The sequence below is a fragment of the Bacillus cereus group sp. BfR-BA-01310 genome (assembly GCF_022664325.1).
In the GTDB taxonomy this organism is placed as follows: Bacteria; Bacillota; Bacilli; order Bacillales; family Bacillaceae_G; genus Bacillus_A; species Bacillus_A paramycoides.
The window spans coordinates 170,161-586,832 of the sequence record NZ_JAKUHD010000002.1 but is presented as its reverse complement, the minus strand read 5'-3'; the positions used below and the strand labels follow the sequence as shown (position 1 = coordinate 586,832).

Here is a 416,672-nt window from a genome sequence, read left to right as displayed (position 1 = left end):
GCTCGACTTGCATGTATTAGGCACGCCGCCAGCGTTCATCCTGAGCCAGGATCAAACTCTCCAATAAAGTTAGTTTGTCTAGCATCTAAAAATAAAAATTGACGTTTCACGTTGTTTGTTTCGTTTAGTTTTCAAAGTTCAACATCGCGTTTCAGCGACTTTTATAATATATCATAGTATATTATTTTCGTCAACAAGTTTTTTTGATAATTTGTATCACTCATTTGCTGACTCTGCCTATTATATAGACTTTATTATTATTATGCAAGTATTATTATATAAAAAATAAGAGAGGGAAAATTCCCCTCTCTTATTCTTCAGAAGTAACCTCTTCGCCAGATTCTTCTTCTTCGTCTTTTTGTGCTTTTGCTACTGTCGCTACCTCTTGTTCACCCTCTAATCGAATTAGGCGAACACCTTGTGTATTACGTCCCATTTGAGAGATTTGATCAACCGGCATACGAATAATAATACCCGCTGCTGTTATTAACATAACGTCTTCTTCACCTGTTACAGACTTAACCGCTACTAATTTACCGTTTTTATCTGTAATATTACAAGTCTTCAGACCTTTACCACCACGACTTTGCAGGCGGTATTCATCAATTGGCGTACGCTTTCCATAACCATTTTTCGTTACAATTAGAACATTTACATCCTCTTCGACAATTTCCATACCTACGACTTGATCTTCATCACCTAATGTAATTGCTTTTACACCAGCCGCATTACGTCCCATAGAACGCACATCTTGCTCATTGAAACGAATTAACATACCGTTACTTGTTCCAACGATAATATCCTTATCGCCAGATGTTAAGCGTACAGAGATTACTTCATCCTCTTCACGAAGAGAAATTGCAATTAAACCATTCGTACGTATATTTGCAAATGATGAAAGTGGTGTTCTCTTAGAGATACCTTGTTTCGTTGTGAAGAATAAGAACTGATCGTCACCAAATTCACGAATCGGAATAATAGCGTTGATCCACTCACCTTTATCTACTCCTAATAGGTTAATAATAGGTAGCCCTTTCGCCGTACGACTATATTCTGGAATTTCATATCCTTTTGTACGGTATACTTTACCCTTGTTTGTGAAGAATAAAATATGATCATGGGTAGACGTTGTTAATAAATGTTCAACGAAGTCATCATCATTCGTACCCATTCCTTGTACACCACGTCCCCCACGGTTCTGTGTTTTGTACGTGGACGCTGGTAACCTTTTAATATAACCATTGTGAGTTAATGTAATTGCAATGTTTTGCTCTGGAATTAAATCTTCATCTTCGATAGATTCCATACCGCCGATTGTGATTTCAGTTCGTCTCTTGTCATTAAAACGTTCTTTTACTTCCGTTAATTCCTCACGAATGATCTCAAGAACCTTCTCTTCATCTGCTAAAATTGCTTTTAATTCTGCAATTAGCTTCATTAAGTCTTGATATTCTTGTTCGATTTTTTCACGTTCTAGTCCAGTTAAACGTTGCAGACGCATATCTAAAATCGCCTGTGCTTGTTTTTCACTTAAGCCGAAGCGTTCCATTAAACCTTGTTTTGCAATATCGGCTGTTTTTGAACTACGGATTAACGTAATAACTTCATCAAGATGATCTAAAGCAATTCGTAATCCCTCTAAAATATGAGCGCGCGCTTCCGCTTTCTCTAATTCATAAGCAGTACGTCTACGAATCACGACCTTCTGATGCTCTAAATAATGATATAAATTTTGTTTTAAATTCAGAACTTGTGGCTCTCCATTTACAAGAGACAACATATTAATACCGAAACTTGTTTGAAGTGCTGTGTGTTTATATAGATTATTTAATAGTACATTGGCATTTGCATCGCGACGTACTTCCATAACAATACGCATACCATTTCGATCCGATTCATCACGTAAATCTGTAATACCTTCAATTTTCTTATCACGAACTAATTCTGCAATTTTTTCAATTAAACGTGCCTTATTAACTTGATAAGGTAGCTCAGTTACAATAATAGATTGTTTACCGTTGGCTCTCTCTTCAATTTCAACTTTAGCACGAATTATAATAGAACCACGACCTGTCTCGTAAGCTCTTCGAATCCCACTTCTTCCTAAGATCAAACCTGCTGTTGGGAAATCTGGTCCTGGAATACATTCCATTAATTCAGCAATGGTAATTTCGGGATTATGACTTAATGCCAATACACCATCAATTACTTCCCCAAGTTGATGCGGTGGAATATTCGTTGCCATACCAACCGCAATACCTGTTGTACCATTTACTAATAAATTAGGGAAACGGGCTGGTAATACAATCGGTTCTCTCTCAGAACCATCATAGTTATCTTGATAGTCAATTGTATTTTTGGTAATATCTCGTATTAATTCCATAGAGATCTTAGACATTCTTGCTTCTGTATAACGCATTGCTGCCGCTGAATCTCCATCAACAGAACCGAAATTACCATGTCCGTCAACAAGCATATAACGTTGACTAAAATCTTGCGCCATACGTACCATTGTTTCATAAACAGCTGAATCACCGTGTGGATGATACTTACCGATTACTTCGCCGACAATACGCGCCGATTTCTTATATGCTTTGTCAGCTGTAATTCCTAAATCATTCATTGCGTATAAAACCCTGCGATGTACGGGTTTTAATCCATCACGAACATCTGGTAGTGCACGAGATACGATAACACTCATTGCGTAATCTAAAAATGAGGTACGCATTTCGTGACTAATATTAATTTCTCGAATTCGTGCTTGTTGTTGATTATCTGACATCAACGAGCACCTCCTCTTACATTTCCGTTACACATACATTGATTTATATGTAGAAGACAGGAATACTTAGATCCCTGTCATTACTTACTTAAATATCAAGGTTTTTCACGTATTTTGCATTTTCTTGGATAAAATTACGACGTGGTTCTACTTTATCACCCATTAAAATTTCAAATGTTTCGTCTGCCTCAATTGCATCTTGAAGAGAAACTTGAAGTAATGAACGTACTTCTGGGTCCATTGTCGTTTCCCATAACTGAGTTGGATTCATTTCCCCTAGACCTTTATAACGCTGAATTCCCGGTTTCGGATGAGCTGGTAGCTCCGCTAATATCTTTTCAAGCTCTCTATCATTGTAAGCATATTGAATTTTTTTACCTTGTTGTACTTTAAACAACGGTGGCTGTGCAATATATATATAACCATACTCAATGATTTGACGCATATAACGATAGAAGAACGTTAATAATAGGGTACGAATATGCGCACCATCCACGTCAGCATCTGTCATAATAATAACTTTATGATAACGAGCCTTCTCTATATCGAAGTCCCCACCAATATTTGTACCAATCGCTGTTATAATTGTACGCACTTCATCATTTGATAAAATCTTATCTAAGCGTGCCTTTTCAACATTAATAATTTTACCCTTCAGTGGTAAAATCGCTTGGAAATGACGATCGCGCCCTTGTTTCGCTGATCCCCCCGCAGAGTCGCCCTCTACGATATAAATTTCGCTAATTGCTGGATCTTTAGAAGAACAATCTGCCAACTTCCCTGGTAAACTTGAGACTTCTAGAGCACTCTTTCGGCGCGTTAATTCACGAGCTTTTTTAGCCGCTACACGTGCACGCGCTGCCATAGTCCCTTTATCTACAATTTTACGTGCAACATTGGGATTTTCCAGCAAGAACTTCTCAAACGCCTCTGAGAATACAGACTCTGTAATCGTTCTCGCTTCACTATTCCCAAGTTTCGTCTTTGTTTGTCCTTCAAATTGTGGATTTGGATGTTTAATTGACACGATTGCTGTTAAACCTTCACGAACATCTTCACCAGTTAAATTACTATCCGCATCTTTTAAAATGTTATTTTTACGACCATAATCGTTAATTACACGTGTTAGGGCAGTCTTAAAGCCTACCTCATGCGTACCGCCTTCATACGTATGAATATTATTTGTAAATGAGTAAATATGATTAGTATATCCTTCGTTATATTGAAGGGAAACCTCAACCTGAATTCCATCTTTTGAACCTTCAACATATACAGGTTCTTCATGAATCGGTTGCTTTGAACGATTTAAATGTTCAACATATGATTTAATTCCACCTTCATAATGGAATTCTTTCTTTTGCTTATGTTCACGCTTATCTTCAATTGTTAATTTAATATTACGATTTAAAAACGCTAGCTCACGCATACGGGTAGCTAATGTATCAAATTCGTATTCTGTCGTCTCTTGAAAAATTTCTGGATCTGGCTTAAATCGTGTTATTGTTCCTGTGCGGTCTGTTTCACCTATTACCTTTAAATCCGCAACCGGGATACCACGTTCATATTTTTGATAGTGAACTTTTCCATCTCGATGTACAAATACCTCTAATTCTGTTGATAAAGCATTTACAACAGATGCACCTACTCCGTGCAAACCACCGGAGACTTTATAACCGCCACCGCCAAATTTCCCTCCAGCATGAAGGACCGTCATAATAACCTCTACAGCAGGACGTCCCATTTTCTCTTGAATACCAACTGGGATACCACGACCATCATCTGTTACAACAATACTATTATCTTCTTCAATACTGACATTAATTTCATCACAATATCCGGCTAAAGCTTCGTCAATACTATTATCAACTATTTCCCATACGAGGTGATGAAGACCTTTTCCACTTGTAGAGCCGATATACATACCAGGACGCTTACGAACCGCTTCCAGTCCTTCTAACACCTGAATCTGACTTTCATCATATGCATTTTCCTGCATTTGCTTTTGTTCCATTGACACAAAGATCACCTACTTTTCCATTTAAACAGAAATTATTTTCTGTCTATTTCACAATCTACCGTGCCGTTCGTTACATGAATTGTTTTCGCTTCTTTCAATGTTTCGTGTTCAATTCCGTCGACACTCGTCGTTGTCACAAATGTTTGCACTTTTCCTTGAATTGTATTTAGCAGATGCGATTGACGATAATCATCTAATTCTGATAACACATCATCTAGTAAAAGGATTGGATATTCCTTAACCTCTGAGTATATCAATTCAATTTCAGCCAATTTTAGGGATAGTGCGGTTGTTCGTTGTTGCCCTTGTGAACCAAAGACTTGAACATTTTTACTATTAACGAAGAATTGTAAATCATCACGATGAGGACCGAGTAAAGTTGTACCACGAAAAATTTCACGTTGTTTCACAGTTTGAAAACTTTCATAGTATACTTCTTTTATTTTCGACAAATCCATTGATTCTGATACATCTACGCTTGGTTTATACACGATTTCTAGCTCCTCTAACCCCCTGCTAATTCCACGGTGAATTGGAGCAGCCCATTCTTGTAGTAAATGTAAAAACTCAAAACGTTTCCGCAAAATTTTCGCACCATGCTCGATAAGTTGAATTGTAAATACATCCAGCATCGTTTCCTCATTTTTACTATTTCCTTGCATCTTCTTAAGTAAATGATTTCGTTGCGTGAGTACCTTTTGATATTGGCTTAATTCATACAAATAGACAGGAGCTATTTGTCCAAGTTCCATATCCAAAAAGCGTCTTCGTACTTGAGGGCTTCCTTTTACAAGATTTAAATCTTCTGGGGCAAACATAACAACATTCATTTCACCAATGTACTGGCTTAATTTTTGTTGTTCTAACTGATTCAACTTTGCCTTTTTACCTTTTTTTGAAATATTTAATTCTAAAGATAAAGAACTATTTCGCTTTTGTAATCTACCTTTTATATTACCATAATCCTCATCCCAACGAATGAGTTCACGATCGTTCGAAGTTCTATGGGATTTCGCCATCGCCAGTACATATATAGCTTCCATTAGATTCGTTTTCCCTTGGGCATTTTCCCCAATAATTACATTGACTTTATCCTCAAAGGAAAGCTCTAAATGCTCATAATTGCGATAGTTTTTTAATTGTATTTCTGTAATAAACAAAGGGATCCCCCTTTATGCCTGAACTTGGAAAGTTCCGCTTCCCGGAATTTCAACAATATCATTTGCATATAACTTTCGGCCTCTTCTATTTTCAAGTTCTTGATTCACGTATACTTCATATTCTTGTAAGAACCATTTCACAGCGCCACCTGTATCAATTACATCAGCTAACTTTAAAAATTGTCCTAGTGTAATGTATTCTGTTGAAATCTTAATAAGTTTCATAAAATCGCTCACTTTCTGAAAGTGTTCATTCTTTCATTGTACTAAATAAACTAGCATTAGGAAAGTAATACCCTACAAATCAAATAAGGGTCACTAGTACCTTTAAACTAGCAACCCTTAATCCTTACTTAGTAAGTACGGACCGGTAAAATTAATTGGATAATGGAATTATCATTTACTGTACGAATTAAGAACGGTCTCATTGCCCCAGTAAAACTAACTTTAATTTCTGTACTATCTAAAGCTTTTAATGCGTCCATCATATATTTTGCACTAAAAGATATTTTTAATTCTTCTCCATCTACATTTTCACATTGAACCTCTTCTACTACTTTTCCGATTTCTGGCGAATTCGAAGAAATCTCTAGCATCTGTTGTTCTAACGTCGATAATTTAACAACGTTGTTACGACCATCTCTTGCTAATAGTGAAGCACGATCAATTGCTTGTAAAAACTCTTTTGTATTTACAAAAATATCAGTCTTACTCTCAGCTGGAATTAAACGTGTTGTATCTGGATAATTTCCTTCTAACAATCTCGAGAAGAATAATAAATGTTTTGTACGGAATAATACTTGATACTCCGTAATAACGATATCTACCATTTCTTCAGACTCATCTAGAATTTTACTTAATTCATTTAAGCTTTTACCAGGAATAACGACATTTGCTTGAAATTCATCGGCAATATCATGTCCTGCTATTTTCGCTTTACGAAGTGCTAGCCTGTGACTATCTGTTGCAATACAAGTTAATTCGCTGTTATATACTTTCCAGTTTACACCTGTCAAGATCGGCCTTGTTTCAGAACTTGAAACTGCAAATACAGTTTGACGAATCATGTGCTTTAATAAATCTGTTGGAATCTTAAATACATGATGTTCTTCGATTTGTGGTAATAACGGATATTCAGCAGAATCTAAACCATTTAGATTAAACTCTGATTTTCCAGATTTTATTTTTGTCATAAAATGATTTTCCACAGAAATTTCGACAATGTCTTTAGGTAATTTTTTTACGATCTCACTAAAATATTTTGCTTGTAAAACAATGCTTCCTGATTGTTCAATTTCTACAATTTCTTTTCCAGCATCTTCAACTGGGATAAATGACTCAATGGAAATATCTGCATCGCTGCCTGTTAAAGTAACCCCTTCTTCAGTTGCTACAACTTTAATCCCTGTAAGAATTGGAATGGTTGTACGGGAAGAAACAGCCTTCATTACATCTTGTACACTTCTTACAAGATAGTCTTTTTGTATTGTAAAACGCATAACGAAAAACCTCCGGTAAGTATAAGATTTTATTTATTTAATAAAGATAAAAAAGTAGTAGTAATAGTAATAGGGCTTGTGGATATGTGGATAACTCTGTTTAGAGATGTAAAAACAGTCTATCTACATGTGGATAGACTGTGCGTAAAACAAAGTAAGTTATTCACACTATTCAGCTACTACTACTTTAAAATATCATTAATTTCTTCAACGTGTTTTTGCAATTGAGTATCCGTTTTTAGTAGCTTCGAAATTTTCTCGTGAGCATGGATAACTGTTGTATGATCGCGACCACCAAATTCTTCACCTATTTTTGGTAAAGATGAGTCCGTAAGTTCACGTGATAAATACATCGCAATTTGGCGAGGGAATGCAACGGATTTTGTGCGTTTTTTCGCTTTAAAATCTTCTAATTTTACTTGATAGACACCCCCAACAGCCTTTTGAATATCAGAAATAGAAATAATCCTAGGTATAGAATTTGGAATAATATCTTTAAGTGCTTCGGCCGCTAAATCAGCATTCATATCTTTATTAATTAAAGATGAATAAGCTACAACTCGAATAAGTGCACCCTCTAGTTCACGAATGTTTGAGTCAATTTGATTTGCGATATAAAGCATAACTTCATTTGGTATATCAAGACCTTCTGCTTTTGCCTTTTTACGTAAAATTGCGATTCTAGTTTCTAAATCTGGTGGCGTAATATCTGTGATTAAACCCCATTCAAAGCGAGAACGAAGGCGATCTTCTAAAGTTGGGATCTCTTTTGGAGGTCTATCACTTGAAATTACAATTTGTTTACTTTCTTCATGTAATGCATTAAATGTATGGAAAAACTCTTCTTGTGTTTGTTCTTTTCCAGCAAGAAATTGAATATCATCTATCAATAAGACATCTACATTACGATATTTATTACGAAAATCGACAGCTTTATTATCACGAATTGAGTTAATGAATTCATTTGTAAATTTTTCAGATGATAAATATACAACTTTTGCATTTGGATTGTGTTCAATTACATAATGACCAATTGCGTGCATTAAATGCGTTTTTCCAAGTCCAACGCCCCCGTAAATAAAGAGTGGATTATAGGCTTTAGCCGGCGCTTCGGCTACAGCTAAAGAAGCAGCATGTGCAAAACGATTACCAGAGCCGATAACAAACGTATCAAATGTATATTTTGGATTTAACATGCTCTGTGGTAAATGGTTAGATTCATCATGTGCTGGATTTTGTTTAACAGAAGGGAGATCTATATCCTCTTCTGCTTGACTTTGGGGAATGATAAAGCGAATAGCTAGTTTTGCCCCTGTTAAATCATAAAGTGTTTCTGAAATTAGTTCTGAATAATGCGATTCTAGCCAGTCACGAGCAAATTCATTTGGAGCTGTAATAGTTAATACATCTTTTTTTAAGTTATGAGCAGTTGTTGATTTTAACCACGTTTCATAACTTGGCTTACTCACCTTTTTTTCTAATTCTTTTAAGGCGCTATTCCATAAATCAGAGATATTTTCCAAAGGTGTCCCTCCTTTACAAAGATGGTAAAAGAATGAGGTTGCGCAACAATTGTACAACCCACAAATATTTTAAATGCATATTTATACGAAACGTATTTTAAAATATAAAAACGTTGTTTGTATCCGAGATAGAGTTTTCGACAAAAAAACAAATGTGGACAACTATTTACCCACATGTGATTTAAACTATCCACATGTTATGCACAAATTGTGGATAAAATAATGATGTGGAAAACTTATTCAAAGTGAAAACACAACTATAATATCAAAAAAAAGTGGCTATAGCAATGAAATTAAGAAAGTTATCCACAAAATCAATACCTTGTGGAATAAACTTGTCCACAATACGATATACTGTGTAAAAGTGAAAAAAGGGTTTGTGGATATAAAAAAAGAGGAAATGCATTTATCCACAAGGGAATGTAGGGGTTGTGAAAAAGTGTGTGAATAGATTCAAAATGAATATTTGATGAAAATTTCGAGAACCATTGACATTTTCCTAGTTGATTTACTATAATTTATTAGACTGTCTTTAACAGATATTCCTCAGGGAGGTGTCATATAATGAAAAGAACTTACCAACCAAATAAACGTAAGCGCAGCAAAGTACATGGTTTCCGCAGCCGTATGAGCACAGCGAACGGACGTAAAGTGCTAGCAGCTCGTCGTCGTAAAGGAAGAAAAGTATTATCTGCGTAGACCACTGATCGTTCAGTGGTCTTTTTTTCTAATAATAATGAATTTCCACTGATGAAATACAGGAGTGTCAATTGATATGAAGAAAAAAAATCGTATAAAAAAGAATGATGAATTCCAGGCTGTTTTCCAAAAAGGACAGTCGAATGCTAATCGTCAGTTTGTTGTATACCAATTAGATAAAGAAAAACAGCCACACTTTCGCATTGGCCTTTCTGTTAGTAAGAAAATAGGAAATGCAGTAGTTCGTAATCGAATTAAGCGTATGATTCGCCAATCGATTATAGAATTAAAAGATGAGATAGATTCTGGAAAAGATTTTGTTATAATAGCAAGGAAGCCTTGTGCAGAGATGACATATGAAGAGTTAAAGAAAAGCTTAATTCATGTCTTTAAACGCTCTGGTATGAAAATAATAAAAAAGTAGCGTAAGGAAATGAATTACACTATATACATACCGAAACAAGGAGGAGCAGGCTTTGAAAAAGAAAATAGGTTTACTGGCCATGGTTGTTGCATTAATGGCAATTGCTACCGGTTGTAATCAAACGAATCAGCCGATTACATCAAAGAGCACTGGGATTTGGAATGAATACTTCGTATACCCGCTTTCTCAGTTGATCACGTATTTCGCGAAATTGTTGGGTGATAATTACGGTTTAGCGATCGTTATTACGACTCTTATTATTCGTTTTGCATTATTACCATTAATGATTAAGCAAACGAAGAGTACGAAAGCGATGCAGGCGTTACAACCAGAAATGGTGAGGTTAAAAGAGAAATATAGCTCGAAAGACCAAGCAACGCAGCAAAAATTACAACAAGAAATGATGCAGTTATATCAAAAAAATGGTGTAAATCCATTAGCAGGGTGTTTACCAATATTTGTTCAGATGCCTATTTTATTCGCTTTCTATCACGCGATTATGAGAACATCAGAAATTAGTAAGCATACATTCTTATGGTTTGATTTAGGGCACGCAGATCCGTACTACATCCTTCCGGTTGTTGCGGCTATTACGACATTTATTCAGCAAAAGCTTGCAATGGCAGGAACAGCTGGACAAAATCCGCAAATGGCAATGATGATTTGGCTTATGCCAATCATGATTTTAGTCTTTGCAATTAACTTCCCAGCAGCACTATCACTGTACTGGGTAGTTGGTAACATCTTTGGTATCGCTCAAATGTATATGATCAAAGGGCCTGAAATTAAGGCTAGTAAGGCAGGAGGATCAAGCAAGTGAGTATAATTACTGCTAAAGGACAAACAGTCGAGCTGGCAGTACAAGATGCTTTAAGACAACTAAATGCTTCGAAAGATCGAGTGGATATAAATATTATCGATGAGGGTAAGAGAGGATTCCTAGGTTTATTTGGGAATCGTCCTGCTGTAGTAGAAGTTGTATTGAAGAAGGATCCAATCCAAGAATGTGAAGAATATTTAAAAAATGTTATTCGCAATATGGATGTGGAAGTTGAGATTAGAAAAGTTGTAAAAGGGCGCGAAGTTGAATTTACAATTTCTGGTGAAAATGTAGGTGTTTTAATTGGAAAAAGAGGTAATACGCTGAATTCTTTACAATATTTAACAAAACTTGTTGCGAATCGTAATACAAAGGAATATATTGGTATCACACTAGATGCTGAAAACTATCGTAGTAAAAGGAAAAATACGTTAGAATCGCTTTCTTATCGATTAGCAAAACAAGTGGCGAGTACGAAAAAAAGAGTTGTATTAGAACCAATGCCTTCTTTTGAACGGAAAATTATTCATCAAGCATTATCTAATCATCAAAGTATCATTACAACTTCTGAAGGAAAAGAACCACATCGGCATGTTGTAATATCTTCCAAATGACCGGTTACTCAATTGAGTGCCGGTTTTTTTGAGGCAAAAATGATTGTGGATAACTAAAAAACACTAAACTTATCCACTGTGAATAAGTTTAGTGTTTTTTACATGAGGACATAATAAAATGAGTTATTATTCTTTTGTAGATAGGTTCGTTATGGTATCCTAATAATTTAGTGAAGGAAAAAATCATGTTGAAATAGAGATAAATAAGCAAGTGAGGTGAAAGGACATGGAATTTGATACAATTGCCGCGATTTCCACAGCGCTTGGGGAAGGTGCAATTGCCATTGTTCGAGTAAGTGGAGATGATGCGGTTGAGAAAGTGAATCGCATTTTTAAAGGGAAGGATTTAACAGAAGTTCCTTCTCACACTATTCATTATGGTCATATTGTTGATTTAGATACAAATCAAGTTATTGAAGAAGTTATGGTGTCCATTATGCGTGCACCAAGGACTTTTACACGTGAAAATATAGTAGAGATTAACTGTCATGGTGGACTTGTTTCGGTAAATAAAGTATTGCAGCTTATTTTAGCACAAGGAGTACGATTAGCTGAGCCTGGTGAATTTACAAAACGTGCTTTTTTAAATGGGCGTATTGATTTATCACAAGCAGAAGCTGTTATGGATTTAATTCGTGCAAAAACAGATCGTGCAATGAATGTAGCAATTAACCAAATGGAAGGACGATTATCTAAATTAATTGGTCGTCTGCGTCAAGAAATATTAGAAACACTAGCTCATGTTGAAGTAAATATAGATTACCCAGAATATGATGATGTAGAAGAGATGACGCATAATATTTTAATTGAGAAAGCTACACATGTCCGTGCTGAAATTGCAAAGATATTAGAAACGTCGAAGCAAGGGAAAATTTTACGTGAAGGTATCGCAACCGCAATTATCGGTAGACCTAACGTTGGAAAGTCATCGCTATTAAATAGTCTTGTTCAAGAGAAAAAAGCAATTGTAACTGATATTGCAGGAACAACTCGCGATGTTATTGAAGAGTACGTTAATGTGCGTGGTGTACCACTTAAACTTATAGATACAGCCGGTATTCGTGAGACGGAAGATGTCGTTGAACGAATTGGTGTAGAGCGTTCAAAAGAAATGATGAGCCAAGCTGATTTAGTTTTAGTTGTTGTCAACTATAGTGAGGTTTTAACAAATGAAGATGAAGATTTATTCCATGCCGTACAAGGAAAAGATTTCATTGTTATTGTGAATAAGACAGATTTACCGCAAGAAATTGATATGGAACGTGTTGCAGAGTTAGCTGCGGGGAATCGTGTTATTACAACATCCTTAATTGAGGAGCAAGGAATAGATGAGCTTGAAAAGGCTATTGCTGATTTATTCTTTGAAGGAGCAATTGATTCTGCAGATATGACATATGTTTCTAACGCAAGACATATTGGACTATTGACACAAGCAGGAAAAACAATTGGTGATGCAATTGAAGCGATAGAAAATGGTGTTCCAATTGATATGGTACAAATCGATTTAACAAGAACGTGGGAAATACTTGGTGAAATTACTGGTGATACCGTCCATGAAAGCTTAATTGACCAATTGTTCTCTCAATTTTGTTTAGGAAAATAATACAGAGATTATTTAGGAGGAATAAACAATGGGATACAATGCCGGTTCATACGATGTCATAGTAATCGGTGCAGGTCATGCAGGATGTGAAGCTGGTCTTGCGGCAGCACGAATGGGCTCAAAAACCTTAATGCTAACAATTAATTTAGATATGGTAGCGTTCATGCCATGTAACCCTTCTGTTGGTGGACCAGCAAAAGGGATTGTTGTTCGTGAAATTGATGCATTAGGCGGAGAAATGGGACGAAATATTGATAAAACGCATATTCAAATGCGTATGTTAAATACAGGTAAAGGACCAGCTGTACGTGCGCTTCGAGCACAAGCTGATAAATTCTCTTACCAGCATGAATTGAAGAAAACGATTGAAGAGACACCAAACTTAACGTTGTTCCAAGGAATGGTAGAGCGTTTAATTGTTGAAGATGGTGTATGTAAAGGGGTAATTACGCAAGCTGGTGCCGAATATACAGCAAAAACAGTTGTAATTACAACGGGAACATTTTTACGCGGTGAGATTATTATGGGGGATTTAAAATATTCAAGTGGTCCAAATAATCAGCAACCATCCATTACATTATCTGAACACTTAGAGGAGCTTGGTTTTGATCTTGTTAGATTTAAAACAGGTACACCTCCTCGTGTAAACAGTAATACAATTGATTACAGTAAAACAGAAATTCAACCAGGTGATGATAAACCACGTGCGTTCTCTTTTGAAACGACAAAATTTATTATGGATCAAATTCCTTGTTGGTTGACATATACGAGTACGGAAACACATCGTTTAATAGATGAAAATTTACATCGTTCAGCTATGTATTCTGGTATGATTAAAGGAACGGGACCTAGATACTGCCCTTCTATTGAAGATAAAGTAGTAAGATTTAATGATAAACCACGTCATCAAATTTTCTTAGAGCCAGAGGGACGCAACACACAAGAAGTATATGTACAAGGTTTATCCACAAGCTTACCAGAAGATGTACAGCGAGACATGCTTAGAACAATCCCAGGTCTGGAAAATGTTGAAATGATGCGTACAGGTTATGCCATTGAATATGATGCAATTGTGCCAACGCAATTATGGCCAACACTTGAAACGAAAAACATTAAAAATTTATATACAGCAGGACAAATTAATGGAACTTCTGGTTACGAAGAAGCGGCAGGACAAGGACTTATGGCTGGAATTAATGCAGCATGTCGTTCTTTAGGTAAAAAAGAAGTTATTTTAGGTCGTGCAGATGCATATATTGGTGTCTTAATTGATGACCTTGTAACAAAAGGTACAAATGAACCATACCGTTTATTAACATCTCGAGCAGAATATCGTTTATTATTACGCCACGATAATGCAGATCTTCGTCTAACTGAGATTGGTCGGGAAATTGGTTTAATTAAAGAAGATCGTTATGAGAGATTTACAAATAAAAAACTACAAATTGAACAGGAAAAGGAACGTTTAGAGAGTATTTTTATTAAACCGCGTCCTGAAGTTCAAGAATTAATTCGTAGTATTGGTGGAAGTGAATTGAAAGATGGGATACGCGCAAGTGATTTATTACGTCGCCCAGAGATGACATATGAGCATATCCATCTTTTAGTACCAAGTGAAGTAGAATTAAATGATGAGATTACAGAACAAGTTGAGATTCAGATTAAGTACGAAGGATATATCGAAAAATCTTTACAGCAAGTAGACCGTATGAAGAGAATGGAAAACAAAAAAATTCCTGTGGATATTGATTATGATGCGATTTCTGGAATTGCATCAGAAGCTAGACAGAAACTAAAAGATGTTCGTCCGCTTTCGATGGGGCAAGCTTCACGTATTTCTGGCGTAAATCCAGCTGATGTTTCCATTTTGCTTGTGTACATTGAACAAGGAAAAATTGCACGAGTATCGAACCAATAAATAGTAAGGAGATATTGCTAGATGAACATAGAACAATTTCAATCTATGCTAGAAGAGAAGGGGATTTCCCTCTCTTCTAGACAGTTAGAGCAGTTCAAAATCTACTTTGAAACGTTAGTAGAGTGGAATGAGAAAATGAATTTAACAGCTATTACGGAGAAAGAAGAAGTATACTTAAAACACTTTTTTGATTCTATTACAGCTGCTTTTTATTATGATTTTTCAAAACCATCCTCTATTTGTGATGTTGGTGCAGGAGCCGGATTCCCAAGCATTCCTTTGAAAATCTGTTTCCCACACTTAAAAGTAACAATTGTAGATTCATTGCAAAAACGTATTAATTTCTTAAATCACTTAGCACAAAAGCTAGAATTAAGTGATGTTGCATTTTGCCATGATCGCGCTGAAACATTTGGGAAAAAAGAAGGTGTACGTGAGTCATACGATATTGTAATGGCACGTGCAGTTGCGCGACTTTCTGTACTGAGTGAGCTATGTTTACCACTTGTAAAAGTAGGAGGAACATTCATTGCCATGAAAGGTGCAGCAGCGAACGAAGAAATTGAAAATGGCAAGTATGCTTTAGAGGTACTTGGCGGGGAATTAAAAGAAATGTCTACGTTCCAATTGCCGTTTGAAGAAAGTGAACGTAATATTTTATTAATCGAGAAAAAGCGCAAGACACCAAAGAAATATCCACGCAAACCGGGAACACCCAATAAATTACCTATTGAAAAATAAATCTTATTAGACGTAAGATTAAATTATATAAATGAAAACGTAAATGTTTCATGGGAAACATTTTATGTAAAACAGTCAATAGGCCTAAAAGGTGGTGGAATATGTATGAAAAATACGTTTTCTCGTTTATTTGGCTTTGGAGATAAAGAGAGCGAATTCGAATTACAAGACGAAAGCCATGAAGAAATAGATAAAAAGGTATTTGAAGAAATACAAGAAATACCGATAGTAAATATTACCCCTAACCGCTATCAACCGCGAACAGTTTTTGATGATGCACGTATTGAGGAGCTAGCTTTAACGATTCGTACACATGGGCTTATCCAGCCGATTGTTGTGAGACAATATGAGGATGATAAGTATGAGATTATTGCCGGGGAAAGACGTTTTCGTGCAGCAACAAAATTAGGGTGGGAAAAGGTTCCTGCAATAATAAAAAATTTAAATGATACTGAGACAGCTTCTGTGGCGTTAATTGAAAATTTGCAGCGTGAGGAATTAACAGCAATCGAGGAGGCTGTGGCATATCAAAAGCTGATTGAGTTACATAATTTAACACAAGAAGCATTGGCACAACGACTTGGAAAAGGGCAATCCACAATCGCAAATAAATTACGATTATTAAAGTTGCCCGAAGAAATAAAAAATGCATTATTAGAAAAGAGTATTACAGAACGGCATGCTCGCGCTCTTATTCCTTTGAAAAATGAGGAATTACAACTGAAGGTTTTACAAGAAATTGTGGAGAAGCAGTTGAATGTAAAGCAAACAGAAGAACGAATTGCGAAGTTACTAGAGGAAGTAAAACCAAAGCGCAAAGCGAAGCAAAAAGCAGTAAGTCGAGATGCGAGAATTGCTATGAATACAATTAGACAATCATTACAAATGGTTGCTAACAGTGGTTTGAATGTTAATTCTGCGGAAGAAGAATTTGATGAGTACTATCAAATTACAATTAAAATTCCGAAGAAAAAATAATTATGTGCTAGAGACCTTATCCTATTGGAAAGGTCTCTTTTACTATATTTTCTTGTTAAATGAAGAAGGAGTTTAGAAATAAATTTTGAAGTTTAATAAGGACGTAAAAGAAAAACTTTTATTTCATGTTACAATAAACGTAATTGTTTCTAGAATAAGAAAGAAAGGTTGAAAGTAGGTGACATCATGGGAAAAATCATTGCTATTGCTAATCAAAAAGGCGGTGTTGGAAAAACAACAACATCCGTTAATTTAGGAGCCGGATTGGCACAAGTAGGAAAAAAAGTCCTTCTTGTAGATATTGATGCTCAAGGAAACGCAACGACTGGTGTAGGAATTGAAAAATCTGAATTAGATCAATGTATCTATAATGTTCTTGTGGAAGATGCAGATGTTCAAGGTGTTATACGGAAAACCGCAACTGAAAACTTAGATGTTCTACCCGCTACAATTCAATTGGCTGGTGCCGAAATTGAATTGGTACCAACCATTTCCCGGGAAGTACGCTTGCAGAGAGCATTACAGCCAATTCGTGACGAATATGATTATATTATTATTGACTGTCCCCCATCATTAGGATTACTAACGATTAATGCGTTAACAGCAGCAGATTCTGTTATTATTCCTGTACAGTGTGAATATTACGCGCTGGAAGGGTTAAGTCAGCTATTAAATACAGTTCGACTTGTACAGAAGCATTTAAACAAAAATTTAGCAATTCAAGGTGTATTGCTAACGATGTTGGATGCTCGTACAAATTTAGGAATTCAAGTTATAGATGAAGTGAAAAAATACTTTAGGGATAAAGTGTATCGTTCAATTATTCCTCGCAATGTTCGCTTAAGTGAGGCACCAAGTCATGGAAAACCAATTATGCAGTATGACGCTAAATCAAGAGGGGCAGAAGTATATATAGATTTAGCAGAGGAAGTGATTGCAGGTGGCTAAGGGGTTAGGAAGAGGAATCAATGTGTTTTTTCCTGATTTAGATGTGAAAGAAGAAGAAACAATTCAGGAGATTGTAGTAACTGAATTAAGGCCGAATCCATATCAACCACGTAAACATTTCAATAAAGAAGCGATTCAGGAATTAGCGGCTTCTATTAAAGAACACGGCATATTGCAACCTTTAATTGCTCGAAAGAGTATTAAAGGATATGAAATTGTTGCAGGTGAAAGAAGATATCGTGCTGCTAAAGAGGCTGGACTTGAAAAAGTACCTGCTGTTGTAAGGCAATTAAATGAGCAGCAAATGATGGAATTTGCTTTGCTTGAAAACTTACAAAGAGAAGATTTAAATCCTATGGAAGAGGCAATGGCATATCAGATGTTAATGAATGAGCTAAATGTAACGCAAGAACAATTAGCCAAACGTCTTGGTAAAAGCAGGCCTTACATCGCCAATTATACCCGGTTATTAAGCCTCCCCTCATTCGTTCAAGATATGATTGCAAACGGTCAGCTTTCAATGGCTCATGGAAGAACTTTACTTACGATAAAAGATGAGGAACAGTTGAAAGCTCTATTAAAACGAATCGAAAAAGAAGGATTGAACGTTCGCCAATTAGAACAAATTGTCCAGGAGATTAATCAACGCGTTTCACGTGAAACAATACAAGTGAAAAAAGAAAGAAATATATTTTTTGTAGAACGCGAAACGTTTTTAAGAGAAAAGTTTGGTACAGATGTGAAGATTAAAGAAACGAAAAAAGAAAAAGGTAAAATCGAAATTGAATTTTTCAATAAAGAAGATTTAAATCGCATTTTAGAGCTACTATCAAAGGAAAATTAAAAAGCAAACCATCTTATTTACTTATAGATGGTTTGCTTTTTTTAATGCAGATAATTTTTGGTCAGTTTCTTTTATGCTTTGTGCAATTACATCAGCCATTTTCATAACTAAACTTAGTCTTGTATTTTGAAGTACGAAAAATTCCATGAAACCATTTAAATTTACGATGCCATGTATATGCAAATCACCAATGGCAGGTAATTTCTTATTCATCGCTGCTCCAGGTTTACTAGGCCCCTTTCCGGTAGTGATCGAACCGATACTTTGAGATTTTCCTAAACATGCATCAACAGCAATGATAAATGAAGCGGGATTATCTTTCTGTATATTCTGAATTCTTTCCTCTAAATTTAGCGCATGTATTGGTTCATCTAGTGTGCCAAACACTTGGAAGTTTTTTATTTCTGCTTGTGCTAGTTTAGTACCAACTAATGGGCCAAGCGCATCACCAGTGGAACGGTCTGTGCCTATACAAACGAGAATGAGTGGTATATTAGTCTTAATGGGAGTATGAGAAAGCAAGAAATTACTGATTATCTCAGAGGCTTCTAAGTCCTGATGCATAACATTTTGAGTTTCTTTTTCAAAAAAAGGTAAGCGAAAACTTCCAATATTCATGAAGCACCCATCCTTTTAATAAATTTTCACAATATGTTATAAAGTAAGTGAATGGAAAATTATAAGTGCATGTTTTTTGCAAACTGTGAATAAAAACGGAAATAATAGTACTAGTATATATATATTTGTTCCATTTTATACCTTAATAGAAGTAAACAAATGTAATTAAAGTCATAAATTTTTTTCAGAAATTAGAGGGACTTCTGATACAATAAGAAGGATAATTAAAAAGAAAGTTTAGCTAGAGAGGTAGAGGGACATGGATTTAGCGTTGAAGTGGTTTGAGTCCATTAATTGGACGAATATAGGTACGAAATCACTACAAATAGTCGTTATTTTAATACTTGGTGCAATCGTTGTGCGAGTTGCAAGGGCAATTGTACGAAATGCGTTTCGAATGGGAAGTCGTTCACCGATTCAAATCTCAGAACGTCGTACAGTTACGGTAGCGAAATTGCTTGAAAATATTGTGGCATATGTTGTTATGTTTATCATGTTAATAGCAATTTTAGGTGTATTTGAAATTAATGCATCAGGATTATTAGCCGGTGCCGGGGTAATTGGTTTAGCGGTCGGATTTGGTGCTCAAAGTTTAGTGAAAGATGTCATTACAGGATTATTTATCTTACTAGAAGATCAGTTTTCAGTAGGTGACTATGTAAGAATTGGTCAGTTTGAGGGAGTCGTTTTAGAAATTGGACTTCGTACAACGAAAGTAAAGAGTTGGACAGGTGAAATTCACATTTTACCAAATGGAAGTATCGTTCAAGTTACTAACTTCTCGGTGAGTAACAGTGTAGCATTTGTTGATGTATCTATTTCGTATGAGGCTGACATAGTAAAAGCAGAGCAAGTAATTGAAGAGTTATTAACAGAATTACCTGCAAAATACGAGGAAATGGTAACAACGCCTCAATTGTTAGGTGTACAAACATTAGCTGCGTCAGAAGTTGTATTACGTGTTATTGCTGAAGTAGAGCCCATGAAACATGCAGTTATTGCAAGAGCTCTTCGTAAAGAGATTAAAAACCGTCTAGATTTACATGGAATTGAAATTCCATATCCACGTATGGTTTTATATAATCGTGAAGAATTGGTTAGTGAAAAAGCAATTTAGTATGGAGAGGGGTTTGGAGAATGGAGCAAAAGCAATATAACTTGTACGATGTTGTGGAAATGAAGAAAGCCCATCCATGTGGTGAAAATCGCTGGAAGATTATTCGTATGGGAATGGATATCCGCATTAAGTGCGAGGGATGTGACCATTCGGTAATGATTCCTCGAAGAGAGTTTGACCGTAAGGTGAAAAAAATACTTGTGAAGCATGAAGAATAGTGAAAAAGCAACAGCTGCAGTAGACAGCCGTTGCTTTTTTTCATTTGGTGGAAACTTGTCATTTTTTTCGTTACTATCTATAATGATGAAAGATTGAGACATAGGAGTGAAAAATATGGGATTAACGGCTGGGATTGTTGGATTACCTAACGTAGGAAAGTCCACTTTATTTAATGCAATTACACAAGCAGGAGCAGAATCTGCGAACTATCCATTCTGTACAATTGATCCAAACGTAGGGATTGTAGAAGTACCAGATGAGCGTTTAAATAAATTAACGGAATTAGTAGAACCGAAAAAAACTGTTCCGACTGTATTCGAATTTACTGATATTGCAGGTATCGTAAAAGGTGCGAGTAAAGGTGAAGGATTAGGAAATAAATTCTTATCTCACATTCGTCAAGTAGATGCAATTTGCCAAGTTGTTCGTTGTTTTGAAGATGAAAATATTACGCACGTTTCAGGAAAAGTAGATCCAATTGACGATATTGAAACAATCAACTTAGAGCTAATCTTAGCAGATTTAGAATCTGTTGATAAACGTATCGAACGAGTTGCGAAGTTAGCAAGACAAAAAGATAAAGAAGCTGTATATGAGCATGAAATTTTAGTTCGTTTAAAAGAAGCTTTTGAAGAGGGAAAACCAGCTCGTACTGTTGAATTTACAGAAGAGCAAATGAAGATTGTTAAAGGCCTTCATTTGCTTACAACGAAAGAAATGCTATACGTAGCAAACGTAAGTGAAGATGATATTATGGATCCTTCTGAAAATAAATATGTACAAATGGTAAAAGAATTTGCAGCAAATGAAAATTCACAAGTAATTGTTGTATGTGCAAAAATTGAATCAGAAATTGCTGAGTTAGATGAGGAAGAGAAAAAAGTATTCCTTGAAGAACTAGGCATTGAAGAATCTGGTTTAGATCAATTAATTCGTGCTGCATATGACTTATTAGGACTTGCTACTTACTTCACAGCTGGTGTGCAAGAAGTACGTGCATGGACGTTTAAACAAGGTATGAAAGCACCACAATGTGCTGGTGTTATTCATACGGACTTTGAGCGTGGATTTATTCGTGCAGAAACAGTTTCTTATGATGATTTAATGACAAACGGTTCTATGACAGCTGCAAAAGAAGCTGGTAAAGTACGTCTAGAAGGAAAAGAGTATATCGTAAAAGACGGAGATGTTATGCACTTCCGCTTTAACGTGTAATAAAGATATTTCCTAGGAAAAATAAAGATATGAACTTGGCAAATATAGTATATGTTTGCCAAGTTTTTATTTAGCGGTTAGTTGATTCATCTAACTTACTATGATATAATCTAAACTCGTGAGTAATTACTATATAATTAATTGCTCCTTGCCCATTATGGGCCGTTTAGACCAAAAGGAGGTGAAAGTGTAATGAGAAAGTACGAAATTATGTACATCATTCGTCCTGGCGTTGAAGAAGAAGCTCAAAAAGCTTTAGTTGAACGTTTTGCAGGTGTTTTAACAAACAATGGTGCAGAAATCATTAACACAAAAGAGTGGGGTAAGCGTCGTTTAGCTTACGAAATCAACGACTTACGTGAAGGTTTCTACATGATCTTAAACGTGAACTCTAACGCAGAAGCGATTAACGAATTCGACCGTTTAGCTAAGATCAACGAAGACATCCTTCGTCATATCGTTGTTAAAGAAGAAGAAAAATAATTGATATATAAGGGAGAGTGGTTCGATTGATGAATCGTGTTATCCTCGTTGGTCGTTTAACTAAGGACCCTGACTTACGTTACACGCCCAATGGTGTTGCAGTAGCTACTTTTACGTTAGCTGTGAATCGCGCATTTGCGAATCAACAAGGTGAGCGTGAAGCTGACTTTATTAATTGTGTAATATGGCGTAAACAAGCAGAAAACGTGGCAAATTATTTGAAAAAAGGTAGCTTAGCAGGCGTAGATGGACGTCTTCAAACTCGTAATTACGATGGACAAGACGGCAAACGTGTATACGTAACAGAAGTTCTTGCGGAGAGCGTACAATTTTTAGAGCCGCGTAATGGCGGTGGGGAGCAACGTGGTTCATTTAATCAGCAACCATCAGGAGCTGGTTTCGGTAACCAAGGCTCTAACCCATTTGGTCAATCTAGTAATCCGGGCAACTCAGGTAACACTGGTAACTCTGGATTTACAAAGAATGACGATCCATTTTCAAATGTAGGTCAACCGATCGACATTTCCGACGACGATTTACCATTCTAAATGGTATAAATCTGTTAGTTTTAACAAAGAATGGAGGGGAATAGACATGGCAGGACGCAAAGGTGGACGTGCGAAACGTCGTAAGGTGTGTTTCTTCACATCTAACGGCATCACTCGCATCGATTATAAAGATGTTGATTTATTAAAACGTTTCGTTTCTGAGCGTGGTAAAATTTTACCTCGTCGTGTAACAGGAACAAGCGCAAAATACCAACGCAAACTTACAGTTGCAATTAAACGTGCTCGTCAAATGGCACTTTTACCATATGTTGGTGAATAATAGCGTATGAAATGCACAGTAGAGTCGAACTCTACTGTGCATTTTGCTATGCTTTTCTTTTTTGAAAGAGAGGTTAGATGATGAAAAGTACGAGATTTATTACTGAGGGTGCAGCATTATTAGCTATATATGCGATTTTATTGCTTATATCTATGTATGTTCCAATTTTAGGTGCAGTTGTAACGTTTGCACTGCCGTTACCATTTATATTATTAACAGTAAGACATAAACTATCTAATGTACTCGTGATTTTTGTAGCGGCACTTTTTATTACAGTTATTGTGAGTCAACCGATTAGTCTCATAAAGACGGTCATGTTTGGGTTAATAGGTGTTGTATTAGGATACATGTATAAAAAAGGAAAAAAACCAGTGGAGATATTGATAGCTGGAACACTTGCATATTTAATTGGTATTATGCTCATTTATGTTGGAAGTATAAAATTTTTCAACATAGATTTAATGAAGCAAATGCAAAATATGTTTAGTGAAAGTATGGCGCAAAGTGAAAAGATAGTAAGTGCTGCTGGTATGCCGATTAGTAAAGAACAAAAAGAGTTATTAGGACAATTTAATGATATGTTACAAACGCTATTTCCAAGTTTACTTGTAATGGTTTCATTATGTTTCTCGTGGATTACAGTTATGATATCAGGTAGTGTTTTGAGAAAATTAAAGTATGATATTACAGCTTGGCCTAAGTTTAAAGATATACAATTACCAAAGAGTATTGTTTGGTATTACGTCATATTTATTTTGCTATCAACTTTCATGAAAGTTGAACCAACATCATATTTACATATGGTATTTTCTAATCTATATGTAATCTTTGCTATGCTACTCGTATTCCAAGGATTAACATTTATCGCCTTTGTAGCGCATAGAAAAGGTTTTACGAAAGGGGTTCCTATTATTAGTTTTATTGTATGTATGTTTATTCCAATGCTGTTTCCTCTCGTGACAATCTTAGGTATAATTGATTTAGGGATTTCATTGCGTTCTAAAATGGAATGAAAAATGGAGGATAAAATAGTATTATTTATACTGTTTTAAGGTGTTTAATCTGTTTAACTAACTAGAAGTTGAGTTAGTTTTACTTTATAGGAGTTGTATACATGCCTGAATTTTATAAGAAACAGTGGTTTTTATATCCTGTTTACGTATTGGCATTTTTTGTGTTTGTGCTAATTTCGATTCTCTGTTATTTTCATTTAATTGTGGGAATGGCCGCCTTTTTTATTTTTTGTATCGTTCTTTTTTTAGTTATACGATTTGAACTTACCTTTCAAAGGAACTTTGAAAAACATACGACAGATATGATTACAAGGGTAAAAAAAGTAAGCAATGAAGCATTCAACCAAATGCCTATTGGTATTTTGTTATACAATAAGGACTATGGGATTGATTGGGCAAATCCTTATTTATCTTCATGTTTAGGGCAACATGCACTAGCTGGGTGGCATCTGTACGATGTATCAGAAACATTACTCCTTTTTATTAAGGGAGAGACTTCCGATGATATAGTATCTTTAAACAATCGAAAGTTTCGTGTGTTTGTAAGGAAAGAAGAAAAACTAATTTATTTTTTTGATGTAACTGAGCAAACAGAAATTGAAAAGATGTATGAGGATCAGCGTACTGTTTTAGCGGTTATTTATTTAGATAACTATGATGAGGTTACACAAGGGTTAGATGATCAATTACGCACGAATATAACAAGTCTTGTGACATCACGCCTAAATGAATGGGCTGTTAAGTATGGTGCGTATTTAAAACGTGCATCTTCAGAAAGATTCTTCGTTGTACTAAATGAAAGTATTTTGGCGCAAATGGAGAAAGGGAAATTTAGTATTTTGGATCAGGTGCGTGAAGAAACGTCAAAAAGGAATATACCACTTACATTAAGCGTTGGTGTTGGATCGGGTGATTTACCTTTATCGGAGCTTGGAGCGATGGCCCAATCTGGCTTAGACCTTGCGCTGGGCCGGGGTGGAGATCAAGTAGCTATTAAACAAGCAACGGGTAAAGTTAAATTTTACGGTGGTAAGACGAATCCGGTCGAAAAGCGTACTCGTGTACGTGCTAGAGTCATTTCGCACGCATTAAAGGATTTAGTATTAGAAAGTAGCAATGTCATTATAATGGGGCATAGGGCTCCTGATATGGATGCAATTGGTGCTGCAATTGGTATTTTAAAGGTAGCTCAATTAAATGAGCGCAAAGGATATATTGTATTGGACGAAAATGATTCCGATAAGGGAATCAAGCGATTAATGGATAAGGTGAAACAAAATGAAGAGTTATGGTCTCATTTTATTTCACCAGGGCAAGCGATGGAATTTGCGAATGATGATTCATTGCTTGTTGTTGTTGATACGCATAAGCCTTCAATGATGATGGAAGAAAAACTGCTACATAAAATTGAAAATGTAGTTGTTATTGATCACCATCGCCGGGGAGAAGAGTTTATTGAAGATCCATTACTTGTTTACATGGAACCATACGCTTCTTCAACGGCAGAACTTGTTACTGAATTACTTGAGTATCAGCCGAAAAATTTAAAAATGACAATGTTAGAAGCAACGGCATTGTTAGCGGGTATTATTGTTGATACGAAAAGTTTTACATTCCGTACTGGTGCTCGTACATTTGATGCGGCTTCTTATTTACGTTCGCACGGTGCAGACACGGTACTTGTACAAGAACTGTTAAAAGAAGATATGGGCCAGTATTTACGAGTTGCAAAAGCTATAAAAAATGCGTACATTTATAAAAATGGAATTGCGATTGCTAAAGTTGACGGTGATGAATATTATCACCAAGTACTTATTGCACAATCAGCAGACACGTTATTGACAATGACGGGTATTATTGCATCGTTTGTTATTGCGAAGCGTGGAGAAAATTTCATTGGAATTAGCGGTAGATCTTTAGGTGAAGTGAATGTACAGCTAATTATGGAGAATTTAGGCGGTGGCGGGCATTTAACGAATGCGGCCACACAGATGAAAAATGTTACGGTAGATGAAGCTGAGGAGAAGCTTCGATTTGTTATTGATGACTATTTACAGGGAGGCACACAATCATGAAAGTAATTTTTCTAAAAGACGTAAAAGGTAAAGGGAAAAAAGGAGAAGTAAAAAACGTACCAGATGGTTATGCAAATAACTTCTTACTAAAACAAGGGTTAGCTGCCGAAGCGACAAACAGCAGTATGAAAACTTTAGAAGCTCAAAAGCGTAAAGAGGAAAAAGACGCAGCAGCAGAGGTTGAGAATGCAAAAGAGTTGAAAGAAACTTTAGAGAAATTAACTGTAGAATTAAAGGCGAAATCTGGAGAAGGTGGCCGTTTATTTGGTTCTATTACAAGCAAACAAATCGTAGATGCAATGCAAAAATCACATAAAATTAAACTTGATAAACGTAAATTTGAAATGGACGATGCAATCCGTGCATTAGGCTATACAAATGTAACAGTGAAATTGCATCCGCAAGTAACAGCAACAGTAAAAGTTCATGTTATTGAACAATAAAAATAAATTAAGCAAGGAGGATTGCGTATGAGTGATGTACTTGCTGATCGTACCCCTCCGCATAATATAGAGGCTGAGCAGGCGGTTTTAGGGGCCATATTAATTGATCAAGATGCGTTAACGTCAGCATCAGAGCTATTGGTACCTGATTCATTCTATCGAACGAAACATCAAAAGATTTTTGAAGTTATGCTTGGATTGTCTGATAAGGGAGAACCGATTGACTTAGTAATGATGACATCAGCGATGGCTGATCAAGGATTACTAGAAGAGGTTGGTGGAGTTTCTTACTTAGCAGAGTTGGCAGAAGTTGTTCCAACTGCCGCTAACGTAGAATATTACGCACGCATCATTGCTGAAAAGGCGCTTTTACGTCGTTTAATTCGAACAGCGACTCATATTGTATCGGATGGATACGAGAGAGAAGATGACGTGGACGGCCTTTTAAATGAGGCTGAGAAAAAAATATTAGAAGTATCTCATCAAACGAACGCAAAAGCATTCCAAAATATTAAAGATGTTCTTGTAGATGCTTATGATAAAATTGAACTTTTGCATAATCAAAAAGGTGAAGTTACCGGGATACCAACTGGGTTTACCGAATTAGATAAGATGACAGCTGGTTTCCAACGAAATGATTTAATCATCGTGGCAGCACGTCCATCAGTAGGGAAAACGGCATTTTCATTAAATATCGCACAAAATGTAGCGACGAAAACTGATGAAAATGTAGCGATTTTTAGTTTGGAGATGGGTGCGGATCAGCTTGTTATGCGTATGCTTTGTGCGGAAGGAAATATTGATGCACAAAGACTTCGTACCGGTTCATTAACTTCTGATGATTGGGCGAAATTAACGATGGCAATGGGGAGTCTTTCAAATGCTGGTATATATATTGATGATACGCCAGGGATTAAAGTAAATGAGATTCGAGCAAAATGTCGTAGATTAAAGCAAGAACAAGGTCTTGGTATGATTTTGATTGATTACCTGCAGCTTATTCAAGGAAGTGGGAAATCAGGAGAAAACCGTCAGCAGGAAGTATCTGAGATTTCTCGTACACTAAAAGGGATTGCACGTGAATTGCAAGTACCTGTTATTGCCTTGTCGCAGTTGTCTCGTGGTGTAGAATCTCGTCAAGATAAACGCCCGATGATGTCTGATATTCGTGAATCAGGAAGTATCGAGCAGGATGCTGATATTGTAGCCTTCCTATATCGTGAAGATTACTATGATCGAGAAACGGAAAATAAAAATACCATTGAAATCATTATTGCAAAGCAACGTAACGGTCCAGTAGGCTCGGTAGAGCTTGCATTCGTTAAAGAGTTTAATAAGTTCGTTAACTTAGAACGTCGCTTTGATGATGGACATGCGCCGCCCGCATAAAGGCAGTATAAAAAAGAAACACATTTCTTATAATAAGATGTGTTTCTTTTTTTTTATATGAAAGATAGGGCTTTCATAAGATGAATATGTAATTCTTACGAACGAAAACGTTTTTCGATAAAAAAATGTTCGCTTTTTGGTTGACTTCTCTTTCTGTTTTGGTACAATTATATTGTTTGAAAAGTTCGTTTGAAAATTGCGGAGGTGCTTTAATAATGTCTTCAGTAGTAGTTGTAGGAACACAATGGGGCGATGAAGGAAAAGGTAAAATTACTGACTTTCTTTCTGAGCATGCGGAAGTAGTTGCAAGATATCAAGGTGGAAATAACGCAGGACACACAATTGTTTTCGGCGGAGTTAAATATAAATTACACTTAATTCCATCTGGTATTTTCTATAAAGAGAAAATTTGTGTAATCGGAAACGGCTTAGTAGTAGATCCAAAAGCATTACTTGAAGAATTAAAATACTTACACGATCGTGGTGTAAGTACTGACAATTTACGTGTTAGTAATCGTGCGCACGTTATTTTACCTTATCACCTAAAACAAGATGAGTTAGAAGAAGCAAGTAAAGGTGATAATAAGATCGGTACAACGAAAAAAGGTATCGGTCCTGCATATATGGATAAAGCTGCTCGTATTGGTATCCGTATGGCTGATCTTTTAGACCGTGAAGCATTTAAAGAGAAGCTTGAGCGCAATTTAGTAGAGAAAAATCGTTTATTTGAAAAAATGTACGATACAGAAGGTTTCAGTGTAGAAGAAATCTTTGAAGAGTACTTCGAATATGGACAACAAATCGCACAATATGTATGCGATACATCTGTTGTATTAAATGATGCACTAGATAACAATCACCGTGTATTATTTGAAGGTGCACAAGGTGTTATGCTTGATATTGACCACGGTACGTACCCATTCGTTACATCTTCTAACCCAATTGCTGGTGGTGTAACAGTTGGAACTGGAGTTGGTCCTGCGAAAGTTACGCGCGTTGTAGGTGTATGTAAAGCATATACAAGCCGTGTAGGTGATGGTCCGTTCCCTACTGAGCTTCATGATGAAATTGGTCATCAAATTCGTGAAGTTGGTCGTGAGTATGGAACAACAACTGGTCGTCCACGCCGCGTAGGTTGGTTCGATAGCGTTGTTGTAAGACATGCACGTCGTGTTAGTGGTTTAACAGATCTATCATTAAATTCTATCGACGTTCTAACAGGTATTCCAACTCTTAAAATTTGTGTTGCTTACAAATACAATGGCGAAGTTATCGATGAAGTTCCAGCAAACTTAAACATTTTAGCGAAATGTGAGCCTGTATACGAAGAGCTTCCAGGTTGGACAGAAGATATTACTGGTGTAAGATCATTAGACGAGCTTCCTGAAAATGCACGAAAATACGTAGAGCGTGTTTCTGAGTTAACAGGAATTCAATTATCTATGTTCTCAGTTGGACCGGATCGTAACCAAACAAATATCGTTCGTAACGTATACGAAGCTTAATTGATATTTTTTAGAAAAAACTCATGCCTGCATGAGTTTTTTCTTATCTTTTATAAAAAAATAAAAAAAGGTATTGCAAAAATAAAAGATAATATGTTATGATACATCTTGTCGTCACGAAAATATGACGTTGGTGAGTATGAGCCATTAGCTCAGTTGGTAGAGCATCTGACTTTTAATCAGAGGGTCGAAGGTTCGAATCCTTCATGGCTCACCATTTTATTTTTCGTGGCCCGTTGGTCAAGTGGTTAAGACACCGCCCTTTCACGGCGGTAACACGGGTTCGAATCCCGTACGGGTCATGTTTTTTTATGTTCATTTTTGGTCCCGTGGTGTAGTGGTTAACATGCCTGCCTGTCACGCAGGAGATCGCCGGTTCGACCCCGGTCGGGACCGCCACTTTTGTTTATACCACCATTAGTGGTTTTATATATAGTTTTGGCTCGGTAGCTCAGTCGGTAGAGCAGAGGACTGAAAATCCTCGTGTCGGCGGTTCGATTCCGTCCCGAGCCACTCTCAGGATATTAAGTGGGCCCACTTAATATCCTTTTTATTTATGTAATTTTACAAAATTGAGTAGTTATTTTAAAATAGAATGAGGAGCCTCTAGCAGTTGAAGCTAGAGGTTTTTCTATAGATCGTATAGGATTCCGTGTAAAAGTGGATCATACATGGGTCTATGAGAATAGAGGAGAAAATACTTAAACAAAGGGTACGGTCATATAGGGACATACTATATAAACGTCAGTGTGTTTAAGGATTATTGACCATATTTTTATAAGGAGGAAATAGACGATGATGGGAAAGAAAATTTTAGTAGTTGACGATGAAAAGCCGATTGCAGATATTTTAAAGTTTAACCTAGAAAAAGAAGGTTTTGAAATTGTAATGGCGCATGATGGTGATGAGGCAATTGAGAAGGCAAATGAAGAACAGCCAGATATGGTTTTATTAGATATTATGTTACCGGGAAAAGATGGCTTAGAGGTATGTCGTGAAATACGTAAAAGCTCAGAAATGCCAATTATTATGCTTACAGCAAAAGACTCTGAAATTGATAAAGTATTAGGGCTTGAGCTTGGAGCAGATGATTATGTAACGAAGCCATTTAGCACGAGGGAGTTGCTTGCGCGTGTGAAAGCGAATTTACGTCGCCATCAGCAGGGTGGTGCAGCAGAAAAAGAAGAAAATACTGAAATGGTTATTGGACCAATCGTTATTAATCCGAATGCTTATAGTGTGACAAAGCGTGAAGAAAGCATCGAACTTACACATCGCGAATTTGAATTACTACATTATTTAGCGAAGCATCTAGGACAAGTTATGACACGTGAACATTTATTGCAAACAGTTTGGGGTTATGATTATTTTGGAGATGTACGTACAGTGGATGTAACGGTACGTCGTTTACGTGAAAAAATTGAAGATAATCCAAGTCACCCTACTTTAATTGTAACTAGACGTGGGGTAGGGTATTACTTGCGTGACCCAGAGCAGGAATAGTATATGAAGAAAGTCGGTTTTTTTCAATCTATTCATTTAAAATTTGTGCTTATATATATGCTATTGATATTAATAGCGATGCAAGTTATTGGCGTATATTTCGTTAGGGAATTAGAAAAAAGCCTTGTAAAAGGTTTTCAAGATTCCTTAACGCAGCAAACAAACTTACTTTCTTATAACTTGAAGCAAGAGTTTGTAAAAGAGCGTCCTAAAACAGAATCAGTAGATAAGGCTATTAAGGAATCGATTCAAAAATTTGCATCAGACCGTAAGAAAGACATTCAAGAAGTAAGTGTAATTGACGCCAATAGAAAATTGATGGCAATTTCAGACGCGTCTAAGCAAAATAAGGTAGGAAGAATGTCAACAGATAGAGCTGTACAGCGGGTAATGGTACAAAAGAAACCAGAGTCAAAGATTGAGAAAGATGGACAGACAGGCCATCGAGTTCAAGTTATGATTACGCCTATTTTAAAAGAACCAGGCGGAGAGGTACTTGGCGTCATTCATATTGTTGCATCTATGGAAGATGTGTATAAACAAATGAAGGATATAAATCAAATTTTTGCAACGGGGACAGTAATTGCCTTATTAGTAACAGCTGTACTTGGAATTTTATTGGCTCAAACAATTACGAGACCAATTTCAGATATGCGAAGACAAGCAATTGAAATGGCGAAAGGAAATTATTCGCGAAAAGTAAAGGTGCATAGTCATGATGAAATTGGACAACTAGCATTATCTTTTAATAATTTATCTAAAAAATTACAACAAGCTCGTTCCTCAACAGAAAGTGAAAGACGAAAATTATCATCTGTTTTATCACATATGACAGATGGGGTAATCGCTACTGATCGAAAAGGGGATATTATTTTATTAAATGATCCTGCGGAAAAAATGTTAAATGTTTCGCGTGAAACAGCGCTAGATCAATCGGTATTAGAAGTGCTAGGGATACAAGAAGAATTTACACTGGATCATTTATATGAAGAACCCGATTCAGTTTTATTAGACTTTAGTACGAGAAATGAACCGTATATTTTACGTGCTAGTTTCTCTGTTATTCAAAAAGAAACAGGGAAGGCAAATGGTTTAATTGCTGTATTATATGATGTAACAGAGCAGGAGCGCATAGAACGAGAGCGCCGTGAGTTTGTTGCAAACGTATCTCATGAGTTAAGAACGCCGTTAACGACGATGCGTAGTTACTTAGAAGCGCTTACTGATGGAGCATGGCAAGATCCGAATATTGCACCACAATTTTTAACGGTTACACAAGAGGAAACAGAAAGAATGATCAGGCTTGTAAATGCATTGTTACAACTATCTAAACTAGATAGTACAGAACATCGTTTAATGAAGGAGTTTGTCGACTTTACTGACTTTTTTAACAATGTTATCGATCGCTTTGAAATGTCCAAAGAGCAAAATGTAAGTTTCAAACGATCTTTCTCTAAGAAATCTCGATTTATTGATATGGATTCGGACAAAATTACACAAGTTTTATATAACATTATTTCCAATGCATTAAAGTATTCACCAGAAGGTGGCACAGTAACATATCGCCTACGTGATCGCGGGGAGTTATTAGAAATTAGTGTGAGTGATCAAGGAATGGGAATTCCGAAAGAAAATGTAGAGAAAATCTTTGAACGTTTTTATCGTGTGGATAAAGCGCGTTCGAGACAGATGGGTGGTACAGGCCTTGGGTTAGCTATTGCGAAAGAGATGATTGAGGCACATGGCGGCTCGATTTGGGCGAAGAGTGAAGAAGGAAAAGGGACAACTATTTATTTCACATTGCCAATGGCGGCAGATGAAGAGGACGATTGGGAATGAGCATGGAAAACTTTAAAACGATAGTTCTAATTAATTTAGTTGTCATTAGCCTATTTCTTACTTTTAACTTATGGACATATGTTCCTGATTCTACTTCCATGCAAAACACAAAATTCGTTCAAGGTAACGAAGATATAAATCCAATAAAGATTTCGGAGATTGTTCGCCCATCTTCTGTCATTATTCATAAAGAGAAAAATCATTATGTGAGCGAAAATAAGGAAAATGTGGATTCAATTTATAAAATTCTTGAAAATGGAGAATTACATGATTTTAGGGAGATAACAGGGTCAGTTCCTAAAGGTGATTTTCTTTCTTATGTACACGGAGAAGAAAAAATTGAATTTGTTTTCCCTACAAATATCCCACTGGATACGATTAAAAGTATGTTTAATATTAAAGATAAAAACATAGAAAGTAACAGAAGTTTTAATCGTATTATAATTGACCCTTCTCGAAGCAAGGATCAAGAAATTAAAGTTAATTTTGTTTCCTATGATACTTCTCGTAAAATATATCAAGCGACATTGACTGGTGCTTACGTAAAGGATATTTTAAATGCTCAAAATCAACTTATAACAGTAGCAAGACCATATTTTGAATATCAAATAAATGATACAAAAAAACTTTTTTTACCAGATGGGATTACGGAATTAAGTAAGGTAGAGTATATTACATCTAAACTAGAAGTGGATACGTTTAAAAATGCTTTATTTAGTGATCCACGTTATTTAAGTCCTATTTCTGAGAAAACAAAGGAAACATTTACGGATGGTATCCGTTCTATGGAAATTGATAAGTCGAATGCAATGTTGAAATATAAAAACTCCGCTGTACATAGCGATAAAACTACAGATAATGCAATAATTTTACAAAAAAGTTTTGACTTTGTAAGTGGGCATAGTGGCACTTTAAAGTCTTATCGTTTTGATTACATTAGTAAGGGGAAAACTTCATTCCGTTTATATGAAGGCGGCTTGCCTGTATTTAATGCAGATGGAATCGCTGAATTAAAACAAGCGTGGGGTTCAGGTGAAGTCATGCAGTATGAAAGACCTCTTTATAATTTAAGTTTCAGTTTACCAAATAAACAACCAACAACTTCTCTTGCATCAGGTCATACGGTGATGACATCATTAGAAAATAATCCGGAAATTGACAAAAATTCAATTCAGGATGTTGGGATTGGTTATAAATTATCATTGGAACCTTCCATCAACGCAAGGAAAATGGGTATTTTACAGCCGATATGGTATGTAAAATATGATGAAGAAGGTAAGCAACAAATATTTGAGTGGAGTGAGGGGGGACTAAATGGATTGGGATCGAATTAAAACGATATTTATTGTGACCTTTTTTGTTTTAGACCTCTTTCTTATTTTTCAATTCATTCAAAAGCAAGGTAGTAATCAATTGGAGCTTGTGGCGGAAACAAAGATCGATCAACAATTAAAAGCTGAAAAAATTACTATGGGGAATTTTCCTAAAGAACCGAAAAAAGAGTCACTTATAATGGCGAAAAATAAGGTTTTCAAAGAAGAGGATGTGCAATCTTTAAAAAATCAAACGGCACACTTACAAGGCGAATATCAAATAGAGAGTAAATTAAAAGAGCCTTTTTTAAATACGAAATCATTGTCAAAAGATAAGTATAATGACTTTTTGAAAAATTATGTGCTAGATGGACAAAAATATGAGTTTGGAGCAATAAAGGACTCAAAAATTTACTTCTTTCAAAAGTATAAAGATAAACCAATTTTCTACAATGAGCGTGCGATGATCGTTGTGGATTTAAATGAAAAGAATGAGCTTGTTTCGTATACACAAACGATGTTAACGGATTTAAAGGAAATGGGCGAAAGTGAAAAAACGAAAGAGCAAGAAATCATTACTGCTCAAACGGCTTTAGTGAATTTATATTTAAAAAATAAAATTGCGGACAATACGCATGTGAAAGAGGCGCAGATCGGATATGCGACTCTTGCAGAGTCTTCTTCTAATATACAAGTGCTTGCCCCAACATGGAACTTAAAGACAGAGCAAAAAAAGGACTTTTTTGTGAATGCAATTGAAGGACAAGTCATGGAATTAGGCGAAAATCAAGTGCCTGAAGAATATAATGGAGTGAGAAAGAATGAGCATGCAGTTTAGTGTACTTGCAAGTGGAAGTACAGGGAATATGTTATATGTAGGAACGGATGAAAAAAAATTGCTCGTCGATGCAGGTTTAAGTGGTAAAGCTACAGAGGCTTTGTTTAAACAAGCTGAACTGAATATAAATGACATATCAGGTATTCTTGTAACACATGAGCATAGTGATCATATTAAAGGATTAGGTGTATTGGCACGTAAATATGATTTACCTGTTTATGCGAACGAGAAAACATGGAATGCGATGGAACACTTAATAGGCAATATCCCAACTGATCAAAAATTTATTTTCTCAGTTGGGGATGTGAAAACATTTGGCGATATTGAAGTTGAATCATTTGGTGTTTCTCATGATGCAGCAGAGCCGATGTTTTACGCTTTTCATAATAATAATAGAAAGTTAGCTCTTATTACAGATACTGGCTACGTAAGTGATCGTATGAAGGGTGTTATTAAGGGAGCGAATGCTTTCGTATTTGAAAGTAATCATGATGTTGAAATGCTTCGTATGGGACGATATCCATGGAGCATTAAACGACGTATATTAAGTGATGTAGGTCACGTTTGTAATGAGGACGCCGCATTGGCGATGGCGGATGTTATTACAGACGAGACAAAACATATTTATTTAGCACATTTAAGCTTAGATAATAACATGAAAGAATTAGCGCGTATGTCTGTATCACAAGTATTAGAAGAAAAAGGTTTTGGCGTTGGAGAATCTTTTGAAATACATGATACAGACCCGAAAATGCCTACGAAAATTCAATACGTATAATTCTTCATTTTAGTAAACAATAAAGGTGAATATAGTTGTTTTTAGGAAGATAGGTGAACAAATATGTCCTTTATTGATGAAGAAAAATATCGTATAAAACGTGCGGGTAAAAAGAAGCATAAAGGTATTGTAGTTTCTAGCATAGCGGGAACAATTGTAGGGGCTTCATTATTTGCATTTGGAGCCCCTTTATTTTCGAATCATGCAGGTACGCTTCCACAAGCTGAAGCAAGTGGGAAAAATATGGCTCAAGCTCAAGCTGGAAATGTTCCAGCTAAACAGATTAGCTTTGTAGATGCTGTTGATCGTGCGTCTGAAGCAGTTGTTGGTGTTATTAATATTCAGCGAGATGATTTTTCAGAGGCGGATTCAGAAGCGGGTACAGGCTCTGGTGTGATTTATAAGAGGACAGATGGACATGCTTACATCGTAACAAATAACCACGTTGTTGCGGGAGCGAATCGTATTGAAGTGAGCCTGAGTGACGGTAAGAAGGTTCAGGGTAAAGTATTAGGAACCGATGTAGTCACAGATTTAGCAGTACTAGAAATAGATGCGAAGTATGTGAAAAAAGTGATTGAAATTGGCGACTCTAATACTGTTCGTAGAGGAGAGCCGGTTATTGCGATTGGAAATCCACTAGGATTACAATTTTCCGGGACTGTCACACAAGGTATTATTTCGGCTAACGAGCGTATTGTTCCTGTAGATTTAAATCAAGATGGACATTACGATTGGCAAGTAGAAGTATTGCAAACAGATGCGGCAATTAATCCAGGTAATAGTGGTGGTGCACTTGTAAATGCAGCAGGACAATTAATTGGCATTAACTCAATGAAAATTGCAGCAAAAGAAGTAGAAGGAATTGGACTAGCTATTCCAATTACGAGAGCCGTCCCTGTTATGAATGAACTTGAGAAATACGGTAAAGTAAAAAGACCTTATGTTGGAATTGAACTAAGATCATTAAACGAGATTCCAAATTATTATTGGTCAAAAACGTTACATTTACCAGATAACGTAACGGAAGGGGTTTGCATTTTAGATGTGAAAAGTCCTTCGCCAGGTACGGATGCTGGCTTGCGAGAACATGACGTTATTGTGGCGGTAGATGGAAAACCGGTGCAAGATATTATTGGGTTCCGCACGGCCTTATATAATAAAAAAATTAACGATAAAATGACTCTTACGTTTTATCGTGGCACAAAACGAGCGACAACAACGGTGAAATTAGGCATTCAAAAGTATTAAAAACAGGAGGGCCTACCTCCTGTTTTCTATTGTAGAAAAGTGAGGTGAGGAATATGAATTTACCTTGTTGTTTAGAACACGTTGAATTAGCACTAGATATCATTGTAGATGAGTGTGAAGTTGCGCCAGTTATTAACAATGTGGATAACTCTGAAAAAGAGAAGAAAACATGTGAATTTTGTCAAAATGAGGCGACATATGTTGTATCGAACACAGATTCTCACACAATATGTGGGTAACATTTGTGGATATGTGGATAAGTTATGTGGATAACGTGTTTGTAAGGTGGGGAATAAATGTGAATATCTCGATTATTTCAATCGGAAAATTAAAAGAAAAATACTTGAAACAAGGTATAGCAGAATACTTAAAACGATTATCTTCTTATGCAAAAGTAGAAGTAATTGAATTACCAGATGAAAAGGCACCAGAAAATTTAAGTGAAGCAGAAATGTTAATTGTAAAAGAAAAAGAAGGTATACGTATACTGGATAAAATTTCTGATGATACGCATGTCATTGCGCTAGCTATAGAAGGAAAACAAAAATCATCAGAAGAGTTTGCAGCAAGTCTAGATCGTCTTGCAACATACGGAAAGAGTAAAGTAGCGTTTGTAATTGGTGGATCACTTGGACTTAGCTCAGAAGTAATGAAGCGTTCAAACGAATCTCTTTCTTTCTCAAAGATGACATTACCACATCAATTAATGCGTCTAGTATTGCTTGAGCAAGTATATAGGGCGTTTCGGATTAATCGCGGTGAACCGTATCATAAGTAAGTGAGGTATTCTATGTAAAACAAGGGTAAGAAAAGAATACAGGAGAAAATCGAAAATGGCAGGTTGGTCTTGATTTTCACTGATATTATCATGTTTATTTTATTATGCCTATAATTGGGGGCTATGTGAATGTTAAGTGATCAGGCGAGATATTCTAGGCTCGCGAATATAACAAAAATAATAAATACAAAATTAGAACTACGTGAAGTATTGCAGCGTGTAACAATGGCGATATCAGAGGAGATTGTTCAATGCAACGCTGTTGGAATTTATTTACCCCAGGAAGATGGAACATTTAGAGGGTTTGCAGGAAAACCAGAGACCATAAATGGCGTAACGCTCGATACTCAGGTAATTGATCCTGAAATAGACTTACTGGCAAAAGAAGTTATTGAAACCAAGAAAACCATCTATATCCCTGATACCTCAAAGGATCATCGGCCAGATCCGAGATCAGTTGATGCGTTCAAAATTAAGTCCGTATTAGTCCTGCCTATCTCATTTGGGCAAGAGTTATTTGGTCTGGTTTTTTTATTTGATTATGGAACTCCAATGAACTTAACAGATTCAGAAATTCAAAGTGTTGAAGCTTATGTAAATATGGCTGCGGTCGCAATTCAAAACGCAAATAATTTAACACAAAAGGAAAACCTTATCGCCGAGAAGCAGCTGTTACTAAATGTTACCCGTGATTTATCAATGTGTTCCTCGATACAGGAGAGTTTTGATAAATGTTTTTTTTACTTAGGACAGATTTTAGAGAGTAAAAACATGGCTGCCCACCTTTTAGACCCGCTAGACAAAACAACGATTAAAACGACGAAGTTAAGCAAGGACTGTGATTGGACAGAAGCGGATTGGATGGAGAAAAGCTATGAAGCCAAGATCCAAGAGGTTATTCAAACAAAAAATATAGATAGTAAGGGTCTACTGATGATTCCATTGGTTTCAATGGGGGAAGTATTAGGGATAATCGTCGTTGGCAAAGGGGGAAAAGCTCACAATTACGATAATTCCCAAATTCAACTGGCAAAATCTATCGTTGATGCCACAGCTCCTACGTTTTCAAACTTGTTATATATGGATCAACTTGAAAGCATGGTGGAAGAGCGAACGAGAGAACTAGCTGCTGCTAATGAGAAAGTTACAAGTGTGATTGAAAGTATTACGGATGGATTCTTTACTTTGAATAATAAATGGGAATTTACGTACGTAAATAAGCATCAATATTTTCCACAAAGAAAAACAGCAAAAGATGTATTAGGCAAGAATGTATGGGAGGTTTTCCTGAGTAGCGTCGACACAGTTATGTATAAGGAATTTCATCGTGCAATGTCAGAGCGAACTACAGTTCATTTCGAATTTCTTTCTACCCCTGATGAATATTGGCACGAAGTTATTGCATACCCGTATGATGATGGTATTTGTTGTATTTTTAAAAACATAACGGAAAAAAAGCAATATGAACAGGAATTGAAAAGGTTATCCAACATAGAGTTAATAGGGCAAATGGCAGCAGGTATTAGCCACGAGATTAGAAATCCAATGACAACAGTACGAGGATTTTTGCAGTTATTAAAAGAAGAGAACAGCTATGAGAACCATAATAAGTACTTTAATTTAATGATTGAAGAACTTGACCGTTCCAATTCTATTATTACTGAATTTCTCTCAATGGGTAATACAAGGAAATCAGATTTGCAGATGTTAGATTTAAATTCAATTATTCACGATATTATTCCTTTAATAAAGATTGATACGTATAATCAAAATAAATATATTCAAGTCGATACAAATGACATTCCGGAATTACTTTTAAACCGTAATGAGATACGACAATTATTACTAAACCTATACCGTAATGGCTTAGAAGCGATGAGCACAGAGAAAGTTCTAACCATTAGCACCTACAAGGAAGGTCAAAATTGTGCGGTGCTTGCAGTACAGGATCAAGGAAAAGGTATCAAGCCTGAAGTATTAGAGAAACTGGGTACTCCATTTTACACGACCAAAGATAATGGAACTGGATTGGGATTAGGTGTATGTTATGCTATTGCCGCCCGCCATAATGCAAAAATAGAAATTCAAACAGGATCGGAAGGCACTACCTTTTTTGTTAAATTTAATTATGAAAATAATAAAAAATAACCCTATTTAGATTAGTTACGGTGAACCGTATCATAAATAGTGAGTAGTAATCGGAAATTAATCATGCCTTGTGTATTAACATAAAGTATTATTGGCTGTATATTGAATAAAAAATATAATCAAGAAAAAAGCACTTATCTTTACAGGATAGAGTGCTTTTTTATACGCACTTTATGATTTTAGATGTAACTGCTACGTAATGAAAATGTACAATAAATATAGGGATATGCAAGTGTTTGGTAAAATCAAGTATACTCAATAGAGGAGAAAAGAAGTATTAGATGTATTTAGGGGGGCTTAACATATTTAAGAGAGATATGAAAAAAATATTGATATCATTACTAAAAAATCCATTAGTAATAATCGTATACTGGATTTTTTGTTATGAGTTAGCTTTATTATGTATGTATGGAAGAATCAATAATAATATTTATATTTGGTTATTATCTATAGCATTTTTAATACTTATCATTATATTTACTACAATTAAAGTTATAAAAAATAGGGAACGTGAATCGTCCAAATTATTAAATGTAAAGGGATGGAAATACATTTCCGTTATCATCCTTATCTTTATAACGTCTTTTTATGGGATGAAAATTTATAAAAGTGCAACGAATTATGGTGGTAAACTAGCATGGTTTATAGAAAGCGTAAAAAACGAAAGATCAGTTAAGCTTGAGCGTGATAATATATATAAGTATGGTGTAGAGGGTATTTTTGAAGATATAAATAAGAAATATACTTTGCCAAAGAAGTTATATATGTCGGATGATTTTACTTTGGAATTTAAATCAGATGGAACAGTTATATCATTTGATACTTTTCTTTATGGAAAAAATGCTGCTGGAAAAGAGGAAAGCTACTTAATATCTTATAATAAAAATAAATCAAAAGATATTTTTGTAGGATTAAATGGGTATGTTAACGCTGATTATAATGAAGATAAATTAGTAAAACCTTTAATTAAAACAGTTCAAGCTATTCCAGTTAAACAAACTGTCAGTAAGTGGAATGAAGATAAGTATGGGCTGGTTTATTATGGGAAAAGGAACTGGGGTTACAATGGAGAAGGAATTATTAATATTAATAAAGATGGGAAATTAGAGAAGCTTGAAGAAGCAAAATCCGAAATAATTGGATATACGGTATCTATATTTATCCCTGGAAAAGAGAAAGAGATAGTACCTGCTAGATATAATTTACTAGGTGCCCCAAATTGGAGTAAGGAAAGTAGTTCTAAAAAGAAAAAGAAGGATTTAACTAATAATAATGAGCAATTTTACTTTTCAAAAGAAGTGGGTTATAAACTAGATGTTACAGATAAAGCATTAGGGAGTACCTTTTATTCCCTAAGCAAGACAATTGATGGTGGGGAAACATGGGGAGTTATAAATGAGGACCCGTTCAATGAAGCGGTTGGTAGTGCATCAGGAATCATCTTTTTTAATGAAAAGCTCGGATTTTTAAGGGCAGCCAGACCCTCTGGCAATGAAGGGAGGCTATACCGTACAGATGATGGGGGTATAACTTTTAAAAAGGTGAGCTATACGAATCAGGAAGTGAAACTAGAAAGTGGACAGGTAATAAATCCGTTTGATTTTCCTAATCTGCCTTATGAGAAGGATGGAGTTTTTAACATGCTAGTAGGGCAAGGAGCAGATGGAGACTACAATGGTAATAGTAGTATACTTTATCAATCAAAAAATCAAGGTGAAACATGGGAGTATGTAAAAGAGGTTAAAGATAATTAATAGTGGGAAAGACCATTGGATAAAAATCACCGATGGTCTTTTAAACATTACTAGGTGGTATGTAGATTTCCTAAAATAAGTATGTTTCTATTTCCATAAAAATATGCTGTAATATGAAGAGGAAAAAGTATAAGTAGTTAGAGAAGTGAGGAATTAAAGGTGAAAAAGTTTAAGAAGTTTTACTTGGAGATTACGAGCGTATGTAATCTTGCGTGCAGCTTTTGTCCGCCGACGGAAAGGCAGAAGCAGTTCATTTCTGTGGAGGATTTTGCTAAAAGATTAGACCAAATTAAACCTCACACAGACTACATTTATTTGCACGTGAAGGGGGAGCCTTTGCTTCATCCAAAGATAGATCAATTGCTTGATCTAAGCCATGAAAAAGGGTTTAAAGTGAATATTACAACGAACGGAACGTTAATTAATAAGAGAAGGCATAGATTGTTAAATAAACCTGCATTAAGACAAATGAATTTTTCGCTGCACAGTTTTGATGGACACCCGGGATCGCAAGATAAAGAGGGCTATGTAAGGAGCATACTTTCTTTCATTAGAGAGGCGACAAGTCAATCGGATTTAATTGTTTCGTTAAGATTATGGAATTTAACTCAGGACAACAAAACGAATCTTGAAATTCAGCGGAATAGAGAGTTATTATCTATTATCGAAAAAGAATTTGATCTTTCTTATAAAATTGAAGAGAAGCTTACACCAGGAAAAGGTATAAAAATTGCGGAACGTGTATTTATTAATCAAGATTATGAATTCCAGTGGCCAGCATTACATGAAGAAGAGGATGATGGAAAAGGTTTCTGTCATGGCTTACGTAATCAGGCTGGAATTTTAGCGAACGGAACTGTTATTCCTTGTTGCTTAGATGGTGAGGGGATTATTAATCTTGGGAATATTAATAATGATTCATTCTCTAATATTATTGAGGGCGATAGAGCGAAAAATATTGTAGATGGATTTTCAAAAAGGGTTGCGGTAGAAGAATTATGTAGGAAATGCGGATACCGCAAAAGATTTGGAAAGTAGATATAGAATAAGCCCTCATAAAGCGAGGGCTTATTTTTATCCCGCAAAATCCCGATTGGTGTGGGCTAATAATCAGCGGGGGATGGACAAAACCCCACTGATTAAAGTTTCACTTTATTCCTGATAAGAACGTTCTAATTCATCAATTAATGAACCGACATAAGAAACAGCTTTACGGATTGCATCTGGCTTTGACATGTCTACTCCAGCGTGTTTCATTAATTCGAGTGGTGTCATTGTACCACCTGCACGAAGTACATTGAGCCAGCGATCAACAGCAGGCTGTCCCTCTTCCTTAATCATTTGGGCTACAGCGGTAGATGCAGTTAGGCCTGCTGAATATGTGTAAGAATATAAGCCCATATAATAGTGAGGTTGACGCATCCATGTTAAACTGGCGCCTTCATCAATTTCTACTGAATCTCCCCAGAATGTAGAAAGGACATTCGTTTTTATGTCAGTTAAAGTTGTAGCAGTAAGCGCTTGCCCTTCTTCTGCCAAGGAATATACTCTGCGTTGATATTCACCCTCAAGTAAATGAGTAACAAAGTTATGATAATATGTGCCGAGTAGTTGCAAAATGATCCATCTACGCATTCTCTTATCTTCATTTGTCGCGAGTAGATACTGTGCTAATAGTAATTCATTCATTGTTGAAGGTGCTTCCACAAAGTACATAGATGGACGTACGTTCATAATACGCTGGTTTTTATTTGCTAAATAAAAATGGCCAGCATGCCCAAATTCGTGAGCTAATGTGAAACATCCGCGCATCGTATTTTGCCATGTAATTAAAATATAAGGGTGAGAACCGTATGGGCTAGAGCAGAAGGCACCTGTTGATTTTCCAACGTTATCTGCAAGGTCTACCCATCTTTCTTTAAACCCCTTTTCGATAATAGCATTATATTCCTCTCCTAATACTTTTAAAGACTCTTGAATTAGTTTACCAGCTTCTTCGTATGTGATTGTCGGATTAAATTCAGGATCTAAAGGTGCGTGTAAGTCACAGAAAAGCATTTGATCAAGCCCTAATACTTTCTTTTTTAAATCTGCAAAACGGCGCATATGAGGCGCTAATTCGTTATAAATAATATCTAGTTGGTTGTTATACATTTCAAGTGGAACTTTTTGGGGCTCTAAAAGCATATGAGTAACGGATTCATATTTGCGTAAACGAGAAAGTGTCACTTGTTTTTTTACTTCAGTAGCATATGTTGTTGCAACTGTATTTTTATAGCGTTTCAATGTGGAAATAAATGATGAATATGCTTCTCTACGTATATATGCGCTTGGAGAAAATTCATATTTGCTTTCAAATAATGCAAATGATACAGGCAAATCATTTCCTTGTTCGTCCTGTATAGGAGTGAAATCCATATCCGCCAATTTAGTCATACCATAAATTTTGTAGGGGGAACTATGAACTTCGCCGAGTGCAGCAAGGGCCTCCTCTGTTTCAGGTGAGAGAGTATGCTGTCTCTTTTTGAGTACTTCTAATAATGATTTACGGAAAGGTTCGAGTTCTGTTTCCTCAGTTAAATATTTTTCAATCGTTCCTTCTCCAAATGAAAGAATTTCGTTATGAATAAAGGATCGTGCAGTATGCATTTTCGCTCCTAGAGCTGAAATTTTGGAAGAGTTCGCTTGAATAACTGGATCTGTACGATCAGTAGATTCTTTTAAATTTGCATATGTGCTGAGTTTTGTTAACTTCATTAAAAGCTCTTCTTCTAAAAGTAGGCAATTTAATAAAGTGGTGGGATTAGTATGTAATTGTCCTTTAAATGCATCGAGTCTTTTTATATCATTTTCTAATACATTTAATGCAGTGTGCCACTCATTATCAGACTTATACAAATCAGAAAGATCCCATATTAGTTCAGTAGGAACTTCTTCGCGAATAGGGCGTTTCTCAATTACATCTTTCATTTAATGTATCCCCCTTATTTTAAGTATTTAAAAACATGATACTAGAAAATTCAGTTAAATGAAAATATTTAACAGTTTTATACATAAAAAAAGGACAAGCATAAAAATGCTTGTCCTTCGAGTTAAATTTAAGAATTAATATACTTTGTCACCGTTGAAAATAGAGTTTTTCACGACAACATAATCTACAGTACGAATTGAGTCTAATTTTGTTCCACCAGCATAAGAGATAGAAGATTGAAGATCTTGTTCCATTTCGATTAAAGTGTCTTCTAAAGAACCTTTATGCTCAACGAACATTTTCTTACCTTCAACGTTTTTCTTCTCACCTTTTTGGAATTCAGAAGCTGAGCCGAAGTACTCTTTATAAAGTTTTCCATCCCTTTCAACTGTTTCCCCTGGAGACTCTTCATGACCAGCGAATAGAGAACCGATCATAACCATAGTCGCCCCAAATCGAATAGATTTAGCTACGTCGCCATGCGTACGAATACCGCCGTCAGCAATGATTGGCTTACTTGCAGCTTTTGCACACCAGCGAAGTGCAGCTAGCTGCCAACCACCAGTTCCAAAGCCTGTTTTAATTTTGGTAATACAAACTTTACCAGGTCCAATGCCAACTTTTGTCGCGTCAGCACCAGCGTTTTCTAATTCTCTTACCGCCTCTGGAGTTCCAACGTTTCCAGCGATAACGAAGCTTTCTGGTAAATGCTTTTTAATATGTTGAATCATGTTGATCACAGCATTAGAATGGCCGTGCGCGATATCGATTGTAATGTATTCAGGGGAAAGTTGCTCAGCAGCTAATTGTTGTACGAATTCATACTCGTCTTCTTTAACACCAACGCTGATTGAAGCAATTAATCCACGTGATTGCATATCTCTAATGAATGAGATTCGTTTCTCTGGTTGGAAACGATGCATAATGTAGAAGTAATTATTTTCAGCTAAATAAGTTGCGATTCTTTCATCAATAATCGTTTGCATATTTGCAGGTACGACAGGTAATTTAAATTTATGTTTTCCTAAAGTGACAGTTGTATCACATTCAGATCGGCTATTTACAATGCATTTTGCAGGAATTAATTGAATGTCTTCATAATCAAATACGTTTTCCATCATTTACACCCCTAAAATACGAATATTTCACTTAGTTTATTTAAAAATGTTCGTCCAAATGATAATTTACAGTATTTTTAGTAATAAGTCAAAGGTTTTAATATTTAATTTGAAAGATTAAAGTTTATTTAATAGTTATTGGATTTATATGGTTATAATGTATTTTAATATGTAATGATTTAATGTAGAATTATATATGGCAAATAACAGATAAATATATTGATTTAGGGGAGATTTTATGGGGCGTTTAGTATATATGGATTGGCTACGTGTAGTAGCGACAATTGCGGTCGTTACAATTCACGTTGCTGCTGGTTATGTTTCTATATTAGATTCAAATAACGTGTCGCGTTGGTTGGCTGGTAATTTTTACGATTCACTTTCGCGTGCTAGTGTTCCAATTTTTGTAATGATTAGTGGAGCCTTATTATTAAAGGGAACAAAGGATATTTCTATTGGGGAATTTTTAAAGAAACGTGCAAGTAAAGTGATCATACCTTTTATAGGTTGGAGTTCCATATTTTACATATACGGGGCGTGCGTAGGATATTTTCCTGCTTCTTTAAAGCAAGGGATAAAGTACTTTTTAACAAATAGTATCGGGTTACATCTGTGGTTCCTATACATGATTGTAGGAATATATTTAATCACACCTTTACTGAAAGTATTTGTGAAAAATGCTAAGAAGCGAGAGATAGAATATTTTTTAATTTTGTGGCTATATGCATCTGTTATAGTCAAACTAGTAAATTATTATTATCCTATCAACTTTAATATCGAACTATTTTACGTTACAAATTATGTAGGATATTTTCTACTTGGTTATTACTTATCGAACTATGATATTACGAAAAAATGGAGGAACATTTCTTATATTGGGGGACTTGTAGGATTTATTGGTACATTCTTTATTACATACCATTATACAGTCAAAGCTAATGGACAGCTGGATCAATATTGGTATGAATATTTTGCTCCAGGTGTTGTACTTATGGCAATTGGACTATTTGTATTTTTCAGATATACGTTCCAAAATTCAGACAGACAATTACCATTTTTATTGCGTGGCATAAACCAAGCAAGTCTTGGAATTTATATTCTTCACTTTTTCTTATTAAATAATTATCTATACATAGTCATTCCAAAGGTGAATGCACATGTACATGCAATATTGGCAATACCTATCAATGTAATTATTACACTTGTCCTTAGTATGGTAATAACTTTAGTATTGCAAAGAATACCGGTTGTAAAGAGACTAGTTCCGTAAAGATATTTCTTCTACAAAAATATATTGTTTAGGTGGGCAGACTTATTATTAAGGCTGCCCTTTATTATGTTGTTTCAAAAAAAAATATAAAGAATTATACTTAGAATAAGTTGGTACTTTAATGAACTATAAAAATTGGGTTAATATATTATTTTAGTATAATTGAACGTGGGATATAAAAAATATAATTATTAAATACATAATAAAAATGAGGTTATTACATGAGTAAAAAAAGCTTTGCAGATTATACATTAAGTAAAGAAATTGTAAGAGCACTTACTGGTTTAGGGTATGAGCATCCAACGGAAGTGCAAGCAGAGGTTATTCCAGTTGCCTTGCAAAAGAAGGATCTTGTTGTGAAGTCGCAGACTGGAAGTGGAAAAACCGCTTCATTCGGTATACCACTTTGTGAAATGGTGGAGTGGGAAGAGAATAAGCCACAAGCATTAGTATTAACACCAACGAGAGAACTTGCAGTGCAAGTAAAAGAAGATATTACGAATATAGGGCGCTTTAAAAGAATTAAGGCTGCCGCGGTTTATGGTAAATCTCCATTTGCACGCCAAAAATTAGAATTAAAGCAAAAGACACATATTGTAGTTGGGACTCCTGGCCGTGTGTTGGATCATATTGAAAAGGGTACTCTTTCTTTAGAGCGCCTGAAGTACTTGGTTATTGATGAAGCAGATGAAATGCTAAATATGGGTTTTATCGATCAAGTAGAGGCAATTATTGACGAATTACCTACGAAACGAATGACAATGCTATTTTCAGCAACACTCCCAGAAGATGTTGAAAAGTTATCTCGTACATATATGGATTCGCCAACTCATATTGAAATTAAGGCCGCTGGGATTACAACAGACAAAATTGAGCATACCCTTTTTGAGGTAAGAGAAGAGGAGAAACTTTCACTTCTTAAAGATGTAACAACGATTGAGAATCCAGATAGTTGTATTATTTTTTGTCGTACACAAGAAAACGTGGATCACGTATTTAGACAATTAAAACGTGTCAATTATCCTTGCGACAAAATACATGGCGGTATGGTACAAGAAGATCGTTTTGAAGTTATGGACGATTTTAGAAAAGGAAAGTTCCGTTATTTAGTAGCAACAGATGTAGCTGCGAGAGGGATTGATATTGATAATATTACACATGTTATTAATTATGATATCCCATTAGAAAAGGAAAGTTATGTACATCGTACAGGAAGAACGGGACGAGCTGGTAAGAACGGAAAAGCTATTACATTCATAACACCGTATGAAAATAGATTTTTAGAAGAAATTGAGGAGTACATCGGCTTTGAAATTCAAAGGGCGCATGCACCTTCAAAAGAAGAAGTTATGAAAGGGAAAGGTGTATTTGAGGAGAAAATACATGCTAAACCAATTATAAAGAAAGATAAAAATGCAGACCTAAATAAAGGGATTATGAAACTGTACTTTAATGGCGGGAAGAAAAAGAAAATTAGGGCGGTAGATTTCGTCGGTACAATTGCTAAAATTAAAGGTGTTACAGCTGAAGATATAGGTATCATTACAATACAAGACAATGTTTCTTACGTTGAAATATTAAATGGAAAAGGACCGCTTGTATTAAAGGTCATGAAAAATACAACGATTAAAGGGAAACAATTAAAGGTTCATGAAGCAATTAAGTAAACAAAAAACTATCCACTTTAATAGGTGGATAGTTTTTTTGTTTCATTCGAAAGAAGTGGACATATAAATAAACGAGCATAAGGATAGCAGGGGATTTTAGGGAAATTGGATATCCATATTCGCTCCAATGATGAACCGTTGACCTTGCACGTGAAATTTAAAAACAAAAGAGGGTGTCTGAGAAACTTCTTCATATAACTTATTACAAGTTCATTTTGAAATGTTAATAAGAGAACCGGAAGGTGGAAGTAAATCAAAAAGGAAAAGGGATAAATAGGAAAATGAAGAACTTTTATATATATGCAAGTCTGAATTTTTAGATGAAATAGAGTGGGGGAAGAAGGATGATTCAATTTCCAAAAGCAGATGCTGAGCAATTTTTTAGATCGTATCGTATTGGCAAGTTTACAGTGAGTGAAGATGAAAAAAGATTAATTTTCAGTACAAATTTAAATGGTCATTCTAATTTATGGGCGATGGATTTACCAAATTTATCTCCTTATCCGTTAACATATTGTAATCAATCAAGCAATTTTATGAAAGTGGATCCTTTAAATCGATTTATTTTAGCTGGATTTGATAAAGATGGTGATGAAAATTATCATATTTATGCATTAAAACCAGAGGGTGGAGAATTGCTTGAATTGATTCCAGCAGGAGAGAAAGAAAAGGATTATTATGTACATTTAACAGAAGATGGAGAACGATTATATTATGTTACGAGTAAAGATAACCCAAGATTCTTTAATTCTCGTTGTTATAATTTGCGTACAAAAGAAGATATTCTCCTTTGTACGGGCGTAGAGACACCTACATATTTAAGTGCAGTGAGTCCAAATGAATCAAGCTTTATTGTCTTAAAATCGTATGGAAATACATATAATGTAGGATATGTGAAAAAGGGAGAGGAACTTATTTGTATGGTACCCTCCAGCGAAAAAGAACATATTATAACTTCCATTTGCTATGTCGATGAAAATACGGTGATTTTTGTTACAAATTATGAAGAAGAGTTTTCTTATGTGGCTTCTTTTGATTTGGATAAACAGGAATTCAAACCAATATGTAAAATAGAGAATGAGGAAGTATCCACTATAAAATGGCATGAAGAAACGAAAACTGGTTATATCGTTACAGCAAAAGGTGTTGAAGATAGGTTATATAGATTTGTATGGGGTACAAAGGAATTAATGCTATTAGATACTCCAGTGGATACGATAAAACAAATGGATATTTCTAAATCTGGAAATTTATATTTATTAGGTGAAAGTGCAACGAAAACAGCAAACATTTATTATAAGGAAAATGAAAGTACAGAGTGGGAGATGTTGACAAAAAACTATGTTATTGGTCTACATGAATCTTCTTTTGTTGAACCGGATGTTATAACATATTCTTCATTTGATGGATTAAATATAGAGGCATTATTATTTCGAGCGAAGGAAGAGGTACAAAACGGATATACAATATTTTGGCCCCATGGTGGTCCACAATGGGCTGAGATAAAGGACTTTACTGCATTGTTTCAATATTTATTAAGACAAGGATATAATATTTTCGCACCAAACTTTAGAGGAAGTACGAGATATGGTTCAACATTTACGAAAATGATCGAGGGTGATTGGGGAGAGGCTCCACGCTTAGATTGTGTAGCAGGAATAGAGTGGTTGTTTGAACAAGGTATTTCAACTGCAGATAAATTATTTGTTATGGGTGGAAGTTATGGTGGGTATATGACCCTATTACTTTATGGGCGCCATTCAGAATATTTTCGGGCGGCCATTGATCTTTTTGGACCTAGTAGTTTATTTAGCTTTATTGACTCTATGCCAGAAGAATGGAAGCCAATTGCTGTTAGTTTTATTGGTGATGTTGAGAAAGATAAAGATAAGCTTATGAAAGATTCACCAATCACATATTTGAATCAAATGAAAAAGCCACTTCTTATCGTTCAGGGGGCAAATGACCCTCGGGTTGTAAAGACAGAATCGGATCAAATTTTTCAAGCATTGCAAGAAAAAGAAGTCGATGTAGAATACATTGTACTTGAAGATGAAGGGCATGGATTTTCAAAGAAAGAAAATGAGATATATGTATATCGTCGTATAACAGAATTTTTAGCAAAGCATAAATGAAGTAAATGGCACCCTTAGGGGGCCATTTATTTGTTTAAGATTCTTTTAAATCGTCAACAAGCTTCTCCGCTAAACGTCTATACATATTACTCATAGTCACGAAAGATGTTAGTAATAAAAACTTTTCTAGCCTTGGATCTTCTAAGGAAGAAACCTCGTTTACTTCCGTAACACGGTTAGTTACGTCGTGTTTAAAGTTTTCAACATTGGTTTCAGTTAGAGCAAGATAATCTTTATATAGAGTATCTAATTCGAATGTAGCGTCGTTTATTAAAGGTTCATTTATATTTTCTAAGGAACTTTTTATGTCGTTAATGGAGAGGGCTCCTTTTAATTGATAAATTAAGCTGATCAAAATCATATGCTCTTTTGAATACTTTTTATTTTTGATAGGGATGAACAATTTTCCTTTTGCGTAATTGTTAATCATTGTTTTTGTTAATACTTTTTCATCATCGGTTCTCGTTGTATCTGCATAAGTATTCTCAAATAGTTGGACAACTTGGTCTACATATAAGTCGACAGTTGGGATATCCTCAAGTTTAATATTCTTTTCTAAACGTAATGTTTCCAGTAATTTATTTATATTTTCCACGTAGAACCCCTCACTTTTATAACATGGTGGAACTTAATGTTTGATATATCTTTAAATATGGTATTACGAAACAAATGAATTGTAAATGTTGACCTATATGAATATTATGTATATAATTACATGTAGTTATCGAAACTACATGTAATTATATGAGGGGTGTTTATATGAATGCTTATGTAAGAGAACCGGTTAATGCATTTACCCACTTAGGGGGGGCTGTATTATCATTTATTGCATTATTAGCTATGCTTGTGAAAGTTTCTGTTAAGATGCCATCTTTTGCTGCAATTACAGCTATTATTTTGTTTGGTATCGGGATGATGGTCCTTTATACAGCGTCAGCTGTATATCATAGTGTTGTAGCGAGTGAACGTGTTGTTTATTTCTTTAGGAAGCTCGATCATTCGATGATTTTTATACTAATTGCAGGTACATATGCACCCTTTTGCTTAATTACATTACATTCCGCAAATGGCTTGCTATTATTTTGCTTAGTTTATGCAACTGCGATTTGCGGTATTGTTTTTAAAATGTTTTGGTTTAATTGTCCGAGATGGTTATCGACAGCAATTTATATTACGATGGGCTGGTTAATTGTTCTATTCTTTGCACCGTTAGCTGAGAATTTAAGCACAGGGGGTATCGTGTTCTTAGTGCTTGGGGGTATCTTTTATACAATTGGTGGGTTTATTTATGGTGCAAAGCCGAAATGGTTAGAATTTAAACATATGGGGCATCACGAAATTTTTCATATTTTTGTATTGCTAGGTAGTCTTGCCCATTTTCTAAGTGTATATTGTTACGTAATTTAATGAAAAAAAGCCACATTACCTCTATTATGTGGCTTTTTTGATTGCACAAGTGGAATCATTTATTATGCAAAATAATTATGGGATAAAATGTAATTTTATGTGTTCGCATAATAAACATATGGTAAGAAATATGTGATATACTTTGGGAAGCTTATAATGAATGAAATATGGAGGACTATAATTATGGCAATACTTGTAACAGGTGGAGCAGGATATATTGGTAGTCATACATGCGTGGAATTACTAAATAACGATTATGAAATTATAGTAGTAGACAACCTTTCGAATAGCTCAGTAGAGTCTATAAATCGAGTGAAAGAAATAACAGGAAAACAATTTAAGTTTTATAAAGAAGATATTTTAAATCGTGAGGCACTTGATACAATTTTTGAAGAAAATACAATTGAGGCTGTTATTCACTTTGCAGGTTTTAAAGCCGTAGGAGAATCAGTAGCAATTCCATTAACATACTATCATAACAACATTACAAGCACATTGGTGCTATGTGAAGTGATGCAGAAGCATAATGTGAAGAAGATGATTTTCAGCTCATCTGCAACGGTATATGGTATCCCAGAAACATCACCAATTACGGAGGAGTTTCCATTAAGTGCAACCAATCCATATGGTCAAACGAAATTAATGATTGAACAAATTATGCGTGATGTAGCATTTGCTGATACGGAATGGAGTATCGCATTACTTCGCTATTTCAACCCATTTGGTGCACATGAGAGTGGGCGTATTGGAGAAGATCCAAATGGAATTCCCAATAATTTAATGCCATATGTAACACAAGTAGCTGTAGGTAAGCTAAAGGAATTAAGTGTATTTGGAAATGATTATCCAACAAAGGATGGTACAGGCGTCCGTGATTATATTCACGTTGTAGACTTAGCAAATGGCCATGTAAAGGCACTCGAAAAAGTACTTGGTACTACTGGGATAGATGCATATAATCTCGGTACAGGTACTGGTTATAGTGTGTTAGAAATGGTTGAAGCATTTGAAAAGGTTTCAGGGAAGAAAGTTCCTTATAAAATTACGGAGCGTCGTCCTGGTGATGTAGCAGTATGCTTTGCCGATGCATCGAAAGCAAAGCGTGAACTAGGATGGGAAGCAACACGTGGATTAGAAGAGATGTGTGCAGATTCTTGGAGATGGCAATCAAATAACAAAAATGGCTATCTAGAAGTTTGATATACAGATAAAAAAATGACCTTTTTGCAGGAGCAAAAGGTCATTTTTTTATTTATTTTCCATTAAGTTTATTAGCAAATTTAGTAAAGAAAGTTCGTTGTTTCATAGGAGCATTTGACTGACAAAATGTGTAGTAATCAATATTTTTAATGTAAGCAAAGAGTCGATAAATAGCATATGAGAATGTAATAGAAGACCCAATTGCAAAACTAATACCGTAGCCGTTGAATCCAAATGGAAGTAGAAGAATACTTAATAACAGGTTTGCAAAAAAGAATAAAGCTGATGTTCGGAAGGCACCTTTACGATCCTCAAAGTATAAGAGTAGTAACGTAATAACGAGGACCATTCCATTTGCATAAGCACCTATTATAGTTAGTTGCAGAATAGAGTATTCAAGGGTCATTTTTCCTGATTGTGAACTAAATATCCATATTATAAAAATAATAAGTAAAGAAAAAATACCTTGATTACGAAGTATGCGCTCTATTTCTTGTTTAAGAACAAAATTCATCGAATCTTTTAATTGTAAAATTGTATTTAATGTCCCGCCATTGTTCACCGAACCGAAGAACCTTTTATATCTTTCATAAAATCTTGTTTCAATGGATACTACGAAGAAAATATAGGTCGGAATAATGCTTAAATACGCCCAGAAAACAGAAGTATTATAAACTTTATGATAAATAAATGTATTCTCAATGTTTCCTCGTCCTTCTCCGAATCAAATAACAAAGTTACATACCCAAATGCCAATGTTGTAAAATAGGCTTGACCAAAATGGTTCTGGATATTTATCTAAATAAGAAAGAAAGGTAAACTGTTCAGTAGCATCACTGTTTGGAAACATTCGTACAATGACTATACTTAACCATACTAATGTAATAAATGTCCCGATTGTAAATGAAATTAAGAGTAATAAGGCGGATCCATGCTCTAGTCCAAGTGTTGGATGCCAGTAAGCTATAAGCGCAATTCCAGATAGGGAAAAAATTGAACCAATTAAGAATGCAAGAGCGATTGACTGATAATTTTTAGCTGCTGTTAAATAAATGGACTGAATCCAAATAATATTTAAAGCTAAAAATAAAAATAGCATCACGATTTTATAATAAAAGGCTAGTGGAGTGACAAATGCAAAAACAAGCCATAAGGCGATAGCTAAAAAGAGCGTAATTTTCGTCATTCCTAAAAATGAAGCATTCTATTAATTTTCATAGAAATAAAAGAGAATAATTTAAAAATCATCCCAGGTCTTGTCTTGTTGTTAGAGTGCGTTTATAATCAAATAATCCTATTAACTTTTTGATAGGATTATTTCTTATTGAAAGCGCTTTTAATTCGTGGTATTAGGGGAATACTGTTACTTTCAAATACTGAAAAGCTGACTAGGATTAAACAAGAAATAATATTGCTGTATAGCAGTTATTAAAGGGAGTTTTATTTTACTTTTTAAGGTAGGAAGTCTGACTTATTGTGTAAAAAACTATGTATGTAGTTTTGAGTAAGAAGAAAGATAATAAATAATATGATTTTTTATATGGTGGGGAGGTTACAGTGTGAAAATATAAGATTTTCACACGAGTATATATGGGTTATGTAGGATTATTACTTTCAGGTGCAGCCTTATTTTTAAATAGCCTTGTCATACTAGGCAAAGCAGAGATGAAGAGTGCAGGTGTTTTTAATTTATTTGTGGGGGCATTACAAATTATCATTCCGTTTTATTTAATTATGATCTCTGATCAAAGTAATTGGACGGTATATTCATATGCAGCTACTTTTTTATTTGGTTTAACGTATTTATACGTAGGGGTTACCTTTATTACAGGGATGAGTAGTACTGGATTAGGATGGTTTTGCCTATGGGTAGTTATTATCGCTTTATTTTATATGGTCGTATCATTTGTTCAATTTCAAGATGTTCTTAATGCGCTAACATGGTTTATGTGGGCTTTACTTTGGTATTTATTCTTTGTACTAAATGTACAAAAGAAAAATATTAATCAATATCTTGGTAGAATAGCGTTTGTACAATCATGGGTAACACTTACACTCCCTTCTCTTTTTTATTTTATGGGAATATGGGGAGAGTCAGTAGTATATGAAATATCTGTCTATGTATCGGTAGTTTCAATTTTATATTTTTGCTATTGTATTTTTAAATACCGAGTGCGTTAATTTATAGCATGTAGGAAAGCATGGAATCTTTATAATGATTCCATGCTTTTTATATAGTAGCATTTATAATAGAGGTAGTATTTTACAATTTCTAAAATGGGGATGATGAAGATGAAAAAAGTGCTGGTTCTAGGAGGAACAAGGTTTTTTGGTAAGCGATTAGTAGAAGCGCTTTTGCAAGCTGGACATAATGTAACGATTGCTACGCGGGGAATTACCGAAGATTCCTTTGGGGATACGGTAAAAAGAATTGTAGTAGATAGAGAAGACGAAAAGTTATTGGAAGAGCGTTTAGAAGGTAAAAGCTATGATGTTGTATACGATAATTTATGCTATAGCTCGAATGCTGCGGAAATTATATGTAAAGTATTACGTGATAGGGTGAAAAAATATGTTATGACATCCTCAATGGCGGTCTATGAGCCTACATTAAACTTGCAAGAAGAAGATTTTAATCCGTATGAATATTCGATTACGTATGGAGATAGAGGGGATTTCACTTATAGTGAGGGGAAGAGATTAGCAGAAGCAGTGTTATTTCAACGGGCAACATTCCCTGTCGTTGCGGTACGCTTTCCCGTCGTTATTGGAGAAAATGATTATACGAAGAGATTACAGTTTTACGTTGAAAATGTTGTGAAACAAGAGTCTATTGTTGTGGATCATTTAGATGGAAAGTTGTCGTTCATACATGAAAAAGAAGCTGGAGAGTTTTTAGCATGGTGCGGAATGGAAAACATAGAAGGTCCAATTAACGCTTGCAGTAACGGAGTGATCTCTATGGGAGAAGTTATTCGTTTCATAGAAGAACATAGTGGGACAAAAGCTCTTATTCAAGAAGCAGGAGACAATATAGCACCTTATAATGAGGTGACTAATTGTACGTTACATAATAGAAAGGCTCGCGAATTAGGATTTCCGTTCCGAGAATTAAAATTAGAAATAAAAAATGTTTTACAGCATTATATAGATATACTGAAGTAATCATAAATCCCCCGGTGGCAATCCGGGGGATTCTGGAGGATTTCGACAATACTAGTTTAACATTACCAAATTTACCTTATGCGTATGACTAATTTTTTTGTGATTGAATTGCTTGCAAATACTTTTCATTTACTCGGTCCCAATTAACTGTATTCCACCAATTGGTGATAAATTCTGGGCGCCGATTTTGATATTTTAAATAATAGGCATGTTCCCATACATCGATGACGAGTAATGGGATCTTTCCTTCTTGCAAAGGTGTGTCTTGATTTGGCGTACTCATAACAGCGAGTTCTTCACCATCAAGAACAAGCCATCCATATCCGCTTCCAAAACGACTAATTGCAGCTTTAGAAAGTTGATCTTTTAGGTTGTCAAAGGTGTTGAAATAATAATCAATTACTTTTGAAACGTCCCCATTAGGATCGCCGCCACCTTTCGGACTCATCACCTCCCAAAAAAGGCTATGACAATAATGGCCACCGCCGTTATTTCTTACGGCTGTAGCAATCTCTTTTGGCAAGGTGTTTAAATTACATAGTAACTCTTCTAACGATTTATTATGTAATTCGGTATAGCCCCCCAAAGCAGCATTTAAATTGTTTACATATGTCGCATGATGCTTGCCATGATGAATGGCTAATGTGTCACCATCAATATATGGCTCTAGTTCATCATAATCATATGAAAGATTAGGCAATTGAAATGAAGACATGATATTACCTCCTTTCCACTCAAAAAGTTGGTCTTGGTAAAAATATTTTACCTAAGTCAAAAATACACTTGTTTATTCCGAAAGTCAACAACAATTCTAATAATTTTCTGAAAAATATTACGATAAAAGTAACACTTTTGATTTCGTTTGTGACTCTTATCCTTTTTGCTTATACTGTAAAGTAGTAGTGTCTTGTTGAGATAGAAGGAGATTGTTTATGAGTAAAACGAAACAATTAATAGAGGAAGCAAGTAATTTTATTAGGATTTGCTATAAAGAGCTTAATAAAGAGCAATTAATAGAAGAGCGTATGAAAGAAATTTTAATAGAGATAGAAAAGACCGGAACGTATGAGCATACATTTGAAGAACTTGTTCATGGATCACGAATGGCATGGCGCAATAGTAATAGATGTATCGGAAGACTATTTTGGAATAAGATGCACATATTAGATGCGCGTGAAGTAAATGATGAGGAAGGTGTATATAATGCATTAATTCATCATATTAAATATGCGACGAATGATGGAAAAGTTAAACCGACAATTACAATTTTTAAGCAATATCAAGGTGAAGAAAATAATATTCGGATTTATAATCATCAATTAATTCGATATGCAGGATATAAGACGGAAATGAGGGTAATTGGTGATTCTCACTCCGCTGCATTTACTGATTTATGTCAGGAGCTTGGTTGGCAAGGCGAAGGTACACATTTTGATGTATTACCACTTGTATTTTCTATTGATGGAAAAGAGCCTGTATATAAAGAAATCCCGAAAAAAGAAGTGAAAGAGGTACCAATTGAACATCCAGAGTACCCAATTTCATCTTTAGGAGTGAAATGGTATGGAGTACCGATGATTTCAGATATGCGTTTAGAGATTGGTGGTATTTCTTATACAGCAGCTCCATTTAATGGGTGGTATATGGGAACTGAGATTGGTGCTCGTAACTTAGCGGACCATGATCGTTATAATTTACTTCCGGCAGTTGCAGAGATGATGAATTTAGATACTTCGAGAAATAGTACGTTATGGAAAGATAAGGCACTGATTGAGTTGAATATTGCGGTGTTACATTCTTTTAAAAAACAAGGAGTTAGTATTGTAGATCACCATACTGCCGCACAACAATTTCAACAGTTTGAAAAGCAGGAAGCTGCTTGTGGCCGAGTTGTTACGGGAAATTGGGTATGGTTAATCCCGCCGCTATCACCTGCTACAACTCACATTTACCACAAACCGTACCCGAATGATGTTCTTACACCGAATTTCTTTCATAAATAAAGAAAAAGCATTGAACTAGAGTTGTTCAATGCTTCTTTGTCGTCCAATATCACACGGGACTTCAAAATATACCCATTATTCTTGACGATTCCATTGTTATTTTCCGATAATAACACTAACTAAATAAAAAAGGAATGAATCACAGATGCTAAATTTAGTACTTATGATGATTGAACGCGTCGGACTTATTGTTATTTTAGGATTTTTACTTTCTCATATTAAAACGTTCCGACGCCTTCTTCATAAACAGGACGGATATGTAGATAAGCTTAAGCTTATTTGTATTTTTTCGGTGTTTACAATTGTAAGCAATTACACAGGGATTGAAATAGCAGGAAATACTATTATGAATGAAAATTGGCTACAAGGTGTTTCTTCATCTAGCACGATTGCGAATACACGAATCATGGGGGTTGGAATTAGTGGCTTGTTAGGTGGGCCTATCGTTGGAATTGGAGTAGGGTCTATTGCTGGCGTTCATCGTTATATGCTTGGCGGAACGACAGCGGCAAGTTGTGCAATTTCATCAATTTTAGCAGGAATTATAACAGGTTATATTGGATACATTTTCAAAAAATATAATCGTACAATTACCCCTAAATTTTCAGCGGCTTTAAGTGTTTTTATCGTTTCTTTAGAAATGATTATGATTTTATTAATTGTAGAGGATGGAATCAGTATTGTGAAAACAATTGCGATCCCAATGATCCTTGTAAATAGTTTCGGAAGCTTTATTTTACTTTCTATGATACAGGCTATTTTGCGTCAAGAAGAGAATGCAAAAGCTCTGCAAACACATAAAGTATTACGAATTGCTGATAAAACGTTGCCATATTTTCGCCAAGGGTTAACCGAAGAATCTTGCAAGCATGTGGCACAAATTATTCACCGCTTTACGGGAACAGATGCGGTATCCTTAACAGATACAGAGAAAATCTTAGCTCATGTTGGATTAGCATCAGATCATCATATTCCTTCACACAGCTTAATCACAGGTTTATCAAAAGAAGTATTAAAAACAGGGAAAATAATGAAAGCGAAATCACGTGAGATTATTAATTGCCAACATGAAGGGTGTCCATTGCAAGCGGCAGTTGTCATTCCATTAACTTCACATGGAAATACGATAGGAACATTAAAACTTTATTTTAAAACCCCTAATCAATTAAGTCGTGTTGAAGAAGAATTAGCGGAAGGACTGGCGAAAATATTTTCCACACAGCTTGAGTTAGGTGAAGCTGAGTTACAAAGTAAGTTATTACAAGATGCTGAAATAAAGGCGCTGCAAGCACAAATTAATCCGCACTTTTTATTTAATGCGATTAATACAGTATCAGCTTTATGCCGAACAGATGTAGAGAAAGCGAGAAAATTATTGCTACAGCTTAGCGTCTATTTCCGTTGTAATTTGCAAGGGGCACGTCAATTACTTATTCCATTAGAACAAGAGTTAAATCATGTACATGCATATTTATCGTTAGAGCAAGCGAGATTTCCGAATAAGTATGAAGTAAAGATGTACATTGAAGAAGAATTAAAGACAACGTTAGTTCCACCATTTGTGCTTCAGTTATTAGTTGAAAATGCATTGCGCCATGCTTTTCCAAAAAAGCAATCAGTATGCCAAGTTGAGGTACACGTGTTTGAAAAAGAGGGGATGGTTCACTTTGAAGTGAAAGATAATGGGCAAGGAATTGAGAACGAACGTCTAGAGCAATTAGGAAAAATGGTAGTTCCATCAAAGAAAGGAACTGGAACAGCTTTATATAATATTAATGAGCGGCTTATCGGGTTATTTGGAAAAGAGACAATGCTTCAAATTGAAAGTGAATTGGAGCGAGGAACAAAGATCCTCTTTATAATTCCGAAAAAAGTAGGGGAGGAAAAAGCGAGTGTTAAAGGTATTAGTAGTTGATGATGAAATGTTAGCACGGGATGAATTGAAATATTTATTAGAGCGAACGAAAGAAGTGGAGATAGTTGGCGAGGCTGATTGTGTAGAGGATGCTTTAGAAGAATTAATGAAAAGCAAGCCAGACATAGTTTTTCTAGATATTCAACTATCTGATGATAACGGATTTGAGATCGCAAATATATTAAAGAAGATGAAAAATCCGCCTTCAATCGTGTTTGCAACTGCATATGATCAATATGCACTGCAAGCCTTTGAAGTAGATGCGTTAGATTACATTTTAAAGCCATTTGATGAAGAGCGTATCGTACAGACATTAAAGAAATATAAGAAACAAAAGCAAACAAAAATAGAAACAAAGCAAGATGCAAAGAGTATAGATGTAACGACCGAGATGCATAAATTAGCACTACCAATTGAGGAATCAATTGTACTTGTTAATATTGAAGATATTATTTACGTAGGACTTGTAGATGGGAAAGTAACTGTAAAAACAATGAAAGAAACATATGTAACACATGATACACTTGTGATTTTGGAAAAGAAATTATCGCAAACAATTTTTATGCGTGTTCATCGTAGTTTCATTGCTAATATTAATCATATTTCTGAGATACAGCCGTGGTTTAATTCGACTTATAACTTAATTATGAAAGAGGGGTCTAAAGTCCCAGTTAGCCGTACATATGCAAAAGAACTTAAAAAGCTGCTTCGCATTTAAGGAGCAGCTTTTGTATTTCACTCTATGATTTTTGTAACTGGTTGTATATATTTGACATTCCGTTATGTAAACGCTTACTTAGTTGTTTATATCCTATACAATAAAGGTACCAAATCGAAAGAGGTGGCCAAAATGAGCACAAAAAAAGTATATGGTTTTCTATCACAAATATTCGTTTTTTCAGCTATTATGTTAGTTTCTAATATTATCTCAACACATTTACCAATTCCAATGCCTTCATCAGTAATCGGGTTAGTCATTTTATTTAGTCTATTATGTTTAAAGGTTATTAAATTGGAGCAAGTTGAATCACTCGGAACAGCTTTAACAGGTATTATCGGATTTCTTTTCGTCCCATCAGGTATATCAGTTATTAACTCTCTTGGTGTAATGAGCCAATATTTTGTACAAATCATAACTGTAATCGTTGTCGCAACAATTATTTTACTTGCCGTAACAGGTTTATTTGCACAATTGATTTTAGGTAAAGATGACAAAGAAACAAAAGATACAAAAGAATTGAAAGTAGTAAATAAAGGACGCAAGCAAGGGAAAGTTGCGTAACTATTTTAGACCATTACATGGTTAGGAGGTAATGAACATGACAAGCACAATGACTCCATATTTCGGAATCGTCGTTTCATTAATTGCATACGGAATCGGAACACTTTTATTCAAGCACTCAAAAGGATTCTTCTTATTTACACCACTATTTGTAGCAATGGTATTAGGGATCGTCTTTTTAAAAGTAGGTAACTTTACTTTTGAGGAATACAATACTGGTGGGAAAATGATTAGTTTCTTCTTAGAGCCAGCAACAATTGCCTTTGCAATTCCGTTATATAAACAAGTTGATAAATTAAAAAAATATTGGTGGCAAATTTTATCGGCTATCGTGGTTGGATCTATTTGTTCAGTGGTTGTCGTGTTCATTGTCGCAAAAGCAATTGGCTTAGATACATCTGTAATGAATTCAATGTTACCACAGGCAGCAACAACAGCAATTGCATTACCAATATCTGAAAGTATTGGTGGTATTCCAGCAATTACATCGTTTGCAGTTATCTTTAACGCAGTTATCGTATACGCATTGGGAGCTTTATTCTTAAAAACATTTAGAGTGAAACACCCGATTGCTAAAGGGTTAGCACTTGGAACAGCAGGACATGCGTTAGGGGTTGCAGTAGGGATTGAAATGGGTGAAGTAGAAGCGGCTATGGCGAGTATCGCTGTGACAGTAGTTGGTGTTGTAACAGTGGTTGTCATTCCGATGTTCATGCCATTCATTGGGTAATAAAACTTACTTATAAAAATTATAAAAGCAAGCTATTTGTAGGACGGATTTCTACTGATAGCTTGCTTTTTATGTTACAGTAGTGGTAAGACCTATTTGTATTAGAATAAAAGTTTCCTTAAATCTTCATTAATACTATGCATAATGCATTTTGAAATAGGTCATTGTATTGTAAAATAAGAAGTAACATAATATAGGACATATTAATGAGCAATTATAGAAGAGATAAATTGCTTGTAATACTAATATTAAGGATTAATTATAAGTAGGATATAGAGAGAATATACTTATAAAAGTTTTACTTTATAGGACAGGAGAGAGTACTCGTCGATTATGCAAATAAAAAACCTGTTTCAAAGCAAAGGATTTCAGAGGTTACTCGTATTAGTGCTACTTGCTCTCATATTGTATGGGCTGCAAAGTATGTTAAATTTAATTTTAATTACGTTTATGTTGACGTATTTAATGGATCGATTTCAAAAGTTCATTTCTCGTAAATTAGATCATTTCATGCCAATTAACCGGAAAATTATTATAGCGTTTTTATATGTAACGTTAGTTGCCGGAATTGCCATTACTCTCTTTAAATATTTACCGGTATTAACAATACAAATTTCACAATTAATTTATCAATTTAATGTATTTTTAAGAAATCCGCCAGATAGTGAATTAATTAAATATGCAGTTAATGCTGTTAATCATATGGAGCTTTCTAAATATGTAGGGCAAGGCGTAGACATTTTGTATAAATCTATTACGAATGTTGGGAAATTTGGCCTTCAAGTTTTACTTTCTTTAATTTTAAGTTTATTTTTCTTACTTGAAAAGGCTCGTATTTTTGCCTTTACTGCGAAATTTAAAGAAAGCCGACTTGCAATTTTCTATACTGAGATTGAGTATTTCGGAAAGAAGTTTGCACGTTCATTCGGAAAAGTAATTGAAGCACAATTTTTGATTGCAATTGTTAACTGTATTTTATCTGTTATTGCATTATGGATATTAGGATTTCCACAATTGCTGGGTTTAGCTTTAATGATTTTCTTACTTGGTTTAATTCCAGTAGCAGGTGTTATCATTTCGTTATTCCCACTCTGTATGATTGCTTACAATATCGGCGGTATTATGTATGTCGTTTATATTATAGTTATTGTAACGGTAATTCATGCGCTTGAGAGCTATGTATTAAATCCGAAGTTTATGTCACAAAAAACAAACTTACCAATCTTCTACACATTTATGGTATTAATTTTCTCTGAACATTTTTTAGGTGTATGGGGACTAATTATCGGTATTCCAATCTTCATATTCTTATTAGATGTTTTAGATGTGACAAGTGATGAAAATGAGAAGGATTTTTCTAAAAAATAAAGTAAAGAAAAAGCATCGATATTCGATGCTTTTTCTTTTATAAAGTATGGTATCTTATGACATACTGTAAGAAGAATATACAATTGGGGTGAAATAATGGCTATAAATGAAAAGAGAGAGTTAGCTACATTTGCTGGTGGATGTTTCTGGTGCATGGTTTCGCCGTTTGAAGAGATGGAAGGAATTATACAGGTTGTTTCAGGTTATACAGGTGGCCATAAAGAGGATCCGACGTATAAAGAAGTGTGTTCGGAAACTACTGGACATTATGAAGCAGTACAAATTACATTTGATGCAAATAAAATGCCGTATGAAGAGTTGTTAAATATATATTGGAGACAAATTGACCCGACTGATATTGGAGGGCAATTCCACGACCGTGGGCAGTCTTACGAAACGGTGATTTTTTACCATAATGAAGAACAACATAGACGAGCGGAGGCTTCAAAAGAAGAGCTTGCGAAGAGTGGACGCTTTTCAAAGCCAATTGCTACAAAAATATTGCCAGCTGCTACATTTTATCCAGCTGAAGAATATCATCAAGGATATCATAAGAAAAATACATTCCGCTATGAATTATATCGCAAGGGCTCAGGGCGCGATGCTTTTATTAAAAAGCATTGGCCGAAGGACAATGCTCATTTAAAAGAAAGATTAAACGAGATGCAATTTTATGTGACCCAGGAAAATGGGACAGAACCACCATTTCAGAATGAGTATTGGAATTATAAAGAAGAGGGTTTATATGTAGATATTGTTTCTGGTGAACCATTGTTCACTTCTATAGATAAATTCGATAGCGGATGCGGATGGCCGAGTTTTACGAAACCGGTTATGTCAGCTAGTGTAAAAGAAAAAATGGATGTTAGTCATAATATGACGCGTACGGAAGTGAGAAGTAAAGAAGGAGATTCACATCTAGGGCATGTATTCCCAGATGGCCCAGGGCCAAATGGTCTTCGTTATTGTATTAATTCAGCGGCTCTTCGATTTATCCCAAAAGAGAAATTAGAAGAAAAGGGATATGGTGATTTCTTAATTCTGTTTGGCAATAAAAAATAACCTCGCAGTTAGCGAGGTTATTTTTTTATTTTGCTTTTTTCTTTTTAAATTTACTTAGTGCTTCATAAACGATTGGTACGATAAGAAGTGTTAATAACGTTGAACTTGTTAATCCACCAATTACGGTTACGCCAAGTCCTTTAGAAATTAAGCCGCTACCTTCAAATCCTAATGCAAGCGGAATAAGAGCCCCAATTGTTGCAATTGCAGTCATTAAGATAGGACGTAAGCGTGTTGCACCAGCTTCTAATAATGCCTCGCGTGTTGATAGACCGTCATTTTCTTTATGAATAACGCGGTCAATAAGTACGATTGCATTCGTTACAACGATACCAATTAACATAAGAGCCCCAATCATTGCGGATACACTTAATGTTTCGCCAGAGATTAATAGGGCAACAAGTGCACCAATGATTGTGAATGGTAGCGAGAATAAGATTGCAAATGGTGCAAGAGCACCGCCAAATGTAACGACAAGGACGAAGTATACAATGGCAATTGCAGCTAACATCGCTAATCCAAGTTGCTTAAATGATTCTTGAATGTCTTTTGTAACACCGCCCATAGAAACGTCTACACCAGAAGGAAGATCCATTTTATCCACTTCTTTTTGAACTGCAGCCGATGCTTTTGAAACGTCATCAGATGTTAATTTTGCACTTACTGCTGCATAAACACGGCCATCTCGACGTGTTACTGTGTTAGAAGTTTCACCTTCTTTTACAGTCATAACATCTTTAACAGCAACTTCATTACCGAGTGGTGTTGTAATTTTACGATTTGTTAAATCATCAATCGTTTCATAGTTTTGTTTTTCAGTTTCTACGTATACATTTATATCCTTATTATCTTTTTTAATTGTTGTAAGAACAGGGCGGTCGTGTTGATTAGAAAGTCCCATTCCAATTTGGGCAGCAGTTAGCCCCATTTTACTTAGCTTTTCTTGATCTGCGACTAAAGTGTATTCTGCATATGTTTTCGCAATACTAGAGTCTACGTCTTTTAAGTCTTTATTTTTCTTCATGATATTTTGAATATCTTTAACGACAGGCTTAATTTCTTCAGAGCTATCTCCATAAACGTATAGTTTAATTTCGTTACTACCGCCACTTGCTCCGAAATCTTGGTTTTTCCATTCGCCTTTTCCAGACATCTTTTGTAAATCTTTAACGACTTGTTCTTTCTCTTTTTCGAAGTTCTTCGTATCGTTATCATATTGAACGAAGAACATAGCTTGATTTGTTTTACCAGGGCTCATTGGGTTTTCGCCACCTAATGAGAATTGAATTGTTTTGACGTCTTTTTTATCTTGGAAGTGCTTTTCAGCTTTCGTTGCAATTTTTTCAACGTCTTCTAACGTTTGACCTGGCTCGGGGTTGTATGTTGCAATAATCATTTTTTCTTCTTCAGATGGTAAGAAGCTGACACCGATAATTGGTACCAATGCAAGGCTACCTACTAATAGAAGGACAGCGATACTTGATGTAATAATTTTATGATTTAACGCCCATCGAAGTATGCGCTTATATCCATTTGCTAATTTGCTTGGTTTTTCTTCATGATGCACTTCTTTTTCTCTCATGCTCTCTTTCTTGAATAAGGAGTGAGCTAGCATTGGTACGATTGTAACAGCCACCAATAAGGATGCTAATAAAGCAAAGACGATAGTTAAGGCGAATGGTAAGAACATTTCACCAATCATACCTTTTACGAGTCCAAGAGGTAAGAATACAGCAATTGTTACAATTGTAGAAGACATAATCGGGATAAACATTTCTTTCGTAGCTTCACGAATTAAATCTTTTCCGCGTAGTTTCTCTTCTGATAACGACATACGTCGGTAAATGTTTTCAATAACAACAATTGAATCATCGACAACGCGTCCGATAGCGACCGTCATTGCTCCAAGTGTCATAATGTTAAGTGTAATATCCATTTGTTTTATTACTAAGACTGCAATTAATAAAGAAAGTGGTATAGAAACGACAGAGATTAGTGTTGTTCGAATGTTTCTTAGGAACAACATAATAATAACAATCGCAAAGATAGCCCCGAAAATTGCTTTGCTAAGCATTGTTTCAACTGATTTTTCAATCGGTGCACCTTGGTCGAATGTTGAAATGATATCTAAGTCTTTATATTTTTTCTCAAGGTCTTTTACTTTATCTTTAACTGCATTTACAACATCAACTGTGTTCGCATCAGCGGCCTTCACAATTTGAATTCCAATGGCTTCTTTTCCATTTGTTCGAGAAATAGATTCTGCTTTTCCGACTTCTTTAATATCAGCAATTTCTTCTAATGTGACCGTTGGTATGCCGTTCATAGCGGCTGGATTCATTTGCGGCGTTTGTGCACCAGTTCCAGCATTTTGACTACCTTGGCTGCTCGGTGATGAAGGTACAGCTGGGATTTTTAGTTCTTTTAATGCTTTAATTGTTGTGATATTTCCATCTACAACAACTGATTTTTCCGTGTCTTTAAATGTATATAGGCCAAGTGGTAAAGATACGTCCGATCCTTTAATCACATTTTTTACAGTATCTTCACTTAAACCTAATTCTTTCATCTTATCTTGTTTGAAGACAAGCTGTACTTCGTCTACTTGTTGACCTGTGATTTGAACAGATGCGACACCATCAAGTCCTTTTAAACCTGGAACAACATTTTTTTCAACATTTTCAGTTAAGGTAGCTAAAGATTCATTTTTACTTGCTACGCTTAATGAAATAACTGGAAAGGCATTAAAGTTTACTCGAGAGACTTTCGGATCTTTCACACCTTCCGGCAGTTTCATATTTGCGAGTGCCTCTTTAACTTCTGTTTCGGCTTTTTCCATATTTTTATCAAAATCATATTCTATTTGAATAGAAGATGCATTTTGATAAGATGATGAGCTAACAACGTTTACGCCGCTTAAATTTTGCAGTTGCTCTTCCATCGGTTTTGACACTTTATCAGCTACTTCAGCTGGTGTAGCACCAGGATAAACCGTAGTTACTGTTACAATCGGTGTTGTAATATCAGGAATTGTCTCCAGCTTCATATTGAGTCCAGAATAAATACCTGCGATAGTAACAATAATGGTTAGTAGCCAAACTGCGAACTTATTTTTTAACGAGAAATTGATGATTTTGTTCATGTTTGCGCTCCCTTTTTATTGTATTGACCAATCGGTCAGTCTAATACACAATATAACTGACTGATTGGTCAGTAGTCAATGAAAAGAGATGGTATAATAAAGCTAAAATGTAAGGGGAGAGATTTTTTATTATTCCTTACTGAATTATTAGCTTTTATTAATTGAACTTCTAAATAGATAGTAGGCCTCAAAAATAACTTGTTTGTTCCGTTAAATTTTTGGGGAGGAGTCTTGCTGCTTGCTAATATAAGATTAAATTTACATAAGATGCGAAATTAAGTTTAGGAGAGAAAATATGAAAGAAAAAGAGCGCTTAATTATAGAGATGGCTATGAAGTTATTTGCGACTAAGGGTGTAAATGCAACGTCAGTACAAGAAATCGTCACCGCCTGTGGTATATCGAAAGGGGCTTTTTATTTGTATTTTAAATCGAAAGACGAGCTTTTATTAGCGACACTTCGATATTATTATGACAAAATCCAAAAGAAAATGCTGGATATTGAAAAAGAGTCTTTATTACCGCGTGAAAAATTTGCAAAACAATTGCATTGTCAGTTTAGTGATATACAGAAACATAAGGAATTTATTATTATGCATGCGAGAGAAAATGCTATTCCGTTTAATAAAGAAGTGGAAGAATTTATGATGCGGATGAAATTAGAATCTCATGCATTTTATCGGAATAGTCTATTGTCCATTTATGGTGAAAAGATTCTACCATATTTATTAGATTTGGTAATTATGGTGGAAGGGATATGCCATGGTTATTTACAGTTAATTATTTTAAATGAGCCAGAAATTGATTTTTCTTATGTTTCTTCATTTATTTTAAAAAGAATAGACCATTTAGTAGAAGGGCTTCTAGGCTCTTTGGAGGAACCTGTTTTAAATGAGGAAAAGATGGGGGAGTTTTTTTGTAGCTCAGAGCTTATTAAAGAACAGGTGAAAGAGCTTTTTTTGAAAGAAATTATTATGTTAAAGCGAACATTAGCAGATCAACTGGAAAATGATGAGGTTTTAGTCACTTTAGATGTTTTAGAATCAGAAATGAGAGTTCAAAATCCAAGGATTCCAGTTATTCGAGGGATGTTAGCGAATTTGGAAGCGTATAATGATTTGAAGGATTTTCGATTAAGATTAGCTCGATATTATAATATAGAGTTGAAATAATGAAATGTTAGTTTAATCTTTTTGTCTTATTGGCCTGAAGCTACTGAAAGCTTCGTTATTATAAAAAAATCCGTTCCTAAATGCTTTCTAGGAACGGATTTTATTTTACAATTATAATGAAATAATTTAAGGCTTATTTATTTTGTTCTGCCCACTCTTCAACATTCCAAGTTTTTGTGATCCAGCCTTCATAAAATTCTGGTTCGTGACATACAAGAAGGATTGTCCCTTTATATGCTTTCAGAGCTTTTTGAAGTTCTTCCTTTGCTGTAACATCAAGATGGTTTGTTGGCTCGTCGAATAATATCCAGTTACTTTCTTCACCCATTAGCTTACATAAACGAACTTTTGCTTGCTCGCCACCACTTAATTGACTTAGAGGGCGAGATATATGCTCATTTTTCAATCCACATTTCGCTAACATTGCACGGATTTGATGTTGGTCCATGCTAGGGAATGTGTTCCAAACGTCATCAATTGGTGTTATATTATCAGCTTTTACTTCTTGTTCGAAGTATGCAGGTTCTAAGAAGTCACCAAGACTCGTTTTACCGCTTAAAGGTTTAATTTTTCCTAAAATCGTTTTTAATAATGTTGATTTACCAACACCATTACATCCAACGATAGCGATTTTTTCACCGCGTTCAATTGTCATTGTTAGTTTTGGTAGTAATGGGTGTGTATATCCGATTTCTACATCTTCACCTTCAAAGACGAAACGGCTACTTGCACGACATTCTTTAAATGAGAATTCTGGCTTAATTGCTGTTTCAGGACGATCAATAAGCTCCATGCGATCAAGCTGTTTTTGACGACTCTTTGCACGACCTGTAGTTGAATAACGAGCCTTGTTCTTCGCAATGAAATCTTCTTGCTTTTTAATAAACTCACGTTGCTTTTCATAAGCGTTTATATGTTGGTTTTTATTGATTTCTGCTAGTTCTAGGAATTTTTCGTATGTCGCTGTATAGCGCGTCATTTTCGTAAATTCTAGATGGAAAATAACATCAACACATTTATTCATAAATTCTGTATCATGGGAAATTAATAAGAATGCATGCGGGTATTCTTTTAAATAATTCGTTAACCAATGAATGTGTTCAACGTCTAAATAGTTGGTAGGCTCATCGAGTAATAACACTTCTGGTTGCTCAAGTAAAAGTTTTGCAAGCAATACTTTTGTACGTTGTCCACCACTTAGTGCTGAAACATCACGATCTAAACCAATCGCATCAATTCCAAGACCTCGTGCTGCTTCTTCGATTTTCATATCTAGTAAATAGAAACCGCCTGCTTCGAGTGCATCTTGTATTTCTGCCATCTGCTCAAGAAGGTCCTCTAATTCTTCTGGTGTAGCAGTTCCCATTTTTTCTGTAACTTCATTTAACGCCTGTTCCTTTTTAAATAAAGGTAAAAATGCATCAGCTAATACGTCACGAATTGTACGACCAGGTGTTAAAACTGTATGCTGATCTAAGTAACCGTAATGTGTGCCTGGTGTCCACTCTACACGACCTTGGTCGTGAATAAGCTGTCCAGTAATAATATTCATAAATGTTGATTTACCAACACCATTTGCACCGACTAATCCAACGTGTTCACCTGCTAGTAATCGCATAGATACATCTTTAAATAATGTACGATCACCAAATGTATGTCCTAGTTTTTCGACTGTTAATAAGCTCATAGTATCCTCCGTCCAACTTGAAATAGTACCTTGAATCATGATACTAAATTCTTTCATATAATGCTATCATTTCAAAATGTATATTTTTTCAAGAATTATGTTGCATTAATTTTTTGAAAATATATAATATAATTGAACGGTGGTTAATTAAAGGTGTGAGGTATGGAATATGTCACCAAGGAAAGCGGTTAAGCAAGAACTAACGAGAGAAATGATTATAAATGTAGCAAGGGAATTATTTATAGCACAAGGATATCAACATACTTCAATGCGTAAAATTGCAACGGAACTTGGATATAGCCATGGTTCGATCTATTATCATTTTAAAAATAAAGCAGAGCTATTTTATGCAATGGTGGAACAAGATTTTCGGTTATTAAATAAAAAGTTAGATGAAATTTGTAATCAAAAATTACCGAGAGAAGAACAATTAAGGGCAGTTTTATTCGGTTTTATTGAATTCGGCCTAAGAAATCAGAGTCATTATGAAATCATGTTTTTAATTAAAGACGATGAGTTAAAAGAGTGCTTGGCGGATAGTCCAAATGTTAGTTATGAAAAGTTTGCAAGCGTTATCTTTTCTTTATGTGATTCAACAATAAATGCGATGATAATATGGTCTGTCTTTTTATCATTACATGGGTTTGTAGCGCATTATTGCGGAAGTGGTCAAACGTTTGAAGAACTACAAGGTTTGGCTAAGGTACATGTAGAGTTTATTTCAAAATCGCTTCTAATGTAAGTGATTTTCTTTTTAACATTAATTGAACAGTGGTTAATTAATTTTGGGGGGAGTTATAATGAAAAAAGCTTTAGTACTAGGGGCATCTGGGTCAATGGGATATGCCATCGTAAAAGAGTTATGCAAACGAGGAATTCATGTAGTGGCTTTTGCAAGGAATAAAGAGAAGTTAGATTTATTATTTTCTAATGAGATAGATGTGGAAGCTGTAGCGGGAGATGTATTTATACAAGAGGATATAATGAATGCCGCTAAAGGTGTTGATATTATATTTCATGCTGTTAATATTCCGTATTCGGAGTGGGAGAAACAGCAATCAAAGCTATTAACAAACGTATTAGAGGTAGCAAAATATTATGGTATCAAGTTAGGGATAGTTGATAATATTTATGCGTATGGAAAACAAGGACGAGAGCTTGTAAAAGAAAATGCTGAAAAGAGGCCGCATACAAAGAAAGGAAAAATTCGTTTGCAGCTTGAAGAGATGGCAAAACAAGCTACTGTAAAAATGTTTATTGCCCATTTCCCAGATTTTTATGGCCCAAATGCAGAAAGTACGCTTGTCCATCATACTTTAAAGGGCGTACTTGCAAATAAACTGTCTAGCTTTGTTGGAGATAAAAAGATTGCACGTGAATATATCTTCACACCAGATGGTGCAAAAGCGATGGTTGAATTGGCATTACGTGATGAGGCATACGGACAAAACTGGAATATACCAGGTTATGGTGTTATTACAGGAGAAGAGATGATTCAACATATACGAGAATTAACGGGATATACAAAACCAGTAATGACAGTAAAAAAAGGTATGATAAATTTCATTGGACTATTTGATAGGCAGATGAAGGAATTTGTGGAAATGCTATATTTGACAGAAAACCCAGTTGTATTAGGCGGAGAGAAATACGAGAAACATATTGGGGCTGTGCCTAGAACTTCTTATTATGAAGGATTAAAGAAAACTATTGTGCACATGAAAGAAAATTGCATATAAGTAAAAAAGGAAAGTTTCTATTCACAATTTGGAAGAGAAACTTGTCCTTTTTACTGTTTATCTACCTAGCTTTTTATTTAAAAAACCTAAAATCAATCCACGTATTTGTGGATCAATTGCAAGGCCGATAATGCCGTACAATATACCAGTAAGTATTAAAGCTACTAGTGGTGGTAAGTTAATTAACACTGTGTGATATAGAGCGTAACTGATTATAAATGCTAGTGTATTGAATATTATTCCTTTGAATAGTAATGTAAAGCCTTTACGAACGAATAAAGTAAATCCGATTAATAGTGTAATCTCGGTAAGGATAGCAGCTACAGCAGCTCCCATCATTCCAAAATGGCTACCTAATATGATGTAACTTATGATAGCGACAGCTAATCCAATCCCCATCGTTGTCGCGCGCTTCCATTGTTGGCCAGCTGTTGTTAAATTGTCAGCAAGTGGATAGTTGATAGATTGTAAAATGACCATAAAGGCTAAAATTGCAAGGGCATCACCAGCTGGTGCATATTCCTCACCTAATAAAGTTACAATCCAAAAACTTGGATCGGCGATAAATGGGATAGAAATTCCCATTCCTAAGAAAGACATAAGTTTTAATTCGAACTGAGATAGTTTTCTATGTTCATCAATATTCTTTTCATTTCCAAAAGCAAATAATTTTGGATAAAAGGCTGCTGCAATTACGCCGGGTATTTGATAAAGTACAGCAGGTATTTTGGAAGCAGCTCCAAAGAATCCAACTTGCTCATATGTTGAAACTTTTTGTAATATAATGGGACCTAACTGTGGCAAAAGCATAATGATAATGCCATTGATTGTGAAAATAAGTAATTGATCTAAAATGCCTTTATCCCAGCCCTTATGAATTGTTGTATAGCGGATTGTCATTATAAAGGCAATGACTCCTGTTACAAGGCTAGATATTCCGTACATGGCAGCGACCATCATAAGGGACCATTTAAATGACATCCCTAGCAGGAGAGCAGCTGCGGCTGTTACCCCTTGTAGCACAGAAATAATCGCTGTAAATTGCATACGTTCTGTTACTTGGAAATAAGCCATCCCAACACCTTGTAAAGTTGCTCCAAACATGGTTGGTAGTACGACCCAATATACCATTGCACGTAAGTAAGCATCAGTATAGAAGAACTGAGCAAAAATAGCGAAGAGCACGGAAATTACGACAGCTAATACTAAACGAATACGTAAATAACTACTAATTAGTACGCTAATGTTAGCGTTGTTTTTCGTTCCTTCACGCATAAACGTATGTGTCAAACCTGCATCTGTAAAATAACAAATAACAGCGGAAACTGCTAATGCAGTTGTAAACATCCCATACTCCTTTGGTGAAACATATCTTGCAAAGAGAATGGTGGCAATAGCAAGTACAAATCGAACAGTAATATTTCCTACAAAGAGGTAGGAGGCGTTTTTAAGGATTTTATTTGTTTTCATGGAAAAGGACCTTTCTATTCTTTAGGACGTACTTCGTCCTATTTGTAAATTTGCTTTGTTTACGGAAAGAATGTTTAGAAGCTTATTTTTTATTTAAGAAAATATAAACTTAATTCGTACAAACCAAAGCATTGCGTATAACTTCTTGCTTCGTTTTCCATTTTTCGAATAAATTTTGCGGCAATATTTATTTATATCGCTTTTGATTAGTTGAACTTGTGATTTATCTAATTTAGAGCTGCCTTTAATATATATACAAGCATTATTAATGACTGTATATGGGAATAGATAAGTTTCAAGGATTTCAATAATTTCTGTAGAATCATTCACAATTAAATCTTTTGACTTAGTATGAACCCAATCCTTCATTCGATTAAACACTTCTAATTCTTTTGTTGTTTTTAATTCATAATCTTTATACTTTGAAGAAAGATTTCCTTCTGATAAGATTCGATAATATGTTAAATATTCATCTACATAGCATACATTTGTAACGCTCATTAATTTAAATAGAAATTCTAAGTCTTCTCCCCAGCTACACCCTGGTGTGAAACGAATGTTATGATCCATCACGATAGACCTTTTGAAAATCCAAGTACTTGTTTGAGCAACAACTTGATGCGTTAAGAAAGCCTTTGTCATATCACCTTTAATAAAGTTTGTTGTGTGCTCAACTTTTTCTCCAGTCTCTTCGTAAAAGTTCATATAGCCACAATAACAAGCGTTCATGTTGTTTTTATGCATGCTCTCGATTTGTTTTTCTATTTTTGTTGTGTGCCATAAATCATCACTATCAAGAAAAGCAACATATTCTCCGCTAGCATTTTCAATTCCTGTATTACGAGCAACTGAAACGCCTTGATTTTCTTGTGGGACGTATTTTATTTGTCCTGGGTACTTTTGTACAAGATTTTTTACGATGGAAGGTGATTGATCTTTGCTTCCATCATCTACAATTACAATCTCAATGTTTTTATATGTTTGATCTAGTATTGATTGCATCGTTTCTTCAATATACTTTTCCGTGTTATACAGAGGTATGACAACGGAAACGAGTTGTTTTTGTTCCATCATAGAGTTTTTATCTCCTCAAATTTTTTATGTTTTGTACCATATATACAAGCCTTCTGAAAGGAAGAGGATTACAAGAACATCTGTATAAGTTTAACGCATATAAACTTTGTAAATCAACTTTCTATTGTGGTACCTCGATAATTAAAAAGAAATAATGTGAAATGATAAAAGCTCCTTAATTTTTCAAACGAGATTAAGGAGCTTTAATATATTAGTATTTAGTTAGGAAGTTATTCTTTATCTGTTATCTTTAACTTTTGTTTTAATAATGCATAATCTTGCGTTAATGTTACAAGTTGATGATGTAATTTGGAGATTTTTCTCGTCAGGTCAAAAATTAAGATAAAACAGAATAGTAGTCCAAATAAGAATAAAATGGATGGAGGATATTCTACTTTTAATAGTTTTCCAATCCAATTTATAATTTTATCCGTAGAACTTAAAATAGCCATTGCAATACAAACGAAAATCCATAAAATGGCATATTTTGTTTCTAAAGTCCCACGACGAATGGAATTAATAATTAAGAAGAATAGCAATAAAATAAAGATGAATGAAAAGGTAATTATATGCATTCATTATCAACCTTTCACGATTTTTTGCATCAATATAGCAAGACTTACTTTAACCATGTAATATGCAGATTTAAGGGGCGTGATGGAAGATTGTCCACCTTGTCGCTCTTGCATATTTACAGATATTTCATTAATGCGAAGTTTTTTCTTTTTTAAATGAATAAGGACTTCTGGTTCTGGATAATCTTTTGGATAATTGTGTGCAAAAATCTTAATTACTTCTCGATTGATAGCACGATACCCGGAAGTTGGATCCATAAATGTTTGTTTTGTTAGTAATTTCAATAGAGCAGTAAAGTAAAAAATACCGATTCTTCGGGAAATACTACCTTTATATGCTGTTTTTTCTGTAAAACGTGAACCTAGCACCATATCGCATTGATCCTCGGCAATAGGCTGTATAATTTTGTATAAATCATCAGGATTATGTTGTCCATCAGCATCGAACTGAATCGCAATATCATATCCGTTCTCATAAGCGTATTTATATCCAGTTTGTACAGCTGAACCAATACCTAGATTGTATGGTAAATTCACAAGATGAACAGGGAAATCTTTTACGATTTGAGCTGTTTTATCTTTTGATCCATCATTAATAACGCAAATGCTTAATTCTGTAAAATGCTGTTTTAGTTCTAATAATCTTGTTAATGTATCTGCAATTGCTTCTTCCTCGTTATACGCTGGAATAATAATTAACGTTTTTGGTATTGAAATTGGTACCTCAATAGACATTACCGCACCATCCCTTATATACTTAATCATATTATGGTTATTTTTAAACGAACATTATTTAATATACCATTAATAGTATAACAAAATAAAGGAAAAGCTGATGGGTTATTTTAGGAAGCGGGCATCGAATAAAAACGGTAAGAAGTAACACTTTATTATAATAAAAAATACATGCAAGGAAGAAAAAACCTGTGCATGTATAAGATAAAAGCCTAATGTTACATATTCCAAGGCTTACTTAAAGTTAATACTTCAGCCATTTCTTTACTTTTTAAGCGTCCTTTTTTTCGGTTTTCTGCGCGTTCTGAACCGGTTGTGTGTAACCAATGTTCTTCCTCTGTTTCGGGAAGTACTTGTGGTACGGATGAAGGTTTTCCATCTTTTAATGCGACAAATGTAATGAAGCAAGTCGCAGCAATTCTACGTTCGCCTGCTAATAAATTCTCTGCAATTACTTTTACGAAAACTTCCATTGAAGATTTTCCTGTATAACATACGAAAGCCTCATAACAAACAGAATCTGCTTGGTGAATTGGAGTTAAAAAATCAACGGAATCGATAGATGCTGTTACGCAATGTTTACGGCTATGTCTCGCAGCTGCAATTGAAGCGATACTATCAATTTCTGCTAATAATTTTCCTCCGAAAAGTGTTTGATGATTATTTAAATCATTAGGAAAAACACGTGTTGTTTTAATTGCTTTTGATTCTCGCATGAATTTCTTTTCCATATATTCAACCCCTATTTTCTCTTTTCAATCAGAGTGACATGTGTAAGTGGAGTACTCAATTATTAAAAAATACTAGATATTTAATGAAGTAAAGTGTTCCAAAAGAGGATTATCCCGCAAAAGCCCGATTGGTGTGGGCCAATAATTAGTGGGAGATGAATAAAACCCTTACTGATTAAGTTGCACTTTATTAAAACTTCTGTATTTGTATTCATGTAACTGAAAGAAAATTTATCGTATATAAAATGTAGTGTAAAAGAGGATTCGCTTACATTGCAAGTGAAAAAGTGATGACTATGTATTTGTCATAGAAATTCCCTATCAGCCGTGAGCCTATTCATGATAGAATCGTTTTGTTATGAATGGAAATAGAGGTGCAATGGATATATGAATCATATACAAACAAATTTTTCGTCTTTCTTCAGTAAAATAATGATTGGTGCGATGCTCGCGTTTTATGTTTATAGTTGTTGGGCAGCTTTCGAAACGAGTAAGCAGTTTTTTGGCGGAAGTACAACAAGTGTAACAATCGTATTGGCAGTTTTTATTATCCTCATTTTGTTAGTAGCATCGATCTTGCAATATCGTTTTACGGATAAACAATTTCTTGTTTTTCTTATAAGTGTATCTATAGTTGTGAGACTTAGCGTGGTTCTGTTTACAGACGTTCCAGTGATAGGTGATATGAAAGCTATGTATGAGTCTGCAAAGCAGCTTGCAATTGGTAATAACATAGGGGATGTAACTCAGTTACCTTTTATTATTTATGAATCAATCATTATTCGTATATTTGGTGATACGGTATTCGCCTTACAATTATTTAATATTGTATTTTGCACAGGAACTGCATTTTTCATTTATCGTATTGCATCAATGGTGTTTGGGGAAGAGTGTGGTCGTATTGCTTCTGTGTTTTACGCTTTATATATTCCAAATATATTTATGAGTTCTTTATTAACGGCGGAATCGCTCGCAATATTTTTATTTTATTGTGCTTGTTACATACTTCTATATAAAGGCTTAGATCATCCTTATATGTGGGGGATTTCAGCTATTGTATTTGCACTTAGTAATATGATTTTCCCGCTGGGGTTATTTTTACCTATTTTTATAGCTGTATATGTGCTGTTAATTGAATTATTTCAATCAGCAACGAAGCAAAAATTCCTATTAAAAATGATAGGAATACTTATTCTATTTTATAGTACTCATTTTGGCGTGAGTTATGGGATCAAGGCGATGGGAATGTCGCAGTATACGATTTCTAATGAGACGTATGTTCAATCTGTTTTAATTGGAAAAAGTGAAAATGGAGAAAAAACGTCTGGAAATCAAAGTGTAAAAGAGCACATTGATCAAAAGTTAAAAGAGATTGAAGTGGAAAGATTTAAGCTTTTAAAGCCGGTAATCAACCAGTTTTCAGATGAGGGAATAAACTCGATTCTTTTTAAATGTGAAAAACTTATATATATAGCGGTAACATTATTTATGGCTATAGCTTTATTACATTTTCTTATTAAAAAACAACAAAATGAAGGATATATGTTGTTTTTATTATTAATTGGCGGATACGTATCATTAAGGCTCTTTCAAGTAGATATGGCATATTATAATATTATTGTGCCAGCTTTGTTTATTTTACAAAGCTTTGGTGTTTATATAAGTTATTTTTATTGCCAAAAGATCTTTTTCAGAAAATAAAAGAATCCAGTTCGGATTCTTTTTTTTATAGATAGATTATTAGTCGCCTTATCGGTTTAGTTCTAGCTGTAAACTATCAGCTGTTATGGCTATTTTTGAGGAATCGTCTTGAATATTCTTCATTACCTGTGAAATAGTTTCTAACTCATTTTCAATTTTTTTATTTTGTTCTTTGGAGTTAGACATATCTTTTACGATTTCTTGGAAATATTGATCTGTCGCATGCATACTATCTGTCCCTTCAGATACGAGAGAGCTAATTTGTTCTACGGAAGAAGAGACGTGTATAATCTGTTCATTGGTTTTTTCAACGAGTTTTGTAACGTTGGATATTGATTCTTTCGTTTGCTCTGATAACTTTCGAATCTCCCCTGCCACAACTGAAAAACCTTTACCAAATTCGCCAGCGCGTGCAGACTCAATAGCGGCATTTAATGCGAGTAAATTTGTTTGCTCAGCGATTGATTTCACAATATCAATGATTTCGTTAATTTTGTTAGAAATATCAAGAAGTTCATGGGTATCTGTAATAATAGTTTCCATATTCGTTTGAATGCTTTCCATTCGTTTGTTTTGCAGATTTAATTGTTCCTTTCCTTTGTTGGCCTTTTTTTCTGATGTCGTAGCTAATGATGTACCTGCTTTTGCAATGCCCACGATATTTTCTGATTTAGATGTTAATTTTTGAATAGAAGAGCTTGTTTTTTCAGATACAGCTGCTAGTTCTGTTGCAATATGTGTAATCGTCATAGCAGTCAGTTCTTTTTCTTTTTCATACTCTTTTTGAATTCTTTCGTATTCAGATTCATAGGCTGCAATAACAAGTTCTTGTTCTAATGTAAATAATTTATTTATTACATTTATAGAATAAGAAAAATCTTCTATTGTCGAAAATTTTGTTTGTAAAATCTTCATGACAGAGCGAAATAATTCTTGATAAGCGGCAGTATACCATTTTCTATGTAAACCAATTTGTACATGCCTTTTTGCAATTCTAATACGTTGTTCAATAAAATCTTCATGCATATTTCCACTGAATAATTCTTTAATGTGTGCCTTTAAAGTTTGTTTTAATTTTGGAATAGAGCTGTAACGCTCAATAATAGTAATTAAATTAGGTTGTTTTGTGATATTGGTATAGAATTTTTCTGTGATCCAATCTATTTCCTCATAAATAAAAGGCTGTAGTACTTTTACAATTTGTAAATCTTCCTTTGAAATATGCAGCATATCCATTTGAGTTTTCAGTTCAGAATTAACGGGCACGTTAAATATTATTTGTTGGCCTTTACTTAATTCAATTATACTGGCGCTTGTTTTATTGTTATTTTTTTTAAAAACCCCAAGCATCATTCTTCCCCCCCCTGTTTGTAAAGCGTTTTCATTTTTTGGTTCATATATAATTATATATGTATATATGAAATTACTCTATAGTATGTAGAATTGTATATAAATTAAGAGAATTCTTTATAGAATTCTCTTAATGACCTTTATTAATCTTTGCATGTGTTTTAAAGAAAACTGGGAAATGTACATTATATATTACGGTGACGACACGAATAACGAATGTTATTAATAAACAAACATAGAAAGCTAACACGTGTGCCCCCAGTGCATGTGTGATTAGGAAGCTAACTGCTCCTAAAATAGAAGCGATTGCGTATATTTCTTTTCGGAATACATAAGGGATATCTTGAGCGCAAATGTCGCGTAAAATGCCGCCTCCAATACCTGTAATGACTCCCATTGAAACGACTAAGAACGAGGCGTCAACGTGATGTGACATTGCTGCATTTGCACCAATAGCTGTAAAAACACCTAAACCAACAGCATCAGAAAGCATAATAACGACTTGAAGTTTATTAATACGCTCAAAAAACATACATGTGAATAATGCTGATAGTACACTTACGAAAAAGTAAATGGGTTTTACAAATGCGACGGGAGGCAGGTTACCAATCATAATATCACGAATAATACCGCCGCCGAGCGCAGTAGCTACAGCTAAACAAAGGACACCAAATAAATCTAAATCTTTTTTCAAACCAACTAATGTACCAGAAATGGCAGCGGCGATAATGCCAAGAAACGTAAATATATCGATTAATAACATGGCCTTAATCCCTTTCTCTTAAAGATGTTCCAGAGAAAAAATATACACTAAAGTTTTGGAAATAACAATTACTTTTCGCTACATGTAGAAAAACGGATGAAATACATAAAGAAAGCGTTTGAAAATGTTTGGAAAGTAAATTAAAAAAGTGCTGAGAGATTAATTTTGTAGTTTTTTGCTGTGGCTTAGTTGGAGGGGGGGACAATAGAAAAAGAGTAGTTTTAAATTTGTATAAAATGATAAAAAAATATTTCTATATTGTCGAAAATAAGTGAATGGGTGTTAGATAGTTTTTATAGGGATAGGGAAGGATAGCTAAAGGAAAATATCCTCCACTACTAATAATGCTGGATTTGACTAGTTTCGGCATAAAAAATAGTTCTCAATTTAAATATGAGTTATGTTATAATTGCTAGGTGTTTTTTAAACGATAGAAAACTATGATTAAAAGATAATGTAAAGATTTTGTATGGAGGTCTTGGAATGTTAGCAAATCAAGCTAGGGTTAGATTTGAGCATTTTTTGCTCTTTTTTATTATTTTACAGCCTGTTTTAGATTTATTAACGTCTCTTAGCATCATTTTATTAAAGTCAAATGCCACTGTTGGAATTGTAGTAAGATTTCTTATTATGGCTGTTGGTGGTATTTACATTTTAATTCAGGCGAAAGAGAAGGAAAATAGGAAGTTTTTAATTTACCTTATATTATTAGCAGTAGTATTAGGAATAGGATTTATTAATAATGCACTAGTTAAGAATCCTATTGTACTGGGTGAAGAAGTTAAGTTTGTTGCGAAGGCATTATATATATATATTATGCTAGGGTCATACATTTTAGCTTTAAAATCATTGAAAAAGACAGTAAATATTAGTGATAAAGTCAGAAATAGCATTGTATATTCTACATTAATCATTAACGCTGTTATGGTTATTTCTATTTCAACATCTACAGACTTTGGTAGTTATGAATGGATGAAAGTTGGTTCCCGAGGGTGGTTCTATGCAGGTAATGAACTAGGATCAATCTTAGCTATCATTTTCCCTATTGTGGTACTATATTCTATTCAAAAAACAAAGAGCGTGAAACATGTTTTATATTGGATTCCATCGCTTTTAATGATTTACTCTTTAATTCAAGTTGGTACAAAAGTAGGAATGGGCTCAATTGGTGCTACGTTAGCAGCAGTAATTGGAATTATCGTACTACAATTACTATTCGATAGAAAAAATCCAAACAAGAAGTCTCTTGTACTTAATGCATTCATTGCTGTCGTCCTATTAGCTGGTGTTGCCGGAACGTTTAAAATGACACCATTAGCACAAAATATGGGCATTCATACTAACTATTTATCAGAACAAAATGTAGCGCAGCAAGGTCAAAAAGAAGAAGAAATTAAAGAGAAAATTAAAAAAGAAGAAAAACAACATAAAGTTGAAAAGCCAGAAGAAAAGGCAAAGATAGAAGCAGAAGTTAAGAAAGAGCTGGAGAAAGAGCAAAAGAAAGAAAATCAAGAAAATCTTATTTTCAGCGGACGTCAAGTATATGAAGAGAGACATAAGCAGTTCTTTAAAGAAGCGCCAATGTCACAAAAGCTATTAGGAATGGGTTATGCAGGTAACTTTAAGTATAATGAACAAAAGCAACCAGATCCGAAGTTAATTGAAATGGACTTCCATGATTGGTTTTATGATTTCGGAATTATTGGCTTTGCATTACTAATGATTCCATTTATTTATTACGGCTTAAGAATCCTACTAGCATTTATTACAAGATTTAAGGAAATATTTAATATAAAATATGGAATGATTTCAGTAAGCTTAGTATTAGCACTAGGCATTGCATATATTGCAGGACATATTTTGACAGCACCAGGAGTTGGTATTTACTTTGTAGTGGTGTTAGCTTATCTAATTGTCGATCTAGAAATTGAATGATAAAAATAAAAGCTAACTTCTGTTAGCTTTTATTTTTTAGTACAGTAAGATGAAGATAGATGGAAATGCAGCGAGGATTTAAAGGAGGAAAAAATATGAGGATATTGCATATGAATGCAGGAGCAGAAGATGGGGGAGGAAAAACACATATTATTTCACTTCTCGATCAGTTTCCAACCGGTGAAGTAGAATTAGCAGTATTTGAAGATGGAATTGTTGCGAAAGAAGCAAGAGAGCTAGGGATAAAAGTTCATGTGTTTTCACAAAAATCTCGCTATGATTTATCTATTTTAAAGAACATAAGTGACTTCATTAATAAAGAAAAATTTGATGTAGTTCATACACACGGTCCTAGGGCAAATTTTTATGTTTCACTAATGAAAAAGAAAATTGAGGCAAAATGGGTAACGACAATTCATAGTGATCCATTTCAAGACTTTACTAAACAAGGCTTAAAGGGTTGGATTTTTACTAAATTAAACTTAAAGGCTTTAAAAAATATAGATTTATTTTTTGTTGTAACGAATAGATTGAAAAAAAGCTTAGCGGCATTAGGCATTTCAAATGAAAAGATGCATGTTATTTATAACGGGATTGAATATGATAAGGAAAAAGCACAAGGTTATAATAAACAGGAAATGTTTAATATTGATGAAGATGTGTTTACTGCAATTCAAGTGGCGCGCTTGCATCCTGTTAAAGGACATGAAGTTTTATTCGATGCATTGAAGCAGACGAAAATGACGAAAATTAAAGTACTATTAGTTGGTGATGGTCCGTTAGAAAATGAGCTGAAGGCACTAGCTACTGAAAAAGGGATTAATGATAAAGTTGAGTTTTTAGGACATCGTCAAGATGTAAAACAATTATTTGCATCATCACATATAAATTTATTAACATCGCATAGTGAAGGGTTCCCATTAGTCCTATTAGAAGCGGCAAATCAACGTGTTCCATCTATCGTGACGAGAGCGGGAGAAATCGAACCGCTAATTGTAGATGAAACATATGGATGGATTGTACCAACCGGTAATGGTAAAGCATTAGCAGAGGCACTAGAGGAAGCTTATGACAAGTGGAAAACAGGAGAACTAGCTGTGATGGGAAAACATATTTACGAACACGCTACAATGAACTTCTCACTACACAAATTATATGAAGATACGAAAGAAACGTATAAGCAATTAATAGCGAAAAACTTTTAATAATAGAGAGGATAGTTAATTATGGCAGTACAAACAGTTGATATTCTAGGCGTTCCTTTCTCTACAATGACAATGGATGAAACGATTCAATATTTAAAGAAACAACTAGAATTAGAGCAAGCCCATACTTTTCAGGTGGTAACAGCAAATCCTGAAATTGTTATGTGCGCAAAAAAGGACGAAAAGTTCCATAAAACATTATTAAATACAGACTTAATTACACCTGATGGTATTGGGGTTGTAAAAGCAAGTGGTATGCTTGGCACACCATTAAAAGAGCGTGTAGCTGGATTTGATTTAATGAGCAATTTATTTGCAAAGTTATCAGAAGATAAGAAATCAGTATCTGTTTTCTTATTAGGTGCAAAACCACATGTTGTACAAGCTGCAGCTGATCATTTAACGAAGACATATTCGGCTGTATCTATTGTGGGTATACAAGATGGATATTTTAAACAAGAAGAAGAAGAGAATATTGTTTCACGTATTCAAGAGGCAAAACCAGACCTATTACTTGTTGCGCTTGGCTTCCCAAGACAAGAAAACTTTATCCAAAACAATAAGCATCGTTTAGAAACGAAAATGGCTGTTGGAGTAGGCGGTAGTTTAGATGTATGGGCAGGAGAGGTAAAACGTGCCCCAAAATGGATTCAAGCTATTCATTTAGAGTGGTTTTATAGATTATGTAGCAATCCAACACGTTGGCGCCGTCAGTTAGTATTAGCGGAATTTTTAAAAGAAGTAATGCGTTCAAAAAAGTAGCGGAACATCGCTACTTTTTTTATTTATTCATTTTTGATAAACATTTTATTTTTTGGGAATGATGAAGGAGAATTTTTTACGCGAAAGTATTTTACTTATACAATTCACACATGTAAAATTATGTGTAAAGACATCTGTGTAAGGAGGACCTCTTGTGGATAAGGTAAAAGAAATTTCAAAGCGAAAGCTACTTGGTATAGCGGGGCTTGGCTGGCTATTTGACGCAATGGACGTTGGAATGCTTTCGTTTGTAATTGTGGCATTACAAAAAGATTGGGGATTAAGTACTCAAGAGATGGGTTGGATAGGGAGTATTAACTCAATTGGTATGGCTGTAGGGGCGCTCGTTTTTGGGATACTATCAGATAAAATAGGACGGAAATCAGTCTTTATTATTACATTATTACTATTTTCTATCGGTAGTGGTTTAACAGCTTTAACGACGACACTCGCGATGTTTCTTGTTTTACGATTTTTAATTGGTATGGGACTTGGCGGAGAACTTCCAGTTGCATCTACTCTTGTATCGGAGAGTGTTGAAGCGCACGAACGTGGAAAGATAGTTGTACTATTAGAAAGTTTCTGGGCTGGTGGCTGGTTAATCGCAGCTCTTATCTCGTATTTTGTTATTCCTAAATATGGTTGGGAAGTTGCGATGGTATTAAGTGCAGTTCCAGCGTTATATGCTTTATATTTAAGATGGAATTTACCCGATTCCCCACGATTTGAAAAGGTTGAAAAAAGGCCATCTGTTATTGAAAATATAAAATCGGTTTGGTCTGGAGAATATCGTAAGGCAACAATTATGTTATGGATCCTTTGGTTTTGTGTTGTCTTTTCCTATTATGGCATGTTCCTTTGGTTACCTAGTGTAATGGTATTGAAAGGCTTTAGTTTAATAAAAAGTTTTCAGTACGTACTCATTATGACTTTAGCCCAACTTCCAGGATATTTTACAGCTGCATGGTTTATTGAACGCCTTGGTCGTAAATTTGTATTGGTTACGTATTTAATTGGTACAGCATGTAGTGCGTATGTGTTCGGGATCGCGGATTCATTAACAGCATTAATAGTAGCTGGTATGTTACTATCCTTCTTTAATTTAGGTGCGTGGGGTGCCTTATATGCTTATACACCTGAACAGTATCCAACGGTTATTCGCGGTACAGGTGCAGGAATGGCAGCAGCATTCGGGCGTATTGGCGGTATTCTTGGCCCATTATTAGTAGGTTATTTAGTTGCTTCACAAGCTTCGCTCTCGCTAATATTTACGATTTTTTGTGGATCAATTTTAATTGGAGCACTTGCTGTAGTTATACTTGGTCAAGAAACGAAACAGAGGGAATTAGCATAAAAGAAAAGGGAAACCAAGGTGGTTTCCTTTTTTCTGTTTTTTTAGATAAATAATGGTATAGTAAGAAAAAGGGATTGTTTCTTACTAAAGCGAATGTATACAACAGGACATATGGACAAAGGAATTAGGTGGTTGGATAAATGAAAATTTTAATTATCATGGAAGAGACAGAAGAGCGAAGAAAATTAGTTGAGAACTTTACTGGGAATATTCGAAATATAGAATGTTTTGAAGCGAAAACTGGAACAGAATCTTTGCTAATAATGAAAAAACATACACCTGATTTTGTTTTTTTGAATTCGCAATTAATAGATGGTACTGGTTTTGAATACTCGAGTTTATTACGAGAAGTAAATTGTTATACGAAATTTATTTTTATTGGTGAGAATATAGAAGAGGCAATTACAGCTTTTCGTTTTCAAGCGTTTTATTATTTATTGCGACCATTTCGTGAAGAAGATTTACAATTCATTTTATATAAAATGGGGAAAGAACAAGTTGAGAAGGCAAAGAGTCATTTGCGTAAACTACCGATAGAAGGCCATGAGGGGATTAGATATATTTTCCCAGAAGATATTGTATATGTAAGTAAAAATAAGGAAAATAAAACAGTTTCAATTTATACAACGAATAATCAGTATATTTCAACGTACACACTCCAGGAATTAGAAAATAAACTAAATGTATATGATTTTTTACGTGTACATAAAAGTTATTTAATTAACATGTCATATGTACAAGAGCTTAAACCTTATTATAATGGCACGTATAATTTGTATTTAGACAGGTATGATGAGCAACCGATTCCAGTAAGCCGCAATTATGTAAAACGACTTCGAAATAAAATTGAGCTATGACAAGTAATGAGAGAATTTTAACATAATAACCTAAAAATCCTTCATGATAGGGAGGATTTAAGTTAAATATTCAGAAAATTTAGTACAATCTCCTCTAAGAAGTAGTAATGGGGGGATTGTATGTGAAAACATTGAAATCAATTTTACTTTGGGGAGTTATTGCAGCACTAGGAGCATCTGCTTTTGGTGTAATAGCTTTATCACAAGGTGAGACAATTAATGCTGTATGGCTATTAGTTGCTGCTGTATCAGTGTATGCGATTGCTTATCGCTTTTATAGTAGATTTATAGCAAGGAAAGTTTTTGGCCTAGATAATAATAGGCAAACACCTGCTCATACGTTAAATGATGGGAAGGATTATGTTCCGACAAATAAATGGGTTTTATTCGGACATCACTTTGCAGCGATTGCTGGGGCAGGTCCTTTAGTAGGACCAATTTTGGCGGCGCAGATGGGATATTTACCTGGGACAATTTGGATTATTGTTGGGGTAGTTATCGCTGGAGCTGTACAAGATTTTGTAATTTTATTTGCTTCAATGAGACGTAATGGTAAATCATTAGGGGAAATGATTAAAGATGAGATTGGTCCTGTTACAGGGTTAATTGCAATGATTGGTATTTTAGGTATTATGATAATTTTATTAGCAGTATTAGCTTTAGTAGTTGTGAAGGCACTTGTTGGAAGCCCATGGGGAATGTTTACAATCGCAGCAACGATTCCAATTGCTATTTTAATGGGAGTTTACATGCGTTACATTAGACCAGGGCGAGTAGGGGAAGGATCAGTAATTGGTATTGTTCTACTAGTCCTATCTCTTATTGGAGGGCAGTATGTAGCGGAAAATCCAACGCTTGCAAGTATGTTTACTTTTAGTGGTGAAACAATTGCTATTATGCTTATTGTATATGGATTCATTGCATCGGCATTACCAGTTTGGATGCTCCTTGCACCACGTGATTATTTAAGTACATTTTTAAAAGTAGGAACGATTGTTGGATTAGCAATTGGTATTTTAATTGTAGCTCCAGATTTGAAGATGCCGGCAGTGTCTCAATTTATTGATGGAACAGGCCCTGTTTTCTCTGGGAATTTATTTCCGTTTTTATTTATTACAATAGCTTGCGGTGCTGTCTCCGGATTCCATGCTCTCGTTTCATCAGGTACGACGCCGAAAATGATTGAGCAAGAAGGGCATGCACAACCAATTGGTTATGGGGCAATGTTAATGGAATCATTTGTAGCAGCGATGGCTATGATTGCAGCTTGTGTATTAACACCAGGAACTTATTTTGCAATCAATAGTCCAGCAGCACTAATCGGAACAGATGTATCACAAGCGGCTCAAGTTATTTCTTCCTGGGGATTTGCTATTACACCGAATGAATTAAAAGAACTTGCTGTTAACGTCGGAGAACAGACTATTTTATCACGTACAGGTGGCGCACCAACATTAGCAATTGGTATGGCACATATATTTTCACAAGTAATAGGTGGAACGGCGATGATGGCATTTTGGTATCATTTTGCTATTCTTTTTGAAGCACTATTTATTTTAACAACGATTGATGCTGGAACACGTGTAGGTCGATTTATGATTCAAGATATTTTAGGCCATGTATATAAGCCGTTTGCGAAAACAGATTCTACATTAGCGAATGTGGTTGCTACAACGATATGCGTACTAGGCTGGGGGTACTTCTTATACCAAGGGGTAGTCGATCCTCTCGGTGGAATTAATACGCTATGGCCACTTTTCGGTATTGCAAATCAAATGTTAGCGGGGATTGCATTATTACTTGGAACGACAATTTTATTCAAAATGGGGAAAAAGGCATACGTTTGGGTAACGCTTATTCCGACTGTAGGATTACTGATTGTAACGATGACAGCTGGTTATCAAAAGTTATTTCATGAAAATCCTAAAATAGGGTTCCTATCCCATGCGAAAGTGTTCCAAGGAGCATTAGATGATGGGAAGGTATTAGCTCCAGCTAAAAACGTTGCACAAATGAAACAAATTATTTTTAATGACTATATTGATGCAACGCTTTGTGGGATTTTTATGATAGTTGTAATTGCTGTATTAATTTCTGCACTTCGAATTTGGATTCAAGTATTAAGAAATAAGCCAATGCCGTTAAAAGAGGCACCATATATTCCAAGAGATGAAAGTGAGTCGAGGAACTATGCTTAAAAGATTACGGAAGGTATGGGGAAAGAGAAAACAATTTATTAGTTTACTTGTCGGAGTTCCAAGTTATGAAACATATGTAAATCATATGAAAGTACATCATCCAGAAGAGAAAATTCTATGTCAAAAACAATTTTTTGCTGAGGCACAAGAAGCTAGATTTAATGCAAAAGGCGGAAAAATATCACGATGTTGTTAATGGAAGGGGCGAAATTTCGTCCCTTTTTTATTTTGTTGTTCCACGTGGAACAACAAAATAAAAAACTTTGGGAATTATAGGGATTTCGTAATACAATAAAATATAGAAGGGGATAGATGGAAAAGTAAAAGTAGGGAGATTATTTATGTTCAGAGATCTATTTGTAAATATGACAATTATTCTTTCCTTTATCTTTGTAGGTGGTCAGCTTTTAAGAGATAAGTCATTAAAAGAGGAATTCTCTTTTGGACAAAAATGTGTGGTCGGTATTTTTACTGGAATACTAAGTATATTATTGATGCATTTTGGTGTACATATTGAAGATATTATGTTGGATTTACGTTATTTAGCTGTTATTTTGGCAATTATAATTGGAGGTCCGATAGCCAGTAGTATAACAGTTACTATTATTTTAATCACTCGGCTATTTTTTACTGAGTACTCTTTAGCCTCTGAATTAGCTTGCTATACTATCGTGGCAATAGGGATTGGTATTATCTTCATTTGGCGGATGAAAGTTTCTGTATTCACAAAATGGGTATGGTTTAATGTGTACAGTTTGTCTATTTTAACAATACCACTTTCTATTTTATTTAAGGATATATCCGTAGTGGTATTATATTTAGTTTGTAGTATTGTTGCGGCATACATCACATTTGTAAGTGCAAGCTACGTATTGCAATCGAATGAATTATTTCAAACGATGAAGCAGTATGCAACGATGGACGCATTAACAGGTCTAGGAAATGTAAGACAATTTGATTTAGAGATGAATCGTCATATTGGTAACAAACATATGAAAAATGATTCACTTTGCTTATTACTTATTGATATTGATCACTTTAAGTATGTAAATGATACGTATGGTCATCCGGCTGGGGATGAGGTATTAAAACAAGTGGGGCATATTTTACTAGAGAATGCACCATTCTCAAACTTGGTTTTTCGAAAGGGTGGCGAGGAGTTTGCCCTGTTATTACCAAAAAAGGGGTTGGCATATGGAACTCGTATAGGGGAATAAATTCGTCTAGCTGTTGAAAGATATTCCTTCCAATTGTTAAGTGGGGAAGAAATTAAAATTACAGTTTCAGTTGGGGTTTCTGAGTATGAAAAATCACCCGAGCAATTTATTCAATTAGCTGATGACGCATTATACTATTCAAAAAGAAATGGTAGAAATAAGGTTAGTGCGGCATCATAAGGATGAGGGGAGAGAAGTTGGTTTCTCTCAAATACCCTTGTAAATGATTAAAACCCACAGGGAGAATAAATTTCCTGTGGGTTTTAATATACTTTTAAAGTTATTAATGGGTAGCTTTATTTAGACAAGTTCTTTCGGTGCAACGAATTTGCGGTAAGCACCGTGATGTGTTGGTCCTACATATTCGTTAATTTTGAATGAATGACGAATTGCAGCTGTGATGAATTCTTTTGCAGTTTTGACTGCTTCTTTCACAGTTTTTCCTTTTGCAAGCTCTGCTGTAATTGCAGCAGAATATGTACAACCTGCACCGTGTGTATTTGTCGTATCAATCTTTTCGGATTCTAGAAGATCGAATGTTTCGCCGTCATATAACACATCAATAGCAGTTTCTGTGCCTAATTTGCTACCACCTTTAATTAGTACGTATTTAGCACCTAAAGCATGGATTTTCTTTGCAGCTTCTTTCATGTCCTCAAGAGAATTAATTTTCACACCACTTAATTGATATGCTTCAAATAAGTTTGGAGTAACAACTAATGCTTTTGGAACAAGAACGTCACGTAAGCAGTCATTTGTTTCAGGATGTAACGCTTCATCTGCCCCTTTACATACCATAACAGGATCAACTACTACGTTTTTGAAATTGTGCTTTTCAATTGTTTTCGCAACCATTTCAATAATTTCTACCGATCCAAGCATACCTGTTTTTAAAGCATCTACGCCAACGCCTTCAATTGTTGTTTCTAATTGTGGTTTTAATGTAGAAGCTGGGATTGGGAATACGTTATGTGCCCAACCGTTATGTGGATCCATTGTTACGATTGTCGTAAGAGATGTCATTCCGTATACGCCAAGTTCTTGGAATGTTTTTAAATCGGCTTGTATACCAGCACCGCCACTTGTATCAGAACCAGCGATTGTAAGTGCTTTGTTTAATGTCATTAGGAAAGCCCCCTTAGGTGATATAATGAAAACTACGTTTTCACTATTATATCAATGTTACGAATAAGTACAAAGTGAAAAGTAGATGATTTATGTTAAGTACTATTTAAAATCTTGTATGTAGGAGACGAAGGATGTTTCAAGAGAATCGTACAAATGAATTAGTTATATTAAAAGAGATTGCAGAAACGTTGAATACCTCAAATGATACATATCACGTACTTCAGGCTGTGCTGGAAAAATTATTAAATGTAACTGGTTTAACAACAGGGTGGATTTTTCTTGCGGATGAAAACGGTAGATATACGAAGTTAATTGATTATCACTTACCGGAGGCACTGACATTCGAAAATAAACGACCGATGTGCGAAGGGAATTGTTGGTGCCTACACAGCTTTGTGGAAGGGAAATTAGAGCGAGCGGTTAATATTATTGAATGTAAGAGAATAAATAATGCAATTGAATACAACTGGGGAGATACAGAAGGGATTGTACATCATGCGACTGTACCGCTGAAAGCAGGTGAAGACGAATTTGGCGTATTAAATGTGGCTAGCCCAGGTAAAACACATTTTTCAGAAGAAGAATTAGTACTATTACAATCAGTTGCATTTCAAATTGGAACAGCTTTAAAGCGCACAAAATTGTATGAAAATGAAAAGAGAAGAGCTCATTATTATGTAAAGTTAGAACGCTTTATTCAAGCTTTAAGAGCGATTCATAGATTTAATACATTGCCTGAGGAAGTTGTAAAGCAAGTAGGGAGTTTATTTCTATGGGAGCAAGTCGTGTTCTTTATTAGAGAAGAAAATGAACTAACTGTGAGAGCTTCTTATAAGATGGGTGAACTACAAGATGATATGAAGGCGTCAGCACGGGAAGCATTGGAAAAAGAGGAGTCTGTCTTGCTGAAGCGTCAGGTTGGTAATATGGTACATCCTAATAGGGCAGTTATTGCTATTCCAATACATATTCAAAATCATATATTTGGCGTGCTAAGTGTAAGTTCTAATAATGGGGAATTTGATATAAATACGATAGATGTTGTACAAGCGTTAGCAAATCATATTTCATTAATAATAGAGAACTTAAGATTAAATGAGAAACGCCGTGAACTTGTACGAATGGAAGAACGTAATCGATTAGCTAGAGATTTACACGATTCTGTTTCGCAAAAGTTATTTTCATTAACCTTTATGACGAAAGGCGCTGAGGCGGTCTTAAAGGGGCAAAATGAAAAGGTAGATCAGTCTTTGTATGAGATGCGTGGATTAGCACAAGGTGCCTTAAAAGAAATGCGGACATTAATTTGGCAACTTCGTCCAGCGGGATTAGAGAAAGGATTATTACCAGCTTTAAAGCACTACGGTGAAAGTTTAGGATTAAAAATTCGGGAACAAGTTACAGGTGTGCGTGATTTGCCGCGTGTAGTAGAAGAAGCGCTATGGCGAATTGGACAAGAAGCTTTAAATAACGTAAGTAAGCATGCCAATGTAAGCGAAGCGACAATTTATTTCAAAGTGACGGAGAAGAATGTATCATTAGAAATAGTCGATCAAGGAAATGGATTTGTAGAAGAGGATGTAAAAGAGAAAAAATCGCTTGGTATGACTACGATGCATGAAAGAGTAGAATTAGTTGGTGGGACGATTAAAATTGCAAGCAGCAAAAAACGAACAAGTGTAAAAGTAAATGTACCATTATGACGTGAAAATGAGGGAAGTTTGTGAAAATAAAAGTATTGTTAGTTGATGATCATACAGTTGTTTTAAAAGGATTAGCATTTTTTCTAAGTACGCAGGAAGATTTTGAATTAGTTGGGGAAGCGAATAATGGAAAAGAGGCGTTAGTGAAAGTAGGCGAAACGAATCCAGATGTCGTATTAATGGATTTATATATGCCTGAGATGGATGGGATTGAGGCGACAGCTTGCATTAAAAAAGAATATCCAAATGTGAAAGTAATTGTATTAACTAGTTTTTCGGATCAAGCACATGTATTGCCAGCATTAAAAGCTGGGGCAAGTGGCTATATTTTAAAAGATGTAGAACCAGATCAGCTTGTTGAAGCTATTCGAAGTGCGTATAAAGGTAACATTCAATTACATCCCGATATAGCAAATGCTCTTCTCTCTCAAACATTACCTCAAGAAGAGAAAGAGGAAGAATCTTTCGTTCATGTAGATGTACTAACGGCAAGGGAAAATGAAGTATTGCAGCTATTAGCGAAAGGGATGAGTAATAAAGAAATCGCTTCGGTTTTAGTTATTACCGAAAAAACGGTTAAAGCTCATGTAAGTAGTATTTTGAGTAAGTTAAATTTATCCGATCGCACACAAGCAGCATTATATGCAGTGAAAAATGGAATTGTATAAGACTAAAGTCGTAAGACCTAGTTCGCCTTTAGAAGGTGGACTTTTTTTATGGAAAAATACGTCTATGTGAGGACGAAATTGTCTTGATATAAAGATAAAATGTATTTGTAAGCAACAACAATTACAAGGGAGTAACCCTTTTTCGTAAGTAATATATACAACGTAAGAGTGAGTAGTAGGAGGAGAAGAATCATGGCAACAGTTTTATTTGTAAAAGCAAACAACCGCCCAGCGGACCAAGCAGTTAGTGTGAAATTATATGAGGCATTTTTAGCAAGCTATAAAGAAGCACATCCAAATGATACAGTAGTAGAACTTGATTTATATAAAGAAGAATTACCATATGTAGGCGTAGACATGATTAATGGTACATTCAAAGCTGGTAAAGGATTTGATTTAACAGACGAAGAAGCAAAAGCAGTAGCAGTTGCTGATAAGTATTTAAATCAATTCTTAGAAGCTGATAAAGTAGTTTTCGGTTTCCCATTATGGAACTTAACGATTCCAGCCGTATTACACACGTATATTGATTATTTAAACCGTGCTGGTAAAACGTTTAAATATACACCAGAAGGTCCAGTTGGACTTATTGGAGATAAGAAAATTGCGTTATTAAATGCACGTGGCGGCGTATATTCTGAAGGACCAGCAGCTGAAGTAGAAATGGCTGTTAAATATGTAGCAAGCATGATGGGCTTCTTCGGTGCAACAAACATGGAAACAGTAGTTATTGAAGGACATAACCAATTCCCAGATAAAGCAGAAGAGATCATTACAACAGGTCTTGAAGAAGCAGCTAAAGTAGCAAGTAAATTTTAATTAAAATTATAATCGTCACTCGAAAAAACAGCATTAACATAAACGTTAATGCTGTTTTTCATGCTTTAAGTTCATTAGCAAGTTTTTCTAATTGAATTCGATCGTGTATGTAATAGGTGCGCCCTTCTTTTTTTAAATAATTTTGCTGGCAAAACTGGTTTAATACGTATAGAAGATGCCGGTAACTGACGTTTAAGTATTCTGAGGCCTCGGTATGTTTTTCGGTATAGCAATTATTTTGTTCCGTTAATAGAATAAACGCAGCTAATCGATTTTCGAACGGATAACTATAGTTTTTGGCGTAACTTTCTGTTCGGATAATTGTTTTTTCGCCAATAAATTTGCATAGTTTCTGTAAAAAGGTAGCATCTTGCAATAAAAGATGCTGACAATTTTTAAGAGGAAGGGCTAAGCAAATACAATCGTCGATTACCTCAACCGCCTTCGTAACGGATTCTACGTCAATTAATCCTAATTCCCCAATGAACGAAGGTGCTTGAATAAAGTTAATTAAGGAGACCCTCCCGTTTTTGTGACTCATATATATTTTCGCTTTCCCAGAAATTAAGTAATAAAGATAAGGGAAATCAGCACCTTCATTACATATCCTTTCTTTCTTTTGAAAGGAATGTAGTTCGGCATATGGTAAGACATCAAAAGAAAAAAGAGTGTGGAAGTTGTAAGTTTGCATGTAATGAGAGATTTCTTCGCTATTTTTGCTGATTTTCATGTTTTCACCTCATATTTAGTATGAGATATCTCCTATTATTTTTACAAGAAAGAATGATACGATTTATTTAAATTTGTTTTTGTAGAAAAGAGAGTGTGAAGGGCTTATGAAAAAATATAAAACATTGTTGTTTGATGTAGATGATACATTGTTAGATTTCCGGAAGGCGGAGAAAGTGGCATTACGTATGCTTTTTGAAGAGAAAGGGATTCCTCTAACTAGCGAGGTTGAAGCGCATTATAAAAAAATTAATAAAAGTCTTTGGGATGCTTTTGAAGAAGGCGAAATAAACCGTGATGAAGTCGTAAATACACGGTTTTCAATTTTGTTTAAAGAGTATGGTCAAGAAGTAGATGGGATATTATTTGAAAATAATTATCGTAGTTATTTAGAAGAAGGTAATCAACTTATACAAGGGGCCTTTGAATTTATACAAAATATTCAAAGTGAGTATGATTTATATATCGTGACGAATGGTGCTTCAAAAACACAAGATAAGCGTCTGCGTAATGCAGGAATACATTCAAAATTTAAAGATATTTTCGTTTCTGAAGATACGGGCTTCCAAAAGCCAATGAAAGAGTATTTTGATTATGTTTTTGAACGCATTCCTAATTTCGTTTCTGAAGAAGGACTTATTATTGGGGATTCGTTAAGTGCCGATATTAAAGGCGGATATTTGGCGGGAATCGATACTTGTTGGTTTAATCCAGAAAAGAAATCAAATGAAAATGGGATTGTGCCAACGTATGAGGTACATAATTTTGAAGAGTTATACGTACTATTAAAGAAGCTTGTGTAATATAAATAGGCAGTGGAGATTTTGTCCCCACTGCCTATTTATATTAGTTTGTAGCTTCATTATGTTTAGGAAGCGGAAATGCATTACCAATGGCCGCCGCCCCGAGCATTGGTAATAATAAATTGAGCGGGAAAAACATGAGTAATAGTAATGTTATAGCTATTGGTTTTCTTAATGCATAGCTTGAAATAGCTGTCGTTACGATGGCTACAGAAGCTATTGGATCTATAGGGGCAATAGAAGCTATAGCATATCCAATACTTGATCCAGCAAATATAATGGGGAAAATATGTCCGCCACGCCACCCCGTATTTAAACAAACGGCAGTAATGCATAATTTTAAAACTCCTGAAAGAAGTAATACCCAAAAAGATAAATGGCTCCATTCAACGACTAAATCTTTTAACTGATGTTCCCCTGAGAATAATGTATATGGGAGAACTGTTCCTACAATTCCTAATAAAATACCACCGATAATTCCAAGTGATAGTTTGTATTCTCGGAAAGGATGAATTACTTTCTCTAATGTAAACTCTAATTTGAAATAAAGGAAACCGACCATGGCACCGATACTTGCAAGTGGTAGAAAGGCGATCCATTCATTGAGAGAAAGAGAACCTTCTCCAAAATTAACAATAAAAGATCCACGATTATCTAACTTACTAAGCAATAAATAAACGGAAAATCCAGCAAAAGTGGTAGCTAAATATACGATTGCTTTTTTTCCCTTAGAAAACTCAGCAATTTGTTCACCCTCACCCTCATTCTCATTCGGAGCTAAATAACCGAATAATGGTGCATTGAAAATGACACTTAAAGTAGCACCAATTCCAACCTCTGTTAGTTCATTCATGCCCTTTAAAGCGAACTTAAAGCGATCCCCTACCCATGTGCAAAGTCCACCGATAATTCCAACAAGCGCTGCTTCCGGACCTAGACTAGCTCCAAATATTAAAACGATAATCGCGGTTAAAGTAGCTTTATGTACAAAACGGTATTCAATTCGCCCTGTTTTTTTATATTCAGCCATGACTTCCGGCATAAGACGTGGATATGTACCGAAGTATTTTTGTGTTAAACCAACGAGAATACCACCGATTATTGTTACACAAATGGTGTAATAAGGGGGAGAAGAAAATACTTTAGGTAAGTATCCCCAAATAAAGTGGATTCCGAAATTTATTGTAACTAAAAATAGCCAGACTGTAGCTCCTACTATAGAGCCTAGAAGAATGCCATATAGGACGAGTATATAGTTCATGTCCTTTTTATTTGTCATGTTATACCTCCGTTATGTAAGTTTTGATATAGAAAGGGTTAGATATGCTGGTATGAAATGAATTGAATATATATAGTATCTTTTTGAGAGGTCGGCTTATTCAATTTATACAATGCGATTTCATGAGAATTTGAAGTCTGCACGGTTAAAGTGCTTATTTAAGTGTATATAGTGATTCGAGTTTTTGAAAGGTATTTTTCATATGAACATGGAATATATTTCTTTTGTTATTTATATTAAATTTCCGACATTTAATTTAGAACATTCAGAAAAACCATTTGACATCAGGAAATTATTGCTATAAAATCAACGTTAATTGCATAGTCTTATCAAGAAAAGGTGGAGGGACAGGCCCGATGAAACCTTGGCAACAGCCGTATAACGGAATTGTGCCAAATCCTGCAGGTAATAATCCTGAGAGATAAGAAAGAGCCTTTAGAGCGTGTTTTCAAACTGCTCCTTTCTTGTTTTCAGGAAAGGGGCAGTTTTTTTATTTTTCATAAAAGAAAGGAGAACGAGAGATGGGAGAATCATGGGGGAAAGGAACTATTTGTGTGCAAGGTGGCTATACGCCAAAGAATGGTGAACCACGTGTTTTGCCACTTTATCAAAGTACAACGTATAAATACGATACTTCAGATGATTTAGCAGCGCTATTTAATTTGGAGGCAGAGGGATATATATATACGCGTATTGGAAATCCTACGCTAGCTGCATTTGAGCAGAAGTTATCAGATTTAGAGGGCGGTGTAGGGGCTGTTGCAACAGCTTCTGGGCAGGCAGCTATTATGCTCGCAGTTTTAAATATTTGTAGTAGCGGAGACCATTTACTTTGTTCTTCAACAGTTTACGGGGGGACATTTAATTTATTTGGAGTGAGTTTGCGTAAGCTTGGTATTGATGTTACGTTCTTTAATCCAAATTTAACGGCCGATGAAATTGCGGCACTTGCTAACGATAAGACGAAGCTCATTTATGCAGAATCATTAGGAAATCCAGCGATGAACGTTTTAAATTTCAAAGAATTTTCAGCAGCGGCAAAAGAATTAGAAGTACCTTTTATCGTTGATAATACATTAGCGACGCCTTATTTATGCCAAGCGTTTGAACATGGGGCAAATATTATCGTTCATTCTACGACGAAATATATTGATGGTCATGCGAGCTCATTAGGCGGCATTGTTATTGACGGAGGGAACTTTGATTGGACAAATGGAAAATATTCTGAGCTTGTTGAACCTGACCCGAGTTATCACGGCGTAAGTTATGTTCAAAATTTTGGAGCAGCAGCTTATATTGTGAAAGCACGCGTTCAATTATTAAGAGACTATGGAAACTGTATGAGCCCATTCAATGCATATATTAGCAATATTGGCTTGGAAACATTGCATTTACGAATGGAGCGTCATAGTGAAAATGCTCTCGCAGTTGCTAAGTGGCTTGCTAATCATGAACGTATTGAATGGGTGAATTATCCGGGATTAGATAGCAATGAAAATTATTCGTTAGCACAAAAGTATTTGAAAAAAGGTGCTAGTGGTGTTTTAACTTTCGGTATAAAAGGCGGATTAGAAGTGGCAAAAGAATTTATTGCAAGTGTGAAACTGGCAACTCTCGTAACGCATGTAGCTGATGCCAGAACTTGTGTAATACATCCCGCTAGTACGACACACAGACAATTAAGTGCAGAAGCTCAACGTTTAGCTGGTGTTACATCTGATTTAATTCGTTTATCGGTCGGTATAGAAGATGTTTCTGATATTATTGCAGATTTAGAAGCAGCGCTAGTCGGAGGCAAACAACATGCCGATCATAATTGATAAAGACTTACCAGCTCGTAAAGTATTACAAGAAGAAAATATTTTTGTAATGACGAAGGAGCGAGCAGAAACACAAGATATACGTGCTTTGAAAATTGCCATATTAAATTTAATGCCTACAAAGCAAGAAACAGAAGCACAATTACTTCGTTTAATTGGAAATACACCGTTACAATTAGATGTTCATTTATTACATATGGAATCACATCTATCTCGCAATGTAGCACAGGAACATTTAACGAGCTTTTATAAAACTTTCCGTGATATTGAAAACGAAAGATTTGATGGACTCATTATTACAGGAGCACCAGTTGAGACTCTTTCTTTTGAAGAAGTAGATTATTGGGAAGAGCTTGAACGTATTATGGAGTATTCAAAAACGAATGTAACATCTACGCTTCATATTTGCTGGGGAGCACAAGCTGGTTTGTATTATCACTATGGTGTTCCGAAATATCCTCTTGCTGAAAAGATGTTTGGTGTGTTTGAACATGAGGTTCGCGAGCAACATGTGAAATTGTTACAAGGGTTTGATGAATTGTTTTTTGCCCCGCATTCTCGTCATACAGAAGTACGAGAGAGTGATATTGAAAAGGTGAAAGAATTAACGTTATTAGCAAACTCTGAAGAAGCGGGTGTTCATCTTGTTATTGGGCCAGAGGGAAGGCAAGTTTTCGCACTCGGACATAGTGAATATAGCTGTGATACGTTAAAACAAGAATATGAACGAGATAGCCAAAAAGGGTTAAATATTGATGTGCCAAAAAATTATTTTAAACATAATAATCCAGATGAAAAGCCGCTTGTTAGGTGGAGGAGTCATGGGAATTTATTATTCTCTAATTGGTTGAATTATTACGTGTATCAAGAAACCCCTTATCTATTGTAAATAATGATTGTGTAACACGTGGTAGCGTTTTCTTGGTAAAGATTAACCTGGATTTTTCCGAATGTTCAAAATACATTGTTTTTCAGATGTTTTGTTTATATAATGGCATCTAAACACAATTTTTGAGGGGTGGACAGTATTATGAAAGAAATTCAAGTGGGGTTATTAGGTCTTGGGACAGTTGGTAGTGGTGTAGTTCGTATTATTGCAGATCATCAAGAACGACTTATACACCAAGTAGGTTGTCCAGTGAAAGTAACGAAAGTGTTGGTGCAAAATATTGAAAAAGAGAGAGAGGTTGAGGTACCTTCTACTCTATTAACACAAAATGCGAGTGAAATTTTAGATAATCCTAATATTGATGTTGTCATCGAAGTAATGGGTGGAATCGATGATGCAAAAGCATATATTTTACAAGCTTTAAATAGTGGGAAACACGTTGTGACTGCAAATAAAGATCTAATGGCGTTACACGGGGCAGAGTTGCTGGCGGTAGCAAAAGATAACAAGGCTGATTTGTTTTATGAAGCTAGTGTAGCTGGAGGTATTCCGATTTTAAGAAGCATCGTAGAGGGGCTTTCTTCAGATCTTATTACGAAAGTAATGGGAATTGTAAATGGAACGACAAATTTTATTTTGACGAAAATGTCAGACGAAGGGAGAGCATATAACGACGTGTTAAAAGAAGCCCAACAGCTTGGATTTGCAGAAGCAGATCCAACATCAGACGTAGAAGGTTTAGATGCAGCAAGAAAAATGACGATTTTGGCTACTCTCGGTTTCTCTACAAATGTAGAGCTTGGAGATGTGAAGGTAAAAGGAATTACTTCTATTACAGAAGAAGATATTGAATATAGTAAGAGCTTAGGATATACAATTAAATTAATTGGTCTTGCAAAGCGAGATGGCGAGAAATTAGAGGTTACAGTTGAGCCAACTTTACTTCCAAATACACATCCTCTTGCAGCAGTGCAAAATGAATATAATGCTGTCTATGTGTATGGTGAGGCAGTAGGAGAAACGATGTTTTATGGACCGGGAGCAGGAAGCTTACCGACAGCGACAGCTGTTGTTTCTGACCTAGTTGCTGTAATGCAAAATATTAGGTTAGGTGTAAACGGAAATAGTGCCGTATCCCCACAATATAAAAAAGTATTAAAAGAGCCAGATGAAATTGTTGTGAAAAAGTTTTTAAGACTTCATGTCAAAGACGAAATTGGTGTATTTGCAAAAATTACATCTTTGTTCTCTGAGCGCGGTGTTAGCTTTGAAAAGATTATTCAAATGCCACTTGAAGAGAAAGGGAAAGCCGAAATTGTAATTGTAACGCATCGTGCTTCTCTTGCAGATTACGATTACATTCTACATACATTGCAATCGTATGAAGAAATAGAGTGTGTGAAAGCAAACTATCGAATTGAAGGAGATGCTAAGTAGTATTTCCTATAAAAAAACGAAAAAACCTATTAAGCAGCTTGCTTAATAGGTTTTTTTCTATTTAAAATCTGCGTGCCAACTTGTATAAATGCTTGAATAATCCAACCTGTTGTAAAGGATAAGATAATTGTTCCGAAATAGATTGGTCCATCTAATAAGAAGCTTAATGTTAAAAATAAAAGAGCTAATGAAATTTCAGTTCTTCTGAATGTCCATTTTTTCTTCTCGGCAACAGTTAAAACGAAAGCCTCTTGAGGCGCAGCGCAAAGGTTTGTAGAGACGTAAAGACCGATTCCAGCTCCGACGAATAGATTTCCACAAATAAGTGTTATATATTTTGGAAGAGAGCGGATAAAGTCCATAATAGTTGTAATGGAACCAATCCAATCAACAAAAAGAGAAATAAGAATCATCGTTACAATCGTGCCGATTGTAATTTGTTTTTTATCCCAAAAGAGTACGATAAGTGTAAAAACAAAGTTAATCATGAAAATCCAAAAACCAATACTTACCCCGAAATTTTGATATAGTGCAATAAAGAAGGAATCATAAGGGCTAAGTCCAAAGGAAGTAATTGTCGTCATCATATTAATACCGATGGAGAGAATGAGTAAACCGCCAATGAAAAATATATATTCTAATTTGAATTGAAGCATATAGTGTGTATCCTTTCTAAACGTATTTGCTAGGAAAGGATATATTGTGGAAAGCTTACCAGGTCAAGTAAGAATTTTTACGAAAAGGGGAGAATGAGATGACTAATATAAGAAAGATCGCTGAACTTGCTGGGGTATCTGTTTCAACTGTTTCACGTGTACTTAATGATCATCCGTATGTAAATGAGCAGAAACGAAAAGAAATTTTAAAGATTATAGAAGAATTAAATTATACGCAAAATGTAAATGCTATTCATTTAGTGAAAGGGAAAACAAATGTAATTGGTGTTTTATTACCGCACGTAAATGATCAATATTATAGTGCTATTATTGAGGGTATATCAAAAGAAACCGCGAAGAACAATTATAATATGATGCTTTGCCAAACGAATTATAGTGAAGAAAAAGAGTTGGAAATTTTACATATGTTGAAAATGAAAAAACTTGATGGAGTAATTATATGTTCAAGAACAAATAGTAAGGACAAACTTGAAGAGTATACGAAATTTGGTCCGATTGTTATGTGTGAGGAAATAGATTCAAATTTTATTTCGAGTGTACATATTGATTACTATAAAGTGTTTTCACAAGGGATGAAAAGCTTAATAGACGCAGGGCATACGCGTATTGGATATTGTATTGGAAGAAGTAATAGCATTAATAGTCAAAGAAGAAAACAAGCGTATGAGGATTCACTTCAACAGATTGCTGTAACACCGTTAGAAGCCTGGAAGTTTAAAGGGTGTTTTACGGTGGAAGATGGGCGTGATGTAGTGCGAGAGTGGGCTCATATTCCTGTAAAACCGACGGCGTTTCTCGTATCTTGCAACCATATTGCTGCAGGTATGGTAACGGAGGCGAAAAAACAAGGAATTCGTATTCCAGGGGATATTACGATTATCGGATGTGATGATCAAGAGGTGGCAGATATATTAGGTATTACGACGATTTCACATTCCAGTAAAAACGTTGGTGTAAAAGCATTTGAACTATTATATGAAAAGATTAATGATGAAGAAATAGATGTGAAACATGTAGAGTTATTACCTAAATTGGTAGATAGGGAAACGACGGAATAGAGAAGGGGTGAAAATCGCTTTTCAAAAATTCGTTTGGTATAATTATGGACAATCTATGAGGGCTAAAAGGGGTTTTGATATGAGATCAAAATTAGTAAAAGTAATTCTGCTTATTACAATTGCGTCTTTCTGTTTATTTGCATACGGTTTTGTTTCAGGTGTGAATGATGTATTAAATCCGAAGGCTTCAAAATTAATTACGAAAACTGACGTAGTGGAGAAAGAAAAGAAGAAAAATGGAACGTTACAAATAGTTAGCTTAGGTGATTCGTTAACGCGCGGCGTTGGTGATAAAGAAGGAATTGGCTATATTGGACGAATGAAAGAAGATTTACAAAAAGATTATAAACAAAAAGTTGCACTAACCAACTTAGCAGTTAGTGGTGCGAAAATGCCTGATTTATTAAAACAAATTGAAAGCAGCGGCGCTCAATATTCAATTAAGCAAGCCGATGTAATTGTTTTAACAATTGGAGGAAATGATTTATTCCCAGGATGGGAATCGCTCGGAAAGATAGATTTAGAGACGTATCGTCCTGATACTGAAACGTTTCAAAATGAAGCAAAGAAAATTATAGAAGAAATTCGTAAATTAAATACAGATAGCCCTATTTTTTGGTTAGGTTTATACAATCCTTTTGAGGATGTAGAAGATTTAAAAGGGTCATCGAATATAGTTGTTGATTGGAATGCTTCTTTAGAGAAGTTAGCATTAAATGATAAAAATGTATATATTACACCTACATTCGATTTATTCCAAAATCGTGGAAAAGATTTATTATACTCCGATCATTTTCATCCGAATGAAGTAGGTTACACATATATGGCAGAGCGATTAATCCAAAATGTTGTAAGTAAATTAAAACTAGAACAAGGAGGGATAAAATGACGACGATACTTTCCGTACGAGACGTGAAGAAGGTAATTGGAAAGAAAACGCTGGTAGAAAACATTTCGTTTGATGTAAAGCAAGGGGAAGTTTTCGGCTTCTTAGGACCAAACGGAGCTGGAAAAACAACAACTATTCGAATGTTAGTCGGACTTATTAAAGCGACAGAAGGTACTATATCTGTTGGTGGTTATTCTATTAAGGAAAATTTCAGAGAAGCGATGCGTCAAATTGGAAGTATCGTTGAAAACCCAGAGCTTTATACATATTTAACTGGATGGGAAAACTTAAAGCAATTTGCGCGTATGCTTGGTGATATACCCGACGAACGTATTAGTGAAATTGCGAAAATGGTTCATTTAGACGAGCGTATTCACGATAAGGTAAAAACATATTCCCTCGGTATGAAGCAGCGTCTCGGAATTGCACAGGCGCTTCTTGGAAATCCGAAATTACTTATATTAGATGAACCGACGAACGGTTTAGATCCAGCTGGAATTAGAGAACTGCGAGAATTTATACATAAGCTTGTAAAAGAAGAGAACATGAGTGTATTTATTTCGAGTCACCTATTAAGTGAAGTACAAATGATATGCGACCGTGTCGCTATTATTCATAAAGGGAAAATGATAACAGTTGCACCTATAGAAGAATTGATCAAAACGGCGAGTGATCGTGTAGAGTGGGTTGTTACACCGATTTCCAAGGCGAAAGACATGCTAGATGCCGCTGAGGAAATAGGGGAAGTTAGTATAGAAGATGAGCGTTTACTATGTCGTATGGATGTTACGTCTATTAATTTTTGGAATAAGCGTTTTGTAGAAAACGGGATAGATGTACATAGCGTTAAAGAGCTCGTATTTACGTTAGAAGATTTATTTATTGAACTCACAAGGGGTGAGCAACATGCGTGAATTTGCGAATCTAGTTTTAAACGAATCAGAAAAGATTTACCGTAAGAAACGTATTTTCGTTGTCATGCTTATTTTAGCAATTTTGATTCCACTTTTTGTGTACGCCCAGTATCGTGAAATAGAAACAACGCAAAAAAGACTCGGCACAACTGATTGGAAAGTATCGTTGCAACAACAAATTGTTGATTCTCAGAACCGTTTGAACAACTCAAGGTTGCCAGAAGAATGGCGTGATTGGTTAAAGGTGAGGGTGGAACAGCAACAATATTATTTGGATCATGATATTAATCCGACTGCACCAGGAGCCCCGACATTTGTGAGGGCGTTTATTGAACAAGGAATAACGTTATTTATTCCATTGCTCGTTATGATTGTCGCAATTGATATCGTTTCAGGAGAACGAAGTGATGGTACGATGAAAATGCTTCTTACAAGGCCGATTCGGCGCTGGAAAATACTCCTTAGTAAATATGTGACGATGTTATTTTTCATTTCGCTCATCTTGCTTCTTGTCGGTGTGTTTGCTTACGCATTATCGGGGCTTGTATTTGGATACTCAGGATGGAATTTGCCTGTTTTAACAGGATTCGTTATTGATAAGGAGACATTAAATACGAATTTTGTACATCTTATCCCGCAGTGGCAATACATATTAATGGCGTACGGACTAGCTTGGTTTGTTGCTATTGTGGTAGGAACTATATCATTTATGGTTTCTGTGTTAATTCGAAATACACCAGCTGGTATGGGCGTTATGTTAGCTGCATTAATTGCTGGCGGAATTTTGAGTTCTTTTGCAACGTCTTGGGAAGGTGCGAAATATATTTTTAGTGTCAACTTATCGCTAACGGATTATTTATCAGGAAAACTGCCTGCATTACAAGGGTTATCAATGGGGTTTTCCTTAATGAATTTAACCGTATGGGCAGTAGTTTCCCTTATTATTTCTTTCGTAGTATTTACAAAACAAGATATGGTGAATTAATTGGATAGGAAGTGAAGGTATGAAAAATATTTTACAGAATGATTGGGGTTCATTACTGGCATCAGAATTTGAAAAGGAATATTATCAAACATTAGCCGGATTTTTGGAAGAAGAGTACAGTACGCATGTTATTTATCCAAAGATAGAAGACATTTTTAACGCTCTGCAGTATACAAGTTATGAAAATACAAAGGTTGTTATTTTAGGACAAGATCCGTATCACGGACCGAATCAAGCGCATGGTTTAAGCTTTTCTGTACAACCGGGTATAAAAACACCGCCATCGCTGTTAAATATGTATAAAGAACTGCGAGATGAATATGGCTATGAAATTCCGAATAATGGTTATTTAGTAAAGTGGGCAGAGCAAGGAGTATTATTATTAAATACTGTATTAACAGTTCGCCAAGGTGAGGCAAATTCTCATAAAGGGAAAGGATGGGAGCATTTCACAGATCGCGTGATTGAACTGCTAAATGAACGTGAAAAGCCAGTTATTTTCATATTGTGGGGACGCCATGCACAGGCGAAGAAAAAGTTAATTACGAATACGAATCATCATATTATTGAATCCGTACATCCAAGTCCATTATCAGCAAGACGTGGTTTCTTTGGAAGTAAGCCGTACTCTAAAGTAAATGAGATTTTATCTAATAGGGATGAAAAAGAAATCGATTGGCAAATTCCAAATATATAAACGCTAAAAAGGTAGCTAACAATTGTTAACTACCTTTTTACTATTACTGTTCATTTTTAAGTTTTGCATCTAGTACAAAAGTGCCGAATGGGATAACTGATGCAGCAAGTGCGCCAAGTGCCCATAAAATTGATTTACGGTGTACGATTGTTACTTGAATTACCGCAAAGATGAATAGTATGAATAAGACACCATGAGCCATACCTGTAATTTTAACAGCTGTTGCAAACCCCGCGAAATATTTTAACGGCATTGCTACAAATAATAGTAATAGGAAAGAAATCCCCTCAATTAAGCCGATTGCTCTTAATCGTCCGATTGGTGTAGATAACATGAAATAGCCTCCTTTAACGTATGCTTGTATATAGTAAATTTGTATTCTTTTTCAAAATGAAATAGTCTATTTTGTTCCATTATATACAAAAAGAAAGTTTACACTACGAGAATAGTGCAAAGTTCAAAATATAGTCACAAAAGCATGGCAATTTAAACAAAAACCTATTTGAAGTATTTGACTTCAAATAGGTTTTATGAATGAAAATATTATACAAGCGCTTCGCTTTTTAGTACGAATTTCTCTACAACTTTTGCAACGCCATCGTTCATATTTGTATCTGTAACATAGTTTGCAATTTCTTTAATATCATCTGGTGCATTGCCCATTGCAACGCCAAGACCAGCGAATTCAATCATCGCTTGGTCGTTATAGCTATCACCCATTGCGATTACTTCTTCGCGTTTAATGCCAAGTGTTTGGATTAGTTGGTTTAGGCTCGTTCCCTTCGTAACACCATGCTCAGTAAATTCTAAGAAGAATGGTTTTGAGCGCATAACGCTTAATTGACCTTCTAGTTGTTTTTGTAGTTTCTTTTCTACCTCAACAAGGCGTTCAGCCTCTTTATTCATTAATACTTTTACTACAGGTTCTTTGACTGCAGCCTTGAAATTATCAACTTCAATAATTGGCATACCAGTAATTTCGCCCTCAATTTCAGTATAAGGATTATTTTCTTCTGTTACGATATCATCGCCAATATAAGTATGAATCCAAACGTCTTCATCTTTACTAATTTCAAATAGGTTGTGAACGATTTCAGGAGATAGAGTACTACTAAAGATTTCTTCATTTGTTTTACAGTTAATAATTTTTGCGCCGTTAAAAGATAGAATAAAGCTACCGTATTCTTCTAAACGAAGCTCTTTCGCGACGTTGCGCATACCAAACGTTGGACGCCCAGAAGCAAGTACAACTTTAACTCCTTGCTCTTGTGCTGTCATTAAAGCCTCTTTCGTACGAGGTGAAATTGTATGGTCATCGCGTAATAAAGTATCATCTAAATCTAAAACAATCATTTTATAAGTCATATGGAAGATTCCTTTCTTTGTTTAAATAGAAATAAATTTTTATGAAGGTATTGGGGAATATATAGTAAGACATCGAACCTCTTCACATGAAATCAGGTGAAGTTCTGCATTGTTAGTATAAATTATCATGAGCGTGTTGCCCATGATAATTTATTATTATCGTAACAACTCTAAAGGTAGAGTGCAATAATGGAAGTTTTCCAATTTACGATAGTTGTTTTTCGTTAGAACGAGAAAATAGTATTTCCAGTAAGATAGCCATTACAGCTCCAAGAACAAGGCCATTACTCAAAAATGATGCTAAAAATGGTGGTAGTGTAGAAAAAGCTCCTGCTGGAACGAACATAACTCCGATTCCTGTAAAGATTGAAAGACCTGCTACTTTAAATAATTGTTCTTTATTTTGTACAGTGTCATATTCGCGAAAAGCGAGACCAATCATGCTTGCAAATACAGGATAAATTGCAGCATATCCAACTGCGACAGGGATTGCTGCAAAGAATGAAGTAATCTTTGGGAATATACTAACAAGAATAATAAAGCTTGACCCTAACATAAATGGGAGGCGTTTATAAATATTAGTCGTTGCGATAAACCCTGCTGATCCAGAAATGGCAACAGGACCAATGGCTGAAAATAGACCACCTAGTAATTGATTTATTCCTGTTATAATGCCAGCTTGTTTGAAGCGGTCTGAAGCGGCATCTTCTTCATACTTAGAAACAACCTTTTGTACAACGCGAATACTTGCTAACATATTTGTTAGAAGTAGTAGCGTGACGAAAACTACTGTAATTGCCATGTTCCATTCAATGCGGGGCATCCCGAAAACAAATAGCGATGGAAGACGAATTATATCTGTCACAGGTGTTACTGGATTAGATAATCCGAAGCACGCGAATAATATCCAGCCGCAGACGATACTGAGAAGAACGGAATATTGTCCAATAATAGGTAGCTTCATAATGAAAAAAGATAGTAAAATAACAATGAGTGAAAGAATAAATACCTTTGGCTGTACTTCTGTATGTTGTCCATCAAGGCCAAACATGCCTTTTAAGAAGGAGCCACTAAGTTGTGCGACAAGAAGGAATAAATACGTTCCAATTACTGTCGGTGTAAAGTAACGAACTAGTTTATCAATAAGTCCAAAAACACTAAGAATAATACAAATGATGCCACTTAATAGGAAAGCGTACTGAAGGACCTTAAGTGTTTCATTACTTGATCCAAATAATACGACACCTAAGCTTGCATAAAGGGAGAAAATTCCCCACCAAAGGCCTGCAGGGCCTTCTTGAATAGGAAGTTTGTGACCGAATATAGCCTGTAAGAGACCGGCAAAACCGAGAACAAATAATGTCCTTTGTACAAACGCGATAGCTTCAGCACCATCAAGACCGTAACTAGTTGCGACACTAATTGGTACAATAAGACTTCCAGCTAAAATAAATAGTGCCCATTGTAAGGCAGAAAGAAATAGCTTCATTAATATCAACCTCTTTCATAGATTCCGTTTCTAGTATATACGTATTTCATTTCCTCTGGCAAAGATTGTAGATAGAGAAAAGAGTTGAAACATAATATGAATGCACGTAAGCAATTATGGATAGCAGTTATATGTATGACCTTTGTTGTAATTCTAGGAACGCTAGGATTTATGACAATTGAAGAGATTAGCTTGTTTCAAGCATTTTGGATGACGATGATTACTGTATTAACTGTTGGATATGGTGATGCGGTTCCTGTGACACAGGCGGGAAAAGTTTTTGCGCTTCTTATTATACCTGTTGGTGTCGGTATCGTTACATATGCAATTGGGGTAGTAGCAGCTATGATTATTGAAGGAAATTTATTTCATGCAGTACGGAGGAAGAAGATGGATAAACAAATAGCACAGTTAGAAAATCATATTATAGTATGTGGTTGCGGAAGAGTAGGGCTTCAAGTTGTACATGAATTACAGGAAAAGAAAATCCCGTTTGTAGTTGTGGATAAAGATGGAAGTACATTCGAACAGGAAAAACTTTTATATGTACATGGAGATGCAACTGAAGATCACGTTTTACATAATGCTGGAATTTCAAAGGCAGCTGGTCTAGTTGCTATCGTAGCAAACGATGCTGAAAATGTATTTATTACATTAACGGCAAGAGGGCTCAATGATGCAATTAAAATAGTAGCAAGAGCTGAAAAACCAGAAACAGAAGAAAAATTACGGCGCGCTGGTGCAAATAAGGTTATTAATCCATCTAGTATGGCAGGAATTCATATAGCGAAAGGTATTGCGAATCCGTTAACAGTTCATTATATTGATACAGTATTGTATGGAGTGGAGCAATCATTTGTAATTGAAGAAATTCAAGTTGGTAAAGATTCTATCTTAGCCAATAAATCGTTACTAGAGAGTAATGTGAGAAATCAATTTGATGTAACGATTTTAGCGATTTTAAGAAATGGAGAAATTATCCACAATCCGACAGGGCAGGAAAAACTGCAAGAACATGATATGATAATAGTATTTGGTTCAGTTGAGAAACTGGGGCAATTTGAGAAAGAACTACAAAGTAAGAGGTGACAAGGAATGCAAGTATCTAGTGATAAGATTTTAAATAAAATGGCGAATGAAATTGCAAAGGCGAAAAGTAGTGAAGGACAGCAATCAAAAGAGCATTTATTAGTTGTACGTGCTTTATGTGATTTATTATTAGATGAACAAGTTGAGTCACATACGTATAGGGAACCACAAGTTCAATCACAAGTAATCGGATCTCAACCTATGACGACAGTTCAACCAGTTATGCCAGTTTCTGGAGAAAAAGTATATATAAAAGAAAATGATGCAAACGGTAATTCTTTATTTGATTTTTAAAAGTAAAATCGTTTGGCTTATATGTGAAAATTGCTTATGATAAAGGTAAAAAAGGGGAATTAAGATGAAAATTTTCTTTTTACTAGGTTGTATTGCAGCTGGGCTATCTGTTGCGTTGGGGGCCCTTGGAGCACATTTTTTAGAAAATAAAATTTCTGCAAAAATGTTAGAAGTGTGGAAAACGGGCGTTACATATCAAATGTTTCATGCAGGGGGATTATTCGTAGTTGCTTTATTAATGGACAAGATTCAATCGTCGCTTTTAAGCACTGCTGGTTGGCTCATGGTAGCCGGGATTATTATGTTCTCAGGCAGTCTTTATGCATTAAGTACGACAGGCATTAAGTTCTTTGGTCCAATTACACCGCTTGGTGGTGTAGCGTTTATTGTGGCGTGGATTTTAGTCGGAACTGCAGTTGTAAAAGGGTTATAAAAAACAAAAGCTGGCATTTGCCAGCTTTTTTTTATGACCTTGGAGCATAAGTTGCTTGTTGACCAGGTAAATACGCAATTTCTCCTGGGAATTCTACATAATCTAAGTAAATCATTAGTAGTAAATAGCGCTTTCCAGATTTTGGTTCACTAATAACGATATGATCACGGCCAGCTGCCTCGATAATCCCTGTATAAGATTGTGTACCAAGCGAACTACCACGTTCATAAGTCATTACAACTGTAGCTGGTTTACCCTTGTTTAAACGAAGGATATTTTCAATATACGATTGCTCTATTGGCAGCATACCTTGAGACACTGCATATTGAGCTTGAGCAGCTTGTTGTTGCATTGCTTGCTGTTGCTGTTGTTGCTGTTGTGGAGTCATTTGTTGCGGTTGCATATAAGTTCCAGATGGTTGATAAAAACCTGTTCCGTTGTATGGATTTTGTTGCTGTGCCATTTAAAAATCCCTCCTCATTTTCATTCCTTAATATACGCTAGGACAATCCTCACCAGATGGCTGGAAGAAGCAATGCTTTTTAAAGCGACCAGAATTTTGTTGGTTATACCAAGTTGGTGGACAAGGACCTTCAGGTCTAAAAAACCATAGGGCAAAATTGGCAGGCCAAAAACGTTGTCCTTGAATGGTTCGCCGCGCTAAGGCGATATCTTGTTCCCTTGCTCGTTGATAAAAGTACCCTTTTTGAGTTGCCTCAAAACCACCAGGATTTTGATAAACCATTTGGCGTAAATTACGTATTTTTTTAAAATCTAAACAATTTCCGCGGACACGATTTACCCCAACGTTTCCGACCATTAACATTCCTTGTTGCCCTTCTCCTTCGGCTTCAGCACGCATGAGTCTAGCTAATAACTTAACATCTTCTTCTGTATAAGCAATAACGCCCATTATGTGTCACCTCTCTTTTGGGAATGCATTGTAGAAAGAGGTTTATTTCTAGATGAAGTGTGGAACAATTACTAGTTCATACGTATGAGAAAAAGGACCTAGATATGACAACCAAACAAAGTTTTATATTTAGAGGGAAAAATAAAAAAGCTAGCGTGGGCTAGCTTTTTTTATCATTAAAATACTTTAGACCATAAGTTTGAGAAGAAATCACCAATTGAACGCATTGTTAAAACGAACCAATTTGCTTTTTCTACTTCTTCAGTCGTTTTTGCAGCAATTTTCATACTTTTATTTCCGTCTAAGAAACCGTATTTATCAGTTGATTCTAAAACGATTGAGCCTACTTTTGCATCTTTCTTAACAGGAGCAACTAAATGTCCATCTTCAGCAATTGATTTATCTGCTTCAGCTGAAATTTTGTAAGATGGTTTGCTACCTTTTGCAGTAACTACTGTCACTTCTTTTTCTGGTGCAACTGTTACGTAGTCTTCTTTTCCTTTTACTACAGAAATTTTGTTGTTTTTATCTATTTTTAATTTTTGTTTTTCGAAGTTATTAAATCCATATTCAATTAATGCGCGAGATTCTGTGAAACGTTCGTCCATTGATTTCGTTTTAATAATAACAGAAATAAGACGTAAATCACCGCGTTTTGCTGTAATGGTAAAACCATAGCCGGCTGTATCGGAACTTCCTGTTTTTAAACCATCTGATCCTTCGTAAGCAAAGGCAGCACCTGGTAACATCCAATTCCAATTTTCCATACGAATTGGTTTTGGATGATTATCTGGGAAGTTTCTAAATCTTTGTTTTGTATCCTCTAGCATTTCTGGATACTTTGTAATAATTGTTTTTGAAAGAATACCCATATCGCGAGCTGATAAAGAGTTTTCTCCATTCGGATCAGTTCCTTCAGGATGTTTTCCTTTTAAATCAGCATTATTTAATCCAGTAGCGTTTACAAATTTATATTTCTTTAACCCTAGTTTTTTCGCATGTTCATTTGCAAGACTTAAGAAGTTTTTCTCGCTTCCTGCAAGAATTTCCGCTAAAGCAATACTAGATCCATTTGCAGAAAAGATAACAATAGAATGATATAATTCTCTTACCGTATATTGGCGTCCTTTCTCAAAGGGAACGTTAGAGAATTCATTATTACGTGAGACTTCGTAAGCATAATCAGAGATGTTTACTTTCGTATCCCAAGTAATTTTACCTTCTTTAATCGCTTCTAAAACGGCATAAACAACAATTAATTTTGACATACTAGCAATAGCTAGTAATTCATCTGGATTTTGTTCATGCAGTATTTTTCCTGTATCTGCATCAAATAGAAGTGCAGCAGCTGCCTCTATATGTATTTTTTCTTCCGCATGGGATGTTGTTACTCCTAAGGAAGAAAATGACAATAAAAGCAATAGTAAAATAGACAAGATTTTCTTCATATACATTATCACCTTCGCATCGTTATTAGCATATAGCTCGTACCATTTTAGCATAAATTTGGATATTGGAAGGTTACAATTTTGCAAGAAATTCGAAAAAATGTCTATTTTTGTTGATAATTGATGAAAAAAGGGGATTTTCGGGAGAAATATATTAAATATGAAAAAAAGGAACGAATTTCGTTCCTTTTTCGATATTATACGTGTAAAAATTTCGCTACTTTTTCGTCTGGTAAAATGTTTCCGACAAAGAATGTACCAAATTCACCGTAGCGGGCACTTACTTCATCGAAGCGCATTTCATATATAAGTTTCTTAAATTGAAGAACATCGTCAGCGAATAATGTTACACCCCACTCAAAATCGTCGAATCCGACTGAGCCTGAAATAACTTGGCGTACTTTACCTGCGTACTGGCGACCGATTTTGCTATGACTGTACATAAGTTTCTTACGTTCTTCCATAGGAAGCATGTACCAGTTGTCATTACCTTGGCGACGCTTGTCCATTGGATAGAAACAAATGTGATTTGCTTTCGGTAACTCAGGATATAAGCGAGCTAAGATTTGTGGGTTTTGGTATGGATCTTCATCAGCTGGAAGGTAGTTACTTAGTTCAACAACAGATACGTAAGAATATGCAGGAACCATATATTCAGCTAATGTTGTTTTATTTAATTCTGTCTCAATTTCATTTAACTCTTCCATTGTTGGACGCAAGATCATAAGCATAATATCTGCTTTTTGACCAACAACCGTATACATTGCATGGCTACCTTTTTTTGCAGTAGCTACTTCGTTCCATTTTTCAACGACATTTAAAAATTCAGACACTGCTTGTCCGCGTTCGTCGCTAGATAATGTTTTCCATGCTGCCCAATCAATAGAACGTAAATCATGTAAACAATACCAGCCATCTAACGTTGTTGTTGCTTCACTCATTCTATTCACCTCAGTTAATGATATTTTACACGTTAACTATAGCATATATAGGTTTAAAATCATCTATATAAAGTTTCGGCGCATAAAATTGTCACATTTATATGTAATGAAAAACGGGAGAAAATAAGGCTTAAATAGGCTTTATTTCTAGGCTGAATTTTATGAAAATATAATCATTTTTATTTTATCTATTTTTTGGGGGCTATAAGTTTAAAATATAGATGAAAAGAAGTATTCTTAAAGGTAGAGTTTTTTAACATTTGTAGGAGGGTTTATTCGTGAGCAATTTATTTACAGCAGTAAAAGAAAAAGTTCAAGGAAAAGGCATTTCTATCGTACTTCCTGAAGGAACTGATGAAAGAATTTTAGGCGCTGCAGAGCGTTTAGCAAAAGAGGAACTAGTAAAACCAATTTTAGTTGGTAATAAAGAAGAAATTAGCGCGAAAGCTGCTAGCATGAACTTAACATTAGCAGGCGTTGATATTTACGATCCAGCTACATACGAAGAAATGGATGCAATGGTAGCATCTTTCGTTGAACGCCGTAAAGGTAAAGCAACAGAAGAAGACGCTCGCAAAATCCTTAAAGACGAAAACTACTTCGGTACAATGCTTGTATACATGGGCAAAGCACACGGTTTAGTAAGTGGTGCAGCTCATTCTACAGCTGATACAGTTCGTCCAGCACTTCAAATTATTAAAACAAAACCAGGCGTTACAAAAACTTCTGGCGTATTCATCATGGTACGTGAAGAAGAGAAATATGTATTCGCTGATTGCGCAATTAACATTGCACCAAACAGCCAAGATTTAGCTGAAATTGGTATCGAAAGTGCGAAAACTGCTGAACTATTCGGTATTGATCCACGCGTTGCTATGTTAAGCTTCTCTACAAAAGGTTCTGCGAAATCTCCAGAAACAGAAAAAGTTGTAGAAGCAACTCGCATTGCAAAAGAAATGGCTCCTGAATTAACTTTAGATGGAGAATTCCAATTCGATGCGGCATTCGTACCATCTGTAGCTGAGAAAAAAGCTCCAGGTTCTACAATTAAAGGTGATGCTAACGTATTCGTATTCCCAAGCTTAGAAGCTGGTAATATCGGTTACAAAATCGCTCAACGTTTAGGTAACTTCGAAGCAGTAGGACCAATCTTACAAGGTTTAAACATGCCTGTAAACGACCTATCTCGTGGATGTAACGAAGAAGAAGTGTACAAGTTAGCTTTAATTACAGCGGCTCAAGCACTTTAATTTTATAACGAATTGATATGAAAAATGACCATCCTATTTCGTGTATAACGGAATAGGATGGTCATTTTTGTTTTTTATTAAAGAATTAAGTAGTTTTAAATTATTAGGGGATATATATAATTTCAATAAGGGGAGGGAGCACGATGACAGTACATTATTTTATTGCTGCGGATAAAGAATTACCAGCAGTGAATGTAGGAGTGGGTGAAGGGGATAAAAATATAGAACCGTTTTTTATTAATTTATATGAAGAAGAGTTCGTAGAGATAGTTACATTAGAAACGAACTATGAGCCGATAAGAAAGCATTTTAATAAAATGTTTGTATACGAAATATATGGGTATTTATCTAGACCAGGCGGAAGTGTAAGGACATTATTTAATTACATAAATTGCAATTTAAACGATGGTGAAGAAATAGAAATCTATAGTTGTCTAGATGGAGAAGAAGCACACGAAAAGGATGATATGTTACAAATTACAATCGACTTGAAGAATCTTCAATTTGGTAAACATATTAAACTAAATAAGAAAAAATATATTGAGCAATTAGGGGATACATTTTTCTTAGAAGATAAACAATTTGTTGTGGTTAAGAAATAAAAGCATTTATATAAAAAATAGAAACCGCCGCTATTATAGCGACGGTTTCTATTTTTCTAAGCCAAGTGCCTTATTGTTACGATCAATAATACGTTGTAAATTCGTCTCGTATAAAGGAATTTCATCTAATGTTAGCTGAGATGGTGTTAACTTTGGAGCGAATTGCTGCAACGTTTTTAAAAGACGCATCATTAAATCTTGCACTGTAATTGTTTCGCCAAGTAATTCAGATAGGGAAGCCATCGTGCTCGGCACAATTTCAGGGTACGTAAATCGCGTTTCTTCTCCTTGAATTGCTACGTTGTAAAAATCACGAACGAGTGCGGCACGCTCAGAACCGCTTCCTGTAGCACATAGGTAAATTTGTACAGCAACGCCACCGCGAATACGGCGTTGTGAAATACCAGCAAATTTTTGATTACGAATACTTAAATCGTAGCTACCAGGGCAGTAAGAACCAACAATTTCTTTTGCCTCAATAGTAACGTCGTAATCTTTTAACATTTCCTTAATTAAATGCCACATCGTATCGTATCCAAGATCAATATCAATACCTTTTTCTGTTTCTTGGAATAGAAGTGATATGTTTAAAACGCCTTCATCAAGTACGACTGCAAGTCCACCAGAATTACGAACGATAACATTAAAGTCGTTTTGTTTTAAAAAGGAAATACCTTCTTCTAAATGTGGTAGGCGTGAATCTTGAATGCCTAGAACAATTGTATTGTGATGAACCCAAGAGCGCATTGTTGCAGCTGATTCGCCATTTCCAATACTTGTGCATAATGTGTCATCCATTGCGAATGACTGCAATGCATGGAATGTTGGTCCTAAACTAGACTGATCCACAATACGCCACTCTGGCTGAGATAAAATCGAACGGGAATTGCTCATTTAACTAACCCCTTATCTTTAAAATGACAATCTCTATTATAGCAAAAAAGAGGGAAGAAGGTTTTGGAAAGGAATCTTCTTAGCTAAGAATGATAAAGGGGGATTCTAAATTTGAAGAAGCACACATAGTTGAAGTGAAATAAAAAAGGATGCACATATGCATCCTTTTTATTCTGCGATTTTTTCTAAATTACCGTTTCGATCCATTCGGAAAGATGTTTGTGAGCGTTCCTCATCATCCATTACTGCCAATTTGCGAGCTCGGTTCATAATATTCATAAGTGTTTCGTAATCTTCTTGTACAGTATGAGATTGCTTTTCTAATTTTTCTAGTTTCTTTTCTAGTTCTTCATTTCGTAGCATTTGCGCTTTTATTTCTTGTTTCAATCTCGTATTCTCGTTTTCAAGAGCTGTTACTTTTATATTTGAAGATCCAACTGTTTGTAAAAAGTAAATAACATCTTGCATTGTTATTGAGCTTTTTGAAGCAGGAACAGTCGGTTCTTGATATGGGATAGTTTCTTTATATTGAACAGCTGTTTCGTATGGTACTAGTTCTTCATAATCATTTACCGCTTCTGAAGCTGGTGGTGTATAAAGTAAACGTTTTTTTGCTTGTTCACCGCTCGCAGCACGCATTTTATCTTTACGATGTTTTTTTGCTAGTTGAAGAGCTTGTTCATAGCTATAGCGAACAACAGCATTCCAGCGAAAACCACAAGCAGCTGATGTACGATTTAACTGATCTCCTACTTCTTCAAATGCATTTAATTGAGTACTTCCTTCTCGAACATGGCGAAGTACCGTTTCAGCAAGTAATAAATCGTCCTCGTCTGTCCAAGCATCTTGTCTCACTTTCATAGATTCAACTCCCTTTCTTTTTATGAACTTCCTATTTTTATAATGGGCAAAAAAACGAGCTTTTATACAAAGCTTTTAAAAATATGGTAGATTTCGATGAAGGGAAGAAATTTTGTCGTGAATGATGAAAGCACTTGTAGGAGAAAATATACATAATATGTAGCCTTACATAAGGGTAGAGCTATATGGGGAGACTTGCAACAAGCCTCAAAGAGCGGTAAAATACCATTTAGTGTTTATTTTTAAATGTACTTGTGAAAAGTTTAAAATAGAGGAAGTGTTATATAGTGGGAAACGAATTTCGTGTGTGCGATGATTGTCAGGCGACGAATGTTAGAACGTTAATTCCGAAGTTAAAAAAGGTAGATTCATGTGCAACGATTGAAGTTGGATGTCAATCATACTGCGGTCCTGGTCGTAAAAAATCATTTGCATTTGTAAATAATCGTCCAGTTGCAGCACCAACAGAAGATGAATTAATTGTAAAAATTGAAGCGAAGTTAAATAAGTAAGAAAAAGAAGAGTGAACAGATTACTCTTCTTTTTTTATGTTTATAAAACGAGATGGGATATTAAATGAGGATTTTGTATAGGTTCGTATTTCAAAATAATGGTTGACAGCCTTTTGGAGCGGTAGGTAGAATAGAAAGTATGATTCTGAGAATCATTATCAAGAAAGGGTCAATTCGCCTATTTTTTTTATTACTATTTGAGAATAAATTTCATTTCAATAAATATATGTGTTGGTTAGGATGGTTGAGGGATGGAAGCGAGCGCAAGGAGTATAGAGCAGCAAGAAGTGAATGTTAAAGAGATTAAGAGCAGACCGCTCATTGCTTCTATTATATTAATAGTGGGCACAATTTTGTTAGCTTTAAGTATGGCGGTTTCTATTTCATTTGGTGCAGCGGATATTAGTTTAAAGACTGTATGGCAAGCTGTGTTCCAGTTTGACGGTTCTATAACGCACCATAACGTAATTCAAGAATTACGCATGCCTAGAGCAATAGGGGGCGTAGTTGCAGGTGCCTTTTTAGCGGTATCAGGAGCAATTATGCAAGGCATGACACGAAATCCACTTGCATCACCATCGTTAATGGGAATTACAGATGGAGCTGTATTTGGAATTGCAATTATGTATGCATTTTTCCCTAATTCACCCTATTTAATGTTTGTTATCGCATCTTTTATTGGAGCTGCGTTTGGTGCGAGCATTGTATATGGTATTGGGTCTTCTTCACCAGGTGGATTAACGCCTGTAAAATTAGCCTTAGCTGGTGCGGCAATTAGTGCTTTATTAGGGGCAATTTCATCTGGAATTGCACTGTACTTCAACCTTGCCCAAGAGGTAAGTATGTGGAATGCAGGCGGTGTTGCCGGAGTGAAATGGCAAAGTATTAATATGTTAGTGCCGATTGGTCTAGTTTGTCTCATTATTGCAATTATGATGTCGAGATATATTACCATTTTAAGCTTTGGTGAAGAAATCGCGATTGGACTTGGTCAAAATACGACATTAATTAAATTTATCGGAACAGTACTTGTTCTTGTATTAACAGGTTCTGCAGTTTCTATGGCAGGATCGGTTGGATTCGTTGGACTTGTAATTCCGCATATGACTCGTTTCCTTGTAGGCTCAGACTATAGATGGGTTATCCCGTGTTCTGCGGTCTTAGGTGGATTGTTAATTGAATGTGCAGATATGTTATCTCGTATTATTAATCCACCATTTGAAACCCCAATTGGAGCAATTACAGCGCTAATTGGGGTTCCATTCTTCCTCTACTTAGCACGTAACGAAGGGAGAGGAAAAATGTGAGGACGAGTGTCTTAACAAAAAAGAATGTTTCAATTTTAACGATTTTAGTAGGATTAATCGTTGCTGTATTTTTAGTAAGCTTAAATACAGGAACATTTAAAATACCTCCAATGGATGTATTAAAGTCATTAGTTGGATTAGGTGCAGAAGATCAGTCTGTTATTTTATTTGAATTTCGTATGCCACGTATGGTTATTGCTATATTAGTTGGTTCTGCATTAGCTATGTCAGGTGCGATTTTGCAAGGGTTATCACGAAATCCACTCGCTGATCCAGGTATTATAGGTATTAACGCTGGAGCGGGATTAACAGTTGTTGTATTCGTCTACTTTTTCTTTGGAAAAGTTGGAACTGGTACACTTTTATCTGTATTTATCCTTCCATTCTTCGCGCTAGTTGGAGCGATATTAGCAGCGGTTATTATTTATTTACTTGCATGGAAAGATGGCGTTTCATCGACTCGATTAATACTTGTAGGTATCGCGGTTGCAGCGGGATTTGGTGCTGTTAGTTTAATTTTCTCTATGAAGATGACATCTAACGATTTCCGCTTTGCCACGATTTGGCTAGCGGGAAGTCTGTGGGGTACAGATTGGAAATTCGTACTAAGTGTACTTCCGTGGATGGTTATTTTCTTACCACTTGCCATTAGTAAAGCGCACATATTAAATGTAATGAATTTAGGCGACTCTACAGCAGTTGGCCTTGGCGTAAACGTAGAAAAGGAAAGACGTAAATTATTATTTATTGCAGTTTGTTTAGCTGGTGCATCTGTTGCTGTTGCGGGCGGAATCGGCTTTATCGGTTTAATGGCTCCGCATTTAGCGAGACGCCTCGTTGGTGGTAAACATCAAATTATGTTACCAACAGCTGCATTAATAGGAACGTTCTTGCTTTTATTTGCAGATGTAATTTCAAGAAGTGTGTTACCAACTTCAGAAATACCGGTCGGTCTTGTTATTTCTGTAATTGGCGCACCATATTTCATATATTTACTTATGAGGACAAAATAAAGGGAGGCTTTTTGTATGGCAACTTTAGCAGTTGATTCGGTATCTGTTGGCTATAATGAAGGGTTAATTATAGATGGATTAACAGTTGAAATTCCGGAAGGGAAAATTACAACGATTATTGGACCAAATGGTTGTGGGAAATCCACATTATTAAAAACGGCTTCTCGTATTTTGAAAGCAAAACGAGGTACTGTTTATCTTGATGGAAAAGCAATTGAGAAACAGCCAACAAAAGAAATCGCAAAGAAAATGGCGATCTTACCACAAACTGCAGAAGTGCCAACGGGCCTTACTGTGTTTGAACTTGTTTCATATGGACGTTTTCCTCATCAAAAAGGATTTGGAACATTGAAAGAAGAGGATTATCGCTACATTCATTGGGCACTTGAAGTGACGGGAATGACAGAATTCGCAAATCGTCCAGCAGAAGCTTTATCAGGTGGTCAGCGTCAACGTGTATGGATTGCGATGGCTCTTGCACAAGGAACAGATTTACTCGTGTTAGATGAACCAACAACATACTTAGATATGGCTCATCAACTTGAAGTATTAAACTTACTGAAGAAGTTAAACCAAGAAGAAGGCAGAACGATTGTTATGGTCATTCACGATTTAAATCATGCTTCTCGTTTCTCTGATCATATGATTGCATTAAAAGCTGGGAAGTTAATGAAACAAGGAACACCAGATGAAGTTATGACAAGTGAAACGCTTCGTAATGTATTTGAGATTGAAGCGCAAATCGTTCCATGTCCAGTAAACTGTAAACCAATTTGCTTAACATACGATTTAACGATGATTAGTAATCAATTGCGTAAAAAAGCATAATTAATAGAATGTCCCCCTCTTAAAGAGGTAAGAGGGGGGATTCTAATGGACGTTGAGCTTCTTATTGATGAATGGGAAGTTGAACGCCCGTTAGAATGGGCTATAAACAACAATTAATAAAAATATATTAATTAAATGTTGTTTTTGTTTCTTATAGTTAAATGCAAATTATAAGAGAAATACAGCTAGAAGGAGTGGGAATATGAAGAAATTTAAAACGGCACTATTAGCAATGGTACTAGTTGTTACTTCTGTACTATTTGCGGCTTGTTCTTCTAACAAAGAAGAAAAGAAAGCAGATGCGAAGACTGAAGAGCGCACTGTACAACACGCAAAAGGGGAAATTAAAATTCCTGCAAATCCAAAGAAAATCGCTGACCTTAGTGGTTCAACAGAAGAATTATTAATTTTCGGTATGAAACCGATTATTACTGCAAATACAACACAAGAAAAAATTGATGGACATATCGCGAAGAAATTAGAAGGTGTAAAACCAGTTGGTTCTGCTTGGGGCGATAAAATTAACATCGAGGCAGTAGCTGCTGCAAAACCAGATTTAATTCTTGTAAACAATCGTCAAGAAAAGATCTACGATCAATTATCTAAAATTGCACCAACAGTTATGTTAAAAACTCCACTAGACCAATGGCGTCCAAAATTCGAAGAAGTAGGTCAAATCTTCGGTAAAGAGAAAGAAACAAAAGAATGGTTCAAGCAGTATGATGAAAAAGCAAGCAAATTACATGACAAAATCATCGCAAAAACTGGCGATGCAACATTCATGAAAATGGCTGCATATCCAAATGCATTCCGCGTATACGGTGACTACGGTTACGGTAGCGTAATCTTTAATGACTTAAAATTACCAGCAGTTAAAGGTACACCAACTGATAAACCGCTAGTACAAGTACAAAAAGAAGCTTTAATCGATTACAACCCAGATTACTTATTCGTATTTACAACTGGTGACGGTTCTCAGCGTCTAAAAGAATTCCAAGAAGAATCAATTTGGAAAAACATGAACGCTGTTAAAAACAATCACGTATTCACAATTAGCAATGAAGACCTAAACAAAGGATACTTCCCACTAGGTAAAGAAATGATCTTAGACGAAGTTGCTGAGTTTGTTTTAGGAAAATAATATACAAAAAGAAATCACTTTTACTTCGGTAAAAGTGATTTCTTTTTGTATATACAAGGAATTAATATAGTCTTTCATTTCTTTCTGTTTCCTATATCGTTTATAATATATAGTAAGAATGCAGTAAAGAAAGGGGGATGTCGGAAGGTGGTATATTTAAACGACAAACTCAGCGAAACAAAAGTGTTTAAAGACCCAGTACATAAATATGTGCACGTGCGTGATCGTGTTATTTGGGATTTAATCGGAACGAAAGAATTTCAACGCTTGCGCCGTATTAAGCAGCTTGGAACGACATTTTTTACATTTCACGGTGCAGAGCATAGTCGCTTTACTCATTCGTTAGGTGTATATGAAATTATTCGTCGTATGATTGATGATGTGTTTGATGGCAGACCAAATTGGAATGCTGAAGATAGATTATTATGTTTATGTGCGGCATTACTTCATGATGTCGGCCACGGCCCATTTTCTCACTCGTTTGAAAAAGTATTTTCGTTAGATCATGAGAAATTTACGCAAAAGATTATCGTTGGCGATACGGAAATTAATGATGTGTTAAGCCGTGTTGATAAGGAGTTTCCACAAAAGGTAGCAGATGTAATTGCAAAAACATCTACTAATAAACTAGCGATTAGTATGATTTCAAGCCAAATTGATGCTGATCGTATGGATTATTTATTAAGAGATGCTTATTTCACAGGTGTAAAGTATGGCAACTTTGATATGGAACGTATACTGCGTGTCATGCGTCCATATGGGAATCAAGTAGTCATTAAAAATAGTGGTATGCATGCTGTAGAGCATTATATTATGAGCCGTTATCAAATGTATTGGCAAGTATATTTCCATCCGGTAACGCGTAGTGCAGAAGTTATTTTAACGAAGATTTTACATCGAGCGAAATCATTGCATGAGAAGTACTATACTTTTAAATATCATCCTGTTCATTTCTACTCTTTATTTGAAGAAGAGGTAACAGTAGAGGATTATTTAAAGCTAGACGAGAACGTTATGTATTATTACTTCCAAGTATGGCAAGACGAAGAAGATCCAATTTTAAGTGATTTATGCCGCCGATTTATGAATCGAAATCTATTTAAGTATGTAGAGTTTACGGATAAGCACGGTTTAGATAATTGGATGGAGCTAAGTAGCTTATTTAAAAAGATTGGATTAGATCCAGAGTATTATTTAGTTGTTGATTCAACATCGGATTTACCGTATGACTTTTACCGCGCAGGAGAAGAAGAAGAGCGTCTGCCAATCTTACTCCTTATGCCTAACGGGGAACTTAGAGAGCTTTCACGTGAATCGGATATTGTTGAGGCGATTACGGGTAAGAAGAGAACGGATCAAAAGTTATTTTATCCGCATGATTTAATCTATGAAGATGGAAGAAAAGGAAAATATAAAGAAAGAATTATCGAGTTGTTAGAAGGAAAAAAATAAGAAGCAGCTAATGGCTGCTTCTTATGAAAAACTTGAAATTATTTGTCGCTTAAGCGTTTTCCACCAACTGCATAATGGTTTTTAGACATTTCTTCGATGAAAACAACGATGTTTTCTTCAGGAGCACCAGTTGTTTCGCTTACTGCTGCGGTTACTTTCTCAGCAAGAGCTTTCTTTTGTTCTTCTGTGCGTCCTTCTAGCATTTTCACTGTTACGTATGGCATGTACAATCGCTCCTTTTATGTAATTTACATTCTTATTATAGCGGATTATGAGGAAGAACAATCGAAAAAACAAATATTTTCTTTTTTTGACATATGGAAGAGGAGATGAAGTATGGATCAGTTATTTAGATACCCGTTGCACCAAATTCCGTTGGTAGCAATGGCAATTATTATTGCGCTATCTGTGCATGAATTTGCACATGCGTATGTTGCATATAAATTTGGAGATGATACAGCAAAGAAACAGGGACGGTTAACATTATCGCCGATGGCTCACTTAGATCCTATCGGGATGATTGCTGTATTAATTCTTGGATTCGGTTGGGCAAGACCAGTGCCGGTTAACCCGTATAACTTCAAAAAACCGCGTCTTGCAGGAATCTTAGTTTCTATTGCAGGACCGATAAGTAATTTAATTTTAAGTGCAATAGGTTTAATTATTTGGTATAGCCTATTAACATTTGGAGTATTAGATTCCATTCCATTTGCAGTAGCAGATACGTTAGCTCAATTTTTTCAAATTTTTATTATGCTTAATATTGTTTTACTTGTATTTAACTTATTACCGATTCCACCACTTGATGGATATCGCGTTGTTGAAGATTTAGCACCAGCAAATGTGCGTGCAAAAATGACTCAGTATGAAAAGTATGGATCAATTGCTTTGTTAATTCTTGTTATTACACCGCTTAGCAATTACACAATTCAGCCTATTTTCAATGTTGTTATTCCGTATGTATTAGTATTTTTACAAAATATCATTGCGCCTATTTTCGGGCTTTTATAATCATTAAGCGAGGAGGAAGTTACATATGACAGAGAAAAAGAAAAAGATTGGTTTTAATATTGTAAAGAATGACTCAACAGATGGACATGGTGGGTTTGGAGTTGGAGCATTAAGTCTAGAAAATATTTCTCCTGTATTTGTTGATGTATTAGAAAAAACTGCGTTCGTTGATATTGGTGCGATGCATGCGCGTAGCACAGTAGAAAAAGGAATTAAGTTTTTAACAAATAAAGATGAAGTTCCAAACGGAAAACCATTTTGGCTTGTTTGGGTAACGATTGAAAGAACGGCAACCGGTGCTTATTACGCAGGTGTAACAGCTTGTGAAATGACAGTAGACCGTGAAATTCGCCGCGGATATAAATCACTTCCAGAGCATGTAAACAAAATGGATAAATCATTAAAGCGTCACATTATGGTTGACCATATGGATGAATCATCTAAAAAAGTACTTGGTGCATTTTTAAAAGAGCATAACGAAGCAATTTGGAACGAATCTAGTGAAGAATTGCGTCACGCATTATTAGGTGAATAAAAATAGCTGACGGATTTCCGTCAGCTATTTTTTTTACCACGGGAGATATTTCTTCCACCAACTTGCTTTGGTTTTTTCTTCACTAGCCTTTTCAAACTCTTCTTTATCATCAACGTGATCCATACAATATTCAGTCGGCTCTGTACCTTTTGCGAAATACATTTTTACAGAAATTGGACAGTTTTTTGTAGCGATTTTGCCGTTTTCAGGGTTAACGTCGACTGCTACAACATCACTTGGTCGTTTAAAATCCTTTTTAGGCTGTCCATCTAAGCCTTTTTCCATCGTATCGGTCCATATTTTTTTCGCATATCCTTGTTCTGCTGGGTTTGAAATTGATTTAGGTTGATCGTATCCAACCCATACACCAGTTACGAGTTGGGGGGTAAATCCAATCATCCAACTATCAGTTTCGGTAGAACCAGACTTTCCAGCATATGTTCTTGATAGTTTTGATAACATTGATTGACCGGTTACAGCGGCATAACTGCTTAGTTTTTTATTAAACATACCTGTCATCATTTCTTCCATCACAAAAGCTTTGCTCTTATCGAGAACTTGCTTACTCTCCAAATGAGCATCGTATAACATATTCCCTTCATGATCCATAATGCGGCGAATAAAAATAGGTTTTATTTCTTTTCCACCGTTTGCGAACATGCTATAAGCATTCACCATTTCAATTGGTTTTACAGGAGATGTACCGAGAGCAAGAGAAGGAACGTCTTTTAATGCACTTGTAATTCCGAATTGCTTCGCCGTTTTTGCGAGTGTGTCTTCTCCTAAAAACAAATTCGTTTTCACAGCATATACGTTATCAGAGACTGCGAGAGCTTGTGCCATCGTTACAAAATCATCTGCATAATAATCTTTATAGTTTTTCGGTTTATACTTTGATACACCATCACCTAAAGTGAATACAGTATATTCACTTTTTAAGCGTGTAGCAGGGGTAAATCCTCGTTCTAAGGCCGCATAATATAGGAATGGCTTGAATGTAGAACCAGGCTGACGAGCGGCCTGTGTAGCCCTATTAAATTGACTCGTATTATAATTGGTTCCACCAACAAGGGCAGCCACTTCACCAGTTTTGGGATTCATGGAGACGAGGGCAGTTTGTATGTTTGTTGTTTCAGGTATATGATCTTTTACAGCTTGCTCTGCTACAGATTGTAATTTAGGGTCTAGAGTTGTATAAATACGTAAGCCACCTCGCTGTAAGGCTTGCTCATCTAATCCGATATCACGAAGAAGAGAAGCTTGTACAGCATCTTGGAAATAAGGTGCAATCTCTGCTACTTTTTTCGTATCCAATGAGGCAAATGTAAGAGTTTCCTTTTTTGCCGAGGCTGCTTGCTGTTTTGTAATATATCCTTGTTCTACCATTTCATCTAGTATGAGAGATTGACGCCCTTTAGCACGTTCTTCTTTTAAAAAAGGAGAGTAAACGCTGGGTCCTTTCGGAATACCTGCTAGCATGCTAGCTTCTGCTAATGTTAATTCTTTTGCCGTTTTATCGAAATACAGACGAGACGCAGCTTCGATTCCGTAAGCGCCGTGCCCATAATAAATTGTATTTAAATATCCTTCTAAAATATGATTTTTATTATAGTTTACTTCAAGACGAATGGTATACATTGCTTCTAATAGTTTACGTTTCCACGTCTTATCATGATCTAAGTAAAGGTTACGAGCATACTGTTGTGTAATAGTACTAGCACCTTGTACTTTTGCCATTGCTTTTAAATCGGCAATAATGGCACCGGCAATGCGCCTCATATCAAAGCCATGGTGCTTGTAAAAACGTTGGTCTTCAATAGAGATTGACGCCTCTTTTACATAAGGAGAAATTTCATCGAGAGATACATTATAGCGTTTTTGCATTTCATTACTTTGTCCTATAACAGTGTCATCGTTAGCGTAAAAGACACTTGTTTGTGGAACCGCAACAGGGGGAGGTCCCATGATTTTTGCAGCTATAATGATAATGAAAAAGGAAAAAACGAAAAAAAGAACACAAGAGAACATTATGGTGAAGAAAAGACGTTTATATTTTTTAAGTTTTGGATTCATAGTTTGATCCATCTTTTTCAGCCCCTCATTAATACAAGCATTATTGTATTAGTATTGAGGGTTTTCGTTTATTTTAAACAATGAAGTTTCTAAAATAAAAAGAGCCCCTTCACTTAAGAAAGGAGCTCAAAAGCACGTGCTGGCCAATCGGTAATGATGACATCTACGCCATAATCAATCATAGTTTGTAAATCTTTAGATTCATTAATGGTGTAAGGGCGGAATACATATCCTTGCCCTTGTGCTAATTGGACAAACTCTTCCGTTAATAATTGAAAGTTTGGGTGTAATCCAGTTGCCTCACGTTTTTTTGCTTCAGCAATAGGATCGGCAAGTGGTGTATCGTACAAAATCGCTCTTGGAATTTCTGGAGCAATTGTTGCTAATAATGAAACAGAATCATGGTTAAATGATGAAAATACAATTTGATTGGATAGATGATACTCACGAACAAGAGCAACAACTTTTTCCTCGATATTTGGATAGTGAATGACATCTGTTTTTAATTCAATGTTGAGCTGTAAATTTGTTGTAGATAGCCAAATGAATACTTCGCGTAACGTTGGAATTTTTGCTTCATGGAAAGAAGGATCTTTATGGCTACCGGCATCTAAAGCTTGTAATTCCTCTACCGTTTTTTCAGATACAAGTCCTACACCATTTGTTGTACGATCGACTGTTTCATCGTGAATCACAACAAGTTCACCATCTTTTGATAGGTGGACATCAAGTTCAATTCCATGAGCACCAATGCGTTCAGCTTCTTGGAAGGCAATCATCGTATTTTCTGGATGTGTTCCTTTTACCCCGCGGTGAGCGAAAATAAGTGGTTTATTCATGTGAAAATCTCCTTATCGTTTCGTTTCTTTCATTATGAAACTGCTTTGAGAAAAATACAATTGAATAGGACAAACATTTACAAAAGTCTAACAGTTGCACAAAAGTTAACGTTAACGTAAAATGTAATAATCAAGTAAAGGGAGGAATAAACATGTATAAAATTGATGAAGTAACAAAACAAGTTGGTTTAACAAAACGTACACTTCGTTATTATGAGGAAATTGGTTTAATTCATCCCCCGGAGCGTAGTGAGGGGAATATTCGCCTGTATACAGATGAGGATATTGCAAGAATTAAAAGGATTGTAGAAGCAAAAGAAGTGTTAGGAATCACACTTCAAGAAATGCAGCATTTCTTATCGTTAAAAGAAAGGATGGAACACAGAAGAAATAGTGAAAATCCTCGTGATCGTGAAGTTATTCAAGAAATTAAAGAGATGCTTGAAAAACAAGTGCAAACGTTAGACGAGAAAATGGAGCAAATGCAGCGCGTGAAGGCGGAGCTAGAGGATAGTTTAAGTCGAGCGGTTACATTTTTAGAGAATACAAAAGGAGAGTAATCAAAATGGAGAGTAAACAAAAACTAGGGAGATTGATTACAGTAGTGGCTACCTTCCTTGCCTTTTCAGGTATAGGGGTAGTCGATCCAATTTTGCCGATTATTGCTGAGAAAATAGGTGCAACGCATTGGCAAGTTGAAATGTTATTTACAGCATATATTTTAACGATGGCAATTATGATGTTGCCAGCCGGTATATTTGCATCAAGATTTGGTGATAAGAGAATGATGACAATTGGTCTTGCAATTGTGACTGTATTTGCATTTATATGCGGTATATCGCAAACGATTGCTCAATTATCTCTTTTCCGCGCAGGATGGGGATTAGGAAATGCGATGTTTTTTGCAACAGCAATGACATTATTAATTGCATTAAGTAAAGAAGTTCATGAAGCAGTAGGACTATATGAAGCAGCAATTGGTTTAGGGATGGCTGGTGGGCCGTTACTAGGTGGTATATTAGGTGGACATTCTTGGCGTTATCCATTTTTTGCGACGAGTATTTTAATTTTCTTAGCATTTATTTTAGTTTTCTTTTTTGTAAAAGAGCCGGAGCGAAAAGTGAAGCGTAAAGCAGCTGGTGTGGGAGAATTACTTAACTTAGTGAAATATAAACCATTTATGCAAGGTGCCATTTCAGGGATGTTATACTACTACGGATTTTTCGTCGTGCTAGCATATTCACCACTTATTATGCATTTATCTGCTATTCAATTAGGGTTTGTATTTTGTGGATGGGGATTAGCGTTAGCTTACGGTTCAGCAATATTAGCACATAAGCTGGAAGGTAAATATGAACCGAAAACATTGTTAAAAGGTAGTTTACTCGTATTTGCGATGTTATTAATTGCACTATTCTTCGTAAAAGTTATGTGGTTACAAATCGTATTAATTGTTCTATCTGGATTAACATCAGGATTAAATAATGCATTATATACAAGTTATGTAATGGATATTTCACCTTATGAAAGATCTGTTACGTCAGGTGTTTATAACTTCGTTCGTTGGTTAGGGGGCGCGATTGCTCCAATTTTATCAGGAGTCATCGGTCATATAGTTTCGCCGCAAAGCCCATTTTTAGTTGGTGGAATTGTTGTATTAGTTGGTTGTATTATAATCTTAGTTCCGATTCGTAAACCAGTAGAAGTAGAGACAAAAACCCTTTCTTAAGAAAGGGTTTTCTTTCCTATTACAGGACAACCCCTTTTCACATAGATGTTAGAACGCTCTGACTAAAATATATTTTCGGTATTTTTGTACTTTTAACTATACTTTTTGGATGTTTTGTTTTATTTTTGTTAGGGGACATTAATGATGTCCCTATTATAAATTTGCAGCGAAAGGCGTGATTGTACGATGGAACTATGGTTCACTGAAAAACAAACAAAACATTTTGGAATTACGGCGCGTATTAACCGCACATTACATACGGAGCAAACAGAATTTCAAAAGCTTGATATGGTTGAAACGGAAGAGTTTGGAAACATGCTTATTTTAGATGGCATGGTTATGACAACTGAAAAAGACGAGTTCGTTTATCATGAAATGGTAGCACACGTACCTTTATTTACACATCCAAACCCTGAGAACGTATTAGTTGTTGGTGGCGGCGATGGCGGTGTTATTCGTGAAGTATTAAAACACCCAAGTGTGAAGAAAGCGACACTTGTTGAAATCGATGGGAAAGTAATTGAGTACTCTAAGCAGTACTTACCATCAATTGCAGGTGCATTAGATAATGAGCGTGTAGAAGTAAAAGTAGGAGACGGGTTCCTACACATCGCAGAAAGCGAGAACGAATACGATGTAATTATGGTAGATTCTACTGAGCCAGTAGGTCCAGCAGTAAACCTATTTACAAAAGGCTTCTACGCTGGAATCTCTAAAGCGTTAAAAGAAGATGGTATTTTCGTTGCACAAACGGACAACCCTTGGTTTACACCAGAACTAATTACAACTGTGTTTAAAGATGTAAAAGAAATCTTCCCGATTACTCGCTTATACACAGCAAACATTCCAACGTATCCAAGTGGACTTTGGACATTCACAATCGGATCTAAAAAACATGATCCACTAGAAGTAAGTGAAGAGCGTTTCCATGAAATTGAAACGAAATATTACACAAAAGAACTGCATAATGCAGCATTCGCATTACCTAAGTTTGTTGGAGATTTAATTAAGTAAGGGCGTTAAATTGAAATAAATAAAGTGTAAGTAACTCATTTAAGGTGTTTGTCTAGAAGGCTTGAACATGCTAGTTACTTACACTGCTACAAATGAAGTAGTCTTCTTATGATAAAAAGAAGGCGCAGGTAAATCGAGAAAGAGGAGCTATAGGCTCCAAATTTGAGAAATAATGAAAGGTTGGGATACCTTAAGTTCCACATAAGGAGGAAAAGAATATGCGTTTTGATGAAGCTTATTCAGGTAAAGTATTTATTAAAAGTCATCCAAGTTTTGAAGAGTCAGAGGCAGTTATTTACGGGATGCCAATGGATTGGACAGTAAGTTACCGTCCAGGTTCTCGCTTCGGCCCTGCACGTATTCGTGAAGTATCGATTGGACTAGAAGAATATAGTCCATATCTAGATCGTGAACTAGAAGAAGTAAAATATTTTGATGCGGGTGATATTCCATTACCATTTGGGAATCCACAGCGCAGCATAGACATGATTGAAGAATATGTAGCAAAACTATTAGATGCCGGTAAGTTTCCACTAGGTCTCGGCGGTGAGCACTTAGTGTCTTGGCCAATTTTTAAGGCAATGGCAAAAAAATATCCGGATTTAGCGATCATCCATATGGATGCTCATACTGACTTACGTGAGTCGTATGAGGGAGAGCCTTTATCCCACTCTACACCGATTCGTAAAGTGTGCGATTTAATTGGTCCGGAAAACGTATATTCTTTCGGAATTCGTTCTGGAATGAAGGAAGAATTTGAATGGGCAAAAGAAGTAGGTATGAACTTATATAAATTTAACGTATTAGAGCCGTTAAAAGAGGTACTACCGAAACTTGCAGGACGCCCAGTCTATGTCACAATCGATATTGATGTATTAGACCCAGCCCATGCTCCTGGAACAGGAACATTAGAAGCTGGCGGTATTACATCTAAAGAACTATTAGAGTCCATCGTAGCAATTGCAAATTCAAATATAAAAGTAGTCGGAGCAGACTTAGTAGAAGTAGCTCCAGTCTACGATCATAGCGATCAAACACCAATCGCAGCAAGCAAATTCGTGCGGGAAATGCTGCTCGGTTGGGTGAAATAAAAGCGGAAGCGGCTCGTTTAGAATGTGAGGAGGATGGAGCTTCAGGCGTAGAGGCGCTTTTTGCCTCGAAGGAAGAAGTGAAGCCACCGAGCATTCTAGCCACTGTAGCTGGATAGAAATAAAAGCGGAAGCCTCCTAGACGACTAGGAGGCTTTTATTTTTGTCGTTCTGTGTCGGTAAGTCGGTATATTTAAAAAATCGCTGATATAATTTCATTTATCGTCACGCGACATCAAAAAAGAGCTATTCTCAAACGATGAGAATAGCTCTTTTTTCTTATGCAACTTTTTCTTTTGAAGTAATTCCACGAATTTCATCAGCAGAACGAATTGGGTATTTGCGGAACACAATTGATCCGACGTATCCGACAATCGTGGTAACGATTCCACACAACACGGCAGCAATTGTAACCTTTATTACATCATTAAATCCGAACAAGACGAGAAGCCCTGGAATTGGTGATGCTGTCCCTGGTGCATTATTAACGAGCTGGAATAGCGACGTAATAATACCGGCAAGCGCGCCGCCAACAAAGTTTGTCATATAGATAGGAATTGGGTTTGCTGAGACAACATCGGCTTGTGTTAAAGGCTCGATTGCAACAGCGATTGTGTCTTTCTTTGAACAAATTTTTAGTCGTTTAAAGAAAATAAAATTCATTGGGGCAGAAGCTGCTACGGCAAGACTACCAATGGCCATTGGTAAACCTGTTAGGCCAAGCATTGCAGTTAGTGCCATAGAACTTAATGGGGATGTAGAAATAACTGTTATTAATCCACCAAGCATAATGCCCATAATAATAGGACTTTCTGTAGTTGCAATTGAAATCATAGAACCGATTTTTCCGAGCGTTGCGTTAACGAGAGGGTCCATAAGCATCGCCATTCCACGTGAAATTGGTGCAGCGATAAATAAGATTGCTAAAAATTCTACACCAGCTGGTAATTTCTTTTCGAGAAATTTCACGACGAATGCACAAACGTATCCAGCGAAAAATCCTGGTAAAATGCCGAATCCGCTAGTAGCGATACCAATTAAAACAGCGTATACGGGTGAAACACCGATTGCCAGCGCTACTAAAATAGCCGCTGCGACACCACTCATACTACCAGAAGCTTCTCCTACTGATTGTAAAAAGTCGTTATGAAACATTTCTCCACCGATATAACGGTGAAATGCCTCAATGAGAAAGCTCGCGATTGCTGCATTAGCTAAAGCACCCATTGCTTTCATTCCGTAAGGAGCACGGTAACTAAAAAGTGTAAACAGACAAAGTACAACGAGTAATAGTGCTAAACCTTGCAAGATAGCCATTTGAAAACTGTCTCCTTTGATTTTTGTAATAAAAATTTGTATCATTCAATAATAATATAAAAGTTCGTTAAACGGAAAAAAAATTATTGGGAAATTGCTGTAAGGTGAAAGACCCTTACAATAATGTAAGGGAAGTGTAAGACATTTCGATAGAGTATAGTATGCCATTTTTCGTATAATACAGGTATAGACATACGGTTAGCGAGAAAGAAGTGCAAACAGGAGGCGCATGTATGAAATTAGTAATTAAAGTTTTAGCTGTGTTCGCCATTATTTTAGGTGGTACAGCATATTATTTAAACTCAAAAACAGAAGGTGTGCATGCTTTTGTAGACAACTTCTTTTCAAATAAAGAAATACAAGATTATTATGCAGTTATAGATAAAGGTGAGAAAAAAGGCGATGAATATTTGTATACATTTAATGGATATAGAGAAGACGGAAAGCTACAAGTTATTAAAAGAATGGTGAATCGTGAATTGCATACAGGTGCTTTTATAAAAATTTATGCAAAAGGTATGCAAGGAAAAGGGTGGGCTGAAATCCCGAAAGAGTCAATTCCACAAAAAGCACTGCAAAAAATAGAAAAACCATAAAAGGGGCGAATCGTTCGCTCCTTTTTTAGTGCGTTAAAATAGTGATAGATGTATTTTCTTTGTTAGAAATAATTTTTGCATGCCCGCCAATTGGGAAAGTGAAAATTGGAGTTGTATGTCCGAAACTTGCGTTTGCAATGATAGGTAAATGTTTAAGCTCAGGTTTTGAAGCAATAATCTCTTGGATGTCCTCTATCGTACATTTCGCTCCTTTTTGCATCATTCCTATAACAATGCCCTTTACGTATTCAAAATCAGTTTGCTGCATAAGAGAGTGTAAATATCGATCGAAAGTTTTAAGTGTAGCTTTTCCCGTTAAACTATCTTCTTCAAGAAATAAAACTTTATCTCGTAAGCTTGGCATATATGGTGTACCTTGCAATAAATTAAATGTACTCATATTGCCACCAATAATAGTTCCTGTTGCTTCTCCTTCTTGAATCGAAACATATCCTTCATTTTTAATAAACCCTCGATTTTCTTGATCAATATACCAAGAATCATCGCTCCACGTTTCAGCCGGCAGTATTTCAATAGGCGTATTAGAAGTTAAGCATTTTAAAAAGTAATCGGTCGTATAATCGAGCCCTTTCTCCATTCCAAATGAAGAGAAGTGAGGACCTGAATATGTAACTAAGCCTGTTTTCGTATAAAGAGCATTATTCAAAGCAGTAATATCAGAATAACCACAGAAAAATTTCGGGTTTTCACGAATTAAATCATAATCAAGATGTTTTAATAAACCGTTAGAGTTGTACCCTCCAAGTGTCGTCAAAATTGCTTTTACATTAGGGTCTGAGAATGCTTCATGAAGATCTTGAACTCGCGAAGAAATAGAGGATGAAGAAAAGCGATCTATCTCATCAGCGTTTTTTGAGAACGTAACGTGAAATCCCATGTCGGTCAATCTTTTCGTGGCAAGCTCTTGGTTGCTGGTGGAGACAATACTTAAACTGCAAGACGGTGAAATAACCCTTATTTCATCACCTTTTTTTAATTTTGTTGGTAACATTAGATTCGCCCCTTGAAATGAAAGAATATTTAGATTTAAAAAATATTTTATCATATGAAATAAAGTGAAGGTGAATTATTTTTTGAAAAGGAGTTTTCCTGATTTTTCAGCAGACAGACAGAGTCTTTTTTTGATATGATAGGAAAAGTGATTTATTATAAGTAGTATTTAATATCTATAACATTTGAAAGGTGTGCAAGACGTGAAGAAACAACTTGCAGGCTTGCCGGTACACGTTCATTTCGTAACAGAAATCCGTGAAGGGGCGAGGAAGGAAACCGTTGCTTTTGAAGCAAATGGTCAATACTATGTAAAAGGTCAAGGTACATATGTAACATTCCAAGAGCCGAACGAACAAGGCGAAGTGAAAACAATTATTAAAATTCAAGATGAACAAGTTCTCATTATGCGTTCAGGTGCTATTTCTATGCGTCAGACGCATGTGAAAGGTGAATGGACAACTGGTACGTATACGAGTGAACTTGGTACGTTTGCATTGCAAACGAAAACTGATAACGTTCTTTTTAAATGGTCGGATGAAAAGAAAAAAGGACAACTCTTCCTAACGTACGCATTGCTTCTAAGTGAACAAGAAGCTGGCAGATATACAATTACAATTAATTTGAAGGAGGCAAAATAATGAATTCTTTAGAACAAGTAAAAGGATTGATTAAAGAAGAAATTCAAGCTGCTGTATTAAAGGCAGAATTAGCGACAGAAGAACAGATCCCAAACGTTATATTAGAATCTCCAAAAGATAAAACAAATGGTGACTTCTCTACAAATATGGCAATGCAACTTGCACGCGTTGCAAAAAAAGCACCTCGTATGATTGCAGAAGAATTAGTTGCAAACTTCGATAAAGCAAAAGCTTCCATTGAAAAAATTGAAATCGCTGGTCCTGGTTTCATTAACTTCTACATGGATAATAGCTACTTAACAGACTTAATCCCAACAATCGTCAACGCTGGTGAAGCTTACGGTGAAACGAATACTGGTAAAGGTGAAAAAGTACAAATTGAGTTCGTATCTGCGAATCCAACAGGTGACCTTCACTTAGGACATGCACGTGGTGCGGCAGTAGGTGACACTTTATGTAACGTATTAGCAAAAGCAGGATACGATGTATCTCGTGAGTACTACATTAATGATGCAGGTAACCAAATTCATAACTTAGCTCTTTCAGTTGAAGCTCGTTACATGCAAGCTTTAGGTTTAGAGAAAGAAATGCCAGAAGACGGTTACCATGGTGCGGACATCATTGGAATCGGTAAACGTTTAGCAGAAGAGTTTGGCGATCGTTATGCAAAAGCTGATGCTGAAGAAAGCTATGAATTCTACCGTGAATATGGTTTGAAATATGAGCTAGCAAAACTTCAAAAAGACTTAGAAAGCTTCCGTGTTAAATTTGATGTATGGTTCTCAGAAACATCATTATACAAAAACGGAAAAATTGATCAGGCTCTTGCTGTATTAAAAGAGCGTGAAGAAATCTTTGAAGAAGACGGAGCAACTTGGTTCCGTTCAATGACTTACGGTGACGACAAAAACCGTGTATTAATTAAAAACGACGGTTCTTACACATACTTAACGCCAGATATCGCTTACCATCGCGACAAATTAGAGCGTGGTTTCGATAAGCTAATCAATATTTGGGGTGCTGACCACCATGGTTACATTCCTCGTATGAAAGCTGCTATTCAAGCGCTAGGTTACGATAAAGAAACACTGGAAGTAGAAATCATCCAAATGGTACAACTGTACCAAAATGGTGAAAAAATGAAGATGAGTAAGCGTACAGGTAAAGCAGTTACACTTCGTGAGCTTATGGAAGAAGTAGGCGTGGACGCAATGCGTTACTTCTTCGCAATGCGTAGTGGCGATTCTCATTTAGACTTCGATATGGACTTAGCTGTATCAAAATCTAATGAAAACCCAGTATACTATGCACAATATGCTCATGCTCGCGTATGCAGTATCCTTCGTCAAGGTGAAGAGTTAGGATTAGCTACAGGCGGAGACGTGAATTACAAACTTGTTACTTCTGAGAAAGAAGTAGAGTTACTAAAAAAACTTGGTGAATTCCCAGCTGTAGTTGCGGATGCAGCGCAAAAACGTCTGCCACACCGCATTACAAGTTATGTATTTGAATTAGCAGCAACATTACACAGCTTCTACAATGCAGAAAAAGTATTAAATCAAGATAACTTAGAACTAAGTAAAGCTCGTTATGAATTAATGAAAGCAGTACGCACTACACTTCAAAACGCATTAGCAATCGTAGGAGTATCTGCACCAGAGAAAATGTAATAGACAAAAGAAAAGCACCGAAAGGTCGTATGAGGAGAACCGCACGTACGGCTTGATGAAGGGAAGCTGAAGCAGAAAAAGAGATGGCAAAGCTATCTCTTTTTCTGTTTCAGTTTTTTACTCTAAATATATGTTATGGTGATGAAGTGAAAATAGAAAACTAACAATTAACTATTGATTTTTAGGGGCAATTCTAGAATAATAGATTGTTGGGGGTAAAATTTCCGGAAATCAGCATATGCATTATTAGTTGGTGGAAAGTTACTAGGAAATGGTGTGATTGTTGTAAAAACCATTGTTACAGCTAGGCCAAATACTAAAATAACGATTCATCTAACCAAGTATTTAAACAATTAGTAATTAATTATGAAAACTTCCAACCTAGTCAAGAAACTAGGGGGTTATGTTTAAAAATAGTACAATTAAAGTTTTCATGATTTGATAAAAATAATGAAAGGATGTAAATCTCTCGGTTTTGATATTATCATCATATATAAGCTCATTTTAATTCTTCGACATAGCCATGGAACCCATTAGGCAAAGCGCTTTTTCTAGACACTCATTTATATACTCCAAAAATAAAAAGGCTGAATTGCGTATTTCTATACGATTTACATGAAATCAGTTGACAATCATACTCTTTTTAGTTACTCCCAAATTCGTTCCACTGTATTTAAATTTGGAGAATAGGGCGTTCATCTTGCATAGGCAACTAATACTTCATCCAGAGCATTTTTAATTATATAATGCTGGCGGTGGAACGCTTTTTGTTCTACTTGTTTAGGTGTGTAGGTCGGTTGTGTAACTAAACACAAAACATTTTAACCTATGGCCAATTTCACCTCAACTCATAATGGCAGAAATGCATCTTCAATAACACCTTTTAGAATACGAGTATCCAAGTATGTTTCACAGTTTTAATCTTCTTCGGCTGATATGCTACATTCTATTATAGATTGCACTTCCTGTTATTCTTTAGGAGGATAAGTAAGAAAGTTGACCAAATGCATATTTACCGTGAAGTGGCTCTTCCATATTTGTCAGCAATGAAATTTTGTATTTATAGGGCAAACGTTTGCGCTCGGTATGAAGAAATTTCGGAAATCCTACGGCGTAATAAGATGAATGACTGTCATGAGTTTTATCGTGAATGCTTTTCGAATTGCCTTCTTCTAGCTTTGAAGTTATTCTGTGGTCCGTTCATGTGTACTTGTAATTTGAATTTCTTTATCAAAATTTTTCCTGTCCTGTATCTGTTTTGGTTAAACGGTATAGGCCAGAAGTAAAATGTCGGAGAAATTAGATGAATCTATATAAGAGTCAAACTTCAAGTTTCTAAATAATAGAAGGGTTGAAAAAAGAGAAAAAGATGATAATAGCTATCAAACACATTTTAGTAAAGTGGCTTAATGACATTGAATAGTAGAATCTTTGTCATAGTATATTTGTCCTAGAATCTAGAAACATTTAATTTTATAGGGAGGATAACAGAAAGCATGTATTTAAAAAGGATAACTTCAATTTTTTCGATTATAATGATTTTTATGTTTACTATAGGCCAGAGTCTTTTACCTATAGTAGCAAATGCACAAGAACTAAACACAGCAGGACTTGTGGATAGTTTTCAGATTGGTAAAACAAATCTAAGTACCACAGAAAAGACTAAAGTAACTGTAAACTTCAGTGAAAAAGGTGCACTTAGGCTGAAGCCTGGAGACACACTAACATTAACACTGCCTCCAGAATTAAAAGGATTAGATAGAGAGTTCCCATTAGATGACTATGGTACTTGTAAAGTTGCAGGAGGCACTGTGGTATGTACATTTAATGATAAAGTGGATACATATGAAAATATTCAAGGGTATTTAAACTTTTTCGTGGAAGCTACTAATGTAGGAACGGATGAAAAGAAAGAGATTGAAACCAATTTCGGTACAACTGTAGATAAGCAGTCTGTAACAATTACCGGTCCAAGTAGTGGTGGTGGTACAGATCCTGGAAAGCCACCGTTTTTTTATAAAACTGGTGATATGAACTCAGGTAAGGACGATGTAGTGCGTTGGTTCTTGAATATAAACTTAAATAAAGAAGAGTTAAGTCGTGATATTGTTGTGACTGATAATTTACAGGAAGGTCAAACACTTAATAAGGATAGTTTCTATATAAGTGTAGATAATCATCTAGGTAATCGATATTTAACGCTACAAGAGTTTGAAAAGCAAGGTTACGGAACGATTACCTTTACTGGTGACAGATCATTTAAAGTTGTGCTTAATAAAGATAAAGCACGTCTTGCTGCCTTTTCGATTGGTTATACATCTACTATAACGGAAGCCGGAAAGAAGCAAGATTTTTTTAAGAATGATTATACGATTGAGTACCAAGTTTGGAACAAAGAACCAGTTAATGAATCGGGCAGTTACCCAGTCGAAAACATGACAACTGGCGGTGGTGCTACCGGTAACAAGGTTCCAAAAGGAAAGCTGAAAATTGTTAAACATATTGAAGGAAATAAAGAAAAAGTAATCCCGAATGTTTCGTTTAAGTTGTATAAAGAGTCTGGTGAACAAGTTGGGGGCGAATATAAAACAAATGAAAAAGGGATAGTTGAAACTCCTCAATTATCACCAGGTAAATATTATGTGCAAGAGGTTTCAGCTCCAAACTATATTGATTTCGATCCTCAGAAAAAAGTAGAGTTTGAAATAAAATCAGATGATGAAAATGGAGTCGAACTGGATATTCCAAATAAAGTGAAAACTACATCTGTTGCAGGGACGAAAACGTGGAAAGGCGATAACGAGAAAGATCGTCCAAGTTCAATCAAAGTAGAATTACTACAAAATGAGAAAGTAGTAGACACGAAAGAAGTGACAGCAGCAGATGGTTGGAAATACAAATTTGACAACCTAGCAGCGTATGATGCAAATGGAGTAGCGTACAAGTATGAAGTAAAAGAACAACCGATAGATGGATACACAACAGAAGTAAACGGTTATGACATTACAAATACAAAAGTGGTGCAAACAACCAAAGTAGAAGGAACGAAAACATGGAAGGACGGAAAAGGGGAAGGTCGTCCAACGATGATTAAAGTAGACTTACTACAAAACGGTACAGTGATTGCGACGCAAGAAGTAAGCGAAGCAACAGGCTGGAAATATGAATTTAAAGATTTGGCGATAAACGATGCAGACGGAAAAGCATATAAGTATGAAGTGAAAGAACAAGCAGTAGACGGATACGAATCCAAAGTGAATGGTTATGACATCACGAATACAAAAGTAGGCAAGACATCAGTTGCAGGAACGAAGACGTGGAAAGGTGGCACAGAGGAAGAGCATAAAGCCATCAAAGTAGACTTATTACAAAACGGTACAGTGATTGCGACACAAGAAGTAAGCAAAGAAACAGGTTGGAAGTATGAATTTAAAGATTTAGTAGCGTTCGATGAAAATGGAAAAGCATACAAGTATGAAGTGAAAGAACAACCGGTAGATGGATACGAATCCAAAGTAAATGGTTATGACATCACGAATACAAAAGTAGGTAAGACATCAGTTGCAGGAACGAAGACGTGGAACGATAACAATGTGTCAGATCGTCCGAAAACGATCAAAGTAGATTTAGTACAAAAAGATACCTCACAAGCACAAAAAGAAACAGTAATTGCGACGCAAGAAGTAAGTGAAGCAACAGGCTGGAAGTATGAGTTTAAAGATTTAGCAGCGTATGATGAAAATGGAGTAGCATACAAGTATGAAGTGAAAGAACAAGCAGTACCAGGATATGAATCCAAAGTAAATGGTTATGACATCACAAATACAAAAGTAGGCGAAACAAAAGTAGAAGGAACGAAAACATGGAAAGACGATAACGCGAAAGATCGTCCGGAAATGATCAAAGTAGATCTTTTACAAAACGGTAAAGTAGTAGATACAAAAGAAGTAACAGCGGCAACAGAATGGAAGTACACATTCGAAAACCTCCAAGCATATGATGCAGAAGGTAAGGCATACAAGTATGAAGTGAAAGAACAAGCAGTACCAGGATATGAATCCAAAGTAAATGGTTATGACATCACAAATACAAAAGTAGGTCAAACAAAAGTAGAAGGAACGAAAACGTGGAAAGATGATAATGCGAAAGATCGTCCGGAAATGATTAAAGTAGATCTACTACAAAACGGTACAGTGATTGCGACACAAGAAGTAAGCAAAGCAACAGGCTGGAAATATGAATTCAAAGATTTAGCAGCATATGATGCAGAAGGTAAGGCATACAAGTATGAAGTGAAAGAACAACCAATCGACGGATACAAATCCGAAGTGAAAGGTTATGACATCACAAATACAAAAGTAGGCAAAACAAAAATAGAAGGAACGAAGACATGGAACGACGGAAATGCGAAAGATCGTCCGACAATGATCAAAGTAGACCTTTTACAAAATGGTAAAGTAGTAGACACAAAAGAAGTAACAGCAGCAACAGAATGGAAGTACACGTTTGAAAACCTCCAAGCATATGATGCAAACGGAGTAGCGTACAAGTATGAAGTGAAAGAGCAAGCAGTACCAGGATACCAATCTGACGTACACGGTTATGACATCACAAATACAAAAGTAGGCAAAACAAAAGTAGAAGGAACGAAGACATGGAACGACGGAAATGCAACAGATCGTCCGACAATGATCAAAGTAGACTTACTACAAAACGGGAACGTGATTAAAACACAAGACGTACTAGCAGTAATGGGTTGGAAATATATATTCGCAGATTTAGAAGCATATGATGCGGAAGGAAAGGCTTACGAGTATACAGTGAAAGAACAGCTAGTAGTTGGATATGAATCCAAAGTAAATGGTTATGACATCACAAATACAAAAGTAGGTCAAACAAAAGTAGAAGGAACGAAAACATGGAAAGATGATAATGCGAAAGATCGTCCGGAAATGATTAAAGTAGACCTACTACAAAATGGTACAGTGATTGCGACGCAAGAAGTAAGCAAAGCAACAGGTTGGAAATATGAATTCAAAGATTTAGCAGCATATGATGCAGAAGGTAAGGCATACAAGTATGAAGTGAAAGAACAAGCAGTTGAAGGATATAAATCCAAAGTAAACGGTTATGACATCACGAATACAAAAGTGGGCGAAACGAAAGTAGAAGGAACAAAGACTTGGAACGATAATAACGCAACAGATCGTCCAAGCACAATCAAAGTAGACTTACTACAAAACGGTAAAGTAATTGACACGAAAGAAGTAAGTAAAGCAACAAATTGGAAGTACACGTTTGAAAAACTGCAAGCATACGATACAAACGGAGTAGCGTACAAGTATGAAGTGAAAGAACAGTCAGTAGCTGGATATGAATCAAAAGTAAATGGTTATGACATCACAAATACAAAAGTAGGCGAAACGAAAGTAGAAGGAACAAAAACGTGGAACGATAACAATGCAACAGATCGTCCAAGCTCGATTAAAGTAGACCTACTACAAAACGGTAAAGTAGTAGACACAAAAGAAGTAACAGCAGAAACAAACTGGAAGTATACGTTTGAAAAACTACAAGCATACGATGCAAACGGAGTAGCATACAAGTATGAAGTGAAAGAACAGCCAGTAGACGGATATGAATCCAAAGTAAATGGTACTGACATCACAAATACAAAAGTAGGCAAAACAAAAGTAGAAGGAACGAAAACATGGAAAGACGATAACGCGAAAGATCGTCCGGAAATGATTAAAGTAGACCTTCTACAAAATGGTACAGTGATTGCGACGCAAGAAGTAAGCAAAGCAACAGGCTGGAAATACGAATTCAAAGATTTAGCAGCATACGATGCAAACGGAGTAGCGTACAAGTATGAAGTGAAAGAACAACCAGTAGCGGGATACAAATCCGAAGTAAATGGTTATGACATCACAAATACAAAAATCAAGGACGAACCAAATATAGATCCAAAAGATCCAAAAGATCCAAACACAAATACAGACAAAAATAGCGATTCAAAAGTTCCACCTACTACAGAAAATGATAAGCCAACATTACTTCCTAACACAGGAGGGAAATCAGCAGAAATGATTTCAATTCTTGGAGGCATGGTATTGTTCCTTCTAGGTGGAATCCTATTCGCTCGTCAACGAATAAAATAATAAAAAAGCTTTAGATTATTGATTACACTGTAATCTGAGTAGCAGACGAATTAAAGAATTACTATTGATATTACGCCCTTTAGGTAAGTATTCAAAAACACTTCACGATAAAATGAAGGGAAGAATGCAACCTGAAGGGTTTTTTTATAGAAAAAAGAGAACAGTTTCAAGGTGGAATTAATCTGCAGCTCAATAATATGGTCAGCTTACATAGAGATAAGCGGCTCTAAAGCGATAACAAAACTGCAAGAATAATTTTTTTATAATTGAAAAACCTCTTGTTAGATGTAATCAATATTATTACAATTTTTATTCTACATGATAATGCTATGTAATGAAAACCCTTTTTTATTTATATATTACGATTTTAATTATACGCGATAATACCATATAATAAATATGCTTTTATGCATATTTATTTTTTCTCAATAAACAGCCACCGATTAATCGGTGGCTTGAAATAGTATTAAGCGGCTTTTTGTTCTGTTTTCACGGTAGATTGAAGGCTATTATAGACGCCTGTACCAATGACCTCTAATGCCATTTTCATACGTTCTAGCGAAATATTTTCTAATACGTTATCTTGAGGTGTGTGATATACCTTTTCAATGTGATAGATTAATGGATTCCAACTATCGACGCCCATCCAAATAAATAGTGCAGAAGGAATACCGACTTCAGCAAATGGTACGTGATCACTAGAGCCAAATCTTCCTTGAAGAACGAGATCATTATTTAATTGTTTCCCTGCTTGTAATGCTGCATCTGTTACAAAGTTCGTGGAACCGTCAGGAGTCATAGCGTATAAATTCTTTGCTTTATCATAATTTGTTGCAACCATATCAGCGTTGAAGACACCTAAAATGCGATTACGTTCTTTTTGTGATAAGTTTTCTACGTAATATTCAGAGCCGAGTAAACCAGTTTCTTCAGAACCAAAAGCGATAAAGCGGACTTCTTTATCAGTTTCTACATTTTGAAAAGCACGAGCTAGTTCTAATATTAATCCTGTACCAGAAGCGTTATCATTCGCTCCAGGTGCTCCAACGACACTATCATAGTGTGAACTTACAACGACAGCTTTTTCATTACCTGTACTATTTTTTGGTTTCTTTTTAGCGATAACATTTAGAGATGTTAAATTAGATTCATGTCTTGCTTTTAGGGAAAGAATTGTTGTCCCTTTTTTTGCGATTTCTTCTTTAAATGCATTTCCTTGAGCATAAGCAAGACCAAAGACAGGGACAGACTGTTTTTTAGTTAAGTAAGGGTTGAAGGTTTGGCCGTAGTTTCCACGACCTCCAATTAAACTGTATAAAAGAACACCTTTTGCTCCTTTGCTAACAGCATTTTCAACTTGCTTATTATAATCTGCTGCTGTTGCACCTCTTTCGAATAAAACAATTTTTCCGTTCACCTCATTTGGAATCTCATCTAGTTTCGTTCCACCTTGAACAAAGATAAGAGGAGCTGTAACAGCTTCTGTAGAAATTAGTGCATTGGGAGCAGCGCCAGCTTGCCAATTACGTTTTGTGGATAATGGTGATTCGATAAATCCAACGTATTGATCCGGCACTTGAAAGGGCTGATATTCTACTTCATATCCCATTGATTTAAGTTGCATACCAACGTAGCGAGAGGCCCACTCTTCTGATTTTGTACCGCCTGGGCGGGGACCGATTGTTTCGGATAAGAAACGGATATGTTCGATGGCGCGGCTTGCATCAACTTGTTTTGTAATAGGTGGGGTCTGTATAATTTCTGACGTGGAATCAGCTTTTGCTTGTCCGATTGGAGCTAAGCTAACGGCGAGTGATACAGCAAGCAAGGAGCTTACTATTTTTTGTTTCAGCGATTTTCTCATTTTTTCCTCTCCCATTCTTCTATTCTCTCTGACTGACAAAAGAAGACGGATAACGACTTTATTTTATCTTTTTGTGTCTGAATTTTCAATATTTAGAAGTTGAGAAATAAAAACGCCATATGCATATTTACATATTTTTAGCGGAGATATGTATGCTATCATTCTAAATGAAGGATTGCTTTCTATTCTGAAGGCTCCTACATTGCATGAATCTAGTGTACCCAAACTTTAGATTATGTAGGGAAAAGGGATCCATTATAGGATTTCTTTTCTCATGTTTGAATCATATGATGGTAACTATGTTTCCGCATTTCATAATTATCATCAGTGATATATGTAAGGCATCCATATGAAAATACGAGGCTGTTCAAAGGTTTTCCGTACTTTTGGACAGCCTCACCCCGTTAAAAAGGTGATACTTTGATGCATCACCTTTTTATTTATATAAGCTTTTACATACCTAAAAATAATAAAAAACAGCCGCTTAGTAGAAGGAATCTACAAAACGGCTGTTTTTTATTATATTTCTGTTAAGATAATCGGTTCACCACGTGTCACAACGACTGTATGTTCACATTGTGCAACAAGGCTTTTGTCCGGTGTAACGAATGTCCAGCCGTCATCACCGCGTTCGATAATATGATCAGCTTTCATAGAGATGAATGGCTCTACAGCGATAACAAGGCCGTCTTTTAGAAGAGCATTATCCATTGGATCATAGTAGCTTAAAATATGGTTCGGAGCTTCGTGTAAGCTAAGACCAATACCGTGACCAGTTAAGTTTTGAATAACGTTATATCCACTTTTATGTGCAAAGTTAGAAACAGCACGACCAATTTGATTTTGTTTTGATCCAGCCTTTACTTTTTTCATTGCTTCCCAAAATGCATCTACCGCAGCTTGGCATAGCTTTTCTTTTTCTTCGTCTTCACCAAGAACAAATGAAATACCTGTATCAGCATAATAACCGTCAAGTGCTGCTGATACGTCTACGTTTACTAAATCGCCTTCTTTTAATACGCGATCTCCTGGAATACCGTGAGCAACTTCTTCGTTTACACTAATGCAAGTTACGCCTGGGAATTTATATTCTTTTTCAGGTGCTGACATAGCACCGTGCTCATCTAATACCTTCTTACCAATTAAATCTAGCTCTTTCGTTGTCATACCTGGCTTCGCTTGTTTTTTCATTTCTTCGCGTGCAAGTGCAACGATGCGGCCGATTTTTCGTAAACCTTCTAAATCTTGTTCATTACGAATAATCATGAAAACCACTGTCCTTCCTCGAATTTATATCTTATCCGATTGTATCATGTTTATTTTGCTCCTGCTACTCGCGTGCGGTATGCGGGTTGATTCTGCTCATAAAGAATACATGACAATTGTCATATGGATGTCATGACGCATCATACTGTTTCCTAACTTTTCCAACGCATACAATGTAAATATAAGAAACGGCGGGGGTGGAGAGATGGAAAAGATTATTGAAGTAAATGGTGTTTCAAAAACATTTAAACATAAAAAAGCAGTAAATAATGTTTCGTTTCATGTGAATAAAGGGGAAATAGTAGCATTACTTGGACCGAATGGCGCAGGGAAAACAACGACGATATCGATGATGCTTGGATTAAAAGATCCAACGGAAGGAACGGTTTCTATATTTGGAAAGAGCCCAAAGCATAGAGATGTTCGTAATAGCCTCGGCGCGATGCTACAAGAAGTGAGTGTAATTGATAGCATTACAGTGGAAGAGGCAATTGAGTTATTCCGTAGTTACTATACAAACCCGGTAGCGAAAGAAACATTACTGCAGTTATCAAATTTAGAATCAGAGCGAAAGCAAAGATGCGAAAAGCTATCAGGTGGGCAAAAAAGAAGGTTAAACTTTGCACTCGCACTTGCAGGTAATCCAGATTTGTTATTTTTAGATGAACCAACTGTAGGGATGGACATTACGTCTCGAAAAACGTTTTGGGAAACGATTAGAAAATTAGCAAGTGAAGGGAAAACGATTATTTTAACGACGCACTATTTAGAAGAGGCAGATGCTTTAGCTGATCGTATTTTATTATTTGCGAATGGAAAAATCATTGCAGATGGCACGCCTGATGAGATGAAAGCGACTATTTCTCGAAAAACAATCTCGTTTTATTCGAAAGAGAAAATTCCTAAGAACTTATTGAAGGAATTACCGAATGTAACAGAAGTACAGTCAAATGAAGGTCACTTCACTTTAACAACTGAAGATACGGATGCAACTTTAAAAGCAATTTATCAAAGAAATTTACCTGTAACAGACGTTTCAGTGGAACGTGGAAGTTTAGATGAAGCATTTGAACAATTTGTTGCAAATCAGAAGGAGGGAATCGCATGAAAGCATTATGGATGCAATGCAAAATAGAGATTTTACGTACGTTCCGCAATAAATTATTTATCTTTTTCTCATTATTAATGCCAGTTATGTTTTATTACATTTTTACAAATGTGGTTCAAGTGCCACAGAACGGAGGTGCTTGGAAAGCGCATTATTTAATTTCAATGGCGACTTTCAGTATTGTAGGGACTGCACTTTTTAGCTTCGGTGTGAGACTTTCTCAGGAAAAGGGGCAAGGGTGGACGCATCTTTTAAAAATTACACCACTTCCAGAGGGTGCGTATATAACAGCTAAAATTATTGCTCAAACAGTAGTGAATGCTTTTTCAATCTTAGTTATTTTTATGGCAGGAATATTAATTAATAATGTGCAGTTAACGGTAGGACAATGGATCGGTGCTGGGTTATGGTTATTATTAGGCGTGACACCATTTTTAGCGCTCGGAACAGTAATAGGTTCAATTAAGAAGGCAGATGCAGCTGCTGGTCTAGCGAATATTTTAAATATGTGCTTAGCAATTCTTGGTGGCCTATGGATGCCAATCGAAATATTTCCAAAAATATTACGATCTATCGGTGAATGGACACCGACGTATCATTTTGGAAGCGGTGCATGGGATATTGTCGCTGGAAAGTCAATTGGTTGGGAAAATATCGCGGTACTAGGAGGTTATTTCCTTATATTTGTTGTAGTATCAATATATATAAGAAAAAGACAGGAAGCGGTATAAATGATAGAGAAGAAGTTTGAGGTTTTTCCAAAACATATGGGTTTCTTCCCATATATGTGGCTAGTGTATCTGTTATTTCCAATTTATAATTTAACACAAGTATCAGGGGGGAAGCTTGCAATAGGGATCGGTATGTTGATGCTTTTCATCGTCACATACCGTCAACTATATTTTGTGCAGAAGACGTTCATTTTGTGGGCGTGTATTCAAATGTTACTAACTTTTTTATTTGCTGTATTTTATAATCCTTTCATGATTTTCTTTGGATTTTTTACGGCAAGTGCGATGGGATTTGCACCAAGTAAAAAAATATTTCGGGTGTTGTTGGGCCTGTTAATTGTAATGTTGGGAGCTTTTATATTTGTAAACGTTAATCAACTAACAACTACAAGTTTAGTGAATATAGTTCCGATGTTTATTTTAATGCTGCTTACACCATTTGGAATGCGTAATTTTAATCAAAAAAAGATGTTAAAGAATCAACTAAACGAAGCAAACGAGCAAATTAAAGATTTAGTAAAGCGAGAAGAACGTCAGCGAATTGCAAGAGACCTTCATGATACGTTAGGGCATACGTTATCTCTTATTACTTTAAAAAGTCAGCTCGTTGAGAAGTTAATTGTGAAGAATCCAGAACGCGCAAGTATAGAAGCGAAGGAGATTACACAAACATCTCGCACCGCTTTAAAACAGCTGAGAGAGTTAATTTCTGATATGCGTATGATTACAGTAGAAGAAGAGCTGGAGCAAATAAAAGCAATCTTACAAGCAGCTAATATTGAATTAGAAGTGAAGCAAGAAGCTAATTCTAGTTCGTTATCACCAATTGAACAAAATATTGTAGGAATGTGTTTACGTGAGGCAGTGACGAATGTTGTAAAACATAGTAAAGCAACGCGGTGTACAGTCTCGGTATTAGAATCGCAAGGTGAGCTGATTTTGAAAGTAGAAGACAACGGTATCGGTTTAGCGGATCAAAACCATGATGGAAATGGTATCCGCGGTATGAAAGAGCGAATTGCTCTTATTGATGGATTTGTTGAACTAGATACGATAAATTCAGGGACATTGTTAACAGTGAAAGTTCCAATTGTAATTAGAACAGGGAAAGATGAGGTGAGGGCATGATTCGAATTATTATTGCAGAAGATCAACGGATGCTTCGTGGCGCATTAGGAGCCCTACTTGATCTAGAAGATGATATTGAAGTTGTTGGGCAAGCAGCGAATGGGGAAGAGGCGTTAAAATTAATCGAATCGCTAAAGCCTGATATAAGTATTATGGATATTGAAATGCCGATTCAAAGTGGTTTAGATGTTGCTGAAACGTTGAAGAAGGAGAAATCATCTTGTAAAGTAATGATTTTAACGACATTTGCGCGTCCCGGTTATTTTGAAAGAGCGATGAAAGCTGGTGTACACGGATATTTATTGAAGGATAGTCCGAGTGAAGATTTAGCCTCAGCAATTCGAAATGTCATGAAAGGGAAGCGAGAAGTTTCTCAAGAGTTAATGTTTGGTTTATGGCAGGAGCAAAATCCGTTATCAGATCGTGAAAAAGAAGTACTTTTACTTGCGAAAGAAGGAAAGACGGCAAATGAAATTGCGAAGGCACTTTATCTTTCACCTGGTACAGTGCGTAATTACATTTCTGAAGTATTAGCGAAGCTCGATGCGAAAAATAGGATTGAGGCAATTACAATTGCAGAAGAGAAGGGCTGGATATAAAAAAGAAGTTTACCTATAAGTGGTAAACTTCTTTTTTGCTTATTTTCCTTGTTGTACTTCTACTACTTTATTAATTTTTGCTAGAGCCTTATATCCATGTGCTTGGAAAGCCTTTTCGAATTCTGTTGATGTCGTATTACCATATAAATCTTTTGCAGCCTGTACAATGTGAGATTGAAGTGATTCAAAATCTTCCGCTGAAGTTGCGTAGTTTTGCAATGCACGCATAACAACTTTGCTTACTTTTTCATTTCCTTGTTTTTGAACAAATATACCGTTATACGTTTTACCTTCAGCTAATTGATATAATACATGGCTAATGATTCCGGAATTCACGTGAGATTCTTGATTATTTCCGTCATTATAGAAATCTTGTAAGTTTGTATATAGTTTGTTGCCACCATCGCCAATTTCCCTTGGGATGTCACGAATTGTTAGGCCACCTAACGTATCGCCCATAATCCAATTTCCTTTATCTTTCTTTACGTAATATTCTATTTGTGTACCCCAGAAATCTGCCAGGCCTTCATTTAGTGCAGATGTTTCAGCACTTGGATATCTCACAATTTTATTTTTTGTTGTACCACTAAATACAGCATGTCCAAATTCATGTGCAGTCACGTCAAGAGCAGAGGTTAATTTTCCATTTAGGCCGTCACCAAAGACTATTTGATTCCAAGCCGGATGCCAAAATGCATTTACATAATTTTCTTTTATACCATCACTAACTTCTGTAGAATCAAATCCGTGGACGCTAGCAACAACTTTTGAGTCTTTATTATCGTAACTTTTTAGATTATGTTCTTTCTTGAAATAGTCGTAAATATAGCTCATGTTTTTCATAACACCAGCTGCTTCTTTATCTGCAAAATTAGGAGTATTACTTGAAATGAGCGTTCCTGGATAGCCGACTTGGCTATCTCCGCCGAGGGAATCAGCATAGTTTGCGTTATAAATATAAATACCACTTCCGCGGGATAGATCAGCTAAATAAAACTTTCCGTCAGAACCCTTTGCAATATTAAATAATACATTTTCCTGTAGAGCATTTTTTCCAGTTCCTTGCTCTTTAGCTAGGGAAAGGCTGGGTGATGTTACTTGATTAATAGATTTATTTTCTTTATTTTTAATGAACTTTTCCTGGAATAGTACTTCACCAGTTTTTAAATCAACGATTGCATTACCGCTTATAATTTGTTCATGGTTTTCGTAAGTAAATGTAATAACAGTTGCGAACGTGTAATAACCATCTTTTTGCTTATAAACAACGGTTTCGCTAGAGAATTCTGTTTCAGCCGCATCGTTTGGAATTTGAACTGTATCGCGTAATTTAGATTTTACTTCATTTTTCGACAAAAAATTTGTTATAGTAAGATTAGGTTGTTGGTCTAAATTTTGGACAACTTTACCACTAACGGTAGTAATCACTCCATTTTTATCTACTTTTACAATGAGATCTTGACCATATACTTTATAGTTTTTGTAAGTTTGTGCAAGGCGAACTTCGGTTTGATTTTCTTTTGTTTCTTTATTTGTAGGTTGAAAATTAACGTTTTTTTCAGTTGTAACTTGCTCTTGTTGAGCTTTAGCCCCGTTTACCTCACCTTTTAAATATTTTTTAGCAATATTCTCTTTCGTATCATTTTGAGGTTGTGTTAATTTCCCAATTGTTAAACCAGGCTGAGCAATTTCAACTTTTACTTCATTTTTATCTAATTCTTGGGCATGAATAGCTTCTGTTGATAAAGGACAAAGGAGACCGAATGTAACGAATGCACTAGCAAGTTTTCTATAATTCATCTATAACACTCCTAATCTATTGTATGTGAGATGAATTGTATGAAAAATTTGCCGAATTTTATATATATTATGCATTATTTCATATCAAAAATTGTCGAATTCACATTATTGTAGTGGTATGACAACTCAAAAAATTAGATTGTTATAATGGGATGGTGAGTAAGTATGCACGCAGAAAAATTAGGAAGTGAAATAAAGAAAATTAGGGTTATGAGAGGATTAACACAAAAACAGTTATCCGAGAATATATGTCATCAATCGGAAGTGAGCCGAATTGAATCGGGCGCGGTATACCCAAGTATGGATATATTGCAAGGCATTGCAGCGAAGTTACAAGTTCCCATTATTCATTTTTATGAGGTACTCATTTATTCTGATATTGAGAGAAGTAAGCAGTTAAAAAATCAAATTATTATGCTTTGTAAGCAAAAGAAATATAAAGAAATTTATAATAGAGTATGGAATGAGTTGAAAAAGGAAGAATATCATCCCGAGCTTGAGCAATTTCTTCAATGGCAATATCATGTAGCTGCTTACATATTGAAAAAAATCGATTACGAATATTGTATTTTAGAATTAAAGAAATTGCTCAATCAACAATTGGCAGGAATAGATGTATATCAGAATCTTTATATTGAAAACGCAATTGCAAACATTTATGCTGAAAATGGCTATTTTAAGAAGAGTATTGAGTTATTTGAAAATATATTAAAACAATTAGAGGCATTGCATGATAATAAAGAGTTTGATGTGAAGGTGAGACATAATCATGCAAAAGCATTATACTTAGATAATCAATACGAAGAAGCGCTTTGTCAAGCAAATAAAGCCATTGAACTATCGTGTCGAATTAATAGTATGACATTAATTGGACAGTTATACTATCAAAAAGGTGAATGCCTAGAAAAGCTAGAGTGTGATAGAGCAGAAATTGAAGATGCTTACGAAAAAGCGTACTTCTTTTTCGATATATTAGGAATCCATGCGTTAAAAGAATCACTTATAAAAAAAATGAAGAAATAAAAAAGACCTAAAAAACAAATATGCATAATTGCATAAGATATGGATAAATTTTCATGATATATTTAAAGAAAAAAATGTGGGTGATAGAATATGAAAAAACTACTTATTGGTAGTCTGTTAACGTTAGCGATGGCATGGGGTATTTCATTAGGAGATACAGCTTTAGAGAAAAATCAAGTAATTTCTCATGATGATCAAGAGATACAATTAGCTTCAGATGTACCTTTTGAGTACTAAAAAACAACCGTCTAACTTAGACGGTTGTTTTTTCATGGAGTAACATCCACACATCTTTACTAGAAACAGGTTTGCTAAAGAAGAATCCTTGAATGTGGTCACAGTTTTGCTCGTGTAAAAACTTCCATTGTTCATCTGTTTCTACACCTTCCGCAATAACCCCTAAATTTAATTCTTTTGATAGTGCAATAATGGAAGCGATAATCGCTTCTTCTAACGGGCTATTTGTAATTCCGCAAATAAATTCTCGAGCAATTTTTAATGTATTGATTGGATATTTTGTTAAGTGAGCTAAAGAACTATAACCAGTCCCAAAGTCATCAATTGAAATTTGAATACCGAGATTTTGAAGTTGTTCTAGTTTAGCAATTACAGAATGATTTTGATTAATCGCGATACTTTCCGTAATCTCAATATCTAGTGCTTCCGGTTTTAGTTCTGTTTCTTCCAAGACTTTTGAAATAGTCGGGATTAAATCTGCACGGTTAAATTGAACAACAGATAAATTTACACCAACCTTTAAGTGAGAAAATCCTTGGTTATGCCACTTTTTAGCTTCTAAGCAGGCGGTACGTAAAATCCAATTACCAAGTTCAATAATAAATCCTGTTTCCTCCGCGAGAGGGATGAATTGGGCAGGTGATACAATTCCAAGTTTCGGATGTTTCCAACGAATTAATGCCTCAAAGCCGATAATTTGTTTTGTTTTTGTGTTTACTTGCGGTTGATATTCAAGGAAAAATTCATTTTGTTGCAGTGCTTTTGAAAGTTCACCTTCTAGGAAGTGTATTTCGCTTTGCGCAATACTCATTTCCTCTGAGAAGAAAACAAATCTGTTTTTTCCATTCGCTTTTGCTCGATACATAGCCATATCTGCATTTTTCATTAATTCGGTTACATCGGTTCCGTATTCCGGATACATTGCAATTCCGATACTTGGTGTAATAGAAAGCTATTCATCTTTAATGAAGAAGGGCTTATTTAAGATAGTTAAAATTTGTTCGGCTATAAAAGTAGCGCTTTTTTCAGAGTACATATCTGGTAATAGCATATAAAATGGAATGTTTTTCATTGTGAAAATTACTTTTTTTGAAAAAAATAGCGCAATGTTACAATTTACCATTGTAACGTTGCGCCGTTTTTTCTTTTTATTCCCCTTATGGAAGAGATTTCATCTATTAATTGAAGAAGTGCTAAATCCTTTTGTTTGCTTTCAATCATAATATCGAAATTATGATTGATTTTTTTTGCAATGTGTAAAAAGGGTTTAATAAACCCTAAATCAATATAATCTGCGTGAGCCCTAAATTCTTTTTCTGATTTAGGAGAAGAAATATGAACTTTAGGAGGGACGTTTGTGTGTGACCAAGTTTCAAAAATCGCAGGAAGTAACTCTTCTAGCGGTTCAGCACAAAGGTTTGCTATGTGATGATGATAATCGAATACGAAAGGGATGGTTTCTTTTTGACAAATAGCCAAAGTTTCAGAAGTGGTATACGTTTTATCATCATTTTCAAGAGTCATTTGTTTTTTTATATATGAAGGAAGTTTTTTTATGTTTTCATGAAAACGTCCAATTGCACTTTCCTTATTTCCATACGCGCCGCCTACATGAATATTAATGTAGGAGGAATCTGCAATTCCTATAGCGTCTAATAGGTTATAATGATAGGTCATATCTGTAATTGCATTAGTTGTAATATGTGGTTTGTCGCTTGTAAATAGCGTAAATTGATTTGGATGGAAACTTACGCGCAAATTGTGTTCCTGAATTAATGCCCCTATTTTACGCCAAAGCGGTGCAAATGCTTGAAGATAATTAAATTCGACTTCGGGATGTGTTGCAAGCGGAACGATAGAAGATGATAAACGATATAATGGAATTTCATGTGCAATATTGTAATGAAGGATGCGTATTGTATGTTCTAGATTTTGTAGTGTAACATTATATAATTTATCCTCACGCTCTTGTTTTTTGAGTTTTTTCCAGCTTGTAAATGTCATTGTTTTGGCAGGAGAACAGTCCCACAATGCCATAGCATGTGAGACATATCCAAATCGCATTATCATATGTGATGCACCTCTTTAGCTCTTGAAATTTTCCTATAAGAAGAAAGCGAGTATCGTTCCTATCCACTCTTTTCCCCGATCAATAATAGAGAGAGGGCTAACATCTTCAAAGGAAAGCAATGAGGAGCTTTTCAAATCTTCCTCGAATTTGTTTTTTACTTCTTGTATGAAATGTTTATCATATAAAAGGCAGTTGATCTCATGGTTAACATATAAACTTCTCATATCAACATTAGCAGTTCCGATATCACAAATACAATCGTCTACTATAATAATCTTGGCATGAAAAAATCCTTGTTGAAATGCGTAAATATTACAACCGGCTTGTATTAACTTCCGGCAATATGGAAACTTTGCCTCTCGAACGAGGGCGTGATCAGCCTTTTGTGGAACGAGAATCGTTATTTGAACCCCACGTTTCCGTGCTTTTAATAAAGCGTTCATAATTTCTTTACCGGGAATGAAATACGGTGTACCGATAAAGAGCTCTTCTTTTGCACTTTCGATTAAATGTAAAAATGTATTTTGTAAATAGGCACCGTCAGTCGGAATAAAGCGATGTAGAATAGCACCACGTTGTTGTTTGGGAAAATAAAGAGATGAATCTAATAAATTTTGGTTCGTATCATCAAACCAGTCATGTAAAAACTGTTTTTGCAAATCTTGTATCCCTTCTCCTGTAAGACGTAAATGATAATCTCGCCATAACCCTAACTTTTGATTGTGGCCTAAATATTCCTCGCCGATATTAAATCCACCAATATAACCAATCTTCCCGTCAATAATTGTAATTTTTCTATGATTTCTTTGATTTGCAGAAAAGAAAAGAAAAGGAAATTTCACTTTGTGACAAAATGAAAAAGAGACACCATGTTTTTGTAGGGAGTACATCGTCTCTTTTGATAAAGAATGACTTCCAAACCGGTCGAGTAAAAGTCTTACTTCAACTCCCTCTTGTGCTTTATCGATAAGTAACTTTAAAAACTTACGACTTATTTCATCGTTTTTGACAATGAAAAATAAAACATGCACATGGTGTTTGGCTTGTTTAATATCAGTAAATAGAGCATCATACAAATCTTTTCCATATGTATAAAGGTGAAAGTCACTTTGACGCAAAGGGAATGAACGAGAACGTATACGCTTTAAATGAAGAATTCTCCCGTACGAAAGGTCAATTGTAATCCAAAGAGTGGCGCCTATTAATAAGAGAGATAAGAAGAACATGAGTAAATTCCCTCCTTCGCATTCTTTTCACCTTCAGTTTGTTACAAATTAAATTTTCACTTTATAGTTTCACCGAAATAAACAGCTTTATTAAAAAATGTGTTGTTGTATAACAAAAAACTGTTGACTGAATGCTCACTCATTATATAATGGTGGTAGGGGATATAATTCAGAAAATTATATATTTTCGAAGATTCTAAAAAGAAAGAGGGCTTACAAAGAGAGGGGTAGCATAAAAATGAATAGCTTACTAATTATTAATTGGCTGGCTGCCATTGCTGTTATTGCTTATGCGGGATATTTGTTTGTATATCTTATACGAACGAGGATGGCCTACATACAATTAGGAAAAAAGATAGAATTTGACCGTCGTTTTAAAGAGCGTTGGGATCTTCTTAAGGTCAATGTTTTCGGTCAGAAAAAGCTGCTGAAAGATAAAAAGAGCGGTATCATTCACGTTATGTTCTTTTACGGATTTATTCTTGTCCAATTTGGAGCAATCGACTTCGTTTGGAAAGGACTCGCACCAGGATCACATCTTCCACTTGGACCACTATACCCTGCATTTACATTCTTCCAGGAAATTGTCACACTCGTTATTTTAATTGCAGTCTTTTGGGCTTTTCATAGACGTTATGTTGAAAAGCTTGTTCGTTTAAAACGTAATTTCAAATCAGGCCTTGTCCTTATTTTTATCGGTGGTTTAATGCTTTCGGTGCTACTTGGTAACGGGATGGGAATTATATGGCACGGCGAGGAATTTTCATGGAGTGAACCAATCGCTTCTGTAATCGCTTACGTTTTCTCAGGAGTAAATGAAACCGTAGCCATTTCAGTATTTTATTTCTCTTGGTGGGTGCATTTACTAATTTTGTTAACGTTTTTAGTTTATGTACCGCAATCAAAACATGCGCATTTAATTGCTGGACCAGTCAACGTATTTTTTGGACGTCTTTCAAATCCAGGGAAACTTGAAAAAATCGATTTTGAAGATGAAACACAAGAAACGTTCGGTGTTGGTAAAATTGAAGACTTTAGACAAAATCAGCTCGTTGATTTATATGCTTGTGTAGAGTGTGGCCGTTGTACAAATATGTGTCCGGCAACAGGAACAGGAAAAATGTTATCACCGATGGATTTAATTTTAAAACTTCGTGATCATTTAACTGATAAAGGGGCAGCGGTAACATCAAGGGCACCGTGGGTTCCAGTTGTTGCTTTTAATAATACACAAGGCAATCAGTTGGCGATGATGGCAGCTGGAAAAGGACAACAGGAATCAGCGGCTACAGCGTTAGCTTACGATCCAAGTTTAATCGGAGACGTTATTACAGAAGAAGAGATTTGGGCATGTACAACGTGCCGTAACTGTGAGGACCAGTGCCCAGTTATGAATGAGCATGTTGACAAGATTATTGACTTACGCCGCTATCTCGTTTTAACAGAAGGAAAAATGGATGCAGAAGCGCAACGTGCAATGACAAACATTGAACGTCAAGGAAATCCATGGGGTCTAAATCGTAAAGAGCGTGAAACATGGCGCCAAGGTGATGATGAGGTAACCGTTCCAACTGTGAAGGAGAAATCAAAAGCTGGTGAGGAATTCGAATATTTATTCTGGGTTGGTTCGATGGGATCATATGATAATCGCAGTCAGAAAATTGCGATATCGTTTGCGAAGTTAATGAACGAGGCAGGCATCTCATTCGCGATTCTTGGTAATAAAGAAAAGAACTCTGGAGATACACCACGCCGCCTCGGAAATGAATTCGTATTCCAAGAGATGGCGACAAAAAATATTGAAGAATTTGAAAAAGCAGGAGTGAAGAAAATCGTTACGATTGATCCTCATGCTTATAACACCTTTAAAAATGAGTATCCGGACTTTGGCTTGCAAGCAGAAGTCTATCATCATACAGAATTGTTAGCTCAGTGGGTGAAAGAAGGGCGCTTAAAACCAGTTCACCCTATCGAAGAAACAGTTACGTACCATGATTCCTGTTACTTAGGAAGATACAACGAAGTATACGAAGCACCGCGTGATATTTTAAAAGCAATTCCAGGCGTGAACCTTGTGGAAATGGCACGTAATCGTGAAACGGGAATGTGCTGTGGTGCAGGTGGAGGCCTAATGTGGATGGAAGAAACGACAGGCTCTCGTATTAACGTTGCTCGTACAGAACAAGCGCTAGCTGCTAAACCATCAATTATCGGTACAGGATGTCCGTATTGCTTAACGATGATTAGTGATGGTACGAAAGCAAAAGAAGTGGAAGAACAAGTTCAAACTCTCGATGTAACAGAGATTTTAGAACGCTCTGTTATCGGGCAGAAGAAAGAAGCAATGTAGTTTGTAGGAATGCATACAACTTTAGAGAGAGGTGCAATAATTGCACCTCTTCTCAACGTAAGAATACCGAACGAGCGCTCAGCGCTAACAAATGAAATGGGGGAAATGGAAATGAGTAAAACAGTTATTTTAAGTGCTGCAAGAACACCGGTTGGAAAATTCGGAGGAACTTTAAAAGACGTAAAAGCAACAGAACTTGGAGGAATCGCAATTAAGGCAGCGCTTGAAAGAGCAGATGTTGCCGCTAGTGATGTTGAAGAAGTTATATTCGGGACAGTTATCCAAGGAGGGCAAGGGCAAATTCCATCACGCCAAGCAGCGAGAGCAGCTGGAATCCCTTGGGAAGTGCAGACGGAAACAGTGAATAAAGTTTGTGCATCAGGGCTTCGCGCAGTTACTTTAGCAGATCAAATTATTCGTACTGGTGACCAATCGCTTATTGTAGCTGGTGGAATGGAATCGATGAGCAACAGTCCTTACATTTTACGAGGAGCAAGATGGGGATACAGAATGGGTCACAACGAAGTTATCGATTTAAACGTTGCGGATGGTTTAACATGCGCATTTTCAGGTGTACACATGGGTGTTTATGGCGGAGAAGTTGCAAAAGAAGACGGAATCTCTCGCGAAGCACAAGATGAATGGGCATATCGTAGCCATCAACGTGCGGTGTCAGCACATAAGGAAGGTCGTTTTGAAGAGGAGATTGTACCAGTAACAATTCCGCAAAGAAAAGGCGATCCTATCGTCGTTGCTAAGGATGAAGCGCCACGTGAAGATACAACGATTGAAAAATTAGCGAAATTAAAACCAGTATTTGATAAGGCAGCAACAGTAACAGCTGGTAATGCTCCAGGATTGAATGATGGCGGTGCTGCACTTGTATTAATGAGCGAGGAAAGAGCGAAGCAAGAAGGAAGAAAGCCATTAGCGACAATTTTAGCGCATACGGCAATCGCGGTAGAATCGAAGGATTTTCCAAGAACGCCGGGTTATGCAATTAACGAATTGCTGAAAAAAACAGGCAAGACAATTGAAGAAATTGATTTATTTGAGATTAACGAAGCATTTGCGGCAGTAGCAATTGCGAGTACAGAAATTGCTGGGATTGACCCAGAGAAATTGAATGTAAATGGCGGCGCAGTAGCGATGGGACATCCAATTGGCGCGAGCGGAGCACGTATTATCGTTACTCTTATTCATGCTTTAAAACAACGCGGCGGCGGCATTGGAATCGCTTCGATTTGCAGTGGTGGCGGTCAAGGTGACGCAATTATGATTGAAGTTCATTAATCAAACGGTGCTGTAAGAGAACGGGTTCTTTAGTAATTAATATTTCGTTTTATTAAAAAGGAGGAAGAAAGAATGGGCGTACAAAAAATAGTTGTAATTGGTGCAGGACAAATGGGCTCAGGTATTGCACAAGTGTGTGCAATGGCAGGCTATGACGTGAAAGTACAAGATTTAAAGCAAGAGCAGTTAGACCGAGGATTGGCTGTCATTACGAAAAATTTAGCTCGTCAAGTAGAAAAGGGTCGCATGAAAGAAGAAGAGAAAGAAGCTACATTAAATCGTCTTACATGGACACTCGATTTAAATAGTGTCAAAGAAGCTGATCTTGTTATTGAAGCAGCTGTTGAAAAAATGGATATTAAAAAGAAAATTTTTGCGAATCTAGATGAGATTGCTCCAGAACACGCAATTTTAGCGACGAACACGTCATCTCTACCAATTACGGAAATTGCAGCGGTAACGAAACGTCCTGAGAAAGTAATCGGCATGCACTTCATGAATCCAGTTCCAGTTATGAAGCTCGTTGAAATTATTCGCGGTTTAGCAACAGATGATGCGGTATATGAAACGATTGAGGATATTACGAAAAAGATTGGGAAAGTTCCAGTTGAAGTAAATGATTTCCCAGGGTTTGTATCTAACCGTATTTTATTACCGATGATTAACGAAGCGATTTATACGTTATATGAAGGAGTAGCGACGAAAGAAGCGATTGATGAAGTAATGAAACTTGGTATGAATCATCCGATGGGACCTCTTACATTAGCTGATTTTATTGGTTTAGATACGTGTTTATACATTATGGAAGTGTTGCATGAAGGATTAGGAGATAGTAAGTATCGCCCATGTCCATTATTACGTAAGTATGTAAATGCAGGATGGTTAGGACGTAAAACGGGTCGCGGCTTCTACGTTTACGAGTAAATCCCTCCTTATTAATAAAGTAGTGGTCTTACCAAATAGTTAAAAAGATATATAGCAAATGGGGGCGAAGTACATGAATTTTCATTTTACTGAAGAGCAACAAATGATGAGGAAAATGGTTCGAGATTTTGCGCAGAAGGAAATAGCTCCCTTTGTTCCTAGTATGGAACAAGGGGTGTTCCCCAAAGAGATTTTGCAAAAGATGGGTGAACTTGGATTAATGGGAATTCCAGCGCCTTCAAAATACGGTGGCGCAGAAATGGATTTTATTTCTTATATTTTAGCGATTGAAGAAATCTCAAAGGTAAGCGCAACAGTTGGTGTAATTTTAGCTGTACATACATCAGTTGGAATGAACCCGATTTTATATTTTGGAACAGAAGAGCAGAAGCAGAAATATGTTTCTAAGCTTGCGACTGGTGAATATTTAGGTGCCTTCGCCTTAACAGAGCCAAATGCAGGATCAGATGCAGGGAGTTTGAAATCACGCGCTGTAAAGAAAGGCGATCACTATATCATTAATGGATCGAAAGTATTTATTACAAATGGCGGTGAAGCAAGTACATACATCGTCTTCGCCTCTACAAATCCAGATGCAGGGAAAAGTGGTATTTCTGCATTTATTGTAGAGAAAGATACACCAGGCTTAATCATCGGAAAAGATGAGCATAAGATGGGGCTTCTTGGTTCTCGTACAGTGCAACTTACGTTCGAAGATATGAAAGTGCCGGCTGAGAATTTACTTGGTGAAGAAGGGCAAGGATTTAAGGTGGCAATGGCGAACTTAGATGTTGGACGAATTGGAATCGGAGCACAGGCGTTAGGGATTGCGGAAGCAGCGCTTAAATGTGCGGTTGATTATGCAAAAGAGCGTGAGCAATTTGGAAAGCCAATCGCGGCGCAACAAGGAATCGGCTTCAAACTTGCAGATATGGCAACAAGTGTAGAAGCAGCGCGACTACTCGTATATAGAGCGGCATCGCTTAGAGCGCAAGGGTTACCATGCGGTAAAGAAGCATCTATTGCGAAGTTATTCGCTTCTAAGACAGCAGTTGAAGTTGCGATTGAAGCAGTGCAAGTATTTGGTGGTTACGGTTATACGAAAGATTATCCAGTGGAACGATTTTTCCGCGATGCAAAGATTACGCAAATATACGAAGGAACGAGTGAAATACAAAAGCTTGTAATTAGTCGAGCTTTATAAAAAGGGTAAGGGGGAGACTGGAATGCATTTTAAATTATCAGAAGAACATGAAATGATAAGAAAAATGGTTCGGGATTTTGCGAGAAATGAAGTAGCGCCGACAGCAGCTAAGCGTGATGAGGAAGAGAGATTTGATCGAGCTTTATTCGACCAAATGGCAGAGCTTGGTTTAACAGGTATTCCATGGCCTGAAGAGTATGGCGGGATTGGAAGCGATTACTTGGCGTATGTAATTGCCGTTGAAGAATTATCCCGCGTCTGTGCTTCTACAGGCGTAACGTTATCTGCGCATACTTCACTTGCTGGATGGCCGATTTTTAAATTTGGAACAGAAGAGCAGAAACAAAAGTTTTTACGCCCAATGGCTGAAGGAAAGAAAATTGGTGCATATGGTTTAACGGAGCCGGGCTCTGGATCAGATGCTGGCGGAATGAAGACGACTGCAAAACGAGATGGAGACCATTACATTTTAAATGGTTCGAAAATCTTTATTACAAATGGCGGCATTGCTGATATTTATGTTGTTTTTGCATTAACAGATCCTGAGTCAAAGCAGCGCGGCACGAGTGCATTTATTGTGGAGAGTGATACGCCAGGATTTTCGGTTGGGAAGAAGGAAAGTAAGTTAGGAATTCGCTCTTCGCCAACGACTGAAATTATGTTTGAAGACTGCCGTATTCCTGTAGAGAATTTACTAGGAGAAGAGGGCCAAGGATTTAAAGTTGCGATGCAAACGTTAGATGGCGGCCGTAATGGTATTGCGGCGCAAGCGGTCGGCATTGCACAAGGAGCTTTAGATGCTTCCGTAGAATATGCAAGAGAACGTCATCAGTTTGGGAAGCCCATTGCTGCGCAACAAGGGATTGGCTTTAAACTTGCAGATATGGCAACGGATGTAGAGGCAGCACGTCTTTTAACATATCAAGCGGCTTGGCTTGAATCTGAAGGACTTCCGTACGGGAAAGAATCAGCGATGTCAAAAGTATTCGCAGGTGATACAGCGATGAAGGTAACGACTGAAGCAGTACAAGTATTTGGTGGTTATGGCTATACGAAAGATTATCCAGTAGAGCGTTATATGCGCGATGCAAAGATTACACAAATATACGAGGGAACACAAGAGATTCAAAGGCTTGTAATTTCTCGTATGTTAACGAAATAGGAACAAAAGCGTAGGTATTTTCCTACGCTTTTTCCTTCCAAAAATAATAGAGAGAGGTGAAGGGGATGGTTAAACATAATGTACATGCGTCAGTGAAAGATGAAAAATTAGTTGCGTTAAGGCGTGAACAAATGATTAAAGGTGCAGTGCAACTTTTTAAGCAAAAAGGATTCCCGCGTACAACAACGAGAGAAATTGCGAAAGCGGCTGGATTTAGTATTGGAACACTTTATGAATACATTCGCACAAAAGATGATGTATTATATTTAGTTTGTGATAGTATTTATGAACATGTAAAAGAACGTTTAGAGGAAGTAGTGTGTACAGAGAAGGGGAGTATAGAAAGTTTAAAGATAGCGATAACGAATTACTTTAAAGTGATGGACGAATTGCAAGAAGAAGTATTAATCATGTATCAAGAAGTACGTTTTTTACCGAAAGAATCACTCCCATATGTATTAGAGAAAGAGTTTCAAATGGTAGGGATGTTTGAGAATATTTTAGAACAATGTACGGAAAATGGAACGTTCATATTAAATAAAAAAGAAATACAGCTTCTTGCACATAATATTTTCATACAAGGACAGATGTGGGGATTTAGACGCTGGGCTTTACAAAAACTGTATACGCTCGAGGAATATACAGAAATGCAAATTAGGTATGTGTTGCAAGGGGCACATATGCTTCCGGAATAAGGAAGGGACAAATTATAATTTTATCACCATATAAAAGTTTCACGTTTTTTTTGTAGCATATTTGTGCGACTTTTGTTTATAATGAATAGTATGGATTTTTTTAGGCAGACCGTTATATATAAGGTTATATTTGATGAAAGGAAGTGCCGCATAAGTGGATTTTAAGCAATATTCACCAGAAGAGCTAAAAGAATGTTCCATGATTGAAGTTGTACATAGTGTTTTAGGGGATAAAAGACAAGCAACGACATTCAACGAGTTGGTTCAAGAAATCGCTCAAGTGCTGGGACTATCTCAAGAGCAAGTTAATGCGAAACTCGCACAATTTTATACAGATTTAAACATCGATGGACGTTTCATTAATTTAGGAGAAAATCGTTGGGGGCTACGCAGCTGGTACCCATATGAGCAAATTGATGAAGAAATCTTGCCTCAGCCAAAACCGAAGAAGAAACGTAAAGTTGAAGAGGACGGTTTTGACGACTACATCGAAGAAGATGAAGATGAATTCGACGATGCAGACGGAAATGAAGAAGATGAAGATGATGTAGAAGATTTGGACAAGGTTCTTGAAGACGAAGACGCAGATGATGAAGATGATGATCTTGATGATTTAGAAGAAGATGAAGATGAATTCGCTGAAGAAGAACTTGAGTACGATGAAACTGAAGAAGAAGAAGAGGAAGAATTGTAGTTCTTGACTTTTCATTATCGTCCATGTAGAATCATTTTTGGGCTCTTTAAAAAAGGACGATAATACTTTTTAAGTGTAAATATAAAAGAAAATTGCTCCCTACTTATTACTTTATGTGATGAGGGGAGCAATTTTCTTTTTTGTTTTTTGTTTAGAAAATAAAAAGAGTCTAACAATAAGATAGATACAGTGTTATCTACATACGTTGCGCTTTGCAACGGTGATTATATAACAACAAGGTAGAAGGGAGTATTTTCATGACTAAGTATATTTTTGTAACAGGCGGTGTAGTATCGTCTTTAGGAAAAGGTATTACAGCAGCATCTCTTGGAAGACTTTTAAAAAATCGTGGTTTAAACGTAACTATTCAAAAGTTTGATCCATACATTAACGTAGACCCTGGGACTATGAGCCCATACCAACACGGTGAGGTATTCGTAACAGATGATGGTGCAGAAACGGACTTAGACCTTGGTCACTATGAGCGTTTTATCGACATCAACTTAAACAAATACAGCAACGTAACAACAGGTAAAATTTACTCTTCAGTTCTTCAAAAAGAGCGTCGTGGTGAATATTTAGGAGGAACAGTTCAAGTTATTCCTCACATTACTAACGAAATTAAAGAACGTGTATATCGTTCTGGTCGCGAAACAAACGCGGACGTTGTTATTACAGAAATCGGTGGAACTGTTGGTGATATCGAGTCTCTACCATTCCTAGAAGCAATCCGTCAAATTAAGAGCGACATCGGTCGTGACAACGTAATGTACATTCACTGTACGTTAATCCCGTACTTAAAAGCAGCGGGTGAAATGAAAACAAAACCAACGCAACATAGCGTTAAAGAGCTTCGCAGCTTAGGTATTCAACCAAATATTATCGTTGTTCGTACAGAGCTACCTGTTTCTCAAGATATGAAAGACAAGCTTGCATTATTCTGTGACATTGATACAAAAGCAGTTATCGAAGCACGCGATGCAGATACTTTATATGCGGTTCCATTATCTCTTCAAGAACAAAACATGGACCAAATCGTTTGCGATCACTTAAAATTAGACAATCCAGCTGCAGATATGACAGAGTGGACTGCGCTAGTTAATAAAGTACGCAACCTTTCTAAGAAAACAAAAATTGCTCTTGTTGGTAAATACGTAGAGCTTCAAGATGCATATATTTCTGTTGTAGAAGCACTTCGTCATGCGGGCTACTCATTCGACACAGATGTAGAAGTGAAATGGGTAAATGCTGAGCACGTAACAGCAGAAAACGTAAAAGAATTAGTTGGCGATACAGATGGTATCCTTGTACCAGGTGGCTTCGGCGATCGCGGTGTAGAAGGTAAAATCGTTGCAATTCAATATGCTCGTGAAAACAAGGTTCCATTCTTAGGAATTTGCTTAGGTATGCAACTTGCATCAATTGAATTTGCACGTAACGTATTAGGATTAGAAGGTGCTAACTCTTCTGAAATTAATCCTGACACACCTTATGCAATTATCGATTTATTACCGGAACAAAAAGATGTAGAAGACTTAGGTGGTACACTTCGTCTTGGTCTATACCCATGTAAGCTTGCTGAAGAAACAAATGCTTACAATGCTTACAATGAGCCGGTTGTATATGAGCGTCATCGTCATCGTTATGAGTTCAACAATCAATTCCGTCCGGATATGGAAAAATCAGGATTTGTATTCTCTGGTACAAGCCCAGACGGTCGTCTAGTTGAAATCATTGAGTTAAAAGACCACCCTTGGTTCGTGGCGGCACAGTTCCACCCAGAACTTGTATCTCGTCCAAACCGTCCACAACCATTGTTCCATGATTTCGTAAGAGCATCTATTACGAATAAAGAGAGCAAGTAATAAAAAAAGCGCCTGAAATAGGGCGCTTTTTTTAATATTCGTTTAACATTTCATCAATTGTAAACTTCAATCCGTGATAAGCAAATAAAGCTACAATTAAACTTGGGAATCCGTAGCGGTTACCTTCATCGTCTGGAATAAGACCTTTTAACAGTTTTGTATCAATATGTACATCTGTATATTGTTCCAGTGATTCCGTACCTTCTTGAATAGCAGAGATTCCAACGATAGATTGACCTTCTTCTTGAAGCTTTTTCGCGATTTTTACAATTTCTTCGTCAGTTGAAAAGCGGCTAATAAGAAGTACACGGTCCGCTGAAGTCACTGTTTCCAGCTCTCCGTTTTCTATTAAACGTTTTGCTTGTTTCATTGGTTCAGCACCGAACAACGCCTCTGAAATAATGCCTTCCATTTCGTTTGTACCATGCAAGTAAATAAAGCCATCGCCAACTAATGCTTGAGCGAGTAGACGGGCGCTATCTTCTAAGCTCATTTCTTCTTTTTGAGAAATTCTAGAGAAATATCCGCTTAATTGAGTTGAGAAAATTTTTAACATGTTGTTGCTCCTTTCTTTCGTGTTAGCCGGTTCCCATTATAGCTTATTTTTTTTAGAAAGGGGAAATCGTAGGGTGGCATAACAAAATAGGAGACGGTAAAATAAGAAAGAATAGGAAGGAATTTGGCAAAGAATAGCGAAAATAAATCGATAAGATATAAGAAGCTTTAAATCTTGTATTTACACAGAAAGGTTGGGAGTTATGGAAGGGAAAATTTTAATCGTTGATGATCAATATGGCATTCGTGTGTTATTACATGAAGTGTTCCAAAAAGAAGGTTATCAGACGTTCCAAGCAGCGAATGGATTTCAAGCTTTAGATATCGTGAAAAAGGATAATCCAGATTTAGTAGTGTTAGATATGAAAATTCCAGGTATGGATGGTATAGAGATTTTAAAGCATGTAAAAGAAATTGATGAGAGTATTAAAGTAATTTTAATGACTGCTTATGGAGAGCTTGATATGATCCAAGAAGCAAAAGATTTAGGAGCTTTAATGCACTTCGCTAAACCATTTGATATTGATGAAATTCGTCAAGCGGTGAGAAATCAGCTCGCTGTAGAGGCTTAAAAATGAATTTTTTATAAAAAATATGGAAAAAAGCGTTTACATGGACTATTGAGCAGGTGAATACAGTTGAGTTTTTGAGTACAAGTTGTTATCCTATTGAGTGTAGAAAAAAGTCCGGTATGTAGATATACATATTTTACCTTATTCTGGTCATACTACCAGCGATAAGAACTTATCGGATACAAAAAACGTTTTTTAGGAGGATTCACCATGCCTTTAGTTTCTATGAAAGAAATGCTAAACAAAGCACTAGAAGGAAAATACGCAGTTGGTCAATTCAACATGAACAACTTAGAGTGGACTCAAGCTATCTTAGCTGCTGCGGAAGAAGAAAAATCTCCTGTAATCCTAGGTGTATCTGAGGGTGCAGCTCGTCATATGACTGGTTTCAAAACAGTTGTAGCTATGGTTAAAGCTTTAATCGAAGAAATGAACATCACTGTTCCTGTAGCGATTCACCTTGACCACGGTTCAAGCTTCGAAAAATGTAAAGAAGCAATCGATGCAGGTTTCACATCTGTAATGATCGACGCTTCTCACCACCCATTCGAAGAAAACGTTGAAACTACTAAAAAAGTAGTAGAATACGCACACGCTCGTAACGTATCTGTTGAAGCTGAGCTTGGAACAGTTGGCGGACAAGAAGACGACGTAATCGCTGAAGGCGTAATTTACGCTGATCCTGCAGAGTGTAAGCACCTTGTTGAAGCAACAGGTATCGATTGCCTAGCTCCAGCTTTAGGTTCTGTACATGGTCCTTACAAAGGTGAGCCTAACTTAGGATTCGCTGAAATGGAACAAGTTCGTGACTTCACTGGCGTACCTTTAGTATTACACGGTGGTACTGGTATCCCAACTGCTGATATCGTAAAAGCTATTTCTTTAGGTACTTCAAAAATCAACGTAAACACTGAGAACCAAATTGAGTTTACAAAAGCTGTTCGTGAAGTATTAAACAAAGACCAAGAAGTTTATGATCCTCGTAAATTTATTGGACCTGGCCGCGACGCTATCAAAGCAACTGTTGCTGGTAAAATGCGTGAGTTCGGTTCTAACGGTAAAGCGTAAGAATAAAATTCCGTTTTGGAAACCGTCTAGTCTTTTAGACGGTTTCCTTTCGTTGTATAATGAAAGCGTGAACAAGTCTAAAGATTTTATAAAGTGAATTTTTAGTCTGTAAATATAGAAAATAATGTGCATAGTCCTATTAATAAATGTGATAAGTATCTGAATTGATGAATTTGATTCGATGAATAGTTAATCTTCACCTATTTGTACTACAGGGGAGCTACAGGTGATGGTTTTCTACTTATTGAGTTTTAGGGTGGAAAGAGTGATTGAGATTCTTAAGGGGAATCTTCTACTTATTCTTATAAAGAAGTAGAAGGTAAATACATTCACAAGAAGGGAGCTCAATATGGAAAAATTGCTAATTGAAGGCGGAAGAGCTTTAAATGGAACAATTCGTGTGAGTGGTGCAAAGAACAGTGCTGTTGCACTAATTCCAGCGACGATTTTAGCGGATACTCCAGTAACTATTGGTGGCGTTCCTAATATTTCGGATGTGAAAATGTTAGGAGACTTACTCGAGGAAATTGGAGGGAAAGTAACATATGGGCAGGAGGAAGAGATGGTAGTAGATCCTTCTAACATGGTTGCGATGCCTTTACCAAATGGAAAAGTGAAAAAATTGCGCGCCTCGTATTACTTAATGGGGGCAATGCTTGGCCGTTTTAAAAAAGCTGTTATTGGGCTTCCTGGTGGATGTCATTTAGGGCCGAGACCGATTGATCAGCATATTAAAGGTTTTGAAGCATTAGGTGCACATGTTACCAATGAACAAGGTGCCATTTATTTAAGAGCAGATGAACTACGTGGAGCGCGTATTTATTTAGATGTTGTTAGTGTAGGAGCGACGATTAATATTATGCTAGCGGCTGTACGAGCGAAAGGTAGAACTGTTATTGAAAATGCTGCGAAGGAACCAGAGATTATTGATGTAGCTACATTGTTAACAAGTATGGGCGCGCGCATTAAAGGCGCTGGTACAGATGTAATCCGAATTGATGGTGTAGATTCTTTACACGGTTGTCACCATACTATCATTCCAGATCGTATTGAAGCTGGTACGTATATGGTTTTAGGGGCAGCGTCAGGAGGAGAAGTAACAGTTGATAATGTTATTCCTCAGCATTTAGAATCAGTTACTGCGAAGCTAAGAGAAGCTGGTGTTCAAGTTGAAACGAATGATGACCAAATTACAGTGAACGGCAATAGAAGGTTAAAAGTAGTTGATGTAAAAACGCTAGTATATCCAGGGTTTCCAACAGATTTACAACAGCCGTTTACAACGCTTTTAACAAAAGCGCATGGAACAGGAGTTGTAACTGATACAATTTACGGCGCACGTTTCAAGCATATTGATGAACTGCGCCGTATGAACGCGCAAATTAAAGTAGAAGGCCGTTCGGCAATTGTGACTGGACCTGTTTTATTACAAGGTGCGAAGGTGAAAGCGAGTGACTTACGAGCTGGAGCATCCCTTGTTATTGCTGGTTTAATGGCAGATGGCATTACAGAAGTAACGGGACTTGAGCATATTGATCGAGGGTACGAAAATATAGTAGACAAGCTTAAAGGGCTTGGTGCAAACATTTGGCGAGAACAAATGACAAAGCAAGAAATTGAAGAAATGAAGAACGCTTAAAGTGATACTTCCGTTAATGGGGAGCGAAGAATCACTATTGGCGGAAGTATCACTTTATAGAAAAACACGGTTCACAAAATACGGCAGAAATATACAGACTTAAAGGAGAGGGATTATCGTGGAAAGAAGTTTATCTATGGAGTTAGTACGTGTAACAGAGGCTGCAGCATTATCATCAGCGCGTTGGATGGGACGCGGAAAAAAAGATGAAGCAGATGGTGCAGCGACATCAGCTATGCGTGATGTATTTGATACAGTTCCGATGAAAGGTACAGTTGTAATTGGCGAAGGTGAAATGGATGAAGCACCAATGCTATATATCGGAGAGAAATTAGGTACAGGGTATGGACCACGCGTAGACGTTGCGGTTGATCCTTTAGAAGGGACAAACATCGTAGCAGCGGGCGGATGGAATGCACTTGCTGTTATTGCAATTGCAGATCACGGTAATTTGTTACATGCTCCTGACATGTACATGGATAAAATCGCGGTTGGCCCAGAAGCAGTTGGGGCGGTTGATATCGACGCACCTATTATCGACAACTTACGTGCCGTTGCGAAAGCGAAAAATAAAGATATTGAAGATGTTGTAGCAACGGTTTTAAACCGTCCACGTCATCAAGCAATTATCGAAGAAATTCGTAAAGCTGGTGCTCGTATTAAATTAATCAACGATGGAGATGTAGCTGGAGCGATCAATACAGCATTTGACCGTACAGGTGTAGATATTCTATTCGGTTCTGGTGGAGCACCTGAAGGTGTATTAGCTGCAGTTGCATTAAAATGCTTAGGTGGAGAAATTCATGGAAAGCTCTTACCACAAAACGAAGCTGAATTAGCGCGTTGTAAAAAAATGGGCATTGGCGATATAAATCGCATCCTTCGTATGGAAGACTTAGTAAAAGGCGACGATGCAATCTTTGCAGCAACAGGTGTAACAGACGGAGAACTATTACGCGGCGTTCAATTTAAAGGTAGCGTCGGAACAACACAATCCCTTGTTATGCGTGCAAAATCAGGCACAGTACGCTTCGTAGACGGACGCCATAGCTTAAATAAAAAACCGAACCTGGTTATTAAATAAAAAGCGTAAGCAGCTCGTTCAGAATGGGAGGGGGATGGAGCTTCTGACGTAGAGGTGCTTTTTGCCTCGTAGGAAGACGCGAAGCCACCGACCATTCTAGCTGCTGAAGCTGGATTAAATAAAGGCAGAAATGGCTTATCTATCCTTCCTTAAAATAAGATGAGTAGAAAAAAGAAAGAAATATAAAAAGCGAAGACAAATTTTCTTGTCTTCGCTTCTTGTATTTGTGTTTCAACGTATTGATTAAAACTAGATAAAAGGGTTACAATAGTGAATATTACCTACTTGAACTTATTGCCTTTCATTATTATTTATTTGCCCTCCGTATTTTTTCCCTTTACCCATGTGAAAAGAGAATAACGTTAAAGTGTGGTGTCTGAATGAATTTGTCAATTGCAGCATTAGAAAACATGAAATTAAAAGAGTTATACGAGCTTGCGAAAGAATTTAAGATTTCGTATTATAGCAAGTTAACGAAAAAAGAGCTAATCTTCGCTATCTTAAAAGCTCGAGCAGAAAAAGAAGGTTTCTTTTTCATGGAAGGCGTATTAGAAATTATTCAATCAGAAGGATTTGGATTTTTACGTCCTATCAACTATTCTCCAAGCTCAGAAGATATTTATATCTCAGCTTCGCAAATTCGTCGTTTCGATTTACGTAATGGAGATAAGGTTTCTGGTAAAGTACGACCTCCGAAAGAAAATGAACGCTATTTTGGATTATTACAAGTTGAAGCTGTAAACGGAGATGATCCAGAATCAGCAAAAGAGCGTGTACATTTCCCTGCATTAACACCGTTATACCCAGATCGCCAAATGAAATTGGAAACGGAAACGAAAAAGTTACCGACACGCATCATGGATTTAATCGCACCAGTTGGATTTGGACAACGTGGTTTAATTGTCGCGCCTCCAAAGGCTGGTAAAACAAGTCTGTTAAAAGAAATTGCACATAGTGTTACAACAAACCATCCGGAAGCAGAATTAATTGTACTTTTAATTGATGAGCGTCCAGAGGAAGTAACAGATATTGAACGTTCTGTTAAAGGTGATGTTGTAAGCTCTACTTTTGATGAAGTACCAGAAAATCATATTAAAGTAGCTGAGCTTGTATTAGAGCGTGCAATGCGTCTTGTAGAGCATAAAAAAGACGTTGTCATTTTAATGGATAGTATTACCCGTTTAGCGCGTGCTTACAACCTTGTTATTCCGCCAAGTGGTAGAACTCTATCAGGTGGTATTGATCCAGCTGCTTTTCATAGACCGAAGCGTTTCTTCGGAGCGGCACGTAATATTGAAGAGGGCGGTAGCTTAACGATTTTAGCAACAGCGCTTGTTGATACAGGATCTCGTATGGATGATGTAATTTATGAGGAGTTTAAAGGAACTGGAAATATGGAACTTCACTTAGATCGCTCATTAGCTGAGCGTCGTATCTTCCCGGCGATTGATATTCGTCGCTCTGGTACGCGTAAAGAAGACCTATTAATTCCGAAAGAACATTTAGACAAGCTGTGGGGTATTCGTAAAACAATGCGTGATACACCAGACTTTGTTGAAAGTTTCTTACGTAAACTTCGTCAAACAAAGACAAATGAAGAATTTTTACAAAACATTGTTGCAGACTCAAAAAGATATGTAACAACTAAGTAAAGGGAAAAGATTGGGACTCGCTTATGTCGTAGTAAGCGAGTTTTTTATGTTTTTAAGGGAATATTAGAGAGAGTAATATATGGAAATAATTTCGGTTTTTGAGATGAAACTCATATTTGGGGTGAGAGAACCTTAGCTAGTCAGAGCTGAACGAGCCACCTCCGCTTTAATTTTAAAAAGACAAAAACAGGTAGTTGCAAAATGGAGTTAGCCTTGTTATAATTTCATCATATGTGTTTCATCAATATAGTTGTGTAAGCAGCTGAAGATGAAAAACTCTGTTTCGAAAATGATTCAGGGCGGAAGGAGATGAAAAGAATGAAAGCAGGAATCCATCCAAATTACAATAAAGTTGTATTTATGGACACGAACACAGGCTTCAAATTCTTAAGCGGGTCTACTAAAGGCTCTAGCGAAACTGTTGAGTGGGAAGATGGTAACACTTATCCATTACTAAAAATTGAGATCAGTTCTGATTCTCACCCATTCTACACTGGACGTCAGAAGTTTGCTACTGCAGACGGACGTGTTGACCGCTTCAATAAGAAATACGGTATTAAGTAATAAAGAACATAAAACAGGCAAGTGTATGTATTCGCTTGTCTGTTTTTTTTGCGAAAATATTAAACCTTTACCCTACTTTGGATTAGGAAAGTAGATGAAAGGAGAGCTCAATGTACTTAATGAATCAAAATGGTTGGATTGAAGTGATTTGCGGGAGTATGTTTTCTGGAAAATCAGAAGAGCTCATCCGCCGTGTGCGCCGTACACAATTTGCGAAACAACATGCAATTGTATTTAAACCATGTATTGATAATCGTTATAGTGAAGAAGATGTTGTATCACATAATGGATTAAAGGTTAAAGCAGTTCCTGTTTCAGCTTCAAAAGATATATTTAATCATGTAACAGAAGAAATGGATGTTATTGCAATCGATGAGGTGCAATTTTTTGATGGGGACATTGTGGAAGTGGTGCAAATATTGGCAAATCGTGGCTATCGTGTCATTGTAGCCGGATTAGACCAAGATTTCCGTGGTCTACCATTTGGACAAGTTCCTCAGCTGATGGCGATTGCTGAACATGTAACTAAATTGCAGGCAGTTTGTTCTGAATGCGGATCTCCAGCAAGTCGTACGCAACGTTTAATTGATGGAGAACCAGCGGCATTTGATGATCCGATCATTTTAGTTGGGGCTTCAGAATCGTATGAACCACGTTGTCGTCATTGTCATGCAGTACCTACAAAACAAAGATAAATGAAACTCGCTATGTAGAGCGGGTTTTTTTCGAAAATAGATGAAGATTGGTGGCTAGCTCTTCGCATCTAAGAACCTTCCGCCCGAAAGGTAAAAAGCACCTTTAGGGCGAAAGAACCTTAGCTGGTCAGAGCTGAATAAGCCACCTGCACTTTTAAATATATTATCTAGCTCCAGCGGCTAGAATCTCCGGTCATTTCGCTCTCTCGCTCGAAGCAAAAAGCGCTTCAAGGTCGAGAGCTCCAATGCCCTGCGATTCTGAGTGAGCCGCCTGCACTTTTAAATATTATCTAGCTCCAGCGGCTAGAATGGTCAGTGGTTTCACTTCTTCCTACGAGGCAAAGAGCGCCTCTCTGTCAGAAGCTCCAACCTCCTCCCATTCTGAGCAAGCCGCTTGCGCTTTTAAATATAATTTGCGTTTTTTTGATTAAGTACCATATACTATTTGTATTAGATACTAGGATGTAGAGGTGAATGGTGTGTTAGATCGTTTGCAAGCTGTAGAAGATCGTTATGAGAAGTTAAATGAATTGTTAAGTGACCCAGAGGTTATTAGCGATACAAATAAGCTTCGTGAGTATTCAAAGGAACAATCTGATATGCAGGAAACGGTAGAGGTGTACCGTGAGTATAAAGATGTTCGTGAGCAATTAAGAGATGCAAAAGCAATGTTAGAAGATAAGTTAGACGCTGATATGCGTGACATGGTAAAAGAAGAGGTTTCTGAATTAGAAGGACAAGAGAAAACATTATCAGAACGTCTGAAAATTTTACTTGTTCCAAAAGACCCTAATGATGATAAAAACGTTATCGTTGAGGTTCGAGGTGCTGCTGGTGGTGACGAGGCAGCTTTATTTGCTGGTGATTTATATCGTATGTATAGCCGTTATGCTGAGGTGCAAGGTTGGAAAACTGAAATTATCGAAGCGAGCTATACAGAGTTAGGTGGATATAAAGAGATTATCTTTATGATTAACGGTAAAGGTGCTTTCGCGAAGCTGAAATTCGAGAATGGTGCTCACCGTGTACAACGTGTTCCTGAAACGGAATCTGGTGGGCGTATTCATACGTCTACAGCAACGGTAGCTGTGTTACCAGAGGCGGAAGAAGTAGAAATTAATATTCATGAAAAAGATGTTCGTGTTGATACGTTCGCTTCTAGTGGTCCTGGTGGACAAAGCGTTAATACAACGATGTCAGCGGTACGCTTAACGCATTTACCAACTGGTGTAGTTGTATCTTGTCAGGATGAGAAATCACAAATTAAGAATAAAGAAAAAGCGATGAAAGTATTACGCGCACGTGTTTATGATAAGTTTAGACAAGAAGCGCAAGCTGAGTATGATCAAAACCGTAAACAAGCTGTTGGTACGGGAGATCGTTCAGAGCGTATTCGTACGTATAACTTCCCGCAAAACCGTGTTACAGACCATCGAATCGGTTTAACGATTCAAAAGCTAGATCAAATCCTACAAGGTAAGTTAGATGATTTCATCAATGCCTTAGTGATGGAAGATCAGGCGCAAAAGATGGAGGCAGCTGAGTAATGCGTGTCTATGAAGCCCTGAAATGGGCTTCTTCTTTTTTACAGGAAAATGGACGAGATGAAAATGCGGGAGAAATTGTCCTTTGTCATGTATTAAAGACGAACAGAACAGGATTGCTCATGAATATGCGTGAAGAAATAACTGCGGAACAAGAGACAAGTTTTGCGAAATTTATCCACAAGCATGTAGAAGGTATTCCAATTCAATATATGATCGGTTATGAAATGTTTTATGGTAGATCATTCTTTGTAAATGAAGAGGTATTGATACCAAGACCAGAAACAGAGGAACTTATAGTTGGAGTGCTAGAGAGAATTGAGCGTCATTTTGGTAATGAGGAGCTTCACGTAGCAGATATCGGAACAGGTAGTGGAGCGATTTCTATTACGCTCGCTTTAGAAAATAAAAATCTTCATGTGTATACGGTAGATATTGCACAGGAGTCGATTGAAGTTGCAAAAGAAAATGCAAAAACTTTAGGAGCAGAAGTAACTTTCTATCACGGTGATTTACTATCGCCATTTTATGAAACAGATCAGAAGTTAGATGTCGTTGTTTCTAATCCTCCTTACATACCAGAGGAAGATTGGCGTGGCCTTTCTACTGTTGTGAAGGACCATGAGCCGAAGCGTGCACTTGTTGGCGGCGAAGATGGACTGGATTTCTATCGTCGTTTTATGGAGGAATTGCCGAACGTATTACAGAAAAAAGCGATTGTGGCATTTGAAATTGGTGTAGGACAAGGTGAAGATGTAAAGATGTTATTACAGCAAACTTTCCCACACGCTCAGGTTGAAGTTGTATTTGATATCAATGGAAAAGATCGCATGGTATTTGCAGAAATAGAGTAAGGCATAAGCCTTACTCTATTTTTTGTATAAAAAGTTCGGAACTACTCAGCCATACATTTCATTCAGAAGTTTGGTAAGAAGTATTATTCCAGCGAAAATACGCCCCTTATTACCTATAGAAAGTTATTTTCATTTTTCAGCATATAGATTGCTGCCATGAAGATAAAAATGGACCCACACCTTGCTTACTACCTTTCTTTGTTTTAAAACTTTACGCGTGTGGCAGGAAAAGGCCCTGACCGCTCCTATACATAGCCAGTCCTTCTCGAACATTTAAAAAAATGCTTTTCTGTCGGTTTTTCATAGAGTGGCCGAGTAGTTACAAAAATTCATATAGATTTTGAATTTAATAGTTTAGAAAGATGAAAGTCTGTCCACACTGTTTCTAGAGGGGACGGTGGAGGAAATGAAAAAACAAGTTATTGCTTATTTTCTTTTATTACTAATTGGTGCACAGTTACTTGTGCAGTTTGGATATATGAAAGCTGATGCAAAAGGGCCTGCTGTTATTCCGAAAGAGGCCGTTCGATTACGTATTTTAGCTAATAGTGATTCAGAGAAAGATCAGGCGTTAAAACGTAAAGTACGTGATGAAGTAAAAGCGCAAATTGATGGATGGGTAGCGGATTTAACGTCATTTGAAGAGGCTCGAAAAGTAATTCAAAGCCATATTCCAGAAATTGAAAAGACAGTGGCGAATACGCTGAAAAGGGAAGGAAGTAAAGAGGCGTTTCAAGTGAAATTCGATAAGAATGTGAAGTTTCCCACAAAGGTATATGGGAATTTTATTTATCCAGCAGGAGAATATGAAGCGGTGCTTATTACAATTGGAAAAGGTGAAGGTGCAAACTGGTGGTGTGTGCTATTTCCTCCAATGTGTTTCTTAGATTTTTCGAGTGGTACGGCTGTAAGGAAAGAAGAACATGTTGTGAAAGCTGAATCTCCTGAAGAGAAGCAGGTGAAACAACCGGAAGAGGATGAAGCGGAAGCAGAAGCTCCAAAGAAAAAAGAGGCTGAAATAAAAGAAACGAAAGTAGTAAAACAAGAGGTAACGAAAAAAGTAACAGCCCAAGAAAAGAAAGTTGTAAAAAATGAAACGCAAGTAGAAGAACAGCCTGTAAGTAAAGAAGAAACAAAAACTGTGGAAAAAGTGGAGAAAAAACAAGAAAAACAAAATGAGTATGTAAAAGTAGAAGAGGAAGAAGAAAAACCAAAGGTGAAATTATTTATTGTAGAAGCTTTCACATCTTTATTCTCTAAATAATAATATTTCTAAATCCCTTCGCATATATAAATATGAGGAGGGATGTATTATGAAGAAGGTGTATTTTGCTACAAAAGCAGATGTGGAAAGCTTGCATTCTTTTTTCGGACAAGCTAATAAAAAAGATGATAAAATAAATGAGTTGTACGCACAATTTATGATTTTAGAAGAGGCGGGAGAAATACGAGCTGTAATTGGGTATGAACAAAGCGAGGGAAATGTGCTTATTCGTTCTTGTTTATTCACACCTAATGTGGATAAACAGACTTTCCTATATTTTTTTGAAATGTTTTTGCAGTATATGAAAGAAAAAAATATTCGACAATTGTACTTACTCACAAATCATCCACAATCTGTGACGATCTTTCAGTTTTTTGACTTTGTCACTATAGAGAAAGAGAAAGTACCAGAGGGGATTCGACAGTTAGAACACTTTTGTAAAAATATAAAAGAGCCGAATGCAATAATACTAAATTGTCAGCTATTCACAAAGTTATCCACGGATTAATTAGGTTTATCCACATTTTGTGGATAAACCTTGTTTGTCTTTTGGATAAATCTCATAGTAAACTAAAAATAGACAAGTATTTCATGGTAGAAAAGGACGTGGAAAAAAATGCATACAAATATGTGGGTTGTGGATAATGTTGTGGAAAGAAAAAAATATTATCCACAATTAAAAGAAGCAGCGAGATTATTAAAAGAAAATGAAGCGGTGGCCTTCCCGACAGAAACAGTATATGGGTTAGGGGCGAACGCAATGGACGATGAAGCGATAGCGAAAATTTTTGAAGCAAAAGGGAGACCGAGTGATAATCCACTGATTGTCCACATAGGCACAAAATCGCAGTTAGATGGCATTGTAAGAGAAATTCCGCCGGTTGCAGAAACATTAATGGAACATTTCTGGCCAGGACCATTAACAATCATTTTACCTAGAAAAGAAGGGATTTCAGAGAAGGTTACGGCAGGGCTGAATACAGTCGGAGTAAGGATGCCTGATCATCCAGTAGCACTTGCTCTAATTGAAGAGGCAAATGTACCTGTTGCAGCACCGAGTGCGAATCGTTCAGGACGTCCAAGCCCAACGTTAGCTTCTCACGTGTATGAAGATTTAAATGGGAAAATTGCTGGTATCGTTGATGGCGGGGCAACAGGAGTAGGCGTCGAATCAACTGTAATTGATTGTACGAGCACAGTTCCGACAATTTTACGTCCAGGTGGAATTACGAAGGAACAATTGGAAGCGGTGATAGGTACTGTTTCTTTGGACCCAGCCTTAAAGGATGAAAAAGAAAAGCCAAAATCACCTGGAATGAAATATACACATTATGCACCGAAAGCACCACTTAGTATTGTTGAGGGATCACGTAAGTTTATTCAACGCCTTGTGGATGAGAAAAAGAAAGAAGGACTTAAAGTAGGTGTATTAACGACGGAAGAGTATCAGCATGTGTATAGTGCAGATGTTGTATTATCTTGTGGTATGCGAAGTGATTTAGCTAGCGTTGCGACTAAATTATATGATGTGCTTAGAACGTTTGATGCAAGTGAAGTGGATGTTATTTTTAGTGAGTCATTCCCTAATGAAGGAATTGGAAATGCAATTATGAATCGGTTAACAAAAGCGGCAGGGCATCATATTATCACTGAATGATAATGTGCCTTTACCAAACAGAATATTTCTCCTTGGATAAGCATATTGTGAAGTAGCACGTCCGAGGAGGGACATGAATGACGCTTGAACAGCTAATACCTTTAATAATTATGGCGTTCGCCTTAGGGATGGATGCATTTTCGGTGAGCCTCGGTATGGGGATGGTGACATTAAAGTTAAGACAAATCCTTTATATCGGTATGACGATAGGGATATTTCATATTATCATGCCATTTATCGGAATGATATTAGGACGTTTTCTATCAGAGAGGTATGGGGATGTTGCGAATTTTGCAGGAGCCATTTTATTAATTGGACTAGGATTTTATATTGTATATTCGTCTATTTTAGAAGGTGAAGAGAATAGAACTGCCCCAATTGGAATTAGTTTATTTGTATTTGCATTTGGTGTCAGTATAGATAGTTTTTCGGTAGGCCTTAGTCTTGGAATTTACGGAGCGCAGACGATTATTACCATATTACTTTTTGGATTTATTAGCATGTTGTTAGCGTGGATTGGTTTATTAATCGGTAGACATGCGAAAGGTATGCTTGGTATATATGGTGAAATAGTAGGTGGTATTATTCTTGTTGGGTTTGGATTATATCTTCTTTTTCCTATATAATTTTCATATGAGGGTGGAAAATTATATAGGTTGCTAAAATGGTATGTCGTATGTATAACCCTTTTTCCAAGATGGTTACGTAGGCTTATCATTTGGGGCATTGTTTTGCAAATTGCGGTTTTAGGTTGGATTAAATTGATTCGTGAATGGTAAGATAATTCCTTTCTGTACACTTGAATACAATACTCCGCAAATATAGAAAGGGTGTTACAAATGACGAGATTAAAACAAGTTTTTGGTATTATTATTAGTTTTTTTGTTTTTTGGTTTAGTATGCTCGGTGTACAAATGTTTGCTGAGTTTTTAGATATTGAGTCATTAAAATTTGTTGCAGGAAAATCTGAGGCGGCACGTGCGTTTTATTCACCGTATCCATTTTTAATTGTTTTCCTTATCACATTACTTTCTTTATATTTCTTTGTTATAAAGCTTGGTAAATCGAAAAAAGAGAAATTACCTGCATTAGAGGAGAAGAACGAAGAATTGCAGTGAAAAAATCCCCCGCTAAAAAGCGGGGGATTTTATGTTTGGATGATGGAAGTGGACGAGCCGCTGCCGCTTTTAAATATATCCAGCTTCAGTGGCTAGAATGGTCGGTGGCTTCGCGTCTTCCTACGAGGCAAAAAGCGCCTCTACGTCAGAAGCTCCATCCTCCTCCCATTCTGAACGAGCCGCTGCCGCTTTTAAATATATCCAGTTCCAGTGGCTAGCTCTTCGCATCTAAGAACCTCCGCTACTCAAGGCAAAAAGCACCTTTTGTGCGAGAAGACCTTAGCTGGTCAGAGCTAATCGGGCCCCTGCCACTTTTAAAGTGGCCTTACTAATTCAAATTGTTCTCCTAGTTTTGCGTAGTTGTGTCCTGCTAGGCGGCTTACTGGTTTTAGTTCTTCGGCGTGAATGCGGCCGTTTTCGTATAAGTGCTCTGCAACATGGAAACGAACGACGCGACCGATTAGTAAATCACAAGCTGGAGAGTCGTCGGTTCCGCCGAGCGGTATAGCGCGTTCTAATATGCATTCCATTCGAATGTTTGCTTCTTTCACCCCTGGTACAGAAATGACATCGCTGTCGATAGGTGTTAGTTTTGCTAATTTGATTTCACTTTCATCAGGAGGTAGGTTGGCTGCTGTTTCGTTGATCGCTTCTATGTAAGATTCATCAGAAATATGTACGACAAATTCCCCTTTTTCTATTGCGTTTCGGGAAGTGTCTTTCGGTTTTCCTTCTTTTCGTTGTACCGAAACCGAGATAAGTGGTGGATTGGCAGCAACGATATTGAAATAACTATATGGTGCGCCGTTTAATACGCCATCTTTAGTTACAGAAGTAACGAATGCAACAGGCCGCGGAATAATACTTCCCGTTAATAATTTATAATTATCTTTTTCGGTTTGTTCGTTTGGGTTAATGGATAACATGTTCGTAATCCCCTTTCTAAATATGAATGCTTATTGTTTGTTTACAAGATAGCAGGGGGAAACTCCTGCTGAAAATAATATTTTGTTACATAAAAAGAACTTACTTCAATCGTAATGAAGTAAGTTCCGTTTAAAGAATCTTGAAATCGAGATAAAAATTAAAGTAAAACGTATGCACCAGGTCCGATTAAAGCCACACCAACAGCAACAGCGATTAACATTAAATTGTATTCAAATCCGTCTTGTGTTACCCAGTAACCATTTTTTCCATGAACAGTGAAGATTGCCATTAACATTGTTCCGACGATAAATAATGAACCAATTGCAGTGAAAATACCTGATGCAAATAAGAATCCACCTAGTAATTCAGTTGCGCCAGCCATAAAGGCCATAAATACACCAGGGCGTAAACCGATTGATTCCATCCAGCCACCTGTTCCTTTCAAACCGTAACCGCCAAACCAACCAAATAATTTTTGGGCACCATGACCCATGAATGTAATTCCTATAATAAGACGAATAATAAGAAGACCGATATCCATCATTTTAAAACCCCCTAAAAGTTATTTACTTATCTTATGTAAGTAATAATAAAATAGTTACTTACTTTAGTCAAGTGAATTTCAACAAAAAAACGAAAAAAATTTTACAAATTAACAACAAAAGATAAAATGTAGTAAAGACCTCTAGACAGGCGAGCGAAAAAAAGAGAAAATATAAGTAGAAGTTAACTTTCTTATTGCTATTCAGACAATCAGAATTGACTGGAATTTTGCAAAGAGCTACAATAAGAGTCTATTAGTAATGACGTAATTTATTTCGAAAGCGTTTTTACAGTATAACTTTCGAGGTATGAAGTCTTACATGTATCCGATCTTTAATAGAGATTGCCCTATAAACTTTAGGTAAATTATAAGGAGGACTATCCTATGTTTAAAAAATTATTCGGTTTTGGTTCAAAAACAAATGAAGAAACAATCGTAGCTCCATTAACTGGAGCAGTGAAAAATATTGAAGAAGTACCAGATCCAGTATTCGCTGGTCGTATGATGGGTGACGGTGTTGCAATCGATCCTACTGAAGGTGTAGTTGTATCTCCAGTTGATGGTGAAATCGTACAATTATTCCACACAAAACATGCTATTGGAATTAAAACAAAGAATGGTACAGAAATTTTAATTCACGTTGGATTAGAAACTGTTAAAATGGAAGGCGAAGGTTTCGAAGCTCACGTTTCTGAAGGACAAGCTGTAAAAGCTGGAGATAAGTTAATCTCATTCGACTTAGAATTAATCCGTGAAAAAGCGAAGAGCACAATTACTCCAATCGTTATTACAAACACAGATGCAACTGAGTCTATTAAGACAACTGTAGGTGTAACAGCTACAAAAGGATCAACAGAAGTAATGAAAGTTACAATGAAATAATTATTGTATAGAAGGAATCCGTTTCATATGAAATGGATTCCTTTTTTTGTTTTGTAGTATGTTCATTATGTATGTTAAAATACTCTAGGCACTTGGAAATAGGGTTTCACATATATGTGGATAAGGCGCATTTTTCTTAGAAAAAATATAAGAAAAATGCGCTTTTTGTATATTCACATTTCTTTTGTTCTATTCTAATGTACGTTATGATAAATGGTAGGAAACAGGAGAGAAGGGGTGGGTTTAGATGAAACGAGTGTTATTTGTTTGCACTGGAAATACATGCCGTAGTCCGATGGCTGAGGCTTTGCTTCGTCATTATGGAGAAGGGAAATTTGAAGTGCAATCGGCTGGTGTTTTCGCCTATCCTGGAAGCGATGCATCGATACATGCGAAGGAAGCTTTAGCTGAAAAAGGAATTTCAATAGATCATGCTTCGCAGCAGGTGAACGAAACTTTGCTTGATTGGGCGGATATTGTAGTAACGATGACGGAAAATCATAAGCAAATTGTATTTGGGCATTATCCGAGTGTTGAAAAGAAATTGGATACATTATATGGATTAACTGAGGGAATAAGTAAGGATATTTCAGATCCATTTGGAGGATCACTTTCTATTTATAAAGAAACGTTAGAAGAGATGGAAAAACTTGTACAAACTTTACTGAAAAAACATTCAGAAGGTTGATGTTTCGTGTATAATACGATATTGGAGATCACTTTGTTCCATTAAGGTAGCGAGTGTGAAATGAAGATAATTGATTGAAACTTTGGAGGGGTAAAAATGAAAGTAGTAGTAGCATCTGATCACGGCGGTATGAATATCCGTAAAGAACTTGTAAGTTTATTAGAAGAGTTAAATATTGAATATATTGATTTAGGTTGTGAATGTGAAGCTGGTTCTGTTGATTACCCTGATTTTGCGTTTCCAGCAGCAGAAATGGTAGCGAATGGTGAAGTAGATCGCGGCATTTTAGTTTGCGGGACAGGCATTGGTATGTCGATCGCAGCAAACAAAGTAAATGGTATTCGTTGTGCGTTAGTTCACGATACTTTCAGCGCGAAAGCAACGAGAGAGCATAATGACAGCAACATGTTAGCAATGGGCGAGCGTGTAATTGGAGCTGGCCTAGCGCGTGATATCGCAAAAATTTGGTTAACAACTGAGTATGAAGGTGGCCGTCACGAAAACCGCGTAGGAAAAATTAAAACGTACGAAACAAAGTAATAGATTCTAACTATACGTAGTATGAAATATAATTTGGTGAACCAACCTGTGAAAGGAAGAGGCGTAATGACAGAAATCGTAAAGGTAAGAGAACAGCTACAAATATCGCTTTCTGATTTCCAAGAACAAGCTTCGTTACAAAGTGGTCAAATTTTTGTAGTGGGGTGTAGCACGAGCGAAGTGCTAGGTGAAAGAATTGGGACATCAGGAACGATGGAAGTGGCAGAGGCGATTTTTTCTGAATTAAAACAATTTCAAGAGCGAACAGGTATTGAATTGGCTTTTCAATGTTGCGAGCATTTAAATCGTGCTTTAGTAGTTGAGAAAGAGGTAGCGATAAAATATCAATTTGAAATTGTAACAGTTACGCCTGTTAGATCAGCAGGTGGTGCATTAGCGACGTATGCGTATCACAACTTTAAAGATCCGGTAGTAATTGAGTTTATTAAAGCAGATGCAGGAATGGATATTGGAGATACATTTATTGGTATGCATTTAAAGCATGTAGCTGTTCCGGTTCGTACAAGTGTGAAGGAAATAGGGAGTGCGCATGTAACGATGGCAAAAACACGTGGGAAACTAATTGGTGGAGCACGTGCCGTCTATGCGGCAAACGAAGAAACTATGACGTGTCGTTGAAGAGAAAAATAGAAAGTCATCTAAATACTTTATATCGTAAGATAAAAGGTATGTAGTCTGACCTTATAATAGAAGAAAGAAAAGACCGATTTCGGTCTTTTTTTTTCTTTTATGATATAGAAAGTCGTGTTAGAATGTAGTTGAAAACATGAAGGTTCGAAAGAATTACAACCTGAATTTTCGTTTTTTCTGAATAAAACAAGAAAAAACTATTGGGAATCGATGTAATTCGTTCAGAAAAGGGGGATTTTGGTGGATCATTTAAAACGTCAAGATGAAAAGGTATTTGCTGCAATTGAGGCAGAACTAGGAAGACAGCGTTCAAAGATTGAGTTAATTGCTTCGGAAAACTTCGTAAGTGAAGCAGTAATGGAGGCGCAAGGTTCTGTTTTAACGAATAAGTATGCTGAAGGATATCCTGGAAAACGTTACTATGGTGGCTGTGAACACGTAGACGTAGTAGAAGATATCGCACGTGATCGCGTGAAAGAAATTTTTGGCGCTGAGCACGTAAATGTTCAACCACATTCTGGTGCACAAGCGAACATGGCAGTATACTTCACGATTTTAGAGCAAGGCGATACAGTACTTGGTATGAATTTATCTCATGGTGGTCACTTAACACACGGAAGCCCTGTTAACTTCAGTGGAGTACAATATAATTTCGTAGAATATGGCGTGGATGCTGAATCTCACCGTATTAATTACGATGATGTATTAGCAAAAGCGAAAGAACATAAACCAAAATTAATCGTTGCAGGTGCAAGTGCATACCCTCGTGTTATCGATTTCAAACGATTCCGTGAGATTGCAGATGAAGTGGGCGCATACTTAATGGTTGATATGGCACATATCGCTGGTTTAGTAGCAGCTGGTTTACATCCAAACCCAGTACCACATGCACACTTCGTTACAACAACAACACATAAAACATTACGCGGCCCACGTGGTGGTATGATTTTATGTGAAGAGCAATTTGCAAAACAAATTGATAAATCAATCTTCCCTGGTATTCAAGGTGGCCCACTTATGCACGTAATTGCTGCAAAAGCTGTTGCATTTGGTGAAACACTACAAGATGATTTTAAAACATATGCACAAAATATTATCAACAATGCGAACCGCTTAGCTGAAGGCCTTCAAAAAGAAGGACTTACACTTGTTTCTGGTGGAACAGACAATCATTTAATCTTGATCGATGTTCGTAACTTAGAAATTACAGGTAAGGTAGCCGAGCACGTATTAGATGAAGTTGGTATTACAGTAAACAAAAATACAATTCCATTTGAAACAGCAAGCCCATTTGTAACAAGCGGCGTACGTATCGGTACGGCAGCTGTAACATCTCGTGGTTTCGGTTTAGAAGAAATGGATGAGATTGCAGCAATTATTGCTCATACATTAAAAAATCATGAGAATGAAGCTGCATTAGAAGAAGCACGTAAACGTGTAGAGGCGTTAACGAGCAAATTCCCAATGTACACAGATCTATAATAGATTGAAAAAGACTGCTGAGACATAATTGTTTTGGCAGTCTTTTTTTGAGAACATATATTGTTTTTAAAGTATGTATACAAATGATGAATAAATTTTGGCGATATAATGAAGGATACAGCTCCCATAATTGGTAAAGATACTAGATAGATTCATTCTAATTCACGATTTTACCAAATTTGCCCTTGAATATTAGTAGCGTTTTCTTTACAATCGTAAATAGTGCAAAAAAGCGTGTGAAAACGCATGAATATCATCTAAAGGAGAGATTCACATGGGAAAACTGTATGTATTTGATCACCCGTTAATTCAACATAAGATTACATATATTCGCGATAAGAATACAGGTACGAAAGATTTTCGTGAATTAGTGGACGAAGTAGCAAGCTTAATGGCTTTCGAAATTACTCGCGACCTTCCACTTAAGGACATTGAAATTGAAACACCTGTAAGCAAAGCAACAACAAAAGTGATCGCTGGTAAAAAACTTGGTTTAATTCCGATTTTACGTGCAGGTTTAGGAATGGTTGATGGAATTCTGAAATTAATTCCAGCAGCAAAAGTAGGACACGTTGGTTTATACCGTGACCCTAAAACATTGCAACCGGTAGAATACTATGTGAAACTTCCAACGGATGTAGAAGAGCGTGACTTTATCGTACTAGATCCGATGTTAGCTACAGGTGGTTCTGCAGCTGAAGCAATTAATTCTCTGAAAAAGCGCGGTGCGAAACAAATTAAATTAATGTGTATCGTAGCTGCTCCAGAAGGAGTAAAGGTAGTACAAGAAGAGCATCCTGATGTTGATATTTATGTAGCAGCATTAGATGAAAAATTAAATGACCATGGTTATGTAGTTCCAGGCCTTGGTGATGCTGGTGACCGTTTATTCGGAACGAAGTAAGACAACAGACGAGAGGGGGATTCCCCTCTCGTCTTTTTTTGTACTCCCCAGGGGGCGGGGGAGGGGAGATAAATATACAGCGTATATGCAACATAAGTTGCATATATATATCATATAATATAGAAGTCTTACGTCTAAAGAACACTATATTATGGAAGGAAAGCATTATATCTTAAAAATATAATAGTGACAAAGTTGTGAACATTTTCTTCTATTATAAAGAGAAAACTGCTAGAAATCGCATATCTCTAACCAGTATTTAGAAGGGGAACGTTTTCATTTTTGGGAGGAAATACCTAATACTCAAATTTTTTGATTTTTTACGATTTCTCGTTGACACTGTTAATACCCTATTGTATGCTAACAACGGGGATAGATGGTAGGGCTTTCAGTGACAAAATTACATCTATTCCGTGACGAAAATGTAAACTTTTTATTTTGTATAGGATTTATGCAAAAAAATGAGTTATTATTAACACATCGTGAATGAGGGTTACATATTGGAGGGATGAATCCTTGCAAAAAAACGATCGCAGCCATATAAAAGCTTATGCTTTAATGTCAGGAATTCTTGCTCAGTTAGTCGGTTCTATTCTTGTTGGAATCTTTGGTGGGCAATGGATTGATAATAAGGTTGGAACGTTTCCATTGTTTCTTATTATAGGGTTATTACTCGGGTTAGGAACAGGGGTATACGCAATGATTCGACTCATTCGACATTACTATTCGGGAGAGCAATGATGATAGACGTACATGGACTTGTCCAAAGACAAAAGAAATATATGTACTACTTGCTTGCGCTTCTAGTGCTAGGATGGGGATTTACCTCTTACAAGGATGTATTTCTTGGGCTGATTATCGGGACGATTTTCAGTTTTCTTAGTTTGCGCATCATTGCACGTAGAACAGACAAGCTACTAGATCGCGTAACAAAGGGAGAAAACGTGAAGTTTAAGGCGACAGCGGTAAGTACATATTCAAGATTCGCCACGATTGGGTTATTAATTTTATTTGCAGCCAAATATCAAGAGTTAATTGCGATGTGGGGCTTAGGTGTAGGATTGCTGACAGGATATCTTGTCATGATCATAGATTTTCTTTATTTAGAGTATAAGAGCAGGGAAGAGAGGTGAATTACTAGTGGAACACGGTAAATTAGTTGAATTTCTAGGTTTAACGTTCGATTTGTCATCAGTTATGATGGTTACTGTAGCAGCAGTTATTGTTTTCTTAATCGCTGTTATCGGAACTCGCAGCTTAGCTCTTCGCCCAACAGGAATGCAAAACTTCATGGAATGGGTGTTTGACTTCGTGAAAGGGATTATCAATAGTACGATGGACTGGAAAACAGGTGGACGTTTCTTAACGCTTGGCGTTACGCTTATCATGTTTATCTTCGTATCGAACTTCCTTGGTTTACCATTCATGTATTCAGCAGTTGAAGCTGGCGAACATATTGCATGGTGGAAATCACCAACGTCTGATCCAGCAGTTACATTAACATTAGCCGTGATGGTAGTTACCCTCACCCATTATTATGGAATTAAGATGAAGGGTACGAAAGAATACGTTAAAGGTTATTTCCAACCTATGAAATTCTTATTCCCATTAAAGGTTATTGAGGAGTTTGCTAACACATTAACGTTAGGTCTTCGTTTATTTGGTAACATTTACGCGGGTGAAATCTTATTAGGATTACTTGCTAAGTTAGGTGGAGCATCGTTCCTTGGTGCATTAGGTGCACTTGTACCGATGTTAGCATGGATGGGATTCAGTGTATTCGTTGGTTCAATCCAGGCATTTATTTTCGTAATGTTAACGATGGTTTATATGGCTCATAAAGTAAGCCACGACCATTAATATAATTTAAGTAAGAAAAAATTAATTTTTTTATAATACAAAGGAGGACAAATTAAATGAGTTTAGGTGTAATCGCAGCTGCAATTGCAATTGGTTTATCAGCATTAGGTGCAGGTATTGGTAACGGTCTTATCGTATCACGTACAATCGAAGGTGTTGCTCGTCAACCAGAATTAAAAGGCGCACTTCAAACAATTATGTTCATCGGGGTTGCTTTAGTTGAGGCACTTCCAATCATCGGTGTAGTTATTGCATTCATCGTAATGAACAAATAAGGGAGACTCCCCTTACATAGATGGCGAAGAGTGTTTTTCCGAACTTTCTTCGCCATTGCTTTATGAACGAAATATATGTCTTTTTTTTCATATAGTCAATTTAGAAATCTCGAAGGGAGTGAATCCTTGTGCCAACTTTATTATTAGGAGCTGCCATTCCGTATGGAACGATTGCTTATACACTATTCGTGTTCCTAGTTTTATTAGTAATGTTACGCAAATTTGCGTGGGGTCCTTTAATGGGCATTATGAAAGAACGTGAAGAGCATGTTACTAATGAAATCGACGCTGCTGAAAGAAGTAATGCAGAAGCGAAAAAATTAGTAGAAGAACAACGTGAAATGTTAAAACAATCACGTGTTGAAGCACAAGAGTTAATCGAAAGAGCGAAAAAACAAGCTGTAGATCAAAAAGATGTTATTGTTGCTGCTGCGAAAGAAGAAGCAGAATCAATTAAAGCATCTGCTGTACAAGAAATTCAACGCGAAAAAGAGCAAGCGATTGCTGCTTTACAAGAACAAGTCGCTTCTTTATCTGTTCAAATTGCTTCTAAAGTAATTGAAAAAGAATTAAAAGAAGAAGATCAAGTGAAGTTAATTCGCGATTATATTAAAGAAGTAGGAGAAGCGCGATGAGCAATGGGATTGTAGCAAAACGTTATGCTGTCGCTCTTTTTAAAATTGCAAAAGAAAAACACGTATTAGAAATGTTTGAAGAGGAATTACGCCTTGTACAAAACGTTTATGTAAAGAACGGAGAACTACATAGCTTTTTAACACAACCGAACATTTCAAAAGAGCAGAAGAAAACGTTTCTTTCAAACGTATTCTCATCTGTTTCTGAATCTATTTTAAATACGTTATACATTTTAATTGATAACAAGCGCATTGATATCTTACCTGAAATTGCAGATGAATATGTTGTTCTTGCTAATGAAGAACGTAACGTAGCGGATGCAACTGTATATTCTATTCGTCTTCTATCAGAAGAAGAGAAGCTTAACATTGCAGAAGTATTTGCAAAGAAAACGGGAAGAGATGCAATTCGCGTGAAAAATGTTGTAGATGAAGATTTACTAGGCGGCATTAAAGTACGTATTGGAAATCGCATTTATGACGGAAGTTTACAAGGAAAATTAGCACGTATTCAGCGTGAATTAATGAAGAATAGATAGGGGTGAAGCACATGAGCATCAGAGCTGAAGAAATTAGCGCACTGATAAAGCAACAAATCGAGAACTACCAGTCTGAAATCGAAGTTAGTGATGTTGGTACAGTTATCCAAGTTGGTGACGGTATCGCGCGTGCTCATGGTCTTGATAACGTTATGGCTGGTGAACTTGTAGAGTTCTCTAACGGCGTTATGGGACTAGCACAAAACTTAGAAGAAAACAACGTAGGTATCATTATCTTAGGACCTTACACAGAAATCCGTGAAGGTGACGAAGTTCGTCGTACTGGTCGCATCATGCAAGTACCAGTAGGAAAAGAACTAATCGGTCGTGTTGTAAACCCATTAGGTCAACCAGTTGATGGTTTAGGCCCAATCAATACAACAAACACTCGTCCAATCGAAAGTCCAGCACCAGGTGTAATGGATCGTAAATCTGTTCATGAGCCACTTCAAACAGGTATTAAAGCGATCGATGCTCTTGTACCAATTGGCCGTGGTCAACGTGAGTTAATCATTGGTGACCGTCAAACAGGTAAAACAGCAGTTGCACTTGATACAATCATTAACCAAAAAGATGAAGATATGATTTGTATCTATGTAGCTATCGGACAAAAAGAATCAACTGTACGTAACGTAGTAGAAACACTACGTAAGCACGGTGCATTAGATTACACAATCGTTGTAACAGCATCAGCTTCTCAACCAGCTCCATTATTATACCTAGCTGCTTATGCTGGTGTAACAATGGGTGAAGAGTTCATGTACAATGGTAAACACGTATTAGTAGTATATGATGACTTATCAAAACAAGCGGCAGCTTACCGTGAGCTTTCATTACTATTACGTCGTCCTCCAGGTCGTGAAGCATATCCAGGGGATGTATTCTACTTACATTCTCGTTTATTAGAGCGTGCAGCAAAATTAAGTGATGCAAGAGGCGGCGGTTCTTTAACTGCACTACCTTTCATCGAAACACAAGCAGGGGACGTATCAGCTTACATCCCAACAAACGTAATTTCTATTACGGACGGACAGATCTTCTTACAATCTGACTTATTCTTCTCTGGTGTACGTCCAGCGATCGATGCAGGTACTTCTGTATCTCGTGTTGGTGGATCTGCTCAGATTAAAGCAATGAGTAAAGTATCAGGTACACTTCGTCTTGATCTTGCATCTTACCGTGAGTTAGAAGCGTTCGCTCAGTTCGGTTCTGACCTTGATAAAGCAACACAAGCGAAATTAAACCGTGGTGCTCGTACAGTTGAAGTATTAAAACAAGGATTACACAAACCGTTACGTGTAGAGAAACAAGTTATCATTCTTTACGCTTTAACACGTGGATTCCTAGATGATATCCCAGTAGTAGATATCACTCGTTTCGAAGAAGAATTCCATGCTTGGTTAGATTCAAATGCAGCTGACTTATTAAGTGAAATCCGCACAACTAAGAAACTTGCGGATGACGACAAATTTGCAGCAGCAATTAACGGATTTAAAAAAGTATTCGTAGCTTCTGAGTAATAAATAAAAGCTCCAGCGGCTCTTTAGGGCCGCTGGAGCTAGATAATATAAAAAGGCATCTCAAGTTTTGAGATTGCTGACGGTTATGTAAAGGAAAAGAGTAGGTGCACCTATTCTTTTCCTTCAATCATGAGCAAGAATATCTTGCAACCTAGATTAGGAAGAGGATTCTTACTAATCGTGCCAACTTCCGGAAAAAAGGTGGTGAAAACCTGTGGCATCTTTACGCGATATAAAAGCGAAGATTAACTCGACAAAGAAAACGAGTCAAATTACGAAAGCGATGGAGATGGTATCTGCATCTAAGTTAAACCGTGCAGAGCAAAATGCTAAATCTTTCGTTCCGTATATGGAAAAGATTCAAGAAGTAGTAGCGAGCATTGCGCAAGGAAGTAAAGGGATTAATCACCCAATGCTAAATGCGCGTCCTGTAAAGCGTACAGGATACATCGTTATTACATCTGATCGCGGACTAGCAGGTGGTTATAACAGTAACGTATTACGTACAGTAAGTAACGTAATTCGTGAACGTCATAATATGGATTCAAACCAATATTCGATTATTGTGCTTGGACGACTAGGACGTGATTATTTAAAACGTCGCGGCTTTAACATTATTGATGAAGTAGTTGGATTATCTGACCACCCATCATTTACTGATATTAAAGATATTGCTTCTCGAGCAATTGCGATGTTCGCAGATGGTGCTTATGATGAGCTGTATATTTACTACAATCATTATGTAAGTAAAATTTCACAAGAAGTAACGGAAAATAAAATTTTACCGCTTACGGATGTGGCGTCTGACAAACCGACGACAGCTTATGAATTCGAACCTTCTGAAGAAGAAATTTTAAAAGTATTATTGCCACAATACGCAGAAAGCTTAGTGTACGGTGCATTACTAGACGGTAAAGCAAGTGAGCACGCGGCGCGTATGACAGCAATGAAGAGTGCTACAGACAACGCAATGGAAGTTATCGATTCACTTACACTTTCATTCAACCGTGCGCGTCAAGCAGCGATTACGCAAGAGATTACGGAAATCGTTGGTGGAGCAGCAGCGTTAGAATAGTAATAAAAAGCGGAAGCGGTTCTTTCAGGAGAACCGCGTAAGCTAAACTAATAAAAATTAAAAGCCGACTTCTCTTAGAAAGCTGGCTAATTAAAAGAAAGCTAGGAGGGAACCCGATGAATAAAGGGCGCGTTACGCAAATCATGGGTCCGGTTGTAGACGTTAAGTTTGATGGCGGAAAGCTACCAGAAATCTACAACGCCCTTACGGTAAAACAAAGCAACGAAAACGGAGCAAACATTAACTTAACATTTGAAGTTGCACTTCATTTAGGTGATGATACAGTTCGTACAGTTGCGATGTCTTCCACAGATGGACTTGTTCGTGGCACAGAAGTAGAGGATACTGGTAAAGCAATCTCTGTACCAGTTGGTGATGTAACACTTGGTCGTGTATTCAACGTATTAGGTGATGCAATTGACTTAGATGGTGAAGTTCCTGCGGATGTACGTCGTGATCCAATTCACCGTCAAGCACCTGCATTCGAAGAATTATCTACTAAAGTAGAAATTCTTGAAACTGGTATTAAAGTAGTAGACTTACTTGCTCCTTACATTAAGGGTGGTAAGATCGGTCTATTCGGTGGTGCCGGTGTAGGTAAAACAGTATTAATTCAGGAATTAATTAACAACATCGCACAAGAACACGGTGGTATCTCTGTATTCGCCGGTGTAGGTGAGCGTACTCGTGAAGGTAACGACTTATACCACGAAATGAGCGATTCTGGCGTAATTAAGAAAACTGCGATGGTATTCGGACAAATGAACGAGCCACCTGGAGCACGTCAACGTGTTGCATTAACAGGTTTAACAATGGCTGAGCATTTCCGTGATGAGCAAGGACAAGACGTACTACTGTTCATCGATAACATCTTCCGTTTCACGCAAGCAGGTTCTGAAGTATCTGCCCTTCTTGGTCGTATGCCATCTGCGGTAGGTTACCAGCCAACACTTGCAACAGAAATGGGTCAATTACAAGAGCGTATTACATCTACAAATAAAGGGTCTATCACGTCTATCCAAGCGGTATATGTACCAGCCGATGACTATACTGACCCAGCACCAGCTACAACGTTCGCTCACTTAGATGCAACAACAAACTTAGAGCGTCGTTTAACACAAATGGGTATTTACCCAGCCGTAGATCCATTAGCATCTACATCTCGTGCACTTTCTCCAGAAATCGTAGGAGAAGAGCATTATGAAGTAGCTCGTCAAGTACAGCAAACTTTACAGCGTTATAAAGAGCTTCAAGATATCATCGCTATCTTAGGTATGGATGAGTTATCTGAAGAAGATAAGTTAGTTGTACATCGTGCTCGTCGTATTCAATTCTTCTTATCACAAAACTTCCACGTAGCGGAGCAGTTTACAGGTCAAAAAGGTTCTTACGTACCTGTAAAAAATACAGTTAGTGGTTTCAAAGAAATTCTAGAAGGAAAATATGATGACCTTCCAGAAGATGCATTCCGTCTTGTTGGTAGCATTGAAGAAGTTATTGAAAACGCGAAGAAAATGATGGCGTAAGGCCTTAGGAGGGACGAATTATGAAGACATTTCCAGTCAGTATTGTAACTCCTGATGGACCGGTTTACGAAAAAGAAGTAGAAATGGTAAGTGTAAAAGCAGAGAGTGGGGAAATGGGGATCTTACCAGGTCACATTCCGACTGTTGCACCATTAAAAATTAGTGCAGTTCGTCTGAAAAATGGTGGACACACTGATTATGTAGCAGTAAGCGGTGGCTTTATCGAAGTTCGTCCAGATAAAGTAACTATATTATCATCATCTGCTGAAGAAGCAAACCATATTGATATCCATCGTGCAAATGAAGCGAAGCGTCGTGCTGAGCAACGTATGCAAGATAAACAAGCACATGTTGACTTTAGACGTGCAGAAATGGCTTTGCAGCGTGCTGTGAACCGTTTAAACGTTTCCGATATGAAGTAAAAAAACGTAAAGGCCTCGCCTTTACGTTTTTTTTATGGATATAAATGAAAAGAACTGCAGGTTAGTTTTTTGTTATGCATAGCTGTGTTCTACTTAAATGCCGAAAATGAATTAAACAGATAGAATAAACTAACAAAATTGGTATAATTATATTATTGCTTGTATAAGTAGATAATATATAACAATTTATATTTTATAAAGGAGATGAATCAATGATCGGTGAAATGAAGCAAGAAGCATTGCACTCTTTAAAGGGAAAATGGGGACTAGGTGTTGGATCAACGATTTTACATTTGATTCTAAGCTATGTTGTTTCAATGGCTGCAATGCTTATACTTTTAATTCCAGGAATTATTATATTTTTCGTAGTTACTATTTTAACTGGTTCAATTGAAGAGGGAACGATGTCAATTGGGGCAGGTATTACATTTGGAATTCTTTATTGCATAATGATGATTTTGAGTAATGCATCTTATGGTATTACATCATACGGTTATACGAATGTGTTGCTACAAATTAGTAAAAGAGACGATGCTAGAGTAGATTATTTATTTGAAGGATTTCGTGGCTTTAAGAGAATGATGAAAACAATGTGGGCTATGCTTGCAATTTTATTATATACAGGTACGTGGATTCCGATGCTATTAATAAGTTTATTCGCGTTTTTTGGTGAGGAAGGGAATGTATCGTTAACAATTGCTTTCTTCGTATTATTAGCTATTTCGGTCGTTGTAATGATTGTGATGTATTTTTCTTATGCGATGACGTATTATGTTATGATTGAAAATCCAGATTATAGCGTTTCACAGGCGATGAAAGAAAGTAAGAACTTTATGAAGGGACATAAGCTAGATCTATTTCTTTTATGGCTTAGCTTCATAGGATGGGCTATTTTAGCGATTTTTACATTTGGAATAGGATTTCTTTGGCTTAGTCCATATATGGGTACAACGACAGCGCATTTTTATCGCTACATTTCAAAAGGTGAATTGCAGTAGGAACGTGCTATACTAATAGAATTATTACGTATAGGAGGCTCTAATTATGATTGGTGATTTAAAAGGAGAAGCACTAGATTCTCTAGAAGGAAAATGGGGATTAGGCGTAGGGGCTACATTACTTATATGGGTTCTTACATCAGCTTTTGGTTTTAGTATTCAGTTTGTTTTTTCGCAAGCGTGGGGCTGGGAAGAAGCGAATAAATCACTTTCGCTAGACATTATTACAATGTTTCTGGTTGGTCCATTGACGCTAGGAGGCTATTATTTAGCGCTACATATCATTCGTGAAAAAGAAGTTCGTATTGGACAGCTATTCAGATGGTTTACAGAAGGTAATAAATTTATAAAGTCATTTTTAGTATATTTGTTGGTCAATATTTATCTTATTTTATGGTCTTTACTTTTCATTATTCCAGGCATTATTAAATCGTTCTCTTATGCGATGACATATTTTATTTTAAATGATCATCCTGAGTATTCAATGAACCAAGCCATTACAGAAAGCCGTCGTATGATGAATGGGCATAAAATGGAGTATTTCATATTATGTTTAAGTTTTATTGGTTGGTTTATATTAAGTGTTATTACAATAGGAATTGGATTCTTATGGTTAACTCCATATTTTTATACAACGAAAGCAGCGTTTTATAAAGAAATTGCAGAAGAATACTATGAGAAAAAAACTCCTGTACTATAAAAGCACCCAGTGTGAATTAATTATTCATACTGGGTGTTTTTTGTAGAAATCTTATAAACTGTTTACTGCCTAACGGTTTACTGAAATAGTAACCTTGCATATATCTACAGTTATTTTTTTGTAAAAATTTAAGTTGTTTTTCTGTTTCAATTCCTTCGGCAACGACAGAGAGGTTTAAAGTGTTTGCAAGAGAGAGAATGGTTGAAACAATGGCCCTTTCCTCGGCCCGATGATCGGCTAGTTGTGTAAATTCTCTTGGCACTTTTAATGTATCGATAGGGAAAATCGACAAATATGCAAGAGAAGAGTACCCGGTACCGAAGTCATCAATAGATGTTTGAATGCCATACTCTTTTAATTGTTTTAGTCTTAATAACGTTTCTTTTTCATCAATCATTGCAATTCGTTCTGTTAATTCAAGTATTACATATTTAGGATCAACACCAACGTCTTTTAGTATGTGTGCAATATTTTCGAGTAACTGATCTTGTTGAAACTCTTTTGCTGATAAGTTAACGCTCATCTTTAAATCTTTGTAGCCAAGGGTCTGCCATAGTTTTAGTTGGCGGCAAGACTCTCGTAACACCCAATGACCGAGCGGTATGACTTGCGGAGTCTCTTCTACAATTGGAACGAATTCACACGGTGAAATTTCACCTAAAAGAGGATGCTTCCAGCGTATTAAAGCTTCGGCACCAATGACCTTATTCGTTGTAATATCAACTTGTGGTTGATAGACGAGAAAGAATTCTTTATTTACTAAAGCGAGTGGTAAATCTTTTTCGATTCGGGCTTTTCGTTCCATTTTTTTATATAGTTCTTTTGTATAAAGCGAGCTACCATTCTTCCCTTTGTTTTTTGCTTCGTACATGGCCATATCAGCATGTTGCAAAATAGACAACGGATCTTCGCCTGCTTCAGGGTATATGGCAATCCCGATACTTGACGAGATTTGTAAATGTTGATTTTCAATTTCGAATGGTTCATTCATAGATACTACAATCATATCAGCTATTTTTTGTACATCTTTATCTTTTTTATAATCTTCTATTAGAATTGTGAACTCATCCCCAGCTAACCGAGCAAGTTTCATATTGGGTGTCGATATTCGTTCTAGCCTTTTTGCTACAGCAATTAAAAGTAGGTCTCCTATTCGATGGCCGAGAGTATCGTTAATAACTTTAAAGCGGTCTAAATCGAGAAACATAACAGCGAAAGGCCTTTTTGATGTTTTTGCTCGTATAATTGCTTTTTCCAATTGTTGATGAAACGAACGGCGATTTGCAAGTTCAGTTAATGTGTCATGATATGCTAGGAAATTAATTTGTTCTTGTTGCTGCTTAGCTTCTGTAATATCTTTAATCATTAAATAAACTCCAGAAATATGTTCCTTTAAAAAGATGGGAACAGCTGTCACATTCAAGTAGTAAATATCTCTATTTTTATGATATGCCCGTATTTCTAAAGAAATAGATTTCCCTTTTTTCACGTGATGAAAGGCAGTAATAATTTCTTCCAAATCTTCTTCATACATAAGTGAGTAGTATGGCTGATTTAATAATTCATTCGTTTGATAACCGAGTAAAGTAGTTCCAGCGTTGTTTACATTAAGAAAATTACCGTATAAATCTAATGTGAAAATTGGGTCTGGATGATGTTCGTATAAAGATTTAAACATTTGCTGATTATGATATAACTCATTTTTTTGTTCTACTAAATCTTCTGTACGTAGTTCAATTTGCTTCTCGAGTTCCGAATTGAACTGCATTTGTGCTAGTAATAATACTTTATTTTGTCTTCGAACTAACATATGGCGTATGAGAACGAAGAAGAAAGTTAACATAAGCCCAATTACTACAATAGGTGCAAAAACGTTTTCGGCTAATATAAAAACAATAAGTGCCACTACAGAAAAATACGGTAACGATAATCGGATTGATTCACCGACTTGAGGCGTTAGTAGTACTTGTTCTTGTTTCTCAGGCTCTTTTGTATGAAGTATACAAGCGATTGCTACCATTACTAAGGTCACTTGATATAACGGAGCAGCGGTGAACATAGAGTATTCTGGTATGAAGTATTTTATATAAGCATAAATAGCGTCCGTAGTAGCATACAAAATTAAAGAACTACTGAGAAGAGCTCCAACCGGTTTTGGTAATAGAGCTAGTGGTCGGAATAAAAGGTTGATTCCTATTAAAAGGAAGAGCAAATCAGCCATTGGATAAGTGAGTTGAACAAATATGTCGATATATGACGTTGTAAAAATATGAATGGTCCGTTCAATGAGCAAATAGTAACTTAAAGTAAATTGAGCTGTAACAATAATGCAAATATCACATATCGTAAAAAGCTGTTCCAATAAGTCTCGGTTATAAATAATTTCATATAGAAAGGCAAATGCAAAACTAATTAAAAATAATAAGTAAAAAAAGTCGGATGGATCAACGAATGTAAAGTAGTCATGCAAAATTAAGCGTTGATAAGTAACTACTATATCACCGATGAAATAAGAGAAGGATCCGATAGTTAATATTATCCAAAACAAACGAGATAACCCTTGTTTTATATTCGAAAAATAAAATATATAACTACAAACTGTAATATCAATTAATATGGTACTTATTCCAGTTAATATTTGAAATGGAAGTGAATATTCATATAAAAAGGACATTGATATGTAATGAATAGCCATATACAACAATGAAATGCTTATAAGAATACTTACATGTGTTTGTTTTTTCATTTATATCACCCACTGTATATACATATAAACCATCTTTTGTATTTTATGTTTTTTAGGATTGTTTGCAAAACATATATCATTTCTATGTTTATTTTACACATTTATAATGAGTTGTAATAATAGATTTTCTTAGTAATTATTAATTGTTGTTTCTGTTCCCAATATATCGACATAGGAATTTGAAGTTTGCTATAATGATTAAAATAGTTGCATTATTTAGAAAAATTTAAAAATAATAAATGATGCAAGTAAGACATATTGTTTACTATGTGAACTTGTTCTTAATTCAGGGGGGAGGGTTTCACAATGGCAAGTGTATATGAAAATAGTTATATGATCGTTTTGATTTTCTTGCTATTAGGTATATTGCTGCCGGTAGTGGCTCTTACATTAGGAAAAATGCTGCGTCCAAATAAACCGAGTGCAGCGAAAGCAACGACGTATGAGAGTGGAATTGAGCCTTTTCATGATGCGAATATTCGGTTTCATGCTCGTTATTATATTTTCGCTTTATTGTTTGTCATCTTTGATGTAGAAACTTTATTTTTATATCCATGGGCTGTTGCATATGACAAGCTTGGCTTATTTGCACTGATTGAAATGCTCATTTTTGTTGTGATGTTGTTGGTTGGATTAGCGTATGCTTGGAAAAAGAAGGTGTTACAATGGTTATAAATTTTGAGGAATTACACCCACAGGAGCGGGCGGAATTAGAAAGGAATATCTTTTTTTCTACATTGGAACAGTTGAAGGGATGGGCGCGGAGCAACTCTTTATGGCCGATGACATTTGGACTGGCATGCTGTGCAATTGAAATGATGGGAGTAGGTTCATCGCATTACGATTTAGATCGATTTGGGTCCTTCTTTCGGACTTCACCAAGGCAATCGGATGTCATGATTGTGTCAGGAACAGTAACAAAGAAAATGGCTCCTATTGTTCGTCGTTTATATGATCAAATGCCTGAGCCGAAGTGGGTAATTGCCATGGGCTCTTGTGCAACAGCTGGTGGTCCGTATGTGAATTCGTATGCTGTTGTGAAGGGTGTAGATCAAATCGTACCAGTTGATGTGTATATTCCAGGATGTCCTCCGAACCCTGCAGCTTTAATTTATGGAATCAATAAATTGAAAGAGAAAATTCGTTACGAGGCGAAGACTGGGAAGCAGGTGACGAATAAATGAGTGATCCAAATAAAGATTTAGAGGATATGAAAAGAGAGGCAGCTAGACATGCGAAAGAGGAGGCCCGAAAACGACTGGCCGCGAAGCATGGCGAGGAAATGTCTAAACTTGAAGGAGAATATCGAGAAAAAGAGAAAGCGCTACCAAAAAATAAGGAGATTGATGTAGAAGAAGCGAAACGTCTAGCCGCAGCAGCCGCAAAAGCGAAAGCAGCGGCATTGGCGAAGCAGAAGAGAGAAGGAAACGAAGAAGTACCCGACGAAGAAAAAGCCAAAGCGAAGGCGAAAGCTGTAGCAGCCGCAAAAGCGAAAGCAGCGGCATTGGCGAAGCAGAAGAGAGAAGGAAGCGAAGAAGTACCAGACGAAGAAAAAGCCAAAGCGAAGGCGAAAGCCGCAGCAGCCGCAAAAGCGAAAGCAGCGGCATTGGCGAAGCAGAAGAGAGAAGGAAGCGAAGAAGTATCGGACGAAGAAAAAGCCAAAGCGAAAGCTGTAGCAGCCGCAAAAGCGAAAGCAGCGGCGTTAGCGAAGCAGAAAGCCTCACAAGGTGATGGGGATTCTGGAGATGAAAAAGCAAAGGCCATTGCAGCAGCGAAGGCGAAAGCGGCTGCAGCTGCAAGAGCAAAGGGAGCTGTAAGTAAGAAGGAAGATGAAGCGAAGCAGGAAGAACCGTCAATTAACCAGCCATATTTAAATCGCTATGTGGAGGTTGTTAAGGAGAAGGTAGGAGAATATGCATTAGCAGATTCCTATATTAATAAGCTTTCAAAAGATGTTCCAACTCTTGTGGTGGAGCCTTCTAAATATTATGAAGTGATGGAATTGCTAAGATTCCATGAGGGACTTGCTTTTGATTATATGTCAGAGCTACATGCGACGGATTTTGTGACACATATGGAAGTGTATGTTCATTTATTTTCATATGGAAAGAAACAGTCAGTAGCGGTGAAGGTAAAGCTGGATAGGGAGGCGCCGCAAGTAGAATCGGTGACGCCACTTTGGAAAGGAGCGGATTGGCCGGAACGTGAAGCATATGATTTGCTCGGTATTATATTTAAAGGTCATCCTAATTTATCTCGCATTTTAATGCCGGATGATTGGGTAGGGTATCCGCTTAGGAAAGATTATGAACCGTATGATGTGGAGGTGTAGCTTATGATCCGTACGGAAGAAATGCTCTTAAATGTAGGGCCGCAGCACCCGAGTACGCATGGTGTGTTTCGGCTTGTAATTAAAATTGACGGGGAAATTATTAAAGAGGCTACACCGGTTATTGGATATTTGCATCGCGGGACAGAAAAGATTGCTGAGAGCCTGCAATATACGCAAATTATCCCGTATACAGATCGAATGGACTATCTATCAGCGATGACGAATAATTACGTCATTTGCCATGCTGTAGAGACGATGATGGGGCTTGAGATTCCAGAGCGTGCTGAATATTTACGGGTGCTTGCGATGGAGCTTGGGCGGGTTGCGAGTCATCTCGTTTGGTGGGGAACGAACCTTCTTGATATAGGAGCAGTTAGTCCATTTCTGTATGCGTTTCGTGAACGAGAAATGATTATTAATTTATTAAATGAATTGTGCGGTGCACGGCTTACTTTCAACTATATGAGGGTCGGCGGCGTGAAGTGGGATGCGCCGGACGGATGGATTGAAAAGGTGAAAGAGTTTGTTCCGTATATGAGAGAGCAATTGGAAGGGTATCACGACCTTGTTAGCGGAAATGAAATTTTCCTAAATCGTGTGAAAGGCGTTGGTATATATAACGCGGAAGAGGCGATTTCATATTCTTTAAGCGGAGCGAATTTGCGGTGTACGGGGGTAAACTGGGATCTTCGCAAAGATGAGCCATACTCTATTTATGATCGTTTTGATTTTAATATTCCTGTTGGGAGCGTGGGTGATGCTTGGGATCGCTACGTTTGCCGGATGGAAGAAATTGAGGAGTCATTAAAAATTATTGAGCAAGCAGCTGAGCAGTTCCCGAAAGATGGAGCCGTCATAGCAAAAGTGCCGAAAATTATTAAAGCACCTAAGGGAGAAGCATTCGTCCGTATAGAATCGCCGCGGGGAGAGATTGGTTGCTATATTGCTAGTGATGGAAAGAAAGAGCCGTACCGCTTGAAATTTCGCAGACCGTCTTTTTATAATTTGCAAATTTTACCGAAGTTATTGAAAGGTGAAAACATCGCCAATTTAATTACGATTTTAGGTGGGGTTGATATTGTACTTGGGGAGGTTGACGGCTAATGATTGAGACGCTCTTACAATCACCTTCAAGCTGGATGAATTTCTTCATTTTTTTCGGATTAGCGGTGCTTCTATTATTTGCAGTCCTTGGCTTCGTTACATACGGTATTTTGGCAGAACGGAAAGTGATGGGATTTATGCAAGGACGGATTGGACCAAACCAAGTTGGGGGCCGATTCGGTTTACTACAAACGGTAGCTGATGTTTTGAAACTATTATTAAAAGAAGATAGCATTCCGAAAGCCGCGGATAAACCGTTGTTTATATTAGCACCTGTTATTGCATTCGCACCAGCATTTATGGTACTTGCGGTTATCCCGTTTACTGATAAATTTCAGTTCGCGGATATTGGAGTAGGGTTACTTTATTACATTGCTGTTTCTGGAATTACGACGATTGGCGTCGTAACCGGGGGATGGGCATCAAATAATAAATATTCCCTTTTAGGAGGGATGCGTGCGGCGGCGCAAATGATTTCTTATGAGATTCCGCTTGTAATGAGTGTGATTGGCGTCGTTTTGTTAGCTGGTAGTCTTAATTTGAATGAAATTGTAGTGGCACAAGAGAAAGTATGGTACATTTTCGCGCAGCCGATCGGTTTCGTTGTTTTCTTAATTGCAGCAGTTGCAGAGTTAAATAGGACACCGTTTGATTTACCGGAAGCTGAGTCAGAACTTGTTTCTGGGTACCATACGGAATACTCAGGGTTTCGCTGGGCATTTTTCATGCTTTCAGAGTATGTATATTTCTTCGGGATGGCATCTTTAATTACAGTACTTTTTTTAGGCGGATGGAACCCAGTTATGTTCCTCGGATTTATTCCAGGTGCTGTATGGTTTGCTTTGAAATTCAGCAGTGTGGTCTTTCTATTAATTTGGTTCCGCGTCACGTTTCCACGTATAAGAGGTGACCAGTTAATGGAGTTTGGCTGGAAAGTATTATTGCCAATCGCGCTTGCAAATATTTTCTTAACGGCATTGATTAAGGAGTTATTCTTCTAATCTATGAAGGGGGTGCCAGTAAGAGATGAAAGGACTATTTAAAGGTTTAAAATATACGCTTAGTAATTTGAGTAAGAAAAAGGTGACCTATGATTATCCGAATCAACCGTTGCCATTACCAGACCGCTTTCGAGGTATTCAAAAGTTTTATCCAGAGAAATGTATTGTTTGTAATCAGTGTTCTAACATTTGTCCGACAGATTGCATTCAATTAACAGGAAAAAAACATCCTGATCCTACGAAAAAGGGGAAAATTATCGACACGTACGATATTAATTTTGAAATTTGTATTCTTTGCGATTTATGTACAGAAGTTTGTCCGACAGAGGCGATTGTAATGACAAATAATTTTGAACTCGCAGAGTATTCACGTGATGATTTATTTAAAAATTTGCAGTGGCTTGACGAGAATGACGAGAACGTCAGGAAGGAGAATAAAGCATGAATGGCGAGTTTGTAGCTTTCTTTATATTATCCTTGTCTGCGATTATTGGCGGCGTTCTTATGCTGAACTTAACGAAAGTAATGCATATGATGCTGGCTCTTGTGCTTACGTTCCTTAGTATTGCAGGTTTGTACTTTCTCTTATCAGCTGAATTTATCGGAGTTGCACAAATTTTAATTTACTCTGGTGCAATCACTATTATTATGATTTTTGGCATTATGTTAACGAAACATAACGCGGAAAATGAATCGCGCCTTACTCTTCGAAAATGGATTATCTTCTTTGCGGTTGTAGCATTTGGAGCGGTTATGTATTTCGCTGTTAATAATATCGATTTTTCAAATCAAAGCACACAAGGAAGTTTACCTCTCCATGAAAAAAACACACTTCAAATCGGTACACTTCTCTATTCAAAATATATTATTCCATTTGAATTAACCTCGGTTATTTTACTTGTAGCACTTGTTGGCGCAATTATACTTGCGAAGAAGGATGAGGGGGAGGAGGATTCCCATGAGTAGCGTTCCAGCTTCTGCGTATTTAACACTTGCGATTATTTTGTTTTGCATCGGCCTATTTGGAGCTTTAACAAAGCGAAATACAGTAATTGTATTGGTTTGTATTGAATTAATGCTCAACGCCGCCAATTTAAATTTAGTAGCGTTTAGTAAATTAGGTTTGTTTCCGAATTTAACAGGACAAATTTTTTCGCTGTTTACGATGTCTGTAGCGGCAGCTGAGGCGGCGGTCGGACTTGCGATTTTGATTGCTTTGTACCGTAATCGCACGACAGTTCATGTAGATGAAATGGATACGCTGAAAGGATAGCATTGTGACCGAAAAGGGGGAAGGAAACAATGATCGATTATGCATGGCTCATACCGCTTTTCCCGCTTGTTTCGTTTTTGTTACTTATTATGTTCGGGAAGAAGATTAGAGAGGGAAGCAGTGTACTAGGTATTTTCTTCACCTTTCTCTCCTTTATAGGAGCGGTAGTTGTACTAATAGAACGATTTTCATCCGAGGCAGTGAAACATAAATGGATATGGCTTAGGGCCGGAGATATAGATATATCATTTGGTTTTGAGGTTACTGCATTAGGAGCTTTAATGCTATTTATCGTTACGCTTGTGAGCTTTCTTGTACATGTGTACTCGAAAGGTTATATGAAGGGTGACGAAAGATTACCAACCTTTTATGCATATTTAGGGCTCTTTACATTTGCGATGCTTGGACTTGTTATATCGACGAATTTATTACAGCTTTATATATTTTGGGAGTTAGTCGGCCTCGGTTCATTTTTACTTATCGGTTTTTATTTCTTTAAAGAAGAAGCGAAGGCTGCTGCGAAAAAGGCTTTTATTATGACACGTATTGGGGATGTTGGGTTATTTGTTGGGATGATTTTAATTTTTTGGAACGCAGGTAGTTTTGAATATGAGGCGATTTTTAAGGCGATTTATACGGGTGATCTTTCCCCTACCATGATTACAATAACGGCGATCTTAATTTTTATCGGTGCGATGGGGAAATCGGGTCAGTTCCCGCTTCATACGTGGTTGCCAGATGCAATGGAAGGACCGACACCTGTTTCGGCACTTATTCATGCGGCAACGATGGTCGCAGCTGGCGTATATTTAGTAGCAACGATGTTCCCTCTATTTTCAGCAAGTGCTGTAGCGATGCAAACAGTTGCAATCGTGGGTGCTTTCACCGCAATCTTTGCAGCCTCTATTGGTCTTGTACAAACTGATATAAAGAGGGTGCTTGCTTATTCTACAGTTAGTCAGCTCGGGTACATGATGCTTGCGCTAGGCTCTGCTGGTTATGTAGCTGGTGTCTTTCATTTAACGACACACGCTTTTTTTAAAGCATTACTGTTCTTGGCTGCAGGGAGTGTAATTCATGCAGTGCACACGCAAAACATTAATAAAATGGGCGGTTTACAGAAGAAGATGAAAGTAACTGCTGCGCTGTTTTTAATAGGTACACTTGCCATTAGCGGCGTTCCTCTTCTTTCCGGGTTTTTTAGTAAAGATGAAATTTTAGCGGCGACTTGGGTGAATGGTAATTACTTTCTATTCGTTTTAGCGGTAATTGCGGCATTTTTAACAGCATTTTATATGTTCCGTCTATACTTTCTTGTCTTTACGGGAGAAACGAAGACGAAGGAAGAGGTGCATGAATCGCCTCGCACAATGACGTATCCGATGATTGTCCTCGGTGTTCTTGCAGTAGTAGCAGGATATGTAAATACACCGTGGTTTGGGACGTTTCTCGGAGATTGGCTTACGAAGGATGTAGGATTCAAAGTGAAAGATGTACATGGGCCAGCTTGGATTATGGTTGTTGCGACGCTCGTTTCATTTGCGGGAATTGTCCTCGCGTATTTCATATATGGCAAGAAATCTATCTCTAGAGATTGGATCGCGGGAGAGGGGACGCCTCTTTATAACCTTTTGAAAGAAAAATATTATGTGGATGAACTATATAATGTTACGGTGCTTCCTGTTACGAAAGGGATCGCTCATATGCTTCGCTTATTTGAAGTATATGTTGTAGAAGGAATCGCAGTTTTAATTGGGGGTTTGATTAAAGGTGTGAGTGGCCTAGGGGCGAAGCTTCAAAACGGGAATGTACAAGTGTACGGCACTGTAACGGCAGTTTCGCTCGCGGTACTCGTAATTATTTTGTTATATACGGGAGGGGATTTACGATGAATGAGTTGCTATTAACGTTCTTCATTTTTTCCCCGCTGTTAGGAATTCTCTTACTGTTATTAACGCCGAAAAAAGAATCGCGTACGGTGCGAGCGCTTGGTTTATTCGGAACGGCGCTTCCATTTGGAATCGCTATCGTCCTTGCTTGTACATACGCCTCTGGAAAGAGCTTATCGATATTTGATGAAAAAGTGAAATGGATTAAATTTGGGGACTTTGCAGCAGTGGACAAAAGGTTATTTTCGATTTATTACGAGCTTGGTATTGATGGTCTATCGCTTGTAATGATGGTACTCACAGCTCTTCTAGCGATGCTTGCAGCAATTGCGGCATTTTCCATTAAAAGAAATTTAAAAGCATTCTACATGCTATTACTCGTGTTAGAAATAGGGATGCTCGGTGTCTTCGCTGCTCAAAATTTAATGCTGTTCTTTATCTTCTTTGAAATTACGTTGCCACCAATGTTTTTATTAATTGGCAAGTGGGGGAAATTGTCGAGTGAAAAGGCTACATATAGTTATTTAATATATAACGGTATTGGATCAGCCATTTTACTCATCGTTTTCTCAATTTTGTTTGCGAAAACAGGTACGACAAATATTGCGGAGCTTAAAGAGATATTAACGAGTGTAACTGCTGGGGGAGGACCGCTCGTCTCGAGTAGCTTACAGTTCGGTTTATTTCTTGCCATAATGGTTGCCTTTGCGATTAAACTACCCATTTTTCCTTTGCATCGCTGGATGGTCAATGTGCACATAGAAGCGCATCCTGCTGTAGTTATGCTTCATGCGGGAGTTCTGCTGAAGATTGGAGCGTACGGTATTATTCGCTTCGGGAAGGGGTTATTCCCAGAATACTTTCGTGAGTTTGCAACGCTAATAGCGATTTTAGGGGTAATTAATTTATTGTACGGGGCCTTTCTAGCACTTATCCAAACGGACTTTAGAAAGGTACTTGCTTACTCTAGTATTTCACATATGGGAATTGTTTTAATGGGGCTTGCGGCGTTAAATGCACCAGGCACACAGGGGGCGTTATTCCAAGTTGTGTCTCACGGTTTAATTGCAGCGTTACTCTTCTTCTTACTAGGCATAATTGAACAACGTTTCGGGACTTCGGATATTACAGCACTTGGCGGACTCGCAAAAAGTGTTCCAGTGCTTAGCGGTTTCTTCCTGGCGGGCGGTATGGCATCGCTTGGACTGCCAGGAATGTCTGGATTCGTTAGCGAATTCCTTGCCTTTCTCGGTTTATTCCAAGGGAAACCAGTCATCGCCGCTGTCGGTGTACTTGGGATTATTTTAACCGCTGTATACGTATTAAGAGCGATACTTCAAGTGACATTTGGCAAGAAAGAATGGGAAGCGAAATCTGATATACACGGATGGGAGTACGTCCCTGTTATATTGCTTATCGTTTGTATTATTGCAATTGGAGTAATGCCAGAACTACTAGGGGATCCGCTTCAAAATACATTGAAAACATTGGGGGTGAAGTAGGATGGATATGAACACGTTACTTAGCTTATCATGGCACCTCATGGTACCAGAATTCATTATTCTCGGGGCTGCCATCCTTCTTTCCATATGTGATTTGTTTTTTAAGCTGAACCATAGGTACGTAGCGATTGGTGCAATTGTCTCTGCCTTGTTAGCGATAGTGTCATTAATTACGCTATATAGCGAACCGGCAGGAGATATTTTAAATGGATCGTTTGTATTAGATGGATTTTCAAAAGGGTTTAAAACGTTGTTATTAATCGGAGCAGCTCTCGTCTTATGTATGGCAATGAGTGATGACAAAGAGGATCCTATTCGAGATAAGGGAGAATATTATTACTTAATGTTAATGGCGCTTCTTGGAGCGATGTTCATGGCTTCTAGCGTTGATTTCATCACACTATTCGTCGGTTTAGAGTTGCTTTCGCTTTCTTCGTATATTCTAGTAGGAATTCGAAAAAGAAACCGCGCATCAAATGAGGCAGCAATGAAATACGTCATTAACGGAGGGATTGGAACAGCGATTACGCTCTTTGGAATGAGTTATTTATACGGTATTACAGGATCGACCAACATAGTGGAAATGCAAAAGGTATTGACGCAAGAGTTGGCTGGTGGCATTCAGTTATTGTTAGCTCTCGCATTTCTACTATTGCTCGTTGGGCTCTCTTTCAAAATTGCAACAGTGCCGTTTCATATGTGGGCACCAGACGTATATGAGGGAGCGGCGACACCTGTCACAGCATTTCTCGGGACGATTTCTAAAATTGCGGGGTTTCTACTCATTACGCGCCTGTTCCTTATGGTATTTGCAAGTGTGGCAATCCAAGGGGATATGCAATCCTTGTATGGGCGTATGAGCATATACATTGTGGTGCTAGCTAGTATTACGATGATTGTTGGGAACGTAGTAGCCTTAAAGCAATACAATGTAAAACGCCTATTTGCCTATTCGGGCATTGCACATGCTGGGTATTTGCTCGTGCCTCTCGTGGCACTATCACAGTTTACGATGGATAGTATGTGGTTTTATATGCTGGCGTATATGCTCATGAATATAGGAGCATTTGCAATCATCCACGGATTAATCTTACAAAACAATAAGGAAAATATGACGATTTTCACAGGATTATATAAGCGATCGCCATTTACCGCTATAGTGATGACAGTTTTTATTTTATCGCTAGCTGGAATACCGGGGACGGCTGGTTTCATCGGAAAGATTAACATCTTTTTAGGAGCACTTCATGTAGAACCAGCTCATTACGTGTTAGCTTCTATTATGATGGGTACGACGGTTATTTCACTCATATATTATTTCCGGATTTTACAGCAAATGTTTTTCCGTACTGGAGAGACAGAAGAGAAAATTCAGTTACCGTTAAATATAAAGATTGTCATGAGCCTTTGCGCAATTTCGATTGTAATACTAGGGATTATGCCGATGATTGGTTACAATTTCTTTTATGAATATTTTCCATTAATGAAAGATTTCTTCTTCTTAGGGAACGTGGTACAATAGTGAAAATAAAAGGTGTAGAGTCCGTACTCTACGCTTTTTATTTTGGAGTAGCAGCAAATGAAAACGCCTATAGGTATATGTTTTTCAAAAGAAAATTTCGATGTAAAATGTAAGATACTTATTTGCGTGTGAAAAAGTGTGGCTCCTACTTATTATGGTATCGTTTTTACATTTTGCGTAAGTAGTAGCCAAGCAAAAAAGGGGTCGATTTTTTGGCACAACTTTTAGGGCAACAAGCACTGATTGCCATTGTTTCGCATTTATTATTTATTACCATTACGTGGTGGGCCTTACAAGGTATTCACATTGAGCGCTTAATGAAGTCTGGGAAAGTGATGCAGACGAGAGTGTTACTCATCCTAATTACAATTGCAATTGGGACATCTGTAAGTAACTTTTTCCTTGATTATTTAGGCTATTCGAAGAGTTTAACGTATTTAGTAAAGTAAGTGTATAGAACCTCATATCTCCGTTAACAATGGGGATAGGAGGGGATGAAATTGAAGTTTAAAGCCATTCTTATCGTTGTCGTAAGTGTTGTTTTATTTTTGGTTGGATATAGAGAGATGAAACCTATAAGCGATGAACAGAAAATGGAGAGCATGATCGCAGCTTTAGAGAAGAACGATGCAAAAGTAGAGCGGTGGTCATGGTTAGCACGAGAAACGAAAACAATTTCTAATATACATACGTTTCAAAAATTGTTAAATGAAGTGAAGGAAAAAGCAAATGTCGAAAGTTGGGAATTAGAGCAATCTCCAGATGGATATAAAGCTACATCCTATAAAAAATCTTCTTTATATGAAGAACGAGTAGTAGTAACTTGGAGTAAGGAAAATACTAAAGAAAACACTTTCATTATTTTTGAAGTAAGCGGGGCGAAATGGGACCCGAAGTACGTTCGGAAAATGGATAAAATTTTTAGTGAAAAACCTACAATTTATACTTGTGTTCAAGGTGTACTGAATGATAAGATTGAAGGTGTTTTGCAAAATAAAACCAATCAGGTTTTGAAAGATCTTTCAGCAAGAGCGATCGAACAGATAGAAGAAAGAGCATTTGTGTCAGTCTCCGCATATAATAAAAAGTGGAATGACGCTCTTTCAACAAATAGAGAGAAAATAAATGTGCAAATAGCAATACGTTCTACAGACAACAAAGATACAATTGTGGTTGGCACACCGATCATAACTTCTGAGTATTGAGTGAATAGATACTGAAAAAAGGACACGGAGGGGAATAATTTGGAAAAGATCATCGTCCGTGGCGGAAAGCGGTTGAACGGCACAGTGCGTGTTGAGGGCGCAAAAAATGCTGTATTACCTATAATCGCTGCAGCCCTATTAGCGAGTGATGGAAAGAATGTACTATCTGAAGTACCAGTTTTGTCTGATGTATACACAATTAACGAGGTATTACGTCATTTAAATGCTGAAGTCGTATTTGAAAATAACCAAGTAACAATCGATTCTTCTAAAGAATTAAACATTGAAGCACCATTTGAGTATGTACGTAAAATGCGTGCATCTGTTCAAGTAATGGGACCATTATTAGCACGTAACGGTCGTGCTCGTATTGCACTTCCTGGTGGATGTGCAATTGGTTCACGTCCAATTGACCAACATTTAAAAGGCTTCGAAGCAATGGGAGCGAAAGTGAAAGTTGGTAACGGATTTGTTGAGGCATATGTAGAGGGAGAACTAAAAGGAGCTAAAATTTATTTAGACTTCCCAAGCGTAGGCGCGACAGAAAACATTATGTCTGCAGCTACATTAGCAAAAGGGACAACAATCCTTGAAAACGCAGCAAAAGAGCCAGAAATCGTTGACTTAGCTAACTTCTTAAATGCGATGGGAGCGAAAGTACGCGGAGCTGGAACTGGAACGATTCGTATTGAAGGTGTAGATAAATTATATGGTGCAAACCACCCTATTATTCCTGACCGTATTGAAGCAGGGACATTCATGGTTGCAGCGGCAATTACTGGTGGAGACATCTTAATTGAAAATGCTGTACCAGAACATTTACGCTCAATTACAGCGAAAATGGAAGAAATGGGTGTTAAAATTATTGAGGAAAATGAAGGTATACGTGTTATTGGCCCAGATAAGTTAAAAGCGGTTGATATTAAAACTATGCCTCATCCAGGTTTCCCAACAGACATGCAATCACAAATGATGGCATTATTACTACAAGCTGATGGAACAAGTATGATTACAGAAACGGTATTCGAAAACCGCTTTATGCACGTTGAAGAATTCCGTCGTATGAATGCTGATATTAAAATCGAAGGTCGTTCTGTTATTATGAACGGTCCAAACAGCTTACAAGGTGCTGAAGTAGGCGCAACTGATTTACGTGCAGCAGCAGCATTAATCTTAGCTGGTTTAGTATCAGAAGGTTACACTCGTGTAACCGAGCTAAAACATCTTGACCGTGGCTATGTAAACTTCCATAAGAAATTAGCTGCATTAGGTGCAACTATTGAACGTGTAAACGAAAAAGTAGAAGAAGTGAAAGAACAAGAAGTTTCTGATCTTCACGCTTAATTGAAATAGTCTCTATGTCTTTTGACGTAGAGGCTATTTTTTTTAACTATTACTGTTATAGTCAATAAATTCTATACTTATGCACGTCTCAGTGAAAATATTTAGAAAATTTTTGTTTTATCTCGCACATGCTCGATTGGGATGGGCTAATAGTCAGTGGGGGATGAATAAAACCCTCACTGATCAAAGTTTCACTTTATACCGATCCCCCTAAGTATGTTCTAAAAGCCCCCTTAGTTCCATAAGAATGAAAGGAAGCCAACTTTATATTGGGGGAATAGGATGAAATTTTCAAAGCCACTTTTCATTACAATGGCGCTTTTAATAGCGCTCGTTATCATTGTACCTGCCGTCCTTGTCATTCCGTTTGCGAAAGCAAAGGTAGGGGAAGAATCTCCTAAAACTCCTCCAGTCGTACAAAGCATACCAGCTCCAGGGAAAGTTGATACAGCGGTTCAAGTTGCTGTATATCGCGATCAGCAGAAAAAGGTAGAAACATTGCCTATGGAGGAATATGTAACCGGTGTAGTAGCTTCTGAGATGAATGCCAGTTTTGAAATAGAGGCGCTAAAGGCGCAGGCATTAGCAGCAAGAACATTCGTGGTGCAGCGTATGCTAAGCGGAGGTAAGAAAAACAATGCGGACGTGACAGACACGGTGAAAGATCAAGTGTACAAAAGTAAAGAGGAACTGAAGAAGCAATGGGGGAATAACTACGAAAATAATTTAAAGAAAATCGAGGAAGCAGTTTCTAAAACAGCAGGACAAGTTTTAACGTATGAAGGTAAGCCAATTTCAGCTTCTTTCTTCTCAACGAGTAACGGTCGAACAGAAAATGCAGTGGATTATTGGGGGAATGATTATCCGTACTTAAAGAGTGTAGACAGTCCGTGGGATCAAGCATCTCCAAAATTTACGAGCGAGCAAACATTTACAGTGACGGACTTTCAAAAACGTCTCGGTGTGAAAGTACTGCCAGACGGGAAGATTGGAAACATTAAAGACCTTACAGAAGGAAAACGGGTAAAAGATGTAGAGTTTCAAGGGAAAACATTAACAGGAAAAGAAGTTCGTGAAAAATTAGATTTACGTTCTTCTGACTTTACATGGAAACAACAAGGTAATAACATCGTCGTTACGACAAAAGGTTTCGGCCATGGCGTCGGTATGAGTCAATATGGGGCAAACGGTATGGCGAAAGAAGGTAAGAAATATACAGATATCGTTGCTCATTACTATAAAGGTATTGAAATTAAGACGATGAATGATTATGAAGGGAAATTAATGGTGAAAAAATAGAGATTATAGTGCACGTACACTTTTGTTAATTTGATATAGATGTCGTTACTAGAAGGAGCTGTTCCAAAAGATATTTTGGAACAGCTCCTTTTTGTTGTATAGGTGGCTACTATTGTCAATCTTTATCGGTAAATCGATATTCCTTGTCGAATCGTTGATATATTTTGAGTTACGATAGATATATTCGAAAAATCGTTAATTTACTATGGTATTGTTCAGTAAGGAGAAAATATAAAGGGGTGTCGCCTAGTCAAAAGTTCGACTTATGGGACAGCTCTTTTTGTCATTATTTGTAGAAATAAATGGAAGTTACACTACGTACCGCGTGTTACAATACAGTTATGTGAATATATAAAACATAATAACAGGGGGTAATGAAAAATGATGATGGATGTACCACTTCTCATTCCGTCAATGATGGAACGAGCGGAGAAATATTTTTCAAAAAAGGAAGTTGTCTCACGGACTGCATCTCGTATTCATACATTAACATACGGAGAAATTGCAAAGCGGACAAGAAGGCTCGCTAGCGTATTAAAGAGAATGGGAATTGAACAAGGGGATAAAGTAGGTACAATTGCTTGGAACCATCATAGGCATTTGGAAGCATACTTTGCGATTCCAGGAATCGGGGCAGTTCTGCATACGATTAATTTAAGACTTTCCGCTGATCACATTTCATATATTATTAACCATGCGGAAGACAAAATTATTTTTGTCGATGAAGACATGGTACCTATATTAGAAAGTATTCAACACGAAATTCCACACGTAAAAGCCTTTATTATTATGACAGACGATCATAAACTACCTCACACAACACTATCACCAGCATACCATTACGACCAATTACTCGAAGAAGGCGATGAGACATTTCCGTTTGTAAAAGATTTAGATGAAAAAGAACCAGCTGGTATGTGCTACACATCGGCTACGACAGGGAAACCGAAAGGTGTAGTTTACACACACCGTAGTATCGCACTCCATAGTTATACACTCGGACTTGCAGATGGCGGGAATATATCAGAAGTAGACACTTGTATGCCTGTCGTTCCAATGTTCCATGTTAACGCATGGGGATTACCGTTTGCGAGTACATGGTTTGGTACGAAACTCGTATTACCAGGACCGCATTTCACACCAGAGATTTTGGCGGGACTAATCGACAGAGAGAAAGTAACAATTACGGCTGGCGTGCCAACCATTTGGATTGGTTTATTACAAGAACTAGAAAAACATCCATATGATATTAGCAGTGTAAAAACGATATGGTCAGGTGGATCGGCTGCTCCGCAAAGTATGATTCGTACGTATGAAGAGAAATATGAAATTGCATTTAGACAAATATATGGAATGACAGAAACGAGTCCAGCAGTTGTAATTAACTGCCCGAAATCGTATCAGCGTGATTTACCGAAAGAAGAATATTATAATTTACGTTCTCGCCAAGGATATTTATTCCCAGGATTAGAAATGAAAGTGATTGGACAAGACGGTGAAATTAAATGGGATGGAGAAGAAATGGGAGAACTTTGCCTGCGCGGCCCATGGATTGCCGGTAGCTATTATAACGATGAACGTACGGAAGAATCAATGAAAGATGGTTGGCTTCATACAGGAGACATTGTTACAGTTGATTCGGAAGGATTTATTAAAATTGCCGATCGTACGAAAGACTTAATTAAAAGCGGCGGTGAATGGATTTCTTCGGTAGATTTAGAAAATGCTTTAATGTCACATGACAAAGTATTAGAAGCATCTGTCGTAGCAGTTCCGCATGAAAAATGGCAAGAGCGTCCTGTTGCTTGTGTCGTATTAAAAGAAGGACAAGCAGTAGAACGAGACGAACTGTATGCTTTACTAGAAGCAGAATTCCCGAAATGGTGGATGCCAGATGATATTTTATTCGTGAATGAAATTCCGAAAACATCTGTAGGGAAATTCTTAAAAAGAGCACTTCGTGATCAGTTGAAGACTTATATGGTGGAGCAGAAATAAAGAAGAAGGCTATCCTTTCATTTGGATAGCCTTCTTTGTTGGTGTAATATAAGAATGTATAAAATATCATAATTTTCCATTAATTGTTTGGTATAATAGGATAAAAAGCATTTGGGGGAGACGAAATGGCGCTACTGGAGTTGAAACAGTTAGGGAAGACGAACCAGTTACCGGCAATTGAGCTAAAGGTTGAGAAGGGACAATGTGTTGTTTTGCAATGTAACAATCATACAGCTAAAGTGTTGCACCGTATTATTATCGGAGAGGAAGAGGCTTCTTCGGGCAGTGTGCTATTTGAAGAAGAGCCAATTGGGAAGAAAGTGTATTCCCGCATCGGCTTTTGCTTTTTGAAAGATGAAGCATATGACCGTTTGAAGGTGAAGGAGTACTTTAAGTTCTTATTAGGGCTGTATGAATCAAATATGAGTATGGAAGAAGTAGTACAATATGTCGGTCTCCTAGATAAGTTAAACGTTAAAATAGAAAAATTGTCATTTTCAGAGAAACGCCGTCTTCATATCGGGCGAGTTATGATTCATAATCCTGATTTAGTTATTTTGGAAGAGCCAGAGCAAAATGTAGATACAGAGAGTACGATTATTATTCGAAAAGCAATTATGAAAATGAAAGAACAAGGAAAGGCAATCTTTATTACATCGTCCTTCTTATCGGATGCGCTCTCGCTAACAGAGGATGTATACATATTAAATCAAGACGGTGTAAAAAAAGTGGAGATCGAGCAAGAAGAAGTGGAAGAGGTCGATGAGGAAAAAGTAGTTCAAATGATTCCGCAAATAAAACTTGAAAGAATACCAGCGAAAGTGAACGATAAAATCATTTTACTTGATCCGATGGAAATTCATTTCATTGAGACGCAAAATGGAGTGACACATATTCACGTTCGTGAAGGTGATTTCGTATGTGCGTTAACATTAAGTGAACTAGAAACAAGGTTAACAGGTTTCGGATTCTTCAGATGTCATCGCTCGTACCTCGTTAATTTACAAAGAGTGCGAGAAGTTATTACTTGGACTCGTAACAGTTTTAGTTTAATTTTGGATGACGAGAGAAAAAGTTCAATCCCGCTTTCAAAAGGACGAATGGATGAATTAAAAGGTGTAATTGGACTATAAAATTGCTCCAATAAGCTCAAAATACGATTCATTCACCGGTAAAAATACTCCTTTTACGGGTATTTTACTGCGTAAACCCTTTGTTTTTCATATGATTGAGTCAAGAAAAGCGAAACAGTCAAATCGAAACTTGCGAAAGCGACTTTCATCTATATAAGAAAAACAAAGGGGATGACGAAATGACATTGGCAATTGAAATGAAAGATGTAATGAAAAGTTTCAACGAAAAAACAGCACTTCGAAATGTAAATATTGAGGTGAATCAAGGAGAAATTTTTGGATTCCTCGGGCCGAGTGGATCCGGTAAAACAACAACAGTAAAAATTTTAACTTCTCAATTACTTCATAGCGTTGGAACTGTAAGAGTATTAGGGAAAGATATTACAGGACCAAGTAGCATCGATTACAAACGAATTGGCATTTTAACAGACAATAGCGGCTTATACGAGAGACTTAGCATTTATGATAACTTACTACTATTTTGTGACTTATACGAGTGTAAAAAAGAACGAATCGATGAAGTACTATCACAAGTGAACTTATTAGAAGATAAAAAAACACAAGTGAAAAAATTATCAAAAGGAATGAAGCAGCGCGTCACACTAGCGAGAGCAATCCTTCATAAACCAGATATCCTCTTCTTAGACGAACCAACATCTGCACTTGACCCAGTAAACGTGCAAAACATTCATAAAATCTTAAAAGACTTAAACAAAGAAGGAACTACGATTTTCTTAACGACGCACAATATGGACGAAGCAGAAACGCTTTGTAACCGCATCGCCTTCTTATGTGGAGGAGAAATTGTAGCACTTGATACACCAGAAAACTTGCGATTAAAATACGCGAAAGATCAAATACAAGTTGTGTTAAAAGATAAACAAAAAGAAACAGTGAAAAAAGATGAATTAGGGGCAAAACGTATTTCAGAATGGATGAAAAAGGGCGAACTGTTATCTATTCATTCACACGAACCAACACTAGGCGATATCTTTATTGAAGTTACTGGGAGGGGATTATAATGACATTTTCAATGAGACGTGTATCAGCTATTTTTAGAAAAGAAGTACAAGATTTTAAGTCGAATTCACAAGTGTTGTTAATGGCATCTTTACCAATTATATTTGCATTTATATTTAGCAGATTTGGGCAAGGGAGTGCAGGTGTTAGTATTATTACTTTAACGAGCTTCCTCTTTGTTGCTGGATTTGTTCAATCTATGGTAATCGCAGAAGAGAAAGAAAAGCATACATTGCGTGTATTAATGTTATCTCCAGCATCTTCTGTTGAAGTTCTTCTTGGAAAAAGTATATTAACAGCATGTTTGACGTTGATTATTTGTATTGTAAACTTATTCATTCTGGATCAATTAAGTGGCAACCTTTTATTGCTAGGATTGATTATGTTATGCGGAACGATTTTATTTATCGTAATTGGAACAGTGATTGGGTTATTAGCTGAGTCTGTACCACAAACATCACTAATTGGAATGCCGATATTAATGACGATGTATTTAGCTGTACAATTTGAGCCAATGGTTGAAAATAAAGTAATTAAGACGATGATTGAGTACCTTCCAACGTCTCATATGGCGAAAGCGATTAACAGCTTAGTAGATGGAGCTGGGTTTAGTAGTATTAGTGGGCATATGCTAAATGTCGGGATTTGGCTTGTTATTTCGCTTGCTGCATGTTTAATCGTATACAAGAAAAAACAATTAGACTAAAAACTGAGCCAAAAGTGCTCAGTTTTTTTCTTTTTTCATCATTTCCTCGGAAATTTTACAATTTCTATACATATTTTTACAGATTTTGTCGAAAAGTAATTAGTTATAGGTTGTATAGGATGTTTGAATATTGTTCAAAATGATTGCTGAGGTGATGATGGAATGCGAGGAAGAAATAATAAAAAGTCGCGAAAAGTAGTACATTTATTTCAAAGAAGATGGGTGTTTCCGGCACTATACATTGCTTGTGCAGCGGTAATCTTAATGGTTGCGCTATGGTTCCAAGGAGCTAATCCGAAGAAAGCTCCGAACCAAGATCAAGCAACACCGTATACACAAACGGATGATCCAGCAGTACCAGTAACAAAATCTTCAGAAGTAGTGAAAATGCCAGCTGCAGCAAATGCAGAAGTAGTAGTACAGAAGAAATTCTATGAAGATGCAGCAACAGAGGCGGAACAAGAAAAAGCACTTGTCTTTTATAACAACACATATTCCCCGAATAAAGGAATCGACATTGCTGCGAAAAATGGAAAAGAATTCGATGTTACAGCTGCTTTAAGTGGTACAGTAACGAAAGCTGAAAAAGATTCACTTCTTGGTTATGTTGTAACAGTAGATAGTGGAAATGGTGTAGCGGCATCTTATCAAAGCTTAGGCAGTGTGAAAGTAGAAAAAGGTGCACGAGTTGCACAAGGTGAAGTACTAGGGAAATCCGGTTTAAGTACAATGAATAAAGATGCAGGTTCTTACGTTCACTTTGAAGTACGTAAAGACAATGTGGCTGTGAATCCTGAACGTTACTTAAATAAATCAGTATCAGAAATTAAAGCTGATGCAGGTACTACAAAGGCGACGAATGCTTCTGGTAAAAAAGCTGATGACAAATCTCAAAAAGAGGAAAAGTCAACAAGCACGAAACCAGAAAGTAAAACAGAAGATAAATCTCAAAAAGAAGAGAAATCAACAAGCGGTTCGACTAGTGATAAAGAGACGAACGGCAAACAAGAGGACAAAGCTAAGAAAGAAGAAAAATCAACAAATGGTTCTACAGAATCATCTAGTGATTCTTCTTCACAAGAATAAAAAAGTGAAAAAATCAGTTCTCACTAGGAGAGCTGATTTTTTCATTTTCATATAAAAATAATCAGTTTCGAGAAAAAATTTGCAATAACAAGGAAAAATGACGAGATTTTCGAATATATATTACAAAAGGGAGGGGATACTATGTCATTTTTATCTGTTCTGTCGATTGCTATTATTTTATTGTTTGTTTTATTCGCTTTATATTATTATATTGCCGGTAAGAAAGAAGTTCCCCACCATCAGTTGTTAGAAGAAGAGTATGAACGAGAAAAGTGACACCTTGTATAAGAGGTGTCACTTTTTTTCGCCATAATTGTCATTGTTAACGTATTTCTCACACAAAAACGTAATTTTTCTTAACTTAGTCCGCAAAAATAGTGAACATGTAGCATATATCAGTAGTGCGGGCAATACAATGGTATAAACCAATGCAAAGAGAGTGTTTGAGGTGAGAAATCGTGAATCATTTCATTATAAATCCAAGAATGTTTAACGCTTACAAACAGCACTCACATTTACTTCATAGTCGTATGCAGCGAGTCTCATTTCACACTTCCCACATCCAATTTAGGGAGGCGAGTGGTGTGCACGATTACATCAAAGAGAGAACTATCAAGATTGGCAAGTATATCGTGGAGACAAGAAAGACAGTGCGTGTAATTGCAAAGGAGTTTGGGGTATCAAAGAGTACAGTCCATAAAGATTTAACAGAACGTTTGCCAGAAATTAATCCAGAGCTCGCAAATGAAGTGAAAGAAATTCTTGATTATCATAAGTCTATTCGTCATTTAAGAGGGGGAGAAGCAACAAAGCAGAAGTATAGAAAAGAAGATATAGAAAAGCCTGTACGTCAATAAATGCAAAACAGCAAACATTCCTTACAGATTCGGTAATGTTTTTCAGAAAAATTCTTTTTGTGAATATTACGTTTCTGTTAAAATTATGATAAAATCAGAAATTAGGTGTAAAAGAATTCGGGTGTAACCTGATTTTGAATATCGAGGAGGAAAAGACGGGAATGTTTGCGCGAGATATCGGAATTGACCTAGGTACGGCTAACGTATTAATTCATGTTAAAGGTAAGGGTGTTGTATTAAATGAGCCATCTGTTGTGGCAATTGATCGTAATAGTGGAAAAGTATTAGCAGTAGGTGAAGAAGCAAGAAGTATGGTGGGACGTACACCTGGTAATATTGTGGCAATTCGTCCGCTTAAAGATGGTGTAATCGCAGATTTCGAAATTACAGAAGCAATGTTAAAGTATTTCATTAACAAATTGGACGTGAAGAGCTTCTTTTCAAAACCTCGTATTTTAATTTGCTGTCCAACAAATATCACATCTGTAGAACAAAAAGCAATTCGTGAGGCTGCTGAACGTTCAGGTGGTAAAACAGTATTTTTAGAAGAAGAACCAAAAGTGGCCGCAGTTGGTGCTGGTATGGAAATCTTCCAGCCAAGCGGAAACATGGTTGTTGATATTGGTGGAGGTACAACAGATATTGCCGTACTTTCTATGGGTGATATTGTTACCTCTTCCTCTATCAAAATGGCTGGCGATAAGTTTGATATGGAGATCTTAAACTACGTTAAACGTAAGTATAAGCTATTGATTGGAGAACGTACTTCAGAAAATATTAAAATTAAAGTTGGTACAGTATTCCCAGGTGCACGTAGTGAAGAGCTTGAAATTCGCGGACGTGACATGGTAACTGGTTTACCACGTACAATTACAGTATGCTCTGAAGAAATTACAGAAGCACTAAAAGAAGACGCGGCTATCATTGTACAAGCTGCAAAAGGCGTACTAGAGCGCACACCACCAGAACTATCTGCGGACATTATTGACCGTGGTGTTATTCTAACAGGCGGTGGAGCTTTATTACACGGTATCGACATGCTTCTAGCAGAAGAGTTAAAATTACCAGTATTAATTGCTGAAAATCCAATGCAATGTGTTGCTGTTGGTACAGGTATCATGTTAGAAAACATCGATAAATTACCACGTCGTGCATTACGATAAGGTTCAAAAACGTATAAAAGTAGTAAAAATCAGGAAGAGGATGTTTTCTTCCTGATTTTTTTGTAGTTGAAGAAGATAAATAGAACTTTGTAGAACTAATGAAGAAAACGTTTTCCTAGAGTGCATATGACAAAAACTGCGTATTAATGGTAATAGTTTGTAAATGAAAAGTATGCGATAATCACTATTGTGAATTTTATGCGAACTTGATGTAAATTATATGTAAATTTGTTTAGGTTTACAGGGCCTGTTGAAATAATTAAAAATAAAGAAGACGGATTGCTTGTAGAAGAAGGAAATATTGATGAACTTGCTAATTCATTAATGACTTTAATAGGATCTGAAGAATTAAGAAAAGAATATGGTCACAAGGCTAAAAAGAATGTTGAGAGGTATACTTTTAATGTCGTTGGTGACAAGTGGGAAAATATTTTAGAAGAGCAAGTACAAAAAAATAAAACAGAATAAGAAGGCATTAACAGAGATATCGATATAATATTTTATTGATGTTGTATTAGTAATATCTTTAGTCATAGAATAATAACGTGTGAAATATGAATAGGTAGACATCATAAAATTAAAACAGAAAATATATAGATAATTTATTTTACATAGGAGTGTAATTAAATTCTCTATTTCTTTTTATTAGTGGTTAGATTTATGATTTATATAAATACGTTTTAGATTACTAGGAGGATTTTCATTGAAAAAAGTAAGAAAAGCCATTATTCCGGCTGCAGGATTAGGAACTCGTTTTTTACCGGCGACAAAGGCTATGCCGAAAGAAATGCTACCAATTGTTGATAAACCAACAATTCAGTATATTGTGGAAGAAGCAATTGAGTCTGGAATTGAAGATATTATTATTGTAACGGGAAAAGGAAAACGCGCAATTGAAGATCATTTTGATCATTCTTTTGAATTAGAACAAAACCTATTATCAAAAGGAAAGCATGAAATTCTTGAGAAGGTACAAGAGTCTTCGAAAATCAATATTCATTATATTCGTCAAAAGGAGCCTAAAGGTCTAGGACATGCTGTATGGTGTGCACGTAAATTCATTGGGAATGAACCATTTGCTGTATTACTTGGTGATGATATTGTTCAAGCTGAAACGCCATGCTTACGTCAATTAATGGATCAATATGAGGTAACAAAATCATCAGTAATCGGTGTTCAAACGGTTCCAGAAAATGAAACACACCGTTATGGCATTATTGATCCATTAGAACAAAAGGATCGTAGTTATCAAGTGAGTAAATTTGTGGAAAAACCCGCTAAAGGAACAGCACCATCTAATTTAGCAATTATGGGACGGTACGTATTAACGCCAGAAATATTTATGTTCCTAGAAGATCAACAAACTGGAGCAGGTGGAGAAATTCAGTTAACAGATGCAATTCAACGTTTAAATGAAATCCAACGTGTGTTTGCTTATGACTTTGAAGGGACACGCTATGATGTTGGAGAAAAGCTTGGATTTATTCAAACAACTATTGAAATGGCACTGCAACATGAGAACCTAAGAAAAGAGCTATTAGACTATATGAAAAAGTTAGTAGAAAGCGAAATGGTTTATAATTAAGTTTTAACGACACAAAAAAGATGCTGAATTTTTATGAATTAAAGTCAATATACTTGGTAAAAAGTTAAGGTAAATCTGTTTTGAGGATTAACTTTTTAATGATATTTCTTTTTTCAGTCATCATACTTGTAGAACATTGTTTAATTCAGTTGTAAATGGTTACTTCTGATACGCCATACTCGCTGCTTAATGCTTTTACAGATTGCCCCGAACGATATAATTCAACCACCATTTTTTTAAACTCTTCATTAAATTTCTTGTTTGTCATACGGACACTTTCTCCTTGAAATCCATTGTAAGGACTTACTTTAGTTGTGTCCATATGACTATACTAACTCTATTATTTTTGAATTTATATAAGGATAATTGAATTAAATATACTTAGGTAATCGATGGATTTGATGTATAAATTTATATTGACGGGTTCATTATCAAGAACTAAAATGAATATTAAATGAGTATATTAAGATTAATCAAAAAAAGTATATATTTTCCGAATAAAATATATACTCGGAAAATATATCCTATTTATGATTTATTAAGTTATGTTCGGTATAATCAAAATTAACTTAGGTTATACGATTTAATTTACCTAAGATTTGCTTTTTTATTAATTAAATAGACAGTAATGGAGGGGAAACATGGAAAAGGAAATAAACTTAAAAAAATTATTTAGTGTTATAAAAAGAAAATTTTGGGTTATTGTAGTAATTACGATATTAGCGGCATGTATTGGTGGTATATATAGCATTTTCATGAAAACGCCTTTATATGCGTCTTCTGCAAGAATCCTCATTCCAGCTAATGCTGATGCTATAGCTACACTTAAAGTGATGATAAAGGAACCTATTGTTTTAGAGAAAGTGGCCCAGCAATTAAATTCGCAAAAATCAGCAGATGCATTGAACGGACAGGTCAGTGTTGGAAAGATTGAAGAGTCACAGGTTTTTGTTATTACGGCTGTGGATACTAATCAAGCCCAGGCAGCCAAAATTGCCAATGCTACAGCAAATGTTTATAAAGAAGAAGCCAATGCTATCCTAAATTTTTCGAATGTCCGCATCTTAACAGAAGCAAAAGTACAAGAACATCCTTTACCGATAAACTTGAATCATGCAAAAGCGATTGAGGTGGCCTTGGCTGCCGGTCTTATACTGAGTATCGGAGTAGTCTTTGTATTGGATTCTCTTGATGAAACAATTAGATCGGAACGTAACATTGAAAAATTATTACCGGTTCCCGTTTTAGGAAGTGTTTCTCAAATGAAGAAAAATAATATAGTAGATAAAACAAGTAAGAGAGAAAGTGTAATAGTGGAGGGGAAAACATTTGATTCATAATAAAAAGCAAAGCCGTATTCTTGATAATAGTCATTTAATTGCTCATATCGCTCCGAAATCGAAGATGGCTGAGGAATATCGAGCAATTCGTACTAACCTTCAATTTGCAATTGGCACGGACAAAACAAGAACTATAATTATTACTTCTCCTGGATATGGAGAAGGTAAAACCACCACTGTGGCAAATTTGGCGGTTTCTATGGCTCAGCGAGATGAAAAAGTCTTAGTTGTTGATGCGGATTTGCGAACTCCGGAATTACATGCGATTTTTGGAATGGAAAATAAATCTGGATTAACAAATATTTTGGAGGGAAAAGCAGCATTAGAAAAAGTGGTAATGCAGACAGAAATCAAAAATGTACATATATTGACAAGTGGCCCCGAAATTAATAATCCAGCTGAGATGCTTAGTTTACCATCTATGCAAAATTTAATTAGCAAAGCAATAGAGCAGTATGACATTATTTTATTTGATTCTCCGCCCCTTCTTGAGGTCATAGATACAAATATACTAGCCAGTCAATGTGATGGGGTATTATTGGTGCTAAGTTGCTATCAAACTGCTAGTGAAGCAGTTGTTGAAGCGAATAGAGCCTTAGATTTAACAAAAGGAAGGCTTGTAGGGGCTATTCTAAATAAAAAAGTATAAGAGATTTATTAGAATTGATTATACATAAAATAATAATACAGCGCTTTCCTAATGGGTGACGTAAGGATGAGAAGCTTTTCATATATTTTATAGTAGAGAATGAAAGACCACCTATAAAAAATTATAGGATACGGTGATGTCTCCTTACCACTATCAATGGAGACACTCGATCATACTGTGGGTTGAAGAACCTTAGACGTTAGTCGTCAAGGGTGTGGTGTGAGGGAGGGTTGGATGCCCAAACTTATTTGAAGTTCTTGTCTAGAAAGTCTTTCTAAAGGATTTTGTAGATAGGAACTTTGTATTAGTTGGTTATTGATTATTTTCCTTGTCTATATGTTTAGCTAGACATATTCAATATATAAATCTTTTAATTCTAAGATAACAATTATGAGGATTTCCTTTTGTTATATATAAAAAATTTAGAGAGGGGGGCTATTATGACGTATCGCCAGAGATTATCCTTATTAATTTTAATTGATTCCTTAATCGTATTAACTACGGTTTTCTTTAGTCGTTTCTTAGTAAGTGCTGATTTCAATGTCATAACATTTCCCATCGTAGTGAGTGCAATGACGCTGCTATTTAGCCATCATATTTTTTCTTTTATTTATAAGCTTTATAAAAAAGCATGGGAGTATGCAAGTGTAGGAGAATTACTAATTATTTTAAAAGCAATCACACTTTCTGTTATCACAACAGCAGTAGTACAACAAATATTGGTTCAAGATATTTATTTCCGTCTTCTTGTTGTAACGTGGATGATTCATATTTTACTGATTGGAGGATCACGTTTTCTATGGCGGATGTTCAGAGATGCTTATATTCAAAAAGGGGACGACAAAAAAAGAACACTAATTATTGGTGCGGGTTCTGCAGGTACAATGGTTGTAAGGCAACTTCTGAATAGTAATGATACTGAATTACTGCCTGTGGCATTTATTGATGATAATATAAAGAAACAAGGATTGGATATTCTTGGAATACCGGTAATTGGAGGAATTGACCGTATTGAATTTGCTGTTCAGCAATTAGATATCGATAGCATCATAATAGCAATTCCCTCACTTAGCAAGAAAGCATTAAATATGATTTTTCAAGAATGTTCCAAGACAAAAATAAAAACACAAATTCTTCCAATGCTAGAGGATTTAGTGACTGGAAAAGTTTCAGTGAATGAATTTCGTGATGTCCAAGTAGACGATTTATTAGGACGTGATCCTGTTGAATTGGATATTGAAAGTATTTCAGAATTTATTACTAATAAAATTATTTTAGTAACTGGTGCTGGTGGTTCAATTGGATCTGAAATTTGTCGTCAAATTGCAAAATTCAACCCAAAACAATTGATTTTATTAGGTCATGGTGAAAATAGTATTTATTCTATCGAAATGGAATTGAAAGAGCTATACGGTGACACAGATATTGTCGTTACCACAGAAATTGCTGATGTACAGGATGATCTGAAAATGATGTCAGTAATGAGTCAATATCAGCCTCAAGTTGTTTATCATGCCGCTGCACATAAGCATGTACCATTGATGGAACGTAACCCTGAAGAAGCTATTAAAAACAATTTAATTGGGACAACAAACGTGGCAAAAGCGGCAAGTTGGAATGGGGTCGAGACGTTTGTAATGATTTCTACAGATAAAGCTGTGAATCCGACAAGTGTAATGGGAGCAACAAAAAGGCTTGCTGAAATGGTAATTCAAAACTTGGACAAAACAAGTAATACAAAGTTTGTGGCTGTAAGATTTGGTAATGTATTAGGAAGCCGCGGTAGTGTTATACCGTTGTTTAAAAAACAAATTAAGCAAGGTGGTCCAGTTACGGTTACACATCCAGATATGATTCGGTACTTTATGACAATTCCAGAGGCGTCCAAGCTTGTAATACAGGCTGGTGCATTAGCTAAAGGTGGAGAAATATTTGTGTTAGATATGGGGGATCCTGTGAAAATAGTAGATCTTGCGAAAAATTTAATTACATTATCAGGAAATTCTCTAGAAGAAATACAAATAGAGTTCACTGGAATAAGACCTGGAGAGAAGCTCTTTGAAGAACTATTGAAAAAAGAAGAAATACATGAACAACAAGTTCATCCTAAAATTTATATAGGTAAAACATCGAACCTTTGTATAAACGAAATTGAAGCAGTTCTCCAAACTTATAAGAATCTCGAGAAGACGGAATTAAGAAAACGTGTATTGACATTGGCAAATAGTCATAAACTCCACAAAATATGATGTAAATATGGATTTTGATCTACATATATATGCTTAGACTTATGTTTCACTATGTAGGGAAATGAGAATGAAGTATACACAGGTGGTTAGTTACAATATAACAATTGTAGGGTGATATATATATGGAAAATAAAGTATTATTTTGTGCGACGGTAGACTTTCACTTTAAAGCATTTCATTTGCCGTATATGAAATGGTTTAAAGAACAAGGCTGGGAAGTCCATGTTGCTGCTGCTGGCAACATAGAACTTCCATATGTGGATAAGAAGTATGACATTTCTATTCAAAGGTCACCTTTGCAATTTAAGAATATTAAGGCTTATAAAGAGCTGAAAGATATTATTGATGAAAATCAATATAAAATTATTCATTGTCATACCCCGATGGGGGGAGCCGTTGCACGTTTGGCAGCAAGAAAATCTAGAAAGCATGGAACAAAAGTTTTATATACTGCACATGGATTTCATTTTTGTAAAGGTGCCCCGCTTGCAAATTGGCTGTTATATTATCCAATTGAAAAAATGCTAGCAAATTATACAGATTGCCTCATTACAATTAACCAAGAAGATTATAACTTGGCTATTCAGCGAAAGTTTAAAGTACCTAAAATTGAACAAATTCATGGGGTGGGAGTGGACACAGAATATTTTAAACCAGTTAGTGAGGCTCAAAAGAGTTGTCTAAGGATTGAGATGGGTTATAAACCGGATGATTTTTTAATGTTTTATGCGGCTGAGTTTAATAAAAATAAAAATCAGCAGTTTTTGATTCGTTCATTGGCCTTAATAAAAGATCATGTTCCCAATGCGAGGCTTCTATTGGCTGGGAATGGTCCTTTGATAAATGCTAGCAAAAATTTAGCTAAACAAATGGGTGTATTTGAAATGATAGATTTCCTTGGTTATAGGAATGATATTGCAAAAATTTTACCTATTTGTGATATTTCTGTTGCATCCAGTCTACGTGAGGGGTTACCAGTTAATATTATGGAAGCGATGGCTTGCGGATTGCCTGTTATAGCCAGTGAGAACAGGGGCCATAAAGAGTTAATTCAAAATGGTGTAAATGGTTGGACAGTAGGTCGTGAAGACATACAGACAATGGCAGAAAAGATAAAATATCTTGCTGAAAATAGTAGCTTACAAGGCATATTCGGAGAGTCTGGTCGTGAGATTATTAAAAATAATTATGCCGTCAATAAAGTATTAGAAGAAAAGAGCTATATTTACACCATGTTTATGAGTAGAACGGAGGCGTTAGATTGAATTGTCCATTAAGAATCTTACATGTTGTAGTCAATATGAACCGTGGTGGTGCAGAAACCCTTATTATGAACTTGTACCGGAATATAGATCGAAATAAAGTGCAGTTTGATTTTCTTACTTGTAAGGAAGGTGTTTTCGATACAGAAATATCAGAATTAGGTGGGAAAGTGCACAGGATTCCATATATTACTGATGGTGGTCATAACGAATACATAAAGTCTTTAGATAATTTTTTTGAATCTCATCAAGAATATAAGATTGTACACTCACACATGGATAAGATGAGTGGATTTGTGTTACGTGCAGCTAAGAAAGCCGGTATACCAGTTCGTATCGCACATAGTCACAATACTAGCAGTGAAGGTGGAGTTGCTGCGAAAGTATATAAGTGGTATGCAGGGAAGTATATATTACGAAGTGCGACACATCTTCTAGCATGCTCGGATGCAGCATCTCGCTGGTTATTTGCAGGTAAAACAGATACTGCCACGATTTTAAAAAATGGAATTGAACCTGAAAAGTTTTCATTTTCCCCCGAAATTAGAAAACAGATAAGAGAGGAACTAAATCTTACAGTTGATAACTTTGTAGTAGGGCATGTAGGAAGGTTTGCGCATCAAAAAAATCATGGATTCCTTATAGAAGTGTTTGCTCAGTTAGTTAAACTTAGAAGAGATTCTGTTCTTGTTTTGGTGGGGGATGGTCCGTTACGGTTAAAGATCGAGCAAAAAGTGGAAGAATTAAATTTAGGGGCTAATGTAAAGTTTCTTGGCATAAGGAGCGATATCGACCATTTACTTCAAGCTTTTGATGTATTTGCATTCCCATCCATTCATGAAGGATTGCCTGTTACTCTTATAGAAGCGCAAGGAGCTGGGTTATCTTGTGTCATCTCGGATGCGATAACTAAAGAAGTAGACATGGGAGCAGGTCTAGTGAGTTTTGAAAGCATAAATACCTCCCCTGAAATATGGGCGCAGGATATATTGGATGTCAATAAACGTATGCAAGATGTAGAAGGATATATCAAGAAAGAAGGATATGATATAAGTGAATCGGCTACTTGGCTTGAGAATTTTTATCTTCAAGCGCTTTAATTAATAGTAACTTCTATATTTTAAATAATGTCTAAAGGATTAAAAAGGAGCACAATGATGTCAAGAGTTTCATGTTGTCTTAGGCTAGGAGAAGTTCCGCTGCATCTCTATAATATAACTGCAGGTTTTGTTCTACTTGCTCAACAAGGAGTAATAGACTTGAGGATAGAGAAACTTAGTAAGAATCATCAAGATCAATTACCTTATAATATGATGGAAGTTATAATCAACGGGAAAACTCGAGTGTTATATGATGTTAATGATGGTTATGATAATTTGCTTAAGAAAAATCAGGATTATGTTGAGTTTATGAATGTGTTGTTAGAAAAATACGACTTTTACTTTAAGCGAAGTTTTAATAGTTTTTATAATTCAAAGTTAAGGCATAAGGAAAAAATTTATCCTCTTGGATTAAATTATATGGTTACAATACCTGGAAATATTGCGCATTCACCGATGCCTCAAGATCCACTTAGGGAGAAAATTAAGAAAATAATACGGAAGGTTCCGTTGTCTCAATATTACAATGGTTTATATCGTATTAATTCTTTTGAAGATATACCTCATAAAGAAATAGATTCAAAAATTCTTTTTATGGCTAGGCTATGGGATGTAAATGGAGATTATGAAGGGCAAATTTCTTCGAATAAAAAGGAAGAACGTGCATATATTAATGATTTTCGAGCAACATGCATTAGACTTTGTCGAAAAGAGTTTGGAGATAAATTTTATGGAGGAGTAGCACCATCAGAATTTGCATATAAAAATTATGCAGATATTGTTATAGAAGACGGAAAAGCTACTGAACGGAATAATTACCTAAGAAAGGTAAAAGAATCAGCAATTTGTATTGCAACTATGGGATTACATCAATCTATTGGTTGGAAATTTGCAGAGTATGTTGCAGCAAGTAAGGCTATAGTAACAGAAGAATTACATTATGAAGTCCCAGGTGATTTTCGTGATGGTCAAAATTATCTTGTTTTTAAAACACCAGAAGAATGTATAAATCAAATATATACTTTATCAAATGATGAAAATTATAGATATCAAATGATGATTAACAATTATAGATATTACCATGAATATGTAAGACCTGATAGATTAGTATTAAATAGTATATTAACAATATTAGGGGATGAATTTTAATAGATTAGATGATTGATGGAGAGATGTAAATTGAAACCTACTCTTACAATTTTTACACCTACATTTAACCGTGCTTACACGCTGCATTTATGTTATGAAAGTTTAAAGCGACAGACAAGTAAGGATTTTGTTTGGTTAATTATTGATGATGGATCTACAGATGAAACAAGAGAGTTAATAGAAAATTGGATTTCCCAAGGCAGTATCTCAATTCAGTATCATTATCAAGAGAATCAGGGAATGCACGGGGCACATAATACTGCTTACGAATTAATTGATACGGAACTTAATGTTTGTATTGATTCTGATGATTATATGGCGGATGATGCCGTTGGAAATATCACTCGTTTTTGGAAGAAGTATGGAAGTAATGATTACGCTGGCATAATAGGATTAGACGCTAATCCAAATGGAAAAGTTATTGGAACGATGATGCCGGAACATGTGAAGGAATCTAAACTGACAGATTTGCATGCGAAATATAAAGTCACAGGTGATAAAAAGTTAGTTTATCGATCAGAGTTAACACGAAAAACCCCACCATATCCAATATTTCCGGGCGAAAAGTACTGTCCTTTAAGTTATAAATATATCCTTATTGATCAAGAGCATCCGTTACTCATCATGAATAAAGTTCTTTGTCATGTTGAGTATTTAGCAGATGGATCTAGCATGAACATTATTAAGCAATATAGAAAAAATCCCCAAGGGTTCTCATTCTTTAGAAAAGTTGCTATGAAATATGCTCCTACATTAAAAGAAAAATTTCGAGAATCTATACATTATGTATCTAGTAACTTGATGATCAAAAACTATAAATTTCTCATTGAGTCCCCATGTAAATTTATTACTTTGGTGGCTACACCTTTTGGGATTATGCTTCATTTTTATATTCAAAAGACAAGTAAAGCTACTGTTTTGAAAAATAAATAGTAGGTCTTTAATTAACTGTGTATTTTATTGTTATATGTATTTAGATTGTAAGAAAAATATAGGACCGATAGGTTATATTATTGAATTATTTGGTTAAAGAATAGCAAAGAGTTTTATATTTACAATCTATAATATGAAAGGAATTTAAAAATGTTTATATTTTGGGTTACGCTGGCCTTAGTTTATATTCTTTCTTTTTTAGCAAGATATTTTTCTACTCCTGTAATAATGGGACCACACATTGTTCAATCAAAGCCAAATAAGCTTTTAGTATTTTTAACAATAGTTATTCTTGTAATGGTGTCTGGTCTCCGTAATAATATCGGGGATACTTTTTTTTATATGTATTCTTATAAAAAAGATACATTTGATTGGGAGCATATAAAAGAAGGAAAAGATATGGGTTTTAATGTGCTTCAGATGATTTTAAAACAGTTCTCTAATGACCCTCAAATATTGATTTTTGTAACGGCACTAATAACAAATGTACTTATTGTATTGGTTTTATATAAATATACAAGAATGTTCGAATTAAGTTTATATGTATATATAACAGGTGGAATGTATTTAATATCAATGAATGGGATAAGGCAATTTCTTGCAGCAGCAATTATTTTTGCTGCAACAAAATATATATTTGAAGGTAACTGGAAAAAGTATATTCTAATTATTCTATTTGCATCAACAATACATCAAACTGCACTTATCCTTATTCCAATATATTTTATGATTAGGAGAAAAGCATGGTCATGGGAAACGTATGTAACCCTTTTTTGCTCTGTACTCATAGTTATAGGGTTTAATCAATTTTTAGATACGTTATTCTCAGTCATAGGAGATAGTCAGTATGGAGATTACAAGAACTTTTCTGAGGGCGGAGCAAATATACTTAGAGTTGGAGTTAATATTCCTCCAATTATTATTGCTTACATTGGAAGAGAGAAACTTAGGGAAATATTTCCTAAAAGTGACTATGTAGTAAATATGTCTATATTAGGACTTGTATTCATGATAATTTCAACACAAAATTGGATTTTTGCAAGATTTTCTATATATTTTGGATTATACCAATTAATTTTAATTTCATGGATTATAAAATTATTTACTGATAAAGACCAAAAACTAGTTTATTATGCAATATTAGTATTTTATTTTATTTTCTATGCATACGAGAATGTAATAACATTAAACATTGTTTATAAAAGTAATTTTTTAAATTTCTAAGTTTTTTAAGGTGAAATATGTTAATGACTAGTTGATCAATGAAATATGGAAATTTAGGTGTATAGGTATATTATTCTATATAGTTTAGAAAGGGGATACTGAGTTGGCATTTACAGAAAAGATTCCACGCATCATTCACTATTGTTGGTTTGGTAAGGGGGAAAAACCTATAATAGTAAAAAAATGTATAGATAGCTGGAAAGAGAATTTAGCTGGTTATGAAATAATTGAGTGGAATGAAGATAATTTTGATATAAATTGTAATTTATATGTCAAGGAAGCCTATGAATACAAAAAATTTGCATTTGTAAGTGATTATGTAAGAGTATACGCTCTTTATAAATTTGGAGGAATTTACTTAGATACGGATGTGGAGGTATTCAAATCTTTTGATGATATGCTACATCATGATTCATTTTGGGGATTTGAACAAGAGAATTATATAGCTACAAGTACAATAGGAGCCACTAAAGGAAATGTGTTAATAAGAATGTTTCTAGATTCATACGAAGAAAAAAGTTTTATTAAAGAGGATGGAAAGTATGACAGTTTAACCAATGTGGCCATTATAAGCGAGATACTAAAAAATAAAGGATTACAGTTGAATGGAAAATATCAAGAAATAAGTGGGATAGGAGCCTTCTATCCTCAAACATATTTTTCCCCATATGATTATATTAACTGTAGAAAATTTATTACTCCAAATACATATGCAATGCATCATTTTTATAAAAGTTGGTTACCACCTAAAGCAAGATTGAAGAGTGGTTTAAAACTGTTAGCATCTAAGGTTATAGGTGGAGAAAATATAGCGCGGATAAGAAAATTTGTTACAAAAAATTAGGAGGCATATATGAAGGATATACTGGTGGCCTCATTTGATATGGAAGTTGGAGGAGTAGAAAGAAGCCTTATAAGTATGCTTGAGGGTTTTGATTACAAAAAATACGCTGTTGATTTAATGCTGTATAGACATCAAGGGGATTTTATGGAATTAGTTTGTAACAAGGTAAATTTATTAGAAGAAGTTCCACAATACACCACCTTTAGGAAGTCAATCGGAGAAACTTTAAAGGATAAAGAGTATGGCATTGGATTTTCTAGAATTTTATCTAAGATAAATACTCGTTTTGCAGGAAAAGCTAAAGGAATAGTAGAGACAGGATATTATCAAATGCAATTAATGTGGAAATATGCTATTCCATTTTTACCTAAACTAGATAAAGAGTATGATGTTGCAATTAGTTATTTGTGGCCGCATTATTTTGTAGCAGATAAGGTCAAGGCTAAGAAAAAAATAGCATGGATTCATACAGATTATTCTACAATTGAGACAGATATAGAGATGGATTTAAAAGTATGGAATAAATTTGATTATATTGTAGCTGTATCAGAAGCATGCAAAAATTCATTTTTAAAAAAATATAGTGCATTAAAAAATAAGGTTATAGTAATGGAAAATATAACCTCCCCGCAGTTTATTAGAGACATGGCGAATGAAGAAATAGATACCCCTATGCTTCTTGATAACCGTTTTAAAGTTATAACTGTGGCTAGACTATCTCATGCAAAAGGAATCGATAATGCTGTTAGGGCTTTAAGGATATTGAAAGATAAAGGCTATGAGAATATAGCCTGGTATGTAGTTGGATATGGTGGAGACGAAACAATGATTAAAAATCTAATAAGGGATTTGAAATTAGAAAATAGCTTTGTGTTGCTAGGAAAGCAAATTAATCCATATCCATATATAAAAGAAGCTGATTTATATGTCCAACCATCTAGATATGAGGGAAAAGCTGTTACAGTAGGAGAGGCTCAGATACTTGCAAAACCAGTCCTAATTACAAATTATACAACCGCAAACAGTCAAGTGAAAAATGGGGTTGACGGATATATTACGGAATTATCCGTTGAAGGAATAGCAGATGGAATAGAAAAATTGTATAGGGATGCTACCGTAAGAAAGCAGTTAGCTAACAATTGTAGTAATACTGATTATAGTAATAAGTATGAATTAAATAAGTTGTATGAAATTATAGAGGCTTAAAAGTTTATTAAGTGTATTGGTACAACTACAAAAATTTTTAAAAATGAAAGTATAAGGGATTCAAAGCAAAGGGGTGATTTGCCCATGAATAGAAATGTCAGTGTAATTATACCGGTTTATAATGCTGGTAAATATATTACTCGGTGTATAGAATCGCTGTTAAATCAGGTGCTTCATAACTGCGAATTTATCTTTATTAATGATGGTTCAACGGACAATAGCGTAGAGATTATTGAAAAGTATAGGGCACTAGATGACAGGATTATACTTATAAATCAAAAAAATCAAGGTGTGAGTATTGCAAGGAATCAAGGACTTCTTATAGCTAATGGTGAATATATTGGATTTGTTGATGCTGATGATTATGTAGAAGCGGATATGTATGAAACTCTGTATAATTCAGCAAAACAAAGCAATTGTGATGTAATTATATCAAATTTAAGAAGTGAGATTGAAGGGCATAAGGTAACAATTGAATATCCATTTCCAACTAATATTGTTCTAAAAAAAGAATATATAAATAAAGAGATATTACTCTATTTTCTTAAAAGCGATAATTTAAATACTGCTGTAAACAAAATTTATAAAAATAGCATAATGACGAAAAATAATGTGAGGTTTCCAGAGAAGGTTGCATTAGGAGAAGATGGAATGTTTAATATTCAATTTTTTAGTAATGCAACTAATATGAAATATATAGATTATACGGGATATTATTATAGGGATGTAGCGGGTAGCGCAACTCGGGATATCTCAAAAAAAGATTATTTCAAGCGAGCTGTAGAAGTATATAATATGGAATTACCGGAAATTTACATCGGAAAGGTCGATAAGGCAAAGATATGTGAATTGAAATCAAAAAAGTTTATAAATAGTGTAATTTCCTACGTATATATTTATTTTGAACCGTCTAAGGAAATACGGTTTAGTAAGAGATATGAATACATAAAAAATATGATATGTAATAAATATGTTAGAGAGGCATTGCCACTATATTGTGAAGTAACTTATAGCAAGCTTGGTAGATATGAGAAGTTTTTAATAAATATGATTAAAAGAAAATCTACTGTGGGGTTATACTTTGCAGTCTCTTACAGCAGGCTTAGAAATAAATAAAATTGGAGGAATTTAGTGTGAAGTTTATGATGTTTGCCCATGGGGGCAGCTTGAATAGAGGGTGCGAAGCGATAGTTCGAGCTTCTACAAATATTATAAAAGAAAAAATAGATGGAGCAAAAGTATGTTTGGCATCAGATAGACCTGAAACAGATAAGGTAATCAATAAGTTAGATTGTATATATGATGGCTCTAGCCGCAGTCTGAAAAAATATTCATATGATTGGTTATTGTCTTCAGTTAAAGTAAAACTCTTTAACGATGAGTCTTATGCATTAGGGAAAATTCATCATAACATAATAAAGCATATAAAAAGTTCCGATGTATGTTTATCTATCGGAGGGGATAATTATTGCTATGGAGAGCAACCTGGGTGGTATGAGATTGATAGAAGAGTAAAAATGCAGGGGAAAAAGCTAGTACTATGGGGATGTTCTATAGGAGAAGAGGATATGTCTGAAAGAAAGTTGGAAGATCTAAAGCTCTTTGATTTAATATTAGCACGCGAAAGCCTTACCTATAATATGTTAAAAAAACAAGGATTAAATAATGTTCAATTGTGTGCTGATGCTGCGTTTACAATGGAAAAAGAAGAATTGGAGTTGCCTAATGGATGGCAGGAAGGAAATACAATGGGTCTTAATTTTAGCCCGCTTGTATGGAATAGAAATGAGAATTCTCAAGTCGCGGTAAGAGAGTTAATTAATCACATATTAAATACTACAGATATGACGATTGCTCTTACACCTCACGTTATTGAAGATGGGAACAATGATTACGAAGTTCTCTACAAATATTACCAAGAATTTAAGGACACAGGCAGAGTGATTCTGTTACCAGATAACTTAAATGCAATACAGTATAAGGGGTATATAGCTAGAATGCGTTTCTTTATAGGAGCTCGAACGCATGCAACTATAGCTGCTTACTCTAGTTTTATTCCGACTATGGTATTGGGATATAGTGTAAAGTCCAAAGGGATATCTAAAGATATATTTGGGGAAGAAAAATTAGTTTTAGATATAGAGGAGATATCTGATAGTAATAAATTAAAAGCAAGATTTGATGAGATGGTACGGGAGGAAGAGGAGATAAGGCAAAAGCTACGACAATCTATACCTAATGTAAAGAAAATGTCCTACAAAGCAGTAGAGTATTTGAAAGAATTGTCTAATTAATTTGGGGTATATTATGAAAAAAAAACTACTATTTGTTATGCCTAGTTTATCTACTGGTGGTGGAGAGAAAAGCTTGATAAATCTACTATCACAAATAGATTACAGTTTATATGATGTAGATTTATTTTTGTTTAGTAAAACAGGAACATTCATGAATTCAATACCAAGAGAGGTAGATATATTAGATTTGCCAAGTGATTATAAAATATTTGCATCGAGCCTTAAAAATTCAATAATGGGCTTTTTAAAGAATGGGCAAATTAAATTGGTATATTCAAGATTGATGTTCACCATTAAGAATAGATTGATAAAGAATGCTGCTATTTCAGAACAGTATACATGGGAATATCAAAGTAAGTCATTTGAAGTTTTAAGGAAAGAGTACGATGTAGCGATTGGTTATCTTGAGAAGTCTTCAATATATTTTGTAGTTGATAAAGTGAATGCGAAAAAAAAGGCCGGATGGATACATACAAACTACTCGAATTCAGGTATGGATCGTCAGTTTGATAATCCATATTTTGAACAACTAGATAATCTAATAACGGTTTCGGAAGAGTGTGCAAAATCGTTACAAGAAAATTTTCCACAACTAAAAAATAAAGTTACGATTATATATAATATAGTAGCTCCTAGCATTATATACGATTTATCTAAAGAAGATATAGAAGATGACAGTTTGTTTGATAGACATTATACCAATATTATTACTGTCGCCAGATTAAGTCATGAAAAGGGTTTAGATTTAGCGGTGAAATCTTGCAAGTTACTTCTTGAAAAAGGATACAAGATAAAGTGGTACGTATTAGGGGATGGAAATGAAAAAGATGCATTAGAACGTTTAATAGAAGATCATCATCTATCAAACCATTTTACAATTTTGGGGGTTCGAGAAAATCCCTATCCTTATATACGAAAAGCAGATATATATGTGCAACCATCTAGGTATGAAGGTAAGTCTATAGCAATTGATGAAGCAAAAATATTGCATAAACCGATAGTGGTGACCAACTTTGAAACTGCAAAAGATCAAATGAATCATGGAATAAACGGAATTATTGCTGAGATGTCTGAAGAAGGAATAGCAACTGAAATTGAAAGGCTTATCAAAGATATAGAATTAAGGGAAAGAATCGTAAATAATTTATCTACAGAAAAGTTAGGAACCGAAAAAGAAATAAATAAGCTCTACGGAATTCTTTAAAAGGTGATTATTATGAAAAAAGACGTATTATTTGTTATCAATAATTTGAACTGCGGTGGGGCTGAGAAGTCGTTAATCTCTCTGTTGAATACGATGGATTACTCTCGCTATAATGTGGATTTATTTTTATTTAAGCATGAAGGTTTATTCCTTAATAAAATCCCTAAACAAGTGAATGTATTGGAAGAACCTCCTGAGTATCAGTTGTTTGATATGCCGATAAAAGCAGCTATCGTGAAATGCTTGCGACAAGGAAGACTAGATATAGCCTTATTAAGGGTTTGTGCAGGTTACATATTTAAAAGTGAAAAAAACAAGGCTCGTTGTGAACAGAGAGTATGGCGATATCTATCAAAATCTTTACAGAATATAAGTAAAAAGTATGATGTAGCGATTGGGTACTTAGAAAAGAACCCAGTTTACTTTTGTATAGACAAAGTAAATGCGAATAAGAAAATTGGTTTTATACACACTGATTATGACAAATTAGGAATGGATCCTAACATTGATATGGGTTATTTTCGTTCATTGGATCATATAGTGACGGTGTCTGAGGAATGTGCCAATGTTTTAAAACAAAGATTTTCTATATATAACGACAAAATAGGTGTTATTCATAACATCGTATCTCCAAGTACGATAAATAAAATGTCACAGGAAAAGGTAGATCTAGAGCGTAAAGGGGTAAAGCTTGTTTCTGTAGGAAGGTTAAGTCATGAAAAGGGATTTGATTTGGCTATAGAAGCATGTAAGAATCTGGTTGGAGATGGATATGAAATAAAGTGGTATATCATTGGAGAAGGGGAAGGGCGAGGTAAGTTAGAAAAAATGATAGAAGAAAATCACCTTCAAGATCATTTTTTACTGTTAGGACTAAAAGAAAATCCCTATCCGTATATAAGAGAAGCAGATATATATGTACAACCATCCAGGTTCGAAGGAAAATCTATCGCAATAGATGAGGCAAAAATACTGCATAAACCAATAGTGGTAACAAATTTCAGTACAGCTAAAGACCAAATTAAAAATGAAGAAAATGGGCTGATTATAGACATGGATGCTCACTCACTTTCGGAGGGAATTAAGAAATTAATACATAATGAAGAATTAAGAAATGAGTTAATAAAGAACTTATCAGATGAAGAGCTAGGAACCGAGTCGGAGATAAAAAAATTATATACATTATTTAAGTAGTATAGAAAGGACATAATTATATGGTTATACAGGCAGCGTGCTTTGTGTTACTTGCTGTAATCGCAATTATTGTAGTGATTGATTTCATTCCTATAGGAAAGAATTGGTTGGGAAGAATAAAAATAGGAAGATATACGGGTAAAAGCTTATGGAATCAGTCAATCACTCATATAGGTGTTAAGTGGCTAAATAAAACACCAAAGATTAAGGTAACTGATAACACAAGATTAATAGCAATTGATATGTTGAAAGGAAATTATACGAAAAGTGCTATACAGCATTGGCAAGAAGCATCTTTACTATTAGGGTTGTCTGAATACCTGAAATATAACGATGACAAAGCAGTGAAACATGAAATTACGAAGTTTTTGAACTCTAAATTTGATCATAATGGTCAGTGGGTGCACAAACCTCAGTATGTAGATGGAGCAATACTTGCTTATGCGATCATGAAGCTGGATTTTGAGGATATAGATAAATATAAAAAAGCCTTGGATGCTACTTGGGAAATGATACAAGAGCATTTAGGTGAAGATGGTACGATAGAATATAGGAAGTTTATGAAAGGGTATCGCTATGTAGATACCATAGGTTTCATATGTCCATTTTTAGTGGCTTACGGCGTTAAGTATAACAAAAGCGAGTGTATAAGTTTGGCTGTAAAGCAGATTAAGGAATATGAAAAATACGGAATGTTAAGTTTAAGTAATATACCGTGTCACGCGTATAGAGTAGAGGATAAAGTTCCCCTAGGGCTGTATGGGTGGGGCAGAGGTCTTGGATGGTTTGCTATAGGTCTTATAGATGCATGGAATGAATTGCCACAAAAAAATAGTTATAAACCTGTGTTAGAAGAAAGTGTAAAAAAATTCGCAAAGGCTGCGATGAGCTTTCAGCAACAACGAGGAAATTGGAACTGGACTGTAACCAGGAATGAATGTGTAGCAGACTCTTCCGCTACTGCTACACTGGGGTGGTTTATGTTGAATGCAGCAAAGATAGAAGATATTTCAAAAGAATGCTTGGAAAGTACAGAAAAAGCTATCGGTTATTTGATGGGAGTGACAAGAAGAAATGGCGCTGTCGACTTTTCCCAAGGTGATACGAAGGACATAGGTGTATATTCTACGTTATTTGATATATTACCATTTACGCAAGGTTTTTGTATTAGAATAATAAATTCAGATAAAACTTCCAAAGATAGTAATGACCATATCAATAAGAAAGAAAATATGTGATGATGCCAGATACTATTCCTATAAAATATTTATAGAAAAGAGGATGAAAATGTGGGCCAATAAACCTGCGATATCAATAGTAGTTCCCATTTATAATGTAGAAAAATATTTACATACATGCCTGAATTTATTATTGAAACAGCCGTTTTCTGATTTCGAACTCATACTTGTAGATGACGGATCAACAGATTATTGTGGAGCAATTTGTGATGAGTATTCAAAACAAGATGAGAGAATTAAAGTTATTCATAAAACAAATGGTGGATTGAGTAGTGCAAGAAATGCGGGGATTGAAGCAGCAACGGGTAAGTATATTGTTTTTATCGATCCGGATGATCAAATAGATGCGGATTACTTTACCAGATTATATACTATTGCGGAAGAAAATGATTGTGATGCTGTAATAAGTGGCTATAAAACTGTACCAACAAATAATTTTATGATGCCTAAATTTAAGTTAAATACGGTTATGAATGGTAAAGATTTCATTTTAAGTTCCCCCAATATCCATTCGGGAAATGACCTGTGCTTTGTATGGAGATATATCTATAATTTAAAAAATATTAAAGAGAAAAAAAATATTAGATTTAATGAACAAGTGTTTATTGGTGAAGATGTCATCTTTAATTTAGAATTTTTATTAGAATCACAACGAGTATATGCAATTTCCGAACAGTTTTATTCTTATACTGTAAATAACCCGGATAGCTTAATGCGAGTACCCTATAAGCCAAAATTGGAAAGTAGTTTAATATTACAATATAAAATCAGGAAACATCTCTCGGAAAAATTTGGTTTACTGAAACATAAGCATTACAGAAAAGATATGGCGAATTACTATATAAATAATATATACAATTTAATGATTAATAATTTGAAAAATGGTCAAACGATTAATATTGATAGTGCGCTACGTAGAATAGTTAATTATGAAATGTATTCTGATAGCTTGAGGGAAATTGGATTCGCTTATCGATGTAGTAATATTAAGGAATATATATATTATTTAGCATTAAAGTTTAAAATATATCCTGTAATAATTACAACATATAAGAGAGAGTAGATTAATAGCAGAAATAAGAGAATATTATTAAACACAACAAGTTTTTTATATAATTATTACTATGTATAAAGTAGAATAATGGCAATTTTCTAAAAAAGGAAAAGGCAGGTAGTTATTCAAATGAGGGATTTTAGAGGTAAGAAAATATTAGTGAGAACTTGGAACACAACAATTGATTTGATACTTGGGATAAAAAGAATTTGGCGGCACACAATAGATTTTGTAGTAACTAAGTTACTCCCCCCCCCTCATGTCAAAACGATAAGTGAAACGATAGACAAAATAATTCGTAATAAATGTTCTATAAGTAGATATGGTGATGGTGAATTAAAGCTTATTAGCGGGAAAGATATATCGTTTCAAAAGCATTCTACTTTATTGGAAGAAAGATTAAAAGAAGTTCTAGTTAGTGATAACGAAGGGCATATTGTGTGTATTCCGGATATTTTTGAGGATAATAGTCAATATACTAAGTCTAATGCTAAAGCATGGAAGAGTCATCTAATCGAGTACAGATTGAAATGGTATAAAAACTTAAATATGAAAAAGGTATATTTCAATTCACTAATAAGTAGATGCTATTTATGCTTTCAGGATACTGAAAAGAGTAAATATTTTTTTGAAAATATGAAAAAGATTTGGAATAAGCGTAATATTGTTATTGTAGAAGGTGAATATAGTCGATTAGGTGTTGGAAATGACCTTTTTGCTAATGCAAACCATATACGAAGGGTCCTTTGTCCTGCAAAAGATGTGTTTTCAAATTATAGTGAAATTTTAGCATTTGTTAAAAAATTGGATAAGGAAGATCTTATTCTTATAGCGCTTGGTCCAACAGCTTCAGTTTTAGCATATGATTTGCATAAAGAGGGGTTTCAAGCTATTGATGTTGGGCATGTCGATGTTGAATATGAATGGTATTTAAAGGGCGCAGAAAAGGCAGTTGCGATAAAAAATAAATTTGTAAATGAAGTTAAAGGTGGGGACTTTGAAGAGGATAACCTCAGTAGTAAATATCTGAGTGAGGTAATATATAATTTTAGCAATGAATCACAAGTTGTGCATGAGGTATAAATATGAAAAAAATACTTTTTTATATTAATAATTTAGGCGGGGGAGGGGCTGAAAAGGTCCTTTGTGATATCGTGGCTAGTTTGGATAAAGAAAATTATGATATTACTGTTATGAGTAAGTACGATGATGGTACATATGTGGATAGCATTAAGCAACTAGTTAAATATAGGCCGCTTTTCAAAAAGGTAAAACCAGGAAAAAATTTGTTGAAGAAATTATTCAATATTATATATACAAATGTAAGAGAGCATATCTTTAAATTCTATCCAAAGTTACTATATCGTCTTTACATTAAGCAAAAGTTTGATATAGAGATAGCTTTCTTAGAAGGCTACTCTACAAAGGTAATAAGTGGTTCAAATAATAAAAATTCAAAAAAAATCACATGGGTGCATGCAGACCTTAAACAAAACCATTGGACTAAGGAATGTTACAGGTCTTTTCAAGACGAAGTAAAGTGCTACAAAAAATTTAATACTATAGTCTGTGTTTCGGAAAGTGTAGCAGATAGCTTTAAGGAATTTTATGAAATTAAACAAAATGTAATTGTTAAGTATAACCCTGTAAACAAGCTAGACATATTATCAAAAGCAAATGAAGTAATTGGTTTTGATAAAGAACAGGATACATTAACATTAGTGACAGTGGGTAGGCTTGTTTATCAAAAAGGCTATGATAGGCTTTTGAAGGTGTGCAAAACTTTAAAAGACGAAGGCTTTAACTTTAACTTGTGGATCGTAGGTGAGGGAGAACAACGAAATCTGCTAGAGAAATACATTAGCGAGAATAAAATGGAAGATACTGTTAAATTGCTTGGTTTTCAGTCTAACCCCTACAAATATATTAGGCATGCAGATTTGTTTGTTTGCTCGTCTAGAACAGAGGGGTTTAGTTTAGTAGTTGTTGAATCCATGATAATTGGTGTACCAATTATTAGTACGAAATGTGCTGGTCCTACCGAATTGTTGGATTATGGGGAGTATGGAATATTGGTAGGAAATAATGAGGACAGTCTTTACAATGGAATAAAGAGCGTTCTATTAAATCAGGCTGTAATTAAGTGCTACGAAACAAAAGCAAAAAGAAAAGGCGAATGTTTTAGCACTGAAAACACACTATTAGCTATAGAAGAGATATTTTAAATAACAAGCTATAGTAGTTACTTTGTTATCATCCTCCAAAATTGATATTTAATTTAAAATGTTGCAAATGATTATCACGAAATTGGTGTTTCAAGAGAAACTCCGAGAATTTTATTAATTGTTCAATTCTCGGGGTTTTTTCTGTCGGAATTTTAATCCAATAAAAGCTTATGCGAGTAGAATTGCGATGGAATGTTCAGAAAATACCTTATAACTTCTTAGGTAGGGAGAAAAATGAGAGTTAAAAATTCAATTATTAATATATCAGCCGGTATAGGTAGTCAAGTTATTATTACATTATTAAGTTTTGTCTCCAGAACAATATTTATTACCTATTTAGGTGTTGAGTATTTAGGGGTAAATGGCTTATTTACTAATATATTAGGAATGTTATCTTTAGCTGAAGCGGGAATAGGATCTGCTATTATATATAATCTTTATAAACCAGTGGCAGAAAATGATCAGGATAGGATTAATATGCTTATGAAATTTTATAAAAAAGCATATATGGTAATAGCAGTAATAGTGTTAGTACTAGGTTTATCACTAATACCTTTCCTTGGATATATCGCTAAAGATTCGAAGGTTGAAAATATTCATTTTATTTACGTTATATTTTTACTTAATACAGCTTCATCATATTTATTTTCATATAAAACTTCTTTTTTAAATGTTTGTCAAAAGGGATATATTGTCACAGGTATCTACTCTATCTCATCCATTATATCTACTTGTATTAAAATAGGTATTTTATACTTTACACAGAGTTATATCTTGTATCTTATAATCGATATTATTATAACAATCACTACCTCTGCATTCTTGGCCATGTTAGTAGATAAGATGTATCCATTTTTAAAAGATAAAGCAGCAAGCAAATTAGATAGTGAAACCAAAAGTAATATTGTTAAAAATGTAAAGGCTTTAGTACTACATAATATAGGTGGATATATTGTCTTTGGTACTGATAACATGTTAATTGCGTCTTTTGTCAGTGTTACAGCTGTTGGATTGTATTCAAATTATTATATGTTAATTAACATTTGTAGAACCTTTATAAATCAAATCTTTGATAATATTAATCATAGTGTAGGTAATTTGGTTGCAAAAGAAAGCGATGAAAAAATTTATAGCATATTTAAGGTTACTATGCTTTGTAATTTTTGGATATACTCATTTTTTTCCATATTTTTATATATTATAATGCAACCCTTTATTACTTTATGGATTGGTTCGAAATTTATTATGGATATAAGTGTGTTAATTATATTAATGATGAATTTTTATGTATCAGGAATGAGACGCTCTATATCTATGGTCAAAACAACATCAGGGATTTTTCATGAAGATAGGTATGCGCCCTTTTTAGAGGCTGCCGTGAATCTGGTGGCTTCTATTGTCTTGGTGCAATATATGGGCATAACAGGTGTTTTTATTGGAACACTTATAAGTACACTAGTGGTTCCATTTTGGATTGCTCCTTATTTAGTATATAAGAAAGTATTCCGTAAACCGGTTAGGGATTATTTTTTAAAATATACTTACTATGTGATGATAGGGCTAGGAGCTTGTGTTATCACAAGTTTAATATGTGGTCTTATTCCGTATAATGGATTACTAGAATTAATATTAAGAGGGATGATTTGTTTAATAATTCCAAATGCTATTTATGTATTTGTTTTTTATAAGACAGATGAATTTAAGTATTTATTTGGGGTTGTTAAAAGTATAATGGGAAACCTGAGGGTGAAAATTCAGTCAAACAAAAAGGGCACTTTTTAATTTGAAATCTACATTTCTATAATCCCGTTACTAACCCAATCCATCGAGCACCAGCGCCTAATGAATCGACACAAAATTATAATGCTTTAAAGTAAGAGCAAGTAAATAAAAGGAAAGTATTAAGAATCTTTTAGAAATGAAACACCACTATGTTCTGTTGAATATGGTGGTGTTCTTATTACTGGGTATTTTAATTAAATATTGTGCATGACATGTCTTTAAATAAAAAAGTAAATCAATTCGTTATTTTTCAACTATGAATGGGGCTGCTTTTTATGAAGATAGAAGTTTTAGCAGTTATGGGGTAGAGGTTAATACATAAACCAAATTAGGAGTATGATTATATATGAAAAGACTTTTCGATTTGTTCGTTTCTTTGTCATTATTGGTGTTTCTTTTTCCTCTTATTATAATAGTGGCTGTTTTAGTTAGAATTAAGTTGGGTTCCCCTATCATATTTAAGCAGCAACGCCCGGGATTGCATGGTGTTCCTTTTTTTCTTTATAAGTTTAGAACTATGACTGACGAGAAGGATAGTGAGGGGAATATGTTGCCCGATGATGTAAGGTTTACCCGTTTCGGAGGGTTTCTGAGAAAATATAGTTTAGATGAATTGCCACAGTTGTTTAATGTTATAAAAGGGGACTTAAGTTTGGTAGGTCCAAGACCATTATTGATGGAGTATTTGGAACTATACACAGAAGAGCAGGCCAAGCGACATAATGTCAGACCAGGGATTACGGGATGGGCCCAAGTAAATGGCAGAAACGCGATTTCTTGGGAGGAAAAATTTGATTTTGATGTATGGTATGCAAAAAAACGGACTTTTTGGCTTGATATGAAAATTTTGTTGTTAACGGCAAAGAAAGTATTTAAGTCAGAAGGAATCAATCAAGTTGGGCATGTAACTGTGGAAAAGTTTAATGGTACAAAGAATTCTTGAGGAGGTGAGATGGATGCGAATAATTATGATTGGGGCAGGTGGTCATAGTAAAGTAATCCGAGATATTATCCTATCGTATGGAAATTATGAAATTATTGCGCAATTAGATGATGTGTATAAAGAGTTAAAAGTTGAGGATGGCGTTTATTTTGGACCCATTTCTGCAGCTGCAAAGTTAATGGATGAGTATGTAGATACAAAGTTCGTGATAGCTATAGGGAATAACAGAACAAGAAAGATAATTATGGAGCGGTTAGAGATTCCCAGTCATCGCTATGCGACGCTTATACATAAACAATCTATTGTTAGTTTAAGTGCAAAGATTGGAGCTGGTACGGTTGTGATGCCAGGCGTAATTGTTAATGCAGATGTTGAAATTGGGAATCACGTTATTGTCAATTCAGGCGCTATTATTGAACATGATAATAAGGTAAATGATTTTGCACATATTTCCCCCAATGCAGTGCTTACAGGATCCGTTACTGTAGGAACAGGAGTACATATAGGAGCAGGAGTTAATGTGATTCCAAATATTACAATTGGCGATTGGTCTGTTATCGGTGCCGGAGCAACAGTGATCCGTGACATTGTAGCGAATTGTAAGGCAGTTGGTATTCCAGCTAGAGTAATAAACAATGAATTATAGGAGAGTGTTTAAAGTGGTATACTCACAGGAAAAAACAAGAATCTATCTCTCCGCTCCACATATGAGCGGTAATGAACAAAAATATATAGGGGAAGCATTTGATATGAATTGGATTGCTCCACTTGGTCCAAATGTAGATGCGTTTGAAAGTGAACTTTCATCCCATGTTGGAGTTCTTGATGCGGCTGCAGTTAGTTCAGGAACCTCTGCTATCCATTTGGCACTTCGCTTACTGGATGTAAATGATAGAGATACGGTGTTTTGTTCAAGCCTTACTTTTATAGCGAGCGCAAATCCAATTTTATATTTAGGGGCTAAACCAGTATTTATTGATTCTGAGCTTGAAACGTGGAATATGTCGCCACAAGCTTTAGAACGTGCATTACGTGATGCAAATGAGAAAGGAATACTTCCGAAAGCTGTCATTGTTGTAAATTTATATGGACAAAGCGCTAAAATGGATGAAATTCTTTCGTTATGTAATGAATATGATATCCCAGTGATAGAAGATGCGGCAGAATCGCTCGGTTCTTCCTATAAAGGTAAAGAAAGCGGGACATTCGGAAAATTTGGTATTTATTCGTTTAACGGCAATAAAATCATTACAACTTCAGGTGGAGGCATGCTTGTTTCAAATGATGTCGAAGCATTGAGAAAAGCAAGATTTTTAGCTACTCAAGCAAGAGATCCGGCTCCACACTACCAACATAGTGAGGTTGGATATAATTATCGTATGAGTAATATTTTAGCAGGTGTAGGTAGAGCACAGCTGCAGGTCTTACAAGAGAGAGTACATGCAAGAAGACGAATATTTGATAGATATTATCAAGAATTATCTCATATTCCAGGGATACAGTTTATGCCTGAGTTAGAGGATACTTATTCAAACCGGTGGCTTACAGTTCTTACTGTAGATGAAGAAAAAACAGGAGTACCGATTCAGGCATTACTGAGACAACTGGAAAATGAAAACATTGAGGCGCGTCCTGTTTGGAAGCCTCTTCATATGCAACCTTTATTTGAAGATGTAATGTATTATCCGCATAGTGAGAGTGAGGATGTTTCTAGAAAATTATTTGCAACAGGCGTATGTCTTCCGTCTGGATCAGGTATGACAGAAAAAGATCAGACAAGAGTTATTACATGTATTAAGAATATATTGATGGTAAGTGCTGGCATGTAAAGACAAAAAATAGAAACAGCTTTAATTAAGAAGGGTGTTAATGAACTAGGAGGATTTAATATCTCATTCAGTGCTGTTTTTGTGAAATCTCATTTTACTGAAAAAAATTTTCTTTGAATGAAAGTCACGGCAATCCCTATAAAGAGTGAAATAGTAAGCGTACATAATCTTGTGGTAAATGCGAATGGTATTTTTTATTAGTGGTAAACGCATATTATATCATCCCCTTTGTGAAAATGGTATAAATATAAAAAGGTTATTCTCCTGTTTCGATTAAAGAAGCAGGAGAATAAAGTAATAGAGAACATAACAAGTGAAAAATCAACTTTAATTAGTGGGTTAATAATAAATTATATAAAATATCATAGCACAGAAATTTTAAAAATATAAAAAGATGAAAATTCTCCTGTGTATTTGTAAGATATAACGTTTATCCTGCTATTTATGAGCATTAAGAGCACTACCTTAAGATTTTAGGGAAACTTAGAAGATAGATGGAATGTTCGTAAAAGCTCGATTGATGAGATTAATAGTCGGTAGGGATGTAAAGCCTCCTACCGATTAAAGTTGTACTGTATTATTTGTTCTTACAGTTACTAAAAAAGATACATAAATATTCATTTTCTTGAGTATATAGATACTTGACAATGTAATGGTGAAATGGTAATCTGATTTTATATTCTTTATAAAGAATATAAACGTTTTATCGATATATTAAATTCAGTGATTTTTATTTATATAAAATTCAGATGGTAATATTTTGATTCGAATTAAGAAAATCACACCTTTGTTCTTTTTTGAGAAAATTAAAATGCAAGGGTTTACAATAGGATAGGTAGCCTGGAAGCTTGAATACTTCAACTGAAAAAGATTTAAGGCTATAAAATTGGGTTTTAAAATCTGTTATGCGTAAACGAGGTAGTTTGAGGAAAGGGTTTTCTAGTATATTAATAACATTTTTTTTATATATCTAGTAATTTACTTATCCATCGGGTTTTCCCTTAATTGTCTCGTAGTGGGAGGAAAAAATGAGTGCAATAACCGGAATTTATCATTTAAATGGAGAACCGATACCGCCTGAACATAGGATTGGAATCATGAAAGATTTATCTCGTTATCCAGGTGACAATACCGATATATGGCACAAGGAAAATATTTTTTTTGGCTCCCATGCAAAATGGATAACATCTGAATCTATTAATGAACAATTACCCTACTATGATTATGAAACACAGTTGGTTATAACTGCTGATGCTATTATTGATAATCGCAATGAATTATTCGATAGATTGCAAGTAGACAAGGTACATAGAAGAGAGATGCCTGATAGTAAGTTGATTTTACTCGCTTATCAAAAGTGGGGAGAGCATGTACCAAAGTATCTAATTGGTGATTTTGCTTTTATGATTTGGGATGAGAGAAAGCAATTGCTCTTTGGTGCACGTGATTTTTCAGGAAGTCGGACTTTTTACTTTTACCGCAATCAAAATCAATTTGCTTTTTGTACTAGCATAAAACCGCTGTTTTCTTTACCGTACGTTGGGAAGGAATTGAATGAGCAATGGTTAGCTGAATATTTAGCGATACCTAATATGCTTGATACAATAGATGCATTTTCAACAGTGCATAAAAATATAGAGCAAGTCCCGCCTTCTCATACTATCTCCGTAGTTAAGGGAAGAGTTAGTATTGCGAAATACGACACGTTATTTGTAGAGGAGCAGTTGCAACTCAAATCAAATGAAGATTATGAAGAGGCGTTCAGGGACGTATTTGAAAGCGCAGTAACATCAAGGTTACGTACTCATCGTAATGTTGGTTCTCATTTAAGTGGGGGATTAGATTCAGGAGCTGTTGCTAGCTTTGCTGCGAGAGCCCTGCAAAAAGAGAACAAAAAATTATATACATTCAGCTCGGTACCTGCGGAAGGGTTTACTGATTGGACTCGTGGTCATACGATTGCTGATGAAAAGCCATTTATTCAAACTACAGTACAACATGTAGGGAATATTAAAGGGAATTATTTGAATTTTCCGGGAGAAAATTCTTTCTCAGAAATTGATGATTGGCTTGAGATTATGGAGATGCCATATAAATTTTTCGAAAATTCCGTCTGGGTGAAAGGAATTTATGAAAAAGCTCAACAACAAGGGATTGGGGTGCTCTTAAATGGAGCGAGAGGAAATTTCACAATCTCTTGGGGGCCAGCTTTAGATTATTATGCGATTTTACTTAAAAAGTTCAGCTGGTTGCAGCTTTATCGTGAAATTGATTTGTATGGTAAGAACGTTGGTGTCAAAAAATCGAGAATACTGAAAGTTGTAGGGGAGAAAGCATTTCCATCGATAAAAAACATGTTTTCCTCAGAACAGCAATACGAACTGCCAACGTTAGTTAGTCCAGAACTTGCCAAACGTACTGATGTATTTAGAAAGCTTGAAGAACATGGTGTGAAAGTAACAGGGGCCTCTATCCCAAATATATATGAAATAAGGCAGAAACATTTTGAACAGCTAAACTTGTGGAATACAACGGGTACAAGTGGAACAAAGCTCTCCTTGCGTTATGGTTTACAAGGGCATGATCCAACGAATGACTTACGGGTAATTCGATTCTGTTTATCGTTACCACTCGAACAATTTGTTCAAAATGGCTTAAATCGTGCACTTGTCCGGAGGTCCACAAAAGGATTTCTTCCTGACAAAGTAAGGTTAAATCAGCGTGTGCGGGGAATACAGGCAGCTGATGTGGTTCATCGCATGATTCCTTCATGGAAAATGTTTATCGAGGAACTTCAGCAGCTTAGTAAAGACCCAGTGGCCTCTAACTTTTTTAATATGGAGATTATTAAGAGCGCGATTTTGAAAATTCAAGGAGAACCACGAATAGAATACGTGTTTGATCCAGATTTTAGAATTTTAATGCGTAGTCTTATTGTCTATCGATTTATCAAAAAATATATTTGAAAGGGGGTGAAATTATGAAACAAGAATGGCAATCACCAGTATTAGAAGTACTTGATATCAACATGACAATGGCTGGACCTGGAAAGAGACTTGTTGACCAAGTTTTTGAAGATGAGGATGAGCAAGGCGCTCTTCACCACAGCTAATGCACTAATATTTAAATGAGATTTATATGCTTTACAGCCCTTATATAGTTTAATTACGGTATAAGGGTTTTTTTTAATCAATTTTTCAACTATTTGGAGTGAGAAAGATGATACATACTGTAAAGAAAGAGATTTACAAAGCCTTCGGATTAGCCCTATTAAGTGAGATTCCCCTGCCGGAATTGCCTCAAGTAAGTAATTACGAAAATGAAGTAGACGTAAAAATAGAAACTGCAGATTTGTCCCAATTATGGGGAGAGTTATCTTCTCCGAAGTCAGTGTTTGTAGTTGAAGAAGAATTAATTATGTTTCAAATCCCCGAAACTGCTACGTTTTGTATTAAAAATGGAGAAAAAATCATTGTTTCACCTATGAAAGGGTCTGATCAAGATAAGATTCGGCTTTATATTCTTGGGACTTGTATGGGGGCATTGTTGATGCAGAGAAAAATACTCCCTCTGCATGGAAGTGTAATAGCCATCAATGGAAAGGCGTATGCTTTTGTAGGAAGATCAGGAGCTGGAAAATCAACTCTTGCATCAGCCCTTTTAAGCAAAGGCTATGAGCTTTTAAGTGATGATGTAATTGCTGTGTCTCTTTCTGAGGATAATATTCCTTTTGTTACACCATCTTACCCGCAACAAAAGTTATGGAAAGAGAGTCTTGATCAGTTTGGAATGGAGACAGCGAATTATCAGCCATTATTTGAAAGGGAAACTAAATATGCTGTCCCCGTTACAGCTAACTTTTTCGAGGAACCATTACCATTGGCAGGTGTATTCGAATTAGTGAAAGTAGAAAATGGGGATGTTGAACTTCAGCAGATTGAAGGACTGGAGAGACTACGCACATTGCTACGTCATACATATAGGAATTCATTAATCCCACGATTGGGGATGATGGAATGGCATTTTATGCATTCAACAAATATCGTAAACAAAATAGATATGTTTCAATTGAGACGTCCTATTTCAAAGTTTACGGCACATGATTTAGTATCCAAAATTCTAGAGTCTTTAAAAGAGGAGGAAAAATAATGAGTAGTAAACAAACAATTTCATTACACAGTTTTGTTGTACAAGGTCAGGAAAATGTAGTGAGCGATATGGATGGGGAGAAAGTGATGATGAGCATCCATAATGGGAAATACTATAACTTAGGAGGTATAGGTGGTGAAATTTGGAGTTTAATTAATGAATTAATATCTGTCAATCAAGTGATTGATATATTATTGTCTCGATATATGATTGAAGAGGCAGAATGTAAGGAACAAGTACTCTCTTTCTTAAATCATTTGTATGCAGAAGGGTTAATCTCGGTTGATGAAAAACTTTGATTTTTAATTGAATGTTCCAGATTTAATAGATTAGGAGTAGGATCGATGAATATCATAAATAAAGCCAAAGCTTTCTTGTCGTTCGATATGGGAACAAAATTATTACTTATAGAAGCTTTCTTTTATTTAGGCTGGGCTCGTATTCTTAAAAGTATACCGTTTTCTAAAGCTGCTCCTATATTAGGAATTCATATGGCAGAAACGTCTTTAAGCTATGATGAATCGGAAAAGGTTACGTTAAGGGAAATTTCTCAAGCAGTGCATATGATGAGCCGTTATACATTTTGGGAAAGCCAGTGTCTCGTTAAAGCTATCGCTGCAATGAAAATGTTGGAGAAGCGTCAAATTGAAAGTACCCTTTACTTAGGGACCGCGAAAGATGAGACGGGAAATATGATTGCCCATGCGTGGTTACGTAGCGGGCCCTTTTATATTACTGGCGTAGAAGAAATGAAGAGATTTACCGTTGTTGGTAAATTTGCAAAAAGGATAGGGTAAAAAAATCTTGAAGGAGAATGAGATGTATACCGGTTGTAATCTTGATTTGAGTCATTTGCCTAAAGAACTAAAATTGTTACTTGAAATTATAAAGAAGGAAGATAAAGAGATACAAGAAATCCCGGGAGACTGGTTCATAAATATTGATTGGAACAAATTTTTGAAACTGGCGCTGCATCATCGCATGTACGCGTTCCTTTACCCAAAAATGAAATCTATTGATAAACAGTTAGTTCCATCAAATGTTGTGCAAGTATTAAGTACATATTTTAAAAGGAATACATTCCATATGCTTCATTTAAGTGGAGAAATGGGAAAAGTAAGTAAATTATTTGCTGAAAACCAACTTCAACTTCTATTTTTGAAGGGCCCTATTCTTGGCGCAGACCTATATGGAGATGTTTCCCTTCGAACATCAGGGGATCTGGATGCCCTTGTTCCTATAGATGATCTTGGAAAAGTGAACGAATTACTTGTAAAGAATGGTTATGTCAAAGAGGATGATTTTCCGACGGTTATGAATGAATGGAAGTGGAGACGCCACCATACAACTTACATGCATCCGATAAGTAAGGTGAAATTGGAGATTCATTGGCGACTACACCCAGGACCGGGAAAGGAACCACACTTCGATGAGTTATGGGGGCGAAAGAGGACGAGTCCTGTCACAAATTATCCTGTCTATTTTTTAGGTAGAGAGGATTTGTTTATGTTTCTTGTGACTCATGGAACTAGGCATGGTTGGTCCAGGCTTCGATGGTTAACGGACATTGACCGTATGGTAAGGCAAGAAATAGATTGGGAAGAACTCACTGTTATGTTAGAAAGATATGGATGTAAACAACTGGTAGGTCAGGCGCTTATTTTATCTTCTGAGCTTTTAGATACTCTTATAATAGCGGAAGAGGCAAAAGTATTAATGTCAGGGAGAAAGGTAACGCAATTAGCGCAGCTTGCTATATATTATTTGGAAAATATGATTAACTTGCATACAGATCCTGTCCCAGAAGAAGTTTCAAAATATCATGAGCGATATTTATATTTGTTAAAGACAAGCTCTCAAAAGCTACTGTTTCATCTTAGTTGGTTGTATCCTTATCCTCAGGATGTGGAAACTTTACCACTGCCAAAACAACTACATGTTTTATATTTCCCTTTGCGGCCGGTTTTATGGATTTGGAGGGAAATGAGGTACCGTAAGGAGAAGTGAAAATGAGAAATATTTTATATTTTACAAAGCGGTTATACTCTTTTACTGGAAACATTCTCATTGTTAATCTCATGGGAATGGTATTGGTCAGTCTTGTAGAAGGAATCGGCATTTTATTATTAATTCCTATGATAAGTATTAGCGGTATTGCGAAGATGAATGAACAGACAAGTCCTCTTTCAGGGGTTCTTGGATTCCTAGGTGAGATTCCAACTACTTTAGGATTACCACTTGTATTAGGAATATATATTATATTGGTCGTGGGACAAGCGCTTTTGCAAAGGAATATAACAGTTCGTAATGCGAAAATCCAGATACGTTTTATTAATCATTTGAGATTGGAAACTTATCGTGGGTTGTTGCAGGCCAACTGGAGTTTTTTTGTGAAAAAGAGAAAATCAGATCTTATCAATTCTTTGACAACGGAATTAGGGCGTGTTAGCGCAGGCACTAATTTATTTTTACAGTTGCTCACTTCTTTAATGTTTACATTTATACAGATTGGTTTCGCTTTTTGGTTAGCGGCAGATATAACAATTTTTGTACTATGTTGCGCTGTGGTACTTGCCTTTCTTTCACGAAGATTTATTAAAAAATCAAAAAGATTAGGTGGTCGAACCTCAGAGAATTCAAAAGCGTATCTTGCAGGTATAACTGATCATTTTAATGGAATTAAGGATATTAAGAGCAATACACTAGAACGATCTCGTTATATGTGGTTACGTAATTGGGTAGAAGATGTGGAACGTGAACAGTTTGCATATATTAAGGTGAGAAATAATTCTCAACTCTTTTATAAAATTGCATCAGCTGTTTTCATTGCTATTCTTATCTTTCTATCTGTTCAGCTGTTTCAGACGAAAACAGAGCAATTATTATTAATTATTCTTATATTTTCTCGTTTGTGGCCACGATTTGCAGGTATACAATCAAACATGGAACAAATTGCAGCGAATCTTCCCGCTTTTAAAGATTTGTTGCAATTACAGGAAGAGTGTAAGAAAAGTATTGAATTGCAAGATATAGAGCAGGATTATGATTGTATAAATCCTATGCAGATAGAACAATCTATTGAGTGTCAAAATATCTCTTTCCGCTACAATAAAAAAAATGCTGTGTACTCACTTAAAGATATTAATTTGTGTATTCCTGCAAATTGTATGACAGCTATCTCAGGGCGTTCCGGTGCTGGAAAGAGTACATTAATTGATATCATAATGGGACTTATGCAGCCGGAGAGCGGTCAGTTATTAATAGATAACAAACCGTTGACAAGTAAGGACCTATTATCATTGAGGAAATCTATTAGCTATGTTCCTCAAGATCCATTTCTATTCAATGCCAGTATAAGAGACAATTTGAGAATGGTTGAACCAAATGCAAGTGAGGAGCAGCTTTGGGAAGCTTTGGAATTTTCTGCTTCCGCTGAGTTTGTTAGCAGGCTCTCGCAAGGATTGGATACAATGATTGGCGATAGGGGAGTCAAGCTTTCAGGAGGAGAACGACAGCGTCTAGTTCTGGCTAGAGCGATACTTCGAAAGCCTTCTATTTTAGTATTGGATGAGGCAACAAGTGCGTTAGATGCTGAAAATGAAGCGAAAATACAAGAAGCATTGGAAAGATTGAAAGGGAGCATGACAATTATTGTCATTGCACATAGACTATCTACTATACGTAAAGCTGACCAAGTAATTGTAATGGATCAAGGACAAATTATTCAACACGGTAGTTTCGCACAACTGGCAAAAGATGAAAGTGGTTTATTTAGTAGTCTACTTGGACAACAGGCTAAGGTAAACATTTAAATATGACTAGTCACAATTATTTTTTATAAATTTAAGGAATACACTGCCTTTATTTCTTTCGGGCCGGTAACACAATTTGATTATTTATGGTTCGGGGGATAATTGGTATTTGTGTACTGGTCTTTTTATGGAAATATAAGCTTAATTTAATTGTGTGACCAGTAAAAAAATTAGAAATACTTTTTGTGGTTTATTAATATACCATCTATATATATGTATAAATATCCGTGTTATATTTAACATGGAACCTGATTTTATTTATACCATATAACAAAAAGCAGCGAGACCCCTTGTCTTTAGGACTAGAGGTCTCGCTGCTTTTTGTATATAAAGGTTTATTAGTGTAGTTGTGATAATATATTTTGAAGCACCTTGTAGACATTTTTATGGCCAGTGATTAATGAGAGGTAGTGCCTAATGAATTGTTGGTATTTTGATTTGCTACTAATTTTATATAAGTAATTAAGAAGGGAAACGATTTGAGGAGATGAAAGAGAGATAGTGAAGAATATTATATAAGTATTTCTTTTTATTTCATTTGAGTTTTTCTCTCAAATACTCCGGAATGCCTTATTTAATAGATAAACAAGGAAAAGCAACAATTTATTATTAGTTATACTTTATTCTTATGTATTGTTAAATAGATTTAAAAGAATTCATATGTAACATTGGATATTTCTGTAAAATATAAATGTATCTTTTGTGATGATATTTTATAGGGTTTTTATTAAAGGCTAATCCACGAAGATTTATTTTTTTATAAAGCATAGTGTTCTGTATTACGAATCTTAATTTCTAGATATGTTATTTAAGATAATATAAGAAAAATGAAGAAATTTGTAGAAATTTGTAGAAAATTAAGGGGATAATGGTAAAAAGGAGTAAATATTAAATTTTTCTTTCTTATTTTTGTCCTTTATAATGAGCTATGAATACGACATACGAGGGAAATAATGTATATTTCCTCTCCCTAACTTTGATATACACCTTTTTCCAACCTCCGTGTTAATTGCTATTGTTTTGTTATGCCGATTAGCGAAGGGAAAAGGGTGTATCTTTTTTGTATGAATAGTCTTAATAGATATTTGGGGTAGAAAGCATTTCTTGTTTTTCGTGACAAAAACAATGGAGAATGGGATAATAAGGACAGTGCGTTGGTGGTATGACCAATTTGGTATATAAGGAGAGAATGATATGCTAGATATTCAACAGATTAAAGAAATTATTCCACATCGTTATCCATTTCTACTAGTCGATCAAATTTTAGAAGTAGAAGAAGGAAAGCGCGCGGTTGGGATTAAAAATGTAACGGCAAATGAGGAATACTTTAATGGACACTTTCCAGATTATCCTGTGATGCCAGGTGTTCTAATTGTAGAAGCATTAGCGCAGGTGGGTGCTGTTGCGGTACTGAAGAAGGAAGAAAATCGCGGTCGCCTTGCATTCTTTGCTGGCATTGATAACTGCCGCTTCAAACGTCAAGTTCGCCCAGGTGATCAACTTCGCCTAGAAGTCGAAATGACACGTGTCCGTGGACCGATTGGAAAAGGAAAAGCAGTAGCAACTGTAAATGGTGAAATCGCTTGTGAAGCTGAAATCACATTTGCAATTGGTGATAAGAAAGAATAAAGATTTGTTAACATAACTTTACGTTGGAAGATGAATGAAGAGAGTATGGTCATTCATCTTTTTTATTGTTATTGAAGCGAATTATGAAGAAATGGACGAAAGGTAAGAGGATTTGTTGCTAGGTAAGTTCTCTTACTTTTAAACAAACATTTGATTAAAAAATATAGGGGACTTTCGAAAAAAGTTTATCAACTAAAGTCTGAAAAAGATGTTGAAATATTAAGAAAAGACAAAATAAAAATTAACAATGGTAAGATTTTTATAAACAAGGTAGTATAAATACACAAATCAATCAAGGGTATATTCACTAGTAATACTAATAATACCCATATATCGACAGTATATAGCAAATGAAAACCTATACATTAAAAACCGTGTCGAAATCCGTCAGATTCGGTAGTATAATATTTGTCAATTTCTCCAACAATTTTCTCAACCATTCTTGCTATACTAATGTAAGTTATGTAATATGTTAAATAGTTGCCTATCACTAAACAACTGTAGGACTAGATACCAGATTTTTGTTGTCAGCCTAAAGCCTGACAATCTATTTATTTTCAGAAGTTTTTATAACAAATTATTGAAAGCTGGAGGAAGGCATGGAAGAAACAATAAGTTTGAAAGAGTTATTTGCTATTTTAAGGAAACGATTAGTTATGATCCTTGTAATTACGATTGGTGCAGCACTTGTAAGTGCGATCGTAAGTTTCTACTTTATAACGCCGATTTATCAGACTTCGACGCAAATTCTTGTTAATCAAAAGAAGCAAGAAGGTGTTTTTCAACCTGGTGAAGTACAAACAAGTCTTCAATTAACAAATACATATAAAGTTATTGTGAAAAGCCCAGTTATTTTAGATCAAGTGAAAGAAAAGTTAAAGCTTAACATGTCAACTGGGGCTTTAAATAGCAAAATTAACGTCGCAAACGAGAAAGATTCACAAGTGATCGCTGTTACTGTACAAGATAAAGATGCAAAGCTAGCTCGTGATATCGCAAACACAACAGCGGAAGTATTCAAGAGTGAAATTGCAAAAATCATGAGTGTTGATAACGTAACAATCTTATCAAAAGCAGAAGTAACAGAAGGACAATCACCAATTAAACCAAATAAGATGCTGAACGTAGCAATTGCATTTGTTGTTGGATTAATGGCTTCTGTTGGAATTGCATTCTTACTAGAGTACTTAGATAACACGATGAAAAAAGAAGAAGATATTGAAAAACAACTTGGTGTACCAGTTCTTGGCGTCGTTTCTCATATGGAGGAAGATGGCACAAAGAGCGGTAGTTTATCAGCAACGAAGAGAGTAGGGGGTCATACAATTGGTTCTTAAGAAAAAAATATTACGTGCTCGCCGTCAGCTGATTGCATATGAACAACCAAAATCATCTGTGTCAGAGCAATACCGAAATATACGAACAAATATTGAATTTGCATCTGTTGATAAGAAGATTCGTTCTCTTATCGTAACATCTGCGAATCAAAGTGAAGGAAAGACAACAACGGCTGCTAATATTGCAATTGTTTTCGCACAACAAGGTAAGAAAGTATTACTTATCGATGCAGACTTACGTAGACCAGCATTACATCAAATGATGCAAGTGGATAATATATTTGGCTTAACAAACGTATTAACACGTAGTAAAACACTAGAAACATGTGTGACACAAACGAAAATCGGTAATTTAACATTTTTACCATGTGGTCCAATCCCACCAAATCCAGCGGAATTACTGGGTGCAAGCTCGATGAAAGATTTACTTTCAGAAGCTTATGGCACGTATGACCTTGTCATTTTTGACACATCACCAATCTTACCAGTTACAGATGCACAAATTATAGCAAATCAATGTGATGCTTCTGTACTTGTTATTCGAAGTGGTGCAACAGAAAAAGAGGCGGCACTTAAAGCAAAACAATCATTAGATAGCGCAAAAGGTACATTACTTGGCGTTGTCTTAAACGATAAAGAACAAAATGGATCCGAATATTACTATTACGGTTCTAACTAAATGCAAAAGAAGGAAAGGTGAACATTCATCTTTTCTTCTTATATTCAGTATGTGAAGAATATGTGGAGAGGGGATGAAATAGAATGATTGATTTACATTGTCATATCTTGCCTAATGTCGATGATGGAGCACAATCAATCGAAGACAGCATTGCAATGGCAAAGGCAGCATGCGAAGAAGGAATTCATACAATCGTTGCTACTCCTCATCACCAAAATGGGGTTTATATGAATCTAGCAGAAAGCATTCTTCATCAGGTAAAGCAGTTAAATGAAAGATTAAAAGAAGAGGATATCAATTTAACCATTTTACCTGGTCAAGAAATCAGGTTGTACGGAGAGTTATTAGAGGACTATGATTTGGGACGTATTGTTACACTGAATCGTACCGATAAATATATATTAATTGAATTTCCAGCAAACCATGTCCCGCGCTATGCAGAAAAAATGTTATATGAATTACGTGTGAAAGGGATCACGCCGGTTATTGTTCATCCAGAACGGAATATGGAAATTATTGAACGCCCCGATGTGTTGTATAAGTTCGTCAATCAAGGGGCACTAACACAAATTACCGCAGGAAGCGTGACAGGGAAGTTCGGAAAGAAAATCAAGAAGTTTTCATTGCAACTTATTGAGCATCATTTAACACATGTCATATCATCAGATGCTCATAACACAACAACGCGCTCCTTTCACTTGCAAGCTGCGTATGAAACAGTAGAGAAAACATTTGGGAGTTCTACATTGTACGACTTCAAGGAAAATACATATGAACTAATAAGTGGAAAAATGATTTATCGAGAAGAGCCCGAGAAAATAAGACAAAGAAAAATATTCGGTCTCTTTTAAAGAGAAAACCACTTGGTGATGCCTCCTAACCGTTATCAATGGGGGCACTCGGTCGTGCTGTGGGTAGAGTAAATTTCTACCTTAGACGCGTTTGTTGTCAAAAGCATGGTGTGAGGCTGGGTTAGATGCCCATAATTTATTTATGATAGAAACTCTACCTATGGAGTTATAAATATGACTCTATAGGTAGGTTTTTTTATTATTGCTATATACACACATATATATATAAATGTTTGGAGGTACTGATTTGAAAAAAGTAAGGAAGGCAATTATTCCAGCTGCTGGACTGGGAACAAGATTTTTACCAGCGACGAAAGCGATGCCGAAAGAAATGTTACCTATCGTTGATAAACCGACGATTCAGTACATTGTAGAAGAAGCAATTGAATCTGGCATTGAAGATATTATTATTGTAACTGGAAAAGGAAAACGTGCAATTGAAGATCATTTTGATCATTCTTTTGAACTGGAACAAAACCTTTTAGAAAAAGGTAAATATGAAATGCTTGAAAAAGTACAAGCATCTTCAAAGATTAATATTCATTACATAAGACAAAAAGAACCAAAAGGATTAGGTCACGCAGTATGGTGTGCTCGTAAATTTATTGGGAATGAGCCATTTGCAGTATTACTTGGTGATGATATCGTACAAGCTGATACGCCATGTTTACGTCAGTTGATGAACGAGTACGAGGCAACACATTCGTCTGTAATTGGTGTGCAAACAGTACCCGAAAATGAAACGCATCGTTATGGAATTATTGATCCAATCACGCAAAATGGTCGTCAATATCAGGTGCGCCGATTTGTTGAAAAACCAGCACAGGGAACAGCACCATCTAATTTAGCAATTATGGGGCGTTACGTATTAACACCAGAAATCTTCATGTTCCTTGAAGACCAACAAACAGGTGCAGGTGGAGAAATTCAATTAACAGATGCGATTCAACGTTTAAATGAAATTCAACATGTGTTTGCATATGATTTTGAAGGTACTCGATATGATGTTGGGGAAAAATTCGGATTTATTAAAACAACGATTGAGATGGCACTTCAAAACGAAGAATTGAAATTAGACTTGATGAAGTATATAAAAGAACTTGTAAAAAAAGAAGAGGTACATTCATAAGAGAATGTCCTTTTTTATTATCAATAAGATGCGAATTATATAAAGAAGGGAACAGGTATATTGAGTTATCGAAAACGGCTCTCATTATTAATTTTATTAGATTCATTTATTGTATTAACCGCCGTATATTTAAGTTATTGGTTCATACATCCGAATGTATTAAACAAAATCCCTGCGACAGTAATTATTAGCTCTATTACATTATTGTGTAGTCATCATATTTTTGCGGCTATTTATAAGCTTTATAACAAGGCGTGGGAATATGCAAGTGTTGGAGAATTAATACAAATATTTAAAGCAATTACACTTTCTATTATTGTAACAGCAATTGTTCAACAAATTATAAATCATGATATTTATGTTCGAATTTTAGCAATTGCATGGATGTTACATTTATTATTAATTGGTGGTTCTCGCTTTGTATGGCGTATGTTTCGCGATACATATATTACGAAAGCTACAGATAAAAAACGAACATTGATTATCGGTGCTGGTTCAGCGGGAACTATGGTAGTAAGACAATTGCAACATAATAAAGAAGCGGATCTATATCCAATTGCGTTTGTTGATGATGATAGAAATAAACAAAAATTGGAGATTTATAATGTGCCGGTTGTTGGTACAACAAATCATATTCAAGAGATTGTGGAAGATAATGATATAGAGCATATCATTATTGCTATTCCATCTTTAAATAGAAATCAAATAAACGAAATTTTTGAGAAGTGTACAAAAACGAAAGCAAAAACGCAAATTGTACCAATGCTTGAAGATCTTTTAGATGGCAAAGTTTCTGTTAATGAATTTCGAGATGTACAAGTGGAAGATTTATTAGGTAGGGAGCCAATTCAATTAGATGACGCGGGCATCGGGGAAAAGATTGCAGGTAAAACGATTTTAGTAACGGGTGCGGGCGGATCAATTGGATCAGAAATTTGTCGTCAAGTGATGAAGTATAATCCTGCAAAAATTGTTCTTTTAGGACATGGTGAAAATAGCATTTATACTATTGAAATGGAAATGCGAGTTACTTATAAAGATGCAGTGGAAATTACGACAGAAATTGCTGATATTCAAGATCGACATAAAATCTTTGAAATAATGAAAAAGCATCAGCCATATATCGTATACCATGCAGCTGCACATAAACATGTACCTTTAATGGAACGTAATCCTGAAGAGGCTGTGAAAAATAATATTTTTGGTACGAAAAATGTAGCGGAAGCGGCTGATACATTTAAAGTAAATACGTTTGTAATGGTTTCTACAGATAAAGCAGTAAACCCGACGAATGTAATGGGAGCTACAAAGCGATTTGCAGAAATGCTTGTTCAGCATATGGCATCTGTTAGTACTGGCACGCGCTTTGTGGCGGTTAGATTTGGTAATGTTCTTGGAAGTAGGGGAAGCGTAATCCCTCTATTTAAGAAACAAATTCAAAAAGGTGGTCCTGTAACAGTGACTCACCCTGATATGATTCGTTACTTTATGACAATACCGGAAGCTTCAAGATTAGTTATTCAGGCTGGAACACTAGCTAGAGGTGGAGAATTGTTCGTACTAGATATGGGGGATCCAGTAAAGATTGTTGATTTAGCTAAAAATTTAATTACTCTTTCAGGTTATTCAGTTGAAGAAATTGGAATTGAATTTACTGGACTAAGACCAGGCGAAAAAATGTATGAAGAGTTATTAAATGAAGGTGAAATTCATCCAGAGCAAATATTCCCTAAAATTCATATAGGAAAAGCTGTTTTAATGGACCAAGCAATTCTAAGACAGTTTATGAATGATTTTGAAGGAATTAGTAAAGAAGAAATAAGAGAACGATTATTAGATATTGCAAATAATAAAGTTAATCTTAAAAACTAATTTAAGGGAAGGAAGTTTTTTAAATGGGAGACCGAATATTTCTTTCATCACCACATATGAGTGAAGAAGGTTATGAAATGCATTATGTTAAGGAAGCTTTCGATACAAATTGGATTGCGCCACTTGGGGAAAATGTAAACGGATTTGAAAGAGAACTAGCCGCAAAGGTTGGTTCTAAAGAAGCTGCAGCTTTATCTTCTGGAACAGCCGCAATTCATCTAGCCCTAAAAGCAGCAGGAGTAGGGGAGGGGGATGTTGTTTTTTGCCAAACATTGACATTCTCAGCTACTGCCAATCCTATTATTTATCAAAATGCTACCCCTGTCTTCATAGATAGTGATTATGAAACTTGGAATATGTGCCCTAAAGCGTTAGAAGAGGCTTTTGAAAAGTATCCAAATGTAAAAGCGGTTATAGTAGTTCATCTTTATGGGCTTTCTGCGGACATGGATAAGATTGTTGAACTTTGTAAAAAATATGATGTTACTTTAATTGAAGATGCTGCGGAGTCTTTAGGGACTTACTATAAAGATAAGCATACTGGAAGTTTTGGAGATTATGGTATTTTCTCTTTTAATGGAAATAAAATTATTACTACTTCTGGTGGCGGAATGCTTGTTTCTAATAATGAAGAACGAATTTCAAAAGCAAGATTTTGGGCTACGCAAAGTAGAGATCAAGCAAGACATTATCAGCATAGTGAACTAGGTTTTAACTATCGTATGAGTAATGTAGTCGCTGGAATTGGTAGAGGGCAACTTAAAGTATTGGATCAAAGGGTTCAAAAGAAAAGATACATATTCGATTTTTATAAGAGAGAATTAGGAAATCTTGAAGGTGTTGAATTTATGCCAAGCAATGAATGGAACGAACCAAACTATTGGCTAAGTTCTATGACTTTGAACGGTAACATTCGACCGATTGATGTGATGGAAGCTCTTGAAAAAGAAAATATTGAATCTAGACCAGTGTGGAAGCCAATGCATTTACAACCATTCTTTGAAAAGTATGATTTTGTTGGAACTGATGTATCAGAGAAACTATTTGAGAATGGTATTTGTTTACCGAGTGATACAAAAATGACAGATGAAGATTTAGAGAGAGTTGTAAAAATTATTAAAGGGCTGTGGTTAGCATAATGAGAAATTCCAAAGGTGGCATCTATAGAAGATTTATAAAAAGACCGATGGATTTTATATTGTCTTTAATTGCTATTATAGTGCTTAGCCCAGTACTTCTTATAGTTGCTTTTCTTGTGAAAACTAAATTGGGTAGCCCAGTATTATTTAAGCAAGAGCGACCTGGATTAAATGGAACTGTCTTTAAAATGTATAAATTTAGAACTATGACGGATGAAAAAAATGAAAATGGTGAGTCGCTACCTGATAGTGTGAGACTTACTAAATTCGGGAAGTTTTTACGTTCGACATCACTGGATGAATTACCAGGTTTATTCAATATTCTTAACGGTGATATGTCAATTATAGGACCTAGACCTTTATTAGTTCAGTATTTACCGTTATATAATGAACATCAAAAACGACGCCATGAAGTTAGACCAGGATTATCAGGATTAGCACAAGTTAATGGTCGAAATGCTATTAGTTGGGAAGAAAAGTTTAATTATGATGTAGAGTATGTAGATAATGTAAGTTTCATTACAGATTGGAAGATTATCCTTTTAACGATTAAGAAGGTCTTTATTAGAGAGGGTATTAATTCAGAAACTGCTGCGACTATGGAGCCATTTAAAGGAAATGGAAAAGGAAGTATAGAGGCATGAAAAAAAAACTTCTTATAATAGGCGCTAGTGGTCACGGGAAAGTTATAGCTGATATCGCGCTAAAAATGAATAAATGGCAGAGCATTTCCTTTTTAGATGATAATGAGAATGTAAAAACTTCAATGGGAATAGAAATAATTGATAAATCAGCGAGTATCTCAAAGTATATAGCTGATTATGATTTTTTTGTTGGAATTGGTAATAATGTTATACGGGAGAAAATCCAGAGACAACTTGAAATGGAAGAAGCGATTATCCCGGTATTAATTCATCCGAGTGCAATTATAGGAGAACAGGTTTATTTGGGAGCAGGAACTGTAGTTATGGCAGGAGCTGTCATTAACTGTTGTACTAAAGTTGGAAAAGGGTGCATTATTAACACTGCTTCTACGATAGATCATGACAATGTGATTGGGGATTACGCTCATATATCACCAGGTGCGAATTTGGCAGGAACAGTTAAAGTTGGACGAAGTACTTGGTTAGGAATTGGGAGTGTAATAAGTAATAATATTAATATTACTGATAAGTGTAAAATAGGTGCTGGTTCGGTTGTTATTAAAGATATAACAGAATTAGGGACATACATTGGAGTTCCAGCTAGGAGAATACAGGATGAAAAAGGTTTTAATATTAGCAAATAATGATGTTGGTTTATATAAATTTAGAAAAGAGCTTATACAGGAATTAGTTAAAAATTATAAAGTCTATATCTCACTTCCTGATGGTGAATTTATACATCAGTTAAAAGAACTTGGGTGTGAGTTTATTAATACACCAATTAGTAGAAGAGGTACTAATCCGATAACTGATTTAAAATTATTTATGAATTATAGAAAAATTATTAAGAAGGTTAAACCTGATGTAGTTTTAACCTATACAATAAAGCCTAACATATATGGTGGTCTAGCTTGTAGGATGGCAGGCCTTCCTTATATATGTAATATTACTGGTCTAGGAACAGCCGTAGAAAATGATGGGATATTACAGAAAATCACTTTATTTCTATATAAAAATGCCCTAAAAGAAGCAACATGTGTATTCTTACAAAATGAATCAAATAAAAATTTCTTTAGTAAAAAAGGGATTGTTAAGGGCAAGTCAAGATTAATACCAGGATCAGGCGTTAATCTTGAGCATTATCCTATACTGGAGTATCCATTGGATAAAGAGATTAATTTTTTATTTATTGCTCGTGTGATGAAAGAGAAGGGTATTGATCAGTATCTAGAAGCTGCTGAATATATAAAAAGAAAGTATCCTAATACAAGTTTCCACATTTTAGGTATTTGTGAAGAGAAATATGAAAACAAACTCAGAATAATGCAGGAAGCGGAAATTATTCAGTATCATGGAATGCAAAGTGATGTTAGAGAATTTCACAAGTTTTCGCATTGTACAATTCATCCTACATATTATCCCGAGGGAATGTCAAATGTACTTTTAGAAAGTGCTGCCTCCGGAAGGCCGGTTATTACTACAAATAGAAGTGGCTGCCGGGAGATAGTAGATGATACGGCCAATGGATATATTGTGGAGCAGGAGAATAGTAGAGATCTTATTGAAAAAATTGAAAAGTTTATTAGTTTAGATTATGAGGATAAAAAGCAAATGGGAATAATGGGGAGAAGGAAAGTTGAAAGAGAATTTAGCCGGAAAATTGTTATAAATGCTTACATGAGTGAGATAGAAGCAATACATTAAATCTGGGTATGTTTAAATTAAAGGAGTTCCTAATGAAAAGAAAGAGAGAAATTATAAAAAAATATGCTGTATTGATAAACCTTTTGGTTAAAGTATCAAAAATTTTGCCTCCGTTTTTTTATTTAAAATTACTAAAACTAACAAGGAGCCATGACAACTATATAGCCATGTTAATCAGATACATTTGTTTAAAAAACTGTGCTAAGAGTTGTGGGGAAAACGTTGCGGTTTTTTCAAATGTTTATTTGCACCGAATTCACAATTTGGAGATAGGAGATAACGTTAGTATTCATCCACTTTGTTATATTGATGCTTCTGGAGGAATTAAAATAGATAATGATGTTTCTATTGCACATAATAGTACAATTCTATCAGAAGAACATATATATTCAGATTTAGAAAAAAATATTAGAGATCAAGGATGTGAATTTAAAAAAACCATTATTGAAAATAACGTTTGGATAGGAGCAGGGAGTAGGATATTAGGGGGGAGTACAATTCGTTCAGGGAGCATTATTGCTGCAGGGGCAGTTGTGAAAAGAGAAGTAAGGAATAATACAATTGTTGGTGGCGTTCCTGCAAAAAAAATTATGGAAAGGAAAAAAATATGAAGCTGTTATTTGCCCATGATCATATGTTTTATAAATATAAAGATAGTTTTTACAGTACAGGTGGCCTCTCTAAGGAGGTATTAGAGCGATATACTGAGATTTTTGAGGAAGTCACTATAATTAGTAGACACAAAGAAATAGATGTTTTAGATGACAAGTTAACACTTGCTTCAACTGAAAGAGTTAAATTCATAGAAATATCGAATTTTAAATCGATTAAAAATCACCTAAAATTTTTCTCGGCAAAAAAAATTATTGAAAGGGAAATTAAAAGTTGCGATGCATTGATCGCGAGGTTACCCAGCTCGATAGGGGCACTAGCTGTTTCACTTTCTAAAAAGAATAAGAAGCCATATTTAATAGAATTAGTGGCATGTCCGTGGGATGCTTATTGGAATCATAGTTTTAAGGGGAAAATTATTGCCCCCTATACATTCATGGCAACAAGAAATCATGTTAAAAATGCATCTAATGTTATATATGTAACAAATGAATTTTTACAAAGAAGATATCCCACTCGAGGAATAGAAATAGGGTGTTCTGATGTAGCATTACCGCAATTAAATGATGAAATTTTGGAAAGAAGATTGAAAAAAACTAATCATATTATTAAAGGTAATCCACTTATCCTAGGTACAACAGCTGCTGTCGATGTAAAATATAAAGGACAACAATATGTTATTGAGGCAATTTCACTTCTCAATAAAAGAGGTTATAACTTTGAATACCATATTGTTGGTGGCGGGGATAACAGCTTTTTAAAATCAGTTGCAAAGGAACATGGAGTACTTGATAAAGTCAAATTTTTGGGTTCAATGTCACATGAAAAAGTTTTTGAGTACCTAGATAACATAGATATATACATTCAACCAAGTAAACAGGAAGGGCTACCAAGGGCATTAGTAGAAGCAATGAGTAGAGGCTGTCCTTCTATTGGTTCTACTACTGGTGGGATACCTGAATTGTTAAATGACCAATTTATATTCTCTAAGGGATCAGTTAAAGATATATGTGAAAAATTGGAGAAGATGGATAAAGAATCGATGTGTAAAGAGGCTAGACGAAGTTTTGAACAGGCAAAGGAATATGATTATTATAAATTGGATAGCAAACGGAAAGCTTTTTATCAAAAGTTTATTTTAGATTTAAAGGGTGGAATTAGTAATGAATTTTAAAAAAGTAATATATGTAGTGAAAGAGGCTCTACATATGTATCCACCATGTGTTTCCCAAATATTACTACTGAACGACTTCGGTGTAGATGTCACTGTTATTTGTGGAGATTGTGATCAGCATCTATTAAATGAATTTAAAGAAAGAAAAATTAAATGTATTGTAGTGGGAAATGAGCGTATCCGGTTTCGTTATTTGGGAAAAGTTAGCATATATCTGAAATTCAGATATAAAGCTTGGAGTATAATCAAAAAACACAAAGATGAGAATACAATTCTATGGTTTGGAACTGTGGATGGTGCTTTGGCGCTCATGGGTAAATACAAAAGAATGCCATATATTTTAAGTATACTAGAGTTATATGATAAATATCCTTTTTATCGATTTGGATTAAAAAGGATAATTGGAAATGCCTCTGCTGCTATCTCTTGCGAAGAAACTAGGGCGAAAATTATGAAAATATGGTGGGATTTAAAACAAGAACCATATGTATTACCTAATAAGCCGTACTCCCATCCAAGGAAATTGCAACAAACATCAACTACATTAGAGTTGGAAGCTGCAATATCGAAAATACGTGATAAAAAGATCATCCTATATCAGGGAATAATCTCTGCTGATAGGGATCTAGCGGTTTTAGCAGAAGCGTTAGATGAGATGAAATCTGATTATACACTTGTTTTAATGGGAAAATCGTTTTATGATGGTGCGGAAAAGGTGCAAAAAATATATGAGAATTCCATCTATTTAGGGTATTTTCCAGCCCCTCTGCACCTCCAAATTACTAGTTATGCACATATAGGAGTAGCAAATTATGATGATTCTTCACTAAACAATTTATTTTGTGCACCGAACAAAATTTATGAATATGCTGGCTTTAGTATCCCCATGTTAGGCAGTAACGTACCTGGGTTAATGAGTACAATTGGAGCATTTGGAGCTGGTGAATGTGTAAACTTTTCAGATAAAAAATCTATAATTGATGCCCTTAAAAAAATTGAAAATGATTATGAAAGGTATGAACAAAACGCTAAACGCTTTTTTGAAAGTACAGATAATGTATCTACTATGAATGAAATAGTATTAAATGTTAATAGTTAAGATTAAGGTTGTGCAAAATGGCAAATATAATTGATTGGATTCTCATTGTTATTTCCTCTATACTTTTCTTTAATTCTTTAAATAGAATACTTAGTTATAAGTCTAAGACAATAGCAGATTATGTAATGGTTGTCATATATGTATTTAATTGTCTTCCGGTTCTTTTAGATAACATTATAGGAGTACCTAAATATACCCTATGGTATTCAAATTTTGAGTTAGCATTAGGTGATGACTTAGTTCGGTTAGTTTATTCAATATATATATTGATTTCAATTGTGTGTCTTTATATATATATAAAAACACAAAGTGCTAAAAGTACTAATATATATAGCCAGAATAACTCGATTATATTCAATAACAAGGTACTCCCCTTGATAATAGTTTTACCGTATGTTCATATTTTAATTACTGGTAATTTAACGAAGTATTTTATTTATGGGACATCTAGTGCCCGTGGTTTAACTAGTTCATTTTATCAACTTAATACATTTTTGATTTTTATAAGTATGTTTGCGTTTTGCTGTTTATTTTTTTGTAAAAAGGTAAAAAGTGGTGAATATTTAGTTCTCCTCTTATATGCTTTTTCAATAATATGGATAGATGGTAAGAGATATATTGTTGTTACAATATTAATTATGTTTTTGTTTTTCTGGATAAACAGCATAAGAATAAAATACAAAAAAACACCAATTAAGGGACTGTTTGTATTAGTGTTTTTGGTTTTGCTGATATTGAATTCTATATACGCACTGTATATTAAACCTGTAGCAACGAACTCTTTTGATTCATTGTATACGTCATATAGGATTGACTTTGGTAGGGATGATGTTACAAAATTTGTTTTATATAGAGAACTTATAATGGATGAGCCAATATTGGACTATAGAGGGCAAACCTTTATTTCAACTATATTTATGTTTGTGCCTAGAGATATATGGCCTTCTAAACCTTATCCACATTATAGGTATTTAACCTCAAAATTATATGGAACGTCATCGGAGTTAGATATACCAGGAGGTATGACACCCTCTTTATATGAAATGAGCGTTGCAAATTGTGGTGTTCCTCTAGGTATGGCAGTTACAGTTTTGATTTTAATATTTGCTTGTCGCTGGGCAGATGGTTCTAGGAGTGTTCCTAGAAAAGCTCTGTATTTACTAATAATTATTGGATTGCTAACTCAAAGTATGGATGCGTTGATAGCATATATGATTTTAGTTCCTTTGAGTGCTGTCTCATCATGGATTAAGAGGAGTGTAGGAAGTTAAAGTTGGATATGAGCAACATTTGGACATTGTATTATCTAGTATAATGAGAAAATAACACTTGACCAGTTTCTTACTTGTTAAGAAACTGGTCAAGTACTTTTTACACGTGTACTAAATGTACCTTTGGAAAATTTCACCAGTTTATGATATAAACCAATAAGTTTAAGCGATGTAGTTATTCTCTCCTACAATTGGAACCGTACTATTTCCTTTTTTAAGAAGTGTAATTAAGTTGAAGGTCATAAATATATGTCTTATTCAATAAGAAACGTCACTTTAGTAATTGGGTAGTATTTAAGGAGGATACTAAATTGGTACATTATGAGGAGTATTCTTATTTTTAAGTATTTAATTTGCAAATGTATTAAGGGAAAAGTTTAAAAGATGATACAGTTTTTTTCTTATTTTATTCAAATAGCTTGTAGTTTGAGTATTAAAATTTGTTTTGTATGGCGTTGTAATTTTAAATGATTCTTTAATAGTAATTTGAGGGAGCTGCTATCTGTATAGCTTATATCCTATAAATTACTTACTTTATACCAAATGACTTTTATAAACATTGGTTAACGCATAAATTCTAATTTGAATTTATGAGTTTTTCTAAAAACAGAGAGGTTAAAATGGTTTCTAAAATTAGTTCATTACTAAAAAATAAAATTTTTATAAATGGTATGTGGCTTTATGTATTACAGTTTTTTAATACCATAATGCCCTTGCTAACATTACCATATGTAACTAGAGTTTTGGGTAGTTCACAGTATGGTGTTTTTTCATTTTCATTAACTTTTGTAACTTATTTTCAGGTAATTGTCGAATATGGGTTCAATTTGTCTGGTTCACGAAAAATAGCATTAACTTCAACAAGGGATGAACAGTCCAAAATTTTTACTAGTATTACAATTACAAAATTATTGCTATGCTTGATCTCATTTATAGTAATGGTTTCTATTTCACTCGTACTTAACTTAGATAAGGAACAATTTTTTTCTATTTTAGTTTTATATACCATGGTAATTGGAACAGCAATACAACAAATATGGCTATTTCAGGGACTACAGGTTATGAAATTTATTACGATTATAAATGTATTTTCGAGAGTTATATCCGTAATGCTGATTTTTGGGTTAGTAAAACACTCTAACCAGGTTTATTTATACTGTGCACTTTATGCAATCACATCTTTGTTGAATGGTATCTTTAGTGCATTGATCACAAGGTATAAATTAAAAATCAGATTCACAAAGATTACCATAAAAGATATTTTTATTGAATTGAAAGAGGGATGGAATACATTTACGACCTCTGCTATGTCAGTGATATTTAGCGGAATTGGAGTTATGGTACTCGGTTTCACCAATAGTAGTAACAATACAATTGGGGTATATTCGGCAATTCAAAAAATTCCTTATATGATGATCATGTTTTTTGCACCGATTAGTCAAGCGATTTTTCCACGTGTCAGCCAACAATTTTCAATTTCTTTTGATAAAGGAATTGATAGTGTTCGGAAAATTTCGAAAGTGGTCGTTCCTATTGTTGCTATAGTTAGTCTTTTATTGATGTTATTTTCTGATTTAATAGTTAGTTTAGTATATGGAGAGCAGTATTCAACATACTATTTGCTTATGATTCCCTTAGTTTGTTGGTTCTTTCTAAGTATACTTAATAACTTTCTTGGTATTCAAAATTTAGTTGCAAGTGGTCATCAAAAAGAATATAGTACGGCTTTTAAAATAAGTGCATTAGTAATAATTTTATCTAATATATTATTGGGTTATATTTGGGGTGCATATGGTGTTGCTTATGCAACATTGTTTTCTGAGTTTATTTTGACTATATCTTTAGCATATCAAAATAAGAAGGTGAAAAATAAATTTCGTTATAATAGATAAATATGAGTGAGCCCATCGTAACAAAGGAATTAATTAGGAGAGGGGCAGTAGTGTCAGAATGAAAAATAAGACAAATAATGTATGTGATAAACAAACCCTCTTCTTAAAGTTAATTAGTGTGAGGATTGTCTATGATAATGGTTTATAGTAGAAATAGATTTAGAAGTTGCTAAAGAAACATAATTGATATTTTTAGAACTAACATATTGTGTGGATTATATTTTGCAATAAAAGGATTGAATTGGAAGGTGAAGATTATGTGCAAAATAGCAGTAGCAGGAACAGGTTACGTCGGCTTAGTAGCAGGCGTATGTTTTGCAGAAGTAGGACATCAAGTAACTTGCGTTGATATTGATGAGAAAAAAGTTGAATTAATGAAATCAGGTGTTTCACCAATTTATGAAGCTGATTTAGAGGGTTTAATGCAGAAAAATTATGCTGCTGGAAGAATTAATTATACAACGGATTACAAGTCAGCATATAAAGATGCAGATGCAATTTTCATTGGTGTAGGAACTCCTGAACAAGCTGATGGTTCTGCAAACCTTTCATATATTGCAACCGTTGCAAAACAAATTGCTGAAAGTGTAGAAAAGGATTGCCTTATTGTTGTAAAATCAACCGTTCCAATTGGAACAAATGACAAAGTAGAGCAGTTTATTCAGGACTTTTTAGTTAATGATGTGAAAGTAGAAGTGGCATCAAATCCAGAATTTTTAGCTCAAGGATCTGCGGTTCATGATACGCTATATGCAGAAAGAATTGTTATTGGTACAGAAAGTAAATGGGCTGAAAAAGTGTTAATGGATCTGTATAAACCATTCCATTTACCTATCGTTTCAGTAAATAGAAGATCAGCAGAGATGATTAAATATGCTTCTAATGATTTCCTAGCTCTTAAGATTTCTTATATGAATGATATTGCTAATCTTTGTGAGTTAGTTGGTGCGGATATTCAAGATGTTGCAAAAGGTATGAGCTTTGATGAGCGTATTGGAAGCAAATTTTTAAATGCAGGTATTGGGTTTGGAGGATCATGCTTCCCTAAAGATACTAAAGCATTAGAGTACTTAGCGAGACAAAACGGTTATGAATTAAGAACGATAAAAGCTGCCATTGATGTAAATAAAGATCAAAAGACTCTATTATACAAAAAAGCGAGTCAAAGATTAATTACTTTTAACGGTCTTAAAGTGGTGGTATTAGGATTGACATTTAAACCTGGTACAGATGATTTAAGAGAAGCTGCATCTCTTGAAAATATTCCTCTACTGTTAGAGCAAGGCGCAGATATTTATGCATTTGATCCAGTAGGTGCGAATAACTTTGCTAAAGTGTATCCAGAGGGAAAAAATAAGAACGGTAATATCACATATGCTACGGATATTGAACAAGCTTTAGAAGGTGCAAACGTCTGCTTTATTTTCACAGAATGGGGAGAAGTGAAGGCATTAACTCCAGAAATTTATAAAACATTAATGCGAACACCTCTAATTTATGATGGTAGAAACATTTATGATGTGCAAGCAATGCAAGAAGCAGGCATAGAATATCATTCTATTGGTAGAAAATCAACAAGTAGAGATCGCATGAAGGAGTTGAATAACAGTGATTTACAAGCCTCTAGATAAAAATAAAATATACCTTATTACTGGAGCCGCTGGTTTTGTAGGATACTTCTTATCTAAAAAATTACTAGAGCAAGGTTGCAAAGTAATAGGTGTTGATAATATAAATGATTATTATGATGTGAATCTTAAATATGCTCGTTTGGAGCAACTTAAGCCATATGAGAAATTTACCTTCATTAAAGGGGATATTTCTGATAAGGATATGATTACTAAGATCTTTGAAGAGTACAAGCCAAATATTGTAGTGAATTTAGCTGCACAAGCTGGTGTGAGATATTCAATTGAAAATCCAGATGTATATATTCAAAGTAATATTATTGGTTTTTATAATGTTCTCGAAGCATGTAGACATTACCCAGTTGATCATCTTGTATATGCATCATCTAGTTCTGTGTATGGAGCAAATAAAAAGGTTCCTTTTGAGGAAACAGATTTTGTAGATAACCCAGTATCACTTTACGCATCTACTAAGAAATCAAATGAACTAATGGCTCATACGTATAGTCATTTGTATAAGATTCCTGCTACTGGACTTCGTTTCTTTACGGTGTACGGTCCTATGGGACGTCCGGATATGGCTTACTTTGGATTTACTGATAAGTATTTTGCTGGTGAGTCAATCAAGATATTTAATAATGGTGATTTTGAAAATGACCTATATCGTGATTTTACTTATATAGATGATATTGTTGAGGGAATTCAACGTCTTTTAAGTAATCCACCTAAAGGTGATGTTGAACATAAAGTATTCAATATTGGAAACAATAACCCTGAAAAATTAATGGTGTTTATTGAAACATTAGAGAAAGTACTGGGTAAAGCTTTAGGGAGAGAAGTGGCATTTGAAAAGGTGTTTGAGCCTATTAAACCAGGAGATGTACCAGCTACTTATGCATCAACTGATTTATTACAGAAGGCTGTAGATTTTAAACCTGAAACTTCTATAGAAAAAGGCTTACAGGAGTTTGCTAATTGGTATGTAGAGTATTATAAAGTGAAATAATATTGATTATGCTTTTGGGAAGGGAAAATCCATCAAAGGTTTAGGTTACTTAAGATAGAATATACTTTGATATACTGGTTATAGAATGTCATTCTTAGTATAAGAGACTAAATTGATACTTTTATTATCTGGATATTTATTCAGAATGATGGAAAGAAGAGGTCTATAATAATGAAAAAGAAAATCCTATTTTGGATATTAGGAATCATAGGAGTATTAATTATAGGTGGAGGAGTCTACGCTTATAATATATATTCTTCTGTTTCAAAAACATTAGATGAAGTTCATAAACCTTTAAAGCGTGATCAAAATAATAAACAAGAAGAAAAAATCAATAAATCTGAACCTGTTTCAATCCTATTACTAGGTGCAGATGAACGCGGTGAAGATAAAGGACGTTCTGACTCTTTAATGGTTATTACTTTAAATCCGAAAAACAATTCTATGAAGACGTTAAGTATCCCTCGTGATACGTATACGGAAATTGTCGGTAAAGGAAAAAGTGATAAAATTAACCATGCTTATGCGTTTGGTGGAGTAGATATGTCTGTTGCAACAGTGGAGAAGTTCTTAAACATTCCAATTAATTACTATATCGAAGTTAGTATGGAAGGATTTAAGGACATTGTTGATGCTGTGGGCGGTGTTGATGTAAATAATGACTTGGAATTCTCTCTTGAAGGAAAGCACTTCCAAAAGGGAAATATTCATTTAACAGGTGATCAAGCTTTAGCATTCACTCGTATGCGTAAAGAAGATCCACGTGGTGACTTCGGTCGTCAAATGCGTCAACGTCAAGTGATGCAAGCTGTTATTAAAAAGGGTGCAAGTTTCACATCACTTACAAGTTATGGTGATGTGTTAACAGCGATTCAAAAGAATGTGAAAACAAACTTAACGCAAGATCAAATGTTTGATATGCAAAAGAATTATAAAGATTGCTTACAAAATAGTGAAGATATTCAAATCCCAGGTGACGGACATAAAGCATCTGACGGTATTTGGTATTACTATGTTCCAGAAGCAGCGAAAAAAGATTTAACGAATAAATTAAGAACACATCTAGAGTTAAAATAAGTAATAATAAAAATAAACCCAGCTCTTTTGGAAAGAGTTGGGTTTATTTTTATGTTTTTATATTATTATTATATAATGTAAGACTATTAGACGAGGTGAAGGGAAGTAACTATAAGATTCTAACATATGAGCAGGAGGAAGAACATGAGTTCAATTTTAGTATGCGGTGGAGCTGGTTACATCGGTTCTCACGCTGTAAAAAAATTAATAGATGAAGGCCTATCTGTAGTAGTAGTTGATAATTTACAAACTGGGCATGAAGATGCGATTACAGAGGGTGCAAAGTTTTATAAAGGAGACCTTCGTGATAAAGGTTTTCTAAGAGATGTTTTTAAACAAGAAAATATTGAGGTGGTTATGCATTTTGCAGCTGATTCTTTAGTTGGCGTTAGTATGGAGAAACCTCTTCAATATTATAATAATAATGTGTACGGTGCACTTTGCTTGCTAGAAGTAATGGACGAGTTTAAAGTAGATAAGTTTATTTTCTCTTCTACTGCTGCTACTTATGGCGAGGTAGATGTTGATCTTATTACTGAGGAAACTTTAACAAATCCAACGAATACATACGGTGAAACGAAGCTAGCGATTGAAAAGATGCTCCATTGGTATAGCCGAGCTTCTAATTTAAAATATAAGATTTTCAGATACTTTAACGTAGCTGGTGCAACTCCAAGTGGCATTATTGGTGAGGATCATCGCCCTGAGACACACTTAATACCTCTTGTTTTACAAGTTGCTTTAGGACAACGTGAGAAGATTATAATGTTTGGCGAAGACTATAATACACCAGATGGTACTTGTATTCGCGATTATATTCATGTCGAAGATTTAGTAGCAGCTCATTTCCTTGGTCTTAAAGATTTACAAAACGGCGGGGAAAGTGATTTCTACAACTTAGGAAATGGAAATGGGTTTAGCGTTAAAGAAATCGTTGAAGCTGTTCGTGAAGTTACGAATCATGAAATCCCAGCAGAAGTAGCACCAAGAAGAGCGGGAGATCCAGCACGTCTAGTTGCTTCTTCACAAAAGGCGAAAGAGAAATTAGGATGGAATCCACAGTATGTAGAGGTTAAAACAATTATTGAACATGCTTGGAATTGGCATCAGAAGAAACCTCATGGCTATGAGAAGTAAGTAGAAATGGAAAAGAGAGGGTATCGTCGTTCAACATATGTTCGACAATACCCTCTCTTTTTTTGTATGATTTTTGCTATACTAAACTGTACTATAATACGGGATGGAAGGAGGATGATGATGAAAATACTTGTAGTTGATGATGAATCGAGTATCCGCAATTTAATTCGGATGCAGTTAGAGATGGAAGGATATGAAGTATTGACGGCAGCTGATGGGAGAGAAGCTTTAGGGAGATGGAATGAGCAGCCGGATGTACTCATTTTAGATGTGATGCTTCCTGATACGGATGGGTATGAGTTATTACGTTTATTCCGAGAGAAGGATCGTGATATCCCAGTGCTTATGCTGACAGCAAAGAGTCAGATGAATGATAAATTGCTTGGCTTGCAGCTTGGTGCGGACGATTATGTGACGAAGCCTTTTAATTATGCGGAGCTTATTCTTCGTGTGAAAAATATGAGTCGGCGTGTGAGGAAGGAGGAAGTGTCTTCTACTCATGAGGTGATCCGAGCAGGGGAATTGGTAATTTGTCCAAAGGAAAGAAAGGTACATGTGAGTGGGCAAGAAATTCAGTTAACGTATCGAGAGTTTAATTTATGTCAGTTGTTTGTTTCGAATCCTCAGCGTGTGTTCATGAGAGATGAGTTGCTTGAGAAAGTATGGGGATTTGAGTATATCGGAAATACGAGAGCGGTTGATATTATGGTGCAAAGGCTTCGGAAGAAACTAGGGAATAGCGGGGAGTATATTAAGACAATTTATGGTGTTGGGTATAAGCTTGATTGCTAAAAGGTGATGATATGTCTTTAAAACGAAATATGGTGTTTGGAATAGTTGGATTGTTGATTCCAATTCTTGTTCTTTTGTATGCGGTTGTTTATATTGCACTGGAGAAGAATGTGTATCATAATGCGGCAGATTCCTTAGAAAAGTTAAGTGCGGAAGCGCAAATTTATACGATGAATTATTTAGAGAAGGAAGCAGAAGTGGAGACGCTAGGTCCCAATTCGCTTTTAATTGCTTCGTATTTAGCGAAGCGAATGGATGTCCGGGTACAGATGATTGGGAAGAATGGAGATGTTGTTGCAGATACACAAAAGGGAGCATTACTTCATCGAAATATCGACATTGAGAGTTCTTTGAAGGGAAAGAAGTCTTATGTTTTTGAGGAGGGAGACCCCGCTCCAATTCTTTTGTTTTCAAGTCCGGTTTATTATGGAAACGATGTCATTGGAAGCATTCGTTTCATAAATGAGCTAACGGATGAGAAGGAAGTTTTAACGAATGTGAGTTGGACGTTTTTAATGACATCTCTTTGCTTAGTGGCCGCCGGTATTTTCTTTGCGATTCGTTTGGCGAAGTCTCTTCATAAACCAATTGATCAGTTAAGGCAAATGGCGCATCGGCTTGCGAATGGAGATTATGAAAGTAAGATTGAGTTAAATGAGTATGTGGAAATTGCGCAGCTTTCAGCGTCCTTTAATGCGATGGCTGATGGAATTGAACTACATATTAAACAGTTGAAGGAAGAGAAAGAGAAACAGAAAGATTTCTTAGATCGAATTACGCATGAGTTGAAAACACCGTTAACAGCGATTATCGGTTATGTAGATTTAATTCCGAAGTTACAATCTAAGGAGGATGTGCAGGAGAGTCTCCGTTATGTGGCTGTAGAAAGTGAGCGTCTATTATCACTTGTAGAGGAATTACTTAAGTCTTCAAAGTATGGGAAGAGTACGTTTGAAGTGTCACCTACAGTCGTGAATATAAAGGAATTGGCGGAAGAAGCAGTTTCGATTGTGAAACTCAGGTTGCGGCAGTTTGAAATTGAAGTTATGAATGAGTTAATGGAAGTACACGTCGTTGCGGATTTTGATAAGACGAAGCAAATTTTCTTGAATGTGCTTGATAATGCGATTAAATATAGTGATGCTACGCGAGTTCGTATGAATGTAATTATAAATGAGCAGGAAGCAAAGGTTTTTGTTCATGATGATGGTATTGGTATGGATGAAGGTGTGCTTGCAGAGTGGAATGAGTCTCCGGAAGGTAAGGTACTTCCTTCTAGTTACGGGAATGGCTATGGTTTATACATTTGTCAGGAGATTATGAAGAAGCAAGGCGGGAGTATGCGAATTGAGAGTAGTGAAGAAATGGGAACTACAATATGTATGACATTTTTACTCCCAAGACGGATGGAAGATATAAAAAACTTGAAAGCGGTTAAATGATACATTTATGAAACAATTATGCGGTATTTTCGAAACAACGTTTTTTTATCTTGGAGGTAGGCAGAAATGAAAAGGCTATCATTTCAAATTCTTGTGTTTGTCTTTTGTATGATCGTTTCTCTTATTTTGTTTTATGTTATTGAGAAGCAAATATATAATCGAATCACGATTGTGGATGACAAACAGGCCGTTTTACAAAGAGTGAATGAATCCCTTCCTACTGAAGTGAAAGTAAGGCATGAGAAGTGGGGAGAAACTGTTGTAACGGATGAAGTTCGTTTGCATACGATTGTTTCATTCTTTGACCGAATTCGAGTAGAACCGAGAGAAGCGAGGAATCAAGAACAAGTATTTACTGGAGAAGTAACGTACTTGAATGGACATAAACGTACTTTTGCAGTAGGTGACTTGTTCCAGTATGAGGCTAATGTATACGGAAAGAATGGTACGGATCCGATGATCTCAGTATTGCAAACGTATTTGTTAAGTCTGTATTATACACCAGAGCGCATTAGTAATTTCTTTGCGGAGGCAAAGGAAGTTGTAGTGAGGCAAGGGGATGTAATACGTACTATAGATCTTACGCGAATATTTGATTCTATTCGATACGCAAAGCAAATTACAGATTACGGAGAAATTCAGAAATTATTACAATCACAGAATGAACCGATTGCTTATATTACTGCCTATAAAACAGGCAAGCGTGTAAAGAATGAGCGAGAGGATATTCTTACGATTTCTGTGTATCCATCGTACTTTGTTGTGCAATACCTCGGTGATAATAACGGGAATGTCATGTATATGAAAGGCTCTCTAGCAGAGTTATTCGTAAAGGAGAATGCGTCATGAGAAAGATAGCCTTTTTCTTCTTTTTGCTAGTAATTGGAGGAGCGATGTCTAGTTGCTCTCGAGATACAACCTCTATTAAATATAATAAAAGTGGTCTCCCTATTTTGGATGATCGTCATCTTGTTGCATATGTAGCGGCCCGCGAGGAAGTTGGTGAGGCATTGCTTTCATCATTTTGTAAACCGCGAGGATGTACGTATGAATTTATTCGTCTTTCGACAGAAGAACTTCTTCGAAGAGTGGAAGAGGAATCTGGAAATCCGAAAGCGGATATTATTATTGGCGGTACAGTAGATGCACATCAAATGATGAAGCAAAAGGATCTGTCTATTCCTGTGACGAGCCAGCATGCGAATCGTATTTCAAAAACTGTAAAAGATAAAGATGGTTATTGGTACGGTTACGAAGTAGAGAAATTGGCAATCGCAATTAATAAAGAGCGGTGGAACGAAGAAATAGCACCACTCGGTCTACCGTATCCATCCAGGTGGCAAGATTTATTAAACCCTGCGTACACTGGAAAGATTGTTATGCCAGATCCAAATGTTTCGGGTACTGCATATACGTTTTTTCAATCACTTATTGATACTTTAGGTGAAGAGGAAGCGAAGGCGTATGTGAAGCATCTTGCAGGACAGGTTGGAGAAGTAACAGTGAATGGTTACATACCAGCAGAACTTGTGGCAAGTGGTGAATATATGATAGGCATCAATTTTATGGGAGATCAGAGAATGCTTCAAAAACGAGGCTTTCCTATTTTAAGTAACGAACCTGAGCAAACAGGTTTGTCTGTTAATGCGATTTCAAAACTAAAACGTGCACCGAGTGGTATTATTGCGGATTTATTTATTGATTATTGTTTATCAGAAGAAGCGGGTCACATTTTAGAAAAAGTTTCGTTTGGCGTACCAACGATGTTTGCGAAGAATGAGAAAGAAATAGAAGGACAGCCGGTTAGAAGGACGAAGCAAAATATATCAAATAGTGGAATAATCGAGATATGGAATAGACAGCGTCTCTCTCAAAAGTGAGAAAAGGAGACGAGAGTATATGTTTAAATGGCTTAAGCCAGCACCTGAAATTGAGAGATTACCAGCGGATATGATCGCTAAAGTATATACATTACTACGTATTCGTGTGCTAATCGGAATCTCAGTTGGATATGCTGCTTATTATTTAGTGCGCAGTAATTTTACGTTATCAAGTACGTATTTAGTACAAGAATATGGTTTTAGTACAGCTGAAATTGGACTACTAGGTTCAGTAATGGCGATTGTTTATGGATTTAGTAAGTTCTTTATGGGGAATTTATCAGATAAAGCTTTTGCCCAGCGCTTTATCGCAGTCGGATTATTCTTATCAGGGCTTGTAAATATTTGTTTCGGGTTTGCATCTTCTTTTGGAATGATTGTTACATTACTTGTCCTAAACGGTATTGTACAAGGTATGGGAGCACCACCTTGTAGTATCGTTATGACGAAATGGTTCTCAAAGAAAGAACGTGGTACGAAAACAGGCATTTGGAATATTTCACATAACGTTGGCGGAATGCTTGTGCCACCACTTGTCGGAATTGGTGTAGGTATTTTCGGTGAAAGTCATTGGCAAGGCGGCGTGTTTATTTTTCCAGCGATTATCGCAATGGTAATTTCAGTTCTTGTTTGGATCAATGCGAAGGATACACCAGAGTCTGAAGGTCTTCCTCCAATTGATGAGTATCGTAATGACTATGAAAATCTTGAAAAAGCAGATAATGCTAACAAGATGTCACCAAAAGAAATTTTAATGAAATACGTAGTGAAAAATAAATTTGTATGGTTCTTATGTATTGCGAATGCATTTGTTTATTTAATTCGTTTCGGTGTTATTAACTGGGTTCCACTTTATTTAACGACAGTTAAAGGTTTTTCAAAAAATGAAGCACATGCAGCATACGCAATCTTTGAAGGTATGGCAATTCCAAGTTCATTAATTGTTGGTCTTTTAAGTGATAAATTATTTAAAGGGAAACGTATGCCATTGTGTATTATTAGTATGGTTGGAGTTGTTATTGGTACGTTTGTATATTGGCAAGCAACTAGCGTACTTGTTGTAAGTATTGCAGTTTCTATTATCGGATGTTTAATTTACGTACCACAGTTCTTAATCGGTTTAAGTGCGATGGAATTAGTACCGAAATTTGCAGTAGGTACGACAGTTGGTATGTGTGGTCTGTTCGGTTATGTGGGCGGAAGTCTTGTAGCAAACGCAGCAATTGGTGTTATTGTTGATCGTTCTGGCTGGGATGGTTGCTTTATCTTACTATTAACAGGTGCAATTTTATCAACAGTCTTCTTGTTCATCGTTCAACGTGGACATGAGAGAAAAGCTCCTAAAGCGGTGTAATATTTTGTTTGAAAAGCTATCCAATTTTCATTTTGGATGGCTTTTTCTATATAATATAATCTTTCCTTAAAACTATCTTAAAAGATAAGATGTCATATTTCTAATCATTGGAATTTTTGTTACAATATAAATGAATGTGTAAAACTTTGTAAAAAGATTGTAATAATATACAATTATTTTTCAGAAAGTTTTATACAATTGTGGTGTTTATTAAACTATTAATTTATAAAGGGAGAGAGACTATGTTACCAAATACGGTTCGTACTCCAAACAAGAAGAAGAAATGGATTATTATCGGGGTTATTGCACTAATTGTTATTGTTGCAGCAGTTAATATTTTTGTTATGCAAGGTAAGAAGAAAGGCACAGCGAAGACAGATGCTGTAAGTTTTGAGAAAGTGACAGAGCGTAAGCTTAATAATACGAAATTAATTTCTGGTCAGGTGAAGCCAGGGAATATTGAAAGTTTCTATGCAGATCCGACTAAAGGAAAAGTGAAAGATATTGAAGTGAAAGAAGGACAAGAGGTAGAAAAGGGAACGAAATTATTCTCTTATGATAATGAAGAAATTAATCTGCAAATGAAGCAAGCTGAGCTTGATCAGAAGATGGCTGATATGCGTTATGATCAAGGGAAAAAGAAGATTGATTCGTTGAAGAAAGAAATTAAGAAGGTGAAAGATAGCGGGGCTGGGAAAGAAGTAACAGACCCAATGGAAGAGCAAGTAAGTGAATTAGAAATGACACAAAAAACAACTGACCTTGAGAAGGAAAAAGGAAAGTTACAAAAAGAAGAGTTAAATAAAAAACAGAAAGAACTTACGATTTATAGTAATTTTGCTGGTGTTGTACAGAAGTTAGATAAAGATGCAGCGCAAAGTTCATCCCAAGCTTTAGGTGGTCAAGGAAAAGCATTCTTACAAGTAGCTTCTAAAGATCCGTTCCAAGTTCAAGGGACTTTAACAGAACTTCAAAAGTCACAAATTCAAAAGGATCAAACGTTTACTGTAACTGCGAAAGCAAATAATAAGAAGAAGTGGACAGGTAAAATTACAGAAGTAAGTGAATTCCCAACGAGTGCAGAGATGGCTCAAGCTGGTGGTGTAGGCGAAGCGACTCAAAATATGTCTCAATATACATATAAGGCAAGCCTTGATAGCCAAGATGGTTTATCTCCAGGGTACCATGTTTCATTACAAGTAAACTTAGAGAATAAGACGATGATCGCTGTTCCAAGTAAGAGCATTGTAGAAAAAGGCGATGATGCATTTGTTTATATCGAAGAAAAAGGAAAGCTTCGTAAACAAAATGTGAAAAAAGGTGCTACTGATGGAGATTGGACAGAGATTACTGAAGGCGTAACAGTGGGGCAAAAGGTGGTTAAAAATCCTTCCGACGACGTGTATGACGGAATGGAAGTGAAAGAGAAATGATTACGTTAAATAATATTGCTAAAACGTATTATCAAGGGAAATTGGCAGTGCCGATTTTGCACGGTATTAGTTTAACGATTCAGAGCGGTGAATTTGTTTCGATTATGGGACCGTCTGGTTCTGGTAAATCAACGCTTATGAATATTATCGGTTGTTTAGATCGTCCAACAGAAGGCGAATATATGCTGAATGATGTGAATATCTTAACAGCAGACGAGTCAAAGCTTGCCTTAATTCGTAATGAGTATATCGGTTTTGTTTTTCAGCATTTTAACTTGCTGCCGCGTCTTTCAGCAGTAGAAAATGTTGAACTTCCGCTCGTATATGGTGGCGTGAAGAAAGCAGAGCGTCGTCAAAGAGCTCTGGAAGCACTTGGTAAAGTTGGTTTATCAGACAGAGTTCATCATTTACCGAATGAGTTATCAGGTGGACAGAAGCAGCGTGTCGCTATTGCGAGATCGATTGCGAATAATCCAACGTTCATTATGGCAGATGAGCCGACAGGTGCGCTTGATACGAAGTCTGGTGAGCAAGTTATGGACATTTTCACGAAGCTCAATGCAGAAGGTACGACGATTGTTATGGTTACGCATGAAGAAGAGGTTGCGGCTTATTCTTCTCGCCGTATTGTACTGCGAGATGGGAAAATTACAGAAGATAGAAGGTGTGCGGTATGAGTTTACTAGATAGTATAAAAATCGCCTTATCTTCTATTCTAGCTCATAAACTGCGTTCTGCTCTGACGATGCTCGGTATTATTATCGGTGTTGGTTCTATTATTACTGTCGTTGCAATTGGGCAAGGCGGGGAAGCGATGCTGAAGTCGAAATTCGCAGGTTCTGGCGGTAATAACCTTATGCCAATTCAATTTAAACCAGATATTAATGATGAGTTTGCTATGGGTGGATTTGAAATACCAAAGTTAACTGAAGAGGATATTTTGGAAGTAAAACAAGTGAAAGATGTTTCACACGTTATTACGACAAACCAGAATTCAGAGGTGCTTGATGTAAATGATAAAAAAGCAAATCTGAATGTTATTGGTCTTGATAATGAATATTTTGCAGTTAATAAAGTAAAGGTCGTAAAGGGACGTACTTTAAATGAATCAGATATTTCTCATGCAAATAACGTTGTGATGATTAGTACAAAAACAGAAGAGACTTTATTTAAGGACGTAAACCCAGTTGGACAAATTATTGAGATGAAGGGGCAGCCAATGCAAATTATTGGTGTGTATAGATCCGATAATGAGTTTATGGGATTTGAAATGGAAGAAGCGTTAATCCCCCTTACGTTATGGCCTGTTTTATACGGAACAGATGATATTCAAAATATCGCAATTCAAGCTAAAAATGTAGACGATTTAGAATCCGCTGGGAAACAAGCTGTTGATGTATTAAATAGTCGTAAGCCAAGTGAAATTCCAGGTAAATATGAACTGGTGAATTTAAAAGAATTCCAAGAAAATGTTTCTAAAGTTACTAATATCATGACGATGATCATCGGCGGTATCGCTGGTATTTCATTAGTCGTTGGTGGTATTGGAGTTATGAACATCATGCTCGTATCTGTAACGGAGCGTACGCGTGAAATTGGGATACGTAAAGCACTTGGAGCAACGCGTAGTAAAATTTTATTACAGTTTTTAATTGAAGCCGTTATGTTAACGCTTCTAGGCGGTTTAATCGGAATTGGCCTTGGATATGGTGGGGCATATATCGTTTCTACATTCGCAAAATGGCCACCGCTCGTTTCATGGGAAGTTGTCGTTGGAGGCGTACTGTTCTCTATGACACTAGGTATTATTTTCGGATTAATTCCAGCAAACAAAGCTGCGAAGTTAGATCCGATTGAAGCACTACGTTATGAATAAGTTGTAGTAGAGAGGGACTCTCTACTACACATTACCGTTCTAGTGGGCGGTTCGTAGCCTCTATGTGAGGAAGTGAACCGCCCGTTAGAACGGGATATAAATAGAAGGAGGCGTTATAATGGAAATGAATATTAATACGCAAGATGAAGGTGCGAAGAAGCCGTCATTATTTGGAATGGTTACTTCTCCAGGCTTACAGTTTGAGAGAATGAAGACGACAAGCCCAGTCTGGGGAGGATTTTTCTTATTTCTTTTAATGGGGACAATCTTATCGGCAGCGGTAGCTTATTTAGGGTTACTTAATACTCCGGAGCTAGCGAAGCTGGTTAAGGATGATGCGACGGGGATAATGAAGTGGACTACACTTGGATTTGGAGCTATTGGAGGTCTAGTTGGAACAGCTGTTGGTCTTTTTGTGGTAGCAGGATTTTATAAAGTCATTATGATGTTTATGAGCAATGATACTCCATATATGAAGATATTATCTATTTATATATATGCCAATGTTGTCTTTTATGTTGGTAGTCTTCTTAATGTAGCTTTAGGATATATTCTTGGTGGGAATGGTGCTGATAAATATACAAGTTTAGGGCCTTTATTTGAACAAGGAACAATTGTATATGGCATTGGTTCTGCATTTGAAGTCTTTAACATTTGGAGCTTAATTTTAACTGGCTTAGGCTTGCATATCGTTGCTGGTTTAAGTAAAAAACAAGCAATAATTTTAATTTCTATATTCTTTATCCTTACAATTGGGTTTAGTATGTTAGGCGGCATGCTCTCTGATTTTGGTGCATAATATATTATTTTAAAAAGGTGACTCTCTCGAGAGTCACCTTTTTTATTTTTACCCCTATTTCAAGTTAACCCCATTCAAATTTCAATATAAAATGATTTGGATTATTAATGATGCATTTAACCTAACGGCTTTTTCTACGACTGTAAACCCTTATACTTACAAGCTTGTCGACATTCTATCCATATTTTTTATGTTAGATGGATACACATATTAGTTTGATTGATCAAAAGAAATCTAAGAATATTTTTGAAATTATTGGTATCAGCTTTGACTAACAAAGCGTAAGTTCTGACTAAGTTGATATCAGCCTTATCTAACAAAGCGTAAGTTCTGACTAAGTTGATATCAGCTTTGTTTAACAAAGCGTAAGTTCTGACTAAGTTGATATCAGCCTTATCTAACAAAGCGTAAGTTCTGACTAAATTGATATCAGCTTTATCTAACAAAGTGTAAGTTCTGACTAAGTTGATATCAGCTTTATCTAACAAAGCATTAGTACTGACTAAGGTAATATCAGTTTTATCTAACAAAGTGTCATTTTTAAAAAGATGGAGGAATTTATTACACCATAAGAGCTGTGTTTTTGTTCACTGATTATCATGAAAAAGTTTTTTGTTTGTAAAATAGGTGGACTATTGTCTCGTTATTTTTGAGGTATTTTATGGACATGTATAAGTTCATTTTTTTAAAAACGGCTATAAATCAACTTCTTTTATGCAAAAATGATAGAGTCTCGTAAAAATTGTGTCAAAAAAGTACACACTTTTTACGAGACTTTTGTCTACTTGTCTGTGCTACCTTAAAACAGTTTCGGTAGATATGGTGACCTCTATGAAGTTAGTTTGCAGTGTTCTCTTTTATACGGAAAAGCGTAATAAACGTTGATAAATCAATATTTTTGTTGCTTTTTGTATATTGATGGCGTGAAAATAAAAGTAACTTAATACGAACGGAAAATAAAAAAGGGTGTTATCTATACCTAGAAGTCTTGTAAACGTATAGGGCATTTGGGTATACCTTTTAGAAACGGGTATTGTGTGAAGCCGGAGGCTTTTGTAGATACGGTTGTTTTGTAAGAAGGTATGATTATAAATCAAATAAAAAGGCTAAATATTTATCAAGATTATGAAGGGTATTATAAATGTGGTTTAATTGGCCTTTGGCATGCTTATGAAAGGTATGAGGAGGGGAAAAGGAGTTTTCCTGCTTATGCTGTTGTAACGGTAGGTGGTTATATAGTGGAAAGATTGAAGATAGAATGTGTAGTGTAAGAGAGCTATGTGTGCGTTGGAGAGTATGATGAACAATTTGAGTCTGAAGATATGGGAACGGGAGCGAAGGACTTTATGAGTGTGTTAGATAAGAGGAAGAGGCACATTATTTCAGAGCGATTCTTTACAGGGAAAAAGATGGGAGAGATAGCCTCTGAAATGAGGGTGACGTACTATCAAACGAGATGGATATATCGACAAGCACCCGAGAAAATGTGAGATAGTATAAGGGAGTAACAATTCTAATCAGTGGGGGCTGAAGAAATCCCCACTGATTAAAGTTTCACCTTATTAGTTTAAGGTAGTAAATATAACGAGAGATTTTTTGAGTGTAATGAACCTTTCATATTCATCAGGGTTAATACATGTCCAGTTTTAAAAAATTGTTGTTTTAACTTATGGGAACTTATTAGTATTGTTAAGGTAGTTCCGTTTAAAAAATTAATTTTAAATTTTTTAGTTTTTTTGAAAAATTCTATATCATTTATATGGTTATAGAACAACCGAATACAGTTTGGAGACGAAGGAGATTCTGTTGGGAAAGTACAAATATATTACCTATGATTAATCGGAATCGGAACATTCTGTTTGAAATTAAAGTTTGCTTGGATTGCATCACGTCTACCTTGATAAGTAGAATGAACATTTGTTAGACAAGGATTTTTAATGAGTTGGAGAAGCTGTTTGGTATGAGTACAGATGGTTCCCACTACTGTCGATAATTTTTGTGCGGTAATAAGGGTGTTTGTACGGCTCAAGCATCATTGTAGAACTAGAAATAAAAATATTATTTTCATTATCCATAATTCTAAATCCTCTCTTATAAAAAGAACTTATTCCAAACATAATTATATACAAATTATGTGAATGTGTTATTGATCTTCTGTTGCGTATTGTAAATTTTTGTTGTTGGTTTACAATCAATAGATGATAGTCTTTCTAATTTGCATCGCTTGTACATATATATGAAAATAGAAAAGAGTAGGCGGTGAGATAGTATGAAGAAAAAGTATATTATTATGGCTCTTGTTGTTGTTCTCCTAGTTTATTTAGCAAACAGTAACCCGAGTAAAGGGGAATATACGGATTGGGCAGCGAAGCAGTTTATGAAACGTAATGATGCAAGTAAGAAGCTAGATGAGATTGAAAAAGAAAACCAGGATGGTCTCCTTGGTGATTTAGCATCTGCTGGTAAGAAGTTGGCGAAAAAGTATGTTGAGCCACAAGTTGGGCTATTAATCGATCATTATACAAAGCGAAATGATTATATTTTCTTCTCAACATATACGACAGAGCTTGATTTAGGTGGAGAAAATTATAAATATGTTTGCGTTGGTTTTTCAAAGATCTTTATCCCGATTGAAATGCCGAAGAAAAAAGACGAGTCTGCAAAATGATGCAGATTCGTCTTTTTGATTTAAGGAGTAATCTGAACTTCAGATACAGTTTTCTCGGTTCTGGTGCAAACACTCCAAAACGCTTGTAAATAGCCTCTTAAACTTGAATATACTGATACTAGTACTCTAAAAAAGGATGTGATTGGTATGAAAGAGCAAAATCTATTCAAGTGGAAACATTATCAACTGGACATTATAGTATTAACCGTGAGATGGTACCTACGGTACAACCTCAGTTTTCGTGATTTAGTCGAAATGATGGAGGAACGCGGGCTATCCCTTCCTCAAAACAATTTGAACTCTCGTCAAACGAAACTACCCTTTCGCTAGACTAATCTAATGCTTTATGAGAATGAACTGATACTTCGCTAAACTGAGCTGATTTTCGTTAAACTGTGGACGAAAATTAAACCTTATGATAAAACAAAACTATAACTACATTGAATTGAACAAAAAACTAAACTTATGGTACAATAAGTCCGTCAAAAAAATAAAAAATCCTCTCGGTGTTGGTCGCACCAAAAGGATTGAATAAATCTAATCTACATATAATTTAGATACTTAAATCAAAAGTTATTATTTAAAGTCAAGTTCTTGGGAGGAACTTGTCTTTTTTATTTTTATCAAATTTATACTCAGACACAACACTTACACCGAAAAACAAGGAGGTGAATTGCGTGAACGATAGCAAAGAATTTTGTCCTCATTGCAACGCTAATTTGCAAGGCGATCCAATTCCTAAAGAATCACAAAAATCCTATAACGCAACTCATTTCACAAGGGAAATAGGAATCATACACATTGCACTCGATAGAATCATGCAATGGCAATGCCCTGACTGTCTCAAAAAGTGGGAGGTTTAATTCTCCCTCTCTTTTCCGTAATAAGGTTTTACCACTTGCTCTATATAGGCTTCTACAGTTTCAAAACTAGCAATAAGTTGCCTTTCCTCTTTTAGCCTTTCGTATATCTTCTGTGGTGATTGTCCACGGTCATAACGACTCCATATGGCCCTTATAATAACTGGAGGTAAGGCTTCATAATTTCTAATACTTTTCAGTTTTTTAGTCCAATTACTATTTCTCTTATGAACCATTATTCATTGCCTTGTTGTTTGTTTCGTTGGTCTATAACACTTGCTATAGCTTCTGCTGCAAGACTCGCGGAAGCTTTATTTTCTTCTTTCGAAATACGCCAATCACCTGTTTCCTTCCCCACTTTTACATATTTTCTAATGGCTTCATAACTGATATCTATACCTGATAATACAAGCCCTTCATGAATATCTTTTAATTTATAACCTTGTTCCCACGCTTCTTTAATTGTTTCTTTAATTGGTGTAGTTAGAACTCTTTCTTTTATCATTCCTTTTTGTTGGTTTTTACGGAATTTGTAATATTGCTCTAATAATCGTTTGTGTTGAGCCTCTATTTTTTTATATTCTTCTTCCAATTTCTTTTGATTTTTTTCTAACTTCTCAATCTTATCCGTTTTCTCTTTAATAATATTTTTTTGTTGTTCAATGTTTTTTTCAGCTACCATTTTTTCTAACATTGTTTGGTCTAATGTTCTTATCATTCTGTCCATTTTATATTTTGACCAAATGATGTTTTGACTCCCAACCGAACCGAAAATTTTAAATCCGAACCTGACGTTTTTCTTAACTGAAGTTTCATCAGTTCCAACCAACTTATCGATTAGTTGTTTAGATTTGATTTCTAGATTTTTTTTCATTTCCATTCACCACTTTATATTTTTATAGTTAATTTCATAATGCAACTTTAAATTGTATTACGTCTATACTTAATTAACAAATCGGGTGGTTCTTGGCTATCGAAATCGGATAAGCTACATTGACGAGGGAATAGGGAAAACCCCACTGATTAAAGTCTCACTTTATAGATTAGAAAGATCTAAAGTGCTTACAAGTTGTACAGCATGAAGTGGTGATCCTTGTAATGAAGCAAAAGCACGTGCTACAGCATGTACTTCCCTAAATCTGCATTTGTTTTAATATGTTTGAATTGCTTGTTCTTAAAAATTGTTTTTCCGCTTTTGTCTAATCCGCCGTTTAATACGAGACGTAAAGTTAAATCCATTACGATTGTTTCAACTGCCATGTTTATCACCCCCTTTCACTCTATAAATAGGGAGTAAATGTCATGTTTTGGCGTGAAATTTTTTCTTTTTTTTGGTACTCTTAAAAGAGTAAGAGAGGAGCTTTCGGGAGAATGAATCGTAAATGGTTATTTTGGATTCCTGTATTATTATGGATGGGGCTTATTTTTCATTCCTCAGCACAGCCATATAAAAAACAGGATATGCGCTCAAATATTGAGCAATATGTAAATATTGAGTTTGTAAAAGAGAATTTTTCATGGGTATCTATCGATTATGGCGGAGGTACACCTGTTAGTATCGCAAATAAAGGTGCAGGTGGTTTTATTGAGTTCTTCCTTCGTAAAGGTGCTCATTTTACGGTGTTCTTTATGCTTGGTTCATTGGCGTACTTTGCTTTTCATAGATCGGGTTATTCGAGGAAACGGTGCTTTATATACGCCCTTCTTTTCGTTGCGGGCTATGCAACATTTGATGAAATTCATCAAGGGTTTACGGGGGGCCGTACACCAATGTGGCAAGATTCATTGCTTGATACGTGCGGCGGATTAACAGGAATTATAATAAGCAATTGGTTTTGGCATAGAAAAAGGAGCTAATCTCATTTTGAGATCTGCTCCTTTTTTATTTATCCCGCAATTTGCGGACAGTAAGAGTTCGATTGGTGAGCGCTAATAATCAGTAGGGGGATGGCCCCCTACTGATCAGAGTTTCACTTTATACACCAAGTAATTCTTTTAGTTCGTCTGTTGATAGTTCAGTCATCCAACTATCGCTTGTAATGACGGCATTATTTAATGCTTGTTTTCGTTCTAACATTTCATCAATTTTTTCTTCAAGTGTTCCTGTTGTAATCAGTTTATGAACGTGAACGAAGCGTTTTTGGCCAATCCGATATGCACGGTCTGTTGCTTGGTTTTCTACAGCTGGGTTCCACCAACGGTCATAGTGAATAACATGATTGGCAGCAGTTAAGTTCAATCCTGTTCCGCCGGCCTTTAATGATAAGATGAAGATGTCATACGTTCCGTTTTGGAACTGCTCGATCATCTTGTCACGTTCTTTCTTCGGTACACTCCCGTTTAAGAAGAGGACACGCTGACCAAAATTTTCTTCTAGCACACGTTTTAGCATGTTCCCCATGCCAATGTATTGAGTGAAGATTAGGCAACTTTCATTTTGGTCTTTTATATTTTCGATGAGCTCCATTAACGTTTTTGTTTTCATAGAGCGTTCGATGATATCTTGTGGTTCTTCTTCTTTCAAGTAAAGGGCTGGATGGTTACAAATTTGTTTTAGCTTGTTCAGCATAAGTAATATAAATCCGCGTCTTTCAATTCCGCTTAATCCTTCTACATTTTGTAATGTATCTTGAACAAGTTGTTCATATAAGGAAGCCTGTTCACCAGTTAGTGGACAATAAGCTTTCTGTTCTTGTTTATCTGGTAAGTTTAATGCGACTGTTTGATCTTTCTTCGTACGACGCAGTAAAAATGGCGAGATAAATCGTTGTACTTGCTGGATTTTTCCTTCATCACGGTCCTTTTCAATTGGCGTGACGAAGCGGCGCTGGAATTGTCCTAAGCTTCCAAGATATCCATGATTGATAAAGTCGAAAATAGACCAAAGCTCAGCAAGTCGATTTTCCATCGGTGTACCGGTTAAAGCAATTTTGTGATTTGCTTGTAGGTTTCTCACTGCTTTCGACTGTTTCGTATGCGGGTTTTTTATATTTTGTGCTTCGTCTAAAATAACAGCATCCCAGCATAGCGTACTAAGTTCTTCTTCATCAAGCTGAGCTAATGCATAAGAAGTTAACACGACATCTGCCGATTGAAGAAAGTCTTTAAATGACTCTTCTTTAGCTCGGTTACCCCCGTAATGTAACTGAACACGTAAATTTGGTGCGAAACGCTCAAATTCTTTTTGCCAATTTCCAAGAACTGATGTTGGCGCCACAATTAATGCAGGACCTGTTTGGAGATTGTTTTCTTTAGCATATAGTAAGTAAGTTATCGTTTGAATACTTTTTCCAAGCCCCATATCATCGGCCAATAATGCTCCAAATCCAAGTTTTCGTAAGTATAGTAACCATTCAACACCGTGTTGTTGATACGGACGAAGTGTTGCATGTAGCGAAGATGGGACATCTACTTTTGGAATATCTCCAATGTGCAGAAGTTTTTGGAAAAGCTCTTCATAATATCCATCTAGCTCGATTTCAATATCGGTAAACGGACTATCATCTTCTACGATTTCTGTTTCTGCCGTACTTGATAAATGTTGCTGGAGAACGTCTTTCATTTCTAATCCATACTTATCTGCACGGTTCATTAGTTTTTTTACTTCTTCAATAAAGGCAGGATCCAGTTTCATCCATTGACCATTTAAATTGAAAAGGCGTTTATTTTGTTCAACGAGTTCGAAAAATTCACTTTCGGATAAGTCAATGCCGTCTGTTGAAATGCGCCAATCGAAATTAACGAGCGTATTCATACCGAAGAAAGACTGTGTTTGCGTTGCATTTTGTTTTAGCTGTACGCGTAACTTCGGTTTTGTTGCTTTTAAATTTTGCCACCATGATGGTAGTAAAATTGTAATGCCTGCTGCAAGTAATTCATTACTTGCCTCTGTTAAGAAGTTCCAAGCTTCAGTTTCAAAGAGTTCTTCTCGGAACTTGTCGTCCTCTTTTAGCCACGGTACGAGCTTGCTAAAGCCTTCTTGCGTTTCTGCAATGCGTTCTTCGTAATCGTGCCATCTTTTTGGCAAGGAATCGATACTTTCATATACATATATGCGATGCGCACCACGTTTTGGCGTAACGACTGTTTCGAGCTTCCACATTTCAAATTCTTCTTGTGGTTCTTGTAGTCTTAAACCAACTGTAAATGGCAGGTCATCTTCAATATAACCAATTTTTCGAAGCCAATCTTCTTCATGTAGCGCCGTTTCCAATTGCCTTTTCGTAAAGTCATAATGTTCATATAGTCTCTTTGCATCTTCCCAGCCGTCATTTGAGCGAGTGTCTTGCAAGATACTTTCGTTCACCGCTGAAGTGAAAAGAGATGCTAATGTTTCGTCTTCGATTGGTGTATTATGAACTTTCCAAGATGGCTGCTGAGACCAACGCTCCATGTCGGGTACGAAACTTCCGCTTACGAAAGCGTCCCATAATTCATTTGCATCTTTCGTAAGTGCTGTAATAGGACCGTTCATTTGAATATTTGCAAAGGAGTTCATCGGTTTATTTGCGATGTATTCAAATGCTTGGATATTCGTTAGCATAACGCCTTGTTTTCCTTCATATGTTGCCTCTTTTAAAAACGTACCGTAGAAGGAAGTAGAGTGCCATGTGAATGTATTTTGTTTCCAAGTTGCTACGGATAAGGGAGTGCCGCTATCATCTTCTCCCCAAAGGAACCAACCTTGACTAACGTGCTGGAGCCTAATTGTTACTTCAGTTTGTATGATCATCGATTAATTTTCCTCTCCGTAATTCCTCTTGTAGTGCACGCAGACGTGAATGTAAGTTAGCGATATGAATAATGAAGGCATCCCATTCATCAGTTCGCTTCAGCCGTTTATAAAGCATACGTAATTTCTTTAAGTAACGAACTGCACGTCTATATGATTTACGATTTCGCTCTTCAATTGCTTCCGTTGCGGCAAGGTGATAAAGAGGAAGTGCCACTTCTGGTGCTTCTTTTTCAATATCTTTCAGTGGTTCTTTCAGCAGTTCGATTGCTTCAAATCCATTTAAGAGATGAAGTTCCGCCCATGTGCGATACTGTTTTTTCGCTAGTACGTATTGTTCATAGTTCGTGAAACTATACGGTAATAGCTCTTGCAAAATCATTTCGAACCCTGCCTGTTCATTCGTATGCGTTGCATACGTTTCATACATCATTACAAATAACCGAACGATATCTTGTATGAAGACAGTATTTTCTTGTTCATGTATTGTTTGCTTTACTTGCTTATACGTAAAGGAAAGCCAGTTTTTAGCACGATCCCACTGCATCGCATTTAATAGCTCCTCTAACCAATAAAAGTAAAGACTCACAACAGAAGCGGGCTGTTTTTTGAGTAATTCCATTGCTAATAGGTCTTCGTTATTTAAAAAGAGTAGGTGAGAAGATGCTAATGCTTTGGAAAGCGGATTGATTTTTGCATCGATTCGTTTTTCCTCTTCTTGTAGTTGCTCTTCGCTTCTTAATAGTTCACCCCATATGTGACGATAAATGAAGAATCGCTCTTGTGTATAGGAATCGGTGGAGAAGAATACTTCATGCACAAGACGAGCAGTTTCTTGCAAAATCGGTTTAGATTCTGAAGGGATCGATTCTGATTTTAAGTCCCGAACGATGGATTCGATTTTATCTACGAGTAGGCGAACGACGTTAACCGGTTGGTGATAAGAATACACTTTGTTTACTTCAAATTCTTGAATTTCTTCTAATAATTTTTGAAAGCAATAAAGTGCCGCGTGCAGCTTAAATAACTCATGTATAGCGATGATACGCGGAGCTTTCCGCTCCAATTTTGTATAGAAGTCTGTAAAGATACTCATAAGAAAATACATTTGTTTATAAGTGAGTCTAGCTTGTTCTTTTTTAAATGATTCATATTCATTTTCAAAGTACGATTGCCAACTTTTATAATCCTTTTCTTCAAAGGCAGATGATTGCAATACTTGTCGTGCAGTTCGAATGGGAGGAAGGGAAGGTTTCTTATTATTTTTAAATAAAGTTAATACATCTCCTACCTTCCCGAAACTAGAAGCCGCAGATAGCAAAACAGCGAGCATATGCTCACATTGCGTTGGTGCGAAGCAATCGCAATAGCTTTCAGCGACATTACGAATCGGAATGTGAACGCTATATACGCTACCATCGGCATCTACAGTTCCTGATAGCGTGTAACCATCAAAGTCAACGTTATAGACAACACCACTACGATATAGGTGCCTAGCTGTAGCAACATGTTCCTGATCAGCTACTTGCTCCGGATCAAGTCCTTGAACGAACTCATTCGCAATCATCATAATTTCATCTTTCGTAATTGAGTGTTGCAGCATAATTTTCCTCCGTACACAGATTTCTTTCCTTTACCATTATAAACAAAAAATGCTCAAAACAGAAAAAATGAAATTTGGATTATAAAGATGTGCTAACAATGTACATATGAAGGGCAATAGCTGTAATAATGAAAGTATTGTTACTGTTAATGTTAATGGAAATGTATTATAGCACTCTCTTGAAGCAAATATTAGGCTGAAATAAGAGGAAGTATATGTGGCTGGGTTCGTTCATATAAGAAAGACTATCTCATTTACTTGAGATAGTCTTTTCTACGATTAGGAGCGTGTTTGTTTAAGTATCGCTTGTACATATGGATCGTGTAATATTTGTTCTATGAGTGGTAGCATTCTTTGCTCGAATGGGATATCGATAGGGAATGGCTTTTGAGAGCCTGGTTTTATTCCATATTGTACGATTTTGTAATGTGTATTTTCTTCATAGTTGAGTACAATTAATTTATAGCGATTGTCATCGTTTGCGATTGAGAAGTCAATTGCGATAGCATCATATGTTATATCATCTTTATATATGTACGGTTTTGGTGTACCGACCCAGTCTACTTTTGCTTGTAAATTCATGGACGTAACCTCCTTAAATATATTTATATTATATAAAAAATAAAAGCCAGCTCTCAATAAAGAGAACCGGCTTGTAATTTAGCAGTCATTGGTTATTTTAAAATTTTCACTTTAACAGTTTTGCGTCCCCATTTTTGGGAAGCGCTATCTGATCCAAGTAGAACGTCGATACGGTTACCTTTAATTGCACCGCCAGTATCACCAGCGATAGCTTCTCCATAACCTTCTACCCATACTTTAGATCCTAATGGGATTACTTTCGGGTCAACAGCAATCATTTTCATATTTGGATTTGCTGTTAGGTCATGACCCATTGCAGTTAATACACGGCCGCCATATGTGCCACCGTTTTCGCTCGGATGAGCTGTATATGCTGTAGCTACAACTGTTAACTCACGACCACCAGAAGGTTCGTTAGTTTCAGCAGCTTTTACAGCCGGCTTAACAGCTGGTTTTGCTGCTGCAGGTGCTTGAGCTTTAGCTGGTGTCACAGCAGGTGCTTGAGCTTTAGCAGGAGTAGGCGTTTCTTGTTTCTCGATAACAGGTGCTGTACCTGTTAAGAAAGGAACATGAACATAAGCCGTTTTCCCGTTATATTCAAATTGTAACCACTCATTTTGTACTTGGTTCGTTGTTTCGATCATATCGTCTTTCTTAAGCGTCCCAAGAATTTCTGAGTTTGTGTTCGCTTCAGCACGTACGTTTAATACGTTAGCTGTTACGTAGTAAGAGCTTTTTGTAAACTCTGTACTTACGAATGCGTCTTTACCATCTAATTTGATTTGTGACCATCCGTTTTCTGTATTTAGAACATCTAATTTATGACCATTTAGTAATTTACCGACAACTTTTGATTCAGTAGTAGGGTTTTCTCGTACGTTTAGTACATCTGTTGTAACAACAGTTTCTGCGCTAGCAGATGATGTGAAAATCCCAAGACCAAAAACTGCTGCTGTTGCTATACCAATTAATTTTTTCATGATAGCCTCCATTGCGTTTGTTTTCGTGTCCTCATTATAGCAACAGATTTTTTCGGATTTGGGGAAAACACACAATTACAAACCATTCGTAATGAGTCGTTAACACTTTGTAACATAGTAAGAAATAAAGGAAAGCGTTTTTCATTCCATGTAATTAGTAGGTTTCTAGTTATATTCGAAATATTTAATACAACATATTTTTTTCGGCGTAAATAAAAGTATTACAAGAATGTTACGTAATGTTTACTATACGGTTACAAACCTTGAGTATTTTACCGTTTTATGGGTAATATAGTTATATAAATATAAACACCTCGTTTGTGAAGTTATAAACACGCGCTATGTACTAGCAAAAAAACCGCATAATTGTTACAAGAAGAAAGGGTTGTAAGGAATAAATCTGCCCTTTTTTACAACTGTAATACATCCTTTTAGGGGAAATCTTTTCCCATCCGCATTTTTCTCACGCAATTTGACAGCAGTATTCCTATCCTTTAGCTCTTGCAGAGTGAAAAGGTTAGACGGAAGGTAGGGCTGTCCATAAGAATTCTAATTGGTGAAGGCGAAACAGAGAGAGCCGAAAGAAAATCACCGCAAAAATTATAGTTTTTTATCCGATTTAACGCATCGGAATTAACTGTTTTAGTAAAACATCTGAAGGGGGATTTGATGAGGAAACTGACAAAAACATTTATCGTATCATTAACACTCTGTATTGCATTTGCGATTTGGGGGATTATTCCCGAATCTATTATTGGAAAAGGTAGCTTAGGAAATGTAACAACTACAATTCAAACTGCATTAGTTAGTAAGTTTGGATGGTTCTATATTATTTCTGTTTCTGTATTTTTAGGAATTGCGATCTTTTTAATAGTTTCTAAGTACGGTTCGATTCGTTTAGGTAAAGATGATGATGAACCTGATTATAGTTATATGACATGGTTTGCTATGTTATTTAGTGCCGGAATGGGAATTGGTTTGGTTTTCTGGGGCGTTGCGGAACCGTTAAATCATTTATACACACCTCCTTTCGGAGAAGGTGCAACTGAAGAGAGTGCACGTCTTGCTCTTCGTTTCTCATTTTTCCATTGGGGACTACATCCATGGGGATTATATGCACTTGTAGCATTATGTATTGCGTATTTTACATTTAGAAAAGGAAAGGCAAGTACAATTAGCGCGACAGTTGGTCCACTATTTAAGAGCGGTGAACATGGTCGTCTTGCTCATATGTTTGATGTTTTAGCTGTATTTGCGACAGTGTTTGGTGTGGCGACATCATTAGGACTTGGTGCAAAGCAAATTGCCGGTGGTGTTAGTTATTTAACATCTATTCCGAACTCATTAACGACACAGTTAGTTATTATTGCAATCGTAACAGTTCTTTTCATGTTATCTGCACAGACAGGACTTGATAAAGGTATTAAATATTTAAGTAATACGAACATTATTTTTGCGTTTGCACTTATGATAATTGTATTATTTGCAGGACCAACAAACTTTATTATGAATTACTTCACTTCAACAATTGGTTCATACATTCAAGAATTGCCAAGTATGAGTTTCCGCTTAAGTCCATTAAATGAAGGTGGAAACAAGTGGATTCAATCATGGACTATTTTCTACTGGGCATGGTGGATTGCTTGGTCACCATTCGTAGGTACTTTTATTGCCCGTGTATCACGTGGACGTACAATTCGTGAGTTCGTTATCGGTGTATTACTCGTACCGACATTAATTGGTGCGCTTTGGTTCTCTGTTTTCGGAGGAACAGGTATTCACATGGAGCTATTTGAGGGTACGAATATATATGGGCAAGTTAAAGAGATGGGGACAGAAGTAGGATTGTTTGCCATGTTTGACCATATGGGTAGCATGGGACCGGTTTTATCTGTTTTAGGTATTCTACTTATTGCAACATTTTTTATTACATCTGCAGACTCTGCAACGTTTGTTTTAGGAATGTTAACAACACACGGCAGTTTAAACCCACCAAATCGTATAAAAATGATTTGGGGTATTGTTCTAGCAGCGTTAGCTTCAATACTATTATACGTTGGTGGATTAGAAGCGCTGCAAACAGCTTCAATTATTGCAGCATTCCCGTTTGTGTTTGTTATATTCTTCATGATTGCAGCGTTGTTTAAAGAGTTGCAAAAAGAAGGACGTATGAAGCAGCATAGATAATAGAAGGAAAAGGGCTGATTTTATATCGGCTCTTTTTTGTATGGAAGAGGTTTTGTATATAGTTAAGGGAAATAAAATGCGTTATTTTTTAAGTAGTATGCCTTTTATATAAAGGATAAACGATTAATTTCGACAATTTTCGATATTTGGCAAATTCTATTCATATTTTTGACAAAAAATTGTCGGAAATGTGTTGTCACTTTTATTTATATGTGCTATATTATTTCCTGTAAGCGATTTCAAATAGTTTTAAAGCGCATTCAAGGGGGACATCTAGAATAATGAAACGTTACGAAAGAAAGTGGAAGCATATTTGTTTGAAACGTGTGGCACATCGCAATGTCCAAGAAAGCACGGAACCTAAGACTGAAACGCGCAAAGAGCAGCAAGTGAAGCAATTGGTTCTACAAAAATAGCAATCACTTTTTCGTATATAAATGAAGGTCGATCGTTCGTTGGGGGATGGACGTGAAATAACTTTCAGCTAAGGGGTATTGTCTGATATATAGTATTACGGTAAGAAATAAGCACAGAGCATACGGCGCTCTGTGCTTATTTCTTATCCCGCTATTTGCAGGTAGTAAGAATCCTACCTCAAACTGTGGCTAATAATCAGTGGGAGCTGACCAAAACTCCCACTGATTAAAGTTTCACTTTATTTTTCTTTTTCTTTTTTGAATCGTACTGTTTTGTCCCAACCGATTACCTGTTTCTTGCTCTTTGCACGTAAATAAAGAATGAGGCTGCGAATAAATAAATACGTAAAGAGCTGTGCATACGTAAAGTACATAATGACGCTAATGAAAATGTTGGTCGGTGTAAAGGTTCGTTCAACGCTCTGGGCACTAAATAATTGTGAAACATATGTAATATATGCGACGTACCACATAAATAGTAATGGAATGCTATATTGAATTTGGAATATCCCAAGCAGTCCAATTACAAACCAAACGTTTGAAATGATTAGAAATAGCCAAAATACGACATACACTAAAACTTGCTGTAAGGAATGGACGAGAAGTTTCCCTTTAAAGAAACTTAATGAAGAAAACATTTTTTCTAAAATGTATAAATTTCCTTGGAGCCAACGTGTACGCTGTTTAATAAGAATCTTTAAATGCTCAGGTTCTTGTTCCCATGTAATCGATTCCGGGACGATTGGTAAGAGATAGCCTTTTTGTGTAATTCGTAATGTTAACTCAGCGTCTTCGGCAATTGCATAAGGATCATAGCCGCCAAGTTCTTCTAATGCAGAACGACGAAGGAGCATGTTTGTTCCTGTCAATGAACCTGTTTGGAATAGTAACCAGCGTCCGGATTGCATAAGGAGCTGGAAAATCTGAAATTCTAATGAAATCATGCGTGTTAGCCAGTTTCTTTTCTCATTTACTGTACGAACATGTCCAACTGCTCCAACAGCATCTTCAAATGTTTCAGCATGTTCTACAAGCATTCGCAAAGCATGTGGTTCAGGCTGATTATCTGCATCGTAAACGCAGAAATATTCACCATCCGAAATGCTAAGACCATAGTTTAATACACGCGACTTTCCTTTCGGTTCACCAGGCGGTACACGAATGTGACGAATATGAGCATAAGCTTTGTCGAAATCATCGCCAATTTCAGGTGTTTCATCTTGAGAGTTATCGTTTAATAAATAGACAGTTAGTTTGCCTGGATATTCAATCTTTGCCATCGCTTCTAAAGTATCTTTAATAACGACCCCTTCGTTATGGGCAGGTATTAAAATATCTACACTTGGATAATGTTCTAGCGTGCGATCTTTTCGTTTACTATTTCGATGAACTAAGCCTGCGAGTGTTAAGAGAGAGTAGTAAACGAGTAAGCCAGAGAATAGAAAGGCAGTAAAAATAAGTACATATTTAATTGAAAATATGATACTAATCCAAAATACGAGTAAGCAGAACAGAAGGAATAAAAGGAGTATAACGAGTGTCATCATAATAATGTCGGTCCTTTTTGTCCAATTTGCTCTCGTGAAATTTGTATATCTTGGATTGCTTCAACTGCAAGCCATTGCCCCATTTTTGGTTGTAGGCGGTTCATTACAATATTAGCGCCTGCATCATTTGTGTTTTGCAGTAGAATAACCAGTGTATTGCTATCGTATTCAGCAACAAGGTCAAAGTTAGTTCTTACAGTATTAACTAATAATGAAGCCACACGATCCATGACACTTTCCTTTGTGTATTTACTAAAGGAAGTGAAATCAAAATAAATGAGAATACCTGTTTCATTACGACGATTCATTGCAGTTATTAATAATGCTTGGCGTCTTTCGAATTCTTGTCTTGTTAATAATTTTGATTCTCCAATGTATTGTTCTAAGATTTTCACTTGTTCCGTTAATTTTCTATTTTCTAGAATAACCTTTTTTAATAGGTGAGTTGAGATATAAGCGATGAAGAAGTTGGCAGCCATCAGGAAGTGGGTAATAATATATTCCCATTGATCCGATGTGCTCCATAAGTGAAGCCAAGCTTCATAAAATAAATAGAATACGGAAATGATAGTTCCGAGTATGAAGAAAACAAATGCTGTTTTATCAGGTAAGAATAGGAATAGTACATTTATGATGACATATATAATTGTAAAAATGAGCGCATGCTCATATTTTGTCACATGTACAGTAGTGAAATAAAATAAAATTTGTAAAATCCATATAGACAGGACTTTATAGGACGTATCTTTCACGAAGCTTTCCTCCTTAAAGATAATTCGTACAGGGTATTTGTAGTATGCGCAATTCTTAAGAAATGGACCATGTAACTGAATTTCTTTTTGGAGTGAGTGACATTTATCTTGTGTATGTCACCATGTTTTTATTTTTAAATATAAAAACATGGAAAGTGTTCGATTTATATGAAAAAAGTCTCCTCTTTTTAAAGAGGAGACTTTACATAAATTTATAGGAACATCATACCTGCAACTGCTGCGTTTAAGAAGTTCGCTAGTGTACCAGCGATAACAGCCTTAATCCCTAATTGTGCAATTTGTTTACGGCGAGTAGGAGCTAAAGTTCCTGTTACACCCAATTGAATTGCGATAGAAGAGAAGTTTGCAAAACCACAGATTGCAAATGTTAAAATCATATTTGTTTTTGCAGAGAGCTCTGCCATGTGTGGTCCTAAGTTTGCATATGCAACGAATTCGTTAATTGCAAGTTTTTGACCGATAAAGCTTGCTGCTTGTACAGCTTCACCCGGAGAAACCCCGATTAAGATTGCGAATGGTGATAATAAGTAACCGAAGATTAAATCAAGGCTAAGTTTAATATCGAACCAAGAACCAATCCATCCTAATAAGCCATTTAATAAAGCGATTAGTGCGATGAAAGCCATTAACATTGCTGCTACGTTAATAACAAGTTGAATACCTTCAGATGCACCGCGTGCAGCTGCGTCAATAACGTTCGCATCTTCACGTTCTGTAGAAAGTTCAACGTTATTATCTACTTTTTCCGTCTCTGGCATAATTAGTTTTGCAATTAATAAACTTGATGGAGCTGCCATAATTGCTGCTGCTAATAAATGTTCTAACGGAATGCCCATCGCTGCATAGCCGACTAAAACCGATCCGGCAACAGCTGTCATACCGCTTACCATAATAGTGAAGAATTCACTGTTAGTTAAACGTGCTAAGTATGGTTTAATTAAAATTGGTGCTTCTGTTTGTCCTAAAAATACAGTTGTTACTGCATTTAAGCTCTCTGCTTTAGAAGTTCCAAGAAGTTTGCTTAATGCACCACCAATGATACTAACAAATTTTTGCATAATACCTAAGTAATATAAGATTGCTACTAGTGAACTAATAAATACAATTGGAAGTAGTGCTTGAATAACGAAGATAAATCCCCAAGGTCCTTTTGCGTTGACTAAATCCCCAGCAACGAACTTAATTCCCTCGTAAGAAAAATTGATTAATCCTTGAACGCCGTCAGCAGCGACTTTTAAGCCTGCTTTCCCAGCATCCCATCGTAATACAATAAATGAAAATGTCATTTGTAATGCTAGCGCGATTAAAATTGTGCGCCAATTAATAGCTTTGCGGTTGGAAGATAGTAAGAAAGCGATTGCTAATACTCCAATCACGCCGCCAATTCCCCATAAAAGATTCATGCAGTGTATGCTCCTTCCTCATAGTAAAAAAGTGTATAAAACAGTTGTCTATACTTCTGCAAATATAACATCTTAAGTAACTTATCATAATGGACATCAGAGGTCAAACGTCTAATGAAAAGTTTAAATAAAAAGAAAATTCGACAAAAAAACACATATGAAATGAATAGATATGAAATAGGTTATGTTTTTTGTGGGGATTTATTCATTATGATAACATTATGGACAATTTTTATAGAATGTAGTGTATGAAATGGGAGAATGAACGCATAATCTTTTCGTAGAGAAAATAAAGTAGAGGGGTTATTCCCACTGATTATTAGCCTTTACCAATAGGGCTAACCACAAATAGCGGGATACATGGGGATTCATATATCGAAAACTATAAAAAAGAGCCTTCTAGTAATCTAGAAGGCTTTGAAACTATTAATTAAGGTGCTTTCGTGTATCCTAAGAAATGGCTCTTCCAATAAGAGTTATCTAATGAAACGATTGCTACACCTTTATCTCCAGCCTGGATAAATGATCCACCACCAAGGTAGATACCCATGTGAGAAGGACCTGCTTTATAAGTATTTTGGAAATAAATTAAGTCACCTGGTTGTGGATTTGAAGTTTTCGGTAAGCTACTCCAATATCCTGCAACACTTTGGCGGCTAATGTTATGACCAAATTTCTTATATACGTGGTAGATGTAACCACTGCAGTCAACACCGTTAGCAGAAGTGCCACCCCAAACGTATGGTACGCCTTGCATAGATTTCGCATATGCAAGTAGAGAAGAACTGTCACCGCTATTATTGCTTGTATTATTATTGTTGTTATTGTTTTGATTGTTATTTTGGTTATTGTTAGGTTTATTATCTACTGCGCCCCCAACTGGTGTTTTAGATAGGAAACGTGTTCCGATGTAACCAGTTTGACCGTTGTAGTTAATTTTGCTCCATCCATAGTTTTCAGAGATTACTTGAACCTTCTGTCCTTGTGGAAGCGCGCCTATGATTCTATAATTTGTACCTTCGCCGCTACGTACATTTAGTGCAGAAGCATTAATGTAGTAGTCACCAATTGCACCTTGTTCAGGTTGTTTCGGTTGTTCAGGAGTAGCAGTGCCACCTTTAACGAATTTCATGAATTCGCTACTAACGTAGCCTGTTTTTCCCTGATAGTTAACTTTAAACCAGCTACCTTCAGATCCAATTACGTTTAATGTCGTACCATTTAATACGCCACCAATTACGCTATGGTAAGTAGCAGGGCCTGTACGAACACGTAGGGATGTTGCGTTAACAACGTAAGTACCGCCAGTTTGAACAGTTACATTATTATTTTGCCCTTGGTTGTTACCTTGAGTGACGTTTTCGTTAGAACCGCCTTTTGTTACATAGTCTTTGCTTAAGTAAGCTGTTTGCCCTGCATAATTGATTTTGAACCAATCTTGAACTTCGCCTACAACTTGTACTACTTGTCCTTGTTTAACCGAACCTACAGTTGGATGAGAAGTGCTAGGACCTGTACGAACACGAAGGGAAGATACATTTACTGTATAGTTTCCGCTTGCTGGTTGAACAGTTGCTCCATTGTTATTACTGTTTGTAGAACCCGTATTTGAGGAAGCACCTGATACAAATTGGCTACTTACGTAACCTACTTGTCCATTATGGTTGATTTTTACCCAACCATTTTCTTGACTGATAACGTTTAAAGGTTGTCCTTCATATACACGTCCTGAAATAGAGCTAGAAGTGCTAGGACCTGTACGAACACGTAATACATCGGCAGTAACTTTATTATTTCCACCTGTGCTTACATTGTTATTTATTGCTCCGTTTTTTGATACAAATTCACCATTCACATAACCTGTTTTTCCATTATGGTTAATTTTAAACCAACCATTTTCCTCTCCGATAACGTTTAACGACTGACCGTTATAAACGCGAGAGATGATGTCATGAGAAGTGCTTGATCCTGCACGAACGTGTAATACGTCAGCAGTTACCATATAAGATGAACTGTTTTGTGTGGAGGCTTGGGCAGTTTGTGTAGCAGCTTTTTGTGTATTTTGTTCAGGGGCAGCTTGAACGCTATCAAGTGTAGGTGCTGCTCCTCCTGCTACAGACACTGCCGCAAGACCGGCAAGGTATTTTTTCATAATTTGTCGATTCCTTTCTGTCTGTAATGTAGTGAAGAAATATTTACCAACTATTAAAAAGTCTAAAAGGCATGTCGATTACTGTCAAGACTTATACGGGAATCTGAATATGACAAAAAGATTACAAGAAAAAATCAAGGCATAAATTCACACCTTGATTTCTATTTAAATACATATATTTGTTGTAGAAAGAGAGGAGATTATTCGTATTTAAGAAGATGGAATGTTGGATTTTAAAAGGCTTTGAGAAAATGACTTTTGTAGTAATTTGGTGATAGGACCAACTTGCCCATCTTGAATCGCAGTTCCATCAAGGTGGGTCATCGGTAAAATCTCAATAGTCGTTCCTGTAAAAAAGCATTCATCTGCGTTATAAACATCGCGAGTGCTGAAAAGCTCTTCTTGCACAGGAATTTGAAGGGTGTTAGCTAAAGAAAGGACGTACTGACGAATAATTCCGTTTAAAATAAGGTGGTTAGCTGGATGCGTATATAGCGTTCCGTTTTTTATGAGAAAGAAGTTAGATTGGCTACCTTCAGTAACAATACCATTTCGTACGAGAAGTGCCTCTTTACATCCTTTGCGTTCAGCTTTCGTATAAGCTAATACATTTGGTAATAAATTTAGCGATTTAATATCGCAGCGAAGCCAACGAGTATCAGGTTCTGATATGGCGCGTACACCATATTCAATCCATAAAGCAGGCCTTTCCTTTTTGGATATATAAGCATAGATTGTCGGAGATGTGTCATATGAGAATGCATGTGCACGAGCTTGTACACCACGAGATACTTGTAAATAAATCGTTCCATCTTCGTGGAAATTATTACTCTCAATTAGTTTGTAGAGTAATATAATGAGTTCTGCTTTTGAGAAAGGGAGTGATAATTCCATTTCGTCCATGGAGCGATATAGTCTTGTTAAATGTGGATCTAATAAGTGAAAGTTTCCGTTATAGAGGCGAATAACTTCATAGACACCATCCCCAAATTGTAAGCCTCTTTCTTCCAGCTCTATGTACGTTTTTTGTTTCGTTGTATCAATAACTGCATCATTCCATAGTACAAATCTTTCGTATGCCAATTTCCGTCCCATCCTTTCATGAGTACACAAATAAAAAAATCACTATAGTTACTGTTATGCAAGTGATTCTCTACATATGACGTATACGTACTTGTAAATATTAGAGAAATAGCGATGATTTATAGCATTTTGTATATACAAATTCGAAAATGAGAAATAAGAATCCTGCTTTTTGAAATAAAAAAAGCAACATTCGATGGAATGCTGCACAAGGAGGGTAGCTATCTTGCATAGGGACATCGTCTTTAAAGGTTTAGTTTATGTAAACAAAACACTTTGAAAGACAATAATAAGAAAGTTGAAAACAAATGATGCGCATATTTCTCTAAGGGATCTTGTTGAAGATGAGAGATAAGAAATATGTGGAACATTGTTTACACATTTTATTATAAAGATGCTTCATTAATGTAGTGTAAATATTCGGTGAAGGTTATGTAATTTTAAAGTTAATGTATAGAAGAAGTTACAGAGAGAAATATAAAAAAGAGGCTGAGATTACTCAGCGCTCTTCTTTTCTTCTTTAATAGTCGTTTTTACTTCACCAGTTTTGATCTTATTGCTTTCAGAGAAGCGAAGTAAGTCGCCTTCAATGATTTTGTCTGACATGTTCAGCTCATTTTGTGCACGATCAATAAGTGGTTGAGCTTCTTCTTTTGGTAATTGTACAACTTCACCAGTTTGGCGATCGTAGAATGTACTGTTTGTGTACATATACTTATCTGTAATGAAACTACCGTCACGAAGAACAACAAATCCTTTATTATCTGGTGAGAATACGTCATGACCGAATCGAACGTCATTAGTAGAATCTACACCAAGTAAATTTAGAATAGTTGGTTTAATGTCAATTTCACCAGTTGGTTTTGAAATTGTTTTACCTTCTTTTTGACCTGGAACGTGAATAAACATCGGTGTTTTTTGTAAGTTCATATGGTCAAATGTAGTAATTTCTTCTTTTCCTAAGAACTGTGCCATTGCACGGTTATGGTTCTCAGAAATACCATAGTGGTCACCGTAGAATACAATTACAGAGTTGTCATAAAGACCTTCTGCTTTTAGACGTTCAATAAAGTGTTTCATCGCTTCGTCTAAGTAGCGAGCTGTTACCATGTAACGGTCAAATACTCCATCACCAGAATTGTATTCGTCGATTAATTTCGTACTGTCATCATAAGTGAATGGGTAATGGTTTGTTAAGGTAAGGAAGCGAGTATAGAACGGTTGCTTCACTTGTTTTAACATATCGATAGACTGATCGAAGTATTCGATATCTTTTAGTCCCCAGTTTAATTTTGTTTCTGGCGTAATCTTGTAATCAAGTTCGTTGTAGTAACGATCATAACCAAGTGCCGGATACATAATATTACGGTTCCAGAATGTTGCGTTGTTTGCATGGAATACTGATGTGTAATACCCTTGCTGACGCAAAATTTCTGGAGTTGCTGTATATTCGTTATTACCGTGTGTGAAGAATACAGCACCGCGGTCTAGTGGATATAGTGAAGTATCTACTAAGAATTCAGCATCAGATGTTTTACCTTGCCCAGTTTGATGGAAGAAGTTATCGAAGTAATAACTTTCTTTCGCAAATTGGTTTAGGAATGGTGTAACTTCTTGTCCGTTAACTGTCGCACCAATTAAGAATGTTTGTAATGATTCAAGAGAGACAACAATTACGTTTTTCCCTTTTGCAACACCATACATATTTGGATCTGGTTTACTTTGTGTTGTTTTCACGTAGTTTTCTGTTTCTTGTAATTTACTACCATCAGCAAATGCTTTTTGTGAACTTGATTTTGCTTGTAAGCCAAGGTCATATACTTGGTGTACGTATAATCCTAAGTTTTTAACAAGCATAACGCGGTCGAATGAACGAGTTAATAGTTCTGGACGTTCAGTTTCTGCAAGTCCTAGGTTTGCGAAGAAAATAGCAACTGTTGACACGAAGTATAGGGAACGCATCGGACGTGCTACACGCTCTGTCGGTGCAAAATTTTTCTTCTTCTTCAATAGAATGAAGAATACGATAATATCCACAAATGCAAGGATAATTTTGAAGTTCAATAATTCTTTCACACTAGAACCTAAACTCCCGAAATTAGATGTTTGTCCTAGTACTGGTAAAGTAACGAAATCATTGTAGAATCCGTAGAACATTACGTTACCAACAAGAATGAACGTTAAGACAAAATTAATTCCAAGTGCTATATAGTTACGTTTTTTCCCTTTTGCAAATAATGCAAGACCCACAAACAGTAATGATGCTGCTAATGGACTAATGAATAAAATGAATTCTTGCATAAAAGATTCAAGTTTTAAATCGAAGCTTGTGCGTGTAATGATGTAGGTTTTTAGCCATATGGCCAAAGCTACGAATAAAGTGAAACGCACATTTTGAAATTGTGATTTCATGGTTTCTTTCATTCACTTCCACCCTTTCTCTATCAGGCTTGGTCGATTTTGGAGCGAAAAATGTTAAAATAAAAAATACATAGTTTTCTTGGCCATAATTAGAGTTTCTATATTCACCCATATACGACTTTAACTATGCATACCCTTTTTGGTTTCTTGTGTTGCTCATAAGCATAACGTCATTTCTGTATTATACAACAAAATTCATTTCTGAGAAACACTATAACATTTTACATTTTTTGTATGTGGTTTGTCACTACCAGAGAAAACTTTAACATTGGTTTATATGCTCGTCAACTAGAATATATAACAAAAATTGAAAGTTTTTTGTTGAGAAATATGGAATAAAGAGTTTTAGGTGGCTGACTAGAAAACTATTATATGAAGGAAAATACGGAAAAGATAACGAACACTTGTTCTTTTGGGGTTTGTTTGTTACAATAAAATTTCATTGATAGATTATGTGTAATTTTGATGAACTTTTACTGATAACAATAACATATTGTAGCTTATTTCTTTTGAAGAATGGGGAGGCTTTTGAATGAAACAAAAATTTTCAGCTGAAGCGTTTTGGAAGAAAATAAAACATGTTGCAAAGCAGGCAGGGCAGTCGGTAATTTATGCGAGTTTATTATTGTTTTACGTTTTGCAAAGACCTGATGTTCCAAAACGAGTGAAAATTATTGTAATTGGAGCACTTGCTTATTTCATTGCACCGATTGATGCAATCCCGGATTTCATTGCTGGAATTGGTTATACGGATGATTTGGGTGCGTTAACGGCCGCACTATTACAAGCATCGATATACGTAAATGAAGATGTGAAAGATAAGGCACGAGTGAAGTTGGCAGAATGGTTTAGTTCGGATATAGACACATCATTTATCGATCAAAAATTAGATCAATAGGTGAGAACTGTCATAGGATGACAGGGCGAACGTAAGCGAGGAAGTGCATTATGCCATCAGGAAGAACGCATACGAAAATAAACTTAATATCTCTTCCAGTTGTTTTGTTTATGCTCTTTTCGTATGGATTAACAAATTTTGATTTTTTATTAACTTTTGCAATTGGTTTTGTAGTAGGTACTTCATTTTTAACACCGGATTTAGATACGTACAGTAATGCGTATAATAAATGGGGATTCCTCCGCATTTTTTGGTATCCATATAGGAGCGTAATGCCCCATCGTTCCTTTTTCACACATACGATTATAATTGGTGATATTATTCGTATTGCATACATGTTAATCGTGTTTTCTCCGTTTTTATTCCTATTAAATGTAATAGCATTGGACGGAAATTTAATAGAGATTGCGAAGGAACATGAAGTTGAAATTGTAACGTTTGTAATGGGAATTGTTGTGGCGAGTACACTCCATATTATAGCGGATAAAGTGAATACGCGCCGAAAGAAAATGATGAGAAAAAAGAAGAAACGCAGAAGATAAAGGACACTTGCAAATTGCAAGTGTCCTTTTTTAATTAAACGTTTGTTTAAAATTAAGCTTTCAGTACTTTAATACCTTTTACGATGTTCCAAATGAAGTAGTATAAGCTAATGATTCCACAAATACATAAGACAATCATTGCTCCGATTCCAAGTGTTACATCAGTTTGTTCAGATCCAACGCCCATAATTCCTAGAATCATTAAACCGATAAATGTAGCGATACTTGGAATTATGTGTGTCCATAGAGCTCGTTTCGCATGTGGCTTTGTTTCAGAATCGCCTACAATCCAAACGATAATAGGGAATAAGATAGGCGCAAATAGTACACTAAAGTATGATAAAGCTGCTAGTATTTTGTTTCCGTTCATATATATCACCTCATAAATAATGTCCGTTGTTATACTTTTATTATGCAGGAAATTTTTCTAGCTTCCTATCGATGAACCTTACAAGAACGTGACGTTTTTGTAAGATTTTCACGCGAGATAATAAAATTTTCAAAAAAATCTTTTTTAATGGAAAATGATATGTTAAAGTAGAAGTGAAACTTAGTGAAAACGTTTTCTTAAACGTTTTTTTATTTTTAGGCTGAAAGGTATGATGACCTGATAGTCTATTGATAAGGTTATGTTTTATTTAAAAGGGAATTATTGAGGGGGAGAGAACAATGAACACATGGACACAAGTTTATGACCCATTCGGTAACATTTGGATTTCCGCAGCGGTCGCACTTATTCCAATTATCTTTTTTTTCTTAGCTTTAGCAGTTTTCCGCATGAAGGGGTATGTGGCAGGATTTATTACAGTTGTATTAACAATTTTGGTGGCGTTATTTGCGTATAAAATGCCGTTCACAATGGCAATGGCAGCAACCGGGTATGGTTTCTTATACGGATTATGTCCAATTGCTTGGATTATCATTATGTCGGTATTTTTATATAAAATTTCTGTGAAAACAGGTCAATTTGATGTCATTCGTGCATCTGTATTATCAATTACAAATGACCATCGATTACTCGTTATTTTAATCGGATTTTCATTTGGAGCATTTTTAGAAGGGGCAGCAGGATTTGGTGCACCAGTAGCGATCACGGCAGCGCTTCTTGCAGGTCTTGGATTAAATCCTTTATATGCAGCAGGTCTTTGTTTAATCGCAAATACTGCACCAGTAGCGTTCGGAGCAATGGGGATTCCGATTACAGTTGCTGGACAAGTAACAGGCATTGATCCGCATAAAATCGGACAAATGGCTGGGCATCAATTACCATTCTTATCTTTATTTGTTCCATTCTTTATCGTATTTTTAATGGACGGTTTTAAAGGAGTAAGACAAACGTGGCCTGCTTTATTTGTAGCGGGTAGTTCATTTGCAATTACACAGTTTATTACAGCGACGTTTTTAGGGCCAGAACTTCCTGATATTACGTCAGCACTTGTAAGTTTAGTAAGTTTATCGCTATTCTTAAAGGTTTGGCAGCCGAAAGAAATTTATCAGTCTAAAGAAGCGAATAGCGAAGTAGCAGCAACGACGGTGACATCTATGCCGAAACTAACAGTAGGAAAAGTAGTAAAAGCATGGTCTCCGTTCATTATTTTAACTGTGATGGTAGTCATTTGGAGCCAAAGTTTCTTTAAAGCATTATTCGCTCCAGGCGGCGCTTTAGAAAGTCTTGTATTTAAGTTTGAAATTCCAGGCTTGCACAATTTAGTAATGAAAGCAGAGCCTATTGTAAATAAACCAACACCTTATGAAGCAATCTTGAAATTAGATATTTTATCAGCGACTGGAACAGCGATTTTAATTGCGTGTATCATTTCTATCTTTATTTTGAAAATGAGTGCAAAAGATGCAGTAGCAACATTTAAAGAAACATTAAACGAACTGAAAATGCCAATTCTATCTATCGGATTCGTATTAGGATTCGCATTTATCGCAAACTATTCTGGTTTATCTTCTACATTAGCGTTAGCGCTAGCAGGAACTGGCGGATTATTCCCGTTCTTCTCACCATTCCTAGGCTGGATTGGCGTATTCTTAACAGGATCAGATACGTCAGCGAATGCACTGTTCTCGAATTTACAAGCAATTACAGCGCAGCAAGTTGGCGTATCTGAAGTGCTTCTCGTTGCAGCAAATACAACAGGCGGTGTAACAGGTAAAATGATTTCTCCGCAATCGATTGCGATTGCTTGTGCGGCAGTTGGTCTTGCTGGGAAAGAATCAGATCTGTTCCGTTTCACGGTGAAGCATAGTTTATTCTTCGTTATTATTGTTGGGATTATGACGTATGTGCAGGCTTATTATTTGACTTGGATGATTCCGTAAACAATAAAAGAATTAACCTTTGCATTTTTCAGATTATCGTGTATGATGGGAAAGTATTGAAAATTAAATCAGTGATAAACTAGGGGTGCCTAACGTATGCGTAGGCTGAGAGAGAAGCGTGTGAACTTCTTAACCCTTTGGACCTGATCTGGCTCGTACCAGCGTAGGGAAGTTAACGGCTTTACATAATTATGTCTTTATGAGCCAGGTCCTTATTTTTTTATGGACCTGGCTCTTTTTATTTTGGCATACGCTGGCCATATCTCGTCCTTGTCACGAACAGGGGGGCAATAAAGGTTATGAAACAGTCTGTTTCAGCTGAGCAAATTGAATTGAAATCGAGTTTACCAGGGAGTAAAAAAGTATATGTGGATGGACCACGTGAAGGTATGAAAGTACCGATGCGCGAGATTGAACAAAGCGACACGAACGGCATCCCAAATCCGCCAATCCGTGTGTATGATACGAGTGGCCCTTATACGGATCCTGAGTATAAAGTGGAGCTGGAAAAGGGGATTCCAACGCCGCGCCACTCTTGGATCATCACGCGTGGTGATGTGGAAGCTTATGAAGGGCGCGAAATTAAACCCGAGGATGACGGTGTAAAGGTGGCTTCAAAACATACACCTGTTTTCCCGCAAATGAATCGCAAGCCGCTTAAAGCGAAGCAAGGTGCAAATGTTACGCAAATGCATTATGCACGTAATGGCATTATTACATCTGAGATGGAATATGTTGCGATTCGTGAAGGGGTAGAGCCAGAGTTTGTTCGTAAGGAAATTGCGGAAGGACGCGCAATTTTGCCGGCTAACATTAACCATCCAGAAGCAGAACCGATGATAATTGGACGTAATTTCCACGTGAAGGTAAATGCAAATATCGGAAACTCAGCTGTCTCGTCTTCCATTGCAGAAGAAGTAGAGAAGATGACATGGGCAACGCGCTGGGGTGCGGATACGATTATGGATTTATCTACAGGTAAAAATATTCATACAACACGTGAGTGGATTATTCGTAATGCTCCGGTACCAGTTGGAACAGTGCCAATTTATCAAGCGCTTGAAAAAGTAAACGGGATTGCAGAAGATTTAACGTGGGAAGTGTATCGCGATACGTTAATCGAGCAAGCGGAGCAAGGCGTTGATTACTTTACGATTCACGCTGGTGTATTACTTCGTTACATTCCAATTACTGCAAAGCGTACGACAGGTATCGTTTCCCGTGGTGGTTCTATTATGGCGCAGTGGTGTTTATTCCATCATAAAGAAAACTTCCTATATACTCATTTTGAAGAAATTTGTGAAATTATGAAGCAGTACGATGTTTCGTTCTCTCTTGGAGATGGGTTACGTCCAGGTTCCATTGCAGATGCAAATGATGAAGCACAGTTTTCAGAGCTTGAGACACTTGGTGAATTAACGAAAATTGCTTGGAAACATGATGTGCAAGTTATGATCGAAGGACCTGGGCATGTACCGATGCATTTAATTAAAGAGAATATGGAGAAAGAACTTGATATTTGTCAGGGCGCGCCGTTCTACACACTTGGGCCGTTAACGACTGATATCGCACCAGGTTATGACCATATTACATCAGCAATTGGTGCAGCGATGATCGGCTGGTTTGGAACGGCGATGCTTTGCTATGTAACACCGAAAGAACATTTAGGTTTGCCGAACAAAGATGATGTTCGTGAAGGGGTTATTACGTACAAAATTGCTGCGCATGCGGCCGATCTTGCGAAAGGGCATAAAACGGCTCATCAGCGTGATGATGCACTTTCAAAAGCACGATTCGAATTTCGTTGGCGCGATCAATTTAATTTATCTTTAGATCCTGAACGTGCGATGGAGTATCATGATGAAACGTTGCCAGCAGAAGGTGCGAAAACAGCTCATTTCTGTTCGATGTGTGGACCGAAGTTTTGCAGTATGAGAATTTCACATGATATTCGTGAATATGCGAAAGAAAATGATTTAGAAACGACAGAAGCAATTGAAAAAGGAATGAAAGAGAAGGCAGAACAATTTAAAGAAACTGGTAGTCATTTATATCAATAATACGTTACACCTCTTTACTTGATTGATCACACTGTACCTAGCTTAAATATAGAAGAAGCCCCCTTTTGCTAAGACGGTAGCGAAGGGGGCTTCTATTTTCTCTTGAACAAACGTAGCTTGTCTCAAGTTTGTACTGGTAGTATATTCAGCAAAAAATAAGAAGAACTAGACGTATAATGGAATGATGTGAATATGTGTTTTTTAGATATAAGGAAAGTAGACATAGTAGTGAAATAACTATTAGGAGAGGTTTCTAATAAATGAGGGGCATTCTATGTTTGAATGCCCCTCATTTATTATTTTTCCTTCAAAAAAGTTCTATCCTTCAAGAATAAATTCCAGAAGAAAATAAATCCTGGTAGTAAAATTGCAATCCCGATTGCGTAAAGAATAAGCAATGCATAAAATGTTTCAGTCGTCGTAAAGCTTGTAAATACAGTTACATCTGGGTAAATGATATATGGTAAATGTGCGACGCCGTAAGCGTAGCTTGCAAATGCATACTGAGCGACAACAGCTAAAACTGCAATACGAGGGAAGCCTAGTGTGTTGTATTTCTTATTTGTCCACCAAAGGGAGGAATAGCCGATAACAAATAAAACGATAGAAACTGTAAACCATGGGAATTGTTTTATTAATCCCTGCATAAGCCAGTGTGTTTTAGGGTCCATTACAACGAGAGCAATAATAGCAGTAACAAGCGTTGCGGGACCAAGTATGATGGCATTTCTTCTATAAATTCGGTACGTATCTTCAGAACCTTGTTCTCTCGCAAAATCAGCAAGGAAGAGAGAAGAGAGAAATAGTTCCGATGTTAGTCCGAAGAGCATATAACAGTATATAACGGGGCTAGAAAGAAGCTTTCCATAAAGGAGCACTTCTTTTCCTTCAGACATTGTAATATAGGCGCCCTCTGTGACGGGTAGAACGGTAATTAATAGAGCTGGAATTAAGAGTCCAGTAATCCCTGAAATAATACGAAGAAGATGTTGGTATTTCGGCAAAGAGTAAGCAAATACCATAAATGTACTTCGAATCGCAACGAGTACTAGAATTAACATAACCGGTACGAACATAACCGTTGCAAGGGTAAAGGCTGCTTTTGGAAAGAAGCCGAGAAAAGCGACTACGACAAAGACGAGAAACGTATTTGTTACTTCCCAAGTTGGTGATAAGTACCGATTGGCAAGCTTTGCAGCGAGTGTCGGATGTTTAGCGTATACCATGCCCCAAAAACCAGCTCCAAAATCAATGGACCCTAATATACTATATACGAAAATAAGAGCCCATAAGATGATGATTGCAATGCTTTCCTCATGCACGAGAATCGCCTCCTTGTTGATGTAAATCGTTCTTTAGCGGATGTCTCTTAAAGAATGTCCGTAGTACAAAGACTGTTAAAATAGCGAGTCCGATGTATAAAATGATGAATAGGACAAATAAAGGACCGACGAAATCGGCACGTGTAGCAGCATCTAACGTACGTTGCATGCCATAAATTGTCCATGGTTGGCGACCACTACAACTGAAAATCCATCCGAATTCAATACCGAGCATCATAACGGGTCCACATGCAGCAGTCGCCCAAAGAAGCCATTTCGGTAACTCCGCTCCTTTTTTTCGATAAACAAAGTACCAATACATGAGGGCAATAGCTGCGACAGCAAAGGTAAATGTAGCAGAGCCGACCATTAAATTAAAAAGCGTATGTGTATAAAATGGTGGCCACGTTTCTTGCGGGAATTCATTTAGCCCTTTTACGACGGTACTAGGATCGAGTCCTACTAATAAGCTGAGCATGTTTGGAATTTCGAGTGCATAGTTTAGTTCAAGGGTATTAGGATCAACAACCCCGCCAATTGATAAAGGAGCATGTGATGTCGTTTCAAATAAAGCTTCAGCAGATGCTAGTTTTTCGGGTGAATGTTTATGTAAGGCGATAGCAGATTCGTGCCCTGAAAGCCACATCGTAGCACCAGTAATGAAAGTAACGACAAGTCCTAAAAGTAATCCTTTTTTATGATAAGCAATTTCACGTGCGCTTATATTTCGTTTCAATAATTTAAATCCGGCGATAGAGGCGATAACTGCTGCTCCAGTTGCATATGCCGTAATAACAACGTGGAATGCACTTGTACCAAAGCTCGGATTAAAGAAAGCTTTCCACGGATCAACGTTAAAAACTGAGCCATCCGGACTCATTGAAAAGCCCGCTGGTGTATTCATCCATGTATTTGCTGATGTAATAAGCACGGCGGATGCAGTGGCACCAAGCATAACGAAAAAGAGCGAGACTAACCTCATAAATGGAGGTAGTTTATCAGCTGCATATACGTAAATAGACATGAATAAAGCTTCCAAAAAGAAGGCGAAAATCTCAATTTGAAAGGGAACGGAAATAACTTGACCAACAATTTTGGCGAAGCCAGGCCAAAGAAGTGAAATTTGCACACCAACAATTGTTCCAGTTGGAATTGCTACACCGAGAAGGATGGCAAAAGCCTTTGTCCATCTTTTTGCCATAATGGCATAGTCAGAATCCTTCTTCCAGTGATACAATATTTCACTTATAAAAATCATTAAAGACAGTCCGACTCCAAGCGTTGCAAAGATAATGTGGAATGCTAGTGAAGAACCGAAAAAGGCCCTTGCTAATGTTACAGTATCCATATGTATGCTCCTCTTCTCTTTTTGCCATTATTTTCTGATTGAATTGGAAGATTTATTCAAAAAACTACCAAAAATATGTGTGTATTTAAAAAGTGAGTATGGTAATATGATTTTGAAATATTCGAAAGAGAAAGAAATATAAAAATCGGTAATATTTTGTTTGTTTTTTAGCAGGTAATATTTTATAATCTTTTATGCGAACATAAGTTCTATTTAGGCGTGTTACGTTTATAGAATGAAGAAGTTTATGTGAAATGGAGAGGGTGTCTTATGTATCCTGAAGTCATTAAAAAGATGGCATTTTCAAAAGAGCATAGAGATTTATTATTAAAGTTGTATAATAAAGAAATTACGCGTCGTGAATACGATCGACTTGTGGAATCGCTATATAGACCTTCTAAAGAAGCTTGTGAAGGATAATGGAGGAGACAATCTAAAGGATTGTCTTTTTTATATTTGTGTATGTTCTAGTAAAATTAAGGTTAGTCTTACTAGGGAGGTGAAAAGTTTGCGGAAACGTGTATATATAGGGATTGGAATTATTGTCTTACTTGCTTTAGGAGGAAGTGTGTTTTGGGCGGCTTTACAAGGAAATCGTACGGAACGTTTTATTTTAAGGTATATGGTAAATGAAAATGGGACACTTGCAACGTACCGTTTAGCAGATACAAAGACAGGAACAGGTGAGGCGAAAGGCCACGAAGCTTTATCGGAATCGGCAGGATTATGGTTACAGTATACGCTGGATAAAGATGATCAAGCATTATTCGATGAACAAGTAAAGGTCATTCAAAATTACTTTGTACATAAGGATCATATCGTTTTATGGAAAATCTCTGAAAAAGGGGAAATGCAGTCAGCCACAAATGCACTTATAGATGACCTTCGTATTATTGAACAATTATATCGGGCTTATGAAATGTACAAGGAAGAGCGTTATAAACATTTGGCAGATCAATTGAGCGATGCTGTACTTCGGTATAATAAAAAAGATAATTATTACGTTGATTATTATGACGTAGATGCAGGTAGACAAAATAAATTTACAACAACATCTTACATAAATCCTCATGCATTCTCTTATATGAAAAGGTACGGGAAAATTTCTGCTGAACAATATCAGGAAGTTGTTCAGTTTTTAGCTAATTATCCGAGAAACGGTTGGGCATTTCCGAAAGAGTATAAAGAAGATGGTACATTTACGTATGATAAAGAAGTGAATCTTATTGATCAATCGTACGTTGCTTACCATCGTAGTCTAGGTGGTCTTTCATCAGATGCTTATTTGGAATTTATAAAGAAGAAATTCCACGAGGATGGAAAGTTATACGGTCGCTATAACTTAGAAACGGGAAAACAAGCTGTGAATTATGAATCACCAGCCTCTTACGGTTTAACTATTTTGTATGTACTACAAACAGGTGATACAAAGTTTGCTAAGGAATTGTATGAACGGATGACTACATTCCGAAATGATAATGTATTTAGTAGATATTACGGTGGATATGTAACAGGTGAAAATAATAATACACATATATTCGATAATGTATTGCCACTTCTAGCTGAAATGGAACTGGAGAAGAGTAAGAAATAGAAGGTGCCATCCTAGGAGATGGCGCCTTTTTATGTTTGTTGTTATTTGTTGATAAGTCGATATAATTTCATGTACTAATAGTAGAAAAGTACTTGATAACAAACTTACGAAATTGCTGGGCAGTTTTTGATAAGTAACGTTTCTTTGACCAACTTAAGCCGATTGTTCTTTCGCAATTGGGTTCAATAATACGTAGCTTATTTGATGCTAAAGTAGAGTTTTTCAATAAAGTTAAGCTTGGGACAAAGGCGACGCCAAGACCTTGTTTAATAAGGTCGCTAATAACGGTTGGTTCATCTACTTCAAACGCGATATGCGGAGTAAAACCAGCTTCTTTACAAAATTCATCTGTTAAGTGTCGGAATCCGTAACCAGTGTTCATACTAATGAATGGCTCGTCTTTTACTTCATGCAGATGAATGCTTTCGCGGTTTGATAATCGATGGCCTGAAGGGACGACTAAGAAAATTTCTTCTGTGATAAGTGGTTCCCAAACAATTTCTTCTCCTTCAATTGGCACAGAGGAAATGCAAAAATCAATCTCCTTATCATCTAGTTGCCGTTTCATAGAAGGAGTAGATGCGAGGAATTGTTGGAATCGTACGTTAGGATGTTCTAATAAAAAAGAACCGAGGAGTTCCGGTAATATTCTCGGGATAGAAACGGCTAGTGTAATAGAGCCTTGTTGTAATTCCGCTAAATCCTTAATTTCTCGTTCTCCTTCACTTAGTTCATGAAAAATACGTTCTACTCGCTTTAAAAATACTTCTCCGAAAGAGTTTAGTGTAATTTTTCGACCTTGGCGATCAAATAAAGGGACACCTAAGTCCTTTTCTAGTCTAGCAATTGTTTTGCTGAGTGAAGGTTGTGCAATGTGCAATTCTTCGGCAGCTTTCGTCATATGTTCTAACCGTGCAACAGTTTGAAAATATTTTAATTGAAGAAGTTCCATTTTGAATCTCCTTTCTATAGACCAAAAGGAATGAATTGATAATTAAAGATGTATTATACAGTATGAAAGGTGACGTGTATAGTAAATCTGTTAAATCATTCGAAGAGTGTTAAATTAGAAGAAGGAGTATTTTTCATGAAGGGAATTCAACTTATATTTAAAGATTGGAAGGCGATGTGGAATCATAAACATGGACGTATCGCTTTAATTTTTTTACTAATTGTTCCTTTAATTTATGCGGGATTCTTTCTAGCTGGATATTGGGATCCATACGGACGATTAGATAAATTACCTGTTGCGGTTGTTAATTTAGATAAAGGTGCTGTGATGGATGAAAAAGCGATCCACGCTGGAGACGATTTTGTAAAAAATTTAAAAGAAAATAAGGAACTAGCTTTTCATTTCGTATCAGAAAAAAATGCCGATGAAGGGTTAAAAGAAGATAAATATTATATGGTCGTTACAATTCCAGAAGATTTCTCGAAAAAGGTAAGTACACTAATGGATGAGAAACCAGAGCCGGCACAGCTACAATATAAAGTAAATCCAGGTAAAAACTTTGTAGCAGCTCAAATTGGAACGACAGCTGTTGAAAATATGAAAACAAAAATCTCAAATAGCATTACAAAGTCTTATACAGAAGGTGTCTTTTCAAAGTTTCAAGATTTGGCGCAAGGTTTGAATGATGCAAGTAATGGTGCTGGAAAATTGCATGAGGGAACGACAGGCGCGAAAAACGGAATTAATGAGCTTTCTAGTGGTATTAACCGTTTAAGTGATGGCGCAAATCAGTTGAAAGAAGGTAGCGATAAGCTTGCGGCTAGCCAAGGGGCGTTAACCGGAGGAGCGAATGAACTGAGCCAGGGAGCAACATCTCTTCATAATGGAATGGAGTTGCTAACGGAAGGTGAGAAAGGGCTACAAGAAGGAGTTAGTAATTTAAGTGCTGGAACAAATGAATGGATAAGCGGAAATGAAAAGTTAGCGGAAGGACAGGCTAAGGCAGATGAAGTGGCAAATGCGGTCAAAAAGCAATTAGAAGAGTACGCGAAAAATCATCCAGAAGTACAGCAAGACCCTGCCTTTCAGCAAATTGTTGCTACTTCTAGCGGATTAGCTAAAGCAACAAATACATTAAATGCTAGTCAACAACAATTGACGCAAGGTGCGAGGAAGTTGGCTGACGGGCAGCATAAGATTGAAGAAGGTATGAATACATTCGGAGCTAAATTAAATGAAGCGACGAGTGGAACAAAAAAAGTAGCAGATGGTGCGGCAAATTTAGCTGATGGATTCACGAAGTGGGGAAATGGATTTACATCATTACAACAAGGTGTAAATCATCTTGCGAGTGGCGGAACGGAGCTAAATAATGGCGCTGGAAAGTTAACAGATGGACTTATTAAGCTCGACGATGGTGCGAAGGAACTTTCTACGAAATTGGGAGAAGGCGCAGAGAAGATAGCGGATGTTCGTAATGATGATGCGCGTAATGCGATGTTCTCAGAGCCAGTTCAATTAGTGAAGTCAACCGTTTCTGACGTACCTAACTACGGTTCAGGAATCGCGCCATATTTCTTATCACTGGCATTCTATGTCGGCGGAATTATGGCATCGAATATTTTACCTCTTGGACGTAGGCAAAATATGAAGGTAAGCGGGACGGTACATTTTATAAATAAATTAGGCTTAGTATATTTAATTGGATTAATTCAAGCATTCCTTGTAGATACGGTTGTGCTTGGATTTATGAAATTAGAAGTCGCAAGTGTACCACTGTTCGTGTTATCAAGTATTATTATTTCCTTTACGTTCATGACATTTATTCTTATGTTAGTAACGGTATTCGGCATTGTTGGGAAATTTGCAGCGGTAACGCTTCTCGTCCTTCAATTAGCGACGAGTGGAGGTACTTTCCCAGGAGAGTTAAACATAGCAGTGCTTAGCAAAATTGGACAGTTTCTCCCAATGTCTCATTCTCTTAGAGGATTACAAGATGTTATCTCGTTAGGGGATTGGTCGCAATTACGAATGCAAATTTTAATTTTATTATGCTATCTTGTTGTCGCTGGTGGAATTGCCTGGATCACGAGTCATATACAGCATAAGGAAACGAATGCAGAGCAAGTTTCATAATATAAAGAAGCTATCCGTACAAAAGGTTTCATTACGACCTTTTCGGATAGCTTTTTCTTATTTTTTTTCCATAACTGCAAAGTAATTCTGTTCGCTGTCAGCAAAGTTGAATGCTCTACCTGTAGGTAAGTCCATAATTTTCCCAACTGTCACGTTTTTCTCAGAAAGATCTTTATAGAGTTGATCTAGGTTATTAGAGAAGAACATTAATGAAGGGGTATTTAAGTTTAATTCAGGTTGCATCTTCGCGATTAACGCTTTATCGTGAAGGACAATGCTTGTTGCTGCTTCTTTTGTTGGAGCGATTTCAATCCAGCGAAATCCTTGTCCGTTATTTTCTTCAGCAATGATTTGGAATCCTACTGTTTCTGTCCAGAATTGTACTGCCTCATCTTGATTGTTTACATATAACATAATTTGTCCAACTTGATTGATCATAGCTGTCTCTCACTTTCTTTTCTCATATGAAACATTATTATATCAGAGATATTGTTTAAATACTTTTTCATGATTCTTTCGGATTGAAATCCTCGTCCATTTCATCTTCGTTGTAGGCGAAGGTCCTGTAATCCACGTGTGAAATGGTAGTATGCTAACAATAAACATAGTTGTAAGAGAAATTGTGGCCGTTACTATAAATAGTAATAGGCTATATAATATTGTGTTTTCTTGCAGGGCGAATAAGGAAAGAAATTTTGTGCATAGTTGCAAGAAGAAAAAATGGGCTAAATAAGCACCGTACGTGTAATTCCCGATAAATCGTAAAGCTTTATATAAGAAACCACGTCGCTGTACAATTGTAATAGATAGCACGTATAGTATGATAATTTCGCATACAATATATAGAAACATTGATGGTTTTAAATAGGTAGAAACAGTTAAATGAATAGAGTTTGCACCGTAAAAACTAAATAACTCGTAATTGATAAATAAAAATAAAACGAAAAATAAGATTGTCACAAGAGGGATATGCTTCATTACAAATAAGCGCCAAGTTTTTAATGCTACAGCTGCTATTCCTCCCATAACGAAATAGAATGAATAGAAGAAGAAAGAACGATCTGTGTAATGTAAAATGGTCGAGTTAGTCAATTTCTCTCCATTGAAAATGTAGTGGGAAGAGTACCACATTAAAAGAAAATATAGACAAGCGAAAATGGTCATATATTTATATATGTCTTTTTTATTTTCTGTTCGTTTTTGAAACCAATAAAATAGTGTGCATAGTAAAGGGAACAATAAGTGAATTTGGAACATCATAATAACGTACCAAAGATGAGGTGCGGCCGTTCCGAGTAATAAACTTTTTATTCCACTTTGCATTGTAACGATTTCATTTGTTGTTAATAGGTAAAGAATAGACCAGAAGAAATAAGGAATAAGTAAATGTGTGGCTTTTTCATAAATATATTCTGTATAAACGAGTTGTTTCGTATATTGCCGAATTAAGTGAAATCCGACGATAAATATGAATGCAGGTGCTGAAAACTTTGCGAGATTAAATAACATACCCATAATGAGGGATTGCTCAAGTAAGATGTTCCCTTGATTCATTGTATATAATAAGGAACTTTGCAAAACGACAGCAAGAAATGCAATGCTTTGCAAAACTTTAAATTCTGGTGCGCTTTGTGTCATCATGTCCATCTCCTTTTCCATACATGATTATAGTACGGAGGAGGGATGAGAGATGTGGAATATTTGTGAAGATTGTAACAAAATTGTGGCGGAATGGAATTATATCGATGCAAAATCAAATCTATCGACGTTTCGACAAATCACAACGAAAAAGAGGATGCTCAAAACGAGCATCCTCTTTCTATATATTAAGCAAATTTATTTTTGATCCAGTTCTTACCTTCTACAAGGCGAGCTGTCATTACGGCACAAGCATTATCTCCTGTTACGTTTAACATCGTTGCAGGAGGATCGATGATTGTACTGATTGCTGCGATAATTGGCAACGCTTCTGGAGGGAAGCCGTATAGAGAAACGATTAACATTTCACCAATCATACCCCCGCCTGGAATTGCACCCATTACTGTTCCTACTAATAGAGAAACGACAAGTGCGATTGCTAATGTTTTCGGTCCTTCGAATTCCATGTTGAAAATACCGAATAAGAAAGCAATTTTTAATACGCCGCCTAAAACAGATCCGTCTTTATGAAGTGTAGATCCAAGAAGGACAACTGTTTCACGAACGTCAGAAGAAATCCCCATTTTCTTCGTTGCTTCTAAGTTCGCCGGAATACTTGCGGCACTACTACAAGTTGCAAGTGAGGTAACAGTAGGAGAAACCATGTTCTTCCAAAATACTTGTACACCTTGTTTGCGACCTGCAAGGTACGCATAGAATGTAAAGAATACAAAGAAGTAAATAAGAGAAGCTGGATAGTATACCATTGCCGCTCGGAAGTAAGTTCCAAGAAGTTGTGGTCCGAATTCACCAACTAATGCTGCGAAGTAAGCAGCTAGTCCGATTGGAGCGTAGTACATAATGAAAGATACAACTTTCATTGAAATTTCTGCACCAGCTTGTAGGAACGTAGCGAATGGTTTTCCTTTTTCGCCAACTGCTGAAGTTGCGATCCCCATTAAGATAGAGAAGAAAATAAGTGCTAACATGTTCTCGCGAGATAGTAACTTTGAAAAGTCTGATACTGTTATGATACCGACAATTTGATCAGCGACGCTAACAGCTTTTTCAGCTTTATCAGGCTGTGTTAGTTCTAATACAACACCTTGTGCTGGCGGGAATACTTTCACGATGATAATCATAAAAATAGCAGCTAAAATACTTGTAAATAAGAAAGTTCCAGCCATACTAGACATAATTTTACCAAAACGTTTTAGTCCATCCATATTGGCAATAGATGACGCGATGCTAAAGAAAACTAGAGGTACAACAATCGTAAACATTAAGTTTAAGAAAATGTCACCAAGCGGCTTTAAAGCAACTGCATCGGCACCCATGAAATAACCAATGAAACCACCAATTAGGATGGAAGATAATAAAATAAGTGGAAAGCGATATGCCTTCATTAATATACCCTCCTATCGATTGTAAAAAAATCATACGGAATTATTATAGCGAGTTAGGGCCCTCTTTACTAGGAAAATACAGATAGATAGAATAGCGTGAAAACCGAGAAATTTTTGTTTTTAAGCTCGGCATACAGCAGGAAATCTAGACATATATATTTGTAACCTAGTGGTGGTAAGGGATGGGCCATAACTTAGGTTTAGAAAAAGGGGAGGGAAGTGGAATGAATATTTTGCTTTGCTGTGCAGCGGGAATGTCTTCCAGTTTGATTGTTACGAAAATGGAGAAAGCGGCACAGGGAATGGGGATAGAGGTGAAAATTTGGGCTGTATCAGGTTCAGAAGTGCGAAATCATATTGATGATGCAGATGTACTTTTACTTGGGCCACAAGTACGTTATTTATTACCGAAAATGAAAGAGTTATGTACGGAAAAAGGAATACCCGTTGATGTCATTCAATCCGTCCATTACGGACTTTGTAATGGAGAAGCTATCTTGCAAGCAGCTTTGTCAATGAAACCATGAGGAGAGTGGGATAGATGATTGGGTTTTTAGAGAAATATGTGATGCCAGTAGCAGGAAAGGTTGCCGAGCAGAGGCATTTGCAGGCGATTCGTGATGGAATTATTTTGACGATGCCTTTCTTGATTATTGGATCTTTTTTTCTTATAATTAGTGCTTTACCAATACCAGGGTATAATGATTTTATGGCAGGCTTGTTTGGGGAGAATTGGCAGAAAGCTTTGGGGTACCCAGTCAGTGCAACTTTTAATATAATGTCTTTAATAGCTGTTTTTGGAATCGCTTACAGGCTTGGTGAGTATTATAAAGTGGATGCTTTAGCATCTGGTGCATTGTCACTTGTATCATTTTTGCTTGCAACACCGTTCCAAGTTATGTATATGATACCAAATACAAAGGAAAGTGTACTTGTAGATGGAGTTATACCAGCTGCACTAATGGGAAGCCAAGGTTTGTTTGTGGCGATGATTATTGCAATTATATCTACTGAAATTTATCGATTTATTGTTCAAAAAAAGATGATTATAAAAATGCCAGAGACAGTTCCGCCAGCAGTAACGCGTTCATTCGCTGCGCTTATTCCAGGTTTTATTGTTGTGACGGTTGTTTGGATAATTAGATTGATTTTTGAACATACGACTTTCGGTAGCATTCATAATGTTGTAGGGAAGCTTTTACAGGAGCCTCTTAGCGTACTGGGAGCTAGCCTTTGGGGTGCAGTAATCGCAGTTATCGTTGTCCATGTACTTTGGGCGTGCGGAATTCATGGCGCTGCAATTGTTGGTGGTGTAATGAGTCCGATTTGGTTGTCATTAATGGATCAAAATCGAATTGCATTTCAGGCTGGGCAAGACGTACCGAATACGATTACTGCGCAGTTTTTTGATTTATGGATTTATATGGGCGGTTCTGGTGCAACACTTGCTTTAGTTGTAGGAATGTTATTATTTGCGCGAAGTCAGCAATTAAAAAGTATAGGCCGATTGTCGATTGCACCAGGTATTTTTAATATTAATGAAATGGTGACTTTTGGTATGCCGATAGTAATGAATCCAATTTTACTTATTCCATTTATATTGGTGCCAGTCGTATTAACGATTGTTTCTTATTTTGCAATGGAATGGGGATGGGTTGCACGTCCGAGCGGAGCTGCTGTACCTTGGACTACACCTATTCTCTTTAGTGGATATTTAGGATCAGGTGGGAAAATTTCAGGAGTTGTTTTGCAGCTCGTTAACTTTGCACTTGCATTCTTTATTTATTTGCCATTCTTAAAAATATGGGATAAACAAAAAGTAGCGGAAGAAAAGGGGGAGTAAATAACTGAAATGGATACGATAGAGATGAAAGTTTTTCATTTAATCTTGCATGGAGGAAATGCGAGAAGTTGTTCAATGGAAGCAATTGATTGTGCTAAGCGCGGTGAATTTAAGGAAGCGGAAGCTAAACTACAAGAAGCTTTAAATGAATTGCAAGAGGCGCACCGCTTACAAACGGAGCTCATACAGAAAGAAGCTGGCGGGGAAAAGACAGAGGTTACCCTGCTGATGGTACATGCGCAAGATCATTTAATGAACGCAATTACAGTGAAGGAATTGGCGAGTGAGTTTGTAGAATTATATAGGAAGATGTCAGTAGCTGAATGAACCTTGCTTATGCAAGGTTTTTTTATGTTTTTAAGAAACGAAGACCACATTATATTGGAAGAGAAACATTACATCACTACATAGTGGGTTAAAATAAAGAAATAATTTTCGCTGAAAAAATTTTTTCAGTGTTTTTTTGTTTTAAACATAACTAGACAACTAAACACTAATCTATTTTCATACAGTTATGTGTTAAAAGCGTGTTGTTTTATAACACACTGTGTGTTTTTTCGATAACACACTATTTGAAAGCGGTAACACACAAAAGAATTGCTCGAAAAAACGCTGATTTTGGGCGTTTTAAAAAGTTGGCACGCTAATTGCATTAATAAATAGCGTAAAGAAAAATAAATAAATAAACATAAATTTTTTATACTACACAAGGGGGATTCAGAAATGAATATTTTATTATGTTGTTCAGCAGGGATGTCTACAAGTTTACTAGTTACAAAAATGGAAGCGGCTGCAAAAACTCGCGGTCTAGAAGGAAAGATTTGGGCTGTATCTGGGGATGCAGTAAAAAACAATATCGATGAAGCAGATGTATTATTACTAGGACCACAAGTTCGTTACATGCTTTCTTCAATGAAAACGCTTGCTGATGAGAAAAATGTTGGGATCGATGTTATTAACCCAATGCACTACGGCATGATGAATGGAGAAGCAGTTTTAGATCATGCATTGACACTTAAAAAATAATTAGGGGGGAAGCGAAATGCAAAAGTTTATTGCATTTATGGAGAAATATATTGTTCCTGTCGCTGGTAAAATTGGATCGCAACGTCACTTAGCTGCGATCCGTGATGGATTTATTGCAGTTATGCCACTTATTTTAGTTGGTGCACTTGCATCACTAATTAATGGTTTTCCATCTGAAGCTTTCCAAGATTTCATGAAAGGTTTGTTTGGTGAAACATGGAAACAAGTTGGCGGTGGAATGTGGACCGGTTCTTTCGCAATTCTAGCACTAATCATAGCATTTACAACAAGTTATAACTTAGCAAAATCTTACGGCGTTGATGGTTTGTCAGCAGGTATTATTTCATTTGGTGCGTTAATTATTCTTACACCAACAACACCGAAAGAAGGCGGATTGAACTTAGCTTGGACAGGTGCACAAGGGTTATTCGTAGCAATTATCGTGGCACTTCTCGTTACTGAAGTATTCCGTTTCTTTGTACAAAGAGAAATTACTTTTAAAATGCCAGATGGAGTACCACCGGCAGTTTTAAGATCTTTCGCAGCTTTAGTGCCAGCATTTGTTATCTTAACAGCAGTTGCAGGTATTCAATTGGCAGTGAAATTAGCTGGTACAAGTGTTCATGAATTCATCTTTAACACGATTCAATTACCATTGCAAAGTTTAGCAGGGACATTACCAAGTGCAATTGTCATTGTATTCCTTGTTCATCTTCTTTGGTTCTTCGGCTTACATGGCCCGAATATCGTTGGTGGTATTATTGAGCCATTATACTTACCGGCATTAGAGAAAAATATTAATTTATTCAAAGGTGGCACATCTGCATTTGATGTTCCAAACATTGTTACAAAACCATTCTTTGATACTTTCGTATATCTTGGTGGTTCTGGTGCAACATTAGCATTCTTAGTAGTGGTATTACTTGTAGCGAAAAGTGCACAATTACGCGGTGTATCTCGCTTATCGATTGGACCAGGTGCATTCAATATTAACGAACCAGTAATCTTTGGTACACCAATTATTTTAAATCCAATTTTATTCTTACCGTTTATCATAACACCAATTGTATTAGTAATTACTTCTTATACAGCTATATCTATTGGTTGGGTACCAAAAACAGTTGTGATGATTCCGTGGGCAACACCACCAATTATTAGTGGTTATCTTGTAACAGGTGGGCATCTTTCAGGTGCAATTCTACAGTTATTCAACTTTGTAATTGCGATGGTAATCTATTATCCATTCGTTGTATTATGCGACCGTTCTGTTGTTCGTACTGAAAAAGCAGCAGCACAAGGAAATGATAATTCTCTACCTATGTAACATAAAAATTGTTCTCACAGACAATATTGTCTGTGAGAACAATTACCTTTATATCATGTTCAAAAAGATGGAATACATCTACAAGAACACCAAACTATGATTAATAAAATAATAATTTAATAGACATGTTCAAACTGAAGGGGTATTTAAATCGGTTGAACCTTATAGAGAGGGCGGTAATTATGATGACTACAGCAGAACAAATTCCATTCCAATTGATTTTAAATAGTGGTAATGCAAGAAGCTATGCAATGGAGGCATTGCAATTCGCAAAACAGGGGAAAATGGCGGAAGCAGATGAAGCGATGGTAAAGGCGAAAGAAGCGATTAATGAAGCGCATCATTTCCAAACAGAGCTCATACAATCAGAAGCAAGAGGAGAAAAAACAGAAATTAGTGTTCTTCTAATTCATGCGCAAGATCATTTAATGAATTCTATTACAGTAAAAGAATTAGCAGCAGAATTTATCGACCTTTATAAAAAGCTAGAAGCGAAAGGGGAATAAAGCATGACTGGAATTAAAATTGCTACAATCGGCGGTGGATCTAGTTATACACCAGAGTTAATTGAAGGATTTATTAAACGTTATGATGAGCTTCCTGTTCGTGAAATTTGGTTAGTAGATATTGAAGCGGGAAAAGAGAAGTTAGAAATCGTTGGTAACTTAGCGAAACGTATGGTGAAAAAATCAGGTTTACCAATTGATATTCATTTAACACTTGATCGTCGTGAGGCATTAAAGGGTGCTGACTTCGTAACAACGCAGCTTCGCGTTGGTTTATTAGAAGCACGTGCAAAGGACGAAGCAATTCCATTAAAATATGATGTAATTGGTCAGGAAACGAATGGTCCTGGTGGTTTATTTAAAGCGCTGAGAACGATTCCTGTTATTTTAGATATTTGTAAGGACATGGAGGAACTATGTCCAAATGCATGGCTTATTAACTTCGCAAATCCAGCTGGTATGGTAACAGAAGCTGTACTTCGCTACACGAACATTCAAAGAGTAGTTGGTCTGTGTAACGTTCCAATCGGAATTCGTATGGGTCTTGCGAGATTGCTTGAAGTAGATGCAAGTCGCGTACACGTTGATTTCGCTGGTTTAAATCATATGGTATATGGATTAGACGTATACTTAGATGGTGTAAGTGTAATGGATCGTGTATTAGAGCTTGTAACAGATCCAGAAAAGCAAATTACGATGGAAAATATCGCTGCGCTTAACTGGGAGCCAGATTTCATTCGTGGTCTACGCGCTATTCCGTGTCCGTACCATCGTTACTACTATAAAACTCGTGAAATGTTAGAAGAAGAGAAAGAAGCTTCGATTGAAAAAGGTACACGTGCAGAAGTAGTAAAACAATTAGAAAATGATTTATTCGAGTTATATAAAGACCCGAATTTAGACATTAAACCACCACAATTAGAAAAACGCGGCGGAGCTTATTATAGTGATGCAGCATGTAGCTTAATTACGTCTATTTACAATAATAAAGGTGATATTCAACCTGTTAATACGAGAAACAACGGTGCAATTGCAAGCTTACCACATGATTCTGCTGTTGAAGTGAACTGTATTATTACGAAGGAAGGTCCAAAACCAATTGCGGTTGGAGACTTACCAGTACCAGTTCGCGGTTTAGTACAGCAAATTAAATCATTTGAGCGTACAACAATTGAAGCTGCTATTACAGGGGATTATCATAAGGCGCTACTTGCTATGACAATTAATCCACTTGTACCATCAGATAAAGTTGCAAAACAAATTTTAGATGAAATGTTGGAAGCACATAAAGAACATCTTCCACAGTTCTTTAAGAAAGTAGAGAAGTAAAGCGGCGCTATTTAGCCCGCTTTTTTCTTATATTAGTAGGAGGGATATAAGTGATTAAATTAATTGTAAATGCAGATGATTTCGGTCTTACGGAAGGGACGAATTATGGAATTATTGCTGGACATATAAATGGACTTGTAAACTCAACGACGATGATGATGAATATGCCGGGGACAGAGCATGCTGTAAGTTTAGCGAAAGAGTATAAAACGTTAGGGGTAGGAGTGCATCTCGTATTAACGGCAGGAGAACCGCTTCTTGGGGACGTACCATCACTTGTAAGTAGCGATGGATTGTTTCATAAACAAAGCGTCGTATGGGGAGGGAATATAAATCCAGAAGAGGTAGAAAGAGAATGGACTGCTCAAATTGAGAAATTTTTATCGTACGGATTAGCACCAACCCATTTGGATAGTCATCATCATGTACATGGGTTACCGATTTTACATGATGTTCTTGAGAGATTAGCAAGTAAATATAATGTTCCGATTCGTCGTTGTGAGAAAGAGCGAGCTGTGCACCCATTTTCCGATGTGTTTTACAGTGATTTTTACGCTGACGGTGTGAAGGAAGATTATTTTGTGAAGTTAAAAGAAAGAGTACAGGACGAACAAACGGTAGAAATTATGGTGCACCCTGCTTATATTGATCCAGAGCTTGTGAAACGTTCTTCTTACGTAATGGATCGTGTGAAAGAATTGCGTATTTTAACGGAGAGCGAGTTGCCTGAGGGAATGGAGCTTGTGAAGTTTTAATAGGAAAACGACGGCTAAATAGGGCCGTCGTTTTTTAGATTTATCCCGCATTAACGGGCAGTAAGACTCACACCTCAAAATTCGGCAAATGCAAGGAAGTTAGGTGGGAGATTAACTGCCCGTAAAAGCCCGATTGGTTCAACTAATAATCAGAGGGGGATGGACAAAACCCCCTCTGATTAAAGTTTCACTTTATAAAATGGACAGAACATATCCACCGAATGCTCCGAGTATAACGATAATCCAAGGTGGTGCTTTCCAAAAAGCGAGTAAACAAAAAAGAAGAGAAGCAAAAACGAAATCTACGGAATTCATAATTGTACTCGTCCAAATTGGATCATAAAAGGCTGCTAGTAAAATACCAACAACGGCTGCATTCACTCCAAGTAGTGCACCTTGTATGTAAGCTAACCTTCTTACACTGTCCCAAAATGGTAAAACGCCGATAATGAGCAGGAAGGCAGGAAGAAAGATAGCGATGGTTGCAATCGTAGCTCCCATTGTTCCATTTAGCACTGCTCCTATATAGGAGGCGAATGTAAATAGTGGTCCTGGCACTGCCTGTGTTAATCCGTATCCGGCTAGAAATTGTTCTTTAGTCATCATCCCGTTTTGTACAAACTCAGCTTCAAGAAGGGGAAGTACGACGTGCCCTCCTCCGAATACGAGTGCACCAGAGCGATAGAAGCTGTCAAATAAAGAGATAAAATAAGAGTACGGTCGTAACATTGGTAGTAGTATTAATAGTCCGAAGAATAAGATGAGACAGGAAATTGCAACCATTTTTGAAATAGGCACGTGTATTTTATTTGCTTGGCTAACGGATTGATCGCGATATAAAAACCAACCGATAAAGCCAGGTACTATAATGAGAATGACTTGTGTCCAGCTACTTGGCCATAATAAGGCGATTGCGGCAGTTACAATTGCGATTGTTGCCCGATTTCGGTCCGGTGTTAATTTTTGAGCCATTCCCCATATTGCATGAGCAACAATTGCGACTGCTACAAGCTTCAGTCCGTGAATCCAGCCAGTGCTACCAAGTTCGAACTGGTTAAGAAATGAAGCAAAGAAAACTAAAACAAGCACAGATGGTAGAGTGAAGCCGATCCAAGAAATGACGGCCCCTAATAATCCACCGCGTAATAATCCAACCCCCATACCAACTTGACTGCTAGCTGGCCCGGGAAGGAATTGGCACAGTGCCACTAAGTCCCCATAACTTCGTTCATCCATCCATTTTCTTTTTTGTACGTACTCATGATGAAAATAACCGAGATGGGCGACAGGGCCCCCGAACGAAGTAAGTCCTAATTTAAATGATACGAGAAAAATCTCTATAAGAGCTTGAAAAGAGTAGTTGTTATTTTTCAAAAGAACCTCCAAAAATGTTTTTCTATGTGCATTATACAAGAGGCAGTAAAGTGAACGAAACGATTTTGATGTAAAGATTTTGTGAATCTTTTAATTGTAATTATAAATTGAAAAAGTCATAAATGATTATGTCTAAACCATAAAGTAGTAGAAGTAGTGCTGGGAAATTTATATAAGGAGAATGCCTGTATGACAACACATTTCTTTGCTAGGTTAACAGGGAAGAGGGAAATACCTCCTGTAAATACAGAAGCTTATGGTGTAACGGAGTTCATTTTTAGTGAGAATTTAAAGAAGTTGCAATATCGGGTCATATTGAAAAATATTGAAAAAGTTACATCATGCCAAATTCATTTAGGGAAAAAGGATCAAATTGGTCCAGTTATTTTAAGTTTGTTTGGTCCGCTAAAGCAAGGAATTAGTGTGAATGAAGGAGTCGTTATTGGTGTAGCCAAAGTGGAGGATTTTGAAGGGCCTTTACAGGGGAGAGCATTTGACAGCTTACTTCAAGAAATAATGCAAGCAAATGTGTATGTAAATGTTCATACAAAGTCGTTTAAAAAAGGAGAAATAAGGGGGAGAATAAGGGAAGTAAAGAAGTAAGCGAAAAGGCTGTCCAAAAACATTTTGGAACAGCCCTTTCTAATTATAATGGGTGCTGTTGGTAAATCGATATATTTAAAAAATCGCCTAGTTTAATTTTTTACAGGTTGATTTTTGATAAAGAAGTCCATTACATAAAATACTTCGTCATCTGGTATTTGTATTTCAAATGTATTTTCAATAGGTTGCAACGCTTTTTTCACTTTCATATACATCCAGTACTCATCTTGTCTTCGTTTGTCTTTTTCAGGATGAGGGAGAAGACTGTCTCCTTTTTGAAGACGATCAACCATACAGCTCATATGCAAAATAACACCCATTAAACTATCAGGGGTTAGCTGCAAGGAGATGAGTTCTTGAATTGTATTTAATGCGTAACGAATTGTTTTAATGAGCAATGCACCATCATTACGCTGCATTTGTTGCTCAAGAATATCAGCCATTTTTGCATATGTTTCCTCGTACGTGATCAATTCTTGAATTGGCTGAATAGCTGTGTAGTTCACAATGTCTTGGAAATGATACGTTAAGCACGGTACTTGTACATTAAAATTCGTTACGATGCAAATGATATTGCGCTCTTTCTTAATGTTTTCAATCATTTTCGTTAAATCTTTTTCGTGGACGATGCTAATCGGAATAATTTCAATTAAGTCTTTATCAAATCGTAAATAGTTCTCTAACATTTTTTGAATTGCTAAAGCACTTCCTTCACCAGTTAAACAAGCTGTTAAAATAACGGATTTCATTGGCGACAGTGGCTGTTTCTTTTCTTCCTGCACGTTTAAATAGAACGGTGTTAAGTTCTTCACTGTTTCATATAGTGCATCTAATGAATAACCGAGCTGAGCTTTTCGGGCAGCTTCTAGGGCGTGCGGTGTGCTCGTCATAGAAAGAACACGTACAGGAATTTTGAACTCGGTTTCTAATATATCACCGATATAAGCGAGCGATCCCATATCAACAAGTAAGAGAAGCCCGTTTACATGTTGAAGTGTTTTCATATACACTTTAACACGCTCTAAGAAATCTTTCGGTGATTCATGAAGCGGCATATCAATACCAGTTACTTCATCAATACCGAGAAGTTCGTTTGCAACGTTTGCCATTTCTGTTGCGATGCCATTACCGTGAGCTAATATTAATACTTTTACTTCTGTTTGTGAGGCAGGAATTGGATCAACAACGAAGAACATTGTTAAAAAGCCCGCTTCATCAATAGGCATTGTTATTTGTAATTCTTCCTCTAACAGCTGAATACATTGCATAGCTACGGAAAAAGCCTCTTTATATTTCGTACGAATTTGATTTAATTGTGGGTTGTGAATTTGTTTCCCACCTTGTAAACGTTGTAGAGTTGTCTGTACATGTAAACTTAAAGCGAGAAATACTTTTTCATCAAAAGTCTTAGATAAATGTTTTTCAGCTAGTTCTGCAATTTTTTCACATACGGAAACGATATTACGATCCACAATTTTAAAAACATTTTCATGACTTGTTTTTTTAGACATTTGGTTAAAATATTGGACGAAAAAGCTTTGAATATCATTTTCTATTAGTAATTCTAATTCTTCTTCTTCAATGCCGCGTGCTTGAAGTTCTTCGTATTTATGGTCGATATAATCGTAAATGGAAGAACGGCTTCCTTCCGGTTCTGTTTTATGCTTACTCCAACCTTCATCACCTGTAAATACAAATGTTTCATTTGGTATTTGATATAGATGACGGCTCTTTCTTTCAATAAATAATCCTTCTTTCATATACCAAGGTAAATCTGTACTTGAAACACCGACAGAATCACGTTTCTTTGTTACGAAATCAGAATAAGCTTTCGCGCAGGCAATTTGTACATCTGTTTTCAATTGGCCAATGTTATTTGGACAATTGTAAAAAACGAAAGCCCGCATTGCATTTGGACTAACATGAATCTCTTTTCGGAGACGAATCGCTTCATTTGTGAAAAATAGCTGTAGTAAAGCAAAGCGTTCTTTATGCGTTCGCTCACGAAGTGGTGGAAGCGTAACGGTCATTGGAATACGTCTTGTAAATGTCTTTAATAAAAATGAGTTTGGTTCTTCTGTTGTTGCAGTAATGATTAATACTTGTGCTTTACGCTCGTTCTCTGTTTCTCCAAGGCGGCGGTATACTCCGCGGTCAATAAATGTGAAGAGCATTTCTTGTCCTTCTGGAGGCAGGCGATGGACTTCATCTAAGAAGAGGATACCTTCATGTGCCTTTTCAATTAACCCTTTTTGATCACTGGCACCTGTGTAAGCTCCTTTTTTTATCCCAAATAACTGTCCAAGTAGTAGTTGTGGATTGTTTGCATAATCAGCACAGTTAAAGACGATAAAAGGTGCTCCTTTTGGAAGTTGCTCTACTTCAATTGCGTATTCGTGCATTAAAGAAGCGAACATAGATTTCCCGACACCTGTTTCTCCAAGTAGTAAAGTGTGCATACCGTTTGGAGGATAGAGAATAGAAGCTTTCGCTTTTTCAATTGCAATTTTTAGGCTGGTATTTTCAATTGCAAATGTATCTAGTGAAGTGCCATTTGTTGAATGCGTTTCCAATGAAGTATTCGTTTCTATATAAAAACGGACAGGGCGTGTACTCGTTTTTAATAAACGATCATCTTTCACAAGCTTGTTCAAATCGCTACTAACATTTGCACGGTCTAACTGTAGAAGTGTAGCGAGTTCTGATGCTGTTACACCTTCTGTATAATTCCCTTTTTGTATTGCGTTAAAAATGAGATCTATTCGTTTCATTTCTATTCACCTCGAAACTTCATCACTATTTAAAATTTTACACAAAAATGGGAAGTGTGGGAAGAGAAAAATAAAACAGCTTTAGTACATAGGCACTAAAGCTGTTACAATCTTGTGTCTTTCCAAAAATTCACTTCAAGATGGGAAGATGGATTGTATGGAAGTAGTTTATACCCTTGTGATTGCAAATAATCAATTACTGCTGGAAGTATTTGTACTGTGACACTAGAATCGTGCATTAAAATAACCTCCATTTGTTCATCGCTTTGATTTCGTACTCTTTCTAGTATTGCGGAAGGATTATCATAGCTTTTCCAGTCATATGTATCAATTGTCCAATCCCACATTTTGTACTGGGCAGATACGAGTGCGTCGCGGTAATTCTTTTTTAAATAAGGCATACTACCGTACGGGACACGAACGAGATGTGTATTTAAATTCGTAACTTGCTGGACGATATTTTGAGCTTGCTCCATTTCTGCAATTAAAACAGAGGGATCGCCAGTATAAAGACGTTTTACATCATGTGACATACTATGAAGTCCAATATAATGTCCATCTTGAATCAACCGATGCATTGTTTTTTGGTAATGTGGTACTTTCCCACCGATGACGAAGAAAGTTGCTTTGCCATTCTTCTCTTTTAAAATGTTTAAAATTTGTGCTGTATATTTGTTGGGTCCGTCATCAAATGTTAAGTACGCAATCTTTTGTATAGGAGAGTTGGTTTGAGTAGTTTGGTGATGTTCTGCTGGAATGGCTATAGTCGCTTCTGTATTAGATGATGCGTACATAGTAATAGTTGAAAATAAAATTATACATTGAAATACTCGCTTGATCATAACATTCACCCTCAGTTTGACAATCAAGATGTAAAAAAGAAATTTTGATATTTTCCTCATTATCTTCGCTATACGTATATCTTTCTCCAATAGAGGGACTCTCAAACAATCTATATTTTGGAAATAGGGAATAAGGAGTAAAAAACAAAAAAATAGCATCCTCTTCCAAGAAAGAGGATGCTATTTGAATATTTCATAATAGTAAAGGCTATACTACAATTAGTCTTCGCGTTTTTTTACTTTTTTATAGAAGGAAATAATTGGTTTGTAACGTTCGTGTACAAGACCGATTACTTCAGCAATGATTTCTGTAAAGAAGATTAAAACGAAAAGAAGAATAATGGATAACCATAATGTCGCACTAGTGAAAAGGATTGCATTTATACTAAAGAAAATACCAAATGCGTAAATAATTAGTACCGTTTTACGATGAGAGAATCCCATTGCAAGTAAGCGGTGATGTAAATGCGATTTATCTGGTGCTGAAATAGGTTTTTTATTGACGATACGACGGATGATTGCAAATGTCGTATCAAATACAGGTACACCTAAAATGATAACTGGAACGATAAAACTGAATAGCGTTACGCTTTTGTATAATCCAAGTAACGATATAACAGAAATACAGTATCCTAAAAATAGTGCTCCTGTATCTCCCATGAAAATTTTTGCTGGATGGAAGTTATAGAATAAAAATCCAATTGTACTTGCTAATGTAATCAGCGCTAGAGGTAATATAATAGCCGCTCCAGTGCCCCAAGGACTAGTGAAGGCCATATATGCTAGCGTTGCAAGTACGATAGATGAAATCCCAGCGGATAATCCATCTAATCCATCAATTAAGTTGATGGCATTTGTAATACCTACAATCCAAAATACTGTAATTGGATAAGCGAGCCATCCGAGTTCAGTATCTCCAAGGATTGGAATATATAATACTTGCACTAATAATCCACTTTTTACAATCATGATGGCAACTAGTAGTTGTCCACCGAATTTTACCCTCGCAGATAGTTCGTACATATCATCTAAAATCCCGATGATAACAATGATGATAGCACCTAAAGTTATCGATAGCATTCTTTGTTCGTATAATCCACCGACAACAAATCCTACGGCTACACCGATGAAAATTGCTAACCCGCCAAGACGAGGCATAATTTTTTGGTGTACTTTACGCGCGTTTGGCTTGTCTGTTGCTCCTATTTTAAAAGCTAATTTAATAACTAAAGGAGTAACGACGAGTACAGTGATGAAAGATGCCAAAATGGCATAAATCACTTGTGAGTCCATTAATACCCCACCCTTTATAGTTTAACGTAATTTTTTTAGTGTATTTATCTGAAAATTATGATGTTGATTTGCAGGCTCATAACATATGGTATCACAAAAAGATTAGAATTCAATCTTTTTTTCTTTTAGCGGTAAGTGGAAGTGAATAAAATATATGACAATGGTATATGGAATATTGAGTCGCTTGAGAAGGTTATTCATATTGTGACTTGTAATATGACATTGTAGTTGCTTCGTCTATAAAGAGTATTTTTACTTCAGTATTATTATAAGTGTTGCACGTAAAAATGAGTAAGTTTCGTGTTAAAATATGGAAATTTACATTTGAGATAGATTGCATCATTTAACTTTACAAAATCTTAAAAAAGAATAAAAAAGATAATTCATATAATAAAGAAGTAAAAGAGTTTTCTCATTCTTGTTGTGAGAGGGGGAAGCACAGGGAGAATGCTATGTATTCGTATATTTTCTTTTGTATATTCCTGTGCGAAAGGAAAATGAAAATTACGATAATAGGTACCGGATATGTTGGATTGATTACAGGGGTAGGATTGGCGAGATTAGGACATTCGGTTACGTGTTTTGATATAAATAACGAAAAAATTGAACGGATAAAACAAGGGGAGTTACCTATTTATGAATGTGGCTTACATGAATTAATAAATGAAGCATATGAGAATAACCATTTAACTTTTACAACAAGTAAATCGAAGGCTTTTAATAAGGCAGAATTTATATTTATTGCAGTTGGAACGCCATCTTTATTAGATGGCACAGCGGATTTAACGTATATTCGTAGTGCTTGTGATGATATTGGAACATATGTGAATAATGATATTATTGTTGTTACGAAAAGTACGGTTCCTGTAGGTACGAATGATGTAATGAAGGGATGGATCGAGGAGAAGTTACAAGGCAGACATGAATTACATATCGTATCGAATCCAGAGTTTTTACGAGAAGGTTCTGGTATGTATGATTTTTTTCATGGTGATCGTATTGTAATTGGAGCAAATAGTGAGGCAGTTGCACGAAAAGTAGAGAATTTATATAGTGAATTATGTTTGAAAACGTATATTACAGATATTAGAAGTGCAGAGATGATTAAATATGCATCTAACGCTTTTTTAGCTACGAAAATTAGTTTTATTAATGAAATTTCGAATATATGTGAGCAAGTGGGTGCAGATATATTAGAGGTAGCTACAGGAATGGGGATGGATAAGAGAATTGGTGCATCTTTTTTAAAAGCGGGTATCGGATACGGAGGATCTTGTTTTCCGAAAGATACGAAAGCACTCGTGCAAATTGCAGGGGATGTTTCTCATGATTTTCGTTTGTTGAAAGCGGTCATTGAAGTGAATAATAAACAACAGTTGTTATTGGTTGAAAAAGCGAAGAAAGTAATGGATATGAATAAGAAGCGGATTGCAGTTCTTGGCGCAGCGTTTAAGCCGAATACTGACGATATTAGGGAAGCGCCATCCCTTATTATAATACAAGAATTAATTAATATGGGTGCGGATGTGGTTCTATATGACCCGCAAGCAATTCAAAATGTAAAAGATTTATTTGGGAAGACTATACAATACGCTAGATGTATAGATGAATCGATTAGAGAAGCGAATGCAGTTTTTATCGTAACAGAATGGGAATCAATCCGAACTTATCCGTTAGAAAAGTATGTACAGCTTATGAGGGAACCTATTCTATTTGATGGGAGAAATTGTTATACTAATGAGGATGCCAAGAAGCATGGGATAGATTATTACTCAGTTGGGCGAAAAAACATTTGTAATAGTAATATTTCTATTATTCGTTAAAAAGTCTATTTCCCCATGTCTATTCTGATATGTCATAATAGAAGTTGTAACTAGTGAAAGAAAAGAGGCAATGAAATGACTGAACGTTTAAAAGTAATGACAATTTTCGGGACACGTCCAGAAGCAATTAAAATGGCACCTCTTGTATTAGAGTTGCAAAAGCACCCAGAAAAGATTGAATCGATTGTGACTGTAACAGCACAACACCGTCAAATGTTAGATCAAGTATTAAGCATCTTTGGGATTACGCCAGATTTCGATTTAAATATTATGAAAGATCGCCAAACTTTAATTGATATTACAACACGTGGTTTAGAAGGTTTGGATAAAGTAATGAAAGAAGCGAAGCCAGATATCGTCCTTGTACATGGTGATACAACGACGACATTTATCGCAAGTTTAGCTGCTTTCTATAATCAAATTCCAGTAGGACATGTTGAAGCAGGACTTCGTACATGGGATAAATATTCTCCATATCCAGAAGAGATGAATCGCCAATTAACAGGTGTAATGGCGGATCTTCATTTCTCACCTACAACAAAATCAGCAACGAACTTACAGAAAGAAAATAAAGATGAGTCAAGCATTTTCGTAACAGGAAATACAGCGATTGACGCATTGAAAACGACTGTAAAAGAAACATATAGTCATCCTGTACTAGAGAAACTTGGAAATGATCGTCTTGTGCTTATGACAGCGCATCGTCGTGAAAACCTAGGTGAACCAATGCGTAATATGTTCCGTGCAATTAAGCGTCTTGTTGATAAGCATGAAGATGTACAAGTTGTATACCCTGTTCATATGAATCCTGTTGTTCGTGAAACAGCGAATGATATTTTAGGCGAGCATAGCCGCATTCATTTAATTGAGCCGCTAGATGTAATTGATTTCCATAACGTTGCAGCTCGTTCATACTTAATGCTAACTGATTCTGGTGGTGTACAAGAGGAAGCACCATCACTAGGTGTGCCAGTTCTTGTCCTTCGTGACACGACGGAACGTCCAGAGGGTATTGAAGCAGGTACGTTAAAATTAGCAGGAACAGATGAAGAGACAATCTTTGGGCTTGCTGACGAATTACTATCTAATAAAGAAGCTCATGATAAGATGGCGAAAGCATCTAATCCTTACGGCGATGGCCGTGCATCAGAGCGTATTGTAGAAGCGATTTTACAACACTTCAAGAAGTAAAGTGAAACTTTAATCAGTGGGAGTGTTTATCCCACACTGATTATTAGCCCGCACCAATCGGGATAAATGAAAAAAGAGCCAAATCGTATGTGATTTGGCTCTTTTTTATTATTGATGATTCCTCATAATCCACTCTGCATGAGCATTTGTAGAAGGGGGAGGAGGCGGTGGTGTTTTGTTCTCACTCGGCTCCTTCTTTGCTTTTGCGCTGGAGTTAGAATTTGAATCGGAATTTGTATTCTCATTTTTCGTAGTCTCTGTTGGGGCTTTTGCTTTTTCTCCTATTTCCTTTTCAATTTCGTTACGTGCCGTCTCTACACTGATTGGATCCGGAAGGAAGTAATAAATACCGCCTATTTTTCTGTCTTCTCCTTCAATTTTTAACGTTTGTATTGTAGAAGGATCAAATCCAGAGAGTTTACTGTAAAGAGCAAGTCCGTCTGAAATAGGAATGTCGGTTTTTATATATTTTCCAACGACAGTCGTTAAATCTTTAATTTTAAATACAGTAGAGGCGGAATTTAGTTTTTGAGCAACAGCGGCTAGTAATTGTCTTTGTCTAGCGGCCCGACCATAATCGCCATTTGGATCCTGCTTTCGCATACGGACGTAAGCAAGTGCTTCTTCGCCGTTTAACTCTTGTTTGCCTTGTTTAAATTGGATTTTTTTGTCGTAATCAACATCAGAACGTTCCCAAAAATCGAAGGGAACATCGACTGTAACACCGCCAACAGCATCAACGATACCTTTAAAGCCTTGGAAATCAATTTTAACATAATGGTCTACAGGAACTTTTAGAAAACCTTCGACAGTTTTGATTGCCATTTTTTCTCCACCGTAAGCATGCGCGGCGTTAATTTTGTCTTCTTTATCCTTTCCGACAATTGGAACTCGACTATCACGAGGAATACTCATAAGCGAAACCTTTTGAGTTTTCGGATTGACTGTCGCAAACATTAATGAGTCTGTACGACCATTTTGACCGTCTGTTGCATAATCCTCTATTCCCATAATGAGGATTGTAAAAGGTTCCTTTGTAATTGCTACATCTTCGGTTCTTAAATCCGATTTTTCACGGTTAAATCCACTGTACATCCCCATGAGAGAAGAGTAGGAATTTAAAATATAAAGTCCTACGCTACCAAATAAAAGTGCGAAAATAAGAAAGTAGAAAAGTTTTCTTCTACGTTTCTTTTTTATTCTGCTATTTTGGAGATGATAATAACGTTCTTCCATATATAATCTCCTTAGTTCATTTGTAGGGAATTAATTCACTACATTAATCTTTAAAGGGGATAAGTTAGCTATTCTTAGTTAACGTCTTGTTCTAAGTACAACATATCTCCTTCTTTAATTGTACATTTCCCGTTTGTTAATTCAATCATCCAATTCGTAAATGTTTGTTTCCGATCTTCTTCTACATACGTATCAAATGTGACATTTTCGAGATAATGTATATCTTTAATGGCATATTCTGAATTGCGTAATTCATTTTCAACTTTGCCAAGCAATGTATAATCAATTTCTGTTTGCATAACGCGCATTAGTTTTCGCTCAACAATGCCTACGTGATTAAGTCCTTCACTTGTACATTTTCCATATGCACGAATTAATCCACCAGCACCAAGCTTAATGCCACCAAAATAGCGCGTGACGACAACGACAGTATCTTTTAGACCTCGTTTTTTTAATACCTCTAACATAGGTACACCAGCGGTACCACTTGGTTCGCCGTCATCGTTTGCTTTTTGAATTTGATCTTGTTCACCGATTAAATATGCGGAACAATTATGTGTTGCATTCCAATGTTGTTTTTTTATTTTTTGTATAAATTCTTGGGCTTCCTCTTCAGTTGTGGCTCGATTTACATAGCAAATGAATCTGGATTTTTGAATAACAATTTCGTGCTCACCGTAGCCTTTGACTGTTAAATATTGTAATAACAATGGTATACGCCCCTATCCTTCAAAATGACTGGTACTTTACATTTTAAAAGCGGGCGTTTTTATATTCAAACATTTTTTATAAATATGTTGAAATTTTTGATGATTATTTTATCTTTTTGTTGTAATTTGTCGAGATGGTGATTATAATTTCTAACCTGCATTTTCATGTATTGATGCACCTTTTTTAGTTTTCGTGTAAAATTAGGGAATAAAAATTTTTTATAAGGCAGGTACGAAAATGAAAACAGCTATTGTTACTGATAGTACAGCATATATACCGAAGCATATTCGTGACGAACTAAATATATATATGATTCCATTAAACGTTGTGTTTGGAACGGAATCTTATCAAGAAGAAGCTGAAATTTCAGCAGATGATTTTTATGTAAAAGTACGTGAGCAGGAAGAACTTCCGAAAACTTCGCAGCCAGCAATTGGAAAGTTTTTAGAGTTATATGAAGAATTATCTAAAGAATATGATGCAGTAATTAGTATTCATCTTTCAAGTGGAATTAGTGGTACATACCAAACAGCAACGACAGCTGGACAGATGGTAGATGGTATTAATGTATATACGTACGACTCTGAAATTAGTTGTGAAGTACAAGGGTTTTACGTACGTGAAGGTGCGAAATTAGCAAGTGAAGGCAAGACGCCAGAAGAGATTATCGCTCGCTTCGATGAAATGAAGCAAACGATGGATGCCTATTTTGTAGTGGATGATTTACATCATTTACAACGTGGGGGACGATTAAATAGCGCACAAGCTTTCATCGGCAGTTTGTTACAAGTAAAACCAGTGTTATATTTTAGAGATAAAGTAATTATTCCATTCGAAAAAATTCGTACGCGTAAAAAAGCGTTGAAGCGCATTATTGAAATCTTTGATGAACAGGCAAATAAAGGTGTACCTATGGAAGCTGTCATTATTCATGCAAGTCGTGAAGAGGAAGCTGAGGAATGGAAGAAAGAATTAGAAGAGCAATACCCTCATGTTACAATGCGTACGAGTTATTTCGGAGCTGTAATTGGCACGCATTTGGGTGAAGGTGCACTTGGTTTAGGCTGGTATACGAAGTAATAAAGATATAAAAGCTCTCTTTTTGAAGAGGGTTTTTTTACGGACGTTTTATAAAAATTTGACAAGTTAATATTTGGAAATGGTAAAATGTACGTAAAATTAAATAATGAGGAAAGTTTTATTACTTACTTTTTACAAGAAACTATCTTATAATAGAGGAGAGGTGAAACATATGGAGCATAATTCATGTTTATGTCCAAAATTTGAGTCAGCTTTTACATTGCTTAGTAAGAAATGGACTGGCTTAATTATTAAATCTTTGTTGGAAGAGCCGAAACGCTTTAGAGAAATCGCAGATATTATACCTAATATGAGCGATCGTATGTTGTCAGAACGTTTAAAGGAATTAGAAGGCGAAGGTATTGTAGTTCGTGACGTTTACCCAGAAGTACCAGTTAGAATCGAGTATGGTTTAACTGATAAAGGGAAGGCGTTGGAAAGTGTTATGGATGAAGTCCAAAATTGGGCTGAGAAATGGATGAAGTAACGTTTCAATCTCATTCATGTTGGTATAATTTCAAAACGTAAGGGAGTCCCTTACGTTTTTTCTATTTGTATAAAAAAATGGCGAAACGTTCTTAAAATTCTACATATATATACAAAATTAGATATACTTTGCTATAGAGATAAATGTAATATTACATTTATTTTACAAAACCGTAACATTGGCGAAAAAACTCCCGAATTATGGTATAAAATTTAATAGGTTAAGTACGGAAAAAGAAAAAAGAAAGCGGTGTAAAAAATAAAATGAAAAAGCTAAAAATGGCATCTTGCGCATTAGTTGCAGGGTTAATGTTTTCAGGGCTAACACCAAGTGTATTTGCAGAAGATAAAATTTCTGACGTGAAATCACAAATTAACACACAAAATGACACTTTACATAAACAACAACAAGAGCGTGATGAATTACAAAAACAAATGAATGACTTAAACAAAACAATTCAAGGTTTAGATAAGTCTGTTCAAGAGAATGCTTCAAAACTTGATGAAACAACAAAAAAAGTTGCTGATACTGAGCAATTAATCGAGAAGAAAAATAAAGATATTGCAGAACTACAAACAAAAATTGCAAAACGTGAAGAGTTATTGAGAAAACGTTTAGTTGCACTTCAAGAACAACCAAACACGAACGTTGTAACAGAAGTTCTTGTAAACTCTAAAAACATTGCAGATCTAGTTGATCGCTTCAATTCTATGTCTAAAATTCTTGAGTCTGACGAAGATATCATGAAAACACAACAAGAAGATCAAGTGAACGTGAAAAAAGATGTTGAAACAGTAAAAGAAAAACAAAAAGAATTAAAAGAAGCACAAGCTCAAATTGAAACTGCTAAGAAAGAACTTGACGCTGAAAAAGCGAAAAAAGAAACTGCAGTGAATGATTTAAGCGGTAAAATGGATACCGTTGTAACTACAATGACAAGTACGGAAAGTCAATTGAAAGATCTTGAGAAACAAGCGTTACAATTACAACGTATTGCTGAAGAAGAGGCACAAGCAAAAGCTGCACAAGAAGCTGCTGCTCAAAAACAAGCAGAGCAAGCTGCTAAGGCAAAAGAAGCACAAGCTCAGCCAGCACAAGCGCCTGCTCAACCAGCGGCACCAGCAAACAATGGTGGACAAGCTCAAAAAGAAGAGCCTAAAAAAGAGCAACCTAAGAAAGAACAGCCTAAAAAAGAAGAATCTAAACCAGCACCAAATGCGGGTGGCGTAATCGGTAAAGCACAAAGCTACTTAGGTTTACCATATGTTTGGGGAAGTGCATCTCCATCAAACGGCGGTTTTGACTGTAGTGGATTCATCTCTTACATCTTTGGTGTAGGTCGTCAAGACGTTGCAGGTTACTGGAACTCAGTTTCTAAAGTAAGTAGCCCACAACCTGGAGATTTAGTATTCTTCCAAGGTACTTATAAAGCAGGTCCATCTCACATCGGTATTTACGTTGGGAATGGCCAAATGATTCATGCGAGTGATAAAGGGATTGCTTACGGTGATATTAACAGTTCTTACAACCAGAAACATTTCTTAGGATACGGTCGATTCTAGGATTTATAATTTAATAAAACACGTGTATAAAGTCGATAGCTTACTATTTTATAAGTAGGTTATCGGCTTTTTTGAGTTTTTACGAGATTATGAGAAGGATTTATAGTAGTGCTGGAGGTGGTTTATGATGTTAGCCGGGAAACAGTTACTATTAGAAGAACTCTCTTCAGATTTGCAGGGTGAATTAAATCATTTGAAAAGGAATCGAGAAGTCGTTTGTGTACAAGGTGTAATTAAGAAATCTTCAAAATATATGTGCCAGCGCTGCGGAAATATAGAGCAGCGACTATTTGCGTCATTTTTATGTAAAAGGTGCAATAGGGACTGTACGTATTGCCGAAAGTGCGTAACGATGGGGCGTGTGAGCGAATGTGCTGTACTTGTTCGTGGAATTGCTGAAATAAAAGGAGAAAACTACTTGAATCCGTTACGTTGGACAGGAGTTTTGTCTGCTGGACAGGAATTGGCTGCACAAGGTGTTGTTGAAGCTGTTAAGCGGAAAGAATCATTCTTTATTTGGGCTGTGTGCGGGGCTGGGAAGACGGAAATGTTGTTTCATGGAATTGCAGAGGCACTTCAAAAGGGAGAGAGAGTTTGTATTGCAACGCCGAGAACAGATGTTGTACTTGAATTAGCGCCAAGGTTACAAGAAGCGTTTCCAAATATAAATGTAGCAGCTTTGTATGGAGGGAGTTTAGATCGTGAAAAAGATGCAGTGTTAGTCGTTTCAACTACGCATCAATTGTTACGTTACTATAAATCGTTTCATGTCATGATTGTAGATGAGATAGATGCTTTTCCATATCATGCGGATAAGATGTTACATTACGCAGTAAAACAAGCAATGAAAGAGAAAGCAGCACGTATTTATTTAACAGCAACTCCAGATGAAAAGTGGAAGCGGAAGTTGCGAAGTGGTAAGCAAAAAGGGGTTATTATTTCAGGACGTTATCATCGTCATCCCTTGCCAGTTCCGGTATTTCGGTGGTGTGGAAATTGGAAAAAAGACCTCATGCGTAAAAAGATCCCTCGTGTTTTATTGCAATGGCTAAATATGTACTTATGTAAACAATATCCCATTTTTTTATTTGTTCCTCATGTGCGATACGTAGAAGAAATCAGCTTGTTATTAAAATCAATAAACAGCCAAATTGACGGTGTGCATGCAGAAGATCCGAAGAGAAAAGAAAAGGTAGCGGCTTTTCGAAAGGGAGAAATTCCTTTATTAGTCACAACGACGATTTTGGAGCGAGGGATAACTGTGAAGAATTTACAAGTAGCAGTTTTAGGAGCAGAAGAAGAAATATTTTCAGAAAGTGCTCTCGTTCAAGTTGCAGGGCGTGCTGGTAGAAGTTTTGATGAACCTCATGGAGAGGTCATCTATTTTCATTATGGAAAGACAGAGGCGATGGTACGCGCGAAAAAACATATTCAAAGCATGAATAAAAATGCTAAAGAACAAGGATTGATAGATTAATGCATTGTCTACTTTGTGATGAGCATATTTCACACGCGATTAGTTGGTACACTTTTTTTGTTAAGCTTCATAAAGAGTATATATGTGATAGATGCGAACAAAAACTTTCCTATATTATAGGAGATATTTGTAGAGAGTGTGGTCGACTTTTAGAACTTGTGCTAGCTGAATATAAAAACGGTGATATTTGCACGGATTGCATAAGATGGATGAACGAGGAGAGGTTTCCGTCTCTCATAAATCGTTCGTTGTGTGTGTACAATGAAGGGATGAAAGAAATATTAGCACAGTTTAAGTTTCGAGGAGATGCTGAATTAGTTCATATTTTCTATCAGTCTTTTCGAAGGCTTTTTCAAAAAAAATTTGCGGATGTTTCAGTTGTTATTTCTGTTCCGCTTAGTGAAGAACGAGAATACGAACGTGGTTTTAATCAAGCCGAGTTACTAGCTTCTTGTTTGCCTGTCAAAATGTCTTATACATCATTAAGAAGGATAGAAACAGAAAAGCAAAGTAAGAAGAAGCGCAAAGAAAGGATGTCGGGAAGTAATCCTTTTTATTTTCAGGGAGAAGAGATGTTTCATGGGCAACATGTTTTAATCGTTGATGATGTGTATACAACAGGAATTACAGTTAGGCAAATTGGAAGTCTTTTGTATGATAGAGGAGCGAGGGAGGTTTCTTGTTTGACACTTTGTAGAGGCTAATATGTAAATGTCGAAAGGGATAATAAAAAGACGACAGGTCTTCTTTGACTTACGATCTTGTCATTCGCTATAGTCAGACTATGGGGCGAATGCCCTGATTTTTAGAGTGAAGGGAATGGAATGAACATGCAAGGAAGAGTAAAATGGTTCAATGCAGAAAAGGGATTTGGGTTTATTGAGCGTGAAAATGGTGACGATGTTTTTGTCCATTTTTCTGCTATTCAACAAGAAGGATATAAGTCGTTAGAAGAAGGGCAACAAGTGCAGTTTGATATTGTTGATGGCGCACGTGGACCACAAGCGGCTAATGTTGTGAAGTTGTAAAAATTACGTTTTTGGAAAAGATAGAGCTGTATTTGTGGCAGCATTTTATAAATTATGGAAGCTCTTGTTTGTAACAAGGGTTTTTTTGTTGTAGGAAGAGTTGTCAAAAAGTTGTTTCTTTTCTGTAACGAATTGTCCACAGTTACATTCGTTATTCACGATGTTAATAGGATAAAATAAAGATAGAAACGATGCATCTTTTCATTTCAACAAAAAATGATAAAAAAATCGCAATTCCACTAATTTTTTTAAAAAAGTTAGAAGGAGTTTTTAAGCCAGTGTCGAAATTATAGTACATAGGCTTGAAAGGAGGAATTCATCTATGAAATTCAACATTCGTGGTGAAAATATTGAAGTAACTCCAGCATTAAAGGAATATGTAGAGAAAAAGCTAAGTAAATTAGAGCGTTATTTTGATACATTCCCAGAGATTAAGGTTAATTTAAAAGTATACTCTGACAAGCAACGTATCGAGGTAACAATTCCATTTACAGATTTATTACTTCGTGCAGAAGAAACAAATAGCGATATGTACGCTGCAATTGATTTAGTAGTTGATAAAATTGAGCGACAAATTCGTAAACATAAAACAAAAGTAAACCGTAAATTACGTGAAAAGGGTTCTGTTAAAAACAACTTTATCCTTCCAGAAGCAGTAGCTGTTCTGGATGAGGTAGAAGAGGATGAATTAGAACTTGTACGTACAAAACGATTCGATTTAAAACCGATGGACGTTGAAGAAGCGATCTTACAAATGGATATGCTAGGACATAATTTCTTCGTCTTCACAAATGCGGATACAAATGAAACTAATGTTGTATATGGCCGTAAAGACGGAAAATATGGTTTAATCGAAACAAAATAATAATTCAAAAGCGCAGCCGAAAGGGGCTGCGCTTTTTTATATATTCTTATTGTTGTTTTTCGTAATGAGATTTAGAAGTCATGTCTCGTTACTGTCAATTGTATTACTATTCCAAAAGGATCTCGAATAATGGCATAACCAGGGCTGAAGGAGTTTTTTTAAAAAGGTGTTAAAATATGAACTTCATCATGTTGAATTAGCTTGTGATAGAGTGCTTCAATGGTTTGGAAATCTTTAGATTGAATACATAAAGATAAGCTGTTACTGAGATTGAATGAACAATTTGTAATAGCAAGATTTAGTTTATTTGAACAGCTTAAATAAAATAGTAGGGATTGTAGCTGAAAAAAATTCCTGAAACTAGGCCCGACATTTGGACGATTGTTGTCATAGTTATAAGACAAGTGTTACAATTATCATTAGGTTTATACATTTTAGTTTTTTTAATTAGGAGAAAAATTGGCATAACATAAATTTGATTTTTATAACGACTGATTGTAAAGAGAAAAAGAAAGCAATCAGAAGTTTTATTTTAATAAAAAGAGGAGCGTATTTCCTATGATCGGTATTTTAAAAAAGGTGTTTGATGTCAACCAACGCCAAATTAAACGTATGCAGAAGACAGTGGAGAAGATTGATGCATTAGAATCATCTATTAAGCCACTAACTGATGAGCAATTAAAAGGGAAGACGCTTGAATTTAAAGAACGTCTAACAAAAGGTGAGACAGTAGATGATCTACTTCCTGAGGCTTTTGCAGTTGTTCGTGAAGCCGCAACTCGTGTTCTTGGAATGCGTCCATATGGTGTGCAGCTAATGGGTGGTATTGCCTTACATGAAGGAAATATCTCTGAGATGAAAACGGGTGAAGGTAAAACGTTAACGTCTACTTTACCTGTATATTTAAATGCTTTAACAGGAAAAGGTGTTCACGTTGTTACAGTCAATGAATATTTAGCACAACGTGATGCGAGTGAAATGGGACAGCTACATGAGTTCCTTGGTTTAACAGTAGGAATTAACTTAAACAGTATGTCACGTGAAGAGAAGCAAGCTGCTTATGCTGCTGATATTACGTATAGCACAAATAATGAGCTTGGATTCGATTACTTACGTGACAACATGGTGTTATATAGAGAGCAGTGCGTTCAGCGTCCGCTTCATTTTGCTATCATCGATGAAGTCGATTCTATTTTAGTCGATGAAGCACGTACGCCGCTTATTATTTCTGGACAAGCTCAAAAGTCAACAGAGCTATACATGTTTGCAAATGCATTCGTTCGTACATTAGAAAATGAAAAAGAGTATTCATTTGATGTGAAAACGAAAAATGTAATGTTAACAGAAGATGGTATTACGAAAGCTGAGAAAGCTTTCCATATTGATAACTTATTCGATTTAAAACATGTCGCACTTCTTCACCATATTAATCAGGGGCTGCGTGCACACGTTGTTATGCACCGTGATACAGATTATGTTGTACAAGAAGGCGAAATCGTAATTGTAGACCAATTCACTGGCCGTCTTATGAAAGGTCGTCGTTATAGCGAAGGTTTACACCAAGCTATTGAAGCAAAAGAGGGCGTAGAAATTCAAAATGAAAGTATGACGCTTGCAACAATTACGTTCCAGAACTACTTCCGTATGTACGAAAAGTTATCTGGTATGACTGGTACAGCGAAAACGGAAGAAGAAGAATTCCGTAGTATTTACAATATGAATGTTATCGTAATTCCAACGAACAAAGATATTATTCGTGATGACCGTGCTGATTTAATCTTCAAATCAATGGAAGGTAAATTCAATGCAGTTGTTGAGGATATTGTAAAGCGTCATAAACAAGGGCAACCTATTCTTGTTGGTACAGTTGCAATTGAAACGTCAGAGCTTATTTCAAAAATGTTAACACGTAAAGGTGTACGTCATAACATCTTAAACGCAAAAAACCATGCGCGTGAAGCAGATATCATTGCAGAAGCTGGTAGTAAAGGCGCTGTAACAATTGCGACGAATATGGCTGGTCGTGGTACGGATATTAAGTTAGGCGACGATATTAAAAACGTTGGTCTAGCAGTTATCGGTACAGAGCGTCATGAAAGCCGTCGTATTGATAATCAGTTACGTGGTCGTGCTGGTCGTCAAGGGGACCCTGGTGTAACACAGTTCTACTTATCAATGGAAGATGAACTAATGCGCCGCTTCGGTTCTGACAATATGAAAGCGATGATGGATCGTCTTGGTATGGATGATTCACAGCCAATCGAAAGTAAAATGGTTTCTCGTGCTGTAGAATCTGCACAAAAACGTGTAGAAGGAAATAACTATGATGCACGTAAACAACTGCTACAATACGACGATGTACTTCGTCAACAACGTGAGGTAATTTACAAGCAGCGTCAAGAAGTAATGGATTCAGAGAACTTACGCAGTATTATTGAAGGTATGATGAAATCTACGATAGAACGTGTTGTTGCACTTCATACGCAAGAAGAAATCGAGGAAGATTGGAACATTAAAGGTCTTGTCGATTACTTAAATACAAACCTTCTTGAAGAAGGAGATGTAAAAGAAGAAGAATTACGTCGTCTTGCTCCAGAAGAAATGAACGAATTAATCATCGCGAAATTATTAGCGCGTTATAACGAAAGAGAAAAACTTCTCCCTGAAGAGCAGACGCGTGAATTCGAAAAAGTTGTTGTATTCCGTGTTGTAGATACGAAATGGACAGATCATATCGATGCAATGGATCAACTTCGTGAAGGTATCCATTTACGTGCTTATGGACAAATCGATCCACTTCGTGAATACCAAATGGAAGGATTCGCAATGTTCGAATCGATGATTGCTTCTATTGAAGAGGAAATTTCTCGCTACATCATGAAGGCTGAAATTGAGCAAAACCTAGAGCGCCAAGAAGTTGTTCAAGGTGAAGCTATTCATCCATCAAGCGATGGCGAAGAGGCGAAGAAAAAACCGGTTGTAAAAGGTGATCAAGTAGGCCGTAATGATTTATGTAAGTGCGGTAGTGGCAAGAAATATAAAAACTGCTGTGGTATTGGGAAGTAATATGAAACTGTAGCTTAGACTGCTTTGCAAATTATAGTAAAAAGGGATTAAACTCTCTCCGTAATAAGCGGAGAGAGTTTCCCTTGTTTTCATATGAAAGTAACAGCAATTACATAGAGGTGAAGGAAATGGAATTAGTAGAAATTAGACAAGAATTAGAGAAAATGGCTAAGAGATTAGCGGCTTTTAGGGGGTCTCTTTGACCTTCCTACTAAGGAGAAACAAATTGCAGAATTAGAAGAAACGATGATGGGCGCAGGATTTTGGGATGACCAACAAGGCGCACAAACTGTAATCAACGAGGCTAATGCGTTAAAAGACATGGTTGGAAAGTTCCGTCAGTTAGATGAGACGTTCGAAAACTTAGAAGTAACGCATGAATTACTTAAAGAAGAGTACGATGAAGATTTACATGAGGAACTAGAATCTGAAGTGAAAACTTTAATTCAAGAAATGAATGAGTATGAGCTTCAGTTATTACTAAGCGATCCTTATGATAAAAATAACGCCATTTTAGAATTACACCCAGGTGCAGGTGGAACAGAGTCACAGGACTGGGGTTCTATGTTATTACGTATGTACACGCGCTGGGCTGAAAAACGTGGATTTAAAGTAGAAACTGTTGACTACTTACCGGGCGATGAAGCTGGTATTAAGAGTGTTACATTATTAATTAAAGGGCATAATGCTTACGGTTACTTGAAAGCAGAGAAAGGTGTACATCGTCTTGTACGTATTTCACCGTTCGACTCTTCAGGTCGTCGTCATACATCATTCGTATCTTGTGAAGTTGTACCTGAGTTCAATGATGAAGTTGAAATTGAAGTGCGTACAGAAGATTTAAAAATAGATACGTACCGTGCAAGTGGTGCAGGTGGACAGCACATTAATACGACAGATTCAGCAGTTCGTATTACGCATACACCGACAAATACGGTTGTAACATGTCAGTCAGAGCGTTCTCAAATTAAAAACCGTGAGCACGCAATGAAAATGTTGAAAGCGAAGTTATATCAAAAGAAACTAGAAGAGCAACAAGCACAATTAGATGAAATCCGCGGGGAGCAAAAAGAAATCGGATGGGGTAGCCAAATCCGTTCTTACGTATTCCACCCGTATTCTCTTGTAAAAGACCACCGTACAAATACAGAGGTTGGTAACGTACAGGCAGTTATGGATGGAGAAATTGATCCATTTATTGATGCTTATTTACGTTCTCGCATTTAATAAGAGAAAAAGCCAACAGAATTGTTGGCGCATGCTGAGGTAAAAGAGGATATAAAGAGGTTTATCTTATTTATATTGATGAAATAAAGAGGAAGAGAAGTTGGAAACGACAACTTCTCTTTTTGATGAGATTATATGTAGCATATAATGCCGTATATTGTTTTGTAAAAAGTAGAAAATAGTAAAACAGAGCGGTAATGGAGTAGGACTGTATATGGGATTTCTCTGATTTTGTTTGGAGAAAGAGGTTCTTTATAGAACTTTCTAAGGTGTTCACAGAATTGAAACAATTTGTGAAAGCTTTATTTTATTAGGCTTCTCACCATATTTGTGAAAAATATGAAATATACCTTAGTTTTTCTATATAAAGATAATGCTTATAATGAATAATGAGTGTGTATGAAGAATATCAACAATGGGGAGCGATAGAAGTGAAAAAGAAATTGTTGGCTATTGCGTTAGGGACATCAGTCGTTTTTGCTTTAGGAGCATGTGGAAATAAAGAAGAGACTAAGTCTTCCAATCAATCTGCAAGTACAGATAGTGCAGAACAAATTTTCCAAAAAAGTTGTGCAGGTTGTCACGCGAAAGACTTATCAGGAGCAACTGGACCTGATTTAAGAAAAGTAGGCGGTAAGTATGAAGCTGCAGATATCGAAGAAATTATTAAAAAAGGTCGCGGCGCAATGTCACCTGGACTTATTCAAGGTGAGGACGCAAAAAAAGTAGCTGAATGGTTAGCTGAGCATAAATAAAAAAGGTGAAATAGACGAGTTGATTATATGATCTTACCTAAAAGCGATATAGGTTAAGAACTATGTCAGCTCGTTTCAATTTATCCCGCTATTTGCGGGCGGTAAGACTCTCACCTCAAAATTCGGCTGTAAAGCAAAGGAGTTAGGTGGGAGTTAGGCTGCCCGTAAAAGCCCGATTGGTGAGGGCTAATAATCAGTGGGGGATGAACAAAACCCCCACTGATTAAAGTTTCACTTTATCAGGATGTAACATAACTGTAACAAAAATGTATCCGAACTGGAAACCGATTGATGTTACAATGAGGTTTGTAGAATTTTGATGAAATATATTACATAGAGCGGCGTTGCTAATAAAAGGCATGTAAGGAAGCTGCCTTCAACAAGAATGGTAAACAGAGAATAAAAGTTTTTATTTTATTTTCAAATGCACAGAAAAGTATTTCGAAAAAAAATCATTAAGTATTGGGTGATAAATAATGATAAAAATGACGAATGTTTATAAGGAGTATCCGAATGGTATGAAAGCCATTGCTGGTCTCACAGTTAACATTAAACAAGGTGAATTCGTATACGTAGTTGGACCGAGTGGAGCCGGAAAATCTACATTTATTAAAATGATGTATCGTGAAGAGAAACCATCTACAGGATCAATTAATGTAAATGGACTTGTAATTGAAACATTAGCAGAAAGAGATGTTCCGTATTTCCGTCGTCAATTAGGCGTGATCTTCCAAGATTTTAAATTGCTACCTAAATTAACGGTATATGAGAATGTTGCGTTTGCTTTAGAAGTAATTGAAGAAGAGCCAGATGCGATTCGTGAACGTGTTACAGAAGTGTTAGGTCTTGTAGGTCTAGATGATCGTGCAGATGCACTTCCAAGTGAACTTTCGGGCGGAGAGCAACAACGTGTGGCGATTGCAAGAGCGATTGTAAATAAGCCAAAGGTTGTAATTGCCGATGAGCCAACAGGTAACTTAGATATTGAAACAGCTCTTGATATTATGAAGATTTTTAAACGCATTAATGAGCGTGGTACAACGATTGTTATGGCGACACATAACGCAGATATCGTAAATACAATTCGTCATCGTGTAATTGCGATTGAAGGCGGAAAAATTGTTCGAGATGAGATTGAGGGAGGATACGGATATGAAGACTAATACCCTTAGTCGACATTTGCGAGAAGGTGTAAAAAATCTATCCCGTAATGGATGGATGACATTTGCTTCTGTTAGTGCAGTAACAGTTACATTACTACTTGTAGGTGTCTTTTTAACAGCGATTATGAATATGAACCATTTTGCGACGAAAGTAGAGCAAGATGTAGAAATTCGTGTGCATATTGATCCAGCGGCAAAAGAAGCTGATCAAAAGAAATTAGAAGAAGATATGAGTAAGATTTCGAAAGTAGATTCTATTAAATATTCTTCTAAAGAAGAAGAGTTGAAACGTTTAATTAAAAGCTTAGGCGATAGTGGAAAAACGTTCGAGTTATTTGAGCAAGATAACCCACTGAAAAACGTATTTGTTGTAAAGGCGAAAGAACCAACAGATACGGCAACAATTGCGAAAAAGATTGAGAAAATGCAGTTTGTAAGTAATGTTCAATACGGTAAAGGTCAAGTTGAAAAATTATTTGATACTGTAAAAACTGGTCGTAACATCGGGATTCTGTTAATTGCTGGGCTTCTATTCACAGCGATGTTCTTAATCTCTAACACAATTAAAATTACAATTTATGCTCGTAGTACTGAAATTGAAATTATGAAACTTGTTGGTGCAACAAACTGGTTTATTCGTTGGCCGTTCTTGTTAGAGGGATTATTCCTAGGAGTATTAGGATCAATTATTCCAATTGGCGTAATTTTAGTTATATATAATTCACTACAAGGTGTGTTTAATGAAAAACTTGGCGGAACAATTTTCGAGCTTCTACCATACAACCCATTCGTATTCCAATTAGCTGGTTTATTAGTGTTAATCGGTGCATTAATCGGTATGTGGGGAAGTGTAATGTCAATTCGTCGCTTCTTAAAAGTATAAAAAGTTGCAAACATAATTCGTACAAGCTTATCATATAGTAGAAATAGGTAAAGGCATCACACATCGTGTGATGCCTTTTGCTACACCACCTGTGTGTTCTGGAAAGGGGAATTCCGCATTGAAACGTAGAGTTGCAATTATTGGAATGGTTGTTGCATTTTTAATTGGTGCTGGCGGTATGTTTGGCGGTATGTACTTGTTTGGGATCAACCCAGCGTATGTAACGCAAACAGTATCGAATGGCAATGCTGGCACAGCGCAAGGGAATTTGGCAAAGATTAATGAGGCGTATGCACTAATTGATTCACGTTATGTGGAAGACGTGAAAGACGACAAGTTAGTCGAAGGTGCAATACAAGGAATGTTGTCTACGCTGAAGGACCCTTATTCCACGTATATGGATAAAGAAACGGCAAAACAGTTTAGTCAGTCGCTGGATCCTGAACTTGAAGGGATTGGAGCTGAAGTGAACAAAACGGACGGTAAGCTTATTATCGTATCACCAATTAAAGGTTCACCAGCAGAAAAGGTAGGAATTAAACCGAATGACCAAATTTTATCTGTAGATGGAAATAGTGTGAAAGACTTATCACGAGAAGAAGCAGTATTAAAAATTCGTGGTAAAAAAGGAACGACTGTTGCAATTGAAATTAAGCGCGCAGGAGTGGCTGATCCGATAGAATTTAAAATTAAGCGTGAAAAGATTCCGATTTTCACTGTATTTAGTTCTGTAAAGCAAGAGAGCGGAAAAGATATCGGTTATATGCAAATTACTTCTTTCGCTGAAAATACTGCGAAAGAATTTAAGGATCAGTTAAAAGAGTTAGAGAAGAAAAATATAAAAGGCTTAGTTATTGACGTGCGTGGTAATCCTGGCGGTTATTTAAATAGCGTAGAAGATATACTAGGGGAAATCATGACGAATAAAAAGCCGATGCTACAAGTAGAAGAGCGAAATGGTCAGAAGAAGAAATTCTCTACGGAACTTAAAGAGAGAAAGCCTTATCCAATTTCGGTATTGATTGATAATGGGAGTGCTTCTGCTTCAGAGATTTTAGCGGGTGCGCTGAAAGAGGGAGAAGGCTACGATTTAATTGGTGAAAAAACGTTTGGTAAAGGTACTGTCCAGCAAGCTGTTCCATTTAAAGATGGCAGTAACATTAAATTAACGATGTTTAAATGGTTAACACCAGACGGCAATTGGATTCATAAAAAAGGAATTGCGCCAACTGTAGAAGTGAAGCAACCAGATTATTATCATGCGACACCAATTCAAATTGAAAAGACACTTTCATACAATGCAAATGATGTGCAAGTAAAACACGCGCAAGAAATGCTTAAGAGCTTAGGATATGTACCAGGCCGTGAAGATGGATACTTTAGTAAGGAGACAGAATCAGCACTGAAAGCATTCCAAAATTCGAATGAGATGGAAGCGACAGGACAACTTGATAAAAAGACAGCTGAAGCGATTCAAACTAAAATTATTGAAAAAATCCGTTCTGGAGAAAATGATTTACAATTACAAACAGCATTGAAATTAATAGTGAAATAAGAAATACAGGCACTTTGGTGCCTGTATTTTTTTATGTGTTAAACACACGTTTCTTTAGTTATGATAAGATAAAAAGAAAGAATGATATAAATGGTGGTGAATGAATTCGTGGAGGCATGGCTTTTTGAAATACTACGAGCAGTTGGACGTTTTTTCTTACACCCTGCTGTCTATGTATTTTTAATTAGTAGTATCTTCGTTGGATACTTACGTATATTACGAGAACGAAAAGACTTTTCTTTTAAAGTATATGATATTTGGTTTGAACTGCGAACATCTCTGTTTGCAGGAGTTGGATACGGATTAATCGTATCTATTATTACGGTTGGGCTTGGGCTCGTTGTTTCAAAAGCGAGTATATGGATGATTTTAATTTGGACGCTAGTATTCGGACTAACTGCTATGTATCGATATCTATCTGCAGCTTATACGTTCGGAATCGCAATTGCATTCGTTTTATTATCTTCTAAGATGCCAATTTCCTTCTTACAGCTTGGGGAAGGGGAAGAGGGTACGATTGTATCACTTGCTATTCTACTAGGCGTTATGCTCGTTGTAGAGGGCTTATTAATCTCTAAAAATGCAGTACGGTATTCTACGCCAAAAATTAAAAAGGGTAAGCGTGGTTTAAGAATTGGGCTACATGAATCAAATCGCTTGTGGCTTGTACCAGTATTTATTCTTATACCAGGAGACGCGGTGACAAATGTTATTTCTTGGTGGCCTGTCGTTTCAATTGGTTCGACTACATACTCTCTATTCCTTGTTCCGTTTTTAATTGGATTTAGGAGAAAGATTAGAAGTTATGAGCCGACGGAAGCTTTATTATTTACAGGAAGACGTGTCTATGGATTAGCAGGAATCGTACTTGTTTTAGGTATCGCAAGTTACTGGTGGCACGTACTCGCAATTATCGCGATGGGAGTCGCAATGCTTGGACGCTTCACGATCTCGATGCAAGAGAAGATTGCAGACGAGACAAGGCCAGCATACTTTGCCGCACGTAATGATGGACTTGTTGTGTTAGATACAATTCCGAATACAATTGGGGCAGAGATGAATTTAAAGCCTGGGGAAGTTATTACGAAAGTAAATGGAATCATTCCAAGAAGTACCGAAGAGTTTTATGATGCGCTTCAAACGAAGACGACAGGAGCGTTTTGTAAATTAGAAGTGTTAGATACTAATGGTGAGCTTCGTCTTGCTCAAACGGCATTATACGCCGGGGGCCATCATGAATTAGGTGTTGTATTTGTTCAGCAAGAGCACGATTGGGATTCGGAAGCGATATGATAGAAATCAAGGTGTCACCTAGTCAAAAAATTGACTAGGTGACACCTTTTTTATTTTAGGAACAGCGCGATAGTAAATGAAATTTATATCAGTGATTCAACAAGAGATATCGATTTCCCAATAAAAACTGTGGCCTCTATTTTAGTTTCATAGACGGATAACTTGAATAAATATTTGATAATGGTTATCATTTAGGGAGTCTTTTAATTTGGAAAAGGGAGGAAAGATATGCTGCGTAAATTTTTTTCTTATTATAAACCGTACAAAGGTTTATTCGTACTTGATTTTTCCTGTGCAGTTATCGCAGGTTTACTCGAACTTGGGTTTCCGCTTATCGTAAACCAATTTATTGATAAGCTATTACCAGGACAAAACTGGACGCTTATTTTATGGGCTTGTTTCGGTTTACTCGCAGTTTATATTTTAAATGCAGGTTTGCAATATGTCGTTACATACTGGGGACATATGCTTGGTGTTAACATTGAAACGGATATGAGGCAGAAATTATTTGATCACATTCAAAAGCTATCATTCAGATTTTTTGATAATAATAAAACAGGTCATTTAATTTCGCGCCTTACAAACGATTTAATGGAAATTGGGGAAATTGCTCACCACGGACCAGAAGATTTATTCATTGCCATTATGACTTTAGTCGGAGCATTTTCATTTATGATGATGATTAACTGGAAGTTAGCGCTATTAACATTCTTCGTTATTCCATTCTTATTATGGTTGGCACTTTACTTCAATAAAAAAATGACAGGTACGTTTAGACGTTTATTCTCAGACGTTGCTGATTTCAATGCGTGCATTGAGAACAATGTTGGTGGTATCCGCGTTGTACAAGCATTCGGAAATGAAAAATTTGAGAAAGAGCAATTTGCTGTAAATAATGCTCGTTTCCGTACAACAAAATTAATGGCGTATAAAATTATGGCGTTAAACTCATCTATTAGTTATATGCTAATGCGTCTCGTAACGCTCTTTGTATTAATATGTGGTACATGGTTTGTATTGCAAGGTGAATTAACGTACGGTGGATTCATTGGATTCGTTTTGTTAACGAATATTTTCTTCCGACCAATTGAAAAAATTAATGCGGTTATTGAAAGTTACCCGAAAGGAATCGCTGGTTTTAAACGATATGTAGAACTTTTGGAAACAGAGCCTGATATTGTAGATTCTAAAGATGCAATCGAAGTAAAGCATGTACACGGCGATATTCAATATAACAACATTACGTTCGGATATGAAAATAAAGAACCGATTTTAAAAGATATTAGCTTGAAAATACATGCAGGTGAAACAGTTGCTTTCGTTGGGCCATCAGGGGCAGGAAAAACAACGTTATGTAGTTTATTACCGCGTTTTTACGAACAATCATCTGGATCGATTCAAATTGATGGAATTGATACGAAAGAGATGACGTTATCGTCACTTCGGAAGCAAATTGGGATTGTACAGCAAGATGTTTTCTTATTCTCTGGAACAATTCGTGAAAATATCGCTTACGGAAACTTAAAAGCTTCAGAAGCTGAAATTTGGCAAGCTGTAAAGCGTGCTCAGTTAGAAGACTTGATTTACTCGCAACCAGAAGGTTTAGATACAGTTATTGGTGAGCGTGGCGTGAAACTTTCAGGGGGGCAAAAGCAGCGCTTAGCGATTGCTCGTATGTTCTTGAAAAACCCGCCAATTTTAATATTAGATGAAGCAACTTCTGCGCTAGATACAGAGACGGAACTTGCTATTCAAAAATCACTTGCAGAACTATCTGTTGGCCGTACAACGTTAGTTATCGCCCATAGACTTGCAACTATTAAAAATGCAGATCGCATCGTCGTTGTAAATAAAGATGGTATTGCAGAACAAGGTTCACATGATGAATTAATCGAGCAAGGTGGAGGGTATAGCCGATTATATGAAGCTCAGTTTAGTTCGTAAATATAATTTCTGCTGAATTAGTGCACCATAAGTAAGTGGAAACCTTATATGGGAGGCTATAAAGCATGATTGTAACAACAACTTCTACAATTCAAGGGAAAGAAATTATTGAGTATATCGATATCGTCAATGGAGAAGCAATTATGGGTGCGAATATCGTTCGTGATCTTTTCGCTTCTGTCCGCGACGTTGTCGGTGGTCGCGCAGGTGCTTACGAAAGTAAATTGAAAGAAGCGCGCGACATTGCAATGGAAGAGATGAAAACTCTCGCAAGACAAAAAAATGCGAATGCCATTGTCGGTATCGACGTGGACTACGAAGTAGTTCGCGAAGGGATGCTAATGGTTGCGGTGAGTGGAACTGCTGTCCGTATATAAAGTGAAACTTTAATCAGTGGGGGGGTTGTTCATCCCCACTGATTATCAGCCCGCACCAATCGGGCGTTTACGGGCAGCCCGACTCCCACCTAACTTCTTTGCTCAAGACGAATTTTGAGGTGGGAGTCTTACTGCCCACAAATAGCGGGATAAAGTGAAAAGCCGTGCTGATGCACGGCTTTTTGTTATTAGTGATGCTGTTATCGTGTCTAACATTATAGGTAGGTCGATATTCTATGTCGAAGCCTGGATATTTCTTGGGAAATGCGGAAGGTCCCGTCGATATATAGGGAAGACATTAGAGAGCTTCTTTACACTTTCGAATTTGAACCAATAATTTTTCGTATTCTTGTTCGAGAATTGTGATGTCATCGTGATGATTGGGTATAGAAATCCGGCTGATGATTTCTGTTAATTTTGTTTGTAATCGTAATAATTCTTGTTCAGTAACGTTTACAGAAGCTTGAGTTGTTCTTTTTGTGTATTGCTCGTAATTGCCGTGGAAGATTCTTGGTTCGTTTTCATCTACTTGTAGAATATGGTCTGCAACAGAACGAATAAAGGCACGGTCATGGCTAATGAAAAGTATAGTGCCAGGATACTCTTGTAATATGCTTTCTAATTCTTCTTGCGTTGCTAAGTCCAAATAGTTTGTCGGTTCATCGAGTAGAAGCATATTATAGTTTCCTAAAAATACTTTTGCGAGCGCAACCTTCATCCGTTCACCACCACTTAAGACGTGCACAGGTTTATGAACATCTTCACGGCGGAAAAGAAGGCGAGCAAGTATTGTCCGAACGAACGATTCCGTATAGTTTGTCTCTTCTAGAACATTTTCCAAAATTGTTTTATTCGTTTTTAAAATAGATAATGTTTGTTCGAAGTATCCAATTTTACAACTTTTCGAAAGCTGGATCCCACGCTCATTTGCGAGAAGCATTTTGAACAATGTCGTTTTCCCGCTTCCGTTTGCCCCTAAAATACCAAGCTTTGCGCCGGGAGCGATAGTTCCGCTCATATTTTTGAATAGTGTGAGGTCCCCTATTTTCTTTGATGCTTTATTAAACTGTACAACCGCTTTACTATGAATTGGTGCATGGTATTGTACGTCAAACCGGACTTGAGAAAAATCTTTCGGCTTTTCCTTCTGTTCTAATTTTTCGAGACGTGTTTCTAATGCCTTCGCTGCTTTGCTAACATTTTCTTGGCCATGAGCCCCACTTAATTTATAAAGTTTAGATTCAGATGAACTGAACCGTGTTGGGACTTTTGTCATGCTAGAAGCGCGTTGCTTTCTTTGTAAAATTGATTGTTCTAAACGGTTTTTTTCTTGTACATATTGCTCGTATTCTGCTTGTTTTTGTATTCGCTCACGTTCTTTTTGTTTTCGATAGTTTGAATAATTCCCTTTATATTCTTGAATAGTACCGTCTTCAACTTCGATGATTTTGGTACATATGGTATCTAGGAAATCGCGATCATGCGATATTAAAACAAGTGCACCTTTATAAGAGAAAAGTGCCTTTTCTAATTGCTCTGTACCGAACATATCTAAGTGGCTTGTTGGTTCATCAGCAAATAGAATGCCTGCATCCTGTTCGAGAGCATGGGCAATCCTTAGGCGCATTCGTTCACCACCGCTCATTGAATCTGAAACGTTTGAAATACTCCATTTTCCTTTTGCGAGAGAAGAAGCAGTTTCAGGTAATTCCTCGCTAAGCTGAGGGATAATGGCGATAGAACTATGATGAGTTACTGTACCTTTGTCAGCTTCTATTTCTTTACTTAATATTTGTAATAACGTAGATTTTCCCGCTCCGTTGACTCCGACAATTCCTATGCGATCATGTGCTTGAATTTCCAGTGATGGTAATGTGAATATGGTGCGATCACCAAAGCTCTTTTCAATATTACGTGCGAATAAAATAGTCATAAAAAACCCTCCCTAGTTTCACTAGAGAGGATAAACGTCGCCATTGAATGTAAAAATCGTACATAAATAAGCGATGCACATATTTTTACATGATCGTTTCGAAAGAAAGTATCGACAAATGGACAGACTAATCCCCTGCTAGTTTTCATCATTTTTGTTCACTATTTGTGATGGATGAAATAAATAAGAGAATTAAAACTTCATTGGTCAAAGTACCTTCCTTTCATAAGATTATTTTTATTGTATGCGCATACAAATGGATTTGTCAAACTCATTTCTGTTTGCTATTTTTGAATTCGTTATTATACAGTTTTGCTTTTGCGAGTGCTTCAGCATCATTTTGGATTTCGTTTAATCCGTTCGCATCACCAATAACATACCCTTCAAATGAAGAACCAACAAAATCAAAGATATATTGGAACTGGGCGATAAGTGGCAATGCCTTCAGTTTCGGATTATCTCCACCAACGATGACAACGTACATTTTTTTACCTTTCATTTTTTCTTTGAAATGAAGGGATTTATCGCGTAGACTTTGAGACCAGCGATCGACGAAGTTCTTCATATGACCGCTCATTCCATACCAGTATAGCGGCGTTGCAAAGATGATTGTATCGTGTTCTAGCATGCGCTCAATTAACTGTTGGTAATCGTCATTTACAGGTTGGAATCCTTCCGCATCATGGCGCTGATCTGTAATAGGATGAACGGTATGGTCGCGCAAATAAATTTGCTCCGCTTCGGCTCCGTCAATCATCATATGTGTTAAGGCTTCCGTATTTCCGTTTTCTCTTGAACTACCGTGTATAACAAACATGTCATCATTCCTTTTCTTTTGCTTGTTTTAAGAGTGAAACGTGTTTTTGCAAGTTGGCTTGAATACTAGAGAGCAATTCGATTTGCTTCGTAACTTCACATAGCTTATCTTCGTAAAGTGTGAGAATGCTACTGCATGGATTTTCGTATAAATGCGGCTCGATTTCAAGGCAGCGCAGCATTCGTGCTGTTTCTTCTAAATTTAGGCCAAGCTGTAAGTACATTTGAATAAGTGCTACCTTTTCGATGGCACTTTTATCAAAATCACGATAACCATTTTCGAGGCGGTTTGAAGGGAGCAATCCCTTTTCTTCGTAATGTCTTAGTGAACGTTCGCTAACCCCGGTTTCTTTTGATAACTCCCCAATTCGCACTGTATTTCACTCCTTTTACATGTATTGTAAACCTTCACACTAATGTGAAGGTCAACTCTGTTTTTTTGCAAAAGAATCTACATGATTTAAAAAGACTTGAATGGCTTTAGAAGGGATGAAATATTTGCCGCGTACGATGGAGAACGGGCGGATTAGCTTTTCGTTAGGTACGGGGACGTGGAATAGTTCTTTTGCTAATAATTCTTTCCGCACGGTCCAATCCGAAAGTATAGCGATGCCAAGCTCAGCAGCGACGGCTTCCTTCACGCTTTGTATACTGCTGAATGTAAAGAAGCGCTTCATTTTTAAGTGATGTTGGTGTATAAAGCGATCGCTATAGGCGCGTGTGCCAGAACCGCTCTCCCTTAATACCCAGACTTGATCTTGGAGAGTATTTTCATTTATTTCCTCGGTATGGAGCAATGGATGGTTTGGCGGGACGACAAGCTTCATCTCATCTTGCATAAAAGTTTCAACATCTACGTCGGCGTATACGACTTGGCCTTCCACTAAGCCGATATCAATTTGATTAGAGCGAATGCTTTGCAAAACTTCTTCTGTATTGGAGATGAATGTATGAACTTCGACGTGCGGGTTTTCATTAGCATAGCGCGCTAATATTTTGGGAAGTAAGTATTCACCAATTGTAAAGCTAGCGCCGATCCGCAGCGTTCCTGTTACGACGTTGTGCAATTCATTAATTTCTTGTTTCGCATCTTCATAAAGTGAGAGCATTTGCTTTGCGTGTATGTATAAAATATTTCCTGCCTCTGTAACTTGGACGTGCTTTGGGGAGCGCTGAATAAGTGTAGTTCCAAACTCATTTTCTAAGTTGCGAATGTGCATACTAACACCAGGTTGTGAAAGATTTAATAGCTCTGCAGCGCGCGAGAAATGCTTTTGTTCAACAACGGTCACAAAAATCTTTAAAATGTCGACGTTCATCGGATGTGCTCCTTTATTTTTGCTTTCATTTTATCATAAGTTTTTTTGATGATTGAGATTTAATATTGATATTAAACTTATCATTAAAACTCTCTTATAATGTAACTAGAAAGAACATGCATGTTCCAATACGATTATTGGGGTGGTACAAAGTGGAACAAACACTTGTTATACAAAAGAAGAAGCGTCTTGGTTTTTCGCAAGGGGTTGGGATTACGTTATTAATCGCCATTGCTGCGAAATATTTAGCGGAGCTTCCATTTTTAAATATTATGGGACAATTAGTAATCGCTATTCTAATCGGGATGGTTTGGCGAGCAGCGATTGGAATCCCTCACGAAGCGATAGCGGGAACGAACTTTGCGAGTAAGAAGTTGCTTCGCTTCGGAATCATCTTACTTGGAATGCGATTAAATCTTGTAGATATTGCGAAGGCGGGGCCGAAAGTATTGGTCATCGCTGCGGTTGTTATTACATTTACAATTTTCGTTGTCTATGGACTAACGAAAGTATTTAAAGTAGAAAAGAAATTAGGAATTTTAACAGCATGCGGGACGGCAATTTGTGGCGCGGCTGCGGTCGTGGCAATTGCACCGCAAGTGAAAGCGAAAGATGAGGAAACAGCAGTTGGGGCAGCGATTATTGCTATTTTAGGTACGATATTTACACTTATTTATACGCTATTATATCCAGTGCTTGGCTTTTCTCCGTATGGTTACGGCGTATTTTCAGGCGCGACACTACATGAAATCGCTCATGTTATCGCGGCCGCGGCTCCAGGCGGAAGTACGGCAGTTGATATTGCTGTTATCGTAAAATTAACACGCGTTGCAATGCTTGTACCAGTAGCGATATTAATTGGATTATGGTTTGGTAAGAGCGAGGGAAGCAAAGAAAAAGGATCGTGGCGCGATCTTCCGATTCCTTGGTTCATCTTCGGATTTTTAGCAATGAGTGCGGTGCATTCGCTTGGAATTATCCCAGAAGTTGTTGCCGGATATATTGTAGTAATTGCGTACATGCTTATCGCAATGGCGATGGCAGGGCTCGGTTTAAATGTAGAGTTTAAAACGTTCCGCAAATTAGGAAGTAGAGCATTTGTGGCAGGGCTGATTGGCTCGGTTTGTCTTTCGGTGCTTGGATACGTTCTTGTATATGCGTTAGGATTTATGTAGTAGCAAAGAGGCATCTTATAGATGTCTCTTTTTTTACCTTTTTTTGTAAAGATATCTTCACTTGAAACTGGAAAATATTTATAATTAAAGAATTGCGAAAACAAAATCATATAACACAAGTTGAAATGGCGAAGGCGATGCAAGTGACACGGCAGACAATCGTGGCGATTGAGAACCATCACTATAACCCGAGTCTAGAGTTAGCCCTAAAAATCGCCAAATATTTTGGAATGAAAGTGGAGGAAATATTTACGCCGGAGTAAGGAGAGAGAAAATGCAAGATGAGTTTGAGAGATTTCAATCGGATAAAGCGTTTAAATATGTAGGGTTATTTTTCGCGATTAGTTTAGCTGTATGGAGTTTGTATAATTTAATTGTTTACGGAAGCGCTGGAACACCGTTCATTCTATTTGTTGTTGGACAGTTTGTATATTACGGTGTGAATTATTGGCCAAAGTGGAAATTTAGAAATAGGAAAGAGGCTGATAATGAGTATGGCATCAACGAGTGTGTTAGCAACAAAGACTAGTAAATAGATAGATAAAGGGGAAGCGGAATGGGATTACCGATATTATGTGTCGCTACGGCTATATTTGCTTTATTTTGGGGAATGCAAAATTTCTCTCGTAATCCAGTGCCAAGTGTATGTATTATGATTGGTACTGTAGGCTTATCGTACTATTTATTAAATTCAGCACATTATCATAAAACGGCAACGAGTGTTGTTATTGGAGTGATTATATTATCGTGTGGGTGCGCTATACAAAAGGTGTTATTTCCATAAAAGCTGTTTATACAAAAAGTATAAACAGCTTTTTGTATTTTTTTTACAAATCACTTGAAAGTTACGTTACGTCATCTTTTATAATGAAAGAGAAGAGGTGATGGCAGTGATTTCGATTCAAGAACTTACGAAGGAAACAGGGGTTACGGTAAGAACGTTACGCTATTATGATCAAATCGATTTATTAAAGCCGAGTGGGAAAACAGATGGAGGACACCGGTTATATAGCGAGAGAGATGTTATTCGTTTGCAGCAAATTTTATTTTTAAAAGAAATGGGTTTTTCATTAAAAGAGATTACGAATATGTTAATAACAGGTGAGCTCAATTTAAAAGTATCGCTTGAAAAGCAACTTAAGTTTGTACAAGAGGAACAGAAAAAATTTAATCGAATGGAACGTATTTTACAGGCAGTTGTTTATTCAGTGGATGTGGAAGGGGAACTGGATTGGAAAGTTATGTTTGAACTCATCCAGCTTTCGAAACAGTCTCCTCGTATACGTGAAATGTTTCAAAATGAAGTTTTTTCCAAGCAAGAACAAAAGTTGCTTCATAATTTACCGAACATGAGTGAAGAAGACCCAAACGTTTTAGAATGGGTCGATTTATTAAAACAATTACGTAACTTTATGAAAGACGGTAAGGAAGCATCTTGTGATGAAGTACAAGGGGCAACAAAGAAATTAATGCAGAAATGTTTAGAGATGGCAAATGGTGATGAAGCATTTTTAGATAAATTGTGGGAAGTAAGAAAGTCAAAGGAAGATTCGCAGAAAATGAGTATGTATCCAATTGAAGAAGAGCTTCTAGTATATATGGGTGAGGCTTTTCGTATATATGACGAAAGGGAGAAGGATAAATGAGTATACTCGCAGAATATCGATGGTATTTTTTAATTGGGGCAGAGATTGTATTTTGGTTATCCGCTATCGGCTTCTTTTTACTGAGGTATGGATTTCGTTTGAAAAAGGCGAGCTTTATTATGGGGATTGTGCTGCTAGTCAATGAAGTATTTATTTTAACTTTAGGGGTAGTGGATTATTATCAAACAGGGAAGTTCTCTAATTTCCAGATTATTACGGTAATCATCTTATTATATGCAGTTTTTTATGGGAAAAAGGATTTGAGAAAACTAGATATATTTGTGCAGAAACTAGTTGCGAAATGGCGCAATGAACCGATTCCTATTATTGAAGAACAAATCGAATTGACAGGTATGGCTTATGCGAAGCAGGAAATGAAAAATTGGGCTTTGCATCTTATTTTATTCGTTGCTGTTCATATGTTCTTTTTCTTCGTGTATGGGCTTATCCCATTTGAACAATGGGGAAATTGGTTAGAGTCAGGAATCGTTTTAAATAAAGCAGGAAGCCGTGTAAGCCAAGTGTGGGCGATTATTCTTTTAGTGGATACAGTTATTTCATTTTCATATGTGATTTTTCCTAAGAAGGAGAAAGGGAAAGAGAAGCTACTTTCATAGAGGAAAGTAGCTTTTGTAATTTTAGTATAGGTTTCTTTTTAGGGTATACAAACAGTTTGTATAAGAGAGGATGACAATAGGAAAAAGAGTCGCGTGAAGTAGAGGTTGTTTATAGGTTAATAGATTGTACGAGTGAAAATGGATGCAATGGATATGACTTATTATATGTACCTATAAAATAAAATTGATAGAGGAAGGTAGTGTTTACTCCTTCCTTTTTCTATGTATAACTTGTCGAAAACTTTACCGAATATCTGTTCGTTTTTTTAGGTTTTTTAGGGGTATTCGTGTTAAAATAATAATACAGATTTTTATGAGGAGGTCGGTTTTTAGTTGGAACATCAATTTGAAATTATCTCAGCGTATTCCCCGCAAGGTGATCAACCGGTAGCTATAGAGAAGCTTGTAGAGGGAATTAATAGTGGAAAGAAAAAGCAAGTGTTGCTTGGAGCGACAGGAACGGGTAAGACATTTACGATTTCAAATGTCATTAAAGAAGTGCAGAAGCCAACGCTTGTAATGGCTCATAATAAAACGTTAGCTGGACAGTTATATAGTGAGTTGAAAGATTTTTTTCCTAACAATTCTGTTGAGTATTTTGTTAGTTATTACGATTATTATCAGCCAGAAGCGTATGTGCCGCAAACAGATACGTTTATTGAAAAAGATGCACAGATTAATGATGAAATCGATAAATTACGCCACTCGGCAACGTCTGCTTTATTTGAACGAGATGATGTTATTATCGTTGCGAGTGTGTCGTGCATATACGGTTTAGGTTCTCCGGAAGAATACCGCGAGTTAGTTGTTTCACTTCGAGTTGGTATGGAAAAGGACCGCAATCAATTGCTTCGTGAACTTGTTGATGTACAGTATGGACGTAATGATATTGATTTCAAGCGTGGTACATTCCGTGTGCGCGGAGATGTAGTTGAAATCTTCCCGGCATCACTTGATGAGCATTGTATTCGAATTGAATTTTTCGGTGATGAAATCGATCGTATTCGTGAAGTAAATGCATTAACAGGTGAAGTGTTAGCAGAACGTGATCATGTAGCAATCTTCCCAGCATCTCACTTCGTTACACGTGAAGAAAAAATGAAGGTCGCTATTGAAAATATTGAAAAAGAATTAGAAGAGCGTTTAAAAGAATTAAACGATAACGGTAAGTTGTTAGAAGCGCAGCGTATAGAGCAACGTACACGTTATGATTTAGAAATGATGCGCGAGATGGGCTTTTGTTCAGGGATTGAAAATTATTCCCGTCATTTAACACTTCGTCCAGCGGGTGCAACACCGTATACGTTATTAGACTATTTTCCAGAGGATTTCTTAATTGTTATGGATGAGTCGCACGTATCAGTGCCGCAAGTAAGAGCGATGTATAACGGGGACCAAGCACGTAAGCAAGTGCTTGTGGATCATGGATTCCGTCTGCCATCAGCTTTAGATAATAGACCGCTCATGTTTGATGAGTTTGAAGAGAAAACGAATCAAGTTATTTACGTTTCGGCAACGCCAGGACCATATGAGTTAGAGCAGTCACCGGAGGTAATAGAACAAATTATTCGTCCAACAGGGCTTTTGGATCCACCAATTGATATACGACCAATTGAAGGGCAAATTGATGATTTATTAGGAGAGATTCAAGATCGCATTGCAAAAAATGAACGTGTATTAATTACGACTTTAACGAAAAAAATGTCAGAGGATTTAACGGATTACTTAAAAGATGTAGGAATTAAAGTGAACTATCTTCACTCTGAAGTTAAAACGTTAGAACGTATTGAAATCATTCGTGACCTTCGTCTTGGTAAGTTTGATGTACTTGTCGGTATTAACTTATTACGAGAAGGATTAGATATTCCAGAAGTATCACTTGTAGCTATTTTAGATGCTGATAAAGAAGGGTTCCTACGTTCAGAGCGTTCGTTAATTCAAACGATTGGTCGTGCAGCACGTAATGAAAACGGTCAAGTTATTATGTACGCAGATCGCATAACAAGATCAATGGGAATTGCGATTGAAGAAACGCAGCGTCGGCGCCAGTTGCAAGAAGCTTACAATAAAGAGCATGGTATTACACCGAAGACGATTCAAAAAGGAGTACGTGACGTTATTCGTGCGACAACAGCAGCTGAGGATACGGAAACATATGAAGCAGCACCAGCTAAGAAGATGACGAAAAAAGAACGTGAAAAGACAATTGCAAAGATGGAAGCAGAGATGAAAGAAGCAGCAAAAGCGTTAGATTTCGAGCGTGCAGCTGAATTAAGAGACTTACTATTAGAATTAAAAGCGGAAGGGTGACAAGAGTGAGTAAAGATTTTATTGTTGTAAAAGGTGCTAGAGCGCATAATTTAAAAAATATTGACGTAACCATTCCGAGAAATCAGCTTGTTGTTGTGACGGGATTGTCTGGTTCGGGGAAATCATCGTTAGCATTCGATACGATTTATGCAGAAGGACAGCGCAGATATGTGGAATCTTTATCTGCGTACGCACGTCAGTTTTTAGGACAAATGGATAAGCCGGATGTTGATATGATTGAAGGCTTATCTCCAGCGATTTCAATTGATCAAAAAACGACGAGTCGTAATCCTCGTTCAACGGTTGGAACGGTAACGGAGATTTATGATTATTTACGTTTATTATTCGCGCGAATTGGTACGCCGATTTGTCCGAATCATGGAATTGAAATTACATCACAAACAGTGGAACAGATGGTAGACCGTGTGCTTGAATATCCTGAACGTACGAAGTTGCAAGTGCTAGCGCCTATCGTGTCAGGGCGTAAAGGTGCACACGTGAAAGTACTAGAAGATATTAAGAAGCAAGGTTATGTTCGTGTGCGCGTGGATGGAGAGATGCTGGATGTATCTGAAGAGATTACGTTAGATAAAAATAAGAAGCATTCAATTGAAGTTGTTATTGACCGTATTGTTGTGAAAGAAGGAATTGCAAGCCGACTTGCAGATTCACTCGAAAGTGCTTTAAAGCTTGGCGGAGGCCGAGTTTTAATCGATGTAATGGGAGAAGAAGAACTTCTATTTAGTGAACATCATGCTTGTCCGCATTGTGGTTTTTCAATCGGGGAATTAGAGCCACGTATGTTCTCCTTCAATAGTCCATTTGGTGCATGTCCTTCTTGTGATGGACTAGGTTCAAAGCTAGAGGTAGATTTAGAACTTGTTATTCCGAACTGGGATTTATCATTAAATGAACATGCGATTGCTCCTTGGGAACCGACAAGTTCGCAATATTACCCGCAATTATTAAAATCTGTGTGTAATCATTACGGCATCGATATGGATATGCCGGTGAAAGATATACCGAAAGATTTATTTGATAAAGTGTTGTACGGAAGCGGTGAAGAGAAGGTTTATTTCCGCTATGTGAATGAATTTGGTCAAGTAAAGGAAAATGAGATTTTATTTGAAGGCGTTATTCCAAATATCGAGCGTCGTTATCGTGAGACGAGTTCTGATTATATTCGCGAACAAATGGAAAAGTATATGGCAGAGCAAGCTTGTCCGAAGTGTAAAGGCGGACGCTTAAAGCCTGAGAGTTTAGCTGTTTTCGTTGGTGATAAAACGATTGCCGATGTAACAAAATATTCCGTTCAAGAAGTACAGGACTTCTTTTCAAATGTTGAATTAACCGAGAAACAACAAAAAATTGCTCATTTAATTTTGAGAGAAATTCAGGAGCGCGTTGGGTTCTTAGTGAACGTCGGTTTAGAATATTTAACGTTAAGTCGTGCCGCAGGAACTTTATCAGGTGGTGAAGCGCAGCGTATCCGTTTAGCGACGCAAATCGGTTCTCGTCTTACGGGCGTACTTTACATTCTTGATGAGCCTTCTATCGGTTTGCATCAGCGCGATAATGATCGTCTTATTCGTACATTGCAGGAAATGCGAGATTTAGGAAATACGTTAATCGTTGTTGAGCATGATGAAGATACGATGATGGCCGCCGATTATTTGCTTGATATCGGACCTGGTGCAGGTATCCATGGCGGTCAAGTTGTATCAGCAGGTACACCAGCTGAAGTTATGCAAGACGAGAATTCATTAACAGGGAAATATTTAAGCGGTAAAGAGTTTATTCCAGTACCACTTGAACGACGTAAAGGTGACGGACGTAAAGTGGAGATTGTCGGTGCGAAAGAAAATAACTTAAAGAACGCGAAAATGTCATTCCCTCTAGGTACATTTGTAGCAGTAACAGGCGTATCTGGATCTGGAAAAAGTACGATGATTAATGAAGTACTATACAAATCGTTAGCTCAGAAGCTATATAAAGCGAAAGCGAAGCCAGGGGCTCATAAAGAAATTAAAGGTCTGGAGCAGTTAGATAAAGTTATTGATATTGATCAATCACCAATCGGGCGTACACCACGTTCCAACCCAGCAACATATACAGGTGTATTCGATGATATTCGTGATGTGTTTGCGCAAACGAATGAAGCGAAAGTGCGTGGGTATCAAAAAGGGCGTTTCAGCTTTAACGTAAAAGGCGGCCGTTGTGAAGCGTGCCGTGGGGATGGAATTATTAAAATCGAAATGCACTTCTTACCAGATGTGTATGTTCCGTGTGAAGTTTGTCACGGTAAACGTTACAATCGTGAAACGTTAGAAGTGAAATATAAAGATAAGAACATTTCTGAAGTGTTAGAGATGACGATTGAAGATGGGGTAGAATTCTTTGCTAATATCCCGAAAATTAAGCGTAAACTTCAAACACTTGTAGATGTAGGGCTTGGTTATATGAAATTAGGACAACCAGCTACGACATTATCAGGTGGTGAGGCACAGCGTGTGAAATTAGCTTCTGAATTACACCGTCGTTCTACAGGGCGTACGTTATACATTTTAGATGAGCCAACGACTGGTTTACATGCACATGATATTGCACGTCTTCTGGAAGTGTTGCAGCGTCTTGTTGAAAGTGGCGAGACAGTACTTGTAATCGAGCATAATTTAGATGTTATTAAAACAGCTGATTATATCGTTGATCTTGGGCCAGAAGGTGGAGACAAAGGTGGACAAATCGTTGCTTCCGGAACGCCAGAGCAAGTGGTGAAAGAAGAACGCTCGTATACAGGTAAGTATTTAAAAGAGATTTTAGATCGTGATAAAACAAGGATGAAAGAGAAAATAAAAGAAGTAGAGTTATCACAATAAGTTTGTTAGTGAAAACCGAGTGTAAAGATAAAAAATACACTCGGTTTTTATTTTATGGGGGAGAAAATGGAATTTATAGAGGTTCTGCGAAAGAAAAACACTAAGGGAAATTGGTAAGATTGTTAGTAGGTATACAAGTATAAAAAATAGAATAAGCTGTTATAAGTGTTTGTACGATACTTGCGTTTATTATCTATTAGCGTATGATGAAATATATATGTTAAAAGGATGTGTAAGGAAATGAGATGGATTGTATCACTTCTTGTAAATAGCGTTGTGTTAATCGCTGTATCCGGACTTTTAAAAGGGGTTGCACCAGACGCATTTTACGTAGCAAATATACAAACTGCAATTATTGCGAGTATTATATTGGCGATTTTAAATGTGTTCGTAAAGCCGTTTTTAATTTTAATTACGCTACCAATTACTGTTGTAACTTTCGGCTTCTTCTTAATTGTTATTAATGCGATTACGTTAGAAATAGCAGATTCATTATTAGGGGATGCTTTTAATATATCCGGATTTGGTGTAGCGATTGTCGCGGCAATTTGTATTTCGATTTTTAATATGATAATTGAAAAGGCAATTGTTGAACCATTATATGAAAAAAAGAGAAAATGACAAAAAGAAAAACATTTCATCATTCGTATGAAATGTTTTTCTTTATTTATTAGAAAGCGTGTTTCTTGTTTTAAGAAAAAAATGGTACAATATCCGTTAGAATGGAATTTCACATCAAATGAGACTGAACCCGCAGCGGAGTGGAGGTTTATACATATGCCGAAAGTAAGGACAAAAGATTTAATTGAACAATTTCAATTGGAGTTAGTAAGTGGTGAAGAAGGAATTCATCGTCCGATTGATACAAGTGATTTATCACGACCTGGAATTGAAATGGCAGGATTTTTTACATATTATCCAGCTGATCGCGTGCAGCTTCTTGGAAAAACGGAGCTTACGTTCTTTGATACGTTAACGACAGAGCAAAAACAAGAGAGAATGAAAGTGCTTTGTACTGAGGAGACACCTTGTATTATTGTAACTCGTAATCAAGATGTGCCGGATGAGTTATTACAAGCATCACGTGAATCAGGTGTGCCTTTATTACGTTCTTCTCAAACGACGACGAGATTATCAAGTCGTTTAACAAACTATTTAGAAGGTAAGTTAGCGCCAACAACTGCTGTTCATGGTGTGCTAGTAGATATTTATGGCGTTGGTGTTTTAATTACAGGTCAAAGTGGTGTCGGGAAAAGTGAGACAGCGCTTGAGCTTGTAAAGCGTGGCCACCGTCTAGTTGCGGATGATAGTGTAGAAATTCGTCAAGAAGATGAAGACACATTAGTAGGAAGCTCACCTGATTTAATTGAGCACTTATTAGAAATTCGTGGTCTAGGTATCATTAACGTAATGACGTTATTCGGTGCAGGGGCGGTACGAAATTATAAGCGTATTACACTTGTTATTAATCTTGAAATTTGGGATCAAAAGAAAAATTATGATCGCTTAGGTCTTGATGAAGAGAAGATGAAGATTATTGATACAGAACTTACGAAGATTACACTTCCAGTTCGTCCTGGTCGAAACTTGGCTGTTATTATTGAAGTAGCAGCGATGAACTTCAGATTAAAACGTATGGGAGTCAATGCGGCACAACAGTTCTCTGAACGATTAATGAGTGCGATTGAGTTAGGAAATCAAGAGTAAACTCTGGAGAGGGAGGTCATACATATGCTGTTAGGTTCTGTACCACAGCTTGACCGTGTAGCAATCCAACTTGGACCGTTCCCTGTTTATTGGTATGGGGTTATTATCGGTACAGGCGTGCTATTAGGTCTTTGGCTAGCGACTCGCGAGGGAGAAAGGCTAGGTATTCCAAAAGATACATTTATTGATCTTGTATTAATCGCAGTACCAATCGCCATTCTTTTTGCGAGAATGTACTATGTTATTTTTGAATGGGAATATTACTCTCAAAACCCGAGTCAAATTATTAATATTCGTCAAGGTGGTTTGGCGATTCATGGTGGTTTAATCGGGGCTGTTATTACAGGAATTATTTTTGCGAAAAAACGCGGACTTTCGTTTTGGAAGTTAGCGGATATTGCTGCACCGAGTATTTTACTAGGACAAGCAATTGGTCGATGGGGAAACTTTATGAACCAAGAGGCACACGGTGGTGAAGTAACGAGACAGTTTTTAGAAGGGCTTCATTTACCACAGTTTATTATTAATCAAATGTATATCGATGGTGTGTATTATCACCCGACGTTTTTATATGAATCATTATGGAACTTTGCAGGTGTTATTTTACTGCTTGCATTACGAAAAGTGAATTTACGCCGCGGTGAGTTGTTCTTTACATACTTGATTTGGTATTCAATTGGGCGCTTCTTCGTAGAAGGTTTACGTACAGATAGTTTAATGTTAGGACCACTTCGTATTGCACAAGTAATGTCAATTGGGATTGTTGTTCTTTCTATCATTTTCATTATTGTGAGACGAAAAATGGGGCAAGCTGATAAAAGATATTTAGAAAATTAGAGAAAAGTAGCATCTTATATAAGATGCTGCTTCTTTCATATTCGGGCAGCGAAAGGACTAGAGATGATGAAAATAAATACAGTGTTATTTGATTTAGATGGAACGTTAATTAATACAAATGAACTTATTATTTCTTCTTTTTTACATACGTTACATACCTATTATCCAAATCAGTATAAGCGAGAAGATGTATTGCCATTTATCGGTCCATCTTTGCACGATACTTTTAGTAAGATTGATGCAAGTAAGGTTGAAGAGATGATTACATGCTATCGCCAATTTAATCACGAGCATCATGATGAATTAGTAGAAGAATATGAAACTGTATATGAAACTGTTCAAGAATTGAAGAAGCAAGGTTATAAAATCGGCATTGTTACAACGAAAGCGAGACAGACGGTTGAAATGGGATTAAAGCTTTCGAAACTTGATCAATTTTTTGATGTGGTCGTGACAATTGATGATGTGGAACATGTAAAACCACATCCAGAACCGCTTCAAAAAGCGTTGAAATTATTAGAGGCAAAACCAGAAGAAACATTGATGGTTGGTGATAATCATCATGATATTGTCGGTGGGCAAAATGCAGGTACGAAAACAGCAGCGGTTTCATGGACATTAAAAGGTAGAGCGTATTTAGAAGCGTATAAACCAGATTATGTGCTAGATAAAATGAGTGATTTACTACCAATTTTGTCCCGCATTAACGGGTAGTAAGGAAGTTATGTGGGAAGTTTGCCTGTAAAAGCCAGATTGATGAAGGCTAATAATCAGTGGGGAAAAAAGCTCCCGCTGATTAAAGTTTCACTTTATCTGAGTAGAGGAGAGAGTTAAGTGCGACGGACAACGCGCTACCCTGTTTCAGGAGAAAATTCATTGTGGAATGTGTATAAAACTGTTTCTTTTTGGAAGGTAATGAAAAACTTTATTATTATCCAAGTCGCACGTTACACGCCATTTTTATCCGTGAAAAATTGGTTGTATCGAACATTTTTACGGATGGAAGTAGGAAAGAAAACATCGTTTGCACTTATGGTAATGCCAGATATTATGTTTCCAGAAAAGATTACTGTGGGAGACAATTCAATTATCGGCTATAATACGACGATTTTAGCACATGAATATTTAATTCGTGAGTATCGGCTTGGAGAAATCGTCATAGGGAATGAAGTTATGATTGGAGCAAATACGACGATTTTACCAGGTGTAACGATTGGAGATGGCGCTATCGTTTCAGCTGGTACACTTGTCCATCGAGATGTACCAGCTGGCTCTTTCGTAGGCGGAAATCCGATGCGTATTATTTATACGAAAGAAGAAATGGCTGCTAGGGAAGGTTGATGTTAAAAATGTAACATTTCCCTTCTCTTTTTATGAATAAAAAGGAAATAATTGATTATAATATACTGTTTTGTTTTTTACGGAATCGTTTATACTTATAGATAAAAGAATGTGTGAACGAAGAAAACAAAAAACTGGAGGATATATGGGGAAAAATCAAAGAATATATAAGGAGAACGGACAAGTTATCTCTTTTAATCAATTAGCGGATTTCTTTTATAAAAAAGGGATGAGGGCTTATAAAGGACAAAAATTGCAAGATGCAATTAAATATTTTCGAAGAGCGGCACAAAGCGAGAAGGAGCCGTTTATTTTATGCCAATTAGCAATAGCGTTATCTGAAGCTGGTGAATATCAAGAGTCGAATCAAACATTTCTAAAGCTTGTTAGATCTAACCCGGAACTTGAACAATGCTATTATTTTATTGCAAATAATTATGCGTATATGGGCTTGTTTCAACAGGCGAAGAAGTATGCAGAGCGTTATTTAGAAGTTGCGGTGGAGAAGGAATTCGTAGAAGATACATTAGAATTGCTTGAGATTATGGAAGAGGAAGCAATGGGTCCGGAAGAAATTGAGGATGAAGATGAGCTAATTGTCATGCAGGAAGAGGCGAATCGATACATTCGTAACGGACAATTAGAAGAGGCCATTGCTACACTAGAAGTTGTTACGAAAGAATATCCAGAATTTTGGTCGGGCCATAATAATTTAGCGATTGCACATTTTCAATCAGGTAATGTAGATCAAGCGCTCAAGTTAACAGAAATGATTTTAGAGAAAAACCCTGGTAATATGCATGCGCTTTGTAATACGCTTATTTTTCTATATTCAATTGGAGAGCATAAGCAAGTAGAGACATTAGCAGGGCAGTTAGTTTCGGTATATCCAATTTCATTTGAGCACCGTTTGAAACTTGGAACAACACTTGCAACAATCGGTCATTTCGAACATGCATATAAATGGTTCAAAGTATTAAAGCGTCAAGGATACGAAGGAGACGTTAGTTTCTATTATTGGTTTGCATACTCTGCTTATATGGTGGAAGATCAGCAAGTAGCTGAAAAGATGTGGCAACATGTTGTAGAATTGCATCCTGATAAAAAGGGAAAAGAACCGTGGAATGCACTGAATTTAGCAGATGAGGGGCAAAACCTTTTATTTGAAGAATTACGAAAATCATTTCAGCAAAGTGCGACGTTAGAAGAGCAAATGCTAGCTTTATATTTAATGAATGAATTGTCAATGCCAGAGAAGGTTGGTTTCTTCTTTGATGTAACGCAAGCGAAAAATGGTGTTCCAATCGTATCGCAACTTGCAAAGTATTTCTTTTTACTTAATAGTCATAAAAGCATTCCGGCTGATTTACAGCAATTTGAACAGTGCGTGCGAATCGCGGATGCATTATACAATTATACGAAAAAAGATGATGAATTAATCGAAGAGTGTTTACATTTTTGGTTTTGTACGTTCATACGTTTATATACATCTGGGGCAATCTTTACAAATGTGTACGGTTGGTCAGCAGCAATTGAATATATTGTGCGTGGCGAACAAAGAAATAAGATGACACAGGCGGAGCTTGGAAATGTATATAATGTATCTGTAGCCACTGTACGAAAGTATGTGCAGGCTGTTAAGCGTACGCACACATAAGATAAGCAAATCATTGGGAAAAAAATGATGCTAACAGTATAATGAGGTTAACTTAACGTGTATGAATGAATAGGAGTGAATAGTGTGTCAGAAGAAAAAATTTATGATGTCATTATTATTGGTGCAGGACCAGCTGGTATGACAGCTGCAGTATATACATCTCGTGCGAATTTAAGCACACTGATGCTTGAGCGCGGTATTCCAGGCGGACAAATGGCAAATACGGAAGATGTAGAAAACTATCCAGGTTATGAGTCTATTTTAGGACCAGATCTATCAAATAAAATGTTTGAGCACGCGAAGAAATTTGGTGCTGAATATGCATACGGTGATGTGAAAGAAGTCATCGATGGTAAAGAGTACAAAACAATTGTAGCTGGTAAAAAAGAATATAAAGCACGTGCAATTATCGTTGCAAGCGGTGCAGAATATAAAAAAATTGGTGTGCCTGGTGAAAAAGAACTTGGCGGCCGCGGTGTATCATATTGTGCAGTATGTGATGGCGCATTCTTTAAAGGGAAAGAACTTGTTGTAATTGGCGGGGGAGACTCTGCTGTTGAAGAGGGTGTATATTTAACACGCTTCGCATCAAAAGTAACAATCGTTCACCGTCGTGACACTCTTCGTGCACAGAAAATTTTACAAGATCGTGCTTTCCAAAATGAGAAAGTAGATTTCATTTGGAATCACACTATAAAAGAAATTAACGATACAAATGGTAAAGTAGGAAGTGTAACACTTGTAGATGTAAACAGCGGTGAAGAACAAGAAGTCAAAACTGACGGCGTTTTCGTATACATCGGTATGCTACCATTATCAAAACCGTTTGTTGAGCTTGGTATTACAAATGAAAATGGTTATGTTGAAACGAATGAGCGTATGGAAACGAAAGTTCCTGGTATTTTCGCAGCTGGTGATGTTCGCGAAAAAATGCTTCGTCAAATTGTAACTGCAACAGGCGATGGCAGTATTGCAGCACAAAGTGCACAACATTACGTAGAAGAATTGTTAGAAGAACTAAAAACTGCAACAGAAAAATAAGGGGTAATATACCTTTTGAGAAGAAAGCTACCGATAGGAGCTTTCTTTTTTTATGTAAAAATGTCAAAATTCCGTCAAAAATAATTAGGATTATAAGCTTTCCTATTGATATACTGAACTTTACGGAAAAAATTACTATAAGAAATGAGGAATTTATTCAGTATGGAATGGCGTAATATATATCGTGGATTTTGTATGGGTGTTAGTGATTTAATTCCTGGTGTGAGCGGCGGAACAATCGCTGTTGTGTTAGGGATTTATGAACAATTGCTTGCAGCAATTAGCGGTTTCTTTAGTCGTGAATGGAAAAAACATTTAGGGTTTTTGATTCCACTTGCAGCTGGTGTAGCGGCAGCGTTCTTGACATTAAGTCATGTTATTAAATACTTACTTGCAAATCATTATGAACCAACCCAGTTTTTCTTCCTCGGTTTAATTATTAGCATTTTACCAATGTTAATGAGAGAAGCTGATGCGAAAGAAACATTTAAAGGAAATCATATCGTCGTATTGGTAATTGCAGCAATTCTTGTAGCTATAACGGCCTTCTTCAAGCCGGATAAAGCGGCAGATCCGATTACGACGTTAACAATTTTAAATACAATTGGTTTATTTTTCGCAGGATGGATGGCTAGTATGGCTATGCTTCTTCCTGGAATTAGTGGATCGTTTATTTTGTTAATTATTGGTGTGTATCCAACAGCAATTAACGCTTTAACTACATTGAATTTACCATTAATCGTGGTTATCGGTGCCGGAGTTATGGCTGGATTTGTTGTAAGTAGTAAAGGAATTAGTTATCTATTAGAGCGTTATAAGAGTATGACGTTTGCAGCAATTATTGGACTTGTTATCGGATCGATTGTAATTGTGTTCCCTGGCATTCCGACTGGTGGAATGTCAATTGTAAGTTCAATCATTACTTTTATTTTAGGATTTGCGATTGTTACTTATTTCGGTAAGAAATAAGTACTTTAATCCCCTTGATGATAAAAATCGTTAAGGGGATTTTTATGCGTTTTAATGGGAATCAGAGCGTTTAGATTGCTTGTTATAGAAAGCTTTTTTACAATTGTTTCATGTTATGTACTTAGCGAAAGGGGACTGGCTCCTTCGTTGTAGCAAATTGTTTTTGATAGTATAATGAAATGAGTATGCAGTGAGAAATTTTGCTGCAAGTAGCTGAGGTGAAGAAACATGCAAAGAGTGACAAACTGTGTGTTAATTAGAGATAATGAAGTACTCTTACTTCAAAAACCTCGCCGAAATTGGTGGGTTGCACCAGGTGGAAAGATGGAACGTGGTGAGACGGTAAGAGAATCAGTTGTTCGCGAGTATCGTGAAGAAACAGGTATTTATTTAAAGAACCCAGCGTTAAAGGGGGTCTTCACCTTTGTCATCCAAGAAGGTGATAAGGTTGTTTCTGAATGGATGATGTTCTCCTTTTTAGCAACAGATTTTGCAGGAGAAAACAAATTAGAGAGCGAAGAAGGCATCATTGGTTGGCATACATTTGATAAAATTGATGATTTAGCAATGGCACCAGGAGATTATCACATTATTGATTATTTAATTAAAGGGAATGGTATAATCTACGGTACATTTGTATATACCCCAGATTTTGAGTTGCTTTCATATCGATTAGATCCGAGTTAAACCTTCAAGGAGAGGATACGATGACAGAGAATAATGATATAAAAATGGTAATTATTACAGGAATGTCTGGAGCTGGAAAAACGGTAGCGTTACAAAGTTTTGAAGATTTAGGATATTTTTGTGTGGATAATTTACCACCGATGTTATTGCCGAAGTTTATTGAACTTATGGCAGATTCAAAAGGGAAAATGAATAAAGTTGCACTCGGTATTGATTTACGTGGCCGAGAGTTTTTTGAATATTTATGGGGAGCACTTGACGATTTATCAGAACGCACATGGATTATCCCTCATATTTTATTTTTAGATGCGAAAGATAGCACACTTGTAACTCGTTATAAAGAAACGAGACGTTCGCATCCACTTGCGCCAACTGGCTTGCCGTTAAAGGGAATTGAAGCAGAGCGTAGTTTATTAACTGATATGAAGGCGCGAGCGAATATTGTGCTTGATACATCTGATTTGAAACCGAAAGAGTTACGAGAAAAAATTGTTCACTTGTTCTCAACAGAAACTGAGCAAGCATTCCGTGTAAATGTTATGTCATTTGGATTTAAGTACGGAATTCCAATTGATGCTGATTTAGTATTTGATGTGCGTTTTTTACCAAATCCATATTATATTCCACATATGAAGCCATTAACAGGACTAGATGAAGAAGTTTCGTCATATGTGTTGAAATTTAATGAAACACATAAGTTTTTAGAGAAATTGACGGACCTTATCACTTTCATGCTGCCTCATTATAAAAGAGAAGGTAAGAGTCAACTTGTAATTGCGATTGGATGTACAGGTGGACAACATCGTTCTGTTACGCTTACAGAGTACCTTGGGAAACATTTGAAACCAGAGTATAGCGTTCATGTATCTCATCGTGATGTGGAGAAGAGAAAGGGCCATTAAGGGATGAAAAAAGAGAGAAAACCTAGAATTGTCATCATGGGAGGAGGAACTGGACTTTCTGTTTTATTAAGAGGATTAAAACAATATCCTGTTGATATTACAGCAGTTGTAACGATAGCCGACGATGGAGGCAGTTCAGGTAGACTACGTGATGAGTTAGAAATTCCACCTCCAGGTGATATTCGTAACGTACTTGTTGCGTTATCGGATGTAGAACCATTAGTGGAAGCTTTATTTCAGCACCGTTTTACAACTGGAGACGGACTGAAAGGTCATGCGTTAGGAAATTTACTATTGGCAGGTATGACTTCGATTACAGGAGACTTTTACCATGCGATTACGGAAACGAGTAAAGTGTTAAATGTCAGAGGACGTGTATTGCCAGCAGCGAATCAAAGTGCGGTGCTTCATGCAGAACTAGAAGATGGAGAAATTGTAACAGGTGAATCAAAGATCCCTTATTTCGGGAAGAAGATTAATCGTGTCTTTTTAACTCCAGAAGATGTAGAACCGCTATATGAAACGTTGACTGAAATTAAACGAGCTGATTTGCTTGTTTTCGGTCCAGGAAGTCTGTACACGAGTATATTACCGAATTTAGTTGTTAACAAAATTGGGGACGCTGTTCTTGCTGCAAAAGCGAAGAAGGTATATGTATGTAATGTTATGACGCAAGCGGGTGAAACGATGGGTTATACTGCGTTTGATCATGTGCAGGCGTTGCATGATCATTTAGGTAAACCGTTTATTGATACTGCAATTGTAAATAATCGTGATATCCCTTGTGAATTACGTAAGTTATATGAGGAAGAAATGTCGGAACCAGTTGTAGTGGATGAAGACCGTTTTGCTGAAAATGGTATTGATGTAATTCAAGATCAATTAGCGAAGTATGATGATCGTGTTGTAAGACATGATACATTAAAGTTAGCTTCTATTTTATATTCACTGTTATAAATGTGCGTTATCTCTTGATGAGGTAACGCTCCTCATTCATATAGGACAAGATTTTTGTTCCACAATAATAGTATAAGGAGGTGTTGACTGTGTCATTTGCATCAGAAACAAAGAAAGAGTTGACCAATCTTGAAGTGAAGGAATGCTGTGAGAAAGCAGAATTATCGGCGTTGCTTCGAATGAACGGATCGCTTTCTTTTTCAAATCGTCGCCTATCTATCGATATTCAAACGGAAAATGCAGCAATTGCAAGAAGGATTTATACGCTTTTGAAAAAAGGATATGATGTGACGGTAGAATTACTTGTTCGTAAAAAAATGCGATTGAAGAAAAATAATGTATATATCGTGCGGCTTGTTGAGAAGTCTCGCGAAATACTAGCAGATCTTCACATTGTTCGAGATGATTTTTCGTTTATTCGAAATATATCACAGGAATTAATTGAGAAGAAATGTTGTAAACGATCGTATTTGCGCGGTGCATTTTTAGCAGGTGGTTCAGTAAATAACCCAGAAACATCATCTTATCATTTAGAAATCTTTTCGTTATATAAGGAACATAATGATTCTATATGTGAACTGATGAACGGATTTGATTTAAATAGTAAGACGTTGGAAAGAAGAAAAGGGTACATTACGTATTTGAAAGAAGCTGAGAAAATTACAGAGTTTTTAAATATTATAGGTGCCCATAATGCACTTTTAAGATTTGAAGATATTCGAATTGTTCGCGATATGCGTAATTCAGTAAATCGTTTAGTTAACTGTGAAACGGCCAATTTAAATAAAACAATTGGTGCAGCGTTAAGGCAAATTGAGAATATCCGCTATATTGATGAGACGGTTGGTCTTGATATTTTGCCAGATAAACTAAGAGAAATTGCACAGTTACGGATAGATTATCAAGATGTAACATTGAAAGAGTTAGGCGAGATGGTATCCGGGGGGAAAATTAGTAAATCGGGTATTAATCATCGTTTGCGTAAAATCGATGAGATTGCAGAGAAATTACGCGCGGGAGAAACGGTAGTAAAAAAATAAGAGGTTAAAGGGGAAATGGAGCTGTGGTTCAAAAACGGGTTAAAGTTTCATTAAAAAACGGCTTACAAGCACGTCCGGCTGCGTTGTTTGTACAAGAGGCAAATCGTTTTCATTCTGATATTTTCATCGAGAAAGATGGAAAGGCAGTTAACGCAAAGAGCATAATGGGGATTATGAGCTTAGCAATCGGAACGGGTAGCATGATAACAATTACAACAGAAGGTTCAGATGCAGAAGAAGCTTTAGAAGCATTAGCTGCATATGTGCAATAAAAGGCTATCGCGCGTGCGCGATAGTTTTTTTATTTTGGGAGTAGTCCGATTGGTGTATGTTAACAATTAGCGGGGTATGTGGATGGTTTGCGTTTGTCGGGAATTGTCGGTAAGTCTATATATTTGTTCGAATACTAGATTGGGTATGTGAACAGGGGATTACATGATATAAAAAAGCGCCCTGTTGATAGGGCGCTTCCGCTTTTAAATATATCCAGCTCCAGCGGCTAGAATGGTCGGTCGTTTCGCCCCTTCATTCGAGGCAAAAAGCGCCTCGGAATCAGGGGCTCCAACGCCCTCCTGTTCTAAATGAGCCGCTTCCGCTTTTAGTTATTAACGATTTGTAAAGATCTTATCGATTAAACCGTATTCTAAAGCTCTTTCAGCTGTCATGAAGTTGTCGCGGTCTGTGTCGCGTTGTAAAACTTCAAGTGGTTGACCTGTACGGTCAGCAAGGATTTGGTTTAATTTTTCACGTAAGAATAGGATACGTTTTGCAGCGATTTCGATTTCAGTCGCTTGACCTTGTGCTCCGCCAAGTGGTTGGTGGATCATTACTTCACTGTTTGGAAGAGCGAAACGTTTTCCTTTTTCACCTGCTGCAAGTAAGAATGCACCCATAGATGCAGCCATACCGATACAGATTGTTGATACTTGTGGTTTAATAAACTGCATTGTATCGTAAATTGCCATACCTGCTGTGATAGAACCACCAGGGCTGTTGATATAGATGTGAATATCTTTTTCTGGATCTTGAGATTCCAAGAATAAAAGCTGGGAAACGATTGAGTTTGCTACGTTGTCATCAATTGCGCTACCAAGCATAATGATGCGGTCTTTTAATAGTCGAGAGTAAATATCGTAAGCGCGTTCTCCACGATTTGTTTGTTCAATTACTGTAGGAATTAAATTCATCTGTTATTTCCTCCTTTGAAAGCTTTCTTAGTCTTATAATACAATTATGGTCAATAAAGGTCAAACGAAACCACTTTAAATCAAAAAAATATGTAGTTGTACCATGATTTATTCGCTATGTTTTTGAAATTCCCTGCTTATGTATCTTCAACATCATAACCGAATTACATAAATTTAAACGTGATTAAAGCTGTATAAAAGGTAAAAGAACGCCTTTTATACAGAAGCGTTCTTTCATTACCTATTCTTTTAAAAGATAGGTTACTTTATTTAAGATGTTCTCGATTTGTTCCGCGTTTTTACTATACATATCACTCGCTGATTTTGATTTCGTTTCTAAAGAGAATAATTCAAGATCAGCATGGCATTTTTTTAAAGATGCTAATAATAAAGGTTTGTTCTGAGGGGATGGCACTTGGAGTTTATCATTGTAAATGTCGATAGTAAGTTGTCCGTATGAATCAACTTGAGCGAGAAAGACATTTTCAATGACAACACCAAGTTTTTCTAATTCTGAATGTAACCAAGCGCGGTTATGCCCGCTAGCAGAAAGAGGTTCATCTAGTACATTTCCATCCATAATAACAGTTTGTGTTTCTTTTTCATTTGGCACTTTTAACCCGATGTCTTTTGCTGTAAGTGGCTGGCGATCTTTCTTCAATAATACATTTAATTCACCGCTCGGTTCCAATACAGCAAATTCAACATCAGCTACGCTGAACGCATCTTTTCCTCGGAGTAGTTCAAGTAATTCGTCACTTGTATATTTTTCTTTCTTTAAGTTATCTTCGAGTATTTTTCCATCTTTTATTAATACGGTAGATTTCCCTTCAAAGAAGTCCCGAGCTGTTTTGTTCTTTAAGGAGAGGATTCCTGTGAAAAAAGGTACCACAGCGAAAATGAGTATCGCAAAGACGCCGTGGAAAAATTTTGAATCGAGCCCTGTAGATACTTGGGCAGCGATGTCACCGATTGTCATTCCGGCTATGTATTCAAAAAAGGAGAGCTGAGAGATTTGTCTTTTCCCTAACCATTTCGTAATAGCGAATAAAATGATTAATATGAATACAGAGCGGAGAATGACAAGTGTCCATTCGGGTAGGTGAGACATAGTAAATTCCTCCAGTCTACTTAAAACCCTTTATATTGAGGTTCTTCACGTTCTAATACTGAAATTCTATCCTTTAAATCAGCGATAACGCTGTCCATTTCTAACATACATTCATGAAATACGCGTTTTGCTTCTTCATCTTGTGAATTTAATGAAAGGGAGCTTAAACTTGCTTGAGCGCCCCTTACACTAGCAAGACAAGTTTTTACGCTAGCGATAACAGTCATACAAACACCTCTTATCCTTTCGGTTTAAATAGTAATGCACCGATGAATCCGAAAATAATAGCTGCGGATATACCAGCACTCGTTACTTTAAACATACCGGTAATGACACCGACGATTCCATGTTTAGCCGCTTCTTCCATCGCACCGTGAACGAGGGCGTTACCGAAGCTTGTAATTGGTACGGTCGCTCCGGCCCCAGCGAAATCAATTAATGGTTCATAAAGATTAAGCCCATCTAATATTGCGCCGATAACAACGAGTGTTGCCATTGTATGAGCTGGCGTTAACTTACCGACATCAAACATCAGTTGCCCAATTACACATATAAGTCCACCAATGACGAAAGCCCAGAAAAAAATCATTGCGTTGCACCTCCAAATTCAATCGAAACAGCGTGAGCGATACAGGGGATTGTTTCTTCTTGCTGGAATGTCAGCGGAGATAGTAAAGCACCTGTTGCAACGACAAGTATCTTATTAAATTCTCCCCTTTTCATTCGATTTAATAAATGACCGTACACGACTGTTGCAGAACATCCCGGGCCACTTGCACCAGCTATGACAGGTTGCCCGTCTCTATAAATGATGATTCCGCAATCTTGGAATTGCTCGCTCGTTATTTTTGTTCCATGTTTATGTAGTAGGTCATAGGCAATTTCACGACCAACATGTCCAAGGTCACCTGTTACAATTAAGTCGTAGTAACTGGCGTCAATTTGTCGTTCACGTAAATGGGCTTCAATCGTATCGACAGCCGCTGGGGCCATCGCGCCACCCATATTAAATGGATCAGTTAATCCCATATCGACAACGCGACCAATTGTTGCGGATGTTACTTGTGGACCATATCCAGTGTCACTTAAAATAGCTGCGCCTGCACCGGTCACTGTCCACTGGGCAGTAGGAGGTTTTTGACCACCGTATTCAGTTGGATATCGGAATTGTTTTTCTACGGCAGCGTTATGGCTTGATGCTCCAGTTAATAAATATTTGGCCCCTTTTGCATTTACAATGCTTGCCCCAAGTGCCAATCCTTCCATAGAAGTAGAGCAAGCTCCAAATAATCCGAGATAAGGTGTTCCGAGTGTACGACATGCAAAGCTCGTTGGAGTTATTTGATTAATTAAATCTCCTGCGAGTACGAATTGAATATCGTCTTTACGAAGTTTTGCCTTTTCGGTAGCGCGGCTACAAGCTTCTTCAAATAAAATTTTATGTGCCTTTTCGTAAGAATCTTGTCCAAGCCATAAATCTTCATGGAGGGTGTCGAAGTCTTCAGGGATATTTCCCTTTGCTTCAAATGGTCCACCGACTACCCCGGTTGAGATAATGACTGGTTTGTTTTCAAATACCCATGTTCGGTGTCCTTGTAACATTTATAGCCCTCCCCATTGAACGAGAATCGTTTTAATAAGTGCGATGATGAAAGCAGAAAATACACCAAATAAAATAACAGAGCCAGCTAGTTTAAACATGTTACCTCCAACACCAAGAACGAATCCTTCAGTCCGGTGTTCGATACAGGCTGCGATTACCGAGTTTCCAAATCCAGTAACAGGTACAGCTGTGCCTGCTCCAGCAAATTGTCCGAGGCGGTCATATACACCGAATCCAGTTAGTAACATCGAGATGAAAATAAGAGTTGCGACTGTTGGATTTCCTGCTGAACGCTCAGTGAAATCAAAATATGTGATGTAAAAAGTAGAAATAAACTGTCCAATTAAACAAATAAAACCACCGACGAAAAAAGCTTTTATACAATTTTTCAAAACAGGACGCTTGGGCTCCCGTTCTTGCTCGAATTTTTTATATTCCTGTTGTACAGGGGTTAAGTTTTTATCTTTACTAGACATTTCAATCCTTCCTTTTCTATTAGAAAGCGTTAAGTGTTAGATTCCATTTCTGATCCGATAAGCTTTAACTGTTTTTTGATTTCATCTTTATTTACTTCTTTTCTCTTAATTTTGATTTCAAGCTTTTCGAGTAACATGAAGATCTTTTTATCTGTACTGACACGAACATCGAAAGTAGGATATGCATCACTTAATTGCTTTTGAAGTTTTTTGCGCAGTGGTTTCAGTCCAAACCTTTCATGATGTTCAGGTTTAACCGCTATGTAGAGGTCTAAATTTGAATTAACTGCGGTGCTTTTTATAATTTCATCCATAGTGAGAGCTTTTTTCTTTGCTTCTTGCGATATAGATTGATTAAAGGATTCCGTGCTCATCTTCGTTAATTTGGGGCCTTTTTCTTTCTCTGTTCGTTTTGCTTCTTCTTTCTTTACCTTTTTATCTAATGGGCTATTATCACAGCCAGTAAAAGAGCTAAATAGAAGTACAAATAACGCGGTTATAAGTCCGATCTTTCGCATAATCATCATTCCATTTCTATTGCATTATGTAATGTGAGAGAAAAAGGATGACTGCATATCATCCTTTTTCTGTTTCACAGCAATGTATACCATTAGATGAAATGGTACTTTTAGTTATTGCTGTGTGTATTGTGGTTCTTCTTGTTGGACTTCTTCAACACGTGGGTTTAAAGAATCGATAATTGTTTGTGTTTGCTGCGCAGCTGTTTGGAAAAGTTGCTTTGCTTGTTGGTTATCCGTATCAAGAGCGAATCCCTCTAAGCTGGCTTGTGCACTTTTTAATCCAGAAACAGTTTGCTTTAGTTTTGTAATTACAGTCATTGAATGAAGCCCCCTTTGGAATATCAATTCAAAGATTATAATTTGTGAGTTGGGGGGAATTTATGATTGGAAAATTTAGGGGAGGGATATGTATTTATATGCTTCCAGCTAAGGGGCATAAAGGATTAAGGGTATATTTTTATTGCTTTAGATGGATTTTATTGCTATTATTATGAGAAGAAAATGAAGTGTTTTTTTATAATCATGCGCCCATAGCTCAGTCGGATAGAGCGGTGGTTTCCGGTACCACGTCTGCCGGGGGTTCGAATCCCTCTGGGCGCGTCAAAAAGTCCTAACTTACGTTTTGTAGGTTAGGACTTTTTTATTTTTCTCTTGTTATATCTAGTAATAAGATTTACTATTAGTACTTGGTGGTAATGTTGTGGTTTATTATTTTATTTCAATATTATTCATTTTTAGGTTGTAAGATGTAAATCTCATTAATACATATAAATTAATAATATTTTGGAATGGGTGTCTGCGATAGGATTCTCCTTTTACCAAACTTATTGTACAATAGAAACAAGGGGGAGATTAGTTTGAAGGCAAGTCTTTTACAAGAACAAAGCTTACGTTTGGCAATGACACAAGAGTTAAGGCAAGCGATTACAATGCTCCAGTATAATGTACAAGAATTATCGGAGTTTTTGTATGAGCAATCGTTAGAGAATCCCCTTATTGAGTTGGGTGGTTTTGAGAGGGAGAAGAAAAAGAGCTCTAACACAAGTAAAAGTACCGGCAAACAAGTCGAGAATCAGATGGAAATCTACAGTGTGGATTCAACAACGATTCAGCAACATTTATTAAATCAAATACAGTATTATAAAATAGATGAAGAAGAGCGAAAAGTAGCTTCTTTCATTATTATGAACATGGATGGAAATGGGTATTTACAAGAAACGAATGAAGAGCTATCAGAGCTTCTTTCTGCATCGATGGATGTAGTAGACCGTTCTGTGGAGCTTGTCCAATCTTTAGAGCCAGCAGGGGTAGGGGCGCGTAATATTCAGGAATGTCTAACCTTACAATTGAAGCGCTTACAAAGACGGAATGGATTAGCGGAAGAGGTTGTAGAGGAGCACTTTAATTACTTCGTGAAGAAAGATTGGCGAAAGCTTGTTCAAGTGCTGAAGTGTAGTAATGAGGAATTACAGCATGCGGTAAATTGTATTACGTCATTACAACCAAAACCAGGTCTTGCGTTTTCTTCTGATAAACCACTTTATATTGTGCCTGATATGGCGGTGAAAAAAGAAGGGGATCGTCTCGTTTTACAGATGAACGAGAGAAATATGCCGAGAATTGAAATCCATTCTGAGTATAGTGCGCTTCTTAATAATAGTGAAAGAGAAGTTGCTTCTTACGTATCGGAGAAGTATCAGCATGTGCAATGGATTATGCGCAGTTTGAAACAGAGAAAACAAACACTCTTACAAGTGATGACTATTATTATGGAAAAACAGCGTGATTTCTTCTGGAAAGGTCCAGAGTATTTAAAGCCACTTGCTTTAAAAGAGGTAGCGGAAGAGTTAAGTGTGCACGAGTCTACAATTAGTCGCGCAACGCGAAATAAGTATGTGCAAACACCGCACGGTTTATTTGAGATGAAATCCTTCTTTAGTAATGCTGTTTCGACGACAGAGGATGAGGCCGTTTCAACGAAGCGGGTGAAGCGGATTATTCAAACGCTTGTGGAGGCGGAAAATAAGAAAAAGCCACTTTCGGATCAAAAGATTTCAAAATTATTAGAAGAAGAGCATGAAATCGTTATTTCTCGAAGAACAGTTGCGAAATATAGAGAACAAATGCACATTCCTGCTTCGTCTCTAAGAAAAACAATTGGATAGGTGAAGAAGATGAAAGTTGTACTATATACAAAAAAAGATTGTGGTCTTTGTGAAAAGGCGAAACAAGTTTTACAGGAAGTACAATGTGAATATTCTTTTCAAATCGAGGAAATAGATATATATGAAGATAATGACCTTTTAGAAAAATATCATTTAATGATTCCGGTTGTAGAAATAGGCGGAAAACAAGTAGAATATGGTAACATTCACAAAGGTGTCATAATAAACTATATAAACAATGCAGTTAAGAGTTGAATAAGTTTCAATCTCCTGTTACAATAATACACGTAGCAGGGATTATTTTTTTAACCTATGTGGGACATAAAATGTCACTACGGGACACAAAGTGACCACGAGGAAAAATGAACCAATGTAGTGAGGAGAAAAGATATGCGCTCATGGATTCAGAACACAAAAAAATTATTACCTGATCTGCTACCTGTTATGCAAACGAGAATGCAAGTTCTTCAGTACATCAGGCTTATGCAGCCGATTGGAAGAAGAAACTTATCTGCAAGTCTTGGTATGACAGAACGAGTATTGCGAAGTGAAGTTCAAGTTTTGAAAGAACAAAACTTAGTTCACGTCGCTTCTTCTGGAATGACTTTGACAGAAGAAGGAACAGCTTTAGTTCTTGCTTTGGAAGACTTTATGAAAGAAATTTCCGGGTTAAAGGTTTTAGAAAAACAACTTAAGGAAACATTAGATTTGGATGAAGTTTTCGTTGTCCCTGGTGATAGTGATGAATCACCTTGGGTCAAACTGGAGATGGGCCGTGCTTGTGTGACTTGTATAAAAGACCGTCTGACAGCGAATAATATCGTTGCTGTGGCTGGAGGAACTACGCTAGCTGCTGCTGCGGACATGATGCAACTTGATTGCAAAGATTTACATATGCTATTTGTCCCAGCACGTGGTGGAATTGGAGAAGGTGTTGAGTTAGAAGCCAATACCATTTGTGCCAAAATGGCACAAAATACGATGAGTAATTATCGCTTATTGTATGTTCCAGATCACGTTAGTAGCGAAGCATATGCGTCCATTGTAACAGAGCCATCCGTGAAAGAAGTTCTTGAGTTGATTCGATCTTCCAATATCGTCATTCATGGAATCGGTGATGCGTTAACAATGGCACGTCGCAGAAATACTTCAGAAGCAGATTGGTTAAAGATTCAGGCAAGCGAAGCAGTTGGCGAAGCTTTCGGTTACTACTTTAATGAACAAGGAAATGTTGTTCATAAAGTAAGAACAGTTGGTATGCAACTTGAAGATTTACAACATGTATCTCACGTTGTTGCAGTCGCTGGAGGTTCTTCAAAGGCAAAGGCAATACAGGCTGTAATAAAGCAAGGGCACACTTCAATTCTAATTACAGATGAAGGTGCAGCAAAACAGTTAACAAAGGGTATTACCCTTTAAATATAATCCCCCAAGGAGGAAATTCAAATGACTAAAATTGGTATTAATGGATTTGGACGTATCGGACGTAACGTATTCCGCGCAGCTCTTAACAACTCTGAGGTAGAAGTAGTAGCAATCAACGACTTAACAGATGCTAAAACATTAGCTCACCTTTTAAAATATGACACAGTTCACGGAACTTTAAATGCAGAAGTATCTGCTAACGAAAACAGCATCGTTGTTAACGGTAAAGAAATTAAAGTTATCGCTGAGCGTGACCCTGCTCAATTACCATGGAGCGAATACGGAGTAGAAGTAGTAGTAGAATCTACTGGTCGTTTCACTAAAAAATCAGACGCTGAAAAACACTTAGGTGGATCAGTTAAGAAAGTTATCATCTCAGCTCCAGCTTCTGACGAAGATATCACTGTAGTTATGGGTGTTAACCACGAACAATACGATGCAGCTAACCACAACGTAGTATCTAACGCTTCTTGTACTACAAACTGTCTAGCTCCATTCGCTAAAGTATTAAACGAAAAATTCGGCGTAAAACGCGGAATGATGACAACAATTCACTCTTACACTAACGACCAACAAATCTTAGACTTACCACACAAAGATTTACGTCGTGCTCGTGCAGCAGCTGAAAACATGATCCCAACATCTACTGGTGCTGCTAAAGCTGTAGCATTAGTATTACCAGAACTTAAAGGTAAATTAAACGGTGGCGCTGTACGTGTTCCAACTGCTAACGTTTCTCTTGTTGACTTAGTTGTTGAACTTGACAAAGAAGTAACAGTTGAAGAAGTAAACGCAGCATTCAAAGCAGCAGCTGAAGGCGAATTAAAAGGTATCCTTGGATACAGCGAAGAGCCATTAGTATCTATCGACTATAACGGATGCACAGCTTCTTCTACAATCGACGCATTATCTACAATGGTAATGGAAGGTAACATGGTTAAAGTACTTTCTTGGTACGATAACGAAACTGGTTACTCTAACCGCGTAGTAGACCTAGCTGCATACATGACTTCTAAAGGTCTTTAATTCTTAAGTATATAAGTAATCAATGACAAAACGAGGGAGAGGGTTTGTTCCCTCTCTCTCTTCTTTCGTTTTAGAAGCAAATGTGTTAAGCTTTTGAATGGGTTTTGTCAATCCTAACTAGTAGTCGGAGGGAAAACCAATGAACAAAAAATCAATTCGTGACGTAGATTTAAAAGGTAAGCGTGTATTTTGCCGCGTTGACTTCAACGTACCTATGAAAGAAGGCAAAATTACAGATGAAACTCGTATCCGTGCAGCTCTTCCTACAATTCAATATTTAGTAGAGCAAGGTGCGAAAGTTATTTTAGCAAGCCACTTAGGCCGTCCAAAAGGTCAAGTAGTAGAAGAAATGCGTTTAACTCCAGTAGCAGCACGTTTAGGCGAGCTTCTTGGTAAAGACGTTAAAAAAGCGGACGAAGCATTCGGACCAGTTGCACAAGAAATGGTTGCAGCAATGAACGAAGGCGACGTATTAGTTCTTGAAAACGTACGTTTCTATGCGGGCGAAGAAAAGAACGATGCAGAACTTGCGAAAGAATTTGCAGCTCTTGCTGATATCTTCGTAAACGATGCATTCGGTGCAGCTCACCGTGCTCACGCTTCTACAGCGGGTATCGCAGACTACCTACCGGCAGTATCTGGTTTACTAATGGAAAAAGAGTTAGATGTATTAGGTAAAGCACTTTCTAACCCAGAACGTCCATTCACAGCTATCATCGGTGGTGCGAAAGTAAAAGATAAAATTGGTGTAATTCGTCATCTATTAGACAAAGTAGATAACTTAATCATCGGTGGCGGACTTGCTTACACATTCGTTAAAGCTTTAGGTCATGAAATTGGTCTATCTCTATGTGAAGACGACAAGATTGAACTAGCTAAAGAATTTATGCAACTTGCAAAAGAAAAAGGCGTAAACTTCTACATGCCAGTTGATGTTGTAATCACAGAGGAATTCTCTGAAACTGCAACAACTAAAATCGTTGGTATCGACTCTATCCCTTCTAACTGGGAAGGCGTGGACATCGGTCCTAAAACACGTGAAATTTATGCAGATGTAATTAAAAACTCTAAGCTTGTTGTATGGAATGGACCAATGGGTGTATTCGAAATGACTCCATTCGCAGAAGGTACAAAAGCAGTAGGACAAGCATTAGCAGATGCAGAAGATACATACTCTGTTATCGGCGGTGGGGACTCTGCAGCAGCTGTTGAAAAATTCGGTATGGCTGATAAAATGAGCCACATTTCTACTGGCGGCGGTGCGTCATTAGAATTCATGGAAGGTAAAGAGCTTCCAGGTGTAGTTTGTCTTAACGACAAATAAGTAGCAGCCAAAGAAAAAGGACGGTGCAAAGCATGCGTAAACCAATTATCGCAGGTAACTGGAAAATGAATAAAACTCTATCTGAAGCAGTTAGCTTCGTAGAGGAAGTTAAAGGTCAAATCCCAGCAGCTTCAGCTGTTGATGCAGTAGTTTGCTCTCCAGCTCTATTCTTAGAGCGTTTAGTAGCAGCGACTGAAGGAACTGCCTTACAAGTAGGTGCACAAAACATGCACTTCGAAAAAAATGGTGCATTCACTGGCGAAATTAGCCCAGTAGCACTTAGCGACTTAAAAGTAGGCTACGTAGTACTTGGCCACTCTGAGCGTCGTGAAATGTTTGCTGAAACAGACGAATCAGTAAACAAAAAGACTCTTGCAGCATTTGAACATGGTTTAACACCAATCGTTTGTTGTGGTGAGACTTTAGAAGAGCGCGAAAGCGGAAAAACATTTGATCTAGTAGCAGGTCAAGTGACAAAAGCACTTGCAGGTTTAACAGAAGAGCAAGTTAAAGCAACTGTTATCGCTTATGAGCCAATCTGGGCTATCGGTACAGGTAAATCTTCTTCTTCTGCAGATGCAAACGAAGTATGTGCGCACATCCGTAAAGTTGTTGCAGAAGCTGTTTCTCCAGAAGCTGCAGAAGCTGTTCGTATTCAATACGGCGGTAGCGTAAAACCAGAAAACATTAAAGAGTATATGGCACAATCTGACATCGACGGCGCTTTAGTTGGCGGTGCTAGCTTAGAGCCTGCTTCGTTCTTAGGTCTTCTGGGGGCGGTAAAATGAGAAAGCCAACAGCTTTAATCATTCTTGATGGTTTCGGACTACGTGAAGAAACTTACGGGAATGCTGTAGCACAAGCTAAGAAACCTAATTTTGATGGTTACTGGAACAAATTCCCTCATACAACGCTTACAGCTTGTGGTGAGGAAGTAGGTCTTCCAGAAGGTCAAATGGGTAACTCTGAGGTTGGTCACTTAAATATCGGTGCTGGTCGCATAGTATATCAAAGCTTAACTCGCGTAAACGTTGCAATTCGTGAAGGTGAGTTCGATCAGAACGAAACTTTCCAAAATGCAATTAAAAGCGTAAAAGAAAAAGGTACTGCTCTTCATTTATTCGGTTTACTTTCTGATGGTGGTGTGCACAGTCACATGAACCATATGTTTGCTCTTCTTCGCTTAGCAGCAAAAGAAGGTGTGGAGAAAGTTTATATCCATGCATTCTTAGACGGCCGCGATGTTGGACCACAAACAGCAAAAGGTTATATCGATGCAACAAATGAAGTAATTAAAGAAACAGGAGTAGGACAATTCGCGACTATCTCTGGTCGTTATTACTCCATGGACCGTGACAAGCGTTGGGATCGCGTAGAAAAATGTTACCGTGCTATGGTGAATGGTGAAGGCCCTACTTATAAATCTGCAGAAGAGTGTGTAGAAGACTCATATGCAAATGGTATCTATGATGAATTCGTATTGCCGTCTGTAATTGTTAACGAAGATGACACGCCAGTTGCAACAATCAATAATGATGATGCAGTTATCTTCTATAACTTCCGTCCAGACCGCGCAATTCAAATTGCTCGTGTATTTACAAACGAAGACTTCCGTGAGTTCGATCGTGGTGAAAAAGTACCTCACATTCCTGAATTCGTTTGTATGACACATTTCAGTGAAACTGTAGATGGTTACGTGGCATTTAAGCCAATGAACCTTGATAACACATTAGGTGAAGTTGTTGCGCAAGCGGGATTAAAGCAACTTCGCATCGCGGAAACTGAAAAGTATCCGCACGTTACATTCTTCTTTAGCGGTGGTCGTGAGGCTGAATTCCCAGGAGAAAAGCGTATCTTAATTAACTCACCGAAGGTTGCAACATATGACTTGAAACCTGAAATGAGCATTTACGAAGTAACGGACGCTTTAGTAAATGAAATCGAAAATGATAAACATGATGTTATCATTCTTAACTTTGCAAACTGTGATATGGTTGGCCATTCTGGGATGATGGAACCAACAATTAAAGCAGTAGAAGCAACTGACGAGTGTTTAGGAAAAGTTGTAGAAGCGATTCTTGCAAAAGATGGTGTAGCACTTATTACTGCTGACCATGGTAATGCTGATCAGGAGTTAACTGCTGATGGTGGACCAATGACAGCTCATACAACTAACCCGGTTCCTTTCATCGTTACAAAAAATGATGTAGAGCTTCGTGAAGGTGGTATTTTAGGAGATATCGCCCCAACAATGCTTACACTTTTAAATGTGAAACAACCGAAAGAAATGACAGGTAAAACAATTATTAAATAATTTGCTTATATAAAAAGGAGAGAATTTATTATGTCAACAATTATTGATGTTTATGCTCGCGAAGTCCTTGACTCTCGTGGTAACCCAACTGTAGAAGTAGAAGTTTACACAGAAAGCGGCGCATTCGGACGCGCTATCGTACCAAGTGGTGCATCTACTGGTGAACACGAAGCAGTAGAATTACGTGACGGTGACAAATCTCGTTACCTTGGTAAAGGTGTTATGAACGCAGTAAACAACGTTAACGAAGCAATCGCTCCAGAAATCGTTGGTTTCGATGTAACTGACCAAGCTGGTATCGACCGTGCTATGATCGAATTGGATGGCACTCCAAACAAAGGTAAACTAGGCGCTAACGCTATCCTTGGTGTATCTATGGCAGTAGCTCACGCAGCAGCTGACTTCGTAGGTCTTCCATTATACCGTTACCTTGGTGGATTCAATGCAAAACAATTACCAACTCCAATGATGAACATCATCAACGGTGGTTCTCACGCTGATAACAACGTTGACTTCCAAGAGTTCATGATCTTACCAGTTGGTGCTCCAACATTCAAAGAATCAATCCGTATGGGTGCTGAAGTATTCCATGCACTTAAAGCTGTATTACATGACAAAGGTCTTAACACTGCAGTAGGTGACGAAGGTGGATTCGCTCCAAACCTTGGTTCTAACCGTGAAGCATTAGAAGTAATTATCGAAGCTATCGAAAAAGCTGGTTACAAAGCTGGCGAGAACGTATTCTTAGGAATGGACGTTGCTTCTTCTGAGTTCTACAACAAAGAAACTGGTAAATATGACCTTGCAGGCGAAGGCCGTACTGGCTTAACTTCTGCAGAAATGGTTGATTTCTACGAAGAGCTTTGCAAAGACTTCCCAATCATCTCTATCGAAGATGGTTTAGACGAAAACGACTGGGATGGTCACAAATTATTAACTGAGCGTATCGGTGATAAAGTACAATTAGTTGGTGACGATTTATTCGTAACTAACACTCAAAAGCTTGCTGAAGGTATCGAAAAAGGTATCTCTAACTCAATCTTAATTAAAGTTAACCAAATCGGTACTTTAACTGAGACTTTCGAAGCAATCGAAATGGCTAAACGTGCTGGTTACACAGCAGTTGTATCTCACCGTTCTGGTGAAACTGAAGATGCTACAATCGCTGACATCGCAGTTGCAACTAACGCTGGCCAAATCAAAACTGGTTCTATGAGCCGTACTGACCGTATTGCTAAGTACAACCAATTATTACGCATCGAAGACGAACTAGGCGAAATCGCTGTTTACGATGGTTTAAAATCTTTCTACAATATCAAACGATAATTGTAGAAAATAACGACAGACCGTGAGAAATCACGGTCTGTTTTTTTATGCTAAAATTGTTCATCTGTCATAAGTGACATGAAGTATTTAAAGAAAAGGTTATAATCAAAATCGATAGCAATGTATTGCGAGGAGGAGGGCTATCGTATCATCGATTCCAGGATCACAAAAAATGAGAACTTTTTTAGACATATGTTCACCACCTATCTTGTTATATATATGTGCGAGAAGACAGAATAAAAATGGAGTGAAGGGTTTTGTTTTATTGAAATAGTAACCGTTAAAATTCAGAAAATATAAACTTTATATATTAGGTCAAGGTTTTTGACGTAAATTAAGTTCAGAAACGCAGTCATATCAAGGGTGTAAGCGTATAACATGGCGGTTTTTTGGTGTCGATTTGATAAATTGCAGCTTTTTACAATTTATACTATGATAAAGATATTAACAGAAGATCGTATAAACATGAGGGATGATGAACATGAAATTTACAAAGATTCTTGTCCAAATTGCAGCTCTTTATGTGTTTTATATGGTTGGAAATTGGGTGCAAGAAATGTTGAATATTCCAATTCCAGGAAGTTTGATTGGGATGTTTTTTTTACTTGTTTTACTTAGCCTAAAAGTACTTCCAGTGAAATGGTTTGATTTAGGAGCAGAAACACTCGTTGCCATTATGCCGTTTTTATTAATTCCGCCAACGCTTGGCCTAATGAATTACGGTGCTTTTTTTATGAGTAAAGGAATTTCTCTTTTCATTACAGTTATAGCGAGTACGTTTTTAATTATTATTGTCGCCGGACATACAGGACAATATCTTGCGAATAGAAAGGAAAAAGAGACACAATGAGCCAAATATTAATCGGAATCGGTTGGGTTCTTTTTACGGTGCTATTATATCAATTATCTAAAAAAATCTATAAATTATTTCCAACACCATTCACCATTCCAATGCTTGTAGCAACAGGATTAATGGCTTTCTTATTTATAGTGCTTGATATACCATATCAAAATTACATGGAAAGCGGTGGTGGCTGGATTGCGAAGCTACTTGGACCAGGTGTTGTAGCATTTGCAATCCCGCTTTATAAACAACGTCATGTTTTACAAAAATATGTTGTACCAATTGCTGGTGGTGTATTAGTAGGTACAACGGTTGCTATTGCAAGTGATTTCGCTATCGCCTCACTTATGGGAACAGATAAAAGCTTAATTTTATCTTCTTTACCAAAATCAGTGACAATGCCAGTTGCAATGAGTGTATCTGAACAAGTTGGTGGTGTCCCGTCCTTAACAGCGGCCTTCGTCGTTATCGCAGGTATTACTGGAACAATTACAGGACCAATTTTATTAAAATGGAGCCGCGTTACAAACTCGGTTGGTAAAGGGATTGGCTTTGGATGTGCTTCTCATATTATGGGTGTTATGAGAGCAATGAAGAATAATGAGCATGAAGGTGTCATTGGATCGGTAACAATGACATTAACAGCAATTTTGACATGTTTGCTCGGACCGTTATTCGCAATGATGTTTATGTAATAGAAGAAAAGCGAGAGCAATTCTATAGCTCTCGCTTTTCTATAGGATTTATGCTACATTTAAAATAACTGAATCTTTGTAGGAGGTACGCCAAGTGCATACGTTATTATCAGTTTTACTTATTATTGTATCGATCTTAATGATTGTTATGGTACTTATGCAGTCTAGTAATAGCTCAGGCCTTTCAGGCGCTATTTCAGGTGGTGCAGAGCAATTGTTTGGTAAGCAAAAGGCACGTGGAATTGAAGCGGTATTAAACCGTATTACAGTTGTTTTAGCTGTATTATTCTTCGTACTAACAATTGGTGTTACGTACTTCAATTTATAGAATTAAAAAGAAGAAGCGTTAGCTGATTTGTGCTAATGGTTCTTCTTTTTTTAATTTGTTATTCGAAAAAAGTTTCTAATTAGATTATGGAATTATAAATATGGTACACTAAGAATAGAAAAAATACGACTAGATTACAGAAGAGAAAGAGGAGAAATACATGATGAAATTAGCATCTCCAAAACCATTTACATTTGAAGGTGGAGACCGCGCTGTTTTATTATTACATGGATTTACAGGGAACTCAGCTGATGTACGTATGCTTGGACGTTTTTTAGAGAAGAAAGGCTATACTTGTCATGCACCAATTTATAAAGGACACGGTGTACCACCAGAGCAGCTTGTTCATACTGGTCCTGAAGACTGGTGGAAAGATGTAATGAATGCCTACCAGCATTTAAAAGATCAAGGTTACGAGAAAATAGCTGCGGTTGGATTATCATTAGGCGGAGTATTCTCATTAAAACTTGCTTATACATTACCGATTTTAGGTGTTGTACCAATGTGTGCACCGATGTACATTAAAAGTGAAGAAATTATGTATCAAGGTATATTGGCATATGCACGCGAATATAAAAAACGTGAACAAAAATCACCAGAGCAAATTGAACAGGAAATGTTTGAATTTAAACAGACACCGATGAATACATTAAAAGCATTACAAGAGTTAATTCGTGACGTACGCAATAATGTTGATATGATTTATGCTCCAACATTCGTTGTACAAGCACGCCATGATGAGATGATCAATACAGATAGTGCTAACATTATTTATAACGGTGTAGAATCTACGTTAAAAGACATTAAATGGTATGAAGACTCTACGCATGTCATTACACTTGATAAAGAACGTGATGTGCTACATGAGGATGTATATAACTTCTTGGAGCAACTAGATTGGTAAGATCTAGTTGCCTCTTTTTTTCATAAGGGAATTTTTTATCCTGATTGGCGTGGGTTAATAATTAGTGGGGATGGACAAAATCCCAACTAACAAAAGTTTCACTTTATACATCCCCTATCTTTCGGATACACTAAATAATATAAGGGTTTAAAGGAGGTATTTCTACTTGGAAGAAATCATACAAGAACATATTGATAAGTTGTTATTATTTATGAGAGAAGAAGCGTATAAACCGTTAACGATACAAGAATTAGAAGCTGCATTTGGAATCGAGGGCTCTGAGGGCTTTAAAGATTTCGTAAAGGCACTTGTAATGATGGAAGAGAAGGGGCTTGTTGTTCGTACACGTAGCAACCGCTACGGTCTTCCTGAAAAGATGAGTTTAGTACGCGGTAAGTTAATTGGACACGCACGTGGCTTTGCTTTCGTCGTTCCAGAGGAGAAGAAAACGGGAGACGATGATCTTTTCATCCCGCCTACAGAATTAAATGGTGCACTTCATGGTGATACAGTATTAGCGCGTGTTAGCTCGCAATCAAGTGGTTCACGTCAAGAAGGTACAATTGTTCGTATTTTAGAGCGTGGAACGAAAGAACTAGTTGGTACATATACAGAATCGAAGAACTTTGGGTTTGTTATACCTGATAATAAGCGCTGGACAAGTGATATTTTTATCTTGAAAAGTGCATCTATGGGCGCTGTAGAAGGTCATAAAGTAGTTGTGAAAATTACGAGCTACCCAGAGAACCGTTTAAGTGCGGAAGGTGAAGTTATTCAAATTCTAGGTCATAAAAATGATCCAGGGGTAGATATTTTATCTGTTATTCATAAACATCATTTACCTTTAGCGTTCCCTGAAGAAGTGATGGAACACGCAAACAGTGTACCAGAAACGATTTCAGAAGAAGATTTAAAAGATCGTCGTGATTTGCGCGATCAAATGATTGTTACAATTGACGGTGCAGATGCAAAAGATTTAGATGATGCTGTTACAGTAACGAAGCTTGAGAACGGTAACTATAAGCTTGGCGTTCATATCGCGGATGTAAGTCATTACGTTCAAGAAGGTTCTCCAATTGATGTTGAAGCAGCTGAAAGAGCGACGAGTGTATATCTTGTTGACCGTGTAATCCCAATGATTCCGCACCGTTTATCTAACGGTATTTGTTCATTAAATCCAAAAGTAGATCGTCTTACATTATCGTGTGAAATGGAAATCAATAATCTAGGTGATGTTGTAAAGCATGAGATTTTCCAAAGTGTAATTAAAACGACAGAGCGTATGACGTATGCGGATGTTAGAAGCATTTTGGAAGATGAAGACGAAGCGTTAATCGAGCGTTACGAGCCGCTAGTGCCAATGTTTAAAGAGATGGGGCAGTTAGCACAAATTTTACGTGAAAAACGTATGCGCCGCGGTGCAATCGACTTTGACTTTAAAGAAGCGAAAGTGCTAGTAGATGAAGAAGGAAAACCGACTGATGTTGTCATGCGTGATCGTTCTGTATCAGAGAAGTTAATTGAAGAGTTTATGCTTGTTGCGAACGAAACAGTAGCAGAGCATTTCCACTGGATGAACGTACCGTTTATGTACCGTGTCCATGAAGATCCGAAAGAAGATAAGTTAGAGCGTTTCTTCGAGTTTGTAACAAACTTCGGATATGCGGTAAAAGGACGTGCGAATGAAATACATCCTCGTGCATTGCAGCAAATTCTTGAAATGGTTCAAGGACAGCCTGAAGAAGTAGTAATTTCAACAGTTATGCTTCGTTCTATGAAGCAAGCACGTTACGATGCAGATAGCTTAGGACATTTCGGTTTATCAACTGAGTTCTACACGCATTTCACATCGCCGATTCGTCGTTACCCAGATACGATCGTTCATAGATTGATTCGTGAATACATTATTAACGGTAAAGTCGACAATGAAACGCAAGCGAAATGGCGTGAAAACTTACCTGAGATTGCAGAGCATTCTTCTAATATGGAACGCCGTGCTGTTGAAGCAGAGCGTGAAACAGACGAACTGAAAAAAGCAGAATATATGCTTGATAAGATCGGTGAAGAGTATGACGGTATGATTAGCTCTGTAACAAACTTTGGTTTATTCGTAGAGCTGCCAAATACAATTGAAGGTCTTGTACACGTTAGCTACTTAACGGATGATTACTACCGTTATGACGAGCAGCATTTCGCAATGATCGGAGAACGTACAGGTAACGTATTCCGTATTGGTGACGAAATTACAATTCGTGTTATTAACGTAAATAAAGACGAGCGTGCAATCGACTTTGAAATCGTTGGCATGAAAGGCACACCTCGTCGTAAATTTAAAGATCGTCCGGTTGTTATTGAACAACCAAGAACAGGCAGAAAGAAACGCGCTAGCCGTAGTGAACGTAGTAACGAGCGCAGCGGTGAACGTGGAACAGGTAGAAAGTTTGATCGTGGTGGCAAAGGTAAAGGAAGGGGATCAACATCCGCATCCGCAAGTCAGCCAGGGAAAAAAGATGGTAATGGCAAGAAGAAAAAAGCATTCTTCGAAAATGTACCAGGATTCAAAAAGAAAAAGAAAAAGCGTAAGTAAGAAAAGAGTGGCTTCGCTTCGATGAAAAGCGGGGCCATTTTTCTTTTTTGTTGGAATCCAGCTACAGTGGCTAGAATCTATTGGTCATTTCGCTCCCTCGTATGAAGCAAAAAGTGCTGCTCTGTCGGAAGCTAGGGTGTCCAAAGATTCTGAGCGAGCCACTTTCGCTTTTTGTTCACATTTGTTACAATAGTAAAAATAGAGGAGGGACGTTATATGCCAAAAGGTACAGGTAAGGTTATTGCACAAAATAAAAAAGCATTTCATGATTATTTCATCGAAGAAACATACGAAGCAGGGCTTGTCCTTCAAGGAACGGAAATTAAGTCGATTCGCGCTGGACGCGTGAACTTGAAAGATGCGTTTGCACGTATACATAATGGTGAAGTATGGGTTCATAATATGCATATTAGTACGTATGAGCAAGGGAATCGTTTCAATCACGATCCGCTACGTACAAGAAAATTACTTCTTCATAAAAAAGAAATTGATAAGTTAGCAGGAGCTGCAAAAGAAACAGGTTACGCATTAGTTCCACTTAGAATCTATTTGAAAAATGGATTTGCAAAAATGGCACTTGGTTTAGCTCGAGGTAAGAAGCAATATGATAAGCGTCACGATTTAAAAGAGAAAGAAGCAAAACGTGAAATTGCACGCGCGTTCCGTGATCGTCAAAAGATGTAATACAAATATTTACATTTGTAAAACGGCGCGCGTATGATATAATAACTTATGTAAGATTGTTGCACATTGAAAAACAGCTCTTAGTAGCTATCACGATATTTCTTCGTATGCTCCATTTCTATCATGGGGACGTTACGGATTCGACAGGGATAGTTCGAGCTTAAGTTGCGAGTCGAGGGGATCGGCCTCGTTAAAACGTCAAAGCCTATAATTGGCAAACAAAACAATCTTTCTTTAGCTGCTTAATTGCACTAAAGGTTCCTCCCTCCATCGTCCATGTGGTAGGGTAAGGGACTCAAACTAAGTGGACTACGCCGGAGTTCGCCGTCTGAGGACAAAGGAAGAGAACAACCAGACTAGCAACTTGGAAGCCTGTCGATAGGCCGAAGAGTTCGCGAAATGCTAATATATCGACTACACTCGTAGAAGCTTAAGTGCCGATATTTTTGGACGTGGGTTCGACTCCCACCGTCTCCACCAATACATACTGTTGGTGGTTTTTTTATGTCTGTGAATTAAAGCATAACATTGCCGTTTTGGCAAAACCCTTGATAAATTAGGGTTTTGGCATTTTTTCATTTTCAACCAATTTCAAATGATTGTATTCAAACGTAGTCAAAATTGTATTTAATAATTTTAAATCTCAAGATAGGAAACAAACTTTTGAATTGCACCTTCTTTAGCTTTTTTCGTTACATGAGTATAGATATCCATTGTCGTTTTCACATCTGAATGGCCAAGTCTATCTTGTACTTCTTTTAGTGATGCTCCAGCTTCGAAAAGAAGAGAGCAATGTGTATGTCTTAGGCCATGTGGTGTAATTTTTTCTAAGGAATGTTTCTTTTGCACACTATACATCCACTTTTGAATCTGTACTGGTTGAATGTAGTCATTATTTGTATTACTAAAGATGAGCTGGTTATCTGCCATCGTATTATGTCCTAAAATGAGATAATCTTGTTTTTGCGCTTTTCTCCATAATTTTAAAATGGCAATAGTAGCATCATCAATTTTAATAACACGTGATGACCCTGTTTTTGTTGATTTTAAATATAACTTCGAACTTTTTCCTCGACCAATTGCTTTTGAAATAGTGAGTTCATTATCTGTTAAATTTAAATCTTTCCAAGTTAGTGCAAGTGCTTCACTTTTACGCATTCCTGTAAAGGAAAGTAAACGTAACAAGGTAAACGATTTATAGTGAAGAGATTGCTCGCAACCATTTAAGAACTCAATTAATTGCTCACGCGTATAAAAGTTTTCTACTTTTTCTTCAACTTCAATCACTTTTCTAGTTTTAATTCTAGTTTCAATATGAGTGAATGGGTTTATCTGAATATAGCCGCGCTTAATTCCAAAATCTAATACTAAAGCTGCATATGATTTGATAGTTCTAGCTTTTGAAAGCTTAGTAGCCCATTCATCAAAATGCTTTTGGCAGATATCGATATTAATTTTATCAATTTTGTAACTTCCCATTGATGGTAATATGTGATTTTTGAAGTAACCAAACGTTTTGACAAAGGTGCTTTCTTCAACCGTTTTTTCATATTGAACTATCCATAAATTATATAGCTCTTGAAATGTTTCAGCACGAACTTGACGATAAGTTCCTTCTGAAACTTGGATTTTAATTCGAGACAGAGCTAATTCAGCTTCTTTTCGAGTTTTAAATCCACGTTTTGTAGTTCGTTTCTGTTTCCCAGTTAATTCATCGATCCCCAGATAAACTTGGAACATATAAAGTGTGTTACCACATTTATTGGTATAGCTTTGTATGGGTGATGCTTTTTTCTGTTTCATGTAAAGACCTCCTATAATCGTTGCGGGGGCAAGATTAAAAAGGAGAGGATTAATCCTCACAGTTATAATATATAATTTTGCTGTGCGAAAATCCTCTCGTAGCATTTAGTAGCTGTATTCTTCTAGAAAGCGATCAATTTCTTTTTTTGAAACCCGTTTGATACCGTCGATTTCGCATACTTTTAAGCCCAATTGGCGAAATTTAACCAATGTATTGTGTGAAACGCCTGCATATTTAGCAGCTTCTGATAAAGAAAACCATTCTTTTGATACAAAATGCTGGGATTTTATCGCTTGGTTTGTACAATTAATGATTAACTCGGTTAATATATTTTCTAGTCCTTTTGAAACTTCAAATGTATGTTGCACCTTAATTACCTCCATTTTTCTTATCTTGATAGATATTAGAAATTTTTTGCATGAGATGCATCTGTATTTGCTTCAATAGAGAAGCCTAAAATTTCTTCGACTGCTTTGACAGGAACTCTTCCTAAACGTTTACTTGAATAATAAGAATAACCTCTATTAAGCATTAAATGTTTTGCTTGTCTGATAATATCAGCTGACTGACTGGGTCCAAATCCAAGGTTAATCAATTCTTGTTTCGTAACTGTAATCATGTGCAAATTCCTTTCTAAATTTAATATATCTGACAGTTGAGTTCTTAAAACTCATATCTTGTGAATGAAAATCGGGAATGTTTCGTGTATAATCTTTACTGTAAATTATTTTTTTGTTAGACAAATCAATCGGTTGCAACGAATTGGTTCGTCGAATTATTGGCATTTTTAAATTTTGCGATTTAAAAAATGCCTTTTTTTTATGTTCTTTTAATTCCGAATCTTTTGAGAAATATTTACTCACATATCTTCCTCGATTCTCTTGGCTATCCACATCAATTTTATTTAACTTAACGAAACCATGTCCCCATATTTCTTGTAGAATTTTTATCTTAATAAAAGGGAGTTCAAAAAAGATAATATGATAATGAATAGCCCCACGTTTTTGTTTTTCCCACACTGCTAGATACTTTAATTGTTGTTTCTTAATCTTATAAAGATGATAGTTTAATCGCTTTATAAATTTATTAAATTCGATATTTGTGTAAGAAATATCTTGTTCATTTTTTTTGAAAGTCAAAGTCATAAACTTTGTGCTTTTGTCAAAATTACAATCGACTAAACGAGCGATTTCCCAACGCATATTTTCATAATGACGTTGTTTTCTTTTTAAACTATCGTATTGTTTTGTTGCCTTCATTTCATCGAAAGTTTCTCGTATATCTAAATTTTGAATCCATTCGATATCACTATGAGTTTTTTCATTGTCATTTTTAACACGATAATAAACAGGGTCATCTATATATTCCCAAACTTCATAAGTTGTAGGAGTCTCGATAACTTTATATTTATAGCTTCCAATGTCATTGATAGGAACCACTCATTTCCAATTCCTATAATTTTCTCTGATATGAATTTTCTCTAGATGTTGTTCTATATATCAAGTTAAATAAGCCGAGCAAAAACCGCTCGTCTAGCCCCCTCAAAGCGGGCGAAAAGACTCGGTCACTCCGTTCAGCCCGCTACGCGTCTGCCTCCCCTTTTCACCCACTTCGAGGGGGGCCATTTAAGAGTTTTCACGTTCCTTAATAATCTTCTGTAATTCTCCGATAAAATCGAATCCGCCTGTAAGTAAAGGTGTTTCTATGTATACAGGAGCATTATGCTGTCCATCTATCATGACATAGCCCCCGCCTATCTCACGAATTGACTTAAATTCCATATCGACAGAACCAAACAACATTCTTCTACCCTCATCTGTCATATTTCCTAAGCCAATTCTCACACCAAATTGGTCTCTTAAATTTCCACTTAAAATATTAGCGTCAGGTCTTTGCATAATCATAACAACTTCAATGCCTGCCTGCCGCCCTTTGAGAATGAGGTTGAACAAATATCCTTGTACTTCTTTAACGACCTTCTGTGAAGACACAGCAGCGAATGCAGCGTATTCATCTATCACTACTACCAAAGGTTTAACGTTTGAAAAATCTTTCCACGTTTTACCGAATGAGCTTTCATCAGCAAATAATTTTTTATAACGTCTTTCCATTTCTTCGCTCGCTTCACGCAATAATTTTGCAATCTCATTTTCGGTTGTTGCCGTATGTTCTTTATCTACTATTCTCCCAATCATTGCGAGGTCGGCAGATTTTGGATCAGCAACGAATAACTCCGCACCCTTACTCAAATAATCTAGAATTAATGTATTTACCATATACGTCTTCCCGCTGCCTGTTGAACCTACTATTAAAAGATGGGGAGGAGACCCGATTTTCCACTTGATTTTAGAAGTAATTGGTATTTCGTAATTATTAGTATTTCTACTAGAGTTTGAAACAATAATTCGTTTATCGGGAACTAATTCAAAGACATAATCACAATATTGTATTTCATCAAATTTTTTATATAGTGGAATCCCAAACAATGCACTAAGTAATGTATCGTAGGAATTAGCCTTATCGGAAAACTTATCAGCTTTCTTCCAAGCGCGAACAATTAATTCATCATCTGTCATTTTGTACAAAAAATAAGCGGAATTAAATACTACTCTTTCTCGTTTGGGACTTCCGTTTTCATTCGTACCAGTTTCTCGCATTTCTTCCTCATATAATTTATTCTCTACAATAAATCGCTTCAGTCTTTTGAAAGGTGAACGATTGAACTTTCGTCGTGATGTAAACCATTTTCTAATAATCATCACTAAAGCGACACAGAACAGTAGAAAACTAATAAATTGTAAAAAGTTTGGCAAGTAACTGCCAAGAAAAATCTCGATACTCACTAGCAAACAGATAGAAAGAATTAAAAATGCGACACGATTAAGCAGCGGGATTTTTGAAAAATAGCTTACTTGGATAAAATCATTTTTAGAATTGCGCATTTGTTATCACTCCTCGACTACCACACATCTGTCTGCTTTAGCAGAAATTTGAATCCAACCATTCGAAACATATGGAGTAATTACCAAGTTTTCAAATTCCACATATGTGTTATCGGGAACTTCCTCATCATAAAGTGGGCGAGGCTCGTCAATTTTTATAGAAACCTTTTCAAACTTTCTTTCAACACAGACCACTGTATAAACGTAATTTAGGATTTTCTCAGTTCTCTCAAATTTCCCATTTTCTTTTTCAATGCGCTCATAAGCTGGTTTCGCCTCCACAAGTAACAAAGTCGCGCCTAAAGTCTCTATGTTATTAATTACTGGTCTAAT

381 protein-coding genes, 5 tRNA genes, 1 rRNA gene, 1 other RNA gene, 14 pseudogenes and 2 riboswitches (1 of these 404 running past the window's edge) are annotated in these 416,672 nt (G+C 36.3%); of the genes and pseudogenes, 303 read left to right on the top strand and 99 right to left on the bottom strand.

Translation table 11 applies throughout. The annotated features are described in order from the left end of the window. The 7 genes from MR109_RS07975 to dnaA form a co-directional block, all read right to left on the bottom strand. A 16S ribosomal RNA gene (locus MR109_RS07975) occupies positions 1–67 on the bottom strand; the annotation flags it as partial. Positions 68–310: 243 nt separating this feature from the next. Continuing rightward, positions 311–2,782, bottom strand: a complete 2,472-nt coding sequence (gyrA, locus tag MR109_RS07970) for a DNA gyrase subunit A (protein ID WP_242271659.1) — start codon at positions 2,780–2,782, stop codon at positions 311–313. Positions 2,783–2,870: 88 nt separating this feature from the next. Beyond that, positions 2,871–4,793 carry a DNA topoisomerase (ATP-hydrolyzing) subunit B gene (gyrB, locus tag MR109_RS07965; protein ID WP_071719586.1) on the bottom strand — a complete coding sequence of 641 codons (1,923 nt, stop codon included), beginning with the start codon at positions 4,791–4,793 and terminating at the stop codon, positions 2,871–2,873. A 38-nt stretch (positions 4,794–4,831) separates the two neighbouring features. Beyond that, the gene (gene recF, locus MR109_RS07960) at positions 4,832–5,959 is read right to left on the bottom strand and encodes a DNA replication/repair protein RecF (RefSeq protein WP_242271657.1); all 1,128 of its coding nucleotides are present in this window, start codon (positions 5,957–5,959) and stop codon (positions 4,832–4,834) included. Positions 5,960–5,971: 12 nt separating this feature from the next. Next, on the bottom strand, positions 5,972–6,184 hold the full coding sequence (yaaA, locus tag MR109_RS07955; protein WP_002016484.1) for a S4 domain-containing protein YaaA: 213 nt from the start codon (positions 6,182–6,184) through the stop codon (positions 5,972–5,974). 128 nt (positions 6,185–6,312) lie between these two features. Beyond that, on the bottom strand, positions 6,313–7,458 hold the full coding sequence (gene dnaN / locus MR109_RS07950) for a DNA polymerase III subunit beta (protein WP_002174519.1): 1,146 nt from the start codon (positions 7,456–7,458) through the stop codon (positions 6,313–6,315). Positions 7,459–7,640: 182 nt separating this feature from the next. Beyond that, positions 7,641–8,981 (bottom strand): chromosomal replication initiator protein DnaA, encoded by a 1,341-nt coding sequence (gene dnaA, locus MR109_RS07945; protein ID WP_002174518.1) that lies wholly within the window; start codon positions 8,979–8,981, stop codon positions 7,641–7,643. Positions 8,982–9,545: 564 nt separating this feature from the next. Between dnaA and rpmH the strand changes: the two genes are divergently transcribed. The 10 genes from rpmH to spo0J all read left to right on the top strand — a co-directional run bounded on the left by rpmH (position 9,546) and on the right by spo0J (position 18,570). After that, positions 9,546–9,680, top strand: a complete 135-nt coding sequence (gene rpmH / locus MR109_RS07940; protein ID WP_000831901.1) for a 50S ribosomal protein L34 — start codon at positions 9,546–9,548, stop codon at positions 9,678–9,680. Positions 9,681–9,756: 76 nt separating this feature from the next. Further along, positions 9,757–10,104 (top strand): ribonuclease P protein component, encoded by a 348-nt coding sequence (rnpA, locus tag MR109_RS07935; RefSeq protein ID WP_002174517.1) that lies wholly within the window; start codon positions 9,757–9,759, stop codon positions 10,102–10,104. Positions 10,105–10,156: 52 nt separating this feature from the next. Continuing rightward, positions 10,157–10,924 carry a YidC family membrane integrase SpoIIIJ gene (spoIIIJ, locus tag MR109_RS07930; protein WP_242271656.1) on the top strand — a complete coding sequence of 256 codons (768 nt, stop codon included), beginning with the start codon at positions 10,157–10,159 and terminating at the stop codon, positions 10,922–10,924. After that, positions 10,921–11,538, top strand: coding sequence for an RNA-binding cell elongation regulator Jag/EloR (jag, locus tag MR109_RS07925; protein WP_242271653.1), 618 nt, complete (start codon positions 10,921–10,923; stop codon positions 11,536–11,538). The genes spoIIIJ and jag overlap by 4 nt, the downstream gene beginning before the upstream one ends. A gap of 226 nt (positions 11,539–11,764) precedes the next feature. Beyond that, positions 11,765–13,141: a tRNA uridine-5-carboxymethylaminomethyl(34) synthesis GTPase MnmE gene (gene mnmE / locus MR109_RS07920; RefSeq protein ID WP_242271651.1), complete on the top strand. Its 1,377-nt coding sequence runs from the start codon at positions 11,765–11,767 to the stop codon at positions 13,139–13,141. A gap of 28 nt (positions 13,142–13,169) precedes the next feature. Continuing rightward, positions 13,170–15,059 carry a tRNA uridine-5-carboxymethylaminomethyl(34) synthesis enzyme MnmG gene (gene mnmG / locus MR109_RS07915; protein ID WP_242271648.1) on the top strand — a complete coding sequence of 630 codons (1,890 nt, stop codon included), beginning with the start codon at positions 13,170–13,172 and terminating at the stop codon, positions 15,057–15,059. Between the two features lie 21 nt (positions 15,060–15,080). Continuing rightward, complete coding sequence (rsmG, locus tag MR109_RS07910) at positions 15,081–15,800, top strand: 16S rRNA (guanine(527)-N(7))-methyltransferase RsmG (protein WP_098303711.1); 720 nt, start codon at positions 15,081–15,083, stop codon at positions 15,798–15,800. 105 nt (positions 15,801–15,905) lie between these two features. Continuing rightward, complete coding sequence (gene noc, locus MR109_RS07905; RefSeq protein WP_002174510.1) at positions 15,906–16,778, top strand: nucleoid occlusion protein; 873 nt, start codon at positions 15,906–15,908, stop codon at positions 16,776–16,778. Positions 16,779–16,964: 186 nt separating this feature from the next. Continuing rightward, positions 16,965–17,726 (top strand): sporulation initiation inhibitor protein Soj, encoded by a 762-nt coding sequence (gene soj / locus MR109_RS07900; RefSeq protein WP_002174509.1) that lies wholly within the window; start codon positions 16,965–16,967, stop codon positions 17,724–17,726. Further along, complete coding sequence (gene spo0J / locus MR109_RS07895) at positions 17,719–18,570, top strand: stage 0 sporulation protein Spo0J (protein ID WP_025146939.1); 852 nt, start codon at positions 17,719–17,721, stop codon at positions 18,568–18,570. The genes soj and spo0J overlap by 8 nt, the downstream gene beginning before the upstream one ends. Positions 18,571–18,591: 21 nt before the next feature. Here the strand turns inward: spo0J and yyaC are convergent, their stop codons facing one another. Beyond that, positions 18,592–19,188, bottom strand: coding sequence for a spore protease YyaC (yyaC, locus tag MR109_RS07890; RefSeq protein ID WP_242271641.1), 597 nt, complete (start codon positions 19,186–19,188; stop codon positions 18,592–18,594). Positions 19,189–19,447: 259 nt separating this feature from the next. On the opposite strand from yyaC, the gene MR109_RS07885 reads away from it, so the two are divergent. The 26 genes from MR109_RS07885 to MR109_RS07760 all read left to right on the top strand — a co-directional run bounded on the left by MR109_RS07885 (position 19,448) and on the right by MR109_RS07760 (position 42,715). Continuing rightward, complete coding sequence (locus MR109_RS07885; protein WP_242271639.1) at positions 19,448–20,305, top strand: mechanosensitive ion channel family protein; 858 nt, start codon at positions 19,448–19,450, stop codon at positions 20,303–20,305. A gap of 20 nt (positions 20,306–20,325) precedes the next feature. Next, positions 20,326–20,523, top strand: a complete 198-nt coding sequence (locus tag MR109_RS07880) for a DUF951 domain-containing protein (RefSeq protein ID WP_000436051.1) — start codon at positions 20,326–20,328, stop codon at positions 20,521–20,523. 115 nt (positions 20,524–20,638) lie between these two features. Continuing rightward, positions 20,639–21,739, top strand: a complete 1,101-nt coding sequence (ychF, locus tag MR109_RS07875; protein WP_000524664.1) for a redox-regulated ATPase YchF — start codon at positions 20,639–20,641, stop codon at positions 21,737–21,739. Positions 21,740–21,931: 192 nt separating this feature from the next. Next, the gene (gene rpsF / locus MR109_RS07870) at positions 21,932–22,222 is read left to right on the top strand and encodes a 30S ribosomal protein S6 (RefSeq protein ID WP_001233781.1); all 291 of its coding nucleotides are present in this window, start codon (positions 21,932–21,934) and stop codon (positions 22,220–22,222) included. Between the two features lie 26 nt (positions 22,223–22,248). After that, complete coding sequence (ssb, locus tag MR109_RS07865; protein WP_002174505.1) at positions 22,249–22,770, top strand: single-stranded DNA-binding protein; 522 nt, start codon at positions 22,249–22,251, stop codon at positions 22,768–22,770. Positions 22,771–22,816: 46 nt separating this feature from the next. Further along, positions 22,817–23,050, top strand: coding sequence for a 30S ribosomal protein S18 (gene rpsR / locus MR109_RS07860; protein WP_000918874.1), 234 nt, complete (start codon positions 22,817–22,819; stop codon positions 23,048–23,050). Positions 23,051–23,127: 77 nt separating this feature from the next. After that, positions 23,128–24,063 carry a YybS family protein gene (locus MR109_RS07855; protein WP_242271637.1) on the top strand — a complete coding sequence of 312 codons (936 nt, stop codon included), beginning with the start codon at positions 23,128–23,130 and terminating at the stop codon, positions 24,061–24,063. Positions 24,064–24,164: 101 nt separating this feature from the next. Further along, positions 24,165–26,138, top strand: coding sequence for a DHH family phosphoesterase (locus MR109_RS07850; RefSeq protein WP_048375045.1), 1,974 nt, complete (start codon positions 24,165–24,167; stop codon positions 26,136–26,138). Further along, entirely contained in the window at positions 26,135–26,581 is a 447-nt protein-coding gene (gene rplI / locus MR109_RS07845) for a 50S ribosomal protein L9 (protein ID WP_002174502.1), read from the top strand. Before MR109_RS07850 ends, rplI begins: the two co-directional genes overlap by 4 nt. Positions 26,582–26,608: 27 nt before the next feature. After that, entirely contained in the window at positions 26,609–27,970 is a 1,362-nt protein-coding gene (gene dnaB, locus MR109_RS07840; RefSeq protein WP_071719594.1) for a replicative DNA helicase, read from the top strand. Between the two features lie 215 nt (positions 27,971–28,185). Then, on the top strand, positions 28,186–29,475 hold the full coding sequence (locus MR109_RS07835) for an adenylosuccinate synthase (RefSeq protein WP_025146944.1): 1,290 nt from the start codon (positions 28,186–28,188) through the stop codon (positions 29,473–29,475). A 141-nt stretch (positions 29,476–29,616) separates the two neighbouring features. Next, positions 29,617–29,692, top strand: a tRNA-Lys gene (locus MR109_RS07830). Between the two features lie 13 nt (positions 29,693–29,705). Further along, a tRNA-Glu gene (locus MR109_RS07825) sits at positions 29,706–29,777 on the top strand. A 21-nt stretch (positions 29,778–29,798) separates the two neighbouring features. Continuing rightward, positions 29,799–29,874: transfer RNA gene (locus tag MR109_RS07820), tRNA-Asp, on the top strand. Between the two features lie 41 nt (positions 29,875–29,915). Continuing rightward, positions 29,916–29,988 (top strand) — tRNA-Phe (locus MR109_RS07815). A 282-nt stretch (positions 29,989–30,270) separates the two neighbouring features. Next, positions 30,271–30,978, top strand: coding sequence for a cell wall metabolism DNA-binding response regulator WalR (gene walR, locus MR109_RS07810; protein WP_002174499.1), 708 nt, complete (start codon positions 30,271–30,273; stop codon positions 30,976–30,978). Between the two features lie 3 nt (positions 30,979–30,981). Beyond that, positions 30,982–32,817: a cell wall metabolism sensor histidine kinase WalK gene (gene walK / locus MR109_RS07805; protein ID WP_071719596.1), complete on the top strand. Its 1,836-nt coding sequence runs from the start codon at positions 30,982–30,984 to the stop codon at positions 32,815–32,817. After that, positions 32,814–34,151, top strand: coding sequence for a YycH family regulatory protein (locus MR109_RS07800; RefSeq protein WP_242271636.1), 1,338 nt, complete (start codon positions 32,814–32,816; stop codon positions 34,149–34,151). Before walK ends, MR109_RS07800 begins: the two co-directional genes overlap by 4 nt. Beyond that, on the top strand, positions 34,132–34,968 hold the full coding sequence (locus tag MR109_RS07795) for a two-component system regulatory protein YycI (RefSeq protein WP_242271626.1): 837 nt from the start codon (positions 34,132–34,134) through the stop codon (positions 34,966–34,968). Before MR109_RS07800 ends, MR109_RS07795 begins: the two co-directional genes overlap by 20 nt. Next, positions 34,952–35,746 carry an MBL fold metallo-hydrolase gene (locus tag MR109_RS07790; RefSeq protein ID WP_002174495.1) on the top strand — a complete coding sequence of 265 codons (795 nt, stop codon included), beginning with the start codon at positions 34,952–34,954 and terminating at the stop codon, positions 35,744–35,746. The genes MR109_RS07795 and MR109_RS07790 overlap by 17 nt, the downstream gene beginning before the upstream one ends. 63 nt (positions 35,747–35,809) lie before the next feature. Beyond that, positions 35,810–36,997 carry a S1C family serine protease gene (locus MR109_RS07785; protein ID WP_002174494.1) on the top strand — a complete coding sequence of 396 codons (1,188 nt, stop codon included), beginning with the start codon at positions 35,810–35,812 and terminating at the stop codon, positions 36,995–36,997. Positions 36,998–37,050: 53 nt separating this feature from the next. Then, entirely contained in the window at positions 37,051–37,236 is a 186-nt protein-coding gene (locus MR109_RS07780) for a CxxH/CxxC protein (protein WP_001052827.1), read from the top strand. Positions 37,237–37,295: 59 nt separating this feature from the next. Then, positions 37,296–37,775: a 23S rRNA (pseudouridine(1915)-N(3))-methyltransferase RlmH gene (gene rlmH, locus MR109_RS07775; RefSeq protein WP_002174493.1), complete on the top strand. Its 480-nt coding sequence runs from the start codon at positions 37,296–37,298 to the stop codon at positions 37,773–37,775. A 129-nt stretch (positions 37,776–37,904) separates the two neighbouring features. Beyond that, complete coding sequence (locus MR109_RS07770; protein WP_242271624.1) at positions 37,905–39,923, top strand: GAF domain-containing sensor histidine kinase; 2,019 nt, start codon at positions 37,905–37,907, stop codon at positions 39,921–39,923. A gap of 281 nt (positions 39,924–40,204) precedes the next feature. Continuing rightward, a complete protein-coding gene (locus MR109_RS07765) occupies positions 40,205–41,677 on the top strand; it encodes a WD40/YVTN/BNR-like repeat-containing protein (protein WP_242271622.1) in 1,473 nt (490 codons plus the stop codon). A 159-nt stretch (positions 41,678–41,836) separates the two neighbouring features. Next, a complete protein-coding gene (locus MR109_RS07760; RefSeq protein WP_025146952.1) occupies positions 41,837–42,715 on the top strand; it encodes a radical SAM/SPASM domain-containing protein in 879 nt (292 codons plus the stop codon). A gap of 114 nt (positions 42,716–42,829) precedes the next feature. On the opposite strand, the gene pepF is transcribed toward MR109_RS07760, so the two are convergent. Both pepF and guaC read right to left on the bottom strand, forming a co-directional pair. Then, positions 42,830–44,647, bottom strand: coding sequence for an oligoendopeptidase F (gene pepF / locus MR109_RS07755; RefSeq protein WP_242271620.1), 1,818 nt, complete (start codon positions 44,645–44,647; stop codon positions 42,830–42,832). A 135-nt stretch (positions 44,648–44,782) separates the two neighbouring features. Then, a complete protein-coding gene (gene guaC / locus MR109_RS07750; protein ID WP_048375030.1) occupies positions 44,783–45,766 on the bottom strand; it encodes a GMP reductase in 984 nt (327 codons plus the stop codon). Positions 45,767–46,004: 238 nt separating this feature from the next. Between guaC and MR109_RS07745 the strand changes: the two genes are divergently transcribed. From MR109_RS07745 to MR109_RS07735, 3 genes are all read left to right on the top strand, one after another. Beyond that, positions 46,005–47,036 carry an acyltransferase gene (locus MR109_RS07745; RefSeq protein ID WP_242271618.1) on the top strand — a complete coding sequence of 344 codons (1,032 nt, stop codon included), beginning with the start codon at positions 46,005–46,007 and terminating at the stop codon, positions 47,034–47,036. 221 nt (positions 47,037–47,257) lie between these two features. Further along, a complete protein-coding gene (locus MR109_RS07740) occupies positions 47,258–48,703 on the top strand; it encodes a DEAD/DEAH box helicase (RefSeq protein ID WP_242271616.1) in 1,446 nt (481 codons plus the stop codon). 344 nt (positions 48,704–49,047) lie between these two features. Next, a complete protein-coding gene (locus MR109_RS07735; RefSeq protein WP_242271614.1) occupies positions 49,048–50,838 on the top strand; it encodes a S9 family peptidase in 1,791 nt (596 codons plus the stop codon). Between the two features lie 34 nt (positions 50,839–50,872). Here the strand turns inward: MR109_RS07735 and MR109_RS07730 are convergent, their stop codons facing one another. After that, positions 50,873–51,433 carry a DUF1836 domain-containing protein gene (locus MR109_RS07730; RefSeq protein ID WP_242271612.1) on the bottom strand — a complete coding sequence of 187 codons (561 nt, stop codon included), beginning with the start codon at positions 51,431–51,433 and terminating at the stop codon, positions 50,873–50,875. Positions 51,434–51,597: 164 nt separating this feature from the next. On the opposite strand from MR109_RS07730, the gene trhA reads away from it, so the two are divergent. Together trhA and galE (MR109_RS07720) are read left to right on the top strand one after the other, a co-directional pair. Further along, positions 51,598–52,245, top strand: a complete 648-nt coding sequence (gene trhA / locus MR109_RS07725) for a PAQR family membrane homeostasis protein TrhA (protein WP_178940843.1) — start codon at positions 51,598–51,600, stop codon at positions 52,243–52,245. A gap of 183 nt (positions 52,246–52,428) precedes the next feature. After that, a complete protein-coding gene (gene galE / locus MR109_RS07720) occupies positions 52,429–53,445 on the top strand; it encodes a UDP-glucose 4-epimerase GalE (RefSeq protein ID WP_242271609.1) in 1,017 nt (338 codons plus the stop codon). A gap of 52 nt (positions 53,446–53,497) precedes the next feature. Here galE (MR109_RS07720) and pelG read toward each other — a convergent pair. Continuing rightward, positions 53,498–54,631: pseudogene (gene pelG / locus MR109_RS07715) on the bottom strand (exopolysaccharide Pel transporter PelG). A gap of 404 nt (positions 54,632–55,035) precedes the next feature. Here pelG and MR109_RS07710 point away from each other — a divergent pair. Together MR109_RS07710 and MR109_RS07705 are read left to right on the top strand one after the other, a co-directional pair. Further along, positions 55,036–55,626 (top strand): AmiS/UreI family transporter, encoded by a 591-nt coding sequence (locus MR109_RS07710; RefSeq protein ID WP_178940845.1) that lies wholly within the window; start codon positions 55,036–55,038, stop codon positions 55,624–55,626. Positions 55,627–55,731: 105 nt separating this feature from the next. Further along, the gene (locus MR109_RS07705) at positions 55,732–56,610 is read left to right on the top strand and encodes an NAD-dependent epimerase/dehydratase family protein (RefSeq protein WP_048375020.1); all 879 of its coding nucleotides are present in this window, start codon (positions 55,732–55,734) and stop codon (positions 56,608–56,610) included. Between the two features lie 88 nt (positions 56,611–56,698). On the opposite strand, the gene sodA is transcribed toward MR109_RS07705, so the two are convergent. Continuing rightward, positions 56,699–57,325, bottom strand: a complete 627-nt coding sequence (gene sodA / locus MR109_RS07700) for a superoxide dismutase (protein WP_242271607.1) — start codon at positions 57,323–57,325, stop codon at positions 56,699–56,701. A 217-nt stretch (positions 57,326–57,542) separates the two neighbouring features. Here sodA and MR109_RS07695 point away from each other — a divergent pair, with 217 nt between their 5' ends. The 8 genes and pseudogenes from MR109_RS07695 to msrB all read left to right on the top strand — a co-directional run bounded on the left by MR109_RS07695 (position 57,543) and on the right by msrB (position 64,970). After that, positions 57,543–58,613, top strand: a complete 1,071-nt coding sequence (locus MR109_RS07695; protein WP_242271605.1) for a nitric oxide synthase oxygenase — start codon at positions 57,543–57,545, stop codon at positions 58,611–58,613. 145 nt (positions 58,614–58,758) lie between these two features. Next, a complete protein-coding gene (lytS, locus tag MR109_RS07690) occupies positions 58,759–60,528 on the top strand; it encodes a two-component system sensor histidine kinase LytS (RefSeq protein ID WP_242271603.1) in 1,770 nt (589 codons plus the stop codon). Beyond that, complete coding sequence (locus MR109_RS07685) at positions 60,506–61,246, top strand: LytR/AlgR family response regulator transcription factor (protein ID WP_242271601.1); 741 nt, start codon at positions 60,506–60,508, stop codon at positions 61,244–61,246. The genes lytS and MR109_RS07685 overlap by 23 nt, the downstream gene beginning before the upstream one ends. A gap of 132 nt (positions 61,247–61,378) precedes the next feature. After that, positions 61,379–61,810 (top strand): antiholin-like murein hydrolase modulator LrgA, encoded by a 432-nt coding sequence (lrgA, locus tag MR109_RS07680; RefSeq protein ID WP_002174469.1) that lies wholly within the window; start codon positions 61,379–61,381, stop codon positions 61,808–61,810. Between the two features lie 37 nt (positions 61,811–61,847). Then, the gene (gene lrgB, locus MR109_RS07675) at positions 61,848–62,540 is read left to right on the top strand and encodes an antiholin-like protein LrgB (RefSeq protein WP_002174468.1); all 693 of its coding nucleotides are present in this window, start codon (positions 61,848–61,850) and stop codon (positions 62,538–62,540) included. 333 nt (positions 62,541–62,873) lie between these two features. Next, positions 62,874–63,908 (top strand): AI-2E family transporter, encoded by a 1,035-nt coding sequence (locus tag MR109_RS07670; RefSeq protein WP_242271599.1) that lies wholly within the window; start codon positions 62,874–62,876, stop codon positions 63,906–63,908. A 96-nt stretch (positions 63,909–64,004) separates the two neighbouring features. Then, positions 64,005–64,472, top strand: a pseudogene (gene msrA / locus MR109_RS07665) (peptide-methionine (S)-S-oxide reductase MsrA); the annotation flags it as partial. A 45-nt stretch (positions 64,473–64,517) separates the two neighbouring features. Next, entirely contained in the window at positions 64,518–64,970 is a 453-nt protein-coding gene (gene msrB, locus MR109_RS07660) for a peptide-methionine (R)-S-oxide reductase MsrB (protein WP_265623181.1), read from the top strand. Positions 64,971–64,995: 25 nt separating this feature from the next. Here the strand turns inward: msrB and MR109_RS07655 are convergent, their stop codons facing one another. Further along, positions 64,996–68,112 carry an efflux RND transporter permease subunit gene (locus MR109_RS07655; RefSeq protein WP_242271590.1) on the bottom strand — a complete coding sequence of 1,039 codons (3,117 nt, stop codon included), beginning with the start codon at positions 68,110–68,112 and terminating at the stop codon, positions 64,996–64,998. A gap of 295 nt (positions 68,113–68,407) precedes the next feature. Between MR109_RS07655 and MR109_RS07650 the strand changes: the two genes are divergently transcribed. Next, complete coding sequence (locus tag MR109_RS07650) at positions 68,408–69,283, top strand: TetR/AcrR family transcriptional regulator (protein WP_242271588.1); 876 nt, start codon at positions 68,408–68,410, stop codon at positions 69,281–69,283. Between the two features lie 133 nt (positions 69,284–69,416). On the opposite strand, the gene MR109_RS07645 is transcribed toward MR109_RS07650, so the two are convergent. Continuing rightward, entirely contained in the window at positions 69,417–70,970 is a 1,554-nt protein-coding gene (locus MR109_RS07645; protein WP_025146972.1) for an ABC-F family ATP-binding cassette domain-containing protein, read from the bottom strand. 169 nt (positions 70,971–71,139) lie between these two features. Between MR109_RS07645 and MR109_RS07640 the strand changes: the two genes are divergently transcribed. Both MR109_RS07640 and MR109_RS07635 read left to right on the top strand, forming a co-directional pair. Then, positions 71,140–71,712, top strand: coding sequence for a TetR/AcrR family transcriptional regulator (locus MR109_RS07640; protein WP_242271586.1), 573 nt, complete (start codon positions 71,140–71,142; stop codon positions 71,710–71,712). Positions 71,713–71,770: 58 nt separating this feature from the next. Beyond that, positions 71,771–72,709, top strand: coding sequence for an SDR family NAD(P)-dependent oxidoreductase (locus MR109_RS07635; protein ID WP_242271584.1), 939 nt, complete (start codon positions 71,771–71,773; stop codon positions 72,707–72,709). A gap of 57 nt (positions 72,710–72,766) precedes the next feature. On the opposite strand, the gene MR109_RS07630 is transcribed toward MR109_RS07635, so the two are convergent. The 5 genes from MR109_RS07630 to MR109_RS07610 all read right to left on the bottom strand — a co-directional run bounded on the left by MR109_RS07630 (position 72,767) and on the right by MR109_RS07610 (position 77,294). Beyond that, entirely contained in the window at positions 72,767–74,179 is a 1,413-nt protein-coding gene (locus MR109_RS07630) for an oligosaccharide flippase family protein (RefSeq protein ID WP_242271583.1), read from the bottom strand. A gap of 93 nt (positions 74,180–74,272) precedes the next feature. After that, entirely contained in the window at positions 74,273–75,253 is a 981-nt protein-coding gene (locus tag MR109_RS07625) for a glycosyltransferase family 2 protein (RefSeq protein WP_242271582.1), read from the bottom strand. A 230-nt stretch (positions 75,254–75,483) separates the two neighbouring features. Beyond that, a complete protein-coding gene (locus tag MR109_RS07620; protein WP_002174456.1) occupies positions 75,484–75,828 on the bottom strand; it encodes a DUF2304 domain-containing protein in 345 nt (114 codons plus the stop codon). 6 nt (positions 75,829–75,834) lie between these two features. Then, positions 75,835–76,563 (bottom strand): glycosyltransferase family 2 protein, encoded by a 729-nt coding sequence (locus tag MR109_RS07615; protein WP_178940860.1) that lies wholly within the window; start codon positions 76,561–76,563, stop codon positions 75,835–75,837. A gap of 218 nt (positions 76,564–76,781) precedes the next feature. Beyond that, entirely contained in the window at positions 76,782–77,294 is a 513-nt protein-coding gene (locus MR109_RS07610) for an acyl-CoA thioesterase (RefSeq protein ID WP_000412134.1), read from the bottom strand. A gap of 387 nt (positions 77,295–77,681) precedes the next feature. Here MR109_RS07610 and MR109_RS07605 point away from each other — a divergent pair, with 387 nt between their 5' ends. Further along, positions 77,682–78,995 carry a glycosyltransferase family 39 protein gene (locus MR109_RS07605; protein WP_242271581.1) on the top strand — a complete coding sequence of 438 codons (1,314 nt, stop codon included), beginning with the start codon at positions 77,682–77,684 and terminating at the stop codon, positions 78,993–78,995. Between the two features lie 48 nt (positions 78,996–79,043). Here the strand turns inward: MR109_RS07605 and MR109_RS30380 are convergent, their stop codons facing one another. From MR109_RS30380 to MR109_RS07595, 3 genes and pseudogenes are all read right to left on the bottom strand, one after another. Next, entirely contained in the window at positions 79,044–79,850 is an 807-nt protein-coding gene (locus MR109_RS30380) for a methyl-accepting chemotaxis protein (RefSeq protein ID WP_374202571.1), read from the bottom strand. Then, positions 79,848–80,225, bottom strand: a pseudogene (locus MR109_RS30375) (protoglobin family protein); the annotation flags it as partial. The gene MR109_RS30380 and the pseudogene MR109_RS30375, both read right to left, overlap by 3 nt. Positions 80,226–80,475: 250 nt before the next feature. Continuing rightward, positions 80,476–81,108: a trimeric intracellular cation channel family protein gene (locus MR109_RS07595; RefSeq protein ID WP_002174452.1), complete on the bottom strand. Its 633-nt coding sequence runs from the start codon at positions 81,106–81,108 to the stop codon at positions 80,476–80,478. 483 nt (positions 81,109–81,591) lie between these two features. Between MR109_RS07595 and MR109_RS07590 the strand changes: the two genes are divergently transcribed. From MR109_RS07590 to MR109_RS07555, 8 genes and pseudogenes are all read left to right on the top strand, one after another. Further along, positions 81,592–83,043, top strand: a complete 1,452-nt coding sequence (locus MR109_RS07590; RefSeq protein ID WP_242271580.1) for an O-antigen ligase family protein — start codon at positions 81,592–81,594, stop codon at positions 83,041–83,043. 95 nt (positions 83,044–83,138) lie between these two features. Next, a complete protein-coding gene (locus tag MR109_RS07585; RefSeq protein ID WP_242271579.1) occupies positions 83,139–84,248 on the top strand; it encodes a glycosyltransferase family 4 protein in 1,110 nt (369 codons plus the stop codon). A 21-nt stretch (positions 84,249–84,269) separates the two neighbouring features. Next, complete coding sequence (locus MR109_RS07580) at positions 84,270–85,010, top strand: WecB/TagA/CpsF family glycosyltransferase (RefSeq protein WP_002174449.1); 741 nt, start codon at positions 84,270–84,272, stop codon at positions 85,008–85,010. Between the two features lie 154 nt (positions 85,011–85,164). Beyond that, the gene (locus MR109_RS07575) at positions 85,165–86,364 is read left to right on the top strand and encodes an MFS transporter (RefSeq protein ID WP_242271578.1); all 1,200 of its coding nucleotides are present in this window, start codon (positions 85,165–85,167) and stop codon (positions 86,362–86,364) included. A gap of 140 nt (positions 86,365–86,504) precedes the next feature. Continuing rightward, positions 86,505–87,221: a LytR/AlgR family response regulator transcription factor gene (locus tag MR109_RS07570; protein WP_242271577.1), complete on the top strand. Its 717-nt coding sequence runs from the start codon at positions 86,505–86,507 to the stop codon at positions 87,219–87,221. A gap of 122 nt (positions 87,222–87,343) precedes the next feature. Then, positions 87,344–89,419 (top strand): carbon starvation protein CstA, encoded by a 2,076-nt coding sequence (cstA, locus tag MR109_RS07565; protein ID WP_071719629.1) that lies wholly within the window; start codon positions 87,344–87,346, stop codon positions 89,417–89,419. Next, on the top strand, positions 89,412–89,615 hold the full coding sequence (locus tag MR109_RS07560; protein WP_048374963.1) for a YbdD/YjiX family protein: 204 nt from the start codon (positions 89,412–89,414) through the stop codon (positions 89,613–89,615). Before cstA ends, MR109_RS07560 begins: the two co-directional genes overlap by 8 nt. Positions 89,616–89,760: 145 nt before the next feature. Next, positions 89,761–90,816: pseudogene (locus MR109_RS07555) on the top strand (GGDEF domain-containing protein). 120 nt (positions 90,817–90,936) lie between these two features. On the opposite strand, the gene pdxK reads toward MR109_RS07555, so the two are convergent. Beyond that, a complete protein-coding gene (gene pdxK, locus MR109_RS07550; RefSeq protein WP_002174443.1) occupies positions 90,937–91,761 on the bottom strand; it encodes a pyridoxine/pyridoxal/pyridoxamine kinase in 825 nt (274 codons plus the stop codon). A gap of 134 nt (positions 91,762–91,895) precedes the next feature. Here pdxK and MR109_RS07545 point away from each other — a divergent pair, with 134 nt between their 5' ends. The 3 genes from MR109_RS07545 (at position 91,896) to MR109_RS07535 (ending at position 94,954) form a co-directional block, all read left to right on the top strand. Further along, positions 91,896–93,467: a GAF domain-containing sensor histidine kinase gene (locus tag MR109_RS07545; RefSeq protein ID WP_242271574.1), complete on the top strand. Its 1,572-nt coding sequence runs from the start codon at positions 91,896–91,898 to the stop codon at positions 93,465–93,467. A 20-nt stretch (positions 93,468–93,487) separates the two neighbouring features. Continuing rightward, entirely contained in the window at positions 93,488–94,135 is a 648-nt protein-coding gene (locus MR109_RS07540; RefSeq protein WP_025146989.1) for a response regulator, read from the top strand. A 192-nt stretch (positions 94,136–94,327) separates the two neighbouring features. Then, complete coding sequence (locus MR109_RS07535; RefSeq protein WP_071719632.1) at positions 94,328–94,954, top strand: FMN-dependent NADH-azoreductase; 627 nt, start codon at positions 94,328–94,330, stop codon at positions 94,952–94,954. 58 nt (positions 94,955–95,012) lie between these two features. Here the strand turns inward: MR109_RS07535 and MR109_RS07530 are convergent, their stop codons facing one another. Continuing rightward, positions 95,013–95,684 (bottom strand): transcriptional regulator YeiL, encoded by a 672-nt coding sequence (locus MR109_RS07530; protein ID WP_071719633.1) that lies wholly within the window; start codon positions 95,682–95,684, stop codon positions 95,013–95,015. A 106-nt stretch (positions 95,685–95,790) separates the two neighbouring features. On the opposite strand from MR109_RS07530, the gene MR109_RS07525 reads away from it, so the two are divergent. After that, positions 95,791–96,486 carry a YjjG family noncanonical pyrimidine nucleotidase gene (locus tag MR109_RS07525; protein ID WP_242271573.1) on the top strand — a complete coding sequence of 232 codons (696 nt, stop codon included), beginning with the start codon at positions 95,791–95,793 and terminating at the stop codon, positions 96,484–96,486. 43 nt (positions 96,487–96,529) lie between these two features. On the opposite strand, the gene MR109_RS07520 is transcribed toward MR109_RS07525, so the two are convergent. Further along, positions 96,530–97,765 (bottom strand): chloride channel protein, encoded by a 1,236-nt coding sequence (locus MR109_RS07520; RefSeq protein WP_098473515.1) that lies wholly within the window; start codon positions 97,763–97,765, stop codon positions 96,530–96,532. A 323-nt stretch (positions 97,766–98,088) separates the two neighbouring features. After that, positions 98,089–98,193, top strand: a riboswitch (SAM riboswitch). A 93-nt stretch (positions 98,194–98,286) separates the two neighbouring features. Here MR109_RS07520 and MR109_RS07515 point away from each other — a divergent pair. The 3 genes from MR109_RS07515 (at position 98,287) to MR109_RS07505 (ending at position 101,911) form a co-directional block, all read left to right on the top strand. After that, the gene (locus MR109_RS07515; protein ID WP_098303676.1) at positions 98,287–99,585 is read left to right on the top strand and encodes a bifunctional O-acetylhomoserine aminocarboxypropyltransferase/cysteine synthase; all 1,299 of its coding nucleotides are present in this window, start codon (positions 98,287–98,289) and stop codon (positions 99,583–99,585) included. Then, positions 99,569–100,474, top strand: a complete 906-nt coding sequence (gene metA, locus MR109_RS07510; RefSeq protein ID WP_048374948.1) for a homoserine O-acetyltransferase MetA — start codon at positions 99,569–99,571, stop codon at positions 100,472–100,474. The genes MR109_RS07515 and metA overlap by 17 nt, the downstream gene beginning before the upstream one ends. 141 nt (positions 100,475–100,615) lie before the next feature. Continuing rightward, complete coding sequence (locus MR109_RS07505; RefSeq protein ID WP_242271572.1) at positions 100,616–101,911, top strand: homoserine dehydrogenase; 1,296 nt, start codon at positions 100,616–100,618, stop codon at positions 101,909–101,911. Between the two features lie 29 nt (positions 101,912–101,940). Here the strand turns inward: MR109_RS07505 and MR109_RS07500 are convergent, their stop codons facing one another. After that, complete coding sequence (locus MR109_RS07500; RefSeq protein ID WP_048374946.1) at positions 101,941–102,567, bottom strand: YczE/YyaS/YitT family protein; 627 nt, start codon at positions 102,565–102,567, stop codon at positions 101,941–101,943. 98 nt (positions 102,568–102,665) lie between these two features. On the opposite strand from MR109_RS07500, the gene MR109_RS07495 reads away from it, so the two are divergent. Genes MR109_RS07495 through MR109_RS07475 form a run of 5 tightly spaced genes read left to right on the top strand, consistent with a single transcriptional unit; the run spans position 102,666 to position 107,131 of the window. Continuing rightward, positions 102,666–103,646 carry a LacI family DNA-binding transcriptional regulator gene (locus MR109_RS07495; RefSeq protein ID WP_048374944.1) on the top strand — a complete coding sequence of 327 codons (981 nt, stop codon included), beginning with the start codon at positions 102,666–102,668 and terminating at the stop codon, positions 103,644–103,646. Between the two features lie 7 nt (positions 103,647–103,653). After that, complete coding sequence (locus MR109_RS07490) at positions 103,654–104,535, top strand: SGNH/GDSL hydrolase family protein (protein ID WP_141548796.1); 882 nt, start codon at positions 103,654–103,656, stop codon at positions 104,533–104,535. Further along, positions 104,532–105,449, top strand: a complete 918-nt coding sequence (locus MR109_RS07485) for an ABC transporter ATP-binding protein (RefSeq protein ID WP_242271570.1) — start codon at positions 104,532–104,534, stop codon at positions 105,447–105,449. Before MR109_RS07490 ends, MR109_RS07485 begins: the two co-directional genes overlap by 4 nt. After that, the gene (locus MR109_RS07480) at positions 105,442–106,434 is read left to right on the top strand and encodes an ABC transporter permease (protein WP_002174429.1); all 993 of its coding nucleotides are present in this window, start codon (positions 105,442–105,444) and stop codon (positions 106,432–106,434) included. The genes MR109_RS07485 and MR109_RS07480 overlap by 8 nt, the downstream gene beginning before the upstream one ends. Before the next feature lie 19 nt (positions 106,435–106,453). Beyond that, complete coding sequence (locus MR109_RS07475) at positions 106,454–107,131, top strand: uracil-DNA glycosylase (protein ID WP_242271569.1); 678 nt, start codon at positions 106,454–106,456, stop codon at positions 107,129–107,131. A gap of 43 nt (positions 107,132–107,174) precedes the next feature. Here the strand turns inward: MR109_RS07475 and MR109_RS07470 are convergent, their stop codons facing one another. The 3 genes from MR109_RS07470 to MR109_RS07460 form a co-directional block, all read right to left on the bottom strand. Then, entirely contained in the window at positions 107,175–107,465 is a 291-nt protein-coding gene (locus MR109_RS07470; RefSeq protein ID WP_002174427.1) for a DUF3817 domain-containing protein, read from the bottom strand. A gap of 209 nt (positions 107,466–107,674) precedes the next feature. Continuing rightward, positions 107,675–108,496, bottom strand: coding sequence for a Cof-type HAD-IIB family hydrolase (locus MR109_RS07465; protein WP_025147002.1), 822 nt, complete (start codon positions 108,494–108,496; stop codon positions 107,675–107,677). Positions 108,497–108,701: 205 nt separating this feature from the next. Beyond that, a complete protein-coding gene (locus MR109_RS07460) occupies positions 108,702–109,985 on the bottom strand; it encodes a purine/pyrimidine permease (protein ID WP_242271561.1) in 1,284 nt (427 codons plus the stop codon). A 96-nt stretch (positions 109,986–110,081) separates the two neighbouring features. Here MR109_RS07460 and MR109_RS07455 point away from each other — a divergent pair, with 96 nt between their 5' ends. The 3 genes from MR109_RS07455 to MR109_RS07445 all read left to right on the top strand — a co-directional run bounded on the left by MR109_RS07455 (position 110,082) and on the right by MR109_RS07445 (position 111,801). Beyond that, complete coding sequence (locus tag MR109_RS07455; RefSeq protein WP_071719644.1) at positions 110,082–111,074, top strand: potassium channel family protein; 993 nt, start codon at positions 110,082–110,084, stop codon at positions 111,072–111,074. A 6-nt stretch (positions 111,075–111,080) separates the two neighbouring features. Continuing rightward, a complete protein-coding gene (locus tag MR109_RS07450) occupies positions 111,081–111,368 on the top strand; it encodes a YwdI family protein (protein ID WP_002174423.1) in 288 nt (95 codons plus the stop codon). 64 nt (positions 111,369–111,432) lie between these two features. After that, a complete protein-coding gene (locus MR109_RS07445; RefSeq protein WP_178940872.1) occupies positions 111,433–111,801 on the top strand; it encodes a DUF423 domain-containing protein in 369 nt (122 codons plus the stop codon). A gap of 31 nt (positions 111,802–111,832) precedes the next feature. Here the strand turns inward: MR109_RS07445 and gerQ are convergent, their stop codons facing one another. The 4 genes from gerQ to hemQ form a co-directional block, all read right to left on the bottom strand. Continuing rightward, a complete protein-coding gene (gene gerQ / locus MR109_RS07440; protein ID WP_098473508.1) occupies positions 111,833–112,264 on the bottom strand; it encodes a spore coat protein GerQ in 432 nt (143 codons plus the stop codon). A gap of 27 nt (positions 112,265–112,291) precedes the next feature. Further along, the gene (gene cwlJ, locus MR109_RS07435; RefSeq protein WP_048374929.1) at positions 112,292–112,714 is read right to left on the bottom strand and encodes a cell wall hydrolase CwlJ; all 423 of its coding nucleotides are present in this window, start codon (positions 112,712–112,714) and stop codon (positions 112,292–112,294) included. Positions 112,715–112,890: 176 nt separating this feature from the next. Then, positions 112,891–114,168 carry a serine hydrolase gene (locus MR109_RS07430; protein ID WP_242271558.1) on the bottom strand — a complete coding sequence of 426 codons (1,278 nt, stop codon included), beginning with the start codon at positions 114,166–114,168 and terminating at the stop codon, positions 112,891–112,893. A 191-nt stretch (positions 114,169–114,359) separates the two neighbouring features. Next, complete coding sequence (gene hemQ, locus MR109_RS07425; protein ID WP_025147009.1) at positions 114,360–115,103, bottom strand: hydrogen peroxide-dependent heme synthase; 744 nt, start codon at positions 115,101–115,103, stop codon at positions 114,360–114,362. Positions 115,104–115,381: 278 nt separating this feature from the next. Between hemQ and pta the strand changes: the two genes are divergently transcribed. Continuing rightward, positions 115,382–116,353 (top strand): phosphate acetyltransferase, encoded by a 972-nt coding sequence (gene pta / locus MR109_RS07420; RefSeq protein ID WP_113304241.1) that lies wholly within the window; start codon positions 115,382–115,384, stop codon positions 116,351–116,353. Positions 116,354–116,496: 143 nt separating this feature from the next. Next, entirely contained in the window at positions 116,497–116,955 is a 459-nt protein-coding gene (locus MR109_RS07415; protein WP_242271557.1) for a hypothetical protein, read from the top strand. A 48-nt stretch (positions 116,956–117,003) separates the two neighbouring features. On the opposite strand, the gene lipL is transcribed toward MR109_RS07415, so the two are convergent. Continuing rightward, on the bottom strand, positions 117,004–117,849 hold the full coding sequence (lipL, locus tag MR109_RS07410; RefSeq protein ID WP_242271556.1) for an octanoyl-[GcvH]:protein N-octanoyltransferase: 846 nt from the start codon (positions 117,847–117,849) through the stop codon (positions 117,004–117,006). Positions 117,850–118,017: 168 nt separating this feature from the next. After that, positions 118,018–118,710 carry an RsfA family transcriptional regulator gene (locus MR109_RS07405; protein WP_048374921.1) on the bottom strand — a complete coding sequence of 231 codons (693 nt, stop codon included), beginning with the start codon at positions 118,708–118,710 and terminating at the stop codon, positions 118,018–118,020. A 287-nt stretch (positions 118,711–118,997) separates the two neighbouring features. Between MR109_RS07405 and MR109_RS07400 the strand changes: the two genes are divergently transcribed. From MR109_RS07400 to MR109_RS07375, 6 genes are all read left to right on the top strand, one after another. Next, complete coding sequence (locus MR109_RS07400; protein WP_242271555.1) at positions 118,998–119,222, top strand: YuzB family protein; 225 nt, start codon at positions 118,998–119,000, stop codon at positions 119,220–119,222. A gap of 251 nt (positions 119,223–119,473) precedes the next feature. Continuing rightward, positions 119,474–120,529 carry a FecCD family ABC transporter permease gene (locus tag MR109_RS07395; RefSeq protein WP_048374917.1) on the top strand — a complete coding sequence of 352 codons (1,056 nt, stop codon included), beginning with the start codon at positions 119,474–119,476 and terminating at the stop codon, positions 120,527–120,529. After that, positions 120,526–121,542 carry a FecCD family ABC transporter permease gene (locus tag MR109_RS07390; RefSeq protein WP_001260763.1) on the top strand — a complete coding sequence of 339 codons (1,017 nt, stop codon included), beginning with the start codon at positions 120,526–120,528 and terminating at the stop codon, positions 121,540–121,542. The genes MR109_RS07395 and MR109_RS07390 overlap by 4 nt, the downstream gene beginning before the upstream one ends. A gap of 15 nt (positions 121,543–121,557) precedes the next feature. Further along, on the top strand, positions 121,558–122,370 hold the full coding sequence (locus MR109_RS07385) for an ABC transporter ATP-binding protein (protein ID WP_002174412.1): 813 nt from the start codon (positions 121,558–121,560) through the stop codon (positions 122,368–122,370). Positions 122,371–122,572: 202 nt separating this feature from the next. Next, entirely contained in the window at positions 122,573–123,511 is a 939-nt protein-coding gene (locus MR109_RS07380; protein ID WP_002174411.1) for an ABC transporter substrate-binding protein, read from the top strand. Between the two features lie 147 nt (positions 123,512–123,658). Then, positions 123,659–124,963 carry an HD domain-containing protein gene (locus MR109_RS07375; protein ID WP_098303661.1) on the top strand — a complete coding sequence of 435 codons (1,305 nt, stop codon included), beginning with the start codon at positions 123,659–123,661 and terminating at the stop codon, positions 124,961–124,963. A 38-nt stretch (positions 124,964–125,001) separates the two neighbouring features. Here MR109_RS07375 and MR109_RS07370 read toward each other — a convergent pair whose 3' ends face one another. Continuing rightward, the gene (locus tag MR109_RS07370) at positions 125,002–125,187 is read right to left on the bottom strand and encodes a 2-hydroxymuconate tautomerase (RefSeq protein ID WP_001147171.1); all 186 of its coding nucleotides are present in this window, start codon (positions 125,185–125,187) and stop codon (positions 125,002–125,004) included. Positions 125,188–125,299: 112 nt separating this feature from the next. Between MR109_RS07370 and MR109_RS07365 the strand changes: the two genes are divergently transcribed. After that, on the top strand, positions 125,300–125,974 hold the full coding sequence (locus MR109_RS07365; RefSeq protein ID WP_178940875.1) for a site-2 protease family protein: 675 nt from the start codon (positions 125,300–125,302) through the stop codon (positions 125,972–125,974). Positions 125,975–125,999: 25 nt separating this feature from the next. Continuing rightward, on the top strand, positions 126,000–126,509 hold the full coding sequence (locus MR109_RS07360; protein ID WP_025147013.1) for a YwhD family protein: 510 nt from the start codon (positions 126,000–126,002) through the stop codon (positions 126,507–126,509). Positions 126,510–126,542: 33 nt separating this feature from the next. Here MR109_RS07360 and MR109_RS07355 read toward each other — a convergent pair whose 3' ends face one another. Beyond that, a complete protein-coding gene (locus MR109_RS07355) occupies positions 126,543–128,594 on the bottom strand; it encodes a transglycosylase domain-containing protein (protein WP_242271554.1) in 2,052 nt (683 codons plus the stop codon). Between the two features lie 101 nt (positions 128,595–128,695). Then, the gene (locus MR109_RS07350) at positions 128,696–129,421 is read right to left on the bottom strand and encodes a glycerophosphodiester phosphodiesterase (RefSeq protein WP_048374909.1); all 726 of its coding nucleotides are present in this window, start codon (positions 129,419–129,421) and stop codon (positions 128,696–128,698) included. A gap of 152 nt (positions 129,422–129,573) precedes the next feature. Between MR109_RS07350 and MR109_RS07345 the strand changes: the two genes are divergently transcribed. The 4 genes from MR109_RS07345 (at position 129,574) to speB (ending at position 133,255) form a co-directional block, all read left to right on the top strand. Continuing rightward, positions 129,574–129,981: a MerR family transcriptional regulator gene (locus MR109_RS07345; RefSeq protein ID WP_071719652.1), complete on the top strand. Its 408-nt coding sequence runs from the start codon at positions 129,574–129,576 to the stop codon at positions 129,979–129,981. 5 nt (positions 129,982–129,986) lie between these two features. After that, a complete protein-coding gene (locus MR109_RS07340) occupies positions 129,987–131,150 on the top strand; it encodes an MFS transporter (RefSeq protein ID WP_002174404.1) in 1,164 nt (387 codons plus the stop codon). A gap of 186 nt (positions 131,151–131,336) precedes the next feature. Beyond that, positions 131,337–132,164, top strand: a complete 828-nt coding sequence (gene speE / locus MR109_RS07335) for a polyamine aminopropyltransferase (protein WP_000424696.1) — start codon at positions 131,337–131,339, stop codon at positions 132,162–132,164. 218 nt (positions 132,165–132,382) lie between these two features. Further along, positions 132,383–133,255, top strand: a complete 873-nt coding sequence (gene speB, locus MR109_RS07330) for an agmatinase (protein ID WP_002113102.1) — start codon at positions 132,383–132,385, stop codon at positions 133,253–133,255. A gap of 276 nt (positions 133,256–133,531) precedes the next feature. Here speB and MR109_RS07325 read toward each other — a convergent pair whose 3' ends face one another. Continuing rightward, positions 133,532–134,569: a PTS sugar transporter subunit IIC gene (locus MR109_RS07325; RefSeq protein WP_025147018.1), complete on the bottom strand. Its 1,038-nt coding sequence runs from the start codon at positions 134,567–134,569 to the stop codon at positions 133,532–133,534. 233 nt (positions 134,570–134,802) lie between these two features. On the opposite strand from MR109_RS07325, the gene MR109_RS07320 reads away from it, so the two are divergent. Further along, a complete protein-coding gene (locus tag MR109_RS07320; protein WP_242271553.1) occupies positions 134,803–135,165 on the top strand; it encodes a YxeA family protein in 363 nt (120 codons plus the stop codon). 25 nt (positions 135,166–135,190) lie between these two features. On the opposite strand, the gene MR109_RS07315 is transcribed toward MR109_RS07320, so the two are convergent. After that, positions 135,191–136,177 (bottom strand): S66 family peptidase, encoded by a 987-nt coding sequence (locus tag MR109_RS07315; RefSeq protein WP_242271551.1) that lies wholly within the window; start codon positions 136,175–136,177, stop codon positions 135,191–135,193. Positions 136,178–136,379: 202 nt separating this feature from the next. On the opposite strand from MR109_RS07315, the gene MR109_RS07310 reads away from it, so the two are divergent. From MR109_RS07310 to MR109_RS07300, 3 genes are all read left to right on the top strand, one after another. Continuing rightward, positions 136,380–136,817, top strand: a complete 438-nt coding sequence (locus MR109_RS07310) for a YwiB family protein (protein ID WP_000744343.1) — start codon at positions 136,380–136,382, stop codon at positions 136,815–136,817. Beyond that, complete coding sequence (argS, locus tag MR109_RS07305) at positions 136,817–138,487, top strand: arginine--tRNA ligase (protein ID WP_242271550.1); 1,671 nt, start codon at positions 136,817–136,819, stop codon at positions 138,485–138,487. The genes MR109_RS07310 and argS overlap by 1 nt, the downstream gene beginning before the upstream one ends. A 1,496-nt stretch (positions 138,488–139,983) precedes the next feature. Then, complete coding sequence (locus MR109_RS07300) at positions 139,984–144,648, top strand: Cna B-type domain-containing protein (protein ID WP_242271548.1); 4,665 nt, start codon at positions 139,984–139,986, stop codon at positions 144,646–144,648. Between the two features lie 466 nt (positions 144,649–145,114). Here the strand turns inward: MR109_RS07300 and MR109_RS07295 are convergent, their stop codons facing one another. Then, the gene (locus tag MR109_RS07295) at positions 145,115–146,512 is read right to left on the bottom strand and encodes a M28 family metallopeptidase (protein WP_242271546.1); all 1,398 of its coding nucleotides are present in this window, start codon (positions 146,510–146,512) and stop codon (positions 145,115–145,117) included. A gap of 519 nt (positions 146,513–147,031) precedes the next feature. After that, complete coding sequence (gene map, locus MR109_RS07290; protein WP_002174392.1) at positions 147,032–147,778, bottom strand: type I methionyl aminopeptidase; 747 nt, start codon at positions 147,776–147,778, stop codon at positions 147,032–147,034. Positions 147,779–147,983: 205 nt separating this feature from the next. On the opposite strand from map, the gene MR109_RS07285 reads away from it, so the two are divergent. Genes MR109_RS07285 through MR109_RS07270 form a run of 4 tightly spaced genes read left to right on the top strand, consistent with a single transcriptional unit; the run spans position 147,984 to position 151,344 of the window. After that, positions 147,984–148,886: an ABC transporter ATP-binding protein gene (locus tag MR109_RS07285; RefSeq protein ID WP_242271544.1), complete on the top strand. Its 903-nt coding sequence runs from the start codon at positions 147,984–147,986 to the stop codon at positions 148,884–148,886. Further along, positions 148,883–149,617 (top strand): ABC transporter permease, encoded by a 735-nt coding sequence (locus tag MR109_RS07280; protein ID WP_242271543.1) that lies wholly within the window; start codon positions 148,883–148,885, stop codon positions 149,615–149,617. Before MR109_RS07285 ends, MR109_RS07280 begins: the two co-directional genes overlap by 4 nt. After that, entirely contained in the window at positions 149,618–150,745 is a 1,128-nt protein-coding gene (locus MR109_RS07275; RefSeq protein ID WP_242271541.1) for a sensor histidine kinase, read from the top strand. Next, the gene (locus MR109_RS07270; RefSeq protein ID WP_098305897.1) at positions 150,742–151,344 is read left to right on the top strand and encodes a response regulator transcription factor; all 603 of its coding nucleotides are present in this window, start codon (positions 150,742–150,744) and stop codon (positions 151,342–151,344) included. The genes MR109_RS07275 and MR109_RS07270 overlap by 4 nt, the downstream gene beginning before the upstream one ends. Before the next feature lie 39 nt (positions 151,345–151,383). Here MR109_RS07270 and MR109_RS07265 read toward each other — a convergent pair whose 3' ends face one another. Next, positions 151,384–153,144, bottom strand: coding sequence for a M4 family metallopeptidase (locus MR109_RS07265; protein WP_242271539.1), 1,761 nt, complete (start codon positions 153,142–153,144; stop codon positions 151,384–151,386). A gap of 165 nt (positions 153,145–153,309) precedes the next feature. Here MR109_RS07265 and MR109_RS07260 point away from each other — a divergent pair, with 165 nt between their 5' ends. Both MR109_RS07260 and papR read left to right on the top strand, forming a co-directional pair. Next, a complete protein-coding gene (locus MR109_RS07260; RefSeq protein WP_242271537.1) occupies positions 153,310–154,167 on the top strand; it encodes a helix-turn-helix domain-containing protein in 858 nt (285 codons plus the stop codon). A gap of 90 nt (positions 154,168–154,257) precedes the next feature. After that, positions 154,258–154,404, top strand: coding sequence for a quorum-sensing peptide PapR (gene papR / locus MR109_RS07255; RefSeq protein ID WP_025147028.1), 147 nt, complete (start codon positions 154,258–154,260; stop codon positions 154,402–154,404). 16 nt (positions 154,405–154,420) lie between these two features. On the opposite strand, the pseudogene MR109_RS07250 reads toward papR, so the two are convergent. The 3 genes and pseudogenes from MR109_RS07250 to cls form a co-directional block, all read right to left on the bottom strand. Further along, positions 154,421–155,461: pseudogene (locus tag MR109_RS07250) on the bottom strand (putative bifunctional diguanylate cyclase/phosphodiesterase); the annotation flags it as partial. A gap of 59 nt (positions 155,462–155,520) precedes the next feature. Further along, complete coding sequence (uvsE, locus tag MR109_RS07245) at positions 155,521–156,474, bottom strand: UV DNA damage repair endonuclease UvsE (protein ID WP_242271535.1); 954 nt, start codon at positions 156,472–156,474, stop codon at positions 155,521–155,523. Positions 156,475–156,507: 33 nt separating this feature from the next. Then, positions 156,508–157,701: a cardiolipin synthase gene (gene cls, locus MR109_RS07240; RefSeq protein WP_242271526.1), complete on the bottom strand. Its 1,194-nt coding sequence runs from the start codon at positions 157,699–157,701 to the stop codon at positions 156,508–156,510. A gap of 238 nt (positions 157,702–157,939) precedes the next feature. Between cls and MR109_RS07235 the strand changes: the two genes are divergently transcribed. The 8 genes from MR109_RS07235 to pyrG all read left to right on the top strand — a co-directional run bounded on the left by MR109_RS07235 (position 157,940) and on the right by pyrG (position 167,888). Then, positions 157,940–160,051 (top strand): (Fe-S)-binding protein, encoded by a 2,112-nt coding sequence (locus MR109_RS07235; RefSeq protein WP_098305889.1) that lies wholly within the window; start codon positions 157,940–157,942, stop codon positions 160,049–160,051. 9 nt (positions 160,052–160,060) lie between these two features. Then, positions 160,061–161,344, top strand: a complete 1,284-nt coding sequence (locus MR109_RS07230) for an acetyl-CoA C-acetyltransferase (RefSeq protein WP_242271525.1) — start codon at positions 160,061–160,063, stop codon at positions 161,342–161,344. 72 nt (positions 161,345–161,416) lie between these two features. Continuing rightward, entirely contained in the window at positions 161,417–162,268 is an 852-nt protein-coding gene (locus MR109_RS07225) for a 3-hydroxybutyryl-CoA dehydrogenase (RefSeq protein WP_002094337.1), read from the top strand. Between the two features lie 73 nt (positions 162,269–162,341). Next, positions 162,342–163,472 (top strand): acyl-CoA dehydrogenase, encoded by a 1,131-nt coding sequence (locus tag MR109_RS07220; protein WP_048374876.1) that lies wholly within the window; start codon positions 162,342–162,344, stop codon positions 163,470–163,472. Between the two features lie 22 nt (positions 163,473–163,494). Further along, positions 163,495–164,634: an acyl-CoA dehydrogenase AcdA gene (acdA, locus tag MR109_RS07215; protein WP_242271524.1), complete on the top strand. Its 1,140-nt coding sequence runs from the start codon at positions 163,495–163,497 to the stop codon at positions 164,632–164,634. A 65-nt stretch (positions 164,635–164,699) separates the two neighbouring features. After that, positions 164,700–165,329, top strand: a complete 630-nt coding sequence (locus MR109_RS07210; RefSeq protein ID WP_002174375.1) for a TetR/AcrR family transcriptional regulator — start codon at positions 164,700–164,702, stop codon at positions 165,327–165,329. Positions 165,330–165,483: 154 nt separating this feature from the next. Continuing rightward, positions 165,484–166,023: a DNA-directed RNA polymerase subunit delta gene (gene rpoE / locus MR109_RS07205; RefSeq protein WP_242271523.1), complete on the top strand. Its 540-nt coding sequence runs from the start codon at positions 165,484–165,486 to the stop codon at positions 166,021–166,023. Between the two features lie 257 nt (positions 166,024–166,280). Continuing rightward, a complete protein-coding gene (pyrG, locus tag MR109_RS07200) occupies positions 166,281–167,888 on the top strand; it encodes a CTP synthase (protein WP_242271522.1) in 1,608 nt (535 codons plus the stop codon). A 31-nt stretch (positions 167,889–167,919) separates the two neighbouring features. Here pyrG and MR109_RS07195 read toward each other — a convergent pair whose 3' ends face one another. After that, the gene (locus MR109_RS07195) at positions 167,920–168,444 is read right to left on the bottom strand and encodes a DUF2529 domain-containing protein (protein ID WP_025147039.1); all 525 of its coding nucleotides are present in this window, start codon (positions 168,442–168,444) and stop codon (positions 167,920–167,922) included. A 202-nt stretch (positions 168,445–168,646) separates the two neighbouring features. Between MR109_RS07195 and spo0F the strand changes: the two genes are divergently transcribed. From spo0F to MR109_RS07125, 14 genes are all read left to right on the top strand, one after another. Then, the gene (gene spo0F, locus MR109_RS07190) at positions 168,647–169,015 is read left to right on the top strand and encodes a sporulation initiation phosphotransferase Spo0F (RefSeq protein WP_000398595.1); all 369 of its coding nucleotides are present in this window, start codon (positions 168,647–168,649) and stop codon (positions 169,013–169,015) included. A 210-nt stretch (positions 169,016–169,225) separates the two neighbouring features. Further along, the gene (locus MR109_RS07185) at positions 169,226–170,083 is read left to right on the top strand and encodes a class II fructose-bisphosphate aldolase (protein ID WP_001131852.1); all 858 of its coding nucleotides are present in this window, start codon (positions 169,226–169,228) and stop codon (positions 170,081–170,083) included. A gap of 349 nt (positions 170,084–170,432) precedes the next feature. After that, a complete protein-coding gene (gene murA, locus MR109_RS07180) occupies positions 170,433–171,722 on the top strand; it encodes a UDP-N-acetylglucosamine 1-carboxyvinyltransferase (RefSeq protein WP_002174370.1) in 1,290 nt (429 codons plus the stop codon). A 118-nt stretch (positions 171,723–171,840) separates the two neighbouring features. Next, complete coding sequence (glpX, locus tag MR109_RS07175; protein ID WP_242271521.1) at positions 171,841–172,806, top strand: class II fructose-bisphosphatase; 966 nt, start codon at positions 171,841–171,843, stop codon at positions 172,804–172,806. Between the two features lie 380 nt (positions 172,807–173,186). Then, positions 173,187–174,458, top strand: a complete 1,272-nt coding sequence (gene rho / locus MR109_RS07170; RefSeq protein WP_002174368.1) for a transcription termination factor Rho — start codon at positions 173,187–173,189, stop codon at positions 174,456–174,458. A 318-nt stretch (positions 174,459–174,776) separates the two neighbouring features. Beyond that, on the top strand, positions 174,777–175,022 hold the full coding sequence (locus MR109_RS07165) for a type B 50S ribosomal protein L31 (protein ID WP_000643447.1): 246 nt from the start codon (positions 174,777–174,779) through the stop codon (positions 175,020–175,022). Positions 175,023–175,132: 110 nt separating this feature from the next. Beyond that, entirely contained in the window at positions 175,133–175,717 is a 585-nt protein-coding gene (locus MR109_RS07160) for a thymidine kinase (RefSeq protein ID WP_002174367.1), read from the top strand. Between the two features lie 479 nt (positions 175,718–176,196). Next, the gene (prfA, locus tag MR109_RS07155; protein ID WP_002174366.1) at positions 176,197–177,264 is read left to right on the top strand and encodes a peptide chain release factor 1; all 1,068 of its coding nucleotides are present in this window, start codon (positions 176,197–176,199) and stop codon (positions 177,262–177,264) included. Beyond that, the gene (prmC, locus tag MR109_RS07150; protein WP_002174365.1) at positions 177,264–178,115 is read left to right on the top strand and encodes a peptide chain release factor N(5)-glutamine methyltransferase; all 852 of its coding nucleotides are present in this window, start codon (positions 177,264–177,266) and stop codon (positions 178,113–178,115) included. The genes prfA and prmC overlap by 1 nt, the downstream gene beginning before the upstream one ends. A 406-nt stretch (positions 178,116–178,521) precedes the next feature. Further along, positions 178,522–179,379: a stage II sporulation protein R gene (spoIIR, locus tag MR109_RS07145; RefSeq protein WP_242271520.1), complete on the top strand. Its 858-nt coding sequence runs from the start codon at positions 178,522–178,524 to the stop codon at positions 179,377–179,379. Between the two features lie 49 nt (positions 179,380–179,428). Further along, a complete protein-coding gene (locus MR109_RS07140) occupies positions 179,429–179,887 on the top strand; it encodes a GNAT family N-acetyltransferase (RefSeq protein ID WP_002174363.1) in 459 nt (152 codons plus the stop codon). A 108-nt stretch (positions 179,888–179,995) separates the two neighbouring features. Continuing rightward, positions 179,996–181,036 carry an L-threonylcarbamoyladenylate synthase gene (locus MR109_RS07135; protein ID WP_002174362.1) on the top strand — a complete coding sequence of 347 codons (1,041 nt, stop codon included), beginning with the start codon at positions 179,996–179,998 and terminating at the stop codon, positions 181,034–181,036. Between the two features lie 77 nt (positions 181,037–181,113). After that, positions 181,114–181,662: a manganese efflux pump MntP gene (locus MR109_RS07130; protein ID WP_002174361.1), complete on the top strand. Its 549-nt coding sequence runs from the start codon at positions 181,114–181,116 to the stop codon at positions 181,660–181,662. 213 nt (positions 181,663–181,875) lie between these two features. Then, entirely contained in the window at positions 181,876–182,154 is a 279-nt protein-coding gene (locus MR109_RS07125) for a DUF3935 domain-containing protein (protein WP_002174360.1), read from the top strand. Positions 182,155–182,468: 314 nt separating this feature from the next. Here MR109_RS07125 and MR109_RS07120 read toward each other — a convergent pair whose 3' ends face one another. Both MR109_RS07120 and MR109_RS07115 read right to left on the bottom strand, forming a co-directional pair. Beyond that, positions 182,469–183,080, bottom strand: a complete 612-nt coding sequence (locus tag MR109_RS07120) for a flavin reductase family protein (protein WP_002174358.1) — start codon at positions 183,078–183,080, stop codon at positions 182,469–182,471. A gap of 158 nt (positions 183,081–183,238) precedes the next feature. Beyond that, positions 183,239–183,625: a DoxX family protein gene (locus MR109_RS07115; protein ID WP_002174357.1), complete on the bottom strand. Its 387-nt coding sequence runs from the start codon at positions 183,623–183,625 to the stop codon at positions 183,239–183,241. 384 nt (positions 183,626–184,009) lie between these two features. Here MR109_RS07115 and MR109_RS07110 point away from each other — a divergent pair, with 384 nt between their 5' ends. The 19 genes from MR109_RS07110 (at position 184,010) to MR109_RS07020 (ending at position 198,322) form a co-directional block, all read left to right on the top strand. Continuing rightward, on the top strand, positions 184,010–184,507 hold the full coding sequence (locus tag MR109_RS07110; RefSeq protein ID WP_002174356.1) for a PTS sugar transporter subunit IIA: 498 nt from the start codon (positions 184,010–184,012) through the stop codon (positions 184,505–184,507). A gap of 247 nt (positions 184,508–184,754) precedes the next feature. Further along, a complete protein-coding gene (locus MR109_RS07105; protein ID WP_098305867.1) occupies positions 184,755–185,195 on the top strand; it encodes a low molecular weight protein arginine phosphatase in 441 nt (146 codons plus the stop codon). Between the two features lie 96 nt (positions 185,196–185,291). After that, entirely contained in the window at positions 185,292–185,735 is a 444-nt protein-coding gene (gene rpiB, locus MR109_RS07100; RefSeq protein WP_002174354.1) for a ribose 5-phosphate isomerase B, read from the top strand. Positions 185,736–185,756: 21 nt separating this feature from the next. Continuing rightward, entirely contained in the window at positions 185,757–186,374 is a 618-nt protein-coding gene (locus MR109_RS07095; protein WP_242271517.1) for a TIGR01440 family protein, read from the top strand. A 252-nt stretch (positions 186,375–186,626) separates the two neighbouring features. Continuing rightward, complete coding sequence (glyA, locus tag MR109_RS07090; RefSeq protein WP_002174352.1) at positions 186,627–187,868, top strand: serine hydroxymethyltransferase; 1,242 nt, start codon at positions 186,627–186,629, stop codon at positions 187,866–187,868. A gap of 274 nt (positions 187,869–188,142) precedes the next feature. Next, on the top strand, positions 188,143–188,772 hold the full coding sequence (gene upp, locus MR109_RS07085) for a uracil phosphoribosyltransferase (RefSeq protein ID WP_000517539.1): 630 nt from the start codon (positions 188,143–188,145) through the stop codon (positions 188,770–188,772). A 376-nt stretch (positions 188,773–189,148) separates the two neighbouring features. Next, positions 189,149–189,262, top strand: a complete 114-nt coding sequence (locus MR109_RS07080; RefSeq protein WP_000232962.1) for a DUF4024 domain-containing protein — start codon at positions 189,149–189,151, stop codon at positions 189,260–189,262. Between the two features lie 26 nt (positions 189,263–189,288). Next, positions 189,289–189,513 carry an AtpZ/AtpI family protein gene (locus MR109_RS07075; RefSeq protein WP_001171223.1) on the top strand — a complete coding sequence of 75 codons (225 nt, stop codon included), beginning with the start codon at positions 189,289–189,291 and terminating at the stop codon, positions 189,511–189,513. After that, the gene (locus tag MR109_RS07070; protein WP_002174351.1) at positions 189,513–189,905 is read left to right on the top strand and encodes an ATP synthase subunit I; all 393 of its coding nucleotides are present in this window, start codon (positions 189,513–189,515) and stop codon (positions 189,903–189,905) included. The genes MR109_RS07075 and MR109_RS07070 overlap by 1 nt, the downstream gene beginning before the upstream one ends. A gap of 7 nt (positions 189,906–189,912) precedes the next feature. Further along, a complete protein-coding gene (atpB, locus tag MR109_RS07065; protein WP_002174350.1) occupies positions 189,913–190,632 on the top strand; it encodes a F0F1 ATP synthase subunit A in 720 nt (239 codons plus the stop codon). 56 nt (positions 190,633–190,688) lie between these two features. Beyond that, on the top strand, positions 190,689–190,907 hold the full coding sequence (gene atpE / locus MR109_RS07060; protein ID WP_000052064.1) for a F0F1 ATP synthase subunit C: 219 nt from the start codon (positions 190,689–190,691) through the stop codon (positions 190,905–190,907). 128 nt (positions 190,908–191,035) lie between these two features. Next, positions 191,036–191,542 carry a F0F1 ATP synthase subunit B gene (gene atpF / locus MR109_RS07055; RefSeq protein ID WP_002174349.1) on the top strand — a complete coding sequence of 169 codons (507 nt, stop codon included), beginning with the start codon at positions 191,036–191,038 and terminating at the stop codon, positions 191,540–191,542. Continuing rightward, complete coding sequence (gene atpH, locus MR109_RS07050; RefSeq protein WP_242271515.1) at positions 191,539–192,081, top strand: F0F1 ATP synthase subunit delta; 543 nt, start codon at positions 191,539–191,541, stop codon at positions 192,079–192,081. The genes atpF and atpH overlap by 4 nt, the downstream gene beginning before the upstream one ends. An 11-nt stretch (positions 192,082–192,092) precedes the next feature. Further along, a complete protein-coding gene (gene atpA, locus MR109_RS07045; RefSeq protein ID WP_002174347.1) occupies positions 192,093–193,601 on the top strand; it encodes a F0F1 ATP synthase subunit alpha in 1,509 nt (502 codons plus the stop codon). Between the two features lie 214 nt (positions 193,602–193,815). Further along, positions 193,816–194,676: a F0F1 ATP synthase subunit gamma gene (gene atpG / locus MR109_RS07040; RefSeq protein WP_242271514.1), complete on the top strand. Its 861-nt coding sequence runs from the start codon at positions 193,816–193,818 to the stop codon at positions 194,674–194,676. Between the two features lie 116 nt (positions 194,677–194,792). Further along, on the top strand, positions 194,793–196,202 hold the full coding sequence (atpD, locus tag MR109_RS07035) for a F0F1 ATP synthase subunit beta (protein ID WP_048374855.1): 1,410 nt from the start codon (positions 194,793–194,795) through the stop codon (positions 196,200–196,202). Positions 196,203–196,222: 20 nt separating this feature from the next. Beyond that, positions 196,223–196,624: a F0F1 ATP synthase subunit epsilon gene (gene atpC / locus MR109_RS07030; RefSeq protein ID WP_098250863.1), complete on the top strand. Its 402-nt coding sequence runs from the start codon at positions 196,223–196,225 to the stop codon at positions 196,622–196,624. Positions 196,625–196,836: 212 nt separating this feature from the next. Beyond that, a complete protein-coding gene (locus tag MR109_RS07025; RefSeq protein ID WP_242271513.1) occupies positions 196,837–197,622 on the top strand; it encodes a DUF975 family protein in 786 nt (261 codons plus the stop codon). 46 nt (positions 197,623–197,668) lie between these two features. Further along, positions 197,669–198,322, top strand: a complete 654-nt coding sequence (locus MR109_RS07020) for a DUF975 family protein (protein ID WP_242271510.1) — start codon at positions 197,669–197,671, stop codon at positions 198,320–198,322. 16 nt (positions 198,323–198,338) lie between these two features. Here MR109_RS07020 and MR109_RS07015 read toward each other — a convergent pair whose 3' ends face one another. Then, complete coding sequence (locus MR109_RS07015; RefSeq protein ID WP_242271509.1) at positions 198,339–201,068, bottom strand: putative bifunctional diguanylate cyclase/phosphodiesterase; 2,730 nt, start codon at positions 201,066–201,068, stop codon at positions 198,339–198,341. Positions 201,069–201,374: 306 nt separating this feature from the next. On the opposite strand from MR109_RS07015, the gene nuoA reads away from it, so the two are divergent. From nuoA to galU (MR109_RS06890), 25 genes are all read left to right on the top strand, one after another. Beyond that, the gene (nuoA, locus tag MR109_RS07010; protein ID WP_000179270.1) at positions 201,375–201,743 is read left to right on the top strand and encodes an NADH-quinone oxidoreductase subunit NuoA; all 369 of its coding nucleotides are present in this window, start codon (positions 201,375–201,377) and stop codon (positions 201,741–201,743) included. Continuing rightward, positions 201,734–202,252, top strand: a complete 519-nt coding sequence (nuoB, locus tag MR109_RS07005) for an NADH-quinone oxidoreductase subunit NuoB (RefSeq protein ID WP_000236333.1) — start codon at positions 201,734–201,736, stop codon at positions 202,250–202,252. Before nuoA ends, nuoB begins: the two co-directional genes overlap by 10 nt. Further along, complete coding sequence (locus tag MR109_RS07000; protein ID WP_242271508.1) at positions 202,249–203,400, top strand: NADH-quinone oxidoreductase subunit C; 1,152 nt, start codon at positions 202,249–202,251, stop codon at positions 203,398–203,400. Before nuoB ends, MR109_RS07000 begins: the two co-directional genes overlap by 4 nt. Before the next feature lie 3 nt (positions 203,401–203,403). Further along, complete coding sequence (nuoD, locus tag MR109_RS06995; RefSeq protein ID WP_025147054.1) at positions 203,404–204,504, top strand: NADH-quinone oxidoreductase subunit NuoD; 1,101 nt, start codon at positions 203,404–203,406, stop codon at positions 204,502–204,504. Then, on the top strand, positions 204,504–205,505 hold the full coding sequence (gene nuoH, locus MR109_RS06990; RefSeq protein ID WP_242271505.1) for an NADH-quinone oxidoreductase subunit NuoH: 1,002 nt from the start codon (positions 204,504–204,506) through the stop codon (positions 205,503–205,505). The genes nuoD and nuoH overlap by 1 nt, the downstream gene beginning before the upstream one ends. 25 nt (positions 205,506–205,530) lie before the next feature. Further along, complete coding sequence (gene nuoI, locus MR109_RS06985) at positions 205,531–205,950, top strand: NADH-quinone oxidoreductase subunit NuoI (RefSeq protein WP_000677191.1); 420 nt, start codon at positions 205,531–205,533, stop codon at positions 205,948–205,950. After that, positions 205,947–206,471 (top strand): NADH-quinone oxidoreductase subunit J, encoded by a 525-nt coding sequence (locus MR109_RS06980; RefSeq protein WP_025147056.1) that lies wholly within the window; start codon positions 205,947–205,949, stop codon positions 206,469–206,471. Before nuoI ends, MR109_RS06980 begins: the two co-directional genes overlap by 4 nt. Further along, on the top strand, positions 206,464–206,778 hold the full coding sequence (gene nuoK, locus MR109_RS06975; protein ID WP_002174335.1) for an NADH-quinone oxidoreductase subunit NuoK: 315 nt from the start codon (positions 206,464–206,466) through the stop codon (positions 206,776–206,778). The genes MR109_RS06980 and nuoK overlap by 8 nt, the downstream gene beginning before the upstream one ends. Positions 206,779–206,807: 29 nt before the next feature. Further along, a complete protein-coding gene (gene nuoL, locus MR109_RS06970; RefSeq protein ID WP_242271504.1) occupies positions 206,808–208,670 on the top strand; it encodes an NADH-quinone oxidoreductase subunit L in 1,863 nt (620 codons plus the stop codon). After that, the gene (locus tag MR109_RS06965) at positions 208,667–210,169 is read left to right on the top strand and encodes an NADH-quinone oxidoreductase subunit M (protein WP_242271503.1); all 1,503 of its coding nucleotides are present in this window, start codon (positions 208,667–208,669) and stop codon (positions 210,167–210,169) included. The genes nuoL and MR109_RS06965 overlap by 4 nt, the downstream gene beginning before the upstream one ends. Positions 210,170–210,176: 7 nt before the next feature. Further along, complete coding sequence (gene nuoN / locus MR109_RS06960) at positions 210,177–211,691, top strand: NADH-quinone oxidoreductase subunit NuoN (protein ID WP_374202570.1); 1,515 nt, start codon at positions 210,177–210,179, stop codon at positions 211,689–211,691. A gap of 212 nt (positions 211,692–211,903) precedes the next feature. Further along, complete coding sequence (locus tag MR109_RS06955) at positions 211,904–212,140, top strand: DUF1146 family protein (protein ID WP_002174331.1); 237 nt, start codon at positions 211,904–211,906, stop codon at positions 212,138–212,140. Positions 212,141–212,191: 51 nt separating this feature from the next. Further along, positions 212,192–212,896: a YwmB family TATA-box binding protein gene (locus MR109_RS06950; protein WP_176547753.1), complete on the top strand. Its 705-nt coding sequence runs from the start codon at positions 212,192–212,194 to the stop codon at positions 212,894–212,896. A 39-nt stretch (positions 212,897–212,935) separates the two neighbouring features. Next, positions 212,936–214,240 (top strand): UDP-N-acetylglucosamine 1-carboxyvinyltransferase, encoded by a 1,305-nt coding sequence (murA, locus tag MR109_RS06945; RefSeq protein ID WP_242271501.1) that lies wholly within the window; start codon positions 212,936–212,938, stop codon positions 214,238–214,240. 282 nt (positions 214,241–214,522) lie between these two features. After that, positions 214,523–215,539, top strand: coding sequence for a stage II sporulation protein D (gene spoIID / locus MR109_RS06940; protein WP_242271499.1), 1,017 nt, complete (start codon positions 214,523–214,525; stop codon positions 215,537–215,539). Positions 215,540–215,920: 381 nt separating this feature from the next. Then, positions 215,921–217,537 carry a long-chain fatty acid--CoA ligase gene (locus tag MR109_RS06935; RefSeq protein WP_242271497.1) on the top strand — a complete coding sequence of 539 codons (1,617 nt, stop codon included), beginning with the start codon at positions 215,921–215,923 and terminating at the stop codon, positions 217,535–217,537. 125 nt (positions 217,538–217,662) lie between these two features. Beyond that, positions 217,663–218,670: a LytTR family transcriptional regulator DNA-binding domain-containing protein gene (locus tag MR109_RS06930; RefSeq protein ID WP_242271496.1), complete on the top strand. Its 1,008-nt coding sequence runs from the start codon at positions 217,663–217,665 to the stop codon at positions 218,668–218,670. Between the two features lie 179 nt (positions 218,671–218,849). Next, a complete protein-coding gene (locus MR109_RS06925) occupies positions 218,850–219,692 on the top strand; it encodes an ABC transporter ATP-binding protein (RefSeq protein ID WP_025147064.1) in 843 nt (280 codons plus the stop codon). After that, positions 219,692–220,396 carry an ABC transporter permease gene (locus tag MR109_RS06920; protein WP_025147065.1) on the top strand — a complete coding sequence of 235 codons (705 nt, stop codon included), beginning with the start codon at positions 219,692–219,694 and terminating at the stop codon, positions 220,394–220,396. The genes MR109_RS06925 and MR109_RS06920 overlap by 1 nt, the downstream gene beginning before the upstream one ends. Positions 220,397–220,558: 162 nt before the next feature. Further along, positions 220,559–221,482 (top strand): stage II sporulation protein SpoIIQ, encoded by a 924-nt coding sequence (locus tag MR109_RS06915; protein ID WP_242271494.1) that lies wholly within the window; start codon positions 220,559–220,561, stop codon positions 221,480–221,482. Positions 221,483–221,623: 141 nt separating this feature from the next. Continuing rightward, on the top strand, positions 221,624–221,758 hold the full coding sequence (locus MR109_RS06910) for a hypothetical protein (protein ID WP_025147067.1): 135 nt from the start codon (positions 221,624–221,626) through the stop codon (positions 221,756–221,758). A 308-nt stretch (positions 221,759–222,066) separates the two neighbouring features. Next, positions 222,067–222,339 carry a sporulation transcriptional regulator SpoIIID gene (spoIIID, locus tag MR109_RS06905; RefSeq protein ID WP_000544010.1) on the top strand — a complete coding sequence of 91 codons (273 nt, stop codon included), beginning with the start codon at positions 222,067–222,069 and terminating at the stop codon, positions 222,337–222,339. 161 nt (positions 222,340–222,500) lie between these two features. After that, positions 222,501–223,502: a rod shape-determining protein gene (mreB, locus tag MR109_RS06900; protein WP_242271493.1), complete on the top strand. Its 1,002-nt coding sequence runs from the start codon at positions 222,501–222,503 to the stop codon at positions 223,500–223,502. Positions 223,503–223,730: 228 nt separating this feature from the next. Then, positions 223,731–223,970, top strand: coding sequence for a glycosyltransferase (locus MR109_RS06895; protein WP_374202568.1), 240 nt, complete (start codon positions 223,731–223,733; stop codon positions 223,968–223,970). Positions 223,971–224,205: 235 nt separating this feature from the next. After that, positions 224,206–225,087, top strand: a complete 882-nt coding sequence (gene galU, locus MR109_RS06890; protein ID WP_242271488.1) for a UTP--glucose-1-phosphate uridylyltransferase GalU — start codon at positions 224,206–224,208, stop codon at positions 225,085–225,087. Between the two features lie 151 nt (positions 225,088–225,238). On the opposite strand, the pseudogene MR109_RS06885 reads toward galU (MR109_RS06890), so the two are convergent. Further along, positions 225,239–225,355, bottom strand: a pseudogene (locus tag MR109_RS06885) (transposase); the annotation flags it as partial. Positions 225,356–225,728: 373 nt separating this feature from the next. Here MR109_RS06885 and MR109_RS06880 point away from each other — a divergent pair. The 58 genes and pseudogenes from MR109_RS06880 (at position 225,729) to MR109_RS06595 (ending at position 291,713) form a co-directional block, all read left to right on the top strand. Continuing rightward, positions 225,729–226,427 carry a YveK family protein gene (locus MR109_RS06880; protein WP_242271479.1) on the top strand — a complete coding sequence of 233 codons (699 nt, stop codon included), beginning with the start codon at positions 225,729–225,731 and terminating at the stop codon, positions 226,425–226,427. Beyond that, the gene (locus MR109_RS06875; protein WP_242271477.1) at positions 226,417–227,076 is read left to right on the top strand and encodes a CpsD/CapB family tyrosine-protein kinase; all 660 of its coding nucleotides are present in this window, start codon (positions 226,417–226,419) and stop codon (positions 227,074–227,076) included. Before MR109_RS06880 ends, MR109_RS06875 begins: the two co-directional genes overlap by 11 nt. Positions 227,077–227,516: 440 nt before the next feature. After that, positions 227,517–229,325, top strand: a complete 1,809-nt coding sequence (locus tag MR109_RS06870) for a polysaccharide biosynthesis protein (RefSeq protein WP_242271475.1) — start codon at positions 227,517–227,519, stop codon at positions 229,323–229,325. Positions 229,326–229,447: 122 nt separating this feature from the next. Next, positions 229,448–230,590: a glycosyltransferase family 4 protein gene (locus tag MR109_RS06865; protein WP_242271474.1), complete on the top strand. Its 1,143-nt coding sequence runs from the start codon at positions 229,448–229,450 to the stop codon at positions 230,588–230,590. Then, positions 230,587–231,687, top strand: a complete 1,101-nt coding sequence (locus MR109_RS06860) for a glycosyltransferase family 1 protein (RefSeq protein WP_242271471.1) — start codon at positions 230,587–230,589, stop codon at positions 231,685–231,687. The genes MR109_RS06865 and MR109_RS06860 overlap by 4 nt, the downstream gene beginning before the upstream one ends. 57 nt (positions 231,688–231,744) lie before the next feature. Continuing rightward, on the top strand, positions 231,745–232,836 hold the full coding sequence (locus tag MR109_RS06855; protein WP_212088619.1) for a glycosyltransferase family 1 protein: 1,092 nt from the start codon (positions 231,745–231,747) through the stop codon (positions 232,834–232,836). A gap of 30 nt (positions 232,837–232,866) precedes the next feature. After that, entirely contained in the window at positions 232,867–233,769 is a 903-nt protein-coding gene (locus MR109_RS06850) for a glycosyltransferase family A protein (RefSeq protein ID WP_242271469.1), read from the top strand. Between the two features lie 150 nt (positions 233,770–233,919). Continuing rightward, on the top strand, positions 233,920–234,993 hold the full coding sequence (locus tag MR109_RS06845) for an EpsG family protein (protein ID WP_242271468.1): 1,074 nt from the start codon (positions 233,920–233,922) through the stop codon (positions 234,991–234,993). A 103-nt stretch (positions 234,994–235,096) separates the two neighbouring features. Then, positions 235,097–235,837, top strand: a complete 741-nt coding sequence (locus MR109_RS06840; RefSeq protein ID WP_090813747.1) for a glycosyltransferase family 32 protein — start codon at positions 235,097–235,099, stop codon at positions 235,835–235,837. Positions 235,838–235,846: 9 nt separating this feature from the next. Continuing rightward, positions 235,847–237,043: a glycosyltransferase gene (locus MR109_RS06835; RefSeq protein WP_002191266.1), complete on the top strand. Its 1,197-nt coding sequence runs from the start codon at positions 235,847–235,849 to the stop codon at positions 237,041–237,043. Between the two features lie 84 nt (positions 237,044–237,127). Continuing rightward, positions 237,128–238,159 carry a glycosyltransferase gene (locus tag MR109_RS06830; RefSeq protein ID WP_242271465.1) on the top strand — a complete coding sequence of 344 codons (1,032 nt, stop codon included), beginning with the start codon at positions 237,128–237,130 and terminating at the stop codon, positions 238,157–238,159. 17 nt (positions 238,160–238,176) lie between these two features. Next, positions 238,177–239,337, top strand: a complete 1,161-nt coding sequence (locus tag MR109_RS06825) for a polysaccharide pyruvyl transferase family protein (RefSeq protein WP_002191264.1) — start codon at positions 238,177–238,179, stop codon at positions 239,335–239,337. A 13-nt stretch (positions 239,338–239,350) separates the two neighbouring features. Further along, complete coding sequence (locus MR109_RS06820; RefSeq protein WP_242271463.1) at positions 239,351–240,541, top strand: glycosyltransferase; 1,191 nt, start codon at positions 239,351–239,353, stop codon at positions 240,539–240,541. A 12-nt stretch (positions 240,542–240,553) separates the two neighbouring features. Beyond that, the gene (locus tag MR109_RS06815) at positions 240,554–241,735 is read left to right on the top strand and encodes a glycosyltransferase (RefSeq protein ID WP_242271460.1); all 1,182 of its coding nucleotides are present in this window, start codon (positions 240,554–240,556) and stop codon (positions 241,733–241,735) included. 20 nt (positions 241,736–241,755) lie between these two features. Then, positions 241,756–242,973, top strand: a complete 1,218-nt coding sequence (locus MR109_RS06810; protein WP_242271458.1) for a glycoside hydrolase family 88 protein — start codon at positions 241,756–241,758, stop codon at positions 242,971–242,973. Between the two features lie 49 nt (positions 242,974–243,022). Further along, entirely contained in the window at positions 243,023–244,036 is a 1,014-nt protein-coding gene (locus MR109_RS06805) for a glycosyltransferase (RefSeq protein WP_242271457.1), read from the top strand. 120 nt (positions 244,037–244,156) lie between these two features. Continuing rightward, positions 244,157–245,110: an SP_1767 family glycosyltransferase gene (locus tag MR109_RS06800; RefSeq protein ID WP_242271456.1), complete on the top strand. Its 954-nt coding sequence runs from the start codon at positions 244,157–244,159 to the stop codon at positions 245,108–245,110. A 2-nt stretch (positions 245,111–245,112) separates the two neighbouring features. After that, positions 245,113–246,252: a glycosyltransferase gene (locus MR109_RS06795; protein WP_242271452.1), complete on the top strand. Its 1,140-nt coding sequence runs from the start codon at positions 245,113–245,115 to the stop codon at positions 246,250–246,252. A gap of 234 nt (positions 246,253–246,486) precedes the next feature. Continuing rightward, positions 246,487–248,034: a lipopolysaccharide biosynthesis protein gene (locus MR109_RS06790; RefSeq protein ID WP_242271450.1), complete on the top strand. Its 1,548-nt coding sequence runs from the start codon at positions 246,487–246,489 to the stop codon at positions 248,032–248,034. A 346-nt stretch (positions 248,035–248,380) separates the two neighbouring features. After that, complete coding sequence (locus MR109_RS06785) at positions 248,381–248,977, top strand: sugar transferase (RefSeq protein ID WP_242271448.1); 597 nt, start codon at positions 248,381–248,383, stop codon at positions 248,975–248,977. A gap of 13 nt (positions 248,978–248,990) precedes the next feature. Beyond that, positions 248,991–249,623: an acetyltransferase gene (locus MR109_RS06780; protein WP_242271442.1), complete on the top strand. Its 633-nt coding sequence runs from the start codon at positions 248,991–248,993 to the stop codon at positions 249,621–249,623. A 13-nt stretch (positions 249,624–249,636) separates the two neighbouring features. After that, entirely contained in the window at positions 249,637–250,806 is a 1,170-nt protein-coding gene (locus MR109_RS06775; RefSeq protein WP_308197269.1) for a DegT/DnrJ/EryC1/StrS family aminotransferase, read from the top strand. Between the two features lie 1,028 nt (positions 250,807–251,834). Next, positions 251,835–253,772: a lasso peptide isopeptide bond-forming cyclase gene (locus MR109_RS06770; RefSeq protein ID WP_242271436.1), complete on the top strand. Its 1,938-nt coding sequence runs from the start codon at positions 251,835–251,837 to the stop codon at positions 253,770–253,772. Between the two features lie 14 nt (positions 253,773–253,786). Continuing rightward, positions 253,787–253,918 carry a paeninodin family lasso peptide gene (locus MR109_RS06765; protein WP_000808480.1) on the top strand — a complete coding sequence of 44 codons (132 nt, stop codon included), beginning with the start codon at positions 253,787–253,789 and terminating at the stop codon, positions 253,916–253,918. A gap of 107 nt (positions 253,919–254,025) precedes the next feature. Continuing rightward, positions 254,026–254,955 carry an aldolase gene (locus tag MR109_RS06760; protein ID WP_242214357.1) on the top strand — a complete coding sequence of 310 codons (930 nt, stop codon included), beginning with the start codon at positions 254,026–254,028 and terminating at the stop codon, positions 254,953–254,955. Further along, a complete protein-coding gene (locus MR109_RS06755) occupies positions 254,955–255,254 on the top strand; it encodes a lasso peptide biosynthesis PqqD family chaperone (RefSeq protein WP_000095761.1) in 300 nt (99 codons plus the stop codon). The genes MR109_RS06760 and MR109_RS06755 overlap by 1 nt, the downstream gene beginning before the upstream one ends. Positions 255,255–255,299: 45 nt before the next feature. Beyond that, the gene (locus tag MR109_RS06750) at positions 255,300–255,752 is read left to right on the top strand and encodes a lasso peptide biosynthesis B2 protein (protein ID WP_242271435.1); all 453 of its coding nucleotides are present in this window, start codon (positions 255,300–255,302) and stop codon (positions 255,750–255,752) included. A gap of 22 nt (positions 255,753–255,774) precedes the next feature. Continuing rightward, on the top strand, positions 255,775–256,962 hold the full coding sequence (locus MR109_RS06745; protein ID WP_242271431.1) for a nucleotidyltransferase domain-containing protein: 1,188 nt from the start codon (positions 255,775–255,777) through the stop codon (positions 256,960–256,962). Positions 256,963–256,964: 2 nt separating this feature from the next. Continuing rightward, positions 256,965–258,767: an ABC transporter ATP-binding protein gene (locus MR109_RS06740; protein WP_242271424.1), complete on the top strand. Its 1,803-nt coding sequence runs from the start codon at positions 256,965–256,967 to the stop codon at positions 258,765–258,767. Between the two features lie 1,194 nt (positions 258,768–259,961). After that, entirely contained in the window at positions 259,962–260,396 is a 435-nt protein-coding gene (gene fabZ, locus MR109_RS06735; RefSeq protein WP_002184592.1) for a 3-hydroxyacyl-ACP dehydratase FabZ, read from the top strand. Between the two features lie 599 nt (positions 260,397–260,995). Further along, complete coding sequence (locus MR109_RS06730) at positions 260,996–261,733, top strand: YveK family protein (RefSeq protein WP_002184593.1); 738 nt, start codon at positions 260,996–260,998, stop codon at positions 261,731–261,733. After that, complete coding sequence (locus tag MR109_RS06725; protein WP_242271422.1) at positions 261,723–262,412, top strand: CpsD/CapB family tyrosine-protein kinase; 690 nt, start codon at positions 261,723–261,725, stop codon at positions 262,410–262,412. Before MR109_RS06730 ends, MR109_RS06725 begins: the two co-directional genes overlap by 11 nt. An 83-nt stretch (positions 262,413–262,495) precedes the next feature. Continuing rightward, positions 262,496–263,263, top strand: coding sequence for a tyrosine-protein phosphatase (locus tag MR109_RS06720; protein ID WP_242271413.1), 768 nt, complete (start codon positions 262,496–262,498; stop codon positions 263,261–263,263). A gap of 247 nt (positions 263,264–263,510) precedes the next feature. Next, positions 263,511–264,392 carry a UTP--glucose-1-phosphate uridylyltransferase GalU gene (galU, locus tag MR109_RS06715; RefSeq protein ID WP_098216071.1) on the top strand — a complete coding sequence of 294 codons (882 nt, stop codon included), beginning with the start codon at positions 263,511–263,513 and terminating at the stop codon, positions 264,390–264,392. Between the two features lie 60 nt (positions 264,393–264,452). Beyond that, positions 264,453–266,264: a polysaccharide biosynthesis protein gene (locus tag MR109_RS06710; protein WP_242271412.1), complete on the top strand. Its 1,812-nt coding sequence runs from the start codon at positions 264,453–264,455 to the stop codon at positions 266,262–266,264. A gap of 23 nt (positions 266,265–266,287) precedes the next feature. Further along, complete coding sequence (locus MR109_RS06705; protein ID WP_242271411.1) at positions 266,288–267,403, top strand: DegT/DnrJ/EryC1/StrS family aminotransferase; 1,116 nt, start codon at positions 266,288–266,290, stop codon at positions 267,401–267,403. Next, on the top strand, positions 267,403–268,047 hold the full coding sequence (locus MR109_RS06700; RefSeq protein ID WP_277930967.1) for a sugar transferase: 645 nt from the start codon (positions 267,403–267,405) through the stop codon (positions 268,045–268,047). The genes MR109_RS06705 and MR109_RS06700 overlap by 1 nt, the downstream gene beginning before the upstream one ends. Further along, complete coding sequence (locus MR109_RS06695) at positions 268,044–268,691, top strand: acetyltransferase (RefSeq protein WP_242271409.1); 648 nt, start codon at positions 268,044–268,046, stop codon at positions 268,689–268,691. The genes MR109_RS06700 and MR109_RS06695 overlap by 4 nt, the downstream gene beginning before the upstream one ends. Continuing rightward, positions 268,663–269,751, top strand: a complete 1,089-nt coding sequence (locus tag MR109_RS06690) for a glycosyltransferase family 4 protein (protein ID WP_242271407.1) — start codon at positions 268,663–268,665, stop codon at positions 269,749–269,751. The genes MR109_RS06695 and MR109_RS06690 overlap by 29 nt, the downstream gene beginning before the upstream one ends. 32 nt (positions 269,752–269,783) lie before the next feature. Continuing rightward, positions 269,784–270,362 (top strand): acyltransferase, encoded by a 579-nt coding sequence (locus MR109_RS06685; protein ID WP_242271405.1) that lies wholly within the window; start codon positions 269,784–269,786, stop codon positions 270,360–270,362. Beyond that, entirely contained in the window at positions 270,359–271,537 is a 1,179-nt protein-coding gene (locus MR109_RS06680) for a glycosyltransferase family 4 protein (RefSeq protein WP_242271396.1), read from the top strand. The genes MR109_RS06685 and MR109_RS06680 overlap by 4 nt, the downstream gene beginning before the upstream one ends. Continuing rightward, positions 271,527–272,636, top strand: a complete 1,110-nt coding sequence (locus tag MR109_RS06675; protein WP_242271394.1) for a glycosyltransferase family protein — start codon at positions 271,527–271,529, stop codon at positions 272,634–272,636. Before MR109_RS06680 ends, MR109_RS06675 begins: the two co-directional genes overlap by 11 nt. Before the next feature lie 17 nt (positions 272,637–272,653). Further along, positions 272,654–273,907 carry a hypothetical protein gene (locus tag MR109_RS06670; protein ID WP_242271393.1) on the top strand — a complete coding sequence of 418 codons (1,254 nt, stop codon included), beginning with the start codon at positions 272,654–272,656 and terminating at the stop codon, positions 273,905–273,907. 620 nt (positions 273,908–274,527) lie between these two features. Next, on the top strand, positions 274,528–275,799 hold the full coding sequence (locus MR109_RS06665) for a flippase (protein ID WP_242271390.1): 1,272 nt from the start codon (positions 274,528–274,530) through the stop codon (positions 275,797–275,799). 257 nt (positions 275,800–276,056) lie between these two features. Then, positions 276,057–277,430, top strand: coding sequence for a UDP-glucose dehydrogenase family protein (locus MR109_RS06660; RefSeq protein ID WP_242271388.1), 1,374 nt, complete (start codon positions 276,057–276,059; stop codon positions 277,428–277,430). After that, positions 277,408–278,433, top strand: a complete 1,026-nt coding sequence (locus tag MR109_RS06655) for a GDP-mannose 4,6-dehydratase (RefSeq protein WP_242271384.1) — start codon at positions 277,408–277,410, stop codon at positions 278,431–278,433. Before MR109_RS06660 ends, MR109_RS06655 begins: the two co-directional genes overlap by 23 nt. A 171-nt stretch (positions 278,434–278,604) precedes the next feature. After that, complete coding sequence (tagU, locus tag MR109_RS06650; RefSeq protein WP_002191224.1) at positions 278,605–279,510, top strand: polyisoprenyl-teichoic acid--peptidoglycan teichoic acid transferase TagU; 906 nt, start codon at positions 278,605–278,607, stop codon at positions 279,508–279,510. A gap of 144 nt (positions 279,511–279,654) precedes the next feature. After that, entirely contained in the window at positions 279,655–280,647 is a 993-nt protein-coding gene (gene galE, locus MR109_RS06645; RefSeq protein ID WP_242271383.1) for a UDP-glucose 4-epimerase GalE, read from the top strand. A 120-nt stretch (positions 280,648–280,767) separates the two neighbouring features. Continuing rightward, positions 280,768–281,439, top strand: a complete 672-nt coding sequence (locus MR109_RS06640) for a response regulator transcription factor (RefSeq protein WP_242271382.1) — start codon at positions 280,768–280,770, stop codon at positions 281,437–281,439. An 11-nt stretch (positions 281,440–281,450) separates the two neighbouring features. Beyond that, entirely contained in the window at positions 281,451–282,881 is a 1,431-nt protein-coding gene (locus MR109_RS06635) for a HAMP domain-containing sensor histidine kinase (RefSeq protein WP_242271381.1), read from the top strand. A 66-nt stretch (positions 282,882–282,947) separates the two neighbouring features. Further along, positions 282,948–283,730 carry a DUF3919 family protein gene (locus MR109_RS06630; protein WP_242271378.1) on the top strand — a complete coding sequence of 261 codons (783 nt, stop codon included), beginning with the start codon at positions 282,948–282,950 and terminating at the stop codon, positions 283,728–283,730. Continuing rightward, positions 283,727–284,761, top strand: a complete 1,035-nt coding sequence (locus tag MR109_RS06625) for an ABC transporter substrate-binding protein (protein ID WP_242271375.1) — start codon at positions 283,727–283,729, stop codon at positions 284,759–284,761. Before MR109_RS06630 ends, MR109_RS06625 begins: the two co-directional genes overlap by 4 nt. 19 nt (positions 284,762–284,780) lie before the next feature. After that, complete coding sequence (pgtP, locus tag MR109_RS06620) at positions 284,781–286,115, top strand: MFS transporter (RefSeq protein WP_242271373.1); 1,335 nt, start codon at positions 284,781–284,783, stop codon at positions 286,113–286,115. 242 nt (positions 286,116–286,357) lie between these two features. Beyond that, complete coding sequence (locus MR109_RS06615; protein WP_025147128.1) at positions 286,358–287,548, top strand: efflux RND transporter periplasmic adaptor subunit; 1,191 nt, start codon at positions 286,358–286,360, stop codon at positions 287,546–287,548. Then, on the top strand, positions 287,545–288,225 hold the full coding sequence (locus tag MR109_RS06610; protein WP_000631628.1) for an ABC transporter ATP-binding protein: 681 nt from the start codon (positions 287,545–287,547) through the stop codon (positions 288,223–288,225). Before MR109_RS06615 ends, MR109_RS06610 begins: the two co-directional genes overlap by 4 nt. Beyond that, entirely contained in the window at positions 288,222–289,424 is a 1,203-nt protein-coding gene (locus tag MR109_RS06605) for an ABC transporter permease (protein WP_000054366.1), read from the top strand. The genes MR109_RS06610 and MR109_RS06605 overlap by 4 nt, the downstream gene beginning before the upstream one ends. A gap of 118 nt (positions 289,425–289,542) precedes the next feature. After that, positions 289,543–290,223, top strand: a complete 681-nt coding sequence (yknW, locus tag MR109_RS06600; RefSeq protein WP_242271371.1) for a YknW family membrane protein — start codon at positions 289,543–289,545, stop codon at positions 290,221–290,223. Positions 290,224–291,305: 1,082 nt separating this feature from the next. Beyond that, positions 291,306–291,713: pseudogene (locus MR109_RS06595) on the top strand (sigma-70 family RNA polymerase sigma factor). A gap of 77 nt (positions 291,714–291,790) precedes the next feature. On the opposite strand, the pseudogene MR109_RS06590 reads toward MR109_RS06595, so the two are convergent. Continuing rightward, positions 291,791–292,298, bottom strand: a pseudogene (locus MR109_RS06590) (competence protein ComK). A gap of 194 nt (positions 292,299–292,492) precedes the next feature. Here MR109_RS06590 and MR109_RS06585 point away from each other — a divergent pair. Continuing rightward, positions 292,493–292,891 (top strand): DUF4359 domain-containing protein, encoded by a 399-nt coding sequence (locus MR109_RS06585; protein WP_242271369.1) that lies wholly within the window; start codon positions 292,493–292,495, stop codon positions 292,889–292,891. A gap of 147 nt (positions 292,892–293,038) precedes the next feature. Beyond that, positions 293,039–293,188: pseudogene (locus tag MR109_RS06580) on the top strand (IS6 family transposase); the annotation flags it as partial. Positions 293,189–293,750: 562 nt separating this feature from the next. Here the strand turns inward: MR109_RS06580 and MR109_RS06575 are convergent. From MR109_RS06575 to MR109_RS06565, 3 genes and pseudogenes are all read right to left on the bottom strand, one after another. Continuing rightward, complete coding sequence (locus MR109_RS06575) at positions 293,751–293,987, bottom strand: hypothetical protein (protein ID WP_242271368.1); 237 nt, start codon at positions 293,985–293,987, stop codon at positions 293,751–293,753. Then, positions 293,987–294,625 (bottom strand): hypothetical protein, encoded by a 639-nt coding sequence (locus MR109_RS06570; RefSeq protein ID WP_242271366.1) that lies wholly within the window; start codon positions 294,623–294,625, stop codon positions 293,987–293,989. Before MR109_RS06570 ends, MR109_RS06575 begins: the two co-directional genes overlap by 1 nt. Positions 294,626–294,787: 162 nt before the next feature. Continuing rightward, positions 294,788–295,011, bottom strand: a pseudogene (locus tag MR109_RS06565) (DUF1659 domain-containing protein). Positions 295,012–295,122: 111 nt separating this feature from the next. Here MR109_RS06565 and MR109_RS06560 point away from each other — a divergent pair. Then, positions 295,123–295,608: a VanZ family protein gene (locus tag MR109_RS06560; protein ID WP_242271363.1), complete on the top strand. Its 486-nt coding sequence runs from the start codon at positions 295,123–295,125 to the stop codon at positions 295,606–295,608. Positions 295,609–295,726: 118 nt separating this feature from the next. On the opposite strand, the gene MR109_RS06555 is transcribed toward MR109_RS06560, so the two are convergent. The 4 genes from MR109_RS06555 to MR109_RS06540 form a co-directional block, all read right to left on the bottom strand. Continuing rightward, positions 295,727–298,483 carry a DEAD/DEAH box helicase gene (locus tag MR109_RS06555; protein ID WP_242271361.1) on the bottom strand — a complete coding sequence of 919 codons (2,757 nt, stop codon included), beginning with the start codon at positions 298,481–298,483 and terminating at the stop codon, positions 295,727–295,729. Further along, positions 298,467–300,086 carry an SWIM zinc finger family protein gene (locus MR109_RS06550; protein ID WP_242271358.1) on the bottom strand — a complete coding sequence of 540 codons (1,620 nt, stop codon included), beginning with the start codon at positions 300,084–300,086 and terminating at the stop codon, positions 298,467–298,469. The genes MR109_RS06555 and MR109_RS06550 overlap by 17 nt, the downstream gene beginning before the upstream one ends. Before the next feature lie 279 nt (positions 300,087–300,365). Continuing rightward, on the bottom strand, positions 300,366–300,668 hold the full coding sequence (locus MR109_RS06545) for a DUF3910 family protein (protein ID WP_098304136.1): 303 nt from the start codon (positions 300,666–300,668) through the stop codon (positions 300,366–300,368). 92 nt (positions 300,669–300,760) lie between these two features. Further along, entirely contained in the window at positions 300,761–301,648 is an 888-nt protein-coding gene (locus tag MR109_RS06540; protein WP_242271356.1) for a cell wall-binding protein EntA, read from the bottom strand. Positions 301,649–302,317: 669 nt separating this feature from the next. Between MR109_RS06540 and opuD the strand changes: the two genes are divergently transcribed. Together opuD and MR109_RS30030 are read left to right on the top strand one after the other, a co-directional pair. After that, positions 302,318–303,835 (top strand): glycine betaine transporter OpuD, encoded by a 1,518-nt coding sequence (opuD, locus tag MR109_RS06535; RefSeq protein WP_242271355.1) that lies wholly within the window; start codon positions 302,318–302,320, stop codon positions 303,833–303,835. 281 nt (positions 303,836–304,116) lie between these two features. Next, on the top strand, positions 304,117–304,251 hold the full coding sequence (locus MR109_RS30030) for a hypothetical protein (protein WP_033795389.1): 135 nt from the start codon (positions 304,117–304,119) through the stop codon (positions 304,249–304,251). 239 nt (positions 304,252–304,490) lie between these two features. Here MR109_RS30030 and MR109_RS06530 read toward each other — a convergent pair whose 3' ends face one another. From MR109_RS06530 to MR109_RS06505, 6 genes are all read right to left on the bottom strand, one after another. Continuing rightward, positions 304,491–305,798, bottom strand: a complete 1,308-nt coding sequence (locus tag MR109_RS06530; protein WP_098304139.1) for a glycosyltransferase family 2 protein — start codon at positions 305,796–305,798, stop codon at positions 304,491–304,493. Further along, on the bottom strand, positions 305,795–306,550 hold the full coding sequence (locus tag MR109_RS06525) for a nucleotidyl cyclase domain-containing protein (RefSeq protein ID WP_098789822.1): 756 nt from the start codon (positions 306,548–306,550) through the stop codon (positions 305,795–305,797). The genes MR109_RS06530 and MR109_RS06525 overlap by 4 nt, the downstream gene beginning before the upstream one ends. 212 nt (positions 306,551–306,762) lie before the next feature. Further along, entirely contained in the window at positions 306,763–307,974 is a 1,212-nt protein-coding gene (locus MR109_RS06520; protein ID WP_098304141.1) for a NupC/NupG family nucleoside CNT transporter, read from the bottom strand. Positions 307,975–308,404: 430 nt separating this feature from the next. Then, positions 308,405–310,126 (bottom strand): C40 family peptidase, encoded by a 1,722-nt coding sequence (locus MR109_RS06515; RefSeq protein ID WP_242271354.1) that lies wholly within the window; start codon positions 310,124–310,126, stop codon positions 308,405–308,407. Between the two features lie 210 nt (positions 310,127–310,336). Then, positions 310,337–311,221, bottom strand: a complete 885-nt coding sequence (locus tag MR109_RS06510) for a D-amino-acid transaminase (protein ID WP_098304143.1) — start codon at positions 311,219–311,221, stop codon at positions 310,337–310,339. A 483-nt stretch (positions 311,222–311,704) separates the two neighbouring features. Continuing rightward, the gene (locus MR109_RS06505) at positions 311,705–313,633 is read right to left on the bottom strand and encodes an LTA synthase family protein (protein ID WP_242271353.1); all 1,929 of its coding nucleotides are present in this window, start codon (positions 313,631–313,633) and stop codon (positions 311,705–311,707) included. A 529-nt stretch (positions 313,634–314,162) separates the two neighbouring features. Between MR109_RS06505 and MR109_RS06500 the strand changes: the two genes are divergently transcribed. Together MR109_RS06500 and MR109_RS06495 are read left to right on the top strand one after the other, a co-directional pair. Next, a complete protein-coding gene (locus MR109_RS06500; RefSeq protein WP_002174247.1) occupies positions 314,163–314,528 on the top strand; it encodes a YkvA family protein in 366 nt (121 codons plus the stop codon). Positions 314,529–314,578: 50 nt separating this feature from the next. Beyond that, the gene (locus MR109_RS06495) at positions 314,579–315,070 is read left to right on the top strand and encodes a metal-binding protein (RefSeq protein WP_242271352.1); all 492 of its coding nucleotides are present in this window, start codon (positions 314,579–314,581) and stop codon (positions 315,068–315,070) included. 52 nt (positions 315,071–315,122) lie between these two features. Here MR109_RS06495 and MR109_RS06490 read toward each other — a convergent pair whose 3' ends face one another. After that, positions 315,123–315,440 (bottom strand): magnetosome magnetite crystal formation protein family, encoded by a 318-nt coding sequence (locus MR109_RS06490; protein ID WP_098304145.1) that lies wholly within the window; start codon positions 315,438–315,440, stop codon positions 315,123–315,125. 299 nt (positions 315,441–315,739) lie between these two features. On the opposite strand from MR109_RS06490, the gene lldP reads away from it, so the two are divergent. Continuing rightward, on the top strand, positions 315,740–317,398 hold the full coding sequence (gene lldP / locus MR109_RS06485; RefSeq protein WP_242271350.1) for an L-lactate permease: 1,659 nt from the start codon (positions 315,740–315,742) through the stop codon (positions 317,396–317,398). 71 nt (positions 317,399–317,469) lie between these two features. Then, positions 317,470–317,585, top strand: a riboswitch (TPP riboswitch). A gap of 112 nt (positions 317,586–317,697) precedes the next feature. Beyond that, positions 317,698–319,458 carry a phosphomethylpyrimidine synthase ThiC gene (gene thiC, locus MR109_RS06480; protein ID WP_048370215.1) on the top strand — a complete coding sequence of 587 codons (1,761 nt, stop codon included), beginning with the start codon at positions 317,698–317,700 and terminating at the stop codon, positions 319,456–319,458. 296 nt (positions 319,459–319,754) lie between these two features. Here thiC and MR109_RS06475 read toward each other — a convergent pair whose 3' ends face one another. Continuing rightward, positions 319,755–320,780, bottom strand: a complete 1,026-nt coding sequence (locus MR109_RS06475; RefSeq protein WP_002174242.1) for a cytochrome d ubiquinol oxidase subunit II — start codon at positions 320,778–320,780, stop codon at positions 319,755–319,757. After that, a complete protein-coding gene (gene cydA, locus MR109_RS06470) occupies positions 320,773–322,128 on the bottom strand; it encodes a cytochrome ubiquinol oxidase subunit I (protein WP_048370217.1) in 1,356 nt (451 codons plus the stop codon). The genes MR109_RS06475 and cydA overlap by 8 nt, the downstream gene beginning before the upstream one ends. Positions 322,129–322,398: 270 nt before the next feature. Between cydA and MR109_RS06465 the strand changes: the two genes are divergently transcribed. After that, positions 322,399–322,548, top strand: coding sequence for a hypothetical protein (locus MR109_RS06465; protein ID WP_002174240.1), 150 nt, complete (start codon positions 322,399–322,401; stop codon positions 322,546–322,548). Positions 322,549–322,636: 88 nt separating this feature from the next. After that, positions 322,637–323,722 carry a transcriptional regulator gene (locus tag MR109_RS06460; RefSeq protein ID WP_242271348.1) on the top strand — a complete coding sequence of 362 codons (1,086 nt, stop codon included), beginning with the start codon at positions 322,637–322,639 and terminating at the stop codon, positions 323,720–323,722. Between the two features lie 67 nt (positions 323,723–323,789). On the opposite strand, the gene MR109_RS06455 is transcribed toward MR109_RS06460, so the two are convergent. Beyond that, positions 323,790–324,674: a LysR family transcriptional regulator gene (locus MR109_RS06455; RefSeq protein ID WP_242271346.1), complete on the bottom strand. Its 885-nt coding sequence runs from the start codon at positions 324,672–324,674 to the stop codon at positions 323,790–323,792. Between the two features lie 135 nt (positions 324,675–324,809). Here MR109_RS06455 and MR109_RS06450 point away from each other — a divergent pair, with 135 nt between their 5' ends. Further along, positions 324,810–326,810: a YhgE/Pip family protein gene (locus MR109_RS06450; protein WP_242271344.1), complete on the top strand. Its 2,001-nt coding sequence runs from the start codon at positions 324,810–324,812 to the stop codon at positions 326,808–326,810. Positions 326,811–326,867: 57 nt separating this feature from the next. Here MR109_RS06450 and MR109_RS06445 read toward each other — a convergent pair whose 3' ends face one another. From MR109_RS06445 to MR109_RS06435, 3 genes are all read right to left on the bottom strand, one after another. After that, on the bottom strand, positions 326,868–327,248 hold the full coding sequence (locus MR109_RS06445) for a VOC family protein (RefSeq protein ID WP_025148171.1): 381 nt from the start codon (positions 327,246–327,248) through the stop codon (positions 326,868–326,870). Positions 327,249–327,290: 42 nt separating this feature from the next. Next, the gene (locus MR109_RS06440) at positions 327,291–328,448 is read right to left on the bottom strand and encodes an acyltransferase (RefSeq protein ID WP_242271679.1); all 1,158 of its coding nucleotides are present in this window, start codon (positions 328,446–328,448) and stop codon (positions 327,291–327,293) included. A 188-nt stretch (positions 328,449–328,636) separates the two neighbouring features. After that, positions 328,637–329,854 carry a dicarboxylate/amino acid:cation symporter gene (locus MR109_RS06435; RefSeq protein ID WP_048370231.1) on the bottom strand — a complete coding sequence of 406 codons (1,218 nt, stop codon included), beginning with the start codon at positions 329,852–329,854 and terminating at the stop codon, positions 328,637–328,639. 224 nt (positions 329,855–330,078) lie between these two features. Between MR109_RS06435 and MR109_RS06430 the strand changes: the two genes are divergently transcribed. The 8 genes from MR109_RS06430 to chbG all read left to right on the top strand — a co-directional run bounded on the left by MR109_RS06430 (position 330,079) and on the right by chbG (position 336,637). After that, positions 330,079–330,381, top strand: a complete 303-nt coding sequence (locus MR109_RS06430; protein ID WP_242271342.1) for a PTS sugar transporter subunit IIB — start codon at positions 330,079–330,081, stop codon at positions 330,379–330,381. Positions 330,382–330,395: 14 nt separating this feature from the next. Beyond that, positions 330,396–331,697 carry a PTS cellobiose transporter subunit IIC gene (celB, locus tag MR109_RS06425; RefSeq protein ID WP_002174232.1) on the top strand — a complete coding sequence of 434 codons (1,302 nt, stop codon included), beginning with the start codon at positions 330,396–330,398 and terminating at the stop codon, positions 331,695–331,697. A gap of 9 nt (positions 331,698–331,706) precedes the next feature. Further along, a complete protein-coding gene (locus MR109_RS06420; RefSeq protein WP_002174231.1) occupies positions 331,707–332,024 on the top strand; it encodes a PTS sugar transporter subunit IIA in 318 nt (105 codons plus the stop codon). A gap of 396 nt (positions 332,025–332,420) precedes the next feature. Next, positions 332,421–332,723, top strand: a complete 303-nt coding sequence (locus tag MR109_RS06415) for a PTS sugar transporter subunit IIB (protein ID WP_098789827.1) — start codon at positions 332,421–332,423, stop codon at positions 332,721–332,723. Positions 332,724–332,739: 16 nt separating this feature from the next. Continuing rightward, a complete protein-coding gene (gene celB, locus MR109_RS06410) occupies positions 332,740–334,047 on the top strand; it encodes a PTS cellobiose transporter subunit IIC (protein ID WP_071717428.1) in 1,308 nt (435 codons plus the stop codon). A gap of 182 nt (positions 334,048–334,229) precedes the next feature. Then, positions 334,230–334,553, top strand: coding sequence for a PTS lactose/cellobiose transporter subunit IIA (locus MR109_RS06405; protein WP_025148178.1), 324 nt, complete (start codon positions 334,230–334,232; stop codon positions 334,551–334,553). A gap of 3 nt (positions 334,554–334,556) precedes the next feature. Further along, positions 334,557–335,882 carry a 6-phospho-beta-glucosidase gene (gene celF / locus MR109_RS06400; RefSeq protein ID WP_098789829.1) on the top strand — a complete coding sequence of 442 codons (1,326 nt, stop codon included), beginning with the start codon at positions 334,557–334,559 and terminating at the stop codon, positions 335,880–335,882. 50 nt (positions 335,883–335,932) lie between these two features. Continuing rightward, positions 335,933–336,637, top strand: coding sequence for a chitin disaccharide deacetylase (chbG, locus tag MR109_RS06395; RefSeq protein ID WP_242271340.1), 705 nt, complete (start codon positions 335,933–335,935; stop codon positions 336,635–336,637). 192 nt (positions 336,638–336,829) lie between these two features. Here chbG and MR109_RS06390 read toward each other — a convergent pair whose 3' ends face one another. Then, positions 336,830–338,011: a chromate transporter gene (locus MR109_RS06390; protein WP_242271338.1), complete on the bottom strand. Its 1,182-nt coding sequence runs from the start codon at positions 338,009–338,011 to the stop codon at positions 336,830–336,832. 189 nt (positions 338,012–338,200) lie between these two features. Here MR109_RS06390 and exsM point away from each other — a divergent pair, with 189 nt between their 5' ends. Further along, positions 338,201–338,614 carry an exosporium regulatory protein ExsM gene (gene exsM, locus MR109_RS06385; protein WP_048370243.1) on the top strand — a complete coding sequence of 138 codons (414 nt, stop codon included), beginning with the start codon at positions 338,201–338,203 and terminating at the stop codon, positions 338,612–338,614. Between the two features lie 92 nt (positions 338,615–338,706). Here exsM and MR109_RS06380 read toward each other — a convergent pair whose 3' ends face one another. The 3 genes from MR109_RS06380 to MR109_RS06370 form a co-directional block, all read right to left on the bottom strand. Next, a complete protein-coding gene (locus tag MR109_RS06380; protein WP_242271336.1) occupies positions 338,707–341,385 on the bottom strand; it encodes a sigma-54-dependent transcriptional regulator in 2,679 nt (892 codons plus the stop codon). 104 nt (positions 341,386–341,489) lie between these two features. Beyond that, entirely contained in the window at positions 341,490–342,227 is a 738-nt protein-coding gene (locus tag MR109_RS06375) for a polysaccharide deacetylase family protein (protein ID WP_098474131.1), read from the bottom strand. Between the two features lie 219 nt (positions 342,228–342,446). Then, positions 342,447–343,520, bottom strand: a complete 1,074-nt coding sequence (locus MR109_RS06370) for a glycosyltransferase family 4 protein (RefSeq protein WP_048370249.1) — start codon at positions 343,518–343,520, stop codon at positions 342,447–342,449. Positions 343,521–343,972: 452 nt separating this feature from the next. On the opposite strand from MR109_RS06370, the gene MR109_RS06365 reads away from it, so the two are divergent. Both MR109_RS06365 and wecB read left to right on the top strand, forming a co-directional pair. Further along, on the top strand, positions 343,973–345,343 hold the full coding sequence (locus MR109_RS06365) for a UDP-glucose dehydrogenase family protein (RefSeq protein ID WP_242271328.1): 1,371 nt from the start codon (positions 343,973–343,975) through the stop codon (positions 345,341–345,343). A 75-nt stretch (positions 345,344–345,418) separates the two neighbouring features. Then, positions 345,419–346,534: a non-hydrolyzing UDP-N-acetylglucosamine 2-epimerase gene (gene wecB / locus MR109_RS06360; RefSeq protein WP_002174219.1), complete on the top strand. Its 1,116-nt coding sequence runs from the start codon at positions 345,419–345,421 to the stop codon at positions 346,532–346,534. A 108-nt stretch (positions 346,535–346,642) separates the two neighbouring features. On the opposite strand, the gene MR109_RS06355 is transcribed toward wecB, so the two are convergent. Next, on the bottom strand, positions 346,643–347,770 hold the full coding sequence (locus tag MR109_RS06355) for an LCP family protein (RefSeq protein ID WP_242271327.1): 1,128 nt from the start codon (positions 347,768–347,770) through the stop codon (positions 346,643–346,645). Between the two features lie 74 nt (positions 347,771–347,844). Beyond that, positions 347,845–348,480, bottom strand: coding sequence for a YigZ family protein (locus MR109_RS06350; protein ID WP_242271326.1), 636 nt, complete (start codon positions 348,478–348,480; stop codon positions 347,845–347,847). A 238-nt stretch (positions 348,481–348,718) separates the two neighbouring features. On the opposite strand from MR109_RS06350, the gene MR109_RS06345 reads away from it, so the two are divergent. The 7 genes and pseudogenes from MR109_RS06345 (at position 348,719) to hpf (ending at position 354,980) form a co-directional block, all read left to right on the top strand. Further along, a complete protein-coding gene (locus MR109_RS06345) occupies positions 348,719–349,561 on the top strand; it encodes a DegV family protein (RefSeq protein WP_242271325.1) in 843 nt (280 codons plus the stop codon). A gap of 172 nt (positions 349,562–349,733) precedes the next feature. Next, complete coding sequence (locus tag MR109_RS06340) at positions 349,734–350,048, top strand: winged helix-turn-helix transcriptional regulator (RefSeq protein ID WP_242271324.1); 315 nt, start codon at positions 349,734–349,736, stop codon at positions 350,046–350,048. 133 nt (positions 350,049–350,181) lie between these two features. Beyond that, positions 350,182–351,610: pseudogene (locus MR109_RS06335) on the top strand (C40 family peptidase). Positions 351,611–351,737: 127 nt separating this feature from the next. Beyond that, on the top strand, positions 351,738–353,087 hold the full coding sequence (gene comFA, locus MR109_RS06330; protein ID WP_242271677.1) for an ATP-dependent helicase ComFA: 1,350 nt from the start codon (positions 351,738–351,740) through the stop codon (positions 353,085–353,087). Then, the gene (locus MR109_RS06325; protein ID WP_242271323.1) at positions 353,087–353,791 is read left to right on the top strand and encodes a ComF family protein; all 705 of its coding nucleotides are present in this window, start codon (positions 353,087–353,089) and stop codon (positions 353,789–353,791) included. The genes comFA and MR109_RS06325 overlap by 1 nt, the downstream gene beginning before the upstream one ends. A 126-nt stretch (positions 353,792–353,917) precedes the next feature. Next, the gene (cspC, locus tag MR109_RS06320) at positions 353,918–354,115 is read left to right on the top strand and encodes a cold shock protein CspC (RefSeq protein ID WP_033719670.1); all 198 of its coding nucleotides are present in this window, start codon (positions 353,918–353,920) and stop codon (positions 354,113–354,115) included. A gap of 322 nt (positions 354,116–354,437) precedes the next feature. Continuing rightward, positions 354,438–354,980 (top strand): ribosome hibernation-promoting factor, HPF/YfiA family, encoded by a 543-nt coding sequence (hpf, locus tag MR109_RS06315; RefSeq protein ID WP_002174210.1) that lies wholly within the window; start codon positions 354,438–354,440, stop codon positions 354,978–354,980. A 71-nt stretch (positions 354,981–355,051) separates the two neighbouring features. Here the strand turns inward: hpf and MR109_RS06310 are convergent. Then, positions 355,052–355,255: pseudogene (locus MR109_RS06310) on the bottom strand (VOC family protein); the annotation flags it as partial. 283 nt (positions 355,256–355,538) lie between these two features. On the opposite strand from MR109_RS06310, the gene secA reads away from it, so the two are divergent. The 9 genes from secA to MR109_RS06265 all read left to right on the top strand — a co-directional run bounded on the left by secA (position 355,539) and on the right by MR109_RS06265 (position 367,243). Further along, a complete protein-coding gene (secA, locus tag MR109_RS06305; RefSeq protein WP_242271321.1) occupies positions 355,539–358,046 on the top strand; it encodes a preprotein translocase subunit SecA in 2,508 nt (835 codons plus the stop codon). A gap of 128 nt (positions 358,047–358,174) precedes the next feature. After that, positions 358,175–359,273 (top strand): peptide chain release factor 2 gene (prfB, locus tag MR109_RS06300; RefSeq protein ID WP_115610299.1). Its coding sequence is split into 2 segments (ribosomal slippage): positions 358,175–358,246 and positions 358,248–359,273, totalling 1,098 coding nucleotides; the frame shifts between segments, so codons are not numbered across the junction. Positions 359,274–359,704: 431 nt separating this feature from the next. Further along, on the top strand, positions 359,705–360,028 hold the full coding sequence (gene cccB / locus MR109_RS06295; RefSeq protein ID WP_025148195.1) for a cytochrome c551: 324 nt from the start codon (positions 359,705–359,707) through the stop codon (positions 360,026–360,028). 476 nt (positions 360,029–360,504) lie between these two features. Further along, a complete protein-coding gene (ftsE, locus tag MR109_RS06290) occupies positions 360,505–361,191 on the top strand; it encodes a cell division ATP-binding protein FtsE (RefSeq protein ID WP_033719608.1) in 687 nt (228 codons plus the stop codon). Further along, a complete protein-coding gene (gene ftsX, locus MR109_RS06285; RefSeq protein WP_242271320.1) occupies positions 361,181–362,074 on the top strand; it encodes a permease-like cell division protein FtsX in 894 nt (297 codons plus the stop codon). Before ftsE ends, ftsX begins: the two co-directional genes overlap by 11 nt. A 118-nt stretch (positions 362,075–362,192) precedes the next feature. Continuing rightward, the gene (locus tag MR109_RS06280; RefSeq protein ID WP_088030431.1) at positions 362,193–363,629 is read left to right on the top strand and encodes a S41 family peptidase; all 1,437 of its coding nucleotides are present in this window, start codon (positions 362,193–362,195) and stop codon (positions 363,627–363,629) included. 108 nt (positions 363,630–363,737) lie between these two features. After that, positions 363,738–364,922, top strand: coding sequence for a PDZ domain-containing protein (locus MR109_RS06275; RefSeq protein WP_242271319.1), 1,185 nt, complete (start codon positions 363,738–363,740; stop codon positions 364,920–364,922). 228 nt (positions 364,923–365,150) lie between these two features. Further along, the gene (locus MR109_RS06270; RefSeq protein WP_098474138.1) at positions 365,151–366,866 is read left to right on the top strand and encodes an ABC transporter ATP-binding protein; all 1,716 of its coding nucleotides are present in this window, start codon (positions 365,151–365,153) and stop codon (positions 366,864–366,866) included. 65 nt (positions 366,867–366,931) lie between these two features. Continuing rightward, positions 366,932–367,243: a heavy metal-binding domain-containing protein gene (locus MR109_RS06265; RefSeq protein WP_002068307.1), complete on the top strand. Its 312-nt coding sequence runs from the start codon at positions 366,932–366,934 to the stop codon at positions 367,241–367,243. 298 nt (positions 367,244–367,541) lie between these two features. Here MR109_RS06265 and abc-f read toward each other — a convergent pair whose 3' ends face one another. From abc-f to MR109_RS06245, 4 genes are all read right to left on the bottom strand, one after another. Continuing rightward, positions 367,542–369,176, bottom strand: coding sequence for a ribosomal protection-like ABC-F family protein (gene abc-f, locus MR109_RS06260; RefSeq protein ID WP_242271318.1), 1,635 nt, complete (start codon positions 369,174–369,176; stop codon positions 367,542–367,544). Between the two features lie 271 nt (positions 369,177–369,447). Next, positions 369,448–369,993 (bottom strand): flavodoxin family protein, encoded by a 546-nt coding sequence (locus MR109_RS06255; RefSeq protein ID WP_242271317.1) that lies wholly within the window; start codon positions 369,991–369,993, stop codon positions 369,448–369,450. A 4-nt stretch (positions 369,994–369,997) separates the two neighbouring features. Then, on the bottom strand, positions 369,998–370,366 hold the full coding sequence (locus MR109_RS06250; RefSeq protein WP_048370279.1) for a MerR family transcriptional regulator: 369 nt from the start codon (positions 370,364–370,366) through the stop codon (positions 369,998–370,000). A gap of 51 nt (positions 370,367–370,417) precedes the next feature. Continuing rightward, positions 370,418–371,311: a LysR family transcriptional regulator gene (locus tag MR109_RS06245; RefSeq protein WP_242271316.1), complete on the bottom strand. Its 894-nt coding sequence runs from the start codon at positions 371,309–371,311 to the stop codon at positions 370,418–370,420. A gap of 152 nt (positions 371,312–371,463) precedes the next feature. On the opposite strand from MR109_RS06245, the gene MR109_RS06240 reads away from it, so the two are divergent. The 22 genes and pseudogenes from MR109_RS06240 to MR109_RS06140 all read left to right on the top strand — a co-directional run bounded on the left by MR109_RS06240 (position 371,464) and on the right by MR109_RS06140 (position 391,345). Beyond that, positions 371,464–372,486, top strand: a complete 1,023-nt coding sequence (locus MR109_RS06240) for a YeiH family protein (RefSeq protein ID WP_002174197.1) — start codon at positions 371,464–371,466, stop codon at positions 372,484–372,486. A gap of 74 nt (positions 372,487–372,560) precedes the next feature. Continuing rightward, positions 372,561–372,749, top strand: a complete 189-nt coding sequence (locus MR109_RS06235; RefSeq protein WP_242271675.1) for a helix-turn-helix transcriptional regulator — start codon at positions 372,561–372,563, stop codon at positions 372,747–372,749. Between the two features lie 11 nt (positions 372,750–372,760). Continuing rightward, positions 372,761–373,015 (top strand): hypothetical protein, encoded by a 255-nt coding sequence (locus tag MR109_RS06230; protein ID WP_242271315.1) that lies wholly within the window; start codon positions 372,761–372,763, stop codon positions 373,013–373,015. 27 nt (positions 373,016–373,042) lie between these two features. Further along, on the top strand, positions 373,043–373,270 hold the full coding sequence (locus tag MR109_RS06225) for a hypothetical protein (protein ID WP_048370283.1): 228 nt from the start codon (positions 373,043–373,045) through the stop codon (positions 373,268–373,270). Positions 373,271–373,370: 100 nt separating this feature from the next. After that, complete coding sequence (locus tag MR109_RS06220) at positions 373,371–374,132, top strand: MerR family transcriptional regulator (protein WP_242271314.1); 762 nt, start codon at positions 373,371–373,373, stop codon at positions 374,130–374,132. Beyond that, positions 374,129–374,749: a hypothetical protein gene (locus tag MR109_RS06215; RefSeq protein ID WP_242271313.1), complete on the top strand. Its 621-nt coding sequence runs from the start codon at positions 374,129–374,131 to the stop codon at positions 374,747–374,749. The genes MR109_RS06220 and MR109_RS06215 overlap by 4 nt, the downstream gene beginning before the upstream one ends. 83 nt (positions 374,750–374,832) lie before the next feature. Next, positions 374,833–374,931, top strand: a pseudogene (locus MR109_RS30535) (DUF4362 domain-containing protein); the annotation flags it as partial. 151 nt (positions 374,932–375,082) lie between these two features. Further along, positions 375,083–377,059, top strand: a complete 1,977-nt coding sequence (uvrB, locus tag MR109_RS06210; protein WP_098789843.1) for an excinuclease ABC subunit B — start codon at positions 375,083–375,085, stop codon at positions 377,057–377,059. Positions 377,060–377,064: 5 nt separating this feature from the next. Continuing rightward, positions 377,065–379,935, top strand: coding sequence for an excinuclease ABC subunit UvrA (gene uvrA, locus MR109_RS06205; protein WP_071717450.1), 2,871 nt, complete (start codon positions 377,065–377,067; stop codon positions 379,933–379,935). A 240-nt stretch (positions 379,936–380,175) separates the two neighbouring features. Then, a complete protein-coding gene (locus MR109_RS06200) occupies positions 380,176–380,556 on the top strand; it encodes a phage holin family protein (RefSeq protein ID WP_002174188.1) in 381 nt (126 codons plus the stop codon). Between the two features lie 156 nt (positions 380,557–380,712). Continuing rightward, positions 380,713–381,642 (top strand): HPr(Ser) kinase/phosphatase, encoded by a 930-nt coding sequence (gene hprK / locus MR109_RS06195; protein WP_002174187.1) that lies wholly within the window; start codon positions 380,713–380,715, stop codon positions 381,640–381,642. 24 nt (positions 381,643–381,666) lie between these two features. Further along, positions 381,667–382,479, top strand: coding sequence for a prolipoprotein diacylglyceryl transferase (lgt, locus tag MR109_RS06190; RefSeq protein WP_242271312.1), 813 nt, complete (start codon positions 381,667–381,669; stop codon positions 382,477–382,479). A 66-nt stretch (positions 382,480–382,545) separates the two neighbouring features. Further along, positions 382,546–383,193 (top strand): pyrophosphatase PpaX, encoded by a 648-nt coding sequence (ppaX, locus tag MR109_RS06185; protein WP_048370380.1) that lies wholly within the window; start codon positions 382,546–382,548, stop codon positions 383,191–383,193. Between the two features lie 120 nt (positions 383,194–383,313). After that, the gene (locus MR109_RS06180) at positions 383,314–383,820 is read left to right on the top strand and encodes an acyltransferase (RefSeq protein WP_048370296.1); all 507 of its coding nucleotides are present in this window, start codon (positions 383,314–383,316) and stop codon (positions 383,818–383,820) included. Positions 383,821–383,965: 145 nt separating this feature from the next. Continuing rightward, positions 383,966–385,477 carry a tetratricopeptide repeat protein gene (locus MR109_RS06175; RefSeq protein ID WP_242271311.1) on the top strand — a complete coding sequence of 504 codons (1,512 nt, stop codon included), beginning with the start codon at positions 383,966–383,968 and terminating at the stop codon, positions 385,475–385,477. An 84-nt stretch (positions 385,478–385,561) separates the two neighbouring features. Then, positions 385,562–386,518: a thioredoxin-disulfide reductase gene (gene trxB / locus MR109_RS06170; protein WP_002174182.1), complete on the top strand. Its 957-nt coding sequence runs from the start codon at positions 385,562–385,564 to the stop codon at positions 386,516–386,518. A 162-nt stretch (positions 386,519–386,680) separates the two neighbouring features. After that, positions 386,681–387,487: a DUF368 domain-containing protein gene (locus MR109_RS06165; protein WP_048370302.1), complete on the top strand. Its 807-nt coding sequence runs from the start codon at positions 386,681–386,683 to the stop codon at positions 387,485–387,487. A 228-nt stretch (positions 387,488–387,715) separates the two neighbouring features. After that, positions 387,716–388,174: an NUDIX hydrolase gene (locus tag MR109_RS06160; protein WP_001190083.1), complete on the top strand. Its 459-nt coding sequence runs from the start codon at positions 387,716–387,718 to the stop codon at positions 388,172–388,174. 20 nt (positions 388,175–388,194) lie between these two features. Beyond that, positions 388,195–389,076 carry an RNase adapter RapZ gene (gene rapZ, locus MR109_RS06155; RefSeq protein ID WP_025148220.1) on the top strand — a complete coding sequence of 294 codons (882 nt, stop codon included), beginning with the start codon at positions 388,195–388,197 and terminating at the stop codon, positions 389,074–389,076. 3 nt (positions 389,077–389,079) lie between these two features. Next, entirely contained in the window at positions 389,080–390,033 is a 954-nt protein-coding gene (locus MR109_RS06150) for a gluconeogenesis factor YvcK family protein (RefSeq protein ID WP_025148221.1), read from the top strand. An 89-nt stretch (positions 390,034–390,122) separates the two neighbouring features. Beyond that, positions 390,123–391,073 carry a DNA-binding protein WhiA gene (gene whiA, locus MR109_RS06145; RefSeq protein ID WP_025148222.1) on the top strand — a complete coding sequence of 317 codons (951 nt, stop codon included), beginning with the start codon at positions 390,123–390,125 and terminating at the stop codon, positions 391,071–391,073. A gap of 23 nt (positions 391,074–391,096) precedes the next feature. Then, the gene (locus MR109_RS06140) at positions 391,097–391,345 is read left to right on the top strand and encodes an HPr family phosphocarrier protein (RefSeq protein WP_048370305.1); all 249 of its coding nucleotides are present in this window, start codon (positions 391,097–391,099) and stop codon (positions 391,343–391,345) included. A gap of 333 nt (positions 391,346–391,678) precedes the next feature. Here the strand turns inward: MR109_RS06140 and clpP are convergent, their stop codons facing one another. The 8 genes from clpP to MR109_RS06100 all read right to left on the bottom strand — a co-directional run bounded on the left by clpP (position 391,679) and on the right by MR109_RS06100 (position 396,289). Next, positions 391,679–392,260, bottom strand: coding sequence for an ATP-dependent Clp endopeptidase proteolytic subunit ClpP (clpP, locus tag MR109_RS06135; RefSeq protein WP_001049156.1), 582 nt, complete (start codon positions 392,258–392,260; stop codon positions 391,679–391,681). A gap of 241 nt (positions 392,261–392,501) precedes the next feature. Further along, entirely contained in the window at positions 392,502–393,371 is an 870-nt protein-coding gene (locus MR109_RS06130; protein WP_242271310.1) for a DUF421 domain-containing protein, read from the bottom strand. Positions 393,372–393,391: 20 nt separating this feature from the next. Then, positions 393,392–393,598, bottom strand: coding sequence for a DUF1657 domain-containing protein (locus MR109_RS06125; RefSeq protein ID WP_002174176.1), 207 nt, complete (start codon positions 393,596–393,598; stop codon positions 393,392–393,394). Between the two features lie 11 nt (positions 393,599–393,609). Further along, entirely contained in the window at positions 393,610–393,960 is a 351-nt protein-coding gene (gene spoVAE / locus MR109_RS06120; protein WP_002174175.1) for a stage V sporulation protein AE, read from the bottom strand. Next, positions 393,957–394,973, bottom strand: coding sequence for a stage V sporulation protein AD (spoVAD, locus tag MR109_RS06115; protein WP_048370307.1), 1,017 nt, complete (start codon positions 394,971–394,973; stop codon positions 393,957–393,959). The genes spoVAE and spoVAD overlap by 4 nt, the downstream gene beginning before the upstream one ends. Continuing rightward, positions 394,974–395,450: a stage V sporulation protein AC gene (gene spoVAC, locus MR109_RS06110; RefSeq protein ID WP_242271309.1), complete on the bottom strand. Its 477-nt coding sequence runs from the start codon at positions 395,448–395,450 to the stop codon at positions 394,974–394,976. A gap of 29 nt (positions 395,451–395,479) precedes the next feature. Next, positions 395,480–395,968, bottom strand: a complete 489-nt coding sequence (locus MR109_RS06105) for a YhcN/YlaJ family sporulation lipoprotein (RefSeq protein WP_242271308.1) — start codon at positions 395,966–395,968, stop codon at positions 395,480–395,482. A gap of 114 nt (positions 395,969–396,082) precedes the next feature. After that, positions 396,083–396,289 carry a DUF1657 domain-containing protein gene (locus MR109_RS06100; RefSeq protein WP_000216167.1) on the bottom strand — a complete coding sequence of 69 codons (207 nt, stop codon included), beginning with the start codon at positions 396,287–396,289 and terminating at the stop codon, positions 396,083–396,085. A 206-nt stretch (positions 396,290–396,495) separates the two neighbouring features. Between MR109_RS06100 and MR109_RS06095 the strand changes: the two genes are divergently transcribed. The 9 genes from MR109_RS06095 to eno all read left to right on the top strand — a co-directional run bounded on the left by MR109_RS06095 (position 396,496) and on the right by eno (position 405,551). Beyond that, positions 396,496–396,571, top strand: a tRNA-Arg gene (locus MR109_RS06095). Positions 396,572–396,828: 257 nt separating this feature from the next. Continuing rightward, the gene (rpoN, locus tag MR109_RS06090) at positions 396,829–398,136 is read left to right on the top strand and encodes an RNA polymerase factor sigma-54 (protein ID WP_242271307.1); all 1,308 of its coding nucleotides are present in this window, start codon (positions 396,829–396,831) and stop codon (positions 398,134–398,136) included. Positions 398,137–398,145: 9 nt separating this feature from the next. Beyond that, positions 398,146–398,391, top strand: a complete 246-nt coding sequence (locus MR109_RS06085; RefSeq protein WP_002174170.1) for a glutaredoxin family protein — start codon at positions 398,146–398,148, stop codon at positions 398,389–398,391. A 135-nt stretch (positions 398,392–398,526) separates the two neighbouring features. Continuing rightward, positions 398,527–399,555, top strand: coding sequence for a gapA transcriptional regulator CggR (cggR, locus tag MR109_RS06080; protein ID WP_002174169.1), 1,029 nt, complete (start codon positions 398,527–398,529; stop codon positions 399,553–399,555). A gap of 27 nt (positions 399,556–399,582) precedes the next feature. Further along, entirely contained in the window at positions 399,583–400,587 is a 1,005-nt protein-coding gene (gap, locus tag MR109_RS06075; RefSeq protein WP_242271306.1) for a type I glyceraldehyde-3-phosphate dehydrogenase, read from the top strand. A gap of 139 nt (positions 400,588–400,726) precedes the next feature. Next, positions 400,727–401,911 (top strand): phosphoglycerate kinase, encoded by a 1,185-nt coding sequence (locus tag MR109_RS06070; RefSeq protein ID WP_001036350.1) that lies wholly within the window; start codon positions 400,727–400,729, stop codon positions 401,909–401,911. A 32-nt stretch (positions 401,912–401,943) separates the two neighbouring features. Further along, entirely contained in the window at positions 401,944–402,699 is a 756-nt protein-coding gene (gene tpiA, locus MR109_RS06065; RefSeq protein ID WP_242271305.1) for a triose-phosphate isomerase, read from the top strand. Next, on the top strand, positions 402,696–404,225 hold the full coding sequence (gene gpmI, locus MR109_RS06060) for a 2,3-bisphosphoglycerate-independent phosphoglycerate mutase (RefSeq protein WP_242271304.1): 1,530 nt from the start codon (positions 402,696–402,698) through the stop codon (positions 404,223–404,225). Before tpiA ends, gpmI begins: the two co-directional genes overlap by 4 nt. A gap of 30 nt (positions 404,226–404,255) precedes the next feature. Beyond that, positions 404,256–405,551 (top strand): phosphopyruvate hydratase, encoded by a 1,296-nt coding sequence (eno, locus tag MR109_RS06055; RefSeq protein ID WP_002124088.1) that lies wholly within the window; start codon positions 404,256–404,258, stop codon positions 405,549–405,551. Positions 405,552–405,601: 50 nt separating this feature from the next. On the opposite strand, the pseudogene MR109_RS30530 reads toward eno, so the two are convergent. Continuing rightward, positions 405,602–405,682: pseudogene (locus tag MR109_RS30530) on the bottom strand (nucleoside hydrolase); the annotation flags it as partial. 341 nt (positions 405,683–406,023) lie between these two features. On the opposite strand from MR109_RS30530, the gene MR109_RS06050 reads away from it, so the two are divergent. From MR109_RS06050 to ssrA, 7 genes are all read left to right on the top strand, one after another. Then, the gene (locus tag MR109_RS06050; RefSeq protein WP_175546533.1) at positions 406,024–406,401 is read left to right on the top strand and encodes a CidA/LrgA family holin-like protein; all 378 of its coding nucleotides are present in this window, start codon (positions 406,024–406,026) and stop codon (positions 406,399–406,401) included. Then, on the top strand, positions 406,398–407,090 hold the full coding sequence (locus MR109_RS06045) for an LrgB family protein (RefSeq protein ID WP_002174165.1): 693 nt from the start codon (positions 406,398–406,400) through the stop codon (positions 407,088–407,090). The genes MR109_RS06050 and MR109_RS06045 overlap by 4 nt, the downstream gene beginning before the upstream one ends. 94 nt (positions 407,091–407,184) lie before the next feature. Beyond that, the gene (gene secG / locus MR109_RS06040) at positions 407,185–407,418 is read left to right on the top strand and encodes a preprotein translocase subunit SecG (protein ID WP_002174164.1); all 234 of its coding nucleotides are present in this window, start codon (positions 407,185–407,187) and stop codon (positions 407,416–407,418) included. A gap of 163 nt (positions 407,419–407,581) precedes the next feature. Then, positions 407,582–408,322: an alpha/beta hydrolase gene (locus MR109_RS06035; RefSeq protein ID WP_165615140.1), complete on the top strand. Its 741-nt coding sequence runs from the start codon at positions 407,582–407,584 to the stop codon at positions 408,320–408,322. A gap of 166 nt (positions 408,323–408,488) precedes the next feature. Further along, positions 408,489–410,909 (top strand): ribonuclease R, encoded by a 2,421-nt coding sequence (gene rnr, locus MR109_RS06030; protein WP_071717460.1) that lies wholly within the window; start codon positions 408,489–408,491, stop codon positions 410,907–410,909. Between the two features lie 216 nt (positions 410,910–411,125). After that, complete coding sequence (gene smpB / locus MR109_RS06025) at positions 411,126–411,593, top strand: SsrA-binding protein (RefSeq protein ID WP_048370323.1); 468 nt, start codon at positions 411,126–411,128, stop codon at positions 411,591–411,593. Between the two features lie 125 nt (positions 411,594–411,718). Beyond that, positions 411,719–412,073: a transfer-messenger RNA gene (ssrA, locus tag MR109_RS06020) on the top strand. A gap of 156 nt (positions 412,074–412,229) precedes the next feature. Here the strand turns inward: ssrA and MR109_RS06015 are convergent. The 6 genes from MR109_RS06015 to MR109_RS05990 form a co-directional block, all read right to left on the bottom strand. Continuing rightward, on the bottom strand, positions 412,230–413,396 hold the full coding sequence (locus MR109_RS06015) for a site-specific integrase (RefSeq protein ID WP_242271303.1): 1,167 nt from the start codon (positions 413,394–413,396) through the stop codon (positions 412,230–412,232). A gap of 105 nt (positions 413,397–413,501) precedes the next feature. Further along, positions 413,502–413,765 carry a helix-turn-helix domain-containing protein gene (locus tag MR109_RS06010; RefSeq protein ID WP_242271302.1) on the bottom strand — a complete coding sequence of 88 codons (264 nt, stop codon included), beginning with the start codon at positions 413,763–413,765 and terminating at the stop codon, positions 413,502–413,504. 35 nt (positions 413,766–413,800) lie between these two features. After that, positions 413,801–414,016, bottom strand: a complete 216-nt coding sequence (locus MR109_RS06005) for a DUF3173 domain-containing protein (protein ID WP_242271301.1) — start codon at positions 414,014–414,016, stop codon at positions 413,801–413,803. Then, entirely contained in the window at positions 413,985–414,836 is an 852-nt protein-coding gene (locus tag MR109_RS06000) for a rolling circle replication-associated protein (RefSeq protein WP_242271300.1), read from the bottom strand. The genes MR109_RS06005 and MR109_RS06000 overlap by 32 nt, the downstream gene beginning before the upstream one ends. 186 nt (positions 414,837–415,022) lie before the next feature. After that, positions 415,023–416,339: an FtsK/SpoIIIE domain-containing protein gene (locus MR109_RS05995; protein ID WP_242271299.1), complete on the bottom strand. Its 1,317-nt coding sequence runs from the start codon at positions 416,337–416,339 to the stop codon at positions 415,023–415,025. Positions 416,340–416,345: 6 nt separating this feature from the next. Further along, positions 416,346–416,672: the 3' portion of a hypothetical protein gene (locus MR109_RS05990; RefSeq protein WP_242271298.1), read on the bottom strand. It continues 6 nt past the right edge of the window; the window shows 327 of its 333 coding nt (coding positions 7–333); its start codon lies off the right edge, out of view; it ends in the stop codon at positions 416,346–416,348.

Bases quoted from the DNA above. Each gene is read 5' to 3' on its own strand.
- MR109_RS07320 (WP_242271553.1), top strand. From the start codon at position 134,803: ATGAAATTAGTAATTAAAGTTTTAGCTGTGTTCGCCATTATTTTAGGT.
- MR109_RS06380 (WP_242271336.1), bottom strand. From the start codon at position 341,385: ATGAAACGAATAGATCTCATTTTTAACGCAATACAAAAAGGGAATTAT.
- MR109_RS06755 (WP_000095761.1), top strand. From the start codon at position 254,955: ATGAGTAGTAAACAAACAATTTCATTACACAGTTTTGTTGTACAAGGT.
- papR (WP_025147028.1), top strand. From the start codon at position 154,258: ATGAAAAAACTACTTATTGGTAGTCTGTTAACGTTAGCGATGGCATGG.
- MR109_RS07385 (WP_002174412.1), top strand. From the start codon at position 121,558: ATGGCAACTTTAGCAGTTGATTCGGTATCTGTTGGCTATAATGAAGGG.
- MR109_RS06005 (WP_242271301.1), bottom strand. From the start codon at position 414,016: ATGATTACAGTTACGAAACAAGAATTGATTAACCTTGGATTTGGACCC.
- MR109_RS06255 (WP_242271317.1), bottom strand. From the start codon at position 369,993: ATGTTTGTTATACACGGTAGTTCAAGAGAAAACGGAAATACGGAAGCC.
- MR109_RS06415 (WP_098789827.1), top strand. From the start codon at position 332,421: ATGAATATTTTATTATGTTGTTCAGCAGGGATGTCTACAAGTTTACTA.
- MR109_RS06740 (WP_242271424.1), top strand. From the start codon at position 256,965: ATGAGAAATATTTTATATTTTACAAAGCGGTTATACTCTTTTACTGGA.
- MR109_RS06765 (WP_000808480.1), top strand. From the start codon at position 253,787: ATGAAACAAGAATGGCAATCACCAGTATTAGAAGTACTTGATATCAAC.
- MR109_RS07740 (WP_242271616.1), top strand. From the start codon at position 47,258: ATGAGTAAAAAAAGCTTTGCAGATTATACATTAAGTAAAGAAATTGTA.
- MR109_RS07880 (WP_000436051.1), top strand. From the start codon at position 20,326: ATGGAGCAAAAGCAATATAACTTGTACGATGTTGTGGAAATGAAGAAA.
- MR109_RS06430 (WP_242271342.1), top strand. From the start codon at position 330,079: ATGAATATTTTGCTTTGCTGTGCAGCGGGAATGTCTTCCAGTTTGATT.
- metA (WP_048374948.1), top strand. From the start codon at position 99,569: ATGCCGATCATAATTGATAAAGACTTACCAGCTCGTAAAGTATTACAA.
- MR109_RS07015 (WP_242271509.1), bottom strand. From the start codon at position 201,068: ATGAAAAAACAAACACATGTAAGTATTCTTATAAGCATTTCATTGTTG.
- MR109_RS06705 (WP_242271411.1), top strand. From the start codon at position 266,288: ATGGGAGACCGAATATTTCTTTCATCACCACATATGAGTGAAGAAGGT.
- MR109_RS07285 (WP_242271544.1), top strand. From the start codon at position 147,984: ATGGAAAAGATTATTGAAGTAAATGGTGTTTCAAAAACATTTAAACAT.
- MR109_RS06365 (WP_242271328.1), top strand. From the start codon at position 343,973: ATGTATTCGTATATTTTCTTTTGTATATTCCTGTGCGAAAGGAAAATG.
- MR109_RS07340 (WP_002174404.1), top strand. From the start codon at position 129,987: ATGGAGAGTAAACAAAAACTAGGGAGATTGATTACAGTAGTGGCTACC.
- MR109_RS07000 (WP_242271508.1), top strand. From the start codon at position 202,249: ATGAGTGATCCAAATAAAGATTTAGAGGATATGAAAAGAGAGGCAGCT.
- MR109_RS06780 (WP_242271442.1), top strand. From the start codon at position 248,991: ATGCGAATAATTATGATTGGGGCAGGTGGTCATAGTAAAGTAATCCGA.
- MR109_RS07120 (WP_002174358.1), bottom strand. From the start codon at position 183,080: ATGTTATCCATTAACCCAAACGAACAAACCGAAAAAGATAATTATAAA.
- pepF (WP_242271620.1), bottom strand. From the start codon at position 44,647: ATGAAAGATGTAATTGAGAAACGCCCTATTCGCGAAGAAGTTCCTACT.
- MR109_RS07315 (WP_242271551.1), bottom strand. From the start codon at position 136,177: ATGTTACCAACAAAATTAAAAAAAGGTGATGAAATAAGGGTTATTTCA.
- spoVAE (WP_002174175.1), bottom strand. From the start codon at position 393,960: ATGATTTTTTTCTGGGCTTTCGTCATTGGTGGACTTATATGTGTAATT.
- fabZ (WP_002184592.1), top strand. From the start codon at position 259,962: ATGCTAGATATTCAACAGATTAAAGAAATTATTCCACATCGTTATCCA.
- celF (WP_098789829.1), top strand. From the start codon at position 334,557: ATGACTGGAATTAAAATTGCTACAATCGGCGGTGGATCTAGTTATACA.
- MR109_RS07355 (WP_242271554.1), bottom strand. From the start codon at position 128,594: ATGGATCAAACTATGAATCCAAAACTTAAAAAATATAAACGTCTTTTC.
- MR109_RS07295 (WP_242271546.1), bottom strand. From the start codon at position 146,512: ATGAGAAAATCGCTGAAACAAAAAATAGTAAGCTCCTTGCTTGCTGTA.
- MR109_RS06510 (WP_098304143.1), bottom strand. From the start codon at position 311,221: ATGGGACGGAAATTGGCATACGAAAGATTTGTACTATGGAATGATGCA.
- spoIID (WP_242271499.1), top strand. From the start codon at position 214,523: ATGAAATTTTCAAAGCCACTTTTCATTACAATGGCGCTTTTAATAGCG.
- lldP (WP_242271350.1), top strand. From the start codon at position 315,740: ATGAACACATGGACACAAGTTTATGACCCATTCGGTAACATTTGGATT.
- MR109_RS07110 (WP_002174356.1), top strand. From the start codon at position 184,010: ATGTTTAAAAAATTATTCGGTTTTGGTTCAAAAACAAATGAAGAAACA.
- MR109_RS06215 (WP_242271313.1), top strand. From the start codon at position 374,129: ATGAGTATACTCGCAGAATATCGATGGTATTTTTTAATTGGGGCAGAG.
- ppaX (WP_048370380.1), top strand. From the start codon at position 382,546: ATGAAAATAAATACAGTGTTATTTGATTTAGATGGAACGTTAATTAAT.
- sodA (WP_242271607.1), bottom strand. From the start codon at position 57,325: ATGTCTTCATTTCAATTGCCTAATCTTTCATATGATTATGATGAACTA.
- abc-f (WP_242271318.1), bottom strand. From the start codon at position 369,176: ATGACTATTTTATTCGCACGTAATATTGAAAAGAGCTTTGGTGATCGC.
- MR109_RS07445 (WP_178940872.1), top strand. From the start codon at position 111,433: ATGAAAATTTTCTTTTTACTAGGTTGTATTGCAGCTGGGCTATCTGTT.
- MR109_RS07640 (WP_242271586.1), top strand. From the start codon at position 71,140: ATGTCACCAAGGAAAGCGGTTAAGCAAGAACTAACGAGAGAAATGATT.
- gyrB (WP_071719586.1), bottom strand. From the start codon at position 4,793: ATGGAACAAAAGCAAATGCAGGAAAATGCATATGATGAAAGTCAGATT.
- MR109_RS07605 (WP_242271581.1), top strand. From the start codon at position 77,682: ATGAATCATATACAAACAAATTTTTCGTCTTTCTTCAGTAAAATAATG.
- hpf (WP_002174210.1), top strand. From the start codon at position 354,438: ATGAAATTCAACATTCGTGGTGAAAATATTGAAGTAACTCCAGCATTA.
- MR109_RS07495 (WP_048374944.1), top strand. From the start codon at position 102,666: ATGACTAATATAAGAAAGATCGCTGAACTTGCTGGGGTATCTGTTTCA.
- MR109_RS06700 (WP_277930967.1), top strand. From the start codon at position 267,403: ATGAGAAATTCCAAAGGTGGCATCTATAGAAGATTTATAAAAAGACCG.
- celB (WP_071717428.1), top strand. From the start codon at position 332,740: ATGCAAAAGTTTATTGCATTTATGGAGAAATATATTGTTCCTGTCGCT.
- tpiA (WP_242271305.1), top strand. From the start codon at position 401,944: ATGCGTAAACCAATTATCGCAGGTAACTGGAAAATGAATAAAACTCTA.
- MR109_RS07765 (WP_242271622.1), top strand. From the start codon at position 40,205: ATGTATTTAGGGGGGCTTAACATATTTAAGAGAGATATGAAAAAAATA.
- rapZ (WP_025148220.1), top strand. From the start codon at position 388,195: ATGACAGAGAATAATGATATAAAAATGGTAATTATTACAGGAATGTCT.
- MR109_RS06520 (WP_098304141.1), bottom strand. From the start codon at position 307,974: ATGAATCTTTTATGGGGAATTGGCGGCGTGATTGGAGTATTAGCAATC.
- MR109_RS07580 (WP_002174449.1), top strand. From the start codon at position 84,270: ATGGCAGTACAAACAGTTGATATTCTAGGCGTTCCTTTCTCTACAATG.
- rpmH (WP_000831901.1), top strand. From the start codon at position 9,546: ATGAAAAGAACTTACCAACCAAATAAACGTAAGCGCAGCAAAGTACAT.
- MR109_RS07520 (WP_098473515.1), bottom strand. From the start codon at position 97,765: ATGACAAATAAAAAGGACATGAACTATATACTCGTCCTATATGGCATT.
- MR109_RS06915 (WP_242271494.1), top strand. From the start codon at position 220,559: ATGCGAGGAAGAAATAATAAAAAGTCGCGAAAAGTAGTACATTTATTT.
- MR109_RS07465 (WP_025147002.1), bottom strand. From the start codon at position 108,496: ATGACTTATAAAATGATTGTTTTAGATTTAGATGATACTTTATTACGC.
- rnpA (WP_002174517.1), top strand. From the start codon at position 9,757: ATGAAGAAAAAAAATCGTATAAAAAAGAATGATGAATTCCAGGCTGTT.
- MR109_RS06795 (WP_242271452.1), top strand. From the start codon at position 245,113: ATGAAAAAAATACTTTTTTATATTAATAATTTAGGCGGGGGAGGGGCT.
- MR109_RS07480 (WP_002174429.1), top strand. From the start codon at position 105,442: ATGCGTGAATTTGCGAATCTAGTTTTAAACGAATCAGAAAAGATTTAC.
- MR109_RS06820 (WP_242271463.1), top strand. From the start codon at position 239,351: ATGAAAAAAAAACTACTATTTGTTATGCCTAGTTTATCTACTGGTGGT.
- ychF (WP_000524664.1), top strand. From the start codon at position 20,639: ATGGGATTAACGGCTGGGATTGTTGGATTACCTAACGTAGGAAAGTCC.
- dnaN (WP_002174519.1), bottom strand. From the start codon at position 7,458: ATGCGTTTTACAATACAAAAAGACTATCTTGTAAGAAGTGTACAAGAT.
- MR109_RS07235 (WP_098305889.1), top strand. From the start codon at position 157,940: ATGAATAGCTTACTAATTATTAATTGGCTGGCTGCCATTGCTGTTATT.
- MR109_RS07855 (WP_242271637.1), top strand. From the start codon at position 23,128: ATGATGAAAAGTACGAGATTTATTACTGAGGGTGCAGCATTATTAGCT.
- MR109_RS06050 (WP_175546533.1), top strand. From the start codon at position 406,024: ATGATGAACATGAAATTTACAAAGATTCTTGTCCAAATTGCAGCTCTT.
- MR109_RS07670 (WP_242271599.1), top strand. From the start codon at position 62,874: ATGCAAATAAAAAACCTGTTTCAAAGCAAAGGATTTCAGAGGTTACTC.
- MR109_RS07570 (WP_242271577.1), top strand. From the start codon at position 86,505: ATGAAAATTTTAATTATCATGGAAGAGACAGAAGAGCGAAGAAAATTA.
- MR109_RS06345 (WP_242271325.1), top strand. From the start codon at position 348,719: ATGAAAACAGCTATTGTTACTGATAGTACAGCATATATACCGAAGCAT.
- cls (WP_242271526.1), bottom strand. From the start codon at position 157,701: ATGTTCTTCTTATCTCTCTTATTAATAGGCGCCACTCTTTGGATTACA.
- MR109_RS06545 (WP_098304136.1), bottom strand. From the start codon at position 300,668: ATGAATTTACAAGCAAAAGTAGACTGGGTCGGTACACCAAAACCGTAC.
- MR109_RS06230 (WP_242271315.1), top strand. From the start codon at position 372,761: ATGCAAGATGAGTTTGAGAGATTTCAATCGGATAAAGCGTTTAAATAT.
- celB (WP_002174232.1), top strand. From the start codon at position 330,396: ATGATTGGGTTTTTAGAGAAATATGTGATGCCAGTAGCAGGAAAGGTT.
- MR109_RS07140 (WP_002174363.1), top strand. From the start codon at position 179,429: ATGAAGAAGGTGTATTTTGCTACAAAAGCAGATGTGGAAAGCTTGCAT.
- rpsR (WP_000918874.1), top strand. From the start codon at position 22,817: ATGGCAGGACGCAAAGGTGGACGTGCGAAACGTCGTAAGGTGTGTTTC.
- MR109_RS07585 (WP_242271579.1), top strand. From the start codon at position 83,139: ATGAGGATATTGCATATGAATGCAGGAGCAGAAGATGGGGGAGGAAAA.
- MR109_RS06720 (WP_242271413.1), top strand. From the start codon at position 262,496: ATGATTGATTTACATTGTCATATCTTGCCTAATGTCGATGATGGAGCA.
- MR109_RS06515 (WP_242271354.1), bottom strand. From the start codon at position 310,126: ATGAAAAAATACCTTGCCGGTCTTGCGGCAGTGTCTGTAGCAGGAGGA.
- MR109_RS07125 (WP_002174360.1), top strand. From the start codon at position 181,876: ATGACGAGATTAAAACAAGTTTTTGGTATTATTATTAGTTTTTTTGTT.
- MR109_RS06685 (WP_242271405.1), top strand. From the start codon at position 269,784: ATGAAAAGAAAGAGAGAAATTATAAAAAAATATGCTGTATTGATAAAC.
- MR109_RS07545 (WP_242271574.1), top strand. From the start codon at position 91,896: ATGTTTCAAGAGAATCGTACAAATGAATTAGTTATATTAAAAGAGATT.
- cydA (WP_048370217.1), bottom strand. From the start codon at position 322,128: ATGGATACTGTAACATTAGCAAGGGCCTTTTTCGGTTCTTCACTAGCA.
- MR109_RS07020 (WP_242271510.1), top strand. From the start codon at position 197,669: ATGATTGGTGATTTAAAAGGAGAAGCACTAGATTCTCTAGAAGGAAAA.
- MR109_RS07095 (WP_242271517.1), top strand. From the start codon at position 185,757: ATGAAATATAATTTGGTGAACCAACCTGTGAAAGGAAGAGGCGTAATG.
- MR109_RS07525 (WP_242271573.1), top strand. From the start codon at position 95,791: ATGAAAAAATATAAAACATTGTTGTTTGATGTAGATGATACATTGTTA.
- atpD (WP_048374855.1), top strand. From the start codon at position 194,793: ATGAATAAAGGGCGCGTTACGCAAATCATGGGTCCGGTTGTAGACGTT.
- spoVAC (WP_242271309.1), bottom strand. From the start codon at position 395,450: ATGTCTAGTAAAGATAAAAACTTAACCCCTGTACAACAGGAATATAAA.
- prmC (WP_002174365.1), top strand. From the start codon at position 177,264: ATGCGTGTCTATGAAGCCCTGAAATGGGCTTCTTCTTTTTTACAGGAA.
- MR109_RS07130 (WP_002174361.1), top strand. From the start codon at position 181,114: ATGACGCTTGAACAGCTAATACCTTTAATAATTATGGCGTTCGCCTTA.
- yaaA (WP_002016484.1), bottom strand. From the start codon at position 6,184: ATGAAACTTATTAAGATTTCAACAGAATACATTACACTAGGACAATTT.
- MR109_RS07210 (WP_002174375.1), top strand. From the start codon at position 164,700: ATGGTTAAACATAATGTACATGCGTCAGTGAAAGATGAAAAATTAGTT.
- tagU (WP_002191224.1), top strand. From the start codon at position 278,605: ATGAAAAAGAAAATCCTATTTTGGATATTAGGAATCATAGGAGTATTA.
- MR109_RS06495 (WP_242271352.1), top strand. From the start codon at position 314,579: ATGCCATCAGGAAGAACGCATACGAAAATAAACTTAATATCTCTTCCA.
- MR109_RS07850 (WP_048375045.1), top strand. From the start codon at position 24,165: ATGCCTGAATTTTATAAGAAACAGTGGTTTTTATATCCTGTTTACGTA.
- thiC (WP_048370215.1), top strand. From the start codon at position 317,698: ATGAAACAGTCTGTTTCAGCTGAGCAAATTGAATTGAAATCGAGTTTA.
- MR109_RS07345 (WP_071719652.1), top strand. From the start codon at position 129,574: ATGTATAAAATTGATGAAGTAACAAAACAAGTTGGTTTAACAAAACGT.
- acdA (WP_242271524.1), top strand. From the start codon at position 163,495: ATGCATTTTAAATTATCAGAAGAACATGAAATGATAAGAAAAATGGTT.
- MR109_RS07630 (WP_242271583.1), bottom strand. From the start codon at position 74,179: ATGAAAACAAATAAAATCCTTAAAAACGCCTCCTACCTCTTTGTAGGA.
- MR109_RS07515 (WP_098303676.1), top strand. From the start codon at position 98,287: ATGGGAGAATCATGGGGGAAAGGAACTATTTGTGTGCAAGGTGGCTAT.
- ftsX (WP_242271320.1), top strand. From the start codon at position 361,181: ATGAAGACTAATACCCTTAGTCGACATTTGCGAGAAGGTGTAAAAAAT.
- noc (WP_002174510.1), top strand. From the start codon at position 15,906: ATGAAAAATACGTTTTCTCGTTTATTTGGCTTTGGAGATAAAGAGAGC.
- MR109_RS06865 (WP_242271474.1), top strand. From the start codon at position 229,448: ATGGAAAATAAAGTATTATTTTGTGCGACGGTAGACTTTCACTTTAAA.
- MR109_RS06855 (WP_212088619.1), top strand. From the start codon at position 231,745: ATGTCAAGAGTTTCATGTTGTCTTAGGCTAGGAGAAGTTCCGCTGCAT.
- MR109_RS07785 (WP_002174494.1), top strand. From the start codon at position 35,810: ATGTCCTTTATTGATGAAGAAAAATATCGTATAAAACGTGCGGGTAAA.
- gyrA (WP_242271659.1), bottom strand. From the start codon at position 2,782: ATGTCAGATAATCAACAACAAGCACGAATTCGAGAAATTAATATTAGT.
- MR109_RS06790 (WP_242271450.1), top strand. From the start codon at position 246,487: ATGAGAGTTAAAAATTCAATTATTAATATATCAGCCGGTATAGGTAGT.
- MR109_RS06610 (WP_000631628.1), top strand. From the start codon at position 287,545: ATGATTACGTTAAATAATATTGCTAAAACGTATTATCAAGGGAAATTG.
- MR109_RS06445 (WP_025148171.1), bottom strand. From the start codon at position 327,248: ATGATCAATCAAGTTGGACAAATTATGTTATATGTAAACAATCAAGAT.
- MR109_RS07620 (WP_002174456.1), bottom strand. From the start codon at position 75,828: ATGCATATAATTACCTTTTCATTCATCTTTATTTTATTGCTATTCTTC.
- rpsF (WP_001233781.1), top strand. From the start codon at position 21,932: ATGAGAAAGTACGAAATTATGTACATCATTCGTCCTGGCGTTGAAGAA.
- MR109_RS07275 (WP_242271541.1), top strand. From the start codon at position 149,618: ATGATAGAGAAGAAGTTTGAGGTTTTTCCAAAACATATGGGTTTCTTC.
- smpB (WP_048370323.1), top strand. From the start codon at position 411,126: ATGCCAAAAGGTACAGGTAAGGTTATTGCACAAAATAAAAAAGCATTT.
- MR109_RS06625 (WP_242271375.1), top strand. From the start codon at position 283,727: ATGAGAAAGATAGCCTTTTTCTTCTTTTTGCTAGTAATTGGAGGAGCG.
- MR109_RS07770 (WP_242271624.1), top strand. From the start codon at position 37,905: ATGTTAAGTGATCAGGCGAGATATTCTAGGCTCGCGAATATAACAAAA.
- exsM (WP_048370243.1), top strand. From the start codon at position 338,201: ATGACAACACATTTCTTTGCTAGGTTAACAGGGAAGAGGGAAATACCT.
- MR109_RS07635 (WP_242271584.1), top strand. From the start codon at position 71,771: ATGAAAAAAGCTTTAGTACTAGGGGCATCTGGGTCAATGGGATATGCC.
- MR109_RS07535 (WP_071719632.1), top strand. From the start codon at position 94,328: ATGGCAACAGTTTTATTTGTAAAAGCAAACAACCGCCCAGCGGACCAA.
- MR109_RS07115 (WP_002174357.1), bottom strand. From the start codon at position 183,625: ATGATGGATATCGGTCTTCTTATTATTCGTCTTATTATAGGAATTACA.
- atpE (WP_000052064.1), top strand. From the start codon at position 190,689: ATGAGTTTAGGTGTAATCGCAGCTGCAATTGCAATTGGTTTATCAGCA.
- nuoB (WP_000236333.1), top strand. From the start codon at position 201,734: ATGGTTATAAATTTTGAGGAATTACACCCACAGGAGCGGGCGGAATTA.
- MR109_RS06805 (WP_242271457.1), top strand. From the start codon at position 243,023: ATGTGGGCCAATAAACCTGCGATATCAATAGTAGTTCCCATTTATAAT.
- MR109_RS06455 (WP_242271346.1), bottom strand. From the start codon at position 324,674: ATGGAACTTCTTCAATTAAAATATTTTCAAACTGTTGCACGGTTAGAA.
- nuoD (WP_025147054.1), top strand. From the start codon at position 203,404: ATGATCCGTACGGAAGAAATGCTCTTAAATGTAGGGCCGCAGCACCCG.
- mnmG (WP_242271648.1), top strand. From the start codon at position 13,170: ATGGGATACAATGCCGGTTCATACGATGTCATAGTAATCGGTGCAGGT.
- rpiB (WP_002174354.1), top strand. From the start codon at position 185,292: ATGAAAGTAGTAGTAGCATCTGATCACGGCGGTATGAATATCCGTAAA.
- MR109_RS06750 (WP_242271435.1), top strand. From the start codon at position 255,300: ATGAATATCATAAATAAAGCCAAAGCTTTCTTGTCGTTCGATATGGGA.
- MR109_RS06540 (WP_242271356.1), bottom strand. From the start codon at position 301,648: ATGAAAAAATTAATTGGTATAGCAACAGCAGCAGTTTTTGGTCTTGGG.
- MR109_RS07415 (WP_242271557.1), top strand. From the start codon at position 116,497: ATGACAGTACATTATTTTATTGCTGCGGATAAAGAATTACCAGCAGTG.
- MR109_RS06630 (WP_242271378.1), top strand. From the start codon at position 282,948: ATGAAAAGGCTATCATTTCAAATTCTTGTGTTTGTCTTTTGTATGATC.
- MR109_RS06695 (WP_242271409.1), top strand. From the start codon at position 268,044: ATGAAAAAAAAACTTCTTATAATAGGCGCTAGTGGTCACGGGAAAGTT.
- MR109_RS06100 (WP_000216167.1), bottom strand. From the start codon at position 396,289: ATGACTGTAATTACAAAACTAAAGCAAACTGTTTCTGGATTAAAAAGT.
- MR109_RS06745 (WP_242271431.1), top strand. From the start codon at position 255,775: ATGTATACCGGTTGTAATCTTGATTTGAGTCATTTGCCTAAAGAACTA.
- MR109_RS06245 (WP_242271316.1), bottom strand. From the start codon at position 371,311: ATGAACGTCGACATTTTAAAGATTTTTGTGACCGTTGTTGAACAAAAG.
- map (WP_002174392.1), bottom strand. From the start codon at position 147,778: ATGATTATTCGTAATGAACAAGATTTAGAAGGTTTACGAAAAATCGGC.
- MR109_RS06665 (WP_242271390.1), top strand. From the start codon at position 274,528: ATGGTTTCTAAAATTAGTTCATTACTAAAAAATAAAATTTTTATAAAT.
- MR109_RS06450 (WP_242271344.1), top strand. From the start codon at position 324,810: ATGAAGGGAATTCAACTTATATTTAAAGATTGGAAGGCGATGTGGAAT.
- MR109_RS06605 (WP_000054366.1), top strand. From the start codon at position 288,222: ATGAGTTTACTAGATAGTATAAAAATCGCCTTATCTTCTATTCTAGCT.
- MR109_RS06980 (WP_025147056.1), top strand. From the start codon at position 205,947: ATGAATGGCGAGTTTGTAGCTTTCTTTATATTATCCTTGTCTGCGATT.
- MR109_RS06930 (WP_242271496.1), top strand. From the start codon at position 217,663: ATGGCGCTACTGGAGTTGAAACAGTTAGGGAAGACGAACCAGTTACCG.
- atpA (WP_002174347.1), top strand. From the start codon at position 192,093: ATGAGCATCAGAGCTGAAGAAATTAGCGCACTGATAAAGCAACAAATC.
- MR109_RS06870 (WP_242271475.1), top strand. From the start codon at position 227,517: ATGACGTATCGCCAGAGATTATCCTTATTAATTTTAATTGATTCCTTA.
- MR109_RS07505 (WP_242271572.1), top strand. From the start codon at position 100,616: ATGAAAGAAATTCAAGTGGGGTTATTAGGTCTTGGGACAGTTGGTAGT.
- MR109_RS06355 (WP_242271327.1), bottom strand. From the start codon at position 347,770: ATGGAAGAACGTTATTATCATCTCCAAAATAGCAGAATAAAAAAGAAA.
- lytS (WP_242271603.1), top strand. From the start codon at position 58,759: ATGCTAAATTTAGTACTTATGATGATTGAACGCGTCGGACTTATTGTT.
- MR109_RS07530 (WP_071719633.1), bottom strand. From the start codon at position 95,684: ATGAAAATCAGCAAAAATAGCGAAGAAATCTCTCATTACATGCAAACT.
- MR109_RS06270 (WP_098474138.1), top strand. From the start codon at position 365,151: ATGCTGCGTAAATTTTTTTCTTATTATAAACCGTACAAAGGTTTATTC.
- cwlJ (WP_048374929.1), bottom strand. From the start codon at position 112,714: ATGGGCGTTATTGCTTATACAGAAGAAGATGTTAAGTTATTAGCTAGA.
- MR109_RS06375 (WP_098474131.1), bottom strand. From the start codon at position 342,227: ATGATCAAGCGAGTATTTCAATGTATAATTTTATTTTCAACTATTACT.
- MR109_RS06785 (WP_242271448.1), top strand. From the start codon at position 248,381: ATGAAAAGACTTTTCGATTTGTTCGTTTCTTTGTCATTATTGGTGTTT.
- nuoI (WP_000677191.1), top strand. From the start codon at position 205,531: ATGAAAGGACTATTTAAAGGTTTAAAATATACGCTTAGTAATTTGAGT.
- MR109_RS07225 (WP_002094337.1), top strand. From the start codon at position 161,417: ATGGGCGTACAAAAAATAGTTGTAATTGGTGCAGGACAAATGGGCTCA.
- MR109_RS06640 (WP_242271382.1), top strand. From the start codon at position 280,768: ATGAAAATACTTGTAGTTGATGATGAATCGAGTATCCGCAATTTAATT.
- MR109_RS06575 (WP_242271368.1), bottom strand. From the start codon at position 293,987: ATGGTTCATAAGAGAAATAGTAATTGGACTAAAAAACTGAAAAGTATT.
- MR109_RS07450 (WP_002174423.1), top strand. From the start codon at position 111,081: ATGCAAGTATCTAGTGATAAGATTTTAAATAAAATGGCGAATGAAATT.
- MR109_RS07025 (WP_242271513.1), top strand. From the start codon at position 196,837: ATGATCGGTGAAATGAAGCAAGAAGCATTGCACTCTTTAAAGGGAAAA.
- cspC (WP_033719670.1), top strand. From the start codon at position 353,918: ATGCAAGGAAGAGTAAAATGGTTCAATGCAGAAAAGGGATTTGGGTTT.
- MR109_RS07220 (WP_048374876.1), top strand. From the start codon at position 162,342: ATGAATTTTCATTTTACTGAAGAGCAACAAATGATGAGGAAAATGGTT.
- MR109_RS07070 (WP_002174351.1), top strand. From the start codon at position 189,513: ATGATAGACGTACATGGACTTGTCCAAAGACAAAAGAAATATATGTAC.
- MR109_RS06200 (WP_002174188.1), top strand. From the start codon at position 380,176: ATGAGATGGATTGTATCACTTCTTGTAAATAGCGTTGTGTTAATCGCT.
- MR109_RS07185 (WP_001131852.1), top strand. From the start codon at position 169,226: ATGCCTTTAGTTTCTATGAAAGAAATGCTAAACAAAGCACTAGAAGGA.
- MR109_RS07645 (WP_025146972.1), bottom strand. From the start codon at position 70,970: ATGAGCTTATTAACAGTCGAAAAACTAGGACATACATTTGGTGATCGT.
- rsmG (WP_098303711.1), top strand. From the start codon at position 15,081: ATGAACATAGAACAATTTCAATCTATGCTAGAAGAGAAGGGGATTTCC.
- opuD (WP_242271355.1), top strand. From the start codon at position 302,318: ATGAGGAAACTGACAAAAACATTTATCGTATCATTAACACTCTGTATT.
- MR109_RS07590 (WP_242271580.1), top strand. From the start codon at position 81,592: ATGTTAGCAAATCAAGCTAGGGTTAGATTTGAGCATTTTTTGCTCTTT.
- MR109_RS07790 (WP_002174495.1), top strand. From the start codon at position 34,952: ATGAGCATGCAGTTTAGTGTACTTGCAAGTGGAAGTACAGGGAATATG.
- MR109_RS07795 (WP_242271626.1), top strand. From the start codon at position 34,132: ATGGATTGGGATCGAATTAAAACGATATTTATTGTGACCTTTTTTGTT.
- hprK (WP_002174187.1), top strand. From the start codon at position 380,713: ATGCCGAAAGTAAGGACAAAAGATTTAATTGAACAATTTCAATTGGAG.
- MR109_RS07380 (WP_002174411.1), top strand. From the start codon at position 122,573: ATGAAGAAATTTAAAACGGCACTATTAGCAATGGTACTAGTTGTTACT.
- yknW (WP_242271371.1), top strand. From the start codon at position 289,543: ATGGAAATGAATATTAATACGCAAGATGAAGGTGCGAAGAAGCCGTCA.
- MR109_RS07695 (WP_242271605.1), top strand. From the start codon at position 57,543: ATGAGTAAAACGAAACAATTAATAGAGGAAGCAAGTAATTTTATTAGG.
- nuoK (WP_002174335.1), top strand. From the start codon at position 206,464: ATGAGTAGCGTTCCAGCTTCTGCGTATTTAACACTTGCGATTATTTTG.
- MR109_RS07650 (WP_242271588.1), top strand. From the start codon at position 68,408: ATGAAAGAAAAAGAGCGCTTAATTATAGAGATGGCTATGAAGTTATTT.
- MR109_RS06760 (WP_242214357.1), top strand. From the start codon at position 254,026: ATGATACATACTGTAAAGAAAGAGATTTACAAAGCCTTCGGATTAGCC.
- spoIIR (WP_242271520.1), top strand. From the start codon at position 178,522: ATGAAAAAACAAGTTATTGCTTATTTTCTTTTATTACTAATTGGTGCA.
- MR109_RS06150 (WP_025148221.1), top strand. From the start codon at position 389,080: ATGAAAAAAGAGAGAAAACCTAGAATTGTCATCATGGGAGGAGGAACT.
- spoVAD (WP_048370307.1), bottom strand. From the start codon at position 394,973: ATGTTACAAGGACACCGAACATGGGTATTTGAAAACAAACCAGTCATT.
- MR109_RS07655 (WP_242271590.1), bottom strand. From the start codon at position 68,112: ATGAACAAAATCATCAATTTCTCGTTAAAAAATAAGTTCGCAGTTTGG.
- MR109_RS07360 (WP_025147013.1), top strand. From the start codon at position 126,000: ATGACAGAGAAAAAGAAAAAGATTGGTTTTAATATTGTAAAGAATGAC.
- MR109_RS05995 (WP_242271299.1), bottom strand. From the start codon at position 416,339: ATGCGCAATTCTAAAAATGATTTTATCCAAGTAAGCTATTTTTCAAAA.
- MR109_RS06505 (WP_242271353.1), bottom strand. From the start codon at position 313,633: ATGAAAGAAACCATGAAATCACAATTTCAAAATGTGCGTTTCACTTTA.
- MR109_RS06910 (WP_025147067.1), top strand. From the start codon at position 221,624: ATGTCATTTTTATCTGTTCTGTCGATTGCTATTATTTTATTGTTTGTT.
- MR109_RS07365 (WP_178940875.1), top strand. From the start codon at position 125,300: ATGGATCAGTTATTTAGATACCCGTTGCACCAAATTCCGTTGGTAGCA.
- spo0F (WP_000398595.1), top strand. From the start codon at position 168,647: ATGGAAGGGAAAATTTTAATCGTTGATGATCAATATGGCATTCGTGTG.
- MR109_RS07560 (WP_048374963.1), top strand. From the start codon at position 89,412: ATGCTTAAAAGATTACGGAAGGTATGGGGAAAGAGAAAACAATTTATT.
- uvsE (WP_242271535.1), bottom strand. From the start codon at position 156,474: ATGATAATGCGATTTGGATATGTCTCACATGCTATGGCATTGTGGGAC.
- clpP (WP_001049156.1), bottom strand. From the start codon at position 392,260: ATGAATTTAATTCCTACAGTAATTGAACAAACAAATCGTGGAGAACGC.
- MR109_RS06225 (WP_048370283.1), top strand. From the start codon at position 373,043: ATGGGATTACCGATATTATGTGTCGCTACGGCTATATTTGCTTTATTT.
- MR109_RS07160 (WP_002174367.1), top strand. From the start codon at position 175,133: ATGTACTTAATGAATCAAAATGGTTGGATTGAAGTGATTTGCGGGAGT.
- MR109_RS06615 (WP_025147128.1), top strand. From the start codon at position 286,358: ATGTTACCAAATACGGTTCGTACTCCAAACAAGAAGAAGAAATGGATT.
- MR109_RS06105 (WP_242271308.1), bottom strand. From the start codon at position 395,968: ATGCGAAAGATCGGACTTATAACCGCGTTATTTGTACTTCTATTTAGC.
- MR109_RS06405 (WP_025148178.1), top strand. From the start codon at position 334,230: ATGATGACTACAGCAGAACAAATTCCATTCCAATTGATTTTAAATAGT.
- MR109_RS06635 (WP_242271381.1), top strand. From the start codon at position 281,451: ATGTCTTTAAAACGAAATATGGTGTTTGGAATAGTTGGATTGTTGATT.
- MR109_RS07800 (WP_242271636.1), top strand. From the start codon at position 32,814: ATGAGCATGGAAAACTTTAAAACGATAGTTCTAATTAATTTAGTTGTC.
- MR109_RS07230 (WP_242271525.1), top strand. From the start codon at position 160,061: ATGCATACAACTTTAGAGAGAGGTGCAATAATTGCACCTCTTCTCAAC.
- gap (WP_242271306.1), top strand. From the start codon at position 399,583: ATGACTAAAATTGGTATTAATGGATTTGGACGTATCGGACGTAACGTA.
- walK (WP_071719596.1), top strand. From the start codon at position 30,982: ATGAAGAAAGTCGGTTTTTTTCAATCTATTCATTTAAAATTTGTGCTT.
- MR109_RS06830 (WP_242271465.1), top strand. From the start codon at position 237,128: ATGAATAGAAATGTCAGTGTAATTATACCGGTTTATAATGCTGGTAAA.
- lgt (WP_242271312.1), top strand. From the start codon at position 381,667: ATGCTGTTAGGTTCTGTACCACAGCTTGACCGTGTAGCAATCCAACTT.
- nuoN (WP_374202570.1), top strand. From the start codon at position 210,177: ATGAACACGTTACTTAGCTTATCATGGCACCTCATGGTACCAGAATTC.
- MR109_RS06660 (WP_242271388.1), top strand. From the start codon at position 276,057: ATGTGCAAAATAGCAGTAGCAGGAACAGGTTACGTCGGCTTAGTAGCA.
- MR109_RS06680 (WP_242271396.1), top strand. From the start codon at position 270,359: ATGAAGCTGTTATTTGCCCATGATCATATGTTTTATAAATATAAAGAT.
- MR109_RS07595 (WP_002174452.1), bottom strand. From the start codon at position 81,108: ATGTTATTAATCGATATATTTACGTTTCTTGGCATTATCGCCGCTGCC.
- MR109_RS06220 (WP_242271314.1), top strand. From the start codon at position 373,371: ATGGCAGTGATTTCGATTCAAGAACTTACGAAGGAAACAGGGGTTACG.
- MR109_RS06815 (WP_242271460.1), top strand. From the start codon at position 240,554: ATGAAAAAAGACGTATTATTTGTTATCAATAATTTGAACTGCGGTGGG.
- yyaC (WP_242271641.1), bottom strand. From the start codon at position 19,188: ATGAATATTGGAAGTTTTCGCTTACCTTTTTTTGAAAAAGAAACTCAA.
- guaC (WP_048375030.1), bottom strand. From the start codon at position 45,766: ATGGAAAACGTATTTGATTATGAAGACATTCAATTAATTCCTGCAAAA.
- MR109_RS06585 (WP_242271369.1), top strand. From the start codon at position 292,493: ATGAAGAAAAAGTATATTATTATGGCTCTTGTTGTTGTTCTCCTAGTT.
- MR109_RS07350 (WP_048374909.1), bottom strand. From the start codon at position 129,421: ATGAATAAACCACTTATTTTCGCTCACCGCGGGGTAAAAGGAACACAT.
- MR109_RS06530 (WP_098304139.1), bottom strand. From the start codon at position 305,798: ATGATGACACTCGTTATACTCCTTTTATTCCTTCTGTTCTGCTTACTC.
- murA (WP_002174370.1), top strand. From the start codon at position 170,433: ATGGAAAAATTGCTAATTGAAGGCGGAAGAGCTTTAAATGGAACAATT.
- MR109_RS07475 (WP_242271569.1), top strand. From the start codon at position 106,454: ATGAAAAATATTTTACAGAATGATTGGGGTTCATTACTGGCATCAGAA.
- ftsE (WP_033719608.1), top strand. From the start codon at position 360,505: ATGATAAAAATGACGAATGTTTATAAGGAGTATCCGAATGGTATGAAA.
- MR109_RS06730 (WP_002184593.1), top strand. From the start codon at position 260,996: ATGGAAGAAACAATAAGTTTGAAAGAGTTATTTGCTATTTTAAGGAAA.
- nuoH (WP_242271505.1), top strand. From the start codon at position 204,504: ATGATTGAGACGCTCTTACAATCACCTTCAAGCTGGATGAATTTCTTC.
- pgtP (WP_242271373.1), top strand. From the start codon at position 284,781: ATGTTTAAATGGCTTAAGCCAGCACCTGAAATTGAGAGATTACCAGCG.
- MR109_RS07370 (WP_001147171.1), bottom strand. From the start codon at position 125,187: ATGCCATACGTAACAGTGAAAATGCTAGAAGGACGCACAGAAGAACAA.
- MR109_RS07280 (WP_242271543.1), top strand. From the start codon at position 148,883: ATGAAAGCATTATGGATGCAATGCAAAATAGAGATTTTACGTACGTTC.
- comFA (WP_242271677.1), top strand. From the start codon at position 351,738: ATGTTAGCCGGGAAACAGTTACTATTAGAAGAACTCTCTTCAGATTTG.
- walR (WP_002174499.1), top strand. From the start codon at position 30,271: ATGATGGGAAAGAAAATTTTAGTAGTTGACGATGAAAAGCCGATTGCA.
- MR109_RS07615 (WP_178940860.1), bottom strand. From the start codon at position 76,563: ATGTCTATTGAGGTACCAATTTCAATACCAAAAACGTTAATTATTATT.
- dnaB (WP_071719594.1), top strand. From the start codon at position 26,609: ATGAGTGATGTACTTGCTGATCGTACCCCTCCGCATAATATAGAGGCT.
- gerQ (WP_098473508.1), bottom strand. From the start codon at position 112,264: ATGGCACAGCAACAAAATCCATACAACGGAACAGGTTTTTATCAACCA.
- MR109_RS07735 (WP_242271614.1), top strand. From the start codon at position 49,048: ATGATTCAATTTCCAAAAGCAGATGCTGAGCAATTTTTTAGATCGTAT.
- MR109_RS06490 (WP_098304145.1), bottom strand. From the start codon at position 315,440: ATGAACGGAAACAAAATACTAGCAGCTTTATCATACTTTAGTGTACTA.
- MR109_RS06770 (WP_242271436.1), top strand. From the start codon at position 251,835: ATGAGTGCAATAACCGGAATTTATCATTTAAATGGAGAACCGATACCG.
- argS (WP_242271550.1), top strand. From the start codon at position 136,817: ATGAATTCTTTAGAACAAGTAAAAGGATTGATTAAAGAAGAAATTCAA.
- MR109_RS07710 (WP_178940845.1), top strand. From the start codon at position 55,036: ATGGGTTATGTAGGATTATTACTTTCAGGTGCAGCCTTATTTTTAAAT.
- MR109_RS06265 (WP_002068307.1), top strand. From the start codon at position 366,932: ATGATTGTAACAACAACTTCTACAATTCAAGGGAAAGAAATTATTGAG.
- MR109_RS06340 (WP_242271324.1), top strand. From the start codon at position 349,734: ATGGAGCATAATTCATGTTTATGTCCAAAATTTGAGTCAGCTTTTACA.
- MR109_RS07135 (WP_002174362.1), top strand. From the start codon at position 179,996: ATGCATACAAATATGTGGGTTGTGGATAATGTTGTGGAAAGAAAAAAA.
- MR109_RS06045 (WP_002174165.1), top strand. From the start codon at position 406,398: ATGAGCCAAATATTAATCGGAATCGGTTGGGTTCTTTTTACGGTGCTA.
- MR109_RS07270 (WP_098305897.1), top strand. From the start codon at position 150,742: ATGATTCGAATTATTATTGCAGAAGATCAACGGATGCTTCGTGGCGCA.
- MR109_RS06440 (WP_242271679.1), bottom strand. From the start codon at position 328,448: ATGACACAAAGCGCACCAGAATTTAAAGTTTTGCAAAGCATTGCATTT.
- lrgB (WP_002174468.1), top strand. From the start codon at position 61,848: ATGACAAGCACAATGACTCCATATTTCGGAATCGTCGTTTCATTAATT.
- MR109_RS06845 (WP_242271468.1), top strand. From the start codon at position 233,920: ATGTTTATATTTTGGGTTACGCTGGCCTTAGTTTATATTCTTTCTTTT.
- MR109_RS07470 (WP_002174427.1), bottom strand. From the start codon at position 107,465: ATGTTATCTACACCAATCGGACGATTAAGAGCAATCGGCTTAATTGAG.
- MR109_RS07455 (WP_071719644.1), top strand. From the start codon at position 110,082: ATGAATGCACGTAAGCAATTATGGATAGCAGTTATATGTATGACCTTT.
- trhA (WP_178940843.1), top strand. From the start codon at position 51,598: ATGAATGCTTATGTAAGAGAACCGGTTAATGCATTTACCCACTTAGGG.
- lrgA (WP_002174469.1), top strand. From the start codon at position 61,379: ATGAGCACAAAAAAAGTATATGGTTTTCTATCACAAATATTCGTTTTT.
- gpmI (WP_242271304.1), top strand. From the start codon at position 402,696: ATGAGAAAGCCAACAGCTTTAATCATTCTTGATGGTTTCGGACTACGT.
- MR109_RS07395 (WP_048374917.1), top strand. From the start codon at position 119,474: ATGGAAGCGAGCGCAAGGAGTATAGAGCAGCAAGAAGTGAATGTTAAA.
- nuoL (WP_242271504.1), top strand. From the start codon at position 206,808: ATGATCGATTATGCATGGCTCATACCGCTTTTCCCGCTTGTTTCGTTT.
- mreB (WP_242271493.1), top strand. From the start codon at position 222,501: ATGTTTGCGCGAGATATCGGAATTGACCTAGGTACGGCTAACGTATTA.
- MR109_RS06420 (WP_002174231.1), top strand. From the start codon at position 331,707: ATGGATACGATAGAGATGAAAGTTTTTCATTTAATCTTGCATGGAGGA.
- MR109_RS06560 (WP_242271363.1), top strand. From the start codon at position 295,123: ATGAATCGTAAATGGTTATTTTGGATTCCTGTATTATTATGGATGGGG.
- MR109_RS06925 (WP_025147064.1), top strand. From the start codon at position 218,850: ATGACATTGGCAATTGAAATGAAAGATGTAATGAAAAGTTTCAACGAA.
- atpC (WP_098250863.1), top strand. From the start codon at position 196,223: ATGAAGACATTTCCAGTCAGTATTGTAACTCCTGATGGACCGGTTTAC.
- MR109_RS07300 (WP_242271548.1), top strand. From the start codon at position 139,984: ATGTATTTAAAAAGGATAACTTCAATTTTTTCGATTATAATGATTTTT.
- MR109_RS06810 (WP_242271458.1), top strand. From the start codon at position 241,756: ATGGTTATACAGGCAGCGTGCTTTGTGTTACTTGCTGTAATCGCAATT.
- MR109_RS07835 (WP_025146944.1), top strand. From the start codon at position 28,186: ATGTCTTCAGTAGTAGTTGTAGGAACACAATGGGGCGATGAAGGAAAA.
- MR109_RS07745 (WP_242271618.1), top strand. From the start codon at position 46,005: ATGGGGCGTTTAGTATATATGGATTGGCTACGTGTAGTAGCGACAATT.
- MR109_RS06550 (WP_242271358.1), bottom strand. From the start codon at position 300,086: ATGCTGCAACACTCAATTACGAAAGATGAAATTATGATGATTGCGAAT.
- MR109_RS07165 (WP_000643447.1), top strand. From the start codon at position 174,777: ATGAAAGCAGGAATCCATCCAAATTACAATAAAGTTGTATTTATGGAC.
- MR109_RS07325 (WP_025147018.1), bottom strand. From the start codon at position 134,569: ATGGCTATCTTGCAAGGTTTAGCACTATTACTCGTTGTACTTTGTCTG.
- hemQ (WP_025147009.1), bottom strand. From the start codon at position 115,103: ATGAGTGAAGCAACAACAACGTTAGATGGCTGGTATTGTTTACATGAT.
- MR109_RS06165 (WP_048370302.1), top strand. From the start codon at position 386,681: ATGGAATGGCGTAATATATATCGTGGATTTTGTATGGGTGTTAGTGAT.
- speE (WP_000424696.1), top strand. From the start codon at position 131,337: ATGGAACTATGGTTCACTGAAAAACAAACAAAACATTTTGGAATTACG.
- MR109_RS07780 (WP_001052827.1), top strand. From the start codon at position 37,051: ATGAATTTACCTTGTTGTTTAGAACACGTTGAATTAGCACTAGATATC.
- soj (WP_002174509.1), top strand. From the start codon at position 16,965: ATGGGAAAAATCATTGCTATTGCTAATCAAAAAGGCGGTGTTGGAAAA.
- MR109_RS06570 (WP_242271366.1), bottom strand. From the start codon at position 294,625: ATGAAAAAAAATCTAGAAATCAAATCTAAACAACTAATCGATAAGTTG.
- MR109_RS07885 (WP_242271639.1), top strand. From the start codon at position 19,448: ATGGATTTAGCGTTGAAGTGGTTTGAGTCCATTAATTGGACGAATATA.
- MR109_RS06085 (WP_002174170.1), top strand. From the start codon at position 398,146: ATGAAAGTTGTACTATATACAAAAAAAGATTGTGGTCTTTGTGAAAAG.
- MR109_RS07105 (WP_098305867.1), top strand. From the start codon at position 184,755: ATGAAACGAGTGTTATTTGTTTGCACTGGAAATACATGCCGTAGTCCG.
- MR109_RS07265 (WP_242271539.1), bottom strand. From the start codon at position 153,144: ATGAATTATAGAAAACTTGCTAGTGCATTCGTTACATTCGGTCTCCTT.
- MR109_RS07195 (WP_025147039.1), bottom strand. From the start codon at position 168,444: ATGTTAAAAATTTTCTCAACTCAATTAAGCGGATATTTCTCTAGAATT.
- MR109_RS06325 (WP_242271323.1), top strand. From the start codon at position 353,087: ATGCATTGTCTACTTTGTGATGAGCATATTTCACACGCGATTAGTTGG.
- MR109_RS07485 (WP_242271570.1), top strand. From the start codon at position 104,532: ATGACGACGATACTTTCCGTACGAGACGTGAAGAAGGTAATTGGAAAG.
- MR109_RS06035 (WP_165615140.1), top strand. From the start codon at position 407,582: ATGAAATTAGCATCTCCAAAACCATTTACATTTGAAGGTGGAGACCGC.
- mnmE (WP_242271651.1), top strand. From the start codon at position 11,765: ATGGAATTTGATACAATTGCCGCGATTTCCACAGCGCTTGGGGAAGGT.
- MR109_RS07625 (WP_242271582.1), bottom strand. From the start codon at position 75,253: ATGATGGAACAAAAACAACTCGTTTCCGTTGTCATACCTCTGTATAAC.
- MR109_RS06965 (WP_242271503.1), top strand. From the start codon at position 208,667: ATGAATGAGTTGCTATTAACGTTCTTCATTTTTTCCCCGCTGTTAGGA.
- nuoA (WP_000179270.1), top strand. From the start codon at position 201,375: ATGGCAAGTGTATATGAAAATAGTTATATGATCGTTTTGATTTTCTTG.
- MR109_RS06160 (WP_001190083.1), top strand. From the start codon at position 387,716: ATGCAAAGAGTGACAAACTGTGTGTTAATTAGAGATAATGAAGTACTC.
- MR109_RS07080 (WP_000232962.1), top strand. From the start codon at position 189,149: ATGGTAGGGCTTTCAGTGACAAAATTACATCTATTCCGTGACGAAAAT.
- MR109_RS06800 (WP_242271456.1), top strand. From the start codon at position 244,157: ATGAGGGATTTTAGAGGTAAGAAAATATTAGTGAGAACTTGGAACACA.
- pyrG (WP_242271522.1), top strand. From the start codon at position 166,281: ATGACTAAGTATATTTTTGTAACAGGCGGTGTAGTATCGTCTTTAGGA.
- MR109_RS06690 (WP_242271407.1), top strand. From the start codon at position 268,663: ATGAAAAAGGTTTTAATATTAGCAAATAATGATGTTGGTTTATATAAA.
- rplI (WP_002174502.1), top strand. From the start codon at position 26,135: ATGAAAGTAATTTTTCTAAAAGACGTAAAAGGTAAAGGGAAAAAAGGA.
- MR109_RS06675 (WP_242271394.1), top strand. From the start codon at position 271,527: ATGAATTTTAAAAAAGTAATATATGTAGTGAAAGAGGCTCTACATATG.
- MR109_RS06670 (WP_242271393.1), top strand. From the start codon at position 272,654: ATGGCAAATATAATTGATTGGATTCTCATTGTTATTTCCTCTATACTT.
- galE (WP_242271609.1), top strand. From the start codon at position 52,429: ATGGCAATACTTGTAACAGGTGGAGCAGGATATATTGGTAGTCATACA.
- galE (WP_242271383.1), top strand. From the start codon at position 279,655: ATGAGTTCAATTTTAGTATGCGGTGGAGCTGGTTACATCGGTTCTCAC.
- upp (WP_000517539.1), top strand. From the start codon at position 188,143: ATGGGAAAACTGTATGTATTTGATCACCCGTTAATTCAACATAAGATT.
- MR109_RS06920 (WP_025147065.1), top strand. From the start codon at position 219,692: ATGACATTTTCAATGAGACGTGTATCAGCTATTTTTAGAAAAGAAGTA.
- MR109_RS06500 (WP_002174247.1), top strand. From the start codon at position 314,163: ATGAAACAAAAATTTTCAGCTGAAGCGTTTTGGAAGAAAATAAAACAT.
- secA (WP_242271321.1), top strand. From the start codon at position 355,539: ATGATCGGTATTTTAAAAAAGGTGTTTGATGTCAACCAACGCCAAATT.
- MR109_RS07500 (WP_048374946.1), bottom strand. From the start codon at position 102,567: ATGCTTCAATTCAAATTAGAATATATATTTTTCATTGGCGGTTTACTC.
- MR109_RS07430 (WP_242271558.1), bottom strand. From the start codon at position 114,168: ATGTATATGAAGAAAATCTTGTCTATTTTACTATTGCTTTTATTGTCA.
- MR109_RS06175 (WP_242271311.1), top strand. From the start codon at position 383,966: ATGGGGAAAAATCAAAGAATATATAAGGAGAACGGACAAGTTATCTCT.
- MR109_RS06435 (WP_048370231.1), bottom strand. From the start codon at position 329,854: ATGAAGGCATATCGCTTTCCACTTATTTTATTATCTTCCATCCTAATT.
- eno (WP_002124088.1), top strand. From the start codon at position 404,256: ATGTCAACAATTATTGATGTTTATGCTCGCGAAGTCCTTGACTCTCGT.
- MR109_RS06555 (WP_242271361.1), bottom strand. From the start codon at position 298,483: ATGATCATACAAACTGAAGTAACAATTAGGCTCCAGCACGTTAGTCAA.
- speB (WP_002113102.1), top strand. From the start codon at position 132,383: ATGCGTTTTGATGAAGCTTATTCAGGTAAAGTATTTATTAAAAGTCAT.
- MR109_RS06835 (WP_002191266.1), top strand. From the start codon at position 235,847: ATGAAGGATATACTGGTGGCCTCATTTGATATGGAAGTTGGAGGAGTA.
- MR109_RS06015 (WP_242271303.1), bottom strand. From the start codon at position 413,396: ATGAAACAGAAAAAAGCATCACCCATACAAAGCTATACCAATAAATGT.
- cggR (WP_002174169.1), top strand. From the start codon at position 398,527: ATGCGCTCATGGATTCAGAACACAAAAAAATTATTACCTGATCTGCTA.
- rho (WP_002174368.1), top strand. From the start codon at position 173,187: ATGAATTTGTCAATTGCAGCATTAGAAAACATGAAATTAAAAGAGTTA.
- MR109_RS06130 (WP_242271310.1), bottom strand. From the start codon at position 393,371: ATGTCTCACCTACCCGAATGGACACTTGTCATTCTCCGCTCTGTATTC.
- MR109_RS07260 (WP_242271537.1), top strand. From the start codon at position 153,310: ATGCACGCAGAAAAATTAGGAAGTGAAATAAAGAAAATTAGGGTTATG.
- wecB (WP_002174219.1), top strand. From the start codon at position 345,419: ATGACTGAACGTTTAAAAGTAATGACAATTTTCGGGACACGTCCAGAA.
- MR109_RS06465 (WP_002174240.1), top strand. From the start codon at position 322,399: ATGTATCCTGAAGTCATTAAAAAGATGGCATTTTCAAAAGAGCATAGA.
- pdxK (WP_002174443.1), bottom strand. From the start codon at position 91,761: ATGACATTAAACAAAGCACTTACAATCGCTGGTTCTGATACAAGTGGC.
- MR109_RS06070 (WP_001036350.1), top strand. From the start codon at position 400,727: ATGAACAAAAAATCAATTCGTGACGTAGATTTAAAAGGTAAGCGTGTA.
- MR109_RS07405 (WP_048374921.1), bottom strand. From the start codon at position 118,710: ATGAAAGTGAGACAAGATGCTTGGACAGACGAGGACGATTTATTACTT.
- MR109_RS07705 (WP_048375020.1), top strand. From the start codon at position 55,732: ATGAAGATGAAAAAAGTGCTGGTTCTAGGAGGAACAAGGTTTTTTGGT.
- MR109_RS06880 (WP_242271479.1), top strand. From the start codon at position 225,729: ATGGAAAAGGAAATAAACTTAAAAAAATTATTTAGTGTTATAAAAAGA.
- MR109_RS06125 (WP_002174176.1), bottom strand. From the start codon at position 393,598: ATGACTGTTATCGCTAGCGTAAAAACTTGTCTTGCTAGTGTAAGGGGC.
- MR109_RS30030 (WP_033795389.1), top strand. From the start codon at position 304,117: ATGAAACGTTACGAAAGAAAGTGGAAGCATATTTGTTTGAAACGTGTG.
- MR109_RS06935 (WP_242271497.1), top strand. From the start codon at position 215,921: ATGATGATGGATGTACCACTTCTCATTCCGTCAATGATGGAACGAGCG.
- MR109_RS07460 (WP_242271561.1), bottom strand. From the start codon at position 109,985: ATGAAGCTATTTCTTTCTGCCTTACAATGGGCACTATTTATTTTAGCT.
- lipL (WP_242271556.1), bottom strand. From the start codon at position 117,849: ATGAGCAATTCCCGTTCGATTTTATCTCAGCCAGAGTGGCGTATTGTG.
- MR109_RS06370 (WP_048370249.1), bottom strand. From the start codon at position 343,520: ATGGACTCACAAGTGATTTATGCCATTTTGGCATCTTTCATCACTGTA.
- MR109_RS07610 (WP_000412134.1), bottom strand. From the start codon at position 77,294: ATGGAAAAGAAATTCATGCGAGAATCAAAAGCAATTAAAACAACACGT.
- atpH (WP_242271515.1), top strand. From the start codon at position 191,539: ATGAGCAATGGGATTGTAGCAAAACGTTATGCTGTCGCTCTTTTTAAA.